Annotated in this window: 416 protein-coding genes, 5 tRNA genes, 2 other RNA genes, 3 pseudogenes and 1 riboswitch (2 of these 427 running past the window's edge); of the genes and pseudogenes, 167 read left to right on the top strand and 259 right to left on the bottom strand. The window is 55.0% G+C overall.

From position 1 onward, the window contains the following. Together csdA and csdE are read left to right on the top strand one after the other, a co-directional pair. Positions 1-136, top strand: the final stretch of a protein-coding gene (gene csdA / locus AC6I8X_RS15750; protein WP_497840079.1) for a cysteine desulfurase CsdA. Its footprint begins 1,070 nt before the window's first position; 136 of the gene's 1,206 nt are visible here — the last part of the coding sequence; the start codon falls outside the window, past its left edge; its stop codon occupies positions 134-136. Between the two features lie 4 nt (positions 137-140). Next, a complete protein-coding gene (gene csdE / locus AC6I8X_RS15755; RefSeq protein WP_497840080.1) occupies positions 141-587 on the top strand; it encodes a cysteine desulfurase sulfur acceptor subunit CsdE in 447 nt (148 codons plus the stop codon). Here csdE and tcdA read toward each other — a convergent pair. Next, complete coding sequence (gene tcdA, locus AC6I8X_RS15760; protein ID WP_313686524.1) at positions 584-1,390, bottom strand: tRNA cyclic N6-threonylcarbamoyladenosine(37) synthase TcdA; 807 nt, start codon at positions 1,388-1,390, stop codon at positions 584-586. The two genes, csdE and tcdA, sit on opposite strands and share 4 nt — an antisense overlap. 44 nt (positions 1,391-1,434) lie before the next feature. After that, positions 1,435-2,583 carry a murein transglycosylase A gene (gene mltA / locus AC6I8X_RS15765; protein WP_313686526.1) on the bottom strand — a complete coding sequence of 383 codons (1,149 nt, stop codon included), beginning with the start codon at positions 2,581-2,583 and terminating at the stop codon, positions 1,435-1,437. 204 nt (positions 2,584-2,787) lie between these two features. Here mltA and AC6I8X_RS15770 point away from each other — a divergent pair. The 3 genes from AC6I8X_RS15770 to AC6I8X_RS15780 all read left to right on the top strand — a co-directional run bounded on the left by AC6I8X_RS15770 (position 2,788) and on the right by AC6I8X_RS15780 (position 3,128). Beyond that, a tRNA-Met gene (locus AC6I8X_RS15770) sits at positions 2,788-2,864 on the top strand. Between the two features lie 55 nt (positions 2,865-2,919). Continuing rightward, positions 2,920-2,996: transfer RNA gene (locus AC6I8X_RS15775), tRNA-Met, on the top strand. Between the two features lie 55 nt (positions 2,997-3,051). Next, positions 3,052-3,128, top strand: a tRNA-Met gene (locus AC6I8X_RS15780). Positions 3,129-3,203: 75 nt separating this feature from the next. Here AC6I8X_RS15780 and amiC read toward each other — a convergent pair. Next, positions 3,204-4,448, bottom strand: a complete 1,245-nt coding sequence (gene amiC / locus AC6I8X_RS15785) for an N-acetylmuramoyl-L-alanine amidase AmiC (protein ID WP_299460225.1) — start codon at positions 4,446-4,448, stop codon at positions 3,204-3,206. A 232-nt stretch (positions 4,449-4,680) separates the two neighbouring features. On the opposite strand from amiC, the gene argA reads away from it, so the two are divergent. Then, positions 4,681-6,009, top strand: a complete 1,329-nt coding sequence (gene argA / locus AC6I8X_RS15790; RefSeq protein ID WP_299460223.1) for an amino-acid N-acetyltransferase — start codon at positions 4,681-4,683, stop codon at positions 6,007-6,009. Between the two features lie 43 nt (positions 6,010-6,052). On the opposite strand, the gene recD is transcribed toward argA, so the two are convergent. The 12 genes from recD to rppH all read right to left on the bottom strand — a co-directional run bounded on the left by recD (position 6,053) and on the right by rppH (position 24,330). Continuing rightward, positions 6,053-7,882 (bottom strand): exodeoxyribonuclease V subunit alpha, encoded by a 1,830-nt coding sequence (gene recD, locus AC6I8X_RS15795; RefSeq protein ID WP_497840081.1) that lies wholly within the window; start codon positions 7,880-7,882, stop codon positions 6,053-6,055. Continuing rightward, positions 7,879-11,418: an exodeoxyribonuclease V subunit beta gene (gene recB, locus AC6I8X_RS15800; RefSeq protein ID WP_497840082.1), complete on the bottom strand. Its 3,540-nt coding sequence runs from the start codon at positions 11,416-11,418 to the stop codon at positions 7,879-7,881. The genes recD and recB overlap by 4 nt, the downstream gene beginning before the upstream one ends. Then, the gene (gene ptrA / locus AC6I8X_RS15805) at positions 11,415-14,312 is read right to left on the bottom strand and encodes a pitrilysin (protein WP_497840083.1); all 2,898 of its coding nucleotides are present in this window, start codon (positions 14,310-14,312) and stop codon (positions 11,415-11,417) included. Before ptrA ends, recB begins: the two co-directional genes overlap by 4 nt. Positions 14,313-14,418: 106 nt before the next feature. Then, positions 14,419-17,799 carry an exodeoxyribonuclease V subunit gamma gene (gene recC / locus AC6I8X_RS15810; RefSeq protein WP_497840084.1) on the bottom strand — a complete coding sequence of 1,127 codons (3,381 nt, stop codon included), beginning with the start codon at positions 17,797-17,799 and terminating at the stop codon, positions 14,419-14,421. Between the two features lie 82 nt (positions 17,800-17,881). Continuing rightward, positions 17,882-18,145 carry a prepilin-type N-terminal cleavage/methylation domain-containing protein gene (locus AC6I8X_RS15815; protein WP_313689155.1) on the bottom strand — a complete coding sequence of 88 codons (264 nt, stop codon included), beginning with the start codon at positions 18,143-18,145 and terminating at the stop codon, positions 17,882-17,884. Continuing rightward, the gene (locus AC6I8X_RS15820) at positions 18,072-18,581 is read right to left on the bottom strand and encodes a DUF2509 family protein (protein WP_497840085.1); all 510 of its coding nucleotides are present in this window, start codon (positions 18,579-18,581) and stop codon (positions 18,072-18,074) included. Before AC6I8X_RS15820 ends, AC6I8X_RS15815 begins: the two co-directional genes overlap by 74 nt. Beyond that, complete coding sequence (locus AC6I8X_RS15825; RefSeq protein ID WP_299460207.1) at positions 18,578-19,117, bottom strand: prepilin peptidase-dependent protein; 540 nt, start codon at positions 19,115-19,117, stop codon at positions 18,578-18,580. The genes AC6I8X_RS15820 and AC6I8X_RS15825 overlap by 4 nt, the downstream gene beginning before the upstream one ends. Further along, positions 19,108-19,578, bottom strand: a complete 471-nt coding sequence (locus tag AC6I8X_RS15830; RefSeq protein WP_313689160.1) for a prepilin-type N-terminal cleavage/methylation domain-containing protein — start codon at positions 19,576-19,578, stop codon at positions 19,108-19,110. The genes AC6I8X_RS15825 and AC6I8X_RS15830 overlap by 10 nt, the downstream gene beginning before the upstream one ends. 181 nt (positions 19,579-19,759) lie before the next feature. Next, positions 19,760-20,554, bottom strand: coding sequence for a thymidylate synthase (thyA, locus tag AC6I8X_RS15835; RefSeq protein WP_313689162.1), 795 nt, complete (start codon positions 20,552-20,554; stop codon positions 19,760-19,762). Next, positions 20,551-21,432, bottom strand: a complete 882-nt coding sequence (gene lgt, locus AC6I8X_RS15840) for a prolipoprotein diacylglyceryl transferase (RefSeq protein ID WP_084876511.1) — start codon at positions 21,430-21,432, stop codon at positions 20,551-20,553. Before lgt ends, thyA begins: the two co-directional genes overlap by 4 nt. Before the next feature lie 111 nt (positions 21,433-21,543). Beyond that, positions 21,544-23,790 (bottom strand): phosphoenolpyruvate--protein phosphotransferase, encoded by a 2,247-nt coding sequence (gene ptsP, locus AC6I8X_RS15845; RefSeq protein WP_084876512.1) that lies wholly within the window; start codon positions 23,788-23,790, stop codon positions 21,544-21,546. A gap of 12 nt (positions 23,791-23,802) precedes the next feature. Next, positions 23,803-24,330, bottom strand: a complete 528-nt coding sequence (gene rppH, locus AC6I8X_RS15850) for an RNA pyrophosphohydrolase (RefSeq protein WP_208716303.1) — start codon at positions 24,328-24,330, stop codon at positions 23,803-23,805. Positions 24,331-25,014: 684 nt separating this feature from the next. Between rppH and mutH the strand changes: the two genes are divergently transcribed. The 4 genes from mutH (at position 25,015) to AC6I8X_RS15870 (ending at position 28,103) form a co-directional block, all read left to right on the top strand. After that, on the top strand, positions 25,015-25,701 hold the full coding sequence (mutH, locus tag AC6I8X_RS15855) for a DNA mismatch repair endonuclease MutH (protein ID WP_299460184.1): 687 nt from the start codon (positions 25,015-25,017) through the stop codon (positions 25,699-25,701). Between the two features lie 171 nt (positions 25,702-25,872). Further along, positions 25,873-26,583: a TerC family protein gene (locus AC6I8X_RS15860; RefSeq protein WP_299460180.1), complete on the top strand. Its 711-nt coding sequence runs from the start codon at positions 25,873-25,875 to the stop codon at positions 26,581-26,583. A gap of 117 nt (positions 26,584-26,700) precedes the next feature. Continuing rightward, a complete protein-coding gene (locus AC6I8X_RS15865; RefSeq protein ID WP_084876516.1) occupies positions 26,701-26,919 on the top strand; it encodes a YgdI/YgdR family lipoprotein in 219 nt (72 codons plus the stop codon). Between the two features lie 143 nt (positions 26,920-27,062). Beyond that, positions 27,063-28,103 (top strand): NADP(H)-dependent aldo-keto reductase, encoded by a 1,041-nt coding sequence (locus AC6I8X_RS15870; RefSeq protein ID WP_497840086.1) that lies wholly within the window; start codon positions 27,063-27,065, stop codon positions 28,101-28,103. Positions 28,104-28,161: 58 nt separating this feature from the next. Here the strand turns inward: AC6I8X_RS15870 and lplT are convergent, their stop codons facing one another. The 12 genes from lplT to AC6I8X_RS15930 form a co-directional block, all read right to left on the bottom strand. Then, positions 28,162-29,352 carry a lysophospholipid transporter LplT gene (gene lplT, locus AC6I8X_RS15875; protein ID WP_497840087.1) on the bottom strand — a complete coding sequence of 397 codons (1,191 nt, stop codon included), beginning with the start codon at positions 29,350-29,352 and terminating at the stop codon, positions 28,162-28,164. Further along, entirely contained in the window at positions 29,349-31,499 is a 2,151-nt protein-coding gene (gene aas, locus AC6I8X_RS15880; RefSeq protein WP_497840088.1) for a bifunctional acyl-ACP--phospholipid O-acyltransferase/long-chain-fatty-acid--ACP ligase, read from the bottom strand. The genes lplT and aas overlap by 4 nt, the downstream gene beginning before the upstream one ends. Positions 31,500-32,246: 747 nt before the next feature. Then, complete coding sequence (locus tag AC6I8X_RS15885) at positions 32,247-33,653, bottom strand: efflux transporter outer membrane subunit (protein ID WP_497840089.1); 1,407 nt, start codon at positions 33,651-33,653, stop codon at positions 32,247-32,249. A gap of 3 nt (positions 33,654-33,656) precedes the next feature. Next, the gene (locus AC6I8X_RS15890; RefSeq protein WP_497840090.1) at positions 33,657-36,758 is read right to left on the bottom strand and encodes an efflux RND transporter permease subunit; all 3,102 of its coding nucleotides are present in this window, start codon (positions 36,756-36,758) and stop codon (positions 33,657-33,659) included. After that, positions 36,755-39,979, bottom strand: a complete 3,225-nt coding sequence (locus AC6I8X_RS15895) for an efflux RND transporter permease subunit (protein ID WP_497840091.1) — start codon at positions 39,977-39,979, stop codon at positions 36,755-36,757. Before AC6I8X_RS15895 ends, AC6I8X_RS15890 begins: the two co-directional genes overlap by 4 nt. Then, on the bottom strand, positions 39,976-41,232 hold the full coding sequence (locus tag AC6I8X_RS15900; RefSeq protein ID WP_497840092.1) for an MdtA/MuxA family multidrug efflux RND transporter periplasmic adaptor subunit: 1,257 nt from the start codon (positions 41,230-41,232) through the stop codon (positions 39,976-39,978). The genes AC6I8X_RS15895 and AC6I8X_RS15900 overlap by 4 nt, the downstream gene beginning before the upstream one ends. Before the next feature lie 140 nt (positions 41,233-41,372). After that, positions 41,373-42,779 carry an efflux transporter outer membrane subunit gene (locus AC6I8X_RS15905; protein ID WP_497840093.1) on the bottom strand — a complete coding sequence of 469 codons (1,407 nt, stop codon included), beginning with the start codon at positions 42,777-42,779 and terminating at the stop codon, positions 41,373-41,375. Further along, the gene (locus AC6I8X_RS15910; RefSeq protein WP_497840094.1) at positions 42,769-45,903 is read right to left on the bottom strand and encodes an efflux RND transporter permease subunit; all 3,135 of its coding nucleotides are present in this window, start codon (positions 45,901-45,903) and stop codon (positions 42,769-42,771) included. Before AC6I8X_RS15910 ends, AC6I8X_RS15905 begins: the two co-directional genes overlap by 11 nt. 9 nt (positions 45,904-45,912) lie before the next feature. Then, entirely contained in the window at positions 45,913-47,049 is a 1,137-nt protein-coding gene (locus AC6I8X_RS15915; protein ID WP_313685362.1) for an efflux RND transporter periplasmic adaptor subunit, read from the bottom strand. A 289-nt stretch (positions 47,050-47,338) separates the two neighbouring features. Further along, a complete protein-coding gene (locus AC6I8X_RS15920; protein ID WP_084876526.1) occupies positions 47,339-47,527 on the bottom strand; it encodes a YlcI/YnfO family protein in 189 nt (62 codons plus the stop codon). Between the two features lie 424 nt (positions 47,528-47,951). Then, positions 47,952-49,682 carry a penicillin-binding transpeptidase domain-containing protein gene (locus AC6I8X_RS15925; protein ID WP_299460145.1) on the bottom strand — a complete coding sequence of 577 codons (1,731 nt, stop codon included), beginning with the start codon at positions 49,680-49,682 and terminating at the stop codon, positions 47,952-47,954. Between the two features lie 275 nt (positions 49,683-49,957). After that, the gene (locus AC6I8X_RS15930; protein ID WP_497840095.1) at positions 49,958-52,231 is read right to left on the bottom strand and encodes a molybdopterin-dependent oxidoreductase; all 2,274 of its coding nucleotides are present in this window, start codon (positions 52,229-52,231) and stop codon (positions 49,958-49,960) included. A gap of 195 nt (positions 52,232-52,426) precedes the next feature. Here AC6I8X_RS15930 and galR point away from each other — a divergent pair, with 195 nt between their 5' ends. Then, positions 52,427-53,428, top strand: a complete 1,002-nt coding sequence (gene galR, locus AC6I8X_RS15935) for an HTH-type transcriptional regulator GalR (RefSeq protein ID WP_299460139.1) — start codon at positions 52,427-52,429, stop codon at positions 53,426-53,428. Positions 53,429-53,593: 165 nt separating this feature from the next. Then, on the top strand, positions 53,594-55,117 hold the full coding sequence (locus AC6I8X_RS15940; protein ID WP_497840096.1) for a methyl-accepting chemotaxis protein: 1,524 nt from the start codon (positions 53,594-53,596) through the stop codon (positions 55,115-55,117). Positions 55,118-55,236: 119 nt separating this feature from the next. Here AC6I8X_RS15940 and AC6I8X_RS15945 read toward each other — a convergent pair whose 3' ends face one another. From AC6I8X_RS15945 to AC6I8X_RS15965, 5 genes are all read right to left on the bottom strand, one after another. Continuing rightward, a complete protein-coding gene (locus AC6I8X_RS15945) occupies positions 55,237-55,686 on the bottom strand; it encodes a GNAT family N-acetyltransferase (protein WP_497840097.1) in 450 nt (149 codons plus the stop codon). Further along, on the bottom strand, positions 55,686-56,459 hold the full coding sequence (locus AC6I8X_RS15950) for an FCD domain-containing protein (protein ID WP_208717240.1): 774 nt from the start codon (positions 56,457-56,459) through the stop codon (positions 55,686-55,688). The genes AC6I8X_RS15945 and AC6I8X_RS15950 overlap by 1 nt, the downstream gene beginning before the upstream one ends. A 79-nt stretch (positions 56,460-56,538) precedes the next feature. Further along, complete coding sequence (locus AC6I8X_RS15955) at positions 56,539-56,856, bottom strand: PTS sugar transporter subunit IIB (RefSeq protein WP_313685351.1); 318 nt, start codon at positions 56,854-56,856, stop codon at positions 56,539-56,541. Between the two features lie 10 nt (positions 56,857-56,866). Next, the gene (locus tag AC6I8X_RS15960) at positions 56,867-58,294 is read right to left on the bottom strand and encodes a glycoside hydrolase family 1 protein (RefSeq protein ID WP_497840098.1); all 1,428 of its coding nucleotides are present in this window, start codon (positions 58,292-58,294) and stop codon (positions 56,867-56,869) included. Between the two features lie 9 nt (positions 58,295-58,303). Beyond that, a complete protein-coding gene (locus AC6I8X_RS15965; RefSeq protein ID WP_299460125.1) occupies positions 58,304-59,638 on the bottom strand; it encodes a PTS sugar transporter subunit IIC in 1,335 nt (444 codons plus the stop codon). A gap of 179 nt (positions 59,639-59,817) precedes the next feature. Here AC6I8X_RS15965 and AC6I8X_RS15970 point away from each other — a divergent pair, with 179 nt between their 5' ends. Next, positions 59,818-60,129: a PTS lactose/cellobiose transporter subunit IIA gene (locus AC6I8X_RS15970; protein ID WP_416411793.1), complete on the top strand. Its 312-nt coding sequence runs from the start codon at positions 59,818-59,820 to the stop codon at positions 60,127-60,129. Positions 60,130-60,212: 83 nt separating this feature from the next. Here AC6I8X_RS15970 and lysA read toward each other — a convergent pair whose 3' ends face one another. Beyond that, positions 60,213-61,466, bottom strand: coding sequence for a diaminopimelate decarboxylase (gene lysA, locus AC6I8X_RS15975; RefSeq protein ID WP_497840099.1), 1,254 nt, complete (start codon positions 61,464-61,466; stop codon positions 60,213-60,215). A gap of 110 nt (positions 61,467-61,576) precedes the next feature. Here lysA and AC6I8X_RS15980 point away from each other — a divergent pair, with 110 nt between their 5' ends. Continuing rightward, positions 61,577-62,497: a LysR family transcriptional regulator gene (locus tag AC6I8X_RS15980; protein ID WP_084876537.1), complete on the top strand. Its 921-nt coding sequence runs from the start codon at positions 61,577-61,579 to the stop codon at positions 62,495-62,497. On the opposite strand, the gene AC6I8X_RS15985 is transcribed toward AC6I8X_RS15980, so the two are convergent. Continuing rightward, complete coding sequence (locus AC6I8X_RS15985; RefSeq protein ID WP_084876538.1) at positions 62,494-63,657, bottom strand: MFS transporter; 1,164 nt, start codon at positions 63,655-63,657, stop codon at positions 62,494-62,496. The genes AC6I8X_RS15980 and AC6I8X_RS15985 overlap by 4 nt on opposite strands. Before the next feature lie 384 nt (positions 63,658-64,041). Here AC6I8X_RS15985 and AC6I8X_RS15990 point away from each other — a divergent pair, with 384 nt between their 5' ends. Then, positions 64,042-64,668 (top strand): serine protease, encoded by a 627-nt coding sequence (locus AC6I8X_RS15990; protein WP_313685341.1) that lies wholly within the window; start codon positions 64,042-64,044, stop codon positions 64,666-64,668. A gap of 103 nt (positions 64,669-64,771) precedes the next feature. Here AC6I8X_RS15990 and AC6I8X_RS15995 read toward each other — a convergent pair whose 3' ends face one another. The 12 genes from AC6I8X_RS15995 to xerD all read right to left on the bottom strand — a co-directional run bounded on the left by AC6I8X_RS15995 (position 64,772) and on the right by xerD (position 76,248). Then, the gene (locus AC6I8X_RS15995) at positions 64,772-65,443 is read right to left on the bottom strand and encodes a DUF1989 domain-containing protein (protein WP_084876540.1); all 672 of its coding nucleotides are present in this window, start codon (positions 65,441-65,443) and stop codon (positions 64,772-64,774) included. Positions 65,444-65,456: 13 nt separating this feature from the next. After that, positions 65,457-66,122 carry an amino acid ABC transporter permease gene (locus AC6I8X_RS16000; protein ID WP_299460105.1) on the bottom strand — a complete coding sequence of 222 codons (666 nt, stop codon included), beginning with the start codon at positions 66,120-66,122 and terminating at the stop codon, positions 65,457-65,459. Continuing rightward, the gene (locus AC6I8X_RS16005) at positions 66,122-66,772 is read right to left on the bottom strand and encodes an amino acid ABC transporter permease (protein WP_416411791.1); all 651 of its coding nucleotides are present in this window, start codon (positions 66,770-66,772) and stop codon (positions 66,122-66,124) included. The genes AC6I8X_RS16000 and AC6I8X_RS16005 overlap by 1 nt, the downstream gene beginning before the upstream one ends. A gap of 3 nt (positions 66,773-66,775) precedes the next feature. Continuing rightward, positions 66,776-67,423: an urea carboxylase-associated family protein gene (locus AC6I8X_RS16010; RefSeq protein ID WP_313689425.1), complete on the bottom strand. Its 648-nt coding sequence runs from the start codon at positions 67,421-67,423 to the stop codon at positions 66,776-66,778. Further along, complete coding sequence (locus tag AC6I8X_RS16015; RefSeq protein ID WP_313689426.1) at positions 67,407-68,039, bottom strand: DUF1989 domain-containing protein; 633 nt, start codon at positions 68,037-68,039, stop codon at positions 67,407-67,409. Before AC6I8X_RS16015 ends, AC6I8X_RS16010 begins: the two co-directional genes overlap by 17 nt. A 2-nt stretch (positions 68,040-68,041) precedes the next feature. Then, on the bottom strand, positions 68,042-68,878 hold the full coding sequence (locus AC6I8X_RS16020) for a transporter substrate-binding domain-containing protein (RefSeq protein ID WP_084876545.1): 837 nt from the start codon (positions 68,876-68,878) through the stop codon (positions 68,042-68,044). Positions 68,879-69,130: 252 nt separating this feature from the next. Beyond that, the gene (locus tag AC6I8X_RS16025; RefSeq protein ID WP_313689428.1) at positions 69,131-69,982 is read right to left on the bottom strand and encodes a MurR/RpiR family transcriptional regulator; all 852 of its coding nucleotides are present in this window, start codon (positions 69,980-69,982) and stop codon (positions 69,131-69,133) included. A 119-nt stretch (positions 69,983-70,101) separates the two neighbouring features. Continuing rightward, positions 70,102-71,622 carry a lysine--tRNA ligase gene (gene lysS, locus AC6I8X_RS16030; RefSeq protein ID WP_497840100.1) on the bottom strand — a complete coding sequence of 507 codons (1,521 nt, stop codon included), beginning with the start codon at positions 71,620-71,622 and terminating at the stop codon, positions 70,102-70,104. 9 nt (positions 71,623-71,631) lie between these two features. Continuing rightward, positions 71,632-72,730 (bottom strand): peptide chain release factor 2 gene (gene prfB / locus AC6I8X_RS16035; protein WP_299460086.1). Its coding sequence is split into 2 segments (ribosomal slippage): positions 71,632-72,654 and positions 72,656-72,730, totalling 1,098 coding nucleotides; the frame shifts between segments, so codons are not numbered across the junction. 151 nt (positions 72,731-72,881) lie between these two features. Beyond that, positions 72,882-74,612 (bottom strand): single-stranded-DNA-specific exonuclease RecJ, encoded by a 1,731-nt coding sequence (recJ, locus tag AC6I8X_RS16040; protein ID WP_497840101.1) that lies wholly within the window; start codon positions 74,610-74,612, stop codon positions 72,882-72,884. Between the two features lie 6 nt (positions 74,613-74,618). Further along, positions 74,619-75,332: a bifunctional protein-disulfide isomerase/oxidoreductase DsbC gene (gene dsbC / locus AC6I8X_RS16045; RefSeq protein ID WP_310617475.1), complete on the bottom strand. Its 714-nt coding sequence runs from the start codon at positions 75,330-75,332 to the stop codon at positions 74,619-74,621. 22 nt (positions 75,333-75,354) lie between these two features. After that, on the bottom strand, positions 75,355-76,248 hold the full coding sequence (xerD, locus tag AC6I8X_RS16050) for a site-specific tyrosine recombinase XerD (RefSeq protein ID WP_084876550.1): 894 nt from the start codon (positions 76,246-76,248) through the stop codon (positions 75,355-75,357). A gap of 102 nt (positions 76,249-76,350) precedes the next feature. On the opposite strand from xerD, the gene fldB reads away from it, so the two are divergent. Further along, positions 76,351-76,869, top strand: a complete 519-nt coding sequence (gene fldB / locus AC6I8X_RS16055) for a flavodoxin FldB (RefSeq protein ID WP_313687613.1) — start codon at positions 76,351-76,353, stop codon at positions 76,867-76,869. Positions 76,870-76,925: 56 nt separating this feature from the next. On the opposite strand, the gene AC6I8X_RS16060 is transcribed toward fldB, so the two are convergent. Both AC6I8X_RS16060 and sdhE read right to left on the bottom strand, forming a co-directional pair. Beyond that, positions 76,926-77,342: a protein YgfX gene (locus AC6I8X_RS16060; protein ID WP_497840102.1), complete on the bottom strand. Its 417-nt coding sequence runs from the start codon at positions 77,340-77,342 to the stop codon at positions 76,926-76,928. After that, positions 77,317-77,583 (bottom strand): FAD assembly factor SdhE, encoded by a 267-nt coding sequence (gene sdhE, locus AC6I8X_RS16065; protein WP_084876553.1) that lies wholly within the window; start codon positions 77,581-77,583, stop codon positions 77,317-77,319. Before sdhE ends, AC6I8X_RS16060 begins: the two co-directional genes overlap by 26 nt. 226 nt (positions 77,584-77,809) lie before the next feature. Between sdhE and ygfZ the strand changes: the two genes are divergently transcribed. Further along, complete coding sequence (gene ygfZ / locus AC6I8X_RS16070; RefSeq protein ID WP_497840103.1) at positions 77,810-78,793, top strand: tRNA-modifying protein YgfZ; 984 nt, start codon at positions 77,810-77,812, stop codon at positions 78,791-78,793. Positions 78,794-78,836: 43 nt separating this feature from the next. Here the strand turns inward: ygfZ and trhA are convergent, their stop codons facing one another. The 9 genes from trhA to AC6I8X_RS16115 all read right to left on the bottom strand — a co-directional run bounded on the left by trhA (position 78,837) and on the right by AC6I8X_RS16115 (position 89,848). Then, on the bottom strand, positions 78,837-79,490 hold the full coding sequence (trhA, locus tag AC6I8X_RS16075) for a PAQR family membrane homeostasis protein TrhA (protein WP_497840104.1): 654 nt from the start codon (positions 79,488-79,490) through the stop codon (positions 78,837-78,839). A 272-nt stretch (positions 79,491-79,762) separates the two neighbouring features. Then, positions 79,763-80,506: an SDR family oxidoreductase gene (locus tag AC6I8X_RS16080; RefSeq protein ID WP_497840105.1), complete on the bottom strand. Its 744-nt coding sequence runs from the start codon at positions 80,504-80,506 to the stop codon at positions 79,763-79,765. Between the two features lie 60 nt (positions 80,507-80,566). After that, positions 80,567-83,440: an aminomethyl-transferring glycine dehydrogenase gene (gene gcvP / locus AC6I8X_RS16085; RefSeq protein ID WP_497840106.1), complete on the bottom strand. Its 2,874-nt coding sequence runs from the start codon at positions 83,438-83,440 to the stop codon at positions 80,567-80,569. A gap of 83 nt (positions 83,441-83,523) precedes the next feature. Further along, the gene (gene gcvH, locus AC6I8X_RS16090; protein ID WP_299460044.1) at positions 83,524-83,910 is read right to left on the bottom strand and encodes a glycine cleavage system protein GcvH; all 387 of its coding nucleotides are present in this window, start codon (positions 83,908-83,910) and stop codon (positions 83,524-83,526) included. A 21-nt stretch (positions 83,911-83,931) separates the two neighbouring features. Next, positions 83,932-85,029 carry a glycine cleavage system aminomethyltransferase GcvT gene (gene gcvT / locus AC6I8X_RS16095; protein ID WP_497840107.1) on the bottom strand — a complete coding sequence of 366 codons (1,098 nt, stop codon included), beginning with the start codon at positions 85,027-85,029 and terminating at the stop codon, positions 83,932-83,934. Positions 85,030-85,494: 465 nt separating this feature from the next. Continuing rightward, positions 85,495-86,697 carry an FAD-dependent 2-octaprenylphenol hydroxylase gene (gene ubiI / locus AC6I8X_RS16100; RefSeq protein WP_299460040.1) on the bottom strand — a complete coding sequence of 401 codons (1,203 nt, stop codon included), beginning with the start codon at positions 86,695-86,697 and terminating at the stop codon, positions 85,495-85,497. 20 nt (positions 86,698-86,717) lie between these two features. Then, entirely contained in the window at positions 86,718-87,896 is a 1,179-nt protein-coding gene (ubiH, locus tag AC6I8X_RS16105) for a 2-octaprenyl-6-methoxyphenyl hydroxylase (protein ID WP_313687203.1), read from the bottom strand. Next, positions 87,893-89,215: a Xaa-Pro aminopeptidase gene (pepP, locus tag AC6I8X_RS16110; RefSeq protein ID WP_497840108.1), complete on the bottom strand. Its 1,323-nt coding sequence runs from the start codon at positions 89,213-89,215 to the stop codon at positions 87,893-87,895. Before pepP ends, ubiH begins: the two co-directional genes overlap by 4 nt. 51 nt (positions 89,216-89,266) lie before the next feature. Then, positions 89,267-89,848, bottom strand: a complete 582-nt coding sequence (locus AC6I8X_RS16115; RefSeq protein WP_208716355.1) for a YecA/YgfB family protein — start codon at positions 89,846-89,848, stop codon at positions 89,267-89,269. A gap of 170 nt (positions 89,849-90,018) precedes the next feature. On the opposite strand from AC6I8X_RS16115, the gene zapA reads away from it, so the two are divergent. From zapA to AC6I8X_RS16130, 3 genes are all read left to right on the top strand, one after another. Further along, positions 90,019-90,348: a cell division protein ZapA gene (gene zapA / locus AC6I8X_RS16120; RefSeq protein WP_084876564.1), complete on the top strand. Its 330-nt coding sequence runs from the start codon at positions 90,019-90,021 to the stop codon at positions 90,346-90,348. 39 nt (positions 90,349-90,387) lie between these two features. Then, positions 90,388-90,571: non-coding RNA, 6S RNA (ssrS, locus tag AC6I8X_RS16125), on the top strand. A 76-nt stretch (positions 90,572-90,647) separates the two neighbouring features. After that, positions 90,648-91,238 carry a 5-formyltetrahydrofolate cyclo-ligase gene (locus tag AC6I8X_RS16130; RefSeq protein ID WP_497840109.1) on the top strand — a complete coding sequence of 197 codons (591 nt, stop codon included), beginning with the start codon at positions 90,648-90,650 and terminating at the stop codon, positions 91,236-91,238. Between the two features lie 52 nt (positions 91,239-91,290). Here the strand turns inward: AC6I8X_RS16130 and serA are convergent, their stop codons facing one another. Together serA and rpiA are read right to left on the bottom strand one after the other, a co-directional pair. Continuing rightward, positions 91,291-92,529 (bottom strand): phosphoglycerate dehydrogenase, encoded by a 1,239-nt coding sequence (gene serA, locus AC6I8X_RS16135; RefSeq protein ID WP_497840110.1) that lies wholly within the window; start codon positions 92,527-92,529, stop codon positions 91,291-91,293. Positions 92,530-92,808: 279 nt separating this feature from the next. Further along, positions 92,809-93,468: a ribose-5-phosphate isomerase RpiA gene (gene rpiA, locus AC6I8X_RS16140; protein WP_084876567.1), complete on the bottom strand. Its 660-nt coding sequence runs from the start codon at positions 93,466-93,468 to the stop codon at positions 92,809-92,811. 159 nt (positions 93,469-93,627) lie between these two features. Between rpiA and AC6I8X_RS16145 the strand changes: the two genes are divergently transcribed. After that, positions 93,628-94,533 carry a LysR family transcriptional regulator ArgP gene (locus AC6I8X_RS16145; protein WP_084876568.1) on the top strand — a complete coding sequence of 302 codons (906 nt, stop codon included), beginning with the start codon at positions 93,628-93,630 and terminating at the stop codon, positions 94,531-94,533. A 95-nt stretch (positions 94,534-94,628) separates the two neighbouring features. On the opposite strand, the gene AC6I8X_RS16150 is transcribed toward AC6I8X_RS16145, so the two are convergent. Continuing rightward, positions 94,629-95,357, bottom strand: a complete 729-nt coding sequence (locus tag AC6I8X_RS16150; protein ID WP_084876569.1) for an oxidative stress defense protein — start codon at positions 95,355-95,357, stop codon at positions 94,629-94,631. 217 nt (positions 95,358-95,574) lie between these two features. Here AC6I8X_RS16150 and AC6I8X_RS16155 point away from each other — a divergent pair, with 217 nt between their 5' ends. Further along, positions 95,575-96,882: an MFS transporter gene (locus AC6I8X_RS16155; protein WP_313687213.1), complete on the top strand. Its 1,308-nt coding sequence runs from the start codon at positions 95,575-95,577 to the stop codon at positions 96,880-96,882. Here the strand turns inward: AC6I8X_RS16155 and AC6I8X_RS16160 are convergent. Continuing rightward, positions 96,869-97,567, bottom strand: a complete 699-nt coding sequence (locus AC6I8X_RS16160) for an IclR family transcriptional regulator (RefSeq protein WP_313687214.1) — start codon at positions 97,565-97,567, stop codon at positions 96,869-96,871. The two genes, AC6I8X_RS16155 and AC6I8X_RS16160, sit on opposite strands and share 14 nt — an antisense overlap. A 59-nt stretch (positions 97,568-97,626) precedes the next feature. On the opposite strand from AC6I8X_RS16160, the gene AC6I8X_RS16165 reads away from it, so the two are divergent. Then, a complete protein-coding gene (locus tag AC6I8X_RS16165) occupies positions 97,627-99,903 on the top strand; it encodes an FAD-dependent oxidoreductase (protein ID WP_497841048.1) in 2,277 nt (758 codons plus the stop codon). Here the strand turns inward: AC6I8X_RS16165 and argO are convergent. The 14 genes from argO to speA all read right to left on the bottom strand — a co-directional run bounded on the left by argO (position 99,882) and on the right by speA (position 132,730). Next, entirely contained in the window at positions 99,882-100,505 is a 624-nt protein-coding gene (argO, locus tag AC6I8X_RS16170) for an arginine exporter ArgO (RefSeq protein ID WP_084876573.1), read from the bottom strand. The two genes, AC6I8X_RS16165 and argO, sit on opposite strands and share 22 nt — an antisense overlap. Positions 100,506-100,621: 116 nt before the next feature. Next, on the bottom strand, positions 100,622-101,497 hold the full coding sequence (gene mscS, locus AC6I8X_RS16175) for a small-conductance mechanosensitive channel MscS (protein ID WP_313683611.1): 876 nt from the start codon (positions 101,495-101,497) through the stop codon (positions 100,622-100,624). Between the two features lie 188 nt (positions 101,498-101,685). Next, the gene (gene fbaA, locus AC6I8X_RS16180; RefSeq protein ID WP_497840111.1) at positions 101,686-102,765 is read right to left on the bottom strand and encodes a class II fructose-bisphosphate aldolase; all 1,080 of its coding nucleotides are present in this window, start codon (positions 102,763-102,765) and stop codon (positions 101,686-101,688) included. A 114-nt stretch (positions 102,766-102,879) separates the two neighbouring features. Next, positions 102,880-104,043 carry a phosphoglycerate kinase gene (gene pgk / locus AC6I8X_RS16185; RefSeq protein ID WP_299459992.1) on the bottom strand — a complete coding sequence of 388 codons (1,164 nt, stop codon included), beginning with the start codon at positions 104,041-104,043 and terminating at the stop codon, positions 102,880-102,882. Positions 104,044-104,094: 51 nt separating this feature from the next. Further along, on the bottom strand, positions 104,095-105,114 hold the full coding sequence (gene epd / locus AC6I8X_RS16190) for an erythrose-4-phosphate dehydrogenase (RefSeq protein ID WP_208716366.1): 1,020 nt from the start codon (positions 105,112-105,114) through the stop codon (positions 104,095-104,097). A gap of 371 nt (positions 105,115-105,485) precedes the next feature. Beyond that, positions 105,486-107,477, bottom strand: a complete 1,992-nt coding sequence (gene tkt / locus AC6I8X_RS16195) for a transketolase (RefSeq protein WP_313683610.1) — start codon at positions 107,475-107,477, stop codon at positions 105,486-105,488. A gap of 289 nt (positions 107,478-107,766) precedes the next feature. After that, positions 107,767-108,180, bottom strand: coding sequence for a YidB family protein (locus tag AC6I8X_RS16200; protein WP_299459984.1), 414 nt, complete (start codon positions 108,178-108,180; stop codon positions 107,767-107,769). A gap of 32 nt (positions 108,181-108,212) precedes the next feature. Continuing rightward, positions 108,213-109,133, bottom strand: coding sequence for an agmatinase (gene speB, locus AC6I8X_RS16205; protein ID WP_313683609.1), 921 nt, complete (start codon positions 109,131-109,133; stop codon positions 108,213-108,215). Between the two features lie 141 nt (positions 109,134-109,274). Further along, entirely contained in the window at positions 109,275-110,495 is a 1,221-nt protein-coding gene (locus tag AC6I8X_RS16210; RefSeq protein ID WP_313683608.1) for an HlyD family type I secretion periplasmic adaptor subunit, read from the bottom strand. After that, positions 110,492-112,672 carry a type I secretion system permease/ATPase gene (locus AC6I8X_RS16215; protein ID WP_497840112.1) on the bottom strand — a complete coding sequence of 727 codons (2,181 nt, stop codon included), beginning with the start codon at positions 112,670-112,672 and terminating at the stop codon, positions 110,492-110,494. Before AC6I8X_RS16215 ends, AC6I8X_RS16210 begins: the two co-directional genes overlap by 4 nt. Beyond that, positions 112,669-114,120 carry a TolC family outer membrane protein gene (locus tag AC6I8X_RS16220; protein ID WP_313683606.1) on the bottom strand — a complete coding sequence of 484 codons (1,452 nt, stop codon included), beginning with the start codon at positions 114,118-114,120 and terminating at the stop codon, positions 112,669-112,671. The genes AC6I8X_RS16215 and AC6I8X_RS16220 overlap by 4 nt, the downstream gene beginning before the upstream one ends. Before the next feature lie 74 nt (positions 114,121-114,194). Next, complete coding sequence (locus AC6I8X_RS16225; protein WP_497840113.1) at positions 114,195-129,041, bottom strand: Ig-like domain-containing protein; 14,847 nt, start codon at positions 129,039-129,041, stop codon at positions 114,195-114,197. A 236-nt stretch (positions 129,042-129,277) separates the two neighbouring features. Continuing rightward, entirely contained in the window at positions 129,278-130,033 is a 756-nt protein-coding gene (locus AC6I8X_RS16230) for an EAL domain-containing protein (RefSeq protein ID WP_313683604.1), read from the bottom strand. A gap of 720 nt (positions 130,034-130,753) precedes the next feature. After that, complete coding sequence (gene speA, locus AC6I8X_RS16235; RefSeq protein WP_313683603.1) at positions 130,754-132,730, bottom strand: biosynthetic arginine decarboxylase; 1,977 nt, start codon at positions 132,728-132,730, stop codon at positions 130,754-130,756. A 759-nt stretch (positions 132,731-133,489) separates the two neighbouring features. Between speA and metK the strand changes: the two genes are divergently transcribed. The 8 genes from metK (at position 133,490) to ruvX (ending at position 140,813) form a co-directional block, all read left to right on the top strand. Beyond that, on the top strand, positions 133,490-134,641 hold the full coding sequence (gene metK, locus AC6I8X_RS16240; RefSeq protein ID WP_416411766.1) for a methionine adenosyltransferase: 1,152 nt from the start codon (positions 133,490-133,492) through the stop codon (positions 134,639-134,641). 502 nt (positions 134,642-135,143) lie between these two features. Next, on the top strand, positions 135,144-136,538 hold the full coding sequence (locus AC6I8X_RS16245; RefSeq protein WP_313688680.1) for a sugar porter family MFS transporter: 1,395 nt from the start codon (positions 135,144-135,146) through the stop codon (positions 136,536-136,538). 99 nt (positions 136,539-136,637) lie between these two features. Further along, positions 136,638-137,150, top strand: coding sequence for a SprT family zinc-dependent metalloprotease (locus AC6I8X_RS16250; RefSeq protein ID WP_497840114.1), 513 nt, complete (start codon positions 136,638-136,640; stop codon positions 137,148-137,150). A gap of 77 nt (positions 137,151-137,227) precedes the next feature. Beyond that, positions 137,228-137,935 carry a deoxyribonuclease I gene (gene endA, locus AC6I8X_RS16255; protein ID WP_299459953.1) on the top strand — a complete coding sequence of 236 codons (708 nt, stop codon included), beginning with the start codon at positions 137,228-137,230 and terminating at the stop codon, positions 137,933-137,935. A 74-nt stretch (positions 137,936-138,009) separates the two neighbouring features. Next, positions 138,010-138,741 (top strand): 16S rRNA (uracil(1498)-N(3))-methyltransferase, encoded by a 732-nt coding sequence (gene rsmE / locus AC6I8X_RS16260; RefSeq protein WP_497840115.1) that lies wholly within the window; start codon positions 138,010-138,012, stop codon positions 138,739-138,741. Between the two features lie 61 nt (positions 138,742-138,802). Continuing rightward, complete coding sequence (gshB, locus tag AC6I8X_RS16265; RefSeq protein WP_013510368.1) at positions 138,803-139,747, top strand: glutathione synthase; 945 nt, start codon at positions 138,803-138,805, stop codon at positions 139,745-139,747. 86 nt (positions 139,748-139,833) lie between these two features. Then, entirely contained in the window at positions 139,834-140,397 is a 564-nt protein-coding gene (locus AC6I8X_RS16270; protein WP_084878574.1) for a YqgE/AlgH family protein, read from the top strand. Continuing rightward, positions 140,397-140,813: a Holliday junction resolvase RuvX gene (gene ruvX, locus AC6I8X_RS16275; protein ID WP_084876592.1), complete on the top strand. Its 417-nt coding sequence runs from the start codon at positions 140,397-140,399 to the stop codon at positions 140,811-140,813. The genes AC6I8X_RS16270 and ruvX overlap by 1 nt, the downstream gene beginning before the upstream one ends. A gap of 4 nt (positions 140,814-140,817) precedes the next feature. On the opposite strand, the gene AC6I8X_RS16280 is transcribed toward ruvX, so the two are convergent. Continuing rightward, a complete protein-coding gene (locus tag AC6I8X_RS16280; protein ID WP_497840116.1) occupies positions 140,818-141,810 on the bottom strand; it encodes a type IV pilus twitching motility protein PilT in 993 nt (330 codons plus the stop codon). 16 nt (positions 141,811-141,826) lie between these two features. Between AC6I8X_RS16280 and AC6I8X_RS16285 the strand changes: the two genes are divergently transcribed. From AC6I8X_RS16285 to hemW, 4 genes are read left to right on the top strand one after another with little or no spacing between them, the layout of a single operon-like run. Continuing rightward, positions 141,827-142,534 (top strand): YggS family pyridoxal phosphate-dependent enzyme, encoded by a 708-nt coding sequence (locus AC6I8X_RS16285; RefSeq protein WP_084876594.1) that lies wholly within the window; start codon positions 141,827-141,829, stop codon positions 142,532-142,534. A 12-nt stretch (positions 142,535-142,546) separates the two neighbouring features. Next, positions 142,547-143,101, top strand: a complete 555-nt coding sequence (locus AC6I8X_RS16290; protein ID WP_021186199.1) for a YggT family protein — start codon at positions 142,547-142,549, stop codon at positions 143,099-143,101. Between the two features lie 20 nt (positions 143,102-143,121). Next, positions 143,122-143,715: an XTP/dITP diphosphatase gene (locus AC6I8X_RS16295; RefSeq protein WP_313685215.1), complete on the top strand. Its 594-nt coding sequence runs from the start codon at positions 143,122-143,124 to the stop codon at positions 143,713-143,715. Further along, positions 143,708-144,847, top strand: coding sequence for a radical SAM family heme chaperone HemW (gene hemW, locus AC6I8X_RS16300; protein WP_084876596.1), 1,140 nt, complete (start codon positions 143,708-143,710; stop codon positions 144,845-144,847). The genes AC6I8X_RS16295 and hemW overlap by 8 nt, the downstream gene beginning before the upstream one ends. Before the next feature lie 30 nt (positions 144,848-144,877). Here the strand turns inward: hemW and AC6I8X_RS16305 are convergent, their stop codons facing one another. Next, positions 144,878-145,612, bottom strand: a complete 735-nt coding sequence (locus tag AC6I8X_RS16305) for a GntR family transcriptional regulator (protein ID WP_313685212.1) — start codon at positions 145,610-145,612, stop codon at positions 144,878-144,880. A gap of 476 nt (positions 145,613-146,088) precedes the next feature. Between AC6I8X_RS16305 and tkt (AC6I8X_RS16310) the strand changes: the two genes are divergently transcribed. The 4 genes from tkt (AC6I8X_RS16310) (at position 146,089) to ulaA (ending at position 150,373) form a co-directional block, all read left to right on the top strand. Then, a complete protein-coding gene (gene tkt / locus AC6I8X_RS16310; protein ID WP_313685210.1) occupies positions 146,089-148,083 on the top strand; it encodes a transketolase in 1,995 nt (664 codons plus the stop codon). 33 nt (positions 148,084-148,116) lie between these two features. Next, positions 148,117-148,578 (top strand): PTS sugar transporter subunit IIA, encoded by a 462-nt coding sequence (locus AC6I8X_RS16315; RefSeq protein WP_313685222.1) that lies wholly within the window; start codon positions 148,117-148,119, stop codon positions 148,576-148,578. A gap of 46 nt (positions 148,579-148,624) precedes the next feature. Then, on the top strand, positions 148,625-148,897 hold the full coding sequence (locus AC6I8X_RS16320; RefSeq protein WP_299459922.1) for a PTS sugar transporter subunit IIB: 273 nt from the start codon (positions 148,625-148,627) through the stop codon (positions 148,895-148,897). A 99-nt stretch (positions 148,898-148,996) separates the two neighbouring features. After that, on the top strand, positions 148,997-150,373 hold the full coding sequence (gene ulaA / locus AC6I8X_RS16325) for a PTS ascorbate transporter subunit IIC (RefSeq protein ID WP_299459919.1): 1,377 nt from the start codon (positions 148,997-148,999) through the stop codon (positions 150,371-150,373). 32 nt (positions 150,374-150,405) lie between these two features. Here ulaA and AC6I8X_RS16330 read toward each other — a convergent pair whose 3' ends face one another. From AC6I8X_RS16330 to trmB, 3 genes are all read right to left on the bottom strand, one after another. Further along, positions 150,406-151,122 carry a YggN family protein gene (locus AC6I8X_RS16330; protein WP_313685204.1) on the bottom strand — a complete coding sequence of 239 codons (717 nt, stop codon included), beginning with the start codon at positions 151,120-151,122 and terminating at the stop codon, positions 150,406-150,408. Between the two features lie 88 nt (positions 151,123-151,210). Further along, on the bottom strand, positions 151,211-151,537 hold the full coding sequence (locus tag AC6I8X_RS16335) for a YggL family protein (RefSeq protein WP_299459913.1): 327 nt from the start codon (positions 151,535-151,537) through the stop codon (positions 151,211-151,213). Next, positions 151,537-152,256: a tRNA (guanosine(46)-N7)-methyltransferase TrmB gene (trmB, locus tag AC6I8X_RS16340; protein WP_299459910.1), complete on the bottom strand. Its 720-nt coding sequence runs from the start codon at positions 152,254-152,256 to the stop codon at positions 151,537-151,539. The genes AC6I8X_RS16335 and trmB overlap by 1 nt, the downstream gene beginning before the upstream one ends. A gap of 154 nt (positions 152,257-152,410) precedes the next feature. Here trmB and mutY point away from each other — a divergent pair, with 154 nt between their 5' ends. Genes mutY through mltC form a run of 3 tightly spaced genes read left to right on the top strand, consistent with a single transcriptional unit; the run spans position 152,411 to position 154,899 of the window. Further along, on the top strand, positions 152,411-153,496 hold the full coding sequence (gene mutY / locus AC6I8X_RS16345) for an A/G-specific adenine glycosylase (RefSeq protein ID WP_497840117.1): 1,086 nt from the start codon (positions 152,411-152,413) through the stop codon (positions 153,494-153,496). Then, a complete protein-coding gene (locus AC6I8X_RS16350) occupies positions 153,496-153,768 on the top strand; it encodes an oxidative damage protection protein (protein ID WP_299459904.1) in 273 nt (90 codons plus the stop codon). Before mutY ends, AC6I8X_RS16350 begins: the two co-directional genes overlap by 1 nt. Before the next feature lie 51 nt (positions 153,769-153,819). Beyond that, the gene (mltC, locus tag AC6I8X_RS16355) at positions 153,820-154,899 is read left to right on the top strand and encodes a membrane-bound lytic murein transglycosylase MltC (protein WP_084876607.1); all 1,080 of its coding nucleotides are present in this window, start codon (positions 153,820-153,822) and stop codon (positions 154,897-154,899) included. Positions 154,900-155,015: 116 nt separating this feature from the next. Here the strand turns inward: mltC and AC6I8X_RS16360 are convergent, their stop codons facing one another. The 4 genes from AC6I8X_RS16360 to AC6I8X_RS16375 form a co-directional block, all read right to left on the bottom strand. Next, a complete protein-coding gene (locus AC6I8X_RS16360; protein ID WP_313685199.1) occupies positions 155,016-157,163 on the bottom strand; it encodes an ornithine decarboxylase in 2,148 nt (715 codons plus the stop codon). Between the two features lie 498 nt (positions 157,164-157,661). Further along, positions 157,662-158,990: an NAD(P)/FAD-dependent oxidoreductase gene (locus AC6I8X_RS16365; RefSeq protein ID WP_497840118.1), complete on the bottom strand. Its 1,329-nt coding sequence runs from the start codon at positions 158,988-158,990 to the stop codon at positions 157,662-157,664. Between the two features lie 29 nt (positions 158,991-159,019). Beyond that, positions 159,020-159,724: an SDR family NAD(P)-dependent oxidoreductase gene (locus AC6I8X_RS16370; RefSeq protein ID WP_299459889.1), complete on the bottom strand. Its 705-nt coding sequence runs from the start codon at positions 159,722-159,724 to the stop codon at positions 159,020-159,022. A 108-nt stretch (positions 159,725-159,832) separates the two neighbouring features. Further along, entirely contained in the window at positions 159,833-160,633 is an 801-nt protein-coding gene (locus AC6I8X_RS16375) for an IclR family transcriptional regulator (RefSeq protein ID WP_497840119.1), read from the bottom strand. Between the two features lie 190 nt (positions 160,634-160,823). Between AC6I8X_RS16375 and AC6I8X_RS16380 the strand changes: the two genes are divergently transcribed. From AC6I8X_RS16380 to AC6I8X_RS16400, 5 genes are read left to right on the top strand one after another with little or no spacing between them, the layout of a single operon-like run. Next, on the top strand, positions 160,824-161,648 hold the full coding sequence (locus AC6I8X_RS16380; protein ID WP_084876611.1) for a transporter substrate-binding domain-containing protein: 825 nt from the start codon (positions 160,824-160,826) through the stop codon (positions 161,646-161,648). Between the two features lie 17 nt (positions 161,649-161,665). Then, on the top strand, positions 161,666-162,376 hold the full coding sequence (locus AC6I8X_RS16385) for an amino acid ABC transporter permease (protein WP_084876612.1): 711 nt from the start codon (positions 161,666-161,668) through the stop codon (positions 162,374-162,376). 3 nt (positions 162,377-162,379) lie between these two features. Then, complete coding sequence (locus tag AC6I8X_RS16390) at positions 162,380-163,189, top strand: amino acid ABC transporter permease (RefSeq protein WP_313685189.1); 810 nt, start codon at positions 162,380-162,382, stop codon at positions 163,187-163,189. Then, positions 163,186-163,935 carry an amino acid ABC transporter ATP-binding protein gene (locus tag AC6I8X_RS16395; RefSeq protein WP_497840120.1) on the top strand — a complete coding sequence of 250 codons (750 nt, stop codon included), beginning with the start codon at positions 163,186-163,188 and terminating at the stop codon, positions 163,933-163,935. Before AC6I8X_RS16390 ends, AC6I8X_RS16395 begins: the two co-directional genes overlap by 4 nt. Positions 163,936-163,952: 17 nt before the next feature. After that, entirely contained in the window at positions 163,953-165,263 is a 1,311-nt protein-coding gene (locus AC6I8X_RS16400; protein WP_497840121.1) for an NAD(P)/FAD-dependent oxidoreductase, read from the top strand. 146 nt (positions 165,264-165,409) lie between these two features. On the opposite strand, the gene AC6I8X_RS16405 is transcribed toward AC6I8X_RS16400, so the two are convergent. Further along, positions 165,410-166,291, bottom strand: coding sequence for an Rpn family recombination-promoting nuclease/putative transposase (locus AC6I8X_RS16405; protein ID WP_497840122.1), 882 nt, complete (start codon positions 166,289-166,291; stop codon positions 165,410-165,412). Between the two features lie 245 nt (positions 166,292-166,536). On the opposite strand from AC6I8X_RS16405, the gene acuI reads away from it, so the two are divergent. Further along, complete coding sequence (gene acuI / locus AC6I8X_RS16410; RefSeq protein ID WP_299459867.1) at positions 166,537-167,520, top strand: acrylyl-CoA reductase (NADPH); 984 nt, start codon at positions 166,537-166,539, stop codon at positions 167,518-167,520. 27 nt (positions 167,521-167,547) lie between these two features. Here acuI and AC6I8X_RS16415 read toward each other — a convergent pair whose 3' ends face one another. The 5 genes from AC6I8X_RS16415 to AC6I8X_RS16435 are packed head-to-tail and all read right to left on the bottom strand — an operon-like array spanning position 167,548 to position 173,612. Then, entirely contained in the window at positions 167,548-168,327 is a 780-nt protein-coding gene (locus AC6I8X_RS16415; RefSeq protein WP_497840123.1) for a heme ABC transporter ATP-binding protein, read from the bottom strand. Next, on the bottom strand, positions 168,320-169,321 hold the full coding sequence (locus tag AC6I8X_RS16420) for a FecCD family ABC transporter permease (protein WP_497840124.1): 1,002 nt from the start codon (positions 169,319-169,321) through the stop codon (positions 168,320-168,322). Before AC6I8X_RS16420 ends, AC6I8X_RS16415 begins: the two co-directional genes overlap by 8 nt. Then, positions 169,314-170,138: a heme/hemin ABC transporter substrate-binding protein gene (locus tag AC6I8X_RS16425; protein ID WP_497840125.1), complete on the bottom strand. Its 825-nt coding sequence runs from the start codon at positions 170,136-170,138 to the stop codon at positions 169,314-169,316. The genes AC6I8X_RS16420 and AC6I8X_RS16425 overlap by 8 nt, the downstream gene beginning before the upstream one ends. Beyond that, the gene (locus AC6I8X_RS16430) at positions 170,135-171,163 is read right to left on the bottom strand and encodes a hemin-degrading factor (protein ID WP_497840126.1); all 1,029 of its coding nucleotides are present in this window, start codon (positions 171,161-171,163) and stop codon (positions 170,135-170,137) included. The genes AC6I8X_RS16425 and AC6I8X_RS16430 overlap by 4 nt, the downstream gene beginning before the upstream one ends. Positions 171,164-171,215: 52 nt before the next feature. Further along, entirely contained in the window at positions 171,216-173,612 is a 2,397-nt protein-coding gene (locus AC6I8X_RS16435; protein WP_497840127.1) for a TonB-dependent receptor domain-containing protein, read from the bottom strand. A 245-nt stretch (positions 173,613-173,857) separates the two neighbouring features. On the opposite strand from AC6I8X_RS16435, the gene AC6I8X_RS16440 reads away from it, so the two are divergent. Next, a complete protein-coding gene (locus tag AC6I8X_RS16440; protein ID WP_084878580.1) occupies positions 173,858-174,154 on the top strand; it encodes an Rdx family protein in 297 nt (98 codons plus the stop codon). A 2-nt stretch (positions 174,155-174,156) separates the two neighbouring features. Here the strand turns inward: AC6I8X_RS16440 and AC6I8X_RS16445 are convergent, their stop codons facing one another. The 8 genes from AC6I8X_RS16445 to AC6I8X_RS16480 form a co-directional block, all read right to left on the bottom strand. After that, a complete protein-coding gene (locus AC6I8X_RS16445) occupies positions 174,157-175,032 on the bottom strand; it encodes a LysR family transcriptional regulator (protein WP_313686803.1) in 876 nt (291 codons plus the stop codon). 72 nt (positions 175,033-175,104) lie between these two features. Next, on the bottom strand, positions 175,105-175,827 hold the full coding sequence (locus tag AC6I8X_RS16450; protein ID WP_313686801.1) for a DUF554 domain-containing protein: 723 nt from the start codon (positions 175,825-175,827) through the stop codon (positions 175,105-175,107). Positions 175,828-175,837: 10 nt separating this feature from the next. After that, a complete protein-coding gene (locus tag AC6I8X_RS16455; RefSeq protein WP_208716413.1) occupies positions 175,838-176,416 on the bottom strand; it encodes a UbiX family flavin prenyltransferase in 579 nt (192 codons plus the stop codon). A gap of 11 nt (positions 176,417-176,427) precedes the next feature. Further along, on the bottom strand, positions 176,428-177,909 hold the full coding sequence (locus tag AC6I8X_RS16460) for a UbiD family decarboxylase (RefSeq protein ID WP_313686797.1): 1,482 nt from the start codon (positions 177,907-177,909) through the stop codon (positions 176,428-176,430). Positions 177,910-178,105: 196 nt separating this feature from the next. Next, on the bottom strand, positions 178,106-178,645 hold the full coding sequence (locus AC6I8X_RS16465) for a PadR family transcriptional regulator (protein ID WP_313686795.1): 540 nt from the start codon (positions 178,643-178,645) through the stop codon (positions 178,106-178,108). A gap of 90 nt (positions 178,646-178,735) precedes the next feature. After that, positions 178,736-179,524 carry a siderophore-interacting protein gene (locus AC6I8X_RS16470; RefSeq protein ID WP_497840128.1) on the bottom strand — a complete coding sequence of 263 codons (789 nt, stop codon included), beginning with the start codon at positions 179,522-179,524 and terminating at the stop codon, positions 178,736-178,738. 18 nt (positions 179,525-179,542) lie between these two features. After that, positions 179,543-180,268, bottom strand: a complete 726-nt coding sequence (locus AC6I8X_RS16475) for an SDR family oxidoreductase (protein WP_497840129.1) — start codon at positions 180,266-180,268, stop codon at positions 179,543-179,545. Positions 180,269-180,278: 10 nt separating this feature from the next. Next, positions 180,279-180,722, bottom strand: coding sequence for a GlcG/HbpS family heme-binding protein (locus AC6I8X_RS16480; RefSeq protein WP_313690176.1), 444 nt, complete (start codon positions 180,720-180,722; stop codon positions 180,279-180,281). 255 nt (positions 180,723-180,977) lie between these two features. On the opposite strand from AC6I8X_RS16480, the gene AC6I8X_RS16485 reads away from it, so the two are divergent. The 5 genes from AC6I8X_RS16485 to AC6I8X_RS16505 all read left to right on the top strand — a co-directional run bounded on the left by AC6I8X_RS16485 (position 180,978) and on the right by AC6I8X_RS16505 (position 186,284). Further along, positions 180,978-182,693: a tannase/feruloyl esterase family alpha/beta hydrolase gene (locus AC6I8X_RS16485; protein ID WP_497840130.1), complete on the top strand. Its 1,716-nt coding sequence runs from the start codon at positions 180,978-180,980 to the stop codon at positions 182,691-182,693. Between the two features lie 163 nt (positions 182,694-182,856). Further along, positions 182,857-183,759, top strand: coding sequence for a metal ABC transporter substrate-binding protein (locus AC6I8X_RS16490; protein ID WP_497840131.1), 903 nt, complete (start codon positions 182,857-182,859; stop codon positions 183,757-183,759). A 4-nt stretch (positions 183,760-183,763) separates the two neighbouring features. Next, entirely contained in the window at positions 183,764-184,585 is an 822-nt protein-coding gene (locus AC6I8X_RS16495; RefSeq protein ID WP_299459831.1) for a manganese/iron ABC transporter ATP-binding protein, read from the top strand. A gap of 2 nt (positions 184,586-184,587) precedes the next feature. After that, positions 184,588-185,448, top strand: a complete 861-nt coding sequence (gene sitC, locus AC6I8X_RS16500) for an iron/manganese ABC transporter permease subunit SitC (protein WP_313685612.1) — start codon at positions 184,588-184,590, stop codon at positions 185,446-185,448. Beyond that, positions 185,442-186,284, top strand: coding sequence for a metal ABC transporter permease (locus AC6I8X_RS16505; RefSeq protein ID WP_313685614.1), 843 nt, complete (start codon positions 185,442-185,444; stop codon positions 186,282-186,284). The genes sitC and AC6I8X_RS16505 overlap by 7 nt, the downstream gene beginning before the upstream one ends. Here the strand turns inward: AC6I8X_RS16505 and AC6I8X_RS16510 are convergent. The 5 genes from AC6I8X_RS16510 to AC6I8X_RS16530 all read right to left on the bottom strand — a co-directional run bounded on the left by AC6I8X_RS16510 (position 186,281) and on the right by AC6I8X_RS16530 (position 190,312). Further along, positions 186,281-186,490 carry a hypothetical protein gene (locus AC6I8X_RS16510; protein ID WP_254711358.1) on the bottom strand — a complete coding sequence of 70 codons (210 nt, stop codon included), beginning with the start codon at positions 186,488-186,490 and terminating at the stop codon, positions 186,281-186,283. The genes AC6I8X_RS16505 and AC6I8X_RS16510 overlap by 4 nt on opposite strands. A gap of 176 nt (positions 186,491-186,666) precedes the next feature. Further along, the gene (locus AC6I8X_RS16515) at positions 186,667-187,533 is read right to left on the bottom strand and encodes a helix-turn-helix domain-containing protein (protein ID WP_313685617.1); all 867 of its coding nucleotides are present in this window, start codon (positions 187,531-187,533) and stop codon (positions 186,667-186,669) included. Between the two features lie 193 nt (positions 187,534-187,726). Beyond that, positions 187,727-187,873, bottom strand: a complete 147-nt coding sequence (locus AC6I8X_RS16520) for a DUF2474 domain-containing protein (RefSeq protein WP_299459813.1) — start codon at positions 187,871-187,873, stop codon at positions 187,727-187,729. A 22-nt stretch (positions 187,874-187,895) separates the two neighbouring features. Beyond that, positions 187,896-188,900: a cytochrome d ubiquinol oxidase subunit II gene (gene cydB, locus AC6I8X_RS16525; RefSeq protein WP_497840132.1), complete on the bottom strand. Its 1,005-nt coding sequence runs from the start codon at positions 188,898-188,900 to the stop codon at positions 187,896-187,898. Beyond that, entirely contained in the window at positions 188,897-190,312 is a 1,416-nt protein-coding gene (locus tag AC6I8X_RS16530) for a cytochrome ubiquinol oxidase subunit I (protein WP_313685621.1), read from the bottom strand. Before AC6I8X_RS16530 ends, cydB begins: the two co-directional genes overlap by 4 nt. A 483-nt stretch (positions 190,313-190,795) precedes the next feature. On the opposite strand from AC6I8X_RS16530, the gene yghX reads away from it, so the two are divergent. Beyond that, complete coding sequence (gene yghX, locus AC6I8X_RS16535; RefSeq protein WP_313685622.1) at positions 190,796-191,683, top strand: YghX family hydrolase; 888 nt, start codon at positions 190,796-190,798, stop codon at positions 191,681-191,683. A 56-nt stretch (positions 191,684-191,739) separates the two neighbouring features. Here yghX and AC6I8X_RS16540 read toward each other — a convergent pair whose 3' ends face one another. Continuing rightward, positions 191,740-192,111 carry a winged helix-turn-helix transcriptional regulator gene (locus AC6I8X_RS16540; RefSeq protein ID WP_084876640.1) on the bottom strand — a complete coding sequence of 124 codons (372 nt, stop codon included), beginning with the start codon at positions 192,109-192,111 and terminating at the stop codon, positions 191,740-191,742. A 101-nt stretch (positions 192,112-192,212) separates the two neighbouring features. On the opposite strand from AC6I8X_RS16540, the gene AC6I8X_RS16545 reads away from it, so the two are divergent. Beyond that, a complete protein-coding gene (locus tag AC6I8X_RS16545; protein ID WP_313685624.1) occupies positions 192,213-193,067 on the top strand; it encodes an SDR family oxidoreductase in 855 nt (284 codons plus the stop codon). Positions 193,068-193,123: 56 nt separating this feature from the next. Here the strand turns inward: AC6I8X_RS16545 and AC6I8X_RS16550 are convergent, their stop codons facing one another. Further along, complete coding sequence (locus AC6I8X_RS16550) at positions 193,124-193,990, bottom strand: LysR family transcriptional regulator (RefSeq protein WP_497840133.1); 867 nt, start codon at positions 193,988-193,990, stop codon at positions 193,124-193,126. Between the two features lie 94 nt (positions 193,991-194,084). Between AC6I8X_RS16550 and AC6I8X_RS16555 the strand changes: the two genes are divergently transcribed. From AC6I8X_RS16555 to treF, 4 genes are all read left to right on the top strand, one after another. Next, entirely contained in the window at positions 194,085-194,585 is a 501-nt protein-coding gene (locus tag AC6I8X_RS16555; protein ID WP_310616006.1) for a lactoylglutathione lyase family protein, read from the top strand. Beyond that, the gene (locus AC6I8X_RS16560; protein ID WP_313685629.1) at positions 194,578-195,528 is read left to right on the top strand and encodes a zinc-binding dehydrogenase; all 951 of its coding nucleotides are present in this window, start codon (positions 194,578-194,580) and stop codon (positions 195,526-195,528) included. The genes AC6I8X_RS16555 and AC6I8X_RS16560 overlap by 8 nt, the downstream gene beginning before the upstream one ends. Before the next feature lie 18 nt (positions 195,529-195,546). Then, positions 195,547-196,650: an NADH:flavin oxidoreductase/NADH oxidase gene (locus AC6I8X_RS16565; RefSeq protein ID WP_313685631.1), complete on the top strand. Its 1,104-nt coding sequence runs from the start codon at positions 195,547-195,549 to the stop codon at positions 196,648-196,650. Positions 196,651-196,964: 314 nt separating this feature from the next. Continuing rightward, the gene (gene treF / locus AC6I8X_RS16570; protein WP_497841049.1) at positions 196,965-198,623 is read left to right on the top strand and encodes an alpha,alpha-trehalase TreF; all 1,659 of its coding nucleotides are present in this window, start codon (positions 196,965-196,967) and stop codon (positions 198,621-198,623) included. 80 nt (positions 198,624-198,703) lie between these two features. Here treF and AC6I8X_RS16575 read toward each other — a convergent pair whose 3' ends face one another. Then, the gene (locus AC6I8X_RS16575) at positions 198,704-199,525 is read right to left on the bottom strand and encodes an alpha/beta fold hydrolase (RefSeq protein ID WP_313685633.1); all 822 of its coding nucleotides are present in this window, start codon (positions 199,523-199,525) and stop codon (positions 198,704-198,706) included. A 217-nt stretch (positions 199,526-199,742) separates the two neighbouring features. Here AC6I8X_RS16575 and AC6I8X_RS16580 point away from each other — a divergent pair, with 217 nt between their 5' ends. Continuing rightward, a complete protein-coding gene (locus AC6I8X_RS16580) occupies positions 199,743-201,329 on the top strand; it encodes an MFS transporter (protein WP_313685635.1) in 1,587 nt (528 codons plus the stop codon). Here the strand turns inward: AC6I8X_RS16580 and AC6I8X_RS16585 are convergent. After that, complete coding sequence (locus AC6I8X_RS16585) at positions 201,326-202,240, bottom strand: LysR family transcriptional regulator (RefSeq protein WP_497840134.1); 915 nt, start codon at positions 202,238-202,240, stop codon at positions 201,326-201,328. The genes AC6I8X_RS16580 and AC6I8X_RS16585 overlap by 4 nt on opposite strands. A gap of 133 nt (positions 202,241-202,373) precedes the next feature. Between AC6I8X_RS16585 and AC6I8X_RS16590 the strand changes: the two genes are divergently transcribed. Beyond that, complete coding sequence (locus tag AC6I8X_RS16590; RefSeq protein WP_208716437.1) at positions 202,374-202,934, top strand: antibiotic biosynthesis monooxygenase; 561 nt, start codon at positions 202,374-202,376, stop codon at positions 202,932-202,934. Between the two features lie 18 nt (positions 202,935-202,952). Then, a complete protein-coding gene (locus AC6I8X_RS16595; RefSeq protein WP_497840135.1) occupies positions 202,953-204,821 on the top strand; it encodes an amidohydrolase in 1,869 nt (622 codons plus the stop codon). A 105-nt stretch (positions 204,822-204,926) separates the two neighbouring features. Here AC6I8X_RS16595 and AC6I8X_RS16600 read toward each other — a convergent pair whose 3' ends face one another. Further along, on the bottom strand, positions 204,927-206,915 hold the full coding sequence (locus tag AC6I8X_RS16600) for a hypothetical protein (protein ID WP_497840136.1): 1,989 nt from the start codon (positions 206,913-206,915) through the stop codon (positions 204,927-204,929). A gap of 245 nt (positions 206,916-207,160) precedes the next feature. After that, positions 207,161-208,108 (bottom strand): sensor domain-containing diguanylate cyclase, encoded by a 948-nt coding sequence (locus AC6I8X_RS16605; RefSeq protein WP_299459762.1) that lies wholly within the window; start codon positions 208,106-208,108, stop codon positions 207,161-207,163. A gap of 367 nt (positions 208,109-208,475) precedes the next feature. Between AC6I8X_RS16605 and uxuA the strand changes: the two genes are divergently transcribed. The 3 genes from uxuA to AC6I8X_RS16620 all read left to right on the top strand — a co-directional run bounded on the left by uxuA (position 208,476) and on the right by AC6I8X_RS16620 (position 212,114). Then, positions 208,476-209,540, top strand: a complete 1,065-nt coding sequence (uxuA, locus tag AC6I8X_RS16610; RefSeq protein WP_497840137.1) for a mannonate dehydratase — start codon at positions 208,476-208,478, stop codon at positions 209,538-209,540. A gap of 262 nt (positions 209,541-209,802) precedes the next feature. Further along, a complete protein-coding gene (locus tag AC6I8X_RS16615) occupies positions 209,803-210,861 on the top strand; it encodes a sugar ABC transporter substrate-binding protein (RefSeq protein ID WP_313682066.1) in 1,059 nt (352 codons plus the stop codon). 8 nt (positions 210,862-210,869) lie between these two features. Further along, positions 210,870-212,114 carry an LVIVD repeat-containing protein gene (locus AC6I8X_RS16620; protein WP_497840138.1) on the top strand — a complete coding sequence of 415 codons (1,245 nt, stop codon included), beginning with the start codon at positions 210,870-210,872 and terminating at the stop codon, positions 212,112-212,114. Between the two features lie 99 nt (positions 212,115-212,213). Here the strand turns inward: AC6I8X_RS16620 and AC6I8X_RS16625 are convergent, their stop codons facing one another. The 13 genes from AC6I8X_RS16625 to AC6I8X_RS16685 all read right to left on the bottom strand — a co-directional run bounded on the left by AC6I8X_RS16625 (position 212,214) and on the right by AC6I8X_RS16685 (position 223,859). After that, the gene (locus AC6I8X_RS16625; RefSeq protein ID WP_313682062.1) at positions 212,214-212,906 is read right to left on the bottom strand and encodes an amino acid ABC transporter permease; all 693 of its coding nucleotides are present in this window, start codon (positions 212,904-212,906) and stop codon (positions 212,214-212,216) included. 19 nt (positions 212,907-212,925) lie between these two features. Then, positions 212,926-213,618, bottom strand: coding sequence for an amino acid ABC transporter permease (locus AC6I8X_RS16630; RefSeq protein WP_313682071.1), 693 nt, complete (start codon positions 213,616-213,618; stop codon positions 212,926-212,928). Positions 213,619-213,761: 143 nt separating this feature from the next. After that, a complete protein-coding gene (locus AC6I8X_RS16635) occupies positions 213,762-214,580 on the bottom strand; it encodes a transporter substrate-binding domain-containing protein (protein WP_313682060.1) in 819 nt (272 codons plus the stop codon). A gap of 20 nt (positions 214,581-214,600) precedes the next feature. Then, positions 214,601-215,338 carry an amino acid ABC transporter ATP-binding protein gene (locus tag AC6I8X_RS16640; RefSeq protein ID WP_084876659.1) on the bottom strand — a complete coding sequence of 246 codons (738 nt, stop codon included), beginning with the start codon at positions 215,336-215,338 and terminating at the stop codon, positions 214,601-214,603. A gap of 31 nt (positions 215,339-215,369) precedes the next feature. Further along, on the bottom strand, positions 215,370-215,936 hold the full coding sequence (locus AC6I8X_RS16645; RefSeq protein WP_299459746.1) for a peroxidase-related enzyme: 567 nt from the start codon (positions 215,934-215,936) through the stop codon (positions 215,370-215,372). Further along, positions 215,933-216,415 (bottom strand): CMD domain-containing protein, encoded by a 483-nt coding sequence (locus AC6I8X_RS16650; RefSeq protein WP_497840139.1) that lies wholly within the window; start codon positions 216,413-216,415, stop codon positions 215,933-215,935. The genes AC6I8X_RS16645 and AC6I8X_RS16650 overlap by 4 nt, the downstream gene beginning before the upstream one ends. Beyond that, positions 216,412-217,872, bottom strand: a complete 1,461-nt coding sequence (locus tag AC6I8X_RS16655) for an NAD(P)-binding domain-containing protein (protein WP_497840140.1) — start codon at positions 217,870-217,872, stop codon at positions 216,412-216,414. The genes AC6I8X_RS16650 and AC6I8X_RS16655 overlap by 4 nt, the downstream gene beginning before the upstream one ends. A 232-nt stretch (positions 217,873-218,104) precedes the next feature. Continuing rightward, on the bottom strand, positions 218,105-219,058 hold the full coding sequence (locus AC6I8X_RS16660) for a LysR family transcriptional regulator (protein WP_497840141.1): 954 nt from the start codon (positions 219,056-219,058) through the stop codon (positions 218,105-218,107). 81 nt (positions 219,059-219,139) lie between these two features. Next, positions 219,140-219,613, bottom strand: coding sequence for an outer membrane lipoprotein YfiB (gene yfiB, locus AC6I8X_RS16665; protein WP_299459735.1), 474 nt, complete (start codon positions 219,611-219,613; stop codon positions 219,140-219,142). Beyond that, on the bottom strand, positions 219,610-220,824 hold the full coding sequence (dgcN, locus tag AC6I8X_RS16670) for a diguanylate cyclase DgcN/YfiN (RefSeq protein WP_313682051.1): 1,215 nt from the start codon (positions 220,822-220,824) through the stop codon (positions 219,610-219,612). Before dgcN ends, yfiB begins: the two co-directional genes overlap by 4 nt. 1 nt (position 220,825) lies before the next feature. Then, positions 220,826-221,392 (bottom strand): regulatory sequestration protein YfiR, encoded by a 567-nt coding sequence (gene yfiR, locus AC6I8X_RS16675; RefSeq protein WP_313682049.1) that lies wholly within the window; start codon positions 221,390-221,392, stop codon positions 220,826-220,828. Between the two features lie 350 nt (positions 221,393-221,742). Then, the gene (locus AC6I8X_RS16680; RefSeq protein WP_497840142.1) at positions 221,743-222,651 is read right to left on the bottom strand and encodes a proline dehydrogenase family protein; all 909 of its coding nucleotides are present in this window, start codon (positions 222,649-222,651) and stop codon (positions 221,743-221,745) included. Between the two features lie 299 nt (positions 222,652-222,950). After that, on the bottom strand, positions 222,951-223,859 hold the full coding sequence (locus AC6I8X_RS16685; protein WP_313682045.1) for a LysR family transcriptional regulator: 909 nt from the start codon (positions 223,857-223,859) through the stop codon (positions 222,951-222,953). Between the two features lie 129 nt (positions 223,860-223,988). On the opposite strand from AC6I8X_RS16685, the gene AC6I8X_RS16690 reads away from it, so the two are divergent. The 6 genes from AC6I8X_RS16690 (at position 223,989) to AC6I8X_RS16715 (ending at position 231,954) form a co-directional block, all read left to right on the top strand. Next, positions 223,989-225,299, top strand: a complete 1,311-nt coding sequence (locus tag AC6I8X_RS16690) for an MFS transporter (RefSeq protein ID WP_299459726.1) — start codon at positions 223,989-223,991, stop codon at positions 225,297-225,299. A gap of 17 nt (positions 225,300-225,316) precedes the next feature. After that, positions 225,317-226,405, top strand: a complete 1,089-nt coding sequence (locus AC6I8X_RS16695; protein WP_313682043.1) for a tartrate dehydrogenase — start codon at positions 225,317-225,319, stop codon at positions 226,403-226,405. Positions 226,406-226,407: 2 nt separating this feature from the next. Beyond that, the gene (locus AC6I8X_RS16700; protein WP_497840143.1) at positions 226,408-227,667 is read left to right on the top strand and encodes a glycerate kinase type-2 family protein; all 1,260 of its coding nucleotides are present in this window, start codon (positions 226,408-226,410) and stop codon (positions 227,665-227,667) included. Between the two features lie 498 nt (positions 227,668-228,165). Beyond that, a complete protein-coding gene (locus AC6I8X_RS16705; protein WP_084876676.1) occupies positions 228,166-228,894 on the top strand; it encodes a gluconate 2-dehydrogenase subunit 3 family protein in 729 nt (242 codons plus the stop codon). A gap of 17 nt (positions 228,895-228,911) precedes the next feature. Further along, a complete protein-coding gene (locus AC6I8X_RS16710; RefSeq protein ID WP_497840144.1) occupies positions 228,912-230,681 on the top strand; it encodes a GMC family oxidoreductase in 1,770 nt (589 codons plus the stop codon). A gap of 10 nt (positions 230,682-230,691) precedes the next feature. Further along, positions 230,692-231,954, top strand: coding sequence for a c-type cytochrome (locus tag AC6I8X_RS16715; protein WP_497840145.1), 1,263 nt, complete (start codon positions 230,692-230,694; stop codon positions 231,952-231,954). Between the two features lie 43 nt (positions 231,955-231,997). Here the strand turns inward: AC6I8X_RS16715 and ydfG are convergent, their stop codons facing one another. The 3 genes from ydfG to AC6I8X_RS16730 are packed head-to-tail and all read right to left on the bottom strand — an operon-like array spanning position 231,998 to position 233,946. Then, entirely contained in the window at positions 231,998-232,747 is a 750-nt protein-coding gene (ydfG, locus tag AC6I8X_RS16720) for a bifunctional NADP-dependent 3-hydroxy acid dehydrogenase/3-hydroxypropionate dehydrogenase YdfG (RefSeq protein ID WP_497840146.1), read from the bottom strand. Positions 232,748-232,784: 37 nt separating this feature from the next. Continuing rightward, positions 232,785-233,333 carry a YbhB/YbcL family Raf kinase inhibitor-like protein gene (locus AC6I8X_RS16725; RefSeq protein WP_313682033.1) on the bottom strand — a complete coding sequence of 183 codons (549 nt, stop codon included), beginning with the start codon at positions 233,331-233,333 and terminating at the stop codon, positions 232,785-232,787. A gap of 49 nt (positions 233,334-233,382) precedes the next feature. Further along, positions 233,383-233,946 carry a cupin domain-containing protein gene (locus tag AC6I8X_RS16730; RefSeq protein ID WP_497840147.1) on the bottom strand — a complete coding sequence of 188 codons (564 nt, stop codon included), beginning with the start codon at positions 233,944-233,946 and terminating at the stop codon, positions 233,383-233,385. A gap of 156 nt (positions 233,947-234,102) precedes the next feature. Here AC6I8X_RS16730 and AC6I8X_RS16735 point away from each other — a divergent pair, with 156 nt between their 5' ends. Continuing rightward, on the top strand, positions 234,103-234,435 hold the full coding sequence (locus tag AC6I8X_RS16735) for a PadR family transcriptional regulator (protein ID WP_084876682.1): 333 nt from the start codon (positions 234,103-234,105) through the stop codon (positions 234,433-234,435). Then, positions 234,436-235,068: a DUF1700 domain-containing protein gene (locus AC6I8X_RS16740; protein ID WP_299459697.1), complete on the top strand. Its 633-nt coding sequence runs from the start codon at positions 234,436-234,438 to the stop codon at positions 235,066-235,068. On the opposite strand, the gene AC6I8X_RS16745 is transcribed toward AC6I8X_RS16740, so the two are convergent. Together AC6I8X_RS16745 and AC6I8X_RS16750 are read right to left on the bottom strand one after the other, a co-directional pair. After that, positions 235,065-235,901: an aldo/keto reductase gene (locus AC6I8X_RS16745; RefSeq protein WP_497840148.1), complete on the bottom strand. Its 837-nt coding sequence runs from the start codon at positions 235,899-235,901 to the stop codon at positions 235,065-235,067. The two genes, AC6I8X_RS16740 and AC6I8X_RS16745, sit on opposite strands and share 4 nt — an antisense overlap. Beyond that, positions 235,882-237,228 carry an NTP/NDP exchange transporter gene (locus tag AC6I8X_RS16750; protein WP_313682023.1) on the bottom strand — a complete coding sequence of 449 codons (1,347 nt, stop codon included), beginning with the start codon at positions 237,226-237,228 and terminating at the stop codon, positions 235,882-235,884. The genes AC6I8X_RS16745 and AC6I8X_RS16750 overlap by 20 nt, the downstream gene beginning before the upstream one ends. Before the next feature lie 313 nt (positions 237,229-237,541). Here AC6I8X_RS16750 and AC6I8X_RS16755 point away from each other — a divergent pair, with 313 nt between their 5' ends. The 6 genes and pseudogenes from AC6I8X_RS16755 to AC6I8X_RS16780 form a co-directional block, all read left to right on the top strand. Next, positions 237,542-238,780: a glycoside hydrolase family 28 protein gene (locus tag AC6I8X_RS16755; RefSeq protein WP_497840149.1), complete on the top strand. Its 1,239-nt coding sequence runs from the start codon at positions 237,542-237,544 to the stop codon at positions 238,778-238,780. A 1-nt stretch (position 238,781) separates the two neighbouring features. After that, positions 238,782-239,684 (top strand): LysR family transcriptional regulator, encoded by a 903-nt coding sequence (locus AC6I8X_RS16760; RefSeq protein ID WP_497840150.1) that lies wholly within the window; start codon positions 238,782-238,784, stop codon positions 239,682-239,684. 130 nt (positions 239,685-239,814) lie between these two features. Further along, entirely contained in the window at positions 239,815-240,807 is a 993-nt protein-coding gene (locus AC6I8X_RS16765) for a zinc-dependent alcohol dehydrogenase family protein (RefSeq protein ID WP_497840151.1), read from the top strand. Between the two features lie 12 nt (positions 240,808-240,819). Beyond that, positions 240,820-241,695 carry an MBL fold metallo-hydrolase gene (locus AC6I8X_RS16770; protein WP_313682015.1) on the top strand — a complete coding sequence of 292 codons (876 nt, stop codon included), beginning with the start codon at positions 240,820-240,822 and terminating at the stop codon, positions 241,693-241,695. 199 nt (positions 241,696-241,894) lie between these two features. Then, positions 241,895-242,512: pseudogene (locus AC6I8X_RS16775) on the top strand (ParA family protein); the annotation flags it as partial. 218 nt (positions 242,513-242,730) lie between these two features. After that, positions 242,731-243,474, top strand: a pseudogene (locus AC6I8X_RS16780) (conjugal transfer protein TraG N-terminal domain-containing protein); the annotation flags it as partial. Positions 243,475-243,584: 110 nt separating this feature from the next. Here the strand turns inward: AC6I8X_RS16780 and AC6I8X_RS16785 are convergent. The 3 genes and pseudogenes from AC6I8X_RS16785 to AC6I8X_RS16795 form a co-directional block, all read right to left on the bottom strand. Beyond that, positions 243,585-244,664, bottom strand: coding sequence for a hypothetical protein (locus tag AC6I8X_RS16785; protein WP_497840152.1), 1,080 nt, complete (start codon positions 244,662-244,664; stop codon positions 243,585-243,587). 781 nt (positions 244,665-245,445) lie between these two features. Next, positions 245,446-246,552 (bottom strand): annotated as a pseudogene (locus AC6I8X_RS16790) (IS3 family transposase). 353 nt (positions 246,553-246,905) lie between these two features. Further along, positions 246,906-246,981 (bottom strand) — tRNA-Phe (locus AC6I8X_RS16795). Positions 246,982-247,204: 223 nt separating this feature from the next. On the opposite strand from AC6I8X_RS16795, the gene AC6I8X_RS16800 reads away from it, so the two are divergent. The 4 genes from AC6I8X_RS16800 to AC6I8X_RS16815 are packed head-to-tail and all read left to right on the top strand — an operon-like array spanning position 247,205 to position 250,097. Next, positions 247,205-248,428: a PP2C family protein-serine/threonine phosphatase gene (locus AC6I8X_RS16800; RefSeq protein WP_497840153.1), complete on the top strand. Its 1,224-nt coding sequence runs from the start codon at positions 247,205-247,207 to the stop codon at positions 248,426-248,428. 16 nt (positions 248,429-248,444) lie between these two features. Further along, the gene (locus AC6I8X_RS16805; RefSeq protein WP_299459675.1) at positions 248,445-248,996 is read left to right on the top strand and encodes a SiaB family protein kinase; all 552 of its coding nucleotides are present in this window, start codon (positions 248,445-248,447) and stop codon (positions 248,994-248,996) included. Positions 248,997-249,003: 7 nt separating this feature from the next. Then, positions 249,004-249,390, top strand: coding sequence for a DUF1987 domain-containing protein (locus tag AC6I8X_RS16810; RefSeq protein ID WP_313689619.1), 387 nt, complete (start codon positions 249,004-249,006; stop codon positions 249,388-249,390). Then, entirely contained in the window at positions 249,387-250,097 is a 711-nt protein-coding gene (locus tag AC6I8X_RS16815; protein WP_299459669.1) for a GGDEF domain-containing protein, read from the top strand. Before AC6I8X_RS16810 ends, AC6I8X_RS16815 begins: the two co-directional genes overlap by 4 nt. Here AC6I8X_RS16815 and mrdA read toward each other — a convergent pair. From mrdA to prfC, 10 genes are all read right to left on the bottom strand, one after another. Further along, complete coding sequence (gene mrdA / locus AC6I8X_RS16820; protein ID WP_497840154.1) at positions 250,094-251,989, bottom strand: penicillin-binding protein 2; 1,896 nt, start codon at positions 251,987-251,989, stop codon at positions 250,094-250,096. The genes AC6I8X_RS16815 and mrdA overlap by 4 nt on opposite strands. Before the next feature lie 159 nt (positions 251,990-252,148). After that, positions 252,149-252,862 carry a purine-nucleoside phosphorylase gene (deoD, locus tag AC6I8X_RS16825; protein WP_139810955.1) on the bottom strand — a complete coding sequence of 238 codons (714 nt, stop codon included), beginning with the start codon at positions 252,860-252,862 and terminating at the stop codon, positions 252,149-252,151. A 33-nt stretch (positions 252,863-252,895) separates the two neighbouring features. Beyond that, positions 252,896-254,119: a phosphopentomutase gene (deoB, locus tag AC6I8X_RS16830; protein ID WP_299459660.1), complete on the bottom strand. Its 1,224-nt coding sequence runs from the start codon at positions 254,117-254,119 to the stop codon at positions 252,896-252,898. A 95-nt stretch (positions 254,120-254,214) separates the two neighbouring features. Then, complete coding sequence (gene deoA / locus AC6I8X_RS16835) at positions 254,215-255,537, bottom strand: thymidine phosphorylase (RefSeq protein WP_313688536.1); 1,323 nt, start codon at positions 255,535-255,537, stop codon at positions 254,215-254,217. Positions 255,538-255,601: 64 nt separating this feature from the next. Next, entirely contained in the window at positions 255,602-256,381 is a 780-nt protein-coding gene (gene deoC, locus AC6I8X_RS16840) for a deoxyribose-phosphate aldolase (RefSeq protein ID WP_313688538.1), read from the bottom strand. Positions 256,382-256,650: 269 nt separating this feature from the next. After that, the gene (locus AC6I8X_RS16845; RefSeq protein ID WP_313688540.1) at positions 256,651-257,427 is read right to left on the bottom strand and encodes a TatD family hydrolase; all 777 of its coding nucleotides are present in this window, start codon (positions 257,425-257,427) and stop codon (positions 256,651-256,653) included. After that, positions 257,424-258,476, bottom strand: a complete 1,053-nt coding sequence (locus tag AC6I8X_RS16850) for a patatin-like phospholipase family protein (RefSeq protein WP_299459649.1) — start codon at positions 258,474-258,476, stop codon at positions 257,424-257,426. The genes AC6I8X_RS16845 and AC6I8X_RS16850 overlap by 4 nt, the downstream gene beginning before the upstream one ends. A 145-nt stretch (positions 258,477-258,621) precedes the next feature. Further along, positions 258,622-258,783, bottom strand: coding sequence for a DUF1328 domain-containing protein (locus AC6I8X_RS16855; RefSeq protein ID WP_013510475.1), 162 nt, complete (start codon positions 258,781-258,783; stop codon positions 258,622-258,624). 66 nt (positions 258,784-258,849) lie between these two features. Further along, positions 258,850-259,464 (bottom strand): molecular chaperone OsmY, encoded by a 615-nt coding sequence (osmY, locus tag AC6I8X_RS16860; protein WP_313683126.1) that lies wholly within the window; start codon positions 259,462-259,464, stop codon positions 258,850-258,852. 260 nt (positions 259,465-259,724) lie between these two features. Then, positions 259,725-261,314, bottom strand: a complete 1,590-nt coding sequence (gene prfC, locus AC6I8X_RS16865) for a peptide chain release factor 3 (RefSeq protein ID WP_313683125.1) — start codon at positions 261,312-261,314, stop codon at positions 259,725-259,727. Positions 261,315-261,595: 281 nt separating this feature from the next. On the opposite strand from prfC, the gene AC6I8X_RS16870 reads away from it, so the two are divergent. Genes AC6I8X_RS16870 through AC6I8X_RS16880 form a run of 3 tightly spaced genes read left to right on the top strand, consistent with a single transcriptional unit; the run spans position 261,596 to position 266,290 of the window. Then, entirely contained in the window at positions 261,596-263,173 is a 1,578-nt protein-coding gene (locus tag AC6I8X_RS16870; protein ID WP_497840155.1) for a hypothetical protein, read from the top strand. 34 nt (positions 263,174-263,207) lie between these two features. Continuing rightward, positions 263,208-264,788: a hypothetical protein gene (locus AC6I8X_RS16875; protein WP_497840156.1), complete on the top strand. Its 1,581-nt coding sequence runs from the start codon at positions 263,208-263,210 to the stop codon at positions 264,786-264,788. Further along, positions 264,788-266,290, top strand: a complete 1,503-nt coding sequence (locus AC6I8X_RS16880) for a hypothetical protein (protein WP_497840157.1) — start codon at positions 264,788-264,790, stop codon at positions 266,288-266,290. The genes AC6I8X_RS16875 and AC6I8X_RS16880 overlap by 1 nt, the downstream gene beginning before the upstream one ends. Positions 266,291-266,310: 20 nt before the next feature. On the opposite strand, the gene AC6I8X_RS16885 is transcribed toward AC6I8X_RS16880, so the two are convergent. The 3 genes from AC6I8X_RS16885 to AC6I8X_RS16895 are packed head-to-tail and all read right to left on the bottom strand — an operon-like array spanning position 266,311 to position 268,556. Further along, complete coding sequence (locus AC6I8X_RS16885) at positions 266,311-267,414, bottom strand: M20 peptidase aminoacylase family protein (protein WP_497840158.1); 1,104 nt, start codon at positions 267,412-267,414, stop codon at positions 266,311-266,313. A 10-nt stretch (positions 267,415-267,424) separates the two neighbouring features. Then, complete coding sequence (locus tag AC6I8X_RS16890; RefSeq protein WP_084876806.1) at positions 267,425-267,898, bottom strand: YjiG family protein; 474 nt, start codon at positions 267,896-267,898, stop codon at positions 267,425-267,427. Further along, positions 267,888-268,556: a nucleoside recognition domain-containing protein gene (locus AC6I8X_RS16895; protein WP_299459618.1), complete on the bottom strand. Its 669-nt coding sequence runs from the start codon at positions 268,554-268,556 to the stop codon at positions 267,888-267,890. The genes AC6I8X_RS16890 and AC6I8X_RS16895 overlap by 11 nt, the downstream gene beginning before the upstream one ends. Before the next feature lie 467 nt (positions 268,557-269,023). Here AC6I8X_RS16895 and ftnA point away from each other — a divergent pair, with 467 nt between their 5' ends. Next, positions 269,024-269,530, top strand: a complete 507-nt coding sequence (gene ftnA / locus AC6I8X_RS16900; protein ID WP_299459617.1) for a non-heme ferritin — start codon at positions 269,024-269,026, stop codon at positions 269,528-269,530. Positions 269,531-269,599: 69 nt separating this feature from the next. On the opposite strand, the gene AC6I8X_RS16905 is transcribed toward ftnA, so the two are convergent. The 12 genes from AC6I8X_RS16905 to AC6I8X_RS16960 all read right to left on the bottom strand — a co-directional run bounded on the left by AC6I8X_RS16905 (position 269,600) and on the right by AC6I8X_RS16960 (position 284,951). Further along, a complete protein-coding gene (locus AC6I8X_RS16905) occupies positions 269,600-270,190 on the bottom strand; it encodes a DUF8812 domain-containing protein (protein WP_497840159.1) in 591 nt (196 codons plus the stop codon). Positions 270,191-270,479: 289 nt separating this feature from the next. Further along, complete coding sequence (locus tag AC6I8X_RS16910; RefSeq protein WP_313683119.1) at positions 270,480-273,329, bottom strand: EAL domain-containing protein; 2,850 nt, start codon at positions 273,327-273,329, stop codon at positions 270,480-270,482. Positions 273,330-273,496: 167 nt separating this feature from the next. After that, on the bottom strand, positions 273,497-274,615 hold the full coding sequence (locus AC6I8X_RS16915) for an MBL fold metallo-hydrolase (protein WP_497840160.1): 1,119 nt from the start codon (positions 274,613-274,615) through the stop codon (positions 273,497-273,499). Further along, complete coding sequence (locus AC6I8X_RS16920) at positions 274,603-276,345, bottom strand: ABC transporter permease (protein ID WP_497841050.1); 1,743 nt, start codon at positions 276,343-276,345, stop codon at positions 274,603-274,605. The genes AC6I8X_RS16915 and AC6I8X_RS16920 overlap by 13 nt, the downstream gene beginning before the upstream one ends. Positions 276,346-276,347: 2 nt before the next feature. Continuing rightward, a complete protein-coding gene (locus AC6I8X_RS16925; RefSeq protein ID WP_299459607.1) occupies positions 276,348-277,349 on the bottom strand; it encodes an ABC transporter substrate-binding protein in 1,002 nt (333 codons plus the stop codon). A gap of 6 nt (positions 277,350-277,355) precedes the next feature. Next, positions 277,356-278,423 (bottom strand): ABC transporter ATP-binding protein, encoded by a 1,068-nt coding sequence (locus tag AC6I8X_RS16930; RefSeq protein ID WP_497840161.1) that lies wholly within the window; start codon positions 278,421-278,423, stop codon positions 277,356-277,358. Positions 278,424-278,495: 72 nt separating this feature from the next. Continuing rightward, positions 278,496-280,217: a bifunctional ornithine lipid synthase OlsF gene (gene olsF / locus AC6I8X_RS16935; RefSeq protein ID WP_497840162.1), complete on the bottom strand. Its 1,722-nt coding sequence runs from the start codon at positions 280,215-280,217 to the stop codon at positions 278,496-278,498. A 109-nt stretch (positions 280,218-280,326) separates the two neighbouring features. Continuing rightward, positions 280,327-281,031, bottom strand: a complete 705-nt coding sequence (locus tag AC6I8X_RS16940; RefSeq protein ID WP_084876816.1) for a proteasome-type protease — start codon at positions 281,029-281,031, stop codon at positions 280,327-280,329. A gap of 20 nt (positions 281,032-281,051) precedes the next feature. Then, entirely contained in the window at positions 281,052-281,852 is an 801-nt protein-coding gene (locus AC6I8X_RS16945) for a transglutaminase family protein (RefSeq protein WP_313683115.1), read from the bottom strand. Next, complete coding sequence (locus AC6I8X_RS16950; RefSeq protein WP_313683114.1) at positions 281,849-282,778, bottom strand: alpha-E domain-containing protein; 930 nt, start codon at positions 282,776-282,778, stop codon at positions 281,849-281,851. Before AC6I8X_RS16950 ends, AC6I8X_RS16945 begins: the two co-directional genes overlap by 4 nt. Continuing rightward, positions 282,772-284,211, bottom strand: coding sequence for a circularly permuted type 2 ATP-grasp protein (locus AC6I8X_RS16955; protein WP_084876819.1), 1,440 nt, complete (start codon positions 284,209-284,211; stop codon positions 282,772-282,774). The genes AC6I8X_RS16950 and AC6I8X_RS16955 overlap by 7 nt, the downstream gene beginning before the upstream one ends. A 125-nt stretch (positions 284,212-284,336) precedes the next feature. Continuing rightward, on the bottom strand, positions 284,337-284,951 hold the full coding sequence (locus AC6I8X_RS16960; protein WP_497840163.1) for a cupin domain-containing protein: 615 nt from the start codon (positions 284,949-284,951) through the stop codon (positions 284,337-284,339). A gap of 262 nt (positions 284,952-285,213) precedes the next feature. On the opposite strand from AC6I8X_RS16960, the gene AC6I8X_RS16965 reads away from it, so the two are divergent. Beyond that, positions 285,214-285,696, top strand: a complete 483-nt coding sequence (locus AC6I8X_RS16965) for a YlaC family protein (RefSeq protein ID WP_497840164.1) — start codon at positions 285,214-285,216, stop codon at positions 285,694-285,696. Between the two features lie 37 nt (positions 285,697-285,733). Here AC6I8X_RS16965 and AC6I8X_RS16970 read toward each other — a convergent pair whose 3' ends face one another. The 3 genes from AC6I8X_RS16970 to AC6I8X_RS16980 form a co-directional block, all read right to left on the bottom strand. Continuing rightward, positions 285,734-287,146, bottom strand: a complete 1,413-nt coding sequence (locus AC6I8X_RS16970) for an aminotransferase-like domain-containing protein (RefSeq protein WP_313683112.1) — start codon at positions 287,144-287,146, stop codon at positions 285,734-285,736. Positions 287,147-287,179: 33 nt separating this feature from the next. Next, positions 287,180-289,270: a putative bifunctional diguanylate cyclase/phosphodiesterase gene (locus tag AC6I8X_RS16975; protein ID WP_497840165.1), complete on the bottom strand. Its 2,091-nt coding sequence runs from the start codon at positions 289,268-289,270 to the stop codon at positions 287,180-287,182. 155 nt (positions 289,271-289,425) lie between these two features. Beyond that, entirely contained in the window at positions 289,426-291,525 is a 2,100-nt protein-coding gene (locus AC6I8X_RS16980; RefSeq protein WP_313683110.1) for a putative bifunctional diguanylate cyclase/phosphodiesterase, read from the bottom strand. A 533-nt stretch (positions 291,526-292,058) separates the two neighbouring features. Here AC6I8X_RS16980 and AC6I8X_RS16985 point away from each other — a divergent pair. From AC6I8X_RS16985 to AC6I8X_RS17005, 5 genes are read left to right on the top strand one after another with little or no spacing between them, the layout of a single operon-like run. Further along, complete coding sequence (locus tag AC6I8X_RS16985) at positions 292,059-292,628, top strand: spore coat protein U domain-containing protein (protein WP_084876825.1); 570 nt, start codon at positions 292,059-292,061, stop codon at positions 292,626-292,628. Between the two features lie 23 nt (positions 292,629-292,651). Further along, on the top strand, positions 292,652-293,167 hold the full coding sequence (locus AC6I8X_RS16990; RefSeq protein ID WP_299459593.1) for a Csu type fimbrial protein: 516 nt from the start codon (positions 292,652-292,654) through the stop codon (positions 293,165-293,167). Positions 293,168-293,191: 24 nt separating this feature from the next. Then, entirely contained in the window at positions 293,192-293,881 is a 690-nt protein-coding gene (locus tag AC6I8X_RS16995; RefSeq protein WP_313683109.1) for a fimbrial biogenesis chaperone, read from the top strand. Further along, a complete protein-coding gene (locus AC6I8X_RS17000; RefSeq protein ID WP_497840166.1) occupies positions 293,881-296,313 on the top strand; it encodes a fimbria/pilus outer membrane usher protein in 2,433 nt (810 codons plus the stop codon). Before AC6I8X_RS16995 ends, AC6I8X_RS17000 begins: the two co-directional genes overlap by 1 nt. Then, a complete protein-coding gene (locus AC6I8X_RS17005) occupies positions 296,310-297,290 on the top strand; it encodes a Csu type fimbrial protein (protein ID WP_497840167.1) in 981 nt (326 codons plus the stop codon). Before AC6I8X_RS17000 ends, AC6I8X_RS17005 begins: the two co-directional genes overlap by 4 nt. 41 nt (positions 297,291-297,331) lie before the next feature. Here the strand turns inward: AC6I8X_RS17005 and AC6I8X_RS17010 are convergent, their stop codons facing one another. The 3 genes from AC6I8X_RS17010 to exbB all read right to left on the bottom strand — a co-directional run bounded on the left by AC6I8X_RS17010 (position 297,332) and on the right by exbB (position 300,041). Further along, positions 297,332-298,648 carry an MFS transporter gene (locus tag AC6I8X_RS17010; protein WP_313683103.1) on the bottom strand — a complete coding sequence of 439 codons (1,317 nt, stop codon included), beginning with the start codon at positions 298,646-298,648 and terminating at the stop codon, positions 297,332-297,334. Between the two features lie 242 nt (positions 298,649-298,890). Continuing rightward, positions 298,891-299,313 (bottom strand): TonB system transport protein ExbD, encoded by a 423-nt coding sequence (exbD, locus tag AC6I8X_RS17015; RefSeq protein ID WP_084876831.1) that lies wholly within the window; start codon positions 299,311-299,313, stop codon positions 298,891-298,893. Positions 299,314-299,318: 5 nt separating this feature from the next. Further along, positions 299,319-300,041 carry a tol-pal system-associated acyl-CoA thioesterase gene (exbB, locus tag AC6I8X_RS17020; RefSeq protein WP_299460467.1) on the bottom strand — a complete coding sequence of 241 codons (723 nt, stop codon included), beginning with the start codon at positions 300,039-300,041 and terminating at the stop codon, positions 299,319-299,321. Positions 300,042-300,394: 353 nt separating this feature from the next. On the opposite strand from exbB, the gene AC6I8X_RS17025 reads away from it, so the two are divergent. From AC6I8X_RS17025 to AC6I8X_RS17045, 5 genes are all read left to right on the top strand, one after another. Beyond that, positions 300,395-301,372, top strand: a complete 978-nt coding sequence (locus tag AC6I8X_RS17025; RefSeq protein WP_313683100.1) for a TRAP transporter substrate-binding protein — start codon at positions 300,395-300,397, stop codon at positions 301,370-301,372. A gap of 48 nt (positions 301,373-301,420) precedes the next feature. Next, entirely contained in the window at positions 301,421-301,927 is a 507-nt protein-coding gene (locus tag AC6I8X_RS17030; RefSeq protein ID WP_299459577.1) for a TRAP transporter small permease, read from the top strand. A 15-nt stretch (positions 301,928-301,942) separates the two neighbouring features. Then, entirely contained in the window at positions 301,943-303,229 is a 1,287-nt protein-coding gene (locus AC6I8X_RS17035) for a TRAP transporter large permease (RefSeq protein WP_313683096.1), read from the top strand. 140 nt (positions 303,230-303,369) lie between these two features. Beyond that, positions 303,370-304,560 (top strand): cystathionine beta-lyase, encoded by a 1,191-nt coding sequence (gene metC, locus AC6I8X_RS17040; protein ID WP_313683094.1) that lies wholly within the window; start codon positions 303,370-303,372, stop codon positions 304,558-304,560. A gap of 105 nt (positions 304,561-304,665) precedes the next feature. After that, positions 304,666-305,328, top strand: a complete 663-nt coding sequence (locus AC6I8X_RS17045; RefSeq protein WP_299459569.1) for a DedA family protein — start codon at positions 304,666-304,668, stop codon at positions 305,326-305,328. Here AC6I8X_RS17045 and AC6I8X_RS17050 read toward each other — a convergent pair. Further along, positions 305,323-306,249, bottom strand: a complete 927-nt coding sequence (locus tag AC6I8X_RS17050) for an AraC family transcriptional regulator (RefSeq protein ID WP_299459566.1) — start codon at positions 306,247-306,249, stop codon at positions 305,323-305,325. The genes AC6I8X_RS17045 and AC6I8X_RS17050 overlap by 6 nt on opposite strands. A gap of 204 nt (positions 306,250-306,453) precedes the next feature. Between AC6I8X_RS17050 and dkgA the strand changes: the two genes are divergently transcribed. Further along, positions 306,454-307,278, top strand: coding sequence for a 2,5-didehydrogluconate reductase DkgA (dkgA, locus tag AC6I8X_RS17055; protein WP_313685891.1), 825 nt, complete (start codon positions 306,454-306,456; stop codon positions 307,276-307,278). 53 nt (positions 307,279-307,331) lie between these two features. Here dkgA and ftsP read toward each other — a convergent pair whose 3' ends face one another. The 3 genes from ftsP to parC all read right to left on the bottom strand — a co-directional run bounded on the left by ftsP (position 307,332) and on the right by parC (position 311,940). Next, positions 307,332-308,759, bottom strand: a complete 1,428-nt coding sequence (ftsP, locus tag AC6I8X_RS17060) for a cell division protein FtsP (protein WP_299459560.1) — start codon at positions 308,757-308,759, stop codon at positions 307,332-307,334. Positions 308,760-308,883: 124 nt separating this feature from the next. After that, on the bottom strand, positions 308,884-309,621 hold the full coding sequence (locus tag AC6I8X_RS17065; RefSeq protein ID WP_299459558.1) for a 1-acylglycerol-3-phosphate O-acyltransferase: 738 nt from the start codon (positions 309,619-309,621) through the stop codon (positions 308,884-308,886). A 48-nt stretch (positions 309,622-309,669) separates the two neighbouring features. Beyond that, the gene (parC, locus tag AC6I8X_RS17070; protein ID WP_299459555.1) at positions 309,670-311,940 is read right to left on the bottom strand and encodes a DNA topoisomerase IV subunit A; all 2,271 of its coding nucleotides are present in this window, start codon (positions 311,938-311,940) and stop codon (positions 309,670-309,672) included. A gap of 415 nt (positions 311,941-312,355) precedes the next feature. Between parC and AC6I8X_RS17075 the strand changes: the two genes are divergently transcribed. The 6 genes from AC6I8X_RS17075 (at position 312,356) to AC6I8X_RS17100 (ending at position 317,667) form a co-directional block, all read left to right on the top strand. Next, positions 312,356-313,915, top strand: coding sequence for a BglG family transcription antiterminator (locus tag AC6I8X_RS17075; protein ID WP_497840168.1), 1,560 nt, complete (start codon positions 312,356-312,358; stop codon positions 313,913-313,915). An 18-nt stretch (positions 313,916-313,933) separates the two neighbouring features. After that, the gene (locus AC6I8X_RS17080) at positions 313,934-314,404 is read left to right on the top strand and encodes a PTS sugar transporter subunit IIA (RefSeq protein WP_299459550.1); all 471 of its coding nucleotides are present in this window, start codon (positions 313,934-313,936) and stop codon (positions 314,402-314,404) included. Positions 314,405-314,426: 22 nt separating this feature from the next. Further along, positions 314,427-314,741 carry a PTS fructose transporter subunit IIB gene (locus tag AC6I8X_RS17085; RefSeq protein WP_013510517.1) on the top strand — a complete coding sequence of 105 codons (315 nt, stop codon included), beginning with the start codon at positions 314,427-314,429 and terminating at the stop codon, positions 314,739-314,741. Between the two features lie 11 nt (positions 314,742-314,752). Next, positions 314,753-315,844 (top strand): PTS fructose transporter subunit IIC, encoded by a 1,092-nt coding sequence (locus tag AC6I8X_RS17090; protein WP_497840169.1) that lies wholly within the window; start codon positions 314,753-314,755, stop codon positions 315,842-315,844. A gap of 9 nt (positions 315,845-315,853) precedes the next feature. Then, complete coding sequence (locus tag AC6I8X_RS17095; RefSeq protein ID WP_497840170.1) at positions 315,854-316,705, top strand: class II fructose-bisphosphate aldolase; 852 nt, start codon at positions 315,854-315,856, stop codon at positions 316,703-316,705. A 98-nt stretch (positions 316,706-316,803) separates the two neighbouring features. Then, complete coding sequence (locus tag AC6I8X_RS17100; protein ID WP_313685882.1) at positions 316,804-317,667, top strand: ketose-bisphosphate aldolase; 864 nt, start codon at positions 316,804-316,806, stop codon at positions 317,665-317,667. 95 nt (positions 317,668-317,762) lie between these two features. Here AC6I8X_RS17100 and AC6I8X_RS17105 read toward each other — a convergent pair whose 3' ends face one another. Further along, on the bottom strand, positions 317,763-318,530 hold the full coding sequence (locus AC6I8X_RS17105) for a transporter substrate-binding domain-containing protein (RefSeq protein WP_497840171.1): 768 nt from the start codon (positions 318,528-318,530) through the stop codon (positions 317,763-317,765). Between the two features lie 153 nt (positions 318,531-318,683). On the opposite strand from AC6I8X_RS17105, the gene AC6I8X_RS17110 reads away from it, so the two are divergent. Beyond that, positions 318,684-319,265: an NAD(P)H-dependent oxidoreductase gene (locus tag AC6I8X_RS17110; protein WP_313685878.1), complete on the top strand. Its 582-nt coding sequence runs from the start codon at positions 318,684-318,686 to the stop codon at positions 319,263-319,265. Between the two features lie 32 nt (positions 319,266-319,297). Beyond that, positions 319,298-319,606 carry a putative quinol monooxygenase gene (locus tag AC6I8X_RS17115; protein ID WP_299459532.1) on the top strand — a complete coding sequence of 103 codons (309 nt, stop codon included), beginning with the start codon at positions 319,298-319,300 and terminating at the stop codon, positions 319,604-319,606. Positions 319,607-319,694: 88 nt separating this feature from the next. On the opposite strand, the gene AC6I8X_RS17120 is transcribed toward AC6I8X_RS17115, so the two are convergent. The 6 genes from AC6I8X_RS17120 to nudF are packed head-to-tail and all read right to left on the bottom strand — an operon-like array spanning position 319,695 to position 325,106. Further along, the gene (locus tag AC6I8X_RS17120) at positions 319,695-320,594 is read right to left on the bottom strand and encodes a LysR substrate-binding domain-containing protein (protein WP_497840172.1); all 900 of its coding nucleotides are present in this window, start codon (positions 320,592-320,594) and stop codon (positions 319,695-319,697) included. A 55-nt stretch (positions 320,595-320,649) separates the two neighbouring features. Continuing rightward, entirely contained in the window at positions 320,650-322,545 is a 1,896-nt protein-coding gene (gene parE / locus AC6I8X_RS17125) for a DNA topoisomerase IV subunit B (protein ID WP_299459526.1), read from the bottom strand. Between the two features lie 47 nt (positions 322,546-322,592). Further along, positions 322,593-323,174 (bottom strand): esterase YqiA, encoded by a 582-nt coding sequence (gene yqiA / locus AC6I8X_RS17130; RefSeq protein ID WP_299459524.1) that lies wholly within the window; start codon positions 323,172-323,174, stop codon positions 322,593-322,595. 3 nt (positions 323,175-323,177) lie between these two features. Next, positions 323,178-324,005 carry a 3',5'-cyclic-AMP phosphodiesterase gene (gene cpdA, locus AC6I8X_RS17135; RefSeq protein ID WP_299459522.1) on the bottom strand — a complete coding sequence of 276 codons (828 nt, stop codon included), beginning with the start codon at positions 324,003-324,005 and terminating at the stop codon, positions 323,178-323,180. 43 nt (positions 324,006-324,048) lie between these two features. Further along, the gene (locus AC6I8X_RS17140) at positions 324,049-324,474 is read right to left on the bottom strand and encodes a DUF1249 family protein (RefSeq protein ID WP_084876855.1); all 426 of its coding nucleotides are present in this window, start codon (positions 324,472-324,474) and stop codon (positions 324,049-324,051) included. Continuing rightward, positions 324,471-325,106 carry an ADP-ribose diphosphatase gene (gene nudF / locus AC6I8X_RS17145; protein WP_299459517.1) on the bottom strand — a complete coding sequence of 212 codons (636 nt, stop codon included), beginning with the start codon at positions 325,104-325,106 and terminating at the stop codon, positions 324,471-324,473. Before nudF ends, AC6I8X_RS17140 begins: the two co-directional genes overlap by 4 nt. A gap of 213 nt (positions 325,107-325,319) precedes the next feature. On the opposite strand from nudF, the gene tolC reads away from it, so the two are divergent. The 3 genes from tolC to AC6I8X_RS17160 all read left to right on the top strand — a co-directional run bounded on the left by tolC (position 325,320) and on the right by AC6I8X_RS17160 (position 328,769). Next, the gene (gene tolC / locus AC6I8X_RS17150) at positions 325,320-326,795 is read left to right on the top strand and encodes an outer membrane channel protein TolC (RefSeq protein WP_313685527.1); all 1,476 of its coding nucleotides are present in this window, start codon (positions 325,320-325,322) and stop codon (positions 326,793-326,795) included. 142 nt (positions 326,796-326,937) lie between these two features. Further along, complete coding sequence (locus AC6I8X_RS17155; RefSeq protein ID WP_299459511.1) at positions 326,938-327,597, top strand: DUF1190 family protein; 660 nt, start codon at positions 326,938-326,940, stop codon at positions 327,595-327,597. An 8-nt stretch (positions 327,598-327,605) separates the two neighbouring features. Then, positions 327,606-328,769 carry a glutathionylspermidine synthase family protein gene (locus tag AC6I8X_RS17160; RefSeq protein ID WP_313685531.1) on the top strand — a complete coding sequence of 388 codons (1,164 nt, stop codon included), beginning with the start codon at positions 327,606-327,608 and terminating at the stop codon, positions 328,767-328,769. 38 nt (positions 328,770-328,807) lie between these two features. Here the strand turns inward: AC6I8X_RS17160 and ygiD are convergent, their stop codons facing one another. Both ygiD and ribB read right to left on the bottom strand, forming a co-directional pair. Further along, complete coding sequence (gene ygiD / locus AC6I8X_RS17165) at positions 328,808-329,593, bottom strand: 4,5-DOPA-extradiol-dioxygenase (RefSeq protein WP_497840173.1); 786 nt, start codon at positions 329,591-329,593, stop codon at positions 328,808-328,810. A 174-nt stretch (positions 329,594-329,767) separates the two neighbouring features. Then, the gene (gene ribB / locus AC6I8X_RS17170; protein WP_299459502.1) at positions 329,768-330,424 is read right to left on the bottom strand and encodes a 3,4-dihydroxy-2-butanone-4-phosphate synthase; all 657 of its coding nucleotides are present in this window, start codon (positions 330,422-330,424) and stop codon (positions 329,768-329,770) included. Positions 330,425-330,531: 107 nt separating this feature from the next. Beyond that, positions 330,532-330,681, bottom strand: a riboswitch (FMN riboswitch). 170 nt (positions 330,682-330,851) lie between these two features. Between ribB and ubiK the strand changes: the two genes are divergently transcribed. Next, positions 330,852-331,136, top strand: a complete 285-nt coding sequence (gene ubiK / locus AC6I8X_RS17175) for a ubiquinone biosynthesis accessory factor UbiK (protein WP_313685535.1) — start codon at positions 330,852-330,854, stop codon at positions 331,134-331,136. Positions 331,137-331,171: 35 nt separating this feature from the next. Here the strand turns inward: ubiK and hldE are convergent, their stop codons facing one another. Genes hldE through AC6I8X_RS17190 form a run of 3 tightly spaced genes read right to left on the bottom strand, consistent with a single transcriptional unit; the run spans position 331,172 to position 336,844 of the window. Then, positions 331,172-332,596 carry a bifunctional D-glycero-beta-D-manno-heptose-7-phosphate kinase/D-glycero-beta-D-manno-heptose 1-phosphate adenylyltransferase HldE gene (hldE, locus tag AC6I8X_RS17180; RefSeq protein ID WP_497840174.1) on the bottom strand — a complete coding sequence of 475 codons (1,425 nt, stop codon included), beginning with the start codon at positions 332,594-332,596 and terminating at the stop codon, positions 331,172-331,174. Between the two features lie 54 nt (positions 332,597-332,650). Beyond that, positions 332,651-335,503: a bifunctional [glutamate--ammonia ligase]-adenylyl-L-tyrosine phosphorylase/[glutamate--ammonia-ligase] adenylyltransferase gene (glnE, locus tag AC6I8X_RS17185; RefSeq protein ID WP_497840175.1), complete on the bottom strand. Its 2,853-nt coding sequence runs from the start codon at positions 335,501-335,503 to the stop codon at positions 332,651-332,653. A gap of 30 nt (positions 335,504-335,533) precedes the next feature. Then, positions 335,534-336,844: a CYTH domain-containing protein gene (locus AC6I8X_RS17190; RefSeq protein WP_497840176.1), complete on the bottom strand. Its 1,311-nt coding sequence runs from the start codon at positions 336,842-336,844 to the stop codon at positions 335,534-335,536. 204 nt (positions 336,845-337,048) lie between these two features. On the opposite strand from AC6I8X_RS17190, the gene AC6I8X_RS17195 reads away from it, so the two are divergent. Next, entirely contained in the window at positions 337,049-337,669 is a 621-nt protein-coding gene (locus AC6I8X_RS17195) for a TIGR04211 family SH3 domain-containing protein (RefSeq protein ID WP_299459478.1), read from the top strand. A 137-nt stretch (positions 337,670-337,806) separates the two neighbouring features. Continuing rightward, a complete protein-coding gene (locus AC6I8X_RS17200; protein ID WP_313685544.1) occupies positions 337,807-339,039 on the top strand; it encodes a multifunctional CCA addition/repair protein in 1,233 nt (410 codons plus the stop codon). Between the two features lie 16 nt (positions 339,040-339,055). On the opposite strand, the gene bacA is transcribed toward AC6I8X_RS17200, so the two are convergent. Together bacA and folB are read right to left on the bottom strand one after the other, a co-directional pair. After that, positions 339,056-339,874: an undecaprenyl-diphosphate phosphatase gene (gene bacA, locus AC6I8X_RS17205; protein WP_084876868.1), complete on the bottom strand. Its 819-nt coding sequence runs from the start codon at positions 339,872-339,874 to the stop codon at positions 339,056-339,058. A gap of 189 nt (positions 339,875-340,063) precedes the next feature. After that, positions 340,064-340,423 (bottom strand): bifunctional dihydroneopterin aldolase/7,8-dihydroneopterin epimerase, encoded by a 360-nt coding sequence (gene folB / locus AC6I8X_RS17210; RefSeq protein WP_013510542.1) that lies wholly within the window; start codon positions 340,421-340,423, stop codon positions 340,064-340,066. A gap of 106 nt (positions 340,424-340,529) precedes the next feature. On the opposite strand from folB, the gene plsY reads away from it, so the two are divergent. Further along, on the top strand, positions 340,530-341,135 hold the full coding sequence (gene plsY, locus AC6I8X_RS17215) for a glycerol-3-phosphate 1-O-acyltransferase PlsY (RefSeq protein WP_299459460.1): 606 nt from the start codon (positions 340,530-340,532) through the stop codon (positions 341,133-341,135). Positions 341,136-341,166: 31 nt separating this feature from the next. Here plsY and tsaD read toward each other — a convergent pair whose 3' ends face one another. Continuing rightward, positions 341,167-342,180 carry a tRNA (adenosine(37)-N6)-threonylcarbamoyltransferase complex transferase subunit TsaD gene (tsaD, locus tag AC6I8X_RS17220; protein WP_299459457.1) on the bottom strand — a complete coding sequence of 338 codons (1,014 nt, stop codon included), beginning with the start codon at positions 342,178-342,180 and terminating at the stop codon, positions 341,167-341,169. Between the two features lie 281 nt (positions 342,181-342,461). Here tsaD and rpsU point away from each other — a divergent pair, with 281 nt between their 5' ends. The 3 genes from rpsU to rpoD all read left to right on the top strand — a co-directional run bounded on the left by rpsU (position 342,462) and on the right by rpoD (position 346,631). Continuing rightward, complete coding sequence (gene rpsU, locus AC6I8X_RS17225) at positions 342,462-342,677, top strand: 30S ribosomal protein S21 (RefSeq protein WP_001144069.1); 216 nt, start codon at positions 342,462-342,464, stop codon at positions 342,675-342,677. Between the two features lie 118 nt (positions 342,678-342,795). Further along, positions 342,796-344,541: a DNA primase gene (gene dnaG, locus AC6I8X_RS17230; protein WP_310617798.1), complete on the top strand. Its 1,746-nt coding sequence runs from the start codon at positions 342,796-342,798 to the stop codon at positions 344,539-344,541. Between the two features lie 245 nt (positions 344,542-344,786). Then, on the top strand, positions 344,787-346,631 hold the full coding sequence (rpoD, locus tag AC6I8X_RS17235) for an RNA polymerase sigma factor RpoD (RefSeq protein ID WP_497840177.1): 1,845 nt from the start codon (positions 344,787-344,789) through the stop codon (positions 346,629-346,631). A 44-nt stretch (positions 346,632-346,675) separates the two neighbouring features. Here rpoD and mug read toward each other — a convergent pair whose 3' ends face one another. Together mug and AC6I8X_RS17245 are read right to left on the bottom strand one after the other, a co-directional pair. Beyond that, complete coding sequence (gene mug / locus AC6I8X_RS17240; protein ID WP_313683231.1) at positions 346,676-347,191, bottom strand: G/U mismatch-specific DNA glycosylase; 516 nt, start codon at positions 347,189-347,191, stop codon at positions 346,676-346,678. Further along, positions 347,188-347,775, bottom strand: coding sequence for a TetR/AcrR family transcriptional regulator (locus AC6I8X_RS17245; protein WP_497840178.1), 588 nt, complete (start codon positions 347,773-347,775; stop codon positions 347,188-347,190). Before AC6I8X_RS17245 ends, mug begins: the two co-directional genes overlap by 4 nt. 135 nt (positions 347,776-347,910) lie before the next feature. Between AC6I8X_RS17245 and AC6I8X_RS17250 the strand changes: the two genes are divergently transcribed. The 4 genes from AC6I8X_RS17250 (at position 347,911) to AC6I8X_RS17265 (ending at position 351,347) form a co-directional block, all read left to right on the top strand. Then, positions 347,911-348,696, top strand: coding sequence for an SDR family NAD(P)-dependent oxidoreductase (locus AC6I8X_RS17250; protein WP_313683229.1), 786 nt, complete (start codon positions 347,911-347,913; stop codon positions 348,694-348,696). 199 nt (positions 348,697-348,895) lie between these two features. Beyond that, positions 348,896-348,971 (top strand) — tRNA-Ile (locus AC6I8X_RS17255). A 412-nt stretch (positions 348,972-349,383) separates the two neighbouring features. Then, a complete protein-coding gene (locus AC6I8X_RS17260; RefSeq protein WP_497840179.1) occupies positions 349,384-350,568 on the top strand; it encodes an AAA family ATPase in 1,185 nt (394 codons plus the stop codon). Then, a complete protein-coding gene (locus tag AC6I8X_RS17265) occupies positions 350,565-351,347 on the top strand; it encodes an HNH endonuclease (RefSeq protein WP_497840180.1) in 783 nt (260 codons plus the stop codon). Before AC6I8X_RS17260 ends, AC6I8X_RS17265 begins: the two co-directional genes overlap by 4 nt. Before the next feature lie 208 nt (positions 351,348-351,555). Here the strand turns inward: AC6I8X_RS17265 and AC6I8X_RS17270 are convergent, their stop codons facing one another. The 14 genes from AC6I8X_RS17270 to AC6I8X_RS17335 all read right to left on the bottom strand — a co-directional run bounded on the left by AC6I8X_RS17270 (position 351,556) and on the right by AC6I8X_RS17335 (position 362,483). After that, complete coding sequence (locus tag AC6I8X_RS17270; RefSeq protein WP_013510553.1) at positions 351,556-351,774, bottom strand: ogr/Delta-like zinc finger family protein; 219 nt, start codon at positions 351,772-351,774, stop codon at positions 351,556-351,558. Positions 351,775-351,838: 64 nt separating this feature from the next. Continuing rightward, positions 351,839-352,936 carry a phage late control D family protein gene (locus tag AC6I8X_RS17275; RefSeq protein WP_497840181.1) on the bottom strand — a complete coding sequence of 366 codons (1,098 nt, stop codon included), beginning with the start codon at positions 352,934-352,936 and terminating at the stop codon, positions 351,839-351,841. After that, positions 352,933-353,418, bottom strand: coding sequence for a phage tail protein (locus tag AC6I8X_RS17280; RefSeq protein WP_497840182.1), 486 nt, complete (start codon positions 353,416-353,418; stop codon positions 352,933-352,935). The genes AC6I8X_RS17275 and AC6I8X_RS17280 overlap by 4 nt, the downstream gene beginning before the upstream one ends. Next, positions 353,415-356,066: a phage tail tape measure protein gene (locus AC6I8X_RS17285; RefSeq protein WP_497840183.1), complete on the bottom strand. Its 2,652-nt coding sequence runs from the start codon at positions 356,064-356,066 to the stop codon at positions 353,415-353,417. The genes AC6I8X_RS17280 and AC6I8X_RS17285 overlap by 4 nt, the downstream gene beginning before the upstream one ends. Next, positions 356,059-356,181 (bottom strand): GpE family phage tail protein, encoded by a 123-nt coding sequence (locus tag AC6I8X_RS17290; RefSeq protein ID WP_013510557.1) that lies wholly within the window; start codon positions 356,179-356,181, stop codon positions 356,059-356,061. The genes AC6I8X_RS17285 and AC6I8X_RS17290 overlap by 8 nt, the downstream gene beginning before the upstream one ends. A gap of 14 nt (positions 356,182-356,195) precedes the next feature. Further along, positions 356,196-356,498, bottom strand: a complete 303-nt coding sequence (locus AC6I8X_RS17295; RefSeq protein WP_497840184.1) for a phage tail assembly protein — start codon at positions 356,496-356,498, stop codon at positions 356,196-356,198. Positions 356,499-356,552: 54 nt separating this feature from the next. After that, positions 356,553-357,068 (bottom strand): phage major tail tube protein, encoded by a 516-nt coding sequence (locus tag AC6I8X_RS17300; protein WP_497840185.1) that lies wholly within the window; start codon positions 357,066-357,068, stop codon positions 356,553-356,555. A 12-nt stretch (positions 357,069-357,080) separates the two neighbouring features. Beyond that, positions 357,081-358,250 carry a phage tail sheath protein gene (locus AC6I8X_RS17305; RefSeq protein ID WP_497840186.1) on the bottom strand — a complete coding sequence of 390 codons (1,170 nt, stop codon included), beginning with the start codon at positions 358,248-358,250 and terminating at the stop codon, positions 357,081-357,083. 117 nt (positions 358,251-358,367) lie between these two features. Then, positions 358,368-358,958, bottom strand: coding sequence for a tail fiber assembly protein (locus AC6I8X_RS17310; RefSeq protein WP_497840187.1), 591 nt, complete (start codon positions 358,956-358,958; stop codon positions 358,368-358,370). Next, positions 358,958-360,040 carry a phage tail-collar fiber domain-containing protein gene (locus tag AC6I8X_RS17315; protein ID WP_497840188.1) on the bottom strand — a complete coding sequence of 361 codons (1,083 nt, stop codon included), beginning with the start codon at positions 360,038-360,040 and terminating at the stop codon, positions 358,958-358,960. The genes AC6I8X_RS17310 and AC6I8X_RS17315 overlap by 1 nt, the downstream gene beginning before the upstream one ends. Beyond that, entirely contained in the window at positions 360,037-360,651 is a 615-nt protein-coding gene (locus tag AC6I8X_RS17320; RefSeq protein ID WP_497840189.1) for a phage tail protein I, read from the bottom strand. The genes AC6I8X_RS17315 and AC6I8X_RS17320 overlap by 4 nt, the downstream gene beginning before the upstream one ends. Further along, positions 360,648-361,562, bottom strand: a complete 915-nt coding sequence (locus AC6I8X_RS17325; RefSeq protein WP_497840190.1) for a baseplate J/gp47 family protein — start codon at positions 361,560-361,562, stop codon at positions 360,648-360,650. The genes AC6I8X_RS17320 and AC6I8X_RS17325 overlap by 4 nt, the downstream gene beginning before the upstream one ends. Then, positions 361,549-361,908 (bottom strand): GPW/gp25 family protein, encoded by a 360-nt coding sequence (locus AC6I8X_RS17330; protein WP_497840191.1) that lies wholly within the window; start codon positions 361,906-361,908, stop codon positions 361,549-361,551. Before AC6I8X_RS17330 ends, AC6I8X_RS17325 begins: the two co-directional genes overlap by 14 nt. Next, complete coding sequence (locus AC6I8X_RS17335) at positions 361,905-362,483, bottom strand: phage baseplate assembly protein V (protein ID WP_497840192.1); 579 nt, start codon at positions 362,481-362,483, stop codon at positions 361,905-361,907. Before AC6I8X_RS17335 ends, AC6I8X_RS17330 begins: the two co-directional genes overlap by 4 nt. Before the next feature lie 111 nt (positions 362,484-362,594). On the opposite strand from AC6I8X_RS17335, the gene AC6I8X_RS17340 reads away from it, so the two are divergent. Then, positions 362,595-364,346 (top strand): hypothetical protein, encoded by a 1,752-nt coding sequence (locus tag AC6I8X_RS17340; RefSeq protein WP_497840193.1) that lies wholly within the window; start codon positions 362,595-362,597, stop codon positions 364,344-364,346. Positions 364,347-364,376: 30 nt separating this feature from the next. On the opposite strand, the gene AC6I8X_RS17345 is transcribed toward AC6I8X_RS17340, so the two are convergent. The 11 genes from AC6I8X_RS17345 to AC6I8X_RS17395 all read right to left on the bottom strand — a co-directional run bounded on the left by AC6I8X_RS17345 (position 364,377) and on the right by AC6I8X_RS17395 (position 369,814). Continuing rightward, positions 364,377-364,820, bottom strand: coding sequence for a phage virion morphogenesis protein (locus AC6I8X_RS17345; protein ID WP_497840194.1), 444 nt, complete (start codon positions 364,818-364,820; stop codon positions 364,377-364,379). Continuing rightward, on the bottom strand, positions 364,813-365,244 hold the full coding sequence (locus AC6I8X_RS17350) for a phage tail protein (RefSeq protein WP_497840195.1): 432 nt from the start codon (positions 365,242-365,244) through the stop codon (positions 364,813-364,815). The genes AC6I8X_RS17345 and AC6I8X_RS17350 overlap by 8 nt, the downstream gene beginning before the upstream one ends. After that, positions 365,207-365,446: an Rz1-like lysis system protein LysC gene (gene lysC / locus AC6I8X_RS17355; protein ID WP_497840196.1), complete on the bottom strand. Its 240-nt coding sequence runs from the start codon at positions 365,444-365,446 to the stop codon at positions 365,207-365,209. The genes AC6I8X_RS17350 and lysC overlap by 38 nt, the downstream gene beginning before the upstream one ends. Next, positions 365,340-365,768, bottom strand: coding sequence for an Rz-like lysis system protein LysB (lysB, locus tag AC6I8X_RS17360; RefSeq protein WP_497840197.1), 429 nt, complete (start codon positions 365,766-365,768; stop codon positions 365,340-365,342). Before lysB ends, lysC begins: the two co-directional genes overlap by 107 nt. Then, positions 365,765-366,280, bottom strand: a complete 516-nt coding sequence (locus AC6I8X_RS17365) for a lysozyme (protein ID WP_497840198.1) — start codon at positions 366,278-366,280, stop codon at positions 365,765-365,767. Before AC6I8X_RS17365 ends, lysB begins: the two co-directional genes overlap by 4 nt. Continuing rightward, positions 366,261-366,473 carry an HP1 family phage holin gene (locus tag AC6I8X_RS17370; RefSeq protein ID WP_497840199.1) on the bottom strand — a complete coding sequence of 71 codons (213 nt, stop codon included), beginning with the start codon at positions 366,471-366,473 and terminating at the stop codon, positions 366,261-366,263. Before AC6I8X_RS17370 ends, AC6I8X_RS17365 begins: the two co-directional genes overlap by 20 nt. A gap of 3 nt (positions 366,474-366,476) precedes the next feature. Continuing rightward, positions 366,477-366,680 (bottom strand): tail protein X, encoded by a 204-nt coding sequence (locus AC6I8X_RS17375; protein ID WP_497840200.1) that lies wholly within the window; start codon positions 366,678-366,680, stop codon positions 366,477-366,479. Then, on the bottom strand, positions 366,680-367,144 hold the full coding sequence (locus AC6I8X_RS17380) for a head completion/stabilization protein (protein ID WP_497840201.1): 465 nt from the start codon (positions 367,142-367,144) through the stop codon (positions 366,680-366,682). The genes AC6I8X_RS17375 and AC6I8X_RS17380 overlap by 1 nt, the downstream gene beginning before the upstream one ends. A gap of 101 nt (positions 367,145-367,245) precedes the next feature. Beyond that, entirely contained in the window at positions 367,246-367,896 is a 651-nt protein-coding gene (locus tag AC6I8X_RS17385; protein ID WP_497840202.1) for a phage terminase small subunit, read from the bottom strand. 3 nt (positions 367,897-367,899) lie between these two features. Then, on the bottom strand, positions 367,900-368,964 hold the full coding sequence (locus AC6I8X_RS17390; protein WP_497840203.1) for a phage major capsid protein, P2 family: 1,065 nt from the start codon (positions 368,962-368,964) through the stop codon (positions 367,900-367,902). Between the two features lie 16 nt (positions 368,965-368,980). After that, complete coding sequence (locus AC6I8X_RS17395; protein WP_497840204.1) at positions 368,981-369,814, bottom strand: GPO family capsid scaffolding protein; 834 nt, start codon at positions 369,812-369,814, stop codon at positions 368,981-368,983. A gap of 141 nt (positions 369,815-369,955) precedes the next feature. Here AC6I8X_RS17395 and AC6I8X_RS17400 point away from each other — a divergent pair, with 141 nt between their 5' ends. Then, the gene (locus AC6I8X_RS17400; RefSeq protein ID WP_497840205.1) at positions 369,956-371,722 is read left to right on the top strand and encodes a terminase ATPase subunit family protein; all 1,767 of its coding nucleotides are present in this window, start codon (positions 369,956-369,958) and stop codon (positions 371,720-371,722) included. Then, positions 371,723-372,754: a phage portal protein gene (locus tag AC6I8X_RS17405; RefSeq protein ID WP_497840206.1), complete on the top strand. Its 1,032-nt coding sequence runs from the start codon at positions 371,723-371,725 to the stop codon at positions 372,752-372,754. 43 nt (positions 372,755-372,797) lie between these two features. On the opposite strand, the gene AC6I8X_RS17410 is transcribed toward AC6I8X_RS17405, so the two are convergent. Continuing rightward, the gene (locus AC6I8X_RS17410) at positions 372,798-373,706 is read right to left on the bottom strand and encodes a toll/interleukin-1 receptor domain-containing protein (RefSeq protein WP_497840207.1); all 909 of its coding nucleotides are present in this window, start codon (positions 373,704-373,706) and stop codon (positions 372,798-372,800) included. Between the two features lie 29 nt (positions 373,707-373,735). Beyond that, positions 373,736-375,223 (bottom strand): ATP-dependent nuclease, encoded by a 1,488-nt coding sequence (locus AC6I8X_RS17415; RefSeq protein ID WP_497840208.1) that lies wholly within the window; start codon positions 375,221-375,223, stop codon positions 373,736-373,738. 1,265 nt (positions 375,224-376,488) lie between these two features. Here AC6I8X_RS17415 and AC6I8X_RS17420 point away from each other — a divergent pair. Next, positions 376,489-376,920 (top strand): hypothetical protein, encoded by a 432-nt coding sequence (locus tag AC6I8X_RS17420; protein ID WP_497840209.1) that lies wholly within the window; start codon positions 376,489-376,491, stop codon positions 376,918-376,920. A gap of 283 nt (positions 376,921-377,203) precedes the next feature. Here the strand turns inward: AC6I8X_RS17420 and AC6I8X_RS17425 are convergent, their stop codons facing one another. The 9 genes from AC6I8X_RS17425 to AC6I8X_RS17465 all read right to left on the bottom strand — a co-directional run bounded on the left by AC6I8X_RS17425 (position 377,204) and on the right by AC6I8X_RS17465 (position 381,610). Next, a complete protein-coding gene (locus tag AC6I8X_RS17425; RefSeq protein WP_455852566.1) occupies positions 377,204-377,392 on the bottom strand; it encodes a hypothetical protein in 189 nt (62 codons plus the stop codon). A 101-nt stretch (positions 377,393-377,493) separates the two neighbouring features. After that, complete coding sequence (locus AC6I8X_RS17430) at positions 377,494-379,503, bottom strand: replication endonuclease (RefSeq protein WP_497840210.1); 2,010 nt, start codon at positions 379,501-379,503, stop codon at positions 377,494-377,496. Next, positions 379,496-379,813 (bottom strand): DUF5405 family protein, encoded by a 318-nt coding sequence (locus AC6I8X_RS17435; RefSeq protein ID WP_497840211.1) that lies wholly within the window; start codon positions 379,811-379,813, stop codon positions 379,496-379,498. The genes AC6I8X_RS17430 and AC6I8X_RS17435 overlap by 8 nt, the downstream gene beginning before the upstream one ends. Beyond that, complete coding sequence (locus tag AC6I8X_RS17440) at positions 379,810-380,037, bottom strand: TraR/DksA family transcriptional regulator (RefSeq protein ID WP_497840212.1); 228 nt, start codon at positions 380,035-380,037, stop codon at positions 379,810-379,812. Before AC6I8X_RS17440 ends, AC6I8X_RS17435 begins: the two co-directional genes overlap by 4 nt. Then, positions 380,037-380,264 (bottom strand): DUF2732 family protein, encoded by a 228-nt coding sequence (locus tag AC6I8X_RS17445; RefSeq protein WP_497829590.1) that lies wholly within the window; start codon positions 380,262-380,264, stop codon positions 380,037-380,039. Before AC6I8X_RS17445 ends, AC6I8X_RS17440 begins: the two co-directional genes overlap by 1 nt. 69 nt (positions 380,265-380,333) lie before the next feature. After that, entirely contained in the window at positions 380,334-380,672 is a 339-nt protein-coding gene (locus AC6I8X_RS17450; RefSeq protein ID WP_497840213.1) for a DUF5347 family protein, read from the bottom strand. Next, positions 380,636-380,827, bottom strand: a complete 192-nt coding sequence (locus AC6I8X_RS17455) for a phage filamentation protein Fil family protein (protein ID WP_497840214.1) — start codon at positions 380,825-380,827, stop codon at positions 380,636-380,638. The genes AC6I8X_RS17450 and AC6I8X_RS17455 overlap by 37 nt, the downstream gene beginning before the upstream one ends. 2 nt (positions 380,828-380,829) lie before the next feature. Then, positions 380,830-381,339, bottom strand: coding sequence for a phage regulatory CII family protein (locus AC6I8X_RS17460; RefSeq protein ID WP_497840215.1), 510 nt, complete (start codon positions 381,337-381,339; stop codon positions 380,830-380,832). A 34-nt stretch (positions 381,340-381,373) separates the two neighbouring features. Then, on the bottom strand, positions 381,374-381,610 hold the full coding sequence (locus AC6I8X_RS17465) for a regulator (protein ID WP_497840216.1): 237 nt from the start codon (positions 381,608-381,610) through the stop codon (positions 381,374-381,376). An 89-nt stretch (positions 381,611-381,699) separates the two neighbouring features. Between AC6I8X_RS17465 and AC6I8X_RS17470 the strand changes: the two genes are divergently transcribed. The 6 genes from AC6I8X_RS17470 to ddlA all read left to right on the top strand — a co-directional run bounded on the left by AC6I8X_RS17470 (position 381,700) and on the right by ddlA (position 387,203). Then, complete coding sequence (locus AC6I8X_RS17470; protein ID WP_497840217.1) at positions 381,700-382,305, top strand: phage repressor protein CI; 606 nt, start codon at positions 381,700-381,702, stop codon at positions 382,303-382,305. A gap of 8 nt (positions 382,306-382,313) precedes the next feature. Continuing rightward, the gene (locus AC6I8X_RS17475) at positions 382,314-383,336 is read left to right on the top strand and encodes a phage integrase (protein ID WP_497840218.1); all 1,023 of its coding nucleotides are present in this window, start codon (positions 382,314-382,316) and stop codon (positions 383,334-383,336) included. A 14-nt stretch (positions 383,337-383,350) separates the two neighbouring features. Then, the gene (locus tag AC6I8X_RS17480; RefSeq protein WP_497840219.1) at positions 383,351-383,809 is read left to right on the top strand and encodes a hypothetical protein; all 459 of its coding nucleotides are present in this window, start codon (positions 383,351-383,353) and stop codon (positions 383,807-383,809) included. A gap of 93 nt (positions 383,810-383,902) precedes the next feature. Then, the gene (locus tag AC6I8X_RS17485) at positions 383,903-384,340 is read left to right on the top strand and encodes a hypothetical protein (protein ID WP_497840220.1); all 438 of its coding nucleotides are present in this window, start codon (positions 383,903-383,905) and stop codon (positions 384,338-384,340) included. Between the two features lie 757 nt (positions 384,341-385,097). Further along, complete coding sequence (locus AC6I8X_RS17490; protein ID WP_497840221.1) at positions 385,098-385,370, top strand: hypothetical protein; 273 nt, start codon at positions 385,098-385,100, stop codon at positions 385,368-385,370. Between the two features lie 738 nt (positions 385,371-386,108). Further along, entirely contained in the window at positions 386,109-387,203 is a 1,095-nt protein-coding gene (gene ddlA / locus AC6I8X_RS17495; RefSeq protein ID WP_497840222.1) for a D-alanine--D-alanine ligase, read from the top strand. 3 nt (positions 387,204-387,206) lie between these two features. Here the strand turns inward: ddlA and AC6I8X_RS17500 are convergent, their stop codons facing one another. The 4 genes from AC6I8X_RS17500 to AC6I8X_RS17515 form a co-directional block, all read right to left on the bottom strand. Further along, on the bottom strand, positions 387,207-388,631 hold the full coding sequence (locus AC6I8X_RS17500; protein ID WP_313683226.1) for a GGDEF domain-containing protein: 1,425 nt from the start codon (positions 388,629-388,631) through the stop codon (positions 387,207-387,209). Positions 388,632-388,894: 263 nt separating this feature from the next. Beyond that, complete coding sequence (locus tag AC6I8X_RS17505) at positions 388,895-390,343, bottom strand: SulP family inorganic anion transporter (RefSeq protein WP_497841051.1); 1,449 nt, start codon at positions 390,341-390,343, stop codon at positions 388,895-388,897. A 2-nt stretch (positions 390,344-390,345) separates the two neighbouring features. Continuing rightward, complete coding sequence (locus AC6I8X_RS17510) at positions 390,346-390,987, bottom strand: carbonic anhydrase (RefSeq protein ID WP_313683237.1); 642 nt, start codon at positions 390,985-390,987, stop codon at positions 390,346-390,348. Positions 390,988-391,556: 569 nt separating this feature from the next. Further along, on the bottom strand, positions 391,557-392,366 hold the full coding sequence (locus AC6I8X_RS17515) for a 5'-nucleotidase, lipoprotein e(P4) family (protein ID WP_313683236.1): 810 nt from the start codon (positions 392,364-392,366) through the stop codon (positions 391,557-391,559). A 109-nt stretch (positions 392,367-392,475) separates the two neighbouring features. Between AC6I8X_RS17515 and AC6I8X_RS17520 the strand changes: the two genes are divergently transcribed. Beyond that, a complete protein-coding gene (locus AC6I8X_RS17520) occupies positions 392,476-393,195 on the top strand; it encodes a purine nucleoside phosphorylase YfiH/LACC1 family protein (RefSeq protein ID WP_313683225.1) in 720 nt (239 codons plus the stop codon). Here the strand turns inward: AC6I8X_RS17520 and idnR are convergent. The 4 genes from idnR to idnD all read right to left on the bottom strand — a co-directional run bounded on the left by idnR (position 393,159) and on the right by idnD (position 397,415). After that, positions 393,159-394,187, bottom strand: a complete 1,029-nt coding sequence (gene idnR, locus AC6I8X_RS17525; protein WP_497840223.1) for a DNA-binding transcriptional regulator IdnR — start codon at positions 394,185-394,187, stop codon at positions 393,159-393,161. The genes AC6I8X_RS17520 and idnR overlap by 37 nt on opposite strands. 31 nt (positions 394,188-394,218) lie before the next feature. Further along, positions 394,219-395,538, bottom strand: a complete 1,320-nt coding sequence (locus AC6I8X_RS17530) for a gluconate:H+ symporter (RefSeq protein ID WP_497840224.1) — start codon at positions 395,536-395,538, stop codon at positions 394,219-394,221. Between the two features lie 70 nt (positions 395,539-395,608). Then, on the bottom strand, positions 395,609-396,373 hold the full coding sequence (gene idnO / locus AC6I8X_RS17535) for a gluconate 5-dehydrogenase (protein WP_299458937.1): 765 nt from the start codon (positions 396,371-396,373) through the stop codon (positions 395,609-395,611). 10 nt (positions 396,374-396,383) lie between these two features. After that, on the bottom strand, positions 396,384-397,415 hold the full coding sequence (gene idnD / locus AC6I8X_RS17540; RefSeq protein ID WP_497840225.1) for an L-idonate 5-dehydrogenase: 1,032 nt from the start codon (positions 397,413-397,415) through the stop codon (positions 396,384-396,386). A 468-nt stretch (positions 397,416-397,883) separates the two neighbouring features. Here idnD and AC6I8X_RS17545 point away from each other — a divergent pair, with 468 nt between their 5' ends. Next, on the top strand, positions 397,884-399,887 hold the full coding sequence (locus tag AC6I8X_RS17545) for an oxidoreductase (RefSeq protein ID WP_497840226.1): 2,004 nt from the start codon (positions 397,884-397,886) through the stop codon (positions 399,885-399,887). Here AC6I8X_RS17545 and rlmG read toward each other — a convergent pair whose 3' ends face one another. Beyond that, on the bottom strand, positions 399,888-401,006 hold the full coding sequence (rlmG, locus tag AC6I8X_RS17550; protein WP_313683220.1) for a 23S rRNA (guanine(1835)-N(2))-methyltransferase RlmG: 1,119 nt from the start codon (positions 401,004-401,006) through the stop codon (positions 399,888-399,890). Positions 401,007-401,087: 81 nt separating this feature from the next. Here rlmG and AC6I8X_RS17555 point away from each other — a divergent pair, with 81 nt between their 5' ends. From AC6I8X_RS17555 to AC6I8X_RS17580, 6 genes are all read left to right on the top strand, one after another. After that, positions 401,088-401,588, top strand: a complete 501-nt coding sequence (locus tag AC6I8X_RS17555) for a M48 family metallopeptidase (RefSeq protein WP_299458930.1) — start codon at positions 401,088-401,090, stop codon at positions 401,586-401,588. A gap of 72 nt (positions 401,589-401,660) precedes the next feature. Then, positions 401,661-402,584 carry a LysR family transcriptional regulator gene (locus AC6I8X_RS17560; protein WP_313683219.1) on the top strand — a complete coding sequence of 308 codons (924 nt, stop codon included), beginning with the start codon at positions 401,661-401,663 and terminating at the stop codon, positions 402,582-402,584. Between the two features lie 131 nt (positions 402,585-402,715). Beyond that, positions 402,716-404,005 carry a flavin-containing monooxygenase gene (locus tag AC6I8X_RS17565; protein ID WP_497840227.1) on the top strand — a complete coding sequence of 430 codons (1,290 nt, stop codon included), beginning with the start codon at positions 402,716-402,718 and terminating at the stop codon, positions 404,003-404,005. A 13-nt stretch (positions 404,006-404,018) separates the two neighbouring features. Then, complete coding sequence (locus tag AC6I8X_RS17570; RefSeq protein ID WP_313683217.1) at positions 404,019-404,717, top strand: SDR family NAD(P)-dependent oxidoreductase; 699 nt, start codon at positions 404,019-404,021, stop codon at positions 404,715-404,717. 51 nt (positions 404,718-404,768) lie between these two features. Then, on the top strand, positions 404,769-406,127 hold the full coding sequence (locus AC6I8X_RS17575; protein WP_497840228.1) for an MFS transporter: 1,359 nt from the start codon (positions 404,769-404,771) through the stop codon (positions 406,125-406,127). A 36-nt stretch (positions 406,128-406,163) separates the two neighbouring features. Next, positions 406,164-406,544 (top strand): Rid family hydrolase, encoded by a 381-nt coding sequence (locus AC6I8X_RS17580; protein ID WP_313683215.1) that lies wholly within the window; start codon positions 406,164-406,166, stop codon positions 406,542-406,544. Between the two features lie 42 nt (positions 406,545-406,586). On the opposite strand, the gene AC6I8X_RS17585 is transcribed toward AC6I8X_RS17580, so the two are convergent. Next, positions 406,587-408,275: a chloride channel protein gene (locus AC6I8X_RS17585; RefSeq protein ID WP_497840229.1), complete on the bottom strand. Its 1,689-nt coding sequence runs from the start codon at positions 408,273-408,275 to the stop codon at positions 406,587-406,589. A 151-nt stretch (positions 408,276-408,426) separates the two neighbouring features. On the opposite strand from AC6I8X_RS17585, the gene AC6I8X_RS17590 reads away from it, so the two are divergent. The 3 genes from AC6I8X_RS17590 (at position 408,427) to sstT (ending at position 412,141) form a co-directional block, all read left to right on the top strand. After that, positions 408,427-409,407: a Gfo/Idh/MocA family protein gene (locus tag AC6I8X_RS17590; RefSeq protein ID WP_313683235.1), complete on the top strand. Its 981-nt coding sequence runs from the start codon at positions 408,427-408,429 to the stop codon at positions 409,405-409,407. A 294-nt stretch (positions 409,408-409,701) separates the two neighbouring features. Next, positions 409,702-410,673 (top strand): TerC family protein, encoded by a 972-nt coding sequence (locus AC6I8X_RS17595; RefSeq protein ID WP_497840230.1) that lies wholly within the window; start codon positions 409,702-409,704, stop codon positions 410,671-410,673. A 232-nt stretch (positions 410,674-410,905) separates the two neighbouring features. After that, a complete protein-coding gene (gene sstT, locus AC6I8X_RS17600; RefSeq protein ID WP_497840231.1) occupies positions 410,906-412,141 on the top strand; it encodes a serine/threonine transporter SstT in 1,236 nt (411 codons plus the stop codon). Between the two features lie 92 nt (positions 412,142-412,233). Here sstT and AC6I8X_RS17605 read toward each other — a convergent pair whose 3' ends face one another. Genes AC6I8X_RS17605 through uxaC form a run of 3 tightly spaced genes read right to left on the bottom strand, consistent with a single transcriptional unit; the run spans position 412,234 to position 416,595 of the window. Further along, positions 412,234-413,724 carry a UxaA family hydrolase gene (locus AC6I8X_RS17605; RefSeq protein ID WP_313683210.1) on the bottom strand — a complete coding sequence of 497 codons (1,491 nt, stop codon included), beginning with the start codon at positions 413,722-413,724 and terminating at the stop codon, positions 412,234-412,236. 4 nt (positions 413,725-413,728) lie between these two features. Next, positions 413,729-415,177: a tagaturonate reductase gene (locus AC6I8X_RS17610; protein ID WP_497841052.1), complete on the bottom strand. Its 1,449-nt coding sequence runs from the start codon at positions 415,175-415,177 to the stop codon at positions 413,729-413,731. Between the two features lie 2 nt (positions 415,178-415,179). Next, entirely contained in the window at positions 415,180-416,595 is a 1,416-nt protein-coding gene (uxaC, locus tag AC6I8X_RS17615; protein WP_313683209.1) for a glucuronate isomerase, read from the bottom strand. 396 nt (positions 416,596-416,991) lie between these two features. Between uxaC and AC6I8X_RS17620 the strand changes: the two genes are divergently transcribed. The 10 genes from AC6I8X_RS17620 to AC6I8X_RS17665 all read left to right on the top strand — a co-directional run bounded on the left by AC6I8X_RS17620 (position 416,992) and on the right by AC6I8X_RS17665 (position 423,760). Next, positions 416,992-418,293 carry an MFS transporter gene (locus AC6I8X_RS17620; RefSeq protein WP_313683233.1) on the top strand — a complete coding sequence of 434 codons (1,302 nt, stop codon included), beginning with the start codon at positions 416,992-416,994 and terminating at the stop codon, positions 418,291-418,293. A gap of 90 nt (positions 418,294-418,383) precedes the next feature. Then, positions 418,384-419,157 carry a transcriptional regulator ExuR gene (exuR, locus tag AC6I8X_RS17625; RefSeq protein ID WP_208716562.1) on the top strand — a complete coding sequence of 258 codons (774 nt, stop codon included), beginning with the start codon at positions 418,384-418,386 and terminating at the stop codon, positions 419,155-419,157. 322 nt (positions 419,158-419,479) lie between these two features. Further along, positions 419,480-420,154, top strand: a complete 675-nt coding sequence (locus AC6I8X_RS17630) for a DedA family protein (protein WP_299458908.1) — start codon at positions 419,480-419,482, stop codon at positions 420,152-420,154. Beyond that, positions 420,154-420,516: an EnvZ/OmpR regulon moderator MzrA gene (gene mzrA / locus AC6I8X_RS17635; RefSeq protein ID WP_299458906.1), complete on the top strand. Its 363-nt coding sequence runs from the start codon at positions 420,154-420,156 to the stop codon at positions 420,514-420,516. The genes AC6I8X_RS17630 and mzrA overlap by 1 nt, the downstream gene beginning before the upstream one ends. 174 nt (positions 420,517-420,690) lie before the next feature. Continuing rightward, positions 420,691-421,065, top strand: coding sequence for a DUF1090 domain-containing protein (locus tag AC6I8X_RS17640; protein WP_313683207.1), 375 nt, complete (start codon positions 420,691-420,693; stop codon positions 421,063-421,065). A gap of 35 nt (positions 421,066-421,100) precedes the next feature. Continuing rightward, the gene (locus AC6I8X_RS17645) at positions 421,101-421,406 is read left to right on the top strand and encodes an ElaB/YgaM/YqjD family protein (protein ID WP_299458902.1); all 306 of its coding nucleotides are present in this window, start codon (positions 421,101-421,103) and stop codon (positions 421,404-421,406) included. Positions 421,407-421,408: 2 nt separating this feature from the next. After that, on the top strand, positions 421,409-421,807 hold the full coding sequence (locus tag AC6I8X_RS17650; protein WP_208617298.1) for a phage holin family protein: 399 nt from the start codon (positions 421,409-421,411) through the stop codon (positions 421,805-421,807). Further along, on the top strand, positions 421,804-422,088 hold the full coding sequence (locus tag AC6I8X_RS17655; protein WP_084877023.1) for a YqjK-like family protein: 285 nt from the start codon (positions 421,804-421,806) through the stop codon (positions 422,086-422,088). The genes AC6I8X_RS17650 and AC6I8X_RS17655 overlap by 4 nt, the downstream gene beginning before the upstream one ends. 212 nt (positions 422,089-422,300) lie before the next feature. Beyond that, the gene (locus AC6I8X_RS17660; protein WP_299460444.1) at positions 422,301-422,711 is read left to right on the top strand and encodes a DoxX family protein; all 411 of its coding nucleotides are present in this window, start codon (positions 422,301-422,303) and stop codon (positions 422,709-422,711) included. A 74-nt stretch (positions 422,712-422,785) separates the two neighbouring features. Further along, positions 422,786-423,760 carry a glutathione S-transferase family protein gene (locus AC6I8X_RS17665; protein ID WP_299458897.1) on the top strand — a complete coding sequence of 325 codons (975 nt, stop codon included), beginning with the start codon at positions 422,786-422,788 and terminating at the stop codon, positions 423,758-423,760. A 67-nt stretch (positions 423,761-423,827) separates the two neighbouring features. On the opposite strand, the gene rnpB is transcribed toward AC6I8X_RS17665, so the two are convergent. After that, positions 423,828-424,206: RNase P RNA component class A (gene rnpB / locus AC6I8X_RS17670), an RNA gene on the bottom strand. 33 nt (positions 424,207-424,239) lie between these two features. Next, positions 424,240-425,103, bottom strand: a complete 864-nt coding sequence (gene rsmI, locus AC6I8X_RS17675) for a 16S rRNA (cytidine(1402)-2'-O)-methyltransferase (RefSeq protein ID WP_084877029.1) — start codon at positions 425,101-425,103, stop codon at positions 424,240-424,242. A gap of 62 nt (positions 425,104-425,165) precedes the next feature. Between rsmI and AC6I8X_RS17680 the strand changes: the two genes are divergently transcribed. From AC6I8X_RS17680 to dolP, 4 genes are read left to right on the top strand one after another with little or no spacing between them, the layout of a single operon-like run. Further along, positions 425,166-427,229, top strand: coding sequence for a penicillin-binding protein activator (locus AC6I8X_RS17680; RefSeq protein WP_497840232.1), 2,064 nt, complete (start codon positions 425,166-425,168; stop codon positions 427,227-427,229). Then, positions 427,187-427,582 carry a YraN family protein gene (locus AC6I8X_RS17685; protein WP_313686238.1) on the top strand — a complete coding sequence of 132 codons (396 nt, stop codon included), beginning with the start codon at positions 427,187-427,189 and terminating at the stop codon, positions 427,580-427,582. Before AC6I8X_RS17680 ends, AC6I8X_RS17685 begins: the two co-directional genes overlap by 43 nt. A gap of 14 nt (positions 427,583-427,596) precedes the next feature. Further along, complete coding sequence (gene diaA, locus AC6I8X_RS17690) at positions 427,597-428,184, top strand: DnaA initiator-associating protein DiaA (RefSeq protein ID WP_013510648.1); 588 nt, start codon at positions 427,597-427,599, stop codon at positions 428,182-428,184. Between the two features lie 14 nt (positions 428,185-428,198). Beyond that, on the top strand, positions 428,199-428,771 hold the full coding sequence (gene dolP, locus AC6I8X_RS17695) for a division/outer membrane stress-associated lipid-binding lipoprotein (RefSeq protein WP_313686236.1): 573 nt from the start codon (positions 428,199-428,201) through the stop codon (positions 428,769-428,771). Positions 428,772-428,802: 31 nt separating this feature from the next. On the opposite strand, the gene AC6I8X_RS17700 is transcribed toward dolP, so the two are convergent. Next, entirely contained in the window at positions 428,803-429,504 is a 702-nt protein-coding gene (locus AC6I8X_RS17700; protein WP_084877044.1) for a pirin family protein, read from the bottom strand. Between the two features lie 127 nt (positions 429,505-429,631). On the opposite strand from AC6I8X_RS17700, the gene AC6I8X_RS17705 reads away from it, so the two are divergent. Further along, positions 429,632-430,531, top strand: coding sequence for a LysR family transcriptional regulator (locus AC6I8X_RS17705; protein WP_084877047.1), 900 nt, complete (start codon positions 429,632-429,634; stop codon positions 430,529-430,531). A 108-nt stretch (positions 430,532-430,639) separates the two neighbouring features. Here the strand turns inward: AC6I8X_RS17705 and AC6I8X_RS17710 are convergent, their stop codons facing one another. From AC6I8X_RS17710 to pmbA, 11 genes are all read right to left on the bottom strand, one after another. After that, positions 430,640-432,550 (bottom strand): BglG family transcription antiterminator, encoded by a 1,911-nt coding sequence (locus tag AC6I8X_RS17710; RefSeq protein WP_313686232.1) that lies wholly within the window; start codon positions 432,548-432,550, stop codon positions 430,640-430,642. A gap of 24 nt (positions 432,551-432,574) precedes the next feature. Further along, positions 432,575-433,312 (bottom strand): 2-dehydro-3-deoxy-phosphogluconate aldolase, encoded by a 738-nt coding sequence (gene dagF, locus AC6I8X_RS17715; RefSeq protein WP_313686230.1) that lies wholly within the window; start codon positions 433,310-433,312, stop codon positions 432,575-432,577. Further along, positions 433,309-434,430: a DgaE family pyridoxal phosphate-dependent ammonia lyase gene (locus AC6I8X_RS17720; protein WP_313686228.1), complete on the bottom strand. Its 1,122-nt coding sequence runs from the start codon at positions 434,428-434,430 to the stop codon at positions 433,309-433,311. Before AC6I8X_RS17720 ends, dagF begins: the two co-directional genes overlap by 4 nt. Further along, positions 434,414-435,547 carry an amidohydrolase/deacetylase family metallohydrolase gene (locus AC6I8X_RS17725; protein WP_313686226.1) on the bottom strand — a complete coding sequence of 378 codons (1,134 nt, stop codon included), beginning with the start codon at positions 435,545-435,547 and terminating at the stop codon, positions 434,414-434,416. The genes AC6I8X_RS17720 and AC6I8X_RS17725 overlap by 17 nt, the downstream gene beginning before the upstream one ends. Positions 435,548-435,590: 43 nt before the next feature. Further along, a complete protein-coding gene (locus tag AC6I8X_RS17730) occupies positions 435,591-436,232 on the bottom strand; it encodes a DUF4310 family protein (protein ID WP_497840233.1) in 642 nt (213 codons plus the stop codon). A gap of 12 nt (positions 436,233-436,244) precedes the next feature. Then, entirely contained in the window at positions 436,245-437,021 is a 777-nt protein-coding gene (locus AC6I8X_RS17735) for a DUF4311 domain-containing protein (RefSeq protein WP_021183537.1), read from the bottom strand. Between the two features lie 27 nt (positions 437,022-437,048). Then, complete coding sequence (locus tag AC6I8X_RS17740; protein ID WP_313686221.1) at positions 437,049-437,348, bottom strand: DUF4312 family protein; 300 nt, start codon at positions 437,346-437,348, stop codon at positions 437,049-437,051. Positions 437,349-437,350: 2 nt separating this feature from the next. After that, positions 437,351-437,707 (bottom strand): SFCGS family glycine-rich protein, encoded by a 357-nt coding sequence (locus AC6I8X_RS17745; protein ID WP_084877066.1) that lies wholly within the window; start codon positions 437,705-437,707, stop codon positions 437,351-437,353. A 25-nt stretch (positions 437,708-437,732) separates the two neighbouring features. Continuing rightward, positions 437,733-438,065 (bottom strand): glycine dehydrogenase, encoded by a 333-nt coding sequence (locus tag AC6I8X_RS17750; protein WP_084877068.1) that lies wholly within the window; start codon positions 438,063-438,065, stop codon positions 437,733-437,735. Between the two features lie 253 nt (positions 438,066-438,318). Then, positions 438,319-438,705, bottom strand: coding sequence for a cytochrome b562 (gene cybC, locus AC6I8X_RS17755; protein WP_313686217.1), 387 nt, complete (start codon positions 438,703-438,705; stop codon positions 438,319-438,321). A 69-nt stretch (positions 438,706-438,774) separates the two neighbouring features. Further along, positions 438,775-440,115: a metalloprotease PmbA gene (pmbA, locus tag AC6I8X_RS17760; protein ID WP_313686215.1), complete on the bottom strand. Its 1,341-nt coding sequence runs from the start codon at positions 440,113-440,115 to the stop codon at positions 438,775-438,777. Between the two features lie 116 nt (positions 440,116-440,231). Here pmbA and yjgA point away from each other — a divergent pair, with 116 nt between their 5' ends. Beyond that, positions 440,232-440,774: a ribosome biogenesis factor YjgA gene (gene yjgA / locus AC6I8X_RS17765; RefSeq protein WP_084877075.1), complete on the top strand. Its 543-nt coding sequence runs from the start codon at positions 440,232-440,234 to the stop codon at positions 440,772-440,774. Between the two features lie 63 nt (positions 440,775-440,837). Here yjgA and mpl read toward each other — a convergent pair whose 3' ends face one another. After that, positions 440,838-442,193: a UDP-N-acetylmuramate:L-alanyl-gamma-D-glutamyl-meso-diaminopimelate ligase gene (gene mpl, locus AC6I8X_RS17770; protein WP_497840234.1), complete on the bottom strand. Its 1,356-nt coding sequence runs from the start codon at positions 442,191-442,193 to the stop codon at positions 440,838-440,840. Between the two features lie 168 nt (positions 442,194-442,361). On the opposite strand from mpl, the gene fbp reads away from it, so the two are divergent. Then, positions 442,362-443,369, top strand: coding sequence for a class 1 fructose-bisphosphatase (gene fbp / locus AC6I8X_RS17775; RefSeq protein ID WP_313690091.1), 1,008 nt, complete (start codon positions 442,362-442,364; stop codon positions 443,367-443,369). Here the strand turns inward: fbp and AC6I8X_RS17780 are convergent. Beyond that, complete coding sequence (locus tag AC6I8X_RS17780) at positions 443,360-444,037, bottom strand: hypothetical protein (RefSeq protein ID WP_497840235.1); 678 nt, start codon at positions 444,035-444,037, stop codon at positions 443,360-443,362. The two genes, fbp and AC6I8X_RS17780, sit on opposite strands and share 10 nt — an antisense overlap. A gap of 111 nt (positions 444,038-444,148) precedes the next feature. Further along, positions 444,149-445,708 carry a methyl-accepting chemotaxis protein gene (locus tag AC6I8X_RS17785; RefSeq protein ID WP_497841053.1) on the bottom strand — a complete coding sequence of 520 codons (1,560 nt, stop codon included), beginning with the start codon at positions 445,706-445,708 and terminating at the stop codon, positions 444,149-444,151. 173 nt (positions 445,709-445,881) lie between these two features. On the opposite strand from AC6I8X_RS17785, the gene AC6I8X_RS17790 reads away from it, so the two are divergent. The 3 genes from AC6I8X_RS17790 (at position 445,882) to ppa (ending at position 447,448) form a co-directional block, all read left to right on the top strand. Continuing rightward, positions 445,882-446,295, top strand: coding sequence for a lysozyme inhibitor LprI family protein (locus AC6I8X_RS17790; RefSeq protein WP_497840236.1), 414 nt, complete (start codon positions 445,882-445,884; stop codon positions 446,293-446,295). A gap of 72 nt (positions 446,296-446,367) precedes the next feature. Beyond that, positions 446,368-446,817: a DUF441 domain-containing protein gene (locus tag AC6I8X_RS17795; protein ID WP_208716608.1), complete on the top strand. Its 450-nt coding sequence runs from the start codon at positions 446,368-446,370 to the stop codon at positions 446,815-446,817. A 100-nt stretch (positions 446,818-446,917) separates the two neighbouring features. Then, positions 446,918-447,448 (top strand): inorganic diphosphatase, encoded by a 531-nt coding sequence (gene ppa, locus AC6I8X_RS17800; protein WP_031376399.1) that lies wholly within the window; start codon positions 446,918-446,920, stop codon positions 447,446-447,448. 54 nt (positions 447,449-447,502) lie between these two features. Here the strand turns inward: ppa and AC6I8X_RS17805 are convergent, their stop codons facing one another. From AC6I8X_RS17805 to tamA, 3 genes are read right to left on the bottom strand one after another with little or no spacing between them, the layout of a single operon-like run. Then, the gene (locus AC6I8X_RS17805; RefSeq protein ID WP_299458849.1) at positions 447,503-447,856 is read right to left on the bottom strand and encodes a gamma-glutamylcyclotransferase family protein; all 354 of its coding nucleotides are present in this window, start codon (positions 447,854-447,856) and stop codon (positions 447,503-447,505) included. A 2-nt stretch (positions 447,857-447,858) separates the two neighbouring features. Next, complete coding sequence (gene tamB, locus AC6I8X_RS17810) at positions 447,859-451,629, bottom strand: autotransporter assembly complex protein TamB (RefSeq protein WP_497840237.1); 3,771 nt, start codon at positions 451,627-451,629, stop codon at positions 447,859-447,861. Beyond that, on the bottom strand, positions 451,626-453,365 hold the full coding sequence (tamA, locus tag AC6I8X_RS17815; protein WP_313687841.1) for an autotransporter assembly complex protein TamA: 1,740 nt from the start codon (positions 453,363-453,365) through the stop codon (positions 451,626-451,628). The genes tamB and tamA overlap by 4 nt, the downstream gene beginning before the upstream one ends. Positions 453,366-453,819: 454 nt before the next feature. Between tamA and paeA the strand changes: the two genes are divergently transcribed. Next, positions 453,820-455,163 carry a polyamine export protein PaeA gene (paeA, locus tag AC6I8X_RS17820; protein WP_299458843.1) on the top strand — a complete coding sequence of 448 codons (1,344 nt, stop codon included), beginning with the start codon at positions 453,820-453,822 and terminating at the stop codon, positions 455,161-455,163. Positions 455,164-455,240: 77 nt separating this feature from the next. Here paeA and AC6I8X_RS17825 read toward each other — a convergent pair whose 3' ends face one another. Beyond that, positions 455,241-455,447 carry a DUF1107 domain-containing protein gene (locus AC6I8X_RS17825; RefSeq protein WP_299458841.1) on the bottom strand — a complete coding sequence of 69 codons (207 nt, stop codon included), beginning with the start codon at positions 455,445-455,447 and terminating at the stop codon, positions 455,241-455,243. Positions 455,448-455,764: 317 nt separating this feature from the next. Here AC6I8X_RS17825 and AC6I8X_RS17830 point away from each other — a divergent pair, with 317 nt between their 5' ends. Beyond that, positions 455,765-456,319, top strand: a complete 555-nt coding sequence (locus AC6I8X_RS17830) for a YtfJ family protein (protein WP_497840238.1) — start codon at positions 455,765-455,767, stop codon at positions 456,317-456,319. A gap of 51 nt (positions 456,320-456,370) precedes the next feature. On the opposite strand, the gene cysQ is transcribed toward AC6I8X_RS17830, so the two are convergent. Then, positions 456,371-457,117 (bottom strand): 3'(2'),5'-bisphosphate nucleotidase CysQ, encoded by a 747-nt coding sequence (cysQ, locus tag AC6I8X_RS17835; protein WP_299458837.1) that lies wholly within the window; start codon positions 457,115-457,117, stop codon positions 456,371-456,373. A gap of 425 nt (positions 457,118-457,542) precedes the next feature. Beyond that, positions 457,543-458,163: a BamJ family beta-barrel-assembly machinery protein gene (gene bamJ / locus AC6I8X_RS17840; RefSeq protein ID WP_084877117.1), complete on the bottom strand. Its 621-nt coding sequence runs from the start codon at positions 458,161-458,163 to the stop codon at positions 457,543-457,545. A 217-nt stretch (positions 458,164-458,380) separates the two neighbouring features. On the opposite strand from bamJ, the gene AC6I8X_RS17845 reads away from it, so the two are divergent. Next, positions 458,381-459,022, top strand: a complete 642-nt coding sequence (locus AC6I8X_RS17845; RefSeq protein WP_299458834.1) for an OapA family protein — start codon at positions 458,381-458,383, stop codon at positions 459,020-459,022. Positions 459,023-459,068: 46 nt separating this feature from the next. On the opposite strand, the gene rplI is transcribed toward AC6I8X_RS17845, so the two are convergent. The 4 genes from rplI to rpsF are packed head-to-tail and all read right to left on the bottom strand — an operon-like array spanning position 459,069 to position 460,509. Beyond that, positions 459,069-459,518, bottom strand: coding sequence for a 50S ribosomal protein L9 (rplI, locus tag AC6I8X_RS17850; RefSeq protein WP_299458833.1), 450 nt, complete (start codon positions 459,516-459,518; stop codon positions 459,069-459,071). A 39-nt stretch (positions 459,519-459,557) separates the two neighbouring features. Then, on the bottom strand, positions 459,558-459,785 hold the full coding sequence (gene rpsR, locus AC6I8X_RS17855) for a 30S ribosomal protein S18 (RefSeq protein WP_000135199.1): 228 nt from the start codon (positions 459,783-459,785) through the stop codon (positions 459,558-459,560). A 4-nt stretch (positions 459,786-459,789) separates the two neighbouring features. Then, positions 459,790-460,107, bottom strand: coding sequence for a primosomal replication protein N (gene priB / locus AC6I8X_RS17860; protein ID WP_084877125.1), 318 nt, complete (start codon positions 460,105-460,107; stop codon positions 459,790-459,792). 6 nt (positions 460,108-460,113) lie between these two features. After that, positions 460,114-460,509: a 30S ribosomal protein S6 gene (gene rpsF, locus AC6I8X_RS17865; protein WP_013510684.1), complete on the bottom strand. Its 396-nt coding sequence runs from the start codon at positions 460,507-460,509 to the stop codon at positions 460,114-460,116. A 388-nt stretch (positions 460,510-460,897) separates the two neighbouring features. On the opposite strand from rpsF, the gene AC6I8X_RS17870 reads away from it, so the two are divergent. Then, on the top strand, positions 460,898-461,104 hold the full coding sequence (locus AC6I8X_RS17870; protein ID WP_084877128.1) for a hypothetical protein: 207 nt from the start codon (positions 460,898-460,900) through the stop codon (positions 461,102-461,104). 49 nt (positions 461,105-461,153) lie between these two features. On the opposite strand, the gene yjfP is transcribed toward AC6I8X_RS17870, so the two are convergent. After that, on the bottom strand, positions 461,154-461,373 hold the 3' portion of the coding sequence (gene yjfP, locus AC6I8X_RS17875) for an esterase (RefSeq protein ID WP_497840239.1). The gene runs 530 nt beyond the window's last position; the window shows 220 of its 750 coding nt (coding positions 531-750); the start codon falls outside the window, past its right edge — the gene reads right to left on this strand; its stop codon occupies positions 461,154-461,156.

Here is a 461,373-nt window from a genome sequence, read left to right on the forward strand (position 1 = left end):
CTGTGCCCAGCCACTGATGGCGGCGCTGGGAGTCAGCGGCACGCTGCGCGTCTCATTCGCCCCCTATAATAATTTACAGGACGTGGACGCGTTGGTGCGTGCCATGCACAGCGCTGTGGAATTACTGAGTGAGTAACCTGATGAGTACATCCCTGCTCGCCCCGCACCCGTTTGGTGATCTGATTACGGAAGCCAGCCTGACGGAGAAATTCACCCATTTTCACCAATGGGAGGATCGCTATCGCCAGCTGATTCAGCTGAGCCGTCAGCTCCCGGCGTTAGCGGAAGAGTTGAAAATACCGGAGATTGAACTGAGCGGTTGCGAGAATCGTGTCTGGCTCAGCAGTCAGCTGCAAAGTAATGGCACGCTGCATTTTTATGGCGACAGTGAAGGACGTATCGTGCGCGGCCTGCTGGCGGTGCTGCTGACCGCCGTAGAAGGAAAAACGCCAGCCGCCCTGCTACAACAGGACCCACTGGCGTTGTTTGATACCCTCGGGCTGCGTGCGCAGCTCAGCGCCTCACGGAGCAGCGGTTTACAGGCGCTGGCCGACGCCGTACAACGTGCCGCACGCCACTACGCTTAATCCCCCTGGCGTGCCGCGCGGGCGAGAAATTTTTTCAGCGCGTGCGAAACCGCGATAAAACCAAAGGTGGCGGTCACCATGGTGGCCGCACCAAATCCCGCCGCGCAATCCATGCGTTTCGGGCCTTCGGCCGTGCTACGTGAGGCACAGACACTGCCGTCCGGTTGCGGATAAACCAGTGCTTCGGTGGAAAACACGCAATCAATGCCCAGCTTACCTTTGCTGTTTTTCTTCACACCAAAATCGCTTTTCAGTCGCTCACGCAATTTCGCCGCCAGCGGATCCTGAATCGTCTTCGCCAGATCGCTGACCTGGATCTGTGTCGGATCGATCTGCCCACCAGCCCCACCAGTGGTAATCAGCGGGATCTTGTTGCGACGACACCAGGCAATCAGCGCCGCTTTTGGCCGCACGCTGTCGATGGCATCAATCACATAATCAAAGCCGACAGGCAACAGTTCGGCGGTATTTTCCGGGGTGATGAAATCATCGATGCAGATCACCTCGCATTCCGGGTTGATCGCGCGGATACGTTCCGCCATCACCTCGGTTTTAGCCTGGCCTACTTTGCCATGCAAAGCGTGGATCTGCCGATTGGTGTTGGTAATACAGACATCATCCATATCGATCAGGGTGATTTTGCCGATCCCGGTGCGCGCCAGCGCTTCTGCCGCCCAGGAACCCACGCCGCCAATACCAATCACACAAAAATGGGCATCAGCAAAACGCTGTAACGCGTCCTGCCCATACAAACGCGCCGTGCCGCCAAAGCGTTGCCGCCAGGCGTCGCTAACCACTGTCATAACCAACCTTTTGTTCATGCGGACCTGCCAGCCCGCAGAGAAAATTAATTCGAACCTAACAACATCGAACCATTATTACCGCTTTGCGTGTTACTGAACAGCGGCTGGCCTGCTCCCGGTGCCGATTTTAGCACCCAGACACGGCCATAATGGTTATAGAAACCGGCCAGATGGGCGGCATCCGGACCAACGCCCTGATAGATGTCGAAATGCTGGCCTTTGATCGCGCCGCCGACATCCAGCGCCACCATCAAACGCATTTCATATTTACCGTTGAACTTGCCCTTCTCATTTAACTGCGGCACTTCCGCCAGCAGCGCCGTCCCGGCGGGGATCAGTGAACGGTCCGATGCGACGGAGGCTTTGGCAATCAGCGGCACGGCGCTGGCACCACGCACCGGTACATACTCTTCCGGTTTGAAGAACACGAAGGATTGGTTGGTTTCCAGCAACGCACGCACTTCTTCTGGCGAATGCTCCTGCGCCCACTGACGAATGGCCTGCATCGACATATCTTCGCGCTTCACTTCACCACGATCGATCAGTTCTTTACCGATGCTGTGGTAGGCCCAGCCGTTTTTACCGCCGTAGCCGAAGAAACGCAGTGGCCGGCCATCCCCGAAATCGACATAGCCGCTGCCCTGCACATCCATCATAAAGTTGTCGATGAGTGAATTGCTCCAGGCAATCACGTAGCGATCATCAAGACCACCACTATAGATAGAAGCGCGGCTTGGTAATTTTTGCCCGCTTCTGCGGGGTGGCATACGGTAAATCGGGTACTGGAATTCGCCCTGACGGGTGTAACGCGCCTCCACAACCGGCGTGTAGTAGCCGGTGAACTGCACGTTACCGTAGTTATCGGTGCCTTCCATCTGATAGGCGTTCAGACCGAACTGACGTAGCTGGCGGGTATCGCCGCCCGACATCAGCCAGTTCTCAATCGCGCTATAGGTGCCGGTATTGCGACCATACAACCCGGTAGACGCAGACTGGATCTGACGAACCTGATCGCCAAAGTCTCTGCCGTTAACCGGACGCCCTTTGGCATTGGGCTGATTCACCAGCGCCAGCGGCTCATCCAGCTTACCATCAATATATTGCTGACCACGGTCCGTAGGTTTGGAGCTACAACCCGCCAGCAGCGCGAGAAATGCGCCAGTAAGTGCCAGCTTTACACGATTTGCTTTCATGACCTTCTCTTTTTATCGGTTGTTTGCACCGCGACGATAGCAAAGGGGCAGCCAGAATGAAATCGGCCACCGGGTATCGCGTCCACAGCTGTATAGTTAATAACCTAACGGCGAATTTATTCACCAACTAACTGGAAATTTTGTGCTTTCTGTCAAAAAGGGGTTGCATCATAGCGAACCCGGAGTATAGTGCGCATCCACGGACGCGGGGTGGAGCAGCCTGGTAGCTCGTCGGGCTCATAACCCGAAGGTCGTCGGTTCAAATCCGGCCCCCGCAACCAACTCTTCTTAGTTATGAAGAGAGAAAATGTAAAAAGTCGCACAGCGACAGACGGACGCGGGGTGGAGCAGCCTGGTAGCTCGTCGGGCTCATAACCCGAAGGTCGTCGGTTCAAATCCGGCCCCCGCAACCAACTCTTCTTAGTCATGAAGAGAGAAAATGTGAAAAGTCGCACAGCGACAGACGGACGCGGGGTGGAGCAGCCTGGTAGCTCGTCGGGCTCATAACCCGAAGGTCGTCGGTTCAAATCCGGCCCCCGCAACCAATACAACCAGACACCTTAACGGGTGTTTTTTTGTTTCTGGCGTCCGGTAAATTGTGGCCTCCCTGCCACAATCCTTTAGCGATGCGCCAGCACCGCCCCTTTCTCAAAATACGCTTTGATGCCATGCAGAATGGCTTCCGCCACCTGATGCTGATAACGCGCGGTACGCAGTTTCCTTTCCTCTTCCACATTACTGATAAACGCGGTTTCCACCAGAATTGACGGAATATCCGGCGCTTTCAGCACCGCGAATCCAGCCTGATCCACCGTGCGCTTATGCAGGTGATTGATATGCCCCATGCGCGATAACACTTCTTTGCCGAACTTCAGGCTGTCGTGGATGGTCTGACGCTGCACCATATCGAACATGGTGTGGTCGAGGTAGCGATCGCCACTCATGCTGACGCCGCCAATCAAATCCGATTCATTCTGGGTTTGCGCCAGAAAACGGGCGGCGGCGGAGGTCGCCCCACTGGTCGAAAGCGCAAACACGGACGAACCCCGTGCCGCCCGGCTGGTAAAGGCATCGGCATGGATCGACACAAACAGATCGGCACGCTGCTTACGCGCTTTTGCCACCCGCACCCGCAGCGGAATAAACACATCCTCGTTGCGCGTCATATAGGCTTTCATATTGGGTTGTTTGTCGATCAACGCCTTCAGATAACGTCCCATCTTCAGCACGATATCTTTTTCCCGCGTTTTGAGTTTGCCATGGGCACCGGGATCTTCCCCGCCATGTCCCGGATCGATCATGATAATAATCGGTCGATCGCGTCCGGCTTTACCCGGCAGTGGAGCCTGGGCAGGTTGATCGCGTTCCAGATCGCCCTGGTTGTAATCCTGCAGTAACGCCAGTAAGGGATCCTCTTCCGGCTGTTGCTGACTGGGATAGAGATCCACCACCAGCCGATGTCGGATCCCGGCCACCGGTGCTAAGGTGAAGGTACGCGGTGCCACGCTGCGCTTCAGTTCCAGCACGATGCGTACCGTATTCGGGTCGAACTGACCCACGCGTGCGGTCCGGATATAAGGATCATCAACGCGTACCAGTTTATCGACCCCTTTCAGTACCGGATTGATATGCAGATTGTCGATGTCGATAACCAGACGATCGGGATTGCTGAGGGTGAACTGCTTGTATTGCAGGGGAACGTTCGATTCCAGCGTAACGCGTGAGTAGGTCGATGAAGGCCAGATACGTACTGCCACGATATGCTGGCTGGCCGCCAGACCACTGCGGCTGACACTGAGCAGCCATAACGCGCCCGCGCCCTGTAATAATCGTCGTCGTGAAAAAAAAGGATTTACTCCGGACATGACGCTCCAGCTACTGTGTAATGTCTAAAATATCGCCAGTTAAGTAAAAGAAGATGAAAACTTTATTCCGTCCATGGAGCCTTTTCACTTCGGAAAAGCCAGATAATGCAGGCTGTTAGCGCAGGTTGCATCAGGAAAATCGTAAAGTAACGTCAGGTCTGGCGCTTGCATTACGCCGCGATAAAGCATAAAAATACAAAAATTTCGAATAATCATTCACAGAGGGTTTGCCGTGAAGGAACGTAGTACCGAACTGGTTCAGGGTTTTCGCCACACCGTTCCCTATATAAATGCCCACCGTGGCAAGACCTTTGTCATCATGTTGGGTGGCGAGGCCATCGAACATGAAAACTTCTCCAGCATCGTTAACGATATCGGCCTGCTGCATAGCCTGGGCATTCGTCTGGTGGTGGTGTACGGCGCCCGCCCGCAGATTGACGCCAGCATGGCGCAGCAGCAGCTGGAACCGATTTATCATAAATACACGCGTGTGACCGATGCCCAATCGCTTGAGCTGGTGAAGCAAGCAGCGGGCCGTCTGCAGTTGGATATCACCGCGCGGCTGTCAATGAGCCTCAACAATACGCCATTGCAGGGCGCGCATATTAATGTGGTTAGCGGCAACTTCATCATTGCCCAGCCGCTGGGCGTGGATGACGGTGTGGATTACTGCCACAGCGGGCGCATTCGGCGTATCGATGAAGAAGCGATTCACCGCCAGCTGGATAACGGTGCCATTGTGTTGCTGGGTCCGGTTGCGGTTTCCGTGACGGGTGAAAGCTTTAACCTGACGTCAGAAGAAGTCGCCACACAATTGGCGATCAAACTCAAAGCGGAAAAAATGATTGGCTTCTGCTCCGAACAGGGTGTGACCAACCGCGATGGCGATATTATTTCCGAGCTGTTCCCTAACGATGCCCAGGCGCGTATCGATGAAATGGAGAATGACGGCGATTTTCTCTCCGCGGCGGTGCGTTTTCTGCGTGGCGCGGTGAAAGCCTGCCGTAGCGGCGTGCGTCGCAGCCATTTGATCAGCTATCAGGAAGACGGTGCGCTGTTGCAGGAGTTGTTCTCACGCGATGGTATCGGTACGCAGATCGTGATGGAATCCGCCGAACAGATTCGCCGTGCCACCATTAATGATATCGGTGGCATTCTCGAACTGATTCGTCCGCTGGAGCAACAGGGAATTCTGGTACGCCGTTCACGCGAGCAGCTGGAGATGGAGATCGACAAGTTCACCATCATCGAACGCGACAACCTGACCATTGCCTGCGCGGCACTGTATCCCTTCCCGGACGAGCAGATTGGTGAAATGGCCTGCGTGGCAGTGCACCCCGATTATCGCAGTTCATCGCGCGGCGAAGCGCTGCTGCAACGTGTCGCTTTACAGGCCCGCCAGATGGGCCTGAAGAAGCTGTTCGTACTCACCACGCGCAGCATTCACTGGTTCCAGGAACGTGGCTTTACACCGGTGGATATTGAGTCGTTGCCAGAAAGTAAGAAGAAGATGTACAACTACCAGCGTCGTTCTAAGGTGCTGATGGCCGATTTGCGTTAGCCCAGCAACCGCCCCTATCGTAGCGGCGCAATAAATCGCGCCGCTACAACCTCTCCAGCAATCCACTGCGGCGCTGGGTGCGCAACTGCACTGCACGCCGGAACACGCCATCATCGCTGTATAACGTCAGTTGCTCCCGGGCGCGGGTAATGGCGGTATAAATCAGCTCGCGCGTCAACACCGGTAAAAATTGCGCAGGCATCACCAGCGCGGTGTGATCAAATTCCGAACCCTGTGATTTGTGCACCGTCATCGCCCAGGCGGTATCATGTGCCGGCAAGCGGCTGGGTTGCACCGCTTTGATAGTGCCATCCGGTAACGGGAAGAACACCTTCAGTACCCCTTCCTCGTCGGGTAACGTGATACCAATGTCGCCATTAAACAACCCCAGCGCGCTGTCATTGCGCGTCACCATCACCGGTCGTCCCTGATACCAACGGCTGCCGCCCGTCGGACGACGGATCAACTGCAACTGAATCAGTTTTTGTTCAATGCGCTGGTTAAGTCCCTGCACGCCAAACGGCCCTTCACGTAATGCGCAGAGCAGCTGATAGCGGCCAAAAGCATGGATAATATCGGCGGGATCAGCCCGCCCAGCCACCAGCTGCAGATAAGGCCGATAGCCCTCCGCTACCTGCGCCAGCATTGCCTGATAGGCCTGCGTGTCGCTCAGCGGCTGACGGGTAATATCGCTAAAACCTGCGCCAAACACGCGCTCAACGTCCGCCACATCGCCCTGGTTCACCGCCGCCGCCAGCTTGCCAATGCCTGATTGAGCATCAAAGCGATAGCTTTTGCGCAGCAGACAGATGGCGTCCCGCACCAGCGGCGCTTCCGCGTCTTCCCTGCCCGGCACTTCACAGCCGGTGAGCTGGCTGAGCTGAGTTGCCCGTTCCGGGCTATAACCGGCTTCGGCACAGCGACAGATATCCCCCAGCACCGCTCCCGCTTCGACCGATGCCAGCTGATCGCGATCGCCGAGAAAGATCACCCGCGCCTGCGGCGGCAAGGCAGCGATCAGATTCGCCATCATGCCGAGATCGACCATTGAGGCTTCATCCACCACCAGCACATCCAGATGCAACGGATTACCCGCGTGATAGCGCAGGCGCTGCGTCTCCGGCTGGGCACCCAGCAGGCGATGCAGGGTGGTGGCTTCAGCCGGAAAAGCTTGCCGCTCCGTATCGCTAACCGGAAGCTGTCGTAGCGCTTTGCCCAATGACTCCGTCAGGCGCGCGGCCGCTTTCCCAGTCGGCGCGGCCAGCTGAATACGTAGCGAACCGTCACTCAGACGAATCAGCGCAGCCAGCAGTTTCGCAACCGTCGTGGTTTTGCCGGTGCCGGGACCGCCGGAAATCACCGCAGTTTTTTGTGTCAGCGCCACCGCAGCGGCAATCTTTTGCCAGTCCTCTGGCTGTACGCCAAACAGCTGGTCCAGCACCTGGCGTATCGCCGCGGGGGCGAATCGCTGCGGCGCGGCATCAGCACGAAAAAAGCGTGCCACCTGGCCTTCGTTTTGCCACAGCCGATGCAGATAAAGCCGCTGCTGCGCCAGCACGACAGGGGTGGCTTGCGCGCTATCGCTTAGCGCGGACCAGCCCTGAAATACCGCCAGCCAGTCCTGCGGCTCACCGGCAGTCTGCCAGATGGCCTGCGCCAGCTCAGGATGGCGACCATTAAATAATTCCTCACGCGTCAGTTGCGTCAGCGGCAGACAAACGTGCCCTTCTCCCGCTTCGGCACTGAGACATGCCGCGGCCAGCAGACGCGCAGGCTGGCTGTCATCAGCCACCAGACAAGCAAACTGGATATCAAGCGGACGCAGTAAACGCAGTTCCATCGCCTGAGTCAGCAATGCGGTCATGCTACTCATGATGTCACTCCCTGCCCGCGAAACAGGCTATCCAGTTGTGCAATAAACTCGCCGGATGGCCGGGTGTGAAACACACCATTGTCAGGCGAGCTGCCATCCATACCACGTAAAAACAGATAGAACACTCCACCAAAATGCTGCTCATAATCGTAATCAGTCAGCCGATGGCGCAGATAACGGTGCAGCGCCAGGCTATACAACTGGTACTGTAAATCGTAGCGGTGGTCGATCATCGCCTGAGCCATCGCCTGCGGCGTATAGGCGGTATGGCTATCACCCAGCCAGTTGGATTTGTAATCCAGCAGATAATATTTACCCTGCCAGCGGAACACCAAATCGATAAAGCCCTTCAGCATGCCCTGCACCTGACGAAAATCGAGGGCCGGGGCATGCTGCGATAGCCCATCATGGCTGCGCACCAGCGCATCCATTTCTTCAGCGCGCAGCAGGCCATTAATCGGCAGATAAAACGCCATCTCGACCAGGCGATGTTGTGGCTGAATACCCGCCAGATGAATTCCCTCAGCATTAAGCGGTGTACTCACAACCCTGGCAATCCAGTCACTGAGCATCGGCTGCCAGTGCGGCGGATAACCCTGCTGTTGCAGATGCTGCAACAGCAGTTCTTCGCTGGGTGGCTGGGTAAAATCCAGCGACTCAAACAGTTCATGCAGGAAAGTACCAGGCGCCGCGCCGCGTGGGAAATGGTGTGGCGTTAGAGCGGAAGGTCGTGGCTCGCCCGGTTCGTCTGCTGCCGCGTCCACATCAAACCCCGGCATCACTTCCAGCAAACGGCTGCTACCGTGCTGTTGTAACCCGGAATAGCTGGTCACGCGCCAGGGATCGGCCAGCACACGTGTCACTTCACGCGCATTTAATGTCGTCTCACTGACGGCCTGAGATTGCCAGCGCGTTGCATCAGCATCACCGGCAGGCACCACCTCAGTTGCTGCATCATTCATTTCTGCCAACAGTGTAGCCAGTTGCTCCGCCGTCGCGGCCTCACCGCGTTGCAGCAGAAAACCAAGCGCACTTTTATGCAGATCGCTAGCGCCCTCTTTCTTACGAGTGCCGCGAAACAGCGGTGCCACGCCAACGCTACAGTGATAAACCGAACGCGTCAGCGCCACATACAACAGACGCAAATCTTCCGCCAGACGCTCCTGCTCGGCTAACGCCAGGCTGGCCTCATCGTTTTGTAAATCCAGCACCGCACCAAAGCTTTCCCGGTCATGATACAACGCGGTATCGGCCTCACGGAAACCGGCGGCAAAGGGCAGCCATACCAGCGGATACTGTAAGCCTTTCGATTTATGGATAGTGACAATCTGCACCAGATGACGATCGCTTTCCAGACGCAGCTGCTGACTGGCCGCCTGGCTATCAGGACGGGCAATCTGCTGCGCCAGATGGCGTACCAGCGCATGCGGGCTATCGAGCTGGGATGCCGCCTCCTGCAACAACTCGCCCAGATGCAACAAATCGGTCAGACGGCGCTCACCGTTTTCCGAAGCCAGCAGATTTTCCGCCAGCTGCCGCTCCTGCATCATCTCGCGCAGCATCGGCAGCACACCACGTTGCTGCCACACCAGTTGCCAGCGGGCAAAAGTGTCAACCAGTTGATCCCAGCCGCGCGCATCCTGATCGAGCGCATCCAGTTGCGCCGCATCAAAAGCAAACAGTGACGTTGCCAGTGCAGTACGCAGCATCCGCTCCTGCTCCGGTGCCAGCACCGCCTGCAACAACCACAGCAACTCGCGCGCTTCCGGGGTGGTATAGACGCTGTCGCGATTCGACAGGTACACCGATGGAATCGCCAGTTGGTTCAGCGCTTCACGAATCAGGTTCGCCTCGTTGCGGCTGCGCACCAGCACGGTGATGTCCGAAGCCTGTACCGGGCGCAATGCCGGGGCTTTCCCCAGCAACGCACGCTGTTCATGACCCGCCTGCAACCAGCGGCTGATATCCGCCGCACACTGCTGCGCCATCAGTTGCTGGTAATCGCCCACGCTGCACCCCTCACCGGGTTGTAGCCAGAAGCGTAATGCGGCCTGAGGTTGCTGATCGAGATTCAGCGTCAATGCCTGATTTGGCTCAGCAAAGTGCACTGGCAAAAACGGAATATCGGCAAATAAAAAGGGCGCATCGAGGCGGCTAAAAAGCCGGTTTACGCTTTCGACCATTGGCGGTGATGAGCGCCAGTTGGTATCGAGGGTATAGTGGGCACTCACATCATTACGGGCACGTATATAGGTAAAAATATCCGCGCCACGGAACGCGTAAATCGCCTGTTTGGGATCGCCAATCAGCAACAATGCATGCTCTGGCTGGTTAACGTAAAGCGTGCTGAAAATGCGATATTGCAGTGGATCGGTGTCCTGAAACTCGTCAATCAGCGCCACCGGAAAGCGTTGACGAATTGCCTGTGCCAGCTGCGGGCCTGCGGGCTGTTGCAGGGCTTCATCCAGTCGGCTCAGCAGGTCATCAAAACCCAGCAGCGCGTGCAGACGTTTTTCTTTCCGCACCGCGCTGCGCACTTCAGTCAGCGCCCTGGCAATCACCAGATCGCGCAGAGAAATCGGCTGCGCCAGAAACTGGTCAATCGCGACAAATAATGCATGCTGGGGAGCGTCACCTTTTTTGGTCTTCTCAAGCAACACCTGCTGACCAAAACGCGCCAGTTCCGCTGGCACCTGATAATCATGGGTTTCGCTTTGCGCCCACAGCGAAACTTTGCTGATCCAAAGCGGTAGATTTTTGCTGCTGTAGCTGCGCTTATCGACCCCGGACTCGCCAATCAGGTTAATGACTTCTTCACCCACTGCCGCCCAGCACGCTTTGATGTCAGAAATACGCGCCAGGTTTTGCGCATGGCGTGCCGCCAGCGTTTCGTCAGGTGCCGGGGGAGACTGCAATGTTGGGGTCTCGCCCTGTAGCCAGGGGCGTAAGGTTGTCAGCAGCTGCTCCGGGCCGCTCCATTCCGCCACGATGGCTCGCGCCACATCCAGCGTCAGCGGATAGCAGTGGCGTCGCCAGAAATCTGCCGTTGCCTGTTTCAGCAACAGCTGTTCATCCTCGATCAGCTGCTGTTCAAACAACATGCCGGATTCAAACGCATTAAGGTTGAGCATGCGCTGGCAAAAGCCGTGAATGGTGAAAATCGCCGCTTCGTCCATCTGCCGCTCTGCCGCCAGCAGCAGAGAAGCCGCCTCGGCCGGTTGTGGCATTTCCTGTAGCAATTGCGCCAGCATCGGGTTGTTACTGTGCCCGCGAATGCAGGCCAGCCGCAATTCGTGGATATTCGCCCGGATACGACCGCGCAGCTCGGCAGTAGCCGCTTCGGTGAAGGTCACCACCAGAATCTCTTCAACCGAGAGCGGACGGGTATAAGCCCGCTCTCCCCCTAACCCAAGCAGCAAGCGCAGATAAAGCAGGCCGATGGTAAAGGTTTTTCCGGTCCCTGCTGAGGCTTCAATCAGCCGCTCGCCACGCAATGGCAGCGTCAGCGGATTGAGCGATTCAGGCAGTAAACTCATTTGTTGTCACTCTTCACCGGCAGCGACTGCTGCAACTGCGAAACTTCCTGCCAGGTGGTCCAGTCAGGCAACTGGGCATAATCGTCTTTCACCGTGCCATCATGGCTGCCGCCAATCTGTGAAATCATCGCCATGCCCTGTTGTGCCAACACTCCCTGATGGAAGAAATCAGCCAGGCCGGAAGGAGTCAGCTGTTTGATCTGTTCAATCACGTTTTCACGGGTATCAAAGGCAAAATTCTGTCGATTGAAATCACGGTTGTAGCGATTGGCTTCTTCATCCAGCGTTTGCGGACGCTGTTGCAGATCGTTGATCATTGCCTGTTGATACTGGGCAAACTCTTCCGGTTTCATATCACGCAGGCGTTGTTCGGCCTGCGGATAGAAGGCCTGGAAGCGCTGCAACAGGTAAGCTGGTTGCTTGCTGTTACTTTGCAGCAGGAAACCGATGCCCCACTGACGTCCCACCGGCATCTGGAAGGCAAACACCGCATAACCCAGCTGCTCCACCGTACGCAGCTGGTTATAGAACCACGGCTGCCCAATCTGGCTGAGCATGGAGCTGCTCGCCATGCTCTGGTATTCGCTGTAACCAAGCGGCACATAGAGTGCAGCCAGTGCCGAATCGGTGCTGCTGCCCGCTTTTTGCAGGTTGGCTTTGACCGGTTTATCAATCGCCACATAGTTGCTGTGCCAGTAGGAATGACCGTCACTCTGCAACTGCTGCTTCAGATCTTCGCCCAGCTGTTTGACCCGATCAGCAGAGAGATTCCCGACCACGATCATTTCTGGCGTGGCGTGGTGAATCAGCGCATCCCGATAGTCGGTTACCTGCTGCAGGGTGATATCTTTTACCAGCTTACGACGCTCCTCACGCTGGGTATAAGGAAGCTGCGACAGCATCTGCATCGGCTGAATCGCCAGTTCAAACGCTTTGCCTTTATCCGCCGATTCCAGCTGATCAAGATACCAGGACTTCGCCTGTTCCAGTTGCTGCTGGGTTGGCGTGAAGGTGGCGTAACCTTCCACCAGCTTTTTCAGCAGCTCTGGCAGACGCTGGGTGAAACCGCTGGCGTTAAACTCCAGACCATCGTTTTCAGCAGTAGAGAAACTGATCCCCCCGACTGATGCCTGCGAGTTCAGCTGATCCAGCGCCAGGCTGGAGAGATAATCATTCAGGCCAAATAACACCTGATGCTGTGCATCACTGATAGCCGCTTTATTTCGCAGCGCCAGGGTGATCGCCGCTTTGGGTTCACTGGCGTAGTACTGACTTGGCATCCAGAAAATACGCATGCTGTCGCCAGTGGTCAGCGCAACGGGATGGGTGTAGGTTTTGCCATCGGACGGCATGATGGAGAAGTCCGACGGGATATAAGGGTTCAGGGTGGGTAATGACAGCTGAATCGCACTGGCGCGCTGCTGCCAGTCACTGAACTGCGCATCGCTGATTTTATCGACCTGGTAAGGCGCATTAACAAAGTAGGCTTCTTTGTTATGCGGCTCCTGCGGGCTGATATACCAGATACGGGCATTCTGCGGCGTCATCTCCGCCAGACGCGCCTTGATGGCGGCTGGATCATAGTCATCGGCCAGATACGGGGCATCCAGCGCATGCTCAATCGGCACCCGCAGCATGGTATCAACCAGCCATTCGATGTAATCCATGTCGCGGGTGATGGAGGGATAACGGAAATCCAGCGCCAGCACATGGGCAACTTCATCAAAATAGCCTTTATCGATGCCTTTGCTACGCAGCATATCGAGATAGCTAAATATTGCTGCCACCACCTCATCACGCTGTGCCAGACCTTTGTCGGTCAGCGAGACGGTAATGGCAAACACGCCGCTGGTGCGTTCGGTCATCGGGTCAGCACCGGCATTGACACCATCCGCCAGCCCTTGCCGTTGCAGCCAGTCATTCAGGGTGTTTTTACTGCGATTCCCCAGCACGTAGCTTATCAGCGTGTCGGTCTTACTGCGGAAACGGTCGCTGTTATTAGCAATCCGGAACTCCACTTTCAGCTGCTTGCGCGGCTGGGCGGGCACGTAGTGAATGATGATACCTTTCTGCGCATCGGTCACCACCGGTACACTGATATCCGGCACGCTGGCCTGGTGATTCGCTACGCGACCAAAGGTTTTTGCGGCGATATCCGCCATCTCCGGCAGCGGTTTGTTGCTGTAAATCACCGCTTTCATCAGGTTGGCCGAATAGTGGCTATGGTAGAAATCAAGCAACGCCTGATGCAGCTGGCTGCCAGGTTTGTCCTTCAGCGTATCAAGATTTCCGCCGGAAAAACGCGCACCGGGATGCGCCGGGTTGAGGGTTTCTGCGCCCACCTGAGCCATACGCAGGCCATCGCGCGAGCGTGCCATCGTCAGCTCGGCATTCACCGCGTGGCGCTCACGATCGGCATTGACCGGATCGAGTAACGGCTCGGCAATGGCATCCGCCAGACGATCCACCGCCGGTTGCAGCGCATCGTTCTCCACTTCGAGATAGAACGCCGTGCGATAGGACGCAGTACTGGCGTTATGGCTGCCACCGTGTTTTTTCAGGAATTCTGCGAGATTATCCGGCTGAGGATAAAGTTTCGATCCCATCAGCACCATATGTTCGAGATAGTGCGCCAGGCCCAACTGCTGATTAGGATCGTCCAGCGATCCAATCGGCAATGTCAGTGCTGCCAGTGACTTAGGCGCGGCGGGATCGGAGACCAGCAGGACGGTCATACCGTTTGTCAGCGTTATCGCCTTATAGGCGCGTGGATCGTGATCGCTTTTACGAATGGTTTCATTGACTGGCTGCCAGCCGCGCTGCTCGTCAGCCACGGCAGTCAAAGCCGTGACGCTCAGCAGCAGCGCCGCTATCCAGCGTGCGTAAATCCGCATTTAAACCCCTTACGTTACCCTTTACCGCTGGCTGTGCACCCGGCGGTCAAAAAAATGACTTTTTATTATGGTGAGGACGACATCCTGTAGCATCGTCACCCAATTGCTATTCATCATCGTGATGCGCGAGACGCACCGGCAAATACCAGCGCCGGGCAGCATCAGTGATTGCCTGAAGTGCCGTGTCATCAAGCACACGACTCAGGCGCTGCAGGTAAGGATCACTGCCCTCACCTTCCAGCTGAAAACCACCCTGCCAGGCCTGTATCAGCCGGCTGCGTGCTTTTTTCTGCGTAATCTCGTCATCCAATAGCTGACGGGTTTTCGCATCAAAACTCGCTTCCAGCCAGGCTCCACCCGATTTGTTCAGCAGCATAAGCGGCTGTGCCAATCCGGTCTGATACCCGGCCATATACTCCTGCAACAGGCTCAGCGCCTGCTCTCTGCTAATCGCGCTAAAACGCCAGCGACTTTGTTTACGACCATACATACGGCTTTCACCGCTGCCACCCAGGGCACAATAAACCAGATGCTCCAGCCACAGCAGTAAGCCATCATTCATATTGAGCACACCGGGACGCCAGCGCAGCAGTCCATCAGCTTGCACCTGAGTTAGCCAGCCGGTCAACTGCACATCACCCAACGGCAGATCCACCTCCCAGCTTTCCGCTGCCTGGCGCTGTCCACTGACTTCAGCCGCAACTTCCTGCATCTCTTCGGTCTGGCTTTGCCAGAAAAGTTCCCCAAATGCGCCATAAGGAAGATTTCCTGCTACACGATGGCGGGCATACAGCTGCGTCGGATCCTCACCTGCCACCAGGGTATTCAGTAACTGCGCGTTGATCTGATAGCGTTCAAGGCTGTCGGGAGAGAATGGTTCGCTGTCAGGCAATTCACTCTCTTCCATCCAGAAAGCCACGCCCAGACGCTGTTGAAACCAGGCGCGTACCGGATGACGCCAGAAACGGAGCAACTGTTCCAGCGACACTGTGGTCACCGGCATCGCAGCCAGCGGCTGGACGAAGTCCGGTTGTGCCTCTCCCTGCCCGGCAGCGGCAGGCAACCACTCTGCGGCAAAACTTTGCCCATAGCTGCCCGGCTGGAAATTTTCTGCGGCAAACGGCATCCGGCTATGCAGCGTTTGTAAATGTTCACGTACCCGCTGCTCGCTGATATCCGGTTCGGCCCCTTCATCCCCCGGCAGGCAGAAACTCTGGCCAAGATAATCAATCAGTTCCGTCACCAGCACCGATGGATAACGCTCGGTATTGTCCTGAATGGCACGCCCGATATAGCTGATATACAACTGTTCCTGGGCCGAAATCAGCGCTTCGAGGAACAGATAACGGTCATCGTCTCGTCGGCTGCGATCTCCTTTGCGCATTTGTTGCTGCATCAGGTCAAAGCCCAGTGGTGCCAGCGTGCGCGGATAGACACCGTCGTTCATGCCCAACAGGCATACCACTTTGAAGGGTATTGAACGCATGGGCATCAGCGTACAGAAATTAACCGGACCGGCAAGAAAACGCTGGCTGATACGTTGCTGATCGAGACGTGAACGCAGTTCATCGCGCAGTAACGTGACCGGAATCGGCTGGGCATACGCCGCCTGCATGCCTTGCTCAATAATCTGCTTCCACTGGTTTTCCACCAGCATCAACGCCGCTTCACTTTCGCTATCGCCGCTAAAGAAGCTATCCATTAATTCACGGCATAACGGCAGCCAGTCGTTAAGGGGTCGTTCCTGTGCCAGCCGTGCGCGCCAGGCCTCCAGCCGTGAAAGCAACTCCGCCAGATGGCCCGCCAGTTCGGCAATCAATCCGGTGGATTCGTCATAAGGCAGAATCCCCTGCCAGTCACCGTTCTGGCTTTCCAGTGCGTAACCCAGAAGCATGCGTTGCAAACCAAAACGCCAGGTGTGCTGGCCGGTGACAGGCAGTGCCAGTGCCTCGACGCTGGCATCATCCAGCCCCCAGCGAATCCCGGACTCCATCACCCAGCGACGCAGCAGGCGTAAGCCGCTTTCATCTACTGAGAAGCGCTGCGCCAGCGCCGGTACTTCCAGCAACGCCAGCACCTCTTCCGAAGCAAAACGGCTTTCCGGTAACGACAACAAGCTCAACAACGCCAGAATTGCCGGATGAGCCTGACTGGCCCTGCGGTCAGAGATGGCAAACGGCAGATAGCGGGATGAGGGGGCGCTGGCGAACGCCGCCTGGATAAAGGGCGCGTAACTGTCGATATCTGCCACCATCACGATAATATCGCGCGGTTTCAGTTGCGGATCGGCCTCCATCAGGGCTAATAAATGATCCTGTAGCACTTCGACTTCGCGCTGTGCGCTGTGGCAAACCTGAATCGTCAGCGAGCGATCCTGTGGATCCAGCAGGCGCTTGCCCTGGCTGCCTGCCAGCTCTCCGGCACTCACACCAATCACCGCATTATCTTCCAGGTTGAGTAAATCAGCCTGCAACGCGTGTAGCAGATTATCGGGAGGGATATCGACAAAGGCATCGATATCGTTAGCGGCAGATTCCATCTGGCTGAGCAGAAACAGGTTATCGCGCCCCAGCTTGCCCCACGAAGCCAGCAGCGGATTGGTTAACTGTTGCTCACCAGATTCATTAAACAGCGCGGACGCTGCCGCAGGATCACGAAACAGGGGTTGCTGTTCATCGGAATGAATACGGCGACGCTTGCGGCTCTGGAGTTTAGCCAAAAACGCATAATCCTGAATGTCCCCCCAGTAATCACGGCAGGGATTGGTGAACAACAGATGAATATCGATATGGCGACCCAGCGCTTCCAGGGCCTGTAAATACACGGGCGGGAGCGCAGAGATGCCGCAGATAAACACCCGTTGTGGCAGACCTGGCGGTGGGCTGCTGGCCTGCTCCAGCGTCTGGATAAAGCGAGCATATAAATTGGCACGATGCCACAGCGGCTGACCGAGGCTGGCAGTAAAACTGACCAGATCACACCATAACGCCGCCTGCCACTGCTGCGACTCCCCTAAGCCTTCGATCAACTCACCACGTTCCCAGCTGTTAAGCCAGTCAGCGCGATACACCAGATACTGGTCAAACAAGTCGGCGACACGGGCGCTGAGTTGATACAGCTTGCGCTTATCCGCATCGTCATGCAGGTAGTGACGCAGCGACTGAAAGGCGTCCTGCTCCAGCAACGCGGGCAGACGATGCATCAATTTCCAGCTCATGCTGGCTTTGGTAAAGGCACTTTCCCTGGGAATATCCGGCAGCACCTGCACAAACATGTTCCAGATAAAGGTCGCGGGCAGCGGGAAATCAATGTTCGCCGCAATGCCAAAGCTGTGCGCCAGTTCCATCTGTAACCATTGCGCCATACCGGGGCTTTGCACCAGCACCTGCTCAGCAGCAAGTGGATCGGTAAGCGGTTGGTTTTCAATCAGAATTCCAGCCAGATTTTTAAGCAGGTCAAGCTGATTGGAGTGGTAAACCCGGAACATGAAGTCTCCCATAGAAAAGTAAAACTGCGCAGCCTGGTCACTCTACCCTGTATCGCCTGGGATGCCTACCGCAAGGACGCAATCAGGGAGAAGGACAATTCAGCCGCGCCAGTGAAGCCTCGCGCTGTTGCGGGCTGCTAACGGTCACCCGTTCCAGTATGCAGCTGCCTGGCTGAGGTTGCTGCTGGCGCTGAATTCGCCAGCCTGCAACTTCGCGACCAAGCAACGCCTGGCCTGCAACCTGCCATGCCTGACGCTGCTGCCATTGCTGGCTAAAACCCAGCGCCAGCGCCCGATGATAATGCAGCAGCGCGCTGATGCTCATCGCCAGCAGCAGCATCGCCACCAGCGTTTCCGCCAGGCTGAATCCTTGCTGCTGCCTGACACAACGCGGCGTCCGCCAGCGGGCAGTAATCAATCCAGCCATGTGCCCGGAACCTGATTTGATTTCCCTGTAACGAGACCCAGTGCCAGAGCGCCAGCTCGCGCCCGGTACCACTTCCCTGTAATAACCCACGGTCATCCTCCATGCGTAGCAGACAGCTGCGCCACTGCTCCGTCTCCCACCACTGGCATTGCCAGCCCGGCGTCTGCGGCCAATGCTGTACTTTGCCCCATTGCAACGCCCCGGCAGCCCGCCAGAAATCCTGGTGATGCTGCTGTTCATCAGCGACCAGAACCATATCCTGCGCCAGTCGGGTACGGGTGGCATGTAAGGTTAGCCCGCCCATCAATAGCACCATCAGCACCATACCCAGAGTGCTATTACCCGCCTGTTTCACAGGTTTTCTCCCATCACCCAGCTCTCCAGTGCCACCGATTGCTTACCCGCTTTGCCCGTCAGTTGTACGATCAGACGCTCTGCCTGGCGCTCGACTCTGAAGTGGGTAACGGTCAGAAATTCAGGATCGGTTAAACGTTCCCAGCCTGCGCTATTGCATTCATCGACACCACGCTGCATCTCGACCTGGCCGCTGCGTAAGCGATAGCCATAGAAATCGCTATCGCTATGGCCGACACCTTCCCAGCGACCATTACTGTTTTCATCCCAGCGCAGCAGGATACAGCTGCCGTTTTCACTTAACGTGAGCGCCGGACCGCTACACTCGCCGTTGCAGTAACCCGCGCGGCGCAGTGCCTTTTGCAGCGTTTGCGTGATTTGCTGTAGCTCCTGCTGCAACTGGACTCGCTGCTGTAAACCCAGATTTTCCGCCAGCAGCAGCGGCAAAAACCGCCCCACGCTGAGCATCAGTACCGCCCCAACCGCCATCGCAATCAGCATTTCCAGCAGGCTGAACCCCGCCTGCCTTATTCGCATCCCTTCTCTCCCGCCGGACAGGCACGAATGCGCGCGCGGGCTGAGATAATCACCCGCCAGCGCCCGGCGCTGCTTTCAATATCAATGCTGCCTGCCCTGGCGACATCACGGCGGCCGTAAAAGCCGGGTTCGCCCGTGATACTGACGAGGCGCACGCCCGCATGTGGTGGTGTAAAGATCCAGCGTGATGCTGACAGGCATCCGTCCACCGGGTGCGTTCCGCTGCCGATACAACCAGGATCACCGGATTGCAGCCACAGGCTGGCATCCGTGTTATGCCAGCTGGCATAGGCACGCAGCCGCAGTAAAAAGCCCTGGAGTTGTAGTACGCTTTCCCGTAACTGCTGATGCTGCTGCCAGCGTTGCCAGCCCTGTAAAGTACCGAGGCTGAGCACGCCAGCGATCACCATCACCAGTAATAACTCCGGCAGGGTAAAGCCGTTTTCATCGTTTCTGTTCATGGCCATCAGGCTGCGCTGAAGGCCTTAACGGCTCAAGCAGGAAAACAGCATTCTGGAAAAGCGGGCGCAGGAAAAGAGAGGGAGATGGCAGAGAAATACAGGATTTTGCGAGGCGCGTTCCAGCGGGATGAAACAAAAAAGCCCTGCACTCAGGCAGGGCTTTTGGCAAATATTCTCAGGTTTAAATCGCGACTGGCGCTTTGATCGCCGGATGCGGATCGTAACCTTCGATCTCGAAATCTTCGAACTGATAATCAAAGATCGAGGCTGGCTTACGCTTGATAACCAGCTTCGGCAGCGGACGCGGTTCGCGGGTCAGTTGCAGACGCGCCTGTTCCAGGTGGTTGCTGTACAGATGGGTATCGCCACCGGTCCAGACAAAATCGCCCACCTCAAGGTCACACTGCTGCGCCACCATATGCACCAGCAACGCATAGCTGGCGATGTTGAATGGCAGACCCAGGAAGATGTCGCATGAGCGCTGATACAGCTGGCATGAAAGCTTGCCATTCGCCACGTAGAACTGGAAGAACGCGTGGCACGGAGCCAGCGCCATCTTATCCAGTTCACCCACATTCCACGCCGAAACGATGATGCGGCGCGAATCCGGGTCGCGTTTCAGTTGCTCAATCACGCGGGAAATCTGGTCAATCTCTTCACCGCTGGCGCTGCCCCAGCTACGCCATTGTTTGCCGTAGACCGGGCCAAGATCACCGTTTTCATCCGCCCATTCATCCCAGATGGTGACGTTGTTGTCTTTCAGGTAACCAATGTTGGTTTCACCTTTCAGGAACCACAACAATTCATGAATGATGGAGCGCAGGTGGCATTTCTTGGTGGTCACCAGCGGAAAACCATCCTGCAAATTGAAACGCATCTGGTGGCCAAAAATGGAGAGCGTGCCGGTGCCGGTACGGTCGGCCTTTTCTGCGCCTTCATTCAGCACATGTTGCATCAGATCCAGATACTGTTTCATTTTACCTCTCGCGGCTGTTGCTGTGGGTGACGACGATACGCCCAAATCATCATAATCACGCCAGCCAGAATCATTGGAGTCGAGAGAATCTGCCCCATACTGATACCGCCGTCGAACAGACCCAGCTGCGCGTCCGGCTGACGGAAGAATTCAACAATAATACGGAATGCGCCGTAGCCAATCAGGAACAGTCCCGACACGCTGCCCATCGGGCGTGGCTTGCGGATAAACAGATTGAGGATGATGAACAGCACCACCCCTTCCAGCATCAGTTCATACAGCTGCGACGGATGACGCGGCAGTACGCCGTAGGTATTCAGCAGGGATTGATACTGCGGGTTAGTGGCTGCCAGCGCCACGTCTTCGCTGCGCGAACCCGGGAACAGCATGGCGAATTTAAAATCAGGTGCCACACGGCCCCACAGTTCACCATTGATAAAGTTACCGAGACGACCCGCACCGAGGCCAAATGGGATCAGCGGTGCAATAAAATCAGAGACCTGGAAGAAAGTACGTTTGGTACGACGGGCAAAGATCAGCATCACCACGATCACGCCCATCAGACCGCCGTGGAACGACATCCCGCCATCCCAGACTTTGAACAGATACAGCGGATTTTCAAGGAACAACGGCAGGTTGTAGAACAACACATAGCCGATGCGGCCACCGAGGAATACGCCGAGGAAACCCGCATACAACAGGTTTTCCACTTCCTCTTTTTTCCAGCCGCTGCCTGGCTTGTTGGCACGACGCACTGCCAGCCACATAGCGAATATAAAGCCCACCAGATACATCAAACCGTACCAGTGGAGCGAAATCGGCCCGACGGAGAAAATCACCGGGTCAAATTGGGGAAAAGCGATATAGCCGTTAGTCATCTTTCACCATGGAATTTTCTGCCCTGAAAACGGTGTGGCCAGGGGCAATGCAATAAAGGCTGCGCATAATAGCACAGCGGTGTTTTCATAAATGCCGCAGAAATGTAAACCTTAGCGACCACCGCGAATCAATCCACCCAGGCCGCGTCGCTCCATAAAAGCGGATACCTGATGGCGGACTTCCGAAGCGGTGTGGGCCGCCACGACCTGCTCGCTCAGCTTCTGCGTTTCTTCTTTGTCGAGATGACGCAGCAGATATTTCACGCGCGGGATATTTTTACCGTTCATGCTGAGGTGGTGATAACCCAGCCCCACCAACAGCGCGACACACATCGGATCGCCAGCCATTTCACCACACAGTCCCAGTTCCAGCTTGGCCTTGTGGGCTTCCTGCGCAATGGTTTGCAACGCGCGCAACATCGCCGGATGCAGCGGATCGTAAAGATTCGCCACACGGGTATTGTTGCGATCCACCGCCAGCAGATACTGGGTCAGATCGTTGGTGCCAACCGAGACAAAATCGACACGATCCGCCAGATGCGGGATCAGAAACAGCATCGACGGTACTTCGATCATCACGCCAATGCGCGGTTTCGGAATGATGTAACCAAGCATCTCTTCCACTTCCCGCCCGGCACGATCAATCAGACGACGCGCGTCCTCGATCTCATCAATATGGCTGATCATCGGCAGCAAAATGCTGAGATTGCCCGAGGCCGCATTGGCGCGCAGCATAGCGCGCACCTGCACCAGAAAGATTTCCGGCTGGTCGAGGGTTAAGCGGATACCGCGCCAACCGAGGCAGGGATTCTCCTCACTGATCGGCATATACGGCAGTTGCTTATCCGCGCCGACATCAAGCGTGCGCAGCGTCACCGGCTTGTTGTGGAACAGTTGCAGCATGCCCTGATACTGCGCCACCTGCTCCTCTTCCGACGGGAAGCCGTTTTGCAGCATAAAGGGAATTTCGGTGCGGTACAGGCCAATACCATCAACCCAGCTGTCGAGCGCGCGCTCATGCTCCGGGCTGAGACCGGCATTGAGCATCACCTGCACGCGTTCGCCGCTTTTCAGCTCGCCCGGCTGCTCAACTACATCTTCAGCCATTTTGCTCAGCGCGTTTTCTTCGCTGATCAGCCTCTGATATTCCTGCACCAGCACCGGCTCAGGATCGATCAGCAACTCGCCGCGATAACCATCGACAATCAGCAGGCGTTTGTTGAGCTGGGCAGGCAGGATATCTGCGCCCATCACCGTTGGGATACCCATAGCACGCGTCAGGATCGCCGCATGGGAGTTGGCCGCGCCGTCGCGCACCACCACGCCTGCCAGCCGCTCGTGAGGCAGTTCGGCCAGCGTGGTTGCGGTGAGCTCATCAGCAACCAGTACAAAACGCTCCGGCCAGGCATTGGTACCCACCAGGGAATCATCGAGGTGGAACAGCAGACGCTGGCCCAGCACGCGCAGATCCCCGGCCCGCTCGCGCAGATATTGATCCTGCAAGCTGGCAAACTGGGCGGCAAACTTCTCGATCACCGTTTTGACTGCCCATTCCGCGACGGATCCGCGTTCGATCTCGGCAAACAGATCTTTTTTCAGGCGCGCGTCAGTCAGCAGGTGCGAATACAAATCGAAGATCGCTGCGCTCTCTTTTTGCACGCTGGCGGTGAAACGTTTACTGAAGCGGCGGAATTCATTGGCGGCTTCGCTCATGGCGACGGCCAGACGGTCGCGTTCACGCTGCACATCCAGCGTTGAAGCAGCGGAAACCTGATCAAGCAGAGGCTGGGTCTCATCAACCCAACCCGGCGCTACCGCCACACCGGGCGAGGCAGCAATGGCTTTTACCCGTGACTGACGGAATTGACCAAAGAGCTGACCCAGCTGCGATTGCGACAACAATGCCGCCATCTGGGTTGCCAGCGTCACCAGAAAAGATTCTTCGCTTTCGTCGAACTGACGATGCTCGCGCTGCTGCACTACCAGCACGCCCAGCAGCTGGCGGCGGCTGATAATGGGTACGCCGAGGAAGGAGCGATAACGCTCCTCTTTCACTGAAGGAATGTATTTGAAGCTGGGGTGGCTCTGCGCATCAGCGAGGTTGATCGGCTCGGCCAGACGGCCAACCAGACCCACAATACCCTCGTCAAATGCCAGCGTGACCGTGCGACCACGCGGTTTTTTCAGCCCGCGTGTTGCCATCAGGTAATAGCAGCGACGATCGTGATCAGCGAGGTAGACCGAGCAAACCTCGGTCTCCATCGCAAGGCAAATTTCGTTTACCAGAAGGTCGAGTGCTTCATTCAGACGCGGCGCACTCGCCACTTTTTCTACTATTTCGCGCAACTGAGTGAGCATAAAGGGCGTGGCCTATCCTCTCTTACGTCGATGGGCTGCGGCATTGCGCGGCCCCGCACTCTCCTGCATAGTCATCACCACGCCAGCGAATTCCTTCATTACGCGACGGTAGACGTCACGTTTGAAGGAGACAACCTGACGCACCGGATACCAGAAGCTGACCCAGCGCCAGCCGTCAAACTCTGGCGTGCTGCTGTGCTGCACATTGATATCCGCGTCACTACTCATTAACTGCAGAAGAAACCACTTTTGTTTCTGGCCGATACACACCGGCTTTGTGTCCCAACGCACCAAACGTTTTGGCAATTTGTAGCGTAACCAGTTACGGGTTGAAGCAAGTATTCGAACATCTTTACGGTGCAAACCCACTTCTTCAAACAGTTCGCGATACATCGCCTGTTCTGCGGTTTCACCGGGATTGATGCCTCCCTGGGGAAATTGCCAGGAGTGCTGTCCAAAGCGCCTGGCCCATAACACTTGTCCTTGCCTGTTACAGATTACGATACCAACATTCGGGCGGTAGCCATCATCATCGATCACTGGACTACCTCAAAGCTAAATTTGAATAGCTTGATTGTTTCACACTCCTTACAGGCGGTAAACCACTGGATATCTGGGGTGATGACGGAATAATTACAGGATAACTCACAGAGTTTAGCCAGGTTATGAACAGGGGTGTCGATTTCAGGGCGATTTTATTCACCTTTTCTGTGGATAGCTTTGTGCAGAACACGGGAATTAATTGAATAACCGCTTCGGAAAAGTCTTATCATAACAGGACCAGACAATAATAAAATCCAATGTTTTCTTATGGATAAAAGATAATCCCTGGGATTTACAGGCAAAAATATCCGGGACGCATAACCGCCTGCCGGCAAACTGGTTAAAGATCGACCTCCGTTGTTTTTATCCACAGAGAATGTCCTAAACCTGGTCAGAAATGGGAAAAAAAGCCAGCAAATCGCTAAAGTCAAGGCTGTAAATGGAAACAGGGGTTGGTTAAAGCCGGGGTTATCCCAGCTTTCTGTGGATAACTGGGTTTAAGATCCTGTTTATTGTCGATAACAAACCGGGATAACCTGCCGTGCCCTTGCCAGCCGTGGATGAGCAGCAAATAAAAAAGCACGCTGAATCATGCTATTATCAGCAAAATAAGTGGCTGCATTTTGTGGACAATCTGCGCACGCCATCACTGCTTATCTTTTAATCAATATGAGTAAAACCATGAGTTCCCCTGCTTTACTGCCTGAGCCACCAAAAAATGAAGCGGAATTGCTGCAACGCGCCCGGCAGCTGGCGGGGCAAAGCTTTGCTGCTCTGGCTGCGCAGCTGGGTCTGCCCATGCCTGCCAATCTGAAGCGGGATAAAGGCTGGGTGGGGATGCTGCTGGAGATGCACCTCGGTGCCAGCGCAGGCAGTAAAGCGGAGCAGGATTTTGCTCACCTCGGTATCGAGCTGAAAACCATCCCGGTCGATGCACTGGGGAAACCGCTGGAAACCACCTTTGTCTGCGTCGCTCCGCTCACCGGCAACAGCGGCGTCACCTGGGAAACCAGCCATGTGCGCCATAAACTGGCACGCGTATTGTGGATCCCGGTGGAGGGCGATCGTGCATTGCCGCTGGCGGAGCGTCGCGTTGGATCGCCGCTGCTGTGGCATCCCAGTGCCGAAGAAGAGGAGCAACTGCGTCATGACTGGGAGGAACTGATGGATATGATTGTGCTCGGCCAGGTGGAACGCATCACCGCGCGTCACGGTGCCTGGCTGCAACTTCGCCCGAAAGCCGCCAACAGCAAAGCGCTGACCGAAGCCATCGGCGAGCATGGAGAGCCTATAATGACGCTACCTCGCGGCTTTTATCTCAAGAAGAGTTTCACCGGCCCACTGCTGGCGCGTCATTTTTTGCTGTGAACATGTCGATACACGAAATCATTCGAGGTGCAGCAAGGCGGCAAGTGGGTGAATCCTCAGGAGCTTACATAAGTAAGTGACTGGGGTGAGTACACGCAGCTAACGCAGCTGCAACTTGAATGATGAAGTGTATAATCGCCGTTTACTTTTCGTTTAGGATTGAATGTACACATGTTTGACTGGATTGCTGATCCCAACGCCTGGCTGGCGCTGGGGACATTAACCATTCTGGAAGTGGTTCTGGGCATCGATAACATTATTTTCCTTTCCCTGGTGGTGGCGAAGCTCCCCAAACATCAACAAAATCGCGCGCGCCGTCTGGGTTTGATGGGTGCCATGCTGATGCGCCTCGGGCTATTGGCCTCGATAGCCTGGGTGGTGCGTCTGACCAATCCGCTATTCTCGATCATGGATCACGCCTTCTCCGCACGTGATTTGATTCTGCTGTTTGGTGGCCTGTTTCTGCTGTGGAAATCCAGTATGGAGATCCACGAAACCATTGAGGGTGGTGAAGAAGAGCATAAAACCAACGTGCATTCGTTCCTCGGTGCCATCGTGCAGATCATGCTGCTGGACATTATTTTCAGCCTCGATTCGGTGATTACTGCCGTGGGTCTGTCGGACCATCTGATTATTATGATGATGGCGGTGGTGATTGCCGTACTGATGATGATGTTCGCGGCGCGGACCATCGGCGAATTTGTTGACCGTCACCCGTCTGTGAAAATGCTGGCGCTGGCTTTTCTGATTCTGGTCGGCTTTACCCTGATTCTGGAGAGTTTTGGCGTCCATGTACCAAAAGGTTACATTTATTTTGCCATGTTCTTCTCGATGGCAGTGGAATGCCTGAATCTGATGCGTAGCAGGAAAGGCGCGGCCTGAGAAAGTCAAGGGCGAGTCATGCTCGCCCGTTGCTTTTCGGAATGATGTGATTACCCCCAACGCCAAAACCATTTATTACTACACTTTTGCTGTTGAAGTTGTGTAAGGGAGTCGCGAATGAAAGGGTTGGTAAGTGCAATGGGGCTGGTGCTGGCGGCAGTAGTATTGAGTGGCTGCAGCAGTGATTACGTGATGGCGACCAAAGATGGCCGCATGATTATGACGGAAGGCAAACCAGCGATTGATAAAGACACTGGCCTGGTGCAGTACAAAGACGAGCAGGGCCATGAAATGCAAATCAATGGTGATGAGGTCTCTACCATCATTGAGCGTTAAGTGCCAAATTTCATCGCCTGCGGTATTTTTCCAGCTGTGCAGGCGATTTCCCGAACTTTCCCCCCTTCCTTCCGCGCCGTTTCACGCGCTATAGTCCCACAGGACACAACATTCCATTCCATAATGAAAAAAGGAAGCCGGCAATGCACTATCACCGTATCCCCCATAGCACGCTGGAAGTGAGTCAGCTGGGGTTGGGAACCATGACGTTTGGTGAGCAGAACAGCGAAGCCGACGCTCATGCGCAACTGGATTATGCTGTCAGCCAGGGGATCAACCTGATTGATACTGCTGAAATGTATCCGGTGCCGCCGCGCCCGGAAACCCAGGGTTTAACTGAACAATATATTGGCAACTGGCTGAAGCAGCGTGGCAGCCGTGACAAGATTATCCTGGCCAGTAAAGTCGCAGGTCCGGTACGCGGCGCTGATGCGTCGATTCGTCCTAACCAGGCACTGGATCGTAAAAATATCCGTGAAGCGCTGGACGCCAGCCTGAAGCGCCTGAACACCGACTATCTCGATCTTTATCAGCTGCACTGGCCGCAACGTCAGACCAACTTCTTTGGCAAGCTGGGTTATCAGTACACCGAATCCACCGTGCCGGTCACGCTGCTGGAAACGCTGGAAGCGCTGACCGAGCAGGTACGTGCGGGCAAGATTCGCTATATCGGCGTGTCGAACGAAACGGCCTGGGGCGTGATGCGCTATCTGCAACTGGCAGAGAAGCATGAGCTGCCGCGCATCGTGACTATTCAGAACCCGTATAGCCTGCTGAACCGCAGCTTTGAGGTAGGTCTGGCGGAGATCAGCCAGCATGAAGGCGTTGAACTGCTGGCTTACTCCAGCCTGGCGTTCGGCACCTTAAGCGGCAAGTATCTCAACGGGGCAAAACCGGCCGGGGCGCGTAATACCCTGTTCAGCCGGTTTACCCGCTACAGCAGCGAGCAGTCACAGCTGGCAGTCGCGGCGTATGTGGAGCTGGCGAAGAAGCACAATCTCGACCCGTCGCAGATGGCGCTGGCCTATGTGCGTCAACAGCCGTTTGTTGCCAGCACTCTGTTGGGTGCGACCACGCTGGAACAGCTGAAGACGGACGTGGAGAGTTTTAATCTGACACTAAATGCGGATGTGCTGGAAGGCATTGAGGCGATTCATCGTCAGTTTACTTACCCGGCACCTTAACCCGCTGCCAGCCAAAATGCGCGATAAATCGCGCCGCTACAATTCGTTCCAGGCGCGGCTAACGCCGCGCTTTCCACCACAACACGACGATCGCCACGGCGAAAATCGCGCCAAACCCGATACCGGTCGCCACCGCCGGAGCACCCAGCTTAATCGCCAGCGTATACAGACCCAGCATCAGCAACATCGCGGTGTTTTCACCGAGGTTCTGCACGGCAATCGCATTGCCCGCGCCGACGCTCGCCTTGCCACGTTCCTGCAATAACGCGTTCAGCGGCACGACAAAGAACCCGCCCAGCGCGCCAATCAGCATCAAAATCAGGTAAGCAGGCAGCAAACTGTGCTGCATTGAGAACACCACCACCATCACACCAATCAGCACCCCGGCAGGCATACAGCGGCGCACCGTTTGTAGTGTCACCAGCTTCGCCGCTGCCGCCGCGCCAATCACGATACCGATCGCTACCATGGCATTTAGCGTGGTCGGCGTTTTGTTATCGCTGATTCCCAGCGCCACCGGCACCCACAACACCAGCAGAAAACGCAGTGTCACCCCGGCCCCCCAGAACAGGCTGGTGCCCAGTAGCGAGAAGCGGGTTTCGCCGTTGCGCCATAACAGCACCGTGGCATCAATGAAACTGCGCAGCATCACGCCAAAATGCCAGCTCTGACCAGGACGTGCCGCCCGCAGGCGCGGGATAAACAGGTTTGCCACCACGGCCAGCCCGTAAGTCAGCGCACACACTGCCAGTGCCGCCAGCAGATGCCAGTCAGCAAGAATGCCACCCGCCACCGAGCCCAACAGAATCGCGGCGATGGTCGATCCTTCCATCAATCCGTTAGCTTTCACTAACTTCTCACCACGGGTGATTTCGCCGAGGATGCCATACTTCGCCGGGGAATAAGCCGCCGCCCCTACGCCCACCAGCGTGTAGCCAAGGAACGGGTTGAAGCCGAAACAGATAATCAGCGCCCCCAGCAGCTTCAGGCTGTTGGCGAACATCATCACCCGACCTTTGGCAAAGCTGTCCGCCATCTGCCCGACAAAGGGTGCGAGCAGAATGTAAGTGGCGACAAACAACATTTGCAGAATCGGCTGGCTCCAGTCGGGATAGAACTGATTTTTCAGCACCGCCAGCATGGCGAACAACAGCGCGTTGTCGCCAAACGCCGAGAGAAACTGCGCCACAATCACTGCCGTCATGTTACGTGACAGCAGGGGTGCATCCGGGTTTACCGCCTGGCTCATGCCTGTTCCTCTTCGGCCAGTTTTTTCAGGCTGACATAGTCAGGTTTACCGCTGCCCAGCATCGGCAATTGTTTCATTACGCGGATATCACGCGGTAACGCCAGCTCCGTTGCGCCGAGTTCACGCAGCGCCTGGTGCAGTTTGTCACGATTAAGTTCACTGTCGGTGGTGAACAGCACCAGCGCTTCACCGCGACTGCCGTCCGGCCGCAGGGACGCCGCATGTTGTTTCTCCGGCGAGGCTTTCAGGGCGATCTGCTCGACGCTCTCCAGCGAGACCATCTCACCGGCGATTTTGGCGAAGCGTTTCGCCCGTCCCTGAATCTGGCAGAAACCGCCCTCATCAAAGCTGACGATATCGCCGGTGTCGTACCAGCCCGCTTCCATTTCACCTTCGCCGTTATCGGCTACCGGCAGTTCCAGCGCGCCTGGGTTTTCCACGCGCAGATAGCCGTTCATTACGTTGGGACCACGCAGTTGCAGGCGACCGCCCTGCTCGATGCCTGCCACCGAAATCAGACGCGAATCCATCCCCGGCAGGATACGTCCCACGGTGTGCGATTTCGCCGCCATTGGCACGTTAATCGCCACCACTGGCGCACACTCGGTCACACCGTAGCCTTCAAGAATACGGATGCCGTATTTTTCCATGTAGATCTGGCGCGTCCCTTCCTGCAATTTTTCCGCACCGGCCACCACATAACGCAGACGGGCAAAATCGTAAGGGCTGGCGAACCGCGCATAGTTGCCGAGGAAGGTTGAGGTGCCAAACAGCACGGTACAGTTGCGGTCATACACCAGCTCGGGCACGACACGGTAGTGCAGCGGGCTGGGATAGAGGAACACCTCTGCCCCGGTCAGCAATGGCGTGAACAGGCCCACGGTCAGACCAAAGGCGTGAAACAGCGGCAGCGCCGACATAAAGCGGTCACGCGGGGTGAAATCCGCCACGGTACGAATCTGCTCGACGTTAGCCAGAAGGCTTTTATGGGAGTGCACCACCCCTTTAGGATGGCCTTCCGACCCCGAGGTAAACAGTACCATTGCCGCATCTTCCGGCTGTTGCGCCACCTGTGCGCGACGCGGCATCAGCAGATGGGTCAGGATCCACAATTTGTCTTTGGTGGTGACGGTGTCGCGCAGGTCTTCGAGGTAAATCCACTTCACCTCACTCAGCCCCTCTGGCAAATGCCACAGGTTGCCTTTATCCAGGAACTGACGCGAGGTGAACACGGTTTTCACCTGCGACGCGGTCAGCGCCGCACGCATTCCATTGACCCCGGCGGTGTAGTTGAGCATCGCCGGAACGCGTCCACGCAGTGACGCCCCGAGAATCGCCGCTGCTGTCACCGTGGCATTGGGCAGCAGCAGACCAACATATTCGCCCTGCTGGCTGTAACGTTCGAGGATACGCCCGACGCCCAATGCTTTTTTCAGCAGGCCGGTATAGCTGTCGGTTTTGAAGTTGATGTCTTCGATGCAGGGCTTAAACAGGCCGTAACGGGTGCGCGCGTTAAGGAACGCAGTGAATAACGTTTCACGCGGACGCACCGCCATGCGCGCTTCCATCATCACATGATGTAAGTGCTCACCAGCCAGCAGACGGCGGTCACGCGCACGTGGTGCTTCTGGCATCGGGATCACGGTGGCTGGCAACACCGTCAGGGTGATGCGGGGGAACAGGCGACGTTTAAACACCCCGGCGAGGCGGCCAAACGGGGTATATTCCGCGCCTTCGATACGCATTGGCACCACGCTGGCCCCCGATTTTGCCGCCACAAAACCAGCGCCGCTGTAGATCTTCATCAGCGAAGCGGTAACGGTGATACGACCTTCCGGGAAAATCACCACCGGACGACCTTCGTTGATCAGGCGGACCAGATGCTTTATCGACATCGGTTTGGTGGGATCGAGCGGCACGAAGTCGATTATTGGCTTCAGGATACGCATAAACCATTGATCGCTGATCGAGGAATAGACAGCAAACACCGGTTTAATTGGCAGGAATAAGGCTACCAGCACACCATCAAGAAATGACATGTGGTTAGGGGTGATCAGCACTTTAGGTTTGTGCAATGCAGCCAGATCACCGCGCAGCTCGACGCGCCATAACAGGCGGCAGAGGAAACGCAGGCAGGTGAATAACATGCCAGCTCCTTAGCAGTCGTGAAAAATGGTCCCTACGATGCAGGATTCGCGCATTTTCGACAAGTGGCAGCGGTGGCAATGCGTGAAAATTGCATCCATCGGATGGCCCGCGAGGCAACAGTGGTCTGGCTCTGAGAAGGTTCCGCCCGCCAGGCATTGCCGAGTTTCAGCCACAACGTGCAGGCGGACGGGCAAAGGTGCGATGGCGCGCACCTTTGCAATCCGCGCCCTGCGGCGTCCTCGCGCAGCGCTAACGCGCTGTTCCCTCGCTTATCACTCAGGCCTGACGGACCTCGCGGATTCGCCATCCATGGCTCATGCCGCGCTCTCGCCGCATCCATGCGGCTCGTCCTGGCCTTCCCTCTGCGCTCGGCGCTGCGAATGCCGCCCACACCCCCGTTTGCAGGACCATCTAATAAAAACAAACAGCAAAAGAAAAAACACAGGAAATCATCGATGTGGCAGCGGTGCTGACGCGCCATCCGGACTCGCTGAGCGCGGGAACGATTCCAGGAGGAGCCGCATGGATGCGGCGACAGGCGGCGTTGAGCAGGAGCGAACCGACGCCGGTCCGTCGGAAGCGTGAGTAAGCGAAGGGACCGCGAAGCGGCGAGGCAGGCGGCGCAAGGCCGGGGAATGCAAAGGGGACGGCCAGGTCCCCTTTGCTCGGTCGCCGCACGGGCGAACTGAAACTACCTTAGCCAGAAGCGAACGAAACCGACCCGTGGCGAACGAAACAGCATCGCGCTAGCGCGTCTCGCCGCCCTGCCATCCTCCGCCCAGCGCAGCTATCAACTCCACACTACTCACCCACTGGGTACTCTGCAATGACAGCAAACTCTGCTGCTCGCTCAGGCTGGTATTCTCAGTCGTGGCAACGTCGAGATAATCAATCATTCCCGCCTCATACTGATTACGCGTCACCCGCGCCGATTCCTGCGCTGCGGTGGTCGCCAGCTGCTGTGAAACAATCTCGCCCTTCAGCGTGTTCAGCTCCACCAGGTAATCCTCCACTTCCTGCATCCCTTGCAGCACCGACTGCCGATAGCTGGCCACGCTGGCATCGTAGGAAGCGCGTGCCTGCTCCACTTTCGCCGAAGTCGCGCCAAAGTCGAGCAAGGTGCCACTCAGCTCCGGCCCCAGCGACCAGACACGGTTGGGCAGCGAGAACAGGTTGCTAAAGGTGGAAGAACTGACACCGCCGCTGGCGCTTAAGGTCAGGTCCGGGTAGTAACCGGCAATGGCTACGCCCACCGCAGCGTTCGCTGCTGCCACGTTACGTTCGGCATAGGCGATATCCGGACGGCGCTGCAACAGCTGCGACGGTACGCTGTGCGGGATATCCGGCAGGGTGGCATCCAGCTTCGCCACCGGCAGAGAGAAATCGGCAGGTGCGCGTCCCAGCAACAGCGCGATAGCGTGCTCCAGCTGCGCACGCTGCCACTGATAATCCTGCGCGGAAGCGCGAGCGCTTTCCAGCTGCATCTGCGCCTGCGCCAGGGTGGCGCGCGATTCGCTGCCCGCCTGATATTTGTTTTGAATCACCGTCAGGTAGCGTTGATAAGCATCGATGCTGCGCTGATAGAGGGCGATTTTCTCGTCCATAATGCGCAGCTGGAAATAGTCCTGCGCCAGCTCAGACTGGGCGCTAAGGGTGATATTCGCCAGCTCGGCAGCGCTGGCCTGGGCGCTGGCTTTGTTCTCTTCCAGCGTGCGACGCAATTTGCCCCACAGATCCAGCTCCCAGCTGGCGCTCAGCTCGGCCTGATGGCTGTTGCTGACGCTACGCTGGCCGGTGGTGCTGGCACGGCTGCCGCTGCGCGTGCTGGTGGCATCGTAGCTCACCGACGGGAACAGCTCGGCACGTGACTGCGATGCCAGCGCCTGGGCTTCACGGTACTGGGCGGCATAGTTCGCCACGTTCTGGTTAGAGATGCTGACCTGACGCAGCAGGCCATCGAGGGTGGCATCATGGTACACCGCCCACCATTCGCCTTTGCTCTGATCATCCTGCGGCGTGGCCTCGGTCCAGCCTTGCGCCTCTTTAAAATGGGTCGGCATTGCCATCGTCGGACGCTGATAATCAGGACCAACGGTACAGCCTGCCAGCAGCAGCGCCATAAAGATCGGGGTAATTCGTAACGACATTTTCATGGATCAGGATTCCGCATGACGCAACCGCCGCCACTGACGTTTGGTGGCGCGGCTCAGACTATCGAGCCAGAGATAAACAACCGGCGTGGTAAACAAAGTAAGCAACTGGCTGAGCGCCAAGCCACCGGCAATCGCCAGACCAAGCGGGCTGCGCAGGTCGGCATCGCCACCGCGGCCCAGCGCCAGCGGCAGTGCGCCGAAGAAGGCCGCCAGCGTGGTCATCATGATCGGACGGAAGCGCATCAGGCAGGCCTGAGTAATCGCCTGACGCGGCGTCATGCCCTGACGGCGTTCAGCGTCGATGGCAAAGTCGATCATCATAATGGCGTTCTTTTTCACGATACCAATCAACAGGATAATGCCGATCAGCGCGATCACCGTCAGTTGCGTATTCGTCAGCAGCAACAGCAGCAAGGCACCGACGCCCGCCGACGGCAGCGTAGAAAGAATGGTGAGCGGGTGGATATAGCTTTCGTACAGCACGCCGAGCACGATATACACCGCCGCCAGCGCCGCCAGAATCAGCCACGGCATGGTGGCGGTCAGCTGAGAAAACGCGGCGGCAGTCCCGGCAAAGCCCGCCTGAATATTGGAAGGCAGCCCCAGTTTCGCCATCGCCTGCTTGATAAGCTGCTGCGCCTGTTCCAGCGAGACGCCGTCATTCAGGTTGAAGGCGATGGTGCTGGTAGCAGACTGCCCCTGATGCGCCACCGAAAGCGGCGCATTGCCGCCGACAAAAGTGGCAAAGGCTGAGAGCGGCACCCGATCGCCACTGTCATTGACGACAAACAGCTCTTTCAGGATATTCGGGTCACGGGTGTAGCTGTCCTGCAACGACATCACCACATGGTACTGGTTAAGCGTGTGGTACAGCGTGGCAATCTGCCGCTGGCTGAAGGAGTTGTTCAGCATGGTATCGATCATCTGCACGTTAACCCCGAGCATCTTTGCCCGGTCGCGATCGATATTGATCACCACTTCCTGGCCGCCGATTTGCGAGTCAGAATCCACGCTGTTCAGCTGCGGGATCGCCGCCAGCGCCGCCTGCACTTTCGGCGTCCAGGTGCGCAATACATCCAGATCGTCGGCCTGCAAACTGTATTGATAAGTGGCGTTGGCACTGCGGCCACCAATATGCAGATCCTGCGCCGCCATCAGGAACATCTGTCCCCCGGCAATATGGCTGGTCTTCATACTCAGGCGGTTGGCCACTTCGGTGGCGGTCGCGGTTCGCTTATCAAAATCCTTCAGTCGCACAAAGAAGTTGGCGCTGTTACGCGAACCAAACATGCCGCTGCCCATCGACGACATCACGCTTTCGACTGCCGGGTCAGACTCGATGATTTTGGTAAACTGCAACATCTTCGGCTTCATCGCCTGGAAAGAGATGTTTTGATCGGCGCGCAACGCGCCCATCAACAGCCCGGTATCCTGATTGGGGAAGAAGCCTTTCTGCACCACCGAATACAAAAACAGGTTCAGCAACACGGTAAGCAGCAAGCTGAACATCGTAATTTTCTGGTGCGCCAGCACCCAGGCCAGACCACGCGAGTAGGCAGCCAGCAGCGCATTCAGCTGGTTTTCAATAAACTGATACAGCGGATGCGGGCGTTTGCTGACTTTCGGCTTCGGTTTCAGCAGCCGCGCGCACAGCATCGGCGTCAGGCTGAGCGAGACAAACATCGAGATCAGCAGCGAGATGGAAAGCGTCACGGCAAACTCGCGGAACAGACGGCCGACGATACTCCCCATCAGCAGAATCGGGATGAAGACCGCAATCAATGACATGGTCATCGACAGCACGGTAAAACTCACTTCCTGCGCCCCACGCAGCGCGGCGCGCAGTGGACTTAACCCTTCTTCGATATGGCGGGTGATGTTTTCCAGCACCACAATCGCATCATCGACCACAAAGCCGGTCGAGATGATCAACGCCATCAGCGACAGGTTATCGAGGCTGTAACCCAGCAGATACATCACCGCACAGGTGCCAATCAGCGACACCGGCAGCGCCAGCGCCGGTATCACCACCGCCTGCACATTACGCAGGAAGACAAACACCACCGCAATCACCAGCATCACGGCGATCAGCAGCGTCTCTTCGGTGTCATACAACGACTGGCGCACCGTCGGAGAACGGTCCACCACCAGTTTCAGTTGGGTATCGGCGGGCAGATCTTTTTCCAGATTCGGCAGCTGCGCTTTAATGGCGTCGATAGTATCCAGCATGTTAGCCCCGGCCTGGCGCGTGATACCGATCATCACCGATGGCGTAGCATTGAGGAAACCGGCCTGATACTTATCTTCAATCGAGTCGTACACGGTCGCCACATCATGCAGCCGCACCGCTTTGCCGTTGTTATAGCTGACGATCAGATTGCGGTACTGTGCCGCTTTATCCAGCTGTCCGTTGCTGTCCACCAGCCACGACTGGCTGCTGCCCTGCAAAATCCCTTTCGGCAGGTTGGTGGTGCTATCGGCGATGGCGCTACGCACCGTATCCAGTGAAATACCGTATTGCGTCAACTTCTGCGGTTGCAGGTCGATGCGCACCGCAGGCAGCGCACTGCCCATCAGCGATACTTCGCCGACGCCCTGCACCTGGCTCATCGCCTGTTCAATCTTGCTTTCCGCCAGGTCGTAGAGCTCACCCGGCGTTCGGGTGGCGGAGACCAGCGCCAGCATCACAATCGGCGCATCGGACGGGTTGGCTTTACGGTACGTCGGCAGCGATTCCATCGAGCTGGGCAGCAAACTGCGCGCCGCGTTAATGGCCGCCTGCACATCACGCGCCGCGCCGTTGATATCGCGATCCAGTTCAAACTGCAAAATGATGGTGCTGGAACCCTGCGAACTGCTCGACGTCATCTCGGTGATGCCCGCGATCTGCCCGAGCGAACGTTCCAGCGGTGTCGCCACCGTGGCCGCCATGGTTTCCGGGCTGGCCCCGGCAAGGCTGGCGCTGACCATGATGGTGGGGAAATCCACCTGCGGCAGTGGAGCCACCGGCAGCAGCCGGTAGCCTAACAGGCCAAGCAGCATGATCGACAGCGTCAGCAGCAGCGTGGTCACCGGGCGGAAGATAAACAGCCGCGTCAGATTCATTGCTCGCCTCGCGCCTGCTGCTGTTTACGCTGCACAAAACGCTTGCCACGCTGCGCCCAGCCATCAAACCACAGATAAATCACCGGAGTGGAGAACAGCGTCAACACCTGGCTGACGATCAACCCGCCGACGATCACCAGGCCAAGCGGCTGGCGCAACTCAGCGCCAGAACCGGAGGCCAGCATCAGCGGCAATGCCCCCAGCAGCGCCGCCATGGTGGTCATCATAATCGGACGGAAACGCAGCAGACACGCCTGATGAATCGCATCGCGTGGGCTCATTCCCTGCTTGTTTTCCGCTTCCAGCGCGAAGTCGATCATCATAATGGCGTTCTTCTTCACGATGCCGATCAACAGGATCACCCCGATCAACGCAATCAGGCTGAACTCGCTCCCGGCCAGCAGCAGTGTCAGCAGCGCACCCACTGCCGCCGACGGCAGTGTGGAGAGAATGGTGACCGGATGAATAAAGCTTTCATACAGAATGCCCAGCACCACATACATGGTGATCAGCGCCGCCAGAATCAGCCACAGCGTGTTGCCGGTGGCGCTCTGGAACGCTGAGGTTTCCCCCTGATAACGCAGGGTGATACTCGACGGCAGATTCAGCTGCTGCGTCACCTCGGTAATCGCCTGCTGCGCATCTTCCAGTGAATAACCGCTGCTGAGGTTAAACGACACCATCACCGCCGGGAACTGGTTGAGACGCATATGCATCAGAGAACCGGTGCGCTCATGGATGGTGGCGATCGAGGTCAGTTTCACCATGCCAGTCGTGCTGCTGGTGCTGGATGAGCTCGAACTGCTGGAGCTGTCCGATGAACTGGAGCTGGAGCTACTGCTGCTGGACGCGCTGCTGGTGGTGGTGGTGGAGCTGCTACTGTCGCTGCTGCTCGACGGTTGCAGATAGACATCATCAAACGATGCCGGAGACTGCTGATAAGTGGGTGCCACTTCCAGCACCACGCGATACTGGTTCGCCTGGGTAAAGATGGTAGACACCAGACGCTGACCAAAGCTGTTGTACAACGCGGTATCGACGTCAGAGGCGGTAATGCCGTAGCGTGCCGCTTTATCACGGTTCAGTTCCACATAAGCCACGCGGCCCTGATCCTGTAAGTTGCTCACCACACCATTAAATTCCGGGCGTTTCTGCAAGGCGGCAATCAGCTGCGGCGTCCATTTCACCAGGTTTTCGCTGTCAGCATCGTCCAGGGTGAACTGATACTGATTCGGCGTGACCTGGTCGTTGACCGTTAAATCCTGCGCTGGTTGCAAATAAAGCTGGATACCCGTCACCTGGGTCGCCGCCTGTTGCAGCTGTTTAATCACCACATCGGCTTTGTCATCACGCTCGCCAAACGGCTTGAGGTTAATCTGCATACTGCCGCTGTTGAGGCTGGTATTGGTGCCGTCGATGCCGATGGTCGAGGACAAGCTCTCCACCGACGGATTTTGCAGGATCACTTTTGCCAGTGCCTGCTGCCGTTTCGACATTTCACTAAAGGAGACATCCTGCGAGGCAAGGGTGACGCCCTGAATCAGGCCGGTATCCTGGGTCGGGAAGAAGCCTTTAGGAATCACCAGATACAGCACCGCCGTCAGCGCGAACGTCGCCAGCGCCACCAGCAACGTCAGCTTCTGGTGATTCAGCACGATAGTCAGCATGCGGTCATAGCCGCGCACCAGCTTGTCAAAAAATTCGCCGCCTTTGCGTGAGAAACGCGACTGTTTTTCCGGCGGGATATGCTGCAACAGATAAGCACACAGCATCGGGGTCAGCGTCAGCGACACCAGCATCGAGACGAGGATCGACACCGCCAGGGTGATGGCAAATTCGCGGAACAAACGCCCGACCACATCGCCCATAAACAGCAGTGGGATCAGCACCGCAATCAGCGAGAAGGTCAGCGAGATAATGGTGAAGCCAATCTGCTGGGAACCTTTCAGCGCCGCCTGCATCGGCGTTTCGCCCTCTTCCAGCCGTCGCGAGATATTCTCCACCACCACAATCGCATCGTCGATCACGAAACCGGTGGCGATGGTCAGCGCCATCAGCGACAGGTTGTTCAGGCTGAAGTCAGCCAGGTACATCACGCCGAAGGTCCCAATCAGCGACAGCGGCACCGCTACGCTGGGGATCAGCGTCGCCGCGATATTGCGCAGGAACAGGAAGGTGACCATCACCACCAGCGCCACCGACAACATCAGCTCAAACTGCACGTCACTGATCGAAGCACGAATGGTTTGCGTACGGTCGGAAAGGATGGTCATCTTCACGCCATCCGGTAACGCCGCCTGCAACGTAGGCAGTTTGGCTTTGATGGCATCCACCACCTGAATGACGTTTGCCCCCGGCTGACGCTGTACGCTTATCACAATCGCCGGGCTGTTATTGGCCCATGCCGACTGGAAGCTGTTTTCCGGCCCCTGCTCGATATGAGCAATATCTTTCAGGCGCAGTGCAGCACCGTTCTGATAGGTGATAATCAGGTTGCCGTACTCTTCAGCGGTGCGCAGCTGGTCGTTAGCGTCGATGGTGACCGAATGGTATTTGCCGTCGAAGCCGCCTTTTGAGCCGTTCACGTTGCTGTTGCCGATCAGGGTGTTGACGTCTTCCAGCGTCAGGTTATGTGCTGCCAGTGCTTTCGGGTCCATCTGGACACGAATCGCCGGTTGATGGCCCCCCGCCAGCGTCACCATACCGACGCCGGAAATCTGTGACAGCTTCAGCGCCACACGGGTGTTGACCAGATCCTGCACTTCGGTGAGCGGCAGCGTATCGGAACTGGCCGCCAGGGTGATCACCGCGGTATCTGCCGGGTTGACCTTTTTATAGGTTGGCGGATTAGGCAGATCGCTCGGCAGCAGGTTGTTCGCGGCATTGATCGCCGCCTGCACTTCCTGTTCCGCCACATCCAGCGACAGATCAAGGCTGAACTTCAGCGTAATGATTGAGGACCCACCGGAGCTGGTGGAGGTCATCTGGCTTAAACCCGCCATCTGCCCCAGCTGCCGCTCCAGCGGCGAAGTGATCGATGAGGCCATCACGTCCGGGCTGGCACCCGGATACAGCGTGGTGACCTGAATGGTCGGATAGTCCACCTGCGGCAACGCCGAGGTGGAGAGGAATTTATAAGCGAAGATCCCGGCGATCAGCACGCCCACCATCAACAGGATGGTAGCGACCGGCCGCTGGATAAACAGGCGTGACGGATTCATTTGGCCTCGGCGGTCGCAGTCGGTTTGCTCTCATCGGCCAGCGTCACTTTACTGCCGTTGGTCAGACGATCGATGCCTTCCGTCACCAGACGTTCGCCCGGCTCTACCCCTTTCAAAATCGCCTGGAAATCTTCACCAAAGGTCGGGCCGGTGGTGACCGCTTTACGCGTCACGGTGTTGTCTTTGTTGATGACAAACACAAAGCTGCCATCGCTGCTCAGTTGCAACGCCTGGGCCGGGATCACCGTGGCGTTTTTCAGGGTATCGGTTTGCAGGCGCAGATTGACGAACTGGTTGGCAAACAGCGACTCGTCTTCGTTGGGGAAGCTGGCTTTCAGCTCGATGGTGCCGGTGCTGGTGTCGATTTGGTTGCTGATATATCTCACTTCACCCTGCGCCAGCACCGTGGTGTTGTCCTGATCAAACGCTGTTGCTGGCAGGCTTTGTTCGTTGTGCAGCGCTTTGGTCAGCTGCGGAATGTTGCTTTGCGGCACACTGAAGGTCACTGCCGCCGGTTGCATCTGCGTCACCACCACGATACCGGTGGTATCAGTGGTCTGGATCATATTGCCCGGGTCCACCAGACGCAGGCCCACGCGGCCGCTGACCGGCGAGGTGATGCGCGCGTATTCGATATCCAGTTTTGCACTGGCGATCTGCGCTTCATCCGCTGCCACCGCACCGCGATACTGGCCTACGGTCGCCATCTGGGTATCCAGGTCCTGGCGCGCCAGTGAGTCCTGCGCGTAGAGTTTTTTGTAGCGTGCTAGCGTCAGTTCGGCACTTTTCAGCAGCGCCTGGTTCTGATTAAGATCGCCCTGATACTGCGCCAGCGTCGCCTGATAGCTGCGCGGATCGATCTGCGCCAGCAGCTGGCCCGCCTGCACTTTCTGTCCTTCGGTGAAGTACACCTTATCCAGCTGACCCGCCACCCGGCTGGTAACCGTCACGCTGGCATTGGGCACCACCGTCCCCAGCGCATTCAGATACACCGGCACATCGGCGGTGGTGGCAACGCCACTGTGCACCAGGGTCGCCCCCCCCATCATCATCGCCATGCCCGGCGGGCCACCGGCGCCACGGTGACCACTGCGCCCACCGTGTTCACCACCCGGCGGCATTCCGCCTGGCGGCATCCCACCGCGTCCACCGACTACGCGCCAGATCACGCCAGCCACAATTAACAGCACAACTAACAGGAGCAGCCATTTCAGCCAGCGAGAGAAAGCGGATCGAGGAGCGTTGGTCTTCATTGAGTTTTTAGGTCTCAGATAAATGGAAAATCCCCTGAAAAACAGGGGATTATTTCAAAGGTAAATCATTACTGCGCGTATTATCGGCTGAAAAACATATTTTATTCCATGCTTAAACCGTAAGGGTATCGTTAAGATCCTCAGGATTTCCAGCCGCCGCCGAGTGCCTTGTACAACGTGATTTTCTGGCTTAACTGGCCCAGATGCGCGCTAATCAGCGTTTGTTGTGCGCTGTAAAGAGAACGTTGAGCCACTAACACATTGAGATAATTATCAACGCCCTGCTTATACCGCAATTCAGAATAGTCGTAGTCGCGCTGATTCGCACCTACCTCTTTTTGCAGGGCCGTCATTTGATCCTGCCAGGTGTCCTGACCAGCCAGCGCATCGTTCACTTCTTTAAACGCGGTCTGGATCGCTTTTTCATAGTTGGCGATCTCAATGCGTTTTTCGATATGGGCGATGTTCAGGTTAGCCTCGTTTTTGCTGCCGTCAAAAATCGGCAGGTTAATCGAGGGGACAAACGACCAGGCACCGGTACCGCCACCCAGCAGGCTGCCAAGCGAGCTACTGGTGGAGCCACCGGATGCCGTCAGCGTAATGCTCGGGAAGAAGGCCGCGCGCGCTGCACCGATATTGGCATTAGCGGCTTTCAGCGTATGTTCGGCGGCCATCACATCCGGACGGCGCGTCAGCAAATCTGACGGCAATCCGGCTGGTGTGGCCGGGAACTGCCAGTTGGCATCCAGCGACGCATGGGACAGCAGCGACACCGGCAGATCGGTGCCCACCAGCAGACGCAGCGCATCCACATCCTGGCGTACCTGACGGGTGTAGCTGGCAACATCCGCCTCGGCCGCACGCACTGTGCTTTCTGCTTCGGCCAGGTCCTGGTCGCTGCTGACGCCACCGTCATAGCTCATTTTGGTCAGCCGGTACGAATCCTGCTGGCTCTGGGCGGTGTGCTGCGCCAGATGCAGCAGATCGTTATCCGAGCACAGGGTCAACCAGGCGGTCGCGACTTCGGAGATCAGCGAGATACGGGTGGCGCGTTCGGTTGCTGCGGTCGAGAGATAGGTTTCCTGCGCCTGATCGCGCAGGCTGCGCAAACGACCAAAGAAATCCAGCTCCCATGAGGTGACGCCCAGACCGGCGTTCAGCTCGTGGTAAGTGATCGGACCGCTGGTTTGGGTGTTGTACAGATTGCCCGGCTCATGCGCCGAGGTCTGGCTGGCCGTGGCGTCAATTGACGGCATCAGCGCAGCGCGCTGCACCGTGACATCGTTACGCGCCTCTTCGACATTGAGGGCCGCGACGCGCAGGTCGCGGTTGTTATCGAGTGAAAGCTGGATCAGATTACGCATCGTGGCATCGGTGAAAAAATTCTGCCACGGCAAATCCGCCACATTGCCCACTGCGGTGGGCTGATCGTAATGGGCATCCACCGGCATCAATGGGCGCTGATAATGCGGCTCCATGGTACAGCCGGTTAAGCCCAGGGCAGCAGCCAGCGGCAGCAGCGCCCAGTTAAAGGTTTTAGTTATCATGCTGCACCCCCTCTGCGGATGCGTTTTTCTTACGCGCGAAGAACTGCGACACCACCACGTAGAACATCGGCACAAAGAAGATGGCGAGGAAGGTCGCGGTAATCATCCCGCCAGCCACCGCCGTACCGATGGAGTGCTGGCTACCTGCGCCCGCACCGTTAGAGATGGTGAGCGGCAGCACGCCGAGGATAAAGGCCATTGACGTCATGATGATCGGGCGGATACGCAGTCTGGCTGCCTCCACCGCCGCTTCCACCAGGCTCTTGCCTTCCCGCTCGTGCAGTTCCTTAGCAAATTCAACAATCAGGATGGCGTTCTTCGCCGCCAGCCCGACGGTGGTTAATAGCCCTACCTGGAAGAACACATCGTTCTGCAAGCCGCGCAGCAACACCGCGCAGATGGTGCCCAGCACGCCAAGCGGCACCACCAGAATCACCGAGAACGGAATCGACCAGCTTTCGTACAATGCCGCCAGGCACAGGAACACCACCAGAATCGAGATGGCATACAGCTGAGTGGTCTGGTTGCCTGATGCCTGCTCCTCATAAGAGATGCCGTACCACTGCACGCGGAAACCGCTCGGCAGCTGCTTCGCCAGCTCCTCAACCGCTGTCATCGCTTCACCGGTACTTTTACCCGGAGCCGGGGAACCGAGGATCTCTTCCGCCGTCAGGCCGTTAAAGCGTTCGAAGTGCGGCGAGCCATACACCCATTTACCGGAGGCAAAGGCGGAGAATGGAACCATGGTGCCGCTGGTATTGCGGAAGTACCATTTATTGAGGTCGGACGGCGTCACGCGGGAATCCGCTTTCCCCATCAGGTACACCTCTTTGACACGACCGTTGTACATGAACTGGTCGATATAGCTGGAGCCCCAGGCCACCGACAAGGTGTTGTTGATGTCGGTCATGCTCAGGCCGAGCGCGCTGGCTTTTTCGTCATTAATCTCCAGTTGATACTGCGGCTCATCTTCCAGGCCATTCATGCGTACCTGAGCCAGACGCGGGTCTTTGTTCGCCAGGGCAATTAACTGATGCGTGGCATCCATCATCTGCTGATGGGTGTGCGCGCCGGTATCCTGCAAATAGAGGTCAAAGCCGGTGGCATTACCCAGCTCCATCACCGCAGGCGGCACCATGGCAAAGATTTTGGCGTTTTTGTAATTGGCAAAATGCGCCATTACCCGGTTGGCCAAATCCTGTACGCTCTGGCCGCTATGGGTTCGTTCCCCCCAGTCTTTCAGACGCACAAACGCCATGGCGTTACTCTGACCGCGACCGGCAAAGTTAAAGCCCGCCACGCCAAAGGTGGTGGTGACCACGGAAGCTTCGTTCTTTTGCAGGTAATCATTCAGGTCGTTGATCACCTGCTGGGTACGTTGCGACGAGGCGTTTACCGGCAGGGTCATCTGCACCATCATCAAGCCCTGGTCTTCATTGGGCAGGAAGGTGGTCGGTACGCGGGTAAACAGAAAGCCCGTTACCCCGACAATCACCAGATACACCACCATAAACAGCCCACGCCGTGAGATGACTTTACTCACGCCGCGGGTGTAGTGCATCGCACCGCTATCAAACTTGCGGTTAAACCAACCGGCAAATCCCGTGGTTTTGTGCTCGGCCGAACTGGCTTTCAGCAGGGTGGCGCACAGCGCCGGGGTGAAGATCAACGCCATAATCACCGACAGCGCCATCGCCGACACAATGGTTATCGAGAACTGACGATAGATAACCCCGGTTGATCCGGCGAAGAACGCCATCGGCAGCAGTACCGCCGACAGCACCAGCGCGATACCGAACAACGCCCCCTGGATTTGCTGCATCGATTTGATGGTGGCGGTTTTCGGATCGAGCCGTTCTTCGTGCATCACACGCTCGACGTTCTCCACCACTACGATGGCATCATCCACCAACAGCCCTATCGCCAGCACCATCCCGAACATCGTCAGGGTGTTGATGCTGTAGCCGAAGGCCGCAAGGATACCGAAAGTACCCAGCAGAACCACCGGCACCACCAGCGTGGTGATCATGGTCGCGCGCAGGTTTTGCAGGAAGACAAGCATCACGAAGAACACCAGTATCACGGCTTCGATCAGCGTTTTTACCACTTCTTCAATCGACGCGCTCACCACCGGTGAGGTGTCGTAGGGATAGGTGACTTCCACGTTATCCGGCAGCGACTCTTTCAAATCGGCAATCGTCTGACGGACCGCTTTCGCGGTGTTCAGCTCGTTGGCACCGGTTGCCAGACGCAACGCGATACCTGCCGCCGGTTTGCCGTTGAGCGTGGCGTCAATGCCGTAGCTTTGTGGCCCCAGTGCTACCGATGCCACATCTTTCAGGCGTACCTGAGAGCCATCGCTGTTCACTTTCAGCAGCACGTTCTCAAACTGTTTTACCGTGGTGAAACGGGTTTTGCCGAGTACCGTTGCCTGGGTTTTTGCGCCCTGAATGGTCGGCAGACCGCCCAGCGAACCGGAAGACACCTGCACGTTCTGATTATCAATCGCGGTACTGACATCGCTCGGCATCAGGTTGTATTTGTACAATTTGGCGGGATCGAGCCAGATACGCATGGCGTATTCGGAACCCAGCACCATAAAGTCACCGACACCTGGGGTACGTGAAATCGGGTCTTCCAGTTTGGAGACCAGCATATCCGCGAGGTCACCGTTGGTCAGCTTGCCGTCTTTCGAAATCAGGCCAACCACCATCATGAAGTTTTTCTGGTACTTACGGATGCGGATACCCTGCTGGGTGACATCGGTCGGTAATTGCGACTCCGCCAGAGAAACGCGGTCCTGCACCTGTACCTGCGCAATATCCGGGTTAATCCCCTGGTTGAAGGTGGCGATGATCTGCGCACTACCGTCGGATGCACTGCTGGATTCGAGGTAACGCAGACCGTCCAGGCCGTTAAGTTGCTGTTCAATCACCTGCACCACGGTGTTTTGCGTGGTTTCGGCACTGGCACCGGGATAGGTGACGGAAATCGACACCGCCGGGGGTGAGATATCGGGGTATTGGTTAACCGGCAGTTTGAGCGTCGCAATCGCCCCCACCAGCATCACAATGATCGCGATCACCCACGCAAATATCGGGCGTTCAATAAAAAACTTAGACATTACGCCCCCTTATTGTGCCGCAGCATCAGTCATGGAGAGGCTGACGGCATTGGCGGAAGGCGTGTCATTGGTATCGGCCGCCGTGGTGGTCACTTTGACGCCGCTGCGTACACTTTGCAGATTGTTTACCACCACCTTCTCGCCCTCTTTCAAGCCTCCGGTCACCAGCCACTCCCCTTTGATCATCTCGCCGGTGCTGATGCTGCGCTGCTCAATAGTGTCATCGCTTTTCACCACATAGACGTAAGGCTGGCCTTTGGTGTCATGCATGATGGATTCCTGCGGCACCAGGATGCCCTGCTGCTGGACGCCCTGCGGGAAGCTGGCGTGCACATACATCCCCGGCAGTAACTCGTCTTTCGGGTTCGGGAACACCGCGCGCAGCACCACGGTGCCAGTGGCGGTATCCACATTCACTTCCGAGAAGGCCAGTTTGCCCTGCGCGCCATATTGGCTGCCATCTTCCAGCGAGAGGCCCACGGCGGCAGTGTTATCGTCGATCTTCGCGATCTTGCCGTCAGCCAGCGCGCGGCGCAGGTGCAGCAGATCGGTTGACGACTGATTCACATCGACATAGATGGGATCAAGCTGGGTAATGGTGGCGAGATAATCGGTTTGCCCGTCAGTGACCAGCGCACCGGCGGTGTAAATCGAACGGCTGATATGACCGGAGATCGGTGCTTTCACCAGGGTGTAGTCGAGATTCACTTTGGCGGTTTCCACATCGGCTTTCGCTTCGCGCTCGGCCGCCACCGCATCATCGTAGGTTTGCTGGCTAATGGCGTGGGCGGCCGCCAGTGGCTGATAGCGTTTCGCCAGCATGGCATCGTTTTGCCAGGTCGCCATGGCTTTGTCATAAGCGGCTTTATACGTGGCCGGGTCGATTTGATACAACGGCTGGCCCTCTTTCACTTCTCCCCCTTCGGTGAAAAGTATTTTTTGGATCACACCGCTGACCTGCGGACGCACCTGAGCGGTTCTTACCGCCGTGGTGCGGCCAGGCAGTTGCGTCACCAGCGTAACAGGCTCAGTTTTCAGGGTGACAACGCCGACTTGCGGCGTCGCAGACGCGGCGGGTGTAGCTCCGCCCTGATCACAGGCTGCCAGTAAAAACACGACGCTGGCAGAAAGAAGTTTCAGGCGCATAGTTTTTCTCAATAAGATGGGTAAAAGTAATGAGAATGATTACTCTCAAGGAAAGTCATTGTAGGCAGGGTGCAACTACACAGCTGTTAAGGTTGCGTAAAACATATTTTCGAAACGAAAATGGTAAACCTTTCGTGCGATAAATCGCTGTGTTTTTTAGCTTTTTGCGGGTTTTCATCCCCGTCAATTTGTTATAGCGCGATAAATCGCGCCGCTACGGTAACTGCGTTTGTTAGCGCCACTGCTAAACTTTGCATCCCATTGTAGCGGCGCGATTTATCGCGCATTGTTAACCTTTCGGTTCAATACCACGGCGGCGCAGCTCCCGACGCGCCAAATCCTTTAACCAGCAGGAAAGCGTCACGTTGTCATCATCGGTCAGCGCACGGAGCTGATCATGCAATTCCGGATGGATACGCAGCTGGAATGCCGCCGAGCGGCCCTCACCTTTCGGCGTTCGGTCTTTGAGTTTTGGCATAGGGTTTCACTCAACGGATGGCAATAAATACGCCCCTTACCTGCGCTACCAACACAGTAAGGGGCTGGCGGACCTTGATGGAATGCGACATCGCGGTGCGTTGTGGCATACGTTACACGACGAGATATTTTTTTGTTGGCGGGGGAACGTTAAGGGATAGATAAGAGGTGTGAGCGTTTTAGCATTGCCTGACCATCATGATTTGGCTCTGAATCGCAGGCAAAAAAAACCCACGCATCTGCGTGGGTCGGTGCAACAGAACAGGGTGAGCAGCGTGTGCTGCCGTTCTTCACACCCATCAATACCTCTGGGACTTTCATCCTCGCATCAACGGTGTGCTGACGACAGCGGGAAAACGCAACGGAATTCGGGGAAATGCAACGAGGTGTGAAAACTTCACCACCTCGTTTACATCATGATTTCGTTAAGATTTATCGGGTGCTGGTTTGCTGTAGATGGCGTCGGGCGCGATGTTCATATGTTTCAGCACCGGCCCCATAATGTTGCCGAAGACCGGAGCCGCCACCGAACCACCAAAGTGGTCACCGGCGGTCGGATGGTTGATCATCACCACCAGCGCCACTTCCGGATGGCTGGCAGGCGCGATGCCTGCGGTGTAGTTGACATAACCGCCATCATATTTACCGCTGCTGCCCATCTTCTCTGCGGTACCGGTTTTGGTCGCGAGTCGGTAGCCCGGCACAGCGGCTTTCACCCCGGTTCCCCCTGGCAATACGTCGCTCTCCAGCATATGCACCACGGTTTGCACGATTTGCGGATCGGCCACCTGTTTACCCAGTACCGGTGGCGTCACCTTGGTGATCGACAGCGGGCGATAGATGCCATACGACCCCAGCGTGGCGTATTCACGCGCAATTTGCAGCGGCGTGACGCGCAGGCCGTAACCAAAGGCAAAGGTCGCGCGTTCGATATCCGCCCAACGCTCACGATGCAGCGGGAAGTAACCGACGCTCTCGCCGGTCAGCCCTAATCCGGTGGGTTTGCCGAGACCAAAGGCCTGATAGGTATTCACCAGCGCCTCAGCAGGCATCGCCAGCGCAATATGGGAGACCCCGATGTCGCTCGACTTCTGCAAAATGCCGGTCATGGTCAGACGCGGCCAGTGGCCAACGTCACGGATCAGGTGACCGTTAACCGAGTAAGGCGTGGTATCGATCACTGAATCCGGTCGCACCAGATGGCGCTCCAGCCCTTCCATCACCACCAGCGGTTTCACCGTGGAGCCGGGTTCGTAGCTGTCGTTTATCGCCGTGTTGCGCATCTGCGCGGGGGTCGCGCCATCATAGTTATTCGGGTTGAACGAGGGGTAAGACGCCATCGCCAGAATTTCACCGGTATCGATTTTCACCAGTACCGCCGCGCCGGAGTCTGCTTTGTTCAGCAGCACGCCATCGCGCAGTTTGCTGTACAACGTGTACTGGTCAAATTTATCGATGCTGAGTTGCACCGTAGGTGGCTGTTGCGGTGGCTGGTAATCAATCATCGAGATGATATTGCCGTTTTTGTCCTGGCGATAAACCTCTTTACCCTCTTCGCCCTGCAACAAGCGGTCAAAACCTTTTTCCAGTCCATTCAGCCCGTTGTTATCCGCTCCGACGATACCAATCAATGGCGCAGCAGCTTCACTCATCGGATAGAAACGGCTGTCGTCGTACACCGAGCTGATGCCTTTCAGGCGCAGCGCCGCGATATCTTTGGCGATGCTTAACTCAATTTTACGCCCGAGGTACAGGAAGCGTTTTTTCGGGTTGGCGACAATCTGCTGTGCCAGCTGATCCGGCCGCATATTCAGCGCATTAGCCAGATAGGCCCACTTGGCGCTGGTAAAATCGGGGTTACTTTCCAGTACCCGCATCGGGTCGGCAATGATATCGCGGGACGGGACGCTGAGCGCCAGCGCTTCGCCGTCACGGTCCAGCAGAGTGCCGCGATTAGTTGGCAACGTGACGGTACGCAGCGAACGCTGATCCGCTTCGTGTTCCAGCATCGGATGATTAATCAGCTGCAAATCAGCGACGCGTGCCAGTAGCAGACCCATACAACCGAGCACACCTAAACAAATCAGGCGAAAACGAAACGGATTGAATGGGGCCTGGATCTGGTCTTTTCCCAGAAGTTTTTTTATTCGGGCCATGGTATTACCACTGCAATTAAAAAGTAAAACGGGGGCTATCGCAGCAGTTATAAAGAAAGGCGAGGCGGGATAACAGGAAAACTGTGTTTCAGTTCGTTAGCGTGGGGCGCAGACAAAAAAAACCTGCGCATCTGCGCAGGTCGGTGTAATCAAGAAAACTTTTTGATGTTCACCCATCAATACCTCTGGGACCCTGACTGTAGCAAGGCGCAGAGACGGGATTCCATCTCTCAAACGCAACAGTTACCCGCAAAATGTAACCAGCGATGAGATTCTTACTGGATTGTGCAAACCTCATGTTTTTTGATTTCCACCAGGCAACTCATGGCGTTCGGCCCCTGAGTTAACGACGAGGTACCGATATCCAGCGTCAGCACATTGGGGTTCCCTGCGCGGTCCCACGGCTGCCAGGCGCGGCCAAAACCAGGGTCAAACCAGGCTCCGGTGGAGATAATTACCACGCCCGGTGTCAGACCATCGGTGAGGCGAACCCCGGCCAGCATCCGCCCACGCGCGTTGCTGACGTCGATCTCATCGCCATCGACAATCCCGCGCGCCGCCGCGTCCTGCGGGTGCATATACAGCGTTTCGCGTCCGGCGGTTTTGTTAGCCTGCACCGTGGCGGTGGCATCCAGCTGGCTATGCAGACGATCGGATGGCTGAATTGAAATCATATGCAGCGGAAACTGCTCACTGAGCGCCGCCCCCAGCCACTCCTGCGGCTCGCGCCATTCCGGGTGACCGGCAAAATCATCCAGTTGATAATCGGCGATGGTCTGACAGAACAGTTCGATTTTACCGCTGGCGGTTTGAATCGGATGGGTAACCGGGTTGGCGCGGAATTCATCCATAAACACGTAAGGGGTGCCCCCTTCCGGAATCTCCACGAAGCCGCGCTGCCAGAACTCACCGAACTCCGGGAAGTGGATCCCTTTACGCGCATGGGCCACCGCGCATTGCTGATACAGATGCTCGATCCACTGCATCTCGTTGCGTCCTTCGGTGAAGACATCACGATAGCCGAGGCGGTCAGCGAGATCGGCAAAGATATCGAAGTCATTACGCGCCTGATGCTGCGGTTTAATCGCCTGATGCATCGCCAGCACAAAACGGTCACGCGAGGAGCCGCCAATATCGTTGCGCTCCAGCGTGGTGGTGGCAGGTAAAACGATATCCGCCATCTGCGCCGCAGGCGTCCAGACGATATCCTGCACCACCACGGTATCCGGGCGCTGCCAGCCTTCAACCAGGCGATTCAGCTGCTGATGGTGATGGAACGGGTTGCCACCGGCCCAGTGCACCAGATGGATATCCGGATAATGCAGCGTCTCGCCCTGGAAGCTATAAGGCTGTCCCGGCTTGAGCAGCATATCGCTGATGCGCGCCACCGGAATCGACAGGCCAGACGGATTCGGGCCAGTGCTCATCAGCGGTGCCGGACCTTCCTGACGCGGATTGCCAACGCTGTTCATTGAGCCATGACCGAACGAGAAGCCGCCACCCGGCAAACCGGGCTGGCCCAGCATCGACGACAACGCAATCATCATCCAGTACGGCTGCTCGCCACGATGAGCGCGCTGTACCGAATAGGAACAGGTAATAAAGCTGCGTTTGCCGATCAGCTGTTGCGCCAGCAGTGCAATACGCGCCGCCGGAATGCCGGTAATCTGGCTGGCCCACTCCGGGGTTTTCGCCACGCCGTCGCTTTCGCCCAGCAGATAAGCGCGCAGCTGCGGCCAGCCGGTACAGTGGCTGGCAAGAAAGGCCTCATCCACCGCCTGACGCCGGGTGATTTCAAACCCGAGCGCCAGCATCAGCGCCACATCGGTATTGGGTCGAATCGGAATCCACTCTGCGTTGACGAACGCCGGACAGTCATCACGCATCGGGCTGATGTTAATGATTGGCGTACCTTTAGCGGTCAGCTGCTCCAGCGCCGGTTTCAGGCTGTGCTGCCCGGCCCCGCCGGACGCCACCTGGGCATTTTTCAGCGCCAGCCCGCCAAAGGCGACAAAAATCTCCGCATGTGCCACCACGTCCGGCCAGTCAGTGACGCGACCGGTCAGCGGCATATAGGTACCAATCACATAAGGTAAAAAGAACTGCGCTGCGCCCCAGCTGTAGTTGCCCTGCTGGTCAACGCCGCCGCCGCCCTGAAAATAGAAGCGACGGATCAGGGTGCGGGCATGGTTGACGCGCCCGGCCGATGACCAGCCATAAGAACCGTTAAAAATGCCGGAAGCACCGTAACGTTCGCGCACCCGGCGATTTTCTTCCGCCACCAGGTCCAGCGCGGTATCCCAGTCCACCGCGACAAAATCTTCCCGGCCACGCAGGGTACGATCGCTGTTCTCCCGTGATTTCAACCACGAACGGCGCACCATCGGCTGGCGAATACGTTTATCCGAATAAACCAGTTCGGGGATGGTATTCAGCATCGGCGAAGGATCGGCATCCGCGAAGAAAGGTTCGCAGCCAGTCAGGCGATCATGCTCCGTTACGGCGGTAAAAGCGCCCCAGTGCGCCAGGTGTGGCACGCGTGTTTTCATGGTTATGGTCCGGCAGGCAGGTGTTGTGAGTTCTGGCAGCATAACATGCGCGGCGTATCGGGCTAAAGCCTGGCCGCGACCGTCTGATTTTCCGCACTTTTGCGACAGCGCTGGCATTCTGCCGGGTTGCGACGATTAGTGATTTCCGTAACACTGGTGGCATGTGTAAACGTTTTCCCGGAAGCAGGTTAACGAATGGCTACCATTAAGGATGTTGCCAGAATGGCTGGGGTCTCGGTCGCGACCGTATCCCGCGTGATTAATAATTCCCCCAAGGCCAGCGAGAACTCACGCCTCGCCGTCACCATGGCAATGGAGCAGTTGCAGTATCACCCGAACGCCAACGCACGCGCGCTGGCACAGCAATCCACCGAAACCCTCGGCCTGGTGGTCGGCGATGTTTCCGACCCGTTTTTCGGCGCGATGGTGAAAGCGGTGGATGAAGTGGCGGGTCAGACCGGTAACTTTTTGCTGATTGGTAACGGTTACCATAATGAGCAAAAAGAGCGTCAGGCGATTGAGCAACTGATGCGCCATCGTTGCGATGCGCTGGTGGTGCATGCCAAAAAAATCCCGGACGCGGATCTGGAAGTGCTGATGAAGCAGGTGCCGGGGATGGTGCTGCTCAACCGGCTGCTGAAAGGGTTTGAATCACGCTGCATCGCGCTGGACGACCGCTACGGAGCCTGGCTGGCAACACGTCATCTGATCCAGCAGGGCCACACGCAAATCGCCTTTATCTGCTCCACCCACACCATTTCGGATGCCGAAGATCGCCTGCAAGGCTATTACGATGCGCTGAAGGAACACGGCCTGCCGAGCAACGACCGGCTGGTTGCCTGGGGCGAACCGGATGAAGTAGGCGGCGAGCAGGCAATGACCGAGCTACTTGGCCGCGGCAAACAGTTCACGGCGGTGGCTTGTTATAACGATTCTATGGCCGCAGGCGCACTGGCAGTGATGAGTGACAACGGCATCCGCGTACCGGAAGAGATGTCGCTGATTGGTTTCGATGATGTGCTGGTGTCGCGCTACGTCCGTCCGCGTCTGACCACGGTACGCTACCCGATTGTCACCATGGCGCAGCAGGCCGCGCAGCTGGCCTTAGCGCTGGCCAATGATACGCCGATGCCGGAAGTGACTAACATGTTCAGCCCGACGCTGGTGCGCCGCCATTCGGTGAGCGGGCCGGGTTAAATTTTGTCGCTATCCGTAAGGGCGATGCAAATCGCCCTGGGCATTCATCACAAAATTGGAATGTAACTGTTAAATACCCCTCATCTTCTTAACGTTTCTGCCGATACCTGTGCCGGACTTTTCTGGCCACGCCAGCAAGGATCGATAGAAATTTAAGGAGGAAAGATGAGCATTTCCAGACGTTTACTTCTGGCTCTGGGTTTTATCACCGCGGTTATCATCGCGCAGGGGACGCTGGCGATCAGTTTTATCAGCGGATTTCAGGATCGCTTCGAAAATGTGCAAAGCCGCGCCATTCCCTCAATTAAACTGCTGAGTGACCTCACCGATCGTAGCCAGCAGTTGTGGCTCAGTTTATATCAATACCAAAATAGCCCAACAGATACGCTTGAATCACAGCTGGCGCAGCAGATCGCTGAAATTCGCAAGCAACAGCAGACTTACCAAAACACCCATATCGCCGATGATAAAGACGCCCAACTGGTGCAGCAGGCGACGGACACTCTTAAGCTGCTGAGTCAGCGTCTGCCCGCGTTTCTTGACGCGGTAAAAGCCAATCAACCAAACGTGCTGGCAAACGCTAAGGGCATGGGCAGCGCGCTCCAGACGCTGATTACCGATTATCGCCAGCAAATGGCGCTCAACATGACAGTTGGCGACCAACTGCGGGCCACCAACCGCACCATTTTTCATTTTGTCAGCTGGGCAACCGTAGCGGGGATCACCGTCGCGGTACTGATGATTGTGATATTCGCACTGCTGACCATTAAGCATATCCGCCGCAGCCTGAACAACATCTCGACGATTATGGCGCAGGCAACTGAGCATCTCGATCTCACGGTGGCGGCTGACGAAAGCCGCAACGATGAAGTGAGCAGAATGGCCGGTTACTTTAATAAGCTGATGCGCCATATTTCAAAATCGCTGACAGCGGTGAATACTGCTGCCGGGTCGGTGAGCAGCGCTTCAACGCAAATCGCTGCCGGTAATGAAGATCTCTCGGCACGTACCGAGCAACAGGCCGCCTCGCTGGAGCAGACCGCCGCCAGCATGACCGAGCTGAGTGAAACCGTGCGCCAGACCGCCGACCACACGCGCGATGCGACCCGACTGGCGGATAATGCCAGCACGCTGTCGCGCCAGAGTACCGCGTCGCTGGACACCATGCTCAGCACCATGAACGACATCCATTTAAGTGCGTTAAAAGTTAAAGATATTACCGGCCTGATTGAAGGCATTGCGTTTCAGACCAATATCCTGGCCTTAAATGCCGCCGTCGAAGCCGCGCGTGCCGGGGAACATGGCAAAGGCTTTGCCGTGGTGGCCGGAGAAGTGCGCAACCTGTCCCATCGCTCCACTACCGCCGCACGGGAAATTAAAACGCTGATTGAAGCCTCAACCAATTTGATTGAGTCCGGCGCGCAGCAGGCGGCGCAGGTGGGCGACAGCATTCAGTCGGTCAATGAAGTGATTACGCAGGTCAATAGCCTGGTGAATGAAATCGCCACCGCTGCCGCAGAGCAAAGCCAGGGGATTAACCAGGTGCATCGGGCGATTGATCAGATGGATGATGTGACGCAGCAGAATGCGGCACTGGTGGAGCAGGCGTCGGCAGCGTCTCAGTCGTTGCAGGAACAGGCGGAGCATGTTTCGCGGCTGGTCGGCGCGTTTCGGTTGTATCGCGCCTGACAATTCCCCGTCATTGCACGATAAATCGTGCCGCTACAATGTTGTGCGATTCGTAGCGGCGCAATTTATTGCGCGTTTTATCCGGCACCGTGCCCGGAATAGCACGATAAATCGTGCCGCTACAGTGCCCGCTGATACACCCGTACCACGGTATCCGGGTACTCCAGCGCTTCCTCTTTAAACTCCCAGCCAAAACGCTCGTAATATCCGGCAAAGGTGGACCACAACCACAGCCGGTCATAGCCGCGCTCGCGGGCATAGTCGATAACATGCTGTTGCAGCGCCTGGCTGACGCCCTGCCCGCGCGCATCTTCTTCGATAAACAACGCCGCCAGCCACGGATAGAAATCCTGGCGGCTGATCAAATCGCAGCGCCAGAATCCCACCGTTCCCAGCGGCCTGCCCCCATCCAGCGCCACAAAGGTCACCGGAAAATCAGCCCCTTTCAGGCTGCTTTTTACAATGCTGGCATAAAACTCACGCGGAGTGCCTTCACCAAATTCCCGCCACAGCCAATCGGTAACCTGTGAGGCGAAATGAGGCACTTCCTGAAGTGGCAGAATCTGCATTACATTAATTTCCCCTGAAAAATAGGCACCGATTCAAACAGATAACCGTCAAAATCCGGCGCATCCGCATCAGAGAGTTCCAGCAGGGTATTTTTCACATTTTCCAGATGTTGCCACATCGCCTGCCAGGCCCCCATCACGTCACGGCGACGCAACGCTGCGAGGATGGTTTGATGGTCTCCTAACCACTTCAGACGATACGCGCGGGTTTCAAACTGCGGGCGCAGCTGCTGCCACAGCGGACTGGCTTCATGATGACGCCAGACGCTGGTGACGGTATCCAGCAGCATCTGATTTTGCGTCGCGCCCGCCAGCAGCAGATGAAACAGTTTGTCGTTATCCTGGCTGCTGTCGTTGAGCGCAATGGCACGCTGCTCCTGCTCCAGGGTACGACGCAGGTTTTCAATATCGGCTTTGGTTGCCATTTTGGCCGCAAAAGCGGCGATGTTGCTCTCCAGCAACTGACGAGCCTGAAGCATTTCGAAAGGGCCAACATCGCTGCGGAAAAAGGCTTCTTCCGCATCATCACTGTCCGAAGGGATACGCATCACGTAGACACCCGAGCTTTGACGAATATCGACCGTGCCCTCCAGCTCCAGCATCAGTAACGCTTCACGCACGATAGTACGACTCACGCCCCAGGTTTCCGCCAGCTGACGCTCCGGTGGCAGGCGCGAGCCAACCGGGTAATGTCCGTCAATAATTTGCTGGCGCAGATGCTGCCCGATTTCCTGATACTGCTTTTTCTCTTGTGGCGCTTCGGCTTTTTCCACGCTGTCACCCTTTTGCATCATGGCGCACAAGGTTCCAGCCGCCTCCATTGCGCACGGGAACCTGTCTGCTATCTGGGCGCTAGTGTACCAAAGCCAGCGCCTGATCGAGTACCTTTGCACCATTCAACGTGCCGTAAGCCAGCGTATCGATCACCGCAATAGGCAGCTGATAACTGTCGGTGAGCTTTTTGTTTTCCTCCAGCTTGAAGCGCACCTGCGGCCCCAGCAGCACCACCGCCACCTCGTTGCCGTAATTTTGCAACTCTTCGCGCAGGTTTTGCTCCGGGATAGCGTAGATCTGATACTCAAGGCCGCGCGCCGCCGCCTCTTTTTCCATCCGGGTGACCACCATTGAGGTAGACATGCCTGCCGCGCAGGCCAGTACGATTCGTTTCATGTTGGCGTCCTTATTTCACTTCATCATCAATATTTAGCGTCAGCTGCTGGCTATCACGCAGCTGACGAAACCAATGCGCTGACTTTTTCATACGACGCTGACGATGGTTATCCAGGTCGATTTCGATTAATCCGTAGCGATTTTTAAACGCATTCATCGGCGAGACGTTATCGGTGAAGGCCCACAGCATGTAGCCCTGGCAATGGCAGCCCGCCGCCTGCGCGCGCAGCGCCTGATGCAGATGTTCGGCAATAAAATTGATGCGGTAATCGTCCTGAATCACACCCTGCGCATCCTTAAAACGCGCTTCGTTTTCAATGCCCATGCCGCTTTCCGCTACAAACCACGGCAGGTTGCCGTATTCCTGTTTCATGCGTTGCGCCATGTCGTAGATGATGCGCGGCTGAATTTCCCAGCCCCGCGAGGTATTCATTCGTCGGCCTGGCAGGTCAAAATGCTCGTAGTAGTACGCCGGATGAAACGGTGTCTCAGGGTGCCAGGCGTGGGACGGGGCTTTCACCCGATGCGGGTAATAAAGATTCAGCCCTACTTCATCAACGGTGTTGGCTGCGATAATCGCCAGTTCTTCCGCCGTCACCTCCCACCTGATCTGATGCTTTTCCAGCAGTTGCAGCAGTTCGGCGGGATATTCCCCTTTGATTGCCGGATCGAGAAACACCCGGTTATAGAACAGGTCATACATGCTGGCCGCTTTCACATCATGCGCGGCGGTTGAGCGGGGATACGTGACTTCCGGATTAAGGATGGTGCCAACCGTTCCGGCATAGCCCTGCTGACGAAACAGCTGCACCACCTTTGCCGTCGCCAGATTTTTATGATGATTCCACTGCATCCACTTATGGGTGTTCTGCTCATACGGCCAGCGCAGCGCATCCAGATAAACACGCGTCTGCACCACAATCGGCTCGTTGAAAACAAACCAGCGCGTCACTTTTGCGGCGTAACGGGCGAAGACCTGCGCGGCATAGCGGGTGAACAGCTCCACCACATGCTTCGATTGCCAGCCGCCATATTGTTCCAGCAACTGCGCTGGCAACTCGTAATGTTCGAGGCACAGCATCAGCTCAATACCGTTGCGGTGCAGCTCATCAATCAGCTGGTCGTAATACGCCGCGTACTCCTCATCCACCACCGCGTTTTCGTAATCGGTCAGGAAGCGCGACCAGTTAATCGAGGTGCGATAGTGCGTCAGGCCCGCTGCTTTCATCAGCGCCACATCTTCGCGGAATCGGTTAATAAAATCCGTCGCCACCGCCGGGCCGTAGCCGTTGTGCCACACATCACGATCATGGTTATACCAGGCATCCAGATATGAATCCTGCCCCGGTTTTTTGCCGCTCCAGCCTTCGGTTTGCCAGGCCGATGCCGCCGCGCCGAGAATAAAGCCATCCGGCAGCGGGATATGATAGGTACTCATGCTAACTCCTTAATTTTGCGCCAGTTCCGGTTGCAGGTTTTTCGCCTCTGCTGCTTCGGCACGGCGAGCCGCCACTTTGACGAACGGCAGGTAGATCAACACCGACACACCGATGCAGATGATTTGAGTGACCACTGCGCCCATAGAACCGGCGGTGGACAGCCAGGCGTTGATAATCGGCGGCGTGGTCCAGGGCACCATTACCACCGCTTTCCCGGCAAAGCCCATTACCGTAGCGAAGTAGCCAATCGAACCGGTCACCAGCGGGGTGATGATGAAGGGAATAGCAAGGATCGGGTTGAGCATGATCGGCATACCAAAAATCACCGGTTCATTGATGTTAAACAGGCCGGGGCCGAGGGATAACTTGGCAATCTCGCGCATCTCTTTGCGTTTGGTTGCCAGCATCACCGCGGTCAGCAGGCCAATGGTCAGCCCGGAACCGCCAATGCTCATATACACATCCCAGAACGGCATGGTGATGATATTCGGCACCTCTTTGCCCTGCTCGAAGGCGTTCATATTCACCAGAATCGCCCCCAGCAGCAGCGGTTCACGAATCGGTTTCACCATCTGATTGCCATGAATGCCGATCACCCAGAACAGTTGGGCGACAAACATCAGCAGCAGAATGCCCCACAGGCTCTGCACCACCGATTCCAGCGGCTGCTGCACCACTTTGTAGACCGCGTCATACAGATACATGCCGGTCAGCTGGTGGAAGATAAAGCCAAAGGTGGCGACCAGCGTCACGGTGATGATCGACGGGATCAGCGCCGAGAAAGAGGCGGAAACGTTAGGCGGCACGGTGTCAGGCATTTTGATTTTCAGCCGCTCGACATGCTCCAGCCGACAGTAAATCTCCACCGAAAGGATGGCGATAAACATGCCGAGAAACAGGCTTTTGGTATCGGAGAACTGCTTCGCCAGCACATCGGTGACCAAATGCATCTGACCATCGACCAGCATCTGCAAGGTGGTCGGCGTAACGGAGATAAAGCAGATAATCGCCAGCAGGCCGGGAAACAACGTTTTTATGCCGTTGATCCGCCCGAGCTCGATACCAATCAGAAACACCGCGCCAATGTTGAGAAAACTCAGGGTGGCGTAGTTGATGCTGCTGGTAATCGGTTTCAGATCGGCGAGAAACGCCAGCATCGGAAAGCTGGCGAGACCATTTTTCGCATCGAGCACCATATTGGAGATCAACACCGAAAATGCGCCAACGATGATCACCGGCATCAGCGTAATGAAAGAGGCTTTAATCGCCATGATGTAGCGGTAGCTATTGAAACGCGTGGCAAAGCTACCCAGAGAATCGATAAGACGGTCCTGTAGAGACATGGGTCAACCCTCGGTGGTTTGGATGAAGCATTCCTGTGTTGTGCGTCAGCTTCCCTGTTGTGGCATACCAAAATGACGATCATTGCGAGTTATTTCTGTGATCATGTTCGCGGAAACTCTTTTTGGTATTCCGGTAGCATCAAAAACGTGAATTTGGCATACCAATAAGTGAGACGAGTATGGATTTTGAACAAACGATGATGGAACTGCTGATTAATGCGGGAGAAGCACGATCTCAGGCGATGATGGCGATCCAGCAGTCGCGCAAAAAAGACTGGGACGGAGCAGAGGCGGCATTACGCGCATCGGACGAAGCGGCCAAGGCCGCGCATAAGATTCAGACCGCGCTAATTGGGGCCGATGAAGGTTGCGGCAAAGTGCCAGTGACCCTGATTCTGGTGCACGCGCAGGATCATTTGATGACCGCAATGCTGTGCCGCGATCTGGCAGAGGAAATCATATTATTGCGCAAAGAACTGCTCAGGGCGTAGCGGCGCGATTTATCGCGCGGATTTTTCATCCATCGCGCACGAAATTGCGCGATAAATCGCGCCGCTACGGAACATGGTGGGGCTTACAGCTCCAGAGCCAGCAGCTCCTGGATGGTCTGCGCGCGGCGAATCTCGCGCGCGCTGCCGTTTTCAAACAACACTTCCGGGATCAGCGGACGGCTATTGTAGTTGGATGACATCGATGCACCATAAGCGCCGGTATCGTGGAATACCAGATAATCACCGACCTCGGCCGCCGGTAAGTCGCGGGTTTCCACCTTGCCGCCTTCCAGCTGGGTAAAGACATCGCCCGATTCGCACAGCGGACCAGCCACCACGCTCGCCACCGTCTGGCTTTCATCCACCGCGCGGCCATCAGCAGGCAGCAGGGAGATATGGTGATAGCTGCCGTACATCGCCGGACGCATCAGATCACTGAAGCCCGCATCCACCAGTACAAAGTGACGGCTACCCATCTCTTTCACCGCACGGACCTGTGAAACCAGCACGCCGGATTCTGCCACCAGGAAACGGCCCGGTTCGATTTCCAGTTTCACCGCATGCCCCAGGTGCGCCGCGATACGTTCACGCGCGCCGTTCCACAGGCCGTAGTAGTGATCGGTATCGATCGCTTCTTCACCGAAGCGGTAAGGAATCGACAAGCCGCCACCGGCAGAGATCGCTGCCAGATCCTGACCAAACGCCACCACCTGATCGACCATCGCGTCGCACACCTGTTGCAGGTGACCGTAATCCACGCCGGAACCGATATGCATATGCAGACCCACCAGACGCAGACCATGCTGCTGGATCGCCGCCAGCGCCTGCGGCAGATCGCTGTGCCAGATACCGTGCTTGCTGTTCTCGCCGCCGGTGTTGGTTTTCTGGCTGTGGCCATGGCCAAAGCCAGGGTTAATACGCAGCCACACCGCATGGCCCTTTGATACCGCCCCGAGTTGATGCAGCATATCCACTGAACCGGCGTTCACCGGCACTTTCAGCTCGGCAATACGCGCCAGCGTGGGTTGATCGAACACGTCAGCGGTGAACACGATATCTTCGCCACCCGGCTGATAACCGGCAGCCAGCGCACGCTCAATCTCTCCCAGTGAGACGGAATCCACCTTCACGCCCGCCGCGCGCATCAGGCGCAGAATATGAATATTCGAGCAGGCTTTCTGGGCGAAGCGCACCACGTCGAACTGGCTCAGCTGCGCAATGCGCTGCTGGATGACGCTGGCATCATAAGCCCAGAACGGGCCAGCATAGCGCTGCGCCAGTGGCAGCAAATTGGCGGCAGTCAGCGCCGTGACGGTGTTATTCAATGGACGTGGCATAGCAATTCTCCTGTGACGTTAAGGCTATTTAGCCACAGCCCATCCATGCAGAAAAATATCTGTTTTACTGTCGGCTATACAAATATGATATGGATTGCGACGGAGGCTGTATGGCAAAAATTAACTGGCGACATATCGAAATTTTCCACGCGGTGATGACCAGCGGCAACCTGACCCAGGCGGCCACGCTGCTGCATACCTCGCAGCCTACCGTCAGCCGTGAACTGGCGCGGCTGGAACAGCAGCTCGGGCTGCAACTGTTTGAGCGGGTACGTGGCCGCTTACAACCCACGGTGCAGGGGCTGCGCCTGTTCGAAGAGGTGCAGCGCTCGTGGTACGGGCTGGATCGCATCATGGATGCCGCCGAAGGTTTACGTCAGTTCCGCCAGGGCGAACTCTCCATCGCCTGCCTGCCAGTGTTTTCTCAATCGCTGCTGCCGCCGCTGTGTCAGCCATTTTTGCAGCGTTATCCGCAGGTAAGCATGAACATCATTCCGCAGGAGTCACCGCTGCTGGAGGAGTGGCTGTCGGCGCAGCGTTACGATCTGGGGCTGACGGAAACCCAGCATGCCCCGGCAGGCACCGAGCGTGTTGCGCTGCTGACCTGTGATGAAGTTTGTGTGCTGCCGCCCCAGCATCCGCTGTGCCAGCGTGCGGTGCTGACGCCGCAGGATTTCCACGGGCAAAACTACGTCAGCCTGTCGCGCAGTGACAGCTATCGTCAGTTACTGGATACGTTGTTTCATGAGCAAGGGGTGGAACGACGACTGGTGCTGGAGACGCATAGCGCAGCGTCGGTGTGCGCGATGGTGCGCGCCGGGGTGGGGGTTTCGATCGTGAACCCGCTGACGGCGCTGGATTACGCCGACAGCGGTGTGGTGATGCGCCGGTTCAGCATTGCGGTGCCATTTACCATCAGCCTGGTACGCCCGCAACACCGTCCGGCGTCAGCGCTGGTGGATCACTTCTGCGACCATCTGCAACAACAGGTCGCCGCATTCCCCCAGCGCATTGCCGAGCGGCTGGCTTAAGCGCGCACCGCCTCGCCCTGCCCACCTGATTTACGGAAGGTAATCAGGCAGACCACCAGGCCCACCACCGCCAGCGCTGCAGCGGCCACCGGTACCGAGGTCAGGCCGTAGCCTCTGTCGATCACCGCGCCACCGACCCAGGCTCCCAGTGCATTGCCGACGTTAAACGCGGAAATGTTCAGGGTTGAGACCAGGTTTGGCGCGTCTTTACCGTGGCGTACCACGTTGATTTGCAGCCCCGGTACGGTGGCGAAGGTCGCCATCGCCCACAGGAACAGGGTGATCTCTGCCAGCCACAGCGCATGGCTGGTCCAGCTGAACAGCAGCGATAACACCGCAATCAGCGAGAAGCTGAGGATCAGGCTGAAAGAGACTTTCCAGTCAGCCAGTTTGCCGCCAAGGATGTTACCCACCGTCAGGCCCGCACCAATCAGGAACAACGTCCAGCTGACGCCGCGATCGGTGATACCGGTGACCTGCAACAGCAGCGGTGCGATATAGCTGAACAGCGCAAACATTGCCGCAGCAAAAAACACCGTCATCAGCAGCGACAGCCACAGTTTGCCGTTCGCCAGCGCGCTGACTTCGCTCGCCAGATGCACCGGCTTTTCGTCTTTGTTGGTGGGCAGACTGACGATCAACGCGATAAAGGCGAAGATACCGATAATCGCCACCCCCCAGAAGGTAGCGCGCCAGCCAAACATCTGACCAAACCAGGTGCCCAACGGCACACCGAGCACGTTCGCCAGCGTCAGACCAGTGAACATCAAGGCCACTGCCGATGCCTGACGACTCGGGGCGACCAGACTGGCCGCCACCACGGAACCGATGCCGAAAAACGCACCGTGACACAGCGCGGTGACAATGCGTGCCAGCATCAGCAGATTGTAGCTGTAGGCCAGCGCACACAAGACATTGCCGACGATGAAGATACACATCAGCAGCACCAGGGTACGTTTACGCGGCAGTTTTGCTGTCAGCAGCGCCATAATCGGGGCACCGATGGCGACACCCAACGCATAGCCACTGATCAGCCATCCCGCAGAAGGAATCGACACTTGCAGATCACCCGCCACTTCCGGCAGTAATCCCATGATGACAAATTCCGTGGTGCCGATGGCGAACGCACTCAGCGCCAGCGCCAGTAATGCAACAGGCATAACTCACTCTCCCAATAACGATAATTTATGCAGGCAGGCCGTTCCACGAACGCGGAACGGTGATAGCAGACGCTTATTAATTTTTGATCTGCGTCACAACGCGTATTAAAGCATAGCCACTTTCTGCCATACACCCCGCGTGCCGCAAGGTTATTTTGCCGCTACCGCAATAATCGTTCACTGCTCACGCAGAGAGCGGATCTGTACCCCTTCGGTGTTTTCTCATTCCTGAAACAGAACGATTTTTTCACGCTACTCTTGAAGACGGGTTGTGATCACCGTCGCATTTCGACGGGGAAGCAATCCTTAAAGGAAATTTCCGCGTTGCCGATACCCCAATGGATTGCCTGGTAATGTCTCGTCATTCTTCAAAGGGGAGAGCGTATGCGATGGCTCATAGCCGTAACGATTGGCTGTCTGACTGGCTGCTCGGTCGGGCACTACGAGTACAGTAAAGAGGCGCAAAAGCGCGTCGATATGACCTTCACCGGCATTCCTACCGTGCTGGGTGTCGGTGCGCTCGGCTCAGTGATTCCCCTGACTCCCGAGTACAGCCTGACGGCCGCGCATGTGGCGAAATACTCGATGTATCGGGTGAAGGCCTGGCACCCCGAATGCGATCTTGCCGTGGTGTATCACAAAAACAGCGAGTCCGATCTCCCGCCGCATTTTCGTAATGGGCGGATTGGCGACAACATCAATCTCTATGGCTACAGCTTTATCAGCGCGATGCCGGTGGCCTCCACCGGTCAGAACCTGATCAATACCACGCTGGCGAATGACTGGAACAAACCCAGCTGCGTGGTGGTGGCCGCCAATGCGGGCGTGGTGAAGGGCATGTCCGGTGGTGCGGTGTATAACGCCAGCGACAACACCTTAGCCGGGGTGATCGTCGGCTACAGCAGCCGGATTAACGATAACCACAGCGGTAAAACGTTGTACAAGGATGTGGCGCTGTATATTCCTTATGCGCGCTTCCAGAAGTGGCTGGATGGGGTGATGAAATCGTAAACATTCTGTAGCGGCGCGATTTATCGCGCGGTATTTTCCGGCACGACGCACAATATTGCGCGATAAATCGCGCCGCTACAATTCAGTGCACGCGTCTTATCTGTTATGCCGGAACCCACGGCCCCTGTAATGTCACCTGCGGAAACCCGTCGGTGAGAATACGCAGCTCAGCATCGCGCGGGGTGTTATCGCCCTGCCCCTGGATGCTGACGATATCCTGCGGACAGGCCGAGAACGCCACAAAGCAATCCATCTCGGCACGCAGCACGATGTAATCACCCGGTTTGGTTACCACCGGCAGCGTCTTCAGGGTGATGCCATCTGCCTGAACCTGGATGTTCATAAAAATATTGAACGACGCGAGGTTGCCATGTGGCAGTTGCACGCCCAGCTCTGCCAGCCCTTCATGCAGGTTATCGTGGCAATTACGGTGCGGTTCGGTGCAGCCCAGCAGTTCATAGCGACGTGCATCACAGGCCGCCATAAAAGTATCGTGCACCCCAGGCGAGGTATCCGCCACCAGCGTCAGAATCGGGTGGCGCTGGCTGGTAATAAAACTATCACCCACCTTTGGATTGAGGCGCTGGTTCCAGACGCGTGTCGCCTCCATACACATATATTCACTAACGTCATCCGCGTTGTAGGCCCAGCAATCCACCACCTGGGTACCGTGCAGGTTAATCACCTGCACCGCTTCGCCCTTATTAAGACGCACCGCTTTACCGTAGCGCGCCGGAATGGTCATGGTTGCACGATGCTGATATTCAGCCGACATGTTGTTCTCCAGATTAATGCTGCATGCCGCGACGATAGCGCGTCATGCGGGATTCAAGACAGCGCGCCAGCCAGTCGATCAGGCTGTTCAGCAGCCAGTAGCAGAGCGCTACTGTCAGGTAGATCTCCAGCGGCGCGTACGTATCAGAAATTGCCTGTTTGGCGGCGTACATAAACTCCTGCACCGAAACCACCGACAGCAGCGCAGAGTCTTTAATCAAACCAATGGTTAACCCGACCAGCGGTGACAGCATTTGCGGCAGCGTCTGCGGCAACACCACATCGCGCAGTTGCTCGCTGCGGCTCAGCCCCAGCACCCGACACGCCTCCCACTGCCCCTTCGGCAGCGCGGCAATCGCCGCACGGATCACCTGAGCAATATAAGGTGCGTAATAGAGCGTCAGCGCCAGCACGCCGACCACCGGCGAAGACAGGGTAATGTCGTACTCCGGCAACACAAAATAGAGCAGATAAATCACCACCAGCAACGGCAGTGCCAGGGTTAACCCACTGTAAATATTGAGCAATCGCTGCCAGAACGGTGAGGCTCGCATCAGCATGGTTGCCATCAACGCCCCCCACAGCAGCGAACACAGCGCCGCCACCGCACACAATTGCAGGGTTGCCACCAGGCCATCCCCTAACGATGGCAGCGAGGTAATAATTGCCTGCCAATCCACTATGCCAGTCTCCGTTTTGCTTCCAGACGTCGTGCCGCACCGATTAACGGCAGCGCAATCAGCAGATAACCGGCCGCCACCAGCAGCAGCACCTGAGTGGCGTCATAGGTGCGGGCGATAACAATCTGACCGGCGTAGGTCAGTTCTGTCAGCGCCACCACTGAGGCCAGCGGGGTGGTTTTCAGCAAAATGGTGAACTCATTCACCAGCATCGGCAGGCTGGCACGCATTACCTGAGGATTGATGACATACCACCAGGTGAGCGCGCGGCTTAACCCCAGCGTCCGGGCGGCTTCCAGTTGCCCGCGCGTCACCAGACTACGGTTGACGCGCAGAATTTCCGCCACGTAAGCCCCACTGTTCAGACCAATCGCCACCACCGCAGCAAGCATCGGCTGACCACCCAGCCCCAGGCGCGGCAAGGTGAAAAACACCACAAACAGCTGAACAATGGCCGGGGTGCCACGCATCAGGCTAACGTAGAGACGGCCAATGGCGCGCCAGATCCAGGCCCGGCGCAGTTGCAGGAAGCAGCCGAGCTGCCCCATCACTACGCTCACCAATGATGCCAGCACCGTCAGTACCAGCGTCATCAGCAGACCGTGCCCCAGCTCCGGCAGCGCGGCCACTACCTGTTGATCCAGCCCCATCGCTTACTCCGCGTTAAAGTCTGTCAGGTTCTCCGCCACCGCCAGTCGCAACGGCGCGGGCTTGTCGTTGCCCTCAATGCCGGTGTTGCAGGCAGAGACGATAAAGCGCGTATCCATCACCACACGACAGGTAATACTGTCGCCAGCCTGAGTCAGGTTGGTTTCTGGCAGGATGTCGCCGTCACGCGTCAGTTTGACGTGCATAAACAGATTGATCGGATCCGGCAGCTTCGGCACTGTCATACCCAGACGCGCCAGTTCGCGGCTTACCCCTTCAATGCAACCCTCGCCGCCGTAGCCACGCTGGGCCAGAAACGAGGTAGTGGAACCTGGCAGCAGCAGGTCATGGCGTTTGACGCTGTCTTTACCCAGCACCATCATCGGACGGCGACGGTTGTTGACCAGGCGCATACCGGAGCCGAGCAGATAACTGTTGCTGAAGACACGAGTATGGTGCACCGACAGCCATACCGCCGGATCCTGCAAACTAAAACCAAACAGCGAGGCTACCGCCCCCTCCCCCAGCGCGGTGATACGCAGCAGCTGACCACGCAGCACGCGAATCGATGCCACGCTCCCCGCTGCCACCTCAACCGGTGCCGCCAGGGTGCGCTCCGCACTTTCTTCATAACTCTCACGCATCAGCAACATGCGGCATCTCCCCGGTGTGGTAGTGATCGCTGACGCGAATATCGATAGGTGTCACCTGCAAGCCGTTACCCGGAATGATGTCCTGTGGGCAGGACGATACCGAACAAATCAGGTCGCACAGCGCTTCAAAGGTGATGCTGTCGCCCGCCTTGCTGTGGGGATCGGTGACTTCCATCCGCCCATCGGCGGTAACCGGGCCGTTCTGGAACAGATTGAACGGTTCCGGCAGGGTGAAGTACGTCACGCCAAAGGCTTTCATCCCTTCCAGCAGGTTATCAACGCAGTTGCGATGTCCCTCAACGCCGAAATCAACACTGAAACGCGTGCGATCACAGGCGGGGACGTTCGCGTCGTGAATACCAATGGTATCCGCGACAATGCGCAGCAGCGGGCGGTTGTCACTCGACCACAGCGCATCGCCGGGTTTAAAGAACAGCGAACGCAGATGCTGGCGGGTATGCACCGGCGACAGCTTTTCGTTCAGGTCGTCGGCATTGACCGCAACAAAATCCGCGGCCTGCTGCCCTTCACTATCAATGACGGTAATAAACTGGCCTTTGCGCACACGGAAGGTTTTACCAAAGCCCGCCGGAACCGTCAGGGTTGACTGACACATACTTACTCCTGGGGAATGAAATCGCTGGCCGGCACGGTAAAAGTGGTGCCGAGGTACTGCTGTTGCAGTTTGGTCAGCTCGCCATCTTTCTGCATCGCCAGGATATGGTCGCTCAGGGCTTTGTTCAGGCTGCCGTCTTCTTTACGTGTTGCCCAGCCCATCCACTGTGACGGACCGACCTCGCCCACCTGCGCCACTTTGCTCGGATACTTCTTCACCACCGGTGCCAGCACCGAGATATCGTCGTAAACGAAATCGGCGCGTTTGGTCATCAGGGTGCTGACAGTTTGATCAAGGGAATCGACGCTGATGATGGTGATCGGTTTTTTACCGGCTTTTTTCAGCTGCTCGTTAAACCCTTTCAGCAACTGCTCCGGTACGCTGGCGGTTTTCACCGCACCGCGCAGACCAGACAGGCTTTCCGGGCTGAGGGTTTTGCCACTAAAGGTTTTGGCTTCATCTTCGCGCACCAGTACACCGTTAACGGTTTTGCTGTAGGGCACGGTGAACAGCACTTTCTTCGCGCGCTCGGCGGTGACGTTCAGGGAGGAACCTTCAGCGTTAAACGAGCCGGAAATCAGGCCCGGTAAAATGCCGCTGAACGCGGTTTTCTGAAACTCAAGTTTCACACCGAGGTCTTTGGCGAAAGACTGCATGATCGCCACGCTATAGCCGGTGATCGCACCACTGTCGTCGGTGTATTCATACGGAGGAAATGTCGGGTCGATACCGACGGTGATTTTGCCGCTGCTTTTGATGTCGGCCAGCGTGTCGGCTTGCGCCTGCGCCAGCGTACCAACAGACAAAAGTGCGGCAATCAGCATTGCTGTTTTTTTCATTATGGTGTTTCCCTGGTGTTGGTGAAATGTCTTTTTCTACTGAGCATATTTTGTGCCAGATTTTTCACACACCGATCGCACCAGAGGGAGGAGTGACCACTTTTCCCTGTACAATCATTGAGAAACAATTGTTTCTTTATTTTTATTTTAAGTTTCTATGGTTTCATTACTAATGAAACAGCAGGGAACCGGGCAACACCGGATGCACCATTTAAGGGCAAAAACTGGCGCAAAATGCGCCAGCATGGGGCGTTATTCGAGCTCGTCGAGGGATTGGTGCAGCGCTTCAACCTGCGCGAGGTAATCATTGCTGGCTTTGCCCATCTGGCGTGCCACCAGTGAACACAGCAGATTGCAGATGCCGGACAGTGCGGCGGTGCTGTCGAAAATCAGGCTGCTGTCGGTGTGGCAGCGTACCACCCATTGGGCGTGGCGTGCCGGTTTACCGGACAACACATCGGCCAGATATAACATCGGCACCTGCCGCTCCGCCAGCACATTCATCGCTGCGTCGAGCACCGGCATACGGCGGCGCAGGCCGACACAGATCGCCACATCCTGCTCTCCCAGCGAGGCGAGATGTTCCGCCAGCGAATCGCCCGGACGTGGCAGCAAACGCACATCGGGATGGACATGAATCAGGTCCCGATAAATCAGCTGCGCGATAGTCTGGCTATGACGCCAGCCCATCACCACCACGCGCCGCGCGCGGGCGATAGCAGCAACCGCCTCCTGCAACTGGGCGCTTTCCAGCGTACGGTAGCTGTTGACCAGATTGGCGATCTCTTTTTCCAGATGCTGCTGCATGATGCTGTCGAGCGGTGAGGCGCTGGGAACAACCTGCAAATAAAGCGGTGATCCGCTGCTTTGCATATCACGCGCCTGACGGCGTGCCGCTTCGTAGCTTTCATAACCGAGATGACGGAAGAAACGGGTAGTGGTGGCTTTGGAGACCCCGGCGCTGTGCGCCAGTTCTGTCGCCGTGTTCATGGCGAGCTGACCGGGTGCGGCCAGCAATACATCAGCCAGCCGCTGTTCGTGGCTGGAGAGTTGATCCCAGTGCTGACGAATCCGGCCTTCTAACGATGCCGCTTTTGCACTCATGGTGATTCCCTGCAAATAAAAAAACCATCCTGCACAGAGCGTGCCGGGTTGTCATCAGGATTTTTATGGCAAAAAAAAGGTCGCCCTGAAGGCGACCATTTTTTGGTATGGCAATGCGATTATTTGCCTGACGGGCGCAGAGCCGGGAACAGGATCACGTCGCGGATGGTGTGGCTGTTGGTAAACAACATCACCATACGGTCGATACCGATACCCAGGCCCGCAGTCGGCGGCAGGCCGTGTTCCAGCGCAGTAACGTAATCTTCGTCGTAGAACATCGCTTCGTCATCGCCTGCATCTTTGGCATTCACCTGTTGCAGGAAACGCTCCGCCTGGTCTTCTGCATCATTCAGCTCGGAGAAACCGTTACCGATTTCACGGCCGCCGATGAAGAATTCAAAGCGGTCAGTGATTTCCGGGTTCTCGTCATTACGACGCGCCAGCGGTGACACTTCAGCCGGATATTCGGTGATGAAGGTCGGCTGGATCAGATGTGCTTCGGCGGTTTCTTCGAAGATCTCGGTCACAACACGGCCCAGACCCCAGCTTTTCTCCACTTTGATGTGCAGAGAGTGAGCAATCGCCACGGCTTTGTCGAAGTTATCCAGATCGGCCAGATCGGTTTCCGGACGGTATTTTTTGATCGCTTCACGCATGGTGAGTTTTTCGAACGGCTTACCGAAATCGAAGCTGTGTTCACCGTACGGCACTTCCGTGGTGCCGAGCACGTCCTGCGCCAGGGTGCGGAACAGGCTTTCGGTCAGCTCGATCAGATCTTTGTAATCCGCATACGCCATGTAGAGTTCCATCATGGTGAACTCTGGGTTATGACGTGGCGAAATCCCTTCGTTACGGAAGTTACGGTTGATCTCGAATACGCGGTCAAAACCACCGACCACCAGACGTTTCAGATACAGTTCCGGCGCAATACGCAGGTACATATCGATGTCCAGCGCATTGTGATGGGTAATAAACGGACGCGCCGAAGCACCACCCGGAATCACCTGCATCATTGGGGTTTCCACTTCCATAAAGTCGCGACCGACCATGAACTGGCGGATACCGGCCATGATTTTAGAGCGAACCTGGAAGGTGTGGCGTGATTCGTCGTTGGCGATCAGGTCGAGGTAACGCTGACGATAACGGGTTTCCTGATCGGCCAGGCCGTGGAATTTGTCCGGCAGCGGACGCAGCGCTTTGGTCAGCAGACGCAGCTCAGAGCAATGGATCGACAGTTCACCCGTTTTGGTTTTGAACAGCTTACCGCGTGCACCGAGGATATCGCCGAGATCCCACTTCTTGAACTGTTCGTTGTAGATGCCTTCTGCCAGGTCATCACGCGCCACATACAGCTGGATGCGGCCACCGACGTCCTGCAGGGTGACAAACGAGGCTTTGCCCATAATACGGCGAGTCATCATACGACCGGCCACGCTCACCTCAATGCCGAGATCTTCCAACTCTTCGTTGCTTTTCTCATCATAGCTGGCGTGCAGCTTATCGGAGGTGGTGTCACGGCGGAAATCGTTAGGAAACGCCACGCCGGTTTCACGCAGCGCGCTGAGTTTTTCGCGACGCGTTTTCAGTTCGTTATTAAACTCAAGTGCGGCGTCAGCGCTCTGCGGTTGTTGTTCAGACATGTCGGTTCCTTATAGCCCTGCTTTTAAACTTGCTTCAATAAAACGATCGAGGTCACCGTCCAGCACCGCCTGGGTGTTACGGGTTTCGACGCCAGTACGCAGATCTTTGATGCGTGAATCGTCCAGCACGTACGAACGGATCTGGCTGCCCCAGCCGATGTCAGATTTGTTATCTTCTGCCGCCTGTTTCTCAGCATTTTTCTTCTGCATCTCAAGCTCGTACAGCTTCGCTTTCATCTGCTTCATCGCCTGATCTTTGTTCTTATGCTGCGAACGATCGTTCTGGCATTGCGTCACGGTACCGGTCGGAATATGGGTAATACGTACCGCGGATTCCGTACGGTTAACGTGCTGACCACCCGCGCCCGAAGCACGGTAAACGTCAATACGCAGATCTGCCGGGTTGATTTCGATATCAATATCGTCATCCACTTCCGGGTAGATAAAGGCCGAGCTGAAGGAGGTGTGACGACGGCCGCCGGAGTCAAACGGACTCTTACGTACCAGGCGATGAACGCCAGTTTCCGTACGCAGCCAGCCGAAAGCATAGTCGCCAGAGACGCGAATGGTGGCAGATTTCAGACCGGCCACTTCACCCTCTGACTCTTCAATAATTTCGGTTTTGAAGCCTTTGGCTTCAGCCCAGCGCAGATACATACGCATCAGCATGCTGGCCCAGTCCTGCGCTTCGGTGCCACCGGAACCGGCCTGCAAATCGATATAGCAATCGGCGCTGTCATATTCGCCGGAGAACATACGACGGAATTCCAGTTCACCCAGCTTGACTTCAAGTCCATCCAGCTCGGCAACGGCTTCGTTAAAGGTCTCTTCGTCGTCGGCTTCAACCGCCAGATCCAGCAGACCCTGCACGTCCTCCAGACCCTGATGCATCTGGTCCAGGGTATCGACGATGGCTTCTAACGACGAACGCTCTTTACCCAGCGCCTGTGCGCGCTCAGGTTCGTTCCAGACGTCAGGTTGTTCCAGCTCGGCGTTTACTTCTTCGAGGCGTTCTTTCTTGGCATCGTAGTCAAAGATACCCCCTAAGAACGTCGCTGCGCTCGGTGAGGTCCTGAATACGGTTTTTGACCGGGTTGATTTCAAACATGGCTTTTCAGTCTTTTTTGACGATTCGGTGAGAGGATAAAATACTAACGCGCTAGTTTAACCGAAAGCGCGTTTATTTTGTATCCCCGTCATACTTCGTGTCGCAGGCGCGTTGGCTGCAACCCGAATTATGACGGGGAATGGTAGCCTGCTTATGCCAGCGGCCACAGATGGTCGATAATCAGCTGTACCGAGCGGTTGCCGCGATACTCGTTGATGTCCAGCTTGTAGGCCAGTTCGACCTGGCGCACGCTACTGTCCGGCCACAAGGTAGTATCGACGTTAAACGCAATACCATCCAGCAACGGGCCGCCGCCGACCGGCTCCACCATCACTTTCAGATGACGTTCGCCCACCAGTTTTTGTTGCAGCACTTTAAAGCGCCCGTCAAATACCGGCTCGGGGAACGCCTGGCCCCAGGGACCCGCTTCGCGCAGTAACTCAGCGGTTTGCAGCGAAAACTCCTGCGCACGCAACTCGCCATCAGACCAGATCACCCCCTGCAACGCTTCGCCTGCCAGCCATTCATCGATTAGCGCAGCAAAACGCTGGCGAAACTCATCAAAACGCGCTTCCTCCAGCGACAAACCCGCCGCCATCGCATGGCCGCCGAACTTGATCATCAGGCCGGGGAATAACGTATCGAGGCGTTCCAGCGCATCGCGCAGATGCAGACCGGCAATCGAACGACCAGAGCCTTTCAGCGTGCCATCCCCTGCCGGAGCAAACGCAATCACCGGACGGTGAAAACGCTCCTTCAGGCGGGAGGCGAGAATGCCCACCACCCCCTGATGCCATTCGGGATGGAAAAACGCCAGCCCCAGCGGTAAATCGGTATTCTGCCGCTCCAGCGCATCACACAGCGCCAGCGCTTCGCTTTTCATGCCCTGTTCAATCTCTTTACGGGTCTGATTGAGTGCATCCAGCTCGTTCGCCAGCATACGTGCTTCGGTGATGTCCTCGGTCAGCAGCAACGCCACCCCAACCGACATATCATCCAGTCGCCCGGCAGCGTTGAGGCGCGGGCCGATGGCGAAACCAAGGTCGCTGGCGACCAGCTGACGCGCATCACGATTGGCGATTTCCAGCAAGGCACGAATACCCACGCGGCATTTCCCGGCGCGAATGCGACTCAGGCCCTGCCATACCAGGATACGGTTATTGGCATCGAGTGGCACCACGTCCGCCACGGTGCCGAGCGCCACCAAATCAAGCCATTCCGCCAGATTGGGTTCGCTGCGCCCATCGCTAAACCAGTTTTGCGTACGCAAATGGGCACGTAACGCCAGCATCAGGTAAAAAGCGACGCCGACCCCGGCCAGCGCCCGCGAGGGGAAATCGCTGTCGCTCAGATTGGGGTTAACAATGGCTTCGGCAGCAGGCAGCGTTTCGCCAGGCAGATGGTGGTCCGTGACCAGCACCGGGATACCGTGCTGATGCGCAGTATCAACGCCTGCATGGGACGAGATACCGTTATCCACCGTGAGGATCATTTCGGCACCGCGTGCGCGTGCCTGTTCCACCACTTCCGGGCTCAGGCCGTAACCATCTTCGAACCGGTTTGGCACCAGATAATCGATATTGCCACCGAGGCTACGCAGCGCCAGCACCGTCAGCGCCGTACTGGTCGCTCCATCGGCATCAAAATCGCCGACCACCACAATGCGGCGACCGTCGCGCAGCATCTGATGCAGCAAGGTCACAGCGGCTTCAATGCCGCCTAACGTTTGCCAGGGCAGCAGATGTTTCGCGCCGCGCTCCAGTTCTGCGGCATCGCGTACACCACGTTGCAGGTAGAGCCGACGCAGCAGCGGCGGCAAATCGGCAGGTAAAGCATCGTCGGCATGGATTGCACGCCGACGCAGTTCAACAGAATGGATCACTGTGGATTAACCGCCACTTTTCTGGCCATCGAGCACCTGCTTCAGCTCCTGCGGTCCCTGATAGCCAGGGATCATCATGCCGCTGTCGGTAAGAATGGCGGGAGTCCCCTGGATACCAAACAGAATGCCAAGTTTGTAGTGCTGATCGAGGTCGATTTTGCAGGTGGCTGGCGCATCCATCTGGGGCGCGTTGCCTTTCATCGCTTCATCAAAGGCTTTGTTACGATCGGCGCTACACCAGATCGCTTTCATCGCTTTTTCCACCTGACCATGCAGACCTTCACGCGGGAACGCCAGATAGCGCACGGTGATGCCCAGCGCGTTATAGTCCGCCATCTGCTCATGCAGCTTACGGCAGTAACCGCAGGTAATATCGGTGAACACAGTGATAACGTGTTGTTCTTTCGGCGCTTTGTACACGATCATTTGCGGTTCCAGCGCGGCAACTTTTTTCTCCAGCAGCTGGTTAGTGACGTTGACCGGCTGAGCACCGCTGACATCGTACAGCGGCCCCTGAATCATGTGTTTGCCATCTTCGGTGACGTACAGCACACCGCTTTCCGTCAGCACGGTTTTGATGCCAGGCAACGGTGACGGCTGAATTTCCGTCTGTTGCAGGCCGAGTTTTTTCAGCGCCTGCTGGATGGCGTTGTCATCGGCATGGACCAGCCCGGAAAAAGTGCTGACCAGCAGAGCCAGCATCGTTAACTGTTTTTTCATCTCATTTCCTTGTTGCCGCGTGTCAGGCTCGCGGATGATGCTGTTGATGTAACTGTCGCAGACGCTCAGTGGCGACATGCGTATAAATTTGGGTGGTTGAGAGGTCGCTATGCCCCAGCAACATCTGTACGACGCGCAAATCGGCCCCGTGGTTCAGTAAATGTGTGGCAAACGCGTGACGCAGCACATGCGGCGACAATTTTTCACTGTCGATCCCGGCCAGGATGGCGTAATGCTTGATGCGATGCCAGAACGTCTGGCGCGTCATCTGTTGCGCTCGGTTACTGGGAAACATCACATCCAGAGTCTGCCCGTTAAGCAACCACGGACGACCATGCTCCATATAATGCTCCAGCCAGTAAATCGCTTCTTCACCCAATGGCACAAGGCGCTCTTTGTTGCCTTTACCGATCACCCGCACCACGCCCTGACGCAGACTGATATCGCTCAGGGTTAAACCCACCAGCTCGGATACGCGCAAGCCAGTGGCGTAGAGCAACTCCAGCATCGCTTTGTCGCGCAGTTCGAGCGGGATCTCGATCGACGGTGCCTGCAACAGGCTTTCCACCTGCTTTTCGCTAAGATCCTTCGGCAGGCGCTGCGGCAGCTTCGGGGCAGAAAGCAATGCGCTGGGATCGTCACTGCGCAGCTTTTCACGATACAGATATTGAAATAACCGACGGATGGCGCTCAGGGTACGCGCAGAACTGGTGGCTTTATAGCCGCCTTCCACGCGTTCTGCCAGAAACTGCTGCAAATCGAGCGCCTCCAGCGTCAGCAGGGTGCGCTCATGATGGTGCAGCCAGCCGGTGAGGGTTTGCAGATCCTGCCGATACGATGCGAGGGTATTCTGTGCCAGATTGCGCTCAATCCACAGCGTATCCAGAAACTGTTCGATCAGATCACTGTCTTCCACTCTCTCCCTCCAGCTCGTGTGAAATCGTGCTCATTATGCCTGAAAAGCGCCGGCTTCTGGTACAATTGCGCCAAAGTCAGTTTCAGCCAGAGCATTAATTGCATGAATATCGGCCTGTTTTACGGTTCAAGTACCTGCTACACCGAAATGACTGCGGAGAAGATCCGCGACTTTATTGGTGGAGAATTAGTCACCCTGCATAATCTGAAAGATGACGATCCCACGCTGATGGAGCAGTACGATTTGCTGATCCTCGGTATTCCCACCTGGGATTTTGGTGAATTGCAGGAAGACTGGGAAGCGATTTGGCCACAAATCCCGGCACTGAATCTGCGCGGGAAAATTGTCGCGCTCTATGGCATGGGCGACATGATTGGCTACAGCGAATGGTTTCTTGATGCGCTGGGTATGCTGCATGAGCTGCTGCAACCGATGGGCGTGCAGTTTGTCGGCTACTGGCCGCTGGATGGCTATGAATTTACCAGCCCGAAACCCCTCACCGCCGACGGCAAACAATTTGTCGGCCTGGCGCTCGACGATGTTAACCAGTTCGAACTGAGTGATGAACGTATCGAACAGTGGTGTGAACAGGTTCTGACGGAAACTGCTGAACTGCTTTAAGGCATCATCCGCAGGCAACGGCAGGGTTGCTATGAGATGCGCGATAAACCGCGCCGCTACGGCTCCGGGCTGGTATGCATAAAGCAGTGGGCTCGCAACGTACGCCAGTAACCAGATGGCATGTTGTCATACATCAGCCACAGCCGCCTGCACTGCCCCTGTTGATTACGCAGCACCAGCAACACGCCAATCGGCAACCAGCCCGGCGCACGCGCATTGCGCCAGTTGCTGTTATCCCACTCCCAGTGACCTTGTTGATCCAGTGCCAGCCGTCCACGGCGTTGCTGAAGCAACCTGTGGTTGCGCCAGCCTTCTGCCAGCAGTAATAACAGCAGCAGAACTTTGCCCCAGCGCCACATCTCCGGCCAGGGCAAAGCCACAACCAGCACACAACAGCAACCGAGCATCAGCGCCAGCAACGCACGCGCGCTGCGCGACGGATGCAGATTACATTGCCACCGGACCGCGTTCACGATTGCGCTGCTGAATCAGTTTCACCATGCGTTTGAACTCGGGGTCAGCAGGCTCACCGTGGTTCATCATCCAGTTAAACAAATCAGGGTCGTCACTTTTCAGCAAGGCAATAAACACCTGCTTGTCGGCGTCGGTCAGAGAATCATATTCATATTTGAAAAACGGCATGATGGCGATGTCCAGTTCCAGCATGCCACGACGGCATGCCCACTGGACGCGGGATTTGTCATGAATATCCATGTGTCTTTTTCCACAGCGGCAAACAATGGCGCTCAGTGTACCTGCTTTTTTTCAAGGCTGCAGGCGTGGCTTAGGTTGCTGTGCATCAACGCGCAAAACCCTTTTACACAATGCAGGGTTATCACGCGATTTGTGCGTCGGATTCCGCAAACAGGTTGCAATGCCGCGCGGCTCTTTTAACATGGAATCATTATCTACGGATGAACCCAATAATCAGGAATAGCCCATGCCTATTTATACCCTTCCGCCACGCCAGCCTGCGGCATCTTCTCGTCTGCCATTAACCCTGATGTCTCTTGATGAGTGGGCATTGGTTTCGGTGCAAGGCAAAGACAGCACCTCCTATCTGCAAGGCCAGCTGACGCTGGACATGGCGGCTCTGGATACGACCCAGCATCGCCCGGCGGCGCATTGTGATGCCAAAGGGAAAATGTGGACCAGCCTGCGCCTGTTCCATCGCGGCGAAGGTTATGGCTACCTGGTTCGTCGCAATCTGCGTGACACCCAGCTGGCTGAGCTGAAAAAGTATGCGGTGTTCGCTAAAGTCACCATCGCTGCCGATGACGATGCCGTGCTGCTGGGCGTCGCCGGTTTCCAGGCGCGCACCGCGCTGGCAGGTCAGTTCCCGCTTCTGCCCGATGCGGCCACGCCAGTGGTACAACAGGACGACACCACCCTGCTGTGGTTTGAACAGCCAGCGGAGCGCTTTCTGCTGGTCACCACCCTGGCACAGGCTGAAGCCCTGAAAGATAAGCTGAAAGGTGATGCGCAGCTCAATGACAGCACCCAGTGGCTGGCACTGGATATTGAAGCGGGTATTCCGGTGATCGATAGCGCCACCAGCGCGCAGCTGATTCCACAGGCCACTAACCTGCAGGCGCTCGACGCTATCAGCTTTAAAAAAGGTTGTTACACCGGGCAGGAAATGGTGGCGCGTGCCAAATTCCGTGGTGCCAATAAACGCGCCCTGTACTGGCTGGCGGGTAATGCCAGCCATCTGCCACAGGTCGATGGTTCACTGGAATTGCAGATGGGTGATAAGTGGCGTCGTACCGGCACCGTTCTTACAGCGGTTCAGCTGGATGACGGTGAAATATGGGTGCAGGTGGTGATGAATAACGACCTTGAGCCGGATAGCGTACTGCGGGTGGAAGGTGACGAAGGCGGTAAACTGACGATCCAGCCGCTGCCTTATTCCCTGGAGGATTGACACATCTGTAGCGGCGCGATTTATCGCGCCGCTACGCATTGTTTCACATCACATAGAAGTAAATCGCGCAGAAGTGGCAAATGCTGCCGCCCAGCACAAAGGCGTGCCAGATGGCGTGATTGTAGGGAATACGCCGCGCGACATAAAAAATCACGCCAAGCGAATAGACAATTCCCCCCGCCGCCAGCAGCCAGACACCACCCGCTGACAATTTAGTCGTCAGCTGATAAATCACCACCAGCGATAACCATCCCATGCTGAGATACGTCACCAGTGACAACACTTTGAAGCGGTGAGCGATGGTCAGTTTAAAGATAATACCCGCCAGCGCCAGGCTCCAGATGACAATCATTAACCCTTTGGCAAGGGACGATTTCAATCCTACCAATAGGAATGGCGTATAAGTCCCGGCGATCAGCAGATAGATGGCGCAGTGGTCGAATTTTTTCAGCCAGTATTTGGCTTTCTGATGGGGAATCGCGTGGTAGAGCGTGGAAGCCAGGAACAGCAAAATCATGCTGCCGCCATACAGGCTGTAGCTGGTAATGGCCGTTGCATCGGCTTGCATTTCAACGGCTTGTGTCAATAACAATACCAGACCCACAATGCCAAACAGGCAGCCTAAACCGTGGCTGATGCTGTTAGCGATCTCTTCTGCCAGCGAATAGCCCTGAGTGATAAGACGGTTCTGTACCATGCGAATGTGTCCCGAAAAACGAAGAAACTGACTGTGCTTTTTCTGTGCATCAGAGTAGCCCGGAATAATTTCAGTGTACACATGTACGCTAAAATTAAACTGTGTATCGGTGTTTCAACCTGAGTGATCAGACAATGGGAAAATGTCAGGAAGATGACAGGAACGCGATGATGAAAAAACGCACGATAATGTAGCGACGCAATTTATGCCACGGCGGCCAAAGGCGCGCGATAAATCGCGCCGCTACGGATCGGAGAATGTTTGGGCGCTGGTTAACGCCCACCCGCTGCATCAATGATGGTGCCGGTGATGTAGGACGCAGCATCGCTTGCCAGCCAGACAATCGCGGCGGCGATTTCCTGCGGCTGACCCCCGCGCCCCATCGGGATCCCACTCGCGACCCGATCAACCCGGCCAGGTTCTCCACCGTCGGCATGCATTTCGGTGTAGATCGGTCCCGGACGCACGCCATTCACGCGAATTCCCTGCAAAGCGACTTCCAGCGACAGGCCTTTGGTCAGGGTATCCATCGCGCCTTTGGACGCGGCGTAATCCACATATTCGTTTGGCGAACCGAGTCTGGCTGCGGCAGATGACACGTTGATGATGGATCCTCCGTTGCCGCCGTGATGCGTCCCCATGCGTTTAACCGCTTCGCGGCAGCAAAGAAAAGTGCCGGTCACATTGGTGGCAAACACGCGCTGGATACGTTCCACAGCCAGATCCTCTACCCGGCACTGCTGAAACAGGATACCGGCGTTGTTCACCAGCACTTTCAGCTCAGCATCATGACCATCGAGTTGCTCGAACATCTTCAGCACCTGCGCTTCGTCAGCGATATCGGCCTGAACCGCAAACGCGCGGCCGCCCTGTGATGCGATCTCCGCAACCACCTGCTGCGCTTCTGCTTCACGCTGGCGATAATTCACCGCCACACAGTAGCCTGCTTTTGCCAGTAATAACGCGGTAGCACGACCAATCCCGCGACTCGCTCCGGTGACCAATGCCAGTGCCATATTGCCTCCATAAAAAAAGGCCGGTTGCCCGACCTTTGCTGTGATGGGAAAGAGTGTAGCTTACGCGTACTCACTCATCGGGACACAGCTACAGAAAAGATTGCGGTCGCCGAAGACATCATCCAGGCGTTTTACCGTCGGCCAGTATTTATTGGCGCTACCTGCCGGGAACACGGCCAGCTCGCGGGTGTACGGATGCGCCCACTCACCGACAATTTCCATCTGGGTATGCGGCGCATTGACCAGCGGGTTGTCTTCGAGCGGCCATTCACCATCAGCCACACGATCGATCTCCATACGAATCGCCAGCATGGCGTCGATAAAGCGATCCAGTTCGATTTTGCTCTCCGATTCCGTCGGCTCGACCATCAGCGTACCGGCAACCGGGAACGACATGGTCGGCGCATGGAAGCCGTAGTCAATCAGGCGTTTGGCAATATCCAGCTCGCTGATACCGGTTTGCTCTTTCAGCGGACGGATATCCAGAATACATTCGTGTGCAACGCGGCCATCGCGCCCGGTATACAGAATCGGGTAGGCCGACTGCAGACGGCTGGCGATGTAGTTAGCATTAAGAATTGCTACTGAACTGGCCTGTTTCAGTCCTTCAGCACCCATCATACGGATGTACATCCAGCTGATCGGCAGAATCGAAGCGCTGCCGAACGGCGCTGCGGAAACCGCGCCCTGCTGGGTCAGTACGCCATCAATCTGTACCACGCTGTGGCCCGGCACGAAGGGGGCCAGATGCGCTTTCACGCCGATCGGTCCCATACCCGGTCCACCACCGCCGTGCGGAATGCAGAAGGTTTTGTGCAGGTTAAGGTGAGAGACATCCGCACCGATGTAGCCTGGTGTGGTGATACCCACCTGCGCGTTCATGTTGGCACCATCAAGATAAACCTGGCCGCCGTACTGATGCACAATCTGGCACACTTCACGGATTGTTTCTTCGTACACGCCATGGGTAGACGGATACGTCACCATGATGCAGGAAAGCTTATCGCCCGACTGTGCCGCTTTCTCACGCAGGTCACCGAGGTCGATATTGCCCTGTTTATCACAGGCGACTACCACCACTGACATGCCCGCCATCTGTGCCGACGCCGGGTTGGTGCCGTGTGCAGAACTGGGGATCAGACAGATATGACGGTCGCCCTGGTTACGGCTTTCGTGGTAGCGACGAATCGCCAGCAGGCCGGCATATTCACCCTGTGCACCCGAGTTCGGCTGCATACACAGCGCGTCATAACCGGTCAGCTGCACCAGCCACTGCGACAGCTGGCCGATCATTTGCAGATAACCCGCTGCCTGCTCTGACGGACAGAACGGATGCATTTCAGCGAATTCCGGCCAGGTGATTGGAATCATTTCGGCTGCGGCATTGAGTTTCATGGTGCAGGAACCCAGCGGGATCATCGCCTGGTTCAGCGCCAGATCCTTTTTCTCCAGGCTGTGCATGTAACGCATCATCTCAGTTTCGCTGTGATGACGGTTGAACACCGGATGTTCCAGAATGGCGCTTTGACGCTGCTGGCCCGCCGGAATCGCGCTGTTTTCAGCGGCAACGGCGCTATCCAGCGCATCAATATCCTGGCCGTGGGCATCGCCCAGCAGAATGGCAAATAGCGCCTGCACATCTTCACGACGTGTGGTTTCATCCAGAGTGATACCCACCGCATTATGGATGTCGCTGCGCAGGTTGACACCAAAGCTCAGCGCACGGTTAAGTATCGCCGCTTTGTCAGCCACGTCTACCGTCAAAGTATCGAACCAGCTGTTGTGGCGCAGTTTCAGGCCACCGTTTTTCAACCCGGCAGCAAGAATGCTGGTCAGACGGTGAATACGTGAAGCAATACGCTTCAGGCCAGCGGGTCCATGATAGACCGCATAGAAACCGGCGATATTCGCCAGCAGCACCTGTGAAGTACAGATGTTGGAGTTGGCTTTTTCACGACGGATATGTTGTTCGCGGGTCTGCATCGCCATGCGCAGCGCAGTGTTGCCTGCGGCATCGCGTGAAACACCGATGATACGGCCCGGCATCGAGCGTTTATGTTCGTCGCGGCTGGCAAAGAAGGCCGCGTGCGGACCACCGTAGCCCATCGGCACGCCAAAGCGCTGCGCAGAGCCAAACACGATGTCTGCGCCCTGCTTGCCTGGAGCTTCCAGCTGCACCAGCGCCATAAAATCAGCGGCGACACTCACCACCACTTTGCGGCTTTTCAGCTCGCTTATCAGTGCGCGGTAATCATGCACTTCACCGGTGGTACCTGCCTGTTGCAGCAGCACACCGAACAGGTCGTCATGATCGAGCGCTTTTTCCGCGCTGTCGATAATCAGTTCAAAACCAAAGGTTTCAGCACGAGTACGTACCACATCCAGCGTCTGCGGATGGATATCGTCGGCGATAAAGAATTTGTTGGCAGTTTTCAGCTTGCTGACACGTTTTGCCATCGCCATCGCTTCAGCGGCGGCAGTGGCTTCGTCCAACAGTGATGCTGATGCGATGTCGAGGCCAGTAAGATCCAGCGTCAGGGTCTGGAAGTTAAGCAGCGCTTCCAGACGGCCCTGTGATACTTCCGGCTGATACGGCGTGTAAGCGGTGTACCAGCCCGGATTTTCCAGCATGTTACGCAGGATCACCGGCGGGGTGATTACCGCAGTGTAACCCATACCAATCCAGGATTTGTAACGCTGGTTCTGACTGGCAATGGCTTTCAACTCAGCCAGCGCCTGCTGCTCAGTGGCGGCATCACCCACCGCGGGCGGGCCCGGCAGTTGGATGTCGGCAGGCACGATGGAACCGATCAACGCTTCCAGTGAGCTGGCACCAATCGCTTCCAGCATGGTGGCCTGTTGCTCCGGCGTAGGGCCGATATGGCGCTCAATGAAAGCACCGTTATGTTCAAGCTGGCTGAGAGTCTGAGTCATTAGCAGTAAATCCTGAGTCGGGCTGGGTATTAATACAGATAAAAACGAAGGTGCCGCCTGGCGACACCTTCTGTTACGCATACTTATTCGTCGATGGAAGCTTTGTACGCATCGGCGTCCAGCATCGAGTCAAGTTCAGACTCATCGCTGGCTTTGATTTTGAACAACCAGCCATCGCTGTACGGATCGCTGTTGATCAGTTCCGGCGAACCTTCCAGTTCTTCGTTAATCTCAATGATTTCGCCGCTCAGCGGGGCATAGATGTCAGAAGCGGCTTTCACTGATTCTGCTACTGCACAATCTTCACCAGCTGCAACAACGCGTCCTACTTCTGGCAGGTCAACAAACACCATGTCACCTAACAGTTCCTGGGCATGTTCGGTAATCCCGACGGTGAAAGTACCGTCGGCTTCTTTACGCACCCACTCGTGGCTATCTTTGTACTTCAATTCTTTTGGTACATTGCTCATCGCCAAATCTCCTGAAAAAAGTTACTGAGCGACCGGCTTACCGGCGCGAACAAAAATCGGTTTGGTGACCTTCACCGGCATTTCACGGTTGCGGATTTCCACAATCGCCTGCTCGCCAATTCCCGCTGGCACGCGTGCCAGCGCAATGCTGTAACCCAGCGTTGGAGAGAAGGAACCACTGGTAATAATACCCTGCTGCGGCTGACCCTGTTCATCGGTGAAACGTACCGGCAAGCCGTTACGCAGCACCCCTTTTTCGGTCATGACCAGGCCCACCAGTTTTTCTGTCCCTGCAGCACGCTGAGCTTCCAGCGCGGCACGGCCAATAAAATCACGGTCGGTCGGTTCCCAGACAATGGTCCAGCCCATGTTGGCCGCCAGCGGTGAGACGCCTTCATCCATCTCCTGGCCATACAAGTTCATCCCCGCTTCCAGACGCAACGTATCACGTGCACCCAGCCCCGCCGGTTTGACACCTGCCGCCAGCAAACGCTGCCAGAAATCCGCAGCAGCGCCAGCAGGCAAGGCAATCTCGTAGCCCGCTTCGCCGGTATAACCGGTGGTAGCAATAAACAAATCTTCCGCCTGAACGCCGAAGAATGGCTTCATGCCCGTCACAGCCTCACGTTGTGCCGCGCTAAACAACGACTGTGCTTTTTGCTGGGCATTGGGTCCCTGTACCGCAATCAGCGCCAGATCGTCACGCTCGGTCAACGTCACCCCGTATTTCTTCGCGTGTTCACCAATCCATTGCAGATCTTTTTCACGCGTAGCGGAGTTCACCACCAGACGGAAAAAGTCCTCGGTCATAAAGTAAACAATCAAATCATCAATGACGCCACCGGAAGCGTTCAGCATGCCGGTGTAAAGCGCTTTGCCTGGCTGGGTCAGTTTGGCGACATCATTTGCCAGCAGATAACGCAGGAATTCACGGGTGCTCGCCCCGCGCAGATCGACGATGGTCATGTGGGAAACGTCAAACATGCCGGCATCAGTACGTACCGCGTGGTGCTCATCCATTTGTGAGCCGTAATGCAGAGGCATCATCCAGCCGTGAAAGTCCACCATACGGGCGCCGCTGGCCTGATGCTGTTCGAATAGAGGCGTTTGCTGAGTCATAACCATCCTGTAGAAAACAAGTGAGCGTGACGCGCCTGCGTAGCCATGATGGCTGACGCAAACGTTCTCTTTGCGCTGACGTTACCACCGAACGCTCGAATTAACCATAAGGAAAACGAGGGCGAAACAAAGTCTGTCGTCTGCGAAGCGCCGCACAGAATGCAGGATAATCCACTGGCTTTATGTGATTAAACACGCACAAAATACAACAACATAACTTTTATGTAGCAAAATAATGGAATCCAACGCCATGAGTGGGCAAATGGCACCGAAAAAAAACCACTATGACATGAGAAAATATAATGCGAATTCCTGCGTAAAATTAGAATAAATCAAACGAGGCGCAAAAATAGGGCGGGTCTGCATCATGGTGGTGCAAACGGGCAATTGGCTGGGGGAAGAATGAATGGCTGTAACGGCGCGATAAATCGCGCCGTTACTGAATTTGTGCAGATTTAGAGAAGGTTAGCGCAGCCAGCCGGGGATATCATTCAGCCCCATGGCCTGCTTCAGCATCATCGGTTTGACCCCTGGCAGGGTGTCCGCCAGTTTCAGGCCGACGTCACGCAGGAATTTTTTCGCTGGATTACTTCCGGCAAAAAGTTCACGGAAGCCCTGCATACCCGCCAGCATCAGCGCCGCGCTATGTTTGCGGCTGCGTTCATAACGTCGCAGATACAGGTGCTGCCCAATATCCTTGCCCTGACTGTGCAGGCGGCGGATTTCACCGATCAGTTCGGCGGCATCCATAAAGCCCAAATTCACGCCCTGCCCGGCCAGCGGATGGATAGTGTGCGCAGCATCGCCAACCAACGCCAGGCGGTGCGCAGCAAAGTTACGCGCATAGCGTGCCATCAGCGGGAAGGTTTTACGCTCGCTCTCCACCTGGCACAAACCAAGGCGCATATCGAAAGCCACAGAAAGTTGCTGATTGAACAACGCTTCAGGCATATCCTGCAAACGCGTGGCTTCCTGGGGAGACAACGACCAGACAATTGAACTCAGATGCGGGTCCTGCATTGGCAAAAATGCCAGAATGCCGTCACCGTGGAACACCTGGCGCGCCACCGCATCGTGCGGCAGGTCAGTGCGGATATTCGCCACCAGCGCGTGATGATCGTAATCCCAGAAAGTGATCGGGATATCCGCTTTGTCACGCAGCCAGGAGTTGGCACCGTCGGCGGCGATCAACAGACGGGCACTCATCATGCTGCCATCCTGCAGAGTGATAAAGGCTTCGTTGTCGCCAAAAGCCACCTGCTGCAACTGCGCTGGAGCCAGCAACGTAATATCGCTGCACTGGCTGGCGCGCTGCCATAATGCGCTATGAATCACTGGATTTTCAATGATATGGCCGAGGTGGGCTAAGCCCTGCTGCTCATCATCAAAACTGATGCTGCCAAAACTGTCCTGGTCCCACACTTCCATGCCGTGATAAGCGCTGGCGCGTAATGCCAGAATCGTTGACCAGACATCGAGCTTTTGCAGCAGGCGTTCACTGGCCGCATTGATCGCCGATACGCGGATCGATGGCGCAGCTTGCGGATCAAATCGCGGCTCTGCCGCCTTCTCCAGCACCGCAACGCGCAATCCACTGCCTTGCAGCCCGCAGGCAACGGCCAGTCCGACCATGCCACCGCCAGCGATAGCCACATCAAAAGTTTGCATTGCTGCCCCTTAATTCATGCTTAACGTTTTACCCAGCCGAGCGTCCGCGCGGCAAGGGGGTTTCGCAGCCACGGCAGATGGTCCATTGCCACCAGCCCAAGATTTCGTCCTGCCACCAGCGTGGCATAACGGTTAGCAAATAATCGTACCAGACCATCGGTCACGCCAATGGTCGCCGCACGATCCGGTTGGCGTCGGGCGGCAAAATGATGGAGTACCGCATAACTGCCGGGATCCTGCTGGTGACGCCAGGCACTCGCCAGCGTTTCCGCCAGCGACATCACATCACGCAGGCCGAGGTTAAAACCCTGACCGGCAATCGGATGCAGCGTCTGCGACGCATTACCCACCAGCGCCAGCCGGTGCGCCACCTGCCGCTCGGCGGTTTGTAACGCCAGCGGGTAAATTTCGCGCTGGCCGGTGTGGGTGAAACGTCCCAGCCGCCAGCCGAACGCCTGTTGCAACTCGCGCAGAAAAGTCGCGTCATCCCACTGCGCCAGCTTGTCTTTCTCGTCCAGCGGATGACACCACACCAGCGACAGGCGATTGCCCGACATCGGCAACAACGCCAGCGGACCGTGTTCGGTAAAACGTTCGAAGGCGCGTCCCTGATGCGGCAACTGCGTGGTGACATTGGCTATCACCGCCAGCTGCTGGTAATCCTCGCGCTGCCAGCTAATGCCGCAGGAGGCCGCCAACGGTGAACGTGAGCCGTCTGCTGCCACCAGCAGCGCACCATCCAGCTGTTCGCCGCTGTCCAGCGTGACCTGCACGCTATCAGCACTGCGTGACACCGCCGTGACATGCGCCGGGCAACGTAGCGTCACGCCCGGTGCGCTTTTCAGCCGCTGGAACAGGCGTTGCCCGACATCGAACAGCTCCACCACCTGGCCCAGTGCCGGTAACTGGTAATCCGCCGCCTGCATCGAAACAAAGCCAGTATGACCACGGTCAGAAACATGGACGTGGGTGATCGGCGTGGCGCAATCCTGCAACGAACGCCACAGATCAATCTCCGCCAGTTGCTGGCAGGTCCCTGCCGCCAGCGCGATGGCGCGTCCGTCATATCCAGGATGAGCACGGCTGTCCGGTTCGCTGCGTTCAATCAGCGTCACCGGCAGTTTTCCCTGCGTCAGATGGGATATGGCCAGCGCCAGCGTGGCGCCGGTCATGCCGCCGCCTGCAATCAGAATAGTCATGCCTGGCGCGCCGCCGCCATTAAGGCTTCAATTGCGTCGGCATCTTTCACCACGCTATCGGTGAGATTCTCGTTGCCTTCGGCAGTGATCACGATGTCATCCTCAATACGAATGCCGATACCGCGATACTGTGCCGGGACTTTGGCATCCGGCGCAATATACAGACCGGGTTCGATGGTCAGCACCATGCCAGGTTCCAGAATGCGGTCGCGGCTCGGGGTGCCATAATGGCCGACGTCGTGCACATCCAGCCCCAGCCAGTGGCTCAGCCCGTGCATAAAGAACTGGCGATGCGCCTGTTCCGCAATCAGTGCGTCCACTTCGCCTTCCATCACACCCAGTTCAACCAAGCCAGTCACCATAATGCGAACCACTTCCTCGTTCACATCATGGATGCTGATACCCGGGCGGAACAGCGCCAGCGCTTTGTACAACGAGGCCAGCACGATGTCGTAAATGGCACGCTGTGGCTCGCTGAATTTGCCGTTCACCGGGAAAGTACGGGTGATGTCACCGGCATAACCGTGAAATTCACAACCCGCATCGATCAGCACCAAATCGCCATCACGCATCTCGCACTCATTTTCGGTGTAATGCAGGATGCAGCCGTTTTCGCCGGAACCGACGATGGTGTTGTAGGAAGGAAAACGTGCGCCGTGGCGATTGAATTCGTGGTGGATTTCGCCTTCCAGCTGATATTCGAACATCCCCGGGCGGCAAGCCTGCATCGCACGGGTATGCGCCAGTGCGCTGATCTCACCGGCGCGACGCAGAATGGCAATCTCTTCCGGCCCTTTAAACAGGCGCATCTCATGTACCCACGGACGCCAGTCAGTGACGGTAGCGGGGGCGCTCAGGTTCTGACGGAAGCCGCGACGCAGTTTCTCCAGTGCGCCGAATACCAGCGTGTCAGCCTCGGCATACAGCCCCTGCGCGTGATACACCACATCCAGGCCATTCAGCAGTTGATACAGCTGCTCGCCAATGTCATCCCACGGCAATGCGCGATCGACACCCAGTTTCGCCGGTGCCGCTTCCTGCCCCAGGCGACGGCCAAACCAGATTTCTGCGGTGAGGTCGCGCACGCGGTTGAATAGCACGCTGTGATTGTGGGTGTCGTCGCTTTTGATCAGCACCAGCAACGCCTGCGGCTCGTTGAAGCCGGTGAAATACCAGAAATCACTGTTCTGGCGGAAGGAATATTCGCTGTCGTTGCTGCGCGTCACTTCAGGCGCGGCAAAAATCAATGCGGCACTACCGGGCGCCATACGGGCAATCAGCGCCTGACGACGTTGCTGGAAGGTTTCCAGTGTAATCATGTTTGCACTCCCTGTTGAAAAGCGGGCACGGTAGTACCCGGAATGACGCGCTTAGTGTAGCGTTGGCTTCTTCACTTCAGGTGCAGTGGGTGGCTGCGGCTGGTTGAAGGTGTCGTGGCACAGCAATGCGGCAACACGAACGTATTCAATCACTTCTTCAAGTGATTGTTCGAGTTCTTCCTGATCTTCATCTTCGTCATAGCCCAGTTGAGCGATGGTGCGCAGGTCATCAATCGCTTCACCGGTTTCGCCCGTGACTTTGTCCAGTTTCGGTTGCGTCACCCCCAGGCCGAGCAGGAAATGGTTTACCCATCCTGCCAGTGCATCGGCACGATCGAACACCGTAATGTCATCATCGTCAGGCAGCATCAGCTGAAACAGGAAACCCTCTTCATCCAGCGTGTTGGCCAGGCTTTCATGTAACGCCTGTAACGGCTGCGACAGGCTTTGCGAAAAAGCCATGCCTTCGTTGGTGAGATCGTGCACCAGCGTCTTCCAGCTGTTATCCTGGTTGCCACCACACAGGATGCCGCAAATCAGGCCGTGCATTTCGGCCGGGGTCATTCCCACGCCCTGCTGGGAAAGCGCCGTAGCCAGCGCGTTGTAAGTGGGCGTTGCGTTCTGTAAAGACATAAGCTTTCGTCGTCGTTGGCAGAATAAGTTCGTGTTATGCTACCACCAGGTGCCTCAGGGTTTCCAGAAAAGGGGTTGTAACTTATCACGCGGGTCTATATAGTTGCGCACCTCCCAAGCCATTGACTGCTAAGGGAGATGCGGGCGAAGTAATCAGTCAGGAAGGTGGCATGTCTGCACAACCGGTAGATATTCAGATTTTTGGTCGTTCATTGAGAGTGAATTGTCCGCCTGAACAGCAAGATGCGCTGAATCTGGCAGCTGAGGACCTCAATCAACGGTTGCAAGATTTAAAAGTTCGCACTAGAGTCACAAATACAGAGCAGCTGGTGTTCATCGCCGCGTTAAACATTTGCCACGAGCTGGCACAAGAGAAAGGTAAAACGCGCGACTATGCAGCCAATATGGAACAACGTATCCGTATGCTGCAGCAGACCATTGAACAAGCATTAGTTGAGCAAGGTCGCATAACTGATCGCCAGGGCACAAAGTTTGAATAACACTTCATGGTTATCGTGATACAGTAACGGTGAAGTAAATTTTCTCTGAGATGTTTGCATGTGGGCCAGTCCCCTGAGCCGATATTTCATTACCACAGAATGTGGCGCTCCGTAACTTGTGAGCATGCTCGGTCCGTCCGAGAAGCCTGATAGTTGCGACGACACATTCACCTTGAACCAAGGGTTCAAGGGTTACAGCCTACGGCGGCATCTCGGAGATCTCCACTTAGTTCCACATCTGTAATCCCCCGGTACGCGTGATATAGTGGCTGGCAACAGCCGACATTGCCGGGGATATCATGTCTGAACCCTCACTACGCGACCGACAAGACATTCGTCAACACGTACGCCATTTGCGCCGCAATCTCACGGCTGAACAGCAGGAACAAGCTGCCGATTTGCTGGCAGAGCACGCCATCAATTTTGCCCCAATCAGCAATGCCCAACGCATCGCCCTGTTTCTTTCCGTTGATGGTGAGCTGAATACACGCCCGTTGATCGCCAAACTCTGGCAACAGAAAAAACAGGTGTATCTGCCGGTGCTGCACCCCTTTTCACCTGGTAACCTGATCTTCCTGCGCTATACGCCAGACACCCCGCTTAGCCCGAACAAATTGCGTATCCCCGAGCCACCGCTGGATATCACCCGCATGGCAACGCTCGATCAACTGGATGTGATCATGGTGCCGTTAGTGGCGTTCGACCATAGCGGGCAGCGTCTGGGTATGGGTAAGGGTTTTTACGATCGCACCCTGCAAAACTGGCAGCAACATGGTGTCCTGCCCATCGGGATAGCGCATGATTGCCAGTGCGTGGAAGCGTTGCCGGTCGCGGCATGGGATGTGCCCTTGCCTGCGGTGATGACACCGTCAAAGCTGTGGCAGTGGTGATTGGCGCGATAAATCGCGCCGCTACAAAGATATGCAGCAGCGCGATGTTAAATCAGTACAGCAAACGTGCGCGGATGGTACCAGGAATCGCCTTCATCAGTTGCAGCGCTTTGTCCGCTACATCCTGCTCGGCATCGATATCGATGACCACATAACCCATCAGCGGAGATGTTTGCAGATACTGGGCGGCAATGTTGATGCCCTGCTCAGCAAAAATCTGGTTGATGGCGGTCAGCACGCCCGGGCGGTTTTCGTGGATGTGCAGCAGACGGCTGGCACTGGCAGCATGCATCGGCAGCGACACTTCCGGGAAATTCACCGCAGACAGCGTAGAACCGTTGTCCGAATACTTCGCCAGCTTGCCAGACACTTCCAGGCCGATGTTTTCCTGCGCTTCCTGAGTCGAACCGCCGATATGCGGCGTCAGAATCACGTTATCAAATTCACACAGCGGTGAGTTAAACGGATCGCTGTTCGTCGCCGGCTCAGTCGGGAATACGTCAATTGCTGCACCCGCCAGATGTTTGTTCGACAAAGCATCGCACAGCGCTGGGATATCAATCACCGTACCACGTGCGGCGTTAATCAGCAGCGCACCCGGTTTCATCATTGCCAGTTCGGCAGCACTGATCATGTTCTGTGTGGATGGCGTTTCCGGCACATGCAGGCTGACCACATCGCTCATGTTCAGCAGATCAGAAAGATGGCGCACCTGAGTCGCATTGCCCAGCGGCAGCTTGCTCTCGATATCGTAGAAGAACACGTGCATGCCGAGGCTCTCAGCCAGCACGCCCAGTTGCATGCCGATGTGGCCATAGCCAATGATGCCCAGCTTTTTGCCACGCGCTTCGTAGGAACCCGACGCAATTTTATTCCAGATACCGCGATGTGCTTTGGCGTTCGCTTCCGGGATGCCACGCAGCATCAGCAGCATTTCACCAATCACCAACTCCGCCACCGAACGGGTGTTGGAGAACGGGGCGTTGAACACCGGTACACCGCGTTTTGCCGCTGCATTCAGGTTGACCTGATTGGTGCCGATACAGAAGCAGCCTACCGCGACCAGTTTCTCAGCCGCAGCGAAAATCTCTTCGGTCAGTTGGGTACGGGAACGGATACCAATGAAGTGCGCATCGCGGATGGAGGACTTCAGCGTCTCCGCATCCAGTGCACCTTTGTGGAATTCGATGTTGGTGTAACCTGCCGCACGCAGATTATCCAGCGCGCTCTGATGGACACCTTCCACCAGCAGGAACTTAATCTTGTCTTTTTCCAGTGATAACTCTGCCATTTCCCGACCCTATTCAGAATTCAACGAGGGCTGCCATAAGCCAGCCTTCTGTCAAAATATCAAAAAATTCGATTGCAGCAAGACAATCGATTGCCTCCGCCCCAGCACGCGTCAGTGCTGGGGCAGCACAATGCCGTACAAAATCGGGATATGCGCCCGGAGCGAAGAATGAACCTGCTGTTGATGACTATTTTGTGACATAAGTCACCGAATTTCAGCATACGAAGAAAAGATGTTTTGCGTATGGAAATAAGCGGCGCTACGAGAGCGCCGGACAGATCATTTCTTGATGGTTTTTACGCCATCGGCAGTGCCGATCAGGGCGATATCCGCACCACGCGCCGCAAATAACCCGACGGTCACCACGCCAGGCAGCGCGTTGATGGCTTTTTCCAGCGCGATCGGGTCGAGAATGCGAAGATTATGCACGTCGAGAATAATGTTGCCATTATCGGTCAACACGTTCTGACGGTATTCCGGCAAGCCGCCCAGCTTCACCAGTTCACGCGCCACATAGGAACGCGCCATGGGAATGACTTCAACGGGCAGCGGAAAGTGGCCCAGCACATCCACTTCTTTCGACGCATCAGCAATGCAGATAAATTTCTCAGCCACCGCCGAGACAATTTTCTCACGCGTCAGCGCCGCACCACCGCCTTTGATCATCTGCATTTGTGGATTGATCTCATCAGCGCCATCAACGTAAACCGACAGCGAGTCCACTTCATTCAGATCAAATACGTGAATGCCAAGGGATTTCAGCTTCTGCGTTGAGGCTTCCGAACTGGAAACCGCACCCTCGATTTGATGCTTAATCGAGCCTAAAGCATCAATAAAGTGGGCGGCGGTTGAACCCGTGCCAACGCCAACAATGGTGCCCGGCTGCACATATTGCAGTGCTGCCCAACCTACCGCTTTTTTCAGTTCATCCTGGGTCATGGTATGTTTAAAACCTGTGCGACAACGAGGTGCGCGTAGTATAAAACAAGGCGGCATAAAAATGCGCGGCTGTTAAAGGCTTTGTAACTCAGTCCACAAAAACCATCTTTTACATTTTTGTGGCATAGTAACCTCCACCCTGAACGAGAGAGAACAAGAATGAAACGCCCGGATTATCGAACGCTTCAGGCGCTGGATGCTGTGATTCGTGAGCGCGGCTTTGAGCGCGCCGCGCAGAAACTTTGCATTACGCAATCGGCGGTATCGCAGCGTATTAAACAGCTGGAGAATTTATTCGGCCAGCCGCTGCTGGTACGAACCGTGCCGCCGCGTCCGACTGAGCAGGGGCAGAAGCTGCTGGCGTTATTGCATCAGGTGGAGTTGCTGGAAGAGGAATGGCTGGGTGATGAAAATGGTGGCACCACGCCGCTGCTGTTATCGCTGGCGGTGAACGCCGACAGTCTGGCAACCTGGTTGCTGCCCGCGCTGAAGGATGTGCTGGCAGATTCGCCGGTGCGCCTGAATATCCAGGTTGAGGATGAAACCCGTACTCAGGAACGTTTACGTCGCGGCGAAGTGGTAGGCGCAGTGAGTATTCAGCCGCAGCCACTGCCGAGTTGCCTGGTGGACCAGCTGGGCGCGCTCGACTATCTGTTCGTGGCTTCACCTGAATTTGCCGATCGCTACTTTCCCAATGGTGTGACCCGTTCAGCGTTGCTGAAGGCACCGGCCATCGCCTTTGACCATCTGGATGATATGCATCAGGCTTTTCTGCAGCAGAATTTCGACTTGTCGCCGGGCAGCGTGCCCTGCCATATTGTTAACTCGTCCGAAGCCTTTGTGCAGCTGGCACGCCAGGGTTCGACCTGCTGTATGATCCCGCATCTGCAAATTGAGCGTGAGCTGGCGAGCGGAGATTTGGTTGATTTGACGCCCGGTCTGTACCAGCGCCGTATGCTGTACTGGCACCGTTTCGCGCCGGAAAGCCGTCTGATGCGCCGCGTGACTGACGCACTGATTGCGCACGGACATCGCGTACTGCGCCAGGACGACCTGGCCGCCTAATAACCTGAGCGAATTCGTAGCGGCGCGATTTATCGCGCGTGGTTTTGCCACAACGCGCACGCGATTGCGCGATAAATCGCGCCGCTACGCAAACATCACTGTGCGTTCGGTTTGATATCGAACACCACATCCACCTGATCGTCAAAGTGAATGCTCTGCTGCTCATAGGTCTGTTGTGCTGAGGTATCCGCTTCTGCGGCTGAGGCTTTAAACATGCGCGCCATCGGCATCGGCTGGTAGTTAGCAACGTGATAACGGATGCTATACACCGGACCCAGTTTGGCGTTAAAGCCTTCGGCCAGCGCCGCCGCCTGTTGCGTCGCATTGGCGATTGCGGCTTTGCGTGCCTGGTCTTTGTAGGTTTCCGGGTGTGCCACACCGAGGTCCACGGCACGGATTTCGTTCAGGCCGGATTTCAGCGCCCCATCCAGCAACTCATTCAGCTTCTCCAGCTGACGCAACGTCACCTGCACCTGACGCACCGCGCGATAGCCTTTCAGCACCGATTTACCCTCTTTGGTGTAATCGTACTCTGGCTGAGTGCTGAGATTAGCGGCATCAATATCTTTCTTTTCGATACCGTTTTTTTGCAGGAAATCAAAATATTGCGCGACGCGACTGTCGGCTTGTTTTTTCGCATCTGCTGCATCTTTCGATGAAACATTCACCACAATCGAAAGCGTAGCGATATCCGGACGGGCCTCCACGCTGGCCTGTCCTGAGGTGACCACATGCGGTCCGTTCGGCAATTCACCCGCCAGAACCATACCAGGCAATGCGCCTGCGCTCATTACGGCGGCCAGCGCCAGTGCTTTCAGTTTCACGGAAGTCCTCCTTGAAGAGTCAGTTCTAAGGCCGCCACTATGGCGAAGCCCGCTACACATTACCATGCGTGATGGTCTGAGTTTTGATTCTGCTAAAAGTTCGGGCACTCTGCTGTTTTATCGTCTCCGCGATCACAAAATAACCGATGTTTATTCGCTGAATTTCCGCACAAATGTTTCTATTAAAGAAACACTCTGACCTCCGGGAGAGTCCACGATGACAGAGCAGCCAATAACCCAAGCTACCGCGGGCATCCGCGCCGGACGCACCCGCTTTCTGATGCTGGGTCTGGTGTTTATCAACATCATCATCAATTACATGGACCGCACCAATCTGTCGGTCGCCGCCACGGCGATGGCGGGCGAACTGCGTTTCACCCCGCTGGAAATGGGGTTGATCTTCTCTGCCTTTGGCTGGATTTACGCCGCGTTGCAGATCCCCGGCGGTTTCCTGATAGATCGTCTGGGCGCACGGCTGGTATACGGCGTCGGGCTATTTATCTGGTCACTGGTGACGACACTACACGCTTTTGCCGGTAGTTTCCTCGCGCTGTTTGGTTTACGTCTGGGCGTCGGTGCGTTTGAAGCACCAGTGATGCCCGCAAATAACCGGGTGATTTCCAGCTGGTTCCCGGAACAGGAACGCGCCAGCGCCATTGGTATTTATTCTTCGGCGCAGTTTGTCGGCCTCGCCTGTATGACGCCACTGTTGTTCCATGTGCAGGATGTCTTTGGCTGGCGCGGTTTGTTTGTGATCACCGGTGTCGCAGGCATGATTTGGGCGCTGGTGTGGTACCTGCTCTATCGTGAACCGACCGAACATAAAGGCGTTTCAGATGCCGAGCTGAATTATCTGCGCAGCAATGGCGCACTGCTGGAAAGCCGTCAACACGCCAGCCAGCCACGCGCCCGCTGGCAGGATCTCGCGCACATGTTCCGCAGCCGCAAACTGGTGGGCATTTATATCGGCCAGTTCACCATCTCCGCCACCTTCTGGTTCTTCCTCACCTGGTTCCCAACTTACCTGGTGGAGTATCGCCATATGGGATTTATTAAGAGCGGCTACGTGGCGGCGGTGCCCTACTTTGCGGCCTTTTGCGGCGTGTTGCTGGCGGGATTCGCCTCCGATCGTATGATGCGACGCGGCGTCTCTGCCAGCGTAGCGCGCAAGCTGCCGGTGATCCTCGGGCTGTTTCTGACGCTGTTTATCCTCGGGGCCAACTACACCGATAACGCGACCCTGATCATGCTGTTTATGTCTGTCGCCTTCTTTGGCAATGGGCTGGCCACCATCACCTGGGTCTTTGTCACCGCGCTGGCACCCCGCCATTTGATCGGTCTCGCCGGAGGGGTGTTCAACTTTACCGGCGCGCTCTCCTCGATTGTGGTGCCGATTGCCATTGGCGCGCTAATTGATGGCGATAATTTTGCCCCGGCACTGGCCTTTATTGCCGTGCTGGCTGCCATTGGTATCGCCAGCTATCTATTTATCGTCGGGAAAATTGACCATGTCAGCGCGCACTGATCATACGCCCGGCCAGCGCCTGCAACTGCGCCAGCCGCTGGCTGAGATGCGCTTCATCCGTCTGCCAGATTTTGGCGAAAGCCAGTGCCGCACGGTTATTGTTAATCGGCTGCGCCATGCTGACTTCGCCATCATCACGATGCCAGATGAGGGTGTCCTGCGACCGTTTACGTGCCAGCAACGGGGCCAGCTGCGTCCATTGCTCATCACTGAAGCGCGGTCGCAGCGCTTCGTCGCTTTCCGCCGCCAGCAGCGAGACACCAATTACCGACTGCCAGGCTGGCAGCATATGGAATCCCGCCAGCGCCTGGCTGGTGCTGGTGCGCTCGCCAGGCTCCGAGTGCCAGATATAGATCACCTGATCCTCCCACAGCACACCCAATGCCACCACGATGTCACGCGGCGCGTGTGCCTCCAGCTGCGGCAACGCCTGGGCAAACAGCGACGAGCCACGTATTGCCTGGGCCGCCAGCGCGTGAACACCCGGTCCGGGCAAATAGCGGCGATGTTCGTCCTGCATCGTCAGGCCGATAGCGGCCATGGTCATCAGCAGACGGTTTACCCGTGTGCTGTTCATCCCCATCTGGCGCGCCAGCTCACGGCAGCCTACGGCTTTGCCACTGGAGACCAGATATTGCAGACAGCGAATACCGTCAATCAGGCTTTGATTGGGTTGAGAAGACATAAGTCACCCTGTGGCGGTCAAAAATTTAATCTTAGCTTCAGAGCTACAGGAATGAAATGATGCAAATTTTCTCCTCTCAGCCCGCCCGTGCGTTCCCACTGCAAACATTGCAGGCTGATGTATTGATTGCGGGCGGTGGCCTGGCGGGCGTCTGTGCAGCGCTGGCAGCTGCGCGTGATGGTTTGCAGGTGGTGTTGATCCAGGATCGCCCGGTGCTGGGCGGCAATGCTTCCAGTGAAGTTCGCCTGTGGGCCAATGGCGCGACCTCGCATATGGGCAACAACAACCGCTGGGCGCGGGAGGGCGGCATCATGGGCGAGATCATGGAGGAGAACCTGTGGCGCAATAAAGAAGGCAATCCGGTGCTGTTTGATATGGTGCTGCTGGATTTAGTGCAGGCGCAGCCGGGCCTGACGTTACTGCTCAATACCACGGTCAGCGAGATCGAAAAGTCAGGACGGCAAATTGAGGCGGTGCACGCCTTCAATGCCATTAACCAGACGCGCTATTTTGTCAGCGCCCGGCAGTTTATCGATGCCAGCGGTGACGGGGTGCTCGGCTATCTGGCCGGGGCGGCGCATCGCGTCGGGGCCGAATCGGTGGAAGAATTCGGCGAGAAGATGGCCCCAGGTGAACATTTCGGCCATAAACTCGGTCACTCGATTTACTTCTACACCAAACGCACCACACAGCCGGTGCGCTTTGTTCCCCCCAGCTTCGCCTTGCAGGATATCCAGGCGATTCCGCGTTATAAACGCCTGACTTCCGAACTGAACGGCTGCGATCTGTGGTGGCTGGAATGGGGAGGACGGCTTGATACGGTACATGAGAGTGAAACCATCAAATGGGAACTGTGGAAAATCGTCTGGGGGGTGTGGGACTACATCAAAAACTCCGGTGAATTTCCCGATGCCGACAACCTGACCATTGAATGGGTCGGCTTAATCCCCGGCAAACGGGAGAGTCGCCGCTTTCTCGGCGCTACCCTGTTATGCCAGCAGGATATTGTTGAACAGCGGGATCATTATGATGCGGTGGCCTATGGCGGCTGGTCGATTGATTTACATCCCGCTGATGGCGTCTACAGTGAACATGAGGGCTGCCGTCAATTCCACAGCAAAGGTACCTACACCATCCCGTTTCGTGCGCTCTACAGCCAGTCACTGGACAATCTGCTGCTAACCGGCCGCCTGATCTCCGCCACCCACGTGGCGTTCGGCAGCGCCCGCGTGATGTGTACCTGCGGCGTGCTCGGGGAAGTGGTGGGACACGCCGCGGCGCTTTGCCAGAAACAACAACTCACCCCGGCCCAGCTGGGCGCACCTGAGCGTATTGGGCAGTTGCAGCAACAATTACTGCGTCAGGGGGCTTATATTCCACGCCAGCAGTTGATCAGCCCGGCTGGCGCAGCAAAAATCGCGGTCAGTAGCACCCTCCAGCTCACTGCCCTGCCTGCTGATGGTGGCTGGCATCCGCTGCAATCACGCTGTGCACTGCTGCTACCGCTGAAAGCCGGTGAGCGCCTGCCCGCGCTGAGGGTACATTTACGTGCCAGACAAACACAGTCGTTACAGGTGTCGTTGCTGACCAGCGAAAACCCGGCCAATACCTGCGGCGATCGGCAACTGGCCAGCCACACCCTGCTGGTTAACGATCAAGGCGAGTATCGGCTGGATTTTGCTTACCGCGCCGATTGCGATCGTTATCTGATGATCGCCTTCGCGGAAAACCCGGCCATTGAGGTTGCTCTGACGCGTGTGCAGCTGCCGGGCGTGATGATGGTGTTCAACAGCCTGAATCCACGCGTGGCGAAGCGGACGCGCCAGATTAACGATGGCGATTATGGTGTCGATGAGTTTGATTTCTGGCTGCCGCGCCGCGCGCCGCAGCAGATACTTTTCGCCTTTAGCCTTGAGGCTCCGCTGCAACTATGGCATCGCGACTATCTGCTGAATGGCAAGCTGCGACCGGAAAGTCACACCAACGGCTGGGTTCCCGCGCTCGACGATGCCGCGCCTGCGGTTAGCTGGCAATGGGAGCAACCCCAGCAGGCCAGCCAGTTAACCCTGCTGTTTGATAACGATTTTGACCACGCGATGGAGACAGTACAGATGGGCCACGCGCAGGCGGTAACGCCGCACTGCACCACCCATTATCGTCTGTGGCTGGATGAAATGTTGCTGGCAGAGGTCAGAGACAACCATCATTCCCTCTGCCATCACGCGCTACCGCCGGGGGTAAATTTCCGGCAGATACGCCTTGAGATGCTTGCCAGCGCCGGTGCTGTACCCGCGCTCTACGGTTTGCATCTGCATCACCAGTTGGCGATGCCCTGACGCGCCAGCTGGAAGGCGATCACCCACATTACCGATCCCACCAGCAGGTTGATGATTCGCTGCGCCCGCACGGTGCGCAGGCGTGGGGATAGCCAGGCCGCCAGCAGTGCCAGGCCAAAAAACCAGATAACCGAGGCACTGACGCTGCCCAACGCAAACCAGCGCCGCGCTTCTGCGGACGGTAGTTGCCCACCCAGGCTGCCCAGCACCACAAACGTATCAATATAAACATGCGGATTGAGCCAGGTCACCGCCAGCATGGTGGCGATAATGCGCCAGCGTCCCTGTTTCATGACTTCTGTCGATGCCAGCGACACATCGCCCTGCCAGGCATTGCGTAGTGCGCCCCAGCCATACCAGGTCAGGAAGGCTACCCCTGCCCAGGTGATCAGCATCAGTAATAACGGTGACTGATTGAGCAACGCACTACCACCAAAAATCCCGCCGCAAATCAGCGCGATATCACTCAGAGTACAGAGAGCTGCCGTCATCAGATGATAATGGCGCTTAATGCCCTGATTCATCACAAATGCGTTTTGCGGGCCTAGCGGCAGAATGAGCGATGCCCCAAGAGCAAGCCCTTGTAAATAAACAGATAACACGTAATTTTTCCCATCAACAGTGGCGATGACGTGAAGTATAGAGAGGCGTGAATATTAGAGGAAATGGAAAGATTTAATAGGTCATTAGCAAAACTGCTAATGACCTGGCAGGATGATTATTCAGCGCGCTCAGCTACCGCAGCGTCACTTTTCACCTGATGGAAATGCACATCCATCTGCGGATAAGGGATGCCGATACCATGCGCATCAAGTGTGCGCTTGTAGTTTTTCAGCAGATCCCAGTAGACGTTTTGCAGGTCGCTGCTTTTGCTCCAGCAACGCACCACAAAGTTGAGCGAGGAAGCCGCCAGCTCGTTCAGGCCGATCTGAATCCCCATATCCTTCAGTACGCGCTCGTCGGCTTCGGTCACTTCTCTCAGCAACGCAATCACCTGGTCCACATCGGCATCGTAAGCCACGCCGATAATAAACTCGTTACGGCGAATGGGTTCACGGGAATAGTTGACGATGTTACCGGCAATGATCTTACCGTTGGGCACCACGACGATTTTACCGTCGGCGCTTTTCATGGTGGTGGAGAAGATCTGCACGTTCTGAACCGTACCCGTCACGCCACCGAGATCGACAAACTCACCGGTACGGAACGGACGGAAGGTCACCAGCAAAACGCCCGCGGCGAGGTTAGACAGCGACCCCTGTAATGCCAGACCTACGGCCAGACCTGCGGCACCCAGTACGGCGATAACCGAAGCCGTCTGCACACCTACGCGACCCAGTGCCGCGATAATGGTGAAAGCGATGATGCCATAGCGCACCAGCGCCGACAGGAAGTCCGCCACGGTCGCATCGATATGGCGCGCCACCAGTACCCGGTTGATGGTGTTAGAAATCACGCGCGCCACAATCATCCCGATGATGATGATGGCAATCGCCGCGACAATATTGACGACATAGCTCAGGATCAGCTCCTGATTACGTACCAGCCATCCGCCCGCGTTATTAATGCCGTCAACGACATTTAAATCTTCCATTTGTTAGCCCTGTTGTTGAGTTTCCCGCAGGAAAGAACAAAAACTGCCAGAATGAATCCGACACTCCCGTGTACAAGGGTAAACAATAATGGGGATGAGCGCCAAAGGTGGTCTGAATTTACTGAATATTCCGAAAATAATGCGTAAAAAAAGGCCCTTTCGGGCCTTTTTTGTACTGTAAGTAAAAATTACAGCACGTCGATAGCGTTCAGCTCTTTGAAAGCCTGTTCCAGACGAACCACCATGGAAGCCTGAGCAGAGCGCAGCCATACACGCGGATCGTAGTATTTCTTGTTCGGGCTATCTACGCCGTTCGGGTTACCCAGCTGGCCTTGCAGATAGTCTTCGTTCTTTTTGTAGTACTGCAGGATACCGTCCCAGGTTGCCCATTGGGTGTCGGTATCGATGTTCATCTTAATCACGCCGTAGCTGATAGATTCTTCGATTTCCGCAGCAGAAGAACCGGAACCACCGTGGAACACGAAGTCCAGCGCGTTATGCGGCAGACTGTGTTTTTCGCTGACGTATTTCTGAGAATCACGCAGGATGGTCGGGGTCAGTTTCACGTTACCCGGCTTGTACACGCCGTGTACGTTACCGAAGGATGCTGCGATAGTGAAACGCGGGCTGATTTTGCTCAGTTCGGTGTACGCGTAGTCCACGTCTTCCGGCTGGGTATACAGGGCAGAAGCGTCCATGTGGCTGTTGTCCACACCGTCTTCTTCACCACCGGTGCAGCCCAGTTCGATTTCCAGGGTCATACCCAGTTTCGCCATGCGGGTCAGGTATTTGCTGGAGATTTCGATGTTCTCGTGCAATGACTCTTCAGACAGGTCGATCATGTGAGAAGAGAACAGCGGCTTACCGGTTTTGGCGAAGTGTGCTTCACCCGCATCCAGCAGACCGTCGATCCACGGCAGCAGTTTTTTCGCGCAGTGGTCAGTGTGCAGGATAACCGGCACACCATACAGTTCAGCCATCAGATGCACATGATGCGCACCGGCGATAGCACCGGCAATCGCCGCGCCCTGCGGTTTGTCGGTTTTGTAACCTTTACCGGCGATGAAGGCAGCACCACCATTGGAGAACTGAACGATGACCGGCGATTTCACTTTCGCTGCCGCTTCCAGTACCGCGTTGATGGAATCCGTGCCGACGCAGTTCACTGCTGGCAGGGCGAATTTGTTCTCTTTCGCCACTTTGAAGATTTTCTGAACGTCGTCACCAGTGACAACGCCGGGTTTTACGAAATCAAAAATTTTAGACATGGTTGTGTCCTGTTTCGTTTACCGTTCATCCCCGACTCGAGGGGGACTGGATTTTATGCCCCATAAGCGTCAGGGCAAGCCTTCAGGCGACGCCAGAGCATCGCCCCCAAATGATTACTGCTTCGCGCGCTCTTCCAGCATGGCAACAGCAGGCAGTTTTTTGCCTTCCACGAATTCGAGGAATGCACCGCCACCGGTAGAGATGTAGGAGATCTTGTCTTCGATACCGAACAGATCAATCGCTGCCAGGGTGTCACCACCGCCTGCTACAGAGAACGCTTCGCTATCCGCGATAGCGTTAGCAATAATTTCAGTGCCTTTGCGGAAGTTCGGGAATTCGAACACGCCAACCGGGCCGTTCCACAGAATGGTTTTGGCGTCTTTCAGCAGTTTCGCCATGGCCAGTGCGGTTTCGTCACCGAAGTCCATAATTTCTTCGTTATCCGCCACTTCGGAAACCTTTTTCACGGTTGCCGGTGCGGTTTCAGAGAATTCTGTGCCTACGCGGGAATCGGTCGGAACCGGAATACCGTACTGGTCACGCAGGCCTTTCGCCGCCGCAACGAAGTCCGGCTCGAACAGGGATTTACCTACGTTGTTGTCGATAGCCACGAAGGTGTTGGCGATACCACCACCGACGATCACGGTGTCAGCGATTTTCACCAGCGACTGCAACACGTCGAATTTAGTAGAAACTTTAGAGCCACCCACCACCGCCACCAGCGGACGCTGCGGGTTGCTCATCACTTTGCCCAGCGCTTCCAGCTCGGCAGACAGCAGCGGACCGGCACAGGCGATCGGTGCGAATTTGCCGACACCGTGAGTAGAAGCTTGTGCGCGGTGCGCAGTACCAAAAGCGTCCATCACAAATACGTCGCACAGCGCAGCGTATTTTTTCGACAGCGCTTCGTCGTCTTTCTTCTCGCCTTTGTTAAAACGAACGTTTTCCAGCACCACCAGCTCACCCGCAGCGACGTCAACGCCGTCGAGGTAATCTTTTGCCAGGGTAACATTGGTGCCGTTCAGTTTGTCTTTCAGATAGTTAACAACCGGTAACAGGGAGAACTCTTCGTTGTATTCACCTTCGGTCGGACGACCCAGGTGAGAGGTAACCATCACTTTCGCGCCCTGTTTCAACGCCGCTTCGATGGTGGGCAGAGAAGCACGGATACGTGCATCAGACGTCACTTTCCCTTCCTTCACTGGTACGTTGAGATCGGCACGGATCAGAACACGTTTTCCAGCAAGATCCAGATCGGTCATCTTAATTACAGACATGGTGAACCCTCTCGTTGATTCTCATAAGTTTTGCCAGACGCAGACCGCGTCTTACCTGAAACCGCTTGCGGCCATTGCTAACGTTGTGTCGAGCATGCGGTTAGCAAAGCCCCATTCGTTGTCACACCAAACCAGGGTTTTGATGAGGTGGTGACCACTGACCCGCGTTTGGGTGCCGTCCACAATGGCACTGTGCGGATCATGGTTAAAATCGACTGAGACTAACGGTAATTCCGTATAGTCAACTATACCACGAAATGCCCCTTCTGATGCGTTTTGCAGCAAGGCGTTGACCTCACAAGCCTTCACCGCCTGACGTACCGAAACGCTTAAATCAATGGCTGTCACGTTGATGGTTGGCACACGCACCGCGATAGCTTCGAAGCGATCGTTAAATTTCGGAAAAATGCGCGTAATGCCCGCCGCCAGACGCGTATCCACCGGAATGATCGATTGGCTTGCAGCACGAGTACGCCGCAGATCGCTGTGATAGGCGTCAATCACCTGCTGATCGTGCATCGCCGAATGGATCGTGGTGACGGTGCCCGACTCAATGCCAAAGGCGTCATCCAGCAACTTTATCACCGGAATAATACAGTTGGTGGTGCAGGATGCGTTGGAGACAATGCGGTCAGTTTGTTTAAGAGCCTGTTCGTTCACGCCGAACACTACCGTGGCATCCAGATCGTTGCCGCCCGGATGCGAGAACAGCACCTTCTTCGCGCCCGCCTGCAAATGGGCTTCGCCATCCGCACGGCTGCCAAAAACGCCGGTGCAGTCCAGCACGATATCGACATTCAGTTCCTGCCACGGCAGGGTGGCGATATCGGCCTGATGCAGGATGCGGATGGTATCGTCACCGACAAACATCAGATCGCGCTCCTGGCGTACGTCAAAGGCAAAACGGCCATGGCTGGTGTCATACTTCAGCAAATGCGCCATCCCGACGGCTTCAGCCAGTTCATTGATCGCCACCACGGTGATTTCCGCCCTGCGGCCCGTTTCATACAGTGCGCGCAGCACATTACGCCCGATACGACCAAAACCATTTATAGCTATGCGAACGGTCATCTCTACCTTCAACAACACCTGAAAAAACGTGCCGTTAGCCTGAGCGTTTCAACCTGTTTTGTACAGGGAATTCTTGCTGGCCAGTACAGGGGGAAAACGATCACATCGCCACAACTGAAACGGTTCAGCCAGAATAAAGCAAGGAAGGAATAACAGGAATGATTGCGATCAAGTGCGCTGCTGATTATTGGATCTGCGTCACAAAATCAGCCAATTTAAGATTATTACTGGAGGAATAATTGGGTAATACTTGCACAAATTCGTAGCGGCGCGATTTATCGCGCCATAACGTGCACGCTGTTGGAAAAACCCGCGCGATAAATCGCGCCGCTACGGGAATGATTGGGCGGCCACCAGGCCGCCCGCAAGCATTACAGAATAGATTTCGCGGTCGCAACCACATTCTCAACGGTGAAGCCGAACTCTTTGAACAGCAGTTCTGCCGGAGCTGACTCACCAAAGGTGGTCATGCCGACGATAGCGCCGTTCAGGCCGGTGTACTTGAACCAGTAATCTGCGATACCGGCTTCAATTGCCACGCGCGCAGCCACTGCTTTCGGCAGCACGGATTCGCGGTAAGCTGCATCCTGCTTGTCGAACGCATCGGTAGACGGCATGGAAACCACGCGCACCTTACGGCCTTCGGTGGTCAGCTGGTCGTAAGCGGCTACCGCCAGTTCCACTTCTGAACCGGTGGCGATCAGGATCAGTTCCGGCTGACCGGCACAGTCCTTCAGCACATAACCGCCGCGCGCCACGTTCGCCAGCTGCTCAGCCGTACGATCCTGCTGCGCCAGGTTCTGGCGGGAGAAAATCAGCGCGCTCGGGCCATCCTGACGCTCGATAGCGTATTTCCACGCCACCGCGGATTCCACCTGGTCACACGGACGCCACAGGCTCATGTTCGGGGTGGTACGCAGGCTCGCCATCTGCTCAACCGGCTGATGCGTCGGGCCATCTTCGCCCAGACCGATGGAGTCGTGGGTGTAGACCATCACCTGACGGATCTTCATCAGCGCCGCCATACGCGCGGCATTACGCGCATATTCCACGAACATCAGGAAGGTGGCGGTGTACGGCAGGAAGCCACCGTGCAGCGCGATACCGTTGGCGATGGCGGTCATACCGAATTCACGCACGCCGTAATGGATGTAGTTACCGGCCGGGTCTTCGTTGATCGGCTTAGAGCCGGACCACATGGTCAGGTTGCTTGGTGCCAGGTCAGCCGAACCGCCGAGGTATTCCGGCAGGATTTTACCGAAGGCTTCGATGGCATTCTGCGACGCTTTACGGCTGGCGATTTTCGCCGGATTCGCCTGCAGCTGCTCGATGAATTTCTGTGACTCTTCTGCCCAGTTCGCCGGCAGTTCGTTGTTCATACGACGTTTGAATTCAGCCGCCAGTTCCGGGTGGGCAGCAGCGTAGGCAGCGAATTTCGCGTCCCATGCGGCTTCTTTCGCCTGACCGGCTTCTTTGGCATCCCACTGCGCATAGATATCTGCCGGGATTTCGAACGGTGCGTAGTCCCAGCCCAGCTGTTTGCGGGTCAGCGCCACTTCTGCGTCGCCCAGCGGTGCGCCGTGGGAATCGTGAGTACCGGCTTTGTTCGGTGAACCGAAACCGATAATGGTTTTGCACATCAGCAGAGAGGGTTTGTCGCTGACCGCTTTGGCTTCTTCCACTGCTTTTTTGATGGCGTCAGCGTCGTGACCGTCCACGCCGCGCACCACGTGCCAGCCGTAGGCTTCAAAGCGTTTTGCGGTATCGTCGGTGAACCAGCCATCAACGTGACCGTCGATAGAGATGCCGTTGTCATCGTAGAAGGCAACCAGTTTGCCCAGCTTCAGCGTACCGGCGATGGAGCAGACCTCGTGCGAGATACCTTCCATCATGCAGCCGTCGCCCATAAACACATAAGTGTTGTGGTCCACGATGTCGTGGCCCGGACGGTTGAACTGCGCCGCCAGAGTGCGTTCAGCAATAGCGAAACCGACGGCATTGGCGATGCCCTGGCCCAGCGGGCCGGTGGTGGTTTCAACACCAACGGTGTAGCCGTATTCCGGGTGACCTGGAGTTTTGGAATGCAGCTGACGGAAGTTCTGCAGCTCGCTCATTGGCAGATCGTAGCCGCTGAGGTGCAGCAGGCTGTAAATCAGCATCGAGCCGTGGCCGTTAGACAGTACAAAGCGGTCACGTGCGGCCCACTGCGGGTTCGTCGGGTTATGGTTCAGAAAATCACGCCACAGAACTTCGGCGATATCTGCCATACCCATCGGGGCACCCGGGTGTCCCGATTTGGCTTTCTGTACTGCATCCATACTTAACGCGCGAATGGCGTTGGCAAGCTCTTTACGAGAGGGCATTTTCTACTCCAGGTCGGATTAATACTTCGCCACTCCTAACTTATTGTAATTAATCAGCTATCAGGCGAAGCAAGGGAAAAGTTGCACATCAATGTACATGAAAATCGGGGCAAAAGTACATGCTACAGGGTGCTAAATTAGGTGGCCTGCGGTTGCAATTTAGCTGCCGTCTGCTAGCCCGCAGAGATAATCGCAGCGAGGGAATGTGACAGGTGGTTGTTTTGACGTAAATAAAAGGTGAAGACAAATGCGATTGTAGCGGCACGATCTATCGCGCCGCTACAGGGGATCACCGTTTAAACAGCTGATCCACCATCGAACCTAAATCCAGCTGGTTGTCATGCAAACTCTGCTCATCCAGCTGACCCTGTGGTGACATCTTATCGATCAGTTGTGGCAGCAGCAGCGCCAGTGTCCCGGATGCGCCCGGCACATCAGTACCGAGCTTATCTGCCAGCGACTGCAAATCTGCCTGACCAAACGCCGACTGGATATCGCCACTGTCCACTGGCTGGTTATTGCCGGTGCCAATCCACGAACCCAATACGTCGCCTAACCCGCCCTGCTGAAACTTATGCAGCAGCACTTCAACGCCGCCCTGCTCCTGTACCCAGTGCCAGATAGCCTGCAACTGACCCAGCTGATTACCCGGCCCGGGGCTACCCTCCAACGATCCGACTAAATCATCCAGTAAGCCCATCATGACCTCCGAAGATTAATTGACCGTCAGTAAGTTTAGCCCTTATTGGCCGCCTGCACGTGAAGCATGTCCAGCGCCAGCGTTGCCGCAGCCAGCGAGGTCAGATCGGCGTGATCATAACCCGGTGCCACTTCCACCAGATCCATCCCGACAATATTCATGCCCTGCAAACCACGAATCAGCTTAGTGGCTTTATCGGTGGTCAGGCCGCCAATCACCGGTGTGCCGGTGCCCGGTGCGTGGGCCGGATCGAGGCAGTCGATATCGAAGGTCAGATACACCGGCAGATCGCCCACGGTGCGTTTTACTTCCGCCAGGATGTCATCCACGCTGCGGTCGTTCACCTGCGCCGCATCCAGCACGTTAAAGCCGAGGCTCTTATCAAACTCGGTACGGATACCGATCTGCACCGAATGATTCGGATCGATCAGCCCTTCTTTCGGCGCGGTGAAGAACATGGTGCCGTGGTCAAAGGTTGGGCCGTTGGAATAGGTATCGGTGTGCGCGTCAAAGTGCACCAGCGCCATTTTGCCAAAGTGCTTCGCATGGGCGCGCAGCAGCGGCAGCGTGACGTAATGGTCACCGCCGAACGTCAGCATGCGTTTGCCATTTGCCAGCAGCTTTTCGGCGTGCGCCTGCAGTTTGTCAGACAGATCCTGCGAATCGCCGAAGGCGTACACCAGGTCGCCACAGTCCACCACGTTGAGACGCTGGCGCAGATCAAAATCCCACGGCCAGCGGCAGCCTTCCCACGCAAGGTTGGTGGAGATCTGACGGATCGCCCCCGGCCCTAAACGGCTGCCCGGACGGCCTGATGTTGCTGCATCAAAAGGTACGCCGGTGATCACCCACTCGGCATCGCTGTCGTAGGGCTGGAAGTTAACCGGAAAACGCATGAAACCAAAGGCGTTCGAAACCAGGGAGTTATCATATTGATTACCCAAGGTGTTATACATAAATCGTCCTCTTTAGATCCTGAATCAGCGTATTAAGTTATAGGTGAAATATGACCAAAAAAAATCCCTTCCGCGTCGTTAAACCCGACGAGGAAGGGATTTGATGGCGCTGATTATCGCGAAGATTGGCTCCGCCTGCAATTAACGTTCGCGCAAGGCTTCTTTGGCGCGGTTAAACGGTTTAATCAGATAATCCATCACTGTCTTCTCGCCGGTTTTAATATCCACCGTCGCCACCATACCGGGGCTGATCGAGAAACGTTTACCGGCCTTGTTCTGCACAAAATCATGGTCGGTGCGAATATAGACGCGGTAGTAATAAATCTCCGGTTTCACTTCATCCTGGATGGTATCCGGCGAGATGCTCTCCACCACGCCATCGAGGCCGCCATAAATGGAATAGTCATAGGCGGAGATCTTCACCAGCGCTTTCTGATCCGGATGAATAAACGCGATATCACGCGGGGAAAGGCGCGCTTCAATCAGCAGATGATCGTCCATCGGCACGATATTCATCAGTTCACCATTCGGCGGGATAACGCCCCCTACCGTGGTCACCTTGATATCTTTCACCACGCCGCGCATTGGTGCACGAATCGTCAGGCGACTCACGGTATCTTCGCGCCCTCTGACCGTCTGCAACAGGCTATCGGCTTCTGCCGTGGCTTTCGCCAGATCCTCACGCGCCTGCACATAATATTGTGAGCGCACATCCGTCATCTTCAGTTCGAGGTCTGACTTATCACGCTGCAAACGCAGCACTTCGACGCTACTGGCTGCGCCGGTTTTTGCCAGACGCTGGGTAATCGCCAGCTCACGGTTCGCCAGATTGAGCGATTGCTGGATTTGCGAGGTTGAATCCCTCAACTGCGCACGACGCGTGGTGTATAGCCGGGTTTCTGAGGCGATCAGGTCAGGAAATTTATTCAGCGCGGCCGGAAACGTCAGCGGCAGATCGTTGACCTCAGCATTAAGGCGCGCACTGGCCGCCAGCGCAGCACGGTAACGGGCGGCACTCTCCCCCACGCTGGATTCCGAGCGAATCGGGTCCAGTTTCGCTACGATTTGTCCCGCCTCGACATGGCTGCCCTCGTGCACAAAAATATCGTCGAGGATGCCCCCTTCCAGCGATTGCAGCACCTGATCATGGGAGCTGGGGATCACTTTGCCGGTGCCGGTAGAGACTTCATCCAGCACGCCAAACCAGGCCCAGATGCAGCTGACCAACAATAAAAAGAAGCTGATGATGATCAGACGTACCGCGCCTGAATAATGCGTTTCCGATTGCAGATCGCCCGCCAGGTCGTCAGAGCTGTCCCCTTCCGCCGCCACCAGCCGCAGTTTTGCCGGTAAGTGTTTCATGGGTTGGCCTCCGGACGCGGATTCGATGCGCGTGGCGGTGGTAACGCATTCTCTTTCGGGCTGTCCATCACCAGTTGTCCCTCTTTTAACACCAGGATGCGATCCACCAGCGCCAGAATGGCCGCCCGGTGGGTAGCGACGATCAGGGTGCGGCCATTCAGCCACTGCCCGAGCCGCTCGATAAACTCTTTTTCTGTGTGATCGTCCAGCGATGCGGTGGGCTCATCCAGCAGCACGATATTGGGATCGCGCAGCAGCATCCGCGCCAGCAGCACCGACTGGCGCTGACCGCCCGATAGTCCGACACCGCCTTCCATCACCGGATGATCAAGGCCGAGCGGCAAACGGTGGATAAAATCAGCCCCGCCACTCACCACCAGCGCGGCAAAGATGGCGTCATCGGTGGCGTGTGCCGCGCCCATTGTCAGGTTTTCCCGCAATGTGCCGTGGAACAGGCGCGCGTTTTGCGTCATCAGGCCCACGTTGCGCCGCACATCCGCCAGATCGATATGCGGCAGGCTGAGGTTGTCCAGCAGAAGCTCACCGCCAATCAGCTCTATGCCACCAATCATCGCCTGCAGCATGGTTGATTTACCGGCTCCGTTACGCCCCAGCACCGCAATGCGTTCGCCCTGCTTGATCGTCAGACGATTGATGCGCAGCGCCACGGTGAGCGTGTCGCTGTAATAACGGAACATCGCGTCGTTAAACTGATAGTTACCAAACAGCACCGGGCAATGAATGCGGGTTTCGTCGGTGCTGTTCTCCACCGGCAGCGCCATCAGGCCATCAAGGCTGGTTTTCGCCGCTTTGACCTGCTGCCAGCGTGCCAGCACGCCGCACAACGTCGCCATCGGCGCGATCATGCGTGATGACAACAGCGAGGCCGCCACGATGGCACCGGTGGTGATATCGCCGTCGATAACCATCGGCGCACCAATCACAATTACCGTGGCATAAACCATGCCCTGAATGGTGACGCCCCAGCTCATCAGCGAGTGCATCGCTTTACGCGTCTCCACGCCCGATTGCGCGGTGATGCGAATATAGCTGTTCCACTGTTGCAGAAAGCGGTCCTCCGCCTGCATCAGCTTGATATCCTCCAGCCCCTGCACGCTCTCCACCAGCACCGCATTGCGTAAGGTCGATTCCTTCAGCGCCTGCTGCGCCAGCTTCGACAGTTTTTTCTGCATAAACACACCCGGCAGCACCATCAGAATCACCGCCACCGGCGCGACCCACGCCAGCTGCGGAGCGATGATCGCCATCACCAGTAAAAACAGCAGGAAAAACGGCATATCGACAATCGCGGTCACGGTGGTGGAGGTGACCATCTCGCGGATCGCCTCCAGCTCGCGCAGCTGCGAGATAAAGGTACCGGTGGAACGCGGCACCGCGCTGTTGCGCAGGCGCAGCGCATGACCAAATACCCGGTCGGAGACGCGCATATCCGCCCGCTTACCGAGCAGATCGGTCACATGATCGCGCCCGACGCGCAGGATGTAGGTGAAGACCACCGAGATAATTACCCCGATATACAGCACATACAGCGTGGGATAGGATTGCGCCGGGATCACCCGGTCATAGACCTGCATCGAAAAGATGATCCCCACCAGCGCCAGCAGGTTGATCAGAAACGATCCCAGCATCACATAACCATAAGGGTGCAGATCTTTTAGTACCAGACGGCGTAACCAGTCCGGTTTCATGGCTTCGAGGTAGCGATCGACCCGGCTGTCTTTCGCCGGTGCCAGCGGGCGCAGCGCGGCGGCAAAGCAGATGTCCGGCAGCAGCGCCAGCAGCGAAACGGGCGTCGGCTGTTCATCACCGGCAAAGTGCACACGCACTTCGTCTTCGCCATCGAAGGCAGTGATCACCCCCACCTGGCCATCTACCAGTTCCACAGCCAGCGGCAGACGCCAGTGGGTCAGCTGCCATTTGTCATCCTCATACAGCTGTAACGATAAACCGGCCTGACGCGCCAGATGGCGTAACGCCTTGTCGCGCGTCTGTTTGCCCTGCCACTCGCTGGAGGCGAGGATCATGCCCGGCGAACAGGGTAAGCGATAATGTGTGGCGATCAGGATGATCGCCGTAGCCCATCCGTGTAAGGGAACGCCTCCTTCAGCCTGATCGGGTTTTCCGCCATGGGCGTCGGGTATTTGCAGTTGCGTCATGGCTGGATCTCCACGGACTGGATCCGCTGATTATTCAAAGCAAACGCCGACCGCATATGCCCGGTGCTATAGAGGCAATCGAGCTGCAGCGAGCGTAACTGGCTGATGGTTTGCTGAAGCGTGAAACGGGTCTGGTACACCTCCTGCTCGGCGTTCAACACATCAAGCAGAGGACGGGTGCCCAGTTGCAGATATTGGTCCTGGTAGAGTTGCTGAGTTTTCTCAGTCAGCTGTTGTTGTCGTCCCAGAATGTTGAGACTGAGGGCAAGGCTTTGTGACTCATTTTGCGATTCACTCAGCTGTTGTCGCGCTTTTAAACGCGCCGAATTGACCGCCGCATTAGCTGAACTGAGTGCATTGGCGGCCGCATCACGACTGGCGGTCATCCCACCACCCTGATAAATCGGCATCTCCACTTTGACCCACGCGGAATACTGGGTGCGATCCAGCGTTTCGCTGCTGGCATAGTGGTCGTTGAGATAATGGGTCACTTCCGGTTCGAGTGAGATGGTCGGCAGCATTTGCGCGTTGGCGTTATCCAGCTTGGCCTGCGCCTGATTGGCCGCCGCCCAGGCGGCGAGCACCGCCGGAATCAGCCGATCTTCCGCCTGGGATGATTGGCAGGACCGCATCAGCTTTGCGGGAAAATCATCACTCACGTTATTCACCGTGGGCCAGCCGAGATAGGTTGCCAGCGTCGCGCGCCAGCGATCCAGATTGGCCTGATATTGCGTCAGGGTGGTACGCGCCCCTTCAATACGCGCATCGGTTTGCGTGGCATCAGAGAGTGACGCCGCCCCTTCATCGTTACGCTGGCGGGCCAAATCACCAATTTTACTCAGCGCTGCCAGTTGCTGTCGGGCAATGACCACCAGCTGCTGATAGCCCTGCACTTCAATCAGGGCAGCAGCCGTGTCATGTGCCACAGTGTCGATGCTGACCAGTACGTTGGCCTGCTCCTGCGCCACGCCCGCTTCGGCGGATCGCACTGAGCTGCTGACCTTGCCAAAGTCATACAACATTTGTGATATCGAGAGGACAAAAGAGGGACTGTAGCCCTTTTCCGTGTAGCTATTGGAGTAACCGTTATTCATCCCGGCGCTGATTTGTGGATAGTATTTGGCCTTCGCCACATCAACCTGGTCGGCCTGCTCCAGCAGCTTTCCCACTGCTTCGGCGATATCCGGATGCCAGTGTACCGCCCGCTGTACTGCCTGATTAAGCGTCAGGGTATCAGGGACGTGGTTCAGTGCGGGTTCCGCCACTTCGCCGGTTAATGAGGGCAGGTCCTGCGGTTGTGACAGACCCTGTGTGGTAATGCGACCGGCCCTGGTCAGGGCAGTATCAGCCGCACTGGCTTGTGAATGAGTGAGAAAGGCAATGCCAGCACAGAAAACGCTGAGCTTCCAGGAACGGCGAGATAGTGCGCTTGATTGCATCAGGTCCATCGATAGTCCACCCGTGATTGATAGAAACAGGCACATCCTTGTGCCCCGGTTCATCCCTGCCTTTCCCACAGCGTTTACGGCGTATGGGTTTGATGCGGTTGTTGCAGCAACTCCTCCAGTGATGCGTTAGTGCCTTCCAGCGTCACCAGCTGGGTACTGCTGTACGCCGTACCGGTGCCATCACGGTCAATCGAGAGCACAGTGCTGCCATCAGCGGTATGATCCACTTTCACAAAATCATTAATGTTACTTGTGTCGTCATTCCAGCCGATAAGCAGGTTACTGACATCGATCTTGTCGCCATTTGTGACTGAGAAATCAGTCCAGGTATCGTGCCCGTTACCGCCGGTGGCATCAGCGCTGTTCAGCAGGTGGTAAACCAGCGTATCTGTTCCGGCACCCGAGGTGATGGTGTCGTCATAGGCGCTACTGGTCAGCGTATCCGCCCCGGCGGTGCCGGTGATGGTCGGATGCAGCTCAATGGTGAACGAGTTGCTGATCAGGGTGCCGTCGGTTGACGCCAGGGTGTAGCTGAACACTTCCTTATGCGTGATGCTTTGCACGTTAATCTCTGCACTCAGCGCGTAGGTGTAGCTACCATCAGCAGCAATGCTCAATGTACCGTAATCCCCCGCCACCAGGGTGTGACCGCTACTGCTCACGGTGGTGGTGTCACCATGTTCATTAGCGATGGTCAGCGTACCGGTGTGACTGGTACTGCTGTCAGCCCAGATACTGCCGCTGACCGAATGGTCGCTATCAGTGGTAGTGGTGGTTTCCGCGAACAGGCTGTTGGCGGTCAGCAGCGAGGCCGTGCCAGTAGCATGTACCAGGGAAACCGACAGCGTGGCGGTGGTCACCACACCCTGGGCATCCGTCACCGAATAGCTGAAGGTGTCGGCGGCTGGCAGGGTGTCGATATCCACACCGGCCTTCAGCGTATAGGTGTAGTTACCGTGTGAGTCGATGGTCAGCGTGCCGTAGGTGGTGCTGAACGAGGTGCTGGTTCCCACCGTATGACCCGAAACCGAGGTCACTGCGGTACCCGCTGGCACCGTACCCGCTACCGAGCTGGTGTCATTGGTCAACAGATTGCCGGTCACCGTTGCAGCCACCGTTACCGCCATCACCGTGGTATCCGTCACGGTAGTGATGGTGGTGGTTGGCAACACCGAGATACCGGTACTGGCCCCCAATACCACCGCATAAGTCCCCGTTCCGAGGTTGGAATAGGTCACGTTGGAACCCGTCTGAGTGCCAATGGTCAGAAGCGTCGTAATGTAGTTTGCGGTGCTGGATTTTAATGCCCAGGTACCATCTGACTGCTGCTGATACAAATACAGTGTGTAGTTACCAATCAGACCCACCAAAGTGGTCGTTGACCCGTTAAGGGTTACAGAACGGGTATCGTCATTCCCCACACTGAACAGGTAAGCATTTCCATTCGATAACACATTGACGCCCAGCAGACTTCCCAGGTTGGCACTTAACAACGAGGTATGGGAAACACTGGTTGTACCATTGTTGACCGTGGTTGTGGTGGTGGAGTAATCCACCTCAGCCGAGTCATTCACCGCGACAATTTTGATAGCGCCCAGCACCGTGGCGGTTGGTGAGGTGTTACCCGCCGCATCGGTCAGAGAAACAGATAACGTTGCCCCGGTGGTCTGCGCGGTGGTCAGCGTGACCGAGAAGCTGCCGGTGACGCCGACGGTGCCGGTACCGATGGTGTTACCCCCGGCATCTTTCACCGTCACCGTGGTGCCCGCTTCGCCGGTACCGGTCAGTGTGGTACCCGCCGAGTTGACCGCCAGCGCAGTAGCGGCTGCCGGTGCCACGGTATCCACATTCACCGTCGCGGTGGTGATGTTACTGACGTTGCCTGCAGCATCCGTTGCCGTCACGCTTATCGGATGAGAACCATCCACCAGCACCGCCGTGGTAAAGCTCCATGTCCCACTGGCGCCAACGGTGACAGACCCGATGATGGTCGCCCCATCGTAAATGGTGATGCGACTGCCCACCTCTGCCGTACCACTCAATACCGGCGTGGTATCTCGGGTATAGCCGCCGTTTGGTATGGTGACGTTTGGCGTCACCGAGTCGTTGGTGAGGGTCAGCGTCGAAGCGGCCGGTGCCACGGTATCCACTGTCAGCGTCACCGACGCATTCGGGCTAACGTTGCCTGCCGCATCGGTGGCGGTGACGTTCAGGGTATGAGTGCCTTCAGTCAGCGTGCTGGTGGTAAAGCTCCATGCCCCACTGCTGGCAGCGATGGTAGTCCCGAGCAGCGTTGAACCATCGTAGATGGAGATCTTCGCCCCGGCTTCCGACGTACCGCTCAACAACGGTGTGTTGTCGTTGGTGGTGCCGTTATTGGGAATGGCTACCGCCGAACCACCGTTGTTGTTGCTGGCCGCCAGACCGGTCACCGCCGATGGCGCTATGGTATCGATGATCACGCTGGCGGACGTAGTGCCGCTGACGTTACCCGCCAGGTCCGTCACTGTGACACTCAGCGGATGGGTGCCATTGGTCAGCGTGGCGGTAGTAAAGCTCCAGGTGCCGCCTCCGCCGACGGTTAACGTACCCAGCACCGTGCTGCCATCATAAATGGTGACTTTGCTGCCCGCTTCTGCCGTACCACTCAGGGTTGGCGTGCTGTCGTTGGTCGAACCGCCATTCGGCACCACCGTGTTGGTCACATCATTCGTTACCACCAGCGTTGAAGCCGTCGGCGCGACAGTATCGACGATCACGGTCGCCGACGTGGCCGGGCTGACGTTGCCCGCCGCATCTTTCACCGTCACACTCAGCGGATGGGTACCGTTGCTCAGCGCGCTGGTGGTGAAGGTCCATGCGCCCCCCGTGCCCACCGTCACGGAACCCAGCACCGTGCTGCCATCGGAGATGGTGACCACCGAACCCGCTTCCGCCGTACCACTCAGGGTTGGCGTGTTGTCGTTGGTATAGCCGCCACTCGGTATCGTCACGTTTGGCGTGACGTTATCCGCGGTGACTGTCAGCGTCGAAGCGGCCGGTACTGCAGTATCTACCGTCAGCGTCACGGACGCATTCGGGCTGACGTTGCCTGCCGCATCGGTAGCGGTGACGTTCAGGGTATGAGTGCCGTCCGCCAGCGTGGAGGTGGTGTAGCTCCAGGCCCCGTTGCTGCCTGCCGTCACCGTGCCCAGCAGGGTCGTGCCATCATAAATGGAGACTTTGCTGCCCGCTTCCGCCGTGCCGCTCAGGGCCGGGGTGTTGTCGTTGGTACTGCCGTTATTGGGGATCGCCACCGGCGTACTGCCGTTGTTGTTGCTGGCCGCCAGACCGGTCACCGCTGCTGGTGCTACGGTATCAATGATCACGCTGGCGGACGTGGTGCCGCTGACGTTACCCGCCAAATCTGTCACCGTGACGCTCAGCGGATGGGTACCGTTGGTGAGGGTGGTGGTGGTAAAGCTCCAGGTGCCGCCCGTCCCCACGGTCACGGTGCCCAGCACCGTGCTGCCGTCATAAATAGTGACTTTGCTGCCCGCTTCTGCCGTACCGCTCAGCACTGGCGTGCTGTCGTTGGTCGAACCCCCGTTCGGCACCGTCACGTTTGGCGTGGCGTTGTCGTTGGTAATGGTCAGCGTGGAGGCCGCCGGTGCCACGGTATCGACAATCACCGTGGCGGAAGTCGCCGGACTGACGTTACCCGCCGCATCTTTCACCGTGACGCTCAGCGGATGGCTGCCGTTGCTCAGCGCGCTGGTAGTGAACGTCCATGCACCGCCCGTGCCTGCCGTGACGGAACCCAGCACCGTGGTGCCATCAGAAATGGTGACCACTGCACCCGCTTCCGCTGTGCCGCTCAGGGTTGGCGTATTGTCGTTGGTGTAACCCCCGCTCGGTACCGTCACGTTTGGTGTGACGTTATCGGCGGTGACCGTTAGCGTAGAAGCCGCCGGCACAACCGTATCCACCGTGAGGGTGATGGAGGATGGCGTGCTGACGTTGCCTGCCGCATCGGTTGAGGTGACATTCAGGGTATGAGTACCGTCCGCCAGCGTGGAGGTGGTGTAGCTCCACGCCCCGTTGCTGCCTGCCGTCACCGTACCCAGTAAAGTCGCCCCATCGTAGATGCTGACTTTCGTGCCCGCTTCCGCCGTGCCGTTCAGGGCTGGGGTGTTGTCGTTGGTGGTGCCATTGTTGGCAATCGCCACCGGCGTACTGCCATTGTTGTTGCTGGCAGCCAGACCGCTCACCGCCACCGGTGCCACGGTATCGATAATCACCGTGGCGGAGGTGGTGCCGCTGACGTTACCCGCCGCATCCGTCACCGTGACGCTCAGCGGGTGCGTGCCATCTGCCAGGGTGGTTGGGGTATAACTCCAGGTACCGCCGGTACCCACGGTCACAGTACCCAGCACCGTCGTGCCATCCGATATGGTGACTTTGCTGCCCGCTTCTGCCGTACCGCTCAGCACTGGCGTGCTGTCGTTGGTGGTACCCCCATTCGGCACCGTCACGTTTGGCGTGGCGTTGTCATTGGTAATGGTCAGCGTTGAGGCTGCTGGTGCCACCGTATCCACCGTGATAGAGAAAGTGGCGGAGGCCGGGCTGACGTTGCCCGCCGCATCTTTCACCGTGACGCTCAGCGGATGGGTACCTTCACTCAGCGCATTGGTGGTGAAGCTCCATGCACCACCCGTACCCGCAGTGACCGAACCCAGCACCGTGCTGCCATCATAGATGGTCACCACCGTACCCGCTTCAGCGGTGCCGCTCAGGGTTGGCGTGTTGTCATCGGTGACGGCACCGTTGGTCAACGGACCCTGACTGGCTCCGACATTGTCGCTTACCGCCAGATCAGTCACGGTCGCCGGAACCACGGTATCTACCGTGAGGGTGATGGAGGATGGCGTACTGACGTTGCCAGCCGCATCAGTGGCGGTGACATTCAGGGTATGGGTGCCATCTGTCAGAGTCGAGGTGGTAAAGCTCCATGCCCCGTTACTGCCCGCCGTCACCGTACCGAGCAGCGTTGCTCCATCATAGATGGAGACTTTGCTGCCTGCTTCTGCGGTACCACTCAGGCCCGGCGTGCTGTCGTTGGTGGTGCCATTGTTGGCAATCGCCACTGGCGTGCTGCCGTTGTTGTTGGCGGCGGCCAGGCCGCTCACCGCTGCCGGAGCCACGGTATCGACCACCACCGTGGCGGTACTGGATGCCACGCTGACGTTACCCGCCGCGTCCGTTACCCTGACACTCAGCGCATGGCTGCCATCCGCCAGCGTCGTCGAGGTAAAGCTCCAGGCTCCTGATGCGTTGGCGGCCACAGAACCCAGCACCGTAGTGCCGTCATAGACAGTGACAATGCCGTTGGCCTCTGCCGTGCCGCTCAGGGTAGGCGTGTTGTCGTTGGTTGAGCCACCGTTCGGTATCACGGTGTCGGTGTTATCGTTGGTGACCACCAGTGTCGAGGCCGCAGGCGCATGGGTATCTACCGAGATGGTCACTGTCGAGGAGGCCGTACTGACATTACCTGCCCCATCTTTCACCGTGACGCTCAGAGTATGCGTGCCGTTGCTCAGGGTTGGGGTGTTGAAGCTCCAGTTTCCTGCGGCATTGACCGTAGTAGAACCCACCACCGTCGTACCATCATAAACGGTGACAATGGCATTGGCTTCTGCCGTACCGGTCAGCAATGGCGTACTGTCATTGGTCGTGCCGCCGTTCGGAATCTCAACCGGCGTACTGCCATTGTCGTTGCTCACCACCATATCCGTCACTGCCGCCGGTACTGTGGTATCAACGGTGATGTTAATGGTAGGAGAAGTCGCACCTGGGTTACCGACATCATCGACCGTCGTGATGAAAAGTGCATGCGCACCATCCGCCAGCGCCGGTGAAGGCGTGAAGGTCCATTGACCGTCTGCGGCAGTGACGGTCACAACGCCCAGCACCGTGGCACCATCGTGGATAGTGATGACATCCCCTGTGGCAGCCAGGCCACTCAGTACTGGCGTATTGTCCTTAGTATCAGCACCGTTGGTGAGCTGTACCAGGGTTGCCCCGCTGTCATCGGTGATTTCCAGCGTACTGGTGGCGGGCGGCATTCCGGCTTCAATATCAAGACTAAACGCCGGTGAAGGTGCTGCCGCGCTGACGTTGCCTGCCGGATCGGTCACGGTAAAGGTGAAGTTATGCGGACCATTACTCAGCGCATCTGGCGTGAAACTCCAGGCACCCGCCGCCACCGTGGTCGTCCCCAGCAATGTGGTGCCATCATAGATGGAGACCACATCGCCGGTTGTCGCGTTACCACTGAATGTCGGCGTGTTGTCATCGGTGGAATCGCCGCTGGTCAGGTCACCCGTGCTGGCTCCCACATCGTCGCTCACCACCAGATTAGTAATCGCCTCAGGTGCGACAGTATCAATCGTGACGGTATAGGTTGCCGACGGGATACTGACGTTACCCGCCGCATCCGACACCGTGACCGTGAAGCTATAAGGGCCATCAACCAGACTTGCGGTTTCGAAACGCCACACGCCGTTATCTGCCACCGCTGCGCTACCAATTAAGGTGCCGTCCTGGTAGATATTGACGGTGTCACCCGCCGTTGCCGTACCGCGCAACACCGGCGTGTCGTCGTTGGTGGAGCCATTATTGGCGACCAGCACGGGCGTCGTACCGTCGTTGTTGTAGATGGCAAAGCTGCTGACCGGGTCCGGTGCCACAGTATTGATGGTGACAGAGACGGACGAAGTAGAGCTGATGTTGCCCGCCTCATCTGTGACGGTGACATTCAGCGTATGGGTAGCATTCGACAGGGTCGAGGTGGTGTAGTTCCAGTTACCCGTACCATCTGCTGCCACCGAGCCAAGCAGCGTTGTACCATCATAGATGGTCACAATGCCGCCAGGTTCCGCCGTACCGCTGAGTTCCGGGGTATTGTCGTTGGTCGTGCCGCCATCCGCGATGGTGACAGGAGTTGAACCATTGTTGTTTTGCAGCAACAGATCGCCAACCGGTTCCGGTGCCGTGGCATCGATCTGCACCGTCACTGCGGTTGAAGCCGGGCTGACGTTGCCTGCCGCATCGGTGGCCGTTGCCGTCAGGGTATGGCTGCCATCGGTGAGCGTCGGCGAACTGAAACTCCAGATACCGCCGCCATTTGCTGTGGTCGAACCAATCACCGTACTGCCGTCATACAGCGTAATCAGGCTGTTGGCTTCCGCTACACCGGTTAGCAACGGGGTGTTGTCGTTGGTGATCGCATTATCAGGCAATGGCTCCGGTGTGCTGCCGTTGTCGTTGCTGACCACCAGTGTCGAGGCTTCCGGTGCCTGGGTATCCACGGTAAACGAGATGGGAGCCGTGGCCGGGCTGGTGTTACCCGCCGGGTCGGTGACGGTCACAGTCAGGCTGTGCTCCGCATTACTCAGGGTTGGAACACTGTAGCCCCACTGCCCGCTGCCATTGACCGCTGCGCTACCCAATACGGTGGTGCCATCAAGGATGGTTACGATACTGCCAGGTTCCGCATTACCGCTCAGGAACGGTGTGCTGTCGTTAGTGATTCCACCATCAGCGATGGCAACCGGGGTCGCACCGTTATCATTGCTGAGTACCACATCCGTGGCCGCAGCCGGTGCGGTGGCGTCTACCACCACGCCGATGGTGACGGGATCACTGACATTTCCGGCAGCATCCGTTGCGGTGACACTAAAGGTATGGCTGCCATCCGCCAGTGCCGCAGGGGTGAAGCTCCAGGTGCCACCATCCCCCACCGTCACGGATCCGATCACACCATTCTCATCCGAGATAGTGATGAGATCGCCCACTTCGCCCGCGCCACTCAACACCGGCGTATTGTCGTTGGTCAGGCCGCCATCCGGGATCGCTTCCGGCGTACTGCCTGCATCGTTGCTCAGCGCCAGATCGCCTACCGTTGGCGCGACCGTATCGACAGTGACACTGATCGGCGCGCTCGGATCGCTGATGTTACCTGCCTCATCGGTGACAGTGGTGGTCAGGCTGTGAACGCCATCCGTCAATGCAGGTGTGGTGAAGCTCCAGTTACCATTGGTATCAGCGATGGCGGTGCCCAGCACGTTGCTGCCATCCGATACCGTTACGATACCGTTCGCTTCCGCTGTACCACTTAGCACTGGTGTGGTGTCGTTAGTGGCACCCCCCGCCGCAATCGGCGTATCGGTCTGATCGTTGGTCAGTTGCAGGTTTTGTGCTGCCGCTGGCGCTTCAGTGTCAACCGTGAAATCCACCGTTGCCGAGTTGGCACTGGTGTTACCGGCAGCATCGCTGACGGTGACGCTCAGGCTGTGCGCCCCCTGCCCCAGGTCAGGCGTGGTGAAGGACCAGCTGCCATCCGCACCAACAGAAGTTGAGCCCAGCAGAGTGTTGCCGTCGTAGACATTAATAATGCTGCCCGCATCAGCGGTGCCGGTCAGTTCCGGCGTCGCATCATTGGTGAAGTTGCCTTCGGTGATCGGCACCAGCGTACTGCCTTCGTTGTTGTTCACCGCCAGGTCAGTCACCGGATCCGGTGCAACGGTGTCGATGGCGAAGTTCAGCACCGCCGAGGATGGGCCAGTGTTGCCTGCCGCATCAGTTACGGTAATGCTCAACGCATGGTCGCCATCGGGCAATGGCGTGGTGATAAAACTCCAGTTGCCGCTGCCATCCGTAGTCACACTGCCTATCTCATTTGTTCCATCGTAAATGGTCACGATGCTATTCGGCTCGGTGGTACCACTCAGTAATGGTGAGCTGTCATTGGTAACGCCACCATTGGCAATCGGGATATCCGTGCTGCCGTTGTTGTTATCAAGCGTGAAACTGGCCGCATCCGGTGGAGTGGTATCCACCGTCAGCGCCACCATATTACTTGGTGCGCTGACGTTACCCGCCGCATCGGTTTCCGTCACCATCAGGTTATGATCGCCATCGGTCAGCGTCGGGGTGGTGTAATTCCAGTTGCCGGTGATGGGATCCGCCTGCACTGAGCCAATCACCGCCATATTGTCGTAAATGGTGATGATACTGCCCGCTTCGGCGGTACCGCTCAGAATTGGCGTACTGTCATTAGTCAGGCCATTCAACGTATCGCCAGCATCATTTTCCGCCGTCAGGTTGGTGACCGGATCAGGCGCAGTGGTATCGACCGTGAAGTTGACCGGACCAGAAGATGCACCGGTATTGCCTGCTGCATCGGTTACCGTGGTAGTCAGGCTATGAGCGCCCTGATCCAGCGTTGGCGTGGTAAAGCTCCAGTTGCCGTCACTGTCTGTGGTGGTGGTCCCCAGCACTGTACTGCCGTCAGAGACGGTGACCGTGCTGCCCGGTTCAGCCGTACCACTCAGTACCGGCGTGGTGTCGTTGGTTGAACCCGTGGTGACCGGCACCAGCGCACCGCTGGTATCGCTGCTGAGTTGCAGATCGCCCGCCGCCGCTGGCGCGGTGGTGTCGATGGTAACCGCGATCGGATCCGATGCCGGACTGACGTTGCCTGCCGGATCGGTCACGGTGGTGGTCAGGCTGTGAGCGCCCTCATCCAGCGCTGGCGTGGTGAAGCTCCAGTTACCATCGCCATCTGTGGTCGCGGTACCCAGCACGTTGGTGCCATCAGAAACCGTGACGGTGCTGCCCGGTTCTGCGGTACCGCTCAGTACCGGCGTGGTGTCGTTGGTCACACCGCCTGCGGGAATGGCAACTGGCGTACCACTTGAGTCGTTGTTGAGTTGCAGATCCGCAGCCGCCAGTGGCGGCAGAGTATCAACCGTAAAGGCGACTGGATCCGACGCGACGCTGGTGTTGCCAGCCGGATCGGTCACGGTGGTGGTCAGGCTATGTGAGCCTTCACTCAGTTCCGGCGTAGTGAAGCTCCAGTTGCCGTCGTTATCCACGGTTGCCGTGCCCAATACCACGCTGCCGTCGGAGACGGTGACCGTGCTGCCCGGTTCAGCCGTACCACTCAACACCGGTGTGGTGTCGTTGGTGGAACCCGAAGTGATCGGGACTGACGTGCCGCTGGAATCATTGCTGAGTAACAGGTCCGCTGCCGCTGCCGGGGCGGTGGTATCAATGATGACCGCGATCGGATCCGAGGCCGCTCCCGTGTTACCGGCTGCATCGGTTACGGTGGTGGTCAGGCTATGGGGCCCCTCATCCAGCGCAGGGGTGGTGAAGCTCCAGTTACCGTTGCCATCCACCGTTGCCGTACCCAGCACGTTCGTGCCATCGGAAACCGTGACGGTACTGCCCGGTTCAGCACTGCCACTCAGCACCGGCGTGGTGTCGTTGGTGGTGCCACCTGCGGCAATCGGCACGGAGGTACCGCTCTCGTCATTACTGAGTTGCAAGCCTGTCGCCGCCGCGGGTGCCGTGGTATCTACAGTGAAATCAATTGCCGCTGATGGCGAGCTGATATTGCCTGCCGGATCGGTGACGGTAGCGGTCAGGCTGTGCGCACCTTCGCCCAGTTCCGGCGTGGTGAAACTCCAGTTACCGTCGTTATCAACGATGACAGTCCCCAGCACCGAGCCATTGTCAGAAACGGTGACGGTGGTGCCTGGATCGGCGGTGCCGCTTAATACCGGTGTGGTGTCGTTGGTTGCGCCACCTGTGGCAATCGTCACTGGCGGCGTGCTTTCGTCATTGCTGAGCTCGACGTTACCCGCTACCGCCGGGGCGGTAGTATCGATGGTGACGGTGACCGGATCCGAAGCAACACTGGTGTTACCCGCCGGATCGGTGACGGTGGTGGTCAGGCTGTGATCACCTTCTCCCAATGGTGTGGTGGTAAAGCTCCAGTTGCCGTTGTTGTCTACCGTTGCCGTCCCCAGCACCGTACTGCCGTCTAAGACGGTGACGGTGCTGCCCGGCTCTGCCGTACCACTCAATACTGGCGTGGTGTCGTTGGTGACACCGCCATCCGCAATCGGCTCCGGCGTGCCACTCAAATCATTGCTGAGTTGCAGTCCGGTAGCAGCATCCGGTGCGGTGGTATCAACATTCACCACAATCGGGGTGGTGGCCGGTCCGGTGTTGCCCGCCGCATCGGTGACGGTGGTGGTCAGGCTATGGTCGCCCTGATCCAGCGTCGGGGTGGTGAAGCTCCAGTTGCCGTCACTGTCTGTGGTGGTGGTGCCCAGCACCGTACTGCCGTCAGAGACAGTGACAGTACTCCCCGGCTCAGCTGTCCCACTCAATACCGGGGTGGTGTCATTGGTGGCACCGGAGGTGATCGGTACCGGTGTGCCGCTTGAGTCATTGCTCAATTGCACGTTGCCCGCCGCCGCTGGCGGGATGGTATCCACGGTGACGGTGACCGGCGTCGAGGCCGGGCTGGTGTTGCCCGCCGCATCGCTGACGGTGGCGGTCAGGCTGTGTGAGCCATCTGTTAGCGTCGGTGTGCTGTAACTCCAGTTACCGTTGTTGTCTGTGGTGGTGCTACCCAGCACTGTCGAGCCATCCGATACCGTGACGGTACTGCCAGGCTCCGCCGTGCCACTCAATACCGGGGTGTTATCATTGGTGGTTCCTCCCGAGACAATCGGTACGGAAGGTGTCTGGTTATCATTGCTCAGCTGCACATCCCCGGCTGCAGCCGGTGCCACCGTATCAATAGTGATATTGATGGTGCCGGTTACGGTGGTATTGCCGTTACCGTCTGTCACCTCGGCATGGAAGGCATGTGCCCCGTCCGGCAAAACCGACGGTGTGAAACTCCACTGGCCGGTACTGTCGGCTGTGACGCTGCCCAACACGGTGGTGCCATCGAACAACGTGATCAGGTTATTAGCGCCTGCGAGTCCGCTCAGTACCGGGGTGGTGTCATGGGTGCTGGCACCATCGCTGAGTTGTACCAGGGTGTTGCCGCTGTCGTCGGTCACCTCCAGCGAACTGGTCGCTGGCGGTAAACCCGCATCGATATTTACGTTGAACGCAGTGGTCGGCAGACTGACGTTACCCGCCGCATCCGTCACTGTCACGGTCAGGCTGTGGTTGCCGTTACTCAGGGCCGCCGGTGTGAAGCTCCAGCTACCGTCGCCGCCTACCGCAGCGGTCCCCAGCAGCGTGCTGCCATCATAAATACTGACGAAACTGCCCGGTTCAGCCTGGCCGCTCAGCGTCGGTGTGTTGTCATCGGTGGACTCACCAGACGTCAGTGGTCCCTGGCTGTCGCCGACGTTGTCCGTTACCACCAGGCCACTGGCCGCCGCCGGAGGAGTGGTATCAACGGTGAAAGCAATCGGGGTCGAGGCTGGGCTGGTGTTACCGGCCGCGTCTGTCACGGTGGTGGTCAGGCTATGGCTACCATCGCTTAACTGAGGTGTGGTGTAGCTCCAGTGCCCATCGGGGCCGACCGTTGTTGTGCCCAGTACCGTGGAGCCATCAGAAATGGTCACGGTGGTGCCGGGTTCTGCGTTACCACTCAGCTGTGGTGAGCTGTCATTGGTTGCACCGCCCGCCGCAATTGGCACGACAGTACTGCCGTTGTCATTACTGAGCTGCAAATCACTCGCCGCTGCCGGTGCCACCGTATCAATGGTGATATTGATGGTACTGGTCGCGGTGGTGTTGCCATTGATATCGGTCACCAGAGCATGGAAAGCATGAGATCCATCCGCCAGTAACGCTGTCGGGAAACTCCACTGGCCGTTATCCCCGGCGGTCACGCTGCCCAGCACGGTAGTACCGTCATACAACGTGATAACCGCATTCGCCGTGGCAAGGCCACTCAGCACTGGCGTATTGTCATTGGTGCTGGCACCGTTGCTCAACTGCACCAGCGTGTTGCCCTTATCGTCAGTCACCTCCAGTGAGGTGGTGGCTGGCGGCAGACCAGCATTCACATCCACCACAAACGCAGGCGTGGCGGCACTCACATTACCCGCAGCATCGGTCACCGTTACCGTCAGGCTGTGAGTACCGTTGGTCAATGCCGGGGTCGTAAAGCTCCAGTTGCCGTTAACATCGGTGACGACCTGACCCAGCAAGGTTGTGCCGTCGTAAACGTTGATCAGGCCGTTTGGTTCTGCCTGCCCGCTCAGGGTTGGCGTATTGTCATCAGTCGATTCACCGGAGGTCAGCGGCCCCTGGCTGTCACCCACGTTATCGGTCACTGTCAGCCCACTGGCTGCGGCCGGTGGCGTAGTATCAACAGTGAAATCAACGGGTGCTGAGGCTGGGCTGGTGTTACCGGCCGCATCGGTGACGGTGGTGGTCAGGCTGTGGCTGCCATCACCCAGTGCCGGTGTGGTAAAGCTCCAGGTGCCGTCAGAACCGACGGTTGCCGTGCCCAGTACCGTACCGCCATCAGAAATGGTCACCGTACTGCCCGGCTCAGCAGTGCCGCTCAGCACTGGCGTGGTATCGTTGGTCGAACCGCCCGATACAATAGGTACAACGGTGCTACCTTCATCGTTACTCAGGTGGATATCGGCTGCTGCATCTGGCGCAACGGTATCAATAGTGATGTTGATGATGCTGGAATCAGTAACGTTGCCGTTAGCATCGGTGATGGTGGCATGGAAGGCGTGCGAACCATCGGCCAGAGCGCCCGGCGTAAAGGTCCACTGACCATCACTACCGGCAGTCACGCTGCCCAGCACGGTGTTGCCGTCATACAGGGTGATGACGGCGTTCGCCGTCGCCAGGCCGCTCAGAACCGGGGTGGTGTCATGGGTGCTGGCACCGTCACTTAGCTGCTTCGGCGTGTTGCCACTGTCATCGGTGACCTGCAACGTGCTGGTGGCCGGGGCAATGGCATCAACCGTCAGGTCAAAGGCTGGCGTGGCGGCACTGACGTTGCCAGCCGCATCGGTGACCGTGACGGTCAGGCTATGGTTACCATTACTCAGCACCGGAGTCGTGAAACTCCAGTCGCCACTGGACCCGACGGTGACCGTGCCGAGCAGCGTAGTGCCATCGTAAATGCTGACGGTGGAACCCGCCTCGGCCTTACCGCTTAACGTTGGCGTGTTGTCATCAGTGGATTCGCCGGAAGTCAGCGGCCCTTGCGTACCGCCGACGTTATCGGTAACCACCAAATCACTGGCGGCTACCGGGGGAATGGTATCAACGGTGAAGTCGATCGGATTGGATGCCGCACTGGTGTTTCCCGCTGCATCGGTCACGGTGGTGGTCAGGCTGTGTGAACCATTTGCCAGCGTGGGTGTGGTGAAGCTCCAGTTGCCGTCTGCACCTACGGTCACGGTGCCCAACAGGGTACCACCGTCATAGATGCTGACCGTGCTGCCCGCTTCCGCCTTACCGGTTAAAGTTGGTGTGGTGTCATCGGTGCTGGTGCCATTAGTGATAGCCCCCTGAATGGAGCCAACGGTATCCGAGAGAACCAGGTCAGTGGCGACACCCGGAGCCGTGGTATCACCACCGCCATTGTTACCGCCGCCACCACCGTTGTTACCCCCACCGCCATTGTCACCGCCGCCGCCGTTATCGCCGCCGCCAGCATTGCTGCTACCGCCGCCACCGCTGCTGGAACCGGCAAACATCGCAGCAATCCCTGCCAGAGCGGCACCACCGAGACCAAAGGCGGCAATCGCACCATCATGTGTGGTGTTTTCCGCCAACAGCCCATCGGTACTGTCGATACTCACATACTGGAAGCCAGACTCCCCCGGATGCTCTACCCACCACAATGCGCCATTGTGGTCCTGCAATACCAGGTCGCTCTCGCCATTTGGACCGTAAAAATTATGAATAACAACAACTTCACCCGATTTCGTGGTGACAATAAGATCATTACCGTTGCGTGTGTAGGATTTAATATCTGACTTTTCAAGTTTGAGCTGAACCACACTCGGAGAGGTCAACGTGATATTGTTGCCATTCAGCACCGACGCGATGGTGCCTCCTTTAGGCGTGACTGAGATATTATTCATTTCTCTATATTCCACCGAAGGTTATCAGAATCCATGAAAACGCCCGAAATCCGCAGATCCCGGTCTCACCAGTGAATACGCTTTTGGTTATTCACTTCTCTCTTTGACGACCTCAAACATGCTGATGATGAAATCGTACTGAGCCTTGTTAAGCCGCCATCCTGGTAATGGGGACGTTTTATTTCTTAAAATGACAACGGGGAAAATATCTTTTTTATTGATTGGCAAAATGCGAACTACATGAAACTCCTTAAACTCTTTTTTTGGCATATCTGTTTTCCAGAAAGGTTTGCCGAGCCCGAACCTCTCCATGACTTATCAATAAAATCATCAAGATAAGCAGCACTCCAGAGGTATCCCTGCATGCCGTATATGGCTTTATTCGCCAGCAGTTCAATATGGCGTTGGGTTTCAACTCCCTCAACAATGACGCCACTGCACAAATCGTTGAGATGGCCTAACAGAATGTCAAATATGTGATTTTCGCCATATTCCCAGAAAAAGGCTTTATCGATCTTGACGCATTCAAATATTCCGCTACTCATCATGGTTAGATTGGAATATCCCGGACCAAAATCATCGAGCCATAATGGGGCAATTTTTGCTAACCCCTTTAGAATTAACAAATCGGCTCGCGTGTAACGGGCAATGAAAAACGCCGATATTTCGAAGCGGAAAAATGGCAACAGTTCCAGTCTTTGCTGGACATGTGCGTCTGCAAAGATGCTGGTTACAATATCTCTGTTAATGTTCACGCTAATGATTTGCTGGAAACCTTTGCGATAAAGTTGCTCAAGTTGTTCAATCTGCAACAGGAATATCTGCCATTTTTCTTCCGTCGATAAGTGGCTGAAAAAACCTGATTCTCTATCTGAATCACGCTCGTGGGTAATATCGGCATCGTCAGAAAAACGCGTCAGCAATTCCCAGGCAATTAACTTACCTGGCAGACTGTAGACCGGTTCTAAAATGAAGACGTATTGCTGTCGCATGCCTACTAACGCTCCCTTTAACCACGATCCGACAGGATCTAAATGTCAGAATCCCTCATGTAAACAGTAAGGAAAACATTGTCAAAACTTAACTCCTTTACTGAAGATTAACGCATAACTTACAGTTTGAGAAATAGGCAAGGCCTAATCATCCGCTTCGTTTAATAGAAATCTCAAATCAATTTACTTTTGGCACTGTTTAACCATTGACCAAAGTTTCAGATAAGTCTTAGATTCAGATACCCACACTGATCTTCATGACAAAAACAGAAATACATAAGTCCATAAATTTAAACTAAAAATAAAAAATTAATCATAAATAAGTTCATCTGACGTCAAAAAGGCGTTATCAAACCAGAAAACATGGGTTTCCTGAAGGTTCCAGAAAATAAATAATAACTAACTGCAATTATTTTGTGACCAATGATCAAATTTTTATTATGAATATAAAATAAAACATAACAGAAAAGCTGTTTAGTAACGCCAGGCTTTCATGGGCAATGCGGCGATTTTTGTGCCGGATAACCTGTCTGCGGCTTCGCTTTTTTAAATAAATGAATAAGATAGCTATTCAACCGTAGCTTCATTCCTGCCACCGCTCATTCGGTTAATTCAGGAGTGACCAGGATCGCAAATTTAATATGAGGGTGAAGTGCGGAGATAATAATGGAGCGGAAAACAAACCGAGCCACAGGCGTGGCTCGGTAAAGAGATGATTAATTATTCGTCTTCAAGGTAGGTATAGCCATACAAGCCACTCTCGAATTCTTCAAGGAACTGCGCACGCAGTTCTTCGTCGATATCGGTCTGCTTCACCTGATTACGGAACAACGTCATCAGTTCAGCCGGGTTCAGCTGAACATATTGCAGCATATCGGCGACGGTATCACCTTCATCTGACAGCTGAACTTCGACACTGCCATCCGGGAAGGCAAACACATCCACGGCTTCTGTATCACCAAACAGGTTATGCATGTTGCCAAGGATTTCCTGATAGGCGCCCACCATAAAGAAGCCCAGCATTGGCGGGTTGTCGATATCGTATTCCGGCATCGGCATGGTGGTAGCTATGCCATCACCGTCGACATAGTGATCGATGGTGCCATCGGAATCACAGGTGATATCGAGCAGCACCGCGCGACGCTGCGGCATTTTGTTCAGCCCTTCCAGCGGCAGTACCGGGAACAGCTGATCGATACCCCAGGCATCCGGCATCGACTGGAACAGTGAGAAGTTGACATAAATCTTGTCTGCCATACGCTCCTGCAGCTCATCGATGATCGGGCGATGCGCACGATTGCTCGGATCGAGATGCTGCTGAATGTAATGACAGATGCTGAGATACAACTGCTCGGCCCAGGCACGCTGGCGCAGATCATAAGTACCCGAAGAATAACCGGTGTGGATGTCGAACAGGTCCATCTGGCTGTCATGCAGCCACTCACGCAGCGAACGACGCACGTTAGGTTCGTGCATCTCCTGCCAGGTATCCCACATACTTTGGATTGGACGCGGTGCATCAACATCCGGCGCGACCGGCGTGCTGAATTCGTTACGTTCGACCCCAATAATGTTGGAAACCAGCACCGTATGGTGCGCAGTCACCGCACGACCGGATTCGGTAATCACCGTCGGATGCTCCAGTCCATGTTCCTCACAGGCATCACCAATCGCCCAGATCACGTTATTGGCGTATTCATTCAGGCCATAGTTAACCGAACAATCCGATTGCGAGCGCGTCCCTTCGTAATCCACCCCGAGACCGCCACCCACATCGAAACATTTAATGTTGACGCCCAGCTTCGCCAGTTCGACATAGAAGCGTGCCGATTCGCGCACACCGGTGGCGATATCGCGAATGTTGGCCATCTGTGAACCAAGATGGAAATGCAGCAGTTGCAGGCTGTCGATACGACCGGCCTTACGCATGATCTCAACCAGCTGCAATACCTGCGAAGCCGCCAGACCAAACTTAGATTTCTCACCACCGCTCGACTGCCATTTACCGGAACCCTGTGACGCCAGGCGCGCGCGGATACCCAGACGCGGCACCACATTGAGACGTTCGGCTTCTTCCAGCACCAGTCGCACCTCGGTCATCTTTTCGAGTACCAGGTACACTTTATGACCGAGCTTCTCACCAATCAGCGCCAGGCGAATATATTCGCGATCTTTATAGCCGTTACAGACGATAACCGTGCGCGTCTTACCGGCGTGTGCCAGTACCGCCATCAGCTCCGCTTTGGAACCCGCTTCCAGGCCCAGCGGCTCGCCGGAGTTAACCAGCGATTCGATCACACGTTTGTGCTGGTTAACCTTGATCGGATAAACCAGGAAGTAATCACCTTTATAGCCATAAGATTCACGCGCGCGTTTAAAGGCACCGTTAATCGAACGCAGGCGATGTTGCAGAATCTGCGGGAAGCAGAATAACGCAGGCAGACGCTGACCATCCGCTTCACGTTCTTTCACCAGCTTAGCGAGATCGACACGAACTTCCGGCATGTCCGGATCCGGGCACACGCTGATGTGACCCAGTTCGTTCACGTCATAATAGTTATTGCCCCACCAGGCAATATTGTAGGTGCGCAGCATTCTGCTCGCTTCCAGGTCATTCATCGCCACCTCCTGCATGGAGCGGAGTACACCCTGTTCGCCTGCTGACGAACCCTTGATATTCTTCATGTCGTCAGACATCGCGAACCTCAATTTTCCGTTGGAATAAGAAACAGTTGCCGATTTTTGTCATTGTTACGTCGGGAAAAAAATGCCCCATCCTGCGCAGACTCCCTCATCAGGTGTTCCGGGTAAGTGTAAAACACCGGGCCGGGATGCGTGCAACCAGGCCAGAAATAGCCTGACATTTCCAGCGCTGTGGGCGCGTGAAAAACATCGACAGAATTGTGGGGGACAGTTTAGCCGGCGCTCGTGTCGGGATAATTACCGCAACGAACAAAACTTCGACTGGAGAGTAAAACAGAAATGGAAATGGGAAGGATGGCCAGCGCGCACGCTGAACGCAGTGAACCGTATAAAGAGAAAGATGGGTTCATTACTTTAATCACCTCCAACGCATGGGGAAAACATGCGGTAAACGGCCTGGGTGAAAGCCAGATATATATAGACATATCTGACGAGCGCGACGCACGGCGGCGTCATCCTTTTGGGCTGTGGTCGACAGCAGCGGCGATTTATACAGCCTGACGCGTAAAATTGCAAAAGCTTTCATGTAACCGGCCGATACCCTGACTGTAGCGGGCATCTGTGTCAGGAAAATTTGCCAGTTCTGCTGTTGCGTAAAATGCGGAAACAGAAAAAGGGCTGGTAATTCGCTCAGTGAGTAACCTAGAATAGCCATCCAGATGCTCATCCATCTATACTGGTTAATTAACTTCCAGGCTGGCCTTGCTTACGCTACGCAGTCGAATTCAAACCATTTGTAAGGTAAAGAACAGAATGGCTAAACACCTTTTTACGTCTGAGTCCGTATCAGAAGGACATCCTGATAAAATCGCTGACCAAATTTCTGACGCCGTGTTGGACGCCATCCTTGAACAGGATCCGAAAGCACGCGTGGCCTGCGAAACATACGTGAAAACCGGTATGGTGCTGGTTGGCGGTGAAATCACCACCAGCGCATGGGTCGATATCGAAGAGATCACCCGTAATACCGTTCGTGAAATCGGCTATGTTCATTCCGATATGGGCTTTGATGCCAATTCCTGTGCGGTACTGAGCGCCATCGGTAAACAATCCCCTGACATCAACCAGGGCGTTGATCGTACCGATCCGCTGGAGCAGGGAGCCGGTGACCAGGGCCTGATGTTTGGCTACGCCACCAACGAAACTGATGTGCTGATGCCTGCGCCGGTAACCTATGCGCACCGTCTGGTACAGCGTCAGGCTGAAGTGCGTAAAAATGGCACCCTGCCGTGGCTGCGTCCGGATGCGAAAAGCCAGATCACTTTCCAGTACGATGGCGGCAAGATTGTCGGTATCGACGCTGTAGTCCTGTCAACTCAGCATGCTGAAGATATTTCTCAGGCTGACCTGCGTGAAGCCGTGATGGAAGAGATCATCAAGCCGGTTCTGCCGACTGAGTGGATCAACGCCAGCACCAAGTACCATATCAACCCGACTGGCCGTTTCGTTATCGGTGGCCCGATGGGTGACTGTGGTCTGACTGGTCGTAAAATCATCGTTGATACCTACGGCGGTATGGCGCGTCACGGTGGCGGTGCATTCTCCGGTAAAGATCCATCAAAAGTTGACCGTTCTGCGGCTTACGCTGCGCGTTATGTGGCGAAAAACATCGTTGCGGCCGGTCTGGCTGACCGTTGTGAGATCCAGGTTTCCTACGCGATCGGCGTGGCCGAACCGACCTCCATCATGGTGGAAACCTTCGGTACCGAGAAAGTGGCAACTGAACAGCTGACCCTGCTGGTACGCGAGTTCTTCGACCTGCGTCCTTACGGTCTGATTCAGATGATGGATCTGTTAAAACCGATCTACAAAGAGACTGCTGCTTACGGTCACTTTGGTCGCGAACACTTCCCGTGGGAAAAAACCGACAAAGCCGCACAGCTGCGTGAAGCTGCCGGCCTGTAAGTTTTAGGCCCACAGGCGACAAAATCAGGGAGGCTCTGGCCTCCCTGATTCATTTCTGCAGAGATGCATTTTATCGCGTGATTTTTTACCCACTCGCGAGATAAATCGCACCGCCACGTTTTGTACAGTTTTTTATTTCCCACCTTTCGCCAGGCACACTTTTTCATGCCGTCTACACTTCCAACATCCTGTTCACAACAAAATGTTAACGATTACATTTTGAAACGCTTTAAATATCTGTCATTTAGGAATTTTGCAGCGTAGTCATTCCAGTAAAAATGCGTTATTTTCAGCGTCGTCTGATAGCCGATATTTAGAATGATGTCAGAAACTTAACGGGTGCTATACCTTACTGGTTACTGAACCATTTCGGGTAAAAAATGCTGAATTACAGGGTTTCAGTGTGTGTAACCGATTACATTCATGTGATCGCCCTCACTTTTTCCCGGAAGCAGGTTCCTTAACATTGATAAAAACAACGATGGATAATTTTGGAGGCAATATGCCTGGCAATACTCATAAAAGCAGAACCTCGAATAAGGCGATGACCTTGTTTGTCTGCTTTCTCGCGGCCCTGGCCGGCCTGCTGTTCGGGTTGGATATCGGCGTTATCGCAGGTGCCCTGCCCTTTATCGCTAAAGACTTTAACGTAACCGCCCATCAGCAGGAGTGGATCGTCAGCTCCATGATGTTTGGTGCAGCGGTGGGTGCCATCGGTAGCGGTTGGATGTCATCACAACTGGGCCGTAAAAAAAGCCTGATGGCCGGTGCCATTTTGTTTGTCATTGGCTCCCTCTGGTCAGCCTTTGCACCTAACCCGGAAATGTTGATTGTTGCCCGTGTGGTTCTGGGTCTGGCGGTAGGTGTGGCATCTTACACCGCGCCGTTGTATCTCTCTGAAATCGCACCGGAAAAAATCCGTGGCAGCATGATTTCTCTGTATCAGCTGATGATCACCATCGGTATTCTGGCGGCTTACCTGTCCGATACCGCGTTCAGTGATGCTGGCGCATGGCGCTGGATGCTGGGCGTGATCACCATTCCGGCGATTCTGCTGCTGGTCGGCGTGGTGTTCCTGCCAAACAGCCCACGCTGGCTGGCGGCAAAAGGTAACTTCCGCGATGCACAGCGCGTACTGGATCGTCTGCGTGATACCAGCGAGCAGGCGAAACGTGAGCTGGATGAAATCCGTGAAAGTCTGAAGATCAAACAGTCAGGCTGGCAGCTGTTCCAGAGCAATAGCAACTTCCGTCGCGCAGTGTTCCTCGGCGTGCTGTTGCAGGTGATGCAGCAATTCACCGGCATGAACGTCATCATGTACTACGCGCCAAAAATCTTTGAAATCGCTGGTTTTGCCAACACCACGCAGCAAATGTGGGGCACGGTGATTGTCGGTCTGGTGAACGTACTGGCAACCTTTATCGCTATCGGCCTGGTGGATCGCTGGGGTCGTAAACCGACGCTGGTACTGGGCTTCCTGGTGATGGCGGCCGGTATGGGTATCCTCGGTTCCATGCTGCACGTGGGTATTCACTCCGAAGGTGCGCAATACTTTGCGGTTGCTATGCTGCTGATGTTTATCGTTGGTTTTGCCATGAGTGCCGGCCCGCTGATTTGGGTACTGTGCTCTGAAATCCAGCCGCTGAAAGGTCGTGACTTTGGTATCACCGTCTCAACCGCCACCAACTGGATTGCCAACATGATTGTCGGCGCAACCTTCCTGACGATGCTGAACTCGCTGGGCAACGCACCGACCTTCTGGGTTTACGCGGGACTGAACGTGTTCTTTATCCTGCTGACACTGGTGCTGATTCCGGAGACCAAAAACGTCTCACTGGAGCACATCGAACGTAACCTGCTGTCGGGCAAAAAACTGCGCGAAATCGGTCAGCAGTGATCGAGATATAACGCACAAGGGCTGCCAGCTGGCAGCCCTTTTTTATTACCCGCCCCGCAACGGTTGAGTTCCCTGGCGCAACATCTTATGCTGGCCGACATGAAAACACCCCGCCTGCCTATCGCTATCCAACAAGCCGTCATGCGCTCACTGCGCCAGTTCCTGCAACTGGCTAACGAGCGGCTGGAACGCAGCTATCCCGAACCCAAACTGATCTATCAGCAACGCGGCACCGCGGCGGGAACCGCCTGGCTGGAAAAGTGGGAAATTCGCCTCAATCCGGTATTACTGCTGGAAAATCAGCAGGCATTTATTGATGAAGTCGTCCCTCACGAGCTGGCGCACCTGCTGGTATGGAAAACCTTCGGTCGCGTTGCACCACACGGCAAAGAGTGGAAATGGATGATGGAAAACGTGCTGGGCGTTGCGGCACGTCGCACCCACCAGTTTGAAATCGACTCCGTTCGCAGCCAGACTTTCCCCTACCGCTGCGGTTGCCAGCAACATCAGTTAACCGTGCGTCGCCACAATCGTGTGCTGCGCGGCGAAAGTGAATATCGCTGCGTCCATTGCGGCACGTTGCTGCAACCCGGTGAATTTACAACAAGTTAGTCTGATTATCCCATTTCACCCCCGCCAGCATTCTGCTAACCTGCCGCCTTTTTTCGCACCAGGTTAATTTTTGGAATATGTCTCGCAAAATTATTATCGCCCTGACCTTGTTAGTCGCGCCGCTTAGCGCGTATAGCCTTAACCTCAACAATTATCATCAGAACAACTTCCAGCAAGCCAAAGAATACGCGGCTTATATCAATGCCGATGCCCCCGGCAGTTTCTATTGTGGCTGCAAAATTAACTGGCACGGCAAAAAAGGCGTGCCAGACCTGAGCAGTTGCGGTTATAGCGTGCGTAAAAATGCCAATCGTGCAGAGCGCATTGAATGGGAACATGTGATGCCAGCCTGGGAGTTCGGCCATCAGCGTCAATGCTGGCAGAACGGCGGCCGTAAGAATTGCAGCAAAGATGCCGACTACCGCCGGATTGAGAGCGATCTGCATAACCTGCAACCGGCGATTGGTGAAGTGAACGGCGACCGTGGCAATTTTCAGTACAGCCAGTGGAACGGTGGTGATCAACCTTATGGTCAGTGCAGCATGAAGATTGATTTCAAACAGAAGCTGGCGCAGCCGCCGGAACGCGCCCGTGGCGCGATTGCCCGCACCTACTTCTATATGCGCGATCAATATCACCTGAGTCTGTCACGCCAGCAAACTCAGCTGTTTACCGCCTGGGATAAGCAATATCCGGTAACGCCGTGGGAGTGCGAACGCGATAACCGCATTGCCAAAGTCCAGGGTAATCATAATCCTTATGTGCTTCAGGCTTGCCAGCGCTAAAAGCGCTACCCTAAACTAGCGGTTTTCCGATTGGGCCGTGCCTGAGGCACGGCATTAACGCTGGCAGGAACCCAATGCGTATACCTCGCATTTTTCACCCCGAATCACTGACTGTGGACAGTGAGATTTTCCTCGACGAAGACGCCGCCAACCACGTCGGGCGCGTGCTGCGCATGAGTACCGGCCAGCGCCTTGAGATGTTTGATGGCAGTAATCTGACTTTTGCTGGCGAAATCACCCAAGCCGATAAAAAGCGTGTACAAGTAAGAGTCCTTACCAGCCAACTGGACGATCGCGAATCACCGCTGCACCTGCATCTCGGCCAGGTGATGTCGCGTGGTGAAAAGATGGAATTCACTATCCAAAAATCGATCGAGCTTGGCGTCAACGTCATTACGCCCTTGTTTTCTGAACGCTGCGGCGTAAAGCTGGATGCAGAGCGTCTGGCGAAGAAAATTCAGCAATGGCAGAAAATCGCAATTGCCGCCTGCGAGCAGTGCGGCCGTAATCGTGTGCCGGAAATTCGGGCAGCGATGACGCTGGAGGCGTGGTGCGCTGAAGCGGATGAGGGTCTAAAACTTAATTTGCACCCGCGCGCCAGCCACAGTATCAACACGCTGCCGCTGCCGGTGGAACGCATCCGTCTGCTGATTGGCCCGGAAGGTGGCCTGTCATCAGACGAAATTAGCATGACGTCGCAGCATGGTTTTACCGATATTCTGCTGGGACCACGCGTGCTGCGCACCGAAACTACCGCTCTCACCGCCATTACGGCACTTCAGGTGAGGTTTGGTGACCTCGGTTAAGGGATACTTGCGGGTTACAGACTAGGCAGGGGTAGCTGATTCCCCCTTTGAGGAGAGAATAATGATTAAGCTTGGCATCGTTATGGACCCGATTTCGTCCATCAACATTAAAAAAGACACCAGCTTCGCCATGTTGCTGGAAGCACAGCGCCGTGGTTACGAAATTCACTACATGGAGATGAACGATCTCTCCCTGCGCGGCGGCGTCACTTATGCGCGCACGCGCCTGCTCAGCGTGGAACAAAACTACGACAAATGGTACGAATTTGGCAGCGAGCAGGAGATCAAACTGGCCGATCTCAACGTGGTGCTGATGCGCAAAGATCCGCCGTTTGATACCGAGTTCATCTACGCAACCTATCTGCTGGAACGCGCGGAAGAACAAGGCACGCTGATCGTTAACAAACCGCAGAGCCTGCGCGACTGTAACGAAAAACTGTACACCGCCTGGTTTGCTGATTTAACCCCGGACACCCTGGTTACCCGCAGCAAAGAGAAACTGCGCGCGTTCTGGCAGGAACACGGTGATGTGATCCTGAAACCGCTGGACGGCATGGGCGGCGCATCGATCTTCCGCGTGAAGCAGGATGATCCTAACTTTGGCGTGATCACCGAAACCCTGACCAACCACGGCCAGAACTTCTGCATGGCACAAAATTACCTGCCAGCGATTAAAGACGGTGATAAACGTGTACTGGTCGTGGATGGTGAACCCGTCCCCTACTGCCTGGCGCGCATCCCGCAGGGTGGAGAAACCCGTGGTAACCTCGCGGCAGGTGGACGTGGCGAAGCACGCCCGCTGAGCGACAGCGACTGGGAAATTGCCCGTCGTGTTGGCCCCACGCTGAAAGCAAAAGGGTTGATTTTTGTCGGTCTCGATATCATCGGTGATAAACTGACTGAAGTGAACGTAACCAGCCCGACCTGCGTGCGTGAAATTGAAGCCGCCTTCCCGATCTCCATCACCGGTATGCTGATGGATGCGATTGAGAAACGTCTGGGCTAAGGATGCCGCCGGAGCCTGTGCTCCATGAACCACCCAATACCGGTATTGCTGCGGCAATGCCGGTTATTTTTGGTATACGAGTGAGAATGAATTTACAGCATCATTTTTTGATTGCGATGCCATCCCTACAGGATCCCTTCTTCAAACGCTCGGTGGTCTACATTTGCGAGCATAACGAAGACGGTGCCATGGGCTTAATCATCAATAAGCCAATGGATAATCTGACGGTTGAAGGCATCCTTAAAAAGCTCAAAATCAGCCCATCAGATCGTGATCCGGCCATCAGGCTGGATAAACCGGTATTCGCTGGCGGCCCGCTGGCGGAGGACCGCGGCTTTATTCTGCACTCTGCTCAGCGCATCTATTCATCCAGCATCCGCATCTCCGACACCACCGTGATTACCACTTCACGAGATGTGCTGGAAGCCATTGGCAGCACCTCCCAGCCGGAGAACGTGCTGGTAGCGCTGGGTTACTGTGCCTGGGAGAAGGATCAACTGGAAAACGAATTGCTGGAAAATGCGTGGCTGACGACGCCAGCTTCCACCAATATCCTGTTCCAGACACCGATCGCGGAGCGTTGGCGTGAAGCCGCTAAATGCCTGGGTGTGGATATCCATAATATGACCAACGATGCAGGGCACGCCTGATGGCCAGTGAAACACTGCTGGGCTTTGATTTCGGCACCAAAAGCATCGGTGTAGCCGTCGGCCAACAGCTGACGGGAACCGCACGCGCGCTGACCGCGTTAAAAGCACAGGACGGCACGCCGGACTGGAATCAGATCGAACGTCTGCTGAAAGAGTGGCAGCCCGATTACGTGGTCGTTGGGCTGCCGTTAAATATGGATGGCACCGAACAGGAACTGACAGCGCGCGCCCGTAAATTTGCCAATCGTCTGCATGGCCGGTTTGGCGTGCGCGTCGAGTTGCAGGATGAACGCCTCAGTACCGTTGAAGCGCGCGCCGGTTTGTTCGAGCGTGGCGGCTACCGCGCCCTGCAAAAAGGACGGGTTGATGCGCAATCGGCGGTGATCATCCTTGAGGATTGGTTCGACAATCATTGATCCGTCAGATTACCCCCTGCTGTCGCCGTGCCTGCTCACTCTGGGCAAAGGTTTGCATCCCGGCCTGAGCGCCGGTTTGCAGCACGCCCGGCAGCTGATGCATTTTGCCCTCACGAATCAGATTAGCCACTGCCGGGGTCGCCACCAACACTTCAAATAAGCCAATCCGCCCCCCGTTTTTCGCCGCCACCAGCCGTTGCGCCAGCACCGCTTTCAGGCTGCCCGCCAGCTGGCTGCGAACCAGGTTCTTCTCCTCGGCAGGGAACACATCCACCAGCCGGTCTACCGCCTGGGTCGCCCCACGTGTGTGCAGTGTCGCCAGCACCAGATGGCCGGTTTCGGCTGCAGTTAATGCCAGCCGAATGGTTTCGCTATCGCGCAGCTCACCCAGCAGTATCACATCCGGGTCTTCACGCAGCGCCGCTTTCAATCCCTGACGAAACGAGGCGCAGTGCGCCCCCACCTCCCGCTGCTGAATCAGCGAACGCTGGCTGTGGTGGACAAACTCGATGGGATCTTCCAGCGTCAGAATATGGCGCGCCTGATGGCGATTCAGGCTATCTACCAGCGCCGCCAGGGTAGTGGATTTGCCGCTGCCGGTGGCCCCGGTAATTAATATCAGCCCCTCATCCAGCTGCAACAGCTGTTCAACCACCGGTGGTAAATGCAGGCTGGCAAGCTCGGGAACCTGGCTGGCAATCAGACGCAACGCCAGCGATACCCCCTGCCGTTGCAGGAACAGATTGGCGCGTAGCCGCACGCCACTTGCCAGCGTGATGGCGAAATCCACATGGCCTTCCGCATTAAGCAGAGCCTGCTGCTCGCTATCCAGCCACTGGGTGATAAAGGTTTCCAGCCATAGAGGGTCCAGCACCGCCTGTTCGGGGATGGGTTCCAGCACGCCCTGACGCCGCCAGTGTGGCAAATGTCCGCTGCAAAGGTGCAGATCGGCGGCGTTATGCTTTACACTAAGGGCCACAACTTTATCCAAATCCATAGAAATTCTCCTGACTATGACTTCCATTGAGCACAACTTACAGCAAGTGCGCGAGCGTATCGCCGCTGCCGCTGCGCGTTGCGGACGCGCGCCAGAAGAAATCACGCTGCTTGCAGTGAGTAAAACCAAACCTGTGAGCGCAGTTGCAGAAGCGATAGCGGCCGGACAACGGGCATTCGGCGAAAATTACGTGCAGGAAGGGGTTGAAAAAGTCACCGCGCTGGCCGCACATCCTGATCTGCAATGGCACTTCATCGGGCCGTTGCAGTCGAATAAGAGCCGTCTGGTGGCGGAGCATTTTGCCTGGTGCCACACCGTCGATCGACTGCGCATCGCACAGCGTCTGAATGACCAGCGCCCGGCACATTTGCCGCCGCTTAATGTGTTAATTCAGGTAAATATCAGTGACGAGAACAGCAAATCTGGCATCATGCTGGATGCGCTGCCGACGCTGGCGCAGGAGATCGCAGCTTTACCGCAGCTGCGTTTACGCGGTCTGATGGCGATTCCGGCCCCCGAGCAGGATTACGATCGCCAACTGGCAGTATGTCAGCAGATGGCTGCTGCGTTTCGTGCCTTGCAACAGGATTACCCTGGCGTCGATACGCTTTCTCTGGGAATGAGCGACGACATGGAAGCGGCCATCGCCGCAGGCAGTACCATGGTGCGCATCGGCACCGCCGTATTTGGCGCGCGGGATTATGCGCGCACTTCACAACAATAATTGAGGAACCTCATGTTAACAATGACGTTTTTAGTCAAAACGCTGATCGACCTGTACGTGATGGTATTACTGCTGCGTATCTGGATGCAGTGGTCACGCTGTGACTTCTATAATCCGCTATCGCAGTTTGTCGTGAAGATTACCCAGCCGATCATCAAACCGCTGCGCCGCGTGCTGCCTGCTTTGGGGCCGATTGATACCGCGTCGCTGCTGCTGGCGTTTGTGCTGACCACCCTGAAATACCCGATTCTGCTGTTAATTCAGGTCGGCGTGTTCTCAGTCGATCCCACCAACCTGCTGGTCGGATTGCTGTCATTGCTGAAATCTGCCGGTTATCTGGTGTTCTGGGTGATCATCATCCGTTCGCTGATGAGCTGGATCAGCCAGGGCCGTGGTCCGATTGATTATGTATTGATTCAACTGACCGAACCGCTGATGGCACCGATTCGTCGCATTCTGCCAGCGATGGGCGGCATCGATTTTTCTGCCATGATTGTGATTCTGGTGCTGTATGCGCTGAATTTCCTCGGCATGGACCTGTTCCCGGGTCTCTGGTACTTGCTGTAATTCGTTAATCTGGAACTGTTATGCAAAAAGTTGTTCTCGCCACCGGTAATCCGGGCAAAGTTCGTGAACTGGCCGACCTGCTGTCGGCCTTTGGCCTCGATATCGTGGCACAAACCGAGCTGGGCGTGGAGTCAGCGGAAGAAACCGGTCTGACTTTTATCGAAAACGCTATCCTGAAAGCGCGCCATGCTGCCCAAATCACCGGCCTGCCCGCGATTGCGGATGACTCCGGTCTGGCGGTTGATGCCCTCGGCGGTGCTCCTGGTATCTACTCCGCGCGCTACGCGGGCCTGGAAGCCAGCGATCAGCAGAATCTTGAGAAGCTGCTGGTCGCACTGGATAACGTCGCGGATGGCGAGCGTCAGGCCCAGTTCCATTGCGTGCTGGTGTATGTACGCCATGCCGCAGACCCTACGCCGCTGGTGTTTCATGGCAGCTGGGCAGGCGAAATCACCCGCGCCGCAGCAGGCCAGGGGGGTTTTGGCTACGATCCGATTTTCTATGTCCCTGAACTGGGCAAAACGGCTGCGGAGCTGAGTAAAGATGAAAAGCGCGCCGTTTCTCACCGTGGCAAAGCATTGACGCTGTTACTGGATGCGATGCGCAATGCCTGATTTACCGCCGTTAAGCCTTTACATCCACATTCCGTGGTGTGTACAGAAGTGCCCCTATTGTGATTTCAACTCTCATGCATTGAAAGGCGAGGTGCCGCACATCGAGTATGTGCAGCACCTGCTGAACGATCTGGAGCAGGATTTGCCGCTCACCAGCGGACGCGAAGTTCGCACCATTTTTATTGGTGGTGGCACCCCCAGCCTGCTGAGCAGCAATGCCATGCAGATGCTGATGGATGGTGTGCGTGCGCGGCTGCCGCTGGCAGCAGACGCAGAAATCACTATGGAAGCCAATCCCGGCACGGTCGAAGCCGATCGTTTCAGCGGCTACCAGCGGGCCGGAATCAACCGTATTTCGATTGGGGTGCAGAGTTTCAGCCCGCAGAAGCTGGAGCGCCTGGGTCGTATTCATGGCCCGGAAGAGGCGAAACGCGCTGCCCATCTCGCCGCCGGGCTTGGCCTGCGCAGCTTTAACCTCGATTTGATGCACGGCCTGCCCGATCAGTCGCTGGAGGAAGCGCTCGACGATTTACGTCAGGCGATTGCGCTTAATCCGCCGCATCTGTCGTGGTATCAGCTGACCATCGAGCCAAATACGCTGTTTGGTTCGCGTCCCCCGGTGCTGCCGGATGATGACGCGCTGTGGGATATCTTCGAACAAGGCCATCAGCTGCTGACGGCGGCCGGTTATCAGCAATATGAAACCTCCGCCTATGCGAAACCTGGCTACCGTTGCGAGCACAACCTCAATTACTGGCGCTTTGGTGATTACCTCGGCATTGGTTGTGGTGCTCACGGCAAGCTGACGCAACCGGATGGCAGTATCCTGCGTACGGTGAAAACCCGCCATCCGCGTGGCTTTATGAAGGGCAATTATCTGGATAAGCAGCATCAGGTTGCGGATGCGGATAAACCTTTCGAGTTCTTTATGAACCGTTTCCGTCTGCTGGAAGCGGCACCGCGTGCTGACTTCCGTCGCTATACCGGGCTGGATGAGGCGATCATCCGTCCGCAGATTGATGCAGCCATTGCGGCCGGATACGTGGTTGAAACGGAGCAACAGTGGCAGATTACGGAAAAAGGCAAGTTGTTCCTTAATTCGTTGCTGGAGTTGTTCTTAGCCGAAGAATAAAAATAGCCCGGATAATTCCGGGCCATTTTATTAATTCCGCTCAGTATTCTGTCTTAATTGCAGCAGATGCGTATTGATTAACGCAATATTCACTTCACAGGGTGAACCATCATCCAGATAGACGGTTTCCGCTATCTCCAGCACTGCATCATTTTCTTTTAATTTCAGAAGATTAATCTGCTCTGGATTGGTCAGGTTAATTGCGTTTAAATGCTGATCCCTGCGCTGAACCTTCTTGCCCGTAATTTGTTCAATATACGAGTATTTAGATATTTCCAGCTTACTGAACTCCATGCTGCTAAACATACTTACCGGCAGATGGCACTGTTCCAGTGCGACAGGAATATCATCAAAACACATCAGACGAACAATTTTGTACACCTGGTCGCTGTTTTTAATGCGCAGTGCCTGCGCCATATCCGCTGATGGCACTTTGATGATGCTGGCGGTAATGACTTTTCTGATCCCTTTATAACCCTTTTTCTGCGCCTGATAATCAAAAGGTGACAGGGCGTGAAAGCGGCCAGAATGATTACTTTTCCCAATAGAACCCACGAAAAGGCCAGACCCTTTCACCCGGTAAATGCGCTGCTGCTCAATCAGAATACGGGTTGCTTCCCGCACAGTGGCACGGGTAATGCCGATGTTTTTCGCGATCGCAATTTCGGTATCGAGTTTATCGCCAGGCAGAAGCCCTTCATCTTTAATCTTGCGGAGGATGTAATCGACAACCTCTTTCTGCTTCTCAGTAATGCCATCGACCATCAACGTTGTTCCCGATAAGAGTAGGCTCTGGCTCCGTGAGCCATGAGTGCACATGTATGCCTGAGTTTATTTTCTAAGTGCCAGTCTGACCGCATCAGGATGTGATCGAGTTAACGAATTTGCACTCAATCTCAGGGTGTCCAGCCAGATTTCAATCTTACATATTGTATCTATACACGTCCATGTGCATTATCAAGATGACTAGACATATTAAACATGTCTATACCTGATAACCAACACCAGCGCATTGGTGAAAAATTCCAGAATAAAATATAACTATATAATTAATATCAATTTTTATTGAAAAATAGTTCTACACCAACAAAAACAGAAAAGATTACGCGCACAACACCAGGTGCAGTAGCCATCAGGTTTCAGGGATAAATGACTGGACATCTTTTGCCACAGAAGCGTTAACGGCCAACAGTAAAGAGTCCGGGTTACTGCATAAAACAGAGCTAAAGCGAGATCAGTTCATGGTAAATAGAGAGTTAGCAAACGCGATTCGATTTCTCAGCATTGATGCGATCCAGAAGGCCAATTCAGGGCATCCTGGTGCCCCGATGGGAATGGCGGATATTGCCGAAGTTGTCTGGCGTCACCATTTACGCCACAACCCCAAAAATCCTCAGTGGTTCAATCGCGACCGTTATGTTCAGTCCAACGGACATGGCTCGATGCTGCTTTATTCCCTGCTGCATCTGACTGGCTACGATCTGTCGATTGAGGACATCCGCCAGTTTCGCCAGCTCCATTCCCGCACCCCAGGGCATCCTGAATACGGCTATACCCCAGGGGTCGAGACCACCACTGGGCCACTCGGTCAGGGTGTAGCGAATGCGGTCGGCATGGCGATTGCCGAGAAAGCTCTGGCGGCTCAGTTCAATAAACCTGATTTTGCCGTTGTCGATCATTACACCTGGCTGTTTTTAGGTGACGGTTGCCTGATGGAAGGGATTTCCCATGAGGCCTGCGGCCTGGCGGGCACTCTGCAACTCGGCAAATTGATCGCCATCTGGGATGACAACGGTATCTCTATTGATGGTCATGTCGAAGGCTGGTTCTCCGAAGATACCGCCGCACGTTTCCGCGCTTATGGCTGGCATGTAATTGAGGGTGTCGATGGGCATAATGCCGCCGCTGTTGATGCTGCGGTGCGTGAAGCCAAAGCGGTCACAGACAAACCCAGCCTGTTATGTTGCAAAACCATCATCGGCTTTGGCTCACCAAATAAAGCCAATAGCCACGATTGTCATGGTTCCGCCCTTGGCACCGCAGAAGTCGCGCTGGTGCGTGAAACACTGAACTGGCCCTACGCGCCATTTGAAATTCCCGATTCGATCTACCAGGCCTGGGATGCCCGCGAACAAGGGGCAAAAAATCAACAAGCATGGGATCAACTGTTTGCCGCTTATCAACAGCAATGGCCGCAACTCGCTGATGAGTTTACCCGCCGTATGCAGGGCGATCTGCCGGCTAACTGGGCGGAAGATATGGATGGCTATATCGCGGCATTACAGGCGACGCCAGCCAGCCTGGCAACCCGTCAGGTCAGCCAGAAGTGCCTGAATCATTTCGCCGATTTACTGCCGGAAATGCTGGGCGGTTCGGCAGACCTGTCACCGTCGAATCTGACCAGACAGCAGCAATCCGTCGATTTCAGCGCTGAAAATCCGGCGGGCAATTACATTTCCTACGGCGTGCGCGAGTTCGGCATGTCCGCCATTATGAATGGCCTGGCCCTGCATGGCGGCTTCATCCCTTACGGCGGCACCTTCCTGATGTTTATGGAATACGCCCGCAATGCGGTGCGTATGGCGGCACTCATGAAGATCCGTTCGGTATTCGTGTATAGCCATGACACCATCGGCCTCGGTGAAGATGGCCCTACCCATCAACCGGTTGAACAATTAGCCTCGCTGCGACTGACCCCCAATATGGAAACCTGGCGCGGTTGCGATCAGGTCGAAGTGGCAGTGGCATGGCGTCAGGCGATTGAACGTAAAAACGGACCCAGTGCGTTAATTCTGACCCGGCAACCGCTTGAGCAGCAACCGCGCTCTGCGGCACAACTGGCTGATATTGCGCGCGGCGGATATGTGCTGCTTGATTGCGAGGGCAAACCCGAGCTGTTGCTGATTTCATCAGGTTCAGAAATCGAGCTGGTGGTCGCTGCCGCTAAAGTTCTGTTACAGGAAGGTCGCAAGGTACGGGTGGTTTCTATCCCCTGCACCGAACGCTTTGATCAGCAGGATGCGCAATATAAAGAATCGGTACTGCCGCACGACGTGCGTAAACGTCTGGCCGTTGAAGCCAGTATTGAGGGATTCTGGCAGCGCTACACCGGTCTGGATGGCAAAGTGATCGGGATGAAATCTTTCGGTGAGTCCGCTCCGGCAAACGTACTTTTCAAACATTTCGGCTTTACGGTAGAAAACGTACTTGAATCCGCCCGTAGCCTACTGAAGTAATCACTGAACACGTATTTAATGCAGGAAAACGATATGTCGAATCTGTCAAAGTGGCTGAATGATGAAAAGATCCAGTACCTGGAAAATGTCTCCGACTGGAAAGAGGCCATTCAGGTAGCAGGACGTCCGCTGTTGGAGGAAGGTGCCATTTCTCAGCAATACATTGATGTCATCATTCAGCAAAAAGAGGACATTGGCCCCTACTTTGTTATCGCCCCGCGGATAGCCATGCCGCATGCTCGTCCGGAGCAGGGAGCGAATAAACTCGGGTTATCCATCATCAAACTGGCGACGCCCGTCAAATTTGATGCTGATGAAAACGATCCGGTTGATGCTATTTTTATGTTCTCAGCCGCAGATAGTCATAGTCATATTGAAATGATTTCAGAGCTGGCAGAAGTCCTTTCAGATGAAGACAAGATGAATCAATTCTTCAACTCCCGCAGTAAAGAAGAATTGCGTGCGGTGTTACTGACAGACAACGTTGTTAATTAAACAAGCATGACGAATATATTTCAGAATAGAAACCAAGAGGTGTGAAATGAAAATTATGGCGGTTTGCGGTTCAGGGCTGGGAAGCAGCTTTATGATGGAGATGAACATTAAAAAAGTGCTGAAAGCCATCGACATCACTGCGGAAGTTGAACATTCCGACCTGGGTTCAGTAACCCCCGACGTTGCGGATGTTTTTGTCATGGGTAAAGACATTGCCTACAGTGCCAATCTTCCTGAAGGCAAGGTAATTATCATCAACAACATCATTGATATTAAAGAGCTTGAGCAGAAAATTCGCGAATATTTTAATAAACCCTGACTCAAACTTTTCTACCCTAAATCATTCAGGTTGCAGCCAGGGAATATGCAACCTGGATGATCACGACTATAAAACAGAACGCTTACCGCTGAGGTTATTATGTTTATCCAAAACCTTTTATTGGTCGTTGTTGACGTGCTGAAAGTGCCTTCAATCCTGGTAGGATTAGTGGCGTTATTTGGTCTCGTCGCACAAAGAAAACCGTTCCCGGATGTAATTAAAGGTACGGTAAAAACTATTCTGGGCTTTTTAGTGCTGGCAGGTGGTGCGTCGGTGCTGGTCGGTTCACTGACTCCGCTGGGTGACATCTTCAAGCAGGCTTTTGATGTACAAGGTATTATTCCAAACAACGAGGCCATGGTCTCGATTGCGCTGGAAAAATACGGTGCACCGACCACGCTGATCATGGCTTTTGGCATGGTGGCGAATATTGTGGTTGCCCGTTTTACCCGCCTGAAATATATCTACCTTTCCGGCCATGTTACTTTTTATATGGCCTGTATGGTGGCCATTATTCTGTCAGTTGCCGGTTTTGAGGGTGTGCAGCTTATTTACACCGGTTCTCTCGCCCTCGGAATGCTGATGGCGTTTTTCCCGGCGCTGGCCCAGCCGCATATGCGTAAAATTGTGGGTCATGATCAGGTAGCCCTGGCGCATACCGGTACGGTTGGTTATGTTCTGTCAGGCTGGATTGGTTCTCTGGTCGGTAAAGGATCAAAATCCACCGAAGAGATGAACATGCCGAAAAACCTGAGTTTTTTGCGCGACAGCACCATCTCAATTTCTCTGACCATGATGATTATCTACTTTATTTTGTCTGCTTCTGCGGGCAAAGACTATGTGGAAAGTCATTTCAGCCATGGTCAGAACTACCTGGTCTATTCATTCGTACAGGCCATTACTTTCGCCGCCGGTGTATTTATTATTCTGCAGGGTGTGCGGTTAATTCTGGCAGAGATTGTACCGGCGTTTACCGGATTTTCGGAAAAGCTGGTGCCCAATGCCCGTCCGGCACTTGATTGCCCGATTGTTTTTCCCTATGCGCCGAATGCAGTGCTGGTTGGTTTTATCTCCAGCTTTGTCGGTGGCCTGGTCGGATTATTTATCCTCGGCCAATTGAAATGGGTATTAATTCTGCCGGGCGTTGTACCGCACTTTTTCTGCGGGGCTACTGCCGGGGTATTTGGTAACGCCACAGGCGGCAAGCGTGGTGCGATGCTGGGTGCATTTGCCCATGGCGTGCTGATTACCTTCCTGCCAGTTGCGTTATTACCGGTACTGGGTGCACTGGGCTTAACCAATACCACCTTCTCAGATACGGATTTTGGTGTGACGGGGATTCTCCTCGGTAATATGGCCAGATATATGGACAAAGGCACCATCACCATGGTGATTACCGGGATTTTTGCTCTGCTGGTTATTTATAACTTTGCCGCCAGCAATAAGACGGTGGCTAAAGAAGCGAACAACGAATAAAAACAATCAGGGGCTGAAATCAGCCCCTTTTTTTAACCTTTAATTCCCTGCACCAGGCCTTTACGCTGCCCTTCCAGGTCAGTCACGCGATTACACACCTCATGACCAAAATTCTGAAAATCCTTCTCCTGCTTGTTCCATTCGGTTTGAATCGACTGCTGTAAGCCGCCGAGATTACCGACTAAAGCCTGCAACGGGTTATTGCCGCTGCCTGCCTGCTGGCTGCCCATCTCGTTCAGGCTGTCCTGCAGGATACCACCCATGGTGCTTTGCACCAGTTTTTCACCGTCGGCACGTACCTGATCAATTGCCTGATGATGGAAAGTCAGACCATCGCTACGATGCTCAATAATCCGGTTCATCTGCTGCTTCAGCTGACCATCCAGTTTGCTGAGGCGATTACGCACGTTGCTGTTTGGTCCCAGCTTTTCGACAATCACCTGATCCAGGGCAACACGACTGCGCTCCAGACGGGAACTCGCACCCTGATCGATCCAGGGTAAGTCACGACGCAGGGCGTTTTGATAGTCGATCGCTTTCTGGCGTGTGGCGTTATCGACACTCACTTTCTGCCCATTGAACTGCACATCACCCTGCGGCGAGATTTCGAGGTTGCCGTTTTCTCCCACCACCTGCACGCTCTGCGGCTTAATAATCACATCATCTTGTGGCTTAACGCTGCATTCATACGCAGCCTGGGCCTGAGTCGCCGCCAGCAACAACGCGGCGAGAAGCGCTTTACGAACCATGAAATCTCCTGCATCCCTGGGTGAACCGTAACGGCACGATACATTGCGCCGTTACAGGATGTGCCGATGAGCACCGTTTATGTGATTCTTAGTCCCACCACACATCAAAGAGTTCAGTCACCTGCACATCTGCCAGGCCACGATCCTGTAACCATTTGCGAACCAGCTCACGATGTTCATCGGTGCATTTGCCGGTCTGTTGCAGGCATACCAGCCCTTCCCATACCAGGTAGCCGCTGCCATCGTAGGCCAGACCATTCGGGTCGATCGCTTCGTTGATAAACGCATCCAGCGTGCTATCAATCTGCTCCTCACTGGTGCCTTCAGCAAAACGCCAGGCAACGGAGAAACCCAGTTCCTGAAACTCATCAATATGCAACTTCTTACGTAAACGACGGCTGCGCTGTGTGGCCATTATTTCACCCTCTCAAACATCAGATCCCAAACGCCATGGCCCAGTCGCTGCCCGCGTTGCTCAAATTTGGTTAACGGACGCGTTTCCGGACGCGGCACGTAATCATGGCTGGCTGACTGGTTGTGATAACCATCAATGCTGCTCATCACTTCCAGCATGTGCTGTGCATAGGCTTCCCAGTCGGTTGCCATATGGAAAACGCCCCCCAGCTTCAGCTTACGCATCACCAGTTCGGCAAACGGCACCTGAACGATACGGCGCTTGTTGTGACGCACTTTATGCCAGGGATCCGGGAAGAACAGCTGCACCATGCGCAGCGAATTATCCGGGATCATCTTCTCCAGCACTTCCACCGCGTCGTGACACATCACGCGCAGGTTTTCCACGCCCGCTTCTTTCGCTGAACCCAGGCAGGCACCGACGCCCGGCGCATGCACTTCAATACCGAGAAAGTTCTGGTGTGGGTTATTTTTCGCCATCGTCACTAACGATGCCCCCATACCAAAGCCAATCTCCAGTACCACAGGTGCTTCGCGTCCGAAGAGCCCGGTCAAATCCAGCGGCTCCGGCTGATACTCGACGCCCATCTCCGGCCAGTATTGATCGAGCGCCAGCTGCTGTCCTTTGGTTAAGCGCCCCTGGCGGCGCACAAAACTGCGGATACGGCGTAATGGCCGTCCGTTCTCATCAAATTCTGGGGTGATGACGTCATTAATCATGTCAAAGCCTGTTGATTAGCCTGTTCAGGGAAACGCGCATTATGCAAAGTTCAATAGCAGAAGCAAGCCTTTGCAATCTTCCGGTTTACACCCTGATCTCTCTGTGCTGGAATTCCTGCCTGATTGTAGAGTAACCATGGAAAATTGCCTTCTTATGATGCAAGCGCCGCAATTCGCGCAACAGGTGCTGGATTGGTATCAGCGCTTTGGCCGCAAAACCCTGCCCTGGCAGCAGGAGAAAACGCCCTATAAAGTCTGGCTCTCTGAAGTGATGCTTCAGCAGACTCAGGTTGCCACCGTTATTCCTTATTTTGAACGCTTTATGGCGCGTTTTCCCACCGTAACCGATTTGGCGGCCGCACCGCTTGATGAGGTGCTGCACCTGTGGACCGGCCTTGGCTACTATGCACGCGCGCGCAATCTGCATAAAGCGGCAAAACAAGTGGTGGATAAACATGGTGGCGAATTTCCGCGTAATTTTGATGATGTGGCGGCGCTGCCTGGCGTCGGGCGTTCAACCGCAGGAGCCATCCTGTCTTTATCGCTCGGCCAGCATTTCCCAATCCTCGATGGCAACGTAAAACGCGTGCTGGCACGCTGTTACGCCGTTGCGGGCTGGCCGGGTAAAAAAGATGTCGAGAAGCGTCTGTGGCAACTGAGCGAAGAGGTTACGCCTGCGCAGGGCGTCAGCCAGTTTAATCAGGCAATGATGGATCTTGGCGCGTTAGTCTGTACCCGCTCGCGTCCCAAATGTGAAATCTGCCCGCTAAATAGCGGTTGCGTCGCTTATGCCAACAACAGCTGGGCCAGCTATCCCGGTAAAAAACCGAAACAAACGCTGCCAGAACGCAGTGGCTGGTTCCTGATGATGCAACATGGTGACGACGTCTGGCTGGAACAGCGCCCACCGGTGGGCCTGTGGGGCGGCCTGTTCTGTTTCCCGCAATTCACCACTGAGCAGGCGATGCTCGACTGGCTGGCAGAGCGTGGCATCCACGCCCGACCGCAACAGCTCACCGCGTTTCGTCACACCTTCAGCCATTTCCATCTGGATATTGTGCCTATGTGGCTGGCATGGCCTTCGTCCGGGTCGCTGATGGATGAAGCCGGCGGTCTCTGGTATAACTTAGCGCAACCACCGTCAGTGGGTCTGGCTGCGCCGGTCGAGCGCCTGTTGCATGAACTGCGACACCCCCAGCAACTGGCACTGCATACGCGAGTGACCGAAGAGGAAGAGTAATGAGCCGCACCATTTTTTGTACTTATCTGCAACGCGACGCTGAAGGTCAGGACTTTCAGCTTTATCCTGGCGAGCTGGGTAAGCGCATCTACAACGAGATCTCGAAAGAAGCCTGGCAGCAATGGATGTCAAAGCAAACCATGCTGATCAACGAGAAAAAGCTCAACATGATGAACCCGGGCGATCGCAAAGTGCTGGAACAGGAGATGGTGAATTTCCTGTTTGAAGGCAAAGATGTGCACATTGAAGGTTACACACCGCCGGAAAAATAAACTTTCAGGGCCTCACCTTGAGGCCCTTTTCAGGTCAGGCTCGCATTAACAATGAATAAAAAATTGATCGCCATGCTGGCAATCGCACCGCTGTTGGTTTCCTGCGCCGGACACAAACAAGGGCAATATCACGAAGAGTGGGTCAAGGACACCAACGGTTTCGACATCCTGATGGGGCAGTTCGCCCACAACATCGAAAATATCTGGGGAATCAATGAGGTTCTGATCGCCGGACCGAAAGATTACGTCAAATATAGCGATAATTATTACACCCGCAGCCACATCAACTTTGATAGCGGTAGCATCACCATTGAAACCATTTCCGGCACCGATCCGATGGCGAGCCTGCGTCAGGCGATCATCACCACGCTGCTGATTGGCGAGGATCCGGGTAATGTCGACCTCTATTCAGATGCCAACGATATTCAGATCAGTAAAGAACCGCTGCTTTATGGCCAGGTGCTGGACAATACCGGACAACCGATTCGCTGGCAGGGCCGTGCCGCTAACTTTGCTGACTACCTGATTCAGAACAAGCTGCAGAAACGTACGTCGGGCCTGCATGTTATCTGGTCGGTGACCATTCCGATGGTGCCGAACCACCTCGACAAGCGTGCGCATAAATACCTGCCGATGGTGCGTAAAGCCGCCGAACAGTATGGCGTTGATGCCTCGCTGATTCTGGCGATTATGCAGATTGAATCGAGCTTCAACCCCTATGCGGTCAGTAACTCGGATGCGCTGGGGCTGATGCAGGTGGTTCAGCATACGGCGGGGGTCGATGTCTATCGTATGAAAGGGAAATGGGGCCAGCCGAGCCGGAGCTATCTGCTGGATCCAGAAAACAACATCGATGCGGGTACGGCCTATTTGTCGCTGTTGCAGAACACCTATCTGGGCGGGATTCAGGACCCGGTATCACGACGTTATGCGGTGATTACCGCTTATAACGGCGGTGCTGGTAGCGTGCTGCGCGTGTTCTCCAGTGATAAAGATCGCGCGTTTGCCACCATTAACAGCATGTCGCCGAGCCAGGTATATCAGACACTGACTAACGACCATCCTTCCGCAGAATCACGCCGATATCTGTACAAGGTGAACAACGCCCAGCGCAGTTATCACCGGTATTAACGCACTGTAGCGGCGCGATTTATCGCGCAATTCCGGGCACCATGCCAGAAAAATCCGCGCGATAAATCGCGCCGCTACACAGAACGACAGAAGCGGCCATCAGGCCGCTTCTGGCTTTATACCATCATATTCGCGACCAGGTGTTTACGCCCGCTGTCATCTTCTTCGGTATAAACGCCCTGTAGTTCTGGTGAAAAACCTGGCAGCAGATTAATGCCCTCTTCCAGCGCGAGGAAATAACGCTGTACCGCGCCGCCCCACACCTCGCCAGGCACCACACACAGCACGCCCGGAGGATAAGGCAATGCGCCTTCAGCAGCGATACGCCCTTCTGCCTGTGCAATCGCCACCAGCTCCACATCACCACGAATATATGCCTGATGCGCATCCTGCGGATTGACCACCACCTGCGGGAAGCAGGCTTCGCGGAACATCGCCTTCTGCAAATCTTTCACATCATAGCTGACGTACAAATCATGCATTTCCTGGCACAAACGACGCAGGGTATATCCCTGATAACGCGCCATATTTTTGCGATACACACTCGGCAGCACCTCCGCCAGCAGCGCGTCTTCCTTCACATGCTGTTCAAACTGCTCCAGCATCGCCACCAGGTGCGCCATCTTCTCAGCGCTTTCCGCCGGGGTCAGCAGGAACAGAATTGAATTGAGGTCACATTTTTCCGGCACGATACCGTTTTCGCGCAGGTAATTGGCCAGAATGGTGGCCGGAATGCCGAACTCGGTGTACTCCCCGCTGGCAGCATCAATGCCTGGCGTAGTGAGCAGCAGTTTGCAAGGGTCAACCAGATACTGCTCACTGGCATAACCGGCAAAACCGTGCCATTTCGCCCCAGGTTCGAAGCTGAAGTAAGCAGGATCGGCGGCGATCGTCTCGGTTTCTGCTGCCTGCCACGGTTGACCATGCACCTGTTCCGGCAGGAATGGCAGAATCATCTCACAGCGTTCCAGAATCGCTTTACGTGCATCAATACCCAGCGTGACGCACTCGTGCCACATGCTACGACCCGCCTCGCCCTGATGCATGCGCGCATTGATATCCAGCGCGGCAAACAATGGATAGAACGGGCTGGTGGAAGCATGCAGCATAAAGGCGTTATTCAGGCGCTTATGCGGACAAAAACGCTTCTGACCACGAATATGATTATCTTTCTTGTGAATCTGCGATGTCTGCGAGAAGCCAGCCAGCTGCTTATGCACCGACTGGGTGACAAAGATACCAGGATCATTTTCGTTCAAATCCAGCGTCAGCGGTGAGCAGCCCTCCATTAGCGGGATAAATTGCTCGTAGCCCAGCCACGCTGAGTCAAACAGGATGTAATCACACAGATGGCCAATGCGATCCACCACCTGACGCGCGTTGTACACCGTACCGTCGTAGGTGCCGAGTTGGATAATCGCCAGACGGAACGGGCGCTGATCTTTCGCCCGCTGCGGTGCCACTTTCTTCACGCGCTCACGCAAATACGCTTCGTCAAAGCAGTGAGCATCAATGCCGCCAATAAAACCAAACGGGTTACGTGCCGCTTCCAGATAAACCGGCGTCGCACCAGCCTGAATCAGCGCACCATGATGGTTGGATTTATGGTTGTTGCGGTCAAACAGTACCAGGTCGCCACGCGTCAGCAGTGCGTTGGTCACCACTTTGTTAGCGCTGGAGGTGCCGTTCAGCACGAAATAGGTTTTATCCGCGTTGAACACTTTCGCCGCGTACTTCTGCGCGTGTTTGGCGGAACCTTCGTGGATCAGCAAATCGCCCAGCTTAACGTCCGCGTTGCACATATCGGAGCGGAAGACGTTTTCGCCATAGAATTCATAGAACTGCCGACCCGCCGGATGCTTTTTAAAGAACGCACCGCCCTGATGGCCCGGGCAGGCAAAGGTGCTGTTCTGCATATCAACGTAGCGCATCAGGGTGTCAAAGAACGGCGGCAGCAGTTTGGATTCATATTCCTGCGCAGCTTCTTCCAGCCGCTCCCACTCTTCCGGCGCGCCGTTGATTTCGCCGGTCACGCCCGGCAGTTGCAGCACCTCTTCATCAAAGGCGTTAGCAACAAACACCGGCAGATTGAAGCCGGTATGGCGCAACAGCGCCAGCACGCCACTCCGCGTATCCGCCAAAGAGACGACAACAGCCGCCACATCGGTAAAGTCAGTATTGTCCAGCGTCACCACGTCGCGCATGGTGTTCAGGCTCAGGTTTGGCGCTACAGCAGCGCTGGCAGCAATTTTCAGTGGTGTCATAACACAAATCCCCAGAGGTCAAGGATGAGTGGGTGCCAGTGGCACAGCAATGAGGAAGATTCCCCGGCGAATAACGTCAGACGGATGGGTGCAAAGGTGGATTACAGCCGCAACCGATAGACATCAGTAAAGCCAGAAAGCGTCTGTCTTTACTCATGTCCAACAGCGAGCGTTAAGCTGGCCTCACCGCATGGTGAGCGAGAAATGCGAACAACAGATGACGGAGGAACGCTTTCGGCGAAGCGAACGGGAACAAGTGCAAATCTGCATTGTACCGGGCATGGCGGCGTCCTCAGTGTTAAAGGGAATGGATAAACTGGCGCAATAATGTCATCTTTTTTTTGCCGGAACAACCCGCCAGCCGCAATATCTACGCATGAAAGCATAGATATAACACATTGATAATAAAAATATTTTATCAGATGCCCAAACCAAAAACGCTTAAATATCCGCACCTTATGCAAAATTATGCAAGGTGCGGATATTAATAACAAAGCGTTACAGCCAGTGCTGGGCGCGGATCTTTTCACCATCGCTAAAGCGGCTGAAGCGGAACGGCTGCGCATCCACTGATGGCGTGCTGTTCAGCACCAGATCGGCCATCAACTGACCGGCACCGGGGGCAATACCAAAACCGTGGCCGGAAAAACCGGTCGCCAGATACAACCCAGCCACCTGATCAATGCCGGAGATCACCGGAATTGCATCAGGCATGGTGTCGATCAATCCCCCCCAGCACTGCGCCACCGGTAGATCGCGCAACGGCGGCATCAGTTCTGCCAGACTATGACGCATACGCTGCACAATCGCTGGGTCGATCAGAGGATCGAGCACGCGCAATACCTCATAAATCGATCGTTTATCCGCCTGACCGGGCTTCCAGCGCAGCGCTTCATCGACAAAGCGTTTGCCCAGACGCAGCTGGAGCGACTTACGCTCCACCCAAAATGCGGGCATAAAGCGCGGGCTGAAACGCAGTGAATCCAGCGTGATATCGGCGGTGTTGGTGGCTGAACTGGCGACGGTCAGCCCGCCGTCCAGCCGCTTACGTAGCGCCACGCTGCCAAAACTGGCACAGACGCCGGGATCGAACTCAACCGGACGAGTTCGCAGCACGGTTGACAGTACTTTCAGCTGCGGCAGCGTCACCCCCATCCCCTGCAACAACAGGCGCGACCAGGCCCCGCCTGCCACTACCACCTGCTGACAACGGATCGCACCATGCTCAGTCACCACTTCACTGACGCGACCATTGGTACGTTCGATGGTGCGCACCGCGCAATGCTGCTGGAGATTCAGCCCCTGCTCCATTGCCGCCGCCACCATCGCGGGTGCCGCTTTCTGTGGTTCGGCACGCCCGTCCAGCGCGGTATATAACCCACCGGGATAGCTGCCCTGGAGCTGCGGCAGATGCTGACTCAGCTGTTGCGGCGTCAGCATTTCGCTTTCAATCCCATAGTGCCGGGCTTCGTTCACCCAGCGTTGATGACGTTCACGCTGTTGTTCAGTTCTGGAGGCATAAACGATGCCATTGCGACGAAAACCCGTTTCGCGGTTAAGGCGCGTATTCATCCCTTCCCACAGCTGCATACTGAGATTAATCAGTGGCAGCTCACGCAGATCACGCCCGGTACGACGGCACCAGCCCCAGTTGCGGCTCGACTGCTCTGCCGCCACCGTGCCTTTCTCCAGCAGCACGGTACGTACCCCGCGCTGCACCAGCGACAAGGCGGTCGCCACGCCGATAATCCCACCACCAATCACCACCACATCGGCGCTGGTCGGAAACTGCGCCGAAGAGGGAACTGCATCAACGCTGGGGCCCATGGTTTATTTCCTCGTCAGGTAAAAGGGCATCAATAGTTATCTTCCACCGTCCAGTTCACCGGAATTTCGGCGATGCTGGTGGTGGTGGGTAATTCCAGCACCGTGCGGATCAGGTGCGCGAGATCTTCCGGCTGGGTCATTTTCTCAGCCGGGACTTCCGTCAACGCGGTCCCCATATCGGTGGCGACAAATCCGGGGCAAATGGCGGTGCAGCGAATGCCATCGGCATCACCGATTTTGCGTAAGCCGTGCGCCAGCGCCAGTGCGGCATACTTGCTCATGGCGTACAGGCTGGAACGCTCGGCTTTAACGCGCTTGCCGGAGAGTGACACCAGCATCACGATGCGCCCGGCACCGCTGGCCTGCAAATGCGGCCAGGTCAGACGGCTGAGACGCATTGGTGATTTGACGTTGACGTCAAAGGTACGATCGAACTCGTCGTCAGTGGCTTCCAGGATCGACAGCGGCAGCATCATGCCAGCGTTGTGCACTACCGCATCAATGCGGCCAAATTTTTCGATAGTCGCCGCGACCCACGCTTCTTCGGTAGCAGCATCGAAAGCATCGAAACGGCACACCAGCTGATTGTCGCTATCGCTAAGGATGACATCTTCCGGCGAACGACAGCCGAGACTCACCGCCCAGCCGTTCGCCAGCAGATTGGCAGCAATCGCCGCCCCAATACCGCGACTGGCCCCACTGATTAACGCAACCTTTCGTGTTGATTTGCTCATGGTTCTCCCCCGGTGAAATGTATTGTTATTGCGCGATAAATCGCGCCGCTACGAAGATATGCATCATTAAGCGCCCCCACTGTAGCGGCGCGATTTATCGCGCGTTTTTTACAACGAAGCCCGTAACCGCGTATCCAGCGGGCTAATTAAGGGCGCAATCGCTGCCACTTCCTCTTGCAGCAGCGCGACATAATGTTGCTGCACCTCGGGATTCAGCCGTGGTGAGAGGAAAGTCAACCCAAGCGATCCCACCACCCCCGCACCAGAAACCTCGATCGGAACGGCGATCCCGGCGATCCCCGGAATGAGCTCTCCCGGATCGATGGCAAAGCCCTGCAGTCTTGTCTGATCCAGTTTCAGTTGCAGATTTTCCGCCGTCAGCTGCGGCCAACTGTCGAGCCGTGCCCGATTGCGCGCCAGAATCGCCTGCTGCTGATCCTCTTCCAGAAACGCCAGGATCGCCAGGCTGCCCGGCCCGAGGCCCAGCGGTACGGCACCACCGACCGAACCGGTCAGCGTCTGCATCTGGTATTCGCTGTCGTAGCGGTCAATACACACCGAGTCATCCCGATCGCGCGCCATCAACATCGCCGTCTCGCCAGTCTGCTGGCGTAACCGCTCCAGCGCAGGCTGGAACTGGCGACGCAGACCCGGCCCGCGTGCCGCTTTGGCACCAAACACCAGCAGCTTGGTGCCCAACCGGTAACATTTGTCGCTCTGCACCTTTTGCAGCAGCTGATGCTCCACCAGCGAATTGAGAATGCGATGGCAGGTGACTTTGTTCAGGCCAGACAGTTCACACAGCGCTTTCAGCGTTGCCCCTTCACTTCCCGCATCTGACACCAGATCGAGCAACATCACGGCACGATCGAGTAACTGGACGCCATTTTTCCCCGAATTTTCGTTCATCGCCTCACCGTTAAAGTTCCACATTATGAAACTTTAAATCATAAGATTTCAGTATATGGTTTTTTGTTGACTAATTTTCTAGCAGATTTCATATTCGGTTGACAAGTGAGCAGCGCGTTTCAACAAAAAAAGTCGCTCACATAACAAAATTTACAACACCTGCAGATTCACCCCGACAGAGGAAATATCTATGAAAAACCATCGCATGCGTATTCTGGCTGCTTCGATGTTGCTGTTGGCCGCCCCTGTTATCACCCACGCGGACACGCTGTCCGACATCAAAGCTCGCGGCGTATTAACAGTCGGGGTGAAGAACGACTATCCGCCTTATGGCTACATGGATAACAACGGCAACACCGTCGGCTTTGAGATCAGCCTGGCGCGTTACATCGCCAATGAACTGCTCGGTTCGCCGGATAAGATCAAGCTGGTGCCAGTAAACGCCTCCAACCGTATGCAATTCCTCAATTCTGGGCAGATCGACATGATCATGGCCACCCTTGGAGTAACGCCGGATCGTGCCAAACAGATCGACTTTACCGATGAATATGTTTCCGCTGCTGGCCCGTCGATCCTGGCGCGCAAAGAAGTGAAATTTACCCAGTGGGAACAGCTGAAAGGCCAGAAAATTTGCGGGATTCAGGGTTCCTACTTCAACAAAACCGTGACGCAGAACTATGGCCTGCAACTGGTGAACTTCACTGCTCTGCCGGAAGCCTACCGTGCGTTGCAGGATAACCGTTGCGTGGCGATGGTGTTTGATGACATGTCACTGCAAAACAAGCTGAAAGAACCCGGCTGGAGCGATTACAAAATTGCGGTGAAGCCGTATGAATACCTGCCGATGGCCGGTGGCCTGCGCAAAGGGGATGACGCTTTCCGGGCGGCGGTGGATAAGGCCATCGTCAAAGCCGAAGGCGAAAACAAGCTGATTGGCTGGGAAAAAGAATTCGATATGCCCGCCTCGCCGTACATCGCCAAACGTGCTGAAGCAGCGCGCGCTGCGGCTAAGTAAGCCGTCAGGAGCGTAACATGTTCGGACTCGATTTCTCCTGGCTGCTCGACCCGACGTATCAGCAATGGCTGTTGCAGGGCGTGCTGCAAACGCTGGAACTGGCGGCGCTCTCTTCGCTGTTCGCCATTCTTATCGGCCTGCTGGGCGCTTTTGGCCTGACGTTCCGACTCGCGTGGCTGGATGCCAGTATCGAGCTGTTCGTCGAGCTGTTTCGCAACACGCCGCCGCTGCTGCAAATGTTGTTCTTCTACTTCACGCTGACGCAGATTGGCTTTACCAGCGAAGACCCGGTGACCGGTTTGCAGGTACCGCTGATCAGCGCCTTTATGTCGGCCACCGTATCGCTCAGCCTGTTTGGTGGCGCGCTGTGCATCGAAGCCTTTCGTTCCGGCTTCGATGCGGTGCCGAAAGCGACGCTGGAAGCGGCGCGCTCACTGGGCTACACGCGTTGGGGATTGTTCCGCCATGTACAGATGCCGATTGCTGCACGCATCTGTCTGCCGCCGCTGACCAACGTGCTGACCAATTTGTTCAAAACCACCTCGCAGGCTTCGGTGATCACCGTCCCGGAACTGATGTACGCCGCCGGGCAGATCTACAACGACACCTTCCGCACACTGGAAGTGATGCTGCTGATCCTGGTGATCTACGTGGTGCTGGTGAGCGCAGTGGTGTGGCTGATTGGCTGGGTGCAGCGCGCGCTGGCCTATCCTGGTTATGGAGCCTGAGTGATGAGCGACATTCTCTATCTGAAACGCAAAAAACAAACGCGCCACGCCTTTCTGTTTATTGGTCTGCTGCTGCTGTTGTTCAGCATGGTCACCGATCGCGGTGGCGAGTGGCACCAGGTGTGGGAAAGGCTGCCCCTGCTGCTCACCGGTTCGATGCACGGCTGGCCGCTGAACGGTGGCTTCATTCTTAACATCTTTATTAGTATCGCCAGCATGGCGATTGCCACGGTGCTCGGGTTGTTTCTGGGCCTGTTGATGCTGGCAAAACGCCGCTGGCTCAGTATCCCGGCGCGCGCGGTGATGAACTTTCTGCGCAACGCCCCCTGGCTGGTGCTGCTGTTTTCCATGCTGTATCTGCTGCCATATCGCGTGGAGTTGCTGGGTTTCCAGTTCACGTTGTCACCGCTGTTTAAGGCGATTGTCGGCCTGAGCCTGCCCACTGCGGCTAACTTTGCCGAGGTGATCCGTGGTGCAGTGAACTCGGTGCACAGCGGCCAGTGGGAATCCGCCCGCTCACTCGGTTACAGCCCGTGGCAAATCTATCGCATCGTGATTCTGCCGCAGGCGCTGCGCCGCATCATTCCCGGCTGGATGAACCTGTACGCACTGCTGGCCATCTCCACCGCACTGGCTACCGTGACCGGGGTACAGGAGGTAGTGACATTGCTGCGCACCACGCTGGCAACCGAAAGCGAAGGCTCGCTGGTGTATTTCTACGTCACCGTACTGCTGATGTTCTTCTGTTATTGCTATCCGATTGCCTTGCTGGCGCGTCGGCTGGAATTCCACACCAAAGGGGATGCCATATGATCGATCGCACTCCGTCCCTGATCGAGCTGGACAATATTCACAAATCCTTCGGTAACACCGAGGTGCTGAAAGGCATTTCGCTGGACGTAACCAAAGGCGAAGCGGTGTGCATTATCGGGCCATCCGGTTCGGGCAAATCCACCATTCTGCGTTGTATCAACGGCCTGCTGCCGATCGACGATGGCTTTATCCGCGTTGGACATCACCGTGTTCATGAGATCGAGAGCGAAAAAGCGATGCGTCCGTTGCGCCATCAGGTGGCGATGGTATTTCAGCAGTACAACCTGTTTCCGCATCGTACAGTGCTCGATAACGTGATGATGGCCCCGATGCAGGTGCTGAAACATGAACGCGACGCAGTACACGAGCGGGCGTTGCGCCTGCTGAAAAAGGTCCGGCTGGAGGGGAAAGAGGGGCGCTATCCCGGAGAGCTTTCTGGCGGCCAGCAGCAGCGCGTCGCTATTGCCCGTGCACTGGCGATGCAGCCGGAAATCATCCTGTTTGATGAAGTCACTGCCGCGCTGGATCCGGAAACGGTGAAGGAAGTGCTGAACACCATTCGCGAGCTGGTGGATGACGGCCTGACCTGCCTGCTGGTGACGCATGAGATGCGCTTCGCGCGTGAGGTGTCGCACCGGGTGTGCTTTACCGATAAAGGCAAAATTGTGGAGATGGCGCCCCCGGCGCAGCTCTTTGACGATCCGCAGGATGCGCGCACGCGCGAGTTCCTCGGCCAGGTGTTGTAACGGAGTTGAGAGACATCATGTCTGATCAGGCAATTTTTACTGAAGATTTCAAAACGACCCCCTACTGGTGGGACGCCGCACCGCCGGAAACCTGTCGCGATCCGTTACCGGCTGAAACCGAGGTGGTGATTGTGGGTTCCGGTTTTGCCGGACTTAACGCCGCGATTGAGCTGGCACGCCACGGCAAAAAAGTGGTGGTGCTGGAGGCGAACGAGCTGGGCAGCGGCGGCAGCACCCGCACCGGCGGCATGATCAGCAGCGGGCAGAAACTGGTGGTAGGCGGTGCCATTAAAGGCATCGCGCCGGAATTGTTCCAGCGCATGATCGCCGACTCCATCGCCTCCTTTGCCTTTATTCAGGATCTGGTCCGTGAGGAGCAACTGGACGCCGATCTGTTTATCGGCGGGCGCTATTTTGGCGCGCATACCCAGAAGCAGCTGGCTGGTTTATATCAGATGGGCGATATCCTGCACCGCGTCACTGGCGTTACGGTGCATAAGATTGATCGCGCCACCCAGGCACCGATCATTGGCTCCGATTTTTATCACGGCGGCATCCTGGTGGATGAATATGGCGGCGTGCATCCGGGTAAATACAACCGCGCGTTACGCGAGCTGGCACGAAAATTTGGTGCTCAGCTGTTCTCCCATGCGCGTGTCACCGGGGTGGAAAACGAAGGTGGCAGCAAGGTGGTATATACCGAACGCGGCACGCTGCGCGCGCGTCAGGTGATTTTCCTCACCAACGGGTACACCGATGCCCAGGCATCGCCTGCGCTGGCAAAACGCATTGTCCCGGTGAAAAGCTACCAGATCGCCACCGAACCGCTGCCGCCGGAACTGATGGCGAAGCTGATCCCCGGAGGCCGAATGATCACCGACAGCCGCCGCGATCTGATCTATACCCGCCCGTCCCCGGATGGCACGCGTCTGTTATTTGGATCGCGCCCTGGCATTATGGATTGTGATGACAAAACTGCGGCGATCCGTATTCGTCAGCGGATGCTGGCGATCTGGCCGGAGCTGGCCCCGTATCGAATCAGCCACGCGTGGAGCGGCTATGTCGGCATGACATGGGATAAAACTGCCTATGCCGGGGAGATGGATAATGCGCGTTTTGCTGTCGGCTGCAACGGCAACGGTGTCGCGCTGATGAGCTGGCTTGGTTATCGCGCAGCGCAGAAGTTGCTCGGCACCGAGGCGCGCCCGCTCTCGTTTGAGCGCAATACCTTTAAACCCATCCCGCTGTATGGCGGCAAACCGTGGTTTTTACCGCTGGTGACCGGCTGGTATCGTTTCCGCGATGCGGTGGATAAAGCGCGGGATTGAGGAAACATCCCGTGGCTGCGGTCTTGAACATCAAGCCCCGGGTGCTAACGGTATGGGCGCGTAGCGGCGCGATTTATCGCGCTGTTCTCTCCATGCCCGGACAAAAAGCGCGCAATAAATTGCGCCGCTACAGCCGGAAGCAAAATTCAGGCTCCCAGCTGTTGTAACTCACCTTCACTAAGGCCAGTCACTTCGATAATAGTTTCCAGATCCAGCTGTTTGGCCAGCATGCGGCGTGCCATTTCCTGTGCCAGTTCCTGCCGCCCTTCCTGCCGTCCTTGCTGCCGCCACTGTTGTTCCACAGTCATAATCTGCTCCTTTAGTTGAGGTTTGGTCTGCATCAATATCTCAACGAGTTTTTCCCGATTATCCGTATCTCCATACTGCATCAGATAGAAGATCACGTCGATAGAGAGATCATCATTGTAATCCACTGACAGCAACGTTGCCATCGGGTCGATATTCTCCAACATGTCACGCAGACGTATGATCTTATGCGCCATTTCCAGTCGTGCCACCGCGCGATGCGTCATGATCTCTTCATCAGGGATAACGGTGACATCAATCAGCGGGAAAGGATGGCAAAAAATCTGCTCAGCCAGATCCGGGTCGCGGAATGACGCCAGCCAATTCATTGAGTAGGGATAGGGGCTGGTTTTTCCCTGATAGAACAACATGGGTACGACAATCGGCAATTCAGCATGCCCCTCATCAAGGTGGCGTTGCATGGCGGCAATGGCATAACGCATCATGCGTAGGGTCATATTTTTATCAGGAGAGCTTTGATGCTCAATCAAGGCGTAAATATACCCTTCACCACAGTCGGTCTTCATCGACAGCAGTACATCGGAATATAACGCACGTAGGTCCCGTTCAATAAAGGTGGTGGTAACCAGTTGCAGAGTGTCCAGATCGCAGTGCTGACGTATAGCTGGCGGCAGGTGAATTTCGAGGAACTGCCTGGCAATCGGCGGGTGGCTAAGAAACCTTTTGAACAGTGCATCATGCGGGGCCGGAATGACACTCATAAACGCAACACCTGCCAGTACGATAAAAGTGCCTGGACATTAACATCGCCCATAACATACTGAAATAAAATGGGTAAGATTCTCACAGAGATTTAAGGGATTCAGATCGCCTTCAGGAAATATTCAGGAATGACAGCGGTGTTTCGGACCGGAACAACGAATGACGTGCACTTGATTTGGCTCACTGGAAGCCTCCTGATTTGGGGAGTACCATGGTTCACTTTCCTCAACCAGCCGGAGGCTGCATGTTCAAGGCACTGGTCATTGATAATGACGAACAGGGATATCGTACATCCCTGAAAGATCTGGAAGAAAAACAACTACCCGATCAGGATGTCACCCTCGCAGTTAGCTACTCCACCCTTAATTACAAAGACGCACTCGCCATCTGCAACAAAGGCCCGATTGTGCGTCAGTTCCCGATGGTGCCCGGTATTGATTTTGTTGGTCGCGTGATCAGCAGTCGTCATCCGCAATGGCAGCAGGATGATGTGGCGCTGCTGACCGGCTGGGGCGTGGGCGAGAAATACTGGGGAGGTCTGGCGCAGAAAGCCAGCGTTTCCGGTGACTGGCTGGTGAAAGTGCCTGCGGCGCTGAGTCCGCTACAAACTATGGCTATTGGTACCGCGGGCTTCACCGCCATGCTGTGCGTGATGGCGCTGGAAAAACAGGGCATCACGCCGCAGCACGGTCCGGTGCTGGTGACCGGTGCCAGCGGTGGCGTCGGCAGCTTTAGTGTCAGCCTGCTGGCGCGTCTCGGCTATGAAGTTGTAGCCTCCAGCGGCCGCTCCAGCGACAGCGACTATCTGATCAATACCCTTGGCGCTGCCTCAGTGATCGATCGCAACGAGCTGAGCCAACCCGGTAAACCGCTGGCAAAAGAACGCTGGGCCGCCGCCATTGATAGCGTTGGCAGCCATACCTTAAGCAACGTATTAGCTGGCATGAAACGGGATGGCGTGGTCGCCGCCTGTGGCATGGCGCAGGGGCTGGATCTGCCTGCCAGCGTCGCTCCCTTTATTTTACGCGGCGTTATTCTCGCGGGTGTGGATAGCGTGATGTGCTCGCTGCCGCTGCGTCAGCAGGCATGGCAGCGCCTGGCTGAACTGGTGGAAGCGAATCAGCTGGAGAAACTGACCCGCGTGATCCCGCTCAGTGAAGCGCGTGAAGGTGCGGAACAGCTGCTGGCTGGGAAAGTTCGCGGTCGTTTAATTGTGGATTGCCGCTAGCATCTGATAAGAAACGCGCGATGTTATTCAGGCCCGCAGTTGAATCTGCGGCCTGCCCTGCTCCGCCTGATGCACCACATCCAGATCGGCCTGATACCAGCGCGTCAGCGTCTGCTCCGTCATCACGTCATGCGGTGCGCCCTCGGCCACCAGTTTTCCCTGATGTAACAACAGAATACGATCCGACCACAGCGATGCCAGATTCAGATCGTGCAACACGGTGCACACGCTGAAGCGGCCATTGCGCGTTAAACGATGCAGTAAACGCAGGCTGTGCTGCTGCCAGAACAAATCCAGTGCCGAGGTAGGTTCATCCAGGAACAGCCAGCCACGCGGACCATCTTCATGCCACAGCTGCGCCAGTACCCGCGCCAGCTGGACGCGTTGCTGCTCACCGCCAGACAGCGAACGATAATCACGTCGCGCCAGTTCGAGGCTACCGGTGATGTGCATCACTTCCTCAATCACCGCTTTCCCGCCCGCTGCGGGCCAGGGCGCACGCCCCATCGCCACGACCTCTTCCGCTGGCATGGGAAAGGTCAGGGTATTTTGCTGGCGCATCACTGCACGGCGCTGCGCCAGCGGTTCACGCGGCCATTCCGCCAGCGGCTGTTCTCCCAGCCAGCAGTCACCGGCATCCGGGGTGAGAAAACCGCTCAGCAGGCGCAGCAAGGTTGATTTACCAGCACCGTTCGGACCGATCAACGCCACCATTTCACCCGGCTCCAGCGTGACGGAGACGTTATCAATCAACGCCCGTGTGCCGTGGCTAAACCGCAGACCTCGCGCCTGCATACGATCACTCATTTATCCCCCTTTGCTGGCGCAGAATCAGCCAGAGAAACCACGGACCGCCAAGCAGGCTGGTCAGCAGACCTACCGGCATTTCTGCCGGGATCACCACAGTGCGTGCCAGGGTGTCCGCCAGCAGCAATAAGATCGCTCCGGCCAGCGCCGATCCCGGCAACATCCAGCGATGATCGCTGCCGAGGCAGAAGCGCATGACATGCGGCACCACCAGCCCGACAAACCCAATAATGCCGCTGACCGACACCGCAGTACCCACCAGCAACGCGCTCAGCACCAGCAACTGACGCTGAGTGCGCTTCACATCGATCCCCATGTAATGCGCATCTTCCTCACCGAGTTGCAGCAGGTTGAGGCGACGCGCCCGGGTCTGGATGGCGATCAGCGCAGGCAGGATCAGCACGGCACACACCGTCAGGCTCGGCCACTGCGCCGAACTCAGGCTGCCCATGCCCCAAAGCGCCAGCTGACGCAGCTGTTGATCGTTGCTGATCCACGACAGCACCCCCACCGCCGCGCCGCACAGCGCATTGATGGCAATCCCCACCAGCAGCAAACGCGACAGGTTCCCCATCGCCAGCCGACTGAAGCTGAAGATCAATAAAGTGACCACCAGACTACCGATAAACGCGGCCAGCATCGGCAGCCATAACGCGAGGATCGGCGGCAGCGCCACTGGCACGATGATCGCCAGCGCTACCGCCAGACCGGCACCACTGCTGATTCCCAACAGACCCGGATCGGCCAGCGAGTTGCGGAACAGCCCCTGCATCACCGCACCGGAGACCGCCAGCGCCATACCCAGCAGCACCGCCAGCAGCACGCGCGGCAGACGGATATTCAGCCAGATCTGCCACACCATATCGCTAAGAGGCGCGTGCCACAGCGTGCGCATCGATAGCGGCATCGCGCCAAAATTGGCTGCCATCAGCATGCAAACCAGCATGCTGACCGCCATCAGGCTCAGCCAGCGCAGCATCACCACGTTAGTCATGTGTCGCCGCTTCAGCCGCACGACGCAGCTTAACGATGGCATCCGGCGTGTCGAGACCAAAGCTCAGCAGCGCCATCTCATCCACCACTAGCAACGCATGATGCTGACCCGCAGGCGTCAGCGCCAGACCGGGCAGTGACCACACCTTCTCTTCACCACCGAGGGTGCGCAGGCCATCCTGCCCCACCACCACCAGATCCGGTGCAGCAGCCACCACGCCTTCCTGTGACAGTGGCTGATAATGCGGAACCGCACCCATCGCATTTACCAGACCGGCGCTGCGAATGGCGCCATCAGCGCCGGTTTGCGCACCCGCCGCCAGGGTGTTCATGCCGCTGTGCGCCATGATAAACAGCACCTTCACCGGCAGTGGCTGGCTTGGCAGCTGCGCCAGTTGCTTCTGCACTTTTTCCGTTAGCGCTTTAGCTTCTGCTTCACGATGCAGGGCTTTACCAATGGTGGCGATCTTCTCCGGGATAGCGTCAACGCTGTTTTTGCCGGTGACCTCGACCACTTTCACCCCGGCCTGTTCTACCTGTTGCAGCACCAGTGAGGGTTTCGCCAGCTCGCTGCTCAGTACCAGCGTCGGTTTCAGCGCCAGAATGCCTTCGGCATTGAGCTGCCGCATATAACCGATGTTCGGCAATTTATTCGCCTGCGCCGGTTGCTGGCTGGTGCTGTCGCGCGCCACCAGATCCTGCTGGGCATCCAGCGCATAGACGATTTGCGTGACGTCACCACCAATAGACACCACGCGCTCTGCCGCCAGGGCTGGCAGCGCCAGCGCGGTCAGCAGCAACAGGGGCAGACGTTTCATGCGGCCGCTCCTGGGGTAGTCAGCAACGCCAGTTGTTCACGCCAGCGCGTTTGCTCCGGCGTACCTTCGCTACGCTGACCATAAAGCTGGGCAATCTGCGTGCCATCAGCGGCGAACAATTCGAGGCTGGTGACAAAACCATCACCGCTCTGCTTACGCGTCACCCAGCTTTCACTGATGTGATCCGCCATCAGATGCAGCGTGAAATTGGGGTTGAAGATATTGATCCAGTTGTCCATCGGCATCAGTTTTTCCACCGCGCCGGTGAAGATTTGGGTACAGCCACGGTTGCCGATAAAAATCATGATTTCGTTGCCGTCCTGCTGCGCCTGGTTCAGCAGCTGCGCCAGCGAATCATTGCTGACCTGCCAGGCGAGATCGTCAGCCACCGCGCGGAACGCCTGCTGACGTGAAATATTGTGGCGCTTCAGCAGACCGAAGAACTGATGTACATCGGTCATAGCGCGCCATTCGGCTTCTACCGTCGTGGCGTCGAGGGTTGCGCTGTGCTGCGGGCCGCTGGCCGGCGTCAGTTCCAGCGGGGAGGCATCGGTGGTGAACTGTGCAATCAGCGCATCCCAGGCCGCGATGTCGGTGTTATCGGTGGTGTAGATTTTCAGCACCGCGTCGCCATGACGATCAAAAATCTGGATGCTTTGACGCTCACCGCGCGCGGTCATGTCACGCAGGAAGAATGCACTGTGCCACTGTTGCGGGAACAGACGCTGATCCAGCGCGCGTGGGTTGAGAATCAGCCCGGCGTGTTCGCCAAGGTGCAGATTTTCATACTTACCTACCTGCTCGTGCACCGCGTATTCATTACGGGTGATGCTTTTGGTTTCACCCACGGCTTCCAGTGCCGCCAGCAGTGCCGGGAAATCGGTTTTCAACGCCTGAGCATCGTGGCCGACACGCGCTTCACACAGCTGCGCTTCGCCAATGCCCATCAGCGCGGCCAGGTCGCGGGCGTATTTTTTTGGATGTTCGCCTTTCAGGGCCAGATAGTGTTCATAACGTTGGTTCATTGCGCTTGCTCCCATGAAAATGCCCTGCGTCACCGCAGGGCGAAGTTGATTATCAGAAATCGACGTTAACACCTAACTGGAAGGTGCGGCCCGGCATCACAGCAAGCTGTGAATCATAGTAGTTCTGATCGGTCTTGCTGGTGGTGGATTCCAGATCGCGGCTGCTGAGGTAATCCCAGTATTTACGGTCAGTCAGGTTGTAGATCCCGCCACTGATTTTGACGTTTTTGGTGACACGATAGTAAGCCGTCAGATCCACCAGCGCGTAGCCAGGGATGTTCTGGTAGTAAGTATTGCTGGTGGTGCCAAGCGAGCTACCTGTGTTGGTGTAGGTCTGACGCTGGGTGTAGGTGGCACGCTTACCATGGTTAAAGGTGGCGGTCACGGCGGCACCATAGCGCTGATCCGGATCATCGTAAGCCACACCGGTGATCAGACGCATCGGCGGCACGCTCTCCAGCGGCACATATTTGTCACCCAGGTAGCTGGATTTCGACGCGCCTTGCGCATAACCAAACGCCAGACGAGCAGTCAGGCCATCAACTTCAGGCACCCATGTCCCGATGTTGAACTTGCTGCCGAACTCTGCCCCATAGATATAAGCTTTATCACGGTTTTCTGCGCGGTAAGCGATACCGATGTTATCCGGAATGTTAGTGAAGACTTCCGGATTCGCGCTACGGCTGTAACGGGTGTAGTCGATAAAGTTTTTGTAACTGTTGTAGAAGGTCGCCGCCGAGAAGGTGATCCCTTCCACCGCTTCACCTTTCAGACCGAACTCAAAGTTATTGCTGGTTTCGGTTTTCAGGTCAGTGTTACCCAGCAGAGCATACTGATTGCTACCACCGTAATTAGACGACAGGTTCCATGAGCCATACATTTGGCTGGCGTTCGGGAACTGCGCACCACGCTTGTATTGCAGATACGCCATCATCTTCGGCGTCAGATTGTACTGGAAGGCGAGTGACGGCAGGATCTGCCCGTCACTGAACCCCTTGCCATAAAGCGTTTCCACATCACCCGTAGAAAGATCCGCATCACCACCCGCCAGGCTGGAAAGATTTTGCGGCTTGGTATTCTGGTAAGCGTAACGTACCCCAGGAATGATCGAGAAGGTGTGACCATTCAGATCCCAGCTCATCGTATCTTCAGCATAGACGCCAAAGCTCCAGGTGCGGCTATCCGCTTCAGGTCGGGTGATGTTGTTGTACGAGGTCTGTGCCGGATCCAGCCAGTATGGACGCTCGGTTTTGGCGATACTGCCGTTCAGGCCGTAGCGGAAGTTGTTAAACAACCAGCTTTTTTCTCCTTTGGTTTCAAAGCCAAAGGTTTTGGTGTTGTAGTTTGAATAGATGTTGTGGGCTTCAACCGAACCGGCATCTGGCGCTGCGGTATCATCGTGCGCTTCGGTTTGCTGGTAATAGATGCTGCTTTCGAGGCTGTCCACCAGCAGGTTGTTATCTGGCGTCCAGAGATCTTTCAGCATGCCGCTCCAGCGCCGCGTCTGGCTGCTCTGATCGGCTCGACCATAAATAGTTGTGGTGCTGCTGCCCCAGTAATCGAAGTTGGTGTGGTTGGTTTTGTGATAGTAATCCAGGGTAGCGCTGAACTGGTGTTCGCTGTTCGGCTGCCAGATACCGGTGGCGGCGATGGCATCGGAGTGCCAGTTCGCCGGATACGCATCAATGGTTCCGCTGTTGTTGCGGGTTTCCTGGCCGTCACGACGGCTGATCACCACAATACCACGCAGGGTTTCATCGCCTGCTGCGGCAGTGATGCCATTGTGCCAGCTGCGGTTGGAAGAGTCGTAGTCACTCTGGTAACCGAAGTAGGTTTGTTTGGTGGGCGACAGGTAGTCATCCGGGGATTTTGGCCGGAATGAAACCGAGCCGCCAAGCGCCAGGTTCTTGTTGGAAACATCGGTCGCGCCTTCGACGATACCCACGGATCCATACATATAAGGATCGATATAGTCGCGACCAATCCCGAAGGTGCCTGAACCGGCACGGCCCACTGAACTGCGTCCGGTGGCTAAAGGCTGTTCAATGCCGTCTACGTCAATGGAAACGCGGTTATCTTCCAGGCCACGAATGTTATAACCGGTATAACCGCCACGGTCCCCGGTATATCCACTCTTGCCGGTGTTGCTGCCGCCAGCGGCACCCGGCGCGGTAACCAGCGGCTGATAACGCATAATGGAGCCAAAATCATTACCACCCTGTTTCTGCAACTCCTCGGCAGAAAGCGTGGTACGGCTACCGGCAACCAGCGGTTGTTTCGGCGCAGTGACCGTCATCACCGGTTCATTTGTGGTGTTTTTTTTGCCTGAAATCGCCAGATCCTGATTGTCGCTGGTGGCTGCATAGCCGCAGGCTGCATGGATGGCGGATGCCAGCACCGCTGTTTTAAACAGACGCTGTGAGGTGAACCCCTGAAAAATTGGAGACATAGACGCGAAATACCTTGTTAATTGTTAGTATTCGCTCACGTGTTTGCTGCCAGAAAACCACAGTTTTTGTATAAAAAACCGTAAAAAGTTACAGACTTTTTTTATGTTATAAATGATTTCGTCAGGAATGTAATGCAAGTGGTAATCATTATCAATACCATTTACACTAAGATGTATCTTAGACAGCACATTTTGTTAACCGCAGTTAACTTATTACTAATCAATCAATTAAGATGAGCGATGAAATGACACACAAACCAGCGGTGAATATTCATTACTGTACGCAATGCAACTGGCTGCTGCGCTCAGCGTGGATGGCACAGGAGCTGCTGCATACTTTTGCTGACGATTTAGCTTCCGTCACCTTGCAGCCCGGCACCGGTGGCGTGTTTGAGATAACCATCGATGGCAAGGTGATTTGGGAGCGTAAACAGGAAGGCGGTTTTCCCGACGCCGCCGCATTAAAGCAGCGGGTGCGTGATTATTGTTTCCCGGATCGCGAGCTGGGGCACGTGGATAAGAAGAAACCGACCGGGAATTGAGGTCAGGCGACCTCATGCTCCTGCGGCCATAACAGCCGGTCCTGCGCGGTACTTAAGGTCACGATCGCCGGGTGATAAATCGCGAAAGGTTCCGCCAGCGGGCACACCATATATTTACCCAGTGCGCTGGGAATAAACTCGGAGCGCGGTAAAAATGCCGCGCCATCAAAACCCTGTTCCATCATTTCCAGTACCAGACGCGGTTCTGAAACTTTAATGGTGATATTCACCTGATCGAGGCTACTGAACAGTTTACTGCGCATCACTTCATAGGTCCCTTCCCCGCCGATGCGGTGCAACAACATCAGTGGAATGCCGCTCAGGTCACTGAACTGCAAGGCTTTCCCAGCCAGCATCGGGCTATAGTGGGAAGAAATCACCGCAATAGTATCAATCGGTTCCAGCTCACGGATAAACCAGGGCTGACGATCGCCAGGGACCTGCATCAGCGCAATATCCACGGTGTTATCCAGCAGCATCGCTTCCAGATGGCTGGAATCAGACACAATCACATTGATGTCCCAGTCAGGACGGTTGCGGTAGTAATCCATCAGGATCGTGTTGAAATAGCGCAGATAAAGATAGGAGATACCAATATTCACCCGGCGCTGTTTACGCGTGGCGATGGTGATGGTCTGGCGTTTGAGTTGATTAACCCGGCTTAAGATGTCGCAGGCCTGGCGATAGAGAAAGGTTCCGGCCTCGGTCAACACCATACGACGTGGTGTGCGGGTAAACAGCGGTGAACCAATTTCCTCTTCCAGCTCCTGCAAACGCTTACCCAGCGGCGGTTGTGCGATGTTCAATAGCTTCGCGGCCTTACTGATGGAGCCTTGTTCCGCTATCGTGCAAAAGTAATGCAATCGTTTGAGATCCATGATGACTCCGCGCGTTTTCCCGCGCTTATTTTAGCATGGCTAACCACGATCCAACCGCGGCTGACGTGTTGCTTAGTGGATATACATCGTCCACAGATAACTGACCGGCATCACCAGTATCAACGCGGGCAGCATATTGGCGACCGGGAAAGATTTAATCCCCGCGATGCGGAAACCGGCTGCCAGCATGATAAATCCACCTGCTGCGGTAAAGTCACTCATCATGGTCGGCGAGGTGTGCGGCATAATCAGCACCGCCGCTGAAGCCAGCACCAGCTGAATAATCAGCTGCGGCACGGCGATTACCGCCACCGCGTAACCCAGCAAGGTAGCAAAAATCGCAGCGGTAAAGATATCCATGATTGATTTCACAAACAGGATATTGGGATCGTGCGTCATCCCTTCGGTCATTGCCCCGATAATGCCGGTGCCACTGGCACAGAACAGCACCAGAATCGCCACATATTTCTCCGTAAAGGCAGCACCCGACAGACCGGTTTCGGTTTGTTCGCTCTGGAAACGTCCCACCAGCCCTTTTGCCAGATTACCCAGCCGGCCAATTTTCTCTTCCAGAAACACCAGTTCACCGACGGCGGCACCGATAATCAGCGCCAGAATCACCGCCGGTAAACTGTGAATCTTACCAATCAACACAATCCCGAGGCCCATCGACGACAGGCCGAAGGTCATCGGCAGAGCTACGCGCAAGCGTTCCGGTACTTTCGTGCCGAGGAACGCGCCCGCCAGTCCACCCAACAGCACGGCACTGCCGTTGACAAAGGGTCCCACTACCATAATTTACTCCTTACGCTTCATTATGTTTTTCACCCCAGCGTTTCAGGTTGCCAACATCGAGATCAAACAGGTCGAGGGCGCGCGCTACGCTGTGATGTACCATTTCATCCACGGATTGTGGCTTCTGGTAAAAGGCCGGAACCGGCGGATAAACAATGCCGCCCATTTCGGTAACTGCCGCCATGTTGCGAATGTGCACCAGATTGAGCGGCGTCTCACGGACCATTAACACCAGCCGACGCCGCTCTTTCAGGATCACATCTGCTGCACGGGTCAGCAGATTGCCGGTCAGTCCATGAGCGATGGACGCCAGCGAGTTCATTGAGCAGGGCGCAATCAACATGCCGAGGGTCTTAAACGAGCCACTGGAGATCGACGCGCCGAGGTTACTGATGCTATGCACCTCATCTGCTAAATCGGTAATCTCCTGTCGCTGCCAATCAGTTTCCATCGAACGCGTCACTTCCGCGCCTTTGGTCACTACCAGGTGGACCTCAACATCCTGATCGCGCAGCAATTGCAGCGCCTTCATACCGTACTGGAAACCAGACGCGCCGCTAATGCCGACGATAATGCGCCTTCTGCTCACTACAACCTCACTTACTCAAAATCGGGAAGGAAACGTTTTACATCCACTTTTTTGAACTTCGAACGTTCAAAGTGGGCTTTCAAATGCCACGGCACGGTGCAGTCAAAGATGGTTTTGGTGGTCATACCTTGTTGCGTGATGCTGGCGCTGTAGGCCGGGTCCTGCGACGGATCGAGCGGATGGCAGCGCACACCGGCGATGGTGGCGATATCGACATCGCCCTGGAAGCGGGTTTGCATCGCCCACAGGATGTCATCGGTGTCGAACACATCCACATCCTCATCCACCAGGATCACATGCTTCAGTTCAGAGAAAGCCGCAAAGGCAATCAACGCAGCCTGACGCTGGCGACCTTCATCCACCGGGGAAGATTTTCTAAACTGAATCACCGCCAGCAGTTTTCCGCCACCTGAAGTGTGAGCATTCACATTCACTACGCGGCCCGGCATAGCGCGTTCCAGCATATCGAGAATACTGGCTTCGGTCGGGATACCGGCCATGCTGACGTGTTCGCCACTTGGGCCAAGGGTGGTTTGCAGAATCGGGTGTTTGCGGTGGGTAACGGCTTTCACCTTGATCACCGGCAGCTCGGCTTTGGCTTCGCCGGTATAACCCGGGAATTCCGGCATCGCTTTACCGGTGTTGGTGTTCTGGTCTTCACGCACCCGCACATTCGGCAGCAACTCGCCTTCAATCACGATTTCAGCGTGGGCGATGGCCTTTTCGTTGATACTGACGCACGGCGCCAGTTCTACCGGCTTACCACGCAGTGCCCCGGCAATGCTCAGTTCGTTAAAGCCCAGCGGCGTTGTCGGTGGCTCAAAGCAGGCGGCAATTTCAATCGCCGGGTCAACACCAATGCTGATGGAGATCGGCAACGGCTGACCGGCTTTTTCCGCTTTTTCACGGAAGGCATCAATATGGCGACCCGGGGTCAGCCACATCGAAAGTTCATCGCGGCTTTGAATGCACAGACGGTGAATGGTGATATCTGACTCGTGCGTTTCCGGGTCAGACGCATAGCACATCCCCATGGTGAAGTAAGGACCGGCATCCTCTTCGGTGTTGGTTGGTGCGGGTAATAAGGTACGCAGGTCAAAGTTCGGGTCTTCCGCGTAGTGCACCACTTCCTGGCACTGCGGTTTTTCACTGATTACCACTGGCGCAACCGCATGATGTACTGAGTCTTTCAGCAGAAAGCCGAGTTTTTCTGGCGCGCAATCCAGCAGATGGCCGACACGCTCGCGAGTGGACATCAGGCCAGTCACAACGCGCACATCAGGAAAACCTTTCACCTTGTTGAACATCATCGCCGGGCCTTTGCGCGTTGGACGCTCGCAGGTACCACCGGCACCGACATAGCGATACACGCCGGAGAGTTCCGCATGGGGATCGACTTCAGTATCGGTACTGACGAATTCGCCTTTCAGGCTTTGTAACAATGAGATGGCCGAACGCAGGTCATGCACTGGCTGTTTTTTGGTTTCAGACATATTCTTTTCCCTTAACGCTTCAGAGTGAATGCGATGCGGGAAAAGTAGCGCTGAATAATAGTGAGAAAAACTACCGTTTATATTTACCAGCCAAACCTTTTTGGTTTGGCTGTAATTATTGCTACAACTTTGTTTTTATTTACTTAATTTAATTAAACAATGTTGCAACAATTTTATGGGTTAAAAATGATTGAGATCAACTCCTTGCGATTTTCTCTGCGGCTTCATTTAACGCTGTGATCACGATCTCAAGTGTTTCAGCGGAAATATTTTCCTGCGCCAGGCGATGATTTAACGTGAATTTAATATTGTGAATCGCCTGTTCTACTTCAGGAATGCTGCGGTTATTGACCAGAATAGCCAGAGAGGTAAGACGCTGAATAATAGTATCGACATTTTCACGGTTTTCCGCCAGCAACGCACGACCGCTATCGTTGAGCGTGTATGCCTTGCGTGACTCCTGAGCGTCCACCACACGAATGGCGTCCATCTCTTCCAGCAGCGTCAGATTGGGGTAGATAATACCGGGACTGGGGGAGTATTCCCCTTTGGAAAGTTCTTCAACCGATTTGATCAGCTCATAACCGTGCGCATTGCTTTGCGCCAGAAAGTGCAGCATTAACAGACGGATATCACTGGCATCCAGCATACGTTCACGGCGCTTTTTACGCGCCCCCGCACAAAAGCCACGCTGTGCCTGGTCGCCGTGCCATGCAAAATCCCGATGCTGTTTCATTGCCTGCCTGAGGGTCGGTTAAGGGAGGTTGATAGTAGTCTGCCGCCTGGCAAAATTCAACACAGGCGGCAACGGGCGGGGAAGAGTCGGTTATTTCTGATGCCAGTAGGCTACGGCGCGCACAAAATCAGTGTCTGCACCACGGCGCTGGGTAAAGTAGTCGCTCAGCAGTTTCACCGCCTCGCCTTCACCGGTTAGCCAGATAAAGTATTCTTCGGTCGGCAGTGAAATCCTGTCCAGCTTCGCAATCAGCGCACCAAGGTTATCGCTCTGCATAGTGCCGCTGCCAAGCCAGCTGACATTGACGCCAGCCAGTTCGCCGAGATAATCACGGCCAGTGGCTTCGTCAACAAAGGCCAGCAGATGCACGTCCTGCGCATCAATTTCCGCCAGACGACGTTTGATGGCGGGCAAACCGGTTTCGTCACAGACATAGATCTGGCTGGCATAATCGGCAGGAATGATCAGCGAACCACGCGGACCGCCCATCGCCAGCTGATCGCCCGGCTGCGCGTCATTCGCCCAGCTGCTGGCCACACCGCCATCGTGAATATAGAAATCGAGCGTCAGTGAATCCACGCCATTAAATGCCAGAGGCGTGTAATCACGCGCCGCCGGGCGCATACCCGCAGGCCATACCACGCCTTCGTCGGTCATCTGTGGCAGCGTCAGCACCCCGCCCGCTTCCGGGAAGAAAACTTTGATATGGTCGTCATAGGAAGGCGAGTTGAAACCCGCCAGATCGCTGCCGGTAAAGACAATGCGCCAGAACTCTCCGGAAACGCGGGTTTTGCTTGCCACGGTGATGTGGCGGAAACGCAGTTCATTGCGCACACGTTGCGGCGCGCGTGGGTTACCTGTCGGGGTCTGTTTTCTCAAGTCATCTCTCCTGCGGGATCAGCCAAGCATAATGCCGCCGTCCACCGCGATTTGTTGTCCGGTAATAAAATCGTTTTGCATTAAGAACAGATAAGCGCTGGCGAGTTCGTCAATTTCCGCGGTACGACCCAGCGGAATGATGCCGGCAAAATGCTGGCGGGTTTGTTCCACCTGCTCTGCCGCCTGCTGCCGCCAGAACGGCGTCACGGTCCAGGTGGGGGCAACACAGTTGACGCGGGCTTTCGGTGCCAGCTCCACAGCCAGCCCCTGCGCCAGCGCCACAATGCCCTGATTGCCGACGTAGCTGGCACAGGCATGTTGAGCACGCCCGCCGGTGCCCGCAGTAAAGGTCAGCGAACCACCTGCCCGTACTTTTTCTGCCGCCAGCTTGCCAATCAGCACATTGGTGAGGAATTTCGAGTAAATCACCTTTTCAATCAGCGCCATATCGGCGGTAAGGAAGCCACCGCCCATGGCATCGCCCACCATCGATACCAGATGATCAAACGCATCAAGCTGCGCAAAAGCCGCACGCAACGCATCGTGATCGTGGGCATCCACCGCGAGGGTGGCGACCTGTGCGCCCTGCTCCGCTAACGCGTTCTGTGCCTGAGCAAGGCGTTCGGTATTGCGTCCCAGCAGCGTCAGACGCGCGCCCTCGGCTGCTGCCCGCTGCGCAACCTGAAAACCAATGCCGGAGCTGCCGCCAATCACTACCAGATGTTTGTCCTGTAATGCTGCCATCACCCGCTCCTTAGAATGAGGCCAGCGCTTCAGCGGCCTGTTCAGCCACCAGCGAATCGTTAGCGCCGTGCGCCCCGCTCACGCCGACCGCACCGATCACTTCGCCGTGTAACCACAGCGGAATGCCGCCTTCGAGTGGCGTCACCCCTGGGGTAGCGAGGAAGCTGGGGCTGCCGCTATTGATAAAGCTTTCGAACTCTTTCGAGGGGGCGCGTAATAACGCGGCGGTGCGCGCTTTACCCTGCGCCACGCTCGGGCTGATGCCGATCGCCGCATCGCTGCGATCCAGGCTGACCAGTTCGCCAGCGCGATCCACCACCGCAACGCTGATATGCCAGCCATGCCCGGCAGCGGTTTGCAGAGCCGCAGTGATAACGGTGCGTGCCGCCGCCAGCGAAATCGAGTGGTAAGTCTGGGCCAGCACAGCGCTGGTCGATTCAGGTTTTTTTTCCATTATTTTGCCTCGCGTCGGGCGTCAGAAGCCCGCGCATGAATCAAATATGAAAGCGAAACTCATTCTCATCTGACGCCGTCAGGATAGTTATGATATATCTTAAGCGCAATGCCGAAAAATGCTATTGCGTACAACACGAAATATTCATTTACATCCGTTATGCATTGCCTGTCGTTTGACCGGCAGAAGGAGAACCGGCTCCCGTCATGATTCTCTTTATACTTAAAGCGTTACCTCTATGGATAAGGAATCACTATGGCCCGAAGGCTATTTCGTTTACTGACTGGCGTATTAACGCCGCTGCTTTTTTCTCTGCTCTGGTTATCTCCGGCTCAGGCCGCACCATTATCCGTGGTGAAACCTGCGGTCAGCTGTGACAGCCTGCAACAATTCAATCTGACAGCAATGGGTGGCAAAGGCAGCCGGGTCACCGCCGCGACCCTGACCACCATCAACCATACCGAATGGTGCAAAGTGGAAGGAACGCTGGCACCGGAGATTGGTTTTCGTCTGTTGCTGCCGACGCAGAGCTGGAATCAGCGTTACATGCAGCTCGGCTGCGGTGGTTTGTGTGGCTCCATCAACCTGCAACCCGGTGCCGCAGCGGGTTGCGCACCGCTCAACAGCAACGGTTTTGCCGTCGCCGCCACCGATATGGGCCATAAAGAGTCCGAGCAGGATTGGGGCAATGACCCACAGAAAAGGCAGGATTTTGCGTGGCGTAGTCAGCACCTGACCGCTGTCGCCGCCAAAGCGTTGATCGCTGCGTTTTATCAGCAAAAGGCGGCATGGTCGTACTTTAACGGCTGTTCCGATGGCGGACGTGAAGCCCTGATGGAAGCCCAGCGCTTCCCCGAGGACTTCAACGGCGTTATCGCCGGTGCGGCTGCCATGAACTTCCAGGTTCAGAACGCCATGTACCATGCGTGGCAGGTGGTGAGTAATCACGATGCTAACGGCAAGGCCCTGATCGTGGCCCAGGATTTACCGCTGATCCACCAAGCGGTACTGGCGCAGTGCGACGCGCTTGACGGGCAAAAAGATGGGCTGATTGCGGCACCGGAAGCCTGCCATCCCGATTTAAACGTGCTGGCATGTAAGGCGAATCAGACGGAAAACTGTCTGAATCCGGCACAACTTGGTGCGCTGCGTAAACTTTACGATGGGCCACGCGACAGCAAAACCGGTCAGCGCCTGATTGTCGGCGGGCCACAATATGGTTCGGAACTGGCCTGGGCGGGCGTCTTTATTCCGCAACAGGCGGATCAACCAGTAATGAGCGAAATGATCTCCCTCGCCTCACTGCGTTACGTCAACTTTAAGACCAACCCGGCCCCCGACTTTGCACTGAAAGATGTGAAGTTTGATGAAGCGACCTTTAAAAAACTCAGCGAGCTGCACCCGCTGTATGACGCCACCAATCCCGATCTGCGTGCCTTTGCCAGCGCGGGTGGCAAGCTGATTATCTGGCACGGCTGGGCCGATCCACATATCTCCCCACTCAACTCCATCGCTTATCACCAGGCGCTGGGTAAAGAGCTGGGCAACACGCAACGTGACGCGTTTGAACGTCTTTATCTGCTGCCGGGTGTATATCACTGCTCCAATGGTGAAGGCCCGAGTCTGGTGGATTTCCTGACGCCGATGATGAACTGGGTTGAAAACGGTAACGCGCCTGGCGCCGTGGTCACGCATCAGGCCGCGCCACAGCAGCACAACAGCTTTGGACAGCCGACGGGAGCCGGTGGTAAACCGCCCATGATGATGCAACGTAATGATTTACAGCTGGAAACCATCCCAGCCGGGGCCGCGTCACGCCCGGTCTATCCGTACCCGGAGTACGCGGTATGGAGCGGTAAAGGGGATGAAAAACAGGCTGCCAATTATGTACGTAAAACGCTGCCGGTAATACACAGCCATTACATCTGGGCAGGCGAGGCGTTCTACCAGCCTTATCACTTCGTGCAGTAACCTCTCCAGCCGGTGCCTCCAGGGCTCCGGCTTTTTTCTCCCCCAGAACTCCCCTTACATACACAGCTTTACATACCTGAATCTGGCAATTGTTTTAGCAACTGCTATAAAGTATAGCAATTGCTATATAAGGTCGTTTTTTAATCATGCCGAGGATGGATGTATGAAAATGATAAGAGGAATATTGCTGTGTACGCTGCTGAGTAGCGTGGTTATCCCCAGCGCTTTTGCCAGCGAGAAATTCAGGGTGGTGACCACCTTCACGATCATCGCCGATATGGCGAAAAACGTGGCCGGAGACGCGGCGGACGTCAGCTCGATCACCAAGCCGGGTGCCGAAATCCATGAATATCAGCCCACGCCGGGCGACATCAAACGTGCCCAGGGGGCGCAGCTAATTCTCACCAACGGCCTGAATCTTGAACTGTGGTTCCGGCGTTTTTATCAGCACTTAAAAGATGTGCCCGAAGTTATCGTTACACGCGGCGTGACGCCGATGGGCATCAGCGAAGGCCCGTACAATGGCAAACCCAATCCCCATGCCTGGATGTCCCCCGACAATGCCTTGATTTATGTCGACAATATCCGCGATGCACTGATGCATTACGATCCGGCAAATGCCGCGATATATCAGCGCAATGCCGAGTCTTACAAGCAGAAAATCACCGCGACGCTGCTCCCCCTGCGCCAGCAAGTGGCACAAATCCCGGAAAATAAACGCTGGCTGGTATCGAGCGAAGGCGCATTTTCCTATCTGGCGCGCGATCTGGGGCTGAAAGAACTCTATCTGTGGCCAATCAATGCCGACCAGCAAGGAACGCCGCAACAGGTACGCCGGGTGATTGATCGCGTCCGACAGGAACACATCCCAGCCGTCTTCAGTGAGAGCACGGTATCCGACAAAGCGGCACGCCAGGTCGCGCGGGAAACCGGTGCGCATTATGGCGGCGTGTTGTATGTCGATTCGCTCAGTCAGGCCGGAGGCCCGGTTCCCACCTATATCGACTTACTCAACGTCACCACTCGTACGCTGGTGCAGGGCATCAAAGACGGGATGAAGGAGTAAAGCTATGACACAGGTCGCAGGCATTGCCGCATCCGGAGTGAGCGTCACTTACCGTAATGGACACACCGCGCTGCGCGATGCCAGTTTTAGCGTACCGGGCGGTTCCATCGCCGCGCTGGTCGGGGTTAATGGTTCCGGGAAATCGACGCTGTTTAAAGCGGTGATGGGGTTTGTGCGGCTGGCGCAGGGGGACATTCGCATCCTCGGCATGCCAACGCGTCAGGCGCTGCGACGTAATCTGGTTGCCTACGTCCCCCAGGCGGAAGAGGTTGACTGGTCTTTTCCGGTGCTGGTGGAAGATGTGGTGATGATGGGCCGTTACGGCCATATGGGGATGCTGCGTATCGCCAAACAGCATGACCACGCCATAGTTAACGCTGCGCTGGATCGCGTCGATATGCTGGCCCTGCGTCATCGTCAGATTGGTGAACTCTCCGGCGGCCAGAAAAAACGCGTGTTTCTGGCGCGCGCCATCGCACAGCAGGGCGAAGTGATTCTGCTCGATGAGCCTTTTACCGGCGTGGATGTGCAGACCGAAGCCAAAATCATCAGCCTGCTGCGGGAACTGCGCGATGAAGGGAAAACCCTTTTGGTTTCAACGCATAATCTCGGTTCGGTCACTGAGTTCTGTGATTATACGGTGATGGTGAAAGGCACGGTGCTGGCGAGCGGTCCGACGGCGACCACTTTCACCCAGCAAAATCTGGAACGCGCGTTTAGCGGCGTGCTGCGCCATGTGGTGCTGAATGGTTCAGAAGAACACATCATTACCGATGATGAACGTCCGTTCGTCGCCCACCTGCCACCCAACAAGCAAGGGGTCTGACGATGCAGCTGCTACTGGAACCCTTTAGCTACCAATATATGCTGAACGCCATGTGGGTCTCGGCGCTGGTCGGCGGCCTGTGCGCCTTTCTCTCCTGCTATCTGATGCTGAAAGGCTGGTCACTGATTGGCGATGCGCTATCGCACTCCATCGTACCCGGCGTGGCGGGCGCGTATATGCTCGGTTTGCCGTTTGCCCTCGGGGCCTTTCTTTCCGGCGGACTGGCGGCAGGCAGTATGCTGTTCCTTAACCAGCGTACCCGGTTAAAAGAGGACGCGATCATCGGCCTGATTTTCACCTCATTCTTCGGTCTCGGCCTGTTTATGGTGTCGCTTAACCCGACGGCGGTGAACATTCAGACCATTGTGCTGGGTAATATTCTCGCCATCGCCCCCGCCGATATCCTGCAACTGACGCTGATTGGCGCCGTCTCCATCTGCGTGCTGTTTTTCAAATGGAAAGATTTACTGGTGACGTTTTTTGACGAGAACCACGCACGCGCCATCGGTCTGCACCCAGGCCGCCTCAAATTGTTGTTCTTCACCCTGCTGGCGCTATCGACCGTCGCCGCACTGCAAACCGTGGGCGCGTTTCTGGTGATTTGTCTGGTGGTAACGCCGGGCGCCACCGCCTGGCTGCTGACCGATCGCTTTCCGCGTCTGTTAGCCATCGCCGTCAGCATAGGCAGCGTGACCAGCTTCCTCGGTGCCTGGGCCAGTTATTATCTGGACGGTGCCACGGGTGGCATTATCGTGGTGGCGCAAACGCTGTTGTTTTTGCTGGCGTTTGTCTTCGCCCCGCAACAGGGATTGCTGGCGCAGCGGCGGCGCGCCCGAACATCTTTGGAGAATGCCCAATGCTGAGCCTGCTGGCCGAACCTTTCCAGTTCGAATTTATGCGTCACGCGTTGTTGATTGCCGTGGTGGTTGCCGTTCCCTGTGCCCTGCTCTCGGTGTTTCTGGTGCTGAAAGGCTGGGCGTTGATGGGCGATGCCATGAGCCACGCGGTATTTCCCGGCATCGTATTGGCCTGGATGCTGGGCCTGCCGTTGGCCGTCGGTGCCTTTGCCGCTGGGGTGTTTTGCGCCGTTGCCAGCGGTTTCCTGAAGGACAACAGCCGCATCAAACAGGATACGGTGATGGGCATCGTCTTCTCCGGTATGTTCGCAGTCGGGTTGATCCTGTATATCGCCACCAAACCGGAGGTGCATCTTGATCATATCCTGTTCGGCGACATGCTGGGCATCACCCGGACGGACATGGTGCAAACCGGGATCATCGCGGCAGCGATCATGCTGATCATGGCGTTAAAATGGCGGGATTTTTTATTGTTTTGCTTCGATCAACAACAGGCGCAGGCCAGCGGATTACCCACCCGCCTGTTGCATTATGGTCTGCTGTGCATGGTCGCGCTGACCATCGTGGCAACAATGAAAGCGGTCGGGATTATTCTGTCGGTTTCTTTGCTGATTGCACCAGGGGCGATTGCCCTGTTGCTGACACGACGTTTTTCACACGCGCTGATCACGGCGGTGATGGTTGCCGTCATGGTCTCGCTGGGTGGGGTGTATGGGTCGTTTTATCTGGATAGCGCCCCTGCTCCCACCATTGTGGTGCTGTTTGCGCTGGTGTTTATCGTCGCGTTTATCCGTGCCAGTTGGCTTGCTCGCCGCTCAGAGCGGCAGACGCTGCAAACTTAGTTTTGCAGCGCATCGCGGTGACCACACTCCATCATTCCGCCATCATTTTGCGGTAACGGGTTATCGCCCGAAATTTCATGCTGCTGGCAGGTCTGATGCGGATGCAGACCGGCTGGCGGTGAGAACGGTTCGGAGAGCTGAGCGCTGGCAATAGCCGAAAACGCGGTCAGCGCTGTCACAAGGAACAACGGTAAAAGTCGCATCATTTTTCTTCTCTTATGGGTCCGGGATGGACCTGGAATGCAGGTGATTATTCAGCCTGATTCGGGGGCGTCAGGGTTTTACGCGGGGGATCAGGTTTCAATGAAGAATTTTACGCCGCTTATGGCAATGATTTTATAAAATCGTGCGGTTTATCACAGACTACCGCACGATTTATGCATTATCCGGCAGTAACCGGGATAAAGAAGGTGCCATACAGCCGATCGGGCGTGCTGTTTTGCAGATCGAGACGCAGCAAATCTTTACCCTGACGGCGTGCAACACCCAGCGCAGGCAGATGGATGTAATACATGTCGGAGGTAAAGGCGTTGATTTGCTCGGGCGTGCCCTGCCAGTCAACTTCCGCGTACAAGCCACTTTCGCCGGTCCAGTTCACCGCATTGCGCGGCAGCACATCACCATGCTGGCTCTCCAGCGCCTCGAACAGGCTGATATGTTGCTGATCGGCAGATCCCTCCCCCGGACTGAACTGAAAGCCCAGCCAGCCTTTGCTGGCATGCTGTCCGGCAAAGGCGACGAAGTCACGTGCGTGCTGCGCCACCACATCACCATGGTCATGAATGAATTCGCCGAAACGACATTCCCACTCGATAACCTCCCCGCTCAATTGCAGTTCCGGCTTCTCTGCCAGTCGCACGTCAGCCCAGCGATGGCGGGTAGTAATACGGCTGTGGAAATCTTTCAGCTGCAACTCAGGATTGCGACGAAATGCGCCAGGCGTCAGTGAAAAATGGTTTTTAAACACCCGGGTAAAATTCTGCTGGTTATCAAAACCAAAGCGAACGGCGATATCAATCAGTGGCATGCGCGTCAGGCGCAGCGCCATTGCCGACATGGTCAGACGACGCTTGCGCGTGTAGGACGCCAGCGTTTGTCCGGTCATTTCTTTGAACATGCGTTGCATGTGCCATTTGGAATAACCGGATTTCAGGCTAATCAGATCGATGTTGAGGTCGTCGGTCAGGTTCGCTTCAATCCAGTCCACCAAATCATCGATGTACTGTTGTTTCAGATTCAGGCTGAGCATTTCTGTGATGATCGAAAGGAAGTGGGTGACGCAGAATTTGCGTTATCGGTCACATAAATATAACAAAAACGTATTACCAATGTAAGGAAGAGTAAAGAAAGCGTAACGGGAAAAGCATTATTTGCTTAGTTTGCTAATTTTTACGCAGGAAATGAACCGCCCCGGAACATACCGGGGCGCTGACAGCCACTTATTAGTGCGAACGCATCCCCGCAGCCGTCATCATCATACGAAATAACGTTGCTACCACCCCCAGTGCCAGCACGCTTGCGCCGTAGATAATCACCAGCCACATCACCCGTTTCCAGAACGGTGCTTTCGCTTGAGGTTGGTTATTCATATTGCTGACTCCGCCTGACATCTCAATGGTATCCTTCGTCGGCTTTGACTTTTCCACGGAATACGTAGTAACTCCAGAAGGTGTACATCAGAATCACCGGGATAATCAGCAGCCCCCCCACCAGCATAAATGCCTGGCTGATAGCGGGCGACGCCGCCTGCCAGATAGTGATGGAAGGCGGAATGATATACGGCCACACGCTGATCCCCAGGCCAGAGAAACCGAGGAAAATCAACGCCAGCGTCAGCAGGAATGGGCTGTAGTGGGCTTCGCGTTTAATGCCGCGCACAATCCCCCACGCACACACCAGCACCAGCACCGGAACCGGCAGGAACCAGAACAGGTTGGGACGGGTGAACCAGCGCTGGGCAATGGCCTCATGGCTGAACGGTGTCCACAGGCTGATCAGGCCGACAATCACCAGCAACGCGATCACCAGCGGCGTTGCCAGCGCGGACATCTTACGATGCAACTCATGCTCGGTTTTCATAATCAGCCAGGTGCAGCCGAGCAGTGCATAAGCCACCAGCAGGCCGATACCACAAAACAGCGGGAACGGTGCCAGCCAGTCCATATAGCACCCGGCGAAAGTACGGCCATGGACCGGAAAACCATTAATGATGGCTCCCACCGAAACGCCCTGACTGAAGGTTGCCAGCACCGAGCCCCAGATAAAGGCTTTGTCCCAGAATGGGCGGTGTGATTCCGTCGCTTTGAAACGGAACTCAAAGGCGACACCACGGAAAATCAGCCCCACCAGCATTGCCGTCAGCGGAATGGTCAGGGCATCGACAATCACCGAGTAAGCCAGTGGAAAGGCACCGTACATCCCGGCCCCCCCCAGCACCAGCCAGGTTTCGTTGCCGTCCCACACCGGGGCGACGGTGTTAACCATCATGTCGCGTTCGACCGGGTTTTTGTTGAAGGGAAACAGCAGGCCGATACCGAGATCAAAACCGTCCATCACGATGTACATCAGGATGGCGAACACGATGATCGCGAACCAGATAATAGAAAAATCGATCATTTGTGGCTTCCCTCCTGATGGGTAGCGGCGGACAGCGGACGCGCAGGCGTATTGCTTTGACCCGGACCTCCCGGCGTCACATCGTGACCTTCGCCCACCTGCGGTCCCTGTTTAATCAAACGCATCATGTAGCCATACCCCACACCGAACACCGAGCAGTACACCACAATGAACGCCAGCAGGCTGATGCTCATATGCAGATCACCATGGGCGGAGACCGCATCAATGGTGCGCTGAACGCCATAGACCACCCACGGCTGACGGCCAATTTCCGTGGTAAACCAGCCCGCCAGAATCGCCAGCAGACCCGATGGCCCCATCAGCAGCGCGAACCACAGGAACGGTCGCGACTGATATAAACGCCCTTTGAAACGCAGCCACAGGCTGACCACACCGAGGGTGATCATCAGCAGTCCCAGCGCCACCATCACGCGGAACGACCAGAAAATCACGGTGGAATCCGGGCGATCTTCTTTCGGGAACGATTTCAGTGCCGGAACCTGCTTGTCGAGGCTGTGGGTCAGAATCAGGCTACCGAGGTAAGGGATCTCCAGTGCGTATTTGGTGCGTTCCTGCTCCATATCCGGAATACCGAACAGAATCAACGGCGTGGCTTCCCCGGGTGGGTTTTCCCAATGACCTTCAATCGCTGCAATTTTCGCAGGCTGATGTTCGAGGGTATTCAGGCCGTGCGCGTCACCAATCATCGCCTGAATCGGCGACACGATCAGCGCCATCCACAGCGCCATCGAGAACATCTTACGGATGGCCGGATTGTCATTGCCTTTCAGCAGATGCCAGGCCGCAGAAGAACCGACAAAGAAGGCGCTGGCGAGGAAGGCCCCGGTTGACATATGCAGCAAACGGTACGGGAACGACGGGTTAAAGATGATTTTCAGCCAGTCCTGCGGCACCACCACGCCGTTCTGAATAATGTACCCCTGCGGGGTATGCATCCAGCTGTTGGAAGCCAGAATCCAGAACGTCGAGATAATCGTTCCGAGCGCCACCATGCAGGTGGCAAAGAAGTGCAGGCCCGGCCCGACGCGGTTCCAGCCAAACAGCATGACACCGAGGAAGCCAGCTTCGAGGAAGAAGGCGGTTAAGACTTCATAGGTCAACAGCGGGCCGGTGATACTGCCGGCAAACTGTGAAAAACCACTCCAGTTAGTCCCGAACTGGTAGGCCATCACCAGGCCAGAGACCACGCCCATGCCGAAGTTCACGGCAAAAACTTTGGACCAGAAATGATAGAGATCGCGATAGGTTTCATTATGGGTTTTCAGCCACATACCTTCGAGCACGGCCAGGAAGCTGGCGAGACCGATGGTGATGGCTGGAAAGATGATATGAAAGGAGACAGTAAATGCGAACTGTATCCTTGCCAGGTGAAAGGCATCTAATCCAAACATTGCTTACCTCTTTGCCAAATAGAACACCAGTTTTTACTTATAATTAACAATTGAACGGCAACGAATTTATTTTCCTGCGAGTCGAAGAAAGAGAGCGTGACTGTAAAAGGAAGTGGTGTTTTTAAAAATAAACAGTGAGGATCAACAAAACTATAACAGTGTCTTTTGCAAAAATTTAACTGCCACTAATTCATTTAAAATCAATAGAGTGGATTTAACTTATTATTTATTACGTCCGAAAAATAGCTTAATTTCTCAGCCTGATTAGCCTGCTGTAAATTATAGCCAGCCACTTCAAAATATCCAATTCGTTAACGCAACAATAATAAATCAGAAACAAATGTCGGGTTTTATAGTGCTTACCGCTAACCAAATGGGCGCAGAAAAATCCTTAACCCTTTGCGTCATGCCATTTGTCACCTGCTCCTGACTGTGCTTTGTTAGAGCGGCAATACCATCTGGTTAATCAGCGAAGGAGAGGTTATGACACGTCTTACCGCACAGGATTTTCCGCAGGAACTGCTTGAGCTTTATGACTATTACGCCCATGGTAAAATCAGCAAACGCGAGTTCATCACACTGGCGGCAAAGTTCACCATCGCCGGGATGACCGGTGCCACGTTGTTAAGTGCCATGAGTCCGAACTATGCCCTGGCGCAGCAGGTGGAATTCACCGATCCCGCTATCAACCCGGAGTATATTCACTACCCATCGCCGCAGGGACACGGTGAGGTACGCGGTTATTTAGTACGCCCGGCGAAAGCCAGCGGCAAAGTCCCTGCCGTGGTGGTGGTGCATGAGAATCGTGGGCTGAATCCGTATATCGAAGACGTGGCCCGCCGCGTGGCAAAAGCCGGTTATATCGCGCTGGCACCGGATGGGCTGAGTTCGGTCGGTGGCTATCCGGGTAATGATGAAGAAGGCCGCACCATGCAAGCAAAGATTGACCCGGTCAAACTGATGAACGACTTTTTCGCCGCCGTGGATTTCCTGATGCATCACGAGGCGGGCACCGGCAAAGTCGGCATTACCGGTTTCTGTTATGGCGGCGGTGTCGCCAATGCGGCGGCGGTGGCTTTTCCCGAGCTGGCCTGTGCGGTGCCGTTTTATGGCCGTCAGCCGAAGGCAGAAGACGTGCCGCGTATTCAGGCACCGCTGTTGCTGCATTATGCGGCGCTGGATAAAGGCATCAATGAAGGCTGGCCAGCATATGAAGCGGCACTGAAAGCCAACCATAAAGTTTACGAGGCGTATATTTATCCCGGCGTGAATCACGGCTTCCATAATGATTCGACACCGCGTTACGACAAAGCGGCGGCAGAGCTGGCGTGGAGCCGTACCTTAGGATGGTTTGAGAAATATTTGCACTAAGATCCTGGTGCGCATAAATGCGCACCCTGCGTTTTTCGGCATTTATGCCGACCGGGTTACGCAGATTCGCGCACTTCCAGAATGCGATGCAGGTTACTCTCAAGCCAGTCCGCAAGGCCGATAACCTGCCCTTCGACTTCACGTCCCAGCGGGGTGAGATGGTATTCCACATGCGGCGGCACCACGTCATAGGCGATGCGCGCGACAAAACCATCTTCTTCCATATAGCGCAGCGTCTGCGCCAGCATGCGTTCGCTGACGCCACCGATTCTGCGACGCAGCTCGCTGAAGCGCAGCGTTTCCTCGCGCAGGGCCAGCAGCACCAGCACGCTCCAGCGGCTGGTAATACGTTTCAGCACTTCGCGCGAGGGGCAATTGACGTTCAGCAACTCGCCACGGCTAAATTTATCACTCAGGTTTTCAGACATTTAGGTTTTTTCCGCCACACTAACAATTCTGTAAGTACTTACTAAAAGTTAGTTTATACGCCAGGATGATGACATACCAGTTCAAACTGAAGGAGAACATCATGATTGCGATTACAGGTGCAACCGGCCAATTGGGTCGTCTGGTCATCAACGAATTACTGAAAAAAGTCCCGGCAGGCGAAGTGATTGCGGCGGTGCGTTCACCGGAAAAAGCCGCAGACCTGGCCGCGCTGGGCGTGACGCTGCGCACCGCTGATTACAGCCAGCCGGAAACGCTGAAAAGCGCCTTTGCGGGGGTGGATAAACTGCTGCTGATTTCCTCCAGCGAAGTCGGACAGCGTGAAGCACAGCATAAAGCGGTAATTGAAGCCGCCAAAGCGGCGGGCGTTGGTTTTATCGCTTATACCAGCCTGCTGCATGCCGACACCTCCCCCCTCGGCCTTGGTGTGGAGCACCGCGCCACCGAAGCACAGCTGAAGGCTTCCGGTATTCCGTTTGCGCTGCTGCGCAACGGCTGGTACACCGAAAACTATGCAGCGAGCATCCCACCCGCGCTGGCACATCATGTGTTTATCGGTGCGGTCGGCGAAGGTCGTATCTCATCTGCTGCGCGTGCCGATTATGCGGCGGCCGCTGCCGAAGTGATCAGCCGTGACGACCAGGCGGGCAAAATCTATGAACTGGCCGGCGACGAGAGCTACTCACTGGCAGAATTCGCCGCTGAGATTGCGCAGCAGTCTGGTGAGAAAGTGGATTATATCAATCTGCCGCAGGCGGAATTCGCTGCGGCGCTGAAAGGTGCGGGGTTGCCGGATGGTCTGGCGGAGATGCTGGCGGACTCCGATGCCGGAGCTGAACAGGGCGGCCTGTTTGATAACAGCAAAACGCTGAGCAAGCTGATTGGCCGCGCGACAACACCTTACGCCGATGTCATTAAAGCTGCGCTGGCGAAATAAGCGCACAATCCGTAGCGACGCAATATGCTGAAAAACCTGCGAGATAAATCGCGTCGCTACAGCTTACCTTCCAGCCATTGTAGTGCCTGGCGGGCACGGCCCGACAATGGCCACTCGGCACGGTGGATCAGCCAGATGGTATCCACCAGCGACACGCCACAGCTTTCCACCTGGATCGCTTCCGGCTGCGCAAACGCCAGCCGCGCCGATTGCGGGATCACCGCAAATCCCAGGCCACGCGCGACCGGTTCGAGGATCAAACTGATCTGATTACTGAACCCACGTTGCGGCAAATTACGCACCCCCGGATTCCCCGGAAAACGACGGCTTAGCAAACGCGTCGCCATCGCCTGACCATCCGGATGATCGATATAACCCAGCGTCTCCAGATCCGCCCAGCCGTGCACCTTCACGCCCGCTGGCACCACCAGTTCAAGCGGTTCTTCGGCAAACTTCTCCGCCACCAGCCGTTTATCGTCCGGCTTCTGCGTAACCAGCCCCATCTCGTAGCGGTTATGCAGCACCGCATCCATCACCTCGCTATCCGGGGCAAAGCGATGTCGGATACTGAGATCCGGGTACTGCTGTTGTAACGCCAGCAGCAGTGGATAGAGGCGCAGGCCGATGCTGCCCGGTGAAATCAGGCTCACTTCACCACAGGTCACATCCTCTTCGCTCAGCCGTAGCGTCAGATGGCGCTGGGCGCGATCCACCTCCTGGCAATAATCCAGCAGCGCCAGCCCGGCGGGCGTCAGCTCCAGCGGACGTTTGCTGCGTAGGATTAGCGGCCCCAGCTGCTGCTCCAGATGCCGGATATGCTGGCTGACGGCTGCCTGGGTGATCCCCAGACGATCGGCGCTTTCCGTGAAGCTGCCCTGCTCCGCCAGCATGGCGAAGGATTTTAACCATTGTGGATTGAACATAATGAAATTTTATAAAAACCATAACTGAATCACTGTTTTCATTATACCTGTTGCGCAGTAGCCTGTAGATCTTTTCGACACATGGAGAATGCAGATGACTGCGCCTTATCCTCGTACCTTTTCTCATATCGGCCTGTCCGTGACCGATCTCGACGCGGCCGTGAAGTTCTACACCGAAGTGATGGGCTGGTATCTGATTATGCCGCCCACTGAAATCCAGGAAGATGACTCCGCTATCGGCGTGATGTGCAGCGACGTATTTGGTGGCGGCTGGGAGAAATTCCGCATTGCCCATCTCTCCACCGGCGACCGTGTCGGCGTGGAAATCTTTGAATTCAAAGCAGCCGAAAAACCGGAAAACAACTTTGAATACTGGAAAACCGGCGTGTTTCACTTCTGCGTGCAGGACCCGGATGTTGAAGGTCTGGCAGAAAAAATCGTCGCGGCTGGCGGTAAACAACGTATGCCGGTGCGCGAATATTTCCCCGGTGAGAAGCCTTATCGCATGGTTTATATGGAAGATCCATTCGGCAATATCATTGAGATCTACAGCCACAGCTATGAACTGACCTACTCTGCGGGTGCCTATGTTTAACGTGCCGAACGACTGGCGTGGCTGGGTCTGGCAGGGCGGCAAATCGCCGCACGATCTCCAGGATCGTTATCTGACTGCGGATCCTTTGCAGTCCGGCGAGGTGCTGGTGCAGAACGCGGCGATCGGCCTGAATCCGGTGGACTGGAAAGTGCTCGATAGCCAAATCGGCAAAGTACCGGGTGTGGATGGCGCAGGCACCGTGGTAGCCATTGGAGCGGATGTTGATCAACGCTGGCTCGGCACCCGTGTGGCTTATCATCAGAGCCTGCAACGTCCCGGCAGCTTTGCCGAATTTACCCCCATTGCCGCCCAGGTGCTGATGCGCCTGCCGGATACTATTGATTTTGCTACGGCAGCGGCCTTCCCCTGCCCGGCATTAACCGCCTGGCAGGCCATCGAAAAAGTTCCCACCCAGCCGGGCGCGTCATTGCTGATTGCCGGTGCCGGGGGATCGGTCGGTCACTTTCTGGTGCAGCTGGCACAGGCGCGTGGTTTTACGGTGACGACACTCAGCAGCGAGCGCCATTTTTCCCGCCTGCAAGCACTCGGTGCGAAGTACACCTTAAGCGATCCGCTGCACAATGCCTCGCGCTTCTATGCAGTGATTGATGCCGTCAGCCCGGAACACGCGACCAGCCTGGCCGGTAACTTGCTGGCAAATGGCCATCTGGTGTGCATTCAGGGCCGGGTAGAACAGTGGCCCTGCACACCGTTTGGTCGTGCATTATCGCTACATGAAGTGGCGCTCGGCGCACTGCATCTTCATGGTGACGCACAGCAATGGCACGCACTGACCCAGCAAGGTGAACGCATGCTGGCGCAAATCGCGCAGGGCACCTTACACAGCGAACTGCTGCTGCATTTTCCTTACGATCAGCTGCCCACGCAGTTACAGGCGTTGCAGCATCGTAACTTCAGCGGCAAACAAATTATATTGCTTTAACCATATTAAGGGGTTGTTATGTCAGGGTTATTTTCACCGTTCACACTGAAAGATGTGACGCTGCGTAACCGTATCGCTATTCCGCCAATGTGCCAGTACAGCGCGGTCGATGGCCTGAGCAACGAATGGCACTACGTGCACTACAGCAGCCAGGCACGCGGCGGCGCGGGGCTGGTGATTGTGGAAGCTACCGGAGTGTCGCCGGAAGGTCGTATCACCCCGGGTTGTCTGGGTTTGTGGAACGATGCACAGGCCGAAAAACTGGCCCGCATCGCGCGGGAAATCAAAGCGGCCGGTGCCGTACCGGGTATCCAGATTGGTCATGCCGGACGTAAAGCCAGCGCCAATAAGCCGTGGGAAGGCGACGATCATATCAGCGAGAACGATGCACGCGGCTGGGACACCCTTTCCCCCTCCGCCATCGCCTTCGGCAATAACCTGCCGCGCGTGCCCAAAGCCATGACGCTGGACGATATCAAACGCGTGCGTGATGACTTTGTCAGTGCCGCGAAACGCGCCCGTGACGCCGGTTTCGAGTGGCTGGAACTGCACTTTGCGCACGGCTATCTGGCGCAGAGTTTCTTCTCGGTCCACGCCAACCAGCGTACCGATGAATACGGCGGCGATGCATTTGGTCGCAGCCGTTTCCTGCGCGAAACCTTTGATGCGGTGCGTGCCGTGTGGCCGGAAAACCTGCCGCTGACCGCGCGCTTTGGCGTGCTGGAATTTGATGGTCGCGACGAAGAGACGATGCAGGAAGCGATCACCCTGACAAAATACTGGCGCGCCAACGGCATGGACCTGCTGAGCGTCAGCATGGGCTTTTCCACCCCGGACGCCAATATTCCGTGGGGTAGCCCGTTTATGGCCCCGATCGCCGAGCGCGTGCGGCGTGAAGCCGATATCCCGGTGGCCTCAGCCTGGGGCATCGACACGCCGCAGGTGGCGAACGCCACCATTGAACAAGGCCAGCTGGACCTGGTGATGATCGGTCGGGCACACCTGAAAAATCCGCACTGGCCTTATCATGCCGCGCTGGCGCTGGGTAAAAACCAGCCTTCATGGGTGCTGCCTGCCCCGTACGCCCACTGGCTGGAACGCTATCGGGTCAGTGAAGACTAAGCGAGTGCGCCCCCGTCGGGGCGCATTTTTTCGCGTTGCGTTTGCCATCAAATGATCAATATTTTCCGCTTTTTTTTGCCATCACCTGGCGATTTTCTTATTTACAGATAATTCTGTCCGATTATTTATAGCTTCATTTCAGATACCGTTTTCATTTCCTGAAATATAGCGCCTTGTAATCCCTAAAAAATCACCAAAATAACCGATCCATCGACATGATTTATTACGTTCATAGATATTTCGCATTGTTGCCCTAAGGGATGAGGGATATATAATTTGTACTTTAAGCAACCGGGACTTTTCAGGAGGCTGCTATTAATACTAACCACCAGCAAAATAATGTTTTCGAAGAGCGTCGTGGCGATGCGGAACTGGAGTATCAACAGGATCCTCATGAGTTAATCCTTGAGGGCATGCAGGATTCTGAGCCGGAGCCGGAGCTGATTGAAGGTCTGCCCGCCCCGGATGCGCTCACGCCCGCCGATCGATACATGGAGCTTTTTGAGCACGTGCAAATGTCGCGGATATTTGCCGATAGCAAAACGTTCCCGGATTGTGCACCAAAATATGATCCGCTGGATATTTTAATCCGCTATCGCCGCCGCAAACGTTCGGCTGAGTTTGATCTCGGCAAATTTGTGCATGACCATTTTTATCTGCCGCAGAGCAATGAAAGTTTTTATGTTTCTAATCCGGATAAAACCCTGACAGAACATATTGATGAGCTGTGGCCGGTGCTGACTAAAATGCCGCAGCAACATATGCCGCATTCCTCCCTGCTGCCGCTACCGAAACCTTATGTGGTGCCAGGCGGGCGTTTCGGGGAGACCTACTACTGGGACTCCTACTTCACCATGCTGGGCCTGGCGGAGAGTGGTCGTGACGATCTGCTGCGCGATATGGCAGACAACTTTGCCTGGCTGATTGATAACTACGGCCATGTGCCGAATGGTAACCGGACCTATTATCTCAGCCGTTCGCAGCCGCCGGTGTTTGCGCTGATGGTGGAACTGTTTGAAGAGGATGGCATTCGCGGCGCGAAACGCTATCTGGACCATCTGATGAAAGAGTACCAGTTCTGGATGGACGGTGCCGGTTCGCTGATGCCTGACCAGGCCTACCGCCATGTGGTGCGTATGCCCGATGGTTCGTTGCTGAATCGCTACTGGGATGACCGCGACACACCGCGTGATGAATCCTGGATTGAAGACGTGGAAACCGCCAGCAAATCGCGCCGCCCGGCGAATGAGGTGTATCGCGATCTGCGTGCCGGTGCCGCTTCCGGCTGGGATTACTCGTCACGCTGGTTGCGCGATCCGCATCGTCTGGCAAGCATTCGCACCACGCAATTCATTCCGGTTGACCTGAATGCGTTTCTCTACAAGCTGGAGCTGATGATTTCCACCCTGTCGTACGCTAAAGGTGAGGAACTGACGGCGCTGGCATGGCAGAAAAAAGCCGATGTGCGCAAACGCGCCATTCATCGCTACCTGTGGGATAAAACCGCCGGGGTGTATCGCGATTACGACTGGCGACGCCAGCGTTTTGGTGCCTTTACCGCCGCCGCGGTGGTGCCGCTGTTCCTGGGGCTCGCCACGCCAGAACAGGCGCATTTGCAGGCGGTGGCGTTGCGCCAGCTGTTGCTGACGCAGGGTGGCCTGGTCACCTCAATGGTGGAAAGCGGCGAGCAGTGGGACAAGCCCAACGGCTGGGCACCGCTGCAATGGATGGCCATTGTCGGGCTGAATCACTACGGTGAAGAGACGCTGGCAACGGAGATTGCGGTTAACTGGCTGACCACGGTGAAAAACTTCTATTCGCTGCATCATAAGCTGGTGGAGAAGTATGACATCAGCGGCGAGCGTGCCCGTCCGGGTGGCGGGGGTGAGTATCCGTTGCAGGATGGTTTTGGCTGGACCAACGGTGTAACGCGTCGGTTAATGGCAATGTACGGGCATTTGCTGGCGGATTGATATCCAGAAACGCGCGGTAAACCGCACCGCTACACGATGTGTGCAGAATCCCGTAGCGGCGCGATTTATTGCGCGGGTGTTTAGTTACGTTGTAAAAACGCCAGCAGGTCGGCGTTCAGTTGATCCTGGTGTGTCACCGCGAAACCGTGCGGGCCATTCTCATACACTTTCAGCTCTGATCCCGGAATCATCTCGTGTACCAGTTTACCGGTGGCTTCGAACGGTACGATCTGGTCGTTGCTGCCGTGAATCACCAGCGTCGGCACATCCACTTTAGCGATATCCGCCCGGAAATCGGTCTCAGAAAACGCCGTCACACAATCCAGCGTACCTTTCAGTGAAGCCAGCAGCGCGATATTCAGCGTCTGAGTCATCACACCCTCTGATACCGTCTGTCCGGCATTGGTACCATAGAAAGGCACCGCGAAGTCTTTGATAAACTGCGCACGGTCCTGACGTAATCCCGCTTTAATGCCATCAAATACCGCGGTCTCCACCCCTTCCGGATGATCGCTGGTTTTACCAAAAATCGGTGTCACTGCCCCCAGCAGCACCAGCCCTTTCACCTTCGCCGTGCCGTAACGGCCAATGTAGCGTGACACATCGCCGCCGCCCATCGAGAAGCCCACCAGGGTGACATCGTCCAGTTGCAGGTGTTCAATCAGGCCATGAATATCATCCGCGAAGGTGTCGTAGTCATAACCTTCCCACGGTTGTTCTGAGCGACCAAAACCACGGCGGTCAAATGCAATAACCCGGTAGCCACGTTCTGCGAGGAAATTCATCTGGCTATCCCACATGTCAGCATCCAGCGGCCAGCCGTGGCTGAACAGTACCGGTTGGCCTTTGCCCCAGTCTTTGTAATACAGGTTTACGCCGTCTTTAGTCTTGAAAGTGCTCATAATTTTTCTCCGTCAGGTGAGTAATGTTGTGTCTCGCTAATCAAACTACCCGTGGTCTACGGAAAAACCTAAAGCAGAGTTTTTGACGACTTGTTCAAACTTTTTTGCGTTCTGCACCTGTCAAAAAAGCCTGGACAAGTTGGCCGATTTTTTCCGCTATCAACCATCAGCCAGGCTTCGTAATGTGCAGTCATCGCAACCTTATCGGAGATTGACCATGAGCCAACCGCCTGTAACCGCACGCAGCAGTGCCTTTTCCCCCTTCGCCTACGGGCTATTTGCCCTGATCTGGACCGCTTCAGTCTTAGGCAACACCGGCAGCTTTATCCGCGATGTCGCCAGCGCCTGGCTGGTCACCGGATTGTCTGATAACCCGGCCGCCGTGGCATTGATGCAAACCGCCGCCACCCTGCCGGTGTTCCTGCTGGCGCTGCCTGCGGGCGTGCTGTCCGATATCGTTGACCGTCGCCGTTTACTGATTGCCGTGCAGATCCTGATGGCCAGCGTCAGCGGTACCTTGCTGGTGCTGTCGCATAACAACTGGCTGACCACCGAATGGTTGATCGGCCTGACCTTTGTCGGCGGCGTCGGTGCCGCACTGTTTGGCCCGGCGTGGCAGGCGATTGTGCCGGAGCTGGTGCCGCGCCATGAACTGAAAAACGCCGTGGCGCTGAATTCACTCGGCATCAATATCGCGCGTGCTATCGGCCCTGCCACCGGTGGCCTGTTGCTGGCCAGTTTCGGCGCGATGGCAGCTTACGGCGCAGATGTCGCCAGTTACTTCTTCGTGGTTGCCGCGCTGCTGTACTGGAAGCGTCCGGCCAAAGCCAAAACTGAGTTGAATGAACACTTCTTCGGTGCCTTCCGTGCCGGGCTGCGCTATGTCCGCGCCAGCCGCGATTTGCACCGTGTGTTGCTGCGCGCCGCGTGTTACTTCGCCTTCGCCAGTGCCATCTGGGCGCTGCTGCCGCTGGTGGCGCGTAATATGCTGCACGGTACTGCCGGGTTTTACGGCCTGCTGCTGGGTGCGGTCGGTGCCGGTGCGATTGCCGGTGCGCTGCTGTTGCCCCGTTTTCGTCTGCATATGGGCAACGATGGCCTGCTGCTGCTCTCGGCGCTGCTCAGTGCGGTGGTGATGCTGGCGCTGGCATTCAGCCCGCCGCAATGGCTGGCGTTGCTGCTGATGGTGTTGCTGGGTGTTGGCTGGATTATCGCCCTGACCACCCTGAACGGCGTGGCGCAGGCGGTGCTGCCGGATTGGGTGCGTGGACGGGGTCTGGCGGTGTATCTGATGGTATTCAACGGCACGCTGGCGGGTGGCAGCCTGGTCTGGGGGTTAGTTGCCCAGCATATCGGGCTGGCGAATACCCTGCTGCTGGCGGGTGTGACCTTACTGATCACCGCCCTGCTGCTGAAACGCCTGGTGTTGCCTGCCGGGGAGGCCGATCTGCAACCCGCACAGCGCTGGGCCGAACCGGTGGTGAGCGATGAGGTGGATGTGCGTCGTGGTCCGGTGATGATTCAGGTGCGTTATCAGGTGCCGCAGTCCGATCGTGCAGACTTCAAACGGGCGATGCGCAAACTGGCCGCCGCACGTCGCCGTGACGGGGCCTATGCCTGGGGATTGATGGAACAGAGCGACGATCCCACCGCGTTGCTGGAATGGTTCCTGGTGGAATCGTGGCAGGAACACCTGCGCCAGCATCAGCGCGTCTCCCACGCCGATGTGGAGCTGCAACAGGCGGTGCTGCAATATCATCAGGGTGACGAACCGCCGCAGGTCAGCCACCACATTTCGATTTAAGTTGAGACAGGCAGATAGATATCATGCAGACCTGGCAGCGTGAGCAAGCGCTCACGCCACCAGGTTGCCGCATTACCATTCGCACTTTCATTCCATGCCAGATACGCCATATCGCGACGACATTCGCTATCCAGCTGACGTTCCACCAACGCGCCACTGCGCAAATGCGGCTCTGCCAGATAGCGAGGCAGATAACCGCAGCCCAGTCCGGCAAGCTGCGCCTGCAATTTGGACGGGAAATCATGCACACTCAACGTCTTCTGCTCATCCAGCACGCGTAAATCAATACCCGCACTGTGGCGTGAAGAATCATGCACCGTCACTGCCCGATACTGGCGAATTTGTTCGCGCAGCAGCGGCTCAGGGGCCACAGCCAGCGGATGTTCTGGCGCGACGGCAAACACATACTCCAGCCAGCCGAGCGGCTGACAGCCAATCTCTTTGCGCGTCGCCGGTTCCTGTACCGCGCCAAACACGATGTCTGCCTCGCCGTAATGCAGGGCTTCCCAGCAACCAGCCAGCACATCATGGCGGAACTGGAGCTGGGTATGCGAATGCTGCTGATAGAATTCATCAATCAGCGGGGTCAGCAGGCTAAACGGCACTGAGGCATCGACACTTACCACCAGCTGGCTCTCCCAGCCGCTTTCCACGTAGCGCGCCTGCTGCTCCAGCTCGTTCACCGCACGTAATAACGTGCGGCCTTTTTCCAGCATCAGACGGCCGGTCGGCGTAAAAGTCGCGCGATGGCCGGAACGATCCAGCAGCGTGATTTTCAGATCGCTTTCCATTTTCTGCACGGTATAACTCAGCGCTGACGCGGTTTTAAACAGCCTTGCCGCCGCTGCGGCGAAGGTGCCGTGACGATCGAGCGCATCCAGAATCAGCAGCGCTTCGAGGTTCAAACGCATTCCTTACCCCCTCCCCAAAATTTGTTGAACAACAACCCAAAAACAATCCGTTATCAATAAACGCTCTCATTTCGTATTTTTTTCCTCAACGACGCAAGCACTTTCACCCGCGAGACGCACCGAGGAACAGACCATGAAATATTCACAACAGGCTCATCATGTCACGCTGGTGATCACCCACAGCATCCAGCCAGAGAAGCAGGCCGACTACGAAAAGTGGCTCGAAACTATCATGCCGCAGGCCGCCAGCTTTCCTGGACACCTTGGGGTAAACGTGCTGCGCCCGGTACACGGCGATAACGCCTACACCGTGCTGATTCGCTTTATTGGCATGGATGAGTTGTATGCCTGGCTGAAATCCCCGGCCCGTCAGGAACTGGTGAAAGAGCTGCCTGCCATCCTCGCCCAGCCGGAACATATTGAAGTTCGCCCTGGCGCCGCGTTCTGGTTTACTCCGACGCAAAAAGGCCAGGTCAAACCCGCCAAATGGAAACAATACTTACTCACGCTGGGGGTGATTTTTCCCTCAGCCAACCTCGTCCCCTGGTTCTGGAATACGGTGTTGCCTGTCAGCCACGGCACGCTGTGGGGGAATTTTCTCGACAATGCCAGCGTCGTGGCGTTAGTGGTTTTCCTGTGGATGCCACTGCTGACTCGCGTGTTGAAACAATGGCTGATTGGCAGCAAAGCATAATCTGACAGGAGAAGACACATGACCACTGCTTCACTGATTTTGACCAACGGCAAATTCCATACTGTTGACCGCGCCAATCCACTGGCAACCGCCGTCGCGATTAAAGATGGCAAGTTCCTCGCCGTGGGGAGCGAAGCGGAAGTGATGCGCTTTGCCGGAAGCCACACGCAAATTATCGATGCCAAAGGCCACACCGGCATTCCCGGCCTCAACGATTCACACCTGCACCTGATTCGTGGCGGCCTGAACTACAATCTGGAACTGCGCTGGGAAGGCGTGCCGTCGCTGGCAGATGCGCTGCGTATGCTGCGCGAGCAGGCCCTGCGTACGCCATCACCGCAGTGGGTACGCGTGGTCGGCGGCTGGACTGAATTCCAGTTTGCCGAACGTCGCATGCCAACGCTGGACGAAATCAACGCTGCCGCGCCGGACACGCCAGTATTTATCCTGCATCTGTATGACCGTGCCCTGCTCAACCGTGCTGCGCTAAAAGTGGTGGGTTACACCAAAGACACGCCGAACCCGCCGGGTGGTGAGATCCAGCGCGACAGCAACGGCAACCCGACCGGGATGCTGATCGCCCGTCCCAACGCCATGCTGCTTTATGCCACGCTGGCAAAAGGTCCGAAGCTGCCACTGGAACAACAGGTGAATTCCACCCGTCAGTTTATGCGCGAGCTGAATCGCCTTGGCCTGACCAGCGCGATTGATGCTGGCGGCGGTTTCCAGAACTATCCCGATGATTACGATGTGATTTCTGAGCTGCATGCCAAAAAGCAGCTGACAGTACGCATCGCCTATAACCTGTTTACTCAGCGTCCCGGCCATGAGCTGGAAGATTTTGAAAAGTGGACCGATATGCTGAAGCCGGGCCAGGGCACTAACTTTCTGCGTCACAACGGCGCAGGGGAAATGCTGGTGTTCTCTGCGGCGGATTTTGAGGACTTCCTCGAACCGCGCCCGGACCTGGCCCCCGGTATGGAAGACGAACTGGAGCGCGTGGTGCGCCACCTGGTAGAGCACCGCTGGCCGTTCCGCCTGCACGCCACCTATAACGAATCCATCAGCCGAATGCTGGATGTGTTCGAGAAAGTAAACCGCGATATTCCGTTTAACGGCCTGCACTGGTTCTTCGATCACGCAGAAACCATCACCGAAGCCAATATCGAACGGGTTAAGGCACTGGGCGGTGGTATCGCGGTGCAGCACCGCATGGCGTTCCAGGGCGAATATTTTGTTGATCGCTACGGCAAACAAGCTGCGAAACAAACACCACCGGTCGCACGCATGCTGGATGCTGAGGTGCCGGTAGGTCTGGGTACTGATGCCACTCGCGTCGCCAGCTATAACCCATGGACGGCGCTGTACTGGCTGGTTTCCGGCCGCACCGTTGGCGGTATGCAGTTGTATGATGATAACGCCCGTATCGACCGCGAAACCGCGCTGATGCTGTGGACCAAAGGCAGCGCCTGGTTCTCCAGCGAGCAGAGCGCCAAAGGTGAGATCAAGGTCGGACAACTGGCGGATTTGGTGCTGCTATCGAAAGATTTCTTCAGCGTGCCGGAAGAAGAGGTCAAAGGGATTGAATCGGTACTGACCCTGGTTGATGGTGATGTAGTGTACGCTGCGGGCAGCTTTACCCCGCTGGCACCGCCACCGGTGCCAGTGTTGCCGGAGTGGTCACCGGTGGTGACAGTGCCGGGTCATTATCGCAGCGCACCGCCGCAGGTAGCGGGACGTGCCGCAATGATGCCGAAGGTGCATCAGTGCAGCGGCCCATGCGGTGTGCACAGCCATGCCCATGATGTTGCTCGCCAGTCGTCGGTGCCAGTCTCCGATAACAATGCCTTCTGGGGCGCGCTGGGCTGTTCCTGCTTCGCGTTTTGAGGGTGACCAAACGCCAGGCCGCCCTGAATGGCGACCTGGCTGCACTGATTTTATCGCACAACGGGTAGAAACAACCCGGCGGCCAGCGGGAACATCAGCCCTGAATCAAAACACCGGGCTATGTTGCTGGATTAACCTGGCGATAGCTGCGCCGTTTTCTCCATTGAACTGAAGCGTATCCAGAAGAAATAACGCCGCAGCAGGCCGATCGACTTGCGAAAGGACAACATTTACCCCATCTTCAGGCACGTTGTTCGGGCAGTAATGATGCGCATCAAGCAGAAATTGCTGTGCAAATTCGAGCAGCCAACCTCGAATGGCCTCATCGGTGCTGCAATGGGTCGCTGAAAACAGGTTGGTAAATGTTTTCGCCAGTACTATCGCCGCCACAGCCTGCTCCTGATCGGCAGAGAGGCCGTACTGTTCCAGAGCCAGACTGCTACGCGCCAGTTCGGTCAGTGCCTGTCTTTTTTCACTGTCAGTGAAGCCTGTGAGGAGACTTTTTAACAGATAAACATCATCAGCCGCTTCGAGATTTAATCTCTCGTGATTGGCTTTGGTCAGCAGATTGATCATCTGGTTACCCAAACGTGATGCCCCTTCCCTTTGCTCGCCAGTAAAATATTCCGGAACAGCCACCAGGCCAAGAATAACCCCGATCAGCCTTCTGCCATTACCCTTCCACAGTGCTTCAAGGGTAGGGAAATTTTCCAGTGCTGCGTTGAAATTCTCAACGGCGTGAGGGATATGCGTTATGCTATTATCCGCGCGGTTGCGGGATAACAACAGGTAATGCTGAGGCATCACCTGCTCAGCAATTAATTTTTCAAACCCATCAATCGGTATAAAAATTGCCTGCTCAGATTCAGCAGAATAGAAAATCACGCCATCCGCTCTGGACTTATTGAACTGACGGGCATAATCCATAAATTCTTTTATCGGAGATTGCGCATTCATCACTTGGCGTAACTCCGGTAATTGGTTAACCAAAAATTGATAGTCCACCAGGCGCTGCACATCGATGTTACGGAGTACCGTGGTGATATTCGCTTTGTCACTCTCTCTTAACAGCGCATGGCTGTGATATCTGATGAGCGCCTGCTCCAGAAAATCCTTTATTTTATTTGAGTGAGCAGACATTTTTATCATATAAGACAACATGGATTGCCGTAATGAACCCGAGTGGAGCAGCGCCTGATTGAGTTCAGGACGGTCAGAAAAAAACTGCACCACCTGCTCTTTCGCATCACGCTGTAGCTCAAAATTAATTATCGTGTTCAGGGAAGATAAAAGAATAGCGGGGTATCTGGGATGATTATCATCGCAGAGATAATCAAATATCTTTGGCCAGTCAGAAACATGCTTCTGACTTAACAGGATACTGCCCGGTATATAAAAACCAAATCCTGCATCTCTGAAATCAACCGGCTGGGATAAAAGCAAACCATCAATTTTTGCATTGGTAAAACGGACGTTGTCTCTGCAACGGAGATTTCTCATCTCCAGATTTCTGGCATTGATGTCATTAAACTTAACATTTCTTAATTCGAATGGTTTCCTTTCTTCTCCTATGAACGCGACATCTGTCATGTGAGTGCCGGTAAAGTCGGTATCTATCAGTGCTTTATTTTTAGCGCCAGAAAACACCAGATCTTTCAGGGTACTATTTTTTATTACCGCATAAGACAGACGATGGCAGGGAATAAGCGATCGTTCCTCGTTACAGCGACCATCAAGCGTAACATTATCCCAGACCACACCTTTCATGTCCGGAAGCTGGAATGTTTCCTGCAATGGTTGTTTACTCGCAGCGAAGGTGCAATTTCTGAATAAAATCGGCTTTTCAAAACGAGGCTCCGTGAATCGCGCATCCAAAAACACGATGTTTTCATAAAAGTTTTTCTCTGTGTCACAACCCGAAAATACTTTATCGTGACAAACCTCTCTGGCATGCACGCCTTTTTCATTAACCCGGTTATTTGAAAACATGCTTGTATTGGTGTTCGTGATATTAACCGCCGATGCAGGCGTCACATTTTCTGCTTGCCCGGACTCTTGAGCGACGGGAAAAGAACCAATAGCAAACTCCGACATATTATTTCTCCATTACTTTTCGCGATTTTATTTAGCATAAGGATTCCCCTGTCGGTGCCAGAATGACATCTTATCCACTAAATAAGATAATGACAGGCAGAGGGAATGAGATGAAAAACACGCGTTACTAAATCATAATGATGTCATGAGTGATATATAAAAAAGATGATAATCCGGATCAATCATCCCCGGGTTTCTGAGTGAAATATGAAATCAGCCATTTTGTCAGGCAATAAATCACGCCATTACGGGACTAAACCAAATCCCTGCTTACCATTCTTTTTGATGCTGTACATAGCTTCATCGGCGCGCGTCAACGCAGCAGTGAAATCATCATGCTCCTGCACCTGGGCAATACCGATTGAGGCGCCAATCTGCGCCATACCGTTATCCAGTTCAAATGGTGCGAGTGCCGCATCCAGTACCGCCTGCGCCATGATACGCACTTTGGGATAGTCGATCAGAAACGGCATCAGCAACACAAACTCATCACCGCCAATACGACCAATCACCACGTTCGGCGGCACGGCGTCGCGCATACGCTGGCTAAGCTGAATCAATACTTCATCGCCACTGCGGTGTCCCAGGGTGTCATTGACGTGTTTGAAGTTATCCAGGTCGATATAGGCCACACACAGCGGCCCCTGCTTTTTTATCTGGCTAAAGTGGGTTAACAACGCGTGGCGATTGGTGAGACCGGTGAGCGGATCGTGATTGGCCAGTGTCGAAAGCTGCGCCTCATAATTCTTCTCTTTGGTCATATCGATATGGGTGCCCGTTACCTTCATCGGATTACCCTGCTCATCCCATTCGGTGACGCGCCCACGATCCAGTACCCAGGTAATTTTGCCGCTTTTGGCGATCATGCGATGCAGGGCTTCATAATAAGGCGCGCGACCTTCGATATGATCGTAAAACGCCTTCAGCACCTCATCGGCATCCTCGGGATGCAGGTGTTCACGCCAGACTTCAAACTTCGCGCTCAGCTCTTTCGGCTGGAAACCCAGCATCGCTCCCCAGCGCCGGTTAAAAATAACCAGTTTGCCGCTGGGAATATCCAGCTGCCACAAACACAGCCCGGTGCCATCAAGCGCAGCACTGAGCTTATTGCGGGCATCATGCGCGATACGCTTTAGTCGCGAATTATGCTTTTTCAGGTTTTGAATCTGCTGGAGCAGCGCTTCATCGGACATGATTTATGGAGGGAGAGAAATAAGGTTTATTGTGCCTGCCAGGAATATTCTGTAAATGATCCAGGTAAAAAGCCGATTAGCAGCGGTAAATTGCCGGAAAATGAGAGGTTAACCCTTAATAGCTGACTAATCGCAGTTAACCACGCTGTTTTTAACATTTTATGGTAGTGGATCAGACATTTCTAAGTTCTGATTAGGATTGAATTCTCGCCAACATGGGTTCAGGTGTGCGCACACTCTCCCTCGCGCAGGATAAATGCGGTTCTGTGACGACGATCATGGGTTGATCGCTGCAGGGTGCTGTCATCATGAATACTAGAATGGTAGTTTATCAGTTCTCACAGACACGATGACGGTGGATGACATTATGCAGCTGACAATGCGTTGGTTTGGTCCGAAAGAAGATAAGGTTTCGCTGGAATATATTCGCCAGGTTCCGGGTGTCCGGGGTATCGTCGGCGCGCTGTACGATGTGCCAGTGGGTGAAACCTGGCCGAAGGATAAGATTAAAGCGCTGGTGGATCAGGCACAGGCTGCCGGGCTGACAGTGGAAGTGATCGAAAGCGTCAATATTCATGACGACATCAAGATCGGACTGCCAAGCCGCGATGGCTATATCGAGAATTATAAGCAGAGCATCCGCAACCTGGCCGAAGTCGGCGTAAAGGTGATTTGCTATAACTTCATGCCGGTATTCGACTGGATGAAGACCGAGATGAACTACGTGCTGCCAGACGGCTCCATCACCATGGCGTTCGAGAAAAAAGGTATCGATAAAAGCCTCGATGAAGTGGTGCAGGAGGTGCTGGGCAGCGCTAACGGTTTTGCTCTGCCGGGTTGGGAACCTGAGCGTCTGGCGAAAGTGCAGGATCTGTTTGCCCAGTACGAAGGGGTGGATGATGCGAAGCTGCGTGAAAACCTGGCGTATTTCCTCAAAGCAGTGATCCCGGTATGTGAAGAAGTTGGCGTGAAGATGGCGATCCACCCGGATGATCCGCCGTACTCCATTTTCGGCCTGCCGCGCGTGGTGAAAAATCGTGACGATCTCGACTGGATCTGTAACGTGGTCGATTCGCCAGCTAACTGCATTACCCTGTGCACCGGGTCGATTGCCGAAGATCCGCAGAATGATGTGTATGCGATTCTGGCCGAATTCTCACGCCGCCAACGTATCCCATTCGCCCATGTGCGCAATATCAAAATCATTCAGGACAAAGATTTCTACGAGTGTGCCCATCCCACCGAGTACGGATCGCTGGATATGTACCAGGTAATGAAGTCGATGTACGACAACGGTTTTGACGGCTATATCCGTTCCGATCATGGCCGCTTTATCTGGGGCGAAACCGGCCGTCCGGGCTATGGACTCTATGACCGCGCGCTCGGCACCACCTATCTGCTGGGCCTGTGGGAAGCACTGAGTAAACGTTAAGCTTTTCTCCCCCGACATGCGCGATAAATCGCGCCGCTACAGATTCTGCACCTGGTTGTAGCGGCGAGATTTATCGCGCGGTTTTATCTTTCCCCCCAATGCCCCATCCGCAAACCTAATGATTTATCTGGCATTACTTATGCCTTTTCCTTGATTGCCAACCTCGTGCAGAGGATGAAAAATCCGCTCAGAACGCCCGCCAACCACAATAAAAACCGGCGGTGCGCAAAGTCGTCTCATCCATCTTATTCGGGGAAATTGCATGAAATCATTGGCCGTACCCTTTTTGACGCTGAGCCTGCTCAGCTCAGCCGTCAGCGCCGCACAGGCACCGCTTCCCGCGCCACTGGCACATCATCAGGGACCGATTCGGGTGGCGGTAATTCGCAATCTCGGTTCGGACGATAACACCACCCAGTTTGTCGCCGGAGCCATTCAGCAGGGCAAACAACTGGGCTTTAAAGTCAGCACCTTTTTGAGCCAGGGTGACGATGCGCGTTTCCAGGATTTCGTGAACCAGGCCATCAGCCAGAAATATGACGGTATTATCCTGTCCCAGGGCCGCGCACCCTATTCCACCGATTTGGTTAAACGTATTCATGCCAGCGGCATCGCGCTGTCGGTGTTCGATACCGCGGTGGATAACGCCCCCGCAGGCGTCACGGTAACGCAGCAGGATGATGCTTCGCTGACTGAGCAATCGCTGCAACCGCTGATCAAAGACTTCAACGGCAAAGCCAATATCATCAAATTGTGGGTCGCGGGCTTCCCACCGATGGAACGCCGTCAGGCAGCCTGGGAGCAGATCCAGAAGGCCAACCCGGGAATTCATGAACTGGAGTCGGTGGGGGCCGTCTCTGCCGATGTGCAGGGCGATACCGCCAACAAAGTCGGCGCGCTGCTGGCGAAATACCCAAAGGGGAAAATCGACGCTATCTGGGGCACCTGGGATGCCTTTAGCCAGGGCGCGTATAAGGCGTTGCAGGAGAATGGACGCACCGAAATCAAACTCTACAGCATCGATATCTCCAACGGCGATTTGCAGCTGATGCGCGAAAAAAACAGCCCGTGGAAGGTCAGCGTGGCGGTCGATCCGAAGCTGATTGGAGCCGTTAATATGCGCCTGATTGCCCTGAAGCTGGCGGGAGAAACCACTCCGGCCAGCTATGACTTTAAAGCCGCCGCCATTCCACAGGCACTGGTAACCGGCCAGCCCGGAGCCGCCAACGTTGCCGCACTGCAAAAGGTGATTCCCGGCTGGGGTCAGAGCAGTGATTTTGTCGCGCCCTGGTTCGCCACCCTCGCCGCCAACGCGCAGTGAGGCCGAACATGACTTCGTCGCTCCCCACTCCGGAATACAGCCGCAATATGCGGCTGATTGGTCACAGCGATCAGGGCGGCCGCCCGGATGGCGTTCAGGTGATGGTGCATCGCGGCTTTGCCTATGTCGGCCATATGGTCTCACAAGGCTTTAGCGTGATTGACGTGCGCGATGCACGTCAGCCCAAAACCGTAAATTTTGTTGCCGCACCACCCGGTACCTGGAACGTGCATTTGCAGGCGCACGACGATTTGCTGCTGGTGATCAACGCCCGCGATCTGTTTGCCGATGCCCGCTTCGCCGATGAGAAAGTCTATTACACCCGTGCGGTGGGGCAGACCACGGCAGATATTCAGGAAAAAAGCTGGCAATCCGGGCTGCGGATTTTTGATATCTCTTCCCCGGCGCAACCGCGTGAAATCGCCTTTCTCGCGCTCGAGGGTATCGGGATTCACCGTATCTGGTATGTCGGCGGACGCTGGGCCTACGTCTCTGCGTTGATTGAGGGGTTCAGCGATTACATTTTGCTGACCATCGATTTAGCCGATCCACAACGTCCTGCGGTGGCCGGGCGCTGGTGGCTGCCCGGAATGCACACCGCCGGGGGCGAGACGCCAGACTGGCCGGAAGGCAAACGTTATGCCTTGCACCACGCCATTATCAGCGGGGATACCGCCTATGGCTGCTGGCGCGACGGCGGATTAACGTTGCTGGATGTCAGCGATCGTACGGCACCGCGGTTAATCAGCCATCGCAACTGGAGTCCGCCGTTTGGCGGTGGCACCCATACCGCATTGCCGCTACCAACACGCAATCTGCTGGTGGTGCTGGACGAAGCGGTGCTGGATAACCAGCAGGATGGCGAGAAGCTGATTTGGCTGTTTGATATTCGCGCACCCGCCAACCCGGTGAGCATCGCTACCTTTCCCCAGCCGGATGAGCGCGATTACGTGGCAAAGGGTGCCCATTTTGGCCCGCATAATCTGCATGAAAATCGACCCGGTAGCTTTGTCAGCGACACGCTGATTTTCGCCACTTATCAAAATGCTGGCGTACGCGCCTATGACATCTCCAATCCTTATCAGCCGAAAGAAACCGGTGCGCTGGTACCCGCCGCTCCGGCACGCATGATGGATACCCGACCCGATCGTCCGCAGGTGATTCAGAGTTGTGATGTGTTTGTCGATGCCGGAGGGATTATCTACAGCACCGATTACAACGGTGGACTGTCGATTATTGAGTATCTGGGGTAGAAAAAGGGGCATTGTGGCCCGTGTTTTCATGCGCGATAAATCACGCCGCTACGGGGCCTGTACGTTTGTAGCGGCGCGATTCATCGCGCATTTGCAGTATCAGCTGCGTATCCGCAACTTCGCTTCGATGATATCGGCGATCTTAGTGACCACATAGGCAATCACCATGTAGAACACCACCGCAATCAGGAAGGCTTCCAGATAGTAGAAGTTCAGCGCGGCGGTGAGCTGTGCCTGAGCGAAGATATCCACCACTTCGATGGCAAAGGCCAGCGACAGCGCTTTCATGATCACCATAAAGGCGTTCGCCAGGTCCGGGATTGCCGCCACGATAATTTGCGGGAACATCACCCGACGGAAGAGCTGGCCGCCGGTATAACCCAGCGACTGCGCCGCATCCGACTGTCCGCTATCAAACGAGTTCAGAGCCCCTTTCCACACCTCAGCCTGGAACGCCGCCACGCAGGCACTCAGCGCCACGATGATGATCACCCAGTTCGGCAACGAGTGGGCATTCACTTCAACGCCACACAGCGTGGCAATGAAATGCAGCGCCGGTGGCAGGCCGTAATAAGCCAGGAAAATCACCACCACCATCGGCACACCTTTGAAGGCAATTTTGTACGCCAGCACCAGCTGACGCAGCACCGGCAGGCGCTTATGCTCCACAAAGGCGAACAAGCCGCCAATCAGCGTGGAACAGATAAACACGGTAATAGCCATCGCCAACGTAACCGGTACCGCATCCAGAATGCTCCAGAAGTCCGGCAGCAAAACCTCAATATCAAACATAATCGGTGTTCTCTCTCTGTCAGACGCTGGCGGTGAACTTCACCGAGCTGGCTGCCGTTTTCGAGTTGTATTTGGCATGACGTTGCTCGAAGAAACGGACGATCAGCCAGGCAACCAGGCAGAGCAGTGAATAAAGCACCGCCAGCACCAGATAAGTGCCGAACTGATACTGGTTGTAATCACGCTCCATGATCAGATGCGCGGTTGCCATCACATCGGCCGCGCCGATATACATCACCAGCGCCACGTTGTGGATCAGGTAGATGATGGCATTGCCGTAGCCAGGCAGCCCGATATGCAGCGCCTGCGGTCCGACGATGCGCCACATTTTCTGCCGGAAGCTGTAGCCCATGCTGTCAGCGGCATCATGCTGGCCGCGCTCCACGGCCAGAAACGCCGGACGCATCACTTCGGAGAGATAGCCGCCGTGGTACAGGCTCAGGCCCACCATCGACGCCACCGTAGCCGACATAAAATCGCCCACGCCGAACGACTCCAGCACCAACGGCAGGCCATAAAATGCCACAAAGAGTTGCAGCACCACCGGAACACTGCGCGCGTAGGAGACGTAGAGATCAGCCAGCTGGCTTACCACTGCGATACGACGCACACGGAAGGTTGTCGCGATCAGTGCCAGCACAAAGCCGACAATCATCGCGACCAACATAATGGCGAGCGTTAACGGCAAAGCCGACAGTAGCTCGGGAATCATGGTCGAAAGATTCACTGTGAAACACTCCTGAAAAAATATCTGCGTTACACGCATTGGTGTAGCGGCGCGATTTATCGCGCATCTTTTAAAAGATTGCGCGATAAATCGCGCCGCTACGGAAACGAAGGTTTCAGGTGAACCGGTTATTTCATGTACTTGACGATATCTTCGCCGAACCACTTCTGTGACAACTTATCGAGCGTGCCGTCCGCTTTCAGCTCTTTCAGCGCCTCGTTCACATCGTCATTCAGCTTTTTGTTCTCGTCAGAGCGGTGAATCAGGACGTAGGTGTTGTTAATGGCAACCGGCTCACTGGCTTTGATCGCCAACTTCTGGTTGTCGATAACGGTTTGCTCACCGAGGTTGGAAGGCAGAATCAGCGCATCATATTTGCCGTTCTGTACTTCTTTCAGGCGGTCCGGATAAGGCACACCGGCGCTGGAGGCTTTGATGTCTACCTTGTCACTCGGGTTTTCCTGCTGCCACTGCATAACAAACTTGTAGACGCCACCACCGGCGGTTACCGGAACGATATTCTTACCAACCAGATCCTTCATGCCGTTGATATTGCTGTCTTTACGGCTGTAGATCTTCATCAGGCTGGCACCGATCGGATTATCGGGGATCAGGAACTGTTTGCTACGCGCCGGAGCCTTGTAGTAGCCGCCTGTCGCCATATCATATTTGCCGGTTGCCAGACCGGTTTCCTGAGCGATATCCGCCGCACCTTCCATAACAAATTTGTACTGGGGCAGTTTCGCGTTGATGGCTTTCAGTACATCCGGCTCATAACCCTGCGGTTCAACGCCGATAGCGCCCCACGACAGCGGCTTGGATTCTGCTGCGGTGGCGATTTTGATGGTGCGCACCGATTCCGCATAGCTGGTGGCAGCACTGAGTAATGCGATGGTCACGATACCCGGCATTGCCAGGCGACGTAATGTTGTTTTGATTGCAGGCATGTCTTTGATTCCTGTAATTATTAGAGTACGTGTTCTGAATTGAGGAACTGTGCAAGGCGTGGCAGGCTCGGGTTATCGAAAATCTCTGTCGGGCTACCCTGCGCCGCGACAACACCCTGATCCATAAACACAATGCGGTTGGAGATACTTTTGGCAAACTGCATTTCATGCGTCACCAGCAGCGATGTAATGCCGGAAGACGTCACGTCTTTAATCACCTTCAACACTTCTCCCACCAGCTCAGGGTCGAGCGAGGAAGTGGGTTCATCGAACAACATCACATCCGGGCGCAGCGCCAGCGCACGCGCAATGCCGGTACGTTGCAGCTGACCACCGGAAAGCTGAGAGGGATAGTGATCCTGCTTACCACCGAGGCCGACCCGATCCAGCTCCTGCACAGCGATAGCGCGCGCTTCCTGCTTCGATTTACGCTGCACCGCGATCAGCGGGTCCATCACGTTTTCAATCACCGTCATATTTTTGAACACGTTGAACTGCTGGAAAACCATCGCGGTACGCAGACGGATGGCCTGAATCGCGGCTTTGTCCGGCGACTGATAATCCATCGCAATCTGGTCAAACGTGATGCTGCCTGACGTTGGTTTTGCCAGGTAGTTAATGCAGCGCAGCAGCGTGGTTTTACCGGTGCCGCTCGGGCCGATAATCGATACCACGTCACCACGCTTTACCGAGAGATCGACCCCTTTCAGGATCGGCGTGCTCCCGTAAGACAGCTTAATATCTTTGAGTTCAAGCATTTGTGTTCATGTCCTTGCGGGTGAAAGACGGTTATTTCTCAATGCTGGCGTGGCCGAGCACGTGCATCAAACGGTTGGCCCAGCCAAAGATGGCGATGGCGTGGATCAGGTCGATAATTTCGTGGTCGTCCATCCCCTGTTCACGCAGCGCAGCCACATCTTCCGCTGTTGCCTCTGATGGCGTGACCGATAAACGACGGGCAAAACGATAGATGGCCGCATCACGCGGGCCGAGGGTGTCAGCTTTGTCAAAGTAAAGCGCACTCACCAGCGCATCGCTTTTGGTTAGCTGCGCATGGCGACGGGCGTGCACCACGGCGCAATATTTGCAGCCGTTTACGATGGAAGCGCCTAACGCACCCAGTTCACGATCGGCCCGATCCAGCCCGCCATCGACATACATAATGGCGTTGAACAGCACGGTGCGCGCGGTGTAACTCTCCGGGTCGTGCGCCAGAGTGCGCACATAATCGGAGATCTTCTTATTTGATGGCGTCACCTTCATCGCGTCGAGCTGCTCCGGTGTGGCCTCAGCGACATCAACCGGGGTGATATAAGGATGCCAGTGCAACGGTTTGAGGCTGACTAACGGAATCATACGGACCTCATCAAACGTAAACCGGACACCACACGCGTCTGGAAATTAACGAAGGCGATCAGTTCAGACAACGCCACAATTTGCGGATTGTTCAACCCGGCCAGCTCCAGCAGACGGATATGGCTGGCCTCGGCGGCAAACGGGGTGTTGGTGACCAGGTCAGCGTGGCGGGCAATGGTCGCCAGCGGCTCGGCCAAATCCGTCTCACCGTTTGCCAGTGCCAGCAGCGCAGCGGAGGGAGACAGCTGTGCCAGCTGGGCGGCGTAGTCAGCCAGCAGATGCGCATCACCATTGAGCGCAGCCATGCGATGTGCCAGCGCCACACGCAGATCGGCAGCCAGTCCCTGATCCTGTTGTGGAGCCAATACCGACTGGCGGCATTGCTCGGCACCATCAACAAACTCCGGGCGAAAACGGCGGGCACGATACAGTTCATCCTCTGGTGTCAGCCCCGCGGACTGATCAATGGCGTCGATCACAACGCATTCTCCTGTTTGAGTAAGGGTGTGGAATCCACCCATTCATCGCCCTGCAATTCAGGGGTGTCAAAAGCCATCAGGCTGTCGAAGTGCTGCTCAACATCCTCGGCGAACAGTGAAGCCGCAATGCCACGCACCAGGCGGTCGGCACCGGCGCTGACCGCCGGAATATCGCCAGACACTTTGCCGTGCGTCAGCATCGCCGCATCGTTGAAACAATGGATATGCGCCAGCAGCGGACAGCTGCCCGGCTCGCGCTCACGGAACTCAAAGGCTGGCCCCAGATCCGGCGCTTCCAGCATGCTGGTGCGCGCGGCACCCATCTCTGCCTGGTAGCGCCCATCGGCCCAGCTGCGGATATACGGCGCGATGGCAGCAAACTCAGGGCGACCGTTAAAATCGTTGGTAAAACCGGTCGCCGCGATCAGATAGTCGTAATGCAACGCGCCCTGGGTGGTTTCAATCACCAGGCCATCGGCTTGCTGTTTCACGGCATTGATGCCGCAATCGAGGAAGAAACGCGCATTGGCATGACGTGAGACGCGTAGCGTGGAGGAACGTGGCGGCGGCGTTTGCGTCGAGGCGGTGTAATCAACAAATTTCCACTTCCACGCGTCCGGCAACTGATGCATCCCATGCACTACGCCCTGGCTGCCGATGCCGGTCATCTTGTTGATGCGCGGCATCTGCTGGCGGCGAATCAGCAGATCCACCGCGCCCGCACCGTTTTCCAGCGCCGTCGCGGCGTTGTCCATGGAGGAGGCTCCGGCACCAATTACCGCCACCCGCTTGCCCTGCAATGCGGAAAAATCGATGTCATCAGCCGAATGCGCCCAGAATTTGCGATCGATGCCCTGCAAAAAGTCCGGTACGGCAAAATCACCAAGGCCCGAGCGCCCGGTCGCCAGCACCAGACGGCGCGTATAAACGCGGCCGGTTTCGGCACCGGTGAGATCCAGCGCAATCAGGTCACCTTCAGCGGCGATGGCTGTCATGCGCACGTTGTTGCGCACCGGCAGATTCAGCACCTTGCGATACCAGATCAGGTAATCCATCCACTGATCTTTAGGGATTTTGTCCAGCGCCTGCCAGGCCTCAGCGCCCCACTGCGCGGTAAACCAGGCGCGGAAGGTCAGCTGCGGCAAGCCGAGTGAGGGGCCATGCAGGCTTTTGGGCGAGCGCAGTGTCTCCATGCGGGCAAAGGTAACCCACGGCCCTTCCAGCCCGGCCGGGGCGGCATCATACGCCACCACGTTAGTGATGCCGGTCAGCAGCAATTTTGCCGTCGCGGCCAGCCCGCACATCCCTCCACCAATCACGACGACATCGCGTACCGGCGCACCATGGTGAGTGCGCGCAGGCACCCAGGCTTTGGCCGGTAATTCGAGGAATTCGAGATCCTGCTGAAGCTGTGCTTCAAGCGCGGTAAGACCGCTGGGCTGTGCTGCTGTCGTCATGGTGTTGTTCCCTGCTGCGGGTATAAACCTGCAAACGCAGGTTTAGAAGGCGCAATCAATCATCCACAAAAAGCATAATTAATGATTAATAATCAAAAATACGCATAGTAAGAGCTAAGGTTTTGCATAATCCCTCTGGCCCCGAAAGGAGTCAAGCAGGATGCTCACTTCGTAACCAATGGATTTCTTATATCTAAAGCAGAAAATGTTCTAAGGAAGGATTTTTTTGGATTTAAGTCTCATTAATCAAGCGCATAATGCGCGGGTGCTCGCTGGCGGGTAAACGCTGAAAACCCGGCAGCAACGTCTGCGCAGCCTGTTCCAGCGCCTCCACCAATGCCTGCGCGGCGCTGGTAATCTGTCGTCCCTGCGGGGTGATCACGCCAAAGAAATAGGGGATCTCTTCTTCCAGCGTACGGATCACCACACCTTCCAACGGCATGCCCCAGGCCGTCACCGGTTCGAGGATCGCCACGCCTAAACCGGCGCGTACACAAGCCAGAATATTGGCCGAGGAATTGGTTTCGATGGTTTCATGTGGCGGCACTTTGAGTTTTTTCAACGCCTTATCATAGCGGCCCCGTAACCGTTGCGGACTCCAGGGGGCAATCAATCGACGCCCGGCGAGGCAGGCCAGCGTCAGCTGCGGCTGTGTGGCGAGGGGATCATCCTGCGGCAACGCCACCACACAACGCGACTGGCCGATCCAGTGCAGGTCAACCGCGTGATGCTCCAGCGGCAGGCTACTCAGACCGAGGTCCGCCTCAGCAGTGATCACCGCATGGGCCGTCTGTTCAGCGGATTCACTGATAATCTGTACTTTATTCTGCAAATTCAGGCTAGCGAGCGCCTGCGGCAGTAAGCCAGCAGCCAGCGCAGGCGTGGCGGCGATACTCAGCGGACGATGTTGCTGCTGCGCAATCTCCTGCGCGCGCAGACGGATTTGCTGCAATGACAGCAGCGCTTTTTGCACATACTGATGCAGCTGCAGTGCTTCTTCTGAGGGATGGATGCGGGGTCCGTTGCGAATAAACAGCGGATAGCCCAGTGTCTGCTCCAGTTCCTGAATCAGGCGTGACACGGCGGGCTGCGAGCGATTCAGCGCCTTTGCCGCTGCCGTGACGCTGCCAGCGGAAATCACTGCCGCAAAGGCTTCCAGCTGACGTAAATCCAGATCGTGTAACATGCGGACGTTCCCTAAGACATTGATCACCCGCGACAATCGCAGGGGCAAACATCACATCATAGAGAGAGTCGGCGCAATACGCTATGGCGCGGTAATCACCACTGCCACACGCCGGTTCTGTGCGCGCCCCTGAGCGCTGTTATTGCTGGTCACCGGATATTTCATTCCCAGCCCGCGCGTCTCGATATTACTGCGCGGTAACGATGCCCCTGTCGCCCACTGCGCCGCGACTGCGTTAGCGCGTTTCAGCGACAGCTGCTCGTTATAACTGGCAGTGCCGTAATTATCGGTATGACCATCAATGCGCAGATGTTCAATGCCGGTAACAGCAAGGTTGGTCGCCATACGGTTGATGGTGGTTTTACTTTCCGGGGTCAGTTCTGATTCGTTAATCCCGAAAAGAATTTTGTCCGACATCCCCAGTCCCCAGCCTTCCGCATTCGGGCTGAATCCTTCTTTACGCATGGCGGCAATTTGCTCGTCGGTGAAGGTCCTTTTTGACTGACACCCGGCACAAGCGACGATGCATAGGAGTAGCAATGCTTTAAGTTTCATCCTGATACCTTTGTAATGCCCTTATGTTTGTACATATTCATATCTGCACGCTCAAGAATTGAGGTGACAGAATCACCGTGCTGCGACCAGGCATAACCAATGGTCACCGAGGTGGAGATATTAACGCCAGCAGAGATGGCAATCTTTTGCGCGATGGTGCTTTCAATCTCGCTGGTCAGCTGTTGCAGCGCATCTTCCGTGGTGTGGCTGGTGATCAGCATGGCGAACTCATCGCCCCCCAGCCTTGCCACCATATCGTTTTTCGTCACCAGGCCAGACAACCTGGCCGCTATGCTTTGCAGCACTTCATCGCCAGCCGCATGTCCCCAGGTATCGTTGATGCTTTTAAAACGGTCGCCATCGAGAAACAGCAGCACAAAACGCTCGTGCGCCAGCTGTTGATCGAGTAACTGGTTAAGTCGGTTGATAAAGGCCGCACGGTTCGCCAGCCCGGTCAGCGGATCTTTAAGCGCTTTGGCCGCGAGGGATTTATTGTCCCGCAGCAGCGACGCTTTTAAGGTCTGCATTTCCGCCAGCAGCGAATTCAAATCCTCGGAGAACACCTGAAATTCTTTGGTGGAGCTACCGGAGATACGCGGCGAAAAATCACCAGAGCGAATCACATTGTGGATGGTGCTGGTGATATTTCTGAAGGAGGCAAGAATGCCACGGTGCAATAACTCGCTGACCAGAAACGAGATAATAAACACGAAAATCATGCTACAGGATAAAATAATGATCGAGTATTCAATGAAATCAGCCACATTGGTCACGGTACCCGACAGGGTCAGCGTTCCCACTTTGGCATCTTCGTGGGTGACGTTAACCGTCAGCGGTTTGGCATAAATCCAGTGGCGCAGCAGATGCTGAAAATGGCTTTCGCTTTCCACATTATCCTGCCAGTCAACTAACACCGTCTGTTCGGAAGTCTCCAGTTTTGCCGCCGAGAACATACCCTGCTCGGCCAGTAACATAACTTTTTTCTTCGCATCGTAGCTGTCTTCAAATACGGTAGCCGCCGTCAGGCTGGTACTGAGCGTATTGGCAATCAGTTCCAGATTTCTTTTTTCATAGCTTTTAATAAACAGCATGGAAGTGGAAAAAAGCAATAACCAGCACAGCAGCAAAATAACCGCCGCATTGATGGTACTGATTTTACGTAACTGATTCCGTATAGATGATTTTTCGGTTTTTATTTTTTCGAATTTCATCTTACTGGCTTCCTTTGCGGGACAGTAATAACACATCCGGACTGACTCTCACGCCGCTTCTTGTCAGCGAGTCAAGATTTACAGAAAACACCGTCTTATCCTGATGAAAAATGAGGCAAAAGGATGCACCGATGGTACATTCCGGGTTGTTTTCAGCGATGGAAAGCATCGGGCGGCTGCTGGCTTTTTCCAGCAGCGCCACTTGCTGCTGTGGCGATTGAGCGCCAAAGTAGACCGCATCACACGGCTGCTCAGCCAGGGCCTCTTCGCTGGCAAGCCACACCACGCTAAACCCCTGCTCACGCCCCTGCGGCAAAGAGAGATGACTCACCGACGGCAGCACGCAAAGCTGCGGTGGATGTTTTAAACCCGGCCATTGGGTAAAACTGATAATGCCACTGACAATACGATTTGCGGCATCGTCTGATGCCTCTGCCGCGCGTAAAGGAGAAGAAACCAGCAAGAGCAGCAACGAGAAGGTGATAAGCCAAATCCTTGCTGCGGAGGTTGCCAGTAAACAGGCGTACTTTCCGTTCAGGGTGCAGGGGTTTTCTTGTGATATTGACATACATCCATCCCTGAAAGTTAAGGTGAAATTTTACCATCATCATATAAACATGAGTAGTTTATTAAAATTTACCCATGTGAAACATCGCCGAAGCCCGACATATTGTACCGGGTATTATGCGGAACGCATGGTAATTATTGGTACTGACGCCAGACACTTACTTTATAATTAATCGGATCTAAAAAAAGTATTAACTTATTATTTTTAATGATTATTTTTTAAAATAACAGATCCACTATAAAATAAAAAAACACCCCACATATGAATTCGCTTCATTTAATCAGATTTTTCTGTTCTGACGTCGATAAATAGCCAGCCCCCCCGATGAGAGGTGACTGGCGTTTAACCCGTTAGCGCTTCAGCAATGCACGCAGGATATAGCCCGCAATACGCGGATTCTCCTGCAAACGACGCGTGCTGTAGCCATACCAGTCCGCACCATAAGGAACGTACACCCGCACGGCAAACCCAAGCGCACGCACTTTGTCACGTAAAGGTTCACACACCCCCAGCAACATCTGAAATTCAAACGCGTCAGCGGCAACATGATGCTGCCTTGCCAGAGCGACCACAGCTTCAATCAGTTCTTCATCATGCGTTGCAACGCTGACAAAAACACCTGCAACGAAGCAGCACTTAACATGTGCAAGGAAATGGGAATTAATCGCTGCACGGTCGTCACTGGCTCCAGGCACCAGATACTGCGGATCTTCCTGATAAATGCCTTTGCAAATGCGCAAACGGCTGCGGGTAACCATTAACAAATCCACATCGGCATAGCTGCGTTGCAAATAGGCCTGAATGGCGATTCCCAGATCGGCGTAGCGCTGCTGCAAACGGCGAAAGAGATCCAGCTCTTTCTGCGTGCATTGCAGATCTTCCATATCCAGCGTGGCGGTTTTTGCCACCTGCCTGGCCTGGGCCAGGATCTGCTGGATGCGTATTTCGCACTGCGCCTCATCATTTAACAGCCCCAATGCAGAGGGTTTTATGGATAATTCCGCATCAAGATTATGGGCAGCAATGGCGGCAATGGCCGTAGCATAAGCGGCGCTCATGGCATCAGCTTCAGCCTCAGAAGTGGCGGATTCACCCAGCACATCAAGTGTCACGCCATAACCGGCCCGGTTGAGGTTGTGAATGACCTGCAGCGCCTCTTCAAGGGTGGAACCTGCCAGATAACGCGTGGACAGACGCTTAACAATAACGCGTGGAATAAAAGGCAGACTACGGGCGACTAAAACATCAATAAAATGCATTTTCTGGTTCTCTGACTAGAGGTTACTGGTCCAGCGCAATACGCGCAGAACGTTGGCAAAAGCGTATCGCCTCGTGCTGATGCACAAGGTCACGCAAGCGTTGAGCAACAAGCGCGTAGTACGCGCGTGGCTCAAAGGGAGGTGATGGTCAGAGGAGGCCAGGCAGCAGCATTCACAATGCGATGTTTCCGGTCAGGTGATGTAAAAATATGATGTCGCAGATTGCGTATTTTTAACAGGGCTGTCAAGGAAGCGATGACCTTTAATTGAGTAAGGAAATCGTTAGTATCGCCCCGTCGTTATAACTTACCCGTCAATTCCTGCTTATTATCATTCAGTAATTTCAGCATATCTTTTAAGTAATCATCTTCATTGCCTTTTTGCCAGGCAATACTTAAAGGCAAACCTTTAATATTTTCATTCAGGGCCAGATTAATATAAATCACATTTTCGCTGTTCATATTCCGATAAGAGGAAGGCACCACCGCCAAACCTAACCCTGCGGCCACCAGACTTAAAATGGTCTGTTTTTCTTCAGCAAATTGAGCGATATGCGGGGTCAACCCTGCCAGCCTGAACATACTCATGGTCAGGTCATGACTATGCGGACGCGTGCGCCTTTCGGGAATAATCATCGCTTCGTGTTTAAAATCGTCTAATGATACTTTTTCTCTTCCCGCCAAAGGGTGATTTGCCGGCACCGCCAGCACACAACTTTCACGCGTAATAAAGCGTACCGCCAGTGCGGCGTCCATAATTTGTGGCGCACGAAAGAAAATCATATCTAACCAGCCTGATTTTAATTTAGGCAACAGGTTAATGGTTTTATCTTCAATAATATGAATATCGGTATTGGGATGCAGCGGAACAAATAAATTCAGTAATGCCGGAACCAGCCCCCGCGCCGCACTATCGATGGCACCAATTCTGAGCGTGCGACGTTGATCTTTTAATCCGCCTTTAAATCGCAGTGCCAGCGCATCAAACTGATCAATAATTTTGTTAGCTTCATCAAAAAAAATGGCACCCTCAGCGGTAAATGAAACATTACGCGTGGATCGATTTAACAGACGAACACCCAGCTCCTCTTCAAGTAAGCGAATAAAGCGAGAAAGTGACGCAGGCATCATTTCCATTCTTTGGGCAGCCCGCCCGAAATGTAACTCTTTGCCCACAGCAACAAAACAACGCAATTGATTTATATCCACATTTTCCTCGCCAAAACATTATTCAAATACTTTATATAATCGTCTATTGATGATCTGCTAATCCAAACCTGCATACTGAACTCGATTACAAAAAAATAACACCCCCTACACAAACTGGAGCACTTTAATATGAACAATCACCTCGAGAAAAGGGTGATGCGTAAAGTGACGTTGCGCATTGTCCCTTTCATCATGCTGCTCTACTTCATCGCATTTCTTGATCGTGTCAACATTGGTTTTGCTGCATTAACCATGAATCAGGATTTAGGTTTTTCGCCAACGGTATTTGGTTTGGGGGCCGGAATCTTTTTTCTCGGCTATTTTCTGTGTGAAGTACCCTCCAATCTGATCCTGCATAAAGTCGGCGCACGCATTTGGATCGCCCGCGTGATGATCAGCTGGGGCCTGGTCTCCGGTTGTATGGCTTTTGTCCAGGGCACCACCAGCTTCTACACCCTGCGTTTCCTGCTTGGTGTGGCAGAAGCAGGTTTCTTTCCCGGCATCATTCTGTATCTCAGCTACTGGTTTCCGGCAGCAAAACGCGCCCAGGTGACGGCCATCTTTATGGCGGCGGCCCCGCTCTCCACCGCGCTGGGTTCGCCGATTTCCGCCGCGCTGCTGGAGATGCACGGCTTCCTTGGCTACGCCGGCTGGCAATGGATGTTTGTACTGGAAGCCATTCCGGCCGTGGTGTTCGGCGTGGTAGTGCTGTTTTACCTCACCGACCGCCCGGCAAAAGCCAAATGGCTGACTGACGAAGAACGCGACTGGTTGCAAAACACCATGCTGGCAGAGGAGCAGGCGCGCGCTGCAAAACAGAGCCACAGCAGCGCCTGGCGTGGGCTGGCGGATAAGCGGGTTCTGGCACTGGCGCTGGTTTACTTCGGCACCTCGGCAGGTCTGTATACCCTGGGGATCTGGTCGCCGCAAATCATCCATAGCTTTGGTGCCTCGTCGCTGGAGATCGGTTTCCTCAATGCCTTCCCGGCGGTGATCGGCGTTATCGGCATGATTCTGTGGGCGCGTCATTCCGATCGCACCAACGAACGCAGCTGGCATGTGATTGCGGCCTGTCTGCTGGCCGCTGCCGGACTGATTTATGCCGGTAACGTCAGCACCTTGCTGGCGGTGATCGTCGCCCTGACGCTGGTCACCGTCGGGATCAGCGCCTCCAAACCTCCGTTGTGGAGTATGCCAACGCTGTTCCTCAGCGGGCCAGCCGCCGCCGCCGGTATCGCCACCATTAACTCCATCGGCAACCTCGGTGGTTTTGTCGGCCCAATGATGATTGGTGTGATTCGCCAGCAAACCGGCAGTTATACCTGGGGTCTCTATTTTGTCGCGAGCCTGCTGACGCTCTCGGCCCTGATTGTCCTGATTCTGTCGATGCGGGCAAACAAACCGCAGACAGCTGAACTTCCTCATCCTCATACACATTGATTTAACTGGAGAATATTATGCGTAACTATGCAATCGCCGCGATTCCTGCCGACGGTATCGGTCCGGAAGTCATTTCTGCCGGGGTGGAAGTCCTGCACGCTCTGGAACGTCAGAACCCGCAACTGAAATTCGCTATCGAGACCTTTGACTGGGGTTCGGATTACTACAAAAAACATGGCGTGATGATGCCGGAAGACGGTCTGCAAACGCTGAAAAAATTCGATGCCATCTATTTTGGTGCGGTCGGTGCGCCAGATGTGCCGGATCACATCACCCTGTGGGGCCTGCGTCTGCCGATTTGCCAGGGTTTTGACCAGTACGCCAACGTGCGTCCCACCAAAATTCTGCCGGGCATCACCCCGCCGCTGCGCAACTGTGGCCCTGGCGATCTGGATTGGGTCATCGTGCGTGAAAACTCTGAAGGCGAATATTCCGGTAACGGTGGCCGTGCGCACCGTGGTCTGCCGGAGGAAGTCGGTACCGAGGTGGCGATATTCACCCGCGTCGGCGTGACACGCATCATGCGTTATGCCTTCAAACTGGCGCAGTCACGTCCGCGTAAACTGCTGACCGTGGTGACCAAATCCAATGCACAGCGTCACGGTATGGTGATGTGGGATGAAATCGCTGCTGAAGTGGCGCTCGAATTCCCGGATGTGCAGTGGGATAAAATGCTGGTTGATGCGATGACCCACCGCATGACGCTGCATCCGCAGAGCCTTGATACCATTGTCGCCACCAACCTGCACGCGGATATTCTGTCCGATCTGGCTGGCGCGCTGGCCGGTAGCCTGGGAGTGGCCCCCACCGCCAACATCGATCCGGAACGTCGCTTCCCGTCCATGTTCGAACCGATTCACGGTTCAGCATTCGACATTACCGGCAAAGGTATCGCCAACCCGGTCGCCAGTTTCTGGACCGCCGTACAGATGCTGGAGCATCTTGGTGAACCTGAGGCAGCAGCGCTGGTGATGGAAGGCATTGAGTACGCCTGTGCACAAGGCGTGCTGACGCCGGACGTCGGCGGTACGGCCAAAACCGTGGATGTCACCAGGGCGGTCGTGGAATTCATCACCTCTAAAGCCCCTGTTGCCGAGACCGCGTAAAGATGAGAAATGAACAGGCCGCAGCTATTTTGCAGGACATCTTCCAGCAAGCCGTTGACAGCGCCCGCCCAGGGCCTGTCATTCCTCCGGCGCTGCCGGAAAAGCCCCGTGGGCGTTGTGTTGTTATTGGTGCAGGGAAAGCGTCTGCGGCGATGGCAGCAGCGGTTGATGCGGCCTGGCCGGATGTTGATGTCAGCGGTGTGGTGGTGACGCGCTATGGTCACGCCGTACCGGCCGGGCGGATTCGTATCCTTGAAGCCGCCCACCCGGTTTCCGATGCCATGAGCGAAACCGCCGCGATGCTGATCGTCGAATCGCTACGTGGATTGACGCAGGACGACCTGGTGCTGGCATTGATTTCCGGCGGCGGTTCGGCGCTGATGGCGCTACCCGCTCCCGGCCTGACGCTGGCCGACAAACAGGCGATCACCCGCGCCCTGCTGCACAGCGGTGCCAATATCAAAGAGATGAATCTGGTGCGTCGTCATCTCTCGGCAGTGAAAGGCGGCAAGTTGGCCGCGCTGGCACAGCCCGCCCGCGTCGTCTCGCTGATTATCAGTGATGTGCCGGGTGATAATCCCACCGATGTGGCGTCAGGCCCAACGGTGGCGGATAACAGCACCCCAGGCGAGGCATTGAAGGTACTGGAGCGCTACGGCATTCCTGTTGCCGAGCCGGTGCGTTATGTACTGAGTTTGCCCGCCAGCCCACCTCCGCCTTCTGTTAACAGTGAAACCCGGCTGGTTGCCACCCCGACGCTGGCGCTGGAGGCGGCGGCTCAGGCGGTGCGACGACATGGTTTCACGCCGCTGATCCTCGGTGACGCTATCGAAGGGGAAAGCCGCCAGGCGGCTATCGTGATGGCGGGTATCGCTAAATCGGTGAAACAATACGGCCATCCGGTGAGCGGGCCTGCGGTGCTGCTGTCCGGCGGCGAAACCACCGTGACTGTCGCCAATGGCAAAGCCGGGAAAGGGGGGCGTAATACCGAGTTCCTGCTCAGCCTGGCCTGTGCCTTACAGGGAGAAGCGGGCATCTGGGCGATTGCCGGTGACAGCGACGGCATTGACGGCACCGAAGATGCCGCGGGTGCGATGATTTATCCCGATACGCTGGCACGCGGCAAGCTCAATGGGCTGTCCGCCGCACGCTATCTGGATGAACATGACAGCTATAGCTTTTTCCATTCCCTCGGCGATCTGGTCATCACCGGCCCCACCCTGACCAATGTGAACGATATTCGCGCTATTCTGATTAAATAACAGACTAAAAACGCGCAATAAATTGCGCCGCTACGACCTGGTGCGATATTGGAATGACAGCGAGAATTCCCGCACACACCGTAGCGGCGCGATTTATCGCGCTTCTTTTGCAACAACGCCGGGATAAAAACGCGCAATAAATTACGCCGCTACATCACGCCACACCTGTATAAATTTCCCGCACTTGTTAAAAATATCAATGCCATTAATGATCATATTTCCAGCAAAAATATGTCCAAAACCCGACAAGATATAAGAAAATGTAACAACGAAAAATAATAAAGAGGGTAACCATTTGAATGAAAAGAATTTTCAACATTCGTGATTATTTAAATAATTTATATAAACCACAGGTAATTATTATCCCGCACAGTTGCGCTTAGACTGCGCCGTTACAAAACAATAACATTAACCGCGAGGTTAATTGTCTAATTGTTTAAATAAAGACACCAGGCAAGATCGATATCTTCAACATTATAATGAGAAGCTGGCAGTAAAATGGCAAATGAATCATGTGGTATTGGCAGGCGGCCTTTTATCATAGGCTCCTTAATTGGTATTGCATCATTAGGCGTTAAAGGTGGCGTCAGCAGCGTTTTTGCCGCAGTCCCCACCGCCGCAGAAGAACTGAATAACTACCAACCGGTATTTTTCAACGCGGAAGAATGGAAATTCATTCTGGCCGCCTGCGATCGCCTGATCCCGTCCGACAAAGAAGGCCCGGGAGCACTGGACACCCATGTTCCGGTGTTTCTCGATAAACAAATGCTGACGCCGTACGCCAAAGGCGAAGAATGGTATATGGATGGCCCCTTTGACAGCCATGCCAGCCTGCTGTTTGGCTATCAGATGCCCTTCCCGTTACAGGTGCTGTATCGCAAAGGCATTGCCCTCACCAATCACTATACCCGTATTAAATACAATCAAAGTTTCAGCGAACTTCCTGGAAGAATAAAAGACGCGGTATTAACCGATCTGCAAAAAAATAACGTGGATTTTTCCCAGTTTGGCGAAGCGGACCTGAATGCCGGTTATTTCTTCACCCGACTGCTGGAAAATACCAAAGAAGGTTACCTTGCCGATCCGCAATATGGCGGAAATAAAAATATGGCGGCGTGGAAAATGATTAATTTCCCCGGAGCACGCGCCAGTTTCCCGCAATGGATAAAAATACATAACGTCAAATATCCCCTTGGCCCCGTCTCACTGAGTGGCGAGCAGGCCTGATTCTTCCTGGAAAGCAAATGAAAAAGACCAATGACGCCGTCGATGTCATCATCGTCGGCCTGGGCTGGGCCGGTTCAATTATGGGTATTGAACTGGCGCAGGCCGGATTGAAAGTGCGCGCGCTGGAGCGTGGTGAAGATCGTCTCAACAGCGATTATGCCTATCCGAAACCGGCCGATGAGCTGGCTTTCACCAAACGCCATAAGATTATGCAAAGCCCCCACGATGCGGCGTTCACCATTCGCCATAATGCCTCCGAGACCGCGCTGCCGATGCGCGAGCTGGGTGCGTTTCGTCTGGGTGATGGTGTCGGCGGTGCCGGGCTGCACTGGACCGGGATGATCACCCGTCCGACGCCTGTCGATCTGAAACTGAAAACCTGGGCCGACGAACATTTCAAACGCGGCGAGCTGGATGAAGAACTGCGCCTGCAGGATTTCCCGGTCAGCTGGGAAGAGATTGAACCGCATATGGATTTTTTCGATAAAGTCTGTGGTTCTTCGGGCGAAACCGGCAACCTGCGCGGTGTGATTCAAGCCGCTGGCGACCCGTTTGAAGGGGCCCGTTCTAACCCCTTCCCTAACCCACCGCTGGCAGACAGCCTCAACAGCAGCATGTTCCGCAAAGCCGCACAGGAGATGGGTTATCACCCCTACTCGATGCCGTCAGCGGCAGTGTCGGTGCCCTATACCAACCCCTATGGTCAGCAAATCGCCCCTTGTAACTATTGCGGCTTTTGCCAGTTTTATTCGTGCCTGAATTACTCCAAAGCCTCGCCACAGACAGCGATCCTCGATCGTCTGAAGCAGATGGCAAACTTCGACTATAAAACCCGCGCCAACGTGATTCGCGTCGAGAAACATGCCGACGGTAAAACCGCTACCGGTGTGACCTATATCGATGAAAACGGTGACGAAATTTTCCAGCCTGCCAGCATCGTTATCCTCTCGACCTTTGGTCTGAATAACGTGCGCCTGCTGCTGAATTCGTCTATCGGCAAACCCTACAACCCGATCACCGAAGAAGGGGTGATTGGCCGTAACTACACCCACCAGTACGGCGGTGGCTTTACGTTGTTCTTCGATAACCTCGAGTTCAACCCGTTTGCCACTGCGGGACCGACCGGCACGGTGATCAGTAACTTCGGGACCGGTAATATTGATACCGCCGCGCTCGGTTTTATCGGCGGTGCCAAAATCTACAGCTCGCAGCCCACCGGTACGCCGATGGCGGCAGCGGTGAAAAAAGGCGCGCCTTCCTGGGGAAGCGGCTGGAAAAAAGGGTTGAAAGAGAGCTACGGCCATTCGATGGGCGTAAAGCTCGAAGGCAGCAATATGGCGACCCGTAGCAACTACCTCGACCTCGATCCAGTGTATAAAGATCGCTTCGGCATGCCGCTGCTGCGCGTCACCTATGACTACGTGCAGAACGATCTGCGCATGCTGCAATTTATGAAGGAGAAGATGGAGGCGATCACCAAACATCTGAATCCGACGCAGTATTCCCACAACATTCTGAAGATGGACAGCCACTTCGCCAGCTCGCCCAACTACGTCAATACCCACAATGCGGGCGGCGCGATTATGGGTGAAAATCCGCGCACCTCGGCGCTCAATCGCTATCTGCAAAGTTGGGATGTGCACAACGTGTTTGTGATGGGAGCCAATGCCTTTCCGCAAAACTTCTATGCCAACCCCTCGGCGATGGTGGCAGGCCTGGCTTACTGGTCAGCCAAAGCCATTCGCGAGCAATATCTTAGCAACCCCGGCCCGCTGGTTCAGGCATAAGGAGATAACCATGAAATCGACACTTCGTTATCTGCTTATCGCTGGCTTGATGGGCATCGCCCAGCAAAATGCCCAGGCAGCCGATAGCGCGGATGCCTCGCTGATCGCCAAAGGGGAGTACCTGGCGCGTGCCGGTGACTGCACCGCCTGCCATTCCATTGCGGGCGGCAAAGAATTTGGCGGCGGGCTGGCGATCGCCAGTCCTATGGGGGTGATCTACTCCACCAATATTTCCCCCGATCCTGATGCTGGCATTGGCCGTTACAGCGAACAGGAATTTGCTGATGCGGTGCGTAAAGGCGTTCGCCGCGATGGCAAACACCTTTACCCGGCGATGCCCTACCCGGACTATCGCGGAATCACCGATGCCGATATCCACGCGCTGTATGTTTACTTTATGCAGGGGGTAAAACCGGTGGCAGAAAAAGCGCCGGAAACCGCACTCAGCTTCCCGTTTAACCAGCGCTGGGGCATGTGGTTCTGGAACCTTGCCTTTACCGACGATAAGTCATTCGAGCCGCGTCATTCGGTACCAGACGATATCAATCGCGGTAAATACCTGGTGGAAACCCTCGGTCACTGCGGCAGTTGCCATACCCCGCGCGGTATCGGTATGCAGGAAAAAGCGCTCAATGAATCCAGCAGCCATTATCTTGCTGGTGGCGAGCTGAATGGCTGGCCGGTTCCTTCCCTGCGCGGTATGCCCACCTGGACAGTGCAGAATATTACCGATTACCTGGCAACCGGTCGCAATGATTTTGCTTCGGTTGGCGGTGAGATGACAGGGGTGGTTGAACACAGTATGCAGCACATGACTGACAGTGACCTGAACGCCATCGCGGTGTATCTGAAGTCACTGCCTGCGGATACCCCAGTCAAAAATCGCCGGGAAAATGCCGATGCTGCCACCAGGCAGACTGCAGATCTGCTCACCCAGGGACATAACCTTGGTGCCGGTCAGATGTTATATATGAACAACTGCGAAGCCTGCCACTGGACTGACGGCAACGGCGCGAAGGGGATCTTCCCCCGGCTGAATGGTGGCGATGTGGTGATTGCGGATAACCCCACCGGGCTTATTAATATCATCCTGCAAGGTGCGCAAACCCCTTCCACGCCGAAAGCCCCATCGATCATGGCGATGCCCGGTTTTGCTGCGCGTCTGACCGATGAGCAGGTCGCACAGCTTGCCACCTTCGTGCGCAGTGGCTGGAGCAACGATGCGCCAGCGGTGACGGCCAAAGAGGTGCAGAAGGTACGTGAAGGCAAATAACGCCTGACTGCAGCGACCACCCCGGCTGAGGTGGTCGCTTTTTTTAGCCTTGCTTCGCTACACGCAGCCCGCCATAGGACTGACAAACCGGCATCATCTCAAGGGTGTTGATGTTGACGTGGGCAGGCAGATTGCTGACCCACCAGATAGCTTCCGTGATATCCGCAGGCGTCAGCGGTCGCGTGTCAGCATAGGTTTGCTCCACCCGGTTTTCGTCGCCTTTGAAACGCACGCTGGAGAATTCAGTTCCTCCCACCAGCCCCGGCTCTATATTGGTCACCCGCACCGCCGTGCCGAACAGATCGGTACGCAGATTGAGGCTGAACTGGCGTACAAAGGCTTTGGATGCGCCATACACATTGCCGCCGGCATAAGGCCAACTCCCCGCGGTTGAACCGAGGTTAATGATATGACCGCGATTGCGTTCCACCATGCCCGGCAGCAGCACACGGGTGACATGTACCAGACCTTTGATATTCACATCGATCATGGTGTTCCAGTCATCGATATTGGCTTTCTGCGCCGGTTCCAGGCCAAGGGCAAGACCGGCGTTATTGATCAGCACATCAATATCACGCCAGGTCAGTGGCAGTTGATCCAGTAATCCCTCCACCGCAAGGTGATCGCTGACGTCCAGCGCGAGGGTAAAAATATTCTCGCCCCCGGCGGCCTTCAGTTGATCCAGCTTGTCCTGACGACGTCCGGTGGCAATCACCCGATGGCCGTGTTGCGCATAACGCAGCGCCAGATCCCAGCCGAATCCGGCCGTGGCACCTGTAATAAAAATCAGCATGATATTTTCCTGGTATTCATCATTTTGTCGGATGCGTTTATTTCTTCGGCAAAATAAATTGCCCCACCAGCCCGGCAGAGGCCAGAACATGCCCTTTTAATTGCGCCATCACCGCGTCTCTGGTTAATCCTTTCGTCAGTGCATCAGGGTTGAAGTCAGTGGCAATTAAGGTGAAATTGTAATTGTGGATATCCCCATTCAGCGGCGGGCACGGGCCGGAATAACCCTGAACGTTTTTACCGTTGTTGCCAGGGGTATAACCGGTGACCCGGGTTAAATCCCCTTTGGCGAACTGATGACGGCTGCTGTCGATGCCATAGCCGAGGAAATGGGTCATGCCCAGACCATTCACCCCCTGCGGATCTTCAATCAGCAGTACATAACTTTTGGTATTAGCCGGGGCATCACGCCAGCTCAGCTGCGGCGAAATGTTTTGCCCCGGACATTGCCCGCCACCGCCCATTGACAGCGGCAGATGACCGGCATTGCGGAAATCCGTGGAATGCAACGTAAAGGGAGCGGCCAGCGCCCCGGCAGAACAGAACATCAATCCGGCCAGTAACCCGGCATGTGCACGTAATAACATCCGATATCTCCTTATTTATCGCTATTCTCTCGTCGGTCTGAAATAACCATCAAATCACCGCGCCGCTCTGCTGAAAGAAACGTCGGGTGCGATGATTGAGCTGGGTCGCTTTTTGCAGGGTTTGCGGATTAATGGCGGAGCGACACACATCCCAGGCGTTACCATTGGGATAGCAGGCGACCACGCTGAAATCATCCTGGCTGTGCAGCAGACGCTGTCCGGTTCCGGCCGGTAAGAAAATCACATCACCCTCTTTGGCCTGCATCACCACACCGTTATCGCCGCCCAGCTGCCATTCCCCGCGCCCGGAGGCCACGACGAAGATGGCATGGGTGCGGCTATGGAAGTGCTGATATGCAAAAGGCGCAGCCTGCCACTGGCGCGTCCATCCCGCCTGGTGCAGATCAGACATCAGGTCCGCCTGCCCGGCCTGCGTGCGAAAATGCAGAATGGGTAGCGCAGGATTATTGGGCACCCAGCCATCCGTCGCCATACGCCATTGATTGACCAACTGCAGGGAAGCCACAGCGCTGGCTTTGGCGGCCAGCGAGGGCAACAGGAAAGCCAGCAGTGCCGAGTGCTGGAGAAAATTGCGTCGGGTGAATTGAGCCATATCCATTCCTGAAAGTTCAGTGACCTGTTGAAGCCGGTTGCAAAAACGCCCATCTGGCTTCATTATCATACCTAGATAAACTAGGTATCAGACATAGCGAAGTCAAGCTAAGATAGCGACGAAGTTTGACTCTTTCTTTGTAAGCGGGTGATGACGATGAGAAGCAGTGCTGACGACAATCTAAAGAGCCATATCGAAATGGTCATCCTGGCCGCACTGGAACGCGGCCCCAGCCACGGTTACGCGCTGATTGAGCTGATTCATCAACTTACCGATGGCGTGCTGTCGTTTCAGGAAGGGACGGTGTACCCGTTGCTGCATCGTATGGAACAGCGCGGCCTGATCCAGGCGGAATGGGAAATCGCCCCGTCGAAACGTAAACGTCGCGTCTACAATCTGACCCGCGAAGGTCAGCAGGAATTAGTCAAAAAGCGTGAAGCCTGGGATAGCTACTCCGTCGCCGTCTCCTCTTTATTGCAGAGGTCGTAAATGGACCCGCTGACTGAACTACCAGAACCTGCCCGGCGTTATTTGCAGGCGTTGCAGTATGAACTGCGTTTTGAGCAGAAATACGCCGAGGATATCTGTCTGGAGATCAGCGAACATTTTTATGAAGCTGTTGAATGCAGCAGTGAAGCCCCGGAGCAGGCAGCACAGCGGGTAACACAACGCTTTGGATCGCCGCAAAATCTGGCCGCTGAGTTTGCCGTGGTGCTTATCACCCGCAAACTGCGCAACACCTTGTTTATCAACCTCGCCATCATCGTTGCCATTCTGCTCGCGGTGCTGACCTGCCTGACCGATCGCCACGGTGGCCCGGCGGTGATTACCGCAGTATTAAGCGGCTGCGTCACCTGGGCCGGATTACTGGCGATTCAGCGTAATGAGCTGGAAGGCATTCGCTTGTATCACTGGCTATGCACGCCGATTATTGCCTGCCAGACCACCTCCTGCGCGCTGCTGCTGGCCCTGTTGTGGAACCTGTTTAATTCGCCCGGTAGCACCCTTTACTATCACGCCTTTGCCGCCATCGCCGCGCTGCTGCTCGCGCTGCGCATGGTCCACCTGAAATTACGCAGCCGCAGCATGTGCGCGCTGTGGAAGCGCGCAGCACACCACTAACGCGTTTCCAGCGGCATTTTGCGGGTGGGCGGCGGAAAGGCCCCATCCATCACGCGCAAATCCGCAGGCTGCAGCCGCACGCTGAGCGCGGCAGCATTCTCTTTGATATGCGCCGCCTCGCCCGATTCCGGGATGGCGATCATATTGCCGTTGCGAATCACCCAGGCGAGCAGTACCGTCGAGGGTCCGGTCTGATATTTAGCAGCCAGCTGGGTGATGAGCGGATGACGCAGCAACGATGCGCCTTCGCCACCTAATGGGGAATAGGCCATCATCGGCATATGATGCTGGTTACACCATGGGATCAGGTCAAACTCAATGCCACGACTCGCCGGATTATAAAAAACCTGATTGGTGGCGCAGCGATCGCCCTGCTCGACGGCAAACAAATCTTCCATGTCATCGACATCGAAATTGGACACCCCCCAGGCCTTAATTTTTCCCTGCTGCTTCAGCTTTTCAAACCCGGAGACCGCTTCCGATAACACGCTGCTAAAACGCCAGTGCAGCAGGTAAAGATCGAGGCAGTCGGTGTTGAGGCGCTTCAGGCTGGCATTGCAACTGCGTTCCATCATCAGGCGATTAGCGTGATACGGGTAGATTTTGGAGACCAGGTAAACCCGATCGCGCAGGCCATCAATCGCCTTACCAATCAGCGATTCTGAACGCCCGTCACCATACATCTCAGCGGTATCGATCACCCGCAAGCCGCTGTCGATACCGGCGCGTAATGCATTGATCTCGGCAGCTTCGCTATGTCTGCCCTGACCGAGGTGCCAGCTTCCCATGCCAATAGCAGCAACCGACTGACCATTAAGAGTGACTGTTTTCATGCAATTTCTCGTTGAGAGGAGGAAAGGTTTTCGCTTCCAGCTGTACCTGTCTGCGGCCCAGCCACTGGCTGTTAACCAGCCAGATCAATGACAGCGGCAGCGCCAGCCAGATCAGCATGCCGCCACTCAGCCCGGCCGCCCCCATCGCTGCCCAGCTCCAGGCACCGACCTGGTCACCCGCACGATAGACGGCGGTATCGATGACGTTCTTGGCTTTGTATTTATCTTCCCGTTGCAGCACCGTGAACAGCACCTCACGCGCGGGTCGGGCAAAGGCGAAATTGGCCCCGCGGCGTAACACCGAAAACACCACAATCGACGCGGCCACCGGCCACAGGGACATGCTGGCAAAACCCAGCAGGGTGATCAGCGGCAGCAACCCTAACACCAGCTTCGTGCCGTAGCGCGACATCAGGCGGCTGGTGACAAACAGCTGGGTTACCAGGGTCAACACATTGACCACCAAATCGAGGTTGGCAAAGAACGCCGTACGATCGCTGTCATGCTGGAACAGATGGTGCACCAGCTCAGCCTGGCGGAAATAGATCAGGGTCGAGGTGACGGAATACAGCAACATATACAGGCAGATATTCAGCAAATAGGGGGACTGGAAAATGCGTGCAATACCAGAAAAAATGCCGCCACCGAGCGGCTGTGCCTGCTGGGCAGCCCCCTCACCCTCGGCAAGATGGGTAAAGGCACTCAGGCGCTTCACGCATCCGACCGCGCACTCCAGCAGCAGCGCGGCCAGAACAAAGAGCCCGACGATATTCAGACGATGTACCAGCAACGCAGTGATAGCCGATCCGAGGATGGCACCCAGCGTGGCCCCTGCGGCCATCATGGCAAACAGCCGACTGGCACGTTCGCGCGAGAAGATATCGGCCACCAGCGACCAGAACACCGAGACAACGTAGAGGTTGAACACCGAGAGCCAGACAAAAAATACCCGCCCCAGCCAGACCTGCATCGACGATGGCAGGGCAAACTTCAGTACGGCAAAGATGATGAGCTGGCTGATAAAAAACCGATACACCAGTGGGATAAAGCGCTTGCGTGGCAACGCACGCGATAACGCCGCAAAGGGAAGATTGAGGGCCAGGATAGCAATCAGCGTGGCGCTAAACAGCCACTGCAAATTATGCAGGCCCCCATCGATACCGAAGGTATCGCGAATCGGCCGCAGAACGTAATAGGCTGAGAGCACACAAAAAATGTAGACCATGCACCAGATTAATGCCTGCACCTCTTCCGGCCTGACGGGGGTAAGACGGAGCCAGAAAGGTACCGCTGGCTGATGCTGATGTTCCGTCTGTTGACTGCCCATAAATGCTCCCGATGTTTTAATCGTTCCGCGACTGCAAATGCCAATAACTTACCTAGACAATCTAGGTAAGTAGGATTGCGCTGTCAAGATGATGTGATCGACCTCACATTCGAAGGTAGAAAGAGCAAAGCGGGATAAAAAGGTGATCTGAACATTTATTTGCGAAGAATAACTTTTTGAAAATATTCAACGTTCTATTTTATTCCCTTCCTGATATTTCCCTGACTCACTCAACAGCGCAGCCATGAAAATAAAATTATCCGTTATGCCCGTATGTTTAAGCATTCTCTTCTCATTCGGCACAGAGGCTGCGGTGCGACTCTGCCAGCCCCAGCATGCTGATAACGCAACCCAGGCTATTCAGCAGGCGATAGATCATTGTTCGCAGGCGGGCGGGGGCAAAGTGGTGCTTACTGCCGGGGTATGGCACAGCGGCCCGTTATTACTGAAGGATAATGTGGAGTTATATCTGGCGGCAGGCAGCCGGTTAGCCGCCAGTTATCAGGGCAATCTATTCAGACCGGGTTTTATTTCGCAACCCGCACACTATGGCGAAGCCTTTATTCTGGCGAAGGATACCCACAACGTTGCCATTACCGGACCAGGCGTGGTTGATGGCCAGGGCGAGCAACAATGGTCACTGGCTACCACCGCACGCAACCATCTGAAACAAGGGGATACGGCGTGGTTTACCCAACACTATCCGGGCATTCCCCCCGCCAATGGCATGCCCCGCCCGTGGCTGATTGAATTCTCCCATGTGACACAGGGCCGCATCGCCAACCTTGGTATTGAAAACTCACCAATGTGGAATCTGGTGATACGCGACAGTAAAAATATTGATGTCGCCAACAGCACCATCACCAATCCGCCCGATTCACCCAATACTGACGGCGTCGATGTGATTTCTTCGCACGAGGTCAGGCTGCATCATCTGAATATCTCCACCGGTGACGACGATATCTCGATTAAATCCGGGCTGGCAAAACGTACGGATAATGCGGCAAGCAGCGATATCACCATTGACCATATTCAGTCTGAAGAGGGTCATGGCATCTCCATCGGCAGTGAAACCATTAACGGTATTGGCAAAGTCACCCTGCACGATCTGGATTTCAACGGCACCGAAAATGGCGTGAGGATTAAATCCGGGCGCGATCGCGGCGCGAATATTGGCCCGATTATGATCCGCGATGTCACCATGCAACAGGTCAAAACCCCGCTGGTAATTACCGACAGTTATGGCGGTAACGGCGGTTACTCGGCTGACAGCGTCAGCCCGATTGCCGCACAGCCACTGACGGCGACCACGCCGAGAATTCACGATGTGACGATTGAGAATCTGCATGCCAGCGGTGCGCACAGTGCCGGGATCATCAGTGGATTACCGGAAGCACCACTAAGCCACATCCATCTGGCCTCGATCCATATCGCTGCGCAGACCGGGCTGCAAAGCCGTTACGTTTCAGGCACGCAAAAGCAGGTGGACATCCATGCCGCGCGCGGTCAATCTCAGTTATCCGGACCGGACACTCATTGGATAACCCGATAACATGCGTGCGAATATGTTTGAGTATATGGATATCTTCATCCAGGTGGTTGAGCAAGGCAGCTTCACCCGAGCTGCCGATGTGCTCCAGCTGCATCGTCCGGCAGTCAGCAAGGCGATTCAGCAGCTGGAGGACGAACTGGGTGCCAAACTCATTCATCGCACCACGCGCAAACTGAGCGTGACCGCTGAAGGGGACGCGTTCTACCAGCGCGCCAGACAATTAATGGCCGAAATGGGCGATATGATGGCCAGCTTCTCGCCCACCCTGCCGCCACGCGGCCGTTTATTGCTGGATGTGCCGCTGTCGCTGGCGCACTGCCTGCTGATCCCCAACCTCGCCGCTTTCAGGGCGCTTTACCCGGATATTGAGGTGGTACTGCTGTCGTCCGACAAAAAGACCGACCTGATCGCCGAAGGGGTGGATTGCCTGGTCAGGATCGGTGATTTAGCCGACTCCAGCTTTATCTCGCGCCGCTTAGGCGACATCCGCATGGTCACCTGCGCCGCACCCGCCTATATCGAAAAACACGGCATCCCCGCCACGCCAGACGATCTGTTGAGCCATCAGGCGGTTAACTTTTTCAGTGAACATAGCCGCGAAGTGATGGACTGGAAGTTTTATGTGGATGGCGTGATGGTTGCACGTCGGGCGGGCAGTAGCGTGCTGGTGGATAACTCAGATGTTTTGCTGTCGTGTGGGCTGGCAGGCCTCGGCATCATTCAGGCGACCCGGAACGCCCTGGCACCGCATATTCAGGCCGGGCGTCTGGTGGAGGTGTTAACCGATTATCCTCCGGTCGCTAAACCGGTGTCGGTGCTCTACCCGGACCGGCGCTATCTTGCCCCTAAGGTGCGCGTGTTTATTGACTGGTTCAGTGAGGTTTTTAGCCAGCACCCGCATTAAATGCGCCACCATTGTTACTGCATCAGTAACACTGAAGTTCCCCGGCGTTTATTTTTCGCCCGGCGTTAACAACGTAGTCTGTAAACAGATGAATCTGGCATATCGCCCGATGACCTGAAGAGATCTGCACATGACTAAAGTTGTTGTTTTCAACCGCACTGGCGGCCCCGAAGTGCTGGAAATTGTTGATGTTAACGTCGCGGCTCCGGCCGCAGGCGAAGTTCAGATTCGGGTGCAGGCCATCGGTCTGAACCGTGCCGAAATCATGTACCGCACCGGTCAGTACGTTATTGAGCCTGAGTTTCCGGCACGCCTTGGCTATGAAGCGGCGGGCATCGTGGCGGCGGTGGGTAGCGACGTTACGGATTTCGCCCTGGGAGATAAAGTCAGCGTCATCCCCTCATTTATGTTTAACCAGTACGCCATGTATGGCGAGGTCGTCAACGCGCCGGTTCACGCCGTGGTTAAACATCCGGAAAATCTTTCCTTCAACGCAGCGGCGGCCAGCTGGATGATGTATGTCACCGCGTTTGGCGCGCTGATCGAATATGGCAACCTCAAAGCCGGTGAGCATGTGGTGATCCGCGCCGCCTCCAGCAGCGTAGGGCTGGCAGCGATTCAGATCGCCAATATGGTGGGAGCGATCCCCATCGCCCTGACCCGCACCAGCGAAAAACGGGAGCTGCTGATGCAGGCGGGAGCCGCCGCCGTGATCGCCACCGACGAACAGGAGATGGAAGAAGCAATTAATCACGCCAGCGCTCATCAGGGCATCAATATTGTGTTCGACCCTGTGGGCGGGCCTGATGTTGCCAGGCTGACGCGTGTGATGGCGAAAAACGGCCTCTATTTCCAGTATGGCGCGCTGGATAGCCGCGATTTACAGGTGCCGGTGTTTGATATTCTCGGCAAGCATCTGACCCTGCGGGGCTATGAACTCTTCGAAATCACCACCGATGCAGAAAAAATGGCACGCGCTAAAGCCTTTGTGACTGCGGGGCTGCGTTCCGGCCAGCTGCATCCGGTTATTGATAAAACCTTCCCGCTCGACCAGATTGCCGACGCGCAGCGTTATATGGAATCCAATGGTCAGGTGGGCAAAATTGTCGTCACGATAGCGTAAATGGAGCAGCATATGACTTTTCAACCCAGCTGGCAGGCACCCGCCATCAATCGTAAAAAAATCGGTGACATGACTGTCACCATGCTGAGCGATGGTTTTCTGGACGTTTCCTTTGAGCTGCTGTCAGGCATTGACGGTTCGCGCGCCGAAGCCTTGTTGCAGCGCCGTGGCGCGCCGATCGCCCCACGGATTAACATTAACGTTTACGTGGTGCAGACAGCGGATCGCACCATTCTGATCGACAGCGGTGCCGGAGGAATTAAGGGCTGGGGTGGACGATTACCGGTGGCACTGGCGGCGGCAGGCATTGACCCGTTGCAGATTGACACCATTTTGCTGACCCATTGCCACCCCGATCATATCGGCGGCCTGGCCGGTCCGTTGCAGACTCCGCTGTTCCGCAACGTGCAGCAGCTTTTTATTCATGAGAAGGAACTGGCATTCTGGCGCGATGAAACTATTGCGGCCAGCGCCCCCGATAGCTTCCGTCCCTACTTTGAACTGGCGAAAAATGCGTTTAACGCGTATGGCCAGCAGCTGGTACCGTTCCGTGAAGAAGCCATTCTGCCAGGTATCCAGGCGGTGCCGTTGTTTGGTCATACCCCCGGTCATACCGGCTATCTGCTGGGTGACGAACACGACTCGCTGCTGATCTGGGGCGACATCGTGCATTTCCCGCATATCCAGGTCACACAGCCGGAAGTCACCATCGCCTTCGACAGCGACCCGGTAGCGGCAGCGCAAATCCGCGGCAAACTGCTGGATCGCGCGGCCAGCGATAATCTTGCCGTCAGCGGTATGCACTTCAATCTGCCCACTACCGGTAAAGTGGTTCGGGAAGGGAATGGTTTTGCGCTGAATTACGATTTGTGGTCGCCGGTGCTGTGAAACAATGCTATGCGCCCCAAACGCAAAAACCCAGCCATAAGGCTGGGTTTTCTGAATTTTGGTGCCCGAACCCGGAATCGAACCAGGGACACGGGGATTTTCACTTCCATCGCTAATTTGTTGATAAAGTTAATCATTAGTTAACGAAAGATCTCACCTGTCTACTCACACATCCCATTAACTCAATTGGATGTGCAACATGAAAACGCTTCCTGTGATTTCCCCGAAAGGGGGTGAGGTTAAATCCTCGTTTGCGGCGTACCTGGCTGGCTTCCTTGCTGATGCCGGGCTGAAAACTCTCTTGATCGATGCCGATTACTCGCAACCCACCGCCAGCAGTATCTATATGCTGTCCGATGAAGCTCAGTTTGGGTTGTTTGAACTGCTCATGCAGATGGTCAGTGACCCTATGCAATGCATCTCGCAAACCGTCATCGCCAACCTCGACGTCATTTACTCCAACGATCCTGACGAACTGCTGCCAACGGCGATGTTGCATGCTGCTGATGGCCGTCTGCGGCTGCGTAATATCCTGCAGCACCCTTCTTTCAGTCACTACGACACCATCATCGTGGATTCAAAAGGTGCCACCGGCATCATGACCGAGCTGTCCCTGCTTTCAGCAACCGGTAATGCTTTGGGGGTGGTGAAACCCATCCTGCCGGATGTACGGGAATTTATTCGCGGATCCCTGCGCATGCTTTCACGCCTGAGTACCTATGAGAAGTACGGTATCTCGCTCCCTACAATCTCCATTCTTGTCAATTGCATAGAGAACACCTCTCTGGGCCGCAAAGCAGTGGAAGGGCTATCCAGCAATGACCTCATCGTTTCTCAACTGGTTTAATACCTACCGTTTCGGTTGGTTTGTATGGCGGATGGCCATTTATACATTTCTCGGCTGGAGTGTCTGGAGAATTTACAAAGCTAAGAACCTCGGGGAAAAGAACCATAATTCTCTGACACGTATGGTATTGGTCAGTCTGGTATTTATTCTGTTGTGTGAGTATGCACTGTTCAGTCAGGGTAATGCTGATGACCACTAACAGCTATCTCGAATACTTTCTGACATTGCTTGGCTGGGTCATTAATAACGGACTGTGGAACATTATGCTCAGCACAGGTTTATTTACTCTGCCACTGGCTTTTAAGGTGCTGGGCATATGGTTGAAAGTCCGCGAAGAAGGAGAAGATGAAGGTAATAAAGGCATGCTGTCCCTTCCCCGCATCGAGAATGCTTTGTATGGCGCGTTTTTTATAATGGTGATTTGCTGCGTCCCGTTAATTAACGTCAGTCTGGAAACGCTGCAATACGACACATCCCGAGCCAAAAGCTGCGGTTCTTGGATCCCAAAAGCACCAGATGAAAGTGGTTATGCCAGCATCGTTTCAAGCCTGAATAATCAGACTGCCGCCGCACCGATATGGTGGTTATTAGTGCATAAACTGTCGAAAGGCATCACACAGGCTTCTGTTGCCTCTATCCCATGCCGACCTGATATGCGTCAGGTTCGCTTTGAAGTGCAGCATACCCTGATAGCCAATAAGTCACTCGCGCAAGAATTGCAAGACTTCACCAATGACTGCTACTCCCTGGCACTCTATGAATGGAAACGTGATAACCGTGGTCAGGATACGGATAAAGCCACCCTGCGGGATATCGAGTGGATTGGCAGCAGCATCCTCCTGAGACATTATTACCCCAACCTGCAATCGAAACTTCCCCGGCCAGCATTTCCCTGGTCGGACAGCAGAGACAACGGCCGACCAAACACCGGGATAGATGAAAAAACAATCCACCTCTATATTAATATCTCAAGATATGGATGAATTTCATCTAAGTATTCATTCACAACAAAGATCTGCGATAAGTAGCTAATTAGATCTCGTTAGTCCACTTTTTCATATGGAAGTCCAATATTAGCTGGCATTTCAACCAACACCGCACGTGCACTATGAGAGGATACGTCAAAATGAATTCTCCCGCCGAGATTCAATACATCAGAAAGTTTGCATCTGACTTGTAAATCGCCTGCACTATGATAATAGTTATTAGGTGTTGATGAAGTACTTATCATGAAATTAATACCTCCACCTGCCAATTCCCTTGCAGGAAGCACAGATTCTGTATACTTCCATTTCCCATCTTCTTGTATATATTTCGGCATTCCTAAATCTGCCATGGCATTCTTATTATTATAAATAGTTTTATCAGATTCATTTATCCCTAACTTAACATTTTCCGGTTTAATTGTACGATGAAAAAACACATCATCCGCACTCTTACCAATTAAAGAATCAGACCCAATCCTCTCAATCATTATCATTAATGATATAGCGTCTTCACTTCCCCATTGCTTAGATAGTGTTTTAATATCATCTGCCATATCAGCATCAATGTGAGAGTAAGCTTCATTTATAACATGTAGCTTTTCAGAAAATGAGAAGCTAACCATCGGGTCCTCATTCTTATCCTTCACATTTTTGATTGTATTTGTAGCTGAGATAGACAGAGCATCATCTTTAAGATTAGTTTTAATTCCTTTAATTTCATCAGAAAAACCATTTTTGAAAACATCAATGACATCCTCAAAATTCATGTTACTAACCTTGTTGCGATGATATCCATTACTCACTCCCTCTGACTCTATAATATAACCATCTTTAGTATCAAAAGAAATTGTCTGTACGTTCCTCACAACATCATCTTCCCCTTCGAATAAAAGTGTAATAACTCCCATTTCTGAATTTTTCCGCAGGGGATTAATTATTTCTTCGATTTCCCCATTAATAAGATGCTGTTTTGTCTTGGAGGATATTTCAGACATCTCACTTCCAGATACATGCTTCCCAAGGTAACTATCAACGCTAGCATTGTGAGCATCCGAACTTACAGCTCTGGTGACGTCTGAAGAATTATAGCTACTAATAGTTTCAGATGATAATTTTGATATTGAATTTGCAAACATAAAAACCTCATTGTCATAATGAATAATCGCCGATAATATATATGTTGCAAACAGCGCTCTTATGAAAAACAACAAAGACTTCTGTAAAACAGCACATAGCCTCCTAATCTTTGTATGTGCATCTGTTTCTAATTGGATATCTTAAAGGAAGGCAATATCTTCTCCAGTTAGTCAATTAGAATTGACTAACTGGAGAAGATATTGATACTTTATTACTGTTGTAGCGCTATCTAAGCGACCATCTAAAATCCCCTAAACCCCTGAGAGGGATGCCTTCGGGCGGTAAATCCGTTTAACCTTTGAAAACGGGTACCATCTTTGTGGTTAAGGTCACCAGAGCAGTCGGAGCTGGTTTAAACACCTATAATTCAGCATAAAGTAGATGCTGACTTCAGCTTTATTCAGAGCTGAACCAGCTTCTGAACCTCAAGCGAAATTTGCTGTGATGCATAAATCCATTATGCCTTATTGAAAGCATAGAATTTTACATCGATCTGGAAACCGCGCGGCGTCACTTGCGAAGTGGCGAAGGCACTACCAAGTGACGCGCGCAGCGCGCATACCTCAACGTCCCGATTCACAGCCTTCTACGGGACCTTTTACCCTCTGACCGGCACGTAGTCGGCCATTTAAGTTATCAACCAGACCAACACCTCAGTTGTTGGTTAATCAAATAGGAGGAAATCAACGCGATATTTAGGCGACGTCAGCAACATTGACAGACGGAGGAGTCCTGAGAGATCAGGAAGCGGTGACCTGCCCCCAGTATTAGATACAACCGTTAGTTAGTCATGTCGGTTTGGTTACCTTCACATTCTTCATTTCGCCACCGTGCTGCAAACTCTGATGGCGTCAGATAATTCAGTGCTGAATGCGGACGATATTCGTTATAATCCTGCCGCCAATCATTAATGATTCTCCTGGCGTGAAGGATATCGCTGAACCAGTGCTCATTCAGACATTCATCGCGAAATCGTCCGTTAAAGCTCTCAATAAATCCGTTCTGCGTTGGCTTGCCCGGCTGGATTAAGCGTAACTCAACACCATGCTCAAAGGCCCATTGATCCAGTGCGCGGCAAGTGAACTCCGGCCCCTGGTCCGTTCTTATCGTCGCCGGATAGCCCCGAAACAGTGCAATACTGTCCAGAATACGCGTGACCTGAACGCCTGAAATCCCGAATGCGGTGATAATGGTCAGACACTCCTTCGTGAAGTCGTCCACACAGGTCAGGCACTTGATCCTGCGACCGGTGGCTAGCGCGTCCATAACGAAATCCATTGACCAGGTCAGATTGGACGCCGCCGGGCGGAGTAGCGGCAGACGTTCCGTTGCCAGGCCTTTACGACGTCGTCTGCGTTTTACGCCCAGCCCGCTGAGATGATAAATGCGGTACACGCGCTTGTGATTAACATGAAGGCCTTCACGGCGCAGTAACTGCCAGATGCGGCGGTAGCCAAAACGCCTGCGCTCCAGTGCCAGTTCAGTGATGCGCCCTGATAAATGCGCATCAGCCGCCGGACGCTGAGCCTCGTAGCGGCAGGTCGACAAAGGCAAACCTGTAAGCCTACAGGCACGACGTTGCGACAGACCGGTCGCATCACATATAAACTTAACGGCTTCCCGCTTGTGGTCTGTCGTCAGTACTTTCGCCCCAGAGCCACCTGAAGTGCCTCCTTATCAAGCATGGCTTCGGCAAGCAGTGTTCTCTTCCTCAAGCGACTTCAGGCGCTTGACCTCGGGCACCTCCATACCGCCATACTTCTTGCGTCAAGTGTAAAAGGTGGCGTCGGAGATGGCGTGCTTACGGCAGAGCTCACGAGCAGAAACCCCGGCGTCGGCCTCGCGGAGGATACTGATGATCTGTTCGTCGGAAAAACGCTTCTTCATGGGGATGTCCTCATGTAGCTTATGAAGACATTACTAACATCGCGGTGTATTAATCAACGGGGAGCAGGTCAATGGAAGTGGTAGGAAAAACTCTTGAACAGGAGCTAATTTTACATACAGATGCAGCTGTTAACGAGGGATTGCGAAACTTGACGCAGGGGTGATTTACTGTGAGTATTGCCAGCGATCAGAAAAAGGACGCATGCGTTGGCGCGCAGCGTCCTTTCTGAGGAAATCAACTTACAACGTCGTAGTGGTAAAACTTCGCTTAACCACCATTTGACAAGTCGATTCCGTATTATCCGCCCGTTAAGACTGAACCTCTTAACCAGCGTGCATTGATGCAGAATTAGTGGTGCCCGAACCCGGAATCGAACCAGGGACACGGGGATTTTCAATCCCCTGCTCTACCGACTGAGCTATTCGGGCAACGGGGCGCATTAAACCCTAACCAGCCCGCACCGTCAAACGCTTTTCGGTGAAATGCGACTGACTGCCGTCTTTTACAGCAATCGGATAAAAAATCGCGCATTTTCGGCCTTTCAGGCCATAAATTTACTGCGTCAAACCCAGCCTGCCATCACGCTGACATAAAAGTGTCACAGCGCTCGCGTACCCTAAGATTAATCTTAATTCATGCCAGACTTCCGCTATGCAGCTGCCCGATTTACGCGCTGGCCTTGCCGCACTGTCGAGCCGTTACCGCGCACGTTCGCTTTGCATTGCGGTGCCGTTCGTCACCCCTGCCAGCGATAACCTCGCCGTGATGACGCTGTTTACCGAACACAAAGACCTGATTGGCCTGCCGGTGGTCGAAGAGGGTCGTCCCTTCGGCATGATCAACCGTCACATTTTCCTGTCGCAAATGACGCGTCCCTTCTTCCGCGAGTTGTATGATCGGAAAAGCTGTATCGCCTTTATGGATAAACATCCGCTGGTAATCGATGCCGATACCCCGCTCGATCAGGTCGCGCAGCAGGTGGTGGCGAGTGGTGATAAGTCGGTGACCGATGGTTTTATCCTCACCGAAGCGGGCAACTATATCGGCATTGGTCTCGGCATTGATTTAATTCGCACCGTGTCGGATTTACAGGCACAGCAGCATCAGCAAATCCTACAAAGCATCGATTACGCGCGCGTCATTCAGGATGCCATGCTCGAACACTCCACCCAGCAAATGGCTTTACAGCTGGATGACTGGTGCCTGCACTGGCAACCACGCGATGGCGTCGGTGGCGACTATTACGCTTTTCATCAGGATGAGCAGGGCTGGCTGGCACTGATTGCTGATTGCACCGGCCACGGCATTCCTGGCGCCTTTATGACGGTGATTGTGCAATCGGCGCTGGAAAATGCCCTGCAACAAAACCGCCGTTCACCGTCTGAGCTGTTACAGGCGTTAAACCGGCATATCAAGCAGACCCTGGGTCAGCTCAACGCCTCACAGCAAACTTCCCATTCGAATGACGGTTGTGATGCCATCGCATTGCGGCTGGATACGCAGCAGCATCAACTCAGCTGGGCCAGCGCGCGTATGCATGCCTTATTGCAACCCGCCATCGAGGCTGCCGAAACCCTCGCCGCTGACCGCACCGGCGTGGGCTATACCGATACGCCGCTGGATTATGTCTGGACAGAACATCAGCGCACGCTGATACAAGGCGACATGCTGCTGGTGATGACCGATGGCGTCACCGACCAGCCCGGCGGTGAACGGCAGATTATGTTTGGCAAAAAACGTATTCAGGCCCTGGTGAACCACTATCAGACTCTGCCGATGAGCGAACTTTCTTTGGCATTTCAGCAGGATTTTCTCCACTGGCAAGGCAACCAGCCGCGACGCGATGACGTCACCTGGTTTGGCTTCCGTTATTAACCGAGTCGTAAACATCATGAATCACGAGTCGCACGCCAGCGTCGCATCGCCGGACCAGGTGGCACTGCATTACACCGGTTTTTTTTCGCCACAGAACATCACGGCGATGGGCGAGGTGATTAAAGTCTTTCTCGAAAACCAGCAGGCCCCGGTGAAGGTGCGTCGTCGCCTGTTTTCCAGCTTTGTCGAGATTGTGCAGAACATTTTGCGTTACTCACAGGACAGTCGCGCCCTGAGCCATGAAGAACAGGATTTCCGCTTTGGCACCGTTTGTCTGCGCGTAGATGGCGACAACTACGTGCTGGAGAGCAGCAACCTGGTCGATCAGGCCGCCTGCGACCAGTTGCGTTACTGGCTCGATATGCTGCGCGCCATGAGTGACGAAGAGATCAAACAGGCGTATCGGGTGGGTCTGCGCAGTGAAAGCCCTGCCACCAGCAAAGGGGCAAATATTGGTTTACTGACGCTGGCACGCGATGTCAGCGAACCGCTGGAGTATGAATTGCGTCCGCTGGAGACCAGCGATTTCGCGACGTTTTGGCTGAAAGCTACCATTCACCAGGATTGATGTTGTTATGCAAAACCTTGTTATCGCTGCGACAGACAGCACCCCCGACGTTGACTTTAATTTTGCCGATCGCCTGTTTTCCCTGCGCGGTGAATCCTGGCCGGAGAATGCCGCCGCCTTTTATCGCCCGCTGCTGGATGCACTGGAAAGCTGGACCCCGGATAGCCAGGGCCAGCTTACGGTTAATATCGCCCTGCGCTACTTCAACAGCTCCAGCACCAAGATGCTGTTCAGCCTGTTCGATTTGTTCAACCAGCTGGCGCAGGATGGGCAGACGGTGGAGCTGAACTGGTTCTATGATGCGGAAGATGATGTTTCTGAGGAGTTTGGTCAGGAACTGGCGCTGGACTTCACCGATCTGCAAGTGCAATTGCAGGCGGAAATGCCCTCATGATGGACCTCAATGAGCTGTTCCGCGAAGAGAGCGAAGTGCTTAATCGCTCACAGGATGTGGCGGCTCAGACCTCACTCAGCGCCGAGGACTATCGCGATGCGCTGCTGAGGCTTAATCGCCATTATCAACGTCTGATGCGCGATACCTATCGGTTGATTTCGCGCAGTGACCGCGCAGAACGCGAACTGAACCGCGTCAATGAACAGCTCAACCGGCTGGCGCAGGAGCTGGAATATAAAGCCACCCATGATCCGCTGACGGCGGTGTGGAACCGCAGCGCCATTATTCAACGCATTACCCATACGCTGACCAGTGGACCGGCAGCGCTGATTATTCTCGATATCGACCACTTCAAGAAGATCAACGATGAGTTCGGTCATCCGATGGGCGACAAAGTGATTTGCGAACTGGTGTCGCGCGTGCAGGCGCACTGCCCGGCGGAAGCCAGTATTGGCCGTATCGGTGGCGAAGAGTTCACCGTGCTGCTGCCCTTTTTCCGGCTGTCCGACGCCGTAATTGTGGCGGGCGCGATTCACGCCTCGCTCAACGCCTCGCCGCTGGCAATACTGCCCGGCCAGCTGGTGACCGCCAGCCTCGGCGTCAGCTATGGCAAGCCGGGTTCCGATTTCGAAACCCTCTACAACAACGCCGACGCCGCCCTGTATGACGCCAAACACCACGGCCGTAACCGGGTGTTCTTTCGTTAGTGCGCCGCTGGCGCGTTGGCGTTATTGGCCGTCTCCAGTGGTACGGCTGCTGGTGGCGGCAGGAAGATATGGTCGAGAATGTTGCGCATCACTGGCGCAGCGGTAATCCCTTCATTACCCCCGTTCTCCAGAATCAACGCCACCGCCACTTTAGGATCGTTAAACGGCGCAAAGGCGGTATAGAAGATATGGTCGCGCAGGCGGACTGGAATCATCTTCGCGTTATAAGTCTGGTTCTGCTTGAGGCTAAACACCTGTGAAGTACCACTTTTCGCCGCAATGCCGTACGGTGCCGTGTGGAAGTATTTGTAACCGGTACCGTTTGGCGCATTCGCCATGCCAAACATCGCATGACGCACCAGCGACCAGTACGGCGATTTTGGATCGCCAATTTGCGGCTGCGGCTCTTTAGGCTGATACGCTTGCTGCAGGGTGCCGAGCTGCACTTTCTCCAGCAGATGCGGATTGATGACCCGACCATTGTTGATCAGCGCCACCAGCGCTTTCACCATCTGAATCGGTGTGGCAATCCAGTAACCCTGACCAATGCCCACCGAAACGGTATCGCCCTGATACCAGCCCTTTTTATGTACCTTCTGTTTCCATTCGCGGCTGGGCAGTAATCCGGCGTACTCTTCGTTCAAATCGATGCCGGTGGGTTTGCCGTAGCCAAACTGGCTGAGCATATGATGGATACGGTCGATGCCCATCATAAACGCCACCTGATAGAAGAAGGTGTCGGCGGATTCCTCAATTGCGCGTGTCACATCCAGCATGCCGTGACCACTTTTTTTCCAGTCACGGTATTTGCGGTCAGTACCGGGCAGCGTCCAGGTCGGTGCACCAAAGAAGGTCGTTTGCGGCGTGATCACCCCGGTCAGCAACGCCGACATCGCCATATAAGGCTTCACCGTTGAGGCAGGCGGATACAGCCCCTGGGTCACGCGGTTAATCAGCGGCAGGTTCTTATCCTGCAACAGGGTTTTATACGCCTGGTAGCTGATGCCTTTTACAAACGGGTTGGGATCATAGCTGGGGCTGGAAACCATCGCCAGCACGCTACCATCGTGCGGATCTTCAATCAGCACCGCCGCGCGCTGGCCCACCAGCTGGCTTTCAACGTACTGTTGCAGATGCAGATCGAGGGTCAGATAGATATTCTTTCCGGCCACCGGCGGCACTTCTTTCAAGACCCGCACGATGCGGCCATGGTTATCGACTTCCACTTCCTGATAACCGGTTTTGCCGTGCAGCACCGACTCGTAATAGCCTTCAATGCCCTGCTTACCGATATTGTGGTCAGCGGCGTAGTTCTCACCCACGCCCTCTTCATTCAGGCGTTTGTAGTCGTTGTCGTTGATTTTCGAAACATAACCCACCACGTGCGCCAGATCGGCCCCATAGGGGTACTCACGATCCTGATAGGTATCAATGCTGACGCCGGTGAATTTGAACTGGTTAACCGAGAAACGGGCGACCTGCTCATCGGTGAGTTCTTCCTTCAGCACCACCGGTTTATAGCGGCTGTTTTGCTTGAGGTTCTTCCAGAAGGTGTCGATCTCTTCCGGGGTTAAATCAACGATCGGCGTCAGTTCGGCGATGGTCGCCTTCATATCGTCGATTTTGTACGGTGTCAGCAGGATGTCGTACCAGGTGACATTGCGCACCAGCGGAATACCGTTGCGATCGTAGATCAGGCCACGCGTCGGCGCGATGGGGATCATTTTGATGTCGTTTTCGTTGGATCGCGTCTGGTAATAGCTATGCTGCTCAACCTGGATACGGTAGAGGTTAACGCCAAGAATAGTGAAACAAATCACCACCAGGGTAAAAGCCACGATCGCGCGGCGAATAAACAGTTTTTCTTCGGCTTCGAAATTACGGAAATTCATCAGGGGGGCTTAGTCTCTTCGTTATCCCGCTAATGATAGGGAGAGATAGCGTCAGAGCCAGCAGGAAGATGCACAAGCCTGGGTAAAAGTGTGTCAGATGTTTTCCGTAACGGCGCGATAAATCACGCCGTTACGGTATAAGCGATGTTCAGCGGGAAATTAATCCCCCAGCAACACCGATTCCAGCGCGATCTTGATCATATCGTTAAAGGTGGTCTGACGCTCAGCGGCGGTGGTCTGCTCGTGAGTCCGGATATGATCCGACACAGTACAGATCGCCAGCGCTTTGGCACCAAACTCCGCTGCCACGCCGTAGATACCCGCCGCTTCCATCTCAACACCGAGGATGCCGTATTTTTCCATCACGTCGAACATTTGCGGGTCCGGCGTGTAGAACAGGTCAGCAGAGAAGATGTTACCCACGCGCGCGTCCACACCGAGCGCTTTGGCCGCATCGACTGCGTTACGCACCATATCGAAATCCGCAATCGCCGCGAAATCGTGATCTTTGAAACGCATACGGTTTACTTTGGAATCGGTGCAGGCACCCATACCAATCACCACATCACGCAGTTTCACGTCCGCACGCACCGCACCGCAGGAGCCAACACGGATGATTTTCTTCACGCCAAAATCGGTGATCAGTTCTTTGGTGTAGATCGAGCAGGAAGGGATGCCCATACCGTGGCCCATCACCGAGATTTTGCGACCTTTGTAGGTTCCGGTGTAGCCCAGCATGCCGCGTACGTTGTTCACTTCAACCGCATTTTCGAGGAAGGTTTCTGCAATGTGCTTCGCACGCAGCGGATCGCCCGGCATCAGAACCACGTCCGCGAAATCACCCATTTCTGCATTAATATGAGGCGTTGCCATCGTTATTTTCCTTATTAAAAATTGGTCGCTGTTTTACAGCATGCTTTTGCCGTAGTCCATGCTGGACAGGCCGAAATAATGCGCGATTGTCTGGCCGATATCGGCAAAGGTGTCGCGATAGCCAAGGGAGCCAGGTTTCACCTTCGGTCCGTAAATCAGCACCGGGATGTGCTCACGCGTATGTTCGGTGCCCTGCCAGCTAGGGTCGCAGCCGTGGTCGGCGGTGAGGATCAGAATATCATCCTCCTTCACCTGCGCCATCAGCTCTGGCAAACGGCGGTCGAACAACTCCAGCCCACCGGCGTAACCGGCGATATCACGACGATGGCCCCAGGTAGAGTCAAAATCGACGAAGTTGGTGAACACAATCGACTGATCCGGCGCTTTTTTCATCTGCTCGATGGTGGCATCAAACAGCGCATCCAGCCCGGTGGCTTTCACTTTTTGTGTGATGCCCTGCTGTGCGTAGATATCCGCGATTTTACCGACGGAAATCACTTCACCGCCCTTCTCGTCCACCAGCTTTTTCAGCATCGTCGCTGACGGCGGCTCCACGGCGAGATCGTGACGGTTACCGGTACGCTCGAAGTGACCGGCTTTGTCGCCCACAAACGGACGCGCAATCACACGGCCAATGTTGTAGCCGCCTTCGGTCAGTTCTTCGCGGGCGATTTCACACAACGCGTACAGACGTTCGAGGCCGAAAGTCTCTTCGTGACAGGCAATCTGGAACACTGAATCCGCAGAGGTATAGAAAATCGGCTTGCCGGTTTTCATATGCTCCTCGCCGAGCTGGTCAAGAATCACCGTACCGGACGAGTGACAGTTGCCGAGGTAACCGGGTAGATCAGCTCGCTGCACCAGTTTATCCAGCAATTCCTGCGGGAAGCTGTTCTCTTTATCGGTGAAGTAACCCCAGTCAAATAACACCGGCACACCGGCAATTTCCCAGTGGCCCGACGGCGTATCTTTACCGGATGAGAGTTCGCTGGCGTAAGCATAAGCCCCGATGATTTCCGCACTGGCGTCCAGCCCCGGCGGGAAACGCCCGGTTGAGAGTTCAGCGGCTTTGCCCAACCCAAGAGCAGTGAGGTTTGGTAAGTGTAGCGGCCCTGTGCGGCCTTCATTGGCCCGGCCTTCGAAGCACGCTTCGGCGATATGGCCGAGCGTATCCGATCCTTCATCGCCGAACTTAGCGGCGTCTTTGCTGGAGCCGATCCCAAAGGAGTCGAGAACCATAATAAAAGCACGTTTCATGCAAGTCTCCTGCGCAACTGCGCGATGACAAGTCAAAAAAAAGCGATCAGATCAGTATACCCGAACGGCTATTGCCTGGCACGCACCGGGCGCAACTATTCGCTAATGCGGCGATACACCACCGGTGTCTGCGGCGGAGCGGTATCGCTCAGGGTGATGGCTGCCTGCACTGCCTGTGCCGCCTGCTGCCACTGCGCTTCTGAGGCGGCATGGATCACTGCCAGCGGGCGCTGTGCATCCACACGGGTACCGAGGGTGACCATCTCGCTCAGGCCGACGCTGTAATCAATGCTGTCGCTGGCGCGCTGACGACCGCCGCCAAGCGCCACCACCGCCATACCGAGAGCGCGGGTGTCCATCGCGCTGACAATTCCCGGACGATCGGCATACACCGCTTTGCTCAGCATCGCCGCAGGCAGATAGTGATCCATGCGGGCGATAAAATCGGTCGGGCCTTTCTGTGCCGCCACCATGCGACCAAAGACCTCTGCCGCCTGGCCGTTATCCAGTACCCGCAGCAGCTGTTGCCGGGCTTCAGCCTCGTTAGCCGCCAGCCCACCGGAAATCAACATGTCGCTACATAACGCCAGAGTCACTTCCAGCAGACGTGGATTACGCGCTTCACCGGTGAGGAATTGCACCGCCTCGCGCACTTCCAGCGCATTACCGGCAGTGGACGCCAGTACCTGATTCATGTCAGTCAGCAACGCGGTGGTTTTGCAGCCCGCACCATTGGCGACGCCGACAATCGCCTGCGCCAGTTTTTCTGAGGCTTCGAAGGTTGGCATAAAGGCCCCGCTGCCGACTTTAACGTCCATTACCAGCGCATCCAGCCCTTCCGCCAGCTTTTTCGCCAGGATCGAGGCGGTGATCAGCGGGATCGAATCGACAGTCGCGGTGATATCGCGCGTGGCGTAAAAACGCTTATCCGCCGGTGCGAGCGAGTTGGTCTGGCCGATGATCGCTACACCGTTTTGTTTGATAATCTCGCGAAAACGATCGTCGCTCGGGAAGATGTCAAAACCAGGGATCGCTTCCAGTTTATCCAGCGTACCGCCGGTATGGCCAAGGCCACGGCCGGAGATCATCGGCACGTAACCGCCACAGGCGGCGATCATCGGGCCAAGCATCAGCGAGGTAACATCGCCCACGCCACCGGTAGAGTGCTTATCAACAATCGGCCCGTTCAGGTTGAGCGCCTGCCAGTTCAGCACTGTCCCGGAATCGCGCATCGCCATGGTCAGGGCGACACGTTCGGCCAGCGTCATGTCGTGGAACCAGATGGTCATCGCCAGCGCGGCGATTTGCCCTTCTGAAACGCTGTTATCTCGCACCCCGTTGATAAAGAAGCGGATTTCCGCCTCACTCAGCTCATGGCCATCGCGTTTTTTGCGAATAATTTCTTGTGGCAGGAACAAGGTTGCCTCCCCGGCAGAAAAGCGCGCGATAAATCGCGCCGCTACGAATCGCAGAAATGAATAATCAGTACCCGGCTTTACCCGCCGTGGTGGTATGGCCCAGGGTGTTGAGCAGGCTCGCCAGCAGGCTGGACGCACCAAAGCGGAAATGACGCGCATCTGCCCAACCTGCGCCAAGAATATCGTCGGCCAGTTGCAGATAATGTGCAGCGTCTTCAGCGCTACGCACCCCACCCGCCGGTTTGAAGCCGACCTGCTGCTGCACGCCTTTATCGCGGATCACGCTCAGCATGATCGCTGCTGTTTCTGGCGTGGCGTTGACAGGCACCTTACCGGTGGACGTTTTGATAAAGTCGGCTCCGGCATCGATAGCAATCTCGGAGGCCGCACGGATCAACGCGGGATCCTTCAGTTCACCACTTTCGATGATCACTTTCAGCAACACGCCCGCTTCGTCGCAGGCGTCTTTACACGCCTTCACCAGATCGAAACCGATCTGACGATTACCCGCCATCAGCGCGCGATAGGGGAACACCACGTCCACCTCATCCGCCCCGTAAGCGATCGCTGCACGGGTTTCCGCCAGGGCAATTGCCAGGTCGTCGTTGCCATGCGGGAAGTTGGTCACCGTGGCGATACGGATCTCCGGCGTGCCCTGCTCACGCAGCGCTTTGCGCGCCACCGGGATAAAACGGGGATAGATACAGATCGCGGCGGTGTTACCGGCTGGCGATTTCGCCTGATGACACAGGGCAATTACTTTTTCGTCGGTGTCGTCATCATTCAGCGTGGTTAAATCCATCAGTTGCAGCGCGCGCTGCGCCGCAGCGGTGATATCAGTCATGGTACTCTCCAGTGATCAGCCTGACGGATTACCCCCGCCAGAGAATGTGATAATTCTAACAACTCATGTGATAGCGAATTCGATCATGCGTCACATGAAAAAAGAAAACTGTGAAGATAATACATTTATTTAGTGACAAAAATCACAAAATAACCGGTACTCAACCCAAAACTGCGCAGAGATGGCGTTGTGACTATTATCACATTTATCCAGCGAAATGTGTCAGTGTCGCTCTATTAATGTAGTCAATTCAGACAAGCCACGCAGGCTCAGGCAGGAAGGTTAAAGACGCGCAGGCTGTTTTGCCACAGCGCGCTGGCAATGACATCGGCAGGTTCAGGACGCAGCTGGCACAGCACATCAAATACCAGGCGCGCACGTTCGGGGCGATTGGGTTCTCCCTGATAACCATTGAGCGGCATATCGGGCGCATCGGTTTCCAGCAGCAGGGCATCCAGCGGCAGTTCGGCGATGGTATTACGGGTTTTGCTGGCGCGTTCATAGGTAATGGTGCCACCCACGCCGATAGCGTAACCCAGCTGAATAAAACGCTGTGCCTGTTGCAGGCTACCGGCAAAACCGTGCACCACGCCACGCCGTGGCAGATCGTGGCGACGCAGATGTAGCGCCAGCTGATCGTGGGTGCGACGCGAATGCAGGATCACCGGCAGATCATACTGTTTTGCCAGCTTCAGTTGCCCATCCAGCAATCGGGTTTGTTTGTCGAACTGCGGATCGTCCATATAAAGATCGAGACCGATCTCTCCCAGCGCCACGCGTTTTGTATCCGGCTGGCGCAGATGCTCAGCCAGTTGATCAACATGTGCATCCTGGTGCACGGCTATCTGGATCGGATGCAGCCCCAGCGCGGCATACAGCGCCGGATGCTGCTGCGCCAGCTGGCTGACGAGGGCAAACCGGCTGGCATCGACGCTCGGCACAATGATCCGTTCTACCCCTGCCTGTGCAGCGCGCTGGATGCTCGCCTGCACATCATCCACGAACGGTGGGAAGTCGAAATGACAGTGGGTATCGATAAATCTCATGCCAGAGAACCTGCATCATAATCCGCATCATTACCGGCCAACGGAGGCGTGCTGACCTCGCGGTTATCCGGCGCATTCGCCACCGCAGCAGGGGGCGTCACCGTAGTATGCCGCACAAACGGCTCGGCATCACTCAGCCACTGGCCGAGTGTGGCGAGGAAATAACGGCCACAGCGCCGTCCCAGATGATAATCCTGATTCAGCGATGCAATCCGGCTCCCCAGCGCGTTACTTGCCAGCGGTTTCGGAGGAAAGATTTCAATGATGCGCAAATCGCCCGGTGGCTGCTCAATAAACTGCTGGATGTCGTGATAACTCTCTTCATGCTGATGCAGGATATTGATCATCGGCTGCAAGGCGCTGTCACTGAGCCAGCGCTCCATACGCTTGATCCACTTTGGCGTATATGACATCTGTGACGGCACGGTGCGGATCACCACCACGGTATCAGCCCCGCGTCTGGCCGCTTCACGCACCGGGATCGCATCGCTGATCCCGCCATCGAGATAGCTGATCCCGTCCATTTCCACCCCGCTGCGATAAAAACCCGGAATGGCGCTGGAGGCTTTGATGATATCGAGCCAGGTGGAACGGGTGGGATTAAAATAGTGCGCACTGTAATCGTCGCTGCGACAGGCACACATATAAAATTCGCTGCCTTTGGCAAACAATCCCTCAGCGGTATTCATCGCCAGCGGTAGTTCCTGACAGGTGATATCCACCAGCCAGTCGAGATCAATCAAATGTCCGCCGCGCACAAAACGCACCGGGTCGAAGAACAGTTTGCTGGTGGTGTAACGGGTGATCACCCGCCGCGCATAGCCCGGTTGTGCGCAGACAAACGCCGAAAGATTTTGCGCACCGGCCGAGGTGCCCAGCATCAGATGAAAAGGATTGAAGTTCGCGCGCTGAAACTCATCCAGCACGCCGGCGGTAAAGATACCGCGTTGCCCGCCGCCTTCGCAGACCAGCGCAATTTTGTTCGCTTTGAAAGGCGTGAGCGCCAATGGCTCGATGGTTCCCAACGTGACCGGGATGCGTATACCCAAGATGTGTCCCTCAGCGGTTCTTTCTCTGAGGGGTGCTTAAGCGCAGAATCGCCACCGCCAGCAACCCGGAGAACCAGTCATTATTATGCCCTGACTGGCCTCCGCTTCAGACTATTGCCGGGAGAGCGAAAGTTGACACGAAGTGTCAGGGTCGTTTACGCCCGGTAAACAGGCTGATGAGGAACAGAATAATACCGACAATAAAGACAATTTTAGCTGCCCATGCTGCCGTACCCGCCAGACCGCCGAATCCTAACGCCGCAGCGATCAGAGCGATCACCAAAAAGATAATACCCCAACGAAACATAAGCCTCTCCTTACCATAGTGAAAATCGAACTGCTTATACCTTCCATACTTCCCGCTGCAGGCGCGTTAAGATTTGACTGTCAGGTCATTCTTCACACTTTTCACGCCTTCAATGGCTTTCGCGATTTTCTCTGCACGATCTGACTGTGCCTGATTCGCGACAGTACCGGACAACTGCACCACCCCATCGGTGGTTTCCACTTTCACGTCACGCGATGGCACGATGTCGTCCGCTAAAAGTTTAGCTTTGATTTCACTGGTGGTTGCCGCATCACCGGCATAACCTTTCAGCGAAGCGGTTTTGCTGTCTTTAACGTGCAGCTTGTCACTGACGGATTTAACCCCTTCAACTTTCTGCACCACGGCGACGGCTTTTTCCGCCTGGTCCTGCGAACTGACAAAACCGCTGAGCGTCACCACGCCCTGATGCGTATTCACTGAGATATCCGTGCTTTTTATTGCTTCATCATCCACCAGTGCCGCTTTCGCTTTGGCGGTGATGCCGCTGTCATCCATAAACCCACCGACTTTTTTCATAGAACTATCGATTTTCGCACCTGTGCTGTCGGCCGTTGCCTGCGCTTTCTGCGACAGGGATTCATCAGCCAACGCTGCGCCACTCATCAGGGCGGAACCCGCCAGTGCAGCAATCAGGGTTTTGGCAATCTTAGTCTTAATCATCGATATCATCCTTCTATCAGTTAACCCATCCGCAACCGCGAATGCGCCAGCAACAAACGGCGTTGCTGCGTTGATGGACGTAATGAAACCTGGCGGTCTCTTTTCTCGTCCGACAGGATAATCATAGACGGGATTGGGGGGTTTGCCGGTTTTTGTGGTTGATATCTCGCCAAAAAGCGAGAAAAGCAGCGTTTTTAAGAGGAGTCTGGAAGGGAAAAACAGGGCCAGTGAAAACCACAGGCCCTGATAAAAAACGACGATTAATGCTCGCGCGTTTTACGGAAGGTCACATCAGGATAGCGTTCCTGAGTGATATTGAGGTTAACCATGGTCGGGGCGATATAGGTGAGGTTGTCACCGCCATCCAGCGCGAGGTTGATTTCATTTTTGCGTTGAAATTCATCGAATTTCTTCACATCGTTGCACTCAACCCAACGCGCGGTAGACACGTTGACCGATTCATAAATCGCTTCAACGTTGTATTCGCTTTTCAGGCGCGCCACCACCACGTCAAACTGCAGCACACCCACCGCACCAACGATCAGATCGTTGTTATGAACCGGTCGGAATACCTGCACCGCACCTTCTTCTGACAGCTGCACCAGCCCCTTCAGCAACTGTTTCTGCTTCAGCGGATCGCGCAGACGAATACGACGGAACAGTTCCGGAGCGAAGTTCGGAATACCGGTGAACTTCATGTTCTCGCCCTGGGTGAAGGTGTCGCCAATCTGAATGGTGCCGTGGTTATGCAGACCGATGATATCGCCAGGGTAGGCTTCTTCCACGTGCGAACGGTCACCTGCCATAAAGGTCAGCGCGTCGGAGATCACCACATCTTTACCGATACGTACCTGACGCAGCTTCATGCCCTTTTCATACTTGCCGGACACCACACGCATAAAGGCCACGCGGTCGCGGTGTTTCGGGTCCATATTGGCCTGAATTTTAAATACAAAGCCGCTGAATTTCTCTTCTTTGGCTTCGACCGTACGGGTATCGGTCTGACGAGGCATCGGTGCCGGCGCCCAGGAAACCAACCCATCAAGCATATGGTCAACGCCAAAGTTGCCCAGCGCGGTGCCGAAAAACACCGGGGTGATTTCGCCAGCCAGGAACAACTCTTCGTCAAATTCGTTAGACGCGCCCTGCACCAGCTCCAGCTCATCACGCAGCTGTTGCGCCAGGTCTTCACCCACTGCTTTGTCGAGATCCGGGTTGCTCAGCCCTTTAACGATGCGCACTTCCTGAATGGTATGCCCCTGACCGGTCTGATACAGGTAGGTTTCATCGTTGTAGAGATGATAAACGCCTTTAAACAGCTTACCGCAGCCGATAGGCCAGGTAATCGGCGCACAGGCGATCTTCAGCTCGTTCTCGACTTCATCCAGCAGCTCCATCGGATCGCGGATATCACGGTCAAGTTTGTTCATAAAGGTGATGATCGGCGTATCACGCAGACGGGTCACTTCCATCAGCTTACGGGTACGATCTTCAACACCTTTGGCGGCATCGATCACCATCAGACAGCAGTCCACCGCCGTCAGGGTACGGTAGGTATCTTCCGAGAAGTCTTCGTGCCCCGGGGTATCCAGCAGGTTGACCAGGCTGTCGCGATAAGGAAACTGCATCACCGAGGTGGTGATGGAGATACCACGTTGTTTTTCCATCTCCATCCAGTCGGATTTAGCGTGCTGATTGGAGCCACGGCCTTTTACCGTACCTGCGGTTTGGATCGCCTGTCCGAACAACAGAACTTTTTCGGTGATAGTGGTTTTACCGGCGTCCGGGTGCGAAATGATCGCGAAGGTACGGCGGCGCGCCACCTCTTGTAAAAAGGGAGCATTAGACATGAATGAAATCTTCTCAAAGGGCAACGCGCTCATCACGCGCTGCGAATAAATCAGGGTGGCCGGTAGCAACTCCGGCGGATAAACGGAACCCGCGGTGACGCAAGGGCATCTCATCGCGGCAGACCAGGCACGTTTTACATTGGCGGCAGTTCCGGTTATCCCGTCAGCATTAAGGCGGCATAGCATACAATATTTCAGCGTAGTGGGGAAACTGAGCGCTATCCGCAGCGAAACGAAGCGGGGTTCTATAATTATCCTTTATCCCCTGCGACGGAATCGCCATGTTTATCACCGCCACCACATCGCCATTCAGTACCGGAATTGCCGGATCATCTGATCAAACAGCGCTGACCACCACCCTCTCCGGGGTGAAGCAGAGCCACCAGCGTCTGTTTATGTCTCAGTTGCGAACACGGGCAAAGATTCACGGCAACGCCTGCCTGGAGGCGTTAAAAACCCGGTTTGCGCTCTACTGGGACAAAGTACCGGCACAGGGCAGCATCGTCAGCCGGGTGGAGACCTTGTTGTTTCAGTTTGAACTGCAGGATCTGATGGGGATCACCGCGCGCGAGCTGCGGGAAGTGTTGCAGGAAAATAATATCAAGGTGAACACCACCACTGCCAGCAGCGCACTCGCTACGGCAAGAGTGGCGGTTCCGGTGCAGGAACAGCAGTGGATTGACACTCACTGGGACAACGCCAGCCACAAACCCGGCACCCAGGCCTGGCTTAAAAGCCTGCTGTGCCTGGAAGGGTGCCCGGACCTGAAGCCTTCGGTGATGCGACGCGCCCTGCTGAACGTTGGCATCAATATCTCTACCAGCATGTTGAGTGACATTGCGGCGGCAGCCAAAGTGAATGTCTCCAGCCGGTACGAGACGCGGATTAAGGCCCTGTGGGACGGTTTCGCTACTGAAGAGTGCCTGATGAGCAAACTGGTCATGCTGCTGCGCTTGCCCGAATACCAGCAGCTGGCAATCACCGTCAGGCAACTGCAAACCGCACTGGGCAAAGCTGGGGTAAAAGTCAGCCGTGAAATGATGATCAGCGCCAGAGCCACATTCAGAAGCAAAATCACCGTACAACAGCAGGCGTGGTTTGATGCCAACCGTGCGATGTTCACCGGATACACCCTGGGGGACAAGATAGAAAATCTACTGCGCCACAACCCGTATCCTCCAATGATGCCAGCACAGCTATGGAACATGCTGCGTAATGCCGGTGAACAGGTCAGTTTTGCTATGGTGCGCCAGGCGATGAGGGGGGCCAAAGCCGCTGCCAATGTGATTGTGACCGCGGATCAGGAACAGGTGATTATTGCCACCTGGAACAGGCTGTGCCAAAGCAATATCAGCCTGGTGAAACTGCTGGGAACGATCCTCATTCAGCATGGGCATCTCGGGATCACCCCGGTGCATCTGAAACAGGCGCTGAACCGAGCCGATATCTCCGTCAGCAATGTGGCGCTGGGACTGGCACAAGCCGCCGTCAAAGCCGCCCCCACAGCGGAGGAACTTAGCGGGATCGGGCCAGCCTGGGCCAATATCAGCCGTGAAAAAATGATGGAATTTCGCATCCGTGATTTGCTGGCCCAAAGCAGCATGTGGCAAACGATAACCCCGGCAAAACTCCAACGCATCATGTGGGAAGCTGGCGAAGATATCTGCATCAAAACCTGCATCAACGCCCTCAATGGCTTTGGCTTTAGCCGCCCTGCATTCCCACCACGTGAGGCCCCGCGCACAGATAAAGATCAGGAGTTAGACGACATCCTCAATATGGCGTTAGCAATGAACGACGCTCTGGCCGGGCCCCCCCCTATCGCTGCCGATGATAGCCGCCGGACCGGAGTTCTATAATTCGCTTACCCTTATCCCCTGCAGCGGAGCGCCTATGCACATCACATCAACGACCACCGCGAACGTATCAGCAGCACACACCGTCACAAGCAGACCGAGCCAGCTGACGGCAAAAACCGCCCAGGTACAACAAAGCGTCCTGCGGCCTTCACTCTCACGGGTGAGAAAACACTATCAGCATAGCGGTAATACTGACCTGAAAGCGCTCCAGGCAGAGATGCTGGCTCACTGGCCTTCGCTCCCGCGCAAAGGCAGTAAGGTGAGTCAGATGGAGAAATTGCTGTTCCGGCTGGTTGATCTACAGGTACTGGACATTAAAAGCATCACGGCCAAACAACTGCTGTCCGTGCTGCATGACTGCAAAATAAATATAAAAATCACTACCGTTATCACCGCCCTTTCCACTCTCAGGGCAGAGGTTTCACCGCAAAACCAGCAATGGTTCAATGATCACTGGCAAAAGGTCTCGCATAAAATCGGTAAGACTAAACTGGCGCTGGCGCAGTTGGTGGAGGCATTGCGCAAGGAAGGCTGCCCAGAGATGACACCATCAGAAATGCGGCGTGCCTTACTGAATATCGGTGAGGACATTTGCATTGCCACGCTGTGCCATGCCCTGGCGCTTTTGCATACCTCCGTGACGAAAGAACAGGTGGAGAGGATAAAAACGCTCTGGCAACAGGTCGCTGACGGTAATAGTCACAAAATGGACCAGTTGATCACGCTGATCCTGCTGCTCGATTATCAGCGCAGGCCGATGACAACGGTCGAACTGAAGATGGCGCTGGCAGAAGCAGAGATTGCCATCAGTGACGATATGATTCGAAACGCTCAGGCCATCGCCAGGACGCAGGTTACGCCACAACAACAGGCATGGTTTGATGCCCACTGGTCAACAACATTTGGCGATACCTGGGGGGATATTCTGGAAAATCTGCTGCATAAACAAGGACGTCCGCTGATAACGCCGCCGCAACTGTGGCTACTGCTAGTGAATGCCAACGTAAAAGTGAGTTTTTCGGCAGTGCGCCATGCCATGTCAGCTGACCGGACGGTCCACAATGCGACACTCAACCGGGAACAGATACAGTCGATCCTTAACCGCTGGCAGGCGCTTGCGGCCACAGGGAGCATCACCCAGGTCAGAAGGCTGGGAACGCTATTACTTGAAGGCATTACTCCGGGGGAACTAAAACTGGCTCTGCGCAGTGCAGGGATATCGGCAAGCCATGTAGCGATGGGGCTGGCAATGGCGGCAGTCAATACGACCTTAACTCACGCTGAAGTTACCTGGTTTAAAACCAGCTGGGCAACGCTTTCCCGTCCCCCTCAGGTTAGCATTCAGGGACGGCTGATCATGCTGCTGAGCCAGCCGGAATGCCCGCCCGATCTCACACAATCAAAGCTGCAACGTTTACTGTGGGAAGTGGACGTTGACGTCTGTATTTCTACCCTGAGTCATATCCTGCGCGCCGCAGGCAGGCACCCCGGCGCGACACTGCCAGCATCCCTTGATCAGGGAAAGGATACGCAGTTAGAAGCGGTACTTGAGATGGCGCTGGATATGGCCCAGGACTATCCCCCCGATTCTGAACGTCAGCAGGAGGGACGCTGATGCCCCTCGCTCCGAATCGGGTTTCCATCGCCGGGGGCCATCCGAGGGTGCCCTTCGAGGCTGACCCGCAAAAATCCCTGGCCGCAAAGATAGCCACGGTAAAACAAAGCCATCAACGCCCCGCTTTGCCTCGAGGCAGCAAGAGAAAGCCGCCAAAGCTCGCAAATTGCTGTATAGCCGCATTGCAGACGGAGTTTTCCGTCTGGTGGGACAAGGTACCGAAGACTGGCAGCATGGTTGCCCGGGTGGAGATGTTGCTATTGCTGTTCCCCCCACCCGACATTGAAGGCTTCACCATCAAACAGCTACATACCATCCTGCGCAGCAACCAGGTGAATATCGGCATGTCCACAGTGGAGAATGCCTTAACCACCGCCAGAACACCGGTGCCAGCCACCAAACAGGCGTTGATCAAAACGCTGTGGGAACAGCCTCCCTTACAGTCTGATGCTTGTGAACGGGTGCAACGCCTGCTGTCGCTGGAATTGTCGCCATCGCAGCTGCGACGCGGTCTGTGGAACATCGGCGAAGATGTCGATATTGCGCTGATCAACCAGGCCCGGAGCGCTGTAAAAGATCAGGCCATGGCGCAGGAAACGGCGTGGATTGCCGCGAATCTGCATCACATCAGCGATTATGACAGCGTGATGGCCATGCTGGTCAGGCTTCAGGAACTCCCCGACTATCAGCACAAAACCCCTATCATTCTGCGTAATGCCCTGAAGAATGCTGGCATTCCTGCCAGTATCCAGACGGTGCGTCAGGCAAGGGCCTTGTTCAATACGCAGCCTTCGCAGAGGCAAAAGGATTGGTTTGCCGCCAACTGGCCTGAGGTCTGCAGGCTGATGAACACCAGAGGCCAGTGGCTGGAGATGCTGCTGAACCGGCCTGGGCGCCCTGTAATGACGACACCCGAGTTGTGGCGGCTGTTGCATGGTGTACATATCAATGTCGGTATTTCACTGGTGCGCAAAGCCCTGACGCTGTCGATAGTCAAGCCAACGGTACACCAGCAACAGGTGGAACAACTCTGGCGCCAGATTGGGGGCAGGGATCGGATAACGCTGGTGAAACGTCTGTGGATACTGCTGTGTCAGTTGGAAAATAGCGACATCACCTGGACACAAATTCATCTGGCGTTAAAAGAGGCGGGTGAAGAGGTCAGTGATGCGACCATGGATCACGCGCTGGCAGCCTTCAGAACGCAGATCAAAGCGGATGAGCTGGCATGGATCAGGGCTGTCCATCACCGGATTCCCGAGCAAGAGACAGAGCGCAATAAAATCATCGCCCTGCTGCGCCATGAAGGATGTCCGAAGCCGATAACCGCCTCAAAACTGCTGCGTCTGTTGTGGACTGTCGGCAGGGATGTTTCTGTCGGCACCATCCTCACCGCCCTGCGTATCGTCAGGCAACAACCCAGGGCTGACATACCCGATGATGACAACAGGATCGTTGAGATGGTGCTGGATATGGAGGAGCAACGTCCCGCCTCTCCTTAAAAGAGGCGGGTACGTCCTGGTTAGCCCAGTACGCGGGTGACCGCTGCTTTGAAAATCTTCACGCCGATTTCCAGCGAGCTCAGTTCAAACCGCATCTCCGGATGATGCAAACCTGGAACCAGGTTGGTGCCCAGCCCCCAGAAACCGGCTTTCACCGTCGGGCATTTCACCGGGTAATAGAAGAAATCTTCGCTACCCGGCGTGGTTTTCGCGCCCAGCAGCCCTTCCTCGCCCAGCACATCGACAATCGCCGCGCGGATGATGTCGGTCGCTTCCTCGTGAATCTCCGCTGCGGGCATCTCTTTCAACACCACGACGCTTGCCGTCGCGCCCAGTGCCGCCACGCTGTTGATGACTGCCTGCGTGACCTTTTCTTTCAGAATATCCATCGGCGCGTTCTCCTGCGAACGCAGATCCCAGACGACGCGCGCTTCATCCGGCACCGAGTTGGTGACACCGGCATCACACAGGAAACGGGTCGCTTTCACGCTCCAGTTCAATCCCGGTGACAGGTGGATGCTGTTCACAGCCTGCACAGCCTGTACCGCGGCATCCAGTGCGTTCACACCGAGATGCGGACGCGCCGCGTGAGCGGGCACACCTTTGATGGTCGCTTCCAGCGTGCTACAGGCGGAATAGATCACCGCAGGCGTCGCCTGGCCGACCTGGCACTCCTCTAGCGGACGGACGTGGAAGCCGAGGATCATCTCCACATCATCCATCGCTCCGCCTTCAATCATCGACAGCGCGCCCGCCCCCAGCTCTTCGGCGGGCTGGAACAGGATCTTCAGACGCCCTTTTTTAATCGTCCCTTCCTGCAACAGCTCCTGCACCGCCGTCAGCATCACTGAGGAGTGACCGTCGTGGCCGCAGGTATGACGCGCACAAGCCACGCCATCGATCACATGTCCTAGCGCATCCATATCGGCACGCAATGCCAGCACCGGTCCCGGAACACCGCTATCGATTTCCGCCACGATACCGGTGGTATTGTTGATGCCCCGCGTGACCTTGATACCGGCCTGTTCCAGCTGATCAGCAATGTAGGCCGAGGTTTTGAATTCCTGAAAACCCAGTTCCGGGATTTCATGCAGAAAATGGTAATGCTCTAAGACCCTGGACACTTGTTAGCTCCTAAACAAAAAAACGCATTACAATCATGGCGATCACTGCATTGATAATGCTGGTCAGCATCAGCAGCGGCCAGTATTTTTTCGGTACGTCGGCCACACCCAGCAGACGCCCCATGTACTGCAACTGCGCCCCCATCAGGAAGATGGCCGGGGCGAGGATAGAAATATCAGTGCCGCTTAACAGGCCTTTGGTCAGCAGGCTCACTGCCACCCCCACTCCCGCCGAGGAGGACAGCCAGGCGGTCAGCAACACGGTAATCGCTTCACCCGGCAGGCCAAATAGCCCCATCACCGGCGCGAAAACATGTCCGAGAAATTGCATGATGCCGAGCAGATTCAGCACTTCCGCCAGCACATAGGCCATCACCACGTTGGGCATCAGGTTGTGAATGGCAATATGAAAACCTTTGCGTGCGCCGACAATAAAAACATCGAACGGATTATTATTGACCTTCGCCTGCACGTTATTTGACATCAGCAAAATCCTTTTTGTAAATACTATTTAACATGAAACGGACAAAGGCCGCACCGACGAATTTGAGAACAAACATTAATACCAGCGGAATAATGATCGGCACCGTCATGGAAGCAAACAAGGCAGAGCCGATAGCAAAATAGTTATTGATCAAACCGGCACCGGAATATTGCCAGGCGCTCATCACCACCACATCTTTTTTGCTGACCTGTTGCTGGTCATACATTTCTTTCGTTAACGCCGCGCCAGCATCGGTACTTTGCAGATCGGTAATTAACGCCAGACCACAACGCCCCGGCAGCCCCATCAACGGTTTGAGCAGCGGCGTCAGCAGCTTGTGCGCCGCGCGAATCGCGCCGTAATGGGTGAAGATTTCCAGCACACCTAACGCCAGCATCACCGTTGGAGCCAGCGACAGCGCGAACAGGAAGCCCGCTTTAGCGCTCAGGCCACCCGAACCGAGAAAGGTATTGCCGGACTCCTTCATGGTGCCGAAGCTGCCACCGAGCGTGGTGAAATCAAACGCACCCAGCCAGCTGAAACCGTCCACCTTATAAAACAGGCCGGAGAAAAACAGAATGGCCAGCACCAGCGCAATATAACTGCCGATACCTGCCGTCACGCGGTCAGGGGCGGCGATGATTTTTTCTTCTGACATAAAACCCTCCTGCTGGCGTTATTTTCAACCAGGCAAGTTGCAATATATGGAACTGAGTTCTAAGCAGGATTTATGCCAGCTGGCATTTTCTTTAATTGCGAAAGCGTCAATTATGTTCAGTAACAATGAAAATGGCGAAATATCAATCCTTCCGCAGTCATAAAATAATCGCCATGTTCTGTATTTATGCCAATTAATATTTTCTGCTGGAAAGCAGATTGCTGAGAATTAAATCAATCACCACGCGACTGCACAACCATAAGGCAAGGCTATTGCACCAATTCAGTGCAAACCATCCTGCTGGAAGGGAGACAAAAATGATAATCGGTCGCATTCAAAAACCTGAATAATTCCATTTATAATCAATAAGATAAATTCACTTTTTTTGTCAAAATCACTTCACAAAAAAGTGAACATTGATGCATAATTCACCGCACTCACCTGAAAAATTTAAAAAGGAATCAGCCATGTTAACCGCTGAAATGACCGCACGTCTGAACGACCAACTGAATCTGGAATTCTTCTCTGCCAACCTGTATCTGCAAATGAGCGCCTGGTGCAGCGACAAAGGCTACGAAGGTGCAGCGTCCTTCCTGAAAATGCATTCACGCGAAGAGATGGAACATATGCAGCGCCTGTTCGATTACCTGAGCGACACCGGTGCACTGCCGGTTCTGGGCAGCATTGCAGCACCACCGATCAGCTGGAACTCACTGGCTGAACTGTTCGAAGAAACCCTGAATCATGAAAAACTGATCACCAGCAAAATTAATGAGCTGGCACACGCCGCCATGACCACCCAGGATTACTCCACTTTTAACTTCCTGCAGTGGTACGTGGCCGAGCAGCATGAAGAAGAGAAACTGTTCAAAACCGTGCTGGATAAACTGGCGCTGGTAGGCAACAAAGGCGAAGGCCTGTTCCTGATCGACAAAGATCTGGGACGGATGAACACCGAAAGCCACGGTGCATAAGTTTGCAGCGGCCCGCATCAGCGGGCCGTTTTTTTATCAACTGTCCAGCCGCCACACCAACCCCAATCATTATGGTATAGCAGGGTCAACCTTAAGCGATGATAGCCTGTTATAATTCTCTGTTAATCCACACAGAGAATTAAGATAATTGTATGCATCGCTATTTTTAACCGTCGATATTGTTTCCCATGAGCATTGTTTTACCTTATATTCCGCCCATGCCTTTTGCGCCGACTCAAATGCTAATAGATACTTTTTATCGTCAGCCCTTTTCAATATCGTTTTATATTCCTCCACTCTTTTTTTAATTTTTTCGTTTGATTCAACATAGACACGATCAATGCACCAGGCCAGACCGGAATATCCATCCGACTCTTTAACCCCTTGACATGAAACAGCATCCAATTTTTTTAGTTTATCAAGGGAATTGTAATCATTTATGGACGAAGCTATAGTAGAGCCACTGAAGAAAGTGAGTGACAGAACAACTAAAAACTTTGTTATTTCATATACTTTTGCGTTTTCAGCCCCCCTACCGCTTTTCACGCCCGAGGCAGTACTGGGATGATGTATTTTTCTACTAAAAAACATTGAGTCTGGGTTATCATTTCCTTCAGACATATAAGTTAGCAGACCAATTGAAATACCTGTTTTATCCATTTTAAATATCCCTTTATTAAAACATCCTTAAATAAAAACACGCTCACTTTTCAGTGAAGATCCTGACGTGTTTCTTTCCTGCTGTTTAACTAACACGTCAACTATACTTATGTCTAATATTCCTGAATCAAAGTGTTAAGCAACTATCAAATTTTCTGAAAAGGTGGGGAGACGACCTTGCTCAACCCATCGCGTAAGATCATTTAGTTGTCGCGGCGCGATTTATCGCGCGGGTTTTACCCGCACTGGCGCAATTGCGTGATAAATCACGCCGCTACGGTTTATGCCATTATTCCAGCGTCTTCAAACGTAGCTCCGAAGGTTGCGGGCGACCGAACAGATACCCCTGGAACAAGGTACAACCTTCTTCACGCAATTTGGCGAACTGCTCACTGCTCTCCACCCCTTCGGCGGTGATCTGAATATCCAGACTACGGCTCATCCCAGTGATGGCGCGGATAATCGCCAGCGCTTCACGGCTGTCCCCCATATCGTTAATAAACGACTTGTCGATTTTGATCTTATCGAACGGGAAGGATCGCAAATAGCTGAGCGACGAATAACCGGTGCCGAAGTCATCCAGCGCAATCTGCACACCCAGCGCTTTCAGGTTTTGCAGGGTGCGGATATTGCCGAGCGTGTCATCCAGCAATACCGATTCGGTAATCTCGACTTCAAGACGATGCGGTGCCAGTCCTGACTCTCGTAACGCCCCCTCTACCACCGACACCAGCGAGCTGTTCTTAAACTGCAACGGCGACAGGTTAACCGACACCGACTGCTCACCTTCCCAGCTTGCCGCTTCGCGACAGGCTTCATACAGCGCATAGGCTCCCAGCAGATGAATCAATCCGGTCTCTTCGGCGATCGGAATAAAATCATTCGGCATGATCAACCCTTTGATCGGGTGATGCCAGCGCATCAGCGCTTCATAGCCAATGATCCCTTTCTCATCACCATCAGTGATCGGTTGATAGTACAACCTCAGTTGACGACCGCTGATCGCATCACGCAGATCGTTTTCGATCACCCGACGGCTGCGCGCCAAATCGTCCATCTCCAGCGTGAAGTGTTCGCAGCGATTGCGGCCATTGCGCTTGGCTTCATACAGCGCCATATCAGCACAGCGCAGCATCTGTTCCGGCGTATTGATGGCCTGTGAACTCAGCGCGATACCCACGCTCAGGCCCACCGACAGATTATGTCCTTCCAGATTCACCGGGGGACGGATGGCTTCAATCAATCGCTGTGCCACCACCGCCGCTTCATCAGCGTTACGCACGCTGGGCAGCACGATGGCAAATTCATCACCACCGATTCGTGCCAGCGTGTCGTGGTCACGCAGCACATTGCGCAGACGTTTCGCCACCGTTCGCAGCAGATCGTCACCAATCTGGTGTCCCAGCGCATCATTCACGTTTTTGAAGTTATCCAGATCGAGACACAGGGTGGCGATGGCATGACCACTTTGGTGATCGGCGCGTAATGCCTCGCTGAGCTTCTGGCGGAACAAAATACGGTTTGGCAGGCTGGTCAGGTTATCGTGATGCGCCATATGGTGAATACGGGCATCGGCTTCACGCTGATCGGTCACGTCCTCCACAATCAGCATGACAAAATTCTGGCGTAAATCTTTGCCGGCAATGGTAGCGGCGCGGGTATGCAGAATACGCTCTCCGCTTGCCGTCAGCAGCAGCTGTTCACGGGTATGCATGCCTTCGCTGCGTAACGCAATATCCGCCAGGCTATTGAAGTAATCACTCAGTTCCGCCGACATACATTCATGTGGGCGCTTATGCATGATCAGCATCTTATTGATGCCAAAAAGCTGCTCGGCTTTATCATTCACCATCAGGATCTCGCGACTGATGGCATCTTCGACAATCACGCAGGACGGTATATTGCTAATGATGTTATCGAGGAATTTTGATATCTCAGAAGCTTTGGTGCTTTGCGCTTCTGCCAGATCCCGCGCGCGCAGCAGTTGCTGCTCGTGTTCACGTCGCTCGGTAATGTCGCGGGTAATTTTGGCGAAGCCAATCAACCGCCCCTCTTCATTGTGGATAGCATCGATGATCACATGCGCCCAAAATGCCGAGCCATCTTTCCGGTAGCGCCAGCCTTCGTCTTCAAAGCGACCGGTTTTCAGCGCAATGCCCAGATTGGCATCAGGCGTTTTCGACTGGCGCTCCTGAGCGCCGTAGAACACCGAAAAATGCTGGCCGACAATCTCTTCCGAGCGATAGCCTTTAGCCCGCTGCGCCCCGATATTCCAGTTCACCACCATCCCATGCACATCCAGCATATAAATGGCGTAATCCCGCACCCCTTCCACCAGCAGACGGAAGGTTTTTTCCTGCTCGCGCTGGGCGCGCAGCAGCACCTGCTGTTCAGTACAGTCGCGGGTAATTTTGGCGTAACCAATCAGCTTCCCGGCGTCATCACGTATCGCATCAATAATGACGTGCGCCCAAAAGGCGCTGCCGTCTTTGCGATAACGCCAACCTTCATCCTCAAAACGACCGGTTTTGAAGGCAATACCGAGGTTCTTTTCCGGGATATGATTGAGACGATCCTGGGCGCTGTAGAAACGGGAAAAATTCTGGCCAACGATCTCTTCAGCGACATAGCCCTTGGCACGTTGCGCCCCGGCATTCCAGTTTTCGACGTTACCATCCAGATCCAGCATATAGATGGCGTAATCGGTGACGCCCTCCACCAGCAGGCGGAAGCGTTCTTCCTGCTCTCGCTGTTTGCGCTGTAATGTCTGCTGCCGGGTGCAATCCCGGGTAATTTTGGCAAAACCGAGTAGCTCACCGTATTCATCACGGATGGCATCAATAATCACATGGGCCCAGAAAGCGCTGCCGTCTTTGCGGTAGCGCCAGCCTTCAGTCTCAAAACGTCCGGTGGCGGTGGCGGTGGATAAAGCGCGATGCGGTGCGCCATTTTTGCGGTCATCTTCGCTGTAAAATAACGCGAAATTCTTGCCGATGATTTCTTCAGCGGTGTAGTTTTTGGCGCGTTGCGCACCTGCGTTCCAGCTCGCCACCGTACCGTCGGGTTTGAGCATAAAAATTGCGTAATCGAGCACGCTCTGCACTAGCAGCCGATACATGCTGTCAGAATTATTATCCATTGTTATTTGCCTATTGCTGGCCTTATGTCACCTGGCATCCCAGGAAAATTCTTAATTGCTCTGCAGACTTAATAGCAAATACGCAGCGTTGACAAGCGCTATCAGCTAACAGGCACAAGTTGGTAGTTTGGTTATCGGCTGTGGCGAGAAAACGTTCAGTGGGATACTTAATTAATTATGCTGCGTTGACGATGTTCAACAGGAAAGCGCGGGGTATCGGCATGGGATGGCAGTGAAATCTGTCGCTGCCAGCAGAGAGGTGCCAACCCGGCAAATTGCTCACACTGCGAGGGTTCCACAAAGGCCGGAATCACGCGTTGCGCGCCGGTTTTGCCAATCAACCAGAGTTGATCATCGAGCGGTGGATGCACATTCCACGGCAACCAGCGCGCCTGGCGTTGCGCCAATAACTGCGCGGCACGCGTTCCCGCTGCGACATGACTACTGAAGATAAAACGAAAGCCCGCCTGCCCGCTCAGCTCTGCCGCCAGCCCCTCATCCGCCACCGCATCAGCGGCGACAATCACGCTTGTGGGCAGCCACTGGTCTGGCTGCGGTTGTTGCAGCAAACGCAGCAATGCCAGCGACGCGCTGGCAGGCAACTTATCCAGTGCCAGCAGCTGCGCCACTTCGCTCCGTATCTGAGGGCAGAGTTGCACGGTTAACCCGCGCGCCACCAGTTGTAGCGCCACTTCCGGCCCGCGGCCATGCTCAGGCACCGCAATTACCGCCCCGCCAGCAGCGGCCTGCGCCAGTGCATCCATCTGTTCACTGAGACGTTGTACCCGATCGCCGTAAGACGCATCGGTAATCAGCAGCTTCGCGCCCGGCGGGCAGTCAAACGGTAATAACAGCGACTCACGACTCCAGTCGCCCATATAAGTAATGCCCCCCGCCAGCGGCAGATGAAACCACACCGAACCGGGCGAATGCCCGCTGCGACCGGTAAACAGATTGAACGGACCCAGAGCCGTCTGCCCACGCAGCGGCAGCTGACGTCGGGCATGCATCGCGACCGGTGCATCATGCAATTGCAGCCAGGTCTGTTCGGTGGCGTACACCAGCGGTGAACCGATACGCGCCCAGCAATCCAGCGAGGCAGCATGATCAATATGTGAATGGGTCAGACACAGGGCATCCACCTGACCAATGGCATCGATATCCGGCCGCACGCCAGGTTGCGGACCCGCACCACAATCCCAGAGCAACCGATAACCCTCAATCTCCAGCAGGAACGCCGCAGGCAGCTTGCCGCCCACGCCGCTAATCGCCGTTACGCTTGCCACGGTAATACCCCCTGCGGCAGACGCCGCGTCATCCGGGTCGCCAGCGCCATCAGCAGGCAAACCACCACAATCATCAGGCAACCGACCGCCGCCGCCAGCGAGGCAGAGCCTCCTTCGTCAAGAAAGACGATGGTGGGGCCGATGGTTTGCGTCCGGGACGTGACCAGCAGTACCGATACCTGAATTTCATTCAGCGCGGTGAGGAACACCAGCACCGTTCCCGCCAGTGCCGAAGGGGCCGCCAGCGGTAACAAAATGTCGCGCATCCGGCGCAGAAAACCGGCACCACACAACCGGGCCGCTTCATCCAGCGCCGGTTCCAGCTGGGCGAAACCGGCCAGCGTCGGACGCAGCACCAGAGCAAGGAAGTTCGCCAGATAGGCGGCGAGGATGATCCACACCGTGCCATACAGTGACACATTGACCAGCGGCAGCGGACGCAGGAAGAACAACAATGCCGCCACGCCGGTGACAATGCCCGGCAAGGCATAGGTGAGTTCGCTCGCCAGCCACAACCCACGCACCAGACGCGTGCGCCGCCAGCTGAGGAAATAAGCCAGAAACAGCGCAGTCAGCGTCAGGATGACGGCGGCCAGCGTAGTCAGGCCGAGGCTGGTCACAAACGCATCCCGCACCGCTGGATAGCCCCACAAGGCAGCGCGGAAGTTTTCCAGCGTCAGCGTTTGCCAGGTCAATGCCTGGCCGTAGCCGTGGGTCAGCGCGGTGATCAGCAACGCACTGACCGGAAGCAGCAACGTCACCACCATCCACAGCCAGGCCAGCGCCGCCACCAACGCGCGTGCACGCCCCAGAGATTGATGCCACAGACGGGGAGCACCGCTGACCCGCACATCATGACGGCCACCAAGCCAGGCGCTCGCCCCCATCCCCGCCAGGGTGATCATGGCGATCAGCAGTGCATACACCGCAGTATTGGGCAACGCAGCGGGACCGATGCCGTTCAGTTGCTGATATACCAGGGTAATCAGGGTGGGCACACGAGCCGGAATTCCCAACATCGCCTGGATACCGAAGTTACCTGCGGCCGCCACAAAGGTGAGCGCCGCTCCGGCAAAAATCGCCGGGCGCGCTAACGGCAGAATAATGGTGAACAGTACCCGCCAGCGCGATGCCCCACTGACCTGTGCCGCTTCGACCAAATCAGCAGGCAGACGGCGCAACCCGGCGCGTACGGTAAGAAACACCAGCGGCGCATTGTGCATACCCAGCAACAGCACAATGCCCGTCATGGAATAGAGCGGCTGTTCGCCGGGTGCAAACCACGGCAACCCCAGCCCGGCAAACAATAACGCCAGCGGGCTGGAAGGCGCTAACGCCTGCAACCATGCCAGCGCCGTGACCTGCGGTGGGATCATCAGTGGCAGGATAAAAGCAAACACCCAGGCAGTTTTCGCCCGCAAATCGGTGAGTGCCACCAGCCAGGCGGCAAGGGTGCCGAGCAACAGGGAAATGGCGGTTGAGCTGAGGGCAATCAGCAGGGTGTTGCCTGTGGCGATCAATACGCGTTCGCTAGCGAGCAAACGCCACAGTCGCGCCGCATCCGGCATCCCCTGTGGCGCAATGGCGGTCCACACCAGGCGCAGCAGCGGAGCCACCGACAATGATGCAATCAGCAGCACCATCAGTACCAGAATCACCCCTTCGCTGCGTAGCCGCCAGCGCTGCCCGCTGCGCATACGGCTGTGCCATTCGTTGCTCAGCACGCTCATCATCAGCCGCCGAATAACTGGGTGAACTGGTCGCGCACCTCAGCATCTTCGTTAATGGCTTTCGCCACGTCTGGCGTCAGCAGCTTGATCTGGCTGATCGGCGTGAAGCCTGCCGGGGCCGACACGCGATCGTCAACCGGGCGGTTCCCCTGCTCAACCACTAACTTCTGCCCCTGCTCCGACAGGATAAAGTTCACAAAAGCTTTGGCGGCAGGCAGGTTGTGCACCGTCTTCATGATCGCTACGGGTTCGGTGACGTAAGAAACGCCCTCTTTCGGATAGACCAGATCAACCGGCGATCCTTTTTTCTTCGCCAGGATCACGTCAGCATCGGTGATCACGCCATATTTATCCAGCCCGCTGGCGACGGCTTTCAGTGCCGGACCATTGCCACCCTGCGGAGCAACGCCCATCGCCGCCAGCTTTTTGTAGAAGTTCCAGCCGATATCGGGTGTGTTGATGTCGGTATGCAGCTTATACAGCGCCGCCCCGGAATAAAGCGGGCTGGGCATGGCGATCTGACCTTTATTGGCTTCCACCGCCAGCGCATTCCAGCTGTCGATCGGTTTGGCATGCTGGGTGTTATAGGCGATCACCGTGGAGATAATTTTGGTACCAAAGAAGGTTTTGTCTTTGTCGTAGAACGATGGATTGATATGGCTGACCGGCGCATCCTGGTAGCTGTAAAGCTGGTTCTCTTTTTTCAGCGCACCGAGGTTGATGGCATCGGCGATCAGCAGCACATCCGGCTTCGCCTCGCCGCTCATCATTTCCGTGCGCAGCACATTCATCAGTTGCGTGGTGCCGTTACGTGTCCACTCCACCTCAATGTTGGGATAAGCCGCTTTGAAGGCATCAATGGTTTGTTGCGCGATTTCCGGCGCTTGTGAGGTATACACCACCAGCTTGCCCGACGGCGTTGCATCGGCATGGCTGACGGCGGAAAGCAGTAATCCACTGGATAACAGCAAAACATTCAACGAAGTGCGCATAGCCTTTTCCATGAGTTGTTATGAAGGAAGAATCCAGCCGTCGCGCAATGCCACGCCGATCGTGGCATCAGCAACGGGTAAAGGGCCATCCGCCAGCATCAGCGTCAGGCTGCTCTCGGGCATAGCCAGAGGCATCAGGTTGAGCTGATGGTGGCCGCCACGATAAATTACACGCTGCACGCGTGCGGCAAACTGCGCTTCGCCCGGCTGGGCAAGGCGAAAATCCGCAGCATGAAAACTGGCTTTGCCCTGCGGACACGGTGGCTGCTGAGGTGCACAGCGCAGCGACACCCGCTTACCGCACAGCGTGGCGAACGCTCGCCCGTCACCGAGCGGCTCGATATCGCTCACCGGCAGCACTTTGCCATCGTCGATAAAAGTGGCGACCATCTCATTGGCCGGTTCCCGCCACAGAGTTTGCGGGGTGGCGTACTGCATCACCCGGCCGCCATCCATCACCACGATGCGATCGGCCAGCGCCATCGCTTCATGTTGATCGTGGGTGATGTACAACAGGGTGGCATGGCTGTGACGATGGAAGCGGCGAAACTCCTCTTCCATGGTGGCGCGCAGATGAACATCGAGATTGGCGAGCGGTTCATCCAGCAGCACCAGGGTGGGCTGCGCCACCAGACAGCGCGCCAGCGCCACGCGCTGCCGCTGACCACCGGAGAGATCCGCCGGACGACGTTCAGCGAAGGGTTGCAAGCCAACCAGCGCCAGTGCCTGGCGGGTACGCTGTTCGCGTTCCGTTCGCGCCACACCGTTGACTTTCAGACTGTAGGCCACGTTCTCCGCCACCGTCATATGCGGCCATAGTGCGTAGCTCTGGAATACTACGCCCAGCTGGCGCTCCTCGGGTGGCAGATGCAGGCCGGGTGCCGCAAAGCAGCGATCGCCCACATGGATCTCACCTGCATCCGCGGTTTCAAAGCCCGCCAGCAAACGTAATAAGGTGGTTTTGCCGCAGCCGGAGGGGCCAAGTACGGCAATGAATTCTCCCTGCGCAATATGCAGGGAGATATCTTGCAGGACAGGCTGTGCCGCAAAGGATTTGCACAGCCCGCGAAGGGTTATAGCCGCCATCAATTCTGGCCTTTCTCTGACAATACGCCGTAGACCCTACGACAATCAGATGACAGGCCCGTGACACCCGCCTTACGTTTCTGTGCCAGCCTCCGCCAGATGCATCGCGATATAACGCTCATAGCGGGCGGCTTTGACGCGCGTCAGATCCACCAGCACCAGCCCATCGATACAGTTGTTGAAATCGGGATCGCTACCAAAATCAATAAACTGCACGCCGCCCGGTTCGCATAGCTCGGAATATTGTTTGTACAACGTTGGGATGGCGGTACCGAGGTTGGCGAGCAGGTGCTTCAGACGGCGTAAATCTTCCTGATAATTATCGCCGGTGAACTGCGCCAGCACTTCTGGCAGCGAGGCCGGATAGGGACGGCGTGAGGTTGCCAGCGGCAGTTCGGTGGGGAAATAGAGACGATAAAACGCCACCAGCAGATCGCGTGCCGCCAGCGGCATGCCGCCGGAGATCGACACCGGGCCAAACAGATAACGGGTTTCCGGGTAACGGGCGATATAGGCACCAATGCCCATCCACAGATAATCCAGCCCGCGTTTGCCCCAGTAAGCTGGCTGAATAAAACTACGTCCCAGCTCCAGCCCCTGGCGGATAATCGGCAGCATCCGTTCGTCATAATGGAACAGGCTATCGCTGTAGATCCCTTCCAGACCACGTCGCTCCAGCTGTTCCGCACCTGGGATAAAACGGTACGCGCCCACAATTTCCAGCTGCGCGTCATCCCACAGAATCAGGTGATAATAATCATCATCGTACTTATCCAGATCACGCCGTCTGCCGCTGCCTTCGCCCACGGCACGGAAGGCAATCTCACGCAGACGCCCCAGCTCACGCAGTAGCGGCACCCAGCTGGCACCGTTACGCCGCCACAGGTAGATCTGCTTACCATCCGGCAGGGTACCCAGCCGTTCACTCTCCAGCAGCGCTTTTTTCAGTTCGGCTCGATCTTCCGGACGCGCAATCGCCGCTTCGGTCTGGAACAGACCAGGCCGCCCCTGACCAACACGATACAGATGTTTGCATAGCCGTTTCGCCAGCTCTCTGCCCGGCGTGTGGCCATCGTGCCAATGGGCAAAGGGGATCTGTTCACCAATATGCAGTTTGATACGCGAGCCGCGCTGGCGAAACATTTCACGCACCAGCATCAGCAACGCCAGGGCCGGGGAGAGATGAGAGGCGGTATAAAAAGTGAGGCTATTACGTCCCATCACATGCACCGGCACCAGAGGCGCACGGGCACGCGCAGCGAGACGCAGGAAGCTGTGATGCCAGACGCGATCACGCACACCACGGCTGGTGAGGCGGGAAACTTCCCCCGCCGGAAAGATAATTAATGCGCCCTGATTATCGAGATGCCGTTGCATCTGGGTCAGCTGTTCACGGTTGGTGCGGTTGCCCATATTATCCACTGGCAACATCAGGCTATTGAGCGGCTCCAGCATCATCAGCATACGGTTGGCAACGATTTTCACATCGCGCCGCACCTGTGAGACCGCCGCCAACAGGGCGAGACCATCCAGCGCGCCGAGCGGATGGTTGGCCATTATCACCACCGGCCCAGTGCTTGGGATCTGTTCCAGATCGCGTTCACTTAATTCACAACGAACGTCAAGATACTCCAGCACCTGCTCCACCATATCCACCCCTTGCAGGTGGCGGTAGCGTGCTGCGAATTGCTGAAACTCCCCTTCACGCAGTACCCATTTCAGCAGGCTTTTTTGCCAGCCTGCTGGTTGATGTCCTGGCCAGTAAGTATTGAGAACCTGATCAACAGAAAACATTGTTCACCTTCTTATAACGAGCGATTATCGCTCAGAAGTTAAAACGGCTTGCTTTCAGATTTATGACCGTGGCGGCATGCTTTAATAATAGGCGCAATAAATTGCGCCGTTACAGTTTCAACGGGGGTAATTGCGAGAAGACACTCAGCAACCCTTTGCTCCACAGCTGACGGATCTGCGAAAAATAGGGATGCTGGTCGGTGATATGGTACTGCTCGTTATCGCTAAAACTGTCGCTGTGATAAATCATCACATCCAGCGGCAGCCCTACGGAGATATTACTCGCCAGCGTAGAGTCCATCGAAATCAACGCGCATTGCATCGCCTGGTTGAGCGGGGTTTCGTAGCGCAACACACGGTCGATAATCGGTTTGCCGTATTTGCTTTCACCAATCTGGAAATACGGCGTATCGACGCTGGCCTCAATAAAATTGCCCTGCGGATAGATCTGGAACAACCGCGGCTCCTCACCGCGGATCTGGCCACCAAGCAGCAGCGTGCCGCCAAACTCTTCACCATCGCGCTTGATCACTTCGCGCAGCATTTCCCCCACCAACAGCGCAATGTCATACAGCGATTTCCCATTCAGCAAATTGGGCTGATCGTGATCATCACAACCGCGTCGTAGCAGGCTCATCACGCTTTGCGTGGTGGCGAGGTTGCCAGCACTTTGCAGCACCAGCGTGCGTTCATCATCCACCTGGAACACATGCAACTTACGAAACGACGAAATATGGTCAACACCCGCATTGGTGCGAGAGTCGGAAACAAAAATCATCCCTGATGATAAACGCATTGCCACACAATAAGTCATAGTCACGCCTGCAAAGAAAATTACTGCTGCGAGTGCACCTGTTGCACCGCGGCCACCGCCAGCATATCTTCACCCCCACCACCCAGCCGCATACCGCGTACCGGACAGGCATCGAGATAATCCACGCCCACCGCCAGCCGCAAATGCTGCCGCGTACTGCGGGTATTGTTGGTGATATCAAAGCTGTGCCAACTGCCATCCAGCCAGGCCTCAACCCAGGCATGGGTGGCAACGTGTTCGACATTGTCAGTATAGAGATAACCGCTGACATAACGCGCCGGAATCCCCAGACTGCGACAGCAGGCAAGAAACACGTGGCTGTGATCCTGGCAAACGCCAGAGCCGGCGGCAAATACTTTCGCGGCGGTATCAGTCACCTGGGTGCTGCCGGGGCGGTAAGGCATTTTCAGCAGCAGCTCGCCCATCAGTTTTTCCAGACTGGCAAGTGGCGCTTCCGCTCGCCAGTAACGCAGGGCAAAGTCGCGGATCGCGCTATCTGGCTGAGTCAGCGGCGTGCCGCGCAGGAAAATCAGTGGCGACAGGGTGGAATCGGGATCGGCGGCCATCTCACCATCATCAAGAATATCCACCACGCCACGGGCGGTAATCTCCAGCATCTGATGCGGGGTATCCAGCGTCAGGACATGCATCACGTTACCGTAAGCATCAACGGTGCGTGTGGCTTCACACGGCAGCGCCAGCTCCCACGACAGAATTTGCTGATGCACCGAATTTTGCGGCGTCAGGCGCAGATACTGGGTGCTGAGTTTGACCTGATGCTCCCAGGCATACCAGGTTTTGTGCTCGATGTTCAGTCTCATTTCGCCTCCAGATAGGTGTGATTAATGCTGTCAGCCAATTGATTAATGTCTTCCAGGAAGTGATTCAGCCAGTTATTGAGTCCCGCACGCGTCAGGCTTTCCCAGGTACTGAAGCGCATCTCGGCCAACAGCACCGTAGCGAGGTAACGCGGACGATCTTCTCCACTGCTGCCGATCTGCTCCAGTTGATTGGCGATCTCTTCGATGCAGGAATGCAGCGATCGCGGACTTTCGCTGCGCAGGATCAGCATCTCGTTGACCAGATCCGGCATCAGCTGCTGTTTGAAGATCGCGTTGTAGGCCTCGCGCGCAGATACCGCGCGCAGCAGGGTGTCGAGGCAGTAATATTCGCGCACCGAATCGGGGTGCTGCTCCAGCAATTGCTGATTCACGCTCAGCAAACGGGCGCTGCCGTCGGCACGTTCCATCAGGGTGCCAAGGCGGATAAAACTCATCGCATCGCCGCGCAGCAGGGTGCCAAACATCGCGCCGCGAAACAGGTGGCACCGTTCTTTTACCCAGTCGAAAAAGCTGTCGGCATTGGCACTGGAAATGCCACGACGGCGCATGTTACGCATCTCAATCCAGGTGGAGTTGATGCTCTCCCACACTTCCGAAGAGAGGCTGCCGCGCACCGCGTGGGCGTTGTTCCACGCCGATTGCCAGCAGCTGAAAATACTGCTGGGATTGCGATCGTCGAGGGCAAAGAAGTTGAACAACTGGGGCATGGTGAAACGCCCGTTCAGGGTTTCAAACAGCTGACGCGTGCCGGTGAGATTGAGCGGCAACAGCAACTCATCACCGTGGCTGTTGCGTACCGGCATCAGCGACAGCCGGTTGGTCACATCCAGCACCCGGGCAAGTTGTTCTGCGCGCTCCAGATAGCGCGCCATCCAATAGAGGCCACTGGCCGTGCGGCTTAGCATGATTCATCATCCTCCAGAACCCAGGTGTCCTTAGTACCGCCGCCCTGCGACGAGTTCACCACCAGCGAGCCTTCTGTCAATGCCACACGGGTCAGGCCGCCCGGCACCAGACGGATATCCGCTCCGCACAGGGCAAACGGACGCAGGTCGATATGACGCGGCGCGAGACCGTTGTCGATAAACGTCGGACAGGTGGAGAGCGACAGGGTGTCTTGCGCGATGTAGTTATCGGGCCGCGCCTGTAAGCGCGCGCGGAAATCGCTCAGCTCCTGCTGGCTGGCCACCGGACCAATCAGCATGCCGTAGCCACCCGCCCCGTGCACTTCCTTCACCACCATCTTGTCGAGGTTCGCCAGCACGTAGGTGAGATCTTTCGGGTTGCGGCACTGCCAGGTAGGAACGTTGTTGAGGATCGGATCTTCGTCGAGGTAAAAGCGGATCATATCCGGCACATAAGGATAGATCGACTTGTCATCGGCTACCCCGGTGCCGATAGCATTCGCCAGCACCACATTCCCGGCACGATATACCGACAGCAATCCCGGGACGCCCAGCATCGAATCCGGACGGAACGCCAGCGGATCGAGGAAGGCATCATCGACGCGACGATAGATCACATCCACCTTGCAGGGTCCGGCGGTGGTACGCATCATCACCGCGCCATCTTTAACAAACAGGTCAGCGCTTTCCACCAGCTCCACACCCATTTGCTGCGCGAGGAAACTGTGTTCGAAATAGGCGCTGTTGAAGCGGCCTGGCGTCAGCACCACCACCACCGGATCGTTTACCGGCGAGCTTTCACGCAGCGTCTGCAACAGGTGTGACGGATAACGCTCCACCGGGGCCACATGCTGCTCGGCAAACAACTCCGGGTAGAGGCGCATCATCATCTTGCGGTTCTCCAGCATATAGGAGACGCCAGACGGGGTGCGCAGGTTATCCTCCAGCACGTAATACTCGCCATCATTGTTACGCACCATATCCACGCCAACGATATGCGCATAGATATTGCGATGCAGATCAACGCCCTGCATGCAGGGTTGGTATTGATCGTTGACCAGCACCTGCTCGGCCGGAATGATGCCCGCTTTCAGGATGTGCTGCTGGTGGTAGATATCATGCAGGAAGGCATTGAGGGCTTGTACCCGTTGTCGGATACCGCGATCGAGCATCGCCCATTCGCTGGCAGGAATAATGCGCGGCACGCTATCGAACGGAATCAGGCGCTCTGCGCCGCCGTCTTCGCCATAGACGTTGAAGGTGATGCCAACGCGATGAAACAAAAGTTCCGCTTCTTCGCGTTTACGCGCCACTGCCTCTTTGTCCGCCGCTTGCAACCATTCCCAGTAGTGCTGATAGTGAGCGCGGTGTTGGCCGTCGCTCAGCAACATCTCATCATAGAAGTGTGATGCTATCTGGTAGCTTTCTTTCATGATTTACCCGGCGCTTATCAGAGGACCTGATTCCACTGCTGCATAAACTGTGCCAGGCGCGTGTGCGCTGTGACGCACACGCTACCCATCAGTGGGCCGACGCCGGGTTGTTACAAAACTGCACCTTATCGGTGCACAAGCTGCTGCGTGACTGGTAGCCAGATTTCAGTCATTGCCCCCTCCCCGCCGGTGAAAGGATCGCGCTGCGGCATAGGTACGCGCTGAATCTGCTGCTGAGAGGTTCTCAGGAAGCGGGGTTCATCGCGCAGCGTTTCCGGCGACATACCTTCAGGATAGGCGCCAACCACCATAAAATCCTCACTGGCGTGGACCTGTTTATGGCCGACCCCTGCCGGAACCAATACCGCATCGCCTTCGCGCAGCGTCACCATACGGCCACTGTCACCGCCAAATAGCACTTCCGCCCAACCCGCCGCGACACCCAGCACTTCATGGGTGTTCGGGTGGTAATGGGTATAAGGGAAGATCGGATAACGCCAGGCTGCGGGCCAGCCGTTATCGGTAAAGGTTTTTTCAAACCAGGCGGCGGTATCCTGGTTTTCATCGTCGTCGTCATCAGGTGCGACACCGGGCCAGATGATCAGCGGCAACGGATTGTTCGGCACACCGCCGGACGGGATCGATAACATAAGATGCTGCGGGTTACTGGAAGCCCCTGCGGAAAAGGTGCCAGCGGCGAAAGACATCAGTAACAGCAGGCTGGATGGGTAGGCAGTCATACTCTTTCTCCGGTTAGCTACATGCTAATAGTGTGGCAAAATCGGATGACAATACAATGTGCTCAGGTCCGCAAAATTCACATAAAAGCATGATTTTGCTAACTAAAGCCAAATTAATGATTAACCTCTTTAACATTTTGAGCGCAATACCCGGCGCAGGGCGATTTACCGCGCAACTGTTATAAAAAATCTGCACTGATCTGTGTCTGCAACTCTTCACTGTTACATGCTTTACTGGCAGGCAGTGAAAGAGAGGTGAACAATGGACGCCATTAAACAAATCCTGATTGATGAAATCGCTACCCTGAACCGTGAAGAACGCCGCGATAACCGGCCGCGTTTTAGCTTTTCGTTTCTGAAAACCCATCCGGGGCTGTGGGGAGTGATGTACCTGTGTTACGCGCTGTGCGTCGCACTGATTTTTTCCACCGACATGCTTGGCTGGCCCGCATTCTGGTTCGCCACCGCGTTTGTGCTGGTGATGAGCTTCCTGATGCTGCTGGATATCAATCCAAAGTATCGCTTTGAGGATATTGATGCGCTGGATCTGCGCGTTTGCTACAACGGCGAGTGGTATTACATTCAGCCGGTATCGCAGCAAGGTATCTCGAAGATTCTGGATAACCCCGGCACGCCGGATCGGGTGCGCAGCGGGATTCATCGCCTGATGCAGCAGAAAGGTGAGGTCGATTTTTACGACGTGTATTACCTGACCTGGGGTCACCAACAGGCCGCACAGGTATAACCCACGCACATCCGTAGCGGCGCGATTTATCGCGCGGTTACGGGTGAAGCTGTTTGATCAAAGTGCCCAGCATTGCCACCGCCGCTTCGGCGCGCGCATCCCATGGCCAGGCAGTGTTGAAGCGGAAGCAGTGGCGAAAATCCTCACTGCTGGAAAACAACTGCCCCGGCGCGATGCTAATCCCTTCCTTTAACGCCAGATGATACAGCTGCGTAGTATTGATACCGGCGGGTAAGGCTACCCATAAAAAGTAACCCCCAGGGGTATCGCTGATACTGGCCTCGGCAGGCAGCACCTGCTGCAATGCCGTGCGCGCCAGCTGTTTGCGTTTCGCCAGCGTCTGACGCAGTCGCTTCAGATGGCTGTCGTAACTGCGGGTGGAGAGGAAATCCGCCAGCGCCAGCTGCATTGGTGCGCTGGTGGAAAGCGTACTCATCAGTTGGATACGCTGGACGCGCTGGGCATGTCTTCCCGCTGCCACCCAGCCAATGCGAAACCCCGCCACCAGATTTTTGGAGAAGCTGCCGCAATGCATCACGTCGCCGTTACGATCAAAGGCTTTCGCCGGGAGCGGCTTTTCGTCACCAATCCACAGTTCGCTGTACACATCATCTTCAATCAGCGCCACGCCGTAGCGCTCCAGTAGCGTGACCAGCTGCTCCTTGCGCGCATGGCTTAAGGTGAACCCGAGCGGATTTTGCCGGTTGGTCATCAGCCAGCAGGCTTTTACCGGCCAGCGCTGTAACGCCTGTTCCAGCTCACCAAAATCAATCCCCTGCTCCACGTCGCTGGCGACCGCAATCGCATTCAGCTTCAGGCGTTCAATCGCCTGTAACGCGCCATAGAAAGAGGGATTCTCAATCACCACCCAGTCGCCAGGTTCGGTCACCGCCTGTAAGCTCAGGTTGAGCGCTTCCATCGCACCGTTAGTGATCACGATGTCATCCGGCGAGATGGTTATGCCCTGCTGCGCATAGCGCTGGGCAAGGATTTTGCGCAAATCAGCGTTACCCGGCGGCAGGTTGTTGAGCGCATCGGTCGGTTTCAGGTTATGCGAGACTTTCACCAGCGAACGCATCAGCTGGCGTTGCGGAAACAGTTCAGGATCGGGAAAGGCGGAGCCAAACGGCATAATGGCCGGATCGCGCGTGGCTTGCAGCACATCAAACACGAAACTGTTGGTGTCGGTCTGCTCCGGGCGGGCCACGGTTTGGGTTGGCAGACGCGGGCGCGGAGCCGCCGCACGGGGCGCGATATAGTAGCCGGACTGCGGTTTCGACAGAATCCAGCCCTGGCTTTCCAGCACTTCGTAAGCGTGCATCACCGTCATCAGGCTGAGGCCGGATTGATCGGCCTGCTGACGCAGCGACGGCAGTTTTTCCCCTGGCTGCCAGATGTTGGCTTCAATTTGTTCCCGCAGTTGATCAACCAGCTGCTGATATTTCGCCACCTGAATCTCCGTCGCTACCTATTCATAAAAGGCTTACTTCGCGGTAACTTCCAGTTCCGCTGCCGGGGTCACAAACTCCGGTAGTTCGCCAATGCGTTCTGGTGGTACCGGCTTGCCCAGCAGATATCCCTGTAGCGTGTTACAACCCAGCCCGGTCAGAAACGCCTGCTGCCCCTCGGTTTCTACCCCTTCGGCCACCACTTTCAAATCCAGCGACTGTGCCAGCGCCACAATCGCCGAGACGATGGTAGCATCTTCTGATTTTGCCTGTAGCTCATTAACGAAGGCGCGGTCGATTTTCAGCTCACTGGCCGGTAACCGCTTGAGATATAACAGGCTGGAATAGCCGGTGCCGAAGTCATCAATCGAGGCTTTCACCCCCATATTGGTCAGCTCGGTCAGGATACGGACGCTCTCCTCCGGGTCACGCATCGCGGTGGTTTCGGTGACCTCCAGCGTCAGTAGCTCAGCCGGAATCTGATGCTGCGACAAGGCCTGCGTGACGGTTTCCACCAGATTGCTCTGCTCAAACTGCAACGCCGACAGGTTGACCGCCACTGACCAGTGCGGATGTCCCTGCAAATGCCAGCAGTGCAGCTGTCGGCAGGCTTCATTGATCACCCAGTTACCGATATTGATGATCATCCCGGTCTTCTCCGCCATCGGCAGGAATTTATCGGGTGCCAGCAAGCCGCGCGTCGGGTGCTGCCAGCGCAGCAACGCCTCAAAACCAATGATCGGTCCGCTCGGTGCACAATATTTGGGTTGATAGAACAGCCGCAGCTCGTTGTTCTCCATCGCCTGCCACAGGTCGTTGTTTAACTGCAGCTGGCTCTGCGCCAGGGTGTTCATTGAGGGCTGGAAGAAGTTGTAGCCGTTGCGCCCGTTATTTTTGGTGTGATACATCGCGGCGTCGGCGTTAAACATCAGTTCACGCTCATCGACACCATCGCCGGGATACACGGCGATACCGATACTCAGCGACACCATTAACTCATAACGTGAGATGCTGAACGGCTTTTCAATCGCCTTCACCAGCGCATCAGCAGCAGCGGCGGCATCGTTCGGATCATCGATTTCAATCAACAACACGAACTCATCGCCACCCATGCGCGCCAGCGTGTAGTGCCCTTTCATCTGCCCGGTCATGCGTTCGGTTACCGCGATCAGCAGATTGTCACCGACATGGTGGCCAAAGGCATCGTTAACCGCTTTGAAGCCATCAAGATCCATAAACATCAGCGCAAAATGCGAGTGTTCGCGGTCCGCTTTATTGATGGCCTGGTCGAGACGATCTTCCAGCAAAATACGGTTCGGCAGGCGTGTCAGGTTGTCATGCAACGCCAGTTGCGCCAGTTCACGGTTGGCCTCGGCCAGCGAGCGCGCGAGGATGGAGGTTCGTGCCTGCATCCTTGCATCCAGCATGGATACCAGCAGGGTAATGCCCAGAATCGATAGCGTTACCACCGTCACCAGCATCGCCAGCCAGTTACTGTTAACGCCCATATGTGTCGCGTGGCTTTGCATCGGAAAATCCGCCGCTGCCATGCCGGTATAGTGCATACCGGCGATGGCACAGCCCATCACCACCGAGGCCCCCAGGCGCAGCAGGGTGACGCGACCATTTCCTTCACGCAGGTTGAACGCCAGCCACAGCGCCGCCCCGGAGGCGACCAGCGCGATCACCACTGACGCGGCAACCCAATACCAATTCCAGACAATGCCGGGTGCAAACATCAACGCGGCCATGCCGGTGTAGTGCATCGCCACCACGCCAGTGCCGAGCACCACCGCGCCGCCGCACAGGCGCGGCCAGGGCAGATCGCCAGAGCAGACCAGCCACAGAGCAAAGATCGACGCCAGCACGGCAATCACCATCGAGGCTGCCGTCAATAACGGGTTGTAGCTCATCACCATATCAAGGCTCATCGACAACATGCCGATGAAGTGCATCGCCCATATGCCGACGCCCATCGCAAAGCCGCCGCCAAACAACCACACCAGCGCCGTCTTGCCGCTGGAGGTGGCCACTCGTCCCGCCATATCCAGCGCGGTAAAGGAGGCCAGCATCGCCACCAGAACGGAGACGATGACGGTATACCAATCGTACGAAGTCACTAACATAGTGAGTTCCCAAGTCATAGCTGGGTTAGCAGCCGTGGTGTTGTTAACAAAAAGTAAAATACATAAATATTATTGTACAATTTACCGACAGTCGTGCTGTCGTTATAAGTCTTTGAACGATGAAAGATTGCGATTCAGAAAATCAAAATTACTTGTCAGGCACCTGCCAGTGGTGCAACGTTATCGGGGATGCTCAGTGGCGCGGGTGCCGCCACGGTGAATTCACTGATGCGCTCTGCCGGTGTCGGTTTCCCCAGCAAATAGCCTTGCAACATGTCAAAACCCAGCCCGGTCAATAAGCGTTGCTGTTCTTCCGTTTCCACACCCTCAGCCACCATGCGCAGATTCAGGCTCTGCGCCAGGCTGATCATGGCAGTGACCACCGTGGCATCTTCACTGTCAGCACGCAGGCTATTGATGAAGCTGCGATCGATCTTCAGCTCGGTAGCCTCCAGATGTTTCAGGTGCAGCAAGTTAGCATAACCGATACCAAAATTATCAATCGCGACCCGGACACCCAACTGATGTAACTCAGCAATGCGTTGCTGGCTGAACTGCGGGTCACGCATGGCGATGGTTTCGGTGATTTCCAGCATCAGCATCCCTTCCGGCAAGCCGTGTCGTTGCAGAATTTCACTCAGGCTGTCGATCAGATCACGCTGATGAAATTGCAGCGCCGACAGGTTAACCGAGACGCTCCAGCTGTTGTTTCCTTCGTCATGCCACTGGCGCAGCTGGCGGCAGGCTTCGTTAATCACCCAGTTCCCCAGCGCGATAATCTGTCCGGTTTTCTCTGCACGCGGCAGGAACATATCCGGCATCAGCAATCCCCGGCGCGGATGTTGCCAGCGCAGCAGCGCTTCAAACCCCATCAGCAACGTGCCACCGGCGCGGAACTTGGGCTGATAGAACAGCCGCATTTCCTGATGCTCCAGCGCGCTCCACAGATCATTTGCCAGTGCCAGCTGGTATTGCGCCACTGCACTCATAGCCGGTTCGTACAGGCTCCAGCCGTTACGGCCGCTATGTTTGGTGTGATACATCGCTGAATCGGCGTTGAACATCATCTCCTGCTTGCTGCGGCCATGCAGCGGAAAGATGACAATACCCACGCTAAGCGAGACGCGCAGCGAGTAACGCTCCAGTTCGAAGGGGGCATCAACGGTATTCACCAGCCGCTGCGCCTGCGCGGCAGCTTGCAGGCCATCGCAGTTCGGGCTTAACAACACGAATTCATCACCCCCGAGGCGCGCCAGAATAGCATCCTTGCGCAGCTGGTTACGCAGGCGGGTAGCAACAGCGATAAGTAAGCGATCACCAACATGATGTCCCCAGGTATCGTTGACTGCCTTGAAGCCGTCGAGATCCATGAACATCAGCGCGAAGGTTTGATCGTTGAGGGTCGCGTGTTTGACGGCTGCATCGAGTTGCTGCTCCAGCAGCACCCGGTTCGGTAAGGTGGTGAGCGTATCGTGCATCGCTAACTGATGCAGCTCGTTATTAGCCGTCTTGAGTTTGGTCGCCAGACGCGCGGCGCGCAGCTGGGCATCCAGCATAGAAATCAACAACGTCACGCCAAGAATACTCAACGTGATGATGGTGACCCACACCGCCAACCCCTGATCGCTTACGCCATGTTCCATCATGCTGCTGGTGTTGTTGAACTGTGCTGCGGCCATGCCCACGTAATGCATACCAGCAATGGCGATACCCATCGCCAGTGCTGCATAAGCACGCATGATCAGCAGGCCATCCCCCTGACGCAGATGAAACGCCAGCCACAGCGCGACACCCGCAGCGCTATAGGCGATGAGCACTGACAGGACAACCAGTTTCATATTCCACTGAATAGCGGGATCAATCATCAGCGAGTTCATGCCGAGAAAGTGCATTACCACTACCCCAGTGCCGAGGATCAGGGTGCCACGTACCAGACGGCGGAACGTCAGATGGCTACCGCGCACCACCTGCGCGAAGGAAAAGATCGAGGACAATATGGCGACTGCCAGCGACAGCGAGGTCAGCGTCACATCGTAGCGCATGGTCATCGGCAGCATCATCGCCAGCATGCCGATAAAGTGCATCGCCCAGACGCCAATGCCCATCGCGGTGCCACCTGCCACCAGCCACAAACGGGCAAGGCAGCCTCGTGACACGGCGACACGTCCGGCGGTATCCAGCGCCGTAAATGAGGCGATAAAAGCAACGATTAAAGAAACCGTCACCAGAACGCTATCCCAGGTAACCAGCAACATGAGCGCTCCTCACTAACCCGCTAGCGAGCAGGTGCTGAATCGTCGAATCGTAACAAAGATTAAAAAGCATGCATAAAAGGTCTGTTAACTCTTCAAAAGCGATTCAGCCGCTAATCGTACCAGCCTGACTGGGGACTAACGCACCGGGATTTTTTTATTCGCTGAGAGGAGAATCGTTATTATGTCTGATTAATGTATGAACATAACACTGAACCCTGCGCCGCGGTAGTAGCTGGAATAACTCCGCGTTTAGTTTTTTTAACCTGCCTGAATCCCTTGCTATCACTGAATTATCGGCTATCGGGGCAAATTGATTAGGGAAAAATTATTGGTGGGCCTGACAGGCTTCGCTTTGCTGAACTATAGTTAAGAAAACTGATATAAATCATTTCCCTGTCTTATAGGAAGTTTCTTAGTCGTCAGGGATTTTTACTGTGCAGCCAAATCTGGCTCCTTGTTATTTTTCGGTTGATTTCATAAATGCATCATCAGGTGAAAAAGCACTGACCCTGGATAATCAGTAAGGAATGATTATGAAACTCAAGCTTTTTCTTTTGGCTGCCAGCCTGAGCGTCTCACTTCCGTACTCTGTTGTTTTCGCTGCGACCACAACGGGAACCATTAACGCTACATTAACCCTGACCACCGGCTGTCTGGTGAATGGTCAGTCGGCCACAACCGGGGTGAATTTCGGTACTTTAAACTTCGGCAGTAGCGCAGCGACCTTTGATACGTTGAATGCCACCCTGGTAGGGGCTTCCGGCAACGGTATCTACGTGCGCTGTACCACCGGCCAGACATTTAACGTGCAGGTCACCAGCAGTAATGCTGCGCCAGCCACCATTTATGGCACCGTCAGCGGGCAACCGCGTTATCTGATCCTCGGATCCAACAATACCCAGGGCATCGCTTACACCCTGTACAGCGATGCGGCCTTCACCACCGCCATTGCCAATAACACCAATATCGCCCCCAGCGGTACCACTGACCCGACTCTGGGTACCAACTACGCCATTTATGGTCGTGTGGTCGGCGGCGGCTTTAACCCATTGATCCCGGCAGGTACCTACACCGATACCATTAACGTTGCAGTGAATTACTAGGGCGCAGGTTTCGGTTAAACCGGGTGAGAGGGGTAAATGGGTGGGCGCGCATTTCTGGCGGTCTGACCCTGCTGATAGGGAGTGTCAATGTCTGGGGGTTGCCTACCGCAACCTTTCAGGTCTCTGCCTCAGTAGTGGCTGGCTGCGTAGTTTCCGGTTCCAATCCCGGAGTTTTTGGCACGCTTGATTTTGGCACCCAGTCTGGCGTCGCCAGCAGCAGCGTCAGCGCCAGTTTTGTCCAAAGCTCCACTATCAGCCTGGCCTGCACCCCAGGCACCACCGTGAGCATGTCGATCAACGGTGGCAGCAACTACACCACCACCCGCAACCTGAAACTGGCCAGTTTCACCAACACTGTGGCTTACAGCCTGTACAGCAACGCCAGCCACACCACCGCGATTGGGGTGAATTCACCTATCACGCTCAGCTACAGCAACGCGAACAACATCACGCTGCCAATTTATGGCTTGTTGCAGCTACCCGGCCCGACGCGCGCCGGGGTTTATACCGATACCTTAACCGTCACCCTGAGCTGGTGAGGGCACAACAAGAAGGAATGACCGATGAAAAACCTGCTGCTGCTCTGGCTGCTCACATTCAGCGCTCTCAGCCATGCTGCCAACTCGCTGATGATCTGGCCGATTGATCCCGCCATCAATCCCGACGATAAAGCCAGTGAGCTGTGGCTGGAGAATCGCGGCAACGCCACCACACTGATGCAGGTGCGAATCTTCACCTGGCAGCAGGTCAACCAGCACGAGCAGTATCAGACCCAGCAGCAGGTGCTCGCCAGCCCGCCGCTGGTGCGCATTGAACCGGGGCAGAAGCAACTGGTGCGCTTAATTAAGCAAGTGCCACCTGACGCCGGTAAGGAGATGGCCTACCGCGTGGTACTGGATGAGATCCCCACCCCGCGTACCCCAGGTACCAATCAGGCCGGATTGACCTTTCAAATGCGCTACTCCGTACCGCTGTTTGTTTATGGCAGTGGCTTAACGGCCGACAGCGCCAAACCCAATCTCAGCTGGCGAGTGGAAAACAGCGAGGGCAAGCGCTGGTTGCTGCTGACCAATAACGGCAACGGCCATGCGCGTCTGAGCAATGTCACCATCGGCGGACGCCCCATCGGCAACGGCCTGTTTGGCTACGTGCTGGCAAACAGCAGCAACCGCTGGCTGCTGAATAGCAATGTCGGTGGAGAGCTGGAGGCTGAGATGAATAAAGGCCACTGGCAAAGCGCAGCCGTGCGTTGATGCGCATTTCGCCCCACCCCTGTGCGCTGGCCGTGACCAGCGTGGTTTGCTGTTTACCCATGATCAGTAGCGCCGAGACCTTCTCCGAGCTGCCGCCTCCCCCTGCGCTGCAAAACAATGCCGCAGGACAGCAATACATGCTGGAGCTGATCATCAATCAGGGGGAGCAGGGCAATATTGTGCCGGTCAAACAGAAGAACGGCGATTTCTGGCTGCGACGTGGCGATCTGGAGCGCGCCGGGATCCCGGCGGACAAATTGCAGGGACAGCAGATTAACGTCAACCAGTTAAGCGACGTCAAAGTGGACTATGACAATCAACGCCAGCGCCTGCTGCTGACTGTCCCTCCTGCCTGGCTGCCGGGCCAGGTGATCGGCCAGGCGCACAATGGGCCACGCTACCCAGGCCGAGCCAGCACCGGCGCACTGCTCAACTATGACTTCTACGCCACCCGCACCGATCATACCGGCTCTCGCCTCGCCACCTGGAATGAGCTGCGCGTGTTTGGTGCCGCCGGACAATTCTCCAGCAACGGCGTATGGCAGCAGCAACTGGAAGGCGATGCCCCCCAGCAACCGAATGGCTATATCCGCTACGATACCTGGTGGAGCAACGAGGACGAGAACGCGGTACGAAGCATCCGTGCCGGGGATCTGGTCACTGATGCGCTCTCCTGGACCAACAGCGTGCGTCTTGGCGGGTTGCAGATTGGCCGTGATTTCAGCATTCGCCCGGATCTGATCACCTATCCGCTGCCGCAGTTTTCCGGCCAGGCGGCGGTGCCTTCCACGGTGGATTTGTTTATTAACGGCTATCGCTCCAGCCAGGCCAACGTACAGCCGGGTCCGTGGTCGCTGACTAACGTCCCTTTCGTCAATGGCGCGGGTGATGCAGTCATCACCACCACCGATGCGGTCGGTCGCCAGATCACCACCACCCTGCCCTTTTATGTTTCCAGCAGCCTGCTGAAGCAAGGTTTGTCTGACTACTCCTTCTCAGCGGGAGCCATGCGTGAAAACTACGGCATCAGAAACTTCGACTATGGCGCAGCCGCAGCCAGCGGCTCCTATCGCTATGGTGTGACCAACTGGCTAACGCTGGAAACCCACGCCGAAGGCAGCGATGAAGTGGCGATGGGCGGTGCGGGCGGCATGCTGAAACTCGGCAGCTGGGGCGTCCTCAACGGCGCGCTGGCGCAAAGCCAGATGAGCGGAAAGCCCGGCACGCAATACAGCTGGGGATATCAGTACAACAACAGCTGGCTGAGCCTCGGCACGCAGCATACCTTGCGCACGGCGGATTTTGGCAATCTGGCGCTGGTCGGCAATCGCAGCGACTCGGACGATACCTCATATTCGCTGGCACGCCGCAGTGCGCAGTACACCGCCAGCGTGTCGATGAATCAATACGGCAGCCTCGGGCTGGCCTATCTCGATATCAACAGCGGCGAGGGCGAACGCACCCGGCTGTTGAACCTGTCGTGGAGTAAAAACATTTGGGGCAACAGCAGCCTGTATATCTCCGCCAGCCGCGACCAGCAACAGGGGGAATGGAGCGGCGCGATTTCGCTGGTGATCCCGTTCGGCGAACAGGGCAGCGCCTCGGTCAGCATGGAACGCGATCAGCAGGGAGAAAACAACCAGCGGGTGTATCTGTCGCGCGCCATGCCGAGTGACGGCGGCTACTCGTGGGATGCCTCCTGGGCCAACCAGGGCGGCAACAGCGGCGATTATCGTCAGGGCAGCCTGCGCTATCGCAACAATAAAGTGGATACCTCGGCAGGTTTTTATGGCGACGACGATAACACCACCCAGTGGGCCGATTTCAGTGGTGCGCTGGTACTGATGGATAACCGTCTGTTCGTTGCTAACCAGATCAACGACGCCTTTGTACTGGTGAAAACCAATTATCCCGACGTGAACATCCGCTACGAAAACCAGTCGATGGGACGTACCGATAACGAGGGTTATCTGCTGGTACCGTCAATCAGCAGCTATTACGCCGCGAAATACGATATCGACACGCTAGACCTGCCAGCCGATATGACTTCCCCCCGGGTAGAACAACGCTTTGCGGTGAAACGCCAGAGCGGTTATCTGCTGAACTTCCCGGTGGAGAAACTGCGTTCGGCCAGCGTGATTCTGCATGACAGCAACGGTCAGCCGCTGCCGGTCTCCAGCCAGGTACTGCGCGCCGGACAGGCAACCGAGTATGTCGGCTGGGACGGTATCACCTGGATGGAAAACCTCGACGCCAGCAATCCAATTCAGGTCACCACGCCAGATGGCCGCACCTGCCGCACCGAACTCAATATCGCTAACGGGCCACAGGCACTGAAGACCTATGGCCCGCTCACCTGCGCGTTACCCCCACTACCACCCGGTACCGCGCAGCCGAATACCGAAAACTCAACTTCAGGCATCGCTCCATGAAAAGAATTTTGCTAGTGCTGACGCTGTTACTGCTGCCAGGTCTGGCCCGTGCTGCCTGCAGTCTGCCCGCGTCAACCGCCAGCTTTGGCTCGGTCACCACCTTTGTCGCCAATTCAACCGTCAGCTCCACTTCAACCACTGCAAACGTGAACTGTGGCGCGGGTTCTGCCCTGACGTTGTTAGGCACCAACCAAATCACCTTGCAACTGGCCAGCGCCTCCAGCGTCAATGGTACGCGCGGCGCTATGATAATTAGCGGCAGCAGCGGCACCGATAATATTCCGGTACGCCTGTGTATGGACAGCGCCTGCGCAACAGAACTTACCGTGGGGGGATCGACCTATACATTTTCACAATCGGTTCTGGCGAATCTTGCTGGTCTGTTTGGTAGCCTGAACTTTGCGTTGCCGGTATATCTGAAAACCGTCACCGGACAAACGGTCGCCGCAGGAACCTATACGGTGACGCTCAATTTATATGTTACCTACAATATCTGCACCAGCCTTGGCGTCGGAGGTCTTTGCCTGACGCCGCAAACCGGTACCGGCACCATTCCTATTACCTTAACGATGGTGCTCTCGAATGATTGCACCACCATCACCGCGCCAAACGTCAGCTTTGGCAGTGCTCCGCTGGTCAGCAGTTTTTCCACCGTGCAGCAGTCCATCAGCGTGGTGTGCAGTAAGGGCAGCACCTATACAGTGGGAATGAGTAACGGCAGCTATGCGGCGAATGGTGTGCGTAATATGGCGAGTGGCAGCAACCTGTTGAGTTATGACATCTACCAGGGCACCACCACCACCACCACGCGCTGGGGACCCACCGGCACGGCCCGCTGGAGCAGCAGCGCCTCCACCACCGTCAGCACCGATGGTCTGACGCGCGGATACACCTACACTGCGCAGATTCTGACAACGCAAAATACCCCGCCAGCGGGGAATTATACGGATAGCGTGGTGGTAGATTTGTCGTTTTAGACACAAGGCCGCCATACTGGCGGCCTTGTTCATCTGACTGATCAGGCATTCACAGTAGTCGCGCTGTGCCGTGTTCGATACTGCTTCACCATGCGGCCAATCAGCAGGGTACCAATCAACCCGCATACCGCCGCGAACGACAGCCATACACCCGGCATCGCTTTATCGCCCGTTGCATGGATCAGATAGCTGGAGACCGCCGGGGTAAAGCCGCCAAACAGCGCCGTTGCAAGACTGTAGGCCAGCGAGAAGCCTGAAGCACGCACTTCGGCAGGCATGATTTCCGCCAGATAAACCACCATCGCGCCGTTATAGCTGGCATAAAGGAACGACAGCCACAGCTCGGCGATCACCAGATGAGAGAAGGTTGGCGCAGCCACCAGCCATTTCAGCACCGGCCAGGCGGTGAGAATCATCAGGATGGTGAAGAAAATCAGCAATGGCCGACGACCCACACGGTCTGACAACGATCCCATCACTGGCAACCAGAACAGGTTGGAAAGCCCCACAAACAACGTCACCAGGAAGCTTTCTTTGTCGCTCATCATCAGCACCGTTTTGCCGAAGGTCGGGGTAAAGGCGGTGATCATATAGAACATCACCGTGGTGGTGACCACCATCAGCATACCGGCTAATACCAGCGCCCAGTTCTGCCCCACCGAACGCATAATCTGGCGCATGGTCGGATGATGTTTGCGTTGGCTAAAGGCTTCAGTTTCCTCCAGCATGCGACGAATCCAGAACAGGAACGGCACAATCATACAGCCGATAACAAACGGAATACGCCAGCCCCACTCAGTGACCGCATCTTTTTCCAGCAGATGATTCAGCCCCAGGCCCAGCAGCGCAGCAAAGATCACCGCCACCTGCTGACTCCCGGATTGCCAGCTGACGTAAAAACCTTTACGTCCCTTCGGCGCAACTTCGGCCAGATAAACCGACACGCCACCCAGTTCGACACCGGCAGAAAAGCCCTGCAGCAGGCGACCCAGCAGAATCAAGATTGGCGCAGCCGCGCCCAGCGTGGCGTAACCCGGCACCACAGCGATGGTCAGGGTACCGAGCGCCATAATGCCGAGCGTCACCAGCAACCCTTTACGGCGGCCATGATGGTCAATATAGGCACCGAGGATGATCGCGCCCAGCGGACGCATCAGAAAACCCGCGCCAAAGGTCATCAGCGTCAGCATCAGCGACGCAAACGGGTTGTCACCGGGGAAAAAGGTTTTAGCAATGGCGGTCGCGTAGTAACCAAAGACCATGAAATCATACATTTCAAGGAAATTGCCGCTGGTTACGCTAAAGATGGTTTTGGCACCGCTCTGCGATGATTTTTGTAAAGACGAAGGTGAGCTCATAGGTTTTCCAGGTTTCTTCCATGCGTAAGACTTCCTTGTAGCGTGGTAGTCAGCGGATGAATGTGATCACCTTCACCATTGCACTTTACAAAAGCAGGGGTATAAGTAACAAAGTATTAACAAAACCGTTCCACAGAATAATTGCCCATTTATGGCATCGATTCGTGATTTCCTGTTTTCCTCAGCAAAGACACATAACAAAAAGGGCGTCCATCTGGACGCCCTCATAACCCTGGGTGAAATTACTTTTTCACCGTTTCCATACCCATCAGGCCGATTTTCAGATATCCGGCCTCGCGCAGCTGATCCATTACTGACATCAGGGTTTCATAACTCACCGACTTATCTGCCTGGAAGAAGATAGTGGTGTCTTTGTTACCTTCGGTCTGCGCGGTTAACGCATTGACCAGCGTCTCTTTTGTTACCTGATCATTGCCGATATAGACCTGATTATCTTCTTTAATCGACAGATAGACCGGTTTTTCCGGACGCGGCTGCGGCGCACTGGTGGAAGCAGGCAGGTTAACGCGCACATCCACCGTTGCCAGCGGTGCGGCCACCATGAAGATGATCAGCAGAACCAACATCACGTCGATAAACGGCGTCACGTTGATTTCATGCATTTCGCCATCGCTTTCCAGGTCGTCGTTTAAACGCATCGCCATAGCAATTACCCTACGCGCAGTTTCTGTGCGGCAGAAGGACGAGCCACTTCGTTAGTCACTTTTCCCAGGTCTAAATCACGGCTCTGCAACAGCAGCACCTGTGCCGCGACGTCGCCCAGCGAGGCTTTGTAACCCGCAATCATACGGGCAAACACGTTGTAGATGACCACAGCCGGGATAGCCGCCACCAGACCAATCGCGGTAGCCAGCAACGCTTCGGCGATACCTGGTGCAACAACGGCGAGGTTAGTGGTTTGAGTTTGGGCGATACCGATGAAGCTGTTCATGATACCCCAGACGGTGCCGAACAGGCCGATAAACGGCGCAACCGAACCGATGGTGGCGAGGAAACCATTGCCACGGCCCGCGTGACGACTAAAGGCCCCGACGCGGCGCTCAAGACGGAAACTGGTACGTTCTTTAATGCCGTCGGTGTCTTCAGTACCGGCTGAGAGTTCCAGCTCGTTCTGCGCATCATTCAGCAGCACGGCGCTGTGACTATGGCCTTTAAAGCTGGCAGCAGTACGTGAAGCCTCATCCAGTGAACGCGCTTCGCTCAATGCGATGTGTTCACGCTTCAGACGACGTTTCGCTGAACTCAGCTCGGCAAACTTGCCGAAGAAAAGTGCCCAGGTCACCACGGAGGCCAGTAACAGGCCAATCATTACCACCTTTACCACGATATCGGCATGATGATACATGCCCCAAACGGAGAGATCCGTCTGCATCAAATCACTGGCTACCACGCTGCGTCTCCAACTTCAATTGCACAGTTCACGATCGAGCGCGGATCATAACAAATTACCGGGTCGAATTGATAGTAGTTCTCATTACTATTTACAAACGAAAGGTGCGCTTTTTCTCCACAGTTTGTGATGAATGTGTGTCCGGTTATGTGCTGGTTTTATAAATGTGATGCAACATGTAAAATTATTAAAACATCGTTTCAAAATGTGATGCAATTCATTCAATCAACATCTGACCGGTTTTTCGCCAGCTGTTTTTCACTATTCTGAGCCAGCCCTGCCCATTTGCGGTGTCTTCACCGCACGATTTCAATACCTCAATGCTGGAGTAAAAAATGACGCTGAAAAAACGACTACTCGCCGTTTCATTGTCCTCCATGTTCGCCCTGCTGGCCTGTAACGCCCATGCCAAAGTGCTCAAAGTGGCGGAAGTGCAACCCGCAGGTTATCCCACCGTGGTCGCGCTGGAGCATATGGGGGAGAAACTGAAACAGGCCACCGATGGGCGTCTGGAGATCAAAGTCTATGCCGGTGGTGTGCTGGGTGATGAAGATCAAACCTTGCAACAGGTGCAATTGGGGGCGATCGATATGATCCGCGTCTCGCTGGCACCAGTCACCACCATCGCCCCCGAAACCAGCGTGCTCACCCTGCCGTTTATCTTCCGTGATGAAGATCATATGCACAAAGTGCTGGATGGCAGCGTGGGCGAGCAGATCGTCAATAAATTCGATCAGGATCCTAACACCCGCATGGTGTTCCTCGGCTGGACCGACGCCGGTACGCGCAACATGATCACCAAAAAACCTCTCGCCAAACCTGAAGATTTGCAGGGCATGAAGATTCGCGTGCAAAACAGCGCCATTTCTCTCGCCACACTGAAAGCGATGGGGGCCAACCCAGTGGCAATGGGGGTGAGCGAGGTGTTCAGTGCGATGCAAACCGGCGTGGTTGATGGCACGGAGAACAATCCACCGACCTTTGTCGCCCACAACTATTTGCCAGTGGCGAAGTACTACACCCTGACCGGCCACTTTATTCAGCCGGAAATGATCCTGTTTTCCAAAACAGCCTGGGATCGTCTCTCCGCCGACGATCAGGCGCTGCTGAAGAAGCTGGGTAAAGAAGCCCAGGATGAAGAACGTCAGCTGTGGGCAACCTATACCCAGCAATCGCTCGAGAAGATGAAAGCCGGCGGCGTGACCTTCCAGCAGATCGATCGTGACTACTTCGTCAAAGCTACCCAGCCGGTGCGCGATCAGTTTGGCGGCAAATATCAGGATCTGATGACCCAGATCGCCGAAGTGAAATAACCCTTTTGCGCCATGCAGCCGCGTGGCGTTTCACTCAGGATGCGAACAATGAACGCATATTCCCGTTGGATGGATGGGTTGTACCTGCTGTGCATGTGGGTTGCCGCGGCGGCGCTGATGATTATGGTCACGGTGATTCCGATTGGCATCTTTGCGCGCTATGTGCTGAACAGCGCGCTTTCGTGGCCGGAGCCGGTGGCGATTATCTGCATGATCATATTCACCTTTATTGGCGCACCGGTGGGGCTGCGTGCAGGTACCCATATTTGCGTGTCGATGGTGACCGATCGTCTGTCGCCAGCCGGGCAAAAGCGGGCGCTGCTGCTGTGCAATCTGCTGCTGATTGCCCTGTGTCTGATTCTGTTGCGCGCCAGCTACAACCTGTGCGAAGCGATGTGGATTCAGCCGCTGGCCTCGCTGCCCAATGTCACCTACGGCGAGATGTATTTACCGATCCCCATCGGCACCGCTTTTACCCTGCTGTTTGCCCTGGAACGCCTGCTGAACGGTGACCAGAGCCAGCGCCCAATCGTCACCCTTGGCGGCACACACTAACTTCGGAGCATCGCGATGGACGCATTCATTCTGATTGGCAGTCTGATCCTGTTGCTGTTGGTCGGCTTTCCCGTGGCCTTCGCCGTCGGGTTTAGCGCCTTTATCGGTGCCTGGTGGATCGACCTGCCGCTGGAAGCAGTGGTGATTCAGATCACCAACGGCATCAACAAATTTTCGTTACTCACTATCCCGTTTTTTATTCTGGCCGGGGCGATTATGGCTGAGGGCGGCATTGCGCGACGGCTGGTGAACTTTGCCTACATCTTTGTCGGCTTTATCCGTGGCGGGTTATCACTGGTAAATATTGTCGCCTCCACCTTTTTCGGTGCGATTTCCGGTTCATCGGTGGCCGATACCGCCTCGATAGGTTCGGTAATGATCCCGCAGATGGAAGAGAAGGGTTATCCACGTGATTTCGCCGCCGCTGTGACCGCCAGTGGTTCGGTACAGGCAGTGCTCACGCCTCCCAGTCATAACTCGGTGATCTACTCGCTGGCCACTGGCGGTGTGGTGACCATTTCATCGCTGTTTGTCGCCGGTATTTTCCCTGGCCTGCTGCTCGGTGCATGTCTGATGGTGATGTGCCTCGGTTTTGCACGCAAACGTGGGTATCCCAAAGGGGAAGCGATCCCATTTCGCCAGGCACTGAAAATCTTCTTTGATGCCTTCTGGGGGCTGTTTACCATCGTCATCATTCTGGGTGGTATCCTTTCCGGAATTTTTACCGCGTCAGAATCCGCCGCCATCGCCTGCTTGTGGGCGTTCTTTGTCACCATGTTTATCTACCGTGACTTTAAGTGGAACCAGCTGCACATTCTGCTGTTCCGTACCATCAAAACCGTCACCATTGTGATGGTGCTGATCGCCTTCGCCGCCGGTTTTGGTGCGGTGATGACTTTTATGCAGTTACCCACCGCCATTACTGCGGCTTTTACCAGCCTGTCGGATAATAAGTATGTGATTCTGATGTGTATCAACGTGCTGCTGCTGGTGATCGGTACGCTGATGGATATGGCCCCGATCATCCTGATCCTGACGCCGGTGCTGTTACCGGTGGCAACCTCTCTGGGTGTCGATCCGGTCCATTTCGGCATGATCATGATGACCAACCTCGGTATTGGGCTGATCACCCCGCCGGTAGGCACGGTGTTGTTTGTCGCCAGTGCGGTGAGTAAGCAGAAAATTGAACAGGTGGTGGGTGCGATGCTGCCGTTCTACTGCATATTGTTTCTGGTGCTAATGCTCATCACCTATATTCCGGCGCTGTCACTGTGGCTGCCGCATGTGATGGGGGTGATGTAACACTGTCGTAGCGGCGCGATAAATCGCGCCGCTACGGAATCAACTAAGGTGACTGTCTGATATTCCGCAATCAGGGTCAACGCGCAGGCGCGATTCGTGGTAACGTGGTTCCTTTGTGGAATGCGGCAGAAAAGGCAGTGATGGCAACGAAAAAAATAGACACCACGCTGGTAAGCGCGGGACGCAGCAAACGTTACACTCAGGGCTCAGTGAACAGCGTTATTCAGCGCGCCTCATCGCTGGTTTTCGACACCGTGGCTGATAAAAAACGCGCCACCGCCGGACGGGCGAAAGGCGAGCTGTTTTATGGCCGTCGCGGCACGCTGACACATTTCTCCCTGCAGGACGCGATGACGGAACTGGAAGGCGGTGCCGGTTGCGTGCTTTATCCCTGTGGAGCCGCTGCGGTTGCCAACGCCATTCTGTCTTTCGTCGAGGCGGGCGATCATGTGCTGATGAGCGGTGCCGTGTACGAACCCACCCAGGATTTTTGTACCAAAATCCTCAGCAAACTCCAGGTCACCACCACCTTCTTCGATCACTGCATCGGCAGCGAAATCAGCGCGCTGGTGCAGCCGAATACCCGCGTGGTGTTTCTGGAGTCACCGGCCTCCATCACTATGGAAGTGCAGGACATTCCGGCCATCGTCGCTGCGGTCCGCACGAAAGCGCCTGACGCCATCATTATGCTCGATAATACCTGGGCGGCGGGGGTGTTGTTTAACGCTCTGGAGCATGGCGTCGATATTTCTATTCAGGCAGGCACCAAATATCTGATTGGCCACAGCGATGCCATGATCGGTACCGCCGTGGCCAACGCGCGCTGCTGGGATCAGCTGCGTGAAAATTCCTACCTGATGGGACAGATGGTTGATGCCGATACCGCTTATATGGCGAGCCGTGGTCTGCGTACGCTGGGCACCCGCCTGCGTCAGCATGAAGAAAGCGGATTGCAGGTGGCGGAATGGCTGGCTGCACGACCGGAAGTGGCGCGGGTCAATCATCCAGCGCTGGCGCAGTGCAAAGGCCATCAATTCTGGCAACGCGATTTTACCGGCAGCAGCGGTCTGTTCTCGTTCATTCTGCATGAGAAATTGAGCAGCGAGCAGCTGGCGGGATATCTCGACGGTTTCCACCACTTCAGCATGGCATATTCCTGGGGTGGCTATGAGTCGCTGATTCTGGCGAATCAGCCGGAAGAACTGGCGGCGATTCGCCCGGCAGGCGGCGTCGATTTTACCGGGACACTGGTGCGGGTGCACATTGGTCTGGAACACGTTGCTGACCTGATTGAAGACCTGCAAGCCGGGTTTGACCGCCTGAAGCGCTAAAATCTTCAACAGAAGCTCAACAGGCCGGATTCGCGTGGCAAAGATCAACGTTTGCTGCTACGCGGGCCGTTAAAATACTATCCTTGTGACTTGATGGAATAGCAGATGGGTGTTTTACATGAGATTGTCCACGCACTCTGGCATCAGGATTTTGCCGCGCTGGCCAATCCGGATGTCGTGTGGATTGTCTACGGCGTGATGTTTGTGACGCTGTTTCTGGAAAACGGTTTGTTACCGGCCTCTTTTCTGCCGGGCGATAGCCTGTTGCTGCTGGCCGGTGCCATGGTCGCCAAAGGTGTGATGGACTTTGTCCCTACCATGGTGATTCTGACTACCGCCGCCAGTCTCGGCTGCTGGCTGAGTTATTTGCAGGGGCGCTGGCTGGGCAATACCAAAATGGTGAAAAGCTGGCTGATGCACTTACCGGCACAATATCATCAGCGAGCCTGGCAGCTGTTTAATCGCCACGGGCTGATGGCGCTGCTGGTCGGTCGTTTCCTGGCATTTGTCCGTACTCTGCTGCCCACCATGGCGGGCATTTCTGGTTTGCAGAATGGTCGTTTTCAGCTGTTTAACTGGCTGAGCGGGCTGCTGTGGGTATGCATCGTGGTGGCATTCGGCTACGGCATCAGCCAGGTCCCCTTCATCAAACGCCATGAAGACCAGGTGATGGCGGTGCTGATGCTGCTGCCCGTGGTGCTGCTGTTTGTTGGCCTGGCTGGCAGCATTCTGGTGATCTGGAAAAAAAGACGCCCGAAGGCGTCATAACAGCTGCGCGGCGTCAGCGGGTGATTCAAATATCGTCTGACGCACGCGGCTTACTTCCTCTCCCGGCGTCACGCCAAAATAACGTTTAAACTCACGGGAAAACTGTGAGGGGCTTTCATAACCGACGCGCACCGCTGCGACGCTGGCCCGCATGCCATCCTGAAGCATCATCAGACGCGCCTGATGCAGGCGAAAACGTTTCAGATACTGTAACGGCGAGGTTTGCGTCACCGCTTTAAAGTTGTGATGAAAGGCCGATACGCTCATGTTCACCTCCGCCGCCAGCGTTTCCACGCTGAGGTTTTCACTGAAATGACCTTCGATACGGCGTAGCGCGCGGGCAATCTGACTGAACTGCGTCTGGCGGCTGATCATCGACAGCAGCGCGCCCCCGCACGGCCCGACCAGCACGTAGTAGATGATTTCCCGCACGATTTGCGGCCCCAGCACGCGCGCGTCACGCGGCTTACGCAGCACATCCAGCAGTCGTTCGGCAGCACATAACATCTCTTCACTGAGAAAGGCGGAATGGATGCCCGAGGTTTGCGGCTGCGGCTGGAAATCTTCATCGTCGCCAATCTCCATCAGCAGATCCTGCAGGCTGGCATTGTCCACGGTGAGACAGATCCCTGCCAGCGGCTCCTCCGGCGTGGCCTCGGTTTCACACTCCACCGGCAACGGCACGGTGAGCATCAGATACTTGGTGGCATCGTAATGAAATACCGTACTGCCGAGATAACCGGTTTTGCGCCCCTGGAACAGGATGACGATGCCGGGCTGATACATCATGGGCGTACGCGGCAGCGGTTCATCGGCATAGATTAAGCGTACGTTTTCCAGCTGGCACAAGGGTTGGCTGCCAGGCTTCATCAACGCAATGACCTGCTGGGCCAGCTGGCGGCAAAGGGTGTCATGGGGCATGGCAGATTCTCTCGCAGCAAAAAGGTCAGTTTGCCGCAGCGCAGGCGAAAGCTCCAGCCAGCTGGAGAATCAGGCAAGAATCCAGCAGAAACAGACAGCACAAAAGCGCCGCAGAATTGCCACAATGATCCCGGCGCTAAGGTTTGTTGACTAGAATTAACCTCAGTGTTTCCGGTGAGTCACTGCGACAAATAAGGAGCAACTATGGCAGACCAACCACTGATTAAACTGCACGACGGCAATATGATGCCGCAGCTCGGACTGGGTGTCTGGCAGGCGAGTATTGAAGATGCACGCAAAGCGGTATTAAAAGCGCTGGAGGTCGGCTATCGCTCCATTGATACCGCTGCCGCCTATAAGAATGAGGAAGCGATTGGCCAGGCGCTACAGGAAACCGACGTAGCGCGCGACAGCATTTTTGTCACCACCAAGCTGTGGAATGACGATCAGAAAAACGCCCAGCAGGCACTGGAAACCAGCCTGGAAAAACTCAAACTGGATCAGGTCGATCTCTACCTGATGCACTGGCCTTGCCCGGCAAAAGATCTGTATGTCGGCGCTTGGCAGCAGATGATTGAATTGCAGAAACAGGGTCTGACCAAAAGCATCGGCGTGTGTAATTTTAATGAGGCGCATCTGAAACGTCTGATGGATGAAACCGGGGTGTCACCGGTGGTGAACCAGATTGAGCTGCATCCGATGTTACAGCAGCGCACTCTGCACGCCTGGAACGCGCTGCATCAGATCCAGACTGAATCCTGGAGCCCGCTGGCGCAGGGTGGTAAAGGGGTGTTTGATCAGGAAGTGATCAAACAGCTGGCGAAGAAATATGGCAAAACCCCGGCGCAGATCGTGATTCGCTGGCACCTGGACAGTGGCCTGGTGGTGATTCCGAAGTCAGTGACCCCGGCGCGCATTGAGGAAAACATTAAGGTGTTTGATTTCCGGCTGGAAAAAACCGAGATCAGCGATATTACCGCGCTGGATATCGGCAACCGACTGGGACCGGACCCGGAGAGTTTTAATTAACAACCGTATACGTAACGGCGCGATAAATCGCGCCGTTACAGATTTTAGGAATATCAGTTAGTTGGGTTAACCAGCAGCTGCCCTGCGGTACCGCGATCGGCCAGTTCCAGCGTCTGGCTGTAATAAACAAACGGGAAATGCTCCGACGAACTCTGCGGGAAACTCACCAGTAACTCGACATCCCCATCCACCCATACTGTATCTTTCCAGCCGCGATCTTCACCCATCGGCTGTGCACCGTTGACACTTTTAATCAGGAACATCACGCCCTGAATATGCAGCGCCTGCGGGCGGTCGGCATGCAGGATCCAGCGTTCAAAAGTGCCCTGCTGTACCGTGGTATCGATACGTCCCATATTCCACATCGCACCATTGATGCCCGGCATACCGTCGCCAATGCGGAATTCGCGGGTGCGTACCGCCACACCATCGAGGATCTGATCCGCCAGCAAGCGCATCGGCAGATTGTCCGTGACCAGCGGCAGCAAACCGGTTGGGCGCAGCGACAGCACCAGCGTATTGGCAAGGATCGATGACGGCTCAAACAGGCCGCGCAGTCGATCCATCAATCCCGCAGCAGTACCCGCGGTGATCGACACTTCATCCCCCTGCGACATATCCACCAGCACTTCGCGCCGCTCGCCCGGTGCCAGCGACAAACGCTGTACCGCAACCGGGGCCGGTAAAAAGCCCTGATCGCTGGCGATCACCGTAAAGGGGCGATTATCAGAGAAAGCCAGATCGTAGCGACGTGAGTTAGAGGCATTCAGCAGACGCAGGCGGACCCAGCCACGCGAAACATCCACATACGGGTTCTGCACGCCATTAACCAGCAACGTATCACCAAGGAAGCCGCCATCCTGCGGCGGGTCATAGACCGGTGTAGCAAAGTTATCGAGACGCTTGTCCTGAATCACCAGCGGGAAATCATCCACGCCATAGTGTTTCGGTAGCGGCAGTGCCTTACTGACGTCATCTTCAATCAACCACATCCCCGCCAGGCCATTATAGACATGGGGTGCCATACGATTGGGCGTATTGGCGTGATACCACAAGGTCGCCGCACCCTGACGAATCGGCAATACCGGTGCCCAGTCTACACCGGCTGACATCAATCGCGGTGCGCCCCCCATCAGCGCGCCCGGCACCTGCAAACCGCTGACGGTCATGGCGACGGGTTCATTCAGCCGATTGCTGTAAATCAGCTTCACATCGTCGCCGCTGTAGACACGCACGGTCGGGCCAAGGTACAAGCCGTTAATGCCCCACACCGGCACTTTGTTGCTGTTGCCGCTGAATGACCAGTGGCTGCGCTGGAGCGTAAGAAATAGCGGTTGGCCGCGGCGTGATTCAATCAACGGCGGTACGGGAAGCGGCGTATCGCCGACAGGCGCGGAGGCGGCACGCGCAGTGCTGGTTACGCTGGTGGCAAGTGCGACACCGGCAGAAAGCTGAATAAACTGACGTCTGCTGCAAGACATAAAACTTCAGACCTTTTGAGCGTGGCGTGAGGACGCCGTCCATTTTTTTCTAATTGCTATTGCTGTGCTGCACCCGGAGAGGGTCTGTTGCGTACGGGGCAGATTGCCTGCCCCGTGGGGCCGGTCAGATTTTACCGTTTTTTTCGCGCTCGGCGACTTCAGCGTTTAATTCTTCCAGCTTAGCCGACATTAATTCACGGCAATGGGTCGCCAGCTTACGCACCGAACTGTTAGCAAACTCGCTGGTATCCACTGGCGGCAACATCTCGACAATCACCAGACCGTTTTTGAGGCGGTTGAGTTTGATTTTGTCATGGGTGTTGGACACCACCACCGGGATAATCGGCACACCCGCTGCCATCGCAGCATGGAATGCGCCGGTTTTAAACGGCAGCAGGCCACGTCCACGACTGCGCGTTCCTTCCGGGAACATCCAGAACGAGATGCGCTTCTTTTTAAACTGATCGATTAACTCACCAATGGTGCCATGTGCTTTAGCGCGATTGTCACGATCAATCAGCAAATTACCCGCCAGCCAGTACAGCAGACCAAAAAACGGTACCCACAGCAGGCTTTTTTTGCCCACGGTTACCGTGGTGGGCTGCACAATATTGGCGGCGGTGATCATATCGTAGTTATTCTGGTGGTTTGCGATGTAGATAGCATTACCATAACTCTCCGCATCTGCCGGTTTACGCAGTTCCACCTTGACGCCAAACACCGTCGATAAGCGGCCAAACATGTGGCCGAACGTGGCGACATGGCGTGGATTGCGTGGTGAAAACAGGCACCAGATACAGCCAAACACACAGACCAGAATCGAGTAAATAACGACAAAAATAGTCCGTAAAATTAGTAACATAGTTTCCTCAGTAGTGGCATACCCTTGCCTGCTTTATTCTTTGCAGGGTTACTCTTCACTCTCACCGCCCTGGCGCGTAGGGGCATCCAGCTCGACGCGGTCAATACGTTGCAGACCACGCGGCAGCAACGTACCACGACGACCACGGTCAGCGCGGAACTTCTGCAATTCTTCACTACGCAGCAACATCTTACGTTTGCCGACATGCAGGGTGATGGCACTGCCTGACGGCAGGATCAGCAGCCATACCAGTTTATCCGTCCCTGCCGCAGCCTCCGCGGAAGGAATCGAGATGATCTTGTTCCCCTTGCCTTTCGACATTTGCGGCAGTTCGCCGACCGGGAACATCAGCATACGCCCGGCCTGGGTAATCGCCAGCAGCATGTCATCTTCATGATTGACTGCCATCGGCGTCATCACTTTGGCATTTTCCGGCAGCGTCAGCAGCGCTTTACCGGAACGGTTACGCGATACCAGGTCAGCAAAGGTACAGATAAAGCCATAGCCGGCGTCAGAAGCCATCAGCAGTTTCTGCTCATCCGGCTCCATCAGCACCTGTTCCATCACCGCACCTGGCGGTGGCGTCAGCTTACCGGTCAGCGGTTCACCCTGACCACGCGCCGACGGCAGCGAGGTTGGGTCGAGGGTATAGCTGCGTCCGGTGGAGTCGATAAAGGCCACCGGCTGGTTACTCTTACCGCGTGCGGCAGCCAGATAGCTGTCCCCTGCCTTGTAGCTTAGGCCGGAAGGATCAATATCGTGTCCTTTGGCGCTACGTACCCAGCCCATCTGTGACAACACGATGGTGACCGGCTCGGCGCTCACCAAATCATTCTCGCTCAGCGCTTTGGCTTCTTCGCGCTCACGCAACGGTGAACGACGATCGTCACCGTAGGTCTGGCTATCTGCCTGCAATTCTTTCTTCAGCAGGTTGCTCATCTTGCGCTCGGAGGCAAGAATCGCCTGCAACTGGTCACGCTCTTTTTCCAGCTCTGCCTGCTCACCGCGAATCTTCATCTCTTCGAGTTTAGCGAGGTGACGCAGTTTTAATTCCAGAATCGCTTCAGCCTGGGTTTCGCTGATGTCAAAACGTGACATCAGCACCGCTTTCGGCTCATCCTCAGTACGGATGATGTGAATCACTTCATCAATATTGAGGAACGCTACCAGCAAACCTTCCAGGATATGCAGGCGACGCAGTACGCGATCCAGACGGTAATTCAGGCGACGCGTCACGGTATCGCGGCGATAGATCAGCCATTCCGAGATAATTTCCAGCAGGTTTTTCACCGCCGGACGGTTATCCAGGCCGATCATGTTGAGGTTAACGCGGTAACTTTTTTCCAGGTCGGTGGTGGCAAACAGATGATTCATCACCTGATCCAGATCGACCCGGTTCGAACGCGGCACAATCACCAGACGGGTGGGGTTTTCGTGATCGGATTCATCACGTAAGTCTTCCACCATCGGCAGCTTTTTATTGCGCATCTGCGCGGCGATCTGTTCCAGCACCCGCGCACCGGATACCTGATGCGGCAGCGCGGTGATCACCACTTCACCGTCTTCTTTTTTCCATACCGCGCGCTGGCGGATGGAACCACGACCGTTCTGATAAATCTTACGGATTTCATCACGCGGGGTGATGATCTCTGCTTCGGTCGGGAAATCCGGGCCGTGCACGATATCCAGCAACTCATCCAGCGTGGTGTTCGGCTTTTCGATCAAGGTGATCGCCGCCTGCGCCACTTCACGCACGTTGTGCGGAGGAATATCGGTCGCCATACCCACGGCGATGCCGGTGGTGCCGTTCAGCAGGATATTCGGCAAACGCGCCGGTAACATTTTCGGTTCCTGCAAGGTGCCGTCAAAGTTGGGAATAAAATCCGACGTGCCCTGGCCCAGCTCGCTTAGCAGAATTTCAGCATACTTCGACAGGCGCGACTCGGTATAACGCATCGCTGCAAAGGATTTCGGATCATCCGGCGCACCCCAGTTGCCCTGACCATCCACCAGCGGGTAGCGGTAAGAGAACGGCTGCGCCATCAGCACCATCGCTTCATAACAGGCGCTGTCGCCATGCGGATGGTATTTACCCAGCACGTCACCCACGGTACGCGCTGATTTCTTAAATTTAGCGCTGGCATTCAGGCCCAGCTCGGACATCGCATAGACGATGCGGCGCTGTACTGGCTTGAGGCCGTCACCGATATACGGCAGCGCGCGGTCCATAATCACGTACATCGAGTAATTCAGGTACGCGTTTTCTGTAAATTTGTGCAGGGCAAGACGCTCTGCACCATCCTGCGTCAATTCGCTCATTAAGCTCGCATCCTCACTTCGTGGCCCACAGCGGCGGGACATCCGGCGGTCATTTGGCGAGGATAGTACCTTATTCGCGTGGCTTAGTCACAGGGGGTAAGCCATCTCTGGCCGCAGGAATCTTTATCAGGAAATTAATGTGAAGCCGGTTATAAAAATAAAATAGAATGAGATCATGATCACAATGAATATTCCCGGCATTCTGTGAGCATGATCTCAATTAATTTTCATTCATCACATTTCGTATTAATCCTGTCCGCGCAAGAGGACAACATTTAGTATTGTTGCTTTGCTCTTCCTTTCCTAAATTCATACTCCATAAGACAGATATTTTTTTCACTCCTGATTTCTGGCATTTGGAAAATATAAAACCACGGTAGCCATACACTGTTTTGCCAAAATAAAAGGTGACCGAATGCAAATACTGACTTCGCGACAACACCGATTAGTAAAACTGCTGCTGCAACAGGCCGCACCTCAGCCGTTAAAGCAACTGGCGCAGCAGCTCGGCGTATCAGAAAAAACCATCTATCGCGACCTGCAATGGCTGGAAGCCTGGCTCAGTAACTGGACCATGGTGCTGGAGAAGACCCCGGGACGCGGCGTGCGACTGCGCGTTGATGATATCCAGCAGCGCCTGCAACTGGAGCAGCAACTGAACGGCGATGACAACAGCGATGCCCTGAGCCACAACAGCCGCCGGGTAAAGATTGCTTCTCAGTTGCTGAGTGATGCACCGCGTGAAACCTCAATCAGCAAGCTGTCAGAGCGTTACTTTATCAGCCACGCCTCGATCGTGAATGATCTGAAAGTAATCGAAGAGTGGTTACAACCGCTGGGATTAACGCTGGCGCGCGGCCCAGGTGGCACGCACATTGAAGGTAATGAACAGACACTGCGCCAGGCGATGGTGTCACTGATTAATGATGTGATGCAGCAAAACGTGGCGGGCACGCCGCTGCTGCCACGGCTCGACCCCGGTAGCCAGCAGGCGCTGGTGCATTACTTCGGTGACGAGGATGTCGCTTTTGTGCAGGCGCTGCTGTTACAGATGGAGCAGCAGCTGAGTTATCCGCTGGGTGATGCCTGGTATCTCAATCTGTGCACCCACATCTTAATCATGATGCATCGCATGGCGCAGGGTAACGCGCTGGCCTTACAGACCACGCTTGCCGCGCAGGACCTGGATAAACGCATCCTGACCATCGCGCAGCAGATGGTCAGCCAGATTGAAGCACGCATCGGCTGTGCGCTTCCGGCGGATGAGGTGGGATTTATTTATCAATATATTGTCTCGTCCGGCATTGTGGTGGAAGAACGCGGCGATCATGCACCGTTGCATAATCAATTTTCCACTGCGGAATCGGTCAAAATAACCTGTGAATTAATCGATCGTTTCTCGGCATTAATTCAGCAGGATTTATCTCAGGACCGATTATTATTCGACGGATTACTGGTACATATTAAGCCGTTATTAAATCGCCTTAAATATCACATCCATATTCGTAATCCGCTGCTGGAAGATATTCAGCAGGAGATGAAAGAAATATTTTTCCTGACGCAGCAGGCGATGCAATTGACGGCGAGTGCTTACGATCTTTCACCAGTAGCAGATGATGAAATTGGTTACCTTTGCGTCCATTTTCAGGCGGCACTGGAGCGGCAGATTGCCCACAAACGCATTCTGGTGGTGTGCTCCAGCGGCGTCGGCACCTCACATCTGCTGAAAAGCCGGATTCTGCGCGCCTTCCCGGACTGGGAAATCGCCGGAGTGGTATCGGCGAGTAATCACGCCGCCTTTTGCCAGCATGAAGCGGTGGACCTGGTGATTACCACCATTCACCTCGCCACCGGAGCCATTCCCAGCGTGTATGTCAGTGCATTTTTTAACGATGACGATATCCGGCGGGTGACTGACGCCATGATTGGCAGCCAGCTGCCGCACCGGGCGAATGACGCCCTGGCTGAACATTAATTGAATGAGGTCTGACTGATGGATATTTCCCGCATTCTGACGCCGCGCCGCGTCAATCTGGCCCTGACTGCCACCAGCAAAGAAGAAGTGATTAACGAACTCACCGAGTTGCTTTACCAGGACGGTGCCATCAGCGATCGCGAAGCCTTTATCGCCGATGTCTGGCTGCGTGAAGCGGAAGGCTCCACCGGCTTTGAAAACCATATCGCCATTCCACACGGCAAATCAGCGGCCGTGCGGCAAACCACGTTAGCCATTGGGCGTACCCAGCAGGATATCCCCTGGGAAACGCTGGATGGCAGCCAGGTGCGCTGCATCATCCTGTTCGCGGTGCGACTGGAAGATCAGAACACCACCCACATTCGCCTGTTGTCGCAGGTGGCCAGCGCGCTGGCCGATGATGAGGTGATTGCCCAACTGCTGGCGGAAAACGACCCCGGCAATATCATCCGGCTGTTTAGTCAGTACGCCGAAACCGACCTCTGTTAACCCTACTCTTCTGAGGTGACACATGAACATCGTCTGTGTAGCGGCCTGCACGGCAGGCATCGCGCATACCTACATCGCGCGGGAAAAACTGATTAAGGGCGCCCATGCACTGGGCCACACCATCCACGTCGAAACGCAGGGCACCATCGGCACCGAAACGGAACTCACCCGCGAGGCGATCGCCGCTGCGGATGTGGTGATCCTCGCGGTTGACGTGAAGATCAAAGGCGAAGAGCGCTTCCAGGGCAAACCTATCGTGAGGGTGAAAACCGAAGTGGTGATCAAGTCACCGGTGAAATTCCTCGAAAAAGTGGCGGATTCACTGGCGCGCGCCTGAGGAGATCCATCATGAATGACCACAAACGTCAGTATGGCCAGGAGATCAAAGGACATCTGCTCACTGGCATCTCCTGGATGATCCCGCTGATCGTCGCCGCCGGGATCTGTATCGCCTTAGGCCAGGTGATTGGTGGACCGGATGTCGGTAAACACACCGGCACCCTTGCCTGGATGCTCAACCAGATCGGCGGCTGGGGCATGGGACTGATCGTCCCGTTGATCAGCGCGGCGATCGCTTACTCGATCGCCGATCGCCCCGGCTTTGCCCCGGGTTTGATCGTCGGCTTTATCTGCGGCCAGATTGGCACTGGCTTTATCGGCGGCATTCTCGGTGGCTTCCTGGTTGGCTACACCGTATTGCTGCTGCGCCGCACCATTAAATTGCCGCAGTCGATGCAGGGCCTGATGCCGATCATGGTGCTGCCGCTGCTCAGTACCATCATCGCCGGGCTACTGATGATGACCTTCATCGGCCAGCCGATTGTCTGGTTGCAGCAGACGCTGATTCATTTGCTGGAATCGATGCAGGGCGGCTCGAAGTTTGTGATGGGCGCGATTCTCGGTGCCATGGCCACCTTCGACTTTGGCGGCCCGATCAATAAAACCATGTCGCTGTTTGCCGATGGCATGCTGGTCGATGGTATTTACGGGCCGGAAGCGGTGAAGTTTGTCGGTTCGATGATTCCACCTTTCGGCATCACCCTCTCCTTCCTGCTGACGCGTCACAAGTACACCAAAGCAGAAAAAGAGGCGCTGAAAGCCGCCTTCCCGATGGGGATCTGCATGATCACCGAAGGCGTAATTCCGATAGCCGCGCGTGACCTGCTGCGCGTGGTGGCTAGCTGCGTGGTGGCCTCAGCCATTGCCGGTGGGCTGATCATGGTGTGGGGCGTGGAAGCACCGGTACCGCACGGCGGTATGTTCGTGGTGCCACTGTTCACCAAACCCTGGCTGTTCTGTCTGGCGCTTGGCATCGGCACCGTGGTGTGTGGCGTGATGCTGTCGCTAATGAAGAAAACCGTTACCCAGGCGGATGAAGAGTTCGACGATGTGGAGGCCCCTGGCGTCCGCGATGAAGAGATCAAATTCACTCTGGAATAAGGAGCCACCATGTTTGCCATGATGAATGACCTGATTCAGGCAGCAGCACAGCAGCAGTACGCAGTGCTGGCGATCAACTGCTTTAACCTTGAGACCACGCGCGCCGCTATTCAGGCCGCCGAACAGCAGCGCGCTCCGCTGATCCTCAATGTGTATCAGGGGCATAGCGCACATTTCCCTCCCCCCGTGGCGGTGCCGCTGGTACGGGCGCTGGCAACAGATGCCATGGTGCCGGTGGCACTGGCCCTTGACCACGGCAAAGCCTTTCCGCTGATTGGCCAGGCATTTCGCGCCGGGTTTACCGGCCTGATGATCGATGCATCGTCCGAGCCACTGGCGGAGAACATTCGTCAAACCGCGCAGGTGGTGAAGATGGCGCATACCGCTGGCGTGTGCGTTGAAGGCGAGCTGGGGCATATCGCCGATGCCCCGACCTATGAACTGGCCGATGCCGCCGTAAAGATGACCCAGGTGGCAGATGTGCTGCCGTTCGTTGAGCAAACCGGGATCGATCTTCTGGCGGTATCGGTGGGTACGGCCCATGGGCTGTATCCGGCTGGCGTGCAGCCGAAAATTGATTTCCAGCGCTTGCAGGAGCTGCACGCCGTCTCGCCACTGCCGCTGGCGCTGCATGGTGGCTCGGGCACACCCGCCGGGGATTTACGCCGCGTCAGCCAGTTTGGCGTCGCCAAGATTAACGTCGGTGCTGCGGTGTTTGATGCCGGTAAGCACGCGTTGCAGCAGGCGATGAAGCAGCATCCACACGCCGAGCTGGCGGATTTACTCGGGCTGATGGAATCCGCCTGCCGCGAAGTGGTGGCCGAGTACCTGAGCTGGTCGGGTTCGGCGGGTAAAGCCTGACACCCGCGCGATAAATCACAGATTTTCCCAATTTTATTCATCATCGGGTCGGCGTTGCCGTCGGCCCTGACTAAACATCACCTGAAGGAAAACATAACATGTTGATTTCTATGAAAGAGATGTTGGCACCTACCCGTGAACACCGTTTTGCCATCGGCGCTTTTAACGTCGCGGATAGCTGCTTTATTCGCGCCGTGGTGGAGGAAGCTGAGGCGACAAACACGCCAGCCATCATCTCGATCCACCCCAGTGAACTGGAGTTTGTCACCGATGAGTTTTTTGGCTACGTGCGGGAACGTACGCTGAAAAGCAAAGTGCCTTTCACCCTTCACCTTGATCACGGAGCCTCCATCGCTCAGGTGCTGCGCGCCATCCAGTGCGGCTTTACCTCGGTCATGATTGATGGTTCGCTGCTGCCCTATGAAGAGAACGTCGCGCTGACCAAAGAAGTGGTGAAGCTGGCACATGCGGTTGGCGTATCCGTCGAAGGTGAATTGGGTACTATCGGCGATACCGGTACCACGGTGGAGGGGGGCGTCAGCAAGGTGATCTACACCGAACCGGCGCAGGCGGAGGATTTTGTCCAGCGCACCGGTGTGGATACCCTGGCAGTGGCGATTGGCACCGCGCACGGCATCTATCCCAAAAATATGAAGCCAGAATTGCAGATGCACATTCTCAAGGATATTTCGCAACGTGTGACCATTCCTTTGGTGCTGCATGGTGGTTCCGCTAACCCGGATGCCGAGATTGCCGAAGCGGTGACGCTGGGGGTGGGGAAAATTAATATTTCCAGCGATATGAAATTCGCCTACTTCCAGAAAGTACGCGAGATTCTGGCCCGGGAAACCTGGTGGGACCCGAATGTGATCTACCCGGATGCCATCGCTGCCGCAAAAGGGGTGATTCGCTACAAAATGAACCTGTTTGGCGGACTGGGCAAAGCCAGTTTGTATCGTTAATTGCGGGATGACGTTCGGCGTAGCGGCGCGATTTATCGCACTGGTTTTAAGGGCCAGGGCGCGCGGTAAATCGCGCCGCTACGGGTGCAATTGGGTTATTTGATCACACCCAGCCACTGCTCTGCGATACGCGCATAATCACCGGTGGCGGTGCTGAGATGCAGCCACTGATCAACGTACTGTTTCCAGCTCATATCATCGCGCGGGATCATATACGCCTTCTCACCGTACTGCATCGGTTGTTCCGGATTGAGCGCACACAGCTGTGGATAGTGCTTCTGCTGGAACAACGCTTCTGACGCGTCGGTAATCATCACATCCGCTTTTTTATCCACCAGCTGCTGGAAAATGGTGACGTTATCGTGGAACAACGTCAGCGAAGCATTAGGCAGATGGCTATGCACAAAAGCTTCATTGGTGCCGCCCGCCGGCTCAATCACGCGTACCTGCGGCTGGTTAATTTGGTCGATGGTTTGATACTTCGCTTTGTCGGTACAGCGTACCAGCGGGATTTTGCCATCCACACCCAGCGGCTTCGCGAACCAGGCAATTTGCTGGCGTTTCAGCGTAACCGACACGCCACCCAGCGCGATGTCGCAATTCCGCGCGACAAAATCCTCGCTCAAGGTTTTCCAGGTGGTGGGCACCCATTGCACTTTAGCACCCAGGCTCTCCGCCAGTGATTCTGCCATGCTGATGTCCAGCCCTTCATACTGCCCGTCACTGCGCAGATAACTATAAGGTTTGTAATCCCCGGTGGTGCAGACTTTAAGGGTTTTGCTTTCACGTACCTGATCGAGATGGGATTGCGCCTGGGCGACGCCGCTGACCAGAAGTAACGCGCTGAATAACATGGTTTTCATTTTTCTTCTCTGTGTAGTGTTTGCTTGCAGATTGTTCCACACGCTGACGCATTATTGCGTTAAAAGCAAAAGTCTTGTGATCCAAAACACATTTTTCCCCATCGGGCGCGCGCGTAGAGTGAGCGTAAATTTCTCACATGGAGCGCATGTAGCATGAGCAAAATTTTAATTATTGATGGTGGTAAAACCTTCGCCCATTCGAAAGGCGAGCTGAACCATACGCTAACCGAGGTGGCAGCCAGCCTGCTGCGCGATTTGGGCCATGACGTTAGCGTCACCGTGGCGGACAGCAACTATGTGGTTGCCGACGAAGTAGAAAAATATCTCGCCAGCGATGTGGTGATTTATCAGATGCCGGGCTGGTGGATGGGCGAACCCTGGACAGTGAAAAAGTATATCGATGACGTGTTTACTGAAGGCCATGGCTCACTCTATGCCAGCGACGGTCGTAGCCGCGCCGACGCCAGCAAAAAATACGGTTCTGGTGGCCTGATTCAGGGCAAAAAATATATGCTGTCGCTGACCTGGAATGCGCCGCTGGAGGCCTTCACCGATCCTGAGCAATTCTTTGAAGGTGTGGGGGTTGACGGCCTGTATCTGCATTTCCATAAAGCCAACCAATTCCTCGGTATGACCGGGTTGCCGACTTTTATTTGTAATGATGTGATTAAGCAACCGGACGTGCCGCGTGATATCGAACGTTATCGGACTCATCTCAGCCAAATTTTTGCTTAACTGTAAGCACAACGGTAAAAAAAGGACATCTCATGCTGACTGTGGTTGCTGAAATCTGTATCAAACCGGGACGCCGTGCGGCGGTACTGGAAGCGATTAACCGCCTGATCCCCACCGTGTTGCAGGAAGAAGGTTGCCATCAATACGATGCGCTGGTGGACCACCAGGCGCAGGTGCCGTGGAAGCATAACTCCCCGGACTCGATTTTTATGCTGGAGCAATGGGAATCGCTGCGCCATCTGGAACAACATCAGCAGATGCCGCATATGGATGCACACCGCGCCATCATTAAAGATGACGTGGTGGATGTGAAGATTCTGGTACTGGAAGCGGCTAAATAATCATATCACCCGTAGCGGCGCGATTTATCGCGCGGGGTTGGTTCTCGCGCCCAAAAGATTGCGCGATAAATCGCGCCGCTACAGGTGCTTATAGCAAGCCATTTTGCTCAATTTTTTCCCGCAAAAAATCCAGAAAACAGCGGATACGCGAAGCCAGTGATTGATTGCGGTAATACACCGCGTGAATCGGTAAACGTAACTCGCGGGTTTCTGCTGCCAGAATCTGCACCAGCCTGCCACTGGCACGATCCTCGCGGCTGACAAAATCCGACAGACGTACAATGCCCTGACCCGCCAACGCCAGCTGACGCAGGGTTTCGCCACTCGATGCCGCCAGCGTTGGCTTGACACGCAAAAACACCCCTTCCTGTTGCCAGACCGGCCAGACGTTGTGAGCCTCAAGCTGGCTAAACCCCAGCAGCTGATGCTGCTGCAAACTGGCTACCGTCTCCGGCTCGCCATGCTTTGCCAGATAAGCCGGGCTGGCCAGTAGCCGGATAGCGCTGCTACCCAGCACCCTGGCACGCAGCGAGGAATCACGTAGCTCACCCACGCGGATAGCAATGTCGGTTTGCTGCTCCAGCAGATCAATCACGATATCGTCGGTGTTCAGCTCCAGCTGGATTTGTGGGAAACGCTGACGAAATTCGTCCACCAGCGGCACAATCACATGCAGCATAAAGGGAGCCGCAGCGTTGACGCGTAAACGTCCGGCAGGAATATCACGTCGCTGGATAATCTGTTCTTCTGCCAGCTCCACCGATGCCAGAATCTGACGGGCGTGTTCGAGGAAGATTTGTCCTTCCTCTGTCAGCGCCAGGCGGCGTGTGGTGCGATGCAGCAAGGTGGTAGCGAGTTTGCTCTCAAGACGGGTGAGCGCCCGACTGATGCCGGAACTGGTTTGTTCCAGCTGTTCGGCGGCGCTGGTGATCGAACCGGTATCCACCACCGTCACCCAGGCGCGTAACTCTTCCAGCGTGATCTTCACTGTTTGCTTCCTATAGCGGTGCCGATAAAAAAGGGCGCCGCAGCGCCCTGATTTCTTAAACTTCGATGTCGGCTAAATCGCCTTTTTCCTGCAACCAGTTACGGCGGTCTTCAGATCGTTTCTTCGCCAGCAACATATCCATCACGCGCAGGGTTTGCTCCACATCGTCATCGCTGACGGTGAGCTGCACCAGGCGGCGGGTGTTGGGATCGAGTGTGGTTTCGCGCAGCTGTAGCGGGTTCATTTCACCCAAACCTTTGAAGCGCTGCACGTTCGGCTTGCCTTTTTTACGCTTCAGCTGCTCCAGCACGCCCTCTTTCTCGTCTTCATCCAGGGCGTAATACACCTCTTTGCCGAGATCGATACGATAAAGCGGCGGCATCGCCACATAAACGTGGCCGTTTTTCACCAGCGAGCGGAAATGCTTCACAAATAACGCGCACAGCAGCGTGGCAATGTGCAGACCATCGGAGTCCGCATCCGCCAGGATACAGATCTTACCGTAACGCAGTTGGCTGAGATCGTCGCTGTCGGGATCGATACCGATCGCGACCGAGATATCATGCACTTCCTGCGAAGCCAACACTTCATCCGAGGAGACTTCCCAGGTATTCAGGATCTTACCTTTCAGCGGCATGATCGCCTGATACTCACGATCGCGCGCCTGTTTGGCCGATCCGCCTGCGGAGTCACCTTCCACGAGGAACAGTTCGGTTTTATTCAGGTCCTGCGCGGTGCAGTCCGCCAGTTTGCCCGGCAGCGCCGGTCCGCTGGTGAGTTTTTTACGCACCACTTTTTTCGCCGCACGCATACGACGCTGTGCACTGGAGATCGCCAGTTCCGCCAGTTGTTCTGCGGCCTGCACGTTCTGGTTCAGCCACAGGCTGAAAGCATCTTTCACCACTGCCGAAACAAAGGCAGCACACTGTCGTGATGACAGGCGCTCTTTGGTCTGTCCGGCGAATTGCGGATCCTGCATTTTTACCGACAGCACATACGCGCAACGATCCCAGATATCTTCCGCCGAGAGTTTCACCCCACGTGGCAGGATATTGCGGAATTCGCAGAATTCACGCATCGCATCCAGCAGACCCTGACGTAAGCCGTTAACGTGCGTACCGCCCTGCATGGTCGGGATCAGGTTGACGTAGCTTTCCGTCAGCAGCTCGCCGCCTTCCGGCAGCCACAGCAGCGCCCAGTCAACCGCTTCCACTTCACCGGCAAAGCTGCCAACAAAGGGTTTTTCCGGCAGCGTCGGCAGCCCGTTAACCGCTTCGCACAGATAGTCCGTCAGACCGTCCTGGTAACACCAGCTCTGCTCGGTATTGTTGACCTGGTCTTTAAAGACGATTTCCACCCCAGGGCACAGCACTGCTTTGGCTTTCAGCAGGTGGCTCAGACGGGAAACGGAAAAGCGTGGGCTGTCGAAGAAACTCTCATCCGGCCAGAAGTGTACGCTGGTCCCGGTGTTGCGCTTCGCTACCGTACCGGTAACGTGCAAATCCTGCACTTTATCGCCGTTCTCAAACGCGATGTTGTAGACCTCGCCATTACGGCGCACCGTAACTTCAACACGTTTCGACAGGGCGTTGACCACCGAGATGCCCACGCCGTGCAGGCCGCCGGAGAACTGGTAGTTTTTATTCGAGAATTTACCGCCCGCATGCAGACGGCAAAGGATCAGCTCAACCGCCGGCACCCCCTCTTCCGGGTGGATATCTACCGGCATGCCACGGCCGTCATCAATGACTTCCAGTGACTGGTCGGCGTGCAGAATCACTTCAACCCGTTTGGCGTGACCCGCCAGCGCTTCATCGACGCTGTTATCGATCACTTCCTGGCCCAAATGGTTAGGGCGTGTGGTGTCGGTGTACATGCCAGGACGACGACGTACAGGTTCAAGGCCGGTCAGGACCTCAATGGCATCGGCATTATAACTTGATTGGCTCATCGTAACAGTCTGATTAGCAATATGAAAATTGGCACACTACACAGTTGTCAGGGGTGGTTCAACCCGAGAAAATCAACAATCTGCGTAAAATGGCGTTCGAATCCGGTAAAAGCATGATTGCCGCCCTCTTCGACCGTCTGACGACATGCGCTGTAATAATCCAGCGCCTGACGGTAGTCGAGAACTTCATCGCCAGTCTGTTGCAACAGCCAGATTAGATCGGGTGCTTCCAGAGGGTCAATCTGCATTACTTTCAGATCGTAAATGTGGCGTGACTCTAACACATATTGCTGACCGGTGTAGGGATTCCGGTTCTCACCGAGATAATCCACCAGCAGTTCAAAGGGCCGTACGGCGGGATTCACCACCACCGCAGGCAGCATAAAACATTGTGATAACCAGGTCGCCAGATAGCCGCCAAGCGACGATCCCACTAACCCCAACGTTTCACCCGCATGCTCCAGCACCAGATCTTCCAGCACCATGGCCGCATCGGCAGGAAACGGGGGCAGTTGCGGCACAATCACCTGGATTGCAGGATGCTGTTGCTGCATCCACTGCTGTAGCTGCGTGGCTTTTGCCGATTGCGGTGAGCTGTTGAATCCGTGCAGATAAATCAGCGCCGCCATCGTTTAGTAACCCTCGGAGTCAAGATCAGGTCGGAATGCGTCAGTTTGCAGACGATTCACTTCAGTTTGCAGCATGCCGTCTGGCTTAAGCGTAAACCAGCGCCAGCCTGGCGCCACCGTATCAATGGTGAAGTTGGTACAGTGCGGTTTGAACTGCACACAGGTTGATGGCGTCGCCAGTACGCGACGGCCATGCCAGTCGAGATCCAGTTCCTGATGGATATGACCACACACCAGATTACGCGCGCGCGGGAAGTTTTGCAGCACCGCTTCCAGCTGATGAGGATTGCGCAGGCTGTGCTGATCCAGCCAGGTACAACCGGACGCCAGCGGATGGTGATGCAGTAACACCAGCGTGTGGCGCTCCGGAAATTTAGCCAGCGTTTTTTCCAGCCATTCCAGCTGATATTCACTCAGCATCCCGTGCGGAACGCCAAAGACCTGACTATCCAGCAGTACCAGCTGCCAGTATTCACCCAGCAGCACATGCTTATCCGCCGCAATCCCCGCTTCGGCCAGCGTATTGACCATCGCGGGCTGAAAATCGTGGTTGCCAGGCAACCAGACACAGGGTTTAGGCAGACGTGCAATACCTGTTACGAAATGCTGATAAGCTTCGACCGAATGGTCCTGAGCAAGATCCCCCGTGGCGATAATCAGGTCGTAATCGCGCTGCTGCGCCTCAATGGCGTCCAGCACTGCATCAAAACTCGACCAGGTATTCACCCCAAGCAGCGATTGGTGTTTTCCTGCGAAAAGATGGGTATCCGTGATTTGTAAAATCCTGATATCGGCCCCACTCGCCGCAGGAAGAGTTAGCAGGCTATCCAAAGCGTTTCCTTAATCTCCACGCTATTGCGCACATTATACGCTATCAGCAGACGGGCAATGCCACGGCACCGTGTGCCAGGCAATAGCGTAACCAATCCGCAAGGAACTGGTTTATCTGATGTTTTTCATCGCGCTGATGCAATTTTTTATTAGGATAATCATAGCGCGCTTTAAAACGATAGATCTGCTGTGTGGAACACACTTCAGCGACCATCGCATCATGGTAGAGCCGCACTGACATCGACGGCAGACTCCAGTAGCTCACCGCAGGGGCTACCTGGCGAATTTCCACCAGCGTAGTGTAACGCGTTGATTCCTCAATGGTCAGCTGATAACTGGCGCCATTCACCTGATAGGTCACCGAAGCACCTGCTTCGTCGCCCTTAGGCAGCAGGCGGCGTAACTGAGCGAAATTGGTCTCGCACAGGCGCATCATTTCGGGAAAGTCAGGGGTATAGCGCTGTCTCATGTTGGCTTCCACTCTTCTCTTAGTTTCTCATGGTGCAACGCCAGCCATTGCAGGGCGATGACAGACGCAGCGTTATCGATAATCCCCTCTTCCACCCAGCGATAGGCCTGTTCGCGGCTCACCACATGGACAAGAATATCCTCATTCTCTTCCTCCAGCCCGTGATTTCCCTCTGCCTGGCTGGCATCCACTTCCCCGACCAGAATCGACAGGCGCTCTGAGGTGCCGCCTGGACTGGCAAGGTAACTCACTATCGGTTTGGTGCGCCCAACCTTGAGGCCCGCCTCTTCCACCGCTTCGCGCCGCGCCACCTGTTCGATGGTTTCACCGGGTTCGATGATGCCGGCCACCATTTCCAGCAGCCAGGGCGTTGCACTGGCATCAAGCGCCGGGATGCGGATCTGTTCGATCAGCACAACTTCATCACGCAGGGGATCATAGGGTAGCAGGACAGCAGCGTGGCCGCGCTCAAAAACTTCGCGCCGTACTTCGCCGCTCATTTCACCATTAAAAAGACGATGACGAAAACGATAACGAACAATAGAAAAAAAACCGTCGTAAAGTGTTTCGCGTGCAATAATTTCTACATCGTTTTTTGTGAAAGTCACAGGGGATTTTTTTTCATCAGCCATCTTCTGGCTCCTTATGCAGATTGGGATAGAGCGAAGAAAAGCCAACCCTTGTGCTCCGTCCGAGTGGTTCTTTCTGAATTATTTACGTAAATTAGAGGAAGAAGGCACGTTCAGCCAACTTATCTGTCGCGCCGTCTCTGCTAGAATCGGCGATTATTTTTTGGCTTACCTGCAGCGCTACCAGTGCAATTTGCTGCAACAAAAGGAATGCAAATGAAAAAACTGCTCCCACTTTTTATTGGATTGAGCCTGGGCGGTTTCAGCCTTGCCAGCCAGGCAGAGAACCTGCTGCAGGTGTATCAACAGGCGCGTTTAAGCAACCCGACGTTGCGCGCTTCTGCTGCTGATCGCGATGCCGCTTTTGAGAAAATTAATGAAGCACGCAGTCCATTACTGCCGCAGCTGGGTCTTGGCGCAGATTATACCTATAACAACGGTTACCGCGACAGCAGCGGTCTTCATTCCAACACGACCAGCGCATCACTGCAATTAACCCAAACGATTTTCGATATGTCGAAATGGCGTGCGCTGACGTTGCAGGAAAAAACTGCCGGTATTCAGGATGTCACCTATCAGGTTGCCCAGCAGGATCTGATCCTGAACACCGCGACCGCTTACTTCAATGTGCTGAATGCCATTGATACGCTTTCTTATACCGAAGCACAGAAACAGTCGATCTACCGCGAACTGGATCAAACCACACAGCGCTTCAACGTAGGCCTGGTGGCGATCACTGACGTGCAGAACGCCCGTGCTCAATACGACAGCGTGCTGGCCAGTGAAGTGACCGCGCGTAATAACCTCGACAACATGGTTGAGGCATTGCGCCAAATCACCGGTATGGATTACCTGTCTCTGGCGGAACTGAATATTGATCGTTTCAAAACGACCCGTCCGGATGCCGTTAATTCACTGCTGAAAGAAGCAGAGAGCCGCAACCTGAGCCTGTTATCAGCACGTCTGAGCCAGGATCTGGCACGCGAGCAGATTCGCTCCGCAGAAACTGGTCATATGCCAACACTGGATTTAACCGCCTCCACGGGTTTGTCTAACAGCAAATACGGTGGTAGCCGTGCTAACCAGAGCGCCAGCACCTCAGACTCCATCACGGGTTCTAACCAGGTTGGCCTGAGCTTCTCACTGCCGCTGTACAGCGGTGGCTCGGTGACGTCACAGGTTAAACAGGCGCAGTACAGCTTTGTCAGCGCCAGTGAACAACTGGAAAGTGCCCATCGCAGCGCGATTCAGACCGTACGTTCTTCCTTTAACAACGTGAACGCCTCAATCAGCAGCATCGATGCTTACAAACAGGCTGTGGTCTCATCGCAAAGCTCGCTGGATGCGATGGAAGCCGGTTATCAGGTTGGTACCCGTACCATCGTTGATGTGCTGGATGCCACTACCACCCTGTATAACGCTAAACAGCAACTGGCTGATGCACGTTATAACTACATGATTAACCAGCTCAACATCAAATATGCGCTGGGTACGTTGAATGAACAGGATCTGCAACTGTTGAATGCCCAGTTGGGTAAAGAGACTTCTACGTCTCCGGAAGCCGTTGCGCCGGAAAACACGCAGCAGGCTGCGCGCGTGGATAACGGTCCGAAAGCGTCTTCGGCAGCACCTGCTGCGGCAAAAGCGCGCCCGGCAGCGGCACGCACCAGCGGTAATCCGTTCAGTAACTAAGTGAATTCGGGGCCGTTTACGGCCCCTTTCTCATTCAAACGTATAGCTACGTAAAGATCCCCTCACCATCCGGCCTGTCGCTTTAATTTCAACCACTCACCCCTTATCCTATGCGTTACCTTTGGGCACAGGATGAAATGAAATGAAACGGACTAAAAATATTCGACATGCCGCTTTCCGTAAAAGCTGGCAGGCACGCCATTTAACGCCAGTGGCACTCGCGGTGACCGCAGTGTTTATGCTGGCTGGCTGCGAACAGAGTGACGAAACCGTCTCGCTTTATCAGAATGCAGACGACTGCGCTAAGGCCAATCCGAGCCAGAGCGCACAATGTACCACCGCGTATAACAACGCGAAGAAAGAAGCGGAACGCACCGCCCCTAAATATGCGACGCGTGAAGATTGTGTGGCGGAATTTGGTGAAAACCAGTGTCAGCAGACCCCTGCTCAGGCGGGCACCAATGCCGAAGCCCAGCAAAGTGGCAGCTTCTGGATGCCACTGATGGCCGGTTATATGATGGGCCGTATGATGGGCGGTGGCGCAGGTTTTGCGCAGCAGCCGTTGTTCTCACCCAAAACCCCCAACAGCCCGGCGAATGGCCAGTTTGTTGATGCATCCGGTAAGAACTACGGAACGGCAACCTCTGGCCGTACCATGAACGTGCCGAAAACCGCCATGGCACCAAAACCCGCCACCACGTCAACCATCACCCGTGGCGGCTTTGGTGAAACAGTAGCGAAACAAAATACCATGCAGCGCAGCAGTGCCACCGGCACCAGCTCCCGCTCGCTGGGAGGTTAAGCAGCATCATGCAACGTATTGCCATCACCGAGCGCCCGGACTGGCGCGAAAAGGCCACCGAGTATGGTTTTCAGTTTCACACCATGCATGGCGAACCTTACTGGAGTGAGGAGGCGTATTACCAGTTCACGCTGGCGCAAATTGAGCAGCTGGAAGATACCACTGCGGAGCTGCATCAGATGTGCCTCCAGGTGGTGGATAAAGTGGTGAGCAGTGAAGCACTACTCACCCGCTTCTGCATTCCAAAGCACACCTGGGACTTTGTGCGTGATTCGTGGAAATCACGCCAGCCCTCGCTCTATTCGCGTCTCGATTTGGCCTGGGACGGCAAAGGCGATATCAAACTGCTGGAGAATAATGCCGATACACCAACCTCACTGTATGAGGCGGCATTTTTCCAATGGATTTGGCTGGAAGATCAACAGAATGCGGGTAACCTGCCGCAGGGAAGCGACCAGTTTAATAGCCTGCAGGAGAAGCTGATTGCCCGCTTCGCTGAGTTACATCAGCAGCATGGCTTTAACTGGCTGCATTTCGCCTGTTGTCGGGATACTGAAGAGGATCGCGGCACAGTGCAATATTTGCAGGATTGTGCTAGCGAGGCCGGTCTACCGAGTGAATTTCTATATATCGACGAAATCGGTTTAGGTGAAAAAGGCCAGTTTACGGATCCCAATGATCAGATAATCAGTAACCTGTTCAAGCTTTACCCGTGGGAATTTATGCTGCGCGAGGTGTTCTCCACCAAGCTGGCAGATGCCGGGGTACGCTGGCTGGAACCGGCATGGAAAAGCATCATTTCCAACAAAGCCTTGCTGCCATTGCTGTGGGAAATGTTCCCAAATCATCCTAACCTGTTGCCCGCTTACTTTGCCGATGCCGCCAATGTGCCACCGATGGACAAATACGTGGTGAAACCGCTGTTTTCGCGTGAAGGTGCCAATATCCGCATTATCGAACACGGTCAGGAAATTGCGCGTGTCGATGGGCCATATGGTGAAGAAGGGATGATTGTGCAGGAGTTCTATCCACTGCCGAAATTTGGCGATAGCTACACGCTGATTGGTAGCTGGCTGATTGACGATCAACCTGCCGGGATCGGGATACGCGAAGATCGTGCACTGATCACGCAGGATCTGTCTCGCTTCTATCCGCACACCTTTATTGAGTAATCTGTTGCCGCCCGCAGCTATTGCGGGCGGCATCAACGCTACCCCACCTGAACCGAAAGCATGCTGATAGCACCCATCTCCATCCCTTCCACCGGGATAGACACGGGTTCATCTGTGCCACGCGCACCCAGCACGTACAGCAACGGCAGGTAATGGTCAGGGGTCGGGTTAGACAATTTCGCCCCTTCGTGTTGCAGGTAATTCACCAGCGGATTGTTCTCGATATCGCCCTGATAATTCAGGTTATCCAGCACATACTGGTTGAAGCTTTCCGCCCACGGATAGGCTTCGGTTGCGCCTTCCCAGCGTAACATGCGCAGGTTATGCACCACATTGCCGCTGGCAACAATCATCACGCCGCTATCACGCAACGCCGCGAGTTTACGTCCCAGCTCAAAGTGCCAGGCAGCGGGTTTGGTGCCATCGACGCTCAGCTGTACCACCGGGATATCGGCATCAGGATACATTTTTACCAGCACGCCCCATGAGCCGTGGTCAAATCCCCATTCCTGATCGAGATGCACCGCCACCGGTGCCAGCAAATCCGCCACTTCCTGAGCCAGTTCCGGTGAACCCGGAGCCGGGTAACGCACATCAAACAACGCCTGCGGAAAACCGCCGAAGTCGTGGATGGTGCGCGGATTGTTCACCGCCGTCACCGCCGTGCCGCGCGTGTACCAGTGCGCCGATACCGCCAGAATCGCGCGTGGACGCGGTAGTGTTGCGCCTAAATGTTGCCAGGCCTGGGTATAGCGGTTGTCTTCCAGCACGTTCATCGGGCTACCGTGGCCGAGAAACAGAGCGGGCATGCGGGTGTTGCTCATGATTAATCCTCTGACGAAGTGTCGTTTTCTTAAGCTTAAGATACGCCGATTCGTTGCCGGATTAACGCTGATAACCATGATGATCTTTATCAGGGAATTTGAATAAGAAAGGGGTGAGCAAGGGGCATAAAAAAGGCCGGATGATGATCCGGCCTCAGGGGATGCTGTGTCGGCTTAGCTTGCCTGACGGGTTTCGCGCTGACGGCGATACGCCACCAGATCTTCAATTGTCACTACCGGCATATCATGCTGCTTAGCAAACACAATCGCTTCCGGAGCATGTGCCATGCTGCCGTCATCGTTGGTCAGTTCACACAGCACACCCGCAGGTTTGAAGCCGGCAAGTGTAACCAGATCGATGGTGGCTTCGGTATGACCACCACGTGCCAGCACGCCGCCTTCACGGGCGCGCAGCGGGAACACATGTCCTGGGCGGTTCAGATCGCTTGGTTTCGCGCCATCAGCAACAGCAGTACGAATAGTGGTGATACGATCTTTGGCAGAAACGCCAGTGGTCACACCCTGCGCGGCTTCGATAGTCACGGTAAAACCGGTGCCGAAGGAGCTGGTGTTGTTCTCCACCATCATCGGCAGATCGAGCTGCTGACGGCGTTCTTCAGTCAGGCACAGGCAAACAATGCCGCTGCCGTGGCGGATGGTCAGCGCCATCTGTTCAACAGTCATGGTTTCGGCGGCAAAGATCATGTCGCCTTCGTTTTCACGATTTTCATCGTCCAGCACCATCACACCGCGACCATTACGCAGTGCATCGATGGCGCGTTCTACACGCTGTTCCGGCGTGCCAAATTCAGAAAGTAGCGTCTGATTCATGGTAAAAAACCTTTATTTAAAATATGAGTTACCAGAATCAGGGCGAGCTTAGGAGTGCGTAAAAAACACATGGCAATAACGTGACACGGGCATAGCCCGTTTGATGTCGTTACCCTCTCCCATCCGGACTTTAACCGTCGGCCCCGGAATTACACCGGATCTGCTGACCTTCCACTTTGCAGTGGAAGCGCTCGCGGGCTTTCAGCCGAAGCTGATTTACCGCCGGTGGGGAATTTCGCCCCGCCCTGAGAATAAGCAAAATCACTATAGCGCCAATCATCTGGTCGGGCAATCAACAAAAGCGCAAATGCTTTTGCATTTCCTGCTGTGCAGATTTCAGGTTTAACCTTTTCGTTTCTGGCATTACACTTAAGGCTTATAAAGACCGAACACGTGCTGTCATCGGCCCCGTAACCAGGAAATTATCATGATCGACACGAAAAAAATTGAACAACTGGCTCGCCAGGTGCACGAAGCCATGCCGAAAGGAATTCGCGAATTTGGCGACGATGTCGAAAAGAAAATTCGTCAGGTTTTGCAGGCTCAATTAACCCGTATGGACCTGGTTAATCGTGAAGAGTTTGATGTACAGACCCAGGTACTGCTGCGTACCCGCGAGAAACTGGCTGCGCTGGAACAGCGTCTGGCTCAGCTGGAAAGCCGCAGCGTGCCACCCGCCGTTGACGTGGTGAAGGCTGAAGAAAGCAAATAAAAAATGGGAGCCTGAGGCTCCCATTTTTATGCCGCTTAATGGCTGCGAATGGTTTTGATGATATTGGTGGTAGAGATACCGTCTTCAAAGTTGAGCACCCGCACGTCACCGCCGTTGGCCCACACCTCTTTACTGCCTGCGATATCTTCCGGTTTGTAGTCACCGCCTTTCACCAGCAGATCCGGCAGCACTTCAGCGATCAGACGCTGCGGCGTGTCCTCTTCGAATGACACCACCCAATCCACCGCCTCCAGTGCACCCAGCACAATCATGCGATTTTCCAGCGGATTGACCGGACGCGTCTCGCCTTTCAGGCGTTTGGTCGATGCATCACTGTTAACCGCCACAATAAGACGATCGCCCAACTTGCGCGCATTCGCCAGGTAGGAAACATGTCCCGCATGGAGGATGTCGAACACACCATTGGTCATCACCACTTTTTCACCGCGCTGGCGAGCCATGGCTACCGCGGCTTTCAGTTGTTCCTCGTCCATAACGCCAAAACCACTGTCCGGGCGGGCATGGATAGCATTTTCCAGCTCTACCGGGCTGACAGTTGACGTACCCAGCTTGCCCACGACCACGCCAGCCGCTGCATTGGCGAGGAAACATGCTTCTTCGAGGCTTTCACCGGCAGCCAGTACCGCAGCCAGCACGCCTATTACCGTGTCACCGGCACCCGTCACGTCATACACTTCCTGCGCCTGCGTAGGCAGATGGAGTGGTGCTTTACCCGGTTGCAGCAAGGTCATCCCATTCTCTGAACGGGTCACCAGCAACGCAGAAAGATCATAATCGGCCATCAGTTGCACGCCACGGCTGACAATCTCGTCTTCGTTTTTACACTTGCCTACCACCGCTTCAAACTCTGACAGGTTCGGCGTGAGTAGCGTGGCACCACGATAACGGGCGAAATCAGTACCTTTCGGATCGATCAACACCGGCACGTTGGCTTCACGCGCCAGCTGGATCATGGTCTGCACGCTATTCAGCGCCCCTTTGGCATAGTCAGACAGCACCAGCGCGCCCGCCTGGGCCAGCGACTGACGCAGACGCTGATGGATCGGCTCAGGATCGACCTGCTCAAACCCCTCTTCAAAATCGAGACGAATCAGCTGCTGATTACGCGACAGTACGCGCAATTTGGTAATGGTCGGATGGCTTTTTACCGCCACGAAATCGCAGTCCACCTTCACCTGCTGCAATGTGCTGCTCAGCACACGCGCCGCATCATCTTCGCCGGTCAGGCCAATCAGACGTGAAGCCGCCCCCAGTGCTGCAATGTTCATCGCCACGTTGGCCGCGCCGCCAGGACGCTCCTCCACGGTATCCACTTTCACCACCGGTACCGGTGCTTCAGGAGAGATACGGCTGGTAGGGCCATACCAGTAGCGGTCTAACATCACATCACCGACAACCAGCACAGCGGCCTGGTTAAATGCGGGCAGTGTTACTTTCATTCCAGAGACTCCAGACTGCGATAAAAATAGTGCGCGGATAATAGCACAGAATGCTTAGTGTTCCGCGCTGTCAGATTCAGCCAGCCAGCGTTGCCAGCTGGCATTAACCGTGGCGCGTTCTGCCGCAAAGGCTTCCGGCTCCACATGACCAGGCAGCTCCTGCAAAGCCAGATGATGCAACGCATCGCGCAAGGTGACATAAGCATGCGTCAGCGCTCGCGCCTCCTCATCCGGCATAATGTCGTGCTGCGCCATCAGCTCAAAGATGCGCACATTATCAGACCAGCGTGTCAGAGCGGGCTGCCGGGCGGCGTAGCCTAAGACAAGATATTGCGCGATGAATTCAATATCGGTAATGCCGCCTTCATCAGTTTTGATTTCCCAGCGCCCTTTATGTTTATTGCTAAGGTGCGTCCGCATTTTTTCCCGCATCTCACGGACTTCTTTGCGCAGCGTGTCGGCATCGCGTGGCAGGCAGAGAATGCCACGTCGAATCTGATTAAATTGTTCACACAGCGCGGGAGCGCCAAATACAATGCGCGCACGTACCAGCGCCTGATGTTCCCAGGTCCAGGCCTCGTTACGCTGATAATCATCAAACGCGGCAAACGTGCTGACCAGCATCCCGGCCGCACCGGACGGGCGCAGGCGTGCATCCACTTCATACAAAATGCCGGAGGAGGTACGCGTGCTGAACAGATGCATCACTCTCTGTGCCAGACGCAGATAGAACTGGCGACCATCAATGGCACGTTCGCCGTCAGTCACCGCGTCATCCGGGCAGTCATGCAGGAAAACCAGGTCGAGGTCGGAGCTATAGCCCAGTTCCCAGCCGCCGAGCTTGCCGTAACCCACCACGGCAAAACCCCGTTCGCCGTCATGAGTCAGATGGGACGGACGCCCATAACGCTGCACCATCATGTTCCACGCCTGTTGAACCACCGATTCGATAATCGCCTCGGCCAGCCAGGTTAAGTGATCACTCACTTTCATCACTGGCAGCGTTTCGGCGATATCGGCTGCCGCGATACGCAGATGTTGCGCCTGCTTAAACTGGCGCAACGCCTCCAGCTGCTGCTCTTCATCATCCGTGGGAATGCGCATCAGGTACTGGCGCAGTTCATCACGATAGGCATCCGTGGCGGTGGGTTGATACAGCGTCGCCGGATCGAGCAGTTCATCCAGCAGCAAGGGATAACGCGCCAGCTGGCTGGCAATCATCGGAGAGGCGGCGCACAGACGAATCAGATGACGTAATGCGCCGTGGTATTCGGTTAACAGCTCCAGATAGGTGCTACGCGTCAGGACACCCAGTAGCAGCGGTGTCAGGCGGCTAAGGATCACCGCCGCATCGGGACGTGGGCAAACCTCGCTCAGCAGGCGCGGCATCAGTTGATCGAGCGCCTGACGACCCCGTGGCCCAATGGTGCGACGCCCCACATCCAGACGAAAAGCGTTCAGCGCTTCATACAACACACGTTGCTGTGCTTCATCTAGCTGCGGCACCAGTGCCGCCAGTTCGCTCTCTTCGAGCGTGTCCTGCCACAACACCGCAAATTCGGCCAGCTCGCGCTGGTCATCGATATCTGGCGTATCGTCGCCAATCAATTCATCGAAAATGGCACGCACACCCGCCATATGCTGTTCAAGGCTGGCAATCAACGTTGGCCAATCCGCTGCTCCCATGCCCCAGGCCAGGCGCTGACGGTCAAGATCGTTTTCCGGTAACGTCTGGGTTTGTTCATCATTCAGGCTTTGCAGCAGGTTTTCCAGACGACGTAAGAACAAATACGCCTCGCGCAGATGCTCTACCTGCTGCGCCGTCAGTAAACCCAGTTCGCCAATCGCCGCAAGCGTGGGTAACAAGGATCGCAGCTGAAGTGAACGCTCACGTCCACCGCGTATCAGCTGAAATACCTGCACGATAAACTCGGTCTCGCGGATACCGCCCGCACCCAGTTTGATGTTGTCTTTCAGACCACGGCGGCGAACTTCACGGGCAATCATCCCCTTCATGTTACGCAGCGATTGGATGACGCTGAAATCGATGTAACGACGATAGACAAAAGGCCGCAACATTTGCTGCAATTCCTGGCTCCATCGTCCCTGGTCATCGCCCATTAGACGCGCTTTGACCATGGCATAGCGCTCCCAGTCGCGCCCCTGCTCCTGATAATAATCTTCCAGCGCGGCAAAACTCAGCACCAGAGGACCACTATCGCCAAACGGACGCAGACGCATATCCACCCGGTAGACAAAGCCATCCACCGTCGGTTGATCGAGCACTTTTATCAAACGCTGGCCCATGCGGGTAAAGAACTGGGCATTATCGAGTTCACGCCGACCACCGCGGGTTACGCCGTTTTCCGGCCAGGCAAAAATCAGGTCGATATCTGAGGAGAAATTAAGCTCGTTGCCGCCCAGTTTGCCCATGCCAAGAATCAACATCGGCTGGGGTTCACCGGCTTCATTGCAGGGGGTGCCAAAATCGCGACAGCAATCCTGCCATACCCAGTCACGCGCTGCTGCAATCAGGGTTTCGGCCAACACGCTGAGTTGTTGCAAACTCTGTGTGGTGCTGGCCTGATGCAGACACTGCATCCAGGCGATACGCACCAGCATATGGCGGCGGAACAGACGCAGCTCACGCATCAGGCTGGCTTCGCCATCCACATTTTGTAGCGTCTGATTCAGCCAGCTGGCATACGACTGCCACTCATCAGGCTCAGGGGGTTGTTGTTGTAGCTGCTGCCACCACTCAGGGTGCTGCTGCAGGTTGTCTACAATAAAGTCACTGAAAGCGAGCGCACCTGCCTGCTCAGGCGTCAGTGCGTCGGGCGATACATTGAGCTTTTCCGCCGCACTGGTCAGTTGCGCCTGCATCAGCGCCGATAACGGTAACAACATCTTCCCTCCCTGATTCTGTTTTGTGTGGCGTTAGCGTGGTGTCCCGCTGTTAAGCCAGAATGGGGCCTGCTTCACCGCCTGATTCACCAGCGTATTCAGGCCTCGCTCCTGCTGGATGGCAATGGCATGTTGCAATGTCTGCCAGCCTGACAGCCAGTTGTTCACCTCTTCAGCCGGATACGCCCCTGCCAGCAGATGCACCGCCAGCAGCTGGCGATTCAGACGCGTGGCTTTATCCTGAAACTCATTAAACAGCTGCACATCGGCGAAGGTGTCTTTCAAATCAGCGGTGATACGACTCAGCATAATGTCGCTAAAGCGTTTGAAGGAACCCTGCAGTTTGCTTTTGCTCTTATCATCCAGCCAGTTTTGCCATTGCGCCTCTACCAACCAGTGAGTAAGCGCTAACTGAGCATCGACAGAGCTGAGTGAAAAACTGAGAGCCGACGCATCCTGCTGGCTATCGGCCAGCAACTCTTCTATACGGGTCAGCTTCTGCCGCAAATCACTGCTGGCTTTACGCGGCACCAGCGCACCAAATAGCGAGAATGCCTGACGCAGGGTTTCTAATGCCTCCAGCACCGACGCTCGCGCTGCCGGATTACCACGCAACCACACTTCTTCATGGTATTGCCAGTGATTCAGCCCTGCGGACAACGCGTTGATCATGCCCTGCTCTACTGTCGCCTTTGCCGGGATTTTCAGTAACGGCAGGTTGCGCAATGGGCGCGGTGTATTGCCCTGCGCCAGCTGATAACCGCGGGCGGCTTTGCTCAGACTGCCGAGGCGCAAACCACCCATAGCGATAAGCTGTTGGGCAAATTGCAGCAGATCTTTACGCTGCCCCTGCTTCAACTCCAACTCCACCTCGTATAAAGGTTCGCTGAATTCACCCGCAGCGACCGCTCCAAGATCAAATGCGACTTCTATTTCGCTGTCAGCAAACTGCACCAGCCACATCTCGCGCTGGAAATGGGTGCTGAACAGGGGCTCCAGCCGTTGCTGTAACGCTGCCACATCTGTTCCCTGCGGCCAGATTTCGGCGGGTAACAAGGCGATGTCCAGATCCGGCGTGTTGATATCGACGTTATATTCCGGTCGCTGATGCAACCCACCCACGCTTTTTCCTGCCGCTTTGAGCGTCATTTCATAGCGCTGGTCGACGCCGCGAATGCGCAGTCCCATATCCCAGCGCCGCAGCTGGTTGTCATCGGTTTCAAAATAGATGTTGGTCAGCTCACGCGCTGATACATGTTGATGAGGCCATGCTGCAAGAGTTGTAGCCAGTTTTTCGGCCGCTTCCGGCGTGGCAATGAACTTTAATTCGATTTCGATGGTCATAATTTTTTATTGAATACGCTGCTGGCACTTAAGAAGTTAATCTGGCGAAGAGTAATGCACAGAATGCATGCTGTCTCGGCTTTCTTTTGCTTTTACGACCCTTTTCACTCCAGATTGAGACCAGGATAGTTCTCATTCAGATTTATGGGAAGCCTCTCCAGACTGTGCCGGTAATTTTACGCCATGACGAAAAATTGATATCGAATGAAAAAAATCACACTTGCAGCTCTTTCATTGCTGGCTTTCAGCGCCATCACTCCAGCTCATGCAGACGAAAAACGTTACATCTCCGATGAATTATCCACCTGGGTGCGCAGCGGCCCTGGCGATCAATTTCGCCTGGTTGGCAAGCTGAATGCCGGGGAAGAAGTACAGTTGTTGCAAACCAACAACGATACGCAGTACGGCCAGATTAAAGATTCGCAGGGTCGCACCACCTGGATTCCTCTCTCCCAGTTGAGTGCCGATCCCAGTCTGCGTACCCGCGTGCCGCAGCTTGAGCAGCAGGTGAAGGACCTTACCGACAAACTGCAAAACATCGACAACAGCTGGAATCAGCGTACGTCCGATATGCAGAACAAGGTAGCCAGCAGCGATAGCACCATCAACGGCCTGAAAGACGAAAATCAGAAGCTGAAAAACGAGCTGATTGTCGCGCAGAAAAAAGTCAGTGCCGCTAACGTTCAGCTGGATGACAAACAGCGCACCATCATCATGCAATGGTTTATGTATGGCGGTGGCGTGCTCGGCGTGGGTCTGTTACTGGGTCTGTTGCTGCCGCATATGGTACCGCGTCGCAAAAAGAACGATCGCTGGATGAATTAAGCCGAACATTGTTCTTTTTTTGGGAGGGGATCGTAAGATGCCCCTTTTGGCATGCCCGAATTTTGGCCAAACTGTGCAACAATTAAAGATTGATGCGTGCCCGACACGCAAAGGTAGATGGCCTCTGGAGTAGTTGAGTGAAGACGTTTCTGGTCGGTGGCGCAGTGCGTGATGCGTTGTTGCGTTTACCGGTAAAAGATAAAGATTGGGTCGTGGTAGGCACCACGCCTGATGCGATGCTGGCGCAGGGCTTTCAGCAAGTTGGCCGGGATTTTCCGGTTTTTTTGCATCCACAAAGCCGCGAAGAGTATGCGCTGGCGCGTACTGAGCGCAAAAGCGGTAACGGATATACCGGGTTTGTGACCTGGTTTGCGCCGGATGTCACGCTGGAGCAGGATTTGCTGCGACGCGATCTGACCATCAATGCCATCGCGCAGGCGGATAGTGGTGAGTTAATCGATCCCTATTCCGGACAGCGCGATCTGGCCGATCGTATCCTGCGCCATGTTTCCGCCGCTTTTAATGAAGATCCCCTGCGCGTCTTACGCGTGGCGCGGTTTGCTGCCCGTTTTGCCCACCTGAACTTCCGTATCGCTGGTGAAACTCAGGCGTTGATGCGTGACATGGTCGCCAGTGGCGAGCTGGCGCATCTCACGCCCGAACGCGTCTGGAAAGAAACGGAAAAGGCACTGCTGACGCGTAATCCACAGGTTTATTTCCAGGTACTGCGTGATTGCGGCGCGTTGCAGGTGCTGTTCCCGGAACTCGATAATCTGTATGGCATCCCCGCCCCCATCAAATGGCACCCGGAGATTGATAGCGGTATCCATTCGCTGATGACTCTGACGATGGCTGCTGCGCTGTCCGACCAACTGGATGTGCGCTTTGCCACGCTGTTCCACGACGCAGGTAAAGCCCTTACGCCGCCGGAGAAGTGGCCGAGCCATCATGGTCATGGTCTGGCCGGAGTGCCGATTGTGGCAGCCTTATGTGAGCGGTTGCACGTACCCAACTCGGTGCGCGATCTGGCACTGCTGGTCACCGAATTTCACGATATGGTTCACACCATCGAACGCCAGCCAGCCGCAGCGCTGATTGCGCTGTTTGATCGCATTGATGCCTGGCGCAAACCGCAGCGTGTGGAGCAAATGGCGCTGACCAGCGAAGCCGATGCACGCGGCCGAGCCGGGCTGGAAAACAATGCCTATCCGCAGGGTGATTATCTGCGCACAGCATTCTCGCTGGCACAGGCCGTTCCCACCAAAGCCGTGGTGGACGCTGGATTCAAAGGAGCAGAAGTTCGGGAAGAGTTAACACGGCGGCGAATTGAGGTACTGCAGGAAAGGCTGATTAACGCGCGGCCAGCGTAACTGGCCGCGCATTGCATCACATGAACAGCATGTAAACCACGCCCGCGATGATAAAGCGGTAGATGGCAAATGAGACAAAGGAGATGCGTTTAATCAGCTCAAGGAAGGCTTTGATGGCAACCAATGCCACCACGAAGGCGGTGACAAAGCCAACGGCGAACATCGGCAGATCCTGCATCGTCAGGAAGCCAATGCTTTTGTACAGATCCAGCACTGTCGCACCCATCATCATCGGTACTGCGAGGATGAAGGAGAACTCCGATGCAGCATAGCGGCTCACGCCCATCAGCATACCGCCAGAGATGGTGGCACCCGAACGTGAGAAGCCCGGCCACAGCGCCAGACACTGGAAGCAGCCAATCATAAACGCCTGACGATAGGTAATATCGTCAATCCCCACCGCTTTCGGCTGCTTTGGTTTAAGGTATTCCGCCACCAGCAGCAGCACACCACCCACCACCAACGCATACATCACGTTAATCGGGTTGAACAGCGATTTGATTTTATCGTGCAGCAGCAAACCAATGACCACCGCAGGCACCATACCCAGCAGGATATGAATCAGAGTCAGATGGCCTTTGCCGGTGCCTTCATGTTTCACTTCACCAAAATGAATACCGATTAAGCCAAAGAGTCGACGCCAGAACATCACCACGACAGCAAGAATAGAACCGAGCTGAATCACCACTTCAAAGGTATCGGCGGTGTCGCCTTCGAAACCTAACAAGTGGCCAACAATAATCATGTGGCCAGTGGACGAGACCGGTAAGAATTCGGTCAGACCTTCCACTATCCCCAGGATTGCAGCTACCCACAGCTGATGAATATCTGCCATCAAATTTTCCTCTATCCGTTTTAAACAGTAAAAAGGCGGTCGCATCTGCCTACCGCCTTAAATTATGCCTGCGCCAGTCTGAAGGAAACCTTAAGGTTTCCGGTAACTAAGCCGCACTAAACGCAACGGCTCTCGCTGAGACACACCATAATTTGGTTTGGTTTCATTGTGATGGCAATCACGTCAGATTTATTTAGGAATAGTCCCGCGCTCAATTCGTACGCCAACCGTGGCAGCCTGCGCTACAGCCCCCGGTTTTCCTACGCGGATGCGCACGCCGGGCGTTTTGAAACGATTCATCAACAGATCCGCAATTTCTTCCGCTACCCGTTCAACCAGAGCAAAACGCTGCCCGTTAAGATGGTTTAAAATTGCCTCGGTGACATCGGCATAACTGAGGCAATCATCAACATCATCGCTGGCAGCCGCCTGGCGGTTATCCCACGCCATTTCGACATCGAGCACCAGCTTCTGCTGCATACCCTGCTCCCAGTCGTAAACGCCAATAGTGGTGAACACGGTGAGTTGCTCAATAAATACGATATCCATGATGTAGTCTCTGTTTTTGGCTAAGCCGGATACCACTTCCGGCGGATTATGCGTATTATCCACACTTACCGAGAACAAAACGACCCTACAGGAACGGTATGGAACTATGAGTGCTATCGCGCTTGGTATGATTATTTTCGCGTATCTTTGCGGCTCCATTTCCAGCGCGATACTGGTGTGCAAACTCGCTGGTCTGCCGGATCCACGCACCCAGGGTTCAGGTAACCCCGGTGCGACGAATGTGTTACGTATCGGGGGAAAAGCACCCGCTGCTGCGGTACTGATCTTTGATATCGCCAAAGGGATGCTGCCGGTGTGGATCGCTTATCTGCTGCATATTCCGCCGTTGTATCTTGGCCTGACGGCGATTGCCGCCTGCCTCGGCCACATCTATCCCGTTTTCTTTCGTTTTCGCGGCGGCAAAGGCGTGGCGACAGCGTTTGGAGCCATTGCGCCGATTGGCTGGGATCTGACCGGATTGATGACCGGTACCTGGCTGCTGACGGTGCTACTGAGCGGCTACTCGTCGCTGGGCGCGATTGTCAGCGCGTTAATCGCCCCTTTTTATGTCTGGTGGTTTAAGCCGCAATTCACCTTTCCGGTGTCGATGCTTTCCTGCCTGATTTTGCTACGTCATCACGACAACATTCAGCGCCTGTGGCGTGGCCAGGAAAATAAAATCTGGAAGCGGAAAAAAAAGCAGCAGAAATAAAAAAACCGGCGCGCAGGCCGGTTTTTTTATGTCAGATGGCAGGCAGTTCAGCCAGCGGCCAGCGTGGTCGGACACTGACGCCCAGTTCACCCCGTGTTCCGCCTTTCAGTCGCACCATACCCGCATAAGCAATCATGGCACCGTTATCGGTACAGAATTCCGGGCGGGCGTAAAATACTTCACCACCGCGCGCGCGCATCATCTCCGCCATGCGCTCGCGTAACGTGCGGTTGGCACTGACGCCGCCGGCGATCACCAGACGTTTGAACCCCGTCTGCTCCAGAGCACGCTTGCATTTGATCATCAGCGTATCCACCACCGCATCTTCGAAGGCACGGGCGATATCGGCGCGTGCCTGATCGTCGCCCGCATGTTCGCGGATGGTATTGGCAGCGAAGGTTTTCAGGCCGGAGAAGCTGAAATCAAGGCCGGGGCGATCGGTCATCGGGCGCGGGAAAGTAAAACGACCTGGCGTGCCCTGCTGTGCCATGCGCGAGAGCATCGGGCCACCCGGATAGTCGAGGCCCAGCAGTTTGGCGGTTTTGTCGAAAGCTTCACCCGCCGCATCGTCAATGGATTCGCCCAGCAGAGTGTATTCACCAATGCCGGTGACGCTAATCAGCTGGGTGTGACCGCCCGAAACCAGCAGCGCCACAAACGGGAATTCCGGCGGGTTGTCTTCCAGCATGGGTGCCAGCAGATGGCCTTCCATATGATGGACTGGCACCGCAGGAACATTCCAGGCAAACGCCAGCGCACGACCAATGGTGGCACCGACCAGCAGCGCACCGACCAAACCTGGTCCGGCCGTATAGGCCACGGCATCAATCTGCTGCGGCTGCAATCCAGCCTGTTTCAACGCCGCCTGAATCAGCGGCACGGTTTTACGCACATGATCGCGCGATGCCAGTTCTGGCACCACACCGCCGTAATCGGCATGCAATTTTACCTGGCTATATAATTGATTTGCCAGCAGACCGGACGCATCGTCATAAATCGCGATGCCGGTTTCATCGCAGGACGTTTCAATACCCAGAACTCGCATAGCTTTTCGTACCCTCTTCTTGCGGCGCGCAGTGTATCACAGGGAGATCACCGGCCGGGCAACTTTGACCGCGAAAAAGTGTTTTTCCGTCGCACAAAGAGTGCGCTATACTCCACGGCCTGAAAAAACCGGCAGCCGCAAGGCACAAGCCCCTGTTGGTTTCAATTTGTTCCTGGTGCTTTACAAGCCAACCACGGTTGGAGTAGAATTATGCACCATTTTGAAATGTGCTGGCGCCGCAGTCAGCAGCAAAAACCGAATTTTATCGAGGTGAGAGTTACATGCCGGTAATTAAAGTACGTGAAAACGAGCCGTTCGACGTAGCACTGCGTCGCTTCAAGCGTTCCTGCGAAAAAGCAGGCGTTCTGGCTGAAGTTCGTCGTCGTGAGTTCTATGAAAAACCGACTACCGAACGTAAGCGCGCTAAAGCGTCTGCAGTTAAGCGTCATGCCAAGAAACTGGCTCGCGAAAACGCACGCCGCACTCGTCTGTACTAATTTCTTTCGGAGGTTCGCCTCCGCCGCGTGATAAACGCAGACAGAGTCAAGTAAGAGGCCGTGCTTTCCGAAAGGAAGCGCGGCTTGTTGCCGTTTATGAGCTGAAAAACCGGGGCTTATGGCTGGACGAATTCCACGCGTATTTATCAATGACTTACTTGCCCGCACGGACATCGTGGATCTTATCGATGCCCGCGTTAAGCTGAAAAAGCAGGGTAAGAACTATCATGCGTGCTGCCCATTCCATAACGAGAAAACCCCCTCTTTCACCGTAAACGGTGATAAGCAGTTTTATCACTGCTTCGGCTGTGGTGCCCACGGCAATGCTATCGACTTCCTGATGAATTTCGATCGTCTGGAGTTTGTCGAAAGCATTGAGGAACTGGCCACACAGCACGGCCTTGAAGTGCCTTATGAAGCGGGCAACGGCCCCAGCCAGATGGAACGCCATCAGCGCCAAAGCCTTTATCAGCTGCTGGAAGGTCTGAACACCTTCTATCAGCAGAGTCTGCGTCAACCGCAGGCCCAGCCCGCTCAGCAATATCTCGCCACGCGTGGCCTTAGCCAGCAAGTGATTGATCACTTTGCCATTGGCTATGCACCGCCCGGCTGGGATAACGCGCTGAAGCGTTTTGGTCAGCAGAAAGAGGATCGTGAGTCGCTGATGGAAGCTGGCATGCTGGTCAGCAATGACAAAGGCCGCACTTACGATCGTTTTCGCGACCGGGTCATGTTTCCGATTCGCGATAAACGCGGCCGGGTGATTGGTTTTGGTGGCCGTGTGCTGGGCAACGATACGCCGAAATACCTGAACTCGCCGGAAACACCGATTTTCCATAAAGGTCGTCAGTTGTATGGCCTGTATGAAGCGCTGAAAAATCATCCGCAACCGGCTCGTCTGCTGGTGGTGGAAGGGTATATGGATGTGGTGGCCCTGGCGCAGTTCGGCATTGATTATGCCGTTGCCTCGCTGGGAACCTCGACCACTGCGGAACATATTCAGCTGCTGTTTCGCTCGACGGAAAACGTGATTTGCTGTTACGACGGTGACCGTGCCGGTCGCGAAGCCGCCTGGCGTGCACTCGAAACCGCATTGCCTTACATGAATGACGGTCGTCAGCTACGCTTTATGTTTTTGCCTGATGGCGAGGACCCGGACACGCTGGTGCGTAAAGAAGGCAAAGCCGCGTTTGAATCAAGGATGGAGCAGGCTATGCCGCTCTCCACGTTTCTGTTCGACAGCCTGCTGCCGCAGGTTGATCTGAGTACGCGCGACGGTAAAGCACGCCTGAGTACGCTGGCGTTACCGTTGATCAGGCAGATCCCCGGTGAAACCTTGCGTATTTATATGCGTCAGGAATTAGGTAATAAACTCGGCATTCTTGACGATAACCAGTTAGAGAAGTTATTGCCGAAGCAGGCAGAGAGTGGAGCCGCACCCACCGCACCACCACTGAAGCGCACAACCATGCGCGTGCTGGTGGCGTTGCTGGTGCAGAACCCGCAATTTGCCGCCATGGTGCCTGCTCTCGAAGGTCTGGAGCAGTCAAAAATGGCGGGTTTACCGCTGTTTGTGGAGTTAGTCAGCCGTTGTTGTGAGAATCCTGGCCTGACGACCGGACAGCTACTAGAGTTATATCGCGGGACAAATTTTAGTCAGACACTTGAAACACTGGCCACCTGGAACCACATGATAGTGGATGAAGAGGCGGAAACGGTGTTCCAGGATTCTCTGGCGAGTCTTTACGATTCCGCGCTGGAACAGCGTCTTGAAGCGCTCATTGCACGCGATCGTACCGAAGGGTTAAGTGCTGCCGAACGCCGCGAATTCTGGGCACTGAGCCAGGCACTGGCAAAGAAATAACCATTTTAGACGCTCTGGTTGCCGATACCGTTAAAATGGCAGGGAACCGGGGCGATAAGCATTAGCGGAACCAGGCGAGAAGCCTGGCCCGAAAAAAGCATCCAAGCGGCTTAAGTGCCGAATATCAGAGGGCAAATGCCCTGGCCGCGACGAAGGCAGCGGCAAAAACACAACGCCTTCACTGTTATTGTTGGCTCGCTGCCGACCGACACCAATCTAATTAACAGAAGTGTGGATACCGTCTTATGGAGCAAAACCCGCAGTCACAGCTTAAGCTACTTGTCACCCGTGGTAAGGAGCAGGGCTATCTGACCTATGCTGAGGTCAATGACCATCTGCCGGAAGATATCGTCGACTCCGATCAGATCGAAGACATCATCCAGATGATTAACGATATGGGTATTCAGGTGGTGGAAGAAGCCCCTGATGCCGATGATCTGATGCTGAATGAAAACAGTGCCGATACTGACGAAGATGCTGCGGAAGCCGCCGCTCAGGTGTTATCCAGCGTTGAATCTGAAATTGGCCGTACTACCGACCCAGTGCGCATGTATATGCGCGAAATGGGTACTGTTGAACTGCTGACGCGTGAAGGCGAAATTGACATCGCTAAACGCATCGAAGACGGCATCAACCAGGTTCAGTGCTCCGTTGCAGAATATCCGGAAGCAATCACCTATCTGCTCGATCAGTACGATCGTGTTGAAGCAGGCGAATCACGTCTGTCCGACCTGATCACCGGTTTTGTCGATCCGAACGCTGAAGAAGATCTGGCCCCTACCGCCACTCACGTGGGTTCTGAGCTGTCTGAAGAAGACCGCGATGACGACGATGACGACGACGAAGAGAGCGACGACGACAGTTCTGATGACGATAACTCTATCGATCCGGAACTGGCGCGTGAGAAATTCGTTGAGCTGCGCACCCAGTACGAAACCACCCGTACGGTGATCAAGGCCAAAGGCCGCAGCCACGCCGACGCGGTTGCCGAAATTCAGAACCTTTCTGAAGTGTTTAAACAGTTCCGCCTGGTACCGAAGCAGTTCGACTACCTGGTAAATAACATGCGTGAAATGATGGAGCGCGTGCGTACTCAAGAACGCATCATCATGAAGCTGTGTGTTGAACTGTGCAAAATGCCGAAGAAAAACTTCATCACCCTGTTCACCGGTAATGAAACCAGTGAAAGCTGGTTTAAAGCCGCGCTGGCGATGAACAAGCCGTGGTCGGAAAAACTGCTGGAAGTGCAGGACGACGTCATGCGTTGCCTGCAGAAGCTGCTGCAGATTGAAGAAGAAACCGGTTTGACCATCGAGCAGGTGAAGGATATCAACCGTCGTATGTCTATCGGCGAAGCCAAAGCACGTCGTGCGAAGAAAGAGATGGTGGAAGCTAACCTGCGTCTGGTGATTTCAATCGCTAAGAAATACACCAACCGTGGTCTGCAATTCCTCGACCTGATTCAGGAAGGCAACATCGGTCTGATGAAGGCGGTTGATAAGTTTGAATACCGTCGTGGTTATAAGTTCTCAACTTATGCCACCTGGTGGATCCGTCAGGCTATCACCCGTTCTATCGCCGACCAGGCGCGTACCATCCGTATTCCGGTGCATATGATTGAGACCATCAACAAGCTCAACCGTATTTCGCGCCAGATGTTGCAGGAGATGGGCCGCGAGCCGACGCCGGAAGAACTGGCTGAGCGCATGCTGATGCCGGAAGATAAAATCCGCAAAGTGCTGAAAATTGCCAAAGAGCCAATCTCTATGGAGACGCCGATTGGTGATGATGAAGATTCACATCTGGGCGATTTTATCGAGGACACCACGCTGGAGCTGCCGCTGGACTCAGCAACTTCTGAGAGCCTGCGTTCTGCCACCCACGACGTACTGGCTGGCCTGACCGCGCGTGAAGCGAAGGTACTGCGTATGCGTTTCGGTATCGATATGAATACCGACCACACGCTGGAAGAGGTAGGCAAGCAGTTTGACGTAACGCGTGAGCGTATTCGTCAGATTGAAGCCAAGGCGCTGCGTAAACTGCGTCATCCAAGCCGTTCCGAAGTGCTGCGTAGCTTCCTTGACGACTAATCGGTCTGAGATAAAAAAACCCCGGCTTGCCGGGGTTTTTTATTTCACTCGCTTTTCTGCAACCATAGATAAAGTTGTCGATAAGCAGCGGCCATCTCCTCCAGCGAAGCACGATTCAAGCCACTCGGATTGGGCAACACCCACAGCCGGGTATTACCGAGAGTGTGTGGCTGCTCACCCCACTCCACTTTGCGCTGACGAAATGCGCGCTGGAACGCATCTTTTCCCAACACCGCCAATGCACGCGGCTGATAGTTCAGCACTTTCTCCTGCAATCGACTGCCACCATCACGCAGCTCATCCCCAGCCAGTTCAGTCGCCTGCACCGTTGGTCTTTCCACCAGCATAGTGATGCCGCAGCCGGTCTCCAGCAACCGCTGTTCCTGTTCCGGCTTAAGCTGTTCATGGGTGAATCCTGCCAGATGAATCACCTTCCAGAAGCGATTGCCCGGATGGGCAAAATGAAAGCCGGTATGCGCCGAGGAATGACCCGGATTGATGCCGCAGAACAGCACCTGTAAATGTGGAGCGATGATGTCGCGAATATTGTGATCACTCATACCGACGTCAGCCCTGCACGCTGTTTCACGGACAGGCGGCTGTCAGCCAGGATCTGACTCGCCTCTGTATCATCCGGGCAGGCGCGTGCCAACGCCATCGCACCAACCATTTCAGCCAGGATGCTGGCGGCCAGCCTATCCGCCTGAGGATTGCCGAGTTCCTGCAATGGCTGAGCCAGTCTCTGACGTACCACTTCGCGCCGCTGTGAAAATAGCGTACGAGCCTCAAGTGGCAAATGCGCCATCTCGCTGGCAAGTGCGGGGAGCGGACAGCCCTCACCCGGCGTGACGCGATGCACATCGGAGAGATAATTATCGATCAGCTGGTTCAAACGCTGTGCCGGATCCTCAATCTGCACAATCGCCGCTAATCGTTGTGCGGAATCAGCAAACATCTGAGCAATCACCGCTTCTACCAACACATCACGTGAAGCGAAATGAGCATAGAAACCGCCATGTGTTAAACCAACGCGCTTCATCAACGACGCAACACCGATGCTTTCCGTGCCGCATTCACGCATCACTTTGGCTGCCTCATCCAGAATGCGCTGACGCGTGCGCGCTTTGTGACTCAGCTTTTCCATCCTCTGCTCTCCGGTTCATCAGTTACGGCAATCATAGTAATTATTACGACCATCATATTCCAGCTTGACGATAAATATTATGAGCGTCATATTTAGCACGTCAAATATGATAACCATCATTTAGAGGAATCGACCATGTCATCATCTCAACTGGCTTTGATCACCGGCGCATCCAGCGGTATTGGCGCTACCTACGCAAAACAACTGGCCGCCCGCGGCTATAACCTGATTCTGGTGGCACGCGATGTCGCTCGCCTGAATGCGCTGGCGCAGAGCTTACGTGAATCGGCTGGCGTGGAAGTCAGCGTCTTACCTGCGGATCTCACCAAAACGCAGGATTTACAGCGTATCGAACAGGAACTACGTGAAAACCACCACATCACGTTGCTGCTGAATAACGCAGGTATGAGCGTCGAAGGGGAATTTATCGATGCTGACCTGGAACGCATTCAAACCATGCTGGCGTTGAATATCGTGGCTCCTACCCAACTGGCCCACACTGCTGCACAGGCATTTCGTGCGCGTGGCCACGGCACCATCATCAATATTGCTTCCGTGCTGTCACTGATACATGAACAGTTCAACGGTGCCTACAATGCGACCAAATCCTTTGTGCTCACACTGACGCGCGCCATGCAGCGCGAGCTGGTTGATAGCGGTGTGCATGTACAGGCGGTTCTCCCCGGCGCGACCCGTACTGAGATTTTTGATCGTTCGGGCACCCCGATTACGGCATTTCCGGCAGAGATGTTGATGGAGGTTGAGGATCTGGTCAGTGCTGCCCTGCATGGACTCGATGCTGGTGAGCTGGTAACCATCCCATCGCTGGAGAATACTGACCTGTGGCATGACTTCGACAACGCGCGTGTGGCACTCCAGCCATACTTATCCCGGAATAAACCGGCATCACGTTATCAGTAAGCACGATGGTAATGAGAGACAGGGCTTTCCCGCCCTGTCTCAGAATCATCTGCAGATTAGGTTATTTTTGCAACAATGGCCGTGGGATCTGCGAATTTTCTCATTGATATCAAAGAGTCAGAGGTTGGTTTAATTTTCAGCAACCAGCTATCAATGGCTGGATCGCCCTGGCGAGATACTTTATAATCCCCGCTCCGCTGGCCCCTTAGCTCAGTGGTTAGAGCAGGCGACTCATAATCGCTTGGTCGCTGGTTCAAACCCAGCAGGGGCCACCAAATTTAATGATATTAATCATGCATTTGAGCCGCTCTCCGAAGCGGTTTTTTTGTAGCCAAAAAATCGATTGGCAGCAAAATGGCAGCAGATTTTTTTCACCCTCCCCTCTGCTACCACCGCCTTTCGTGCCATATGGCTACCGCTGCTCGTTTTACACAGCCCCTAAAAGGTGATCACATGGAAGAAATGCACTTTGTATGAATCAAAATAAACGGTCGGACTCCGGTCCACCGAGTATATGATGTAAACTGTTGCTGAGTGCCAAAAATGAACATTACTAATATCACGAGAATGTTAAACTATTGAAAACAGATAGGGATTTAAAGGAAAGAAGGCAATCCTGTAGGAAATGAACCAAGGTATTTAATGATGCTAAATTTGGAAAAGGCTACCATCTTATAAGGAAAAAAAATGATTAGCATTAATACGTTAAAGCTGAGAGATATTTCATGCGTTAAAGAAATTCATATAGAATTCAACCAAAAAATGAACTTCATATGTGGAGGAAATGGCATAGGAAAAACATCACTTTTAGAAGCAATCTCTGGCTTTTTCTATGGAAGCTACAGCAATGGGAACATAAAAAAGAGATTTGGTTCTGAGGTTGGTATTTGTGATGGCACATTCAGAATAGACGACACCCCTGAAAGATTTTCATATAAAGTAGATTCATTTCATCCGAAAGAGTCAAAATCACCCGGAATTTCAAGACTTCACTCATTGAACAAGGAAGTTATTTTCATAAGAACAAATAGAAACATTGAATATCAAGAACTCTCACAGATTACTTTAAAAAACACGCTCAGTGGCTATGATAACAATCAATCATTATCCAAGGGAATGTCTGGCAGTGATATAAAAAACTGGTTTATACATAGAACTCTTTTCTCTAAACAAGAGAAAAGACTCTCTTCTGGTAAACTCGCGAACTTACAGTTTGCTATAGATGCCTTTTCAATAGTTGATAGCAGATTCAAGTATTCGCATTTAGATTCCGATCGTCATGATATAGTAATTTCCACACCAAGTGGTGAAATATGCTTTGAGTATTTATCGTCTGGGTTCAAGTCTAGCATTTACTTAATAATTGGTTTAATTAAAGAAATTGAGTATCGTTTCCCAGACAGGGATGCCCGTGAATTTAACGGCATTATACTCATCGATGAACCAGAGATACATCTTCATCCTGCGTGGCAGGCAAAAATAGCAAAAATATTAAGCACATCATTTAATGCTGCACAGTTCATCTGTGCTACTCATAGTCCTCATATTATTCAAGAAGCCAGCGCACAAGAAGTAATTACTCTTGAATTTGACGAAAATTCAGAAGTAAAACTTAAGAATATGGCATATAGGAAATATGGTTTTAAAGGATGGACAGTTGAGGAAATATTAACTGATGTAATGGGGATGGAAAGTCCTAGAAGCTCATTTTACCTGTCACTAAAAGAGTCCTTCTATAGAGCGATAGATGAAGGAGATAGTGAACTAGCAAAAGATAACTTTCATACACTTATGGCCTGCCTTCATGAAAGCAATCCAGAGAAAAGAATTATAAAAATAGACATGGCATGTTTTACAGGGGGCAACATATGATTAGGTTGATGAAACCCCATTCAATACCTTACTTATCCTCTAATAAGTCAGCTCAGCTTTTAAGTCTACATAAAAAAAAAGGTAATTCTGTCTGGCTACGAAAAGGAATCACAAGAGAGCTAAAGAAAACAAGTAATAATAAGTGTGCTTATTGCGAGAAAAAAGTGGATGGGAATGGGTCCTATATGGAGGTTGATCATTATCAATGTAAAGTTCATTATGGTCATTTAGTTGTAGACTGGGACAACTTAGTACCATCATGTAAGCAATGTAACACTAAGAAAGGAGAAGTAGATGTTAATCTATATCCTATCATCAACCCATATAAAGATGATCCGTCTAAGCACCTAATTTACAGCAGTCTAAGATTAAAAGGGGTCTCCACTAAAGGCATTAACACTGTAGAACTTTTTGGATTCAATCTGAATGACATCGATGCTAGGATAAACAGGCTTTTGATTTTAGAAAAGATCGATCAGTTACTAGATAATGCATTGGAGGCTTATCATGATTATATACTTAGCAACAAGACCAATCATAGAAAATTGTTCAAAGCTAGAAATATTGTAAGTGGACTTTTATCCTTGTGTCAGAAAGAGTCCGAGTATAGCGCTATAACTTCTACATTACTTTTATTAAATCCTAACTTTAGTATTATGCAAAATCATCTAAAAAAAGAAAACATCTGGGATGCTGTAATGGAAGATTATTTTGTTAACGCTACTGGTCTGTCCCTTCCTGTACAGCGAGATGAATATACGCTTGTCAAAACAGCATGACTGCACTCAAGCTACAGCAGATAGCAGCCCTCACAAGCAGAGGGCTGCTTTACTGATTATCACTTTGCTCCTTTTCTATTACAGAGCTTACCGCTGTGCAATGATAGAGTGTAGTAGGCAAATGGATATGAACACCCTGCTAACTAATCTAAACAAAACCCAATCATTAAATCTCCTGCAGAGCGAGAAATTTAGAACACCGCAACGATTACAGCCACAGCGGTTGCTGCTGGTTTCTTCCAGGATGCGGCGGCACTGGTTTAACGCTGCCGGGCTTCATGATGATCTCTGAAACTGTCTCATGAGATTTGAAGGTGCAACTGCAATTGATGTTCTGGCACTGGTTATAACGTTCTTTGGTTGTTGCCGATACCTGAAAGCTGCTTCGTGTATGTGCGGCATTCCCGCACAGTGGACAATTCATCATTTTACCGCCTCCGCAATCCCAATTGAGATAGATCTTAAACATTATTTCCCTTTTGCGATAGCATTCATTCCATTTCAAGTGAATCAATTTTCACCTCAAGATCCATGCTTGTGGTAAATCCGCTATCACTCAGGCTGTGCGTTAACGTTGTGATAATCCATTCTCCCCCATCTATCTGCTGCTTAAACCCGCTGACCTTAACCGGCATCTCTGTATAGAGATCAGCCCGGCCTCGCGCCAGCTGAATGGAGAATGTCGCCACACCGCGTTGCAGTCGTTCCCACTGCATTTTGGCGGCACGTTCGGCATTTGCCCTGGTGGCATAGGTCCGGCTCAGTACCAGCACGTTTTCATCCGTCCCGATCAGGTAGTCGCCCTGTTTAGCTTCCGGCTCTTTCTTCGTTGCCGTACTGGTTTTGCGGCGCCGCTTCACCTTTGTCACTTCTTTCTTTGCCGGTTCACGGGTATGCAGCCAGCTGGCAATCACGCCGGTGTAGGCGTCACGGTCAGCCAGGGTGAAGCGGTGGCTGTCGCCGTCTTTGCGCTGGAGTGTCATCACCGGCAGGGCTTTGCCGCTGGCCGTTTTCCCCTGCCCCTGACGGATAAACAGCAGGTTGCCGTTTTTGACGCAGGCGATTGCGCCACACTGACGCGCCAGCCGCATCAGAAAGCTGGCGTCGGATTCATTAGTCTGGTCCAGGTGGTCAATTATCATCTTTGCCACGTCATCACCCAGCGCCATGTCCAGTTTGTGCCTGGCCGCAATCTCTTTCACCATGTCGCCCACGGTGGTGTCATGCCATGACTTTTCCCGTCGGGTATTCAGCGTTTCGCGAAAATCCGCACTGCGGGCGCGGAGCACCAGCCGGTCAGGGCTGCCGGTATGCTCGATCTCGTCCACGGTGTAACTGCCTTTCGGTGTCAGCAGCTGCCCCTGCCAGCCCAGCGCCAGCGTGAGCACCACGCCCCGGCGCGGTAACTGTAGCTGGCCGTCGGCGTCGTCCAGCTCAATATCCAACTGGTCCGCTTCAAAGCCCCGGTTGTCCGTCAGCGTCAGGCTGATAAGCCGCTTTTCAATCTTCTGCGTGATATCGACCCCTTCCAGCGTCAGCCGGAACGCAGGGGCGTTCGCTACCCCTGTTACCCATTCAGAACCGGTCATGACAGCAGCCCGCCCACAGCAGACGTTAATTTCCCGGCGGCACCGGTGGCCGCGCTTTTCATTGCCGTCAGCTGGTCGCTGAGGCTGCCGAACATTTCACCCAGCGACTCATCGGTACGTTTCAGCGTGAGCGTGAACTCAATACGGCGGCAGGCACCGTTACTGAAAAACTCCGCTTTCGTCTGGCTCAGGCTCTCGATCACGAACATGCCGTAAATCGTCCCGCTGCCCTCAATCAGCGGCCACGCGCGCCCCAGCTCGGCAATCTGTTCCAGCGCAAACAGCGACAACCGCCCGCCGGTGATTTCCGGCAGCAGCACACCGGACAGCGTCACAGTGTCGTTATCCGGGCCGAGGAACTGCACCGAGGGGCGCACGCCCACCCGGCTGTTGGTCGGAAAGCGCCAGCTGCGCTGGAGTTGCAGCTGCTGATAAGGCACCGTCTTCAGCATGAAAACGAATAAACCCAGCGTCATCATCATGAATCAAACCCTCCCCGGTCACTGTAGGAACTGCGCGCCCGTGCCTGCGCCTGACGCTCTTTCGCCTCCAGCCTGCGCATCAGCTCATCCAGCAGATCGTCAGTGTTCTGCCCCGGCTGCTGCACAATATGGATATCGTATTTGCCCTGCATGATGACCGGCGGCCCGGCCTGCCCGGCACCGGATGCGCCTGCCGCTGCGGTCTGCGCTTTCGCGGGCAGGGCCATCGGGTGCACCGGGCGGGCAGCGGCTGGCGTGGCAGCAACACCCATTGCCAGCGCGGCAGAGGCGGCCAGCGAAGCGGTGCGGCGGCGGCTGGTGATGCTGGCCGGACCATTCACAATTTCCGGCCCGTTTTCGCCCACTATGCCGAACTGCCCGGACGGGATAATTCCGCCGGTGTCATACAGCCCGGCAAAGCCGGTTGCTGATTTCGTGCTACGGCCAGGTGCGACCGGCACGGCGGTTTTATCGCCGCCCGGCTTCAGAAAGTCCGGCAGGTAATCGGTGAGTGACGAGAGTTTGCTTTTCAGCGCATCCCACTTCTGACTGACGCCCGCCAGCAGCCCGTCAATCATCTGCGAGCCAGCCGCCTGGAACCGGGCGGGCAGCGCCTGCACATCCGCCACGATCTCATCCCATTTGGTGCTGATGTAGGTGCGTATCGCCGTCCAGACGCCGGACACTTTTGTGCTGATGGCATCCCACAGCGCGGACAGTTTCGGCCCCAGCGTGTCCCAGTTCTGCCAGATATAGAGCGCACCGGCGGCAATCAGACCAATAACCGCCAGAATCGGATTCGCCATCATCAGCCGCCCCAGCCACAGGATACCGTTACCGACAATTCCCATTGCTCCACGGATAAGGCTGAAAGCGCTGACGACTTTGATACCCAGCACGCCGCAGCTGAGACGCAGCAACGCCAGCGGGCCGAGGATCGCCGCTGCCGCCAGTGACAGTACACCCACGGCCGTAGCGGCAATGGCAAACCCGGCAGCCAGCTTAAACAGTCCCGCCGTCAGCTGCGGGTGCTGCTTAACGAACTCACCGAGAGCGCTGGCAAGGTTGCCCAGCCAGTCGGCCAGCTGTTTTAGTGCAGGTGCAACGGTCTCCCCGATGGCGGCCATCGCGTTGGTAAACGAACCGGTAGCGGCCTCCCATTTGTTGCCCAGGGTGTTCAGGGAGGCGTCCACGCGCTCGCGCAGTGTGGCCTGATTTTCCAGTTTGGCAGCGGTTTCACGGTAGCCATCAATCCCTTTACTGATCATGATGTTCAGTGCCTGGAGGGTTTCGGCGTCGTCACCAAAAAGGGTATTGATAATGGACTGTCGCTTGCCGTCATTGGTGATTGTTTTCAGTTTCGCCAGCTGCGCATAAAGGTTCTCCAGTCCGGCAAACTGGCCTTTACTGTTCTGAAAATTCAGCGTTATCCCTGTTCCCTTCAGTGCGTTATTTGCCTTACCAATCTTTGTGTTGTTGAGCGTGGCCTGAAAAATCTTGCGGTAGGCATTGCCCGCCGACTCACCGGCCATACTCGCCTGATCGGCCATCACCAGCAGCGGGGCAAAGGTTTTTGCAGCAGTGATCCCTTTCTGATGAAGGATATCCATCGCACTGCCGATTTTTGAAAACCCCTGCAGCATGTTGTCCGAATCGACACCCGCATAAAATCCCTTCTGAATGATGTCGGTGAGCGCCATCATGTCCTTTTCACTGGTCTGCGTGGCGTCCTGCAGCTTCGCCGCAAACTCTGCCGCATCGGTCGGGGCCATCTTCAGCTGCACGCCGAGATAGGCGGTCGCTTCACCCAGCCCGCCTAAAATCGCCTGCGCGCTCATGCCCTGGCGGCGCAGCATGGTCATCATGTTCTGGAAGTCCGCCGTGGTGCCGGGTAACTTGTCGCCCAGGCTGACGGCCAGCCGGTTGATTTTCTCAAACTCCGACGCGACTTTTGCCCCCGGCCCCATCAGCGAGGCGGCCAGCTGCGTGGCGGCGTCCTCAGACTCGGCATAGGCGCGCACCGGGGCCAGCATCGTCATGCCGGTAGTAACACCGGTTGCCACCATGCCCGCCCCGTTCCCGGCCAGGTTGTTACGCATTGCGGTGGTTTTTTCATGCCGCGCCCGGATGGCGGCCAGCTTCTGCTGACGCTCGCCCAGCTTACGTAGTTCGGCCTGCTGGCGCTCGATGGCCCCGCTGGCCGCGTTTGCATCTGTCTTCAGGCGGCGCTGGGCCGCGCTCAGTTGCTTAGTGTCGATCCCGGCAGCGTTCAGAGCCTCACGCTGGCGCTGCACGGACAGGCGCAGCCCGTTAAATGTTTTCTGTAACTCGCTGGCACGGTTCTTTGCCTGCTCAAGCAGACGCGCCTGCTGCGCCGTGGGCCGGCTGGTAGCGGCAAACTGCGTTGCCAGCGCTGCCGCCTCCTGCCGGGCACCGGCCAGATTCTTTTCCGTGATGGCAAGCTGGGAGCGGGTTTTGCGAAAACCATCAATGCGGCCAGCCTGCTCGTTAAGCGTTTTCAGGCTGTCTTTGCTGGCCTTCAGCGCGGCGGACAGCTCCTTCGAGCCGTCGCGCGCGTTGCGAAAGGGGCGGGTGATTTTATCCACCGCGCTTAATACCACCTGCAGGCGCAGGTTTTTATCACTCATCGTCACCGGCTCCGCTGCGAAGAATTGCCCTGTGCCGCCACTCCAGCACTTCAGGCAGTGGCATATCGTCCGTAACGGAGGGCGGCCAGTGAAACACCGTGGCGATATCCGCCACTAAGTCGTCAACCGTCAGGCCGTCGGGAAAGCCGACAGCGCCGACTTCGGCAACAAAAAAGTGACCACCTCCACCGACAGGGAAAGCAGGTCTGCCGGGTCCATTTCCACGATTTCATGCGGCTGCAGTGTCGGTACGCTGATGCGTGGCAGCACTACCATCATGGCGTTCACGTCCATATCCATCAGCGCCTGCAGACGGGTGCCGCGCAGTGAGCCGGACTGCGGCTTGCGCAGCAGCACCTGGGTGATGATTTCCTTGCCGCGCTGAATGGGCGTATCCAGCTCGACGGTTTTTTCGGTGATTTTGTCAGTCATGATTACGTTCCGCTAAAGATGTAAAGAGCGGCAGAGTTTCCCCTGCCGGGGTTATCAGAGGCCGAGCGCGTTGCGGTGTTCTTCCATCAGGTCGGTGCCGTCCACGATGTGGATCATGTTTACGAGGTCAATCTCATAAAGCACCTCGCCGTTGATGGTCAGCTTCGCGTAGCTGTTGGTGCCGGACACTTTGGTGGTGCTGGATTCGCCGGTTTTCCACTCGCCGGAATCCAGCTCCTTGTGGCGGCCACGCACCACCAGTTCCACCGCCTGAATTTCGCCGGTGTCGTCACGCTGAATGGAGCCGGTAAAGCGCAGCTGGATACCGTCCACGGTGGCCGTGCCCAGTTGCTTGAACAGCAGGGACTCGGTGCCGCCGATGGTGAATTCAGTATCCAGCGCGCCGTCATCCAGCCCCATATCGATATCCACCGCACCGGCCATGCCACCGCCGCGATACTTTTCAAACTTGCGGGTGACTTTGGGCAGCGTCAGGGATTCAACCAGCCCCTGCCAGTTGTTACCGGCGTTGAACAGGTTCAGGTGCTTGAGTTTGCGGGGTAATGCCATCGGTCTGTCTCCTTATGCGCTGACGCGGCTGGCGAAATCCACCAGGTACTGGTCAGTGATACGCTGACGCAGCAGCAGATTCTCCAGCGGCGGCACCGGGGTGTAGTCGTAATCGATCAGCAGTTTCCCGGCCTTCAGCGTGTCTTTGTCGTTCACACTTTCATCCAGCCAGCAGTCCGCGCCGATGAGATAGCCCTGATTCACCAGGCTGCGCAGCTTCGCGCGGATGCTTTCGATAATGTCGCGTGCCAGCGACGGGTTCAGCGCGCCATCCACCGCCCACATCTGCGCTTCGGCCATCGTGTCCATCAGCACCTGTGCGGTACGGGTGTAGCTTTCAAATGCAAACAGCGCGTCGTCACTCAGGCAGCGCGACCCCCAGAAGCGGTAGCCGTCTTTGCGGATAAGCGTGGTGATGTCGTTCTGGTTCAGCAGGCCCGCATCGGTGGCCGGGTCCTGCAGATCCCAGAACACATCCTTTGAAATGCCGGTGACGCCGTTCACGCCGACGTTAGAAAGGGATTTGTGCCAGCCGGTCTGTTCGTCTATTTTGGCGCGCAGGCCAAGCGCGCGGGCGGTGGCGTAGGCTGCCGCATCCGCATTCAGCACGGTGTCAAAGCTGATGAAATCCGGCCAGATGAGCATCCCTTCGCGCTGGCTGAAGTTGGCGCGGTAGGCAATGGCCTCTTCCACCGTCTCGCAGCCATAGGCCGACAGATAGGAGAAGCCCCGCAGGCTCTGCGCCACACTCAGCAGTTCGGTGGCAACCGCCTGCGTATCATGCCCCGGCACGCCGAGGATACGCGGTTTGACGCCACAGACGGACTGAGCGGCCAGCAGCGCTTTCATGCCGGTGCGCTGTCCGTTGACCACGCCTCCGATGATGTTGGAGGTGGTTTCCGCCTCGGTTTCCCCCTGGGGAACGCGTACCACAACGGTGACGGGTTTCGCCTGGTCGGCAATCGCATCCAGTGAGCGGGCCAGCGTGCCGGACTCCCCGGCCTTGCCGCTGGCGGTAAGAACATCCGTCAGCAGTACCGGTCGGTTCAGCGGAAACGTGGCTGCGTCGGCGTCATCGCCGGTGCAGACCATGCCCACAATCGCCGTGCTGACGGTGGTGATGGTTCGGGTGCCTTCGTTGATTTCCTCAACGCGCACGCCGTGGTGGTAATCCTGAGCCATAAAACGAATCTCCGGTTAAGGGGTTTCGCTATGGTGGAAGGTATCGGGCGCAGGTGCATCCGGCAGGCGTTGTAAGGGGGATGGCACAAAAGAAACAGGCCCGGACGGGCCTGATGATTACTCCGGTTTGTCCGGCCAGCTGATATCCGGTGCACTGCTGGTATCAATGGCCTGCACCGTCTGGATGTATTTCATCCATTCGGTAAGTCGGCTTTTATCGCCGTCGCTGATAATCCCCAGCAGCAGCTGCGTCTGCCATGCCTGTGTAAAGGTATTGGCGCTGCTGATTAGCGTGCTCTTTTGCTCATCGGCCTCTGCCACATCGGCCTGTTTCTGCGCGTCAGCATCCGTTACCCACTTTTCCCCGTCCCACTTATCAAAGCCGGTCGCGGGCTTTAACGTCGTGGTATCAGCCGGATAATCACCGGTTTCCGTTATCAACCGGGCAGAGCCGTCAGCCGTTGAATAAACCGTCTCGCCCCGGTGATCGCTGACGGTCTGCCAGGCATCATCACGCCAGACAGCGATATTGCCTGCCGCAACTTCGGGCGGCGCGGTTGCGGTTGCGTTCGCGGGCAGGCCCAGCCCCTGCAAAAGGTATTCGTCAGAAGCGCCGGTAAATCCCCCGCTGCTGGCGTCATAGCTGTACACGGTCAGGGTGCCGGACGTCTTCGCCAGCCCGTTTTTATCAAAGGTCACTTTCGCCATTATGCAGCCCTCACGATGTAGTTAAATGCGACGTTTCGCGGACGGGTTTCCGCCGCATAATTACCCACCGCACCGCTGGTCTGTGTGGACCACTGTCCGGCGGTGGTGCCGTTACCGACCGCCGAATCCCCGTTAGTCTGTGAATAATTGGTGCCGTCCACGATTGCCCACACGCTCCCCGCCAGTGCGCCCTGCGTGTACATGTAGTGGGCATGCAGCTGCATCGCATGGTCCTGCAGGCTCAGTAATGCGCGCCCGCTGTCCACGCCGCGCCCGTCATCCCAGCCGCGCAGAAATTCCCCGCGCAGGTCGGGTAGCTTCAGTGCGGGATACGCTTTCGCCAGCTCGGGGTAAGTGTCTGCGCTGAAGGATGCCCCGTTGCACTTAATCCAGCCCGTGGGGGCGGTTGCTGTCGGCCACGGCACCGGGACGCCGACCGGCATGGCGGTGCCATCACCCAGGAGGCTTAACCCAAGGGCGCTCAGTGCCTCAGCGGCTTTACCCGCATCCTTTATTTCCTTCAGGGCGTTTGCTGTCTGGAGGTACTGAGCGTGGGGGTTCGCTGCCGCAACGTGTTTCGCCAGCAGGTCATCGGCATAGGCTTCCACCTCAATCACGGCATTATCGACATACTGGCGCGTTGCCAGCACCACGGACGGATCAATCTTCAGCGTGATAGCGTCGGTGCTGTTCACGATGATAATCATGCGCACGGTCTGCGTGCGCCCGCTGCCTTCCTGCAGTGTCGGCTTGTAGGTGGGTGGCGTATTACAGACCGCAATCAGCGTACCGTCTGCATCAAACAGTCCCATTTCCCTGATCCAGAATCCGCCTTCGGTTTCCGGGATTATCTGTTCGGCAACCATCTGACTGGTATTGTCTTTATCAATGGACAGCGTATTGATGGCAGCCCGCCGGACCTCATGCACCAGCGCCGTCTGCGTGGCGGTCGGCGTTGGCAGCACGCCATTGCCATCCCCCACGGCCATCTGCGTGATGTTCAGTTTTGTGCCCAGCGCGGCTGCGTTGGCAATCTTCGCTGCGCCCAGGTTGGTGACGATTGCGTAATAAGTCTGTGTCATGGTCCCACTTCCAGCAGATCGATAACGTGAACCGCCGCGCCGCCGTAAACCGGGCCGCCGACGGAGATAAGTTCAGGGGTGTAGGGGTAAACGGTGAGATCATCACCGTCATAGCTGGCGGCTGTGAGGCGTGTTTCACCACTGACCTGCAGATTGATGGACATGCCCAGCAGATGACGGCTGCACGGCTTCGCGTCGCTGATCAGCCGCTCCAGTTCGCTGTAGGTTTCCTCGGTTATGCCCTGGTCCTGCACGCCGATATCCAGCCGGAACGTGCCGGGGGTTTCGCCGGTCTGCCACCACTCAATCACCCGGATAAGAAAGCCGAACGGCTCCACCACACGGCGCACCGCACTGATGGTGCCCTTGTGCTGATGGATGTAAAACGCATCCTGTACCACCTTTCGCTTAACGCTTTCCGCCCAGCCTTCATCCCAGCGGTCCACCGAAAACGCCCAGGCGAGATAAGGCAGGAAGCCCGTCGGGCAGGTGGCGGGATTCCACAGGTCGCGCAGCGGCACATCCAGCCCGGAAATGCCGCTGCACGCCGCTGCCAGACGGCGCTCAAGCGCGGAAGAACCGGGCGGCAGCAGACTATTATTCAGGCTCATGCGATCACCTCATCGTCCGCCACCGTGACCAGCACCGCCGTGCAGTTTCCGGCCTGGGTACGGTCCATGATGATGTCAGCCGCCGGTTCGGTCATTTCCACCCAGTCCACACCGGCCACGCGCAGCACTGCCCCGTAAGATTCCTGGCGCACGCTGCGCCCCAGCTTTTTCTGTTCAGTCAGGTAGGCCGCCATCGCGGCGTTTGCGGCGTCCAGGCAGGGACCGGCGGCCACACCATCAAACAGGTGCAGCTTCGCCTCCACGCGGTAATCGAAAATTTCCGCACCCTGCACGGTCAGGCGGTCCGCCACCGGGCGCACGCTTTCAGCATTGAGCGCGGCATTCACTACAGTCAGCAAATCCTCTGCCGCCTTCCCGTCGTCCTCCCGGCTCAGTACGGTGATCACCACCTCCGCCGGGGCCGGGCTGGTCGCGGATACGTCCGACACACGCCCGTCAGCACTGCGGGCGTGAAATTCATAGGCTGCCGTCGGACCGGCAACGGACAGTCCCTCAAATGCAGCGGGCACCCGCAGGCGCAGCGCGTCATCGGATTCCATCACCGCATCTACCGGTGGAACAGCTTCCGTATCTGCCACTGTTACCGTCAGCCGTCCCACGTTGTAAGCGGCGGCAAGCTGGTCCAGATCGCTGCCGAGGGCATAGGCCACCATCACGGCCTGCGCCGCCTCGTTGATGCGCTGTCGTAACAGGATTTCCCGGTAGACACTTTCCTGGAGAATTTTCACCATCGGTTCAGATTCCAGCGCCAGTACGCGGCGGACTGCCGCCTGCTCATCCACCGGGTAGAGCGCGATCAGCGCTTCTTTACGCTCAGCCAGCAGCGTCTCAAATTCCGGCACCTCGATCACCTCCGGTGCGGGTAACTGTGAAAGGTCAATTACTGCCACTGCTTACCCCCGTTGAAATGGACATGGAAACCGGTGAACCGTCGGCCCTCTGGCCGGTCAGCTCAACCACCATTGAGCCGTCAAAAGCGCTGGTGATGTTCACCGAATCCAGACGCACGCGCGGTTCCCAGCGGCTCAGGGCGGTGTAGGTAGCGGCCATCACCTGCAGGCGCGTCACTTCGTTCTGAGGCTGGTCAATCAGCACTGACAGCAGTGAACCGTATTCACGCCGGGCGATGCGGCTGCCTTCCGGCGTGATCAGAATGTCGCGCATGGACTGGCGGATGTGGTCGATATCAGTGATGGCTTCACCGGTCTGCTGATTCATACCGATATACATGGTCATTGCGGTTCACCTGACAGATCACTGCCCTGTTTCACGCCGTCGTGTTTGTGCTTATCAGCTACGACGCCGTTAGAACTCATATCACCGCCGCCTTGCGTCACGTCGCCGTTCATCACGGTATCGCTGTTAATCTGCGTCTGATCAGCCGTCAAGCCAAACAGGCCTGTTTTGAACTGAATCCCGTCCTCCGCTTCAATCAGTACGCTTTTGATGTTCTTGATCAGCAGCTGGCCGGTTTCCGGTTCGTACTGGAACCAGCCGCCATCCTGGAACACGGTGGTGGTGCCGTTCTCTGAAACGTCCGGGGGCGGGAAGGCGTCGGAATAAATGGAGGGCAGCGCAAAGGCGGTTTCCATATTGCCGCCGAGACTCAGCAGCACAACCTGCTCGCCAACACTGGGTTTCCACCAGGTGCGGGTGTTCCCGGCGCGAAAGGTGAGCCAGTTAATCCAGTTGGTTTCAAGGTCGCCCGTCTTCACCCGGCAAAGCCATTTGTCCTTATCCACTGCCGAGACGGTCCCGGTGCGGATCAGGTTGGTGATAAGGCGCATGATTTCGGTGAGTTGTTCGTTCATTAACTAATCATGGATTAATTACTTGAGGGAAAAAACAAATCGTGTTTGTATGAGACAACAAACAATGCCGAATAACAGACATACCGAATAATCGTTAAATAAGAGATTGCTATGAAATTTAGAAAACTCCACAACTGGAAAAACATAGAACAATGCACAGCACTTATTTATTTCACTGAATTAATGGAGGAATTACTTTTTGATTACACGCATAGCACATATAAACCCTCAGTGATGAATGCTCCTAGCTTATGTATAGAAGCAATATCCACAATTAGTGATATTGAAAAAGGCAGCATAAGTCCCGCACATATATCACACATCGTTGATGAATTAACAAAAAACATAAAAAATGATGAAATTGCGATCAGTCTTTTAAAAACCCCACTGGGTTCTTTCTTAGATCAATTAAAAAATAAACCATCAGAAAATAAAAGTTTGCAAGTTACCCTTGAACTACTTCAGGTACAACTCAATATCAACAATTACGAAAAAAAAATCATAAATGAACTTTGCTCAACTATCACATCGGAATACAACCCAGATAAAATCAGAAAACTAACAAGGCTATTAATTACTCATTTGACATCCAAAGGAATGAGCCAAGAGTATTTAATGGATAAATTGAAAAAACATTTTTTCCAACGAGAGAAAAGGGTTCATTCAAACGAAGAAATAGTTTCATTTTTAGAAAGCATCCCTACAGAAAGAACAAGTTACTCAGTTTACTTTAACGCAGACAAATCTTTTAGTAACATTATCCCCTGCTTAGCGCAACTTGATATCAAAGTCGTTCTCGAAACACCCGAAAATATAAAGAAAGAAGACTTCTTTAACAATTATGAGCAGCGAACTATATTAGTCAAACAGGTGAAAGCATATGATCCATTTACTGCAAGAAAAAAAGCTGAAAACAGCTTAAAGCTCGCATCAACTTTACTTTCACTTTACCATCATAAACAAGAAGCAGCATGGTCTGCAGAAAATATTGTTGTAAGTGAGCATGGAGAAAAGATCAATACTAAAAGTAGTATTAACCCAATGCATCGTTGCAAGGATTTAGTTCAAGAACATGCAAGCCAACGACTTGAAGAATTCATGAATAATTTCAGAATGCGTGGTGATTCTTTCAATAAATTCATAAGAAGTGCACAATTGCATTCTATGGCTCTACGATCAAACGCTGTAGAAAACCAAATCTTAAACTTATGGATTGCCATAGAATCGCTTATTCCTGATGAATCAAAAAAAGATGACCAATCTACAATAGAACATATAGTTGATTCTATAACACCATTTCTGAATCTGAATTACATAGAAGATCTAGTAAGAAGCCTCATAAAAGACTTACAGCGATGGAATCATCATCGCACTATGTCTTTACTAAGGATTATAGGAAACGATAACACCGAGAAATCATTTGCAATTCTTGTTGCATCTGAAGAACATGCTCCTAGTATCGAACAATTTAAAACTGAGCTATCTCAATTCCCATTATTGAAAGAGAGATTTGAATACATTTATAGTTTGATTTCATCACCTAATGCAATATGCCAATCTCTTAAAAATCATGCTGAGAGAATCAACTGGCAGATAAAAAGAATATATAGAACAAGAAACCTAATAGTTCATACTGGTCAAACGCCGCCGATGAGTAATATTTTAGTTGAACACACACATATATATTTGGATTCAGTAATCAACGCCTTAATAAAACTATCATCTCATCCCGTAGAAATTCTTTCAGTTGCACAAGGATTTAGAAATGTTGATATGAAATATAAAATGTACATCCAAAAACTGAATAAGAAAAACATCACTTTCACTCCTGAGAGCATTGTTGATTTTATATTCAACGATTAGAGATACATCCTGCTCTGACACACTGAAGCACTATACAATCCATTGCATCAGTGTGTTCAGAGCTAAAACTTCTAATTCTTCATTCACGCCAAGCAAACGGCGCTGTGCGTATTTGACTTGCAGACCTCTGCGGCTAATTCGGTCGCGCAGTCCGTAGTGGTGAACACGGGCAATACGCTGCACTGTCCCATCAAACTGCACGCAGGCGGAATCTGCATTAGCTGCAGTTTTCAGGTATTTAGAGGTGCGAAGCTTTGCAAACATCTTTCGGCGGATTCGCCCCGGCTTCGTCCGAGCAGTGACTCGTCTCGGCTCCCATGCCGTCCCGTCCGGCGCGCGCTGTGCGGTGATATTGCGCTGCTGGATGCGGCGAACATCGCGCGCGACCTCGCGCAGCATCTTTGTCCTGGCTGCTGGTTCCAGTTGTGCCAGCAACGCATCCAGCCAGGCGTCTACCTTGTGCAGGTCATCCACGGTGCACCGTCCAGAAATCCTCCGGTGTTTCCGGCTCCATCACCGCTTCAACACTGGTTTTTCCGTCCACGATGCGGGCTATGACCCGCTCGGTCAGTTTCAGGTTCATGCTGATGTCGCAGCGATCATTGCCGAGAATATCAACCTCAAAGGAAAACAGCTTTTCCCGTGCATCACTGTTCTGCAGGGCGTCCGGCTGGTTCGATTGCAGCCAGAAAAGTACCGGGGCCAGCAGCAGATTTTGATCGCCGGTGAAGTCTGTCACCACCACATTCAGCGTGTAACGATATTCCCACGACATTGATGCAGCAGAAGTCGCAACCAGTGAACCGTTATCAATGAACAGGTGCAGCCGGTCCGGGTTTTCCGCCACGTAGGGAACGGCGCTATTCAGGGCGCTGCGTAAGGACTGCGGCTTGTTCATCGTCTTTTTCCTGGCAGTTCACAATGGTGTCCACCTTGTCGGCGCAGTTCGCCCAGGCTGACTCCGTTTCATCCAGCAGGGTGTTAAGGTCGCCATTACTGCGCGGGGCTGACTGTTCCAGGCGGCACCGGGTGATTTTGGGACACCCACTCACGGTAAGACTGACCTCCCGTGATGGCCGGTCGCTGCCGCATCCTGACAACAGCGTCAGGCAGAGGGGTATCAGACCAACGGCGAAATTCTTCATTTTCACGTCTCAGTTCCTCAATGGTGCGCAGCCTGTCACGCAGTAACGTGCGGTTCTGCTCGGCGGCGGCATAAAGCTGGGTCTGTGCGCGGCTGTTGTTCTGCGTCAGGATGCTCAGTGCAATCAGTTGGCCGTTTTTCTGCGTCAGCTTTTTGCCCTGATCTGCAATGGTTGTTTTTTGCGTGTCAATTTTGCTTTGTGCGGTATTGAGCCGCCACGACTGCACACCCAGTACAGCAATCACTACCAGCAGGATCACCATCAGAGCGCGTATCATGCCCTGACTCCTTTCAGGCACCAGGCCAGCTCACGCTGCCGCCGGTCATCCAGCCCCGGATTAAACACGCCCAGCACATACACCCAGCGCGGAAACTGCAGGCAGGCATCCCGCCATCGCCCTTTCTTCAGCAACGCAACCATTGTTGATCCGCACACGTTGCCGGTGCCGACGTTGAACGCCAGCGACACCAGCGCGTCATATACCTGCTGCGGCATACTTACCGCCACGCAGCGCGCCAGTGCCGCCTCAACTCTCAGCACGTTAGTAATGAAATTTCCTGCCGCCTGTCGTTCGGTAATGGTTTTGCCTGGCACCACACCGGACGTGTTGCCAATGCCATCGGTCCATTTACGCGCGTCGCACTGGTACGGCTTCAGGCGGCAGCCCTCCGCATCTGCAATCAATTTCAGCCCTTCCACTGAGGTATGCAGCTGTTGAAAACCTGGTAGCGTCGCGGCAATAGCCAGCACCACGCCGACAGCACAGCGCTTAACGGTTTGCAGATTCATATTCCTCCCGCGTGATGCGCCCGCGCGCCAGCAGCTGATAGGTTTTGTGCTTGTAGTACCAGCTGATAAGCGCCATCAGCAGGCCGATAAAAACCCCGGCCACGGTTGACACGTCTTTCAGCGACATATCGCCTAGCCATGCCATTGCCACGGCAATAAACCAGACGATCGTTGCGCGGATTCTTTCCCACATAGTTCAGTCCCAAAGCTGGACGGCCTGCATGGTGGCTGCCGTTGTCACATCCGGCAGTTCCACCTCAAGACCGTGTGGTAAAAAGGGGGCGCGCTCCGCCAGCCCCGGATTAGCCAGCAATACCTGCTCTGTCATGCCCTGCGTGCGCCCGTAATGACGCCAGCAAATTGCGTCCACCGTGTCGTACTGCTGCGCACGCACCTTCATCAGATAAGCTCTACAGTGCAGTGCGGCATGTTCTGCACACGGCTGATGGCCCAGCGGGCATCCCGCCACAGGTCGCCGGTTGTATCAGCCAGATCCTCTCCGCGTTTCACGGCGGTAGCGGTGGCGTCATAGTCCTGATAGCGCTCATTGAGCACAGCACGGGTCCAGCACCACACCGCATTGCGGTAGTGATGCAGGCGGACACTTTCCCCGGCCAGCTGTTCGGCTGGCAGGTCGGCAAGCTGGTTGTAACCGGCCAGCTCCTGACGCTCACGCCACGGATACAGTTCGGCGTTAACCTCAGCCATCGCGGTGAGGACCACCTGTTTCAGACGCTCCGGCGTCACCGTGCCGTCAACGCGCATGACGCTGCGAAACTTCGCCAGGTCGATATCGGGCCAGAATGAGTTATTGGGGATAATTTCCGGCGTTCCTGTCGCCTTCTGCGGCGCTACGAATTCCATAGCCTTGTTACTCCTGAATAAGTTGGGCGGTGGACGGGGTTTTGATGCGGCGCTGCCTGTCGCCACCCCGTGCCGCCCCGCGCGTGGGCACGTCCGGTTTATCAGCTGGCGTTACGGATTTTCCGTTCCAGCTGTTCAATTTCTTTTTTCACCCCGCAGCGTTCATCCAGCTGCAGGGCGCGGCGTAAGTGATTCAGCGCGGAAACGGGTTGCGCCTCCGTCAGAACGTTACCGATGGATTTATGCAGGCGGGCGCGTGACTGGTCCGGCATATCAAGATCGCCGATGGCATCAAGCGTCTGCATCAGCAGCCCGGCATCAAAGGGGGTATTCGCCAGAATGGCGTTCTTTGCAGCGTCGGCCATTTCTTCAGCCAGCAGCGTTGGCACATTGCGGTTAAAGCCCTGCGGCATCACCCAGCCATGTTCCATGGCATGACGGCCAATCGCCAGCGCACCGGCATAATCACCGGCATCAATGCGCCACAGCATCACGTACATCAGCACGTCATCCTGTTGCGTACCATCGGCGGCCAGCACACCATCTGCCCAGGCGGCGTATTTCGGCAGCACCTCCGCCTTGATTTCGGCTTTTTTGACCGTGGACTGGATAGTCTTGAGGCGGCGACGGTCTTCCGTCAGCTGCAGCAGCATCAGCTCATAGCCGGACGCGTGGCGGGCAGATCCGCCCAGACGGGCGGACTGCTCGGCCTGAACGCGCTGGCGGTTACGCCGGGCGGGACTCAGGCTCATGCGTTACTCTCCGGTTGCGGCTGGCGTGGCTTCGGTGAAGTCACCGAAGGTGATGTTTTCGACCAGCGCAGCGCCGCGATAATCTTCAATCACGTAGGCTTCGTTGACCGACTCAAAGTTTTCGATGCGGTCGCGCTTCGGATTGTCGATAACGGAGCGGCGGCGGGTGTCTTCCTGCCAGTAGATAGACAGGTTATCCAGACGGGTGATCATCAGAGCATTGGCAGGGAAGAACGGCGCGCGTACCGCCTGCAGACCGCCCATGCGCTTCTGACTGATGATCAGATCGGCGGCCAGCTTTTCACTGTTTTCCTGCTCTTTGTTGACCAGCGGGAAATACTTATCCGACAGCAGTTCACGCCCGCAGATAACCACCAGGCCGTCATCATCCTGGAAGACTTCATCAATCAGTTCGTTAACGGCATCCATCACCACCGCGTCCAGATTGATGTAGTCGCCGCCTTTGCCGACCTTCACCGCGCCAGCTGTGGTGGTGCCGTCTTCCGCCGTAGTGCTGCCCATGACGTTTTCCGGTTTGTCTTCGCGCAGTTTCTGCAACCAGCCTTTGTTGACGTCCTGCAACAGGGTGCTTTCCAGACGGTTGGAGGTTTTCGCGCGTTTCACGCCGTTAAAGCCGATCATGATGCGATCCAGCGCCTGGCGTTTCACGATGGCGTTACGGATGCGGGTCTGAAAGTCCTGGAACTTCGCCCACATATCCAGCTTCGCGTAAGGGATCGCCGTATCGAAGTTGGTCTGCTCACATTTGTATTCCACATCGGACATTAGCGTCGGGTCAGTGGGTTCGCGGTCCTTCGCGCTGGTGTCGGTGGTTCCGGCGATAGTGCCGCCCACGCCAAGGCCCAGCAGCTGCCCGGATTGTTCCGGCACGCCGACCACGTTCACCAGCGTCAGGAAGGCGGCGGACTGCTGAATGGTGTCCTCCAGCGTCTGCGCCACTGCCGGGTCCACGTTAAATTTGCTCGACAGCTCCTCAACCGGTACGCCGTTGAGTGTTGCCAGCTGAGTCAGGTAGGCATTAAAAGCAAAGCGGGTATTCTTTTTCATGGGGTTTGCTGCTCCTTTAGCAGTTGGTCAGGTGTCCGGCTGGCGCATTGCCACCCGGTGCGCGCTGGCGAAAATCTTTGCGGCCGTCTTCGCGTTCCAGCTGCTCTTTCATTTCGCTGAATGCTTCGCGCTGCTCTTTCAGATCGCCTTCCAGCTGGCTCAGGCGCTCCGCCTGTCCGACAAGCGTGTTGTCCGTGCGGGTGCTGTAGTCCTGTTGTTCGCTGGCAATCAGTTCAACCGCCTGATGCACGTCGTTAAAACGCGCGTCCTCTGACTGCTGCTGTTTGCTGAACATGGCTTTGATGCGGGTAAACAGGGCGGGCTTATCGTCCGGCACGTCTTCCAGCTCAATCACGGTTTCGGTGGCGGCGGTAAACAGGTTTTCCGGGTGCTGCTTGCGACCGGCCAGCGGGTTAATTTCAGCGTTCGCGCTGAAAGCCAGCATTTCGGTGCCGAGACTTGCGGGTTGGTCTGTGACAGCCAGACCAACCAGATAGGCTTTTCCGGTGCTGGCAAACTTGGTGCTGACTTCCATTGAAGTGAACAGCTTTTGCATTTTGCTGTTCATCGACACCAAATCGTCTGTCGGTGTGACGTGGGCATAAAGCGCCAGCTTGCCGTCCAGCAAACCGCCTTTAACCTCTTCTACATCCAACGCATCCACCACGCCAAAACGGCGGAATGGGCTATCCGGTGTATAGCCTTTGATGTGCTCCATATTGATCACGGCGGTGTATACCTTCGGGTCATAGTTCGCCGCCATCTGTTCCAGCCATTCGCGCTGGATTTCGCGTCCGTCAGTGGTGGCACCTTCCACCCCGATGCGGAAACGCTTTGCTTTGACTGCCATAGTTCAGGCTCCGTTGAGAAAACGTCTGAGAGCCTTATGTTTGCGGCGGGAGGGGTATCGAAACAACGTGCGGACATTGTGAGATAACTGGCACAAAGGACAGTCAGCGAAAGCGATGTGTCAACGCCTTATCGTTGTGCCATGACGAACACACTTACCCCCGAAGACCTCGATCCCCGCAGGCAGGCCATGCTCCTGTACTTTCAGGGATACCGTATCGCCCGCATTGCTGAAATGCTGGGAGAGAAACCCGCAACCGTTCACAGCTGGAAGAAGCGCGACAAATGGGGCGACTACGGCCCACTGGATCAGATGCAGCTGACCACCGCCGCACGCTACTGCCAGCTGGTCATGAAGGAGACGAAAGAAGGGAAGGACTTCAAGGAAATTGACCTGCTGGCGCGCCAGTCAGAACGACACGCACGCATCGGCAAATTTAACAACGGCGGGAACGAAGCAGACCTGAACCCGAAGGTGGCGAACCGCAACAGCGGACCACGCAAGCCGCCGGAAAAGAATGTTTTCAGCGACGAACAGATCGAGAAACTCCAGGAGATTTTCCACGGGTCGATGTTCGGCTACCAGCGCCAGTGGTGGGATGCAGGCAACAAGCACCGCATCCGTAACGTGCTTAAATCACGCCAGATTGGTGCCACCTTCTACTTTGCCCGCGAGGCGCTAATTGATGCACTGACCACCGGGCGCAACCAGATTTTCCTCTCAGCCAGTAAGGCGCAGGCGCACGTCTTTAAGCAGTACATCATTGAGTTTGCCAAAGAGGTGGACGTTGAACTGAAAGGCGATCCGATGACGCTAGGCAACGGCGCGGGCCTGTACTTCCTCGGCACCAACGCCCGCACCGCGCAGAGTTACCACGGCAACCTGTACCTGGATGAATATTTCTGGATACCGAAATTTCAGGAACTGCGCAAGGTGGCCTCAGGGATGGCGCTACATAAGAAATGGCGGCAGACGTATTTTTCCACGCCGTCGAGCCTTACGCACAGCGCCTATCCGTTCTGGTCCGGCGCACTGTTCAACCGGGGGCGCGCCAAAGCCGACCGCGTGGACATTGACCTGGCGCACGCCAGCCTGGCACCAGGCCGTTTCTGCGATGACGGTCAGTTTCGCCAGATTGTCACCGTGGAGGATGCGGTGCGCGGGGGATGTAACCTTTTCGACCTCAACCAGTTGCGCCTGGAATACAGCCCTCCGGAATACCAGAACCTGCTGATGTGCGAATTTGTAGACGATCTCGCATCAGTGTTCCCGCTGCAGCTACTGCAAAAATGCATGGTGGACAGCTGGGAGGTGTGGTCCGACTTTGAAGCGCTCGCGCTGCGCCCGTTCGGCTGGCGCGAGGTGTGGATCGGTTACGACCCGGCGAAAGGCACGCAGAACGGCGACAGTGCCGGATGTGTGGTAATTGCACCGCCTGCCGTGCCGGGGGGCAAGTTCCGCATCCTGGAGCGCCACCAGTGGCGCGGAATGGACTTCCGCGCACAGGCTGAATCCATCCGCAAACTGACGCAGCAGTACAACGTGACCTATATCGGCATCGACTCCACCGGCGTTGGTCTCGGCGTATACGAGAACGTGAAGATGTTTTTCCCGGCGGTGAAAGAATTTGTCTATAACCCGAACGTCAAAAACGCCCTGGTGCTGAAGGCATTCGACATCATCAGCGGTGGGCGTCTGGAGTTTGACGCCGGGCACCTCGACATCGCGCAGTCATTCATGGCAATCCGCCGCACCACCACGGCCAGCGGCAACCGCCCGACCTATGAAGCCAGCCGCAGCGAAGAAGCCAGCCACGCGGATTTGGCCTGGGCAACCATGCACGCACTGGCAAACGAACCACTGCAGGGCGAAGCCGCACACACCCGCAACATTATGGAGATTTTTTAAATGAGTAAACGCAGGAACCGCACACGCACGCAGCCCGTGCAGCAACAGCAGATGAACAGCAGCGCGGCAGCAAAGGCGTTTACCTTTGGCGACCCGGTGCCGGTGCTGGACCGCCGCGAACTGCTGGACTATGTGGAATGCGTGATTATGGATCGCTGGTATGAGCCGCCGGTGAGTTTTGACGGGCTGGCGCGCACGTTCCGGGCCGCAGTGCATCACAGCTCACCCATCAATGTGAAGCGCAATATTTTGACCAGCACCTTTATCCCGCATCCGCTGTTGAGCCAGCAGGCATTTAGCCGCTTTGTGCAGGATTATCTGGTGTTCGGCAATGCCTACCTGGAGAAGCGCACAAATCGCCTTGGCGGCGTGTTGTCGCTGGAGCCATCACTGGCGAAATTTACCCGGCGCGGCACGGAGTTAGATACTTACTGGTTTGTGCAGTATGGGCTAAACACGCAGCCCTATGAGTTCACGAAAGGCAGCGTCTTTCACCTCATGGAGCCGGATCTTAATCAGGAGGTTTACGGCCTGCCTGAGTATCTGTCGGCTATTCCGTCCACCCTGCTAAACGAGTCGGCAACGCTGTTTCGTCGCAAATATTACCTTAATGGCAGCCATGCCGGTTTTATCATGTACATGACTGACGCAGCGCAGAATCAGGAAGACGTGGACAACATCCGTAAGGCGATGAAAAGCGCGAAGGGACCGGGTAATTTCCGCAACCTGTTTATGTATTCTCCGAGCGGAAAGAAAGATGGGATTCAGATCATCCCGCTGTCAGAGGTAGCGGCTAAGGATGAGTTTCTGAATATCAAAAACGTAAGTCGGGACGACATGATGGCCGCACATCGTGTGCCTCCGCAAATGATGGGTATTATGCCGAATAATGTGGGGGGGTTTGGGGACGTGGAAAAAGCCAGTAAAGTGTTTGTAATAAATGAGCTAATCCCACTCCAAAAGCGTTTCGAAGAGCTTAATAATTGGATCGGCGATAATGTAATTTCCTTCTCTGAATATGCCATCACCTAATGATTAAACATGAAAACATTAGGTTACGCGCATAGTTAAAATCCTAAGCGAATGGATTTCTACCGATAGGAGGAAGGGGGATACTGATATTATGCAGTTCCATCAGCAATTGCTTTATTTGGTCATTAAAATCCCTTCCTTCACTTAGATTGTAATGCAGGCGAGTAGATAAAGCATCAGGCTTTATATAAGGTGAATTCAACTGCCTAATTACAGGGATGAATTTATGAGAGCCCAAATTATTAATTAACTCATTAACAACCAGAACATTTTCATAACCAACACCGCCTGTTCTCTCTTTGGCTTTTTGAACATATGATTCAGTGCAAATCACAATAACCCTATCTGATTCACCTATGGAGCGTTCCATAAAGGCAACCAAGTCTTCACCTCCTCTTATATGCCATTGATCTAATATGACATCAATTCCATTTTGACGCAACCAAGAAGCAACCCCTGCGACCCACTGTTTATGCTCAGGCGAATCCCAAGAATAGGTTATAAAAACTTTTGGGGGTCTTGCTTGTGCCTCGTAAATCCTGTCATCCAAAACTCCCTTTTGTTTTAATAGCTCGATTAGATTTACATCTTTAATCGCCCAATGTGTTCTATTCTGTTCGAACGTGTGAGCTATATCAAGCTCCCGGTAGCATTCAGATATAGTTTTATATGGTATTTCCCCGATGGTATGATTAATTGAATATGTAATCTTTAACTCCCCCTGCCGGCGCTGAATTTCTGTAATTTGCCCAACCCTAGCAGAAGCATGAAGGAAGTCCTCATATAAAAACAAAGTTGGTAAAGATTTTAAAGTTGAAATTAATTCATCTGATAAAATCCCGAATTTTGATTTTATGGAATCATCGGTATACTCCAAAAACCTTGTTTTTGATATCACCCAAGAAGGATTATTCCAACTACCCTCACCAGCTGTCATGAGCAGATTAAACATACTTACCCCATCAGATAAAAAATTTACATTCATTTAGCATCAAGCATTTTTTCCAGTGTTGTTTCAAAGCTGGAAAAATCAATCATACTTCGAACATCACCACATAAATATTGGATAAAACTGGATTCTGAAATACTCCGACTTTCCAAGTCAGATTTAATACGGAAGTAGAATTTTTTATCTGGATTTTCAGGGGTTGTTTTATATTTCTCATTATGAGCGGCTACTAATTCATCCAATGACGTCAAAATAAAATACTTATCATTAATTACTTTTCTTATACCTTCGTTCTTCCTGAGATAAACTACGTCATATATGAACTTTTCGATACTCGGTATGGGAAGAAAACATTTAGGTATAGTGGAGTATTCAATTTTTTTTGAGACATCTTCCTTAACATCACCATCCAATATACTTATTATTTTTCTGTTAAGGCCAATCACATTGTTTGCTAACAAATCTTTGTGTAAAGATAAAACGTTGTTCCATCCGCCAACGGGAGCTATATGGACAAGCCTACTCGTTTTTAAATTCTTATTAACAAGGACATGATCAATTACAGTTGCCGCAAGTTTGTCCTCTGCTAAAATCAGATAATCGAATCCATCATGTCTGTAAACATCACGAATTGCATAACTAGGAAAACATGGGTTCGTAAGATTCATTACCCCATTATTATTGTCGAGCATGAACATATTGCTTGGCTTAATACTTCTTATCACTTCAGGTGAATGAGATGTCAAATAAATAACAACATTCTTTTGGGTTTCATTCAAATTATTTAAAAGTGCTATTAGTCTTGTTATAGCGATAGGATGCAATGCAAGTTCAATTTCATCAATTAATATTAACGCCTTACCTGCCTGACCTGATTTATTATCAACAATGGTGTAATATATAAAATTAAGTAGCGATATCAGAAGGCACTCACCTGAACTCATTCTATATTGACTTAATAGTTTTCCATTTTTCGCCTCATTGAAATAGGGGATATTATTGAGATTAAGATTAGTGGCGGCTTGTCGGTTTTTTATCTTCCTCAAATTTCTATAATGCTCACGATCTCCATGTAGTATGTAACTTAAATTATCCTTTATATAATCGACGGCATCAATTATATCTTCATCAGTGATTTCACCCTTCCTCAACAGTGCATCAACCACTCTAGAATCATCGAACCTAGCCCCATAAAACAAACTACCCTCGTATAAGCCGTTATATCTAAATGGCGGTATTCCTTTTGGTAGCCTCCATTGATTTTTAATCGGCATCCATCTATTAACCTGGGTTTTATCAGAGTTAACTTTTATTTCAATACTTGAACTTTCGGTGTAATCTTCATTCTTCAGCATCATAAATCGACGCTCACTTAGAAGTACCGAAAGTATTAACATCAAGGTACTTTTCCCACACCCATTCCCTCCAACGAAACCGTAAAGCCCCCCTTCAAAAGGAATTTCAATTTTCGCACTCGTAATGTTTTTAATATTGTTTACATCAATGCTTATTGTATCCATTCTGCATCCTCATAAATCATCAAGAAGTCAGCGCTTGAAAAAACAGGAGAAAATAAGAATATTCTCATTTTTTATCAGAAGTCATCTTTATAATCAATGATAAGTTGAGCGTGTACGCACCACTAACCTTTTATCTAGGTAAAAATGTTTAGACTTGAATTAGTGATAACCCTTAAGGTGTAACGGTAAACCACTATTTATTAACATATTTCTAAGATACCAATCTGAGACTTACCTTATCCAGCCATCACTTAGTTGTCGACGAATCAATCAGTAACTGGATGGTCAGCGGAAGATTCTCTTTGACAAAGTCTTCAGAAAAATAGTGTTCAAAGCTGATTTTCTCAAGATACAACATTGAATCAGCCTGAATGTTTTTTGAGCAACTCATGAGTACCTAATGGCTCCATCCAGACATCCTGATTATGACCAAACCATACTTTAGCGGGGAAGTGTTTAAATCAAAATAACCGGCGATTATTGTACTCGCGAACCAAATCACAGACTACTTATTCAATGTCCTGCATTTCCATAGTTAATTTTCAGTATTTACAATACGGTTTTAACGCACCATCGTCTCACAACTGCTTTGGCTATATCCACCTCAATGACCAGCCAGCTAATCACTGAGATTATGGTATTTCCCCTCTCTAGACCGCTGCGGCAGCCAGAACTAACTTAGCACTGGTGACGGAGTACTCGTATTTTTTACAGTCAGGCTGTAATGCTCCTCACAGCTCTCCAGAGAGGCGGATATAGGATACATTTAACCTTTACTACCCATCAGCGCGCGCTCGTACCCCCGCCACGCCTGCCCGCTTCATGATTCAGTTTTCATGCACCTGCAAGACATACACAAAAGTGCGCCAGAACTGGCGGGCCAGTGCAAAAGTGATCCTCATCAGATCATGCGAACTCATGCAGCATAGGCATGCACATAAAAAAACCGCCCAACGGTGGTCCAAACTTCCCATGTTAGTTACAAAGCAAAGAAAGCGGCAAATCAAAATTTAGGCGACTCTTGGTTCATACATCAGTTTAAACAAGACATGACATGTAGAGATAGATCATGTTATTTGTGCAATCTAATATGGTTTAGTAACTCTTTAACAACCACACCAAGCTCGGCACTGCTTGCCTGCTCTAACAGTTTGTTAGTATAGCTTTCAACCTCTCGAGAGCTTAAATCGTTGTTGAGTGCTAAGCAGGTCATGTGCTGAGACCAGGACTGAATCCATTTTTCATCGCTAGAAAGGGAATTTTGCATGTCTAAAAATCTCGATTTATTTAACAAACAAACGGCGGAAATTTTTGCGGTGCTGTGGGAAAACTTTCCAGTTCCACAAGCCATTACTTACGAAAAGTTTAATGCCAAGCTACCTGAGGACTACTTCGATCAACTTAACTCACCTGAAATGAAGGCGTTAAGAGAATTGCGCAGTGTGGTTGAAGGCACATTTATTTTTCTTGGTGAAAACGGATACATCCAGTACGAGACAGATCACCAAACCTATTTCCGTAATGTACGCCTAACAGAAAAATCACTCGCGGTGCTTAACAAAAAACTTGAGGCGCTAGGCAGCAACGAGAAAATGGGCGATAAAATAATTAGCGCGGTTAAAGACGGCACACCCGGTGTTATTGCAGGTGCGGTGACAAACCTGCTCACAATGGGCATCAACATGTTCACTTCATAAAGATAGCCAACGCCTCACGGCACTAGTTGTTCAACCATGCTGGCGTCAAAAGCTAGTTTTGACGCCAGCATGGTTATCAGGTCACCTACTGTCATCTCCGGCAGAATGTGTTGCTGATTGTTTTCATCCAAACCAAAGCCATGCAGATAATGCCGTTATCACCGATCAAGCGATTCTTTAAGTCGACTCTCTCGTTGTGTTAGCACTCACCTACCGTAAGCATTTCCGGTCTGATTTGCAGTGTTAATCCTATTAGATCTCGCTACGCGTGACACCTGAAATACTATTCAGAAGCGTGCATCATGCGTGAATATTCGTGGCTTCTGACTTTTCTCATCAGTTCATCAGTCAGTTCTGAGACCCACTGAATGGCAAGCTGTTTTTCATCATCAGTGCAATCACTAGCTGCAACAAGTTTCATAAATAAATCAATACGCTGGAGCTTCATCGACTCCAAAAAATAATCCTGCATATTCCCTCCGCACAATTAACAACTGGTTATACATACAGTATATTATGAGTTTCGAAATGTGAAATGTTTTTTTACCCTCCGTGATAAATCCTCGGGATTAATCAGATGGTTATCTTTTGTTCCTGCAACCTACCTCCCCGGTAAAAAAGCCGCATCCGCGCGCCTGCATTGAGGCTGCAACCTCTGAAGAGGAGACTGATTTCCTCTTCATCTCCCGCAAAACCTCGCGCTTTTAGTTCCATCTCTAACCGTCGGCGCTGCGGCCCCGTACAGTTATTGACAGAACTCCAAGGGGCGGCGATGCCGCCAGAAGGACCAGCCTCTGCTGACGCGTCGGCCAATTTGGCAACCTTTTCCCACTTAACCAGACGGGTGAACACTTCAGAGTCATGAATATGAGGCGAGTAAATCCCCTGCACGCGCTGCACGTCTTCGGCGTAGTCGTTGCCCATTTCGGTGATTTCATAACAAAGGCGGATCACTAAATCCTCGCGCGCAACCAGCGGGCCGCCCTGCGCCATCGTGTAAGACGCCCAGCAGCTCGCAACCGACGCCGAAGCCAGAACCGCATCCATCTTTGCGTTAGGCAACCGGATATCGCCCAGGCGGCGCAGTTCGCGCCATACCGTGACCGGCGCACCGCCAATCTGCTGAAACTGTCGGATACGCCAGCGTGATGCCCATGCGCAAACAGCCTTTGCCATTTCACGCATATCCGCGCCGGTTTCGTCGTCTTTTTCACCCTCCATTGCATAGCCGTCGATGTTCTTGGAAATGTATTTGGCGATATAGCCTGTTGCGCTGCCCTTCGTGGGATCGATAGGTTCGGCATGGAAGCGGGCTTTAAGCGCCTGCGGCGTGGTAAGTTCGTTACTGTCTTCCTTACAGGCATATTTACGCATGATCTGCTGCACGCGTTCGCGGTGTTCCGGCAGCATGAAAAGCAGCATGTGCCAGTGTGGCGTACCATCGTGGTGAGGTTCTACGACACGGAAACCAAAGACGTGAATGTCCTCGCGCGCTATCGCAGCCCGAATACGTGACCAGACGCGGCACAGGTAACGCTGCGTGTCGCGTGGGCTTGAGCCATTCCATTTAGAGATAAAGCCGCCCTGGCTATAAACCGAGTGATAACGCGACGGAGCGGTTAATGTGTAGAACTCCCCCACACAGCCAGTTTCGTTGGCGATGTCCTCAAAACCACGCATTCTGGTCATCAGTTCACGGCGACGCATGGCCGGATTCGCGGTGCTACGGTTGACCATTTCATCAAGCGCAATGCGGTCGCCGGTTTCTTCGTTCACCAGGTCAAAGCGTTTGAAAAAATCACGGTTACGCTTTTTCTGTTCAACCCATTCCGCCAGGGTGCCGCGCGATACATAAGGCGAAGCAGATTTCTGCACCTGACCAACCGCAATCGCCATATGTTCCCGCTGCAGATCGCGCATCTGCTTCAGACGCCCACGCCACCATTCCGGTGCCATCATGCGTAGCAAACCGGATTGCGCTTTGCGCAAAGGCAATTCACCTTTGCAGGCTTTAAATTCGGCCCAGTATGGCGGCTGCGTTCCCGTCAGCGCGGCCAACTCTGCCACGTATCGATACGCAATGCAGGTGACGGCCTGTTCATCAGTTTCCTTTGGCATAGAAACCTTATCGACAAACTCCGCCAGACTTAGCGACAGGAACGAAACTACTTTATAGGCAAGATCACGCACATCTTGACGGTCCAGCGTAGGCAGGCGATCAAGCTGCTTAATAAAGGGGAATTCATGCTGTGCAGCGTCATCAAGACAATAACGGCTGCGGACAAGCTGAAGGCGTGGCAATACGCTCTGGCCGATAGTCTGGCGTAGAAACGCATTGGCACGGCGTCGGCCATTGTTACCTGAGAGGATGCGGGTATAACGATCAGCAAAGTATCCGGCCAGATAGTCTGGCATATCATGCAGATACTGACTGCGCCAACTGTGATCATCAGGATTGACGTTCCAGAGACGGCGCTCGGAAAGGGACATATCCGCCGGGGCAGACATACCAAAAAAATCACGCCGTTGCTGGTTAACGGCGTGGTATTCACCAGTAAGTAAGCCGGAAAGAGACTCAGCCATTCTTAGCCTGAGATTTTGCCAGTTCCAGCAGTGCAAGCTCGGCCATTTCAGCAATGCGGCGGGTTTCTGCTACAAAACTCGCAACATTGTTCATCTGGCCTTTGAAGACCAATTGACCGATTACGTCTGAAACCAGATCGCGAATCAGCAGGATGCGGCTGTCATAAACGGCCATAGTGGCTGGCACCGACTGGCGCACATCGTCAATCACCTGCCAACCGGACTTTTCCAGAACCAGCTTCTGCGGCTTACCTGGCTCGTTTGATTCCAGTGCTCGCACAGAGTAACTACTGTTGATAGACACTCTCATGGTGCAGGCCTCTTACAATGTGCACCTTTCAGCTCGCTGATTTCTTTGCAGGTGACACAAACTGAGACGCCCGGCAGCGTACGACGGCGTGCCTCGGGGATCTCTTCACCGCATGACAGGCAGAAAAATTCGCTCGCCCCTGCTGGGCGTAATGTCGCGTTTGCCAGATTGCGCGCCAGCTCCTCCTGTACGCGCTGCTGCACTAAATCCATTGAGTCAGCCATTAATGCAACTCCTGAGACTGGTTTTCAAAACGCGTGGACTCTTTATCCAGCAGCTCAATAATTTCAGTCGCCGTTAGCTCTTTTTGGCGTGCATGGATTGCAAGAGCAGCAAGACGAACAGAAACAGCCAGCGCATCATCACTACGCTGCTCACTCTTTGCTTTACTAAGTAGAACGTTGAGCGCGTCCTCATCAGCTTTAAATTTTCGGGTTTCGATGTTTCGCATAATTCATTCTCCAGAATTTGGGCAAAAGAATGCCCGGCGGGTTTACGCCATTCATTTTCTTTGGGTTAATTAATTTGGAAGTGTCAGCTTTTTGGGAAATAAGCTCACGACTGCACGAAAGTGATTCATTGCTCCAATCAGCGCTGCTATCTCGTCACTCGTCAGCTCACTATATTCAACGCTGTGACGCTCTTTGCTGATATTCGCCAGGAAGAATAATGCACCCAGGGCACGGTTATTTTGTTCAAACTGTTGATCGCGTTTATTACGCATATCGCTAATAAAACGCTTTAACTCATTGCCGCAATCGCCATACATCATGGTGCGCAGCGCTGATATATGATTCAGCGCACTAGCACGCTGACCGGCATTCATCTGAACAGTGATGTTTTCAGCTTTGTAACCCATGATTTTTGCTTCCTGTTTCCGCTTAAACCTGCCAGCAATTCGACCTGTGATTGCGCCGGATGCCAGCGCCTGCCCTGCTCACCCGCGATCCAACCGTGACTGTATGCATGTGACGGGCTTTGCCGCTTGAGAAGTGGTGCTATGGAAAAGGCCATGATCACCCCATGCCGATAGATGCACCAAGACCACTAAGCACATCAGCCGTACCCGCCAATGCTGGGTTTGATTGAACACGAGCCTGGACTGCGAGAGCCGCTAACGTAAGGCAGCGAATCCCGGCATGGACGTTCTGGACCAAGCTGCGACGACTTGCAGGCGTTAGTTTCTCCTGACTGACAACACCGGCGGCAAGCTGTCCGACTTCTGCGGTTGCCTTGAGCACATAAGCGGGCAGATTTTCCTGCGCCATTTCATTCACCGGAACACATGGCAGGCATTGCAGTTGTGCCAGCGCGCCATCGACCAGCGTTGAATCTTCAGTGAGGTCAGTAAGAATCAGCATTTCGCGAACAGTAAGCTGGTGCACCTGATCGGGGTTTAGCTTATTGCTAATCGTTTGGGGATTAAGTCCCGCCTTTTTAGCCAACTGGATGATGTTGTGCTTTGCGGAAAAAGCCCGGCACGCCTCATCAAAATGGCTATGTGTGGAAACACGGAAATCAAACATGATTATTCCCTTTCGTTATCCCAATATGGATACATCAGGCTTGCATTGCGATTTCGCAGCCAGATGCGGCCTCAATAATCAGAGCAACCATGTTGATTTGGATAAGTTCGTTAACCCCTTCTTTCTTCCTGATTGGCAGGCGGTTTTCGCGGTACATCTGGCGGACAGTCCCTTCCTTGTAACCAGTACGGCGGCAGAACTCTTCCACGGTGATGTAGGGTTCAGAAATCACAAGATTGATTGATGGGCGCATTGAAAGTTTACGGGTCATGATGCAGTATCCTCTGTTGAGTTCTAGCCAACTCTATTAATCACTATTAAACACGTCTTGATACGACGAGTGAATATTAGGATCACAAATTGGAAAGGTCAACGAAAGATTTTACGAGTCGTAAAGCTCCAGCTTTACCAGTGGGTGGTAAAGACCCCATTGAACGTATCGTTCAAGCATATGGTTTTTCATCACGTCAGGCCCTATGTCGTCACTTAGACGTATCACAAAGCACAATGGCTAACCGCATAATGCGTGGGAATTTTCCTGCCGATTGGGTTCTGATTTGTGCGATGGAGACAGGCACATCTCTGGAATGGTTAACCTATGGGCGTGGGGATTCCAACATCACAAATCAGGATAATCCACCAACTAAAATAGAACTCAAAAACATCACAAATGGGAAGTTTTCAACATCAGATTGGGTTGAGTATGATGCACAGCTCCTGCCTGGTGAAGTTAACACGCCAATACTGATCCGATTTGAGAAACAGACTTTCTTGGTTGATGAAACTGAGGCCGAAATTACAGATGGTTTATGGCTGATTGAGATTGATGGGCTTGTCAGTGTGAAAGAGCTTTATCGCTTTCCCGGTGGACGTATCCGCGTCGAGAACGGCAAAGCATCGTTCGAGTGCAAAGCAGAAGAGATCAAAGTGCTGGGGAAGGTCGTCGCTCGCACTGAATATTTTTAAGGAAAGAAATGGCTGTTAGTAAATTACCCTCCGGCAAATGGCAGGCACAGGTTTTTCCCAACGGGCGTGACGGAAAACGAATCCGCCGCCAGTTCGCGACAAAAGGCGAAGCGCTGTCATATGAGAAATACGTAAAGGAACAGGCTCAAGATAAGCCCTGGCTGGGTGAGAAAACGGATAAACGGCGGGTAATTGATTTGGTTGAACTCTGGTTCAACACGCACGGCATCACTTTAGCGGATGGAGAGAAACGACAAACAACGATGGAGTTCGCCTGCAACGCGATGGGAAATCCACTTGCAACCGAATTCAACGCAAAAGTTTTCGCCGCTTACCGCGAACAACGCTTAAGTGGGAAAATCACCCGCTCAAGCAGAGTGAAGGCGGTAGCCCCTCGCACCGTAAATCTTGAACTTGCTTACTTCAGGGCAATGTTCAATGAATTGCGCCGTTTGGATGAATGGAATGCACCAAATCCCTTAGAGAATGTTCGGGAATTCAAAATCAGTGAGTCTGAAATGTCGTATCTCACTATTGATGAGATCCGCACACTTCTGGTTGAATGTAATAAAAGTCGTTCTGAAGACCTGACGAAGATAGTCAAAATTTGCTTGGCAACCGGCGCGCGCTGGAGCGAAGCCGAAGGCTTGAAGGGGAATCAGATTCGCACAGGGCAAATCATCTATGTCAAAACAAAAGGCAAGAAAAACAGAGCGGTGCCGATAAATGAAAAATTACAGGCTGAACTCCCATCGAGCAGGAAAGCACAGTTGCTCTTTAAACCATGTTATTCAGCCTTTAGAAAAGCCATGCAGCGTGCCGGTATTGAGACATCTGCCGGGCAACTAACGCATGTTTTACGGCACACATTCGCGTCTCATTTCATGATGAACGGAGGCAATATTCTTGTTCTTCAGAGAATATTGGGGCACACAGATATCAAGGTGACGATGCGGTATGCACACTTTGCACCTGATCATCTATCCGAAGCAATGTTACTTAACCCTCTAATTCAAGTCGATTCGATCTAATTATGGAAAAAGAAATGTTATCATTTTTATTAGGTGTTCTTTCTAGCATTGTCGCAACAGGAATTATTTACCTTGTAGTCAAGGTCGCACTGCCAAATTTAAAAGATAAATGGTTATACAATGGAGTACGAGTATCTGGCACATGGGATGTTTACGAAGAACGTAACGGTATAAATATAAAGTCTGGAACATTAGAACTGACACAACTCGGCCGTATTATTAATGGAACCAGTACTAGAACAAAAACCCGTGACGGAAACGAATCACAGAGAAAATTCAATTACTTCGGTTCAATCAGCGCTCACCAAATGACGCTGGTCTTCGATGACGCTAAAGGCAAGGATTTTGACACTGGTTCGTACGTTTTTATAATTCAGAACGATTGTAAGACTATGGTCGGCATGACTACTTTTCACGGTAAGCCTGAGAATAAAATTGTCGCAGAGCAGAGAACTTTAATAAAAGTTGCATAATAAATCCTCAGCCTTATATTAAAATCGCAATCTTGTGCAGAATTTTCAGGTGGTAGATTTGACTATTAATTTTCACTTGGTGGGAGAAATAATATGGGCGTAGAGTTTCATATCACACGAGCAGAATTTTGGGCTGAAAACGATGATTACCAAATCAGTGCTGATGAATGGTTAGATATAATAAATAGCGATCCCGAACTTAGTTTATCGCCGGAAAGCGGAGAGTTTCACGCCATATGGAATGGTGAAAGATCAGATGGAGAAGACTGGCTTGAATGGTTTCAAGGTAACATTAGCACCAAATGGCCACCAACCTCCCTCTACCGCAAAATGCTCCAAATATCTCAGAAGTTGAACGCTAAGGTAATGGATGACAATGGCACAGTATATGAAACTCCAGACGCCTGGCATTACGATCCAAAAAGCATCATTCCAGCGGTTTCCGTTAGCATTCAAAATGGCAGCAAAGTGGCAGCAGAGCGCAACGCTATTCAACGCTTTTTGTCCCTATTCGATTCAAAGAAAAGTTAAAAATCAGTAACTTATTGATTTATTTAACTTCAAATAGGGACTCATAATCGCTTGGTCGCTGGTTCAAACCCAGCAGGGGCCACCAAATTTAGCAAACAAATTCATACAGTTAAGCCACCTCTTTCGGTGGCTTTTTTGTTGCCAACCTTTATCAGTGTCGCCAAAATGCCTCACCTGTCTTTGTTAGTCATACCCGTTGATGGGTTTTTGCTTGTAATCGACAAAGGCTCTCGCGGGCTGAGTCAGTGCCAGAAGCGGTCCTGCAAAATTCTGACCAGGAGAGGCGCAGAACCCTTAATATTCCCCGGCTTAAAGGTAATATCCACGCCTTTGTGCAGATGTAATTAAACACCATCCGGCTCTCAAAAAGGGCATAAAAATGTTTTTTACTACATTTTCATCGTGTAGTGTCAAAAACTCACCTTCACACAATGATTGTGCGAAACTCTGATTAATATATTCACTAGTAAGGTTACAGGGATGGCTTACAGTAATTACTACATTATTAACTGAATGGAGGCTGACAAAGAGCTGGCAATCAGACTTGAACAAGCATTTAAAGGTGTCAAAGATGAAATACTGGAAAAAGGCCAGCAGCTTACTGATGCTTTTACTCGTGCAACCTGGTACACATCATGTTTGACTGAGAACTATCAGGATGTGTAGCAAACTCAGCAATGAGGATGTCAGGTTTGTGAAAGGGCTGGTTGAACTCGTAAAAATAAAAGATATCATATTTTTTCTTATCAAATAATATGTGAAGAAATTCTTAAAGAATCAGACAGAAGAAAAAATAGCAAATATTGCACGCGAGCTATCAAAAATGGGGTCACATGCTGCAAATGGTGTTTTAACGAATCGTGCACTCACCTTTGCTGTCACGCAAGCCATCGCTAATTCATTCTCGCTGACATCCCACTTTGCACGTAATAAATTCAGAAACGGAACAAATTACACCTTATGGGGTTTAACCGTGTATAGTTTTGTAACTGAAGCAGCAAGAAAAGCTGAAGAATTAAAAAAATACTAACCTGCATACTATTTTCCCCTTTACAGCCTGAATCTCGAAATGATGTATTTTTTAGTTGAGCCAGTATTATCTAAAAATAATCACTTCAGTACTTTTTATAAATCCGATAAAGAACTGGCCCAGGGCCTATTCAGGTTAATGCAATGATCAGCAGACTCTTCAAGAGAATATTTAAAGATCTTACCTGGTACTTTTCCGGGGCCATTCCAGTTTTTCTGGTGGTTATTTTTTCTATGATCGCAGTGACATATTGGGAAAAATACGCAATCAGGAGCATAGGAATTTTCATCCTGTTTATGGTCGTTACGTATGTCTATATTGCTATGAAACACAAAAAATAGTTTATTGCGGAAACTTAGAAGGTATCAGGCCCTGTAAGGGGAGAAGGCAGAAAGATTTGGCACAACTTGTAGCAGCGCGATTTATCGTGCGTGTTTTCCCAGCACCTTGCACCAATCGCGCAACAAATCACAGCAATCCGGGCCAGTCAGCACCTAACCCCCTCAATGCAAAAAAACCTCACTTTTCTCAAATTTATGATCCACCTCACATCCCCACCAACTATACCAAGGTATAGTTTATTCAAGTATTTCCCTGGTGTTGGCCTTATTTGGCATCCCCTCGTCCGAGGGGATTTTTTTAACCTCTCCCTACTAAAGCCCGCAGCTACCCGCTATACCTGCGCCCCCCACCCCGTGTTATCTTACCCATTCGCTTTACCGCAATCGGACAAAAAAAATGGCAAAACAGTGCGTGGGAATCATTTTTGGTGGAAAGTCAGCCGAACATGAAGTGTCATTACAATCAGCAAAAAACATTCTTGAGGCTATCGATAAAAGCAAATTTGAGGTGGTGTTGCTGGGTATCGATAAGCAGGGTGAATGGCATCTGAACGATGCTTCCGGCTTTCTGCTGAACGCGGAGAATCCCGCACTGATAGCGCTTAACCGCTCCGGTGAGAATGTCGCGCTCGTGCCAGGTCAGGCATCGCAGCAGCTGATCACCCGTCACAACGCCCATCCCCTGTCGCAGGTTGATGTCATTTTCCCGATTGTGCATGGCACGCTGGGCGAAGATGGTTCGCTACAGGGTCTGCTGCGCATGGCGAACCTGCCATTTGTCGGTTCCGGCGTGCTGGGTTCTGCCGTCAGTATGGATAAAGATTTCACCAAACGTCTGCTGCGTGATGCCGGGCTGAATGTTGCCCCATGGGTCAGCGTCACCCAGACACAACGCGCCCAGCTTGATGTGCAGGCAGTGGTGGAGCGTTTTGGTCTGCCGCTGTTTATCAAACCAGCGAACCAGGGTTCCTCGGTTGGTGTCAGCAAAGTCAGCCATATTGAGGAGTTAGCGGCGGCACTTGACCTTGCCTTTACCTTTGACCGCAAGGTCCTGATTGAGCAAGGTATTAAAGGCCGCGAGATCGAATGTGCCGTGCTGGGCAATGACGACCCCATCGCCAGCCCCTGTGGCGAAGTGGTGGTGCACGATGAGTTTTACTCGTATGACACCAAATACATCAGCGAGAACGGTGCTCAGGTCGTGGTGCCTGCAGCGATCGATGCTGAAGATAGCGAAGCGATCCGTGCCGTGGCGCTGAAAGCATTTCAGGCGCTGGAGTGCAGTGGTATGGCGCGTGTGGATGTGTTTCTCACGGAAGGCGGAGACATCATCGTTAATGAAGTCAACACGTTGCCTGGCTTCACTAACATCAGCATGTATCCCAAGCTATGGCAGGCCGCAGGTCTGGATTACAGCGCGTTGATTACCCGTCTGATCGAGCTGGCGCTGGAACGCCATCAGCAAAGCAGCGCCCTGAAAAGTAGCGTGTAACTATCAGGCAACGTCATTTACCATCGGGCGAGGCTCAACGGCTGGCGAAGTTTGATTGCGGCCGTTGCGCTTCGACAGATAAAGATTCTTATCTGCCGCCGAAATCAGGCGATTAATCACACCCTGCCACTCACGCTCGTTCACCGCACTGCCATGTGCCAGCCCAAGGCTGCCGGTTACCGTCACGGTATTGCCCTGCAACCAGAACTTATCTTTAACCATCGACTGGCGAATCGCTTCGGCCAGTTGATACAGCTGGATGTAGCTATAGTCAAAAACCACCACGACAAATTCTTCACCACCAAAGCGGCAAACCAGCCCGCGATTATTCACCACATCCTGAATACGCCGGGCAATTTCTTCCAGCACGCCATCACCGGCATCATGACCAAAGTTGTCGTTAATGGCCTTGAAGTAGTCAACATCCAGCATCACCACCCCGGCGACACGGTGCAGAGAGAAAGGCTCCTGGCGCAGATTTTCATACAAACCCGAACGCGACAGCAACTGGGTGAGGAAATCAAAATTGGCGCGCAACGATAGCCGCTGATTCAGCTGACGGATGGCGTCCATGCTGACGGCCACCAGCAACGGGCTGATGGTGATGGTCGCGACGCCAAGGCGTACTGAGGTGAGATGGCTGATCGGCAGCAAAGCATCATCGCCCTGAATATTCATCACCCCGTGAGAAACCAGAATGATTTCGGTGATCCCGGTGAGCAACAGTACCAGGCTGGTGATGGGGATCGGCAACACAATCGCACACCAGATCAATGCCGGAACCGGAAAAGTCAGGCTACCCGCCCCGCCAATCATCGCGCCGATAGTCAGCGACAATACGACACCAACCAGCGGCAGCAACTTGCTGGCATGTAATAACGAACGCCAGGCGACCGAGCGCAGCGGGCGCGCCAGCAGAACGGGCAGCAGCATCAGCGATGTAGAAAATTGCTCACTGAACCAATCGCCCCAGGCGGTGATAAAACGCGCACTGAAGCCGACTTCCTGCACCCATGCCCCCCAGGTCGCGCACGACATCGCTGCCAGCAGGCAAGCGGGGAAAATACGCATGGCGTTAATCACCCGGCTATTTGCTGATGGCGGCAACAGATGCTTAATCAGCATGCTAACCGCCACCAGGATAAACAGGATATTGGCCACGTTGAGGGTCACGGCGAGCATGGCCCAGCCAGAGAACACCGTATCGTTAAAGACCATCGCCACAAAACACACGACATAACTGGAGATACGATGCAGAAAAGGGTTACGCACCATCAACCCGGCAATCAGCGCGTTGACCGGCCAGAACAGCGACAGTTCCTGCGGCACACGCAAATGGCTGCCAATAAAGCAGAAGAACAGCGTGATGAGGAACAGCGAGAGAGCATTCTTTTTAAAATTATTCTCTGCAAACAGCTTAACGCGCATACGTCGAACCCTGTAACCTGGAAAGTCGCTGCCATATGCCGGGGGCATCAGCAGGCATTAAACCTGAAAAAAGGACATTCTGATTCGTTAATTAAGCCCGTGTTCATCATTCAACTCTGCGCCTGGGGGTCGTAGCGAGTGCTGAGAGAGGCCAGGCAATGATGGAGAAAAGCGCGACAATTATGCCCTGTAAATAAAAAAATCGGATATCCGAGATATCCGATTTTTAAGTAATAACACAAATTTCAGTTGCAGACGGATTGCTATTTTACCGCGACTGGCCACTGACTGAGGCGAATGCCGCGTTTATCCGCATTTTCGCCAAAATCCTGTAGCACCGCTTTGACATCCGGGTCGAGATACTCAGCGTTATCGTGGTCCACAATCACCACGCTGTTTTCCGGGATCTCTGCCAGCAAACCCTGCAATTTGGGGTTATGCATAAAGGTCAGATTCTGCTGGAAGCGCAGCACGTAGTGGTCGTCATAACGGGTCAGCTGCAACGCATTGCGGTGGCTCTGATACAGGCTGAAAAGTATCTGGGTAACGATACCGATGCCGATCCCGGCCAGCATCCCAAACACAATAATGCCGACGATAGTGGCAAGGAAGGGCACATATTGCTGCGCCCCCATGCGCATTTGCTCGACGAGCAGACGTGGCGTTGCCAGCTTATATCCGGTGTACAGCAACACAGCCGCGAGGCTGGCGAGTGGAATGGCATTCAATAAATTGCTAAACCACAGCCCGCAAATCAGCAACAACACGCCATGCAGCAGAATCGAGACCTTACTTTGCGCCCCCACGCTGACGTTCACCGAACTGCGCACAATCACTGCGGTGATCGGCATCGCCCCCAGCAAACCGGCGGTGAGGTTACCCACTCCCTGGGCAAACATCTCTTTGTTTGGCGAGGGAGCCGGATGCTGTGGACGCAGTTTTTTCAGCGCCTCCTGGCTGAGTAACGTTTCCAGGCTCGCCACCAGCGCCAGCGTCAGCGCCACCACCCATACCGCAGGGTTTTGCCATGCCAGCCAGTCCGGGGTTTCCAGTTCGGCTGCCAATGCCGCCATGCTGTCAAAGGCTGGCAGGGTGATACGCGGCAAACCCGCCCCCCCCGACACCGTCGCCAGACACCCCACCAGCACTGCCACCAGCGGGCCGGGGATCCAGCTTAGCGCTTTGATCGATTTGATAAATGGCGTGGTCCAGAACCACAAAATCAGCAGCCCGACACCGGCCACCAGCATCGCCGAAGTTGAGAAAACAAACTCGCCATTCACCAGTGATATCAGCTCCGCATCGCCCGCCGCACCCAGCGCGACCGGAATCTGCTGGATAATCAGCAAAATACCAATCGCCGCCAGCATCCCCTTGATGACACTCCCCGGAACCAGGGCAATAAAACGTCCGGCACGTAGCACACCAAACAGACACTGCAACAAACCGGCGAGCATCAATGCGGTGAGGAAGGCGGAGAAGCTGCCCAGCGTCTCAATCGAAGCCACCACAATGGTGACCAGGCCCGCTGCCGGTCCGCTCACGGCAAAGCGCGACGGACTGAGCGCCGTGACCAGCAATCCGCCAATCACACCGGTGAGCAGACCGGCAAACGGTGGCAGACCGCTGGCCTGGGCAATCCCGAGACAAAGTGGCAGCGCCACCAGAAAAACCACCAGACCAGCCGGAATATCCTGGCGCAGGGTATTCAGATTCATGGTATCGATTCCTCTGCAGATTGCTGAATTAACTCTTTCAGATGGCCAGACTGCAGATCATACACGCAGCCAAACACATCCAGTTGTTGTCCGGCCTGCCATGCCAGCCGTACCGGTTCGGTTACCACTAACTGCGAAAACTGGGTAATCACATTGGCTTCCACCAGACGATTAAGCTTGCTGCCCTCTTCTTCCTGCGCGCTGGCCGCACGATATTCCACCAGCCCCTGCGCTAAACCGCTGCGCAGGGCGGCAATACGCCGTGCCAGCGCCGAATCTTCCTTTGCCAGCGGGCTTTCTGGCAGACCCAGCGCAGCCTGTACCCCGCCACAGCCGTAATGGCCGCACAACACCACACGCTCAACACCGAGATAGAAAATCGCGTACTGCAACACACTCATCAGATTGTCGTCATCAGGCACCACCATGTTGGCGATGTTGCGATGTACAAACAGTTCGCCCGGATGCGCGCCGGTTAATACCTCGGCCGGCACACGACTATCAGAGCAGCCAATCCAGAGTGAATGTGGTTTTTGCTGATGAAGATATTTTTCGAAATAGTGCGGATTACGCTGGCGGCGCTGTAATGCCCAACTGCGATTTTTCGCTAATAAGGGTTTGAGTGTCGTCACAATTATCTTCTCTTAATGTCCGGGAATACCGTATCCAGGCGAATTACGCCGTGAATAAGACAGGGATCAGGGGAAAAAGCAGAGCTTCCTCACAAAAAATGGTTATAGACGCTTAAGAGTAGTAATGCACCATAGTTATTTCCAGCTCCTTCAATTTAAGGCTAAATGTAAATTTAGATTCAGTTTATGTCGAAGGAAAGTAAGGTTTTGCAAGGTGACGGGGAAATGTTACGGAGAATGATATGCATTAATATCATATGGTTAAGTTAAAAATTAAATAATGCATAATCAATGCAATGACAAAAAAATACACGTAGTGATGTTACGGTTAATTTTCTTTTAACGATGCGGGCCATTTAATACCAGGAAACTTCTTAATTATAAAATTTATGATTGGATGATTTCACTGCCTGCCTGTTAAATACACCGAATATTACGCTATTTATAGCGCCCGGTTGCGGTAAGAGATCACGAAAATAATGAGAAGAATAATAGTTGCGATGAAAAGTAAATATTTCCGGACCTGGAAGGGCTAAATAGCGCCCGACACAGCAGGCGCTTTTTTTCCTGACGAATTATTTACCGTCCCACGCTCTCAGACGCGCTGCACGTACCTGCAACTGCTGTTCCGGCGTCAACTTGTTGTAGTTTTCCGCCATCCCGCTTTCCCAGTCACCGTACAGCGGATTGGGCAGCACGATAAATTGCGTACCAAAGCGCTGATGATTGCCGCTGACAAACGCCCGACGCTGCTCATTGTTCTGATGCCATGTCACCCCCCCGAAGTCATTCAGGTTGTCTCCGGCATACAGCACCACGTTATAGCCTTCGGCTTTGATCGCATCGAATCGTGCCTGTTTGTTGGAGCTGCCGGTGCTGAGCCGTACCGTTTTCTCATTCACCCCGGTGAAACCCAGCTTCTTCAGATTATCCACCGTCGCGGCGTAATCCTTTTGATCGCGGTTGGAAACGTAAAACATAGTGCCACCGTGGCTGTTAACGTAGTTGGCAAATTCCACCGCCCCCGGCACCGCCAGAGCCTGACGCGCCTGCGTCCAGGCTGACCAGGTTTTTCCGCTAAATGGCTGACCATTTTTTGCCTGCCACGCACTGTAGGCGCTGTTATCGATCATGGTTTCATCGAGATCGACGATCACCGCCTTGGGCTTACCGGCCAGCGAAGGTGCCTGATCAAACGCCATACGCGCGGTGTTGAACGCCTGCCAGCTCAGCGCCTGATACTCGCCCGATTGCTGGAACCAGTTTACCGCCAGTACCGACTGCTGGCCGAGCTGCGCCTGTGCCTGCTGTTTCGAAGGCTGCGCACAGCCGGTGAGCGCCAGCGCCATCAGGCCGATTGGTGCCAGCCAGGTGGTTTTTTTCATCATTTCATCCTTAAGTGATTACGGTCAGTTTGTGTAAAGCTGTCAAAATGTAGCAGTTAACGTAAGCTGTTGGCAGCAGAAAGCGATCGGCTCGATAAAGGAGATACTTATGGCTCACCCTGAACATCCGGCACCACGCTCAGCATTACTCGATGCGCTGGGCTGGCTGGAATATGCTTTTCAGCCAGCGGGCGTACCGGCTCCCTTTGACGCCGCCTATGGACACCAGCGCCACAGTGCCAACGTGGTGATGGCGGGTGACAACCTGCCGCCCAAAAGCTGCGAATCCGATGGGGTGATTGGTGAGGATAACCGGCCGGTCGCGGTCTACACGGCCGACTGTCTGCCGGTGCTGTTCGCCGATACCCATAACCATCAGGTTGCCGCGGTACATGCCGGGCTGAAAGGAACCTTGTCCGGCGTGCTGAATAGCGCTATTGACCGCCTGCTGGCGTTGGGTGCTCAGCCAGCTTCTCTGCATGTCGCCATCGGTCCGGCAATTGGTCCGTGCTGCTATGAACTGGGGCAGGATTTAGTGACGCAAATGCAGGCGCAGCCCGGTTTACCCGCGCTGAACTGGTCGGCCATCCAGCCGGAAAATCCGCAGGCCATCCGACCTCAGGCACGCGCCCAGCAGCAGGGGATTTGGTTTGATCTGCCGCATCTGGCACGGGGATTATTACAGCAACGCGGCATTCCAGCAGAACAGATTGAAGTGGTGCCGCTATGCACCTATTGCACGGCCGAAGCCGGTTCCAGTTACCGCTACAACACTCATTTTGCCAGCGGCTATCAATCCCGCTTCTCATGGATTCGCTGTCGCGACTGAATGGTTTCGCCCATAAAGATCTGATAATTAAGATCGATGCTGTCGGCATTGAAAGCCGGATCGGCAATTTTCTTCAGCAGCAACTCCGCCGCCTGGACGCCAATGTCATAGCGCGGCGTGATCACACTGGCGAGGCTGGGATACATATCCCGGCTGATATCAAGGCCGTGAAAGCCGGTAATGGCAATCTCATCCGGCACCGCGATCCCCTGGCGCTGGCACCAGAGCAGCGCGCCCAGCGAAATATCGTCATTGGTACAAAAGACCGCGTCCAGCTCCGGATGCAGCCGTAACGCCTGCTCCAGCATGGTTGCCCCGAGCCGCTGGGAAGAAAGGGTGCGCGGATTCATGCGTGCCGCACGCAGTCCCCGTTCCTGCATCGCTTTGCGGAATCCCTGGAAGCGAAACTCATCCCGACGATCATCCAGCGAACCGAGATAAACAATGCAGCGTCGCCCCTGCTCCAGCAGCGTGCGCGTCATATCATAACCCGCATTGAAGTTGTTAAAACCCACCTGCATATCGAGGCACGGACCCTGGGTATCCATCACTTCAACGATGGGGATCTTTGCCGCCCGCAGGTGCTTTACCGTTCGCAGCGTATGCTGTTTTTCACACAGGATGATGCCGTCAATATTCCACGCCAGCAGATTGAGCACCTGCTCCTCTTCGCTGCGTGCATCGTAGTTGTAGTGGGCAATCAGGGTCTGGTAGTGACCGGCGCGCGTGGCATATTCAATGCCGCTCAGCAGATCGGCAAAGATCTGGTTTTTAAACGAAGGGATCAATACGCCCAGCGTGTCGCTTTTCGCGGGCGACTGCACCCCGGCCACAGGCTGAGGCACATAGTTCAGTTCTTCGATGACCCGCGCAATACGTTCGCCGGTATAGCTGGCTACCTTATCCGGCGTACGCAGGTAGCGACTGACGGTCATTTTGGTGACACCCGCCAGCTCGGCAATGTCCTGAAGAGAGATTCGATGCTCAGTCACGATGGCTCACCTCCCTGTGCAACCACATCGGTTAGTGGATCAGTGTATTAAGGATTAACACGCCAGCCAGACCCAGCACCGAGATCAGCGTTTCCATCACAGTCCAGGTTTTCAGCGTCTCAACCACGCTGAGGTTAAAATACCCTTTGAACAGCCAGAAGCCCGGATCGTTCACGTGCGAGGCGATCACGCTGCCCGATCCCACAGCCAGCACCATCAGCGCCGGATCGGCGTGGGTCGCCGCGATAATCGGCGTCACAATCCCGGCCGTAGTGATGGCGGCGACGGTCGCCGATCCCAGCGCAACACGTAACATCGCAGCCACGGTCCAGCACATCAGCAGCGGGGACAACGAAGATCCTTTCATCACATCGGCGATATAGTTGCCGACGCCGCTATCCACCAGCACCTGTTTGAAGGCACCACCACCGGCGATGATAAAGACGATCATGGCGATAGCGGCAATGGACTCTCCGCACATGTCCATCACTTCAGCCATCTTACGACCGTTACGCAGGCCCAGCGTCAACACCGCAATCACCACGGCGATAAACAATGCCACCGCCGGGTTACCGATAAATTCAAAGAACTGGCGCAGCGGATTCTCTTTCGGTGTGGTCAGCTCAAACACCGCAGCAATCGCCATCAGCACCACCGGGATGACGGCGGCGAAGATGCTGATACCAAAACCCGGCATCTCTTCTTCGGTGAAGATTTTCGGGTTATACAGCCCTTCCGGCGGTGATTTCTCAAAGCTTTTGAGGAATTTTGAGAAGATCGGGCCTGCGACAATGACGGTTGGAATGGTGATGATCATGCCGTACAGCAGCGTGGTGCCGAGGTTCGCGCCGAAGATGGTGGCGATAGCCGTTGGCCCCGGATGCGGCGGCAGGAAGCAGTGAGTCACCGACAGCGCGGCCACCATCGGCACACCGACATACAGCAGCGGTAAACCAGCAGCCGCCACGATGGTAAACACCAGCGGCAACAGCAGCACAAAACCCACTTCATAGAACATCGCCAGGCCAACAATCAGGCCGGTGACCACCAGCGCCCATTGCAGCCGTTCCTTACCGAAGGCGGCAATCAGCGTAGTGGCAACACGTTGCGCGGCCCCGGTGTCAGACACCAGCCGCCCGAGCATGGCACCAAAGCCGAGGATCATCGCCAGTCCGCCCAGCGTCGAACCGATCCCTTTCTGGATTGACGCCATCACATTCAGCGGCGTCATCCCTTCGGCGATACCCACCACAGCGGAGACAAACACCAACGCGATAAAGCCGTTGACCTTAAAAACAATCATTAAAACCAGCAGGAGAACCACGCCCAGAACAATTATGGTTATTGGCATTTTTATTATCCATACAGATACAAAGAGGTGATTTAGGTTTAGGCGCACCCTGGTGAATGCGCCACTTTCATCAAACCGCTACGCGCATACCACCATCAACAAACAGCAGGTGACCATTAACAAAATCCGACGCTTTGGAGGACAGGAACACGGCTGCACCGATCAGCTCCTCAGGTTTGCCCCAGCGCGCTGCCGGGGTGCGTTTGGTGAGCCAGCCGGTAAAGGCAGGATCGTCTGCCAGCGCCTGGGTCATTTCGGTCACGAAGTAGCCCGGTGCAATGGCGTTGACCTGGATATTATGACGCGCCAGTTCTACGCACATACCACGCGTCAGCATGGTCACTGCCCCTTTGGATGCGGCGTAAGGCGTGATGGTGTCGCGCCCTAATTCACTCTGCATCGAACCGATGTTGATGATTTTGCCCTGCTGACGATCCACCATCTTCTTCGCCACCGTTTGTGAGACGAGGAAGACTGCGGTCTGGTTAACGGCGATAACGTCATTCCAGTCCTGCTCCGGGAACTCGAGGAACGGGCGACGACGCTGAATCCCGGCGTTGTTCACCAGCACATCAATGGCACCCCACTCGGCTTCAATCTCGTCCACGGCCTGCTGCACCTGAGCTGACTGCGTCACATCAAACGCCTTCGCCTGGGCGCGTAGCCCCAAATCGCGCAGTTTGGCAGCGGCCTGTTCCGCACCCGCCGGGGTGGTGGCGTTAACGATCACTTCCGCACCGGCCTCGGCCAGGCCGCGTGCCAGCAGGAAACCAATGCCGCGTGCCGAACCGGTGATCAAAACACGTTTACCTTCGAGGGAAAAAAGCTGACTCATAACCATCTCCTTAAAATGTTAACTGGACTTTTGCGGCACGGGTTTTGTCACCCGCAAACTGCAGCGCAGCATCAATGTCCTGCCAGCCATACTCGCCGCTGAACAACGGCAATGGGTTGACAATGCCCTGAGCCAGCCACTCGACGGCGGTGTTGAATTCGTGGGTAAAACGGAAGGAACCGACCAGGTTAATCTCTTTGGCAATCAACTGCATAATTGGGAACGAGGGGATGGCACCACCCATACCCACCTGCACCAGCGTGCCTTTGGCGCAGACCACATCCAGGCAGCGTTGCAGTGATGACGGATGCCCGGAAGCTTCAAACGCCACGTCAAAATAGCCCTTATCAGCCAGATACGGCGCGAAGTCGCCAGTAGCGGCATGGATCACGTCAGTGGCTCCCATCTGCTGCGCCATTGCCAGCGAACGCTCGCTAATATCGCTGCACACCACCGACGCCGCACCGCGTGCTTTAGCCGCGGCGGCAATCAGGCAGCCGATCGGGCCAACCCCGGAGATAAATACATGCTTGCCGCTGAGATCTCCTGCCTGATGGGTGGCGTGAATGCACACCGCCAACGGTTCGGCAAATACCATCACACTTTCATCAGCATCCTGGGGAAAGGGGACGCATTGCGCGCTATCCACTACTTTGTATTGGGTGAAACCGCCGTCAACGTGCGGTACATACATGGCGCTGCCGAAGAAACGCATGGAGACGCATTGGTTCTCCTGCTCGCGCTGGCAATATTTGCACTCACCGCAGGGCTTAGAAGGGTTAACCGCTATTTTCTGATCGGGCTTCAGTCGTGGATCGTCGCTTTCAACCACATAGCCAATCACCTCATGGCCGAGAATCATCGGCATTTTGACTTCAAAGCTGCCGACTTTGCCTTCCTGATAATAATGCAGATCCGAACCGCAAATGCCGCCGCGCGTAATGCGCACCAGCGTCCCTTTGCCGTTCCACTCCACCTGCTGCTGTGCCACGCTGACTTGTTGTTTTCCGGTGATCACGCAGGATTGCGTTTCGATATTCATAACTTCCCCATTCAGTGGTGTTGCAATGGGGGCCATAAAACCGGGTTAGCGGGGTTAAAACTGTGGCGAAGATCACTCAAAAACATGTTACGAAAAAGCTGTTACGCATAACGTGATACACGATCGCCCTACCCGGAACTCAGCGAGAGAAATATCCAGGTTATCGCCAGAGCGGTCCTGGTTACCTCCCATCCCAAACCTGTGAAGATACGCCCATCCTCAATGGGGATAGCTGGATTGAGTCTCAGTAATTAATAACTAAAGAGCTAAGTCGTTAGCCATGACCTTAATGCCATTTCAGGGTGAGTAAGTTCTTTCCCGTGCCTGGGTAAAAGATGTCCGATTCTTGCGCCCGTACTTACCACCCTGCTTTTTTTGATGTGACTCACAGGCTGAATACGTCCCACTTCCTTCCTGATAAATACCCATTAGAGTTAACTCATCCGACCACTTCATTAGTGAGTGATTATGACTGAGTACTCTGCGCTGTTCGCCCCACTGGATCTGGGCTTTACCCAACTTAAAAACCGTTTTCTGATGGGTTCCATGCACACCGGTCTGGAAGAACATAGCGATGGCGCTGAACGGCTGGCCGCCTTTTATGCAGAACGGGCGCGTGAAGGCGTGGCGCTGATTGTCACCGGTGGCATCGCCCCCAATCCACAGGGTGTGGTGGCACAGGGCGGCGCGATTCTTCATCAGGAAAGTCAGTGCGGCTGGCACCGTACCCTCACCGATGCGGTGCATGCCGCCGGGGGGAAAATTGCCCTGCAAATCCTGCACGCGGGGCGCTACAGCTATCAACGCAATCTGGTGGCCCCTTCGCCGTTACAGGCACCGATCAATCCCTTTATGCCACAGGCGCTGAGCGAAGCGGATATTCTGCAAACCATTGCCGACTTCGCCCATTGCGCCCGGCTGGCGCAGCAGGCGGGCTATGATGGCGTGGAGATTATGGGTTCGGAAGGTTATCTGATTAACCAATTTCTGGTGGCGCACACTAACCAGCGCGAGGATGACTGGGGCGGCGATATCGCGCGACGTCAGCGTTTTGCGCTGGCGGTCACGCGGGCAGTGCGCGCTGCGGTGGGCAACGACTTCATCATTATCTTCCGTATTTCCATGCTGGATTTGGTGCATAACGGCAGCACGCTGGCCGAAACGCTACAACTGGCGTCAGGGCTGGAGCAGTGCGGCGTCACCTTGTTTAACAGCGGCATCGGCTGGCATGAAGCGCGGATTCCCACCATCGCCACCTGCGTGCCACGCGCTGGATTTGCCTGGGTAACGAAACACCTGCGTGACCATGTTTCCGTACCGGTGATTGCCACCAACCGCATCAATCACCCGGCGGTGGCCGACGAAATAGTGCGTGACGGCATCGCCGATATGGTGTCGATGGCACGCCCTTTCCTCGCTGATGCCGCATTTGTCAGCAAAGCCCAGGCCGGTAATGCCGATGCCATTAACACCTGCATCGCCTGTAATCAGGCCTGTCTCGATCAGATTTTTGTCGGCAAGGTGACGTCCTGCCTGGTCAATCCCCGCGCCTGCCATGAAACGCTGATGCCCGTGACCGCTGCCGCAACCCCAAAACGGCTGGCGGTGGTTGGGGCAGGCCCGGCGGGGATGGCGTTTGCGTTACAGGCAGCACAGCGCGGCCATCAGGTCACGCTGTATGAAGCCGGGGCGCAGATCGGCGGGCAATTCAACATTGCCCGACAAATTCCCGGCAAAGAGGAATTCAGCGAAACGCTGCGCTACTTCCGCCATCAGCTTGAGGCCGCTGGTGTGACCCTCCATACCCAATGCCGCGTCACGGCTGAGCAACTGGATGACGCCGATGAAGTGATCGTCGCCACCGGCATTGCCCCACGCCAGCTCACGCTACCCGGCATCGATCATCCCAGCGTTTTAAGCTATCTCGACGTACTGCGCGATAAAAAGCCGGTGGGGCAACGCGTGGCGATTATTGGCGCGGGCGGCATTGGTTTCGATACCGCAGAATTTCTGCTGCATCAGGCCACGCATCAGGAAGATTTCTATCAAAACTGGGGCATTGACCATTCGTTGCAGGCGCGGGGAGGATTAATACCTGCTGCGCCAGTGCCTGCCGATCGCCAGATCTGGCTGTTGCAACGCAAATCCGGCAAACCCGGTGCCGGGCTGGCAAAAACTACCGGCTGGATCCATCGCGCCAGCCTGCAAGCGCACGGCGTGAAAATGTGGGGGGATGTGGAGTATCTGAAGATTGATGATGAGGGGTTGCACCTGCGCCATCAGGGCGAGGACATTACACTGGCGGTGGATAACGTGGTGATCTGCGCCGGTCAGGAACCTCTGCGCGAACTGGCCGATCAACTCAGGGCGCGCGGTAAACCGGTCCGGCTGATTGGCGGTGCGGACGTGGCGCAGGAGCTGGATGCCCGCCGCGCCATTGCACAAGCGACTGAGCTGGCGCTCAGCCTGTAATCAACGCAGTTTGACGGAACGCAGCACCACAAACTTGGCGGTTGACGCCACCAGCGTGCAGTTGCCGAACAGCTTTTTCATCTTGTGATGATAATCGAGGTGGCGGTTGCCCACGATGCGCAACTCGCCGCCATATTGCAGACAACGTTTGGCATCACGCAGCATTTGCCAGGCCAGGTGATCGGTTACGGCATGCTGCTGGTGGAACGGCGGATTACACAACACCGCGTGCAGACGATCGGAGGGGAATCCGCTCAGCGCGTTGTTCACGCGGAACTGGCAGCGCGCTAAATCCTGCGGGCGGTTCACTTCGACGTTAAGACGGCTCGACGCCACTGCCATGTAAGACTCATCAAAGAACAGCACTTCAGCCTGTGGATTCTGCTCCAGCGCCATCAGGCCAATCACCCCATTACCGCAGCCGAGGTCGAGAATCTCCCCCTCCACATCATGTGGCAGATGCTGCATAAAAAAGCGTGCGCCAATATCCAGCGAGCTACGGGAAAACACGTTGGCGTGGTTATGGATCTGATAGTCAGTGTCATCCAGCGGCCAGACGGTGGTTGGTGACTGTGCAGCCAGCTTTGGCGCGGTGTAATGGCTATAGACCAGACGCGCCTTTTTCCATGCCAGCGAGGTTTTGCTTTCACCAAGAATGCGCTCAAACAGTTGCAGGGTGGAGCTATGGATATCTTTGGCTTTCGCCCCAGCCAGAATCAGCGTCTCAGGCGTCACCACATCACGCAGCGCACGCAGCTGATGCTCCAGCAATGCCAGGGTCTTAGGGATTTTGATCATCACCACCGCCGGGGCGGCAGGCAGCGCCGCCAGGCTGTCGAGAAACTGCACCTGATCTTCATCCATATCATTGAGGCGCAGGTTTTGCCGTGCCGCCTGCTGGCTGAGCCATGAATCGCTGACATGCCAGACCTGACGATTTTGCAGTCCGCAGGTCAGCGCACCGAAGCTGTCATTAAATAACAGTACCGGACCGTCCGGCAGCGCCTGCTGCAACAGATATTCATCTGCCGCATCCCACGCCTGCAAAGGGCTTTCTTCGCGCATCGGCGGAAAGCGGTGCAGCGTCAGGGTGCGATCGGTCAGTTCAAGTTGGCTCATGGAATCTCCGGCGTGGTACACTTTGCGCGATTTTCGCCCTAAAAAGGGGGCGCAGTATACTGTCTTTCACCGGGAATCCCAATGTCATTAATCTATCTGCAGGGCTACCCTGAACATATCCTCAGCCAGGTACAGACGCTGATTGAGCAGCAACGTCTCGGCGCTTTTTTACAACAGCGCTATCCCGATATGCACGATCTGGTGAGCGATAAAGCGCTGTACGATTACACCCAGGGACTGAAAAACCGCTACATGCGCAGCGCGCCGCCGGTGAGCAAAGTGATTTGGGATAATAAAATCAAGGTGATGAAGCACGCCCTTGGCCTGCACACCGCCATCTCCCGTGTACAGGGTGGCAACCTGAAATCCAAAGCCGAAATCCGCATCTCCACCTTTTTCCGTCTCGCGCCGGAAGCCTTTCTGCGCATGATCGTGGTGCACGAACTGGCGCATCTGAAAGAGAAGGATCACAGCAAAGCCTTCTATCAACTCTGCTGCCATATGGAGCCGGATTATCATCAGCTGGAGTTCGATGCCCGGCTGTGGATGACCGAGCAGGCGCTGCGCGGTAACGCCGCCTGATACCTTTGCTTTTCCCGTCGTAGCACATATGCTCAGAGGCGTCTGATTTCCCTCACTTAATGGGTTGGTGCTATGACACTCCAGCAGCTGAACTATTTTCTTGCCGCCATTGATTTTGGCACCATCTCGAAAGCGGCTGAGGCGCTACATATCTCGCAGCCATCGCTGTCCGACCAGATTTTGCGGCTGGAAAGCGAGATGGGCACCCATCTGTTTATTCGTACCAATCGTCGTCTGATTCTGACTGAAGCTGGCTCGCGGCTCGAACCCCATGCCCGCGCCACCACTCAGGCGGCACAGCGCGGCTATGAAGCGGTGCAATCGGTGCGCCAGCTTAAGGATGGTCTCGCCTCGTTTGGCACCTTCAGTTCCGCCTACCAATATTTTCTGGCCGACCTGATATGTGAGTTCCGCGCACGCTATCCGGGAGTGCGGATGCGACTGATCGGCACCAATTCCTCAGAAGTGGCGCGTTCGGTGATTGATGGCGAAATTGAAGCGGGCCTGGTGATGCTGCCAGTAAACAACAAAAATCTGGTGATCAGTGAACCCGTGTGGTCAACGCAAATTGGTTATATCTCGGCCAGCGATGCACGACTGGCAGGCAGTAAAGATATGCAGGCGTTGCTAAACGCCCCTCTCATACTGAGTGAAGCGACCTGGCATAACAGCGATCCGATTCGCCGTCTGCTTAACCAACGGGCGCAGGAGACTGGCGCCCGGCTGGAGCCAATTATTGAAGTAGAACACCAGGAAACCGCAATGGAACTGGCAGCGCGGGGATTGGGAGATCTTATCGCTACCCGTCCGATCCTCCACCATCTTGGTTATGGTGACAAACTCAAGTGGGTGCCGATCGAACCTCCGGCTTTCGAAGTCTTCGCCTTTATCCACCGCGCGGATACCGCGATCTCCTCCGCCACGCGCGAAATGATGCAGCTAATGCGACGTTATTTGCAGGAGGTGCAGATGGCGTACAGCCATATCGAATGCTGATGGAAAACGGTGGGTATAGGGCAAACCTATATGAACCAAAATCATAACCCTATTCATCCCGCGCAAATAGCCGCTTAAAACTATGTCAATCACGTTACCCCAATGTTGCAATAACTTTGCAGGAGAGACGTATGACATCACAGGCGCGCTATTGTGTAATTGGTGCAGGAGCTGCTGGCCTGGCAGCGTTACGCACTTTACAAGAACTGGGCATTCATGCCGATTGCTTCGAAAAAAGCGGCCAGGTCGGCGGCCACTGGCACCATGACTATGATGCCCTGCATCTGATTACCCCGAAGAAAAGTTCCGGTTTTGATGGCTTCCCGATGCCGGATGCATGGCCAGTCTACCCCAGCCGCGATCAGGTACGGCAGTACATCGACAGCTACGCCGAACACTTTGGCCTGAGAGAGAAAATTCATTTTAACAGCACTGTAGAACGTATTGTGCCGCTGGGCACGGCGGGCAGCGAGGGCTGGCAGGTGACCGTAAATGGGCTGACGCGTCACTATCAGGGCGTGCTGGTCGCCAATGGGCATCTGTGGGACTGCGCTTTTCCTGCGGAAGCGAACCACTTCAGCGGCATCTCACTGCATTCCGGCCAGTATCGCAACACCGATCAACTTCAGGGTAAGGTGCTGGTGGTGGGTTGCGGTAACTCCGGGTGCGACCTGGCGGTTGACGCTGCACAGCATCGCCTGACGACCGATATCGTGATTCGCCGGGGTCAGGTGTTCCAGCCAAAAGCGCTGCTCGGCGTGCCACGTGCCGAGATCCCCTTCCTTAACCAACTGCCGCCAGAATTACAAAACGCCTTTACTCAGGTCATGACGATGATTTCTGTCGGAAACTGGGAAAATTATCCCGGAATGCCGCAGCCGGAAAGCTGGGATTTGGAAAAACAGCCACCCGTGGTCAACACCCTGCTGATGTACTGGATCCAGCATGGCCGTATCGGTGTACGTCCGGCTATTGAACATATCGACGGCAAAACGGTGCATTTCAGCGATGGCAGTGCCGCCGAGTACGACAGCATTCTCTGGGCTACCGGTTTTCATACTCGTTTACCGTTCCTCGATGAAACCCTGCTCGACTGGGAGGATGGCGTGCCACTGCGCACCGCCGCCATGACCCTGCCAACCACGCTAGAGAACCTTTATTTTGTCGGTCTTTCCGCGCCGCGTGGCCCGCAGTGGCCGACCTACTGCCAGCAAACGCGTCTCATCGCCCGCATGATTCAGCTGCGCGAGCAAGGCGTGCCCAATATCGCCAGCCTGCTGGCGGCACAACAGCCGCATGAGGCACGCATCGATATTGTACGCCGCCTGTGGCAAGCCAACCTCGACGAAACCTGGCGCACGCTGGACCTGCTGGAAACCATGCATAGCAGCCTGCTGCGCAACGCTTCCCTCACCGCCTGACTGGAGAAAGACCATGAACACACAACAACCTGTCGCCCTGGTTACCGGTGCTGCCTCCGGTATGGGCAAAGCCGTGATGGAGAAGTTTCAGCGCGAAGGCTGGGCGGTGGTCGCCATCGACCGCAGCGAAATGCCGCCACAACCTGGTATCACGTCGGTGGTCGCCGATATCACCTGCTACAGCGCGTTACGTGAAGCGGTGGCCGGAGCGTTACAGGGCCGCCGCGTCAGTGCACTGATCAACGCGGCGGGGATTTTCCCGGTCTCCACGCTGGAGAGCAGCAACGATACGCTCTATCGCCAGATTTTCGACGTCAACGTGCTGGGCAGCGTCAACACCGCCAAAGTCGCCAGCGAATTTATCAGCGCCCAGGGTGGCGCGCTGCTGATGTTCGCTTCGGTGGATGCCTTTGCCGTCTCCCCCGGCCAGTTGCTGTATAGCGCTTCGAAAGCCGCCGTGGTGTCGCTGGTGAAATCGCTGGCGATTGAGTTGGTCGGGAAAAAAATCGTGGTGAACGCCATCGCCCCCGGCTGGGTCGAGACCGAAGGCACGCTGAAAAGCGGGCGGATCCATGAAGGTGTGAAAGCCGTGCCGATGCAGCGCGCGGCCAGTGTCGGGGAGATCGCCGACTGGGTGTGGGCCTTCAGTTCACAACCGGGCTATATCACCGGCGAAACCCTGGTCATCTCCGGGGGCAGTTATATGCGTTAAGCAGTTTATTCACAGGCGTCGTACTCCACTTCCAACAGACAGGGTAAGACAATGAAACAACAAACAATAAATCCAGCACTTCAGGGAGCAGTTGGCTATGTAAAGGAGCGACCAACATCGCGTCAGATGGCACGGGACGGCAATTTAACCCGTGCAGTTACCGGCGTCACGCTGGGGAATATGGTGGAATGGTTCGACTTCGCCATCTACTCCTCCATGGCGATGACAATGGCAAAAGTGTTCTTCCCCACCACCAACAGCTACAACGAATTGATCGCTATTTATGCCGCGTTTGCCGCCGGGTTTGTTATTCGTCCATTAGGGGGATTTCTGTTTGGCCCGATTGGCGATAAATATGGCCGCCGTACCGCGCTGGTTGCCAGCATCAGCCTGATGTCGGTCGCCACCCTTTGCATCGCGCTGATCCCCGGTTACCACAGTATCGGCATTGCTGCGCCGATTCTGCTGGTACTGATGCGCATGTTGCAGGGCCTCTCTACCGGCGGTGAATATGGCGGGTCCTGCATTTTTATCGCTGAGCATAGCCCGGATAAACGCCGTACCTTTTTCACCAGTTGGCTGGAGTTTGGCAACATTTCCGGCTTCCTCGTGGGCGGTATTATCGTCAATGTGATCAGCAATGCGCTGGGTGACGCCACCATGGTCGCCTGGGGCTGGCGGGTGCCTTTTGTCATTGCCGGGTTGCTGGGCATTGTGGCGTTGTTTATCCGCTTACGCGTCGATGAAACCCCGGTATTCCGTGCAATGCAGGCAGGTAAAGCCAGAGCAGAAGCCCATGCCCCGGCACGCTGGACATTATTCCTCAAAGAGTGGCCGCAGTTGCTGCGCTGCGCCGGTTTGGTCGCCACCTTCAATATCAATTACTACATCGTGCTGGGTTATATCCCCAGCTACCTGGTGAGTTTTATGGGGAAATCCGCGGAGTTCAGCGCCCGGTTGTCGCTGATTGCCACCCTGGCGCTACTCTTGTTTATCCCGCTGTTCGGCATGCTGGGGGATCGGGTTGGCAGAAAGCGCATGCTCATCACCGGCTGTGTACTCATCATCCTCTCTGCGGTCCCCGTTTTCTGGGCTATTCAAAGCCACGGCTTGAGCGCAATTGTCATCGGCATGGCGGTGTTGATTCTCGGCATGCTGTTTTTTGAAGGCACCATCCCCGCCACCTTAACGTCGCTGTTTGGCACCACCGTACGCTACAGCTGCTTTGCCATTAGCTACAACCTGTCGGTTTCCGTGCTTGGCGGCACCGCGCCGCTGGTGAATACCTGGCTGATTGAAAAAACCGGCATCACGCTGATCCCGGCGTTTTACCTGATGGGGGGCGCGATCCTGGGTTTGCTGGCGCTGTGGAAAATGCAGGACCGCACCGGCCAGGCGCTGCCATCCTAATCCTTCTTTATCACCTGTGTATCTATGGAGCATAAAATGAGCCTGACCACGAAAGTAAAAATCTCTTCCGGCGGTGCCTATGAGTCCGTTTTTGGTTACTCACGTGCCGTCAAAGCTGACAATCAGCTACATATTTCGGGCACCTGCGCCACGCCGGATTTTGAAAAGGCGGATGCTTACGAGCAGACAAAATCGATCCTGGACACCATCGCCCGCGTGGTACAGCAGGCAGATATGGAGATGGAGGATGTGGTACGCACCGTGGTGTATGTGCGTGACATCAACGATGCGGAAAAAGTCGCAAAGGCACATCTTGAGACCTTTGGCACCATCCGTCCGGCCAGCACCATTGTGCAGGTGGATTCGATGCTCAGGACCTGGCAGCGGGTAGAAATCGAAACTTACGCCATTCGTTAAACCGGCAGCAGCGCCCCGTGTTGGGCGCTGCCATGGACAGGATTACAAAAACTCCTGTGCCTTCTGAATCAAACTGGTTTTGGTCAGCGCGCCAAGGAAAAGGCGCTCCTGTGGATTGTTCAGCACCGGCAGACGTTCCAGCGTCACCCGGGAAAACGCCTCCCAACCTTCGCGCATACTTTGGTTCTGATAAATACACGGGAAATTGCTATCCATCACTATACTCACCGGTGACTGCAAGGTGATCTCCTCAGCCAGCACCTTGCGCGCAATATCGTGAATCGATACCACCCCGAGAAACTGGCCGCTGGCGTTGATGACGTAGACATAACGTTCGCGCTTGAGTGAACTCACCGCCAGCGCCTGCCCGACTGACTCATCCGGTTGCAGGGCCGCACCGGGGATGATCAGCTGGTCTACGTGCATGTTGTCGAAATCATATTTGGCTTCAGAACGGCTGAGATGCCCACTCACCACCGGATAGGTGCTGGCGGATTGCAGACGATAAACCAGCATTGACGCCAGCACCGACGCAATCATCAGCGGGAACAACAGGCTGCTGTTGAGCGTCATTTCCAGCACCATCAACATCGCCATCAGCGGGGCCTGGCTGACCGCCGCCAGCACCGCCGCCATGCCGATAGCGGCATACAGCAGCGTATCGCCCACCGGTAAATGCAACGTGGCACCGAAGGTGGCAAGCAACGCCCCCAGCAATGCACCAATTAATAAGGAAGGGGTGAACAATCCGCCAACCGCGTTTGAGCCGACCGAAAGCGTGGTTGCCAGGGTTTTCAGAATCAACAAACCCAGCAGGCCCCCCAGCAGATAATGACCCTCGATGATTTTAATGATCACTTCATAGCCATTACCCAGAATATCGGTGGAGATCAGCGCCAGAAACCCCACAGCCAAACCACCGACACCGAGACGCAACGGCAGCGAACGGACGCGTCCAAACAGCGCTTTGCTGCGTGCAATCAGTTTGATCAGCAACCAACCCGCCAGCCCGGAGGCCAGCCCAATCAGCACCGTCATCAACAGGCTGGTCATATTCAGCTGGAAACTGACGTCAGACAACGGATAGAGCGCGTTGCGGAAGCCCAGTGACCACATGGTCATCACCGCCACCGCAGAAGCGATAACCAGCGGAATCAGCCGCTGCAACGCGGAAATGCCAAAGGCGATCTCGGCGACAAAGATCGCCGAAGCCAGCGGCGCATGGTACACCGACGACAAGCCAGCAGCGGCGGCCATCGCCACAATATCGCTATTACGCAGACCGAGTGATTTCGGCAACCAGCGGCCAATTAAGCTGCCGCACAGCGCCGAAAGCTGCACCATCGGCCCTTCTTTACCTATCGATGCGCCACTGCCGATACTGGCAATCGATGACAGGGCGCGAAACAGTGAAGTTTTGGTCGGCACCGCATCCAGCCGGGCGTTGATCACTTCGAGGTAATCTGTTTTCACCGTTTCCTGCTGCTCAATGCTGACGGCATAACGCAAAAACCACCCCGCCAGCAAGCCACCAGCGCCCACCAGCAGCGGCCAAAAAATCCACGGCCAGACATGCATCGCCACGGTGATTTCACTATCACTGTGAAATAACAGACGGTTAATCAGATCGATAACCCCGCGAAAAGCGAGCGTCACCAGTGAGGCCGCGCAACCGACCGGGATGGCAATCAGCAAGGTGGTCCAGTTCAGTGCATGTTTACTTCCACTCACCCGCGCGTCCTCTTCTGTCCGGGATAAAAATCATAGCTGCATCATCATATTGGAATGCGGATCTCAGGATCAAATTTCGCCTGTGTTTGCTAATTACGTCACCGTGCCAGCATGCTACTCTGCCGTTTTATCCCTGCCGGAGAAACCGCACGTGATTCGCTTCGCTATTGTGGGAACCAACTGGATTACCCGCCAGTTTATCGACGCCGCACATGAAAGTGGCAAAATGAAACTGAGCGCCGTTTATTCACGCCAGCAGCAGCAGGCTGAAGCCTTCGCTAACGATTATCCCTGCAAGCACATCTTCACCTCGCTTGAGGCGATGGCCGCCAGCGACGCCATCGACGCGGTCTATATCGCCAGCCCAAACGCGCTGCACTGTGAACAGGCACTGCTGTTTATGTCGCACGGCAAGCATGTGATTTGCGAAAAACCGCTGGCCTCCAACCTGCGCGAAGCGGAAGCAATGATCGCCTGCGCGCGTGAAAACCAGGTGGTGCTGTTCGAAGCCTTCAAAACCGCCAGCCTGCCGACCTTTTTGCAGCTGCAAAAATCCCTGCCGCAGATTGGCAAAATGCGCAAAGCGCTGCTGAATTACTGCCAGTATTCCTCCCGCTATCAGCGTTATCTGGCAGGGGGAAACCCCAATACCTTTAACCCGCAGTGGTCCAACGGTTCCATTATGGATATCGGATATTACTGCCTTGCGGCTGCGGTCACCTTATGGGGCGAACCCCAGCAGGTGACCGCCCAGGCTTCACTGCTGGAAAGTGGCGTGGATGCACATGGCGTGGCGGTGTTGGGCTATGGAGATTTCGATGTAACGATTCTGCATTCTAAGGTGAGTGATTCACTGATACCGAGCGAAATTCAGGGCGAGGCTGGCTCACTGGTGATTGAGAAAATCTCCGAGTGCCAGCAGTTGCGCTTTATCCCACGCGGCGGCGAGGGCCAGAATCTGACGCAGATGCAGCACATCAACACTATGCTGTATGAAGCCGAAACCTTTTCCCGGTTGGTGAATGGGGGTCAGGTGGAGCATCCCGGTCTGCAAACGTCGCGTATCACCGCCGCATTGCTGACAGAAATTCGTCGCCAGACCGGTGTCATTTTCCCGGCAGATAATCCGTAGCGGCACGTTTTTATCCGTCCGAACGGAATCTCCGTTAGGTAAATATTTCAAAATATTTCCTGCACCCCATTGCTTCCCGGCGCAGTGGCAAGTATGTTAGCCAACGCAAAGGGGAGTAACTTATAAGCTGATTGATCGTCATTACGATGCATTAAGCATCCGGTCATCAGGCAACCCGGAATCCATTCTGAGTTGTAAGTGAGACCTTGCCGGAAGGCGAGGTTTGCTTATAACAAAAAAGCGGCTGACGTCTTCTGACTTCGGCCTTTTTTATTTTCAGGACAGGATACGTTTATGCAAACTGTAGGCACGCCACTGCTGTGGGGCAGTTTTGCCGTTGTAGTGTTGATCATGCTGGCGATTGATCTCTTGCTCCAGGGACGTCGCGGCGCACAAACCATGTCATTCAAACAGGCGGCAATCTGGTCGCTGATTTGGGTCTCAGTCTCCTTGCTGTTCAGCGCCGCGTTCTGGTGGTATCTCGACGGCAGTGCCGGGCGCGAAGTGGCAACGGCACAAACCCTTGCCTTCCTTACCGGCTACATCCTGGAAAAAGCGCTGGCGGTGGATAACGTCTTCGTCTGGTTGATGCTGTTTAGCTACTTTGCCATTCCGGCCCAGCTGCAACGCCGTGTACTGATCTATGGTGTCTTGGGCGCGATCGTGCTGCGTACTATCATGATTTTCGGCGGCAGCTGGCTGGTCACACAATTCAGCTGGATTCTGTATATCTTCGGTGCCTTCCTGCTGTTCACCGGCCTGAAGATGGCGCTGGCGAAAGAGGACGATGACAACGCGGTGGGCGATAAGCCGCTGGTGCGCTGGCTGCGTAAACACCTGCGCATGACCGAGAGCCTGGAAGGCGAGAAATTCTTCACCCGCAAAAACGGCGTGCTGTTCGCCACCCCGCTGCTGCTGGTGTTGATCATGGTCGAACTGAGCGACGTCATCTTCGCCGTTGACAGTATCCCGGCTATCTTTGCCGTCACCACCGACCCCTTTATCGTTCTGACCTCAAACCTGTTCGCTATCCTTGGTCTGCGTGCCATGTACTTCCTGCTGGCCAACGTGGCGGAGCGCTTCTCGATGCTGAAATACGGCCTGGCCATTGTGCTGGTGTTTATCGGTATCAAGATGCTGATTGTTGAGTTCTACCATATCCCGGTAGCCATCTCGCTGGCGGTGGTTGGGGTGATTCTGGGGGGGACACTGCTGATTAATGCCTGGGTTAACCACAGAAACGACCAGAAGAAGATCTCATCATAATCTGCTACAGGGGCGTTAATCGCCCCTGCTTTATTTTGCGACACAACACTCCATCCAGCCAATATTCTGCAACCACCGATATCATCAGCAGATCAAAAATCCACACTCACCGCAAACCACAGAATTATCTCTTTCTTCACCGAATGTTTTCCTTATACTCCGCCAGCTACACTATCGCCGTGCGGTGATTCCGCGCAGCAAACTTATTACCGACATATAAAAAGATCGTGATATGCAAACAAACATCATTGGACGACTCGGCGCGCTGTTCGCAGGCAGCCTGGTAAAACAAATTATGCTGGGGTTGATTGCCGGTGTGGCACTGGCCTGGTTTTCGCGCGATGCGGCGCTGGCCGTTGGCCTGCTGGGTGAGCTGTTCGTTCGCGCCCTGAAAGCGGTAGCTCCGCTGCTGGTACTGGTACTGGTGATCTCGTCGATTGCCAATCATCAGCAAGGGCAAAAAACCAATATCCGCCCGATTATCATGCTGTATCTGCTGAGCACGTTTTTCGCGGCCATCGTTGCGGTGGTGTTCAGCCACCTGTTCCCACAGATGCTGTCGATGAACGTCGGCAAGACCGAAATCACCCCACCCTCTGGTATTGCCGAGGTGTTACATGGCCTGCTGATGAGCATGGTGTCGAACCCGATTGATGCTCTGATGAACGCCAATTACATCGGCATTCTGGTGTGGGCGCTGGGCCTGGGTCTGGCGTTTCGTCATGCCAGCCCGAGCAGCAAAGCCTTTCTCAACGATGCCTCGAATGCCGCCACCTGGGTGGTACGCTGTGTGATCCGTTGCGCCCCGCTGGGGATTTTTGGCCTGGTAGCGTCGATTCTGGCTTCAACCGGTTTTGATGCGTTGTGGGAATATGCCAGCCTGCTGTCATTGTTGATCGGCTGTATGCTGCTGATGGCGCTGGTGGTTAACCCGCTGCTGGTGTTTAACAAAATCCGCCGTAATCCCTACCCGCTGGTCTTCACCTGCATGCGTGAAAGTGGCGTCACCGCCTTCTTCACCCGCAGTTCGGCAGCCAATATTCCCGTGAATATGGCACTGGCAAAACGTCTGGGTCTCGATGAAGACACCTATTCCGTCTCGATTCCGCTGGGTGCCACGATCAGTATGGCGGGGGCGTCAATCACCATCACCGTGCTGACGCTGGCTGCTGTGCATACGCTGGGGATTTCTGTCGATGTGCCCACCGCGATTTTGCTTAGCCTGGTGGCCTCGCTGTGCGCCTGTGGCGCTTCTGGCGTCGCCGGTGGTTCGTTGCTGCTGATTCCGGTCGCCTGCAATATGTTTGGTATTCCCAATGACCTGGCAATGCAGGTGGTGGCGGTCGGTTTCATTATCGGTGTGCTACAGGATTCTGCCGAAACCGCACTGAACTCCTCAACGGATATTCTGTTTACCGCAGCGGTGTGCCAGGCCGAAGCGGAGCGTTCAGCCAGCACGACAGCATAATTGACACATCCCGTAGCGGCGCGATTTATCGCGCGGGTTTTTAGCCTGCTAACTACGCGCGATAAATCGCGCCGCTACGGTTGATTACTGGCTTATAACGTGACGCCGCTTTTAAAAATCGCTAACTCACGAAAATCATTGGTTTCATTACGGCTGGGTTTACCGTTGGCAATGGCGACAATCATGTCAACAAAATCCGCCAGCATCGCCTCCATGCTCATGCCTTCAATCAGCCGTCCGGCATTAAAATCAATCCAGTGAGGCTTCTTCTCCGCCAGTTGCGTATTGGTGGCAATTTTCACCGTCGGGACAAAGCCGCCATAAGGCGTACCCCGCCCCGTCGTGAACAGCACCATATGACAGCCTGCTCCCGCCAGTGCGCTGGTGGCGACCGCATCATTGCCCGGTGCGCTCAACAGATTCAGACCCGGCGTTTTCAGCCGCTCGCCATATTTCAGGACATCCACCACCTGGCTCTGCCCGGCTTTTTGCGTGCAGCCCAGCGATTTCTCCTCCAGCGTGGTGATGCCTCCGGCTTTATTGCCCGGTGAAGGGTTCTCGTAAATCGGCTGCTGATGATCGATAAAGTAGCGCTTGAAGTCGTTAATCATCGCCACGGTTTTATCAAAGGTGGACTCATCACGGCAGCGGCTCATCAGGATGCGCTCGGCACCAAACATCTCCGGCACTTCGGTCAGCACCGTGGTGCCGCCGTTGGCAATCATCTGATCGGAGAAACGCCCCAGCATCGGGTTGGCGGTGATGCCGGAAAAGCCATCAGATCCGCCACACTCGAGGCCGAATTTAAGTTCGCTCAATTTGCCCGGCTGGCGCTGGTCATGACGCATCACGTTATACAACGCATGCAGCCGCTCCAGCCCCGCTTCGACTTCATCATCCTGCTGCTGACACACCATAAACTGCACACGATCGCTGTCGAAACCGCCCAGCGTGTCGCGGAACACATCAACCTGATTGTTCTCGCAACCGAGGCCAATCACCAGCACCGCCCCTGCGTTGGGGTGTCGTACCATGTTCTGCAACATGGTACGGGTGTTTGCATGATCCTGGCCCAGCTGCGAGCAGCCAAACGGATGGCTGAACAGATGCACGCCGTCGATCCCTGCCGCATCATCCGTCTCTTTCAGGAAACGTTGCAGGATCTGCCGGGCAATACCGTTAACGCAGCCAACCGTCGGCAGGATCCACAGTTCATTGCGGATCCCCACTTCACCATTGGCGCGCCGATATATTTGTACCTCGCGATCCCCGGCCTGCGGCGGTAACGCAATAAAATCAGGCTGGTAATCATATTCATCCAGATCGCTCAGATTGGTCCGGGCGTTCTGTGAATGGATGATTTCACCCGCGGCGATCGGTGTCGTGGCATGGGCGATGGGTAATCCGTATTTGATCACCAGCGCATCGGTTGCCAGCGGTTGCAGGGCAAATTTATGCCCGCGTCCTACCGCCTGCTGCAACTCAACACGCACGTTATTGATTTCAACCTGGGTATGAGCTTCCAAATCGCGCAACGCCACAGCGACGTTATCGCGTGAATGTATTCTTATCGCATCTTGCATAGCGTTATCTCAGTTGTATCAGCGCCGTCCGCATCCCGTGAACGATGATGTTTTGCAGGTGATGGCTTACCGCAGCCACCAATCCTGGCTGCCGGGTTAAATCTTCACCCCAGTGGCTGGCGTCGCTCAGTACCACACGCACCAGCTGCTCCGGAGTTTGCTGATCCGCTTCCAGCGCTGGCCACAGCTCAGCATAGCGTTGCAGCCAGTGGGCATCGTCCTGCAGCGGCCAGCTTTTATCGCCCTGTTTGCCACGATAAAACGCCAGCAGTGCCGCAAAGGCAAAGGTCAGACGTGGAGGCCAGCTGCCCTGATTTTGCTGCGCCAGCAACAGCTGTGGCAGAATCCGGGTGCGGAATTTGGTCATGCCATTCAGCGCAATCGACAGCAGCGCATGGCGAATAAATGGATTGCGGAAGCGACGCTGTACCGCGTCGGCAAAGACATGCAGCTCCGCAGGCGGCAGGTCGAGCGTCGGGATCACTTCCTTACGCAGCAAGTCATCAACGAAGCTGGCGATCTGTGCATCATTCATCGCCTCGCCCACGCTCTCCAGACCCGCCTGAAACGCCACCGGCACCATCGCCGTATGCGCGCCATTGAGGATCGCCACTTTCTGCGCTTTATAAGGCGTGATGTCGTCAACCAGCCGTACTTCCGGTGCCAGCGCCGCCAGCTTCAGCTCCTGCGCCAGCGCATCCGGCCCCTGAATCACGAACTGGTAATACACCTCGCCCGCCACCAGGAAACGATCTTCGTAGCCCAGCTGGGCAGCAATTTGATCTGAGTCGGCCGGAAAACCGGTGACGATGCGATCCACCAGGGTGTTATAAAACGCGCAATGCTGCTGGACCCAACGGGCAAAGGCCTCGGGCAGTTGCCAGTGTTCGGCGTAACGCAGCACCAGCTCGCGCAGCGTATCGCCGTTGTAATCAATCAACTCACAGGGAACGATCAACCAGCCTTTATCGGCGGCACCGGAAAAATGCAGGTAACGCGCCCACAGCAGCTGGGTCAGTTTGCCGGGAAAGGAGGAGGCTGGCGCATCGTCCAGTTGGTCCTGCTCCGCAAACGTGATACCGGCTTCGGTGGTATTCGAAAAGACAAAACGCATCTGCGGATTGCGTGCCAGTGCGAGGAAATCGTCAAACTGCTGATAAGGCTGAATTTCACGGTTCAGGCTGCGAATCAGGCGGGTTTCGCTAACCTGCTCACCCGCCGTATTCAACCCGCGAATCAGCGTGGTATACAGTCCATCCTGCTGATTCAGTGAATCCTGCACTTCCCTGTTGCGCGGCCGCACCACCACCACACCCGCATCGGTGCCCTGATGTTCATTCAGCCAGTCAAGCTGCCAGTCGATAAAGGCACGCAGGAAATTACCTTCCCCGAACTGAATGACGCGATCGGTATAATGAGCGCCGGGAAAATCGTGACGGTTAAGCCGCTGCATCATCAGGCTCCTAACTCTATGCCGAAATAGTCACGCGCATTGTTGAAGCAGATGTTTTGTACCATCTGTCCCAGCAGCGCTTCGTCCGCCGGTGCTTCACCGCGTTCTACCCAGTTGCCAATCATCTGGCACAGCAGACGGCGGAAATATTCGTGGCGGGTGTAAGACAGGAAGCTGCGGCTGTCAGTCAGCATGCCAACAAAACGGCTGAGCAGGCCAATCTGGGCCAGTTGCGTCATCTGACGTTGCATACCATCCAGCTGATCGTTAAACCACCACGCGGAACCAAACTGCATCTTGCCCGGCTCGCCTTCACCCTGGAAATTCCCGGCCATCGTCGCCAGCACTTCGTTATCGCGCGGGTTCAGACCATAAAGGATGGTTTTCGGCAACGCATTCTGACGGTTTTGTGCATCCAGCAGACGTGCCAGTGGGATCGCCAGCGGCGCATCGTTGATGGAGTCAAAACCGGTGTCCGGACCCAGCAGTTTGAAGTGATGGTGGTTGGCGTTACGTAACGCACCAATGTGGTACTGCTGCGCCCAGCCGCGACGGGCATATTCGCTGCCCAGCCACACCAGCACCGCCGTTCTGAACTGCGCCGTTTCCTCTGCCGACGGTACACTCCCCTGTAAACGACGCGCCAGAATGCCATCGAGGGTGGCTTCATCCGCTTCGGCATAGACCACCACATCCAGCGCGTGATCAGAAACCTTGCAACCGTGGGCGGCAAAGTGGTCGAGACGTTTGCTTAAGGCGCGACGCAGATCGTCGAAGCGCTGCACGCTGACATCCGCCACCTGTTCCAGACGCTGGACCCACGGCAGGAACGTCTCCAGCTCGATATTAAAGGCTTTGTCCGGACGCCAGCTCGGCAGCACTTTGACGTTAAAACTAGTGTCCTGCGCCAGCGCGTGATGATGACGCAGGTCGTCAAGCGGATCGTCAGTGGTGCCGACCATTTTGACCTTCATCTGTTGCATGATGCCGCGGGCACTGAACGCATCCTGTGCCAGCAATGCGTTGCAGCTATCCCAGATGCGGTCTGCCGTCTGCTCAGACAGCAGAACATCGGTGATGCCAAACGGACGACGCAGTTCGAGGTGCGTCCAGTGATAGAGCGGATTACCAATGGTGTGCGGCACGGTGCGCGCCCAGGCGTTAAATTTTTCACGGTCACTGGCATTACCGGTGCACAGGGCTTCCGGCACACCATTAGCACGCATCGCTCGCCACTTATAGTGATCGCCTTTTAACCAGATGTCATAGAGGTTGGTAAAGCGGTAGTTTTCGGCAATCTGCTGTGGTGGCAGATGGCAGTGATAATCAAAAATCGGCTGGTCTTTGGCGTAGTCATGATAAAGACGACGCGCAAACTCGCTTTCCAGTAAAAAATCCTCACTCATAAAACGCGGCATACCTGCTTCCTCATTTTTGTAGCCTGTCGGCTAATGACACAAAGTTATCATACCAATTTTATTAAACGGCAAAATTCTTTGCGATACACCTCACATTAATGACAGCTTTTCAGTGTGGATATGGACAAAAAAGCCGCACCAATGCCGCTAAATGGCTGTTATTACGTTGCATAACAGTATCACACACAGCTTTAAGGGTTTTTGTGATAGCTCTCAACTTTTAAAGTTGTATAACAAGTTAATCTCCGCTCCATCAATGCCAGACCGATGGCACAGGCAAGGAAATAAGGCGGCAGTTTGTGCGCCTGCGGGCGTGAAGAGAGCTGTATCACGTGCAGTCCCGCTCCAGATAACTACAGCGGCAAAGCCGCAACGACAAACTGGAAGAGGTTAATGATGCGTAAGATCAAAGGGCTACGCTGGTACATGATTGGGCTGGTGACAATGGGCACCGTGCTCGGTTACCTGACGCGTAACACCATTGCTGTAGCAGCACCCACGCTGGCCACTCAGCTGCACATCACCACTCAGCAATACTCATATATCGTCGCCGCTTACTCCGCCTGCTATACGGTGATGCAACCGGTGGCCGGTTATGTGCTGGATATGCTGGGAACCAAAGTGGGCTATGCAGTGTTTGCCATACTCTGGGCAATTTTCTGTGCCGCTACCGCATTGGCGGGCAGCTGGGGCGGTTTTGCCCTGGCGCGCGGTGCGGTCGGTGCTGCCGAAGCCGCTATGATCCCGGCAGGATTAAAAGCCAGCAGCGAGTGGTTCCCGGCTAAGGAACGCTCTGTGGCGGTGGGCTATTTCAACGTCGGATCATCGATTGGTGCCATGCTGGCACCGCCGCTGGTGGTGTGGGCCATCGTGGCGCACAGCTGGGAGATGGCGTTTATCATCACCGGTGTACTGAGTATGATCTGGGCATTGTGCTGGCTGGTGTTTTATAAACATCCGAAGCAACAGCACAAACTGAGTGAAGAAGAACGCCACTACATTATTGCCGGCCAGGAAGTGCAGCATCAAACCGGTAATAACAGCAAAATGTCGGTGGGTCAGATTCTGCGTAATCGTCAGTTCTGGGGCATCGCGCTGCCACGTTTTCTCGCCGAACCGGCCTGGGGTACCTTCAATGCCTGGATTCCGCTGTTTATGTTTAAGGTGTATGGCTTCAATCTGAAGGAGATTGCGCTATTTGCCTGGATGCCGATGCTGTTTGCCGATTTTGGCTGCATTATCGGCGGTTATCTGCCGCCGCTGTTTCAGCGCGTGTTCGGCGTCAACCTGATCGTTTCACGTAAGCTGGTGGTGACCATGGGTGCAGTGCTGATGATCGGCCCCGGCACCATCGGCCTGTTTACCAGCCCGTATGTGGCGATTGGTTTGCTGTGTATCGGCGGCTTTGCCCATCAGGCACTGTCTGGTGCGTTGATCACCCTGTCATCCGACGTCTTTGGCCGTAATGAAGTCGCAACCGCCAACGGTTTGACGGGTATGGCAGCATGGACTGCCAGTACCTTGTTCGCTCTGGTCGTTGGTGCGCTGGCCGATACGCTGGGCTTCAGCCCGCTGTTCGCCGCTCTGGCGGTATTTGACCTGATCGGCGCAGTGGTGATCTGGACCGTATTGAAAAATAAACCGGTTTCCGAGCTGGAAAGCACTGTTCCGGCGCAAGCGGCAGCCGCTCGCAGTTAATCTCCCCGGGCTGGTGTGAGCCAGCCCATTTCTTCCGTCCGGCTGAAGTGGTATAACAACTCAACTTTTGTCGCAATACGGAACCGTGCCATGGACCTGACCGAATCCCGTCGCCTTTATCAGCAACTGGCCAGCGAGCTGAAACGCCGCATCGAAGCCGGTGAATACCCGGTGGGTGAAAAACTGCCAGCCGAGCGCTTGATCGCCGAAGAGATGCAGGTGAGTCGCACCGTGGTGCGTGAAGCCATCATCATGCTGGAAGTGGAAGGCTACGTGGAAGTGCGTAAGGGTTCCGGCATTCATGTCATTGCCAGCCAGCAGCAGAACCGCATTGTCACTTCCAGCCAGCTGGAATTTGCCAGTTTTGGCCCGTTTGAACTGCTCCAGGCCCGCCAGCTGATTGAAAGTAATGTGGCAGAATTTGCCGCCACCCAGGTGACACGCCAGGACATCATCGCACTGATGGCAATTCAGGAAAAAGCACGTCAGGAAGACCATTTCCGCGATTCCGAATGGGACATGCAGTTCCATGTCCGCATCGCCCAATCCACGCAAAACAGCGCCTTAGCCGCGATCGTCGAGAAAATGTGGCTGCATCGCCTGCATAACCCCTACTGGCTGAAGCTGCATGAGCATATTGATCAGCGCAACATCCTCAGCTGGTGCGACGATCACGACCAGATCCTGAAAGCACTAATCCGCAAAGATCCCGCCGCCAGTAAGCTGGCTATGTGGCAACATCTGGAAAATACTAAGCAGATGCTGTTCAACGCTACCGCAGACGATTTTGAGTTTAATGTTGACCGTTACATGTTTGCTGAAAATCCAGTCATCCTGCCGGAAGGTACTGACAATTCCCGTTGATTCTGCTGGATTTCCAGGCGGTTAAGTCAGTTAATCTGCAATAGTGTCAGCTCATGTAAAGCTCCTTTTGACCAGCTGCGTCAAAAGGTAAAACTCCTGTGCAATGGGTACTTTCTACTGTCTCAGATTTATGATTTTTGTTACAGTTATCGCCCTTTTCTTACCCTTTGCGACAGGGCATTAAAAAGTTGCTGATTTAACAATCAATTCTGGAAGGATCCGGAAAATCCGGCTCAGCTGTGCTCCTAAAACGCATAACCAAATCGCCAGCTTGTGCTCCAGCCCGATGGGCACGTTTAACAATGATGTTCAGGACCGATTGATGGATATTTTGCAGGCATTACTGCATGCCTTATGGCAGCAGGATTATGAAACCCTCTCCGACCCGACGCTGGTGTGGGCCATTTATGGCGTGCTGTTCATGATTTTATTCCTTGAGAATGGCCTGCTTCCCGCTGCTTTTCTGCCTGGTGACAGTCTGCTGATTCTGGTTGGCGTACTGATATCGAAAGGCACCATGAGCTTCCCCCTTACCCTGCTGGTGTTGACCACCGGCGCCAGCCTCGGCTGCTGGGTCAGCTATATTCAGGGGCGCTGGCTCGGCAATACGCCCACGGTACAAAAATGGCTCTCACATCTGCCCGCGCAATATCATCAGCGCGCGCACAGCCTGTTCCACCGTCATGGGCTTTCCGCACTGCTGATTGGCCGCTTTATTGCGTTTGTGCGTACCCTGCTGCCCACCATCGCCGGGTTATCCGGTCTCAGCAATGCACGTTTTCAGTTCTTCAACTGGGTGAGTGGTCTGCTGTGGGTGCTGATTCTGACGGTGCTGGGATTTGCGCTCGGCAAAACGCCAATTTTCCGTCGTTACGAAGATGAACTGATGTTCTGCCTGATGATGCTGCCGCTGGTACTGCTGGTGATCGGTCTGGTGGGTTCACTGGTGGTACTGTGGCGTAAACGTCAGTCTGATCAAAACGGGAAATCACAGTAATGAAAAATCTGATTCCCAAACGCCTGCTGCCGTGGCTGCTGGGTGGTGCACTGGCACTGCTGGCGTTAACCCTTGCTCCGGCATTACTCAACCATGAAACCGTGGTAAAAATCCGCGTCGCCCATAACGGCACGGCGCTGCCAGATGGCTTCTATCTCTATCAGCAACTTTCTGCCCAGGGCGTACGCATCAAAAGCATTACGCCCTCTGGCGATGCGCTGGTGATTCACTTCGAAAACGAAGAACAGAGTCTGGCGGCACAAAAAGTGTTACGTCGTTTGTTGCCACAAGGCTTTGTCGTGGCTGCGGGGCACCAGGCCTCACAGCAGAATCAGGACGCCAACCGTCCGACTTATAGCTAAGCAATGTCGCCTGTTTACACCTCAGGCGCCTCCTTCACCCTCGCTATCCCCGCGTCTTCTTTGAATTTTTTCATCTGCTGTCTATTCTTAAAGGTAGCGTGAGCACAAGACAAGCTGGGATGCCTCTCCTGCCCGGTTTGCGGCAGGTCATTCACAATGGAAGGGATTTACCTGATGAAACGTCAATTACTCCTGGGTGCTGTTCTCTTCTCCCTCTCCGGCTCACTGTTGGCAGCAGAGTCACTGTGTCAGCAAAAGGAGCAGGATATTCAGCACGAAATCGGTATGGCAAAGCAACATGATAACCAGCGCCGCGTGAACGGGCTGGAGCGTGCACTGACCGAAGTCCGCGCCAGCTGCACCGATGAGAAACTGAAGGCAGCGCATCATGAACGTATTGAAGCGCAAAAGCATGATGTGGCGGAACGAGAGCACGAGCTGACAGAAGAACGCCAGAAAGGTAATGACAAAGAGAAAATTGCAAAACGCGAGCGCAAGCTGGAAGAGGCACAGCACGAGCTAAAACAGCTCGAAGCTGAGCGCTACTAATCGGATATAACTTTATGATGTAAATGGAGATTATTATGGCTAAAGAAACAACATCAGAACATTTACGTGCAGAACTGAAAAACCTGGCAGATACGCTGGAAGAGGTTCTGAGCAACACCGGTGAAAAATCGAAAACTGAGCTGGATAAACTGCGTCAGAAAGCGCGCGAAGCGCTGGATAACTCGCGTGAACGCCTGGGTGAATCGGGTGAGCGCCTGGCGCAATCAACCCGTGAGGCGGCACATAAAGCGGATGATTACGTGCGCGAAAATCCGTGGCACGGCGTGGGTATCGGTGCAGCGGTGGGCGTGATCATCGGCATTCTGATTTCACGGCGTTAATGATGAGTGACAGTCAGCAAAGCCACGGCCCAGGCAAAGGGGTCATCAACATTGGCCAGCGTATTGTCACCACGCTGGTCAGCATCGTTGAGACACGTATCCGGCTTGCAGTGGTGGAACTGGAAGAGGAAAAAGCCAACCTGATTCAGATGCTGATGATGGTGGGTTTGACCATGCTGTTTACCGCCTTCGGCTTAATGAGCCTGATGGTGCTGATCATCTGGGCGGTAGATGCGCAATATCGGCTGATGGCGATTGCCATTACCACTGCTGTGCTGTTCCTGCTGGCGCTGATTTTTGGTCTCTGGACGCTACGTAAATCACGCCAGTCCACGCTGCTGCGCCATACGCGTAAAGAGCTGGAAACCGATCGCCAACTGCTGGAGGAGCATCGCTCATGAGCCGCCGCGAGCGCGAAGCACGTATTCACGCCTTGCTTAACCAGGTGCAGCAGCAGCGCCTGGATCTGAGCGCTGCGCGTCGTGACTGGCTGGAAGGTACTGCGCACTATGATCGTGGCTGGCTCACTTTCCTCAGCCTGCGACGTTATCTGGCGATTGGCAGCAGCGCACTGGCGATTTGGTCGATCCGCAGCCCTAATCGCCTGTTGCGTTGGGCAAAACGCGGATTTGGCCTGTGGAGCACCTGGCGGATGATCAAATCCGCCCTGCCGCCACGCTAAATTAACCTCTTCCCTCAACGGACCTTTTTTCAGGTCCGCTTCTTCCTTTTTCAGAATTCCTGAATAACATCGACAGTTTATCTCGCTTACAACCTTTCCAGACCGCGATTATCATCTTCAGCCATCAGCCCAATGAATTGCCACACGCTATTCGGCGGGAATAAGTCCCTGCAGGCCAACAACCTGCAACAAAATCCTTGTTGGAGTAGATGATGAAAAAATTCGAAGATTCAGGCCTGTTGCTGGCACGCGTTCTTATGACCATTCTGTTTATCACCGCAGGCTGGGGTAAACTCACCGGTTACGCGGGCACCGCACAGTACATGCAATCTATGGGCGTGCCGGGCTTCCTGCTGCCGCTGGTCATTCTGCTCGAACTGGGTGGTGGTCTGGCAATTCTGTTTGGTTTCCTGACCCGCTTCACCGCGTTGTTTACTGCGGGTTTCACCATCCTGACGGCGTTCCTGTTCCACAGCAACTTCGCAGAAGGTGTTAACCAGCTGATGTTTATGAAAAACCTGTCAATCGCAGGTGGCTTCCTGGTGCTGGGTCTGGTGGGTCCAGGTGCTTACAGCATCGACCGCGTGATTCGTCAGCGTTTGCAGCCGGCGACTGCACGCTAAGCACGCAAGCTGAACGCAGCATATACTGAAAAGGGGCGAGGATATTCCTCGCCCCATTTTTTTATGGAGGGCTTATGGGACAACTGATTGACGGTGTCTGGCATGACACCTGGTATGATACGAAGTCAACCGGTGGCCGCTTCAAACGCACAGAAGCGGTATGGCGCAACTGGGTCACCGCCGATGGCAGCGCAGGCCCTACCGGCAACGCCGGTTTTGCCGCCGAACGTGATCGCTATCATTTATATGTTTCACTCGCCTGCCCGTGGGCGCATCGCACCCTGCTGATGCGTAAACTCAAGGGGCTGGAAGAGATGATTTCCGTGTCGGTAGTGCATCCGCTGATGCTGGAAAACGGCTGGACCTTTGACGACGATTTCCCCGACGCCACGGGTGATTCGCTGTACCAGAACGAATATCTGTATCAACTCTATCTGCATGCCGATCCGCACTACAGTGGACGCGTCACCGTACCGGTGCTGTGGGATAAGCATCAGCACACCATTGTGAGCAACGAATCCGCCGATATCATCCGCATGCTGAATAGCGCCTTTGATGCGCAGGGTGCGCGGGCCGGGGATTACTATCCAGCAGCATTGCGGCCACAAATTGATGAGCTGAACGGCTGGATTTACGACACGGTAAACAATGGCGTGTATAAATCCGGTTTCGCCACCTCACAGGCGGCTTACGATGAGTCGGTCACTGCGCTGTTTCATTCCCTGGCGCGCCTGGAGCAGATTCTTGGTCAGCATCGCTATCTCACCGGCAACCAGTTAACCGAGGCTGACCTGCGACTGTGGACCACGCTGGTGCGTTTTGACCCGGTCTATGTGACCCACTTTAAATGCGACCGTCATCGTATTAGTGATTACCGCAACCTCAACGGCTTTCTGCGTGATATTTACCAGATGCCAGGCATTGCTGAGACGGTGAACCTGCCGCATATTCGCCATCATTATTATTGCAGCCATAAAACCATTAACCCGAGTGGCGTGATTTCACTGGGACCGGCGTTTGACTGGAACGAACCGCACGGCCGGGGCTAACGGCAAAGCTTAAAACCCAAAAAGCAAAACGCCCACAGGTTTTCACCTGTGGGCGTCTTTTTTGAAGAGTCGAAACTGACCGATAAGCCGGGTTCTGTCTTGGACAGTCATTCATCTAGGCCAGCAATCGCTCACTGGCTCAAGCAGCCTACCCGGGTTCAGTACGGGCCGTACCTTGTGAACCCCTATTTGGCCTTGCTCCGGGTGGAGTTTACCGTGCCACGAACTGTTGCCAGCCGCGCGGTGCGCTCTTACCGCACCCTTTCACCCTTACCTGATCCCATTACTGGGCCATCGGCGGTTTGCTCTCTGTTGCACTGGTCGTAGGCTTGCGCCCCCCAGGCGTTACCTGGCACCCTGCCCTATGGAGCCCGGACTTTCCTCCCCTCTGCCCGTCTCCCTCCGAAGAAGGACGACGACAAAGCGGCGACTGTCTGGTCAGCTTCGGCGCGGGATAATAGGCGATCCGACGTCGTTTGTCACGCCTCTTGCTGATCGAGTGCGTAGCGATACAGTGCATTCTTCTTCACACCGTGGATTTCCGCCGTCAACGCAGCCGCTTTCTTCAATGGCAGCTCCTGCTGCAGCAGCGCCAGGGTACGCAGCGCTTCGGCAGGTAATGCCTCTTCATCCGCCTTATGCCCTTCAACCACCAGCACCATCTCACCTTTACGGCGGTTTTCATCTTCCAGCACCCACGCCAGCAGCTCAGCCACCGGTGCGCCGTGCAGCGATTCCCAGGTTTTGGTGATTTCACGCGCCAGCACCACATAACGTTCCGGCCCCAGCTCGCTCACCATATCCTGTAAGCTATCGATCAAGCGGTGGGTAGATTCGTAGAAAATCAGCGTGCGCGGCTCCTGGGCCAACGCCCGCAGTGCATCGCAGCGTGCCTTGGTTTTGGCGGGCAGAAACCCTTCGTAACAGAAACGATCGGACGGTAATCCCGCTGCGCTTAATGCTGTAATCGCCGCGCAGGCACCCGGCAACGGCACTACGCGGACCCCAGCTTCACGACAGCGACGCACCAGATGGTAGCCAGGATCGTTAATTAATGGCGTGCCCGCATCGGAAACCAGCGCAATGCTCTGGCCTTCCTGCAATTTAGCCAGCAGCACCTCAGCTTTCTGCTGCTCGTTGTGGTCGTGAAGTGCGAAGAGTCGCGCATTGATGGCGAAATGTTGTAGCAACAGCCCGGTATGACGTGTATCTTCCGCAGCGACCAGATCGACGCTCGCAAGCACCGTTAACGCTCGCTGCGTAATATCACCCAGGTTACCGATCGGGGTAGGAACGATATAGAGCGTGCTGGCAGAAATGTCTGCCCGATCGAGTTGTTTCATTGTTTCATCCGAATTGCCGATTTAATATTGAGCATCTTGAAAAAAACATCACTGGATACAGTATGCTTCCTTCAAAAGTCGTACGTCATAAAGCAGGACGCCTGGTACCTGTTCTTCTTGCTGGATTGATTTTAGCCGCCTGTAGCGGCCAGGGACCGCAGCAAACATCTAACGTCAATATTCAGGGTCCGGCAACAGGCCGCTCTGACTATTATCTGCAGCAGGTGCAGCAAAGCAGCGATGATAGCAAGACCGACTGGCAATTACTTGCCATCCGTGCCCTGCTGAAGGAAGGAAAGTATCCACAGGCTGGCGATCAGATCAAACAATTGCCACAGCAACTGTCGGATGTGCAGCAACAGGAACTCCAGCTGCTGCGTGCGCAGATGCTGATTGGTCAGCAGGATTTCAATGGCGCACAGCAGCTACTGGGCCAGCTGAAAACCACGGGCATGTCACAAGATCAGCAGGCACGCTTCTACGGTCTGCAAATCGCAGCCGCCCAGAATCGCCCATCGCTGGCACTGCTACGCGCCTATATTGCTCAGGAACCGCTGCTGCAAGGGGCCGACCACCAGAGCAATATCGACGCCACCTGGCAGGCGCTGACGCAAATGACCAAAGATCAGCTCAGCAACCTGGTGATCAACGCCGACGAAAATACCTTGCAGGGTTGGCTGGATCTGCTGAACACCTGGCATACCAACAGCCAGGACCCGGAGATGCTGAAAGCCGCGATTAAAGACTGGCAGACACGTTATCCCGTGAACCCGGCGGCAAAAACGCTGCCGACCGCGTTAAGCCAGGTGCAGAACTTCAGCAAAGCCTCGACCAGCACCATTGCACTGCTGCTGCCGCTGAATGGTCAGGCGCAGATCTTCGCCAACGCCATTCAGAAAGGCTTTAACGATGCGAAAAACGGCGTGCTAACCGCCGCCCCCGCACCGCAGCCGCAACCCACAGCCACACCGGCCACTGCCGATGCCAGCGCCCAGCAACAGCCCGCAGCGACGCCTGCAGCTCCAGCCGATAATAATGCCGTGGTCAGTCCGGCCGCAGCTGCCGTCACGCCAGATCAAAACGCGCAGCAGCCAGCCGCAGCCCCTGCCCCTGCAACACCGGCCCCGGCGGCCAGTGCAGCCGACAGCAACGCCCAGGTTAAGGTGTACGACACCAGCAGCCAACCGATTCAGCAGGTGATGCAGCAGGCACAGCAGGATGGTGCGACCATCGTGGTCGGTCCGCTGCTGAAAAGCGATGTGGAAACCGTGGCCAACAGCAATTCGCCGCTTAACGTGCTGGCGCTGAACGAGCCGGAACAGATCCAGAACCATCCGAATATTTGTTACTTTGCGCTTTCTCCTGAAGACGAAGCGCGTGATGCCGCTCACCATATGTGGGACCAGGGTAAACGCCAGCCATTATTGCTGCTGCCACGTAACAGCTACGGCGATCGCGTCGGCAAAGCCTTTGCGCAGGAATGGCAGACGCTGGGCGGCTCCACCGTGCTGCAACAGCGCTTTGGTTCAGTGGGCGAGCTGAAGCAGGGCATCAACAGCGGTGCCGGTATTAACCTGAGTGGTACGCCGCTTATCGTTGAACCGGCCCAGCCGCAGGGCGTGTCGATTGCCGGGCTAACCATTCCGGCTCCACAGACCAGCACCCCTGCAACCGATACCAGCGGTGGCAGCCTTGATTCGGTCTATATCGTTGCCAGCCAGGATGAACTGCAGTTGATCAAACCGATGATTGCGATGCGTACCAGCAGCCGCAGCAATATCGCACTGTATGCCAGCTCGCGCAGCTTCCAGGCCGGTGCCGGTCCGGACTTCCGTCTGGAGATGGATGGCCTGCAATTCAGCGATATTCCGCTGCTGTCAGGTAGCAACCCGGCGCTGATGCAGCAGGCGGCGAAGTCGTTTAACAATGATTACTCGCTGGTACGTCTGTACGCGATGGGCATTGATGCCTGGACGCTGGCTAACCACTTTAACCAGATGCGTCAGGTACCGGGTTTTGCCATTGATGGCAAGACCGGTAAGCTGAGCGCCACCCCGGATTGCGTGATCAACAGGAAGTTGGCATGGAACCAGTATCGTCAGGGACAGATCGTTCCGGTACAGTAAACCGCCAGCGCATTGGCGCTGAGCAGGAGCAGCAGGCGCGTCGCTATCTGGAGCGCGCCGGGCTGCGCTGGGTTGCCAGCAACGTCCGTTACCGTATCGGTGAGCTTGATCTCATCATGCAGGATGGCGATTGCTGGGTATTTGTCGAAGTGCGCTATCGACGCAATGCGCGTTTTGGCGGTGCTGCCGCCAGCGTGACGCGTCAGAAACAACAAAAGCTACTCCGTGCAGCCGCACTATGGTTGCTGGGACGTAACGGCAGTTTTGCTACGGTGAATTGCCGTTTTGACATCATTGCCATCACCGGCCGCGAGCTGGAGTGGCTGCCCGATGCCTTTCATGCGGATGTGTAGAACCAGGTGGTCTTGTGCAGGACAGAATTAAAGCGTGTTTTACCGAAAGTATTCAGACTCAAATCGCTGCCGCCGAGGCGCTGCCGGATGCTATTTCCCGTGCGGCCATGACGCTGGTGCAGTCGCTGCTGAGTGGTAACAAAATCCTGAGCTGTGGCAATGGCGCGTCAGCGGCCAATGCCCAGCATTTTGCTGCCAGCATGATTAACCGATTTGAGACCGAGCGCCCCAGCCTGCCCGCGCTGGCGCTGAGTGCCGATAACGTGATGTTGACGGCAATTGGCAACGATCGGTTGCACGATGAAATTTACGCCAAGCAGGTGCGAGCGCTTGGTCAGGCCGGTGATGTACTGCTGGCCATTTCCACCCGTGGCAACACCCGCGACATCATTAAAGCGGTGGAAGCTGCGGTTACACGCGATATGACCATCGTGGCGCTGACCGGCTACGACGGCGGTGAGCTGGCCGGGCTGCTCGGCCCGCACGATGTGGAAATTCGCATTCCGTCTCATCGCAGTGCGCGCATTCAGGAAATGCATATGCTGACGCTGAATTGCCTGTGCGATTTGATCGATAACACCTTGTTCCCCCACCAGGAATGACTGAAGGAGCTAAGATGAAAGCATTGAATGCTGTCGCCATTCTTTTAACCGCCATGATGTTGCAGGGCTGCATTGCCGTGGTCGCTGGCGGTGCCGCTGTTGGCACCAAAACCGCCACTGACCCCCGTACCGTGGGCACTCAGGTTGATGACGGTACGCTGGAACTGCGTGTGACCAACGCGCTGGCAAAAGATGCGCAAATCAAAAGCCAGGCACGCGTGGTGGTAACTGTCTACCAGGGTAAAGTGCTGCTGACTGGCCAGTCGCCGTCGGCGGATCTGTCGAACCGCGCTAAACAGATTGCCATGGGCGTTGATGGTGCCACTGAGGTTTACAACGAAATCCGTACCGGCCAGAAAGTCAGCCTGGGGACGTCCTCAAGCGACACCTGGATCACCACCAAAATCCGTTCTCAGCTGCTGGGCAGCGATCAGGTGAAATCTTCGAACGTGAAAGTCACCACCGAAAACGGCGAAGTGTTTTTGTTAGGGTTAGTGACACAGCAGGAAGCAACAGCGGCGGCCGATCTTGCCAGCCGGGTGAGCGGCGTGAAGCACGTCACCACCGCGTTTACCATTCTGAAATAACCTTTCAAGGGCGGCATCAGCCGCCCTTTTTTCACACCGGAATATCAATCACCAGCGCACGCAACGGCGTTTTAGCCTGTAGCGTAATCTGCTGTTCTTCCGCCAGAAACGCACCATCACCGCAGCTCAGTTTTTCCTGATGATTGCTGCTGGCCAGCACATCAAGCGAACCGTGGATCGATTGCAGATAAGCGCGTGGCCCATGCAGCTTCACGCTGTGCTGCTCACCGGGTGCCAGCGTCACCTGATGTACCCACACCTGCTGACGCAGTTGCAGGCTACCTTCTGCGCCATCTGGCGAGGCCAGCAGGAAAGCCGTTTGCTCTGGCAACGCCATTTTCTGCAACAGCGGATTCTCACGCTCCGGACAGGCTGACAGCCATAGCTGCATCCTGGTCAGCGGTTGATCTTTGCTGAGGTTGATTTCGCTATAGCTCACGCCCTGGCGCGCCGACAGCAGCAGCGCTTCGCCAGCACGGGCAATGATATGGTTACCGTCACTGTCGCGGTATTCAGCCTCCCCCTGTAGCACCAGGTTGAGCACATCAACCTGTGGATAGGTGCGTGGCTGGAAGGCTGCACCGGGTGCCAGCACTTCCTGATTGAGCACACGCAACGAGGCATAGCCCATCAGTTTCGGGTCAAAATAGTGGCCAAATGAGAAGCTGTATCGCGCCTGCAACCAACCGAAATCGGCCTGGCCACATGCTGACGCGCAGCGGGTTGTCATCATGATTTACCTCCGACGCTCTGCGGGATGATACGCCGCAGATTTATAGGATTATGGTAAAAGGCTGGACGCCGGATTGTTAGCCAGTTAATCTGCCCGGCATGTTCAAATTTCCTGACAGAGAATCGGCATGGCAAAAGAGCGCGCGTTAACCCTTGAAGCTTTACGTGTGATGGATGCTATTGACCGGCGGGGCAGCTTTGCCGCAGCGGCCGACGAGCTGGGACGCGTACCTTCTGCCCTGAGTTACACCATGCAGAAGCTGGAAGAGGAACTGGATGTGGTGTTGTTTGACCGCTCCGGCCACCGCACCAAATTCACCAATGTCGGCCGCATGTTGCTGGAACGTGGCCGGGTGTTGCTCGAAGCTGCCGATAAACTTACCACCGATGCCGAAGCGCTGGCACGTGGCTGGGAAACCCACCTCACCATCGTCACCGAGGCGCTGGTGCCGACTGAACACCTGTTCCCGCTGGTAACCAAACTGGCGGACAAAGCCAACACGCAGATTTCACTGGTCACCGAAGTGCTGGCCGGTGCCTGGGAGCGTCTGGAGCAGGGCCGGGCCGATATCGTGATTGCGCCGGATATGCATTTCCGCGCCTCAACTGAAATCAACACCCGTAAGTTGTACAGCATGATGAGCGTGTATGTGGCCAGCCCGGATCATCCCATCCATCAGGAAGCCGAACCGCAGTCTGAAGTCACGCGCGTCAAATATCGCGGCATTGCCGTCGCCGACACAGCCCGTGAACGCCCGGTGCTGACTGTGCAGCTGCTGGATAAACAACAACGTCTGACGGTAAGCAGCATGGACGATAAACGTCGGGCGCTGCTGGCCGGACTGGGTGTGGCGACTATGCCTTATTCGCTGGTGGAACAGGATATTGCCGAAGGGCGCTTGCGCGTGGTGAGTGCGGAATATACCCGTGAAGTGGATATCATCATGGCATGGCGACGCGACAGCATGGGCGAAGCCAAAGCCTGGTGCCTGCGCGAAATCCCGCGCCTGCTGGCGAAAAAAGGCTAATCAGCAACGCGGATTAGCACTCCGTAGCGGCGCGATTTATCGCGCTCTTTTGACCTTGACGATGGCAAAAAACGCGCGATAAATCGCACCGCTACACGGAATGTGCCGTTACAGACGGCTCAGACAATCCATCGCCACCGCCTTAAAGCTGGCAAAATCGCCACAGTCGCGCAGCCGCGTCATTGCCCGTTCGCGCAGGAAAGTGACGAACAAATCGTAAATTGCCATCGCTTCTTCATATTCGCTTTTGCTGATCGCCAACAGGAAAATCACCGAGGCGGTTTCATCGCCCCAGCTGATTCCCTGCGGAGCCAGCACGGTGTAGACCACGGTTTTTTTCGCCAGCAACCCCAGCGAGTGTGGTAACGCTATCCCCTCACCCAGCATGGTGCTGACAATCGCTTCGCGCTCCTCAACTGACGGATAAAAATCGTCGTCAACATAGCCTTCCCGTTGCAGCTGGTCACACAGCTGGCGAAACAATGCCGATTGCGTCATCGGCTGATCCACCACCAGAAAATGTTGCGCGTCGAAGTATTTCTCCAGCATGTAAGGACGGGTGCGGTCCACCAGCACCAGTTTGCCCAGTTGTTCCAGCTGGAATTCGGTGGGAAACGGCGACATCACCGCCACCGGGCTGTTTTTCTCTTTAAGCCGCGCGGTGGAGATAACAAAATCTTCGTCAATATAATCGAGCGCCTCATATTCACGCTGTGACAGGCGCGCCGTCACCTGTAATTGCGGATACTTACGTAGCAGCAGCGCCTCAATCATCCGCAGCGTGGAGTTACCGCTATCGCATACCAGCAGCACCTGCGGATGGCGCTGATAGCCCACGTCATAATGGCGCTCCAGCCCCACGCCGATGTGTAGCACCAGAAAACCGATTTCGTTTTCGCTGATGGTGTACGGCGTATATTTGCCCCAACTGGTAACCGCCGCCAGCGTCATGTCGTAGGCCATCGGATAATGCTGCTTGATGTTGTTCAGCAACGGGTTGGGGATGTGGATCTGGTAACGCACCCGGGTGATCATGGTTTTAATATGGGTGAGCAAATCGGCGCGCAGCTGCTCGTCCTGTTGCAGTCGGTAGTTGTAGTGGGTGTTGATATAACTCAGCAGGTAATCCACCAGCGCATCGGCATCGTCAGCGTTAATGGTGCTGGGTGCCAGCGCCTGAATCTGGCGGGCGGCAATATTGACGCGCAGCCAGTTCTCTTCCGCCTGTGAAATCGGTTTGCCGACCAGCGGCAGCATCAGCTCAACCAGCTGGTGTGCCGCTTCACGCACCTCTTCTCCCACATCTTCGGCACCGGGGTCGTTTAGCGGAAAGCCTTCGCTGATACGCCGCACCGCCACCGCGCAATAGATTTGCAGATAGCGCTCACCTTCATCGCTCAGACGAATCGCGTGATGGGCAAAGCATTGCTGTAACAGCGGTTGCAGCTGCTCCAGCATCCCGCTGTGCAGTGCTTCCACCGTCAACAGCGGGCTATCCGGCGTGTCCTGATCGATCTGCCACAGCAGGTCGGTCAGGCAGGTGCGAATCGCCGCCTCGCTACCAAACAGTTTCATGCCGTAGCGTGGCTTAGTTTCGATATTCAGGTGATAGCGCCCCAGCCATTCACGTACTTCAGCCATATCGCTTTGCAGCGTGGCACGGCTGACAAACCACTCTTCCGACAGATCTTCCAGCTTGAGCGAATACGCCGCCGTCAGGAAGCGGCTGAGCAGATAACGCACGCGGTCCGGCGAGGTACGTGGCACGCGCAGCGGCGCGGCGGTTTGTGCCTGCAACTGACCAAAACGCCGTGCATCATCCACTTTCAGCTGATACCCCGCGCCACGCGCCAGCACAAACTGTGCGCCGTGCTGCGCCAGCAGCGCATTCAGTGCCGTGATGTCGGTACGCACCGTGCGCGTCGAGACGGAGAAACGGCGCGCCAGCTCATCCTGCGGCAAGGTTTCATTTTGCAGAGCAGCGAAAAGCTGGGCCAGACGCTGGTTAGGGAATCTCAAGGGGCTTCACCTGTTACTTATTTGTTACAACAGCTTTTTGCACGTTGCCAGAAGCTGACGGACATCGTCAATGCGCGTGTCGCCAGTCGCGCTGTCGATAATGGAACTATAGACATGCGGAATCACTTTACTGACGCCCGCCTCCAGCGCAATGCGCACGATCTCCTCAAAGTTGCTGAGATCGATACCGCCGGTCGGTTCCAGCCAGAAGTCATAACGCGCGCAGGCTTCCGCCACGGCACGGTATTCATCCACCGCTTTCAGTCCCCCCATCGGGAAATACTTCACCGAGCTGCCCCCCATATCCTGAAGCAGCGCGATGGCACTCGCGATCGGTATGATGGCATCCGGCCCCTGGGCACTGCGCGGTCCGGTAGAGATTTTTACCAGACCCGGCGTGCCGGTGGGAGAAATCAGCCCGTTGACCACGGTTTCGTTCTGCCCGAGCAGTGCACGGCTGGTGGCGACGCCGGTAAACACCTGGTTAACGTGCTGCGGTTGAATCGCTGCCGCAATTGCGCTCACCATCGCCGACTGATTGGGATCTCCGGCACCCAGCCCGACGGAAATGGCGTTATCAATCAGCGCAGCATACTCGCGCATATCGGCGATGGCCGCTTCGGTGGTGGCGTAGTTTTTGGATAATACGCCCACCAGCACATGGCCTTCCGCCGCCTGCCAGATGTCGCGCGCATTCTGCTTTGAACCCGCCAGCACATTGAGGCACAAACGGCCCTGATAAAAATTCGGTGTCAGAGTCATGCCTGTTTCTCTCCATTGAGCAATGCCTGAATGGCGGTAAAAATGGTATGCAGCTGATCGGCGCTGACGCTGCGCACATCGGCTTCAATAATGCCTTCGTTGGCTTTGTAGCCGCGGAAGTAAATGGCGATAACGCCGGTTTTCAGCGCCTGTACCAGCTCGCCGGTGCCCCAGCCGGTCTGGGCTTCGTCAAACTTAATCTCGGCGCGTGCGATGTCACGTCCGGCGGCATCCCATACCACCCGTGCACTCACGCCCTTCAGGGTGTTGAGGTTGGCGATAAACGGCGTCATTTTTTCCACCATTTGCGCGCCCGTGGTTTTTTCCTGCACCAGATAGTTTTCAATCGCCTGGGTCAGACCGAGGATGCCCTCTTTGCCCACCTTCATGGCGCGACCAATACCGCTACTCTGACGTTTCACCCACTCAACGTATTGCGTGCGGCCAATTACCAGCCCGCTGGTCGGCCCTTCAATCGCTTTCGCGCCGCTGTAGATCACCAGGTCAGCACCCATCTGGTAATAGCACTGCAAATCTTCTTCAGCTGCGGCATCGACAATCAACGGAATGCCGTGTTTACGTGCCACCACGGCCGCCTGTTCGACGCTGAGATGGCTTTTCTGCACGCAATGGTGCGATTTGATGTACAGCAGTGCGGCTGTGGTCGGCGTAATCGCGGCTGCCAGCTGTTCTGGCGAGCATTCGTTGCTGTAGCCTGCTTCCACCAGCCGTCCGCCCCCCAGCGCGACCATGGTGCCCACAGGGGCGCCAAAATTGACGTTATGCCCCTTCGGTACCACGATATCGTGCGGCACGCTCAACGGCGCGGCATGCAAGTTCTCCAGCAGCCAGGCGTTATCTTTGACGATCACCGCCGCCACGCTCTGCGCAATCCCCGCCGAGGCGCAGGACACCACCACCGCATTCTCCACCTGCAACAGCTGCGCAATATACGCGCCGGTCTTATCAACCAGATCTTTCATCTCAAAGTAGTGGTTGAGGCCGTATTTCACGGTATCCACCACATCCGCTGCTGGGGTTGATACGCCGAGAATGGTCATACGACCGGAGGCATTAATGACCTGTTTCAGGTCATATTTTTCATAAATCGAAGACATGATTGGTTTTCCCTTCATCAGTCAGATACCACTGGCCCGCCACCACGGCGGCCAATGGCAACACATGTTGTTCACCCAGAACCTGTTCGCCTTCCGCATCGACGAACGGGCGGGCTTCTTCTTTGACGGTAAAAATGGTCAGGTCGGCGTCATAGCCCACGGCCAGCCGCCCTTTGTGCGCCAGACGCAGCCCTTCAGCGGCTTTCCAGGTCACGCAGTCGATTACCTGCGCCAGCGTCATACCGATGCTGAAAAATTTCGACATCACATGCGCCAGGCTGTGCACCGGTCCGTTGATACGGTTGCGGCAGTAAATATCCGAGCTGATGGTGTCGGGCAGAATGCCCTGGGCAATCGCCTGGCGAGCCACCTCAAAGCTGAAGCTGGCGCTACCGTGACCGATATCCAGCCGCACACCTCGCGCGATGGCGTTTTTCACTGCCGCCTTTAGTTCGCCCTGCGGCGTGAGGATACGGTTGGGTTTACCGTTGTAGCAGTGGGTGATGATGTCGCCGGAAGTCAGCAGGTCGGCGATTTCTTCCAGCACTGGCGGGTTATTACCGATATGCACCATCAGCGGCAGATGACCGGCAGCCTGCTGAATGGCTTTGGCGCGGATTAACGGCTGGATGCCGTTTTCGCCGACTACGCTGCTGCTCATGCGCGCTTTCAGGCCAACAATAAAATCCGGGTGACGCTGCACCGCCTGCACCACCGCCTCGCCGTCAATTTGCGCCATATCGGCCAGTTCGTTCTGCGTGACAATGCCGGTGCGGGCGATGTTGATCAGCGCACGCACATCCGTGGTGACCTGGCGCGTAAGCTGATAAAAATCGTCAATGTCATCCGCCCCGGTGCTGCCTGCATCGACCACCGTGGTGACACCCTGCGCCACACCAATGGCATCCGCATCATCATGATAAATCGGTGATTTCGGGTAGCAGTGCACATGGCTGTCAATCCAGCCTGCGCTGACGTAGTAACGCCCGGCCAGGTCGCGCTCCTGCGCGGCCACGCCCTGTACCTCGCCTACCGCAGCAATTTTGCCGCCCTGCCACGCAATATCGACCAGCTGTTCGTCGCACAAACGCGCACGGCGCAGAATCACATCAAACATACCAACTCCTTACGCGCGGCCCGTTAGCAGGCCGCGCATGACATCAGAGAGAAATCGGGAAGATCGCGCCCAGCACCATGGCACCGAGGATCGCACCACCGGTAATCGGCTTGTTCCACAGGTAGAACAGCAGCGCGCCGACCAGCGAACCGAGTCCGATAGGAATCGATGCCGCCATCGCCGACAGGATGATCAACGGACCCAGGAAACGACCAGAGGCGTTACCGGCCCCCATCATCACATCGGCTCCGTAGGTAGAGTCGCTCTGATTAATGGTGAACTTACGCGCCAGGATGATGATGTAGCCAACCGCCAGACCCAGTACCAGGCCGGTCACCAGCGAGGCAGCAAAGTTCGCCACCGGAAAGACAATCCCTGCGCCCAGCAGCAGTGCCGGAACACCGAGGCCGATACCGGTCTGAATCGCCCCGCCGATGTCGAGAATCCCCACCAGCGAACCTTCAATGATGCGGGCGAACAGGAAGCTGGCACCGAAAGCCGCCACCGCACCGTAGACGCCAGTTTCCATGCCGGAACGCAGCATCGAGACAAACGCCACCTCGTTAAAAGCACCAATGCCGTACAGGTAGTACATATGCGTACCGGCAAACACCCCGGCAGAGAGCAAGCCGACAAAGATCGGGAAAGACCAGTCGGCGTACCAGAACCCTTTGTTTTCGTTCATGCTGATGGCTCCTTATTTGCCGCTGAGGCTGTTGTGGATCATGTCCAGCCAACCAGGAATACCGAGCTGGAAGGATTGCAGCAGTTTCATATCGAAGCCGCGGAAGAAGCCACTCAGCACAAACAGCAGCACGATAGCGGTCATCATCACTTTGGTGACTTTGTTCCAGCCGCTTTCCTCGACGCCTTTACCGATCAGGATACCCAGTACCAGACCGGGGACAGCGTTGCCCATGATCAACTGCGCCAGGCCGCCAAAAATGGTGGCCCAGAAGCCTGATTTCTTACCGGCATCAATCGCCGCCAGCCAGAAAATCACTGGCATCACGGTGTTCACCAGCAAATTGGCGGCGGGAACCAGCACTTTAACAGCGGTGACCTGCAAAGCCGCCGGGACAGCAGAGGCAGTGCTGTTGAGGAAGGCCACCACGATCATGCCGATGATGCCGCAGGCAATCGCCATCTTTTTCGGGTTGTGTAGTGTTTCTGCTACGTTGCGGTTTTTCACCATCAGTGCCGCCGCGCCCCAGTTAGGCAGGATGCGATGGTCAACGTCTTGAGTGAATGAACCCGCCGCCACGGATGAAGCCCAGGCGTTAAAGAAAAAGCCGAGACCAAAGGAGAAGTGCGATGCCGGATCGCCTTCACAGGAGTTAAGCTCGCCCAGCGTACGGAACGCGCCCATGCCCTGCGTGGTAGGTGCGTGAAACATGCGTGCGGCACCTGCCCCGACGCCAACCCCTACCAACCCGCCAATGATTAACGACTTAAACAAAATAATTAAAAACATGCGCTTACCTTTGTTTTTCGTCTGTTGTTAAGGTGTCGCCGTGAATTCCACCTGTTCGGTATCGATCACGGTGACGCTGACGGTAATCTCCAGCTCGACGCTGTAGTTCCGTCGCTCACGCGCGAGGAAAAAGAACAAAAATTTCTCCGTCTTGACGCGTTCCTGCGCGCGCAGCACCCGAACATCCTGGGGTTCAATGCGCAGCAGAATCTTTTGTGTGGTGCGCAGCACTTGCTGCTGCACCCGACTCAGAGCATCGGCAAAGGCTTTGGCTTTGGTATCGCCTGCGCCCTGCACCGTTACCTGAGTCATGTATTGTTGTTTCATGCTTAGCTGCCGTGTTTTTTCGTCCAGGCTTGCACCAGCCGTTCACCCAGCTCTTCTTTGTCCATAAAGCCGAAGCCAAGCACCGTGGCACCTTCGTTGATCGCCGTAACGCCTTCATCAATCGAACGCATGCCATGTTTTGCTTTGTAGCCATATTTGTTCTGTGCGGTGATGGCACCTGCGCCGCCACTGCCGCAGAAGGAGATGCCAAAGTCGGCGTTTTCCGCTTTCATCACGTCGCCCAGCTTCATATCCGCCGCCACACCCGGCACCACTACCGCACGGCCACCAGCTTTCTCGACACCTGCCGCCACTTTTTGTCCTTTACCCAGACGATCGCCAATCACTACTGTTACCATGTTCAATTCCTCTTAAAATTTCTGACTAATTCGACCTTGCAACTTCAATGTGTACCGACAATAACCACGCCTCTTCGCGTGGCAGATTGCCGAACAGATCCACCACCTGCTGTGCCAGTGCCATCGTCTCGGGCGAGATATCCTCAAATAGCTCCGCTTCCACTTCCGGTAAGGCTTCCCCGGTGAGGGAGCGCGAGGCCATGGCTCGCACGTGTGAGGTCAGCATTTGCTGCTGCACCGCATTGGGTTCGATGTGGTGTGCCGCATACAGCGCGGCAATCTGCGTCATCACGTTATCCGCCAGAGCCTGAATCGCTTCCGGCGTGCTCTGTTTCAGCGGAACTGCTTCACTACTCACCTGGCTCACTCCTGTTTACAGCGGACAATGACCGTTAATTCGCGTTGAAAAGAAATTATCCTGTCCACCGGGCGGTGTGGAGACGCATCTTTTCCACCTCAAAGTGGAAATCATGCGGGTGACTGTGCGCCAGATCGCAGGATGCACGAAGAATGCAAAATACATTACATTTCGCACAGAATGATGGGGATGAGCGGCAGAAACGGGCGGATTATGCCCAGGAATAAGGCCAGCCAGATGGCTGGCCTGGCTGTCAGCGGAATTTCTTATGGTTGGCGTTGCGAATATCTTCCAGTTTCTTCGCTTCGGTTTTAGCCTCGTCCAGTTTGTTGGCCTGAGCCAGTTGATCCACCACATCAATCTGGGCGATCAGCGAATCCAGTCCGGCGTGGAAATCCTTGATCTGAGCGCTATCAGCAGGCTGACCTTCCAGCTTTTCCGGCGTGGATTTTTTCGCATCCTCCGCCGCCTGGCGCATCTTGCCGAGCGCGGTTTGCATTTCCTGGGCATCGGAGGTTTTTTTCACCGTTTTCAGCCCATCATTCAAAGTATGCATATCCTGCTCCAGATCAGCCGCATACAGGCTGGCACTGGAGAACAACAGCGACAGAGACAACATTGCAATCACATGCTTACGCATCGTTCATTCCTTTATTATTGTGGAGATAAAAAAGGCAGCCTTGCGGGCTGCCTTCAGGAAGCGATGTCATTACTGCCCGGCGATCTTCATCTCCGGAAGCAGCACCGATCCACACTGGATGTTGCTGCGGGTTTCAATATCGTTGCCGATAGTCACCATGTTGCGCCACATATCTTTCAGGTTACCGGCGATGGTGATTTCGCTCACCGGATACTGGATTTCACCGTTCTCCACCCAGTAACCGGCCGCACCACGTGAATAGTCGCCGGTAATGGCGCTGACACCCTGACCCATCAGTTCCGTCACCACCAGGCCACGGCCCATCTGCTTAAGCAAATCGTCAAAGCTATGGCCCTGACCGGCAATGCGCCAGTTGTGAATGCCACCCGCATGGCCGGTGCTTTGCAGGCCAAGCTTACGCGCGGAATAGCTGGTCATCAGCCAGTTTTGCAGCACACCATTTTTGATGATGTCACGCGCCTGGGTACGTACCCCTTCGCTATCAAATGGCGTCGAGGCCAGGCCTTTCAGCAGGTGCGGCTTCTCTTCGATGGTCAGCCATTCCGGCAGGATCTGTGTGCCCAGCGCATCGAGCAGGAAAGTCGATTTGCGGTACACGCTGCTGCCGCTGATGGCTCCCACCAGATGACCAAACAGGCCCGTTGCCACTTCCGGGGCGAAAATCACCGGTGCTTTCATGGTGGAAAGCTTGCGTGGCGACAGGCGTGACAACACGCGGCGTGCGCATTCTGCCCCGACCCACTCGGCGCTTTGCAGATCGTGAATATCACGGCCAATGGTGTAAGCGTAATCACGCTCCATTTCGCCATTTTGTTCTGCAATCACGCAGCTGGAAAGCGAATGGCGGCTGGAGCAGTAGCTCTGCAACATGCCGTGGTTGTTGCCGAATACTTTGATACCGACGTGGCTGTTGAAGCTGCCGCCTTCGGTATTGGTGATGCGTTTATCGGCCTGTAAGGCGGCTTGTTCCGCCTGCGCCGCCAGTTCAATCGCGCGATCGGCATCGATCTCCCATGGATGGTAGAGATCGAGATCCGGGGCCTCGAACGCCAGCAGATCGCGATCCGCCGGACCGGCATAAGGATCGGCGGAGGTGTAACGGGCAATATCGATCGCCGCCTGCACGGTGCGTTTGATGGCATCCGGGCTGAGGTCGGTAGAAGACGCACTGCCTTTGCGATTCTGATGATAAACGGTGATGCCGAGCGCGCCATCGCTGTTAAATTCGACGTTTTCCACTTCGCCGTAGCGGGTACTGACACCGATACCGGTGGTTTTTGTCACCGCCACTTCTGCGCCATCGGTGCTGGCTTTCGCCAGTTCCAGCGCCTGTGCGACAGCCTGTTCCAACACTTTACGTTGTTCTGCAACCTGAGTAGATACGTTCATCGACCTGCCGTCTAATCTTATGTATGAATATTTTGAGTCTATCAGACTCAGAGAACAATTTCGCAGTCCCCCGATAAACTGGTAGGATTAGCCTCTTTTTTTTAGGGAGCCAAGAGATGACCAAGCAGCCCGAAGACTGGCTCGATGATGTGCCGGATAATCAGGAAGAAGAAGACGAAGAGATTATCTGGGTCAGCAAAAGCGAAATTAAACGCGATGCCGAGGAGCTGAAGCGCCTGGGTGCCGAGTTAGTCGAGCTGGGGAAAAATTCCCTCGACAAGATTCCACTCGACGAAGATTTACGTGCCGCCATTGAACTGGCGCAGCGTATCAAGAAAGAAGGCCGTCGCCGCCAGTTGCAGCTGATCGGTAAGATGCTGCGCGCCCGTGATGTGGAACCGATTCGTCTGGCTTTGGACAAACTGAAGAACCGCCATAACCAGCAGGTCGCGTTGTTCCATAAGCTGGAGAATTTGCGCGATCGTTTGATTGAGCAGGGTGATGATGTAATGGCCGAGGTGGTTAACCTCTATCCGCAGGCCGATCGCCAGCAGCTGCGCAGCATGATTCGCAATGCGCAAAAAGAAAAAGCGGCGAACAAACCACCAAAAGCGGCACGCCAGATTTTCCAGTACCTGCGTGAATTAGCTGAAGCATAACAGGCATATCACGAACCGTAGCGGCGCGATTTATCGCGCAGGTTTAAATCGCGCCGCTACGGATTAACGTCCCAGCCTTTCCAGCAGTTTCTGATGAATCCCGCCAAAGCCACCGTTACTCATTACCAGAATCGAATCCCCTGGCTGCGCGACTTTCGCCACCATTTCTACCAGCGTATCGATATCGGCACTCCAGTGAGCAGGCTGGATGCAGGCATCCGCCACATCGGCAACCTGCCACGGAATATGGTACGGCTGGAACAGGAACACTTCATCGGCACGTCCCAGTGACGGTGCCAGTTCATTCTTGCTAACGCCCATTTTCATAGTATTGGATCGCGGCTCCAGCACGGCCAGAATCCGTGCCGTACCCCCCACTTTGCTGCGCAGCGCGGCCAGGGTGGCGAGGATCGCCGTTGGATGATGGGCAAAATCGTCATAAACCTTGATGCCGTTCACGTCACCACGCAGCTCGAGGCGACGGCGCGCATTGATAAAACGCCCCAGCGCTTCACCGGCATCGTCTGGCTTCACTCCCACATGACGCGCAGCGGCCATCGCCATCAGGCCGTTATGCATGTTGTGCTCACCCACCAGGCCCCAGTTCACTTCCGCCACTTTCTCACCATCAAGCCGGGCTTCCCAGCGTGAGGCATCCGGCGTCAGTTTTTTCGCCTGCCAGTGACCGTTGTCTCCTACCGTTTCCTGCTCACTCCAGCAACCCATTGCCATCACCTGCTTCAGGTTATGATCGTGTTCCGGCAGCAGGATCTTGCCCTGGCCCGGTACGATGCGGATCAAATGATGGAACTGTTTCTGGATGGCGCGCAGATCGTCAAAGATATCCGCATGATCGAATTCCAGATTGTTGAGGATCAGTGTGCGCGGGCAGTAATGCACAAACTTGGAACGCTTGTCGAAAAAGGCGCTGTCGTACTCATCCGCCTCAATAACGAAGAACGGGCTTTTTCCTAATTTTGCCGAAACATCGAAATTTCCTGGCACACCACCAATAATAAAGCCCGGCTCAAGGCCACAAGCCTCAAGAATCCACGCTGCCATGCCGGCTGTGGTGGTTTTACCGTGGGTTCCGGCCACGGCCAGCACCCAGCGATCGCGTAGCACGAAATCGTGCAGCCACTGCGGGCCGGAGAGGTAAGGAATGTTACGTTCCAGCACTGCTTCCACACAGGGATTGCCGCGCGTCATGGCGTTGCCGATGATCACCAGATCCGGGGCGGGATCCAGTTGACTGGCATCATAACCTTCCGTTAATTCAATGCCTTGCTGCTCCAGCAAGGTACTCATTGGCGGATAGACATTGGCGTCAGAGCCGGTTACTTCGTGGCCAAGTGAGCGCGCCAGCATCGCCAGACCGCCCATAAAAGTGCCACAAATCCCAAGGATGTGAATGCGCATAAAGAGATCCATTACTCAAAAGTTCGGCGCACAGTGTAACGCCGAGTGCAGGTGGAAGAAACGGATTAGGACTATGGTTTTTAAAGTTCAATCGGCTAAACTGCGTACGCATACGTTGGCAGTTTGTTAGAGCTGCTGCCACTCCATCGTAGATTCAGGGAATGTGTTATGAAAACGTTAGGCGAATTTATCGTCGAGAAGCAACACGACTTTCCTCACGCCACAGGTGAACTGACGGCGCTGATTTCAGCCATCAAGCTGGGTGCGAAAATTATCCACCGCGATATCAACAAAGCGGGTCTGGTGGATATTCTCGGTGCCAGCGGCGTGGAAAACGTACAGGGTGAGCAGCAGATGAAGCTGGACCTGTTCGCCAACGAAAAGCTGAAAGCAGCACTGAAAGCACGCGGCATTGTGGCGGGTATCGCTTCCGAAGAGGAAGATGAGTTCGTCATCTTCGAAGGAGTGGAGCACGGCAAATATGTGGTGTTGATGGATCCGCTGGACGGTTCTTCCAACATCGACGTTAACGTTTCCGTTGGTACCATCTTCTCGATCTACCACCGTGTGTCCCCGCCGGGCACCCCGGTTACCGAAGCTGATTTTATGCAGCCGGGTAGCAAGCAGGTTGCAGCCGGTTACGTGGTGTATGGTTCATCCACCATGATGGTTTACACCACCGGGGTGGGCGTGCACGCCTTTACCTACGATCCTTCACTTGGGGTGTTCTGCCTGAGCCACGAACGTATGACCTTCCCGGAGAAGGGCTACACCTACTCCATCAACGAAGGTAACTACATTCGCTTCCCACAGGGCGTGAAAAAATACCTGAAGTTCTGCCAGGAAGAGGATGTCGCCACTCATCGTCCTTACACCTCACGCTACATCGGCTCTCTGGTGGCTGACTTCCATCGTAACCTGCTGAAAGGCGGCATTTATCTCTATCCAAGCACCGCCAGCCATCCGAAAGGCAAGCTGCGCCTGCTGTATGAATGCAACCCGATGGCCTTCCTGGCTGAGCAGGCAGGCGGTAAAGCCAGCGACGGTAAAAACCGTATCCTGGATATCCAGCCAGAGACCCTGCACCAGCGTTGCCCGTTCTTCTGCGGCAACGACGCCATGGTAGATGACGTCGAGCGCTTCCTGCGCGAGTTCCCGGAAGATCGTCAGGGCTGATTGGCCTCGATGACGGAAGCCCGCTCAATGCGGGCTTTTTGTTGCTGGTAATAATTTTCGATTTCTTTCTCTGCTCTCTTGCGCCCCAGTTTCCCGACCGGGAAATGTCCCAGGCCCAGTATGTATAAAATCATACCGACAACCAGGAAAAGTAATCCGGGAACTTCAGCACGGATACCGACAAAGATAGCAAAGAAAATAATCGCTACCCCGACGCCTACCAGACAAAATGCTTCGATATAACGTTCCCTGATCTTTTTAGGGTTAATAAACAGCTCACCCTCAACATTCACGCTGAGATAATGTCGGTGCATCACAAAGTATTTATTACTGCGTATTTCACTGGAGCAGTCGATAATCTTTATCACTTCATCCTGAATATGGCGATTCTCAATACCATACATTCGTTGGTTGACCAGCTGAATATATTGCTGCGCCAAACGGCTGCGATCCTCATTACTCAGAAACGAGTTATCCAGCTGGCTGGCAACAAATTTTATCCGATTATTTAATGAGTTTTTGAAGATATGTTCACCCTTAATATCGGAAAACATACTTTTCAGCATACCGAGAACCGGAAAGAGCACCAGCAGGAGCAGGGTATAAAACGGATGGGTCTGGATAGCAGCTAATAACGTATCTATATGTTCGACTACGGCAGGATTCATTATCATCTCCTTGATATTTTACCCTGATTAACGTAGCAGAATATCAGTAATGATGATCGTATCATTTTGTAGCGGCACCCTTTATCGCGCCGCTACAGGTCCGATGTTAATTTACACCGTCGTTATACGAAACTGCGCCATAGAAGCCTGCAACTGCTGTGACTGCGCTTCCAGCGATTGCGTCGCGGCGCTGGCTTCTTCCACCAGTGCGGCGTTCTGCTGTGCCGCCTCATCCATTTGCGTCACCGCCTGGTTGACCTGCTCAATACCACGGCTCTGCTCCTCCGATGCTACCGAAATCTCCTTCATCAACGCGGTCACGCGCATCACTTCACTGGAGATCTCATCCATGGTTTCGCCTGCCTGAGTGGCCATTTCACTGCCTTCTTTCACCCGAACCTGGGATTCGCTAATTAACTCACGAATCTCCTTGGCGGCGGTGGCGCTGCGCCCTGCGAGGGTTCGCACCTCATTGGCCACCACGGCAAAACCACGCCCCTGCTCACCGGCGCGCGCCGCTTCCACAGAAGCATTCAACGCGAGGATATTGGTCTGAAAGGCGATACCGTCAATCACGCTGAGAATATCGGCGATACGGTCAGAACTGTGGGTGATTTCCCGCATCTTCTCCATCACATAACACACCACTTCGGCACCGCGATCAGCCGTGTCCGAGACGCTGTTTGCCAGCTGGTGCGCCTGATGCGCGTTGCTGGCATTGAGGCGTACCGTCGCGGTGAGCTGCTCCATGCTGGCTGCGGTCTGCTCCAGCGAGGCCGCAGATTCCTCGGTACGCTGCGACAAATGCACGGTACCTGCCGACAGTTCACGGCTGCCAACATCAATTTGCAGGCTGGCTTCGCGAACCTGGCTGACTGAATCACACAAGGCCAGTTGCATGGCGGCCAGCGCCTGATTCAGTCGGCCCAGCTCGTTATTGGCGGTGGCTGGCAGTGCCTGCGATAAATCCCCCTCCGCAACCTGTTGCAGATGCCCGATCGCCCCCTCCAGCGGGCGCAGTAATAAACGACGCAGCAGCTGCCATGCCAGCACAATCATCAGTACTGTCATCAGCACCGCGATGCCAATCAGGACTTTCATCTGTACTTCGTTGCGCGCCGCCTGGGCCAGTCGCTCGGCTGACACCTGATCGGCATAGCGGCTGAAATCCTGCACTGCTTTGGCGTAATTGGCGGCCAGCATCGAAAGATTGCCCTCGAGCACCGTGTAATATTCATCGGTATATTGCTTCTGCAACGCATCCATCATCGGCGTGATGCCCTGTTGCAGATAGGCAGCAAAGTTGGCGGCCACTGCATCCGCCAGCGCTTTACCCTGCACTGTCACCGTACCGGCATCGACAAAATCCTTCAGGTGCTGCTGCGAAGTGGCGACATCAGCCTGCGCCTGTTTCGTCACTGCCGCGCCCTCATCCAGCAGGCCGATTTCGATCTTGCGCACCGCCAAAGCGCCACTGGCACGAGCGCGCATCAGGTCTGCATTGCTTTGGTACAGGCTATTGAGTTCAACGCCCTGGATGCGATTGATAACATCCAACGACTGATTGCCTGCGTTGATGGCGTAAATACCCAGGGTGCTGACCGCCAGCAGCAGCAATGTCATAAAAGCGAGTAAAGCGAGTAAACCGGTCCGTATTGATAAATTTTTGATCATGATAGTACCCGTGTGTATGAAAAAAGGCAGAAATCCAGCAGCCCTAAAACGGATAAGTTATCGGCAGTCACTTTGCTAAACTTTAACCACTGTTGATGGTCAATGGGCTGATGATCACCCTCTCTTAAACATTGCTAAAGTCACTTTCATCCCGAATAAGGAATATCACGATGTATAAAGTGTTCCCGGTTGCCTGTCTGTTACTGAGCAGTTATGCGACAGCTCAGGAAAATGCGATCGACCAGAAGTTACAGCAGTGTCTGAATAAGGAATCCAGCACTGCCGCGCTCACGCAATGTTACGACAGTGCAAATAAAGCATGGGATCAGGAGATGAATCAGCAATACGAGCAGGCAATGAAAAAATTAACCGGTGAACCTAAAGCCAAATTACGCAGCGCACAACGCGCCTGGCTGGCTTACCGTGACAGCTGGCTGGATGCCAGCAAAAGTGTCTTCTTTGCCAGCCAGGGCACGATGGCATCGCTTTCGCTGGGGGCACAGGGCGTGAATCTGGTGCGCAATCAGGCGCTGATGCTGCAATCAATTAACAAAGGCAGTTGCGTCAATCCCGATGATTGTTGATAAATGGGGGCGGTGAAAAAACCGCTTCGCGCTGGTCGTTGCCAGTGCCCCTTCAATCCTCTGGGAGAAATCATGGCTGCTTATGCCTCCACCATTATTCTGGTTTGCCTCGCTGTGCTCAGTTATTTCGTTCATAACAACGCTGTCACTATCTCGATTCTGATTCTGCTGGTGATCAAAATTACCCCGCTGGCACAATTCTTCCCTTATGTGGAAAAGCAAGGCATTCAGCTCGGTATCATCATTCTTACTGTGGCGGTGATGGCCCCGCTGGCCAGCGGCTCGCTGCCGGCTTCCTCGCTGATTAAGTCGTTCGCTAACTGGCAATCGATTGTGGCCATTCTGGTGGGGGTGTTTGTCGCCTGGCTTGGCGGTCGTGGCGTGCATTTTATGAGCGCACAACCTTCAGTGATTGGCGGCTTACTGATTGGTACGGTGATTGGTGTGGCTTTCTTCCGCGGGGTTCCGGTCGGACCATTAATTGCCGCAGGTATCGTCTCGTTGTTTGTGGCGGCGAAGTAAGCGGCTGGACCATTCCGAAACGCCAAAAAGGGGGCATACTTTCAGAGTCAGTTGGCTATAATAGCCGACACTCAACTTACGACTAATGAAGGAAAGCCAGATGAGTTTGAACCAGGTGCCCGCAGGTAAAGATCTGCCAGAAGATATCTATGTCATCATCGAGATCCCGGCAAATGCCGATCCGATCAAATATGAAGTGGACAAAGAGTCTGGCGCCCTGTTTGTAGACCGTTTCATGTCTACCGCCATGTTCTATCCGTGCAACTACGGTTACATCAACCACACCCTGTCTCTGGATGGTGACCCGGTTGACGTACTGGTGCCGACCCCGTATCCGCTGGAACCGGGTTCTGTGATCCGTTGCCGTCCGGTTGGCGTGCTGAAAATGACCGACGAATCCGGTGAAGATGCCAAACTGGTTGCCGTACCGCACACTAAGCTGAGCAAAGAGTACGATCACATCAAAGATGTGAACGACCTGCCGGAACTGCTGCGTGCACAGATCACCCATTTCTTTGAGCACTACAAAGATCTGGAAAAAGGCAAATGGGTTAAAGTTGACGGCTGGGATAACGCCGAAGCAGCCAAAGCCGAGATCATCTCTTCTTACGAGCGCGCACAGAAGAAATAATTCTGCCGCCCCTCGCGCATAAAAAAACACCGTCCAACCGGACGGTGTTTTTATTTATGCTTCTGATTCGTCATCACGCTGCAACCAGTCACCGCTGATGATGCGCGTGCGACCGGTAACCGGACGCTGGTAAACGTACAGCCAGGCGCTGCCGAAGGGCGTCTGGATTAACTGGCGTTTGTATTCGCCATTTTTGGTGCGCAGGGCATCCAATTCGCCAAGGGTGATGGCGTCGATGCGATAGACCTCGCAAAAGACATTGCCCTCACCCTCAATCACGCCGGGATAGTGACCGAGATTGTAGAGTTCGTACCCTTCAATCTGGTGGTCACCAAGCCATTGCGCATTCGTCATCCAGTGACTGTTTCCCTGTTTGCGCCGTAAACTGCCGTAGACAATTATTCGCATTGCTAAAACTCAAACTGATAGAGCAAATCCAGTGCCTGATCAACACCAGACACAGCTTCCAAATAAAGTTTGGGCATCAGGCGATAACGCAAGGTTAAGGTCGCCAGTGAATCAAATATGCCAACACCGTATTTTACTTGCAGACCCGGTAGCACATAACCACTCACCTGCACCTGTTGGCTATCGCCAACGCCGGTGGTATCAAGCGCAAGGTTACTGACGCCGAACGTCTCGCCGATTTTACCCATAACCTGCCCACTTTGTGCAACCCCCAGACCAATTAACGCTGAAGTTAATGCATTACTGTCGCCATTGGCATCGAGTCCCTGGCCGCGTAACAGATAAGACAACGCCTCCTGCTGCGACATCGTTGGGTCGGAGAAGATTTCGACTTTCGGCTCATCAGCTAACCCGGTGACACGGATACCTGCGGTGACGTCATCCTCAGTGGAGTCGGGGTTACGGATGGCTTCCAGGTTAAGATAGGGCTGATCCGGCGGTCCGGCAAATTGCAGTTCACCTTTGCGCACAATCAGATCCTGACCATAAGCATGGAAACGACCATCCGGGATATTAATCTGGCCGTTTAAGCCGAGACCGGTTCTGTCCTGCACCAGCTTCAGATCACCGTTCAGCTTCGCTTTCAGACCAAAGGCAGACAGGCGCACATCGTTGCCGACGTGAATGACCAGATTGCTGTTGATCGGGATCGCCGTGGTTTTTGGCTGAATCGGCTTCAGGTTCTGGTCCAGCATCACCTCATCCGACGACACGCCAGTCGCGCTGGCCGGTACTTCCTGCACCGTGATGCGCGCCCACGGGATATCCACCCGGCCATCAAGATTGAAGGCGGCGGGGGTCGCTTCAAACACCAGATCTGGCGACACGTCCATACGCACCATCGGCGGCACGGTGACACGTACCCGGCTTCCCTGCGCAGCAATGCGCGCCCGCCAGTTATTCAGCTGGCTCCAGTCGGCGTTCCCGTTGAGATTGATGTTGCCCTGTGCGGTCTGAATCAACCCATTAAGGGTAGAACTCATGCCGTTAAACACCATGTTGAGATTGGCGGCAGTAAGGGCAACCGGCATAAAACTGGCTTCCACATTCACGCCGCTCAGTCCCAACTGGCCGAATACCTGCGGCTGTTGCAAATTACCGCCGAGGCGCAGGGCGCTGTTGAGATTGCCTTTGATTTTCTCGCCCTGCATCAATGCCGGGTTGAACATCGCCAGCGAAATATTGCTGATATTAACGTTACCCGACAGCTGACGACGGTGCTGCGGATCGGCGATTTGTACGTCACCGCTCAGCTGTCCATTGTTGGCAATGTGTATCAGCCAGTCGAGCTGGGCGCGGCCATTACGTAGCGCGGCATTCAGGTTCAGGGTGTCGAAGGCGATGGGCAAGGTGTTGCCCTGCACATCCTGCTCCACTTTCACGCCGTTGCCTTTCAGCGAGACGGTACCGGTCGGCAACGCACCATCAGAAGTCCAGTTAACCCGGGCATCACCGCTGAACACCCCTGCCAGTTTGGTTTCATCGGTCAGGAACGGTTTGAGCATGGCTAAATCAAAGCGGCTGAGCACCACATGTGCATGGCCGCTGGCTCCTGCTTCAATCGGTTCCGGCACACACAGTTGCGCGTTCGGGTTCTGCCAGCAGTGTGGCCCAATAGTCGCGCTCTGCTTGCTGTTGAGATAGTCAATCGCCATGGCACGCGTCAGACGCCACTCGCCCACTGGCGTATCGAAGCGGGTATTATTCAGCGTGCCCTGCCAGTGCTGGGTTTTGCGATCAAAGCTGCCGTTCAGCGCCAGCTGACCGGAGACCGGCTCGCCCTGCACCTCAAGTTTTAGCTGATGCTGCTTCTCGTTGCCGTCGGCATTGAGCGTCAGCAATTTAATCGCCAGCGCATCCTGTTTTAGCTGTTCCACCCGCAACTGCAATTTACCCGCAATCTGGTCACTGGATTTCACATCCCCCTGCAGCACCACGCGCGCAATTTGCAGCTGCTGCCAGCGCAGGCCAGTGGCCGTGAGATCGGCCAGCAGCTGCGGAGCCTGTAGTGTACCGCGAGCCTTGATGGTGCCTTTCACCACCCCACCCAGCCCTGGCAACGCGTTGTCGAGATGCGGAGCATCAATGTTGGCATCCAGATTCAGCGCATCGCCCAGTTCGCCTTTGACGTCCACATGGTTACGCCCCAGCACCAGGTTGATACCCGGGATTTTCCACTGGTTGTAGCTATTGCCGGTCAGGGAGCCATCAGCGCTCACCGCGTTCTGTTTGACGTTCCCTTTCAGCTGTAGCTGCGGCACGCTCAGTTGCCAGCTACCGCCATACAGGCTGCCGCGCGTGGCGATTTTTCCATCCAGCTTCGCCGGCCAGTCCGGGTATTGTTTTGCGGTATTGATGCCGGACAACGTCAGTTCACTGCGCCAGCTAATCGCTTTGCTCCAGTCCACCAGCGCGGTCAGGTCGATATTGCCCTGCAACGCCGCCACGCGCAGTTTGTCGAGGCTGAACTGCTGCACATTCCCTTTGCCATCAAGAGAAATCGCCGCAGGCGGCACCCCTTCACCCTTCACGGCGGTACGCAGCGACATCACATAATCGGTGGCTTTGCCCTTGAACTGATAATCCAGATTATCGGCCTGATATTGCACCGGACCGGCCAGCGGCCAGCGCAATTGCGGGCTGGTAAGCCTGAGCGATAACGGCAACCCAGCGACGGCAGGCTGTGCCGCAGCATCCAGCTGCGCCTGTACCGGGCCAGACAAATTGAGCGCCAGTTTCAGCTCATCACGCAGCGCACCGCTGAGATTCATTTTAATCTTCTCGCCCTTAATCGGGTCGAGATTCACCGCGCCGTTAAGGGCAAAGTTTACCGGCCAGTTCTCAGCCAGGGTGGCATCGCCGCTGGCGTTCAGTTGCCCCTGCGTCGAATCCACAGCGAAGGTTTCCAGTTGCAGATGGCGGTCAGCGGTTCTGGCCTTCAGCAGCAGGCTGTTGATAGTTATATCGGTATCGCCGGTTATGCGCAGCTGGTTGCCTGTCAGCTCTTGCACGGTGATATCCAGTGGCAGTTGGAAGTCCGGCAGTGCGGGTAACAGCGGTTGCGCGAACATCGCCTGCAACGTCTCACCCAGCGGTTTTTCATCCGGTTTAGGCTGCTGCACTTTCGGTTGCACCACCTGCTCATCCGCCACTTTGGCCGCTTTTGGCAACGCAATCAGCAAACTTTCGATATGGGTGGGAGTCAGCGTCAGGGCGCGGTTCTGCCATTGCATACCGGTGGTGAAATCGAGCAGCGAAATCGCCGTGTCATCCACTTTGACATTGATGTTGTGCAGCCCGACTTTACTCAGCGTGATCGGGTAAGGCGTGCTGAGGTTGGTGCTGCCGCTCGCCTGCTCCGGCGGGGAGGCACTGGCCGGTGCCATTTGTTTGCTATCCACCACCACGCTGACATCCTGCAACGCAATATCGTTGACGCATACCGACGAGTGCAGCAGGCAGTTGAGATTGAGCGCCAGATGGAAGCGCCCGGCATCGACGCTAACTCCCGGCATGGTGTACTTCACGCCGCTCAGCGTCAGATCGCGCCAGCCACCTTCAACTTTGTCGATCGACAAACCCGGCACCCAGCGATCGGCTCCCTTCAATAGCAGATGCAAACCCGGAGTGGTGCCAATCAGGAAAGCCACGCTGCCAAAGATCAGCAGCAGAAAAATACCAAAACCAATCAGGACCTTTTTCCACAGCTTCATAGTTCAGGCCCCAGTCCGATATAAAATTGCAATCCGTGCTCCTCGCTATCACCAATCGGGCGGGCAATATCGAGTTTGATCGGCCCAACCGGAGAGGCCCAGCGCACGCCGAAGCCCGCACCGGTTTTGAAGTTGCTTTGTGTGATATCGTTAACCGCCTCACCGGAGTCGATGAATACCGCTCCCCACCATTTTCCGCTCACGTTGTACTGATATTCGAGCGAACCGGTCGCCAGTTTCGATGCACCGGTCAGCTTGCCATTGTCATCGCGTGGCGAGATCCCCTGATATTTGTAACCGCGAATACTGCGGTCCCCCCCGGCGAAGAAACGCAGGTCAGGTGGCACTTTGTCGAAATCGTTGGTTTCGATCCAGCCAAGGTTGCCGCGTATCACAAAGCGGTTTTTCTCACCCAGCGTACGGATCCAGACGTTTTGCGCCTGCAGGATCAGGAAATCGACATCCGATCCCCAGGTGGTATCCGACACATCGGCGGAATAGCGCTGCGAGTCACCCCAGGTGGGCATCAATCCCCCGCGCGAACGGGTGCGGCTCAGGCTGACGCCAGGATAAATCAGCATGGTGGTGTTGGTGACGCTGCCCTGGGTAAAGTGATCGAGGCTCCAGCGCAGATTGACCGCGCGCTGCCAGCCACTGCTGCTGTCCCAGTTACGCGATACGCCAAGCGTATTCGTATCGGCTTTGGTGTCGTTCAGATCGGTGCGTTTCACTCCGGCGGAGAAGGTATAGTACTGTTCCAGCGGGCTTTTCAGCAGCGGGACTTTGTAGCTCAGATCGATCTGCTGTTCCGGTGCAGAAATGTAGGCGCTGGTGGTCAGGCTGTGGCCACTGTCGTTGATCCAGGGCTTTTTCCAGGTGCCTTTCAGACGCGGGCCCACATCGGTGGAGTAGCCAATACCGGTTTCCAGCGTATTTTCTACCCGCGGGGACACGGCCGCGTTGAGCGGCAGTATCTTGGTCTGACGCCCTTTGGCAAAGTCCGGTGCCACCACCACCGAATTGAACCAGCCGGTGGCGGAAAGACGACGGTTCAGTTCCGCCAGGTCACGCGAACTGTAAGGGTCACCCTTTTTGAACGGCACCAGATTGCGCAGGTAAGCTTCCTGGATCTGCGAGCCCTGGAAAGTGACATCGCCGAAGCGATAGCGCGGGCCGCTGTCGTAGTCGATATCCCAGAAAGCCTCCCGGCGCTCGACTGATACACCAAGCTGGCTCTGCTTAAAGTCACCATCAAAATAACCATTACGCAGTGCCAGGCTGGAAAAACCGCTTTTAAATCTGTCGTAATCACCGTGGTTAAGCTGGGTGCCCACCTTCGGCGTGCCCTGTTTAACCCAGGCTTTGTAATCGGGATCGTTTTTCGCCGCCCCCTCTACCACGATGGTGCTGCCGCCAATCTTTACCGGCTCTCCTGCCGTGACGCGCGCGATCAATACCGGACGTCCACCCTGTGGCGGTGCCGGACGCGATTCAAAATCAATCTGCGGTTCGTAGTAACCGAGTGCGCGCAAACCCTCTTTAACCGCGACGGAAACACGCGCGCGGAAACGACCGTCGTTAGAAACCTCGTCGCTCCCTATGGTGGAGAGACGCGCCCTGACGTTTTTCTCTAAATCCCCGGATAAACCTTCCAGCTGTAATCGCACCTTAGCCGCCTGAAGGGCGGGTGCCACCAGCAGCAGGCTGGCTATGCAATAAATATGAAATCGTGGCACGCTTACTCCTGTTAATAATGCCTGCCCCTATTCCGCAGGGGCATGTCTCTGTTTCGCGGGTAAAATCCAGCGCAGGCATACCCATCAGCATAGCCGCTCTTTTCCCCGAACAGCTGTGTAAACGCGGCAATTAAGCCAAATCGTCACTATTGTCGGCAAATGACGGGATCGATACAACAACGAAGCGGCGCTTCTGCGGTTTGCCAGCACGCACTCAGACTATTCTTAAGCCGCCTGACGTCTCCGCTAGCGGCATGATAAGCGCTGCTGCTATAATCAGCGTCCTGCAGGCAACACCTGCATTCATTTCTGCCCCGACGCTTAACTGCCTTGTCGAATTGGCGCAGACATTTTTGGCACGGATAGCCCTGTTTGACTGGTGAGTACCGGACGTACGCCCATTCCCATGCTGCCCAGGCCAAAAATGACAAGTGATTAACCCAACGGATCTTTTATGCTCGATAGCTTACTTGTCATTCTTTTACTGATTGTTATCAGTGCGTTTTTCTCCCTGTCGGAGATCTCGCTGGCTGCTGCCCGCAAGATCAAGCTGAAACTGCTGGCCGACGAAGGCAATATTAACGCACAGCGTGTCCTGAAAATGCAGGAGACGCCAGGTATGTTCTTCACCGTGGTGCAGATCGGCCTTAATGCGGTGGCCATCCTCGGTGGTATCGTCGGTGATGCGGCGTTTTCACCGGCTTTCCGTTCGCTGTTCATTCGTTTTGTGTCCCCGGAGCTGGCTGATCAGTTGAGCTTCATCTGCTCCTTTACTGTCGTCACCAGCCTGTTCATCCTGTTTGCTGATTTAACCCCGAAGCGGGTTGGCATGATCGCGCCGGAAACCATTGCGCTGCGTATTATCAATCCGATGCGTTTCTGCCTGCTGGTGTTCCGTCCGCTGGTGTGGCTGTTTAACGGCCTGGCTAACGTCTTCTTTCGTATTTTTAAACTGCCAATGGTGCGTAAAGATGACATCACCTCCGATGATATCTACGCGGTGGTGGAAGCAGGCGCGTTGGCCGGGGTGCTGCGTAAGCAGGAACATGAGCTGATTGAAAACGTGTTTGAGCTGGAATCACGCACCGTGCCGTCTTCAATGACATCGCGCGAAAATATCATCTGGTTTGATTTGCATGAAGATGAAGGCAGCCTCAAAACGAAAATCGCCGAACATCCTCACTCCAAATTCCTCGTCTGCGATGGCGATATCGACCATATCGTCGGTTACGTCGATTCCAAAGAGCTGCTGTTACGCGTGCTGGGCAATCAAAGCATGGCGTTGAATAGCGGCGTGCAGATCCGCTCCGCGCTGATTGTGCCGGATACGCTGACGCTGTCTGAAGCGCTGGAAAGTTTCAAAACTGCGGGTGAAGACTTCGCGGTGATCATGAATGAATACGCGCTGGTAGTAGGCATTATTACCCTGAATGATGTGATGACCACACTGATGGGTGACCTGGTAGGCCAGGGGCTGGAAGAACAGATTGTGGCGCGTGATGAGAATTCATGGCTGGTGGAGGGCGGCACCCCTATCGATGACGTGATGCGCGTGCTGCATATCGATGAGTTTCCGCAGTCAGGTAACTATGAAACCATCGGCGGCTTTATGATGTATATGCTGCGTAAGATCCCGAAACGTACCGATTTCGTGAAGTTTGCCGGGTATAAGTTTGAAGTGGTGGATATTGATAGCTATCGCATCGACCAGCTGCTGGTCACGCGTATCGATGAGCGCCCGCCAGTGCTGAATGTCGCTAAAAACGCGGCGGCAGATGCAGAAACCCCCTCATCGTAGCGGGTCCGGATGCTATAAAAAACAAAGGCGCGATAAATCGCGCCGCTCCAGGGCGCCATCGGCGCCCTTTCTTCTGCTTAGTTGTACTCGGCTTGCAGCCGTATCACCTGGCGATTGATTTCAGACATCACGCTCAGATGTTGTACGTCTTTGACGCGCGGGATAAGCACCTTCCCTTTATCGAATTCGAATGCGCCAACGTCCTTGATATACAACCTTCCTTTAAATAGCGTTTTTACGTATTTCGCAATTTGCAGCGGATTATAACGCTGGAAGATCTTCATGTTGTTCTAACTCCTGTACAGAAATAATACGCTTCTTCGTTGCCAACATCGGTACGAGCCCATGAAGCGCAAATGAGGCCTAAACTATAGAACATCCTGCGCTGCGGATGTTCCGAAAAAATGAATTTTTTACTGAATTGACACATCATTACAGAACACTCTGTTACCGAGGTCACAGAATCCAGTATAAACCTTCAGTGATTAAGGAATTGTGGCGTCGGTTGCAAAGCTGTTAACTCGTCGCGACAGGGCGCATCATCCACGCTTAATATTGCAGGAACATGACCAACTGGTCGGATCACCAAGGAGCCACTTTTATGCGATTGCCACACATGGTGTTAGCACTGGCACTACTTCTGCCCCATCTCGCTGCGGCACATCTGTTCAAACAAGGCGAACGTGTCCCTGCCGTGGGTGTGAATGACAAAGGGGAACTGATCTATCTTCAGGACAAGTTCAGCTATCGTCCGTGGAATAGCGCGCAGCTGGTGGGAAAAGTGCGGGTTATCATGCATATCGCCGGGCGTTCTTCAGCGAAAGAAATGAATGCGGCATTGATTGAGGCCATTAAAGCCGCCAAATTACCACACGACCGCTACCAGACCACCACGGTGGTCAATACTGATGATGCTATCCCAGGCACCGGCATGTTTGTGCGCAGCAGCATCGAAAGCAATAAGCAGCAGTATCCGTGGTCGCAATTTATCGTCGATAGCAACGGCAACGCGCGCAAAGCCTGGCAGCTGGAGGAAGGCGGCTCCGCGATAGTGGTGCTGGATAAGAGCGGGCATGTCCAGTTCGCTAAAGATGGCGCACTGACACAACAGGAAATACAGCAGGTGATTACGCTATTGCATCAATTGCTGTCGTAGCGGCGCGATTTATCGCGCCCAGGCCTTTAAATCACACCGCTACCACCAGGCCTAAAACAGGGAGACACGGAAGCCTGGATTGAGGAAGGATTCCCGTGGCGCATAGTCGAGGGTTTTACCCTGCCAGTCATGCACATGCGCACCTGCGGCAATCGCCACTGCGTGTCCGGCACCGGTATCCCAGATATTGGTCGGTCCAAAGCGTGGATAGAGCTGGGCTTTGCCTTCAGCCACCAGGCAGAATTTCAATGAGGAGCCGATGGCCGTTGTCTGATGCTCGCCCAGCTGTTGCAGATACTCTTGCAGCTCTTCATCTTTGTCGAAATGCGAACGACTCACGACCACCAACGGCGGACGCGCATCACGCACATGAATCTGGCTTTTATGTCCGCCCTCTTCTTTCCAGGCTTTGCCTTCCGCAGCAGAATAAAGCACGCCAATGGCTGGTGCATAAACCACGCCCAGAACCGGTTTCCCTTTTTCAATCAGCGCGATATTTACCGTGAATTCACCGTTGCGCTTGATAAACTCTTTGGTGCCATCCAACGGGTCAACCAGCCAGTAGCGCTGCCACTGCTGACGGACTTCCCAGGCCGGAGGATCTTCTTCTGACAATACCGGCACTTCCGGTGTCAGGACCTGTAACCCATTTAGAATCACCTGATGCGCGGCAAGGTCGGCAGCGGTGACCGGCGAATCATCCGCCTTACGTTCGATATCCATCGGCTGCGCGCCGTCATACACCTGCATAATCGCATCACCTGCGGCACGGGCCAGCTGGCAAATTTGCTCTAACATTCTTCACCTCATTTCTGCTGATTCTGCTTACTCGCTGCAAACAGCAAACCTGTAACTATTTTAGCAGGCGACCTGTTTATTCCGAGCTTCACGCCAGTCGCGAGAGCAATCTATTTTAATATCAATATCATAGTTCATCGCCTGGCGTCACGTATGAGATGAGGTTATATCTGCTGCGTTTCTCCACAGATTATGCGCAGGGATCGCAACAATCGATGAAAAAGACCCACTTTGATGACATCACGGAAACAGCAAAACGTTATGTGCCGAAAATACGCACAAAAAGTGCTGAAATAATCACCATATTGCTACGTTCTGATTTGAGCAGCCATGCTATGAGACGGGAGAAACCGGGGTGTATCTGGCAGGTGGATTGACAGCAGAATGAAGAAATAAAGGGCGGCAACGGCCGCCCTGACTGCGACTTACAGAATTTCCAGCAGCTCGACTTCGAAGATCAGCGTGCTGAACGGCGGGATGGATGCGCCAGCACCACGCTCGCCGTAGGCGATGTTGTGTGGGATCACCAGTTCCCATTTGGAGCCGACCGGCATCAGGGTCAGGGCTTCAATCCAGCCTGCGATAACGCCGCTAACCGGGAATTCTGCTGGTTCGCCACGCGCCACAGAGCTATCAAACACGGTGCCATCGATCAGTTTACCGGTGTAGTGTACACGTACACGGTCCTGACGAGATGGGATAGCCCCATCACCCTGTTTGATGACGCTGAATTGCAGGCCTGATTCGGTGCTGCTCACGCCTTCACGCTGCGCGTTCTGATCCAGGAATTTCTGGCCTTCCGCCGCCATCGCCTGGACGCGCTCACGACGCACGCCTTCCGCACGCTCGTGCACTTCGCGCAGCGCACGATGTACCACGTCAACCGGAACTGCCGGTGAATTCCCTTCCAGCGCGTCGCGCAGGCCCGCGAGCAGTGCTTCCGGCTGCAGACCCTGCAGTCCGGACTCCAGCAGCTGCTGGCCTACCTGTAAACCAATACCGTAACTTGCTTGTGCTTCGACGCTGTCAAATGAAGGGGTCGTCATCTTGATTCCTTAATCCCGGAGAAAAAATTGAAACGGCAGCATAACAGCGCAGACCGCTGGCGTAAAATCTCGCGCATCGCAGATGACATTTCTCAGGGAAAGAGAAACAATATACAGGTCAGAATTTTCAATGCTGGCAGGCACTTCGCGCCGGTATTGCCCATACTATATTTAAGGGAAGGATAAACCTTTCCACCGTCGAGATAAGAGAGAATACATGGGCCAGATCGCCCCACGACGTCGCAGGACGCGCACCCCGCGTACTTTACCCTGGTTGCGGAACTTGCTGCCGCAAGGCAAACGCCCGGTTACCAGTGAGGAGGAACCACGAATGGCTTCTGCTACCCCTTCCCGACTTCCCGGCAGTCTGGGCCGTATCTGGCATCTGCTGGATAACGTACGCTGGATGGATCCGCTACCCGCCCTGCATCGTCGCGGTATCGTGATTGCGCTGGTGATTATCCTGCTGGCGTTCCTGTGGCCGTCCAGTACCCCTCAGTATCCGGTGGAGCGCCCGGTCAGCGATAACGCCGCCAAACAAGTGCCAATGCAGGCAGAAATCTATGACAACAACAGCACGCCAAAACCCGATTCTCAGGGGGAATGGCGCAGTTATACTGTGGCTTCAGGCCAGACGCTGGCGCAGCTGTTCCGTGATAACAATTTACCGGTGAGTGATGTGTTTGCCATGGCGCGGGTGGAAGGTAACGATCAGCCGCTCAGCGCCCTGCAGACGGGTCAGCAGGTGAAAATTCGCCAGAATGCGCAGGGTGTGGTGACGGGATTGACTGTGGATAGCGGCAACGGCCCGGTGCTGTTTACCCGTCAGCCTGACGGCAGCTTTATCCGCGCGCAATAACAAAAAAGCCGGCACAAGGCCGGCTTTTTCGCATTACCGAGTAAAATTACTCAGCAACTACATTCACAACCAGTTTCGCGAATACTTCGCTGTGAACCTGGAAGTCAACTTCGTGCTCACCGATAGTGCGCAGAACGCCGTTCGGCAGACGAACTTCGCTCTTAGCCACTTCAACGCCAGCTGCAGTTACAGCGTCAGCGATGTCGCGAGTACCGATGGAACCGAACAGTTTACCTTCGTCGCCTGATTTAGACGCGATGGTGACGCTGCCCAGACCGTTGATTTTCTCAGCACGTGCGTTAGCAGCTGCCAGAACGTCAGCCAGTTTGGCTTCCAGTTCAGCGCGGCGCGCTTCGAAATATTCAACGTTTTTCTTGGTAGCAGGAACAGCTTTACCCTGCGGAACCAGGAAGTTACGAGCGTAACCCGCTTTAACGTTAACCTGATCACCCAGGCTGCCCAGGTTTGCTACTTTATCAAGCAGAATAACTTGCATTACCTTATCCTCTTAAAGTCGTTATTAGACAGCAACCGATTACTGATGACGATCAGTGTACGGCAGCAGAGACAGGTAACGCGCGCGCTTGATAGCACGAGCCAGCTGACGCTGGTATTTTGCGCGAGTACCGGTGATACGGCTCGGTACGATCTTACCGCTTTCAGTGATGTAGTTTTTCAGCGTAGCGATATCTTTGTAGTCGATCTCTTGAACGCCTTCCGCGGTGAAACGGCAGAACTTGCGACGACGGAAATAACGTGCCATTTGGCTAGTCTCCAGAATCTATCAATTCAATCTGCTCGGCATGTAACACAATTCTACTCTGGCCATTGCGTGCCTGATGGCAGCTAATAAAACCTTCGAGAGTGAGTTGCGTGCCGACCGTTATATGTTGAGTAATCACCTGATGGGTGCTGCCGCTGATAATCACCGGCATCTGACACCAGGCTTGCCGGTGAAACCCGGCTTCCTCCTGCATGGAACGGTGCTCAAGCACGAACTGGCAGTGAGGAATTCCTGACGGACTGATTTTTCGAACCGGCGTCTTACACACAGTGCCAGACAGGCGCAGTCGATTGGCCGTCATTATGGATTACTCTTCAGAATCCCCAGCATCTGAGTCATCTGCCGCTTCGTTAGCGAAGTCTTCACGGCGCTCACGACGCTCGTCTTTCGCTTTAACCATCGGAGATGCTTCAGTTACCGCGTGCTTAACGCGCATAACCATGCTGCGGATAACGGCGTCGTTGAAGCGGAAGTTAGTTTCCAGCTCGTCAATCACTTCCTGCGGCGCTTCTACGTTCAGCAGAACATAGTGTGCTTTGTGCAGTTTGTTGATCGGGTAAGCCAGCTGACGGCGGCCCCAGTCTTCCAGACGGTGGATCGTGCCCTGTGCACCAGTGATAGCACCAGTGTAACGCTCGATCATGCCCGGAACCTGTTCGCTCTGGTCAGGATGGACCATAAATACGATTTCGTAATGACGCATCGAAATTGCTCCTTACGGATTATTCAGCCTCCTGTCAGGGTCAGCTGCGGCCCACGGAAGCAAGGAACGTTATAGGTTGTGAATCATCCGATAAATGAAACACACCTCTGAATGCAGCTGAAAAATTGACGCGTAATCATACTGACGTTGTCCGCTAAACTCAAGCGCACAATTCATCAAATGGCGTGCAACGTGCCAGATGATGGCACCTTTTGTGCTAAGGGTGAAAATTCAGGAGGTTAAGCGGTATTTCATCAAAATAGCTGAACAAGGTGTTCAACAGGACCGGCTGGCGGCAATGTGGTGAAGAACTAAACTATTTATAGACGCAACGGTTTAGCTTGTCGTCGGCGTCTGAGAGTGAATTCCCTGTAGTGAGGAGTCGATTATGAGAAGTATCGTCATCGCCACTTTACTGGGTCTCTTCCTGTCTACACCCGCTTTTGCCAGCTCAACTGACTATGCGCAACAGATGAGAAGTAACAGCAGCAAAGCGGCATCAGGCTATGTCTACGTCAACCGACTGGGCGCCCCCAGTGATAACCACACCGGGGCCAACAGTAGCGCGGCTGAACGGTTGTCGTCACAGCTGTAGTCCGGTATGTCGTAACGGGCTGGCAGTTTTTTGCCAGCCCGAATTATTTTCACAGGTGATGTTTGAAAAAACTCACCAGCGCACCCAGCGCTGAAGGCGTGATTTTGTGGCCGATCTGCTTTTCCGACAGATAAGTGACACGCCCATCCAGCTGCGCTTCACGCAGCGCTTTCTCCAGCCGCACCGTTTCCGCGAACGGCACCACCTCATCGGCTTCCCCATGCCACAGCAGCAGCGGACGGTTCGCCAGTTTATCCAGTTGCTGGCTG

The sequence above is a fragment of the Pantoea sp. X-Soil-TKNS-1280 genome, from assembly GCF_059730475.1.

Coding starts and splice junctions, on each gene's coding strand:
- csdE (WP_497840080.1), top strand. CDS start 141: ATGAGTACATCCCTGCTCGCCCCGCACCCGTTTGGTGATCTGATTACG.
- tcdA (WP_313686524.1), bottom strand. CDS start 1,390: ATGACAGTGGTTAGCGACGCCTGGCGGCAACGCTTTGGCGGCACGGCG.
- mltA (WP_313686526.1), bottom strand. CDS start 2,583: ATGAAAGCAAATCGTGTAAAGCTGGCACTTACTGGCGCATTTCTCGCG.
- amiC (WP_299460225.1), bottom strand. CDS start 4,448: ATGTCCGGAGTAAATCCTTTTTTTTCACGACGACGATTATTACAGGGC.
- recD (WP_497840081.1), bottom strand. CDS start 7,882: ATGAGTAGCATGACCGCATTGCTGACTCAGGCGATGGAACTGCGTTTA.
- recB (WP_497840082.1), bottom strand. CDS start 11,418: ATGAGTTTACTGCCTGAATCGCTCAATCCGCTGACGCTGCCATTGCGT.
- ptrA (WP_497840083.1), bottom strand. CDS start 14,312: ATGCGGATTTACGCACGCTGGATAGCGGCGCTGCTGCTGAGCGTCACG.
- recC (WP_497840084.1), bottom strand. CDS start 17,799: ATGTTCCGGGTTTACCACTCCAATCAGCTTGACCTGCTTAAAAATCTG.
- AC6I8X_RS15825 (WP_299460207.1), bottom strand. CDS start 19,117: ATGCGAATAAGGCAGGCGGGGTTCAGCCTGCTGGAAATGCTGATTGCG.
- AC6I8X_RS15830 (WP_313689160.1), bottom strand. CDS start 19,578: ATGAACAGAAACGATGAAAACGGCTTTACCCTGCCGGAGTTATTACTG.
- thyA (WP_313689162.1), bottom strand. CDS start 20,554: ATGAAACAGTATCTGGATCTGATGCAACATGTGCTGAATGAAGGCGCA.
- lgt (WP_084876511.1), bottom strand. CDS start 21,432: ATGACTAACGGCTATATCGCTTTTCCCCAATTTGACCCGGTGATTTTC.
- ptsP (WP_084876512.1), bottom strand. CDS start 23,790: ATGCTCACTCAGTTGCGCGAAATAGTAGAAAAAGTGGCGAGTGCGCCG.
- mutH (WP_299460184.1), top strand. CDS start 25,015: ATGAGTTCCCCTGCTTTACTGCCTGAGCCACCAAAAAATGAAGCGGAA.
- AC6I8X_RS15860 (WP_299460180.1), top strand. CDS start 25,873: ATGTTTGACTGGATTGCTGATCCCAACGCCTGGCTGGCGCTGGGGACA.
- AC6I8X_RS15865 (WP_084876516.1), top strand. CDS start 26,701: ATGAAAGGGTTGGTAAGTGCAATGGGGCTGGTGCTGGCGGCAGTAGTA.
- AC6I8X_RS15870 (WP_497840086.1), top strand. CDS start 27,063: ATGCACTATCACCGTATCCCCCATAGCACGCTGGAAGTGAGTCAGCTG.
- lplT (WP_497840087.1), bottom strand. CDS start 29,352: ATGAGCCAGGCGGTAAACCCGGATGCACCCCTGCTGTCACGTAACATG.
- aas (WP_497840088.1), bottom strand. CDS start 31,499: ATGTTATTCACCTGCCTGCGTTTCCTCTGCCGCCTGTTATGGCGCGTC.
- AC6I8X_RS15885 (WP_497840089.1), bottom strand. CDS start 33,653: ATGAAAATGTCGTTACGAATTACCCCGATCTTTATGGCGCTGCTGCTG.
- AC6I8X_RS15890 (WP_497840090.1), bottom strand. CDS start 36,758: ATGAATCTGACGCGGCTGTTTATCTTCCGCCCGGTGACCACGCTGCTG.
- AC6I8X_RS15895 (WP_497840091.1), bottom strand. CDS start 39,979: ATGAATCCGTCACGCCTGTTTATCCAGCGGCCGGTCGCTACCATCCTG.
- AC6I8X_RS15900 (WP_497840092.1), bottom strand. CDS start 41,232: ATGAAGACCAACGCTCCTCGATCCGCTTTCTCTCGCTGGCTGAAATGG.
- AC6I8X_RS15905 (WP_497840093.1), bottom strand. CDS start 42,779: ATGATAACTAAAACCTTTAACTGGGCGCTGCTGCCGCTGGCTGCTGCC.
- AC6I8X_RS15910 (WP_497840094.1), bottom strand. CDS start 45,903: ATGTCTAAGTTTTTTATTGAACGCCCGATATTTGCGTGGGTGATCGCG.
- AC6I8X_RS15915 (WP_313685362.1), bottom strand. CDS start 47,049: ATGCGCCTGAAACTTCTTTCTGCCAGCGTCGTGTTTTTACTGGCAGCC.
- AC6I8X_RS15920 (WP_084876526.1), bottom strand. CDS start 47,527: ATGCCAAAACTCAAAGACCGAACGCCGAAAGGTGAGGGCCGCTCGGCG.
- AC6I8X_RS15925 (WP_299460145.1), bottom strand. CDS start 49,682: ATGGCCCGAATAAAAAAACTTCTGGGAAAAGACCAGATCCAGGCCCCA.
- AC6I8X_RS15930 (WP_497840095.1), bottom strand. CDS start 52,231: ATGAAAACACGCGTGCCACACCTGGCGCACTGGGGCGCTTTTACCGCC.
- galR (WP_299460139.1), top strand. CDS start 52,427: ATGGCTACCATTAAGGATGTTGCCAGAATGGCTGGGGTCTCGGTCGCG.
- AC6I8X_RS15940 (WP_497840096.1), top strand. CDS start 53,594: ATGAGCATTTCCAGACGTTTACTTCTGGCTCTGGGTTTTATCACCGCG.
- AC6I8X_RS15945 (WP_497840097.1), bottom strand. CDS start 55,686: ATGCAGATTCTGCCACTTCAGGAAGTGCCTCATTTCGCCTCACAGGTT.
- AC6I8X_RS15955 (WP_313685351.1), bottom strand. CDS start 56,856: ATGAAACGAATCGTACTGGCCTGCGCGGCAGGCATGTCTACCTCAATG.
- AC6I8X_RS15960 (WP_497840098.1), bottom strand. CDS start 58,294: ATGAGTACCTATCATATCCCGCTGCCGGATGGCTTTATTCTCGGCGCG.
- AC6I8X_RS15965 (WP_299460125.1), bottom strand. CDS start 59,638: ATGTCTCTACAGGACCGTCTTATCGATTCTCTGGGTAGCTTTGCCACG.
- AC6I8X_RS15970 (WP_416411793.1), top strand. CDS start 59,818: ATGGATTTTGAACAAACGATGATGGAACTGCTGATTAATGCGGGAGAA.
- lysA (WP_497840099.1), bottom strand. CDS start 61,466: ATGCCACGTCCATTGAATAACACCGTCACGGCGCTGACTGCCGCCAAT.
- AC6I8X_RS15980 (WP_084876537.1), top strand. CDS start 61,577: ATGGCAAAAATTAACTGGCGACATATCGAAATTTTCCACGCGGTGATG.
- AC6I8X_RS15985 (WP_084876538.1), bottom strand. CDS start 63,657: ATGCCTGTTGCATTACTGGCGCTGGCGCTGAGTGCGTTCGCCATCGGC.
- AC6I8X_RS15990 (WP_313685341.1), top strand. CDS start 64,042: ATGCGATGGCTCATAGCCGTAACGATTGGCTGTCTGACTGGCTGCTCG.
- AC6I8X_RS15995 (WP_084876540.1), bottom strand. CDS start 65,443: ATGTCGGCTGAATATCAGCATCGTGCAACCATGACCATTCCGGCGCGC.
- AC6I8X_RS16005 (WP_416411791.1), bottom strand. CDS start 66,772: ATGGGGCTGGATCAACAGGTAGTGGCCGCGCTGCCGGAGCTGGGGCAC.
- AC6I8X_RS16010 (WP_313689425.1), bottom strand. CDS start 67,423: ATGTTGCTGATGCGTGAGAGTTATGAAGAAAGTGCGGAGCGCACCCTG.
- AC6I8X_RS16015 (WP_313689426.1), bottom strand. CDS start 68,039: ATGTGTCAGTCAACCCTGACGGTTCCGGCGGGCTTTGGTAAAACCTTC.
- AC6I8X_RS16020 (WP_084876545.1), bottom strand. CDS start 68,878: ATGAAAAAAACAGCAATGCTGATTGCCGCACTTTTGTCTGTTGGTACG.
- AC6I8X_RS16025 (WP_313689428.1), bottom strand. CDS start 69,982: ATGAGTGCAAAAGCGGCATCGTTAGAAGGCCGGATTCGTCAGCACTGG.
- lysS (WP_497840100.1), bottom strand. CDS start 71,622: ATGTCTGAACAACAACCGCAGAGCGCTGACGCCGCACTTGAGTTTAAT.
- dsbC (WP_310617475.1), bottom strand. CDS start 75,332: ATGAAAAAACAGTTAACGATGCTGGCTCTGCTGGTCAGCACTTTTTCC.
- fldB (WP_313687613.1), top strand. CDS start 76,351: ATGAATATCGGCCTGTTTTACGGTTCAAGTACCTGCTACACCGAAATG.
- sdhE (WP_084876553.1), bottom strand. CDS start 77,583: ATGGATATTCATGACAAATCCCGCGTCCAGTGGGCATGCCGTCGTGGC.
- ygfZ (WP_497840103.1), top strand. CDS start 77,810: ATGCCTATTTATACCCTTCCGCCACGCCAGCCTGCGGCATCTTCTCGT.
- trhA (WP_497840104.1), bottom strand. CDS start 79,490: ATGGTACAGAACCGTCTTATCACTCAGGGCTATTCGCTGGCAGAAGAG.
- AC6I8X_RS16080 (WP_497840105.1), bottom strand. CDS start 80,506: ATGGCACTGGCATTGGTCACCGGAGCGAGTCGCGGGATTGGTCGTGCT.
- gcvP (WP_497840106.1), bottom strand. CDS start 83,440: ATGACTCAGACTCTCAGCCAGCTTGAACATAACGGTGCTTTCATTGAG.
- gcvH (WP_299460044.1), bottom strand. CDS start 83,910: ATGAGCAATGTACCAAAAGAATTGAAGTACAAAGATAGCCACGAGTGG.
- gcvT (WP_497840107.1), bottom strand. CDS start 85,029: ATGACTCAGCAAACGCCTCTATTCGAACAGCATCAGGCCAGCGGCGCC.
- ubiI (WP_299460040.1), bottom strand. CDS start 86,697: ATGCAAACTTTTGATGTGGCTATCGCTGGCGGTGGCATGGTCGGACTG.
- ubiH (WP_313687203.1), bottom strand. CDS start 87,896: ATGACTATTCTGATTGCAGGCGGCGGCATGACCGGCGCCACGCTGGCG.
- pepP (WP_497840108.1), bottom strand. CDS start 89,215: ATGATTACACTGGAAACCTTCCAGCAACGTCGTCAGGCGCTGATTGCC.
- AC6I8X_RS16115 (WP_208716355.1), bottom strand. CDS start 89,848: ATGTCTTTACAGAACGCAACGCCCACTTACAACGCGCTGGCTACGGCG.
- zapA (WP_084876564.1), top strand. CDS start 90,019: ATGTCTGCACAACCGGTAGATATTCAGATTTTTGGTCGTTCATTGAGA.
- AC6I8X_RS16130 (WP_497840109.1), top strand. CDS start 90,648: ATGTCTGAACCCTCACTACGCGACCGACAAGACATTCGTCAACACGTA.
- serA (WP_497840110.1), bottom strand. CDS start 92,529: ATGGCAGAGTTATCACTGGAAAAAGACAAGATTAAGTTCCTGCTGGTG.
- rpiA (WP_084876567.1), bottom strand. CDS start 93,468: ATGACCCAGGATGAACTGAAAAAAGCGGTAGGTTGGGCAGCACTGCAA.
- AC6I8X_RS16145 (WP_084876568.1), top strand. CDS start 93,628: ATGAAACGCCCGGATTATCGAACGCTTCAGGCGCTGGATGCTGTGATT.
- AC6I8X_RS16155 (WP_313687213.1), top strand. CDS start 95,575: ATGACAGAGCAGCCAATAACCCAAGCTACCGCGGGCATCCGCGCCGGA.
- AC6I8X_RS16160 (WP_313687214.1), bottom strand. CDS start 97,567: ATGTCTTCTCAACCCAATCAAAGCCTGATTGACGGTATTCGCTGTCTG.
- AC6I8X_RS16165 (WP_497841048.1), top strand. CDS start 97,627: ATGCAAATTTTCTCCTCTCAGCCCGCCCGTGCGTTCCCACTGCAAACA.
- mscS (WP_313683611.1), bottom strand. CDS start 101,497: ATGGAAGATTTAAATGTCGTTGACGGCATTAATAACGCGGGCGGATGG.
- fbaA (WP_497840111.1), bottom strand. CDS start 102,765: ATGTCTAAAATTTTTGATTTCGTAAAACCCGGCGTTGTCACTGGTGAC.
- pgk (WP_299459992.1), bottom strand. CDS start 104,043: ATGTCTGTAATTAAGATGACCGATCTGGATCTTGCTGGAAAACGTGTT.
- epd (WP_208716366.1), bottom strand. CDS start 105,114: ATGACCGTTCGCATAGCTATAAATGGTTTTGGTCGTATCGGGCGTAAT.
- tkt (WP_313683610.1), bottom strand. CDS start 107,477: ATGCCCTCTCGTAAAGAGCTTGCCAACGCCATTCGCGCGTTAAGTATG.
- AC6I8X_RS16200 (WP_299459984.1), bottom strand. CDS start 108,180: ATGATGGGCTTACTGGATGATTTAGTCGGATCGTTGGAGGGTAGCCCC.
- speB (WP_313683609.1), bottom strand. CDS start 109,133: ATGTATAACACCTTGGGTAATCAATATGATAACTCCCTGGTTTCGAAC.
- AC6I8X_RS16210 (WP_313683608.1), bottom strand. CDS start 110,495: ATGAAACACTTACCGGCAAAACTGCGGCTGGTGGCGGCGGAAGGGGAC.
- AC6I8X_RS16215 (WP_497840112.1), bottom strand. CDS start 112,672: ATGACGCAACTGCAAATACCCGACGCCCATGGCGGAAAACCCGATCAG.
- AC6I8X_RS16220 (WP_313683606.1), bottom strand. CDS start 114,120: ATGGACCTGATGCAATCAAGCGCACTATCTCGCCGTTCCTGGAAGCTC.
- AC6I8X_RS16225 (WP_497840113.1), bottom strand. CDS start 129,041: ATGAATAATATCTCAGTCACGCCTAAAGGAGGCACCATCGCGTCGGTG.
- AC6I8X_RS16230 (WP_313683604.1), bottom strand. CDS start 130,033: ATGCGACAGCAATACGTCTTCATTTTAGAACCGGTCTACAGTCTGCCA.
- speA (WP_313683603.1), bottom strand. CDS start 132,730: ATGTCTGACGACATGAAGAATATCAAGGGTTCGTCAGCAGGCGAACAG.
- metK (WP_416411766.1), top strand. CDS start 133,490: ATGGCTAAACACCTTTTTACGTCTGAGTCCGTATCAGAAGGACATCCT.
- AC6I8X_RS16245 (WP_313688680.1), top strand. CDS start 135,144: ATGCCTGGCAATACTCATAAAAGCAGAACCTCGAATAAGGCGATGACC.
- AC6I8X_RS16250 (WP_497840114.1), top strand. CDS start 136,638: ATGAAAACACCCCGCCTGCCTATCGCTATCCAACAAGCCGTCATGCGC.
- endA (WP_299459953.1), top strand. CDS start 137,228: ATGTCTCGCAAAATTATTATCGCCCTGACCTTGTTAGTCGCGCCGCTT.
- rsmE (WP_497840115.1), top strand. CDS start 138,010: ATGCGTATACCTCGCATTTTTCACCCCGAATCACTGACTGTGGACAGT.
- gshB (WP_013510368.1), top strand. CDS start 138,803: ATGATTAAGCTTGGCATCGTTATGGACCCGATTTCGTCCATCAACATT.
- AC6I8X_RS16270 (WP_084878574.1), top strand. CDS start 139,834: ATGAATTTACAGCATCATTTTTTGATTGCGATGCCATCCCTACAGGAT.
- ruvX (WP_084876592.1), top strand. CDS start 140,397: ATGGCCAGTGAAACACTGCTGGGCTTTGATTTCGGCACCAAAAGCATC.
- AC6I8X_RS16280 (WP_497840116.1), bottom strand. CDS start 141,810: ATGGATTTGGATAAAGTTGTGGCCCTTAGTGTAAAGCATAACGCCGCC.
- AC6I8X_RS16285 (WP_084876594.1), top strand. CDS start 141,827: ATGACTTCCATTGAGCACAACTTACAGCAAGTGCGCGAGCGTATCGCC.
- AC6I8X_RS16290 (WP_021186199.1), top strand. CDS start 142,547: ATGTTAACAATGACGTTTTTAGTCAAAACGCTGATCGACCTGTACGTG.
- AC6I8X_RS16295 (WP_313685215.1), top strand. CDS start 143,122: ATGCAAAAAGTTGTTCTCGCCACCGGTAATCCGGGCAAAGTTCGTGAA.
- hemW (WP_084876596.1), top strand. CDS start 143,708: ATGCCTGATTTACCGCCGTTAAGCCTTTACATCCACATTCCGTGGTGT.
- AC6I8X_RS16305 (WP_313685212.1), bottom strand. CDS start 145,612: ATGGTCGATGGCATTACTGAGAAGCAGAAAGAGGTTGTCGATTACATC.
- tkt (WP_313685210.1), top strand. CDS start 146,089: ATGGTAAATAGAGAGTTAGCAAACGCGATTCGATTTCTCAGCATTGAT.
- AC6I8X_RS16315 (WP_313685222.1), top strand. CDS start 148,117: ATGTCGAATCTGTCAAAGTGGCTGAATGATGAAAAGATCCAGTACCTG.
- AC6I8X_RS16320 (WP_299459922.1), top strand. CDS start 148,625: ATGAAAATTATGGCGGTTTGCGGTTCAGGGCTGGGAAGCAGCTTTATG.
- ulaA (WP_299459919.1), top strand. CDS start 148,997: ATGTTTATCCAAAACCTTTTATTGGTCGTTGTTGACGTGCTGAAAGTG.
- AC6I8X_RS16330 (WP_313685204.1), bottom strand. CDS start 151,122: ATGGTTCGTAAAGCGCTTCTCGCCGCGTTGTTGCTGGCGGCGACTCAG.
- AC6I8X_RS16335 (WP_299459913.1), bottom strand. CDS start 151,537: ATGGCCACACAGCGCAGCCGTCGTTTACGTAAGAAGTTGCATATTGAT.
- trmB (WP_299459910.1), bottom strand. CDS start 152,256: ATGATTAATGACGTCATCACCCCAGAATTTGATGAGAACGGACGGCCA.
- mutY (WP_497840117.1), top strand. CDS start 152,411: ATGATGCAAGCGCCGCAATTCGCGCAACAGGTGCTGGATTGGTATCAG.
- AC6I8X_RS16350 (WP_299459904.1), top strand. CDS start 153,496: ATGAGCCGCACCATTTTTTGTACTTATCTGCAACGCGACGCTGAAGGT.
- mltC (WP_084876607.1), top strand. CDS start 153,820: ATGAATAAAAAATTGATCGCCATGCTGGCAATCGCACCGCTGTTGGTT.
- AC6I8X_RS16360 (WP_313685199.1), bottom strand. CDS start 157,163: ATGACACCACTGAAAATTGCTGCCAGCGCTGCTGTAGCGCCAAACCTG.
- AC6I8X_RS16365 (WP_497840118.1), bottom strand. CDS start 158,990: ATGGGCCCCAGCGTTGATGCAGTTCCCTCTTCGGCGCAGTTTCCGACC.
- AC6I8X_RS16370 (WP_299459889.1), bottom strand. CDS start 159,724: ATGAGCAAATCAACACGAAAGGTTGCGTTAATCAGTGGGGCCAGTCGC.
- AC6I8X_RS16375 (WP_497840119.1), bottom strand. CDS start 160,633: ATGAACGAAAATTCGGGGAAAAATGGCGTCCAGTTACTCGATCGTGCC.
- AC6I8X_RS16380 (WP_084876611.1), top strand. CDS start 160,824: ATGAAAAACCATCGCATGCGTATTCTGGCTGCTTCGATGTTGCTGTTG.
- AC6I8X_RS16385 (WP_084876612.1), top strand. CDS start 161,666: ATGTTCGGACTCGATTTCTCCTGGCTGCTCGACCCGACGTATCAGCAA.
- AC6I8X_RS16390 (WP_313685189.1), top strand. CDS start 162,380: ATGAGCGACATTCTCTATCTGAAACGCAAAAAACAAACGCGCCACGCC.
- AC6I8X_RS16395 (WP_497840120.1), top strand. CDS start 163,186: ATGATCGATCGCACTCCGTCCCTGATCGAGCTGGACAATATTCACAAA.
- AC6I8X_RS16400 (WP_497840121.1), top strand. CDS start 163,953: ATGTCTGATCAGGCAATTTTTACTGAAGATTTCAAAACGACCCCCTAC.
- AC6I8X_RS16405 (WP_497840122.1), bottom strand. CDS start 166,291: ATGAGTGTCATTCCGGCCCCGCATGATGCACTGTTCAAAAGGTTTCTT.
- acuI (WP_299459867.1), top strand. CDS start 166,537: ATGTTCAAGGCACTGGTCATTGATAATGACGAACAGGGATATCGTACA.
- AC6I8X_RS16415 (WP_497840123.1), bottom strand. CDS start 168,327: ATGAGTGATCGTATGCAGGCGCGAGGTCTGCGGTTTAGCCACGGCACA.
- AC6I8X_RS16420 (WP_497840124.1), bottom strand. CDS start 169,321: ATGACTAACGTGGTGATGCTGCGCTGGCTGAGCCTGATGGCGGTCAGC.
- AC6I8X_RS16425 (WP_497840125.1), bottom strand. CDS start 170,138: ATGAAACGTCTGCCCCTGTTGCTGCTGACCGCGCTGGCGCTGCCAGCC.
- AC6I8X_RS16430 (WP_497840126.1), bottom strand. CDS start 171,163: ATGAACCAACGTTATGAACACTATCTGGCCCTGAAAGGCGAACATCCA.
- AC6I8X_RS16435 (WP_497840127.1), bottom strand. CDS start 173,612: ATGTCTCCAATTTTTCAGGGGTTCACCTCACAGCGTCTGTTTAAAACA.
- AC6I8X_RS16440 (WP_084878580.1), top strand. CDS start 173,858: ATGACACACAAACCAGCGGTGAATATTCATTACTGTACGCAATGCAAC.
- AC6I8X_RS16445 (WP_313686803.1), bottom strand. CDS start 175,032: ATGGATCTCAAACGATTGCATTACTTTTGCACGATAGCGGAACAAGGC.
- AC6I8X_RS16450 (WP_313686801.1), bottom strand. CDS start 175,827: ATGGTAGTGGGACCCTTTGTCAACGGCAGTGCCGTGCTGTTGGGTGGA.
- AC6I8X_RS16460 (WP_313686797.1), bottom strand. CDS start 177,909: ATGTCTGAAACCAAAAAACAGCCAGTGCATGACCTGCGTTCGGCCATC.
- AC6I8X_RS16465 (WP_313686795.1), bottom strand. CDS start 178,645: ATGAAACAGCATCGGGATTTTGCATGGCACGGCGACCAGGCACAGCGT.
- AC6I8X_RS16475 (WP_497840129.1), bottom strand. CDS start 180,268: ATGGCAGCATTACAGGACAAACATCTGGTAGTGATTGGCGGCAGCTCC.
- AC6I8X_RS16480 (WP_313690176.1), bottom strand. CDS start 180,722: ATGGAAAAAAAACCTGAATCGACCAGCGCTGTGCTGGCCCAGACTTAC.
- AC6I8X_RS16485 (WP_497840130.1), top strand. CDS start 180,978: ATGGCCCGAAGGCTATTTCGTTTACTGACTGGCGTATTAACGCCGCTG.
- AC6I8X_RS16490 (WP_497840131.1), top strand. CDS start 182,857: ATGAAAATGATAAGAGGAATATTGCTGTGTACGCTGCTGAGTAGCGTG.
- AC6I8X_RS16495 (WP_299459831.1), top strand. CDS start 183,764: ATGACACAGGTCGCAGGCATTGCCGCATCCGGAGTGAGCGTCACTTAC.
- sitC (WP_313685612.1), top strand. CDS start 184,588: ATGCAGCTGCTACTGGAACCCTTTAGCTACCAATATATGCTGAACGCC.
- AC6I8X_RS16505 (WP_313685614.1), top strand. CDS start 185,442: ATGCTGAGCCTGCTGGCCGAACCTTTCCAGTTCGAATTTATGCGTCAC.
- AC6I8X_RS16510 (WP_254711358.1), bottom strand. CDS start 186,490: ATGATGCGACTTTTACCGTTGTTCCTTGTGACAGCGCTGACCGCGTTT.
- AC6I8X_RS16515 (WP_313685617.1), bottom strand. CDS start 187,533: ATGCTCAGCCTGAATCTGAAACAACAGTACATCGATGATTTGGTGGAC.
- AC6I8X_RS16520 (WP_299459813.1), bottom strand. CDS start 187,873: ATGAATAACCAACCTCAAGCGAAAGCACCGTTCTGGAAACGGGTGATG.
- cydB (WP_497840132.1), bottom strand. CDS start 188,900: ATGATCGATTTTTCTATTATCTGGTTCGCGATCATCGTGTTCGCCATC.
- AC6I8X_RS16530 (WP_313685621.1), bottom strand. CDS start 190,312: ATGTTTGGATTAGATGCCTTTCACCTGGCAAGGATACAGTTCGCATTT.
- yghX (WP_313685622.1), top strand. CDS start 190,796: ATGACACGTCTTACCGCACAGGATTTTCCGCAGGAACTGCTTGAGCTT.
- AC6I8X_RS16540 (WP_084876640.1), bottom strand. CDS start 192,111: ATGTCTGAAAACCTGAGTGATAAATTTAGCCGTGGCGAGTTGCTGAAC.
- AC6I8X_RS16545 (WP_313685624.1), top strand. CDS start 192,213: ATGATTGCGATTACAGGTGCAACCGGCCAATTGGGTCGTCTGGTCATC.
- AC6I8X_RS16550 (WP_497840133.1), bottom strand. CDS start 193,990: ATGTTCAATCCACAATGGTTAAAATCCTTCGCCATGCTGGCGGAGCAG.
- AC6I8X_RS16555 (WP_310616006.1), top strand. CDS start 194,085: ATGACTGCGCCTTATCCTCGTACCTTTTCTCATATCGGCCTGTCCGTG.
- AC6I8X_RS16560 (WP_313685629.1), top strand. CDS start 194,578: ATGTTTAACGTGCCGAACGACTGGCGTGGCTGGGTCTGGCAGGGCGGC.
- AC6I8X_RS16565 (WP_313685631.1), top strand. CDS start 195,547: ATGTCAGGGTTATTTTCACCGTTCACACTGAAAGATGTGACGCTGCGT.
- AC6I8X_RS16575 (WP_313685633.1), bottom strand. CDS start 199,525: ATGAGCACTTTCAAGACTAAAGACGGCGTAAACCTGTATTACAAAGAC.
- AC6I8X_RS16580 (WP_313685635.1), top strand. CDS start 199,743: ATGAGCCAACCGCCTGTAACCGCACGCAGCAGTGCCTTTTCCCCCTTC.
- AC6I8X_RS16585 (WP_497840134.1), bottom strand. CDS start 202,240: ATGCGTTTGAACCTCGAAGCGCTGCTGATTCTGGATGCGCTCGATCGT.
- AC6I8X_RS16590 (WP_208716437.1), top strand. CDS start 202,374: ATGAAATATTCACAACAGGCTCATCATGTCACGCTGGTGATCACCCAC.
- AC6I8X_RS16595 (WP_497840135.1), top strand. CDS start 202,953: ATGACCACTGCTTCACTGATTTTGACCAACGGCAAATTCCATACTGTT.
- AC6I8X_RS16600 (WP_497840136.1), bottom strand. CDS start 206,915: ATGTCGGAGTTTGCTATTGGTTCTTTTCCCGTCGCTCAAGAGTCCGGG.
- AC6I8X_RS16605 (WP_299459762.1), bottom strand. CDS start 208,108: ATGTCCGATGAAGCGCTGCTCCAGCAGATTCAAAACCTGAAAAAGCAT.
- uxuA (WP_497840137.1), top strand. CDS start 208,476: ATGCAGCTGACAATGCGTTGGTTTGGTCCGAAAGAAGATAAGGTTTCG.
- AC6I8X_RS16615 (WP_313682066.1), top strand. CDS start 209,803: ATGAAATCATTGGCCGTACCCTTTTTGACGCTGAGCCTGCTCAGCTCA.
- AC6I8X_RS16620 (WP_497840138.1), top strand. CDS start 210,870: ATGACTTCGTCGCTCCCCACTCCGGAATACAGCCGCAATATGCGGCTG.
- AC6I8X_RS16625 (WP_313682062.1), bottom strand. CDS start 212,906: ATGTTTGATATTGAGGTTTTGCTGCCGGACTTCTGGAGCATTCTGGAT.
- AC6I8X_RS16630 (WP_313682071.1), bottom strand. CDS start 213,618: ATGATTCCCGAGCTACTGTCGGCTTTGCCGTTAACGCTCGCCATTATG.
- AC6I8X_RS16635 (WP_313682060.1), bottom strand. CDS start 214,580: ATGCCTGCAATCAAAACAACATTACGTCGCCTGGCAATGCCGGGTATC.
- AC6I8X_RS16640 (WP_084876659.1), bottom strand. CDS start 215,338: ATGCTTGAACTCAAAGATATTAAGCTGTCTTACGGGAGCACGCCGATC.
- AC6I8X_RS16645 (WP_299459746.1), bottom strand. CDS start 215,936: ATGATTCCGTTAGTCAGCCTCAAACCGTTGCACTGGCATCCTTATATC.
- AC6I8X_RS16655 (WP_497840140.1), bottom strand. CDS start 217,872: ATGACGACAGCAGCACAGCCCAGCGGTCTTACCGCGCTTGAAGCACAG.
- AC6I8X_RS16660 (WP_497840141.1), bottom strand. CDS start 219,058: ATGTTACACGATCTGGATTTACGTCAGCTGGAAGCCTTTGCGGCAGTG.
- yfiB (WP_299459735.1), bottom strand. CDS start 219,613: ATGAAACTTAAAGCATTGCTACTCCTATGCATCGTCGCTTGTGCCGGG.
- dgcN (WP_313682051.1), bottom strand. CDS start 220,824: ATGAAATTCGAAAAAATAAAAACCGAAAAATCATCTATACGGAATCAG.
- yfiR (WP_313682049.1), bottom strand. CDS start 221,392: ATGTCAATATCACAAGAAAACCCCTGCACCCTGAACGGAAAGTACGCC.
- AC6I8X_RS16680 (WP_497840142.1), bottom strand. CDS start 222,651: ATGCATTTTATTGATGTTTTAGTCGCCCGTAGTCTGCCTTTTATTCCA.
- AC6I8X_RS16690 (WP_299459726.1), top strand. CDS start 223,989: ATGAACAATCACCTCGAGAAAAGGGTGATGCGTAAAGTGACGTTGCGC.
- AC6I8X_RS16695 (WP_313682043.1), top strand. CDS start 225,317: ATGCGTAACTATGCAATCGCCGCGATTCCTGCCGACGGTATCGGTCCG.
- AC6I8X_RS16700 (WP_497840143.1), top strand. CDS start 226,408: ATGAGAAATGAACAGGCCGCAGCTATTTTGCAGGACATCTTCCAGCAA.
- AC6I8X_RS16705 (WP_084876676.1), top strand. CDS start 228,166: ATGGCAAATGAATCATGTGGTATTGGCAGGCGGCCTTTTATCATAGGC.
- AC6I8X_RS16710 (WP_497840144.1), top strand. CDS start 228,912: ATGAAAAAGACCAATGACGCCGTCGATGTCATCATCGTCGGCCTGGGC.
- AC6I8X_RS16715 (WP_497840145.1), top strand. CDS start 230,692: ATGAAATCGACACTTCGTTATCTGCTTATCGCTGGCTTGATGGGCATC.
- ydfG (WP_497840146.1), bottom strand. CDS start 232,747: ATGCTGATTTTTATTACAGGTGCCACGGCCGGATTCGGCTGGGATCTG.
- AC6I8X_RS16725 (WP_313682033.1), bottom strand. CDS start 233,333: ATGTTATTACGTGCACATGCCGGGTTACTGGCCGGATTGATGTTCTGT.
- AC6I8X_RS16730 (WP_497840147.1), bottom strand. CDS start 233,946: ATGGCTCAATTCACCCGACGCAATTTTCTCCAGCACTCGGCACTGCTG.
- AC6I8X_RS16735 (WP_084876682.1), top strand. CDS start 234,103: ATGAGAAGCAGTGCTGACGACAATCTAAAGAGCCATATCGAAATGGTC.
- AC6I8X_RS16740 (WP_299459697.1), top strand. CDS start 234,436: ATGGACCCGCTGACTGAACTACCAGAACCTGCCCGGCGTTATTTGCAG.
- AC6I8X_RS16745 (WP_497840148.1), bottom strand. CDS start 235,901: ATGAAAACAGTCACTCTTAATGGTCAGTCGGTTGCTGCTATTGGCATG.
- AC6I8X_RS16750 (WP_313682023.1), bottom strand. CDS start 237,228: ATGGGCAGTCAACAGACGGAACATCAGCATCAGCCAGCGGTACCTTTC.
- AC6I8X_RS16760 (WP_497840150.1), top strand. CDS start 238,782: ATGCGTGCGAATATGTTTGAGTATATGGATATCTTCATCCAGGTGGTT.
- AC6I8X_RS16765 (WP_497840151.1), top strand. CDS start 239,815: ATGACTAAAGTTGTTGTTTTCAACCGCACTGGCGGCCCCGAAGTGCTG.
- AC6I8X_RS16770 (WP_313682015.1), top strand. CDS start 240,820: ATGACTTTTCAACCCAGCTGGCAGGCACCCGCCATCAATCGTAAAAAA.
- AC6I8X_RS16785 (WP_497840152.1), bottom strand. CDS start 244,664: ATGTTTGCAAATTCAATATCAAAATTATCATCTGAAACTATTAGTAGC.
- AC6I8X_RS16800 (WP_497840153.1), top strand. CDS start 247,205: ATGCAGCTGCCCGATTTACGCGCTGGCCTTGCCGCACTGTCGAGCCGT.
- AC6I8X_RS16805 (WP_299459675.1), top strand. CDS start 248,445: ATGAATCACGAGTCGCACGCCAGCGTCGCATCGCCGGACCAGGTGGCA.
- AC6I8X_RS16810 (WP_313689619.1), top strand. CDS start 249,004: ATGCAAAACCTTGTTATCGCTGCGACAGACAGCACCCCCGACGTTGAC.
- AC6I8X_RS16815 (WP_299459669.1), top strand. CDS start 249,387: ATGATGGACCTCAATGAGCTGTTCCGCGAAGAGAGCGAAGTGCTTAAT.
- mrdA (WP_497840154.1), bottom strand. CDS start 251,989: ATGAATTTCCGTAATTTCGAAGCCGAAGAAAAACTGTTTATTCGCCGC.
- deoD (WP_139810955.1), bottom strand. CDS start 252,862: ATGGCAACGCCTCATATTAATGCAGAAATGGGTGATTTCGCGGACGTG.
- deoB (WP_299459660.1), bottom strand. CDS start 254,119: ATGAAACGTGCTTTTATTATGGTTCTCGACTCCTTTGGGATCGGCTCC.
- deoC (WP_313688538.1), bottom strand. CDS start 256,381: ATGACTGATATCACCGCTGCGGCGCAGCGCGCGCTGCAACTGATGGAT.
- AC6I8X_RS16845 (WP_313688540.1), bottom strand. CDS start 257,427: ATGAGATTTATCGATACCCACTGTCATTTCGACTTCCCACCGTTCGTG.
- AC6I8X_RS16855 (WP_013510475.1), bottom strand. CDS start 258,783: ATGTTTCGTTGGGGTATTATCTTTTTGGTGATCGCTCTGATCGCTGCG.
- osmY (WP_313683126.1), bottom strand. CDS start 259,464: ATGATTAAGACTAAGATTGCCAAAACCCTGATTGCTGCACTGGCGGGT.
- prfC (WP_313683125.1), bottom strand. CDS start 261,314: ATGTCTAATGCTCCCTTTTTACAAGAGGTGGCGCGCCGCCGTACCTTC.
- AC6I8X_RS16870 (WP_497840155.1), top strand. CDS start 261,596: ATGTTTATCACCGCCACCACATCGCCATTCAGTACCGGAATTGCCGGA.
- AC6I8X_RS16875 (WP_497840156.1), top strand. CDS start 263,208: ATGCACATCACATCAACGACCACCGCGAACGTATCAGCAGCACACACC.
- AC6I8X_RS16880 (WP_497840157.1), top strand. CDS start 264,788: ATGCCCCTCGCTCCGAATCGGGTTTCCATCGCCGGGGGCCATCCGAGG.
- AC6I8X_RS16890 (WP_084876806.1), bottom strand. CDS start 267,898: ATGTCAAATAACGTGCAGGCGAAGGTCAATAATAATCCGTTCGATGTT.
- AC6I8X_RS16895 (WP_299459618.1), bottom strand. CDS start 268,556: ATGTCAGAAGAAAAAATCATCGCCGCCCCTGACCGCGTGACGGCAGGT.
- ftnA (WP_299459617.1), top strand. CDS start 269,024: ATGTTAACCGCTGAAATGACCGCACGTCTGAACGACCAACTGAATCTG.
- AC6I8X_RS16905 (WP_497840159.1), bottom strand. CDS start 270,190: ATGGATAAAACAGGTATTTCAATTGGTCTGCTAACTTATATGTCTGAA.
- AC6I8X_RS16910 (WP_313683119.1), bottom strand. CDS start 273,329: ATGGATAATAATTCTGACAGCATGTATCGGCTGCTAGTGCAGAGCGTG.
- AC6I8X_RS16920 (WP_497841050.1), bottom strand. CDS start 276,345: ATGAGCGTGCTGAGCAACGAATGGCACAGCCGTATGCGCAGCGGGCAG.
- AC6I8X_RS16925 (WP_299459607.1), bottom strand. CDS start 277,349: ATGGAAAAGGCTATGCGCACTTCGTTGAATGTTTTGCTGTTATCCAGT.
- AC6I8X_RS16930 (WP_497840161.1), bottom strand. CDS start 278,423: ATGGCGGCTATAACCCTTCGCGGGCTGTGCAAATCCTTTGCGGCACAG.
- olsF (WP_497840162.1), bottom strand. CDS start 280,217: ATGTTTTCTGTTGATCAGGTTCTCAATACTTACTGGCCAGGACATCAA.
- AC6I8X_RS16940 (WP_084876816.1), bottom strand. CDS start 281,031: ATGACTTATTGTGTGGCAATGCGTTTATCATCAGGGATGATTTTTGTT.
- AC6I8X_RS16945 (WP_313683115.1), bottom strand. CDS start 281,852: ATGAGACTGAACATCGAGCACAAAACCTGGTATGCCTGGGAGCATCAG.
- AC6I8X_RS16950 (WP_313683114.1), bottom strand. CDS start 282,778: ATGCTAAGCCGCACGGCCAGTGGCCTCTATTGGATGGCGCGCTATCTG.
- AC6I8X_RS16955 (WP_084876819.1), bottom strand. CDS start 284,211: ATGAAAGAAAGCTACCAGATAGCATCACACTTCTATGATGAGATGTTG.
- AC6I8X_RS16960 (WP_497840163.1), bottom strand. CDS start 284,951: ATGACTGCCTACCCATCCAGCCTGCTGTTACTGATGTCTTTCGCCGCT.
- AC6I8X_RS16965 (WP_497840164.1), top strand. CDS start 285,214: ATGGACGCCATTAAACAAATCCTGATTGATGAAATCGCTACCCTGAAC.
- AC6I8X_RS16975 (WP_497840165.1), bottom strand. CDS start 289,270: ATGTTAGTGACTTCGTACGATTGGTATACCGTCATCGTCTCCGTTCTG.
- AC6I8X_RS16980 (WP_313683110.1), bottom strand. CDS start 291,525: ATGTTGCTGGTTACCTGGGATAGCGTTCTGGTGACGGTTTCTTTAATC.
- AC6I8X_RS16985 (WP_084876825.1), top strand. CDS start 292,059: ATGAAACTCAAGCTTTTTCTTTTGGCTGCCAGCCTGAGCGTCTCACTT.
- AC6I8X_RS16995 (WP_313683109.1), top strand. CDS start 293,192: ATGAAAAACCTGCTGCTGCTCTGGCTGCTCACATTCAGCGCTCTCAGC.
- AC6I8X_RS17000 (WP_497840166.1), top strand. CDS start 293,881: ATGCGCATTTCGCCCCACCCCTGTGCGCTGGCCGTGACCAGCGTGGTT.
- AC6I8X_RS17005 (WP_497840167.1), top strand. CDS start 296,310: ATGAAAAGAATTTTGCTAGTGCTGACGCTGTTACTGCTGCCAGGTCTG.
- AC6I8X_RS17010 (WP_313683103.1), bottom strand. CDS start 298,648: ATGAGCTCACCTTCGTCTTTACAAAAATCATCGCAGAGCGGTGCCAAA.
- exbD (WP_084876831.1), bottom strand. CDS start 299,313: ATGGCGATGCGTTTAAACGACGACCTGGAAAGCGATGGCGAAATGCAT.
- exbB (WP_299460467.1), bottom strand. CDS start 300,041: ATGCAGACGGATCTCTCCGTTTGGGGCATGTATCATCATGCCGATATC.
- AC6I8X_RS17025 (WP_313683100.1), top strand. CDS start 300,395: ATGACGCTGAAAAAACGACTACTCGCCGTTTCATTGTCCTCCATGTTC.
- AC6I8X_RS17030 (WP_299459577.1), top strand. CDS start 301,421: ATGAACGCATATTCCCGTTGGATGGATGGGTTGTACCTGCTGTGCATG.
- AC6I8X_RS17035 (WP_313683096.1), top strand. CDS start 301,943: ATGGACGCATTCATTCTGATTGGCAGTCTGATCCTGTTGCTGTTGGTC.
- metC (WP_313683094.1), top strand. CDS start 303,370: ATGGCAACGAAAAAAATAGACACCACGCTGGTAAGCGCGGGACGCAGC.
- AC6I8X_RS17045 (WP_299459569.1), top strand. CDS start 304,666: ATGGGTGTTTTACATGAGATTGTCCACGCACTCTGGCATCAGGATTTT.
- AC6I8X_RS17050 (WP_299459566.1), bottom strand. CDS start 306,249: ATGCCCCATGACACCCTTTGCCGCCAGCTGGCCCAGCAGGTCATTGCG.
- dkgA (WP_313685891.1), top strand. CDS start 306,454: ATGGCAGACCAACCACTGATTAAACTGCACGACGGCAATATGATGCCG.
- ftsP (WP_299459560.1), bottom strand. CDS start 308,759: ATGTCTTGCAGCAGACGTCAGTTTATTCAGCTTTCTGCCGGTGTCGCA.
- AC6I8X_RS17065 (WP_299459558.1), bottom strand. CDS start 309,621: ATGTTACTAATTTTACGGACTATTTTTGTCGTTATTTACTCGATTCTG.
- parC (WP_299459555.1), bottom strand. CDS start 311,940: ATGAGCGAATTGACGCAGGATGGTGCAGAGCGTCTTGCCCTGCACAAA.
- AC6I8X_RS17075 (WP_497840168.1), top strand. CDS start 312,356: ATGCAAATACTGACTTCGCGACAACACCGATTAGTAAAACTGCTGCTG.
- AC6I8X_RS17080 (WP_299459550.1), top strand. CDS start 313,934: ATGGATATTTCCCGCATTCTGACGCCGCGCCGCGTCAATCTGGCCCTG.
- AC6I8X_RS17085 (WP_013510517.1), top strand. CDS start 314,427: ATGAACATCGTCTGTGTAGCGGCCTGCACGGCAGGCATCGCGCATACC.
- AC6I8X_RS17090 (WP_497840169.1), top strand. CDS start 314,753: ATGAATGACCACAAACGTCAGTATGGCCAGGAGATCAAAGGACATCTG.
- AC6I8X_RS17095 (WP_497840170.1), top strand. CDS start 315,854: ATGTTTGCCATGATGAATGACCTGATTCAGGCAGCAGCACAGCAGCAG.
- AC6I8X_RS17100 (WP_313685882.1), top strand. CDS start 316,804: ATGTTGATTTCTATGAAAGAGATGTTGGCACCTACCCGTGAACACCGT.
- AC6I8X_RS17105 (WP_497840171.1), bottom strand. CDS start 318,530: ATGAAAACCATGTTATTCAGCGCGTTACTTCTGGTCAGCGGCGTCGCC.
- AC6I8X_RS17110 (WP_313685878.1), top strand. CDS start 318,684: ATGAGCAAAATTTTAATTATTGATGGTGGTAAAACCTTCGCCCATTCG.
- AC6I8X_RS17115 (WP_299459532.1), top strand. CDS start 319,298: ATGCTGACTGTGGTTGCTGAAATCTGTATCAAACCGGGACGCCGTGCG.
- parE (WP_299459526.1), bottom strand. CDS start 322,545: ATGAGCCAATCAAGTTATAATGCCGATGCCATTGAGGTCCTGACCGGC.
- yqiA (WP_299459524.1), bottom strand. CDS start 323,174: ATGGCGGCGCTGATTTATCTGCACGGATTCAACAGCTCACCGCAATCG.
- AC6I8X_RS17140 (WP_084876855.1), bottom strand. CDS start 324,474: ATGAGACAGCGCTATACCCCTGACTTTCCCGAAATGATGCGCCTGTGC.
- nudF (WP_299459517.1), bottom strand. CDS start 325,106: ATGGCTGATGAAAAAAAATCCCCTGTGACTTTCACAAAAAACGATGTA.
- tolC (WP_313685527.1), top strand. CDS start 325,320: ATGAAAAAACTGCTCCCACTTTTTATTGGATTGAGCCTGGGCGGTTTC.
- AC6I8X_RS17155 (WP_299459511.1), top strand. CDS start 326,938: ATGAAACGGACTAAAAATATTCGACATGCCGCTTTCCGTAAAAGCTGG.
- AC6I8X_RS17160 (WP_313685531.1), top strand. CDS start 327,606: ATGCAACGTATTGCCATCACCGAGCGCCCGGACTGGCGCGAAAAGGCC.
- ygiD (WP_497840173.1), bottom strand. CDS start 329,593: ATGAGCAACACCCGCATGCCCGCTCTGTTTCTCGGCCACGGTAGCCCG.
- ribB (WP_299459502.1), bottom strand. CDS start 330,424: ATGAATCAGACGCTACTTTCTGAATTTGGCACGCCGGAACAGCGTGTA.
- ubiK (WP_313685535.1), top strand. CDS start 330,852: ATGATCGACACGAAAAAAATTGAACAACTGGCTCGCCAGGTGCACGAA.
- hldE (WP_497840174.1), bottom strand. CDS start 332,596: ATGAAAGTAACACTGCCCGCATTTAACCAGGCCGCTGTGCTGGTTGTC.
- glnE (WP_497840175.1), bottom strand. CDS start 335,503: ATGTTGTTACCGTTATCGGCGCTGATGCAGGCGCAACTGACCAGTGCG.
- AC6I8X_RS17190 (WP_497840176.1), bottom strand. CDS start 336,844: ATGACCATCGAAATCGAATTAAAGTTCATTGCCACGCCGGAAGCGGCC.
- AC6I8X_RS17195 (WP_299459478.1), top strand. CDS start 337,049: ATGAAAAAAATCACACTTGCAGCTCTTTCATTGCTGGCTTTCAGCGCC.
- bacA (WP_084876868.1), bottom strand. CDS start 339,874: ATGGCAGATATTCATCAGCTGTGGGTAGCTGCAATCCTGGGGATAGTG.
- folB (WP_013510542.1), bottom strand. CDS start 340,423: ATGGATATCGTATTTATTGAGCAACTCACCGTGTTCACCACTATTGGC.
- plsY (WP_299459460.1), top strand. CDS start 340,530: ATGAGTGCTATCGCGCTTGGTATGATTATTTTCGCGTATCTTTGCGGC.
- tsaD (WP_299459457.1), bottom strand. CDS start 342,180: ATGCGAGTTCTGGGTATTGAAACGTCCTGCGATGAAACCGGCATCGCG.
- rpsU (WP_001144069.1), top strand. CDS start 342,462: ATGCCGGTAATTAAAGTACGTGAAAACGAGCCGTTCGACGTAGCACTG.
- dnaG (WP_310617798.1), top strand. CDS start 342,796: ATGGCTGGACGAATTCCACGCGTATTTATCAATGACTTACTTGCCCGC.
- rpoD (WP_497840177.1), top strand. CDS start 344,787: ATGGAGCAAAACCCGCAGTCACAGCTTAAGCTACTTGTCACCCGTGGT.
- mug (WP_313683231.1), bottom strand. CDS start 347,191: ATGAGTGATCACAATATTCGCGACATCATCGCTCCACATTTACAGGTG.
- AC6I8X_RS17245 (WP_497840178.1), bottom strand. CDS start 347,775: ATGGAAAAGCTGAGTCACAAAGCGCGCACGCGTCAGCGCATTCTGGAT.
- AC6I8X_RS17250 (WP_313683229.1), top strand. CDS start 347,911: ATGTCATCATCTCAACTGGCTTTGATCACCGGCGCATCCAGCGGTATT.
- AC6I8X_RS17260 (WP_497840179.1), top strand. CDS start 349,384: ATGATTAGCATTAATACGTTAAAGCTGAGAGATATTTCATGCGTTAAA.
- AC6I8X_RS17265 (WP_497840180.1), top strand. CDS start 350,565: ATGATTAGGTTGATGAAACCCCATTCAATACCTTACTTATCCTCTAAT.
- AC6I8X_RS17270 (WP_013510553.1), bottom strand. CDS start 351,774: ATGATGAATTGTCCACTGTGCGGGAATGCCGCACATACACGAAGCAGC.
- AC6I8X_RS17275 (WP_497840181.1), bottom strand. CDS start 352,936: ATGACCGGTTCTGAATGGGTAACAGGGGTAGCGAACGCCCCTGCGTTC.
- AC6I8X_RS17280 (WP_497840182.1), bottom strand. CDS start 353,418: ATGATGATGACGCTGGGTTTATTCGTTTTCATGCTGAAGACGGTGCCT.
- AC6I8X_RS17285 (WP_497840183.1), bottom strand. CDS start 356,066: ATGAGTGATAAAAACCTGCGCCTGCAGGTGGTATTAAGCGCGGTGGAT.
- AC6I8X_RS17295 (WP_497840184.1), bottom strand. CDS start 356,498: ATGACTGACAAAATCACCGAAAAAACCGTCGAGCTGGATACGCCCATT.
- AC6I8X_RS17300 (WP_497840185.1), bottom strand. CDS start 357,068: ATGGCATTACCCCGCAAACTCAAGCACCTGAACCTGTTCAACGCCGGT.
- AC6I8X_RS17305 (WP_497840186.1), bottom strand. CDS start 358,250: ATGGCTCAGGATTACCACCACGGCGTGCGCGTTGAGGAAATCAACGAA.
- AC6I8X_RS17310 (WP_497840187.1), bottom strand. CDS start 358,958: ATGGCGAAAGTGACCTTTGATAAAAACGGGCTGGCGAAGACGTCCGGC.
- AC6I8X_RS17315 (WP_497840188.1), bottom strand. CDS start 360,040: ATGACACAGACTTATTACGCAATCGTCACCAACCTGGGCGCAGCGAAG.
- AC6I8X_RS17320 (WP_497840189.1), bottom strand. CDS start 360,651: ATGAGCCTGAATAATAGTCTGCTGCCGCCCGGTTCTTCCGCGCTTGAG.
- AC6I8X_RS17330 (WP_497840191.1), bottom strand. CDS start 361,908: ATGACCATGTATATCGGTATGAATCAGCAGACCGGTGAAGCCATCACT.
- AC6I8X_RS17335 (WP_497840192.1), bottom strand. CDS start 362,483: ATGAACGAACAACTCACCGAAATCATGCGCCTTATCACCAACCTGATC.
- AC6I8X_RS17340 (WP_497840193.1), top strand. CDS start 362,595: ATGAAATTTAGAAAACTCCACAACTGGAAAAACATAGAACAATGCACA.
- AC6I8X_RS17350 (WP_497840195.1), bottom strand. CDS start 365,244: ATGAACAAGCCGCAGTCCTTACGCAGCGCCCTGAATAGCGCCGTTCCC.
- lysB (WP_497840197.1), bottom strand. CDS start 365,768: ATGATACGCGCTCTGATGGTGATCCTGCTGGTAGTGATTGCTGTACTG.
- AC6I8X_RS17365 (WP_497840198.1), bottom strand. CDS start 366,280: ATGAATCTGCAAACCGTTAAGCGCTGTGCTGTCGGCGTGGTGCTGGCT.
- AC6I8X_RS17370 (WP_497840199.1), bottom strand. CDS start 366,473: ATGTGGGAAAGAATCCGCGCAACGATCGTCTGGTTTATTGCCGTGGCA.
- AC6I8X_RS17375 (WP_497840200.1), bottom strand. CDS start 366,680: ATGAAGGTGCGTGCGCAGCAGTACGACACGGTGGACGCAATTTGCTGG.
- AC6I8X_RS17380 (WP_497840201.1), bottom strand. CDS start 367,144: ATGGAATTCGTAGCGCCGCAGAAGGCGACAGGAACGCCGGAAATTATC.
- AC6I8X_RS17385 (WP_497840202.1), bottom strand. CDS start 367,896: ATGAGCCTGAGTCCCGCCCGGCGTAACCGCCAGCGCGTTCAGGCCGAG.
- AC6I8X_RS17390 (WP_497840203.1), bottom strand. CDS start 368,964: ATGAAAAAGAATACCCGCTTTGCTTTTAATGCCTACCTGACTCAGCTG.
- AC6I8X_RS17395 (WP_497840204.1), bottom strand. CDS start 369,814: ATGGCAGTCAAAGCAAAGCGTTTCCGCATCGGGGTGGAAGGTGCCACC.
- AC6I8X_RS17400 (WP_497840205.1), top strand. CDS start 369,956: ATGACGAACACACTTACCCCCGAAGACCTCGATCCCCGCAGGCAGGCC.
- AC6I8X_RS17405 (WP_497840206.1), top strand. CDS start 371,723: ATGAGTAAACGCAGGAACCGCACACGCACGCAGCCCGTGCAGCAACAG.
- AC6I8X_RS17410 (WP_497840207.1), bottom strand. CDS start 373,706: ATGTTTAATCTGCTCATGACAGCTGGTGAGGGTAGTTGGAATAATCCT.
- AC6I8X_RS17415 (WP_497840208.1), bottom strand. CDS start 375,223: ATGGATACAATAAGCATTGATGTAAACAATATTAAAAACATTACGAGT.
- AC6I8X_RS17420 (WP_497840209.1), top strand. CDS start 376,489: ATGTCTAAAAATCTCGATTTATTTAACAAACAAACGGCGGAAATTTTT.
- AC6I8X_RS17425 (WP_455852566.1), bottom strand. CDS start 377,392: ATGCAGGATTATTTTTTGGAGTCGATGAAGCTCCAGCGTATTGATTTA.
- AC6I8X_RS17430 (WP_497840210.1), bottom strand. CDS start 379,503: ATGGCTGAGTCTCTTTCCGGCTTACTTACTGGTGAATACCACGCCGTT.
- AC6I8X_RS17435 (WP_497840211.1), bottom strand. CDS start 379,813: ATGAGAGTGTCTATCAACAGTAGTTACTCTGTGCGAGCACTGGAATCA.
- AC6I8X_RS17440 (WP_497840212.1), bottom strand. CDS start 380,037: ATGGCTGACTCAATGGATTTAGTGCAGCAGCGCGTACAGGAGGAGCTG.
- AC6I8X_RS17445 (WP_497829590.1), bottom strand. CDS start 380,264: ATGCGAAACATCGAAACCCGAAAATTTAAAGCTGATGAGGACGCGCTC.
- AC6I8X_RS17450 (WP_497840213.1), bottom strand. CDS start 380,672: ATGGGTTACAAAGCTGAAAACATCACTGTTCAGATGAATGCCGGTCAG.
- AC6I8X_RS17455 (WP_497840214.1), bottom strand. CDS start 380,827: ATGGCCTTTTCCATAGCACCACTTCTCAAGCGGCAAAGCCCGTCACAT.
- AC6I8X_RS17460 (WP_497840215.1), bottom strand. CDS start 381,339: ATGTTTGATTTCCGTGTTTCCACACATAGCCATTTTGATGAGGCGTGC.
- AC6I8X_RS17465 (WP_497840216.1), bottom strand. CDS start 381,610: ATGACCCGTAAACTTTCAATGCGCCCATCAATCAATCTTGTGATTTCT.
- AC6I8X_RS17475 (WP_497840218.1), top strand. CDS start 382,314: ATGGCTGTTAGTAAATTACCCTCCGGCAAATGGCAGGCACAGGTTTTT.
- AC6I8X_RS17480 (WP_497840219.1), top strand. CDS start 383,351: ATGTTATCATTTTTATTAGGTGTTCTTTCTAGCATTGTCGCAACAGGA.
- AC6I8X_RS17485 (WP_497840220.1), top strand. CDS start 383,903: ATGGGCGTAGAGTTTCATATCACACGAGCAGAATTTTGGGCTGAAAAC.
- ddlA (WP_497840222.1), top strand. CDS start 386,109: ATGGCAAAACAGTGCGTGGGAATCATTTTTGGTGGAAAGTCAGCCGAA.
- AC6I8X_RS17500 (WP_313683226.1), bottom strand. CDS start 388,631: ATGCGCGTTAAGCTGTTTGCAGAGAATAATTTTAAAAAGAATGCTCTC.
- AC6I8X_RS17515 (WP_313683236.1), bottom strand. CDS start 392,366: ATGAAAAAAACCACCTGGCTGGCACCAATCGGCCTGATGGCGCTGGCG.
- AC6I8X_RS17520 (WP_313683225.1), top strand. CDS start 392,476: ATGGCTCACCCTGAACATCCGGCACCACGCTCAGCATTACTCGATGCG.
- AC6I8X_RS17530 (WP_497840224.1), bottom strand. CDS start 395,538: ATGCCAATAACCATAATTGTTCTGGGCGTGGTTCTCCTGCTGGTTTTA.
- idnO (WP_299458937.1), bottom strand. CDS start 396,373: ATGAGTCAGCTTTTTTCCCTCGAAGGTAAACGTGTTTTGATCACCGGT.
- idnD (WP_497840225.1), bottom strand. CDS start 397,415: ATGAATATCGAAACGCAATCCTGCGTGATCACCGGAAAACAACAAGTC.
- AC6I8X_RS17545 (WP_497840226.1), top strand. CDS start 397,884: ATGACTGAGTACTCTGCGCTGTTCGCCCCACTGGATCTGGGCTTTACC.
- rlmG (WP_313683220.1), bottom strand. CDS start 401,006: ATGAGCCAACTTGAACTGACCGATCGCACCCTGACGCTGCACCGCTTT.
- AC6I8X_RS17555 (WP_299458930.1), top strand. CDS start 401,088: ATGTCATTAATCTATCTGCAGGGCTACCCTGAACATATCCTCAGCCAG.
- AC6I8X_RS17560 (WP_313683219.1), top strand. CDS start 401,661: ATGACACTCCAGCAGCTGAACTATTTTCTTGCCGCCATTGATTTTGGC.
- AC6I8X_RS17565 (WP_497840227.1), top strand. CDS start 402,716: ATGACATCACAGGCGCGCTATTGTGTAATTGGTGCAGGAGCTGCTGGC.
- AC6I8X_RS17570 (WP_313683217.1), top strand. CDS start 404,019: ATGAACACACAACAACCTGTCGCCCTGGTTACCGGTGCTGCCTCCGGT.
- AC6I8X_RS17575 (WP_497840228.1), top strand. CDS start 404,769: ATGAAACAACAAACAATAAATCCAGCACTTCAGGGAGCAGTTGGCTAT.
- AC6I8X_RS17580 (WP_313683215.1), top strand. CDS start 406,164: ATGAGCCTGACCACGAAAGTAAAAATCTCTTCCGGCGGTGCCTATGAG.
- AC6I8X_RS17595 (WP_497840230.1), top strand. CDS start 409,702: ATGCAAACTGTAGGCACGCCACTGCTGTGGGGCAGTTTTGCCGTTGTA.
- sstT (WP_497840231.1), top strand. CDS start 410,906: ATGCAAACAAACATCATTGGACGACTCGGCGCGCTGTTCGCAGGCAGC.
- AC6I8X_RS17605 (WP_313683210.1), bottom strand. CDS start 413,724: ATGCAAGATGCGATAAGAATACATTCACGCGATAACGTCGCTGTGGCG.
- AC6I8X_RS17610 (WP_497841052.1), bottom strand. CDS start 415,177: ATGCAGCGGCTTAACCGTCACGATTTTCCCGGCGCTCATTATACCGAT.
- uxaC (WP_313683209.1), bottom strand. CDS start 416,595: ATGCCGCGTTTTATGAGTGAGGATTTTTTACTGGAAAGCGAGTTTGCG.
- AC6I8X_RS17620 (WP_313683233.1), top strand. CDS start 416,992: ATGCGTAAGATCAAAGGGCTACGCTGGTACATGATTGGGCTGGTGACA.
- exuR (WP_208716562.1), top strand. CDS start 418,384: ATGGACCTGACCGAATCCCGTCGCCTTTATCAGCAACTGGCCAGCGAG.
- AC6I8X_RS17630 (WP_299458908.1), top strand. CDS start 419,480: ATGGATATTTTGCAGGCATTACTGCATGCCTTATGGCAGCAGGATTAT.
- mzrA (WP_299458906.1), top strand. CDS start 420,154: ATGAAAAATCTGATTCCCAAACGCCTGCTGCCGTGGCTGCTGGGTGGT.
- AC6I8X_RS17640 (WP_313683207.1), top strand. CDS start 420,691: ATGAAACGTCAATTACTCCTGGGTGCTGTTCTCTTCTCCCTCTCCGGC.
- AC6I8X_RS17645 (WP_299458902.1), top strand. CDS start 421,101: ATGGCTAAAGAAACAACATCAGAACATTTACGTGCAGAACTGAAAAAC.
- AC6I8X_RS17650 (WP_208617298.1), top strand. CDS start 421,409: ATGAGTGACAGTCAGCAAAGCCACGGCCCAGGCAAAGGGGTCATCAAC.
- AC6I8X_RS17655 (WP_084877023.1), top strand. CDS start 421,804: ATGAGCCGCCGCGAGCGCGAAGCACGTATTCACGCCTTGCTTAACCAG.
- AC6I8X_RS17660 (WP_299460444.1), top strand. CDS start 422,301: ATGAAAAAATTCGAAGATTCAGGCCTGTTGCTGGCACGCGTTCTTATG.
- AC6I8X_RS17665 (WP_299458897.1), top strand. CDS start 422,786: ATGGGACAACTGATTGACGGTGTCTGGCATGACACCTGGTATGATACG.
- rsmI (WP_084877029.1), bottom strand. CDS start 425,103: ATGAAACAACTCGATCGGGCAGACATTTCTGCCAGCACGCTCTATATC.
- AC6I8X_RS17680 (WP_497840232.1), top strand. CDS start 425,166: ATGCTTCCTTCAAAAGTCGTACGTCATAAAGCAGGACGCCTGGTACCT.
- AC6I8X_RS17685 (WP_313686238.1), top strand. CDS start 427,187: ATGGAACCAGTATCGTCAGGGACAGATCGTTCCGGTACAGTAAACCGC.
- dolP (WP_313686236.1), top strand. CDS start 428,199: ATGAAAGCATTGAATGCTGTCGCCATTCTTTTAACCGCCATGATGTTG.
- AC6I8X_RS17700 (WP_084877044.1), bottom strand. CDS start 429,504: ATGATGACAACCCGCTGCGCGTCAGCATGTGGCCAGGCCGATTTCGGT.
- AC6I8X_RS17705 (WP_084877047.1), top strand. CDS start 429,632: ATGGCAAAAGAGCGCGCGTTAACCCTTGAAGCTTTACGTGTGATGGAT.
- dagF (WP_313686230.1), bottom strand. CDS start 433,312: ATGACTCTGACACCGAATTTTTATCAGGGCCGTTTGTGCCTCAATGTG.
- AC6I8X_RS17720 (WP_313686228.1), bottom strand. CDS start 434,430: ATGTCTTCGATTTATGAAAAATATGACCTGAAACAGGTCATTAATGCC.
- AC6I8X_RS17725 (WP_313686226.1), bottom strand. CDS start 435,547: ATGTTTGATGTGATTCTGCGCCGTGCGCGTTTGTGCGACGAACAGCTG.
- AC6I8X_RS17730 (WP_497840233.1), bottom strand. CDS start 436,232: ATGAACGAAAACAAAGGGTTCTGGTACGCCGACTGGTCTTTCCCGATC.
- AC6I8X_RS17735 (WP_021183537.1), bottom strand. CDS start 437,021: ATGTTTTTAATTATTTTGTTTAAGTCGTTAATCATTGGCGGGTTGGTA.
- AC6I8X_RS17740 (WP_313686221.1), bottom strand. CDS start 437,348: ATGAAACAACAATACATGACTCAGGTAACGGTGCAGGGCGCAGGCGAT.
- AC6I8X_RS17745 (WP_084877066.1), bottom strand. CDS start 437,707: ATGGTAACAGTAGTGATTGGCGATCGTCTGGGTAAAGGACAAAAAGTG.
- cybC (WP_313686217.1), bottom strand. CDS start 438,705: ATGCGTAAGCATGTGATTGCAATGTTGTCTCTGTCGCTGTTGTTCTCC.
- pmbA (WP_313686215.1), bottom strand. CDS start 440,115: ATGAACGTATCTACTCAGGTTGCAGAACAACGTAAAGTGTTGGAACAG.
- yjgA (WP_084877075.1), top strand. CDS start 440,232: ATGACCAAGCAGCCCGAAGACTGGCTCGATGATGTGCCGGATAATCAG.
- mpl (WP_497840234.1), bottom strand. CDS start 442,193: ATGCGCATTCACATCCTTGGGATTTGTGGCACTTTTATGGGCGGTCTG.
- fbp (WP_313690091.1), top strand. CDS start 442,362: ATGAAAACGTTAGGCGAATTTATCGTCGAGAAGCAACACGACTTTCCT.
- AC6I8X_RS17780 (WP_497840235.1), bottom strand. CDS start 444,037: ATGAATCCTGCCGTAGTCGAACATATAGATACGTTATTAGCTGCTATC.
- AC6I8X_RS17790 (WP_497840236.1), top strand. CDS start 445,882: ATGTATAAAGTGTTCCCGGTTGCCTGTCTGTTACTGAGCAGTTATGCG.
- AC6I8X_RS17795 (WP_208716608.1), top strand. CDS start 446,368: ATGGCTGCTTATGCCTCCACCATTATTCTGGTTTGCCTCGCTGTGCTC.
- ppa (WP_031376399.1), top strand. CDS start 446,918: ATGAGTTTGAACCAGGTGCCCGCAGGTAAAGATCTGCCAGAAGATATC.
- AC6I8X_RS17805 (WP_299458849.1), bottom strand. CDS start 447,856: ATGCGAATAATTGTCTACGGCAGTTTACGGCGCAAACAGGGAAACAGT.
- tamB (WP_497840237.1), bottom strand. CDS start 451,629: ATGAAGCTGTGGAAAAAGGTCCTGATTGGTTTTGGTATTTTTCTGCTG.
- paeA (WP_299458843.1), top strand. CDS start 453,820: ATGCTCGATAGCTTACTTGTCATTCTTTTACTGATTGTTATCAGTGCG.
- AC6I8X_RS17825 (WP_299458841.1), bottom strand. CDS start 455,447: ATGAAGATCTTCCAGCGTTATAATCCGCTGCAAATTGCGAAATACGTA.
- AC6I8X_RS17830 (WP_497840238.1), top strand. CDS start 455,765: ATGCGATTGCCACACATGGTGTTAGCACTGGCACTACTTCTGCCCCAT.
- cysQ (WP_299458837.1), bottom strand. CDS start 457,117: ATGTTAGAGCAAATTTGCCAGCTGGCCCGTGCCGCAGGTGATGCGATT.
- bamJ (WP_084877117.1), bottom strand. CDS start 458,163: ATGACGACCCCTTCATTTGACAGCGTCGAAGCACAAGCAAGTTACGGT.
- AC6I8X_RS17845 (WP_299458834.1), top strand. CDS start 458,381: ATGGGCCAGATCGCCCCACGACGTCGCAGGACGCGCACCCCGCGTACT.
- rplI (WP_299458833.1), bottom strand. CDS start 459,518: ATGCAAGTTATTCTGCTTGATAAAGTAGCAAACCTGGGCAGCCTGGGT.
- rpsR (WP_000135199.1), bottom strand. CDS start 459,785: ATGGCACGTTATTTCCGTCGTCGCAAGTTCTGCCGTTTCACCGCGGAA.
- priB (WP_084877125.1), bottom strand. CDS start 460,107: ATGACGGCCAATCGACTGCGCCTGTCTGGCACTGTGTGTAAGACGCCG.
- rpsF (WP_013510684.1), bottom strand. CDS start 460,509: ATGCGTCATTACGAAATCGTATTTATGGTCCATCCTGACCAGAGCGAA.
- AC6I8X_RS17870 (WP_084877128.1), top strand. CDS start 460,898: ATGAGAAGTATCGTCATCGCCACTTTACTGGGTCTCTTCCTGTCTACA.